Origin of the sequence: Paenibacillus sp. RRE4 (genome assembly GCF_031844205.1) — a bacterium.
In the GTDB taxonomy this organism is placed as follows: domain Bacteria; phylum Bacillota; class Bacilli; order Paenibacillales; family Paenibacillaceae; genus Paenibacillus; species Paenibacillus xylanexedens_B.
The window spans coordinates 3,401,727-3,835,886 of sequence record NZ_JAUZUT010000001.1 but is presented as its reverse complement, the minus strand read 5'-3'; the positions used below and the strand labels follow the sequence as shown (position 1 = coordinate 3,835,886).

Genomic DNA, 434,160 nt, shown 5'->3' with positions numbered 1-434,160 from the left:
CAGTGGAGCTTATTTTGGGAAATCAGTGTGAAAATGGACTTTTTTCTTTGTTTTTCAGTGAAATAAGCTCTCTGGTGATCGTTACAATTTCAGAAAGGCCTTATTTTGCCAAAATAAGCTTATCTGTGACCGTTAGAATAAATACGTGTGAGGGAAACGCTTTAACTTATCAGTAGCGTCAATATTGTCGGAGATGATATGTTGTAAGCATGATTTGAACGGGGCGGGGATGCTGTGCGTATGTCTTGAACGGGAGATGAATGCAGTAAGTATGTCTTTATTTCCGAATGTTTGCTATAAGTGTGTCTTGATCGAGGGATGTATGCTGTAGGTGCATCATGAATGTGCATGGTTTGCTAGATTAGCATCTTTAATAAAGCTAAGATACAGAATGTGCATTCGTCTAAATGTAGGGATTTGACCACTCTGAGTAACTGTAATCAGAGGCAATCAGTCGACAAGTTCACAAAAATAAATGGTTTACTACTCATTGAGTCGGTTAGAACAACGTTTTTATTGGGGAAAGGCAAGCATAGCTACAAATAAACTGATGGAATGTCGTCTTTAGCAGGTCATTTTCTTGGTTCTTTTGTATGTGTCCAGATCCGTATTCATACGGGCCATGTTGTGTTTATAATTAATCATACCCAATAAAAAACAAATGAGGTGTTCGATATGATGGGATGGTTTACACGTAAAAACAAACAGGAAGATGCTGTTGCCAAAGCAGATCGCGTAATGAACAAGGGACTTACGGGCATGATGATGAAAGGATTTCTACCCAAGGAACATCGGGATGCGATCAACCAAAGTTTGGACTCGGCTAAACAGGCACAACTGGCTACAAGCGGATCACTGCCTCTGGCAGCAACTGGAACCGTGATCAGTGTATCGGATACGGGGAAATTAATTAACTTTGATCCCATTGTGGTGCTTGTACTTGAAGTGACTGAAATGGGTGGTCGCACGTATCAGCGCACGATGGAAACACTGGTGTCCAAGCTACAAATTCCGCGTGTGGGTGACCGTGTCGGTTTGGGACAGCATCCGGCGAATCCTTCTGAACTGATCTATATGGGACTTCTTTCGGTTTAGGTGGCAAGGTGTGACGGAATTCGGAGTGTAGCAAGAGTTCAACTTCGAATTGACGGTATTAACAGGCGAATAACCAATGCCTAGAAAATTAAAATAACGGTATTATGTTTCTGGAAATAATTACAAATTTCAGTTTTTTAATTACAGATAACAACGAAAAGGGAACATACTCAGCAAAGATATAACAAAAGATATCACATAGTAAAAAGATCCATACAGCATAAATTAGATAGATAGGGTGATAGAGATGAGTCGTTTTTTTAGAGTAATTGGCTTACTGATGGTATTTGGGACAGGATTTTCCCCGTTCATAGCTCAGTGGCTGTGGGATGATCCGTTTATGGTCATGCAGGCGTGGTGGTTTAAACCGATGCTTTTTGGAGGAATTGGTTTACTGGTCATTTCGTCTATATTCGGTACGAGTTTGGGGCAGCGCAAGATCAAATCCGGATTGCCAGCAGTTGGTGTGATCCAAAGCATTCAGCAGACGGGTACCTATATTAATGAACAGCCGGAAGTGAAAATGATGCTGAAGGTGTCTCGTCAAGGCCGGGAAACATATGATACAGAATTAAGAACTATTGTTCCTTTGACTTCACTGTCTCAGTTTCAGCCGGGAGCAATTATTCCGCTTGTCGTTTCCGAGAAAGATGAGCGCAAAGTCGGGCTGGATCAGCATGGAACGGTGTCGCAAGAACATATGCAACAGCTGTTGAATGAAAAGATGATGCAACAAGGTATAGCACCGGAAATGGTAGATATCGCACGTACAGGAGAGAAGGGATTGGCTAAAATTCTGGACGTTACCCCTATGGGAAGTGGACAGAATGGCAACATCAAGCTACAGCTTAAACTGAGTATTACGAAGCCAAATGGTGAAACCTTTGAGGTGATTACGCAAAAAGAAATCCTGCCTTCCGCGATGTCACAGGTTCAGCAGGGACATATCATTAATGTATTCTATTCGCCGCAGGACCCTTCCAAGGTGGCTCTTGCCCTTCAAGTACAGGAGCAGCAGCTGAATCAACTTTTTTCGTCCTAAGCTTCTCATTTTAATCTTCTCAGCCTTGACTTCGCGCTAAGAAGCTATGCAATAGAGCTCTACAGTTGTCATCCGGTCTATAAAAAGGAATAGAGTTGTATAAGTTATATATTCGAGCGCCCTCCCCAAGTCAAAGCGGATGATGAACGGGGAAGGCCCTCTTTATTTATATCCCTACAATTAAATTAAGAACGGGTGCTTGAAGGAGAGCGCATAAGCATTTCCCGGAAAGAGTGAAAAAGAGGCTGTGCATAGTGTTCAAGTTGCTCCCGGCTGGTCTGTCCCTCTTCTGTTAATATATCGTGATCGAACCATACGACAGCATAATCATGGTCATCATTTGGTTTACTCGTATCCCAGCAGACTGGCCCCGCATGATCGTCATAGGAGGCAAATGGAATATATCCCGCCTTAATCAGTAATTCCGATGATGACCAGAGGTTACGTAATTCCCGCAGAGGGTAGTCAGAAGGTAGATTCGGTAATTCGATCATGAATCCTTCATAGCGAAGATACACATTCAGAACATATCGGCTACTCAGATAGGCTATATAGAGCGGAGGCACAGAGAAAGATGGGCTATACGTATCCGAGCCAGGCTTAATATAACTAGCAACTAATTCGTTGATCTGATCTATCGTAACCTTCGAGTCCAGCATTCTCCAGCGAACCCATCCTTCTTCATCAACCTCACCATCTTGCATATCCGAAGGAACGCCATAGTCCGCTTCTTCCATTTTGGCCGGATGAGACATTAGAATATCCCGGTGAGGAGAATCGAAATAGGTGTCAAGCCAGCTTTTGATGAAAAGTCGATCTTGTTCCAGCACCTCTTTGTTAATCAAAGTGGTCACAACCCTTCAAGATTCATGATCCTTATATTTTTTCTTCTTATATTCTTCTTCTTATATCCTCGTATGCTTTTAATTTAAACGATACCGATTCGCATGCGATAGGAGAACAGCACTTCTTTTGATTTTTCGTGAAAAACAAGCTCTGCCTGGCGTCTGAAATCGTCTGCCATGTCATTCAATTCTGTGGCGCCCAGCTTCAAAGCTGTCTGAAGCCCGCCTTGGCTAAGAGCCAGGTTGGCATAACGCTCAGCTGTGAATGGCTCCTGATGATGGAACATAATTTCCCGGCTGTAACGGAATAGCCCGGATTGCTGGATCTGCTGCAAATGGCCTTCTTTGCTCCATTTATGTGCTTGTTGCTCTGCGCTCGATAGACGTGAAGCAAGTTCATCCGCAGTGCTCACCAGTTGCTGGTATGCTGCTTCAAGCTGCCAGTCCAATACAGGCGGCCAGTCACAGTCGTAGGCGGCAAAAATACCGCCTGAACGCAGTACCCGTGCGAACTCGCGTAAGGTGGATTCCGGCTCCATCCAGTGAAACGATTGGGAGCAGGTCAAAATATCTACACTATCATCAGGCAGGCCGAGGTCATGGGACATTCCCGCCGCAAAGCGAAGCTGATCCGGTTTGCCTGCAGCTTCCCACTTCGCAATGCCAACGGAGCGCATATCCTCGCTAGGTTCCACGCCGATTACTCGCTCGGCATGATCCAGCCAGATCCAGGTGGATAAACCTGTACCACAACCGACATCAGCCACGAAGCGTGGCCTTTTGCCCAGATAATGAGTCAAAATATCGACGACTTCGCGGGGAGCAGCGGGTCTGTTTTGATCATACAGTGTGCCAAATCCTTTAAAACGTTCTACGTTATTGTGTCTGATCTGCTGATTCATGTATGTCCTCCCAACATTGCTAAATTCCTCTCGATCCTAATTTAAAATGAAATGGTATAGACGCATACTATATTGTACCATCATCCTCGGTTTTGTGCCCATCATCTTCCAGTAAAAGTGCGACGGCCTCTTGATGTCTGCGAAGTAACTCTTTGCGCACCGTCAAAGGTGCGATCACCTTTATTTTTGAGCCAAAGGACAGTAAGAATGAATAAAGCTGTTCACCCTCATCAATTGGAATGGAAACCCTTAATTTCCCATCCGCTTCTTGCTGAATAATGGCGGGATCCAGCAGATCGTAAACACGATAAGCGATCGTTTGTTCAAACAGAAGTTCGATCGGAGCCTGTTTCTCAGACGGTTGCTTAGAATGTATTTTGATGTCTTGCTTTTCCCCTTCATAAGGTTCTTCCTTAACTTTATCTCCCTCCCCTGTCGATGGACGAGTATTCTCATATGCGCCGGGCACAAAGCGAAGTTTCGTGATCCGTTTGATTTTGTAAGTGACGTAGGTTCCGGACGAACTGGATGTCACAGGCTGAGTCTGTTTTAGACCCTTAAAGTACCATGTATTGTTTTTAAAAATAAGCTTCACCGGCAACGCCGTCTCCTCACTCGCTTCTCCATTGGAGTCGATATAGTGAAACGATAGTAACTGACTTGCGAAAATCGCCTGTTTCACCTGATTAAACAGTTGCATCTCTTGCTCGGGAATGCTACCCCACGGAGAATACTCAAATTCAATCCAGTCCAGTTTATGATCAAAAAGGGTCGTTAACCTGCCCAGCATCCGGGCACTGTTCAGATGAGGAATGGCGCTGACGCTGTACAAGCCCAGCAAAATTTCATTCTGTTCATCCTCGCTCAGCAGCGACTTGTCCATGACATAGTGATCCATCAGATGAATGCCGCCGTGTTTGCCCGTTGTTGTATAGACGGGAATGCCTGCGGCACTCAGACGATCAATGTCCCGGTATACGGTGCGAACCGAGATTTCGAACAGGCGGGCAAGCTCCGGGGCGGTCGTTTTCTTTTTTTCCAGCAACAGCAGCAACATTCGGAATAATCGGTTATGTTCCATGACCCAATTATATCATGACAACCCTTGTCAGGGTATGGGTGCTACACTTGGACTATAACGTTATCGTTCTCAGCGTATTTCAGTAGATGGAAAATCACAGACGTGCTCTAGTAGCCGTCTATATTAGAGGAGGAAATGCATGATGAAAATGAAAGACGGATTCTTTTGGGGCGGCGCAACGGCTGCCAATCAGTTTGAAGGCGGATGGAATAAGGATGGCAAAGGGCCGAGCACATCGGATATGATGACAGGCGGAACGCATACCACGCCTCGCCGAATTACACCTGTTCTTGAAGAGGGTACCTATTATCCGAGCCATGAAGCGGTTGATTTTTATGGACATTATAAAGAAGACATTGCGATGATGGCCGAGATGGGTTTCAAAATGTTCCGCATGTCGATCAACTGGTCACGCATTTACCCGAACGGTGACGATCTGGAGCCAAACGAAGAAGGGTTGAAGTTCTACGATAACGTCTTTGCCGAGTTGAAAAAACACAACATTGAGCCTTTGGTGACGATCTCCCACTACGAGACACCGTTTGGCCTGACACAAAAATATAACGGCTGGGCTTCCCGTGAAGTGATCGAGTTTTACATCCGTTATTGTACAACCTTGTTCAACCGTTATAAAGATCAGGTAAAATACTGGCTGACCTTTAATGAAATCAACTGTTTGACGATGCCACTCGGTGCCTATATGGCAGGTGGATTGTTGTTTGAAGGCAAAGAAACGTTGACGGACGGAGTAGACCAGCCACAGACCCGGTTCCAGGCGCTTCACCATCAATTCGTGGCCAGTGCCAAAGCGGTGAAGCTGGGACACGAGATCAACCCGGATTTCAAAATCGGCTGTATGGTTGCTTTCATGACAACGTATCCGAATACGTGTAATCCTGACGATATTTTGCTTGCGCAGAAGAAGGATCAGCTGTCCAACATGATCTGTGGCGACGTACAGGTTCGGGGGGCATATCCAGGGTTCGCAAAACGTTTCTTCGCAGAAGAAGGCATTGAAATTCAAATGCAACCGGAAGACGAGCAGACGCTACGTGAAGGCTGTGTAGATTTCTACTCCTTCAGTTATTACATGTCTCTCGTGGAAAGTGCGGATGCTTCTCTGGATCGAGCGGAAGGAAATCTGCTGGGTGGTATCAAGAATCCATATCTCGAAGCCTCCGACTGGGGCTGGCAGATCGATCCGAAAGGACTACGCTATACGCTGAATCATCTGTATGATCGTTATCAAGTTCCGTTGATGGTCGTGGAAAATGGTCTCGGTGCCGTCGATGTCTTGGAAGAAGACGGTTCCATCCAGGATGACTACCGGATTGATTATCTGAAAGGTCACATTGAGCAGATGAAAGAAGCGGTTGCGGACGGCGTCGACCTTATTGCCTATACAATGTGGGGCTGTATTGACCTTGTAAGTGCATCGACTGGAGAGATGAAGAAACGTTATGGTTTCATTCATGTCAACAAAGATAATGATGGCAACGGTGACTTGAGCCGTAGACCGAAGAAAAGCTTCTACTGGTACAAAGATGTGATTGCTTCCAATGGAGAGAAGCTGTAATTCAACAGCTGTAATAAAAAAAGATAACAAAACCCCAACGATCTTTCGGTCGTTGGGGTTTTTGCGATGATGCATATAACATGCGACTAGGCGAAGCTTCTGGCTTGTAATTCAGACAGCCGCTGCAAATAACGTCGGTAGAACCAGATACAGGTGAATAACCAGCATCCGCTTAGGAAGTAGCCGCCAACAACGTCGCTAGGGTAATGCACGCCCAGATAGATCCGGCTAATGCCGATCATCAGGATAAAGGTAGCACTTGCTGCAATCATACATACACGCCCGGTAAAGGTCGGGATATGCTTCCAGATCAGAAAAGCAAGTCCACCATAAAGGCTGAACGCTGCCATGGAATGTCCGCTGGGGAAGCTGTACCCGCTTACTTCGATAATGCGGTTAATGGTTGGGCGAGCTCGTTGAAACACCAGCTTGATCACAGCATTCAACAGCGTAGAGCCTGCAAGCACGATGGCAAGAAAGAGCAGTTCGCGTTTGTGGCGCAGGAAAACATAAAGGATCAGCATGACAATGACCGTAATGACAACGACCTGAAGCTCACTACCGATCCAGGTAAAAAATTGCATAAATCGGGTCATTCCAGGTGATTCCATGCCTTGGATCAAGTCGATGAGTACAGCATCAAAGCGATGAATCTGGTTGTCGCTGATGGAGAGTGCGATCGTGATAAAAGCGAACAGGCATAAAGCTGCAACCAGCAGCGGAATGGAGATTTTTTTCGTCAAATTGTGCTTCAAATGTAGAGTTCCTCCGTTGTCTATGATGTCTCTGTTTATAGCTGTATCTGTTGAAAGAAAGGTAATGTTCATCCGAAAGCTCGACTACAGCACAATCTTTTCATTCAACTGATTTGGTCAGAAGTATATACACTTGCTTTTTAACATAGTGTTAACATTTTACAATAAAACAAACAAAAACGAAAATGGAGACGTTCATAAGTAAGGGCATCTCAAAGGTAAATGAAGGGGGAGGCGTAAGAATGAAGCGAATTGTCACGGTCGTTTTGGTTCTAATGTTATGTGCAACATGTGTGATCGTTTGGCCGGGGGAGCGAGCATACGCGTGCAGTTGTGCGGAATCCAGTGTCAAGGAGAAGCTGGAAATGCATACCGCAGTTTTCACGGGGGAAGTGGTGAATGTTGGAAGAGGCTCATTACTTATCAGTGGGGAGTTCGAAGCGTACACACTGGATGTGGATACGGCATGGAAGGGTGTAGATGCAAAACAGATGACGATTCTAATCAGTAACTTGGGTGGGGGCTCCTGTGGAACAACATTGACTAAAGATCAGTCTTATCTAATCTTTGCCCATCAGGATGACAAAGACGGGAGGCTTTACAGCAGTCTATGTAGCGGTAATCTTAAGATCGAACAGGCTGGAGAGGCGATCAATATGCTGGGTAAGGGCACTCCCGTAAGCTCTGATGATTTCAGGGGCGGCAGCGGCTATCATAATCTGTGGATGATCATTCTTTATGGTGGGGGGATCATTCTGTTGTTAGTGCTGGTAGGTGGATCGCTGTGGGAAAGAAAAAAAAGGAAGGTGTAATATCCCATAAAAATTGATCCCCTTATGGACGTATGTACGCTCCTTAAGGGGATGTTGATTTTTTAGCAGTGTTTTTGATCTCGATTGGTAATGAGCATCCGATTCGGGGACTGTAGCTCCATACCTAACGCTGGAGCTGTACCATAAAATCATGCGCAGTCACACCGAAGACCCGTTTGAAATGTCTATTCAGATGGGTCAGATCGACAAAGCCGCAGTCAGCCACGGCGGTATAGATGTCTCTATGTTTCTCAAGCGATTGACGGGCATGCTCGACCTTGCAGTTCAGGAAAAATTGATACGGTGAGATGCCCGCATGGGCTTTGAATTCACGGATAAATTGAAACTTCGACAGGTCAAATGACGCCGACAAATCATCCAGTTTAAGCACGTCTGCGGTGCTGCAAAACATCATTTCTTTTGCTTTGCGAACAAGACTGTCCTGAGGTTTCCAGAGTCTTGCAGGCTGTTCCTCCTGAGCGAGCATATGCACGAGATCAAACAGCCGAGTACTACACTCGGCTTCGTTCTGTCTGTGCTGCACGGCCTCGTTTAGCATAAGAATGCTTCGGGCAAGCTTCGGATCATAGACGATGGGAGTGGAGAAGCGAAGTTCTTTTTTACCCATAATCTCTTCAACTAATTCGGGCTTCAGATAAAGCATCACATAATCAATACCCTCTTTATCATAGGAACTTCCATCATGTAATTGCTCGCGATTAAACAACATGACGCCGTTCGGATGTGAGGCCTGATAGTGACCGTCCAGATGATATTGCTGAATGCCGCGCAGCGTTACGCCTACCGCATATTCCTCATGGCAATGCTTTTTATAGGTGAAATCGGTGAAGCTGGCGGATAGGGCCAGCACGTCTTCTGATCTTTTGTAGCTAAACTGTTCCATACCGCACACCTCCGCAGATTAAATAGATTTTTAGATCAGACCTGACACGATAATGGCTGAGTATATCAAAAAAAGAGCCATCAGCATACTGCATGTTCGCTGGTAACGATTCAGCAAGGATCGAAAGATCGTGCCGAACACCACCCAGCTGGAGTAAGCCAGAAAACCAATACACGTAATCAGCACAACATAGAAAAATGCAGACCATGATTCTGAAGCGACGTAAGGAAGTACATAAGCCGGGATAACTGTAAAGGTAAACAGCACGACTTTAGGATTTACAAATTGCATCATGACTCCGTTCCAAAAGCCCAATATGGCCTGGGGAGCCCCTTCTGTAGAACCCATTCGATAGACCTGATAGGCGAGATAAAGCATGTAGATGCTGCCAACAATCTGCATGAATTGCAAGATACCTGGCAAAATGTCAGCGAGAAACTGATTCAGAAAAGCAGACGCAGTCAGCAACAAACCGAAAGCTAGGGTAGCTCCCCAGACATAGGGCATGGTACGGCGTGCGCCTACTTTTTGTGTGGAAGAGAGAATGACAATGTTGCTGGGGCCAGGTGTAAAGGTTACAACGATACAGTAGATTAAAAAAGATAGTATATTCATTTTAAGCTCCTTCTTCGATGCTATCTAATTTGAACTAAAGATTTTACACAGTCACTCCGATGACAGAATAACCTTCCAATCGCTGTTGTCCCCAGATTTTTTTGATTCCCTTTTTCAAAGGGAAAAATCCGGTGATAAGCGTATGCTTCCGATGTAGCTTTCTTGCAGAAAGCTTTTAGGCGAACGCTTCGCTTTTTCAGGTTTTTTCTGTCCTCTCCGTTAATGTGTAAAAAAGTAGTTCCAATAAGATAGAGGATTATTGTCGTAATCATAAGGCGGAGTAGACCATAGCTATAGTACATTATTGCAGCAGAGCTGGAAGTCATGTTTAGGTAAGGTCTCTTGGAAAAGGGTTATACCAATAAGTTGAACTAATTTCTACATTTTAACGGAGAGGTTCCCTTTTTTAATGATTGCGTTTACAATCGATAACGGAGTGAGGGTGTACAGACAGACATAGACCACTTGAGGAAGTGAATGAGATGAAAAAAATGCTGCTGATCTATATTGTGTTGATTGCGGCGTTTGCATTGTATGTATTGAGATTTGAATATACCAGTCAGGTGAACAGCTCGTGGGAGAACCGTGGACTTCGCGGTGATCTGGGTGAGACGTACATGATGATTACGTTTCAGTCCGGGCTGGAATATTGGAAGAGTCCGCTGAAAGGTTTTGAGGATGCCGCGGATGCGCTGGGCGTGACCGTCGAATATCGCGGGGCTACGCGGTATGATGCCAAAGAACAGATCACGGTAATTGAGCAGGCCATTGCGCGTAAACCTGCAGGCATTGCTATATCCGCAATCGATCCAAAATCATTAATTCCAGCGATCAATAAAGCTGTGGAAGCGGATATTCCTGTGGTCCTGTTCGATGCAGATGCACCAGGGAGTCAGGCGTATTCTTTTTTGGGAACGGACAATTACAAGGCAGGCGTAACGGCGGCGGACAAAATGGCCGAGCTGCTCGGTCGTGAAGGAGAAGTCGCTGTAATAACGTCGCCGGGACAACAGAACCATGAGGAACGTACCAACGGATTCCGCGAAACAATTCGGCAACGATACCCTTCTATGCAGGTTGTTGAAATCGCAGATGGACATGGAGATGTGTTGAAATCCCGGGATGAAACGATCCGGATGATGAAGGCACATCCGAAGCTGGCGGGTATATTCGTCACCGAGGCAACGGGAGGCGCCGGAGCCGGGGAAGCGGTACAAAATGCCAATTCAGGCAATGGTCAGAAGCTGCACATCATTTCTTTTGACACAAATAAAGCAACACTCGATCTGATCCAAAATGGTACGATATCCGCTACGATTGCACAAGGGACCTGGAATATGGGATATTGGTCGCTCCAATATCTGTTCCATCTGCACCATCACTTGACTGTACCTGCACCTTCGCCTTCAGGGGAAAATGCGCCGCTGCCTGTAACGGTAGATACGGGGATCTCGGTCGTGACAAGTTCGAATGTGGATGATTATTATGCCAAATAGACAGAAAACTTGGCGCTCTGAGCTTGTGAACGGATTCCGCCGCCTGCGTCTGCGTAACATGCCGTTACGATACCAATTGATGCTGCTATTTCTGCTTTTTGCCATCGTACCGTCCGTCGGTTTGGGTCTGCTCGTGAACTGGACGGTAGAACGAGTCGTGGAGCGGCAGGTAGAGGGTCATACGATGCAACTGATCGGCAAGGTCAATGAAGCGTTGAACACCAAGATGGAGAACTTACAAAATATGACCTATCTGATTGCGTTTGAACCAGACGTCAATGCATTTATGGACGAGAAGATCGGCGGAGATGGAGACGGAGGCAAACGTGAACGTGAACTTGAACCCGAACGAATCCAACCTCCAGCCAATCAAGTTTACACGGAATCCGAGCAGAACCGTTTGTATGGCATCAAACAGACGTTGCAAGGATTCACCACGTTGTACCCGGAAATTGCAGGTATCGTGCTTGTGAACGGTAACGGTGATTATATAAGCAATGAGATGTATCCTCGAACGGAGCAACGTCTGACTGAGGAGGACTGGTATCGGAAGGCTGCAATGCAGCCAGGGATTTTCACGGTACTGGGTCAGCCGCGAGAGCGCAACATGACCACCCATGTCCGGTATAAGGATGATGAGATTGTATCAGTCGCCCGCTCTGTCACGGATGAAACGACCGGGCTTGTAAAGGGAGCTGTACTGATTGACCTCAAGCTGAGGTCCGTTTCGCAGGCGGCTCGTAATGTAACCCTTGGAAAATCCGGGTATGTCATGGTCACCGATGCCGAAGGACAAAGTGTGTACAGACCCGAACATCCGCTCATTGAACATATTCCGGCGAGCTGGTTTGCTTCTGGAGAGAGTGGAACGTTTACGAAAACAGTGGATGGTGAAGCGTTATTATTCATGTATCAGTCCTCTACCTTTACGGGCTGGAGAACGGTGGGGGTATTCCCGACCAAAGAGTCGATCTCCGAGGTGCGACAAATTCAGTTTTACGTGGTCAGTTTTGTCTTTGTGGTATGTTTGTTTGGTTTGAGTGCATCCTTGTGGTTTTCCCGTTCCATTGCGCAGCCAATCTTCCGGTTGATGTCTTATATGCGCAGAGCCGAAACAGGCAATCTCAATGCAGGCCGGTGGAGTGATCGTGCCGATGAGATCGGCATGCTGGGGAATAGTTTCAACCGAATGCTGAGCCAGATTCGTCAGTTGATTACGCTGAATGAGCTGAGGGAACGTCAGAAACGGGATGCGGAGATGCGTAGCTTGCAGGAGCATATCAAGCCTCATTTTTTATATAATACGCTGGATACGATTCACTGGATGGCACGAAAAGAAGGCGCCGATGGTGTGTCCGATATGGTTGGAGCACTGTCCCGTTTGTTCCGAATCGGACTCAGCAAGGGACAGGATTATATTCCGTTACATTCTGAGCTGGAGCATATCAGCAGTTATCTGCAGATCCAGCAGACCAGATATCGGGATCGTCTTGGATACACCATCCATGTCCCGGAAGAATTGAAGAATTTGTATGTGCTCAAGTTGTTACTCCAGCCTTTGGTGGAAAATGCGATATACCATGGCATCAAGGGCAGACGTGGCCCAGGCCACATTGTCATAGAAGCGGATGTGGAGCAGGGGAAGCTATATCTGACCATTAAGGACGACGGAGCCGGAATGAGCGGAGAACGACTGGCGGAGATGTTGCAGCTATTGGATATGCCGATGGAGAGTTTGGAATCGACTTCACCGGAGTGGACGGGTAAAAGTTACGGGATGCTGAATGTACAGGCACGATTAAGATTATCATTTGGCAGTGACTATGGGATTTGGCTGGACAGCAGGCAGGGTGAGGGAACCCGCGTTACGATTGTTCATCCACTGATGCGGGATATGCCTGTAACCATACCTCCCCGGGTTGAGCCCCGAGATAACCAAGATCGACAAGAGAAGGAGTGAAGAAGGCTGTGGATTATACAGTGACACCCGTCAATGCCAATGCAGCGGATAACCTGTATCGAGTACTGATTGCCGACGATGAACCGATTATTCGAGAGGGAATTCGCGAAGCTATGGATTGGGCTACGCTTGGCATGGAGGTTGTCGGTGAAGCCGAGGACGGTGAAGAAGCACTCGAACGGGCTGTCGAGCTGAATGTACATGTCGTGCTGGTCGATATGAATATGCCGTTTCTGAATGGCATTGGGTTGATTCGGGCTTTACAGGAACAGTGTCCGGGAGTTCGTTATCTGATCATATCCGGGCATGATGAATTCGCTTATGCCCAGGAAGCGGTTCGTCTCGGAGTCGAGGATTACATCCTGAAGCCTGTACAAGCGGACCAACTGAGAGCTGCGCTGGAGCGGTTACGTCAGCGGCTGGATGAGGAGCATCAGCGGACAGCCTATGTCAGACAGGCGGCAGAGCAGATTGAACGAAATATTCCGCTGCTTCGTCAGCGATTTTGTCAAGAGTGGATGAAAGGACAGGTAGCCGGCGAGAGTCTGATGGAACAGCTTGCTTTTCTACATCTGCCGTCTGTATCGCCTGTGCAAGTAGGTGTGGTACGCTGGCCTGCTGCCGAGGCGCGTCAGACTATACTGAGGGAGAACGATCGCCAACTGTTCCTGTTTGCCATGGAAAATATCATATCAGAACTGCTTGGAGATCTGCCGCATGTGCTCTTTCGTGATGCCAGCAGTGTCATTGGGATCTGCCTCTGGCAGGAGACCCCTGAGGAGATTGCACTCCTGCTTGAGCAGCAGATTAGTGCTTGCCTGAACATCGCGGTTCATGCCCATGTTGAACCTCATAGGGGGACGCTGGAAGAGGTGCCGGGTACGTATCGGCATTGCCGTGAACAGGTATATGAAGAAGTGAAGCTCTCTCCGCTCGTTCGCAGGGCAAGGCAGCTGATTCAGGAGGAGTACGCAGAACGGGAGTTGACGCTGGAATCGCTGGCATCCCGTTTGCAGGTGTCGGCCGTATACCTCAGTCGTGTGTTGAAAAAAGAGTTGAACGACTCGTTCGTTACTCTTGTCACTCATGCCCGTATTCGTAAAGCCGCGCAGCTGCTGGACTCCACGTCGCTCCCGATCCATACCATCGCTGAACGCGTAGGGTATGATACACAGCACTATTTCAGCACAGCGTTCAAAAAAACGATGGGCATCTCACCTGCCCAATATCGCAAAAATGGCGGAACGGAAAGTTCCACCGCAGGCTCTGTATAGATTTCCGAAGCTTCATCGGAAGTATGGATATCAGAGGTTACAAACCAACCCACCGTTAAAGGTTAACCGCCTGCGGTGGGTTTTTCGTCGTGCGCTTCCATCAAAAGTTAAATTTTTATAAAAAAGGTTCAAAACCTGCAAAGACCTCGCTAGTTGCGAAATGCTACCATGAGATGCAGAGAGGCACAATAAGTTAGACGATACTCCATGGGATGTAAGCGTTATCTTAAGATTCCAACTGAACGCGATGACGTGAGGAAAGGGGAACTTCATATGAAAAAAGGAGCAATACTCATCTGGCTTCTGGTAATGTCCGTCATGCTCTCGGCCTGTAATCTGGCTGAAAGCGATGTGGGAAGCAAGGAGAAAGGATATGTCGGCATATCCATGCCTACCAAATCGTCGGAACGCTGGGTGGGAGACGGAGAGAATATGGTTCGTCTGTTTCAGGAGCAAGGTTACAAAACAGATCTTCAGTACGCTGAAGACGTGGTTGAGAATCAAATCTCCCAGATTGAAAACATGATTACCAAAGGTGTCGATGTCATGGTCATTGCATCTGTAGACGGAAATACGCTGACCGATGTCATCAAGAAGGCACATGACGAAGGCATTCAGGTCATCTCGTATGACCGGCTTATTCGTAACACGCCATATCTGACTTATTATGCGACGTTTGACAACTTTAAAGTCGGGGTGCTGCAAGCCTCCTACATTGAACAGAAGCTGGGGCTTAAGGATGGCAAGGGGCCGTTTAACATTGAGTTGTTTGGTGGATCGCCGGATGATAACAATGCATACTTTTTCTTCGACGGTGCAATGTCGGTGCTCAAGCCGTATATTGACTCTGGCAAGCTGGTCGTACGAAGCAAACAGATGACGATGGCACAAATCGCTACACTGCGCTGGGACGGGGCGCTTGCTCAGGCACGGATGGATAACCTGCTTAGTGCTTACTATTCAGGTGATAATCTGGATGCGGTGTTATCTCCGTATGACGGAATCAGTATCGGGATTATCTCATCTCTGAAAGGCATTGGCTACGGCAAGCCGAACAAACCACTTCCGGTTATTACGGGGCAGGATGCGGAACTGGCTTCCATCAAGTCCATTGTGGCTGGAGAACAGACACAGACGGTCTTCAAGGATACACGTAAACTCGCCGAGAAAACAGTGGAGATGGCCAACAGCATTTTGCAAGGAAAACAAGCAGAGGTTAATGATACAAAATCGTATAACAACGGATTAATGGTTGTTCCGGCTTATCTGCTCGATCCGATCTCGGTGGATCGAACCAACGTGGAGAAAGATATTGTGGGTAGCAAGTATTACACGAAAGAAGAAATAGGGCTGCCCTAAAGTGCGATGAAAGAGATAGGGTGCTCATAAATACGATGATAGAAATTAGTTTGCCATAACGCATTATTCAAGGAAAGGAGCACATGCCATGACGGACATTATTCTTGAAATGAAGAACATTACCAAAACGTTTCCGGGAGTCAAAGCGCTGGAGAACGTCAACCTGAAAATCCGGGAAGGCGAAATTCATTCGATATGCGGCGAGAATGGCGCAGGCAAGTCTACGCTGATGAAGGTGCTGAGCGGAGTTTACCCGTATGGAAGCTATGAAGGGGACATTTTATTTCGCGGTAAAACATGTGAGTTTAAAGATATCAAGCAGAGCGAGGATCTGGGCATTGTCATTATCCATCAGGAGCTGGCGCTGATCCCGTATCTCTCGATTGCAGAAAATATATTTCTGGGCAACGAACGTGCCAGCAAAGGCATCGTGAATTGGAAGGAAACCTATGTCGGAACACGTGAGCTACTGGGCAAGGTTGGTTTGAACGAAAACCCGAACACCCTTGTGTCCAGCATCGGGGTAGGTAAGCAGCAATTGGTCGAAATTGCGAAAGCGCTCTCCAAAAAAGTACGTCTGCTTATTCTGGATGAGCCTACAGCAGCATTGAATGAAGACGACAGTGAAAATCTGCTGCAACTGATGCTGGAATTCAAAAAGCAGGGCATCGCCTGCATTCTGATCTCCCATAAGCTGAACGAGGTGTCCAAGGTTTCGGATGCGGTGACGATTCTGAGGGACGGCAAGACGATTGAAACGCTGGATATGAAAAAGGACAACGTCACCGAGGATCGCATCATCAGCGGCATGGTTGGACGGGACTTGACGAGCCGCTACCCTGAACGTCATGCCGCCATTGGTGACGTGGTGCTGGAAGTGAAAGACTGGACGGTGTATCACGAGCATCAGGCCGAACGCAAGGTGCTGGATCAGATCAACATGAACATCAGACGTGGAGAGATCGTAGGGATCGCGGGACTGATGGGCGCAGGACGTACAGAGCTTGCGATGAGTATTTTCGGCAAATCGTATGGTCGCAACATCTCGGGACAACTGATCAAGGATGGCAAGCCGATTCAGAATAACAGTGTGACCGAGGCGATTCAGAATGGTTTTGCTTATGTGACGGAGGATCGCAAGGAATATGGCCTTATTTTGATGGATGATATCAAACGCAATATTTCACTCACCGGACTTGGTAAACTGACCCGTAATGCCGTTGTGAACGAGCAGGAGGAAGTGCTGGTTGCGGAAGAGATGAAGAAAAGCATGAACATCAAGGCACCTAATATCCTGCAGAAAACCGGGAATCTGAGCGGGGGCAACCAGCAGAAGGTGGTGCTGAGCAAATGGATTTTTGCCGGGCCGGATATTCTCATTCTGGATGAGCCGACACGCGGAATCGACGTGGGTGCCAAGTTCGAAATTTATACGATTATCCACCGGCTTGCTGCCGAAGGCAAGGGTGTGCTGGTGATTTCATCGGAGCTGCCGGAAGTTCTGGGCCTGTGTGACCGGATTTATGTGATGAATGCCGGACGAATCACGGGTGAAGTCAGCCGGGAGCAGGCATCGCAGGAAACACTGATGAGATATATGACCAAGTCTGGAGGCGGTAAGCATGGAAACGGTAACTAAACTGTTCAAAAATAATATACGTCAATATGGCATGATCATTGCCCTCGTTGTCATTATGCTTCTCTTTGAGGTATTAACGAGTGGGCTGTTGCTCAAGCCAATTAATATCACGAACCTGATTTTGCAAAATAGTTACATTCTGGTCCTCGCCATCGGTATGGTGCTGGTCATTATTACAGGGCATATCGACTTGTCCGTCGGTTCGATCGCGGCCTTTGTCGGTGCTGTAGCCGCCATCATGATGGTGGATTGGCAGTTGCCAGCTTGGCTCGCAGTCATTGCTTCACTGCTGGTCGGTGCACTGATTGGTGCATGGCAGGGCTTCTGGATTGCGTATGTGCGGATACCCGCCTTCATTGTTACGCTCGCCGGCATGTTGCTGTTCCGTGGTCTGACGATGATTGTTCTGGAAGGGCAGTCGATATCCCCTTTCCCTGCCGGATTTCAAAAAATCAGCTCCGGCTTCCTGCCGGATGTGCAATTCTCGGGTCTGGGTCTGGTATCCATCATTGTGGGGATTGCACTCACGATCTGGTACATTGTGAATGAACTGCGGGAACGTGCTTCCCAGCGCAAGTATGGATTTGAGGTAGTATCGCAAGGACTGTTCCTGCTTAAGCTGATTGTAGTGGCAGCGGTAACGAACCTGTTCACCTTCGTGCTCGCAAGTTATGCGGGTATCCCGAACATTCTGGTGCTCCTGTTTGTGCTAATCGTGGTGTACTCCTTTGTCATGAATCGTACCGTGATGGGACGACATGTGTATGCTCTCGGGGGCAATGAGAAGGCGGCAGGGCTGTCCGGGGTCAAAACGAAAAAAGTCACGTTCTGGGTGTTCGTGAACATGGGTACACTTGCAGCTGTATCCGGTCTGATCTTCGCCGCACGTCTGAATGCGGCTACGCCAAGAGCGGGTACGAACTTTGAGCTGGATGCCATTGCGGCCTGCTTCATCGGTGGAGCATCGGCTTCGGGCGGAATCGGGACCGTATTTGGTGCGATCATCGGTGGTCTGGTTATGGGTGTCCTGAACAACGGGATGTCCCTGATCGGCCTGGGTATTGACTGGCAGCAAGGAATCAAAGGATTGGTGCTGCTGCTTGCGGTAGCGTTTGATATCTATAACAAAAATAAACGTGCTGCTTAATATGATGGGTGTAAAATGTACTGAATGTACCGTGTACTAAACGAATTTTAATATGAAGTTAGCGAAAAGGCTTGGCAAATGCCAAGCCTTTTTTGTCTTTATTTTGGAACGGCAATCCATAATGTCCATGAATCTTTTTCAATAATCGGAGCTGTACTGTTTTTTAGTTTGCTGTTAATAAACATAATCAACTCGCCAAGCTCATGGTCTGTTAATTCATGAAGAATGGACCGTCCAGTCCGCTGCGCCAAATCTCTATTTAAGGCATCCAGGTCCTGATGAACAGATCTGGTTTCCCAAAGCTGTACTGTGTAAAGGATTACGAATCCATTAGAAACTAGCGATCTTTGGACTTCATCGGCCTCGTGCCGACGGGAGCGTTCCATGTCAATCCATTTTGGATACTTTTCGAAGAAGTAACCCCTAATATGATTTTCATCCCCTGGCATTAAACAATCTTCCGGTGTTCTGTCTTGAATGATGAATACACCATTAGGTTTCAGGATACGCTTAGCTTCTTGAAAACAGCCGTGCAAATCATGCAAATGATGTATGAGCGCTCTTTCTAAGACGATATCAAATGTATGGTATGGAAGTCCCGAGTTGTAGGCATTCCCTTGTTGCAACGTGACATTGCTCAAATTCTCACAATGGCGAGTAGCCCCTTGTAACATCTCATTTGAAAAGTCTACTCCAGTAACATGGGCTGCCCCTGAGCTTGCTAAAGCTTTAGTATAAATCCCTCCGCCGCAGCCAATGTCAACAATTACCTTACCGGCTATACCAACATGCTCTTCAATCAAAGATAACCAAGATACATCGGCAGTTCTGGTCGTGTACGTCATTCTGTTGCGTTTATCATGAAAATTGATGGGCACCATAATCACCTCTTTGTTCCATTGTATGAAACATAGTTTCGTTAAATGATACTCTTTACGATACCATAATGATCTAAATCGTCAAGAGGCGCCAGTTTCAATATGAATTTCTGAATTAGAAGCGATGTAGTTTAAATGAACTCTGCACAATATGGCTTACATCAATGCCCCGATAAAACGTGTAGCAATTCCAAAGTAAATAAACAGAGATAGAATATCGTTCAGCGTTGTAATTAACGGGCCGGATGCTACAGCCGGATCAACCTTGAAACGGCTAAGTAGAAGCGGGATGCATGTGCCTGTCAGTGTACCGATAATTAGCGTGAGAAACAGGGATACACCGATAATCATCCCGAGCAACCAGTCTCCTTGCCAGAAATAAGCAATGACCGTAATGAGCAGACCGCAGACAAGACCGATCATCGTACCGACTTTAATCTCTCGTCCAATCAGGGCGAGTACCGTTGACTTGTCCAGCTTGCGTCCAATCAGTCCGCGTACGACGACAGCAAGGGACTGTGTTCCTGTATTTCCCGTCATACCCGCAATCATAGGCATGAAGAACGCAAGAGCCACAACCTGATTTAGTGTATCTTCAAAAAAATCCACAATGCTTCCCGAGATCAAGCCGATCAATAACAGCAAAATAAGCCAAGGCAACCTGCGTCTAACCGCAACGAGTGGTCTGGTATCAAAATCAATATCTTTACCGCCGCCGCCCATTTTGGCGAGGTCTTCGCTGGCCTCATCCATGATGATGTCAATGACGTCATCCATCTGGATGATCCCGCACAGCCGATTATTTTCATCCACGACCGGAACGGCGATGAATTCGTAACGTTGGAGAAGCTGGGCAGCCTCTTCCTGATCCATATCCACCGTGGCATGAATAACACGTCTGGTCATCAGTTGTTCAACTTTGGTTTTGTCATCGGCCAGAGCAAGCGAGCGGTAACTAACGACACCAGCCAGCTTGCCTTCATCATCAATGACATAGAGGTAACTGGAAGGGGAGAGGTGTAGCGTACCCTGTGATTGCTTCAGTGCTTCCTTCGCTGTGTCGTGGGTGGATAATGTGCGATAGCGGTCGGTCATGATCCGTCCGGCAGTCTCTGGTGGATAGCTGAGTACAGAACGAATGATGGCGGAGTGATCCAGGTTCATACTGGATAACAACTCTTCCCTGCGTTTCGCGGGCAGATCGTGCATGAAGCGAATGAGATCACTTTTGTCCATCTGCTGCATGACTTCCAATGTGCGCTCTGGCCCGAGTCGTTCAAACAGTTCAGCCTGCTCGTGCAGCTTCAGGTTCTCGGCCAGGTCGGCAAGTGTATCCGGTTTAAATAGAAGAAGAAAACGACTCTTATCGTCTTCAGGGAATTTTTTATAGATGAGTGATAGATCATAGGGACGCAGTTCCTTCACCAGTTTATAGAATTCCGGCAGATTCTGGGACTGTACATGCTGTGTCAGTTGCTGGGTAATCTCCTCAACGGAGAGCTCTTTATGGGTTTGAGAACCGTTCATAATGACACTCCTTTCCTGAATGGTGCGCTTCATATTTTTAAACGGAATGCCTTCGTTGCTAAACAATATTGAAATCTTGCTCAAACATTCGAGATGGGCTTACAAAAGAAAGCGCTCAGGATATACTTGTTCTATAGCAATCAACAAGGAGGTCCTGTGCCCTTGGAAACCGACATTCGAACACAACTGCTCAGCCTGGCTGAGCCGGAATACCAGAAATTTGCGGCTTCCCTTATACCGAATATTTCAAACGTGATGGGTGTGCGTTTACCCACGATCCGCAAAATAGCCAAACAGATTGTCTCAGCAGACTGGCGTACGTACCTGGATACGGCGCAGAATGACTATTTCGAAGAAGTCATGCTGCAAGCGATGGTCATTGGTCATGTGCAAGCAGATCTGGACGAGCTGCTGACACGCATTGCGGCTTTTGTGCCCAAAATCGATAACTGGTCGGTATGTGACAGCTTCTGTGCCGGACTGAAATATACGAAAGTGCATATGGATGCGATGTGGAGCTTCATTCAGCCTTATTTGAAGTCGGATCAGGAATATGAAATCCGGTTTGGCGTGGTGATGCTGTTGAACTTTTATCTGGAGGAACCTTATATTCATCAGGTGTTACCGTTACTTGATCAGATTAAACATGAGGCCTATTATGTGAAAATGGCGGTGGCTTGGGCGATCTCGATCGCGTATGTGAAGCAACCTGAGGTGACCATGCCTTATTTGCAGCACAACACACTTGACGATTTTACGTACAACAAAGCACTCCAGAAGATTACGGAATCGTACCGCGTGACACCGGAGGACAAACAACGGATACGAGGCATGAAACGCAAGGCGAAAAAACAGGCAGAGATACTAAAACAGATAACCTCCTGACTTGGAGCTGAGAGAAGATAAGGAGGATATGGGATGAGGCAAAAGTTGATGTATACCACCATGCAACTGGACGGCCAACCGTGGAGCTTAATGGCAACCGAAAAAGGGCTGTGCCGGGTAGTGATGCCTAATGAAACGTTAGAGGACTGGCACGGCTGGATTGGCAAAATTGCCCCGGCTGTTAAACTTGAAGAGAATGAACAGGCGTTAAGACAGACGGGCATGATGGACTGGCTGGAGTCCTATTTTGCGGGAGAAAAGATAGCCTTTACAGCTGAAATCCCGCTAGACCTGATTGGTACCGAATTTCAGCAGGAAGTATGGAAAGCGCTTGGACAAGTCCCTTATGGTGAGATTCGCACATATGGAGACATCGCTACTACCATTGGCAGACCTTCGGCTGTGCGGGCTGTAGGTGCGGCGAACGGGGCCAACCCTATTCCGGTGCTGTTGCCATGTCATCGGATTATTGGTGCTAATCGCAAGCTGACGGGTTTTCGTGGTGGTCTGGAGATGAAGCGCAGATTACTGGATATTGAACATATTGAAGGCGTGACAGATGGCGGACATGCACGGTTTAATTTTTAATGAAAGAGAAATGAGGGAAGAGGATGGAGCAGCAACAGGCATACTGGCTGACCAATGTAAGATTGGAACAAGGATATATTCGTGAAGGAGCAGAGGTGACGGGTACACAAACGGGTCTTGCTCATCTGCGGATTGAGAACGGAGTTATTGCTGCCATTGTGGATGCAAAGGCGCAATTGACAGAAGAATTGCCGCGAGTGGATGGAAAAGGTTTGTTATTGTTGCCTTCGTTTGAAGAAGCACATATTCATCTGGATAAAACCTATTACGACGGGCCATGGAAAGCGGTTAGACGCAGCTCCAGCATCTTTGATCGCATTGAGGAGGAAAAGGTGCTGTTGCCCAAGTTGCTACCCGATGCGAAACGGCAGGCGGAAAGCATCCTTGCACGAATACAGGGTTACGGATCTACACACGTTCGTGCCCATTGTAATATTGAACCGGTAAGTGGGCTGAAGCGTTTGGAAGCAACCAAGCTGGCCCTGGAGAGTTATACAGGTAAAATATCTTCAGAGATTGTCGCGTTCCCTCAGCATGGGCTGTTGCGATCCAACTCGGTCGAACTCATGGGACAAGCCATGTCAGAGGGCGCAACACATGTAGGCGGACTTGATCCGTATACCGTAGATGAGAACATCGAAAAATCGCTACATGCCATGGTCGAACTGGCGGTTAAATATCAAGCAGGGATCGATATGCATCTGCATGATGGCGGCGAAGCTGGCAAGCAAACGTTGCTGGAACTTGTGAGGCTGACTGAACAAGCAGGGCTTCGGGGTCAGGTGACGGTCAGTCACGCGTTCTGGTTTGCAGGAGCGGAGAAACAGGAAGCCGAAGAGATGGCGAGCCGCATGGCATCGCTGGGAATGAGTGTGGCTTCAACGGTGCCGATAGGCAGAGCGATGATGCCGCTTCCGATGTTGCAACGTGAGGGTGTAAACGTGAAACTGGCGACAGACAGCCTGACGGATCACTGGTCTCCTTTTGGCAATGGGGATATGCTTGAAAAGGCTGGCCGCTTCGCCGAACTGTATGGATATAGCGACGAGTTATCGTTGTCCCAGTCGCTTGCTACGATTACGGGCGGAGTGACTCCGCTGAATGCGGCAGGGGAAAAGGTATGGCCGAAGGCAGGCGATGTAGCAAGCTTTGTTCTGGTACAGGCGAGTTGTGCAGCCGAAGCGGTGGCAAGGCGATCTGAAAGGCTGGCTGTGTGGTATCATGGACAATTGGTAAGTGGATCGCTAGCGTAACAGGCATCACTGTAAGATGTAATAAACAGAATAGAGGTTAAAGATTAAGCCACGGATGCCGTGGCTTTTTTGCGTGAACAGGCATGAGCCGTGTGGAACTGTTTTAGTTCAACAATATAGCTCATATGGAGGAAGAAATTATACGCATAACCCACATTCTGGGTTATGATAGATTATATTTTGCTTTTGAAGGAGCTAATCCCTATGAACATTACATATGCTTCGCAGGCAGACCGTGCATATATCGTTGAAAAAGATCGGCATATCCATCCCACACTTGTTGATACGAAAATAAAAGAGAAGGAAATATATATCTTCTGGGAAGACGAGGCAAGGATTGGCTGGATGAGATATGGATACTTTTGGGACAACATGCCTTTTATGAACATGATTTGGATCGATGAGCCGTTTCGTGGTCGTGGAACAGGGCAACGTGTCGTGCAGTATTGGGAAAATGAAATGAAAAAGAAGGGCTTTGATACGGTTATGACTTCCACGCAGTCTGATGAGAGTGCTCAACATTTCTATCGTGGAATGGGATATGTGGATGCAGGAGCTTTACTGTTAGACACACAGCCATTAGAAATTATATTGATGAAGAAAATTGAAGTAGTGATAGACGAGGGAGAATGAGACATGCGTGATAACATGGAGAAACAAGTTACTTTGCAACCGATTACGCAGGGAAATAAAAGTGAGTGCATCCGTCTGCAACCGAGGGAAGATCAGCTCACACTGGTAGCGAGCAATGCGGATTCTTTACTCCATGCGACCAAGGAAGTAACTTCGAAACCTTACGGGATCTATGCAGGGAATGAGATGGTCGGGTTTATTTTATTTGACAATGAGATTTATAGGGATGAGCATTACTGGATTCTTCGTTTTATGATTGATGGGAAACATCAGGGACAGGGGTATGGGAAGCGTGCCATCCAGGAAGTTATTCACATGTTGCAGGTGCGAAGTGATTGTCGGCAAATCAGGGTATCTCACGTTCCGCATAACGTTGCGGCTAATGCACTGTACAAGCGTTGCGGGTTTCAGGAAACAGGTGAATTGGAAGATAACGGTGACATTATTTTAGGTTATCAGGTTAGAGAATAGAGGTGGCAAACATGATAAGAGAAGCCGAAGCCAGGGATGCAGCAACGATTGAAAAATTGTACAGGGAACTACTGCCTAACCACACGGATATTAAGGTGCTGGCTGAACGAATAGAAGAGATTAGACGTCACGAACACAGCTTCCTTTTTGTTTACGAAGCTCGGGAGCAGGTAGTCGGTACGGCACATTTACATATCTGCTTGGACGCTCTTGCGGGAAATCGACCGTTTGGTTTGGTTGAAAGGGTCATTATGTCTAACGAGGTGCAAGGCAGGGGATACGGCACAGAATTAATGGAACATGTGGAAGAGGTATGTATGCAGATGAGCGCATCCAAGATCCTCCTCGCTAGTGGAGCTTCCAGGCAAGGGGCCCATCAATTTTATCAAAAGCTAGGGTACGATGGCGAGTCCAGCAAAGCCTTTAAGAAATATCTATAATTTGATAGAAGAAGGACTAATCCAACAAGATGATAGATAAACATGATCGGATTTTGAACAAAAGATTTATTGCATTAGCGTTCACATTACTGTTTATGACGTTATGCTGTCTAGGCATTGCCGCGTATCTGCGTGCAAAGTCAGGCTCGAATATGTATGCCTTTTTGGACTGGGACATGCTTCTGGCATGGGTTCCGTTTCTCATTTCAACGATGATTGCTCTTATTTTTCGACGTAAAACCGTGAGACCCGGATGGCTGGGCATGGTGTTGACAGGTTTGCTCGGTTTGATCTGGCTTTTCTTTTTGCCTAACGCGGCCTATTTGTTTACAGAAATGTTGCATGCATTCCGGTATTTTGTTGCTCAGCCTGAGCGTGCTTTTTGGTTCGGGATGGATTTCTGGTACAGTTTGACCCTTACGTTTGGTGTAGCCATTGTAGGGCTAGTGCTCTCCACGTGTTCCATAAGGCAAATTGAATATGTGTTGCAATTATTCGTACACAGGTTCGTTTGCTGGATCATTGTCGGATGTATTTTACTTTTAAGTGGCGTTGGCGTATATATCGGGAGATTTAATCGCTGGAATTCATGGGATATCGTGTCCAGACCCGGGCAGATTGTTATCGATTTGATGAATGATTTAAGTTCAGCAAGCGGTCTTCCGGTGGCGTTTGTTACGCTAATGTTTGTGATCCAGGCATTTGCATATGTCATTATTTCATTGATAAGTAGTTCGATTACTCGGGAGGTAAGAAAATGAGCAATACTTCTGAATTTATCAAGCAACTGCCCGGCATTTCTGAATGTCAGCGAATCTTCAAGGCAGTAGCAATGCTGGATGCAATTCTAATGCCAGAATGGGAGTACAGGTACTATTCGTACAATGCACAGTGGGATGAGAATGAACAGATGGCTTCGATGCGAGACGGGGAAGGAGATCACTATTTCGCGTTGTTTGATTCAAGCAACCGTTTAATCATCAAAGGTTACGACAAAGCTTATGCTTCCCTACATCAAGATCAACTTGGCGATGTATTGGAGGGTGTGCCGGCAGTATTCAAAACGACGTTTCTGGAAGAAGCTGCTTTTATGATGGATCAGACTACCTTCTGCATCTGGAATGAAGAGGAACAGAACGGGTGGACTTCGAGTCAACAGCTCGCGGACGAAGCTTATGCTCTGCTGCAAGTTCTTGTGGGCGGTGCAGCGTATTACCATGCTTGGGCTCAGGAGTATTATGAGGTTGAACTGGATCTAGAGCCGATACAGCATGTTTTTGACATGAAACCGTTAAACGAACAACTGTTGCAGGCATTAAACCCGGAGATCGAGTTAGACGAGTTGGAAGAGGACATTGCAGAAATTGGATACCCGGCTTAGGAGGAAGGACATATGCATTTAACAGAATGGTCTGCGGATATTCTTCAATATGATCTGTCGGATGAATACTCGATTCGCCTTGCGGATGTTACGGAGTGGGGATTATTTTGCACCATTTATTATGATATGGGATACGTCGGATTTTTCAGGGAAGAAGAATTCAGTTCCTCAAGGTGCAGTGCGTACTGGATCTATCGCGGGGAAAGCAAAATAGGCGGTGTACGAATGGAGCCTAACAAGATGTATCATTTGTTTCTCATCCCGCCGTTCCAGCAAGGCTTTGAGATCGTCAAGCTGCTGAAACAGAAATTAATGCAGTGGTCGGATCGGAGTAAACGAATTCTGACATTTGAGATTCTACCAGGTCAAGTAGACTGGTTTGCGAGAGCGGGATTCTGGCCGGCCGAGTTCAGATGCCGCTGGATGCAGCGTCCTACGGATCATTTCGAGGTGGATTGGGACAGTAGGGTGATTGTTAAGAGCCCAGGGATTATTGGAAAAGAATCAGGTGGCTTCAAATATATAAACGAAGAGGAAATTGCCCAGTGTGATCTGGAAAGTTTCGGTGGAAGTCTAGAAGCAACGCGCAGAAAGCAGAGCTCTCTTGAAGATTTTACACCTGACGAAGATCCTAATTATACCAATGAAATCCTGACTCAGGCATCTACATTGGTATACGATCAAGCATCAGGTCAACTGGTCGCCAACTGCCGCTTATGTCTACAGGACAATCAGGCTGCGGTATACAGTATAGGCGTAATCCCCTCGTACAGAGGCAGAGGAATTGCTACCCAAATGTTACAAAGAGCATTAACGATGCTCAAGGAGCACTATCCATTTTTGCGACTGTATGTGATGGAAGGCAATGATGCCGAGTCGGTATATCTGAATCTGGGTTTTGTACAGGGTGTGCACGAGATCCAGACGATGTATATTCCTGAGGAGGAAGCGGAATGAAGGTGGCCATTTTAACCGATATTCACGGAAAATGCTCTCAGGAGTTCCTTGTGACAACACTAAATATCTTCAAGCGTATCGAAAAAGAAAATAATTAGCGAACAGGGGCGATCTGGTGAGATCGCCTTATCTTGTTGAAGAGTTAAAGGAAATTAAGTCTTTATTGCAAGAAAGACAGTCACAATAACTTAATGAAGAGGTGAGGGCATGATTCATGATTTAAAAGGGGAGGAAAATATGTCTTCTGTGACGGGGATGCTTTTCGCCGCGGTTAAAGAGAACAGTGATCGCCTGAAATTCATCACGGATTCCATGTCACAAGAGGAGGTCGATTACAGAGGGCCTGGTAACCTATACAACAGCACAGCTCAGTTACTGAGACATATCACGTTCGTTGACCTGAACTGGGTGTATCGTATCAAAGGACAAACGCTACCTCTCGATATGTTGGAGCAATATGGTCCCATCATTGATGAAAACAACAAACTTCCTTTCATAGCGGGGATATCCAGAGACACACTTATTTCTCAACATCAGTTGATCATGAACATGCTACAGGAAACATGCACAATTCTTACGGATGCGGATATGGATCTCGTAGTTACTTTCGGGCATAGGAATGAAAAGCAAGCTTCTGTTCGCTGGGGACTTTGGCACATGGCTGACCACAATCGTTATCATCAGGCGCATATAAATCAGTTGCGGAAATGGTTCCACACTCATACATCTGATCGATGAAGGGAAGCCGCCATTGAATAAATGGTAAAATAGATTGTAACTAAAGTTCAATTCAGGTTGTTTTTATTAGTAGAACAGGAGGAATGCATAATGGCAGATCATACAGCATTGGTTATTATTGATGTGCAAAGAGCCATGTTCGATGAGTCAGATCCGGTATATCAGGGCGAGCAGTTACTAAGAAACATTCAGAAGCTTATTGGGGCGGCCCGTGATGTGGGACATCGTGTCATTTATATACAGCACAGTGAGGGGACAGGGAGTCCGCTGGAGCGCGGAACAGCAGGATGGGAGATTCATCCCTCTATTGCACCGCTTGAAGGTGATCTGATAGTTGAAAAAGAAACCCCGGATTCGTTTCATGAAACAAATCTACAAGCGATATTGCTGAAATTCGGTGTATCCAAGCTGATTCTTACAGGTATGCAGACAGAGCTATGTGTGGATACCACTTGCCGTAGAGCGTTTAGTTTGGGATATACAGTGCAACTGATACGAGATGCCCACAGTACATGGAACTCTAGTGTGCTCCGGGCAGAGCAAATTATTGAACATCATAATTCGGTGCTGAGCATATTTGCTCATGTGGTGGATATGGCACACATTACGAGGTGATGAAGAATGAAGATACACATAAAAATATTCAATCTTTCGGCCTGGCTTGCTGTATTGGCTGTATTTTTTCTTCCAGGAACGCTGAATGACGATAACAAAATTTTACGAACCGAGTATGGATTCCCGCTTCGTTTTTTGACGGATTACCATGCCTCGAATTCGAGTGGATCGACATGGTTCATATCGGATATGCATATTAATTTACTGGTATATTTCGTGAATGTCCTGTTTATTTATGCTGGAATACATGTGATTGTCTATATCAAAAAAAGATTAACTAAGAAATCAGTGGAGTGAATAATAATGAAACATCTTCCTTCAAGTTGGAATTCAGAAAGGCTTATTTTTTCAGATGTGAAGCCTTTCGAAATTGTTGAACTTCAGAAACTATATGATACAAGCCGTTATATACAGGAATGGGATGGACAAGAAAATGATGCGAACTACGTTAAGAATTGTGTAGAACAAGGGAACCTCCCACCAGGTGGAATATTGGAGAATTATAGAATTCAAAGTATATGCACGCTTGAGGAGAATCAGACGATTGGGATGTTAAGTGTGTATCATGGCTATCCAGCTGAATCTATATTGTATTTGGAATTTTTATATATTCAGAATGGTGTTCAGAAACAAGGATACGGCCAGGAGATGATGGATGCCTTAACTGAGCAGCTTGCCACTCTGGGTTATGATGAGATTAGAATCAATGTTGCACTCAAAAATTGGCCGGCTTTACGCTTCTGGTTTAGATCGGGTTTTAGCCAAATTGGCGGAATCCATGGTGATGAAAAACATTCATCAACCCATTTTGCGAATATTGAATTAATCAAGAAGCTATAATGACCTGAGTACAGCAACATAGGAGGCTACGGTATGGAAACCTTTTTTCGATATAACTGGATCGTGCGTGAACAGTGGTATGCGTGGTGTGCAGACCTGCCGCCAGAAGAATTGCTTCGACCACGTACAGGTGGCGTGGGAAGTATCCTGAAGACTTTTTTTCATATCATTGATGTCGAGTGGAGCTGGCTTCAACTGCTACAAGGAAAACCCGATGGTGCTGAAGATTTTGCCAATTATCAGACGCTTGAAGCCATTCGTGAACTGGATCGTAAGCTACACCAAAATGTAGAAGCATTTGTTTTATTGTGGGAGCCGAGCATGGAAAAGAGAACTTACATCGACCGCCGAACCGACGGACACGTGCATATCGATGCTTGGGGCGAAGTTATGCGTCATGTAATTGCACATGAAATTCATCATATAGGGCAGTTATCCGTATGGGCAAGAGAACTTGGCCGAGAGCCCGTATCTGCTAATGTTATAGGCAAAGGATTGATCGAACCTGACCATGTTGAAGAGCCGTGAGGTGAGTATAAGTGATACAACTTAGCAGTATCCGCTGGGTTCAACTGGATGAAACGATTCGGCAGGGAATAGGACAGGAGCATCGGATGACCCCGCTTAAGCCTGGAATGGAAGCGGATGTTATGCGTGTTGAACTTCATGATCAGCCGTATGTACTGAAGATCTGGAATAAGGAGTCTCGTCCGGATATTAGAAAACAATATCAGTTGTTGCATAGTCTCACACAAAGCGGGATTCAGGTATCCAGGCCATATGGCTGGGGGATAGATCAGCACCAGAATCAAGTGCTACTCACAAGTTACGATGGTGTGCCGGTGACCCGGCTAGATCAAGAAATATTAAGAAGGATCGCTCAGAATTTAAATCGTATCCACCAGTATCCAGTCCGTGTTAAAGAGCCGCAAACGGAAGAAGCAAAACAAGATTACATTCCTCATTACAATTTCGTCGACTATTTTTTCCCTCAGATTGCTAAGCACCAAGATATCCATCACATTGTTCATGACCTGATGAAGCGTGTAAAGATCAGACAGGATCACTTCATTCATGGTGACTATAACCTAGGGAATATTGTAGAGATCAATGGAAAATACACCGTTATAGACTGGACCAACGGACAGTACGGAGACCCGAGATATGATGCGGCATGGTCTGTTTTTCTAATCACGATCTATAACGGGGAAAAGTATGGAATGATTTATCAAGCCGAATTACGAGCGGTTGCCGGCAATTTGCTGGATGAGGAAGAAGGATTTGAAGCATTGGCCTGGTTACGCTGGGTGTTGCTCTCGCGTGAAGGAGATGTTCCGAGAAATGCAGAAGTCATGCGGCGAGTATTAGATATAGCTACTCATAACCCTTACTTACAAGCCGACTTGTTGTAATTGAAATAATCCCTCTATAGAATCTTTCCTTAAAGTCCTAAAATTACGATTTGGTATTCGGAATATCTTTTCAAGCTAGTCTACAAGCCTGTCCTAAATTCTCATCTTCTGCATACCTATGGTAGTAGAGGAGCGTGATGAATAATGGAACAGAAGGTACACACTTACTTCGAACTGAAACAGCAGCAGAAAGAGATCGAACAACAGTTATCTGTATTGAGGGATGAGATTGTGGCGTACTGTGAAGAGCAAGGCGTATATGAGACCGAAGTAGGCGGATATAAGGTGAAAACGGTGCTCCAGCACCGCAAGGAATATGACGATCAGAAGCTGTATGCATCGTTGCCTGATCCGGAGATCTGGAGGTTGCTGTCCAAGGTGGACAGCCATAAGCTGAAAAGCCTGATCAAGCTTAATGTTCTCTCCGAAGAACAAGTCAGCCCGGCATGTACGGTGAAGCAAGTGACTTTGCTACAGATAGACAAGTTATAACGTATATTGCCTGCACTTCTTTCTTTTGTGCTGAAATTGGTAGAATTTCAGGGGGGAGAAGGTTTATTTTGTTCAGGGAAAGCGCATTCATTTTCCGTTATGATGAAGAAATAAATCTGCGAGGAGGAACCAGGATGTCTACCGAAATTCCGTCCCTACATACTGCTTATGCCGATGCATTCAAAATAGGTGCAGCAGTACATACGAGAATGTTACAATCCGAAGGAGAATTTATTGCGAAGCACTATAACAGTGTCACTGCGGAGAATCAGATGAAGTTTGAAGAGGTTCATCCGCGGGAGCATGAATATACGTTTGAGGCAGCAGATGAGATCGTTGATTTTGCCGTTGGCCGTGCAATAGGTGTTCGTGGTCATACCCTGGTATGGCACAACCAGACACCAACGTGGGTGTTTGAGGATGCTTCCGGCGGCCCGGCTTCGAGAGAACTGATGTTGTCCCGGTTGAAGCAGCATATCGATACCGTCGTTGGTCGTTATAAAGGACAGATCTACGCATGGGACGTGGTGAACGAGGCGATTGAAGATAAGACCGATCTGATTATGAGAGATACCAAATGGCTGCAATTGCTTGGAGAAGATTACCTGGCGCAAGCATTCAATATGGCACATGAAGCTGATCCTGACGCACTACTGTTCTACAATGATTACAATGAGACTAATCCGGTCAAACGGGAAAAAATTTACAATCTGGTTCGATCGCTGCTGGAGCAAGGGGTTCCGGTTCATGGTATTGGCATGCAGGGTCACTGGAGTATTCATGGTCCGTCCATTGAAGAGATCCGTGAGGCCATTGAACGTTATGCTTCACTGGATGTGCAGCTTCACGTCACTGAACTAGATGTATCTGTGTTTCAACATGATGACAAGCGCACTGATCTGACAGAGCCAACGCCTGAGATGATGGAGCTTCAGGAGAAACGGTATGAGGAGATTTTCAAGCTGTTCCGGGAGTATCAATCCAATATTACTTCTGTAACATTCTGGGGTGCAGCTGATCATTATACGTGGTTGGACAATTTCCCGGTACGCGGGCGCAAAAACTGGCCATTTGTGTTCGATACCAAGCAACAACCGAAGGGTTCATTTTGGCGCATTCTCGGGGAAAAGTAAGAAGAAGACTTAAAGCACAAGTTCAGGCACGATTTAGCTATACGTTTAAGCTAAGCATGCAGCGCTCTGCTACGTGTTTTGGAATCAAAGCCTTACATGCAGACCCCATAAAAAGGGTTAAGCCTGTAAGGCTTTTTGAAGTATCTTATATATAGAGCAGATTTATTCGAATAATAGCATTGTCACATGCACGGTACGATGCCATACTGGAGAAAAAAAGGGGAAATGGCAGGTGAATCCAATGTACAAGGTCATTGTAGCAGATGATGAGCCGTTTATGCTGGAAGGCTGGAAAACGATGATCGATTGGCAAGGCTGCGGATATGAGTTGTGTGGAACCGCGACCGATGGAGAGGAAGCACTGGAACTGATCAATCATGTAAATCCGGATTTGGTGGTAACCGATATCCAGATGCCTGTGCTTGATGGACTGGGATTGATCCGAACCATGCGTGAAGACTTAAAATATGATTCCCAGATCGTGATCGTAACAGGGTATTCCGAGTTTGGTTATGCACAGCAGGCGATACGATATCGGGTGAATGAATATGTGCTCAAACCTTTGGTGCCAGAAGAAATTCACGAGTTATTAAGGAACCTGATCGTACCGCTGGATACACAGCGGCAGGAAACAGAGACCAAGCTTGCGGAAGAGCAATATCATGCCATGGAGATGTTGGACACACATACGGATGAGGACGGCATGCTGGATGAGGCGGATCTGGAGAAAATGGCATCGCGCGCGCGGCAATTTATCGCTTTAATCGAGGCAGGAGATGTAACAGGCGTTACTCGCACTGTTGATGATATGTTACAGGAGATGCAAGAATCACGGGCCGCGATGATCTGGGCTCAAAGCGCAGTCAGATACATCCATGGAGAACTGCTACGCAGATATAGCATGATCGGAGCAGATCAGACTCTTCTCCAAGTCCGGACTTGGCATCATACAGAGAGTTGGTTCATGGGGGACTTGAAGAAATTGTTTATTCGGATTACGGAAACGTTTGCCTCAATGGCTCAGGCTGATCCGGGTTCCAGTGGGCTGGTGGCGGAAGCCGTACAGTATCTGAAGGAGCATTATCGTACCAAAATCAAGCTGCAGCAGCTCGCCAATCACATTCATGTCAATGCGGCTTATCTAGGCCAGCAGTTCAAGCGTGAGATGGGGGTCAGCTTCAGTGAGTATGTTCATCGTCTTCGTATTGAAGAGGCGCGCAGGATGCTCCGCCGAACCAATATGAAAATCTCAGATATTGCATTTGAATTGGGTTATCATGATGCGGAGTATTTTACGGAAAAATTTAAAGCGCTTACAGGAGAGCTTCCATCTCTATATAAAAACAACAACCAAGGGTGATTATGTGCATAAGAAAAAGAGGACTTTTCATACGGTAAACGATATCCCCCTTCGATATAAGTTTCTGCTGATCTATGTGGTCAGTATTCTTCTTCCAATTATTGCGATTAATCTGTTTTTTTATCAACGAACATCTGCAGATATCAAAGTAAGGGAACAGGAAAATCTGCGCAAATCGATTGACAGGGCCGCAGGAGAGTTGGTCGGTATGATTGACGAGAGCGTGGCGCTAAGCCGTATGATTGCCGCGGATGATTCCTTGTATGAAGCACTGGATCGTACCTACGCGTCACCTGTGGATTATTACAACGAGTATCATGTGTTCTTGCGTGATAAATTGACACGGTATATGTCGGCCAATATTTTGGAAGTCCGAATTTTTACGGATAACGATACGATTCAGACGGGCAGTCATTACATCGTCATGAAGGACAAAGAGACATCGTTGCCGGGCATGGAGCAGCTAAATCACGCGAACGGTGATATTTTAGTTATTGATTACGAAGAACAGTCTGGATTTAGCCGAGGGAAACGAATTAGTGTTATCGGGAAAATGAAGACATTTACTTCATATGCTAACTATGCGAAGTATTCCAGAATTGATCTCGAAGTGAATCGCATCTACAGCATCCTTAATCGTGAGACAAACAGCCTGCAGCTCAGGCTTGTGGACGGAAATAGCCGTCCGGTCGTTTCCAGTGCACGTTTCCCGGCAGAGGGATGGTCTTCCGATACGAATTCCGAATATATCATGGAGAAGTCACTTGGTAATCTGGCTTATCTGGATGGCTGGAAGCTGATCGGGGTTGCGGATACGCGGCATGTGGATCAGTTGTTGGACGAAGCACGTAATTCTATTTTATGGCTCGCGGTCATCAGTGTCATTGTACCTTCGGTGCTCATTTACTTTATTCTGCGCTCGTACCACTACCGTATCCGTAAATTGTCACGGCATATGGAGAAAGTGCGGAATGAACGTTTTGACCTGATCGAGATCCAGGAAGGTCGGGACGAGATTGGCGGGTTAATCCGCACGTTTAATATGATGATCAGCAAAATCCATTCCCTGATTAACGACGTATACAAACTGGAGATCAGGCACAAGGATCTCGAACTGGATCAAGTCCGAACGGAGTTATCTATGCTCCAGAGCCAGATGAATCCACATTTTCTGTTTAATACACTGAATGCACTACTCGTCGTGAGTACCAAAAACGGCTATACCGAAGTATCTGAAATTATTAAAAGCTTATCTTTACTCATGAGACAGTTGCTCAGCAGATCAGACAACCTGATCCCGCTCGAAGAGGAGCTGCAATTCACAACACTTTATCTTCAAATTGAGAAGTTCAGGTTCGGAGAGTTGTTTGATTATACTCTGGATATTGATCCAAAGGCTGCTGGCAAACGTATTCCACGCATGAGTATTCAGCCGCTGGTTGAAAATGCGTGCAAACATGGTTTGCAAGCACGCAAGACTGGACGATTAATTCATATTACCGCAAAGTTAGGTGAATCCGGTCTGGTTATTCGTGTTATCGATAACGGGATCGGGATGGAGCAGGATAAACTGAGGCAATTAATACAGGATGTACGCTCGGATCAGGCGAAGGACGGTTCACATGTGGGCATTCGTAATGTCTATCGCCGCCTGGAATTATTTTATGAAGGGGATGCAACGTTCACAATACGCAGTGAGAAGGGCAGCGGTACAGAAGCGGGATTTCATATTCCGACAGCCAGACTGTGACTGATGAACAAAGGGGGACAGGGAGATGTATAAAGTATTACTGGTCGATGATGAACCGTTTGCGATTGAAGGTCTGCAGTTGTTAATTGATTGGCGAAAATTCGGATTCGAAATTAACGGTGTGTGCACCAATGGAGAAGAGGCAGTCGAAGCGATCCGTACGAGTAAACCTGATCTGGTTGTCACGGATATTCATATGCCAGCGATGAACGGGCTGGAATTGATTGAAGAGGCACGTCGTCTGGGGCATGATTCTACCATGTTTGTCATTACAAGTGGTTACAGCGATTTTAATTACGCGAGGCAGGCCATTCGTCTTGGCGTCAGCAATTATTTAACCAAACCTGTGGATACGATGGAAGCGGACGATATGCTGGAGAGACTGGCGCAGGAGTTGAAGGAGAAGCAACAGCGTGAGAGTGTTCGTGAACAGGCGAAAGTGCAGGAAACCCGTCATGTTTTGGCTGCACTGGCCACTGGACAGGAAGTTGAGGATGCAGAACAGATGGCTCATGATATCGCCGATTTGTATGAACAAGCTCAGAAATGGACGTATGTGAAAATAAGATTTCAGCGTGCTGATTCTGGACAGATTCGCTCGATGATTCATGAGACCGTGAGCCGTGAACCGTGCTGTTATGTGGTGGAAAATGAACTGGATACCTGCGGCATTGTATGGGGGGAAGGTTCTTCAGAAGCAGAAACATGGGAAGGAAGAAGCCATCGGGATTTTGCGGAAAGGTTGTTGTCTGTCTTGAATGAAGTTGTTCCGGACGGAGTACAGTGTGCCGTAGGTCTACCTGTGCCTCAACCGGAAGCCTTATCTCTTTCCAGAAGTATGGCTGTCGAAACGGAGCGTTTTTTGTTTCTGCACCAAGGGAATTTGCTATTCGCCGAAGATCTTCAGGAACAACGTCTAAGATTCAATCCCGAATCTCTCCGTGAAGTGGATCTCATTATGGAGCGTCTGGAGAACGGTTCGCCAGAACAATTAAGTCTGTCGATTAGAGAAGCATTCCATCAATTTGTAATGAACAAGACTGCACCTGAATTTGTGCACATATTCATGACCCAAATTTTATTCCGCGGTTTTTCTCTATGCAAGGAGCTTGGAGGAGAAACGAAGGATCTGTTGCTGGATACAGCCTTTCATTCCGATGACCGGTATCACTGGAACATCGAAAATTCAGCGAGTATGCTGGAAAGCTTTTGCCTGAAGTGTCAAGCTGTGGCATCATCTCTTCGTCAAAAACAGCTCGGCGGAACACAGGCGATGGTAGCTGCGTATTTGCAAGAACATTTTAGAGAGACCTTTACTATTAAGGAACTGGCCGAACGATTCTTTATGCACCCTGTACATCTGGGTCAATCTTTTATGCGCAAATATGGCAAGGGTGTTCTCGATATGGTGCATGATCTGAGGATAGAGGAGGCGATAAGATTGCTCAGAGATTCGGACGATGCTTCATGTGCGATTGCAGAGCAGGTTGGTTATAAGAGCTACCAGCATTTTCTAAAACAATTTGAGCGGAGAACAGGGCTGAAACCGGCTGAGTATCGCCTTAAGCATGCTAAATAGAGCATATATAAGGAGGTATGATCCGGTTCAAGACCTCCTGCAATTAAGGGGGGGAGATGCTTAAATCTGTTTATTTTGAAACCGCATACATTTCCTCATAATGAAATCAGTAAGGCAAACCACTTCCAAGGAGGCGCAATACATGGGGGGATTGAAGAAAAAGAAACTTTGGGGTTCCGTTTCTCTTGTTCTGGCATTAACTCTGGCACTGGCAGGATGCAGTGGAGACGAAGCCAAAACGACCACACCCGATGGTAAGGAAATATTAAACATCTCGGCATTTATTAGTGAGCCGAATCAGGCACCGGCAGCGGATAACCGAATATACAAAAGGATTGAAGAAGAGCTGGGTGTCAAATTAAACATGGAATTTCTGGTCGGTGACCTTCAACAGAAGCTGGGGGTTATGATTGCGGGTGGAGATTACCCGGATCTGATTACGGCAGATACCAAGCTGGTTGCGGCTGGTGCGGTGATCCCGCTGGAAGATCTGATCGAGCAACATGCTCCAAACCTTAAAAAGCATTACGCAAAAGACTGGGAACGGATGAAGGATTCCAGTGATGGCCATATTTACTGGTTGCCTAACTACGGTGTATATACTGGTGAATTCGTTAGTAACTATTATTCCGGGCCTGCTTTCTGGATTCAAAAGCAGGTGCTGAAAGAAGCCGGATATCCAACACCGAAAACACTTGATGAGTATATGAAGCTGATTCGTGATTATGCGGCTAAGCACCCGACGACATCGGATGGTCAGCCGACCATTGGTTTTACAACACTGGCTTCTGACTGGAGAACATTCCCTCTCCTTAATCCGCCGGAGCACTTGACCGGTCATCCAAATGATGGTGGTGTTGTTGTAGATGACAAAGGTGTTGCAACCGTATTCGCGGATAAAGACATTTCAAAACGATACTATAAAGAGCTGAACAGTCTCTATAACGATGGATTGCTCGATAAAGAAGCCTTCGTCCAGAACTACGACCAGTATTTGGCGAAAATTTCTTCGGGCCGTGTTATCGGCATGTTTGATCAGCACTGGAACTTCCAGCAAGGGGAGGACCCGCTTGTAGCTCAAAACAAAATTGCTCAAACATATGTTGGCTTCCCGCTGGTTTACGACACAAGCATCAAGGATCATTACCTGGATCGTCCGGTAATTAACTTGAACAACGGTTTTGGTATCAGTAAGGATGCTAAAGATCCTGTTGCAATTCTGAAATTCCTGGATAAGTTGATGGATGAAAAGTATCAAAAGTTGCTGTCCTGGGGTGAAGAGGGCGTAGACTACATGGTTAACGATAAAGGCAGATTCTATCGTACACCTGAACAACGTCTTCAACAGGACGACCCGGCATGGAAACTGGCTAACAAAGCGGAAGGTTTCTACAAAGCATCACCGAAGCTGGAGGGGACTTTTGAGGATGGTAATGCTGTAGGAGCGCTTAACCAGCCTGAGGAATTCTACGATAGCTTGAAGGCGGAGGATAAAGAATTGCTGGATGCATACGGTTTCAAAACATGGAGTGATTTCTTCTCTCCTGCACCTGAGAACCCAGTGTATTATCCAGCGTGGCAGGTGGACTTGAAAGAAGGTTCAGATGCTTCGGTAGCCAACAAACAAATGACCGATACGTCGCTGAAGTACTTGCCTAAAGCAATCATGTCCAATGCAGATCAATTTGATTCGATCTGGGGCGAGTATGTGGACGCTTACAAGAAAATCAACGTGAAAGCGTATGAAGACCGAATCAATGAGCAATTACAATGGCGGATTCAGAACTGGACCGTGAAATAAATAAAAGCGGTTGTTAGATTGGCTCGGAAGGTGTCAGGTATATGGATATAAATTATGCCCTGTGCCTTCCGAACAATCTTTCCTCGAAATCCGCGTACGTTGATAGGAGGAGTGAAAGATGGCGAATACGCCAGGAGCCATACAGGAAAAATCTGCTCCAACCGTTGTGACCAAGACGCCTCTGATGAAGCGCCTGCGCAGTCAAAAACAACTGATGTTTATGTCTCTGCCCATCGTCGCTTATATTTTGGTTTTCTCGTATTACCCGATCTGGGGCTGGGTTATGGCGTTCCAGAATTACAGTCCAGCGAAGAAATTCTCGCAACAGGAGTGGGTCGGACTTAAGCACTTCAAGTTTCTGCTTACGGACGACGCGTTTCTGAACGTGCTTCGCAATACGATCGCGATGAGTTTAATTAACATGATTCTTGGCTTTGTGACAGCCATTGTTTTTGCGATTTTGCTGAATGAAATCAAACACAATCTGTACAAGCGCACGATTCAAACGATCTCCTATCTGCCTCACTTCCTGTCATGGATCATCGTTACGGGCATTGTAGCCAGCTCGTTATCCGTTGATGGCGGGATTGTGAACGTAGTGCTGATGAAGCTCGGATTCATTAAAGAACCCATTATGTGGCTCAGTGTTCCAGAGTATTTCTGGGGTATTGTCGGTGCATCACACGTATGGAAAGAAGTCGGCTGGAATGCAATCATCTATCTGGCGGCGATCACTTCCATTGACCCCTCACTCTATGAAGCGGCTGAGATTGATGGAGCTAACCGGTATAAAAAAATGTTGTATGTTACGTTGCCCGGCATCAAGTCCATCGTCATTATCTTGTTGATTATGAATATGGGATGGATTCTGGAAGCCGGATTCGAAGTACAGTACTTGCTTGGAAATGGTGTCGTTGTTGACTGGTCTCAGACCATTGACATCTTTGTCTTGAAATACGGGCTACAGATCGGTAACTATTCACTTGCTACCGCAGCCGGTATATTCAAAACCGTCGTCAGTATCACCCTGATATTTGCAGCTAACTCAATATCCAAACGATTCGGCGAAGACCGATTAATATGAGGAGGACACATCGATGGGAATAAACAAATCTCGAGTTGAGCCGATTGTCTTCCACACATTTAACGGCTTGCTGATGATTTTTATTGCAGTAGTGACCTTATATCCATTTTTGAACACCCTGGCTATTTCTTTTAATGCGGGTAACGATACGATTCGAGGCGGAATCTACTTGTGGCCGAGGGAATGGACCAGCCAGAACTACAAAGCCGTATTTGCGGGTGGAACCATATTCGCGGCTTTTGGAATCTCGGTTGCCAGAACTGTACTTGGTACAATTCTCAGCTTGTTCCTCACCTCCATGTTGGCGTATACGCTGAGCCGCAAAGACTACATTCTGCGTAAACCGATTACGATTATCGTTGTAATGACCATGTATTTCAGTGCAGGTCTCATTCCAACGTACTTCCTGATCAAAGATTTGCACTTGCTTAACAACTTCCTGGTATACATCATTCCGGGTCTAATCAGTGCGTTTAACATGATCGTTATTCGGACGTATATCCAGACGTTGCCTGAAGGACTGATAGAGTCAGCCAAGATTGATGGTGCGGGCGATTTCAGAACGTTTATGTCGATCATTTTACCGCTGTGTCAGCCTGTACTTGCAACGGTCGCGTTGTTCATTGCGGTAGGACAATGGAATTCTTGGTTTGATACGTTCCTGTATGCTTCATCCAAGCAAAACTTGAGTACGTTGCAGTACGAGTTGATGAAACTGCTGTCCTCTTCTATGAACACCAACAGCAGTGCTTCGGTATCCAACGGGGCAAATTTGGGGCAAGCGCGTAATATGGTTACGCCGATATCGATCCGGGCAGCGATCACCATTGTTGCAGCATTGCCAATCCTTGTCGTGTATCCGTTCTTGCAAAAGTACTTTGTACACGGATTGCAACTAGGTAGTGTGAAGGAATAGTAAGAAGCAGAAACGATGAGTTATCATCGTTAGGAAGCAAATTAGGATAGAATCTAAAGAAGTCGGCCGAGTGAGGCCGGCTTTTTTTGGTATACGCAGTTATAAGCAAAATAAGAAAGAAAAGACATCCGTTCAATTGCTGATATGTTATAATTTTCAATAATACGGCGTGGTCTTGTGAGTCAGCGTCAAGTAATCGATAGGTGCTAAGTTTCTAGATCTTGAGTAATTTCTTGTCTCTGTTCATATCCAATGGAAAGAGATCGAGTCAAAACGATATATTTTGAAGGGTCATAAATCTAATTCAAGATGGAGTTGAATAAGATGGAAAGCATCCGTAATAATGCGTTAACGTTTATCGGAAATTTCGTGATGGCCTATTTTATTTTTGGAGAGGGAACAATTGGTAAGCCGCTGATATTTGCGTTTTGGATGCTTATGTTGATGATGGGGATGGACTGGTACAAAAGCAGGAGGAGTCATACGTTGCATTAGCATATGGGTACCATGGAGTCGATTTTGGTGAAGGATCGGCTATTTGGTGTATCATTTTGAAGAGGAGGTGCTGGATTGCAACCACAACCACAACCACTTATACTTGATTCATTTCGATGCTGGATGCAAAGTAAACAGGAACAGTTGCAGGTGCTCCAGATCTCAACGGAAGAGAGAAAAGAAAATCCTGAAGATGAGAAGAAGTATAATTCTGATCCTTTCATTGGATATGTTCATGAATCAGGGATTGCTATGGGGCAGGTCACCTTATGGGCCTCTCGTCAGATGGAGTTTGAGGTAATAAACATCGACACAGAAGAACGTTTAGTATGGACGTATGTTGAGCAGATTGAAGAGCAAGAAGACTATTTTAATAAGATATTGAAGCCATACTTCGGCGCGTTGCAGTTCGGAGTTAAGGTCTAGCGGAGCTTGTCGGAATTGTGTATTGAAGAGTGAATGAGTACACCCATTTACATCCGAGCTGTTGTTCATTACACTTGATAAGTAACGCTTATAAATAGGGTATACGTAATATCAATTCAGATTATCAGGAGGACGTTATTATGCATCAATCAGCACACATCCAGGAAGCACGCGATTACATATTAAACCGGATCAACACCAAGCCAGTGGTAGGTATGATTCTGGGTTCAGGACTGGGAGCGCTCGCAGACGAGATTGAGAATGCAACAGTGATCCCTTATACAGAGATTCCATACTTTGCCCAATCCGAAGCCATCGGACACGCCAATGAATTGGTGATTGGAGAATTAATGGGGAAGACCGTTGTAGCCATGAAAGGCCGCCTTCACTATTATGAAGGTTTTACCTTAGATGAAGTAACATTCCCGGTTCGCATTATGAAGGCACTGGGCGTTGAGCAACTGATCGTCACCAACGCTTGCGGTGCGGTCAACACCGGTTTTGAACCAGGCCAGCTCATGCTGATTACGGATCATATTAATCTGGTTGGCAACAATCCGTTGATTGGACCAAATAATGCTGATCTGGGCGTGCGCTTCCCGGATGTGTCTCAAGTATACAACCGTGAATTGCGCAGTGTCGCTCTACAGGTTGCTGAAGAGCAAAATGTAAGCCTGCAACAAGGGGTGTACGCGTGGTGGAGTGGTCCAGCTTATGAAACACCTGCGGAGATTCGCATGATTCGCACGATGGGTGCGGATGCTGTAGGGATGTCTACTGTACCAGAAGCGATTGTTGCCATTCATGGCGGCATGAAGGTACTCGGCATTTCCTGTCTGACAAACATGGCATGTGGTATTCTGGATCAACCGCTCAGCCATGATGAAGTTATTGAGGTAGCCGCGAAAGTGAAAACAACGTTTATCGGCTTGGTTAAAGGGATTTTGCAAAAAATGTAACATCGCATCGCGCTATGCTAGTAGAACTCATTCGCAGGCATTGCCTCATCAGAAACTTCTGGTGGGGCAATGTTTTTTTGCAGAGAAAAGGTGTGACTTATAAGTGGAAATATATCTATATGAAGATATGTATAACTTAGCCCATCCATAGCGGTCATACGACCTGCTTTATTTAATTCATGAGAATGACTCTTCTTTCTTGAGTTTTGTTAAATCTCCATCCAAAAATTTCAGATTCGGCAGAAAGGCTGCGGCTATGGAACAGAATATAGGAAGCAATCCAATCGTTAGGAATAGTATGGGCATACCGAATCTCTCAGCTATTGCTGCACCTGCAAAAGCTCCCACAGGCTGTAACCCCCCACCAATCAAGAATCGAATGGAATTGACTCTACCTTGGAGGGAGACAGGTACAAGTGTGCCATGGAGCGAGGAACTAAGCACACCAAAAAAAGGTCCTGCTGCCCCAGAGATACATAAAATAAGGAGTGCAAATGGATAACTGGGAAATGCCCCGAGTAAAACGTAGCTGAGTCCAATCGTAGCTAAACTGCAAAGCATAACAACTCTTCTCTTCTTAAACTCACCTATCTTGGATATGATTAACAGCCCGCCGAGGGTACCGAATGCAGAAGCTGAGGTCAAGGTACCCATGGTCACAGCATTTTTATGTAAGACTTCACGCACAAAAGGAATCATCATCGTCCAGACAGCTATAGAAGACATATTACTTATGGAAACCATGAGCATAATGGTTAACATTGCGGGGAACTTTCGATAGAAGGAGAAAGCTTCGCCAATATCTTGAATATATTCTTTGAATGAAAATGTAACGTTAGAAATGGATTGTTGATGGATCGTAGGCATATACAGCAATGCAGATAATGCTAAAAGGTAACATGCAGCATTGACGCCCAATGTGGGCAAGGAACCGGCAAGTGCGATTAGAGCTCCAGCCAAAGCGGGGCCGATTAAGGCAGAAGCATTACGAGCACCATCGATTACAGCGAATGAGCGTATCAATTGATGCTTGTCTACTACACCAGGGATCACAGCCATGGCTGTTGGCATAAAAAGTGCAGAACAAGCACCACTGAGTGCTGCTGCGATGAATAGATGCCAGATGTGCAGGTGGCCAGCAACACTCATAATCAAAGGAATCAGAAGAGCCGCTAGTCTAATGATTACAAGTCCGGTCATGAATTTCCGTCGGTTCAGCCGATCGGATAGCGGAGACCCAAGTAGCCGGAATAAAACCTCAGAAATACTGAAACATAGTGCCATAGCACCCATAGCCAGTTTGGAAGCTGTTAATTCGTAGACAATCCATTCCATGGCCAAGAGACCAAAAATGTCGCCGAAGGAGCTTAGAGTAACCGTGGCTAATAAATAGTAGTAACTTCGTTTCAGCATGAAAATTCCTCCGTAGATGTCAAATAGAACTTAGTGAGTACGAAACAAATGATATGCAGAATACTTAGTTATGAAAATAGTCGTTAATCTGCTGAGGGAGTCTATTCAAGGCCTCCAACCGCAAGCTATATTCCGTATTTTTGTGATCGTAGTGAACGAGAACTAGACCTGCTGCTCGAAGAAAAATCAGATGATAGTGTATAGTGCTTTTCGAAAGCTTGACTTCACGGACGATCTCGGAAAAAGATAATTGCTTACCTGTAAGCAGACGTAAAATAACTAATCGCGTCTCATCGGACAAGGCTCGTGTAAGGCGTAGCAATTGAGGATCAGGCCGTCCCGGTTCTGTAGGCATGATGTCACAAGCGTAATTCGTGAAAATGACCTCATCAAAGATGGTTGACGTGACAAAAGGACGAGCATGGTATTGGGGAATCAGAATGACCTTTTTCAACTTAGAGGTGGGATAAATGCGCATGCCTTGTGTTGCATCTTCATACACCTCTTTGTCATTAGTACCATCAATGAGGGCGCGTCTTTCCTCTGCCTCACGAATGAGCTCATCTATGATGACTGATTTAACTTGACTGAAGTAGCGACTATTCCATTCTCTTAGTACCTCTAAAGTCTGGCTACGCAGTGATGATAAATTAGAGGGCACAGACATGTGAAACTGGGATGCAATGTCGAATAACTCTCCTGTTGACAATTTCTCAAGCCAATCCATAAACCCATTCACCGATCGTTCTCCAGGACATGTCCAAATGTAAGGAGCAAGAGTAAAGTTGTCTGTCGCTTTCATCATATCGCGCATAAGTTGAAGCTTGGCTGGGGTGAAACGATTCTGGACTTCATGTATCCAAGATTTCCCCGCATCTAGGGCGTTATGATTTTGTTTGTTCGTAAAAGCAATCAAGCTGTTTACGCACTCGTACATCGGAGAGAAATCAACCTCAACCTTATAATCCATAAATGTAGAACCCCCTATTTGTTCTATGTTTATAGAACTATTTGTTTTTCATAATATATGCTCCAGCGTTTTTTTTCAACTGCTAACCGATTCGAATGTTATAACCCATGTTCTTGTACAACCGAAATTGTTATGGATGGATACATAACAAACACGAATAGACCCATTCATTGAATCTATGAATGGTTTTATTCGTGTTTATATTTTCATTTTTTGTTGAGTCAATGCGCTATATAGTCATAGTTCATGTTGTATTACCATGATTAAAATGCCTGAAATGCGGTCCAGATGGCAAGGATCATACACAGGACGCCTCCTATTTTGCACATAACATAATAAAAGTCACTAGGTTCGGGATTATTCACCCATACCCATTGGAAGGAAGTCCAGAAAAGAAACCGCTGAAATGGTTCGTAATAAAACGTGCACCACCCATAAATGAATATGGCAATGGCGAGGAATAGAAAAGCAGGCATACCTGGTTTCTCGTGGTACTCTGGGAAGGCAGCCGTTACGAGCATAACCGGTGTATATTGTTCCTCACCCTCTGCAATTACGCGTTCCCCGTTTAGAACGTCACTTTCCGGAGGAGCCATATTTCCTTTTTCATCATAACTCAATAAAATACCGTGCTGTTGCTCGACTTCATATTTGTGCCCCTGAGGGTAAAATACATTATATGTTGCAATAGGTGTGGAAGCGGTTCGAGTAACCGTATAATTCTGCTCGTCAATCGTTACGATACGTTTGTGTTGTTCGACTTGTACCTGAATGGGGTCTGCATCTTGGCTTCGATAGATGATCCTTGTACCATCCTCATGGTCTGATGCATATTTATGTTGATCGATATAGAATACAGGCTGTGTAGAGGGTAGGTCCATGTTTTTTTAATAGAGAATTCACAGATGAATAACCAATCCTTTCCTGTAAATGAGTATTTTTTTACATACGCAAGGTTTGGTGAAGGGTTGCGTTTGTTCTGTTGACGGGTAGGCATTTCGTTTACAATGGAATGAGCACGTATAGAAACAGTCAGGAGGCGAAGGGATGATTAAGGGATTGACCAAGGCAGGACTTGGCAAGCTGGACTCCGATCAACAATATATTATGTATGCGGCGAGGTATGGTTTTGGGGCAGTTGATTTGAATCCGCTCTCATTCGTACAGACGTATGGCATAGGACAAGCCCAGCATCTGCTGGAAAGCAATCAAGTTATTATTGGCTCAGCGGATTTTCCAGTGGAATGGCGTTCAGACGATGAACAATTCCGAGAGGGGTTACCGAACCTGGTAGCAATGGCCGAAGCATCTGCCGCACTGAACGTGAACAAGTGCTGCACCTACATTCTGCCCTCTACCGATCAGCCTGCTGCGACATTTATGGTTGCAGCGACCAAACGACTAAGACTCTGTGCTGATATTTTGGATGCTTACGGAATCCGGCTCGGACTGGAGTTTGTGGGATGTCATCACCTGCGCACACAATGGAAGAATCCGTTTCTTTGGCGTGTAGAGGATACATTGGACTGGATCGATACCATTCACGCACCCAATGTGGGTCTGCTCGTCGATTCGTATCACTGGCACACGAATGGGACGGAGATGAACGAACTCCTGAAGCTAAAGCGGGAGCAGGTGGTTCATGTACACATCAATGATGCTTATGACCTGCCTATTGAGGAATTGAAGGACGGAGAAAGGCTTTATCCGGGAGAAGGTATCATTAATCTAACAGGTTTTCTGAAAAATCTGAAGGCTATCGGGTACGACGATGTCGTGGCTCAGGAAGTGCTAGCACCTGCTTCCGAACTGGATGTGGAGACACGGTTTGCCAAGTCAAAGGCAGGCTTTGATCGGGTGTTTGCTTCCCTTTAAAAAATACGATAACCTTTGACCCATGCAATTCGTATGGGTTATTTGTTGTTGCAATCACGGGGCCAGCCGAATTGTAATGAAAATTTTACAATATGAATGTGTTTATATGAAAACATTGACATTGCGTTAACAATTCCAAGATTTCCCGTTTACAAATCCCTCCTATAATTACAAACGTGATAGGTCATTTTTACTATGAACGTGGATAGTTTGGGGGGATGAGGCGAACAAGCTCTCATATAGACGATACATGCAAGCATACCAAGCAGGGCACAGCAATATCAGGCAAGAATATATGGAGAAAAGAAGGGTGACAAGAGCCAATGTCAATGAAGAAGACGTTAGTAGTGTCCATGGTAGCCACAGTTTTAACAACCTCTGTGGCTCACGCAGTATCGGCTGCTCCTGCAACAAAAACTGTAGCTAGTACGAATGTAGCTCAGGTGAAAAACTCCACGTTTACCATAAACGGTAACAGTGTCATTGTACGTTCGATTGTGAAAAATGGAGAAACGCTTGTAGCCGTTCGTGATGTAATTCAAGCGATCGGTGCACAAGCTGAAATTGCAAACGGAGCGACGGTGATTCAATTGAATGGTCACACGGTCAGCTTGCAGAACAAGTCCAAACAGCTTGTCGTGGACGGGGCTAAGGTGAATCTGAACCAGCCGGTTACGATCATTGGAGGAGTAAGCTACGTTGCACTTCGTCCGCTAGTGGCAGGCGTAGGGGGTACCGTTGGATTGAAGAACGGTCAGCTTGAAGTCAGCACGATTGCTCTGATCGAAGGAACAGAGAACCCGCGTTTTGCCGGAGCAAATGAACTTATTGTCTCCAAGAACGATGATCAGGGTAGAAGTGACTACCTCGTGAATACAGCCACTGGAAAATATGAACTGTTGTTAACGACTGAAGGTGGTTCAGACCTCGTTGTGTCTCCAAGCGGCAATCAAGCAGCCTATACGAATGCAGAAGGAGCCGTATACGTTATCGATTTGAAAACGAAGGCTTCCAAGCTCATTACGAATGATACAAGCATCAAGCCGGAGCTGGTCTGGTCTGCAGATGAGAGTTCGATCTATTTCCTTCAAGGAGATAAAGGATCGGTGATCGCCAACTTGAATCTGGCGGACGGTACTATCAAGAAACTGGTGGAAGATAAAGTCGATTACAAAGAAAACTTGAATGTGTCACTGAGCGGCAAACGATTCGTCTATACCGTAACTACTCTGGGTAAAGTAACCGCAGATTCGACAAATGTAGATGCAGACAATGTGGACATTGATTTCTCGGCGAATCAACAGCAATTATTTTCATATAACAACGGTTCTGAAAAACCATCGGCGGTGAAGCTAACCACTTCCACGGATGATAAAGTATTTATTTATTCTCCAGATGGTCAGAAAGCTTACTACGTAAGTGTACCGTCTGAAGATGGTAATGCTTCACTGATGTCCGTAGATGCATCCCAGAAACCAGTCACCGTGTATAAAGAGCATGATGTAGAACAAGCAGTTCTTTCAGGCGGTACCTTATACGTACTTGCTGCGCAGGATGATAAGAACAGTGTGATCCTGTCCATCGATACGGTAACTGGACAACAATCCAAGTTGTACACCGTGTCCTCTGATGTATCTTCTATCGTTGTGAAGGGTTCACAGATTGCTGTCGTTGAGAACGGGCGAGTGCTGGTGCAGGCAGATGGCAGTTGGAAAGCTGTAACGAAGTAAAAACATACGCTTCGATGCGTATTTGAAATGAAAAAGCGTAATTAAAAAAATGAAATGAATAATAAAACGCAAAATTCGAGAGGAGCTTTTTACAATGAAAAAATGGATTAAACCTTTCACAGCCATGCTGATGGCTGTATCTCTGGTTGGTGGACTTGGTGGTGCAATGACAGCATCGGCTGCCAAAAGCACGGAGAAAGGCAAAATTGTCATCAATGGATCTTCTGCACTCCTTCCATTGACGCTTCAAGCTGCGAGTGAATTCAAGAAAGACAATCCAAAAGTTAAAATCTCGGCATCCGCTGCGGGTTCCGTGACTGGCCCACAATCCGTTCGTAAAGGCATTGCAGATATCGGTGCGGTAGACTGGGATGCATCCAAGGATGTTCCTGGCTTCAAAAAATTCGATGGACAGGTTGCTCATCCGGTAGCAGTAACTGTGTTTACCGCGGTAGTAAATACAAACGTGGGTGTAACGAATCTGACTACGAAACAATTGCAAGATATCTTCTCCGGCAAAGTAACGAATTGGAAAGAAGTTGGCGGTTCAGACGGTAAAATCGTTGTGGTTAACCGTAAGTTCGGATCAGGTACACGTGTTAACTTCCAACAAAAAGCACTAGATGGTAAAGACTTCATGAGCAAAGGGGACAACTACAAAGAAGTAGGTTCGAGCGGTGACATGAAAACGACCATCGAAACAACACCTAACGCGATTGGTTATATCGACCTGCCTTACGTAACAAGCAAAATGAAAGCCGTATCCATTAATGGCGTGGCTCCAACAGAGAAAAACGTGCTGAACAAAACGTACAAAGTATGGGGTATCGGATACTACATGACGAAAGGTCAACCAACGGGTGCAACGAAAGCATTCATCGAATACATCCAAAGCAACAAATTCCAGAACGGTTCCCTGAAAAAGCTGAAATTCATTCCGCTCGCAGCCGTTAAGTAAAACGTTCGGTCTGATCTGAATCAGACTTCAACCTGCACCTGCATTTCATACGAAAGGGATAGCCAGCTTCCGCGCGTGGTCGCCAAGCTGGCTTCTCTATGTGAAAGGAAGAGTCCTCTATGATGGAAATGAATCCACCGGCGAACAGCCCGGCTCCGAATGAGCTTGGCCCAAGCCTTGGGAAAGCGCCCGAGAAGGGAAGACGCTTTGACCGTAAAGCACGCCTTCGGTGGTCTAACCGTATGTTTCGCATCCTTTGCATTAGCAGTGCGACCTTTGTCTGCCTCGTTCTGTTCTGTATTCTGGTGCTTATGCTTCGCACAGGTGTACTCACTTTTGCAGACGTCTCACTGAAGGAATTCTTTTTCTCTACGAACTGGGACCCGGAAAATGAGCACTATGGTGCGCTGACCTTTATTCTGGGTACGTTTGCTCTCACTGGACTTACGATGCTCATGGCGATTCCAATATCGGTAATCATTGCTGTATTTCTGGCGGAAATGACACCAAAATGGCTTCGTCGCCTGTTGCGTCCGGTGCTCGATCTGCTGGTGGGTATCCCGTCCGTCGTATACGGTTATCTTGGTTTGACGGTATTGATCCCATGGCTTAGAGACTTGAGCGGACGTGATCTGGCAGATGGTCTGCTGGCAGCCTCTATTGTGCTCACGATTATGGTACTGCCCACGATTAGCCGAATTAGTGATGATGCGATCTCCGCCGTGCCGAACAAATACCGGGATGCGGCGTATGCACTCGGTACGAATCGGTTTCAAACGATTACCCGGGTTGTGCTTCCTGCGGCAAGAGGAGGCATTATGTATGCAGTCATTCTGGGCATGACACGTGCCATTGGTGAGACGATGGCGGTGGTGATGGTTATTGGTAATACGGCGCAGCTGCCGACCAGTCTGTTTACGCCAACCGCCGTGCTGACCAGTAACATTGTGATGCAAATCTCCAGCGTGGAGTTCGATTCGATCTGGAATCATGGTTTATACATGATGGGCTTTATTTTGCTGGCGATCTCCATCCTGATGATCGTTGCCGTGAGAATGCTACAGAAGAGAGGGGGACGTCACCTGTGAGTGTGAAAAGAGAGGTTAATCCGGCTACTGCGTATTCCTTTGGCAAACGGCGAGCGTCCTCGGCATGGATGGATCGGCTGTTTACGGGGACAGTGTGGGGCGTAGGTATCATCGTTATTTTGTTTATTGTGGGATTGTTGTTCCTGTTGTTGCAAAAAGGGTTGCCGATGCTCAGCTGGGATTTCCTGTACGGTGTACCGAGTGAGATTGAAGAGGGCGGAGGGATTGGCCCGGCACTATTTAACTCTTTTTACGTACTGATTCTGTCTCTTCTCATCTCGATTCCGATCGGTCTTGCGGCAGGCATTTACTTGGCTGAATTTGCACCAAACAACAAACTGATTGAGGTTGTGCGTATATGCGTGGAAGGGCTGTCGTCCGTGCCATCGATTATTTTTGGTTTGTTTGGGATTGCACTGTTTGTAGAGTATTTCGAGATCGGTCTGACGATTCTTGGCGCTGCGGTCAGTCTTGCCTTCCTGAACTTGCCCGTGTTGACCCGGGTGACAGAGGAATCGGTTCGTGCGGTACCAACCGAGCTTCGTAACGGTTCGTTTGCACTGGGTGCGACGCATCTGCAGACGATTCGGCAGGTGGTTCTTCCGGTTGCGCTGAACGGAATCATGACAGGCATCTGTCTGACCGCAGGCCGTGCTTTTGGCGAAAGTGCCGTTATTATTCTCACTGCGGGTGTATCCACGTCCGGCGAGATGTGGGATTTCAATCTGTTATCGCCAGGCGGAACGCTGGCCGTGCATCTGTGGTATATCCAGTCCGAGGCCATTGTGCCGGATGCAGAGCAGATTGCCCAGAAATCTACGGCGGTGCTGATCTTTGTCGTGCTGCTTATCAATATTTTATTCCGTGTGCCGCTGTGGTTTAATTCGCGTAAAAATCAAGTGTAACGTAAAGCCAAAGTCTATGCGGGCAAACCTGTTATGTCTGCTATAAAAATAGTATATTCCAATTCATCGCCAGGAGGGCACATGGTGCAATCGATTATTGAAACGAAGAAGCTGAACTTATTTTACGGTACCTTTCAGGCACTGAAAGAAGTATCTATTGAAATTCCGGAACGCGCCATTACGGCATTTATCGGTCCATCCGGCTGTGGCAAATCTACCTTGTTGCGCACGCTGAACCGTATGAATGACCGGATACCCGGCACACGAATTGAGGGAACCGTAGCTGTTGGTGGAACCGATATTTACAGTGGTGATGTACATGTAGAGACACTCCGCAAGAAGATCGGTATGGTCTTCCAGTCACCGAACCCTTTTCCGAAATCCATCTATGACAACATTGCTTTCGGACCGAGACAGCACGGGATTCATGGCAAAAAAAAGCTCGATGAGATCGTTGAACGCAGTCTGCGTTCCGCCGCTCTCTGGGACGAAGTCAAGGACAACCTGAAGCGCTCAGCGCTTAGTTTGTCAGGTGGACAGCAACAGCGTCTATGCATCGCTCGTGCTCTAGCGGTCGAACCGGATATTTTGCTGATGGATGAAGCGACGGCCTCTCTTGATCCGGTCTCCACATTCAAGATTGAGGAACTGACACATGAGCTGAAGGAAAGTTACACCATCGTGATGGTTACCCACAACATGCAGCAAGCAGCGCGTGTCTCCCAGCAGACCGCGTTTTTTCTGAACGGTGAAGTTGTGGAATACTCGGCTACCAAGAGCATGTTCGCCGAACCTGCCGATCCGCGCACACAGGATTATATCAGCGGTAGATTCGGTTAGATTGAATGTCAGTGAAAAGTAGAGTATAAGTTCTTCATAAAACTATCTCAATGGTAGAGGGCTACTCCTGATGGAGTGGCTCTCTTCGTTTTTTTGGCAGGGAGAGACTAAAGCAGCATTTTTCCTTCAAGACCCTATTCTTCATGTTCTGTAATTTCCACATCCGTTTTATTGGAGGACAGAAATGAAGGCAGGAGGCTACCATCGGGCAGAGCAATATAGAAATGCAGTGAAGCCTGATTTACCAGCCTGTAGTTCTCAGGTATACGATAAATCAACACATTAAATTGAACGTCAACAGTTCCTTTTGGTGGAATGGTTTCCAGTGACAGCCCTTTGGTAATATCCGCATCCGGCTTGAGCTGACCGTTTACCACCACACTTCCCGCAATAAAAACAGACTCTGCTTGAATGATATCCCTTAACGTTACCTCCGTTGCAGATAAAGAACTTTCGTTCTGAATGAGAATTTTGTAACGCAGATGAGTGTTGACCTCGACTTCCGATTTGTTGGCACTTTTGACAATCGTAAGCTGAGGCAATCGGCTGGATATAACCACTGTATTGGATTGCTGTGACCCTGTTGTGGTCTGGCCTTGGGCCTGAAATACAGCTGTAAATTGATTAATGATATTACCGCTCACAGGCTGATTGATCACGATGGCCTGGAACGTCACATAAGCTACCCTCCCAGGTTGAAGGGATGCGATGAAGATGCCTGCTGCCGGATTGGCACCAGCAAGCAGCTGTCCATTCAATCGTACACTTCCTTCAACAAAACGAGTTCCGATTGGAATCGGATCGGTGATCGTAACCTGAACGATTGTGTTTCCTGTATTGGTAACAGCGGCCTGATATGTGATGGCATCGCCCACAACAACCGAAGTTTTGTCCGCCGTTTTTTGAAGCGTAATCTGTGTTGTTGAATGGGAAGTCACCAGTACGTTGACAGGATTGGATTGGATCGTAAAAACCGTCTGTCCCAACATATAGCGAAGGTTTGCCTGATTGGTAATCGGTGAAAGCGTCGTGTTGGTGTTCACGCTGACTTGGAAGGACACGGTAGCAGTGCCCCCGGGTGGAATAATGCCGAGATTGATTCCATTCGCAGGGCTTCCTGACGGTGCTGCTACTCCGTTAACGACAACACTGCCCGTTACCAGGGCTGTCCCCGGGGGAATTGGATCAGTTAATACAACGGAACTTATAAGAGATTGATTGTTATTGCGTATAAGTATGGTATAGGTAATGACATCACCAGGTAAGGCATCCGGCCTGTTCGTTGTTTTGTTAATGGATACATTAGGGCTGTTTACATAAAGGATGACGGGATTCGATTGTGAGTTGTCAGTGAGTGTTCTTCCATCTGCAGTAAGGAAAGTAAAGCTTACGGTCGCTTGATTTATAATCTCCAGACTTGGAGGTATGGAGGTAAGGCTCACCGAAAAGGCGGCTTCAATCTGCTGCCCCGGAGCAATCGTTCCCAAAGGAATGCCAGTAACCGGGTTTGCTGAAGGCAAACGGCTGCCATTGGATTCGGCACTGCCCTCTACAAAGGCCGTATTGGAAGACAGTGTATCGAACAAGGTCACCTGAGCAGGAATCTGCCCTGAATTACTGACGGTAAACAGATACTGAACCGTATCTCCAAACTGTACATTCTGAGAGCTTGCCGCTTTGACAATCGTGATGACCGGGATATCTACAGGTGTTGTCACTGCATTGGACACCACGGTATCTGTGAAATTTCCTGTGGTAATTTGAACTTGGGCCTGGTTGGTTACAAGGACAGGCACAGGCTCATTAAGAACAAGTTCATTAACGATAACTTGAAAAGTGACGGCTGCTGAGTCATTTTGAATGATTGAGCTGATCGCTATGCCTGCAGCGGGATCGGCATCGGGAATAACCGTGCCATCTACGGTAACACTTCCTGGAACAAATGTGGTACCGGCTGGAATCGGGTCCGTAAGCACAACATCGGTAATTGGCGTTGCTACATTATTTTGGATCAACATCGTATAGGTAACGGTTTCCCCAATCTGAACACGCTCAGTAGGCGTTGATTTCACAACAGATATAATATCATCAGCCGTAACCGGGATGGAGACGATATTGGATAATATACTGTCACTGAGAATGCGACCGTCCGGCAGGAGGGCAACATAGTCAGCTCTGGTTTGATTGTTGAGTACAGGAGGATCAGGAAGTGAAGTGACTGCAGCCTGGAATGTTACATTTACAGGAAATTCACGAGAAATCGTGCCTAGAATAATGCCTGTCAAGGGACTGGTTCCGCTCCAACGATTACCGTTAATGAACACACTGTTTTGCACAAATGTCTCTCCCGGCGGAAGCGGGTCGAACAATATGACATCTGCATTCAGATTCCCCGTATTGGTGATAAGTAAAGAGTAAGTAATCGTGTCTCCCACAATCGCAATGGATTCGGAAGCGGATTTATCGATAGTAATTATTGGACTATACACGGGGATGGTTACGATATTGGACAAGTTCTCTACAGCGGTTGTTCCGACAATAAAATGGATGCTCGCTTGGTCTGTCAAGTTAAAAGGATTGGGCAGAGGCACGGGCAGATCGGTAACACTGACCTGGAAGGTCACAACAACCTGACTATTGCCGGGAATGCTCCCGATATTAATGCCAGTGGAAGGGTCTGCTCCCGGAATGACTGTCCCGTTCAAGGTTACACTATCTGGCACAAGCACGGAGCCGGCTGAGATCGAGTCGGCAAATATAACGTCATTGACCGTGAAGCTTTCAATATTATCGATAATGATGGTGTAAGTGATCACATCTCCGTCCACAGCATCAATGACATCTGCGCTTTTGGTTACAATCGGGTCCGGGGCAGATATCGGAAGGATGATCTCATTGGAGGGGGAGCTTCCCGGAATGACCCGGCCATCCGGTGGACTAAATGTATAATCCGTTACTGCCTGATTGGTTAACTGCTGATTGGCAGGCAGTGTATTTACGATGATCTGAAACGTAACGAACAGGGATTCCTCCGGAGCCAGCGTTCCTAACGGAATGCCAACATTAGGGTCAGCCGCAGGCAATGGAATGCCATTGGATATCACGGTCCCCGGCACAAACGCGGCATCAGGCGGTATTACATCCGTCAGTGTTGAGTCTGTTGCAATGTTGCCGGAATTTGTGACATTGAATTGGTACGTCACCGTCTGACCCACAGTTGAAAAGGTCGGATCAGAGGTTTTGGTTGTTGTAATGATCGGCTGATATACAGGGATCACCAAAGGATCAGAGAAGGATGCCTGCTGGAATGGTCCACTCGTAAAAGTAACCTGTGCCTGATCAGCCAGCTCGGGGGGCTCGGGTAAGGTAATAACGTCAGTGCTGAATGTGACGGTGACAGATACACCAGGATCAATGGTCCCAAGACTAACTCCTGCGGCCGGATCTGTTGTCGGCTGAACGATTCCATCAATGGTTACACTGCCGGGAATAAATACCGATCCGGCTGGAATGGCATCCGCAAATACAACGTTGTCAATCGGAACAGTGTCTGAATTAGTGATAACAACGGTGTATGTCAGGGTATCTCCGACCACAGCATCAATGACATTGGCTGTTTTGGTAACACTGACCAGTGGAGTGGATACCGTCACCGTTACGATATTGGATACGGATGTGTCTGTGATCACCCGCCCATCAGGCAGTTGGGAAGTATAGTTGACCGTACCCTGATTCGTTAGGTCGAATCCCCGAAACAGCCCAGCCACCAGTACCTGAAATGTGATGGTGACTGTACCACCAATAGCTACATTTCCAATGTCAATCCCAGAAACGGGATCAGCCGCAGGCTGCACGGTCCCGTTAACTGTAACACTGCCCGGTACAAAGCTGGAGCCTTCCGGAATCGGGTCTATTACTGTGCTGAATGCATCAATATTTCCAACATTTGTTACGACTAGTGTATATGTCACTGTACTGCCAACGAGTGCATTGGCTGTATCTGCGCTTTTCACAATCGTGATGTCCGGTTGAAAGACAGGAATCGTTACTGCGTTAGATGGAGCCTCATTGGAGATGATTGGGCCATCCAGAACGGTAGGTGCTGTATAACCTACTTTCGCCTGGTCAAACAGACGAGGCGGCGTAGGCAATGAGGTTACCTGTACCTGAAATGTAACAACAACCGAGGTGCCTGCCGGAAGTGGGCCGACAAAAATTCCGGTTATAGGCTCCGTTCCTGGCTGCGAGACACCGTTAATTGTCACACTGTCAGGGATAAACGTGCTTCCCCCTGGAACATTGTCGAACACAACTACGTCCGTAGCATTCGAAGCGGAGGTGTTCTCTACAAGAACTGAATACGTAATAATGTCTCCAACAATGGCGTCCTCTTCACTTGCTGTTTTCGTAGCGGTGATCACAGGTGTATTAATATCGATTTGCAGCGCAAAGGAATCAACCAAATAACCGTCACCCGATGTGGTCAGACGCAATAAAGCTGAAGTCTGAGTATTTCTTAATGTGCTGCTCACATCTACGTTTGTAATATCCCAGCCTTGACGTCCACCAACGATATCTGTACCCGGTGTACCGTTAATCTGATTCCGATTGCCAAAGGTGCCCGTGGTGTCGAGTGCCCCGGTGTCTCCGTTGATCTGGGAAGCGAAGAAATTGGTTGCAAAATTGTTAGGACCGGATAACGCCGTGAAATTTGACACCGTAGGACCAAACAGGGCTTGATCTCCTGTTATTCTTGCATCTCCCTCTTGTGCTCCGAGTAAGGCTCTGCCTGCCAAGGGACCAGAAAAGGGGGTCGCAAAGCCCTCGATCGGTGTAGTAACAGGACCTGATGTGGCGAGAATAACCTCGGCTCCTACTCGAATCGATAGATTACGCAGGGGAAGAGAGATATTACGATAAATAACGCCAAGAGTCCAACCCGCATGATTGGAATTAGGGTCCGGTATAGACAGTGTCCCTACAACACCACTTGTGACATATGTACCCGCACCTCCGGCCCGAATCAAATCGGTAACGTCGGATGATCTTACGTAAGCGAAGGTTCGTGGAAATCCAGATGCCGTTGATAGTAAAACTTCTCTAGCTGTGGCTGGATCGGGAGAGACGGTGGTTACACCGACAGGCGTTGTTAGAATGACATCTTTGTTAATAAACGCCGAATTGTCCTCCTGATTATCAATATACGTTCCGCCCCAGATTAACTCGGCATAGAGAACAGTGCTGCCTGCAGGCAGATTCAGAATGGCAGCGGAGCTATTGTTTTGAAAAAGATTAGTTGTTCCAGGGGGATAAGAGCCAAATTGTATGCTGGTATCCGTGATAATATAAGCACCAATACTGTCTACTGTACCCGGAACACCAACGGTATTGGATCGACTTAGCCCCAGCGTATTTCCTGTAAAAGTTATCGCCCCGGTATCATTAATGACGTACCTTTCAATAAAAGCCATTTTTTTCACACCCTTCATCATAAATTCCACTCTAATCAATATATTGGGGCGGAAAAAATTTATGAGGAAGTACGGGCTGATTTAAGCAGAAACCCAATCGTTTTAAGTACAGTGTGACTTATAATGCATACACCAAACTAAAGAACGGGTCTTATGATAAAATGGGTTAACGATGGATGTTGAAACAGTGGGGGCCTGAAACATGAACAAAACGGAGCGGCAGCTCGCAATCACGCTTGAATTACAACGAACGAAGCTGATCAGGGCAGAGGATCTGGCTTCTCAATTCGAGACGAGTGTACGCACGATATATCGGGATATCCAGGCATTAAGCGAGGCTGGTGTTCCCATTGCAGGAGCCCCAGGTCACGGATATTCACTGATGGAAGGATATTTTCTTCCTCCAGTCAGTTTTACAGCAGAGGAAGCGGTGTCCCTGCTCATGGGCGCCCAATTTATCGAGCAGAGATGGGATGCTGCCTATGGTATTCAAGCCAAGTCTGCACATCGCAAAATTGAAGCCATTTTACCTGAAAATGTGCGTAAAGCGTCAGCGCGTTTTCAAGAAACGATGCGGGTGCTTTATCCTGCCGATCCGGACACTACAACCTACGTCAAAACGTATCTTCACGACATACGTCATGCAATTCTGGAACAGCGTAAAATCAGCTTTACCTATATGAAAAATTTGCCCGAAACGGATGGTAAACGCTCAACGCAGCGTGTCGTCTCTCCATATGGACTCAGCCTTGTGCGGGAGCATTGGATGCTGGTCGCAAAATGTGATCTACGGCAGGACCTTCGTCATTTCCGTTTGTCCCGCATGTCCGAGCTCTCTTTGCTGGAGGATACATTTCTGCTGGCCCCGGATTTCGATCTGAACCGTTATCAGCCACGGGATGATCGGGACGAACATGTACTCATTCTTGCAAAAGTCCAAGTGGCTGACAAGATCAGAGAGTTACTTCATTTTTATATAGAGGACGTCCGGGAGCAGGAAGAGGGTGTTCATTTTAATTTTCGTGTCCGCCATCCCGAAGAAATACTGCATCATTTATTAGGACTGGGTGGAGATATCGAGGTAATCAAGCCGGAGTTTCTACGGAATCGTATGCGAGAAATCGCAAGCAACATCCTGAAACACTACTGACATATTCTTGTCAGGAGCCCCTCTATATACTGGAGCTATTCAGAATGAAGAGGAGTTGTTTGAACGATGAGAACGATAAGACATACGAGTGAAGTGCTGAAATCTTTTGAGACGTCCGTAGAGAAATATGTGGCAGCACTGAATACATTGGATATGGAGGATTTGCTTCAAAAGGAAAATGAAGAAGAGTGGTCTATTGGACAGATGTATATGCATCTGATACAATCCGCGCTGTTCATGCATTTGCGTAACAGTGAGCATTGCCTCGCTAATAACGAGAACACGGTACATGCTGATGCGGAAAAAACAGAGCTTGGCAGAACGTTGTTCGAGGCGGGGCAATTTCCTCCAATCCGTGTTAAAGTACCAGCTTCTCTGCAATATACACCGCAGCCACCTGAAAGCAAGCAGCAATTGGTGGAGGGACTGCAACAGGTGGTGCAGCAGATGAGGCGTGTAGCGTCAGTTCTTGACGAAGTGTCCGTGTCTACAAGCAGGAAAGTATCTCACCCAAGGTTTGGCGCGCTTAACGCTGAGGAGTGGTTTGGGTTGACCGACATGCACTACAAACATCATTTTTTACAGCTGGATCGGTTGAAGGGCAATCTGGGAAATTGATTAACTTACCTTGTACCTACTCATGTATAGAATGAGACATATAGCGCATTACACGTAGAAGTCTTATAAAAAGACATGGAGAGTTAAATTAAATGTGTGGAATCGATCATAGGCAGGGATATGCGAATACAGTACAAATACAAAGGCAAATGCTGATGCTAATGACTAGGGGAACGACAGGTATAGTATTAAAACAAAATTCAATAACAAACTACCGCAATATAGAGCCTATAGACTATTTATAGGTTCTTTTTTTGTATAAAATAATAGACGGCTGCGCTTGTTATACTCTATTTCTCTGGATGGACTCACTGGGTTATCCATTTAGGTTTAAATTGAAGGCAAGAAGCCAATACATGTTGGATAAGTGCTTCTGAAGTAGTGCTATGTAATCTCTTGAAAAACCGCACAAACAAACCGATAAATAAAGGTAAAATAGGATAAAAGATAGTCCGTACAAAATGAGTTGAATTAGATTGGATTGAATAAAACATAACTTAATTGGTTGAGAGGAAGATTCCTGTGACTACGCAAAATACCAATCCCAAAGTAGATGCATATCTAAGCAAAATCAAAACGTGGAAGGAAGAAACGGTAAAGCTGAGAGAGATCATCCTGAACTGTGATCTGACCGAAGATTACAAATGGATGCACCCGTGCTACACGGTAAATGGGAAAAACGTCGTACTGATTCATGGCTTCAAGGAGTATTGTGCGATCATGTTTCTCAAAGGCTCTCTGCTCAAAGACCCCCATGGTATTCTGATTCAGCAAACGAATAATGTGCAGGGAGGTCGCCAGATTCGTTTCACTAACCTGGAGCAGATTATCGAACAGGAAGAAATCCTGAAAGCTTACATTCGTGAAGCGATCGAAGTGGAACAAGCCGGATTGAAAGTGGAAAAAAAGGAAGTAGAACAATTCGCGGTTCCCGAGGAACTGCAACAACAATTCGATGCCAATCCTGCATTTCAGGAAGCATTTGAAGCACTAACCCCTGGCCGCCAGCGGGCGTATCTGTATCACTTTTCACAGCCAAAACAATCCAAGACCAAGACATCCCGCATTGAAAAATGTATGCAGCCTATTATGGAGGGAAAAGGGTTGAATGATTGATTAATTAATACTCCCAACGCTAACTCTAATCTGTTTAGACCGCTTCATCCACCTTGGCGACACTCACGCTGGCTGATTTCACTCGCTTGATGGTGTAGTAGATTAATCCTGCTGTCAGCCATCCTGCACCCAGCATCAATGAGGAAAGGTCGAGTAACATGATGAGATAAAGTACAAATCCTGCGCCGACTAACGGACAAAGCAAACGTATGAACAAATCCCGCAAAGCGCGCTGCTTTTCATGAATAATATAGTGGAAAATGACCGACAGATTAACGAACAGAAAAGCAGTTAATGCGCCAAAATTAACGAATTTGATCGCCGTCTCCAGACTAATGAATATGGCGGATAATGAAATGACGCTCATGAGTGTAATGTTGAACGCCGGCGTGCGGTATTTCGGGTGAATAGATGCAAATACACGTGGTAACAAAGACGTTCTTCCCATTACAAACATCAAGCGGGTCACGGTTGTCATAGAGGACATGCCTTGGGCAAGTACGGAGAAAATGATCACAAACGTGAAGATGGAGGAAAGTACGGGACCACCAATCACTTGCATCAGTTCAAAGCCGGCAGCATCCACATTGCTTGATTTAATGGACGGGTACATCTGCTGAATCAGATAAGCCGTGATGAAGTACATCACACCTGCCATCAGCACAATAATCAGAATGGCGCGGGGAATGGTTTTCTTGGGAAGTTTGGTTTCCTCAGTCATTGTGGTAATGGAATCAAAACCGAGGAAAGAAAAGCAGACCAGTGAAGCCCCGGCGAGAATAGTCGAAAACGGTACGCCTTCCTTCACGGCTAACGGGTTCCAGCCGGCAGTTAATCCATTTTGAAGCGCTTTATATACAAGCAGGGCGCAGAAGCCGGCAATGAAAACAATCTGCATTAGTACAAATACTTTGCTGACGTTAGCCGAAGTTTTGATCCCCACAATATTAATGATCATTACGACAAGGGTACACAACACAATCCAGACAAAAGAGGGAATTGAGGTGAACTGGGCATGAAGATTAATGCCAAACATGAGTACCGCGATGATACAGGAGAAGAGATAATCGAGCAGTACCGCCCATCCAACGAGGAAGCCGATGAAGGGGTTCATGGACTTTGTTACATAGGTGTAAGCCGAGCCTGACACAGGGAATGCCTTGGACATCTGGGCATAACTAAGCGCGGTGAATAGAATGGCGATAAATGCAAGTATATATGCAGCAAGCAACATACCCTTTGCCCCTTCATGAAGAACGCCAAAGCTGGTGAAGAAAATCATGGGGGACATCCAGGATAAACCCATGGTCACGACATGAGACAACGATAATTCTCTTTTTAAAGTAAGTTTATCTGACATATAATCTTCTCCTGAGTTTAAAATGAGGAAATTTTTTCTAAATTATTATCGTGACATCTCATATTTAACCAAGGTTTCTCAGAAAGTACAAGTTTTTTCGTAAATAGCGTCAATAATCCAATGAAAAATGATGCGAGATGGCATTAAGAACATCATCTACCTGTTGGATGCGATTAACGGATGAGTTCTGAATCAGATTACCTTTAACCATGACCATCGACATGCTGGATAAGGCTTCAATCTGCTCTAGCGGATTGTGATCCAGAACAATCAAGTCGGCCTGTTTGCCGATATCCAACGTACCTGTCACGTCGTCGATCCCGAGAATTTTAGCATTGTTGCGAGTGACCATGTCGATGACATCTTTATTAGTCAGATTCGTTTGTCGCATATAATGATCCAACTCTCTCCACATATCGTAGTGGGTCACGTAGGACATGGCCGCATCGTTTCCGATTCCAATAGTGATGCCGTTGTCGATGGCCTGTTTCACCCCTTTGAGCATGGAATCGTAGACCAGTCTGGCGTTTTCTTTGACCGTCGCACTTAACTTGGTCACACTTGGATCAAGCGAAGCAGATGGATAAGCGGCTTGCAGCGTAGGGATTAATGCGGTGTAACCATGAAGGGCTTTCGGGTTATTTTTATACAAACGAATAATCTCGTCATCCATCTCAGCCCCATGCTCAATCGTATCCACGCCCCCTTGAAGTGCAACGCGCACACCTTCCGTGCTCTCCACATGAGCGGCAACCTTCATTCCAATCTTATGCGCTTCATCGCAGACCGCCGCGACCTCGTCCACCGTCATCTGCAGTCGTCCAGCTTCCCCAACCATCTTGGCATCCGTTACGCCGCCCGTCACACAGATTTTGATCCAGTCCACACCGTTCTTCACATTAATCCGTGTATTTTTGCGCATCTCCCAAGGCGAGTCACCCACCAGCGCCAAGTAAGGAGCACCATGTCCACCCGTCACACTCAGGAAAAATCCTGACACCAGCAGATTCGGACCGACCCACTCCCCACGGTTAATCTCATCCCGCAGCTGCACATCGGTATAAAAGAATTCCCCGACACTGCGCATGGTTGTTACACCCGCGTGGAGTGCGGTTAGGGCATTACGTTTCATGCGTTTTTTCAAAATATTTCGACCGAATCGGGTATTCAAAATCCGATGATAAGCAAAATCCAGCAATCCTTCACTGACGGAGAGGGTGAGCGGTTTGCCATCGGCAAACAGATGCACATGTGCATTAATCAGCCCAGGCATCACATATTTTCCGGTAAGGTCGATTGTTGTGTAGTGACTAGGGATATTCAGCTCCTGATCTGGGGCGATATTCTCGATAAGTCCTTGTTCGTTGATGAGAATCGTCATGTTGGGCTGCGGATTACGGCTGGCGTCGCCATGGATCAGATGCACGTTTTTCAAAGCGTAAGCGGTGTTCATAATATGTTCCTCCTTGGGTGTAGGTGGTGTTGCATGATGTTACATGCTGAATCAGTTGAGTGATGCGGTTCTGTACTATTTGGTTTCTCTATGAAAGTATTCTTGTGGTCTAAAAGTGAATTTATAATTCATTTTTGGGTTAAAAAAATAGATCGACTTGCCTATGCTTATTTTTTGCGTGCAAACCATGTGAGTGGAGCTGATCTGCACGCTGTGCGACGCGTAGTGATCTATGGTAAAAGTGGAATTTTGCTTTGTAGTGATCCAGCAGTATTCCTTATTCGTTCAAGCTTTTCATGCCGTAAAGTCGGTATATATACAACGCTTCAAAGATCTGCTTGCGGCTGTCCTCGCTCATGTCTCGTTTCAATAAATCCAGATTCATGTCAATGACGTTATGTGCCAGAATGTTCAGCAGAATCAAGTTCTCCTCGGTGCCGATCTCATAGTGTTTGTATTGATTTTTGAGATAGGCCTTCTTCGTTTCAATCATAAGCTCAACCAGCTCGTTCTTGGCGTTGGTGTAGATGGTGTCTTTGTTCTTTTCAAAAATAATGATGATCTGATTCCGATACTTCCGCAGCACATCTACCTGCTCTTGCATTAGGACAGATCGCCGCTCGCTATTCGTTTTCTCAAACGCGCTCTGGTTATCAAAGTGAATCGTCTCCACTAGTACCTTTTTCAAATAATCCACCAAATCCGGCGGAACAACGGCGTAGAAAAGCTCCTTCTTGTTCTTGAAATAGGTATAGATATTGCCGACCGATATATTGATTTCATTCGCAATATCGTTCATCTTGGCATCCGCATACCCCTTCTCAAAAAATACCTTGAGCGCCGCGTATTCAATCTCTTTCCTGACTTCGTCTTTCTTGGCCTGCACCATCGGGAACGACTCCTTAATAGTGAATGGATGATTCGTTATTAGGATAGACCTTTTTGGAGGGGGTGTCAAATAAGAGGGGATGGAAGATCATAGAAGAATGAGCCCCATGAGAGGCACTTTATACTAAAAAAATCAAGAGTGTAAGAGGGGAATGATGTTTAGATACTATCAAGATTACATGCGCCAAGGGACATGTGGAATTTTATAACGAAAAAATGTATTTGAATCCTTTTTTACATAAATCCATGGTGGGTTTGGTGGTGTACCTTTGGCTTTATAAAGAGCTTCGCCTTCATCACTTGAAGTATATTCGTCTAGATCAGAAAGGCTAGAATGAATTGTACCTTGATAAGATAGTCTTTTGCCTTCTATTTCAATATTTGGAGCACCAGAGATGATCCTATTTGCCATATTTATTAATCCAACTTTTCCCGAAGTCCAAAGGATAATCTCACTGAGTAGTAATAAGCCAACTAATGTACAAATACCTATTAATATTTGTTTTTTTTTCAGCATTCTTGATCTCCTTTGAGTTATTGATTAGGGATTTACAACCCAGGTAACTATATTAGTGTTCCAGGTACCGTACTTGACGTAAAAATCAGAAGCAATATCGCTTGCCCAATTATTTTTTACAACAAGATATTTAGAATTGGATTGAAAGGTTCCTCTTACAAATTCTTTGTACCCCACAACGGTAACGGTATGATTACCAAAATAATTTTGACTCCAATAACTTTGAAGTGTAGAATGCCCGCCCTTATACTTGATTCTCATTTTCCATACGTCATAATCAGGAAGAAGACCGTTTTGTACTTCAGCATTGGGTCTTCCGTTTTTTCTGAAATAGGATTGCAGGCCATCATCGATATTATAAAAATCAGTTAAACCCTCACCCGAACTCGTTTGTGTAGTCCCCATTTTTTTTCTTAGAGACATGACAATATCTCTCTGGTTGTTTGTGGGATTCAGAGAAGGATAACTTTTTGCGTACCACATTACGATGTTTGAAGCCGCAGTTGGGGAGCACCCAGTGTACTGTCCTGATGCATATGTCCATTGTTTTTGATTGGTAACTCCGGAAACATAAAATTTATCTATACTGTTGTACCCAGTTTCCCAAGTGCTAGGATCAATATTGGTCACACCATCACTGGGATTACTTTGTCCTGGACTCATAATAGTAATATTTTTGATTTTCTCCCATTTTTCTCTGTTAGATTGATTTGTTTCAACAGGTAATCACTTAATTATATCCCTCCCATTCATTCCAAGATTTTATTGGTTGATGATCGTTATCTCTTCCTTGGATCACATAACTGGCTTTCTAAGCTTGGCAAGCATAAACGGGATGAAAATTAGTTGTCTGGTGACAGAAGATCGAATGATTAAGTATTTGAAGGAAAGGTATATACAGGTGAAGTTGAATTTAAATTAGTTTTTATATCCTCTAAAAATGTAACAAAGGAGTCGTACAAAATGTTTAATCTAACAGGGAAAAATTTATCGGATTTACTCAGTATAATACCTGCTCTTACCATCATCCTCTATATTATAAAATGGTTCATCAAATCTGAAAGTCGAAGTCTGATAGATGAATTATTAGATTTAAGGATAGCAAACCTATGGGATCGTTTTCAAAGTGCAATATTTCTTTCTACTATTATGATGGCTGCTATTTTATCAACTATTTTTATGTTTGATAAACCGTTCATTTCGAATATTATTTTTCAATGGATTTGGGTATCTTTTTTTGTTTTTTGTTTACTTTTAATATTAGTATTTTGGATTCGCACATTCTGGAAAGCTATGAATAAAAAATTTTTAACCGGGATCATAGTAACTTTTTATCTTAGTCTGTTATTAGTTCCTTATGTTGTGATTGATTCAATCAAAGTTATGATACTTTCTTATATTAATCAGTACTTTGTAATAACCGTAGGAATGATATTTTCTCTAATATTTTATAATTTTATAGTTTTGAAAATATGTCTATCTATTCTTCATTATTTTATGAAACCTGATAGAAAACAATATAAACTTGAAAAGATTAGTAGTGACAGTATTACCCAAGAGTTAGAGAAGCTTTATTTTCTATTCATGTACGATAATGAACGACACATACTAGCTAAAGTAAACAATGTGAAGAAAATCGAGAATGAATTTTTCGTTTATCATCCAAAAGAAAATGTTATGATAAGATATTTTATATATCCTGAATCTCAATAATCTCCCTAATATCATCAATATCCAATGCTTCTGCAATCCGCTCAATATGAGCAAAGTTGATATTCTCCCGTTTCCCGGACTGCAACTCACTCAAAGCTGCGTGGCGAATATCAGCCAACCGTGCTAGTTCTCGTAACGAAATATTATGTTTCTCTGTGAGTTTGTGAATATTGATAACAACCTTTTTCGCCATCATAAATCACTCCTGAAATTTCCATATGGTCTTGACGTTACGCATGAGCGTACCATATACTTTTTGCATATCTGGTACTCTTATGCGTACCAATTTTAGGAGTGGTGACATGACAAGTACCCACAGCGAAGAATTCGCCTCGCAGTACGCACAACTCGTAAAACAAGAAGACGATTACGTCGATCAACTGGTCACGTGTAACAAACTCATCCTGGATGCCATGGACATTATCGCGAAGCGGGCAGGGGTGTTGCATATGGACACGGTGAAACAGGCGGCGTATCACCTTCACGCGATGGAACAGGATCTGAACCGCAAGTTATTTGAAGTCAGGCTGGAGAAAAGCATCTTGGCCCATCACATGAGCCAGTCTACATAACCGTATGAACGAACGAAAAGGACAGTACAGGATCATTCTAGGGATGATCTTGTACTGTCCTTTTAATTTTTATAAGCGATCCCAAGTCATTCCCCCATATAAGTATTTCAATGGACGTTGGCATGGAGGCTTCCATCGCAAACCTGAGTATTAACTAATCATTTTTCTTTATAGTATTCATTTTATTTTCCAAGTTAGAAACTCTTTTTGAGAGCCCCGACACCTTACGAAACACATAGTAGATTCCGAATAAAACCAAGATAAGACATATAGTTAAAATGATAAATTCCGGCCAATAGAACCAACTCATATAAATCCACCTCCTTGACACTTAAGCGTAATTTTATCATTTCGTAACAATTATGTGAAATATAATGAAACGTACATGCTATTTCTTCTTTCTTTGTTAGCTCAATCTTGTTCCAAATAAGCATTGACTTTCCACACCAATCCCCCTAAACTTCAATTATTAAAATACTTTTAAAAACTCCTCTCCAATACTTTCTTGAATACGCGATCACCCTTTAACATACAAACGAAAGGAGGCACACAACCAACGATGTTACCCACATCCCACAATACCCAACAGGTCAAACGGATTAACGTTGAAATTGTGAAAAACACACTCCGGTCGATGGGCGTAGGTACGAAGGCTTCCATCGCAAACCTGACCAAACTCAGCGTGGCGACATGCGGAACGATACTAAATGAACTGCTACAGACAGGAGAGATCATTGATCTCGGTCCGGATGAGTCGAGCGGGGGGAGACCAGCGAGTCGATATCAGTTTAATGCGGACTACGCGAGTGTTCTGTGTCTGATTATCCGTACGGAAGGTGGCATTCATTCGATCACACATACATATGCCAACCTGAACGGAGAGATGGCGGACGAACAGACCCTGATTTTAGAAGAGATTAATGTCACAGTGGTGGAGGAACTTATTGCTGAGCTGATCGAGCAGCATCACAATGTGCAGGCTATCGGAATCGGGATACCAGGGGTTGCGCACAATGGTGTGATCGGTATCTGTGATGTACCGGAGCTGATGCATCAGCCGCTGGGGTTAAGACTCAAAGAGCAATATGAAGACATCGAAGTGGTCATTGGCAACGATATGAATCTGACGGTGTACGGACTGTACAATGAACAGCAGTTTGAGGAAGAGAAGAACTTTGCGGTGGTGACGTTCCCTGAAAACCATTTTCCGGGGGCTGGTTTTATTATCGATGGTCGGCCACTCACCGGGAATACGCAATTTGGGGGTGAGGTATCCTTTCTACCCTTTGGCGTGTCACGGGAAGAGCAGCTACGCATGTTGAAAACAACAGATGGATTGCAGGAACTCGTCGTACAGACGCTGGTCTCCATCATTGCCATCATTAACCCGGCAGCCATTGTGGTGACGGGCGACACGATGGACCCGGCGATGCGAGATGACCTGATCCAAAGCTGCCGAGATCACCACATTCCACAGGAGCATATGCCAGAGCTGATGATTCGCCGCGACACCCGGCGTGAGTATGTTACCGGCCTGGTAGCCGTAACGTTGGAAAGCCTGACCTACCGTATTCAGGTAGTTGAGAAGCAGTGGTAGGAACCACTTATTATGAAGTGAAGTTAAGCAAAATTTTTTACACGAGAGCGGAGAGGGCAGAGCCAATCTGGAGAACGCCTTTATCACTGTATTTTCACCGTTAGAGAGAAATTCATAAAAATACAGGGATAACAGCGGGCGGAAGATGGCACTGCAATCGGAGGTACAGCGTGTAACCATTTTTCTGGACACAATGGAGGAACTTATTTTGAATCAGCAAGCAGGTACACAAGATAGCAAACGAAAGTTTAACAAGCTGTACGCCATGCAGCTGGCAACGATCTTTCTTGGATTTATTGTATTTGGTATATCGGAAAATATTAAAGGCCCAGCCATTCCACGTATTCAGTTTGACTTCAATCTGGATGAGAAACAGCTCGGGACGTTGTTGTCCCTCAACGCTCTGGGATATCTGATCGCCTGCTCCTTCACGGCTATACTGGTTCGCAAATGGGGCATCAAGGCGGTCAGCATCATTTCGTTTGCCTCGATGATTCTGTCGGGTGTGTTCATCTATGTATCGCATACGTATCCGCTCTTTGCGTCATCGTACTTCTTCATGTATATCGGCAACGGGATGCTGGAGATTGCGCTGGCGATACTCGGGGCGCGGATTTTTGTGAAAAATACAGGCACGATGATGAACCTGTCCCATTTCTTCTATGGACTGAGTTCGACGGTGGCGCCATTGCTGGCGACAGGCGTGATGTCGCTGACGGTATTTGGGCACCTGCTGGACTGGCGCGGCATGTATCTGGTCATGTTGTCACTCTGCCTGCTGCCGATCATTGCGGCACTGCGCAGTACATTCCCTGGAGATGATCTTGCCCATGAGGATCGAACCTCACTCAAGACATTAACACGTGATCCGGCCCTGTGGCTGATGGTGCTTATTCTTTCTTTTGGCGTGGTATCGGAACTGGCGGTTGGGGGCTGGCTCGTTAACTTTTTGGAGAAAGCCTATACGTGGGATACGGTTAAAGCCTCGGGTCTATTGTCTGCATTTTTCCTTACGTTCTCACTGGGCCGTTTGCTGCTTGGGCCGTTGACGGATCGCATCGGATTTGTACTCTCTTTGATTTTGTTCTCTGGTTTTTCGGCGGTATGTACGTTTGTGGCGCTTGCAGGTGGGGAGAGCCTGGCAATCTTCTTTGCAATATCGGGCGCAGGCATTGCGATGATCTATCCAACGGTGATGGCCTTTATCGCTCGCAGATATCCGAACGGCAGTGATACGGCGATTACCTTCACGGTGACCCTCATGGGAGTCGGCAGTGTCATCGGCAACTATGTGATTGGCTGGGTCATTGAAGGCGTGAAAAACATGTACGGTGCCACCACGCAGCTCGGCTTGCTGCGCGGACTTCAGGCGGGATATGGATTTATTGGCTTATGTGCGGTCATCTGTGCGGCATCTGGTGTGGTGTTGTATGTGTATTTGAAAAGAAGAAGGGAACTGATCTAGAAAAATCGGTTTAAGTTAGGAAATGAACTAGTTCTAAGCTGAGTTAATAACAAGCAAACATGGTTTGAACGCTCTCTTTTACCTTTGTGTAGAAGAGAGTTTTTAGTTGATAAACTCAAAAAATAGGACTGTGATTTTTATTATAGAAAAGTTGACAAACATTATTTATGCATACATGATTAGGAATAATAGTATAAAGGAGAGTGAGCACAACATGGAGAAAAAATTAGAGATTCAAACTCCCTCTATTCAAACCTTTTTAAATCATGCATACCCGCTAGCAATATTAGAGAAGGACGAAGCTTTTTTAGGTTGGTATTATACAAACTACACTCAGCTTTATACTTTTAACAATAGGCAAAACCCCGTAGGAGACTTTAAAATCGATTTCTATTCTCACAACGGAAAATACCCTAATATCCCTTTTCTTGCGTCTGCCAATATGGATGGACGTATTATCAGAACCTTCGAAAAAAGTATTCTGGATATAGTAATAGAGAATATTGACTTGAATTATTATTTAGAAGTCGGCATCGATGAATATTACTGGTCTAATAAAAAAAGTTATATGCAAGAACATTTCCATCATGATAATTTAATATATGGTTACAATGATAAGGATAGAGTGCTGTATTATCTTGGATACAACCAAGACATGATATTTGGTCAGTATTCCGTTTCATATGAAGAGTTTGTTTTGTCATTCACAGAAGATCCAGACTCAACGATTAAATTTATAAAAAATATAACTCCAGAATTAACAAGTAAAACTACCAAGTACGTCTATCATTTTAATTTGAATTTTGACATGGATATTTTTAGAATATATCTGGAGGACTTCCTTCAATCCACAAATTCTTTCCTCACACATAGAGGTAGTGAAAACTCTGTTTTCGGATTAGCCATATATGATGAATTGATAAATCGATTTTCCGACGACATCCTTCTCAGTAAGGATATGAGATTATATAGAATAATATGGGAGCACAAGAACGTTTTCAATAAAAGAATAGATTATTTGAATTCTAAAGGGTATTTGAAAACCGGGAGTTATGAAAGCTTATCAAGCAAGTCTAAATCCCTCTGTAATGAGAGCTTGTTGTTAAAAAATTTATCAATGAAATATTCCATTACTAATGATATGAAAGTTTTTCTGAAAATCTCAAACAAATTAAAGGAAATACAATTGTTTGAAGAACAATTGGTAAACGATTTATTAGTATCTATTACATAGTCGTTTTTTGGTTTATCTGAAAAGCTCATATGCAAAATATTTTTGGTTCAGTATCCAATGTTACATAAGAAGAGATCTACTTATAGCGGAGATGCTTCTTTTTTTTAAAACAAAGGCCCCGTCGATTTCCACAATCGCCGGGGCTCTACTATTAATTTAACAAGTTGAAGGTTAAGCTAACCGTAACGTCCCAACGCCCTTCCTTACTTCAACAAGCCTCTCACTTGTCTAAGCCGGTCTTTTTTTCCAACGTTTCAACAGCATGTACAGTCCAAAACCAATCAGAAAGATCATGCCTGCCGGGATGACATACGGTTTAACAACTTCGCCGACTTCTTCCCATTGTGAGCCCAGTTTGTATCCGAGGTAGACGTAAATTGATGTGATCGGAAGCATGGCCAGGAAGGTAAAAATACTGAATTTGAATACGTTCATCTTCGCCATACCGCAAGGGATGGAGATCACGGTTCGAATGCCGGGTACGAAGCGTCCATAGAAAGCGACTCCGCTACCGTATTTTTCGAAAAACGTATCGGATGCCTCTACATGATGAGGGCGAATGAGGAAATACTTGCCGTACTTCTCAACCATCGGTCTGCCGCCATAACGTCCGAGTGCATATAACGTCAATGGGCCAAATGTGCCGCCAACGGTTCCTGCCAGAATAGCTAACCACAGCTTCATATCCCCGAGATATACCCAGTATCCCGCCATGGGCAGAACAAGTTCAGCAGGGACAAATTCAAAGGACAAGGCAATTACCAGTCCTGCGTATGACAAATCCTTAAAAAACAGTATGAATTGCGTAATCCACTCCGTCATGCTTTCCCTCCACGAATCTATCTATTTTTGATATAAGTAGACATTGCTCTCCTCAGAGTACCAAGGGCGAACAGCGCTTGTCAAAACTCATAGTCAAGGCAATTTATCCTTATCACTACCGTATATGTTAGCCTATACATAAGCCAAAGACAGCCCCTAGGTACATACGAACGATAACGGTCTAAGGTTTCTTATTTACTTATAATCGTTCTAGAGCCAATATGAATCTAGGAGACGAAGATGCTCTGAAAATGTTTCCAAATATAGTATGATAAGACTATCGCTAGATTTGCTAGATACAGCCTCGATTAGTTCAATAGCGATCAGACGAAGGCCAGTTAGTGTTCACGAAGACCATCCTATACATATAGAGAAGGAGAATGGAACATGAACGTACAATCACAAACGATCATCGACCAGATTCGTATTGTTGAATACAACATTTCTTATGCCGCCAGCTTGGCAGACATGTGGAATCGAAGTAATGAGAGCTGGGGAGGCGGCACAAGGCAGAGGACAGAGGATAGCATTCGCCAGGAGATGGAGAACTCATCTCATTTACATGTGTTTCTGGCGGTTCATGAGGAAGAGGTCGTTGGCTTTTGCAGCTTTGCCCATTACCGTTTTGACGAGAATGCACTGTATGTACCCCTGCTTAACGTACGCCCGGACTACCATGGTTACAAGATTGGTCGCAATCTGATCCTAAAGGCAGTGGAGAAAACGGTCGAGGCCGGATGGCCGCGCCTGGATCTGTTCACATGGCCGGGCAATACGAAGGCGGTGCCGATGTACAAGAAATGCGGTTTCTTCTGGGAGAAAAAAGACGATAGCGTACATCTGATGAATTTTATCCCGACCGTATTGCAGACCGAGGCGCTGGCACCCTACTTTGAAACATTGGATTGGTATGCTGACAGCACCCGTGAGCTGGTGATCGAGCCGGATGGACGGCAGGAGCGGGGCTTCGATTTCCTTGATTATACGTGGCATAAAGGGGAACTCTCCCTGCGGGCAACTTTTGAAAAAACAGGCCGCGGCTTGGCCGCTCTCGACACGCCGGACTACAGCATCCATACCGAAGTAGATCATCATGATCTGGTGTTTGGTTCGAGTTATCCCGTGCGTTATCATATCCAAAATAAATCCAATTTCGATCTTGAGTTCGAGATCAAAGGGCAGGACGACAAAAACATCCGTTTTGCCATGGATGTCGTGCAAACGTTGCAGCCAGGCGAAGCCATCACGGTAGAGGGAGAGTTTTACCTCGATCCGGTTAGCGAAGAACAGAACAAGAATAAAACACATCCTGTCATCTGTAGTGCTTGGCTTATTGGCGGGAGGAAAACTCAGTTCCGTCTTGGCCTTCAACCTAAATTCCCTGCGAAGATTACACCAGTTCTCCCCGTGAAGGAACTATATCCGGGTATTCCGGCAGAGTTAATCCTGAACGTGGAAAACAATGTGGATGCGGAAACAGAATTTGTTATGGAACTACCGACAGATGCTTTTCTAGATTGGACAGAGCGTACCTTGCGCTTCAGAGTATCTGCAAAAGGCAAAAGATCCGTGTCCGTTCCGTTTACCCTGCGTTCATATGGCATATATGCACAGGATGTGGAGATTACCGCTGTTCCGGCGGGGGGATCGGAGATTATTTTTACAAGAAAACTGTCTGTACTGATGAAGGGCATTGAAGGCAAGTATGGCGGTGAGGCGAACGGCCAGTGGATTGCGGTGAACGGCGCGTACTCCCTCCATATGAACAAACATGATAACGTCATGTGGATCGAATACCCCGGGTCGCGTCACTCCTTCTGGTGGAATTATCCGAAGCTGGGAAAACCGTATTCGGAGGAATTGTCCCTGAAAGAAGCCAAAGAAGTACAGATTGTGGCTGATGGTAATCATCAGGTTATGGAAGCGGTCTATGAATTGGAAAATTTCCCGGGATTGCTGCTGAAGACAGTTGCCAAACTGTCCGCTAACGGAATAGCTACGTTCTCTCACGAGGTTGTGAATACACGTGATACGGCATGGGAAGAAGAGCTGTTCCTGATGGATCACTTCGGTTTCTTCGGCAATCGGCTCATTCTGCCTTATCAGGGTCGTTTTATAGATATGGGGGATGATTATGCCGGTGATCCAAACCACTGGGATAGTGGGCAGATTACGGAGAACTGGCTGTTTTGCAAGGAAGAGTATGGTGCGTGCGGCATCTATTGGGACCCTTCACTGAAGCTGATTAAGCCCGAATATACGCTGGCATTACAGCATGAGCTGGGACGTTTGGAAGCGGGAGCTTCCGTAGCTACGAAGGAAACGGTATTTGCGCTCAACACGTTTGCCAAGTGGACGGATTTCCGCGCATTCGCCCGTAAACAACCTAATGGGGTTATTCCGATGCTGGACAGTCATCTGGAAGTGACGTTGAATGATGGCAATCCATTTGCTGCGGAGGTGCTTCAGGCTGAGTTAGTCGAACGTAAGCTTGTTCCTCTTGCTGGTACGCTGGAGCTTTACGTACAACAGGGTGGTGAATCGGAGGTTAAGGCTGGTACGCTAGCGTTTGATGCGGCAGAACATCTGGACTCAGCAAAGCTGGAGTTTTCGCTCAAGGACATCGGAACAGTAAAGAATCTCCGTGACCTACAGCGTTCTGAGTTCCCAGACCGTCCAGACCAACGAGAGCACAGCGGTGGTTGGAAAGTCCGGGGTGTATATCGTGGAGAAGATCGCATTCAGGAGCGAACAGCCCTCTGGTTTCCACAGTCAAGGTCCGAAGTCCAGCAGAAAATTGAAGAGGGATCAGAAGGATCAGGGACGTTATATACCGTAAACAATGGCGTGTTATCGATTACGGCTGATCCTGCATTCGGGGGGATTGTGCACTCTCTGCAAGTTCAGGGCGAGGAATGGCTGGATAGTTCATATCCTGAACCTGCCGCCCGTTCGTGGTGGAATCCGTGGTATGGCGGGATGGCTGTCGATATTCCGGGCATGAACGGATTTAGCCGTCAACTGGAGCAAACGAGTATATCCTGGTCAGAGCAGAAGGATCAATTCGGGAATGTATGGAAAGGTTTGAAGGTGACTACTCGCATCGAGAACCATGAGGCGAACCGGGGAATGACCATTCATCAGCATTATCTGATGTTACCTGGCGTTCCTGTGCTCTGTACCTTGCTGTCTGTGACTAATAAGTCTGGTCTGACACGAGCGAATTATGCTCTTACAGAAGGTCGTTTCTTTAAACCTTCGGATATGTATACGGAAGGTTGGATTGAACAACCGGATCAAGATCGTTTTCCGCTCGGCAAAGTAGACATTGGCTTGCCTTTAAAAGATATTTTTCGGACAGGCTCGCTCTCACGCCAAAACATGCTACATGCGGTGAATCGTTACCCGAATCAGAATGCCTGGGCGTTTGCCAATAACCTGGTAACAGGACATAACGTAACACACGAGCTTACGATACAAGATGGCGAAACCGTCTGGACGGAGCCGACTTATCTTGTTCTGGGGCCGATCCCGCTTCATACGATGGATATACATGATTTGTTAAAACTGAACTTTGTAACATCAACAAGCGAAGAGGAGGCCTCCGATGCCCATCATTGATATTCACATCCATCTATCGGATATCGACAGCTTTCACCGTACCGCAATTGACCTGTCCAAAGTAGACTACAGTGCGGCGGGTCTCAAGGCGGAGTTTGACCGGAATGACGTCATTCTTGGCATCGGTATGGGGGTGAGTGAGCAGACGAAGGGAGCTTTTCCGGATTCCAGTTCCCCTAACCCGATGGGGCTGGATCTGGAAGATCAGATTCCATCGTTTCTAATGGAGTGTATTGGGATTAATCCAAACAGACTGGTGGGTCGACAAGCTCAAGACGAGCTGGACCGGATTGAAGCCAGATTACAATCGCCCGAGGTTGCTGGAATCAAGCTGTATGCTGGATATTATCACCACTATGTGTATGACAAAATCTATACCCCGGTCTATGAGCTGGCTGCAAAATACAATCTGCCTGTGGTTATCCATACGGGAGACACCTACTCCATGAACGGGCTACTCAAATATTCCCATCCACTGACGGTGGACGAGCTTGCCTTGCAACAACGAGGTGTAAACTTCATGATCTGTCATCTCGGTGATCCCTGGGTGATGGACGCTGCTGAGGTCGTAGCCAAGAACCCTAATGTATACGCCGATTTATCTGGGCTTGTGGTGGGCGATCGTCCTCACTTCGAACGCTTTATGAACGAACCGCTGTTTATGGATCACTTCCGCCGGGCTTTGGTTTATTCGGATCACTATGAGAAAATGCTGTTTGGCACCGACTGGCCGCTGGCTCCCATCGATTTGTATGCTGAATTTGTCCGCAGGCTTGTGCCGGAGCAGCATCATGAGAAGGTGTTTTACGAAAACGCATTTAGCCTGTTTCCACGTATTGGTCAGCGTATTGCGAAGTCATAGCAACCCTCAAATAAGCTCTTGCCAATCGCTGGCAGGAGCTTATTTTCTTTTTAAATAAAAGAGAGCGTTGTTCATTGAGTTCGCTACCCTTCATTCCAATTTGTAATAAATTTAGATCATTAAAATTTTTTTTGTGCAAATGCTCCATACACTGTCAGATTATTGGCTCCCTACCGATATTAAATTATCAAATATTATATGGGTTCATACAAAATTGGGATGGATGGTGGAGGTATTCATGTTTTTTGCAAAAGCAGGACAGCGACTAAGAAATATGTCTTTTCGGGTCAAATTACCATTAATGATCAGTCTTCTCGTGTGTATCGTACTGACCGTAACGGCTGTGCTGTGTTATAAGATAGCTGAAGGTATTACACAGGATAAAAGTAAAGATGAAATTCATGCCAATTCGGATCGGATTGGGGCAGGATTGTTTACCTCTCTGCAGTTGTCTAAGCAAGCGGCATTTCTCATGACCAAACATAAGGCCTTTGAACAATTGCTTTCCATACGGAGTGCAAATGAAGGACAGGAAGCAAATTCCTTTTTTGAGGAAAACCAAACTCTAATCAATGAATCTAATGATATCTTAGCCCAAAGCTTGGAAGGCATTGAGGGCGCCGTTGTGCTTATGCTGATTGATAAGAATGGCACGGTAGTTGCAGCGAACGACCCGAAGACCGTAGGCGGAGATCGCGCGGATCGGGGCTATTTTAAGGAAGCGATACAAGGGCGTCAGGTCATCAGTGAAGGTATTATTTCCAAAACGTTGGGTACACTGGGCACCGTTTTTGCCTCTCCGATGTATGATGAGAATCAGCAAGTAAACGGAGTGCTTATTGCCACGATATCTACGTCATTTTTTGTGAACCAATTGCAGAACGTCAAGATTAATGATGAAGGTAAAGTGATTGTTCTGGATCGGGTGGGTAAAGTGATGTATCACTCGGCAGATGCAAATCTGGCAGGGAAACCGCTGGAAACCGGGGAATACAAGTCTCTTGTAGATTTGCCTCCAAGTAATGAATTACAACAGGGCGAGGTGAGCACAGACGAGAAAGTGGTGTTTTATTCCAAAATTCCGCAATCAGACTGGACGATTATTGTTGAGGATTCCTACGTAGACGTCAATCAACCTCTAACAAGCATGGCGAATAAAATGTATATTGTTCTATTCAGTTCCATTGCCTTCTCAATCATTGTAGGCATTCTGCTCTCACGGGTGATGACAAGACCGGTTACATCCATTACCGCACTGTTTAAACAGCTTGCGGGGGGAGACTTGACGGTACAGGCGAAGGAAAAATACAGCGGGGAGTTCAGCGAACTGGCGGATAGCTTCAACACGATGGCTGAAGGGAACAGACAGCTAATCGCCAGCATGAACGCTTCCATTGGTGTTTTAAATAAAAGTACTGCGGAACTGGATAAGTCTGCACAGCAGACAGCTGCATCGATTACCGATACCACGGCCACTGCACTTGAAATATCCCGTGCAATGGAGTCGCAGGCTAACGATACAGAGGCGATCGTTGATCAATTTATGAACGTGGGTAGCAAAATTGTAAATGTCAACGGGATGTCCCAGTCTGTCATGGCTCAGGCGGATGAAATTACCGATGCATTCCGAGATAATCATGAAGTGATCGATGCCCTCATCGCCGTTAATGATCGGAATGAAGCAGAGGTAAATAACATCTCGAAGATTACGGTTCAACTTGCAGCGAGCTCATCCGGCATTCAGCAGATCACAAGCACCATTGCCGAGATTGCAAATCAGACCAAACTGCTTGCGCTGAATGCGTCTATTGAAGCGGCACGGGCAGGAGAGCAGGGCCGTGGATTTGCCGTGGTGGCTTCCGAAATACGCAAGCTGGCAGAACAGACAACGGCACAATCCGAAGATATTCATCGCATCGTTATGCAGACGATTGAACATGTCGAGCAGAATAACCAGAGCGTACAGGCCATTGAGGCCATTGCCGAGCAACACAAGAGCAGTGTGATGCAAACCAAGGAAACCTTTAATTTTGCGACGCGAAATATGCAAAATATGATGAATCAGGTGCAGGCGATCGCCTCCGAGATCGAGTCCATTGAACGGGATAAGGACGAAGTCCTTGGCGCGTCACAGAACTTGTCTGCTTCGGGCGAGGAAGTATCCGCATCCATTGAAGAAGTCACCGCCACCATGGAGGAGCAGTCTGGAATGACCGAGCATTTGGCCGAGCTGGTGCAGACCATCGATGCTTTGACCAAACAGTTGGCCGTAGAGTCGGCACGTTTTAAAACGAGTTCGTAAGGATTGAATGAAGCGAACCTAACTTAATTCTTCAATAACTTTGTCATCAAACGATTAAACCTCCTATCTATACTAAAGTAGATTGGGAGGTTTTTTTATTCTCGTACCATAGGAATTGTAACAATACCAAGGGATCAATCTCATTTTTTTACAAACTCCGATACCAGGGTGAAGTTATTGATGAACCCTTCTTTTTGCAGGAAAACAGTCTCAACCTTGTCCGTTTTCATATCATAATAATAAACACCTCGCTCAGTACTTCCATTGCCTTTTTCCCCGAGAAAATAGAACCCGCTACCGCTTTTGTCCAAAAATAATTCACTACCGGCCTTGATCGGCAGATGAAGTTCCTTTCGTTGTCCTGTCTTCAGATCCACTAGACTGTATCCGATGGGCATTTTATTGATGTATTTGGCAGTTGCGATGAGAAGCTGGTTTCTTCTGGCGGATAAAGTGAGAATCTGTTCATCTTTGAGTTTGATGATTGCACGAGTTTGATTCGTTACGGGATCAATCTCAATAATGGCATGACTCGGTGGAACCATCGGTTTTTGGGTCTGATTTGACTTTTCCATCTGCTCGTATTGTTCTTCCTCAGAGTATTGGATAGCGTATGCTTTTTCTGTTTCTGGATCATAGGCGATGTCCCATGTGGTTGTATCTGAATCTTGCTCATTCAATATCGAAATTTCATGTGTGTCTTTATCCAGAAACATGACTTTGACAGGGCGTTCTCCTTTTTGCACAGCAGCCATCATTAAGGTATTTCCAGTAACATTCGGGATGATCGCATTTATTGCAAATAAATTAGAGCTTAATTGCTGCACTTGCCGTGTTTTCATATCATAAGCGAATAATTCGTCCCCTTTATTTTGGCCTTCTCCTGAATAATAGGTGGTGTCCTCGGCCAAAGAAACCACGGTCAAAGGATATTGAGAGTTATATGGCAAGTCAGACATTTTGTTGAGAGCTTTGGACTGTAAGTCGTATGTATACACATTCATTTTCATTCCATCCGTGGAATCCGCCCCATTAACGTATTCGGTGTTAGTAATCGAAAGGTACTCGCGAGTCTGCGTTTTCCCAGGCTTAATTGCTGGTGGAGGGACTTTAGTGCTACTTTCACCGCTACTGCATCCTGAACTAAACATGACTGAGATTATGAGTACGAAAATAGCTTGGTACAGGGTATGACGTTTTCTCATTAGTAGTCCTCTTTTCTTTGGTCGTACAGATGTTTAGGAAGCTTGTAAATTAAACGTTACAAGTCGTAGAAGGGTTTGGTTATCAATCAACATAATAAAATAAAGAACTTGCTTGCTCTGGAATTTGGTTAATAAAGTAGATTTACCAACAAAACCTCTCTTTCCGCAACATTGTGGGAGAGGGAGGTTCTGTTTCTAATCTTCATCCATGCAAAGTGATTATTTAATAGACCAATCCATAGATTCAGACGTTACATTAGCTACATCCCGCAGATCATGTACCTTTACGTTACTTCCGTAAATCATCGAATCACTGCTTAGCCGGAAGGAAGGGAAGTTATTTTCGGATTGCAGACGTAAACAGGATTCAAAGTGAATCTGTTGCTCTTTATTAATCACAAACGGAAGCGAACCTGCCTCAATAGGCACGTCATCACTGTCTCGTTCATTTAAGATCAGAAGTACCGTAATTCCATCACATCCGCAACCATCGGTATCATAAAACAATTTGAAAAAGCCGGGCCGGTCGCCCAGTTGCTCCATAAGTCGTGCTTCTGCTTGCGGACTCACTTGAATGATCATGGCGTCGTCACACTCCTTTGTTTCCCAATGAATTCGCTTACAATTTAATATATGGACCATAATTGCCGATTAGAATGTAAAATAATATATAGGGAAAGGGGAGATGCCCTTTGGAAATACGGCAACTGAATGAAGATCCTATTGAACATTATGCATATTGGAATGCGATTCCTGGCGGCGAGGTCATTCAAGCTCAGCTTCCGATCTATCATGGGACATTAGATGGTTTGCCAGAAGGCATAGACGCACTCATTGTCACGTCAGATTTGCAGGGAATTGTACCTGTAACGGAGAAGAAGTCTGGTGCTGCATCTGACATGGAGTCTGTGGACAAGCTTTTGGGTGAGATGTTGCCTGCTTATATTCGTCTACTAATGGAGTTGGAGTGGCCTGAGCTCGATCCCCAGAAGACGGGTGTGCTGTTATGTGGAGATATGTATGCCCTGCGCGGGAAAAGGGGAGCGAGCGGCAATCCGGTTCCCGTTTGGCTTGCCTTCAGGGCAGCCTTCGGCTGGGTTGCCGGCGTTCACGGCAACCATGATGTAACCGATGACGCAGACGCTCATCGGTTACACGGCAGCGAGGGCATCCATTGCATGGATGGCCCAGCTGCGATCATCAGCGCTGGCCGCCCACCGGGTGGCCTTGCGCCCCATGCCGCCAAGGCGCGCCAGCTGCGCATCGCGGGCCTTGGCGGCATCATCGGCCGGCCGGACAAGCCGAACCGGCAGCCGGCAGAGCCGTACTTGCAATCCGTGCGCAAGCTGCTGAAGCAGCAACCGGATTGCTTGCTTTTGCACCAAAGCCCGGGCATCGCCGAGCTTGGGCTTAGGGGTGAACCGCTCATCCGGCAGGCCCTGGAGGCCGGGCCGGAGACGCTTGTGTTCAGCGGGCATACCCATTGGGATATGCCCTTGGTTCAACTGAGCAACGGCACACAAGTGGTGAATGCCGATAGCAGGCTGTTTATTTTCACACGCCATATAAGTTGAACTATTCTTTTACACATTAACGAAGAGGACAGAAAAAACCTGAAAAAGCGGAGCTAAAAGCTTTCTGAAAGAAAGCTACTTCGAAAGCATAAGCTTCGCCTTTATCACTGGATTTTCCCCTTTAGAAAGGGGAATCAAAAAAATCTGGGGATAACAGCGATTGGAAGGTTATTCTGTCATCGGAGTGGCTTGTGTAAATTCTTTAGTTCAACTTATATAGCATCTTGTGGAATGAAATGCATTTCATTCGTGATATCTTATCTGTTATGATAAGCAGGTAAATAGAGAAAAAAGGAAGGTTTCCCCCCTATGACATCGATCACCATATATGATATTGCAAAAGAAGCTAACGTATCGGTATCAACTGTCTCCCGGGTGTTGAATGATACGGCTCCGGTTCGTGCCAGCACGCGAGAGAAGATCATGTCGATTATCGAGAAACATCAGTTTCAACCGAACGCACAGGCACGCAGCCTGATCAAGAAAGAGACGGGCACCATTGCCATCATCTTGCCGGATATCACCAACCCTTTTTTCCCTGAAGTGTTCTGGGGGGCAGAGAATGAAGCACGTGGACTCGGGTATACGTTCTTCTTATGTAACACAGCAGGGGACTCTAACCGGGAGTCTGAATATCTCTCCATTTTGCGGGAGAAACGGGTGGATGGCATTATCTTTCTCGGCGGACGTATCAACTTGCAGGTCTGTCCGGATAACATGGCTCAGGAATTGATGGATATGAGCAGACATATGCCCATTGTGCTGGTCAACGGTAACATTGCCAAGAGTGGACTTCACCGGGTATACACAGACGAGGGAGCTGGGGCAGCTATGGCTGCAGAGCATCTACTTGAGCTGGGGCATCGGGAGATTGCTTTTGTCGGGGGAATGAAGGAGTTATCTACCACGATGGTCAAGGTGAAAGCCGTACAGAAGAAACTACGTGAACATGGGCTTGAAATACCGAAAGAACGCCAGCTGTTAGGCGGTTTCTCCATTGACGACGGCAAGCGGGAAATGTCCAAACTTCTGGAGCAGGACAATCCGCCAACGGCAGTGATCTGTGTGAACGACAATAATGCCATTGGTGCAATTAAATCAACGATTGAGCATGGTTTGTCGATCCCGAAAGACATTTCGATCATCGGTTTTGATGATACACCGCTAGCGAGCGCCGTGATTCCTGAACTGACAACGATATCCCAGAATACGTATCAATTGGGCAAACAGGCCGTAGATGTGTTACATGACCTGATAAACCAAGGCAAACCGAAGAAACAGAATGTATTGGAACCTAGGCTGATCATCCGCCAAAGTACAGGAACTGCCGCCCGGTAGTGGGCCGGCTTTTCAAAAAAAGAAAGCGTTGACATTTCTTTGAAGCGTGAAATATAATGAGGGCGTAAATGAGACCCTTTTCATCCTGTGGAACGGGTTTTAGTTTTCGACTTAATGAAACCGATTTCATGAAATGGGTTTCAAAAAAAGACCCGGATAACTCGAACAATTTCACACAATGGCCAACATCAACTTAGAAGATCAATGGATCATGAAAGAAGGAAATCATGATGGCACATAATGCACAGCGTTTCAGGGGCAGACGAGGGTTGGTATTCGCAGGTACAGCCTTGCTTGCCTTGGTGGCGGTAGGAGGAATGGCTATCAATCATTATATGAATTCATCACCTGAAACACTAGTATTTCAGGAAGACCCGGTGCATCTCAAGCTGGAGCAGTCGTATGATCATTTTGAAGGCTGGGGTACGTCGCTGGCTTGGTGGGCGAATGACCTCGGCGGCTGGAAGGATCAGACGAAGGTGGATGAGGTTATGGATCTGATATTTGACCCTGCCAAAGGTCTGGGGCTTAACATCGTTCGTTACAATATTGGCGGGGAAGAGAACCCGGAGATGAATGCGCTTCGTCCAGGCGGTGACGTTCCAGGTTTTCAGCCTGAGCCGGGCAAGTGGGATTGGGAAGCGGATGCGGGTCAGCGTTCCGTAATGCAGGGTGCGATCAAACGCGGAGTCAACATCACAGAGGCCTTCTCCAACTCACCTCCGTATTGGATGACGATTAGTGGCTCAGTCACTGGTGCCGAGGATGGCGGTAATAACCTGCGTGAAGATCAGTATGATGCGTTCGCCGACTATTTGACTGAAGTGGTGAAGCATTATCGGGATACGTGGGGCATTACATTTCGCACCCTTGATCCGCTGAATGAACCTTCTGCTAACTGGTGGAAAAAGGGGAATCAGCAGGAGGGCAGTCATTTCAGTACGGAGAAACAGGCCGAGATTATTAAGAAAACGGCTGCCTCGCTCCAAAGCAAAGGACTGGATGGCACGGCAATCAGTGCCGCAGACGACAACAGCATCGATGAGACCGTATTTAATTTCAGCCTGTATGACCAGGATACGATTGATGCGGTGAAGCAGATCAATACCCATTCATATAACGGTAGCAAAATGGGAGAACTGCGTGCTCTGGCTGATAAACTCGGCAAAAAGCTGTGGATGTCCGAATATGGCACCGGCGGCAGCGAGCCGCATAATCATGAGGACATGACCTCGGTACAGGAGCTGGCAGACCGAATCATGTTTGATCTCAAAATCATGCAACCGTCCGCTTGGGTATACTGGCAGGCTGTTGAAGACGAAGGAGCGAATAACAACTGGGGATTTATTCACGCGAATTTTAACGGAGATGAACAATACGAGATGACCAAGCAATATTACGGCATGGCTCAGTTCACGAAGTACATTCGTCCAGGTGCCGTCATTATTCCGACGGATGAAGGCAGAACACTTGCGGCTTATGATGCCAAGGCACAGCGGCTTGTGCTGGTGGTTCGGAACGAGCTGTCTGCGGAAAACAAAGCATTTGACCTGATCGGCTGGGATATTGCCAAAACAGGCTCGGCCCAGGTGTACCAGACATCACCTGAACTCAATATGCAGAAGCTGGAGGATATCCCCGTATACGCCAACGGCATTGAAGTGCCAACCGCAGATAACTCCATTACTACTGTCGTGCTTGAAGGTGTTCTGCCCTCTGCAGAGTAATGGCACAGGATAACAGCGATCTGTAAGTTATTCTGGCATCGGAGTGTTCTGTGTAAATATGTACTTCAATTGAGAGCGTTCTTTATCTATAAAAAGAGAAGGAGGGGATCGCGTTGACAGAACCAACATCCCTTTTGTTTCAGGAACAACAGAATAACAAGCTTGGCAACAATAATGATATTCAAACGGAGCTGACGTATGATGCGCGCAGCTTTTATCTTAACGGTGAACGGTTCTTCCTGAACAGCGCCACCATTCATTATTTCCGTATGCCGAAGGAAGAATGGCGTGATGTCTTGATGAAGGCCAAGCTTGCAGGCATGAACTGCATTGATACCTATTTTGCATGGAATGTGCACGAACCGGAAGAGGGGCAATGGTCTTTCGAGGGAGATAACGACTGCGGTGCATTTCTTGATCTGTGTGCAGAGCTAGGTATGTGGGTTATTGCACGGCCGGGTCCGTTCATTTGCGCGGAGTGGGATTTTGGCGGATTTCCATACTGGTTGGGTACGAAGGAGGGTGTGAAATTCCGTGAAAATAACGAAACGTACCTTCATTATGTGCAGCTCTACTTAGATCAGATCATCCCTGTTATTCGTAAGCGTCAATTGTCTGCCGGAGGTACGGTTATCCTCGTCCAGGTTGAAAATGAGTACGGTTATCTGATGGATGATGAGGCGGCAAGCGCACATATGACCACACTTAGGGACGGGATACTGGAACGAGGGATAGACGTCCCGCTGATTACTTGTGTCGGTGGAGCAGAAGGTACCATCGAGGGCGCGAACTTCTGGTCTGGCGCAGATGGACATTATGCGAGCTTGCGTTCGAAACAGCCTGATACACCGAAGATCGTTACTGAATTCTGGACCGGCTGGTTTGAACATTGGGGAGGGCCTTCGGCAATCCAGAAGACGGCGTCTCTACTAGACCGAAGAATCATGGAAATTTTGCGAGCCGGATATACGGGGATCAGTTATTACATGTTCTATGGGGGAACCAATTTCGGCGGATATGGTGGAAGAACGCTGGGTGACAGTGATATTTTCATGATCACATCGTATGATTACGATGCTCCGCTAAGTGAGTATGGACGCGTGACACCGAAATATGCAGTGACGAAAAACCTATCTTATTTTGTACGTGCATTTGCATCACTGCTGATGGAATCTGAGGAAATTGCTACTCAACAGATTCAGGTTCGCCATCCCGGTGGCATATCCGTACGCGGGAGACAGACGGGGCAAGAAAAAATCTGGTTCGTGGAGAGTCACAAGGAAGAGCGTGAGACGGTGAGCGTTACGCTTAAAGAAGGCCGTACGTTGCCGATATCGATTCATCCGGGACAGATTGTTCCATTGCTGGATCGCGTGCAAATTGCTGAACAAGTGTACCTTACCGCAGGAGCGCTAATAACCGGTAATGAGATGATTAATGGAGAACTGACGTTGTTCATTACAGCAGACCGTGGACAACGCTCGGTGGTTGAGTTGGAACTGGATGAAAAACAGGACGCGATGGCAGGAGGATTGATCCTGAAAGAAAGCACGGTGCAAGTGCTGATTGAACAGGATGCGGAGAGAAATGCATATCGTTTTGACCTGTTTCATTTTCAAGAGCCAGGTATGGTGCGTTTCGAAGCTAATGGCACCGCCATGCGATTCATCATTCTGGATCGTGACACGATGAATCGCACATGGCGAGTGGAAGCTCCCGATCACCAAAGCTTGCGTTATGCTATCGGTTTTGACGATGTGGATGTCACGGCGTCCGGGCAAGTGAAAGGCATGATCTCTGATCCCGAGCGTACAATGATGTTGCTGGGTGACTGGCAAGATGGCGAACAGACACGGACAGGACGTGAGTTTTTTACTCAAAAAGTGGAGGTACAGCCTGAATCGGCATCCATTGCAGTTGAAGATCAGCCTGCTTGGATGATTCCTGCAGAGCCATTGGCTCCGGTGTTGTCTAAATCTCCTGACTACTCCCGTGTTACATTAACCGCAAAGCAGCGCTCTTCGAGCGGGCATCCTATCGATTTTTCCGAGTATGGTCAGGACTTTGGCTATCTGCTGTACGAATGTGATTTTGATAGTGCGGTGGGTGGAATGATGAATCTCGTGCTACCCAAAATACAGGATACCGCGAGAATTATCGTAAACGGTGTAGAGCAAGCGCTAGTGCGCCAGGTTGGAGCGGCGGCTGTCCCCATTCAGGTAACTCAGGGGCAGAATACGTTGCAAATGTTTGTACAGCATATGGGCCGACTGAACTTTTCTCCTTATCTTGGAGAACACAAGGGTGTAGCAGGAACGGTATACCTTGGTGGGCAAGTGCAGGATATTCGCCGCGATTGGCAGATGGAGTCAGAGACAGTTACAGAAATAGGAACTATACATTTGGATGAAGTGAACTCCATTCCGGGAGGAACCGTGCTTCGTCGAAGTTTTACCCTGGATGGTATGGATCGGGCTATACTTGTGGGTGCTCCGAGCAAAGGTTTGCGTATTAACGGCATTGAAATTCCGATGCCTGCTTATCAGGACTGGTTTGCGTTCCAGACGCTGGATCTATCCGGCTACGTGAAGCCTGGAGTTGTAAATACGCTTGAGATGCCATATAGTCGGTCACAACTCAATCGACTTGAGCTGATTACTTATCGGCATGAGGGGGAACTTCAGGATTGGCGAATGGCTGGTACGGATGCGCTGCTTCCAACGTCTTGGGAGTCATATGGTCTCTCCGGGGATACGCCAGCAGTGACTTCACCGGGCGCTTCATACGGTCAGCCGGTATGGTATCGTTGGCGTTTTGCCAAACCTGTCACAGCCGAACATCACAAGGTCAACCTGATGCTTCGCATGACGGGCATGAGCAAGGGAACGATCCATGTGAATGGTCATCATCTTGGTCGATACTGGCAGATTGGACCACAGGAGGATTATAAAATTCCGGTTGCCCGGCTGAAGGAAGAGAATGAACTACTCATTTTTGATGAAGAAGGCAGAACACCCGAACGGGTACGATTGTTGCTGGATGAGATGTCACGATATCCGTGGGTCATGGCGGGGAAATAGTAAATAGCAACTAAAAATAACATGTAGAAAATAAAAGGAAAATATAGAAGTGGAAATAGAAGTAAGAATAGAATTTAAAATTAGAAATCTATTAAGAGCCAGCCATGCATCTAAGATGTATGCAATAGAGCAAGTATAAATAATATTAGATAACGATAGCCATAGGTGTTAGCAACAGCCTTAGACTGTAGGAAATTGCCCCTCATTCTTATATATACCTGAATCATAGGAGAGTTTGGTATAGATAGCGACTCTTGATTCAAACTGGTTCTATATGAGAATGAGGGGATTTATGCATATTTTTAAAGAAAGAAAAGTAGCAAGGCTTAATCTCTATGATCAAAGAGGGAGAGAAATATACATTTTTGTAAGCGTATACATAAGGCGAATATATCTGTAAAGGGGGTGATGTTTCATGTAAATGGGACGGGAGCAGATACCGTAAGGGCTTCTTGGCAAAAGGAAGTACGTTTAAGCACACGCTTCGTTCAGTCAGAAGGCAGTCCGATATGATCTTATGCAGGATAAGGAGTTGGGTTCATGTTAAGCAAAAGGAAAGGCAGGACACAGCGATGGCACAGACATAGAGTTGTACTCCTACTCACCTTAGGATTGTTAATGATATTCACGATCACATTCCCGAATACGGTGAAAGCAACAACCAGTGTGTATACGATGACGGCCTTTACGAACACAAGCGAGTCCAACATGTATATCTATGAGTCATATAACGCGAAACACTACGGTTTGCTGAAAGGTCCAGCGTATACCCCACCCGCGGCGGACTTGATTCGCGATCCCAGCATCATGAAACACACAGATGGTTTGTATTATGTGGTCTACACCACCAACTGGTCAGGCAATACGATTGGCATCGCATCCAGCCAGGACAAGATGAATTGGACGTTTGTCCGCAATATTACGTTGTCTGCTTCAACCCCGATTGCTCATACCTGGGCACCGGAATGGTTCAAAGACACGAATGGCAGTGTGAACATCATCGTCTCTCTCTCACCTGGCAACTATGGGAACTTCAAGCCGCATGTCATCACCGCATACGGAAGCAATCTGGCATCCACAACGTGGTCTGCACCTGCGGTGCTATCAGGACTTGCTCCTAATTATATTGACACTTTTGTAGTAAAGACAGGCTCGACCTATCACGCGTTCACGAAGAACGAAACGACTAAATACATTGAATATGCCACATCCAACTCGCTGAAAGGGCCATATACATTTAAAGGCACAGGGAATTGGGCCGGCTGGGGTTCCTGGGTAGAAGGGCCGGCATTGATCCAACTGGATAACGGTTCCTGGCGAATTTATTTTGATGGGTATGCAGATCACAAATATTATTACAGCGATTCGGCGGACAACTTTCAGAGCTGGAGTGCCAAACAAGAGATCACGGGCCTGTCCGGAATGGTTCGCCATATGACCGTGCTGAAAGAGTCCGGTCAGCCGGGTAATATTCGCAAACTGGAATCGTTTAACGTACCGGGCAGTTTGATTCGCCATTATAACTATCAAGCTCGGATTGATGCCAGCGTGAGTCCAGCAGAGGATGCTCAGTTTCGCATCGTTCCTGGTCTGGCGAATGCGACGGGCATCTCGTTTGAAGCGATGAATTACCCTGGTTATTTCCTGCGCAATAATAATGGCAATGTTGCGCTGGTGAAAAATGACGGCAGTGCTGCGTTCCGCAATGATGCGACGTTCAAACGGGTTAACGGGCTGGCGAATGCAAACTGGTCTTCGTATACCCTATTTAACAATCCGAATCTGTATCTGAGACATTACGATCAAGTGTTACGTTTGCAACCTGTTGTCACGGCTCTGGATAAATCCGATGCAACTTTCCGCGAGATCACTCCATAGCTATTGGCAAGTTTCAAGACTCAGCAGACGATTTCGATTTTAATAGTCAGGATGGTACCCGAATGTTTTTACCCGATGACTTATCTAAAAAATGTATAAGGAGTGAAGTAGATGAAGTGGTTGAAACGAATGAGTGCGGTGCTATTAAGTGGAACACTGCTGGTTGGAAGCTTGGGTTCAGGGTCCGAAGTATCGGCTGCTGGAGCTTATACGGCTGTGGCTGATCCATCCAAACAATATCAGACGGTGGAAGGTTGGGGAACATCGCTGGCTTGGTGGGGCAAAGTCGTTGGTGAATATTCAAATCGGGATGAATATGTGGAGAAAATGTTTAATCCTGCGACAGGAATTGGCATGAATATTCTGAGATATAACATCGGAGGCGGGGATGCCCCTTCATCCAATGTCCTTGAATACCGCAAAGCGGTTCCTGGTTTTCAACCTTCTCCAGGCGTGTACGATTGGACTGCCGACGCAAATCAGCGTTACATGCTGCAAGCTGCCAAGGCACAGGGAGTCAACATCATTGAAGCTTTTGCTAACTCGGCACCTTACTGGATGACGATCAGTGGCGGTGTCTCGGGTGCGCCGAATGGCGGTAATAACCTCAAGCCGGATTATTATGATGATTTTGCTGATTATTTGACGGAGGTTGTGAAGCATTTCCGGGATCATTGGGGCATTACATTCGATACGGTTACCCCACTGAATGAACCGATCTCGAACTGGTGGAAGCAAGGGAATGATCAGGAGGGCATGCACTTCGGCCTTGCTGAGCAGAATACGATTCTAAGTCAGGTTCAGGCTTCTTTGATTGCCAAAGGACTTACCACCAAGCTGAGTGCACCGGAAGAAAACAATCTGGATGATACCAACACTTCCTATAAAAGCTACAGCACTGCCGTTAAATCAGCGATCAGCCAGATTAACACACATACGTATAATGGCAACAACCGAACGGCTATGCGTAATACGGCAGCATCTGCAGGAAAACATCTATGGACATCCGAATACGGAGATGGGGATGCAAGCGGTCTTACCATGTCACGTATCATTCTGAAGGATATGCGTAACATGGGTGCTACGGCTTGGGTGTACTGGCAGGCCGTAGATAGTGCGGAAGGCTGGGGATTTTTCAAAAACGTGCTGAACAATACAAAAACGACCACTTATACGGTTAATCAGAAATACTATGTTATGGGGAATTACAGCAAATTTATCCGTCCGGGTTATAAAATCATCGGCATGAGCGATGCGAATACGCTTGCTGCATATGATGCGGCATCCGGCAAAGTGGTACTGGTTACGACAAACTCGGAATCCACCGATACTTCGGTAACCTATGATTTGAGTCGCTTCTCAAGCGTAGGCTCGTCCGTACAAGTGTACCGCACTTCGGCAACGGAGAAATTACAACAGCTTACGAACATACCGGTTCAAAACAAAAAGTTTACAACGACGGCTAAAGCGAATTCGGTAACCACTTATGTGATCTCTGGCGCAGCCTACAGCGGTAGCACAGGATATGAAGCAGGGGCTATTTACAAGCTTGTTAACCGTAACAGCGGCCTTGTACTGGATGTGAATGGTGCTTCATCCGCTGGCGGAGCGACGATTATTCAGTGGAGTGATAACGGGGCAGCCAATCAGCAATGGAAGCTGGAGCCGGCAGGCAACGGATATTACAACATTCGGAACGTTGGCAGTGGATTGTTGCTTGATGTCAATTCCGGCTCCACACAGGGCGGAGCATCGCTGATTCAGTGGCAGGCAAACGGAGGTTATAACCAGCAGTGGCTGCCGATTGATGTAGGCGGATATGTCGTTTTGGCGAATCGTAACAGCGGCCTGACCGTTGATATCAACCAAGGATCGATGAGTGCAGGGGCTTCTACGATTCAATGGGAGGATAACGGTGGAGCCAATCAACAATGGAGTCTGGTAAAGGTGAACTAGAGTATGATCTCTTCGGTAGCAACATGATGAACGAGGAACAGCTTGCTTATAGCAGGCTGTTTTTCATTCTCCATATTGTGTAGCCATCTCTTTTAACTTGGAGCGAATTTGATCACGGACCTGTGGGGGATGCGTCACATGGGCATCTATCCCCAAGCCAAGAAAGAAACTGACCACCCAAGGGGTGTAGCTTGTGCCCATATGAGCATGAATTGTTCCTGAGCCGTCCTCGTTGATTTTCAAAAATTGTGATAACCACACATCCGATTGACATCTTCGCACGCCTTCTGGCGACAGGGAGACTTTAAGCTCCAGTGGTGCTTCCAGATCCTCACGTATGATCCATTCTTGAATATTCGCTTCGTTCAGGTCGACTTTTTGGCTTTGATCCACTTCACATTGCAGTCCGCTAATTCGATCAACACGAAATACACGATAATCTGCTGCGCGAAAACAGTAGGCCTGACAATACCATAAACCATTCATTGTATACAAACCAAGAGGTTGAATTAGTCGATTCCGTGTTTCGTTCGCTTGATACTGGATTTGTACGATTCTCTGTTCCAATGCGGCCTCCAATAGTTCCTTTAAGTAGGGAACATCGAGTTCATGCGGTGGTACCCAGAATATGAGTCTTTGCTGCATCCGTTCAATTTTATGTTTGAGGTCACTGGATAAATAATGGAAAAACTTGCGTAACGCACTTTGTACTTCATTGTTAAAAGGTAGAGATTTATAGTTCTGCAACGATTGAGCGGCAAAAAACAAAGCCATAGCTTCATGCTCGGAAAAACTGATTGGCGGGAGCACCTTTTCACGTAAAACACGATAACCACCGTGAGGACCAACTTCGGAATAAAGGGGGATGCCCAGTTCGCTTAATTCCGCCAAATCTCGAATCATGGTTCGACGTGATACTCCGCATTCATCAGCCAGTTCTTGTACGGTAAACGTTCTGCGTTCATTCACTAACATGATTAACTGAACAAGCCTTTGTGCTTTGTGCATGTATTTGCTCCCTAAAATTAATTTATAATCATGCCATTACTTGTCACTATTATCTATTATGCTTAATTTCGAAGTCAAGACGAGTTGCCTTCGATTCGTGATATAGAACTTTTGGGAGGAATAATAATGAATGAAGTAACGGTTATTGGTTTAGGAGCGATGGGGGGAGCTATTGCTCAAACATTACTGGAAAAGGGATATCAGGTGACCGTATGGAATCGCACAGCGACAAAGGCAGATTCCATCGTTGAAAAAGGAGCAGTACTCACATCTACGGCAGCTGAAGCGATTCGCGCTAGTCAAATATCCATTATCTGTGTGTCTGATTACAAGACTTCATATGAAGTACTGGATGTAGAAGGCGTGCATGCGGCCTTGTCGGGGCGAGTGCTCATTCAACTTACTACAGGAAGCCCTGAACAGGCTCAAAAGCAGGAAATCTGGGCAAACACCCATGGTGCTTCATATATAGATGGAGCAATAGCGGCTGCCCCTCCCCAGATCGGGGGAGCTCATGCAACCATTTTCACTTCCGGATCGATGGAAGCTTTTGATCAAGTAAAGCCGGTTCTCGGTGCACTAGCAGGTCATGTTCCTTATTACGGAGAACAGGTTAGTGCGGCTGCTTCAATCGACCTGGCATTCCTGTCTTACCTGTTTGGGTCATATCTTGGATTCTTCCACGCATCACGGATTCTGGAGTCCGATGGTTTGCGTATTGATGATTTTGGTTCTATGATTGCCGGAGTCTCGCCTATGGTTGGCTCGATTCTTCAATACGAAGGTGAGGTCATTCAACATTCCAAATACGAAAATCCACAAAGTTCTCTTCAAATGTCCATGGTAACCGTGGGTCTGCTCATGGAACAGGCGCGTGAGAAGAATATGAATAACGAGTTTCCGTTATTCTTGCAAAACTTGTTTCGTAAAGCGATAGATGCTGGTTATGGCGAACAAGACATAGCATCACTTGTGAAAACGATGCGTTAACAACTCAAGTTATAAATCACTCGCGGCCATTCCCGATTAGTTAGGGGGTGGTCTTCTTCACTCCTCTTAACGCATGGTGATCATTCTATTATATGACTTGGTTACATCTAGTTGACGTAGTAAAATAACACAGGGACTATAACATACATAAATGGAAGAGATTTTGCATGTAAAGGAGATTACGTATGAATACATTATTTACATTTGACACGTTTCCGCAAATAGAAACTGAGCGATTTGTGCTCCGTGCAGCAACAGACAGTGACAGTGGGGATCTGCTGGCACTGTACTCAGATGAGACTGTCGTCGAATATATGCCCTTCACACCCTTCGAATCCGAACAGGATGCATTAGATGAGATGAGCTGGTATAAGAAGATTTTCAATCAACAGACGGGTTTACGCTGGATGATCGAAGATAAGCAGTCTCATCGAGTTATTGGAACGTGCGGATATCTGGGGTATGAAGAGCAACATCATCGCGCAGAGATCGGTTATGATCTGCTCTCATCGTGCTGGGGCAAAGGTGTAATGACTGAGGTTACTCGTGCTGTCCTGGAATTTGGATTCAACCAGATGCAACTGAACAAAATTGAAGCGAAGGTGGACCCGGGGAATGAGGCATCCATTCGTCTACTGCATAAACTGGGATTCCAGCAGGAAGGTCTGTTGCGGCAGCATGAGTTTGAGAAGGGCAGATACGTTGATCTCGCTGTTTTCTCGAAGCTGCAGAGTGACAACTAGCCCGTGTCTTGCATCTCCATCTCCAATGCTCATTTCCATCTCAGTCCTCGTGCCCAACATGTGATGTCTTGTTCCGTGAATTAGGCTCATGTTATATTGGAGAGATGTGAGGAGATGAGAATATGAAGCTGGTGTCCTGGAATGTGAATGGACTTCGAGCCTGTGTGAATAAAGGATTCATGGATTATTATCAACAAAGCGAGGCCGATATTTTCTGTCTTCAGGAAACCAAATTACAGGCTGGACAGATCGAGATGGATTTGGGCGAAGACGTCTATCAGTACTGGAACTATGCGATCAAAAAAGGATACTCCGGTACGGCTGTATTCAGCCGCATCAAGCCATTGTCTGTGTTCTATGGTATGGAAGAGGACAGTGAGCCGGAAGGCCGAATGATTACGCTGGAGTATGATGCCTTTTATCTGATTAATGTATATACACCTAATGCCAAACGTGATCTGACCCGGCTGCCTTACCGTCTGGAGTGGGAAGACCGCTTCCGGTCCTATGTCCTGCAACTGGAGCAGACGAAACCCGTAATCATCTGTGGGGATCTGAACGTGGCTCACCAAGAGATTGACTTGAAGAATCCGAAACCGAATATGGGTAACTCCGGATTTACAGATGAGGAGCGCGCCAAGATGACCGACCTGCTTGCATCAGGATATGTGGACAGTTTCCGTCATTTGCATCCAGATCAAACCGATGTGTACAGCTGGTGGTCGTATATGCCAAAGGTCAGAGAGCGGAACGTGGGATGGCGCATTGATTATTTTATTGTATCCAATCAGCTTGCACCAAGTATAGCCGAAGCTTATATTGACTGTCATGTTATGGGCAGTGATCATTGCCCGGTAGGCATTAAGCTGAAGCTGTGAGAACACACACTTAGCAAGCAAGCAGAACCTGACAACCGTTTGTATCCCGAAAAAGGGGATGCAGGCGGTTTTTTTTACATCATGTTGCGTCTAAGAGGTAGGGGAAAGGAACTGGACTTTGGTTGGGGAAAGGACTGGACTCCGGATTGTTTCAATCCCGCCATTTCTTGGGTACGATTGAAGCATACATATATTATAAGTTGATGATTTATGGATACAGAAGGAGGAAGGATGTATGAAAAAGTTCAAAGTCATCACCCGATTCCTATCCATACTTGCAATAAGCTGTCTGTTATCCCTGACGGTGTTATCGTTGTCAGTCATCTGGATTGACATACCGTAGCCGCTGTGCCTGTTATTCAGCAGACACGGGAGTTCGACTAAACGAAGGAGGGATGTGTAAGTTGCATACAGAAGCGTACTTCTGATGTACGAATATGTTTTCGAAGAATCACAACATAAAACAACCAGAAGGAGTGATTTTGATGGCGAAGAAGAAAAAAGTTTTACTGGCCTGCGCAGCGCTGGCTATGATGGTGGCATTAAGTGCGTGCAGCAGTACTGCTGACGAACCCAAAGGTGAATCTGAAAAGGTAAATAGTGGGGCAACATCTGGAACCGCTGAGCCAGCTGTCACGGAAAACACAAGCGAAGCAGCGACAGGTACAGATACAGAAGCCGCATCCACGCCGGAAACTTCGGAATCATCCGCAAGTAAAAGTGAAAGTAGTGCGGTGGAAGGCATGCCGGAATACTTGCCTAAAGATTTCCCGTTACCGGACGATGCAAAAATTACGACAGCGACATCCGGAGAAAATGAAGGGAAGAAGTCGGCAATGATGATTTTTACTACGGAACAGGATATGAAGACGGTATCGAAGCTGTACAAGGATTATTTTGCAGAGAAGAAACTGACAGACTCCGGACAGCTGATTGATGAAAAAAATATTGTTATTCAAGGGACTGACCCGGATACGAAGCAGGAATGGTCTATGATCGGAGGAGCACTGGCAAGTCAGGAAGGTGTCGTTGAACTCACGTTAACCTGGTCTGAGTCGTAAAATCAAAATAGAATCTTTATTCATGAAATTGTTTATTTAGCCATACCTTGTGGTGGTACAGCGTTAAAGCTGTCCCTCTGCAAGGTATTTTTGATTTACATCTGGAAACCTGACAAGTTACATGTTATGTTATATTCTTAGATAGACTTATAGACAAAAGATTCAGACAGGGAGAGGATTAACATGATTAAAGTTGGTATCGTAGGTTACGGTAACTTGGGTAAAGGTGTCGAAAAAGCAATAACCCAGAATGATGATCTAGAGCTGGTTGCTGTATTTACACGTCGTAATCCGGAGCAAATGGTGGCTGAAGGTACAGAAGTTCGCTTTGAGCATATCTCTGCGGCTGAGCAGTACATAGGCAAAATCGATGTTATGATCTTGTGCGGGGGTTCTGCGACGGATTTGCCGGAACAGACACCTGTGATCGCCAAGCTGTTTAACACGGTAGATAGCTTTGACACCCACGCAAAGATTCCTGAGTTCTTTGAAGCTGTGAATGCGGCGGCTGAGCAAGGCGGACATGTAAGCGTGGTCTCAACAGGCTGGGACCCAGGCTTGTTCTCGATGAATCGTCTGCTGGCACAATCTATTCTCCCGGAAGGGAAAGAGTATACATTTTGGGGCAAAGGGGTTAGTCAGGGTCACTCCGATGCCATTCGTCGTGTGGCTGGCGTGAAAGCGGGTGTGCAATATACGGTTCCTGTAGAAGAAGTGATTAACAGCATTCGTTCAGGTGAAACACCAGAATTGTCCACACGTGAGAAGCATCTGCGTCAGTGTTATGTGGTGGCAGAAGAAGGTGCGAACCAGGATGAGATTCGTGAAACGATTGTGAATATGCCGAACTATTTCTCGGACTACGATACGACAGTTACCTTCATTAGTGAAGAAGAACTGAAATCCGAGCATGCAGGTATGCCACATGGTGGCTTCGTTATTCGCAGTGGAATTACAGGTAACGGACAAAAACAAATTATCGAATTTGGTCTGAAGCTCGACAGCAATCCCGAGTTCACCGCAAGTGTACTTGTGGCATATGCACGTGCGGCACAGCGTTTGAGCAAGGAAGGACACAAAGGCGCGAAGACGGTATTTGATATCCCGCTGGGTCACCTTTCTCCAAAATCCGCTGCGGATCTCCGTCGTGATCTGCTGTAATCTTAGTTAGTTCGGTAAATAGTCTTAGAAAAACAGCTAGTCCTTCGGTGGAAGGACTAGCTGTTTTTCATTGTGCCCTTTTTTTAGCGCCAATGGGAGGGTTTACTCAAATGGTCAGGCAACAAGGTATCCGCACTTCCCATAGCAGCGTTCAGCTGAGACTGTGTCAGGAAAATTCCGCCGCGTAGATCGGCTCCCCCAAGGTCTGTATCCCGCAAATCTGCACCAATCCAATCGGCGTTTCGTACATCGGCGTTGCGCAGGTTCGCTGCAATCATAAGTGCGCCCCGGAAGCTTGCACCTCGCAGGTCTGCTCCTTGCAGATTAGCCCCCAGAAAATCCATGCTATTGCGTTTATTGCCTTTGGGCTTTCCTTTTGCTTTCGTTGTTGCTGGAGCACTGCTACGTACGATCTCACTAGCCTGAATGAGCAGGGTATTCACGTTTGCCCGATGGCTTGTGATATCCAGTTGCAGCATTGCAGCTGGTTCCAGATCACTAAGACGCGCTACGTCAGGATAGGCTTTCTCCAGTGAGGCATGTAGCGAAGACGTATCGTGCCGCATCATAACCTCTCTCATATAACTGATCAGCTCATGAATTTGACGCAGTACAGGCAGGCAATCATACATTTCACGGGCCGTTTCGGGATGGGTACGCCAGCTTCTGTCCGCATACGTCACTTGTGACAGCTTCTGACCTGCACCAAAACAGTCATACACGGTGCAACCTTTGAAGCCCTTCTGTCGAAGCTGGGTGTGGATACCACATCGGTAGTCCTCCCGCAGATTGGGGCAAGGTGTACCGCTGGACTTGTCAAAAGCAAAGTCAGAGGATTTGCCATAAGGCAAGGCCACACAACATAATCCGTAACATTGCTCGCAGTCTGCTTGCAGATGAGGATGTTCAATGTGGATTATAGAATGGTTAGACAACATACACACTTCCTTATCATATAAAAACCTGCTGATCTCAAATGTATCGATAAAATCATGTCCTGTTCACTTTACCATTGGAAGGAAGGCACTTCAAATGAATATTAAGATTTATGCAAGGTAAGAAATTTAATAGATTTTTCGATTAGAAAGTTGTATGCAATTTGAGTAATTACACTAAAAAATTTCGTAGTGCTTGATCCCATCCATTCCTTCGGAGTGAATTGTCTAAACGTACCACCACAGAATAGGGGCTCTGGTGGTACAAATGATATGACCTGCATATGTAATCAATATTAAATAGGTTCCATGCTACTTATTCATCTTCATTTTTTGTAGATGTAGGTATTTGTGCCTTACTGTGTTTATTTATTAATTCATCTAAAACTTCAGATTGTTTGATCACCAGTGGATGACCTATCCCGTAGGAACTCACTAATTCATATAAAACGGATCGTTCATGCTCCAACTGCTCTTTGATAGAGTTACTTGACAAATCAATCACCTCTATACTAATTCTACCGATTTCTATTTAAATTTCCTGATCTTGTAGATATACAAAAAATCATAATAAAAAACCTCCAGTCAGGAGGTTCTGAGGATTGTTATCCTTTTTTACCAGCCGCCAGCCCCATGTCCATTCGCTTTAACAGGGTTTGCATCTGTTGGTGGTGTAGGATCATTGTTATCGGCCGATACCTGATTAAGTGGTGCAAATACTAAAATGGCTAGAGCTACAACAAAAGAAATGACAGTCAACTTCTTCATATCCCTCACTCTACCTCCCTTAAAATTGCTTTGAATCTATCTAGATCATCATCTGTGGCTAATTGTCTCATGCCTTCAAACAAACAAAAGCATCTGACCAAGTAACGATCATTATTTATCTTAGCAGAGATTGCCAAACTATCTAACACATAGAGTATACCAAAACTAGGTCTATTGGAATTTTTATAATATTCGGCTAAATCAGCCAGGAAGATAACGAATCCATCGTTAATAACTTGGGAAGTGTATGATCCCACCTTTTTTTGAGAATTGATCTGATTATGAATCATGTCTTGATAACGATCTATGATGTGGTCTATGTTATAAGAATATTTTAGTGCTGCCTTAACAACCTTGAATAGTCCTATAAGTAGTTCGTTATCATTATTTGCTAAGGAATTGACATAACTATCGATAAGGCCAGTTTCCCCTGTCATCACTCGATAAAGAAGTCGGTTAGCACTTGCCCAAATTAGAAATTGTTTTTTCGTTTGTTCAGCCTCTTCATCAGTTTCAACGATCCAACTGTGGTCCTCAAATTTATCTAAATGAAAGAATGCTTCCTCATAGTTCTGATCCTCTTCAGCAACTGTCCCTAATATTACATGGGCATATAGAATATATCCAAACAAAGCTTTTCTGGGTTCTGTTCGATTAAGTTCATTCCCTTTCCTTTTATGTTTTAGGTCATATAGTATTCTAGCTATCCTGCCCATTTCAGAGCTTAGATGCTTTGCCTTCTCCCACTTCTGTAAGGATACATACAAGTTGGCTAGATCTTTCAGGGCATCAAGTTGTTCTATTTCACTCAACCTTGTAACAAACGGTTCAAATATAAGAGCAAGCTCGTAGTTGTATTGCTGGTCATCACCTAAAGAAGCCTTGAAAATCCTATACTGGCATATGGCCAATCGTTCAGCATGTTGGTACCGTTCTCCTTCAGATACTCTCCTATAAATGATGAGTGAAGCAGAGATATTACCTTCTTCATAAAGAGATTCGGCAAAATCAAATAAAGAGGAGATATAGTAAGACTTCTCTAGCATAAAATCAACAACTTTTTCAATGCAAGATAACTTGTTTAACCGCGAGCACCTAATCAGGAACGGCCGTAGTCTTCTCCAATCTGTTGATGGATCGAGTAGCAGCTCATCAGCATACAAATCATAGAAAGTGCCTTCGGTTAAACCCATCGTTAATGTCATTTTATCTAGTGCATTAATCGGAACTGGCTGCGAACCGTTGATGAAACGACTAAGAGTTCCAGAATTTATACCAGAATTCTCAGCAAAATGATATATAAGTAACTGATTATTATCTATGTAATTTAACAACTGAGAACGGATAGTTTGTTGATTTTTGATTTTCAAGGATGATCCCACCTCCATCGATAAAAATCCATTTTTTATACTTTTTACTCTTTATAGGTAATAATATGGATTATTCTACCATTGGTCAATGATTTCCTGCAAAATTCTTTGTTTCCTCCAATATTGAAGAATCTGTTTTATTCTCTAAGAAGATCCCAACTAGCTGAAGATCAAATAAAAGGGAGCCGTTTAGATAACCGCGCCCCTGATTATCCTTTTTGAATTGGAATTCGATCTCACCTTTGAAAAGAGTATAATGAGTATGAGAAAATATGGGGAGACCACGAATGGAGGTAGCAGAAGATGGAGGAATTCAAGATACGTCAGGCTACCCAGGAAGATCGGGAGCAACTAGCCAATTTACGAGCCTTGGTGCTGTATGATGATTTGACGCGTCTGGGGCGCTATGATGAGATTCGGGTGAGGGAGCGTTTCCGAAATACGTTCCAGCCGGAACATACACAAGTGTTGGAACTGGAAGGTAGATTAATTGGATGTGTGTCATTAAAACCGGGAAATGGAGAGTTTTTGCTGGAGCACTTCTACATTGATCCGGATTATCAGGGCAGGAAACTGGGCACAAAGGTGCTTAACATGTTGTTTGAACAGGAATCAGTCAAGGGCAGACGTGTGACGTTAAACGTGTTGCAAGGAAGTCCGGCTAGGCGTTTATACGAACGGTTTGGCTTTACGGTGGATGATGAAGATGAAGTAGATGTGTTCATGTCTAGAGATTATCAAGGGATCGGGACCTTCAATAGTTGAGTATATTGCACGATAAAAAAAAGAAGCCTCTTCTCTCCAAGGCCGCTAGACGGTCATGGCATGAGAAGATAAGGCTTCTTTTGGTATGAATCATTGAAAAATGCGGCAAAAAAGGAATTATACGACGCCTTGAGCGATCATGGAATCCGCTACTTTGAGGAAACCGGCAATGTTTGCTCCAGCAAGCAAGTTGCCTTCGCAGCCGTATTCTTCAGCCGCTTCTACACAGCTCTTATAAATGTTTTTCATAATGTCATGCAGTTTGGCATCAACTTCTTCAAATGTCCAGGACAACCGCATGCTGTTCTGTGACATTTCAAGAGCGGACACGGCTACACCGCCGGCGTTCGCAGCTTTTGCAGGGCCAAACAGCACGTTAGCACCAAGGAATACATCAATAGCAGCCAGCGTGGACGGCATATTTGCGCCTTCACCAATTGCCTTAACGCCACCTTGAACCAGAAGGGTCGCAGCTTGCTCGTCGATCTCATTCTGTGTTGCACATGGAAGAGCGATATCACACGGGATAGACCAGATACCCTCAAAACCTTCGGTATACGTCGCATGTGGGTGTTCTTTGACGTATTCGCTGATCCGTAGACGCTCAACTTCTTTCAGGCGTTTTACCGTATCCAGGTTAATGCCTTGTGGATCATGTATGTAACCGCCGGAGTCGCTACATGCCACAACGCGAGCACCAAGCTCCTGCGCTTTCTCGATGGCATAGATGGATACATTGCCGGAACCGGAAACAACAACGGTGCTGTCCTTGAAGCTAAGCCCTTTGGAAGCAAGCATTTCATTAACGAAGTATACGCAGCCATAACCCGTTGCTTCTTTGCGTGCAAGACTTCCGCCGTATAACAAGCCTTTGCCTGTTAGTACACCTGCTTCATGCCCGCCGCGAATCCGTTTGTACTGACCAAACATGTAACCGATCTCCCGCGCGCCTACACCAATATCGCCCGCAGGTACATCTGCGTCCGGACCGATGTATTTGTACAGTTCTGTCATGAAACTTTGCGTGAAACGCATCACTTCCTGATCCGATTTTCCTTTTGGATCAAAGTCAGAACCGCCTTTACCGCCACCGATTGGCAGGCCAGTCAGTGCATTCTTGAAAATTTGTTCAAAGCCCAGAAACTTGATAATGCCCGAGTAGACGGATGGGTGGAAACGCAGTCCACCTTTGTATGGGCCAATCGCACTGTTGAATTGTACACGGAAACCGCGATTGACTTGAACCTTGCCTTGATCATCGACCCAAGGCACACGGAAAGTAATGACCCGTTCCGGCTCAACAAGTTGCTCTAGCAGACTGTGGTTTCTGTATTTGGGATGTGCTTCGATAACAGGGATCAGTGAATCCAGGATTTCTTTGACAGCCTGATGGAATTCATTCTCGTTCGGGTTTCTCGCGATAACGGATTCATAGACGGAATGAACATATGCTGCGGCAGTAGTAACTTGGGATGACGTTGAACTTTCTTTAGTAATCGTGGACACTTTTTCAATGCACTCCTTTATCGTGTTAAAGTCTGTAGATACCTATTTGTACAATTTGCATAAAAGTTTGTAGTTAAATATACAGGAAAGGAAATAAAAATACGAGACAAAAATCCATAAAATGTTTTTTATGAGGTTATTAAAATGTTCTATAGATCTATCATCATATGTAAAGAATATCGTGAAATGTTGGATAATATACCCAAAGTATAGAATTAAAACCCACGTTAGCGGAATAGATTGGATTAATAATTTCATTTTGGTAAGATGGTAAGAGGGGCTCGTAATTCGGGCCCTTTTATTATAAGAAGGAGGACAACAAGATGATGATGGGTAACAACAAGCGAATCAACGTGGAGAACAAGGCGTGCATAGGAGGTGAGATCTACTATGAACCGTAGGACTCCACTTGACAATTGCAGAGAAATGCTGGTGAGTCAGCTGTTGATTTTGGGCGAAGAGAAAAGAACTTTTCTTGACGCTTATTTTGACGTGCGCAATCCTGAGCGTGTACAGCTCGACAAACAATTGACAGCCTATACAGACCGAGTAGAGCAATTACTTGCTGGACCGGATGAGCTGTTAAGTTCCGTTGTGCTGATTGGTAGTCAGATTGAACTTGAATATGCTGATTTTCATACGTCGGATAAGTTAACGATTGTTATGCCAGAGGAAGCAGACCCGGACGAAGGGCTGATTTCATTCCTTTCTCCTGTGGGACGTCAACTGCTGCTTGGGGAAAAAGGAGAACTGCGAGCCATCTCTACGCCCTCGGGTTCCATGAGGATTCGTATAGCGGACATTCAATGGGCTTTTGAACAAAGCTCAGAGCTGGTGCAGACTGATGAGGCGAAACAAAATCCGCTACAAGGCTTGACTCAGGGAGGTACGAATCATGCACTTTAAAGAAACGGATCTCCCAGGCATTGGACGTAAATACTGGTTGCATACTCGCAGCGGGGAGCATCTTGTCATCGTGGTTCATAATGATGAGCGGCGTGATTTGTTCCATATGGAATCTGGAGATCAAGCGGAAGATCTCGGAGATATGGTCTCTCTCGTGACCCTCGACGATGATGAGGCAAGAGCCGTAGCAGCTATAGTCGGTGGAATGACGTATAAACCTCAGTTCCAGAACGAACGGGAAGTTATGCTGGAAGGGTTGCTGATTGAGTGGTTGCGCATCGAACCCCATGCGGCTTGCATCGGTAAGACGATTGGAGAGATGAACATCCGTCAGGTTACCGGTGTGGCGATCCTGGCGACGGTTGACAAAGAGAAACAGAAACAATTCAACCCTGGGCCAGAGTATGTGTTCACGAGTGGGGCGACAATTGTTGTTGCCGGTGAACGTGACCAGCTTAAGCAGCTCAAACAATGGTTGACCGATGGGCGGATGTAGCGTATGGATATGCTCATATTTGAAGTGGGGGTTGCCATTGCGCTGATTACACTTACGGGATTAATATCTGCACGACTACGATTTTCGGTTATTCCATTTTACATTCTGGTCGGTATGGCCGTTGGACCGCATGCACCACAGTTTGGCATTGTGGATTTACGATTTATCGAAAGCTCGTCTTTTATTGAATTTATGGGCAGGCTGGGTATTTTATTTTTATTGTTTTATCTGGGATTGGAATTCTCGGTCTCACGGTTATTAAAATCGGGGAAAGCCATCCTCACCGGTGGCATATTCTATGTGGCTCTCAATTTTGTTTCAGGCTTGCTACTGGGCTGGTTCATGAATCTGCCACTTCAGGAAACGATGGTCGTATGCGGGATCATGACCAGTTCATCCACGGCTATTGTAGCCAAAGTACTCGTGGATTTGAAACGTACCGCGAATCCGGAGACAGAAATTATTATGGGCATGATTATGTTTGATGACTTGTTTATTGCCATTCATATTTCCATTCTGACCGGGCTTGTGCTCAGCGGAGCAACTTCATTGGGAAGTGTGTTGCTGGTATCTCTATCGGCGTTGCTGTTTATTGTACTGTTCCTGATTATAGGCAGGAAGAGTATTAAATATATCGACAAAGCGTTGAACATTAAGTCCTCGGAGTTATTCCTGCTTACGATTATGACATTGCTCTTCCTCGTAGCAGGATTTTCAGAAACTTTACATGTAGCTGAGGCGATTGGCGCGTTAATGATTGGTCTTGTGCTTGGTGAATCCAGACATGTCAGCCGAATTGAGCAGCAGATTATGCCGTTCAAAGACTTTTTTGGTGCCCTGTTTTTCTTCAGCTTTGGCCTGACCATTGAGCCATCCTCCCTCGGTGGAGCTGTAGGGATGACACTCATTGCCGTTGTTCTGACCATTCTTAGTAATTTCGGTGCAGGTATGATTGCAGGCAAAATGGCTGGAGTATCCAATAAGGCTTCGTTAAATGTCGGCTTTACACTGGTATCTCGGGGCGAGTTCTCGATCATCATGGCTAACATCGGCAAGGCCGGAGGTCTGATGGCTTCCATTCAGTCCTTCGCTGTATTATACGTGTTGATTCTAGCGGTACTTGGACCAATTCTGACCAAAGAATCCCCTCGCCTGTATGCGAGGTTTGAACGATTCCGGAATCGGGAGAAACGAAAGGAAACGGGATAAGGGTAAGAAAAGTGCGTCGCACGTTGCGGGAGAATGAATGTTCTCTCAAGTGCGGCGCTTTTTTATGCTTGATAAAGCAGGACTTTAGATGTGATTTTTTGAAAGGGGATTTAAATATTTTAAAATTTATGTAAAATAATGTTATTCCTTGTCTATGACAATGAAGATCTATATTTAAGAATCAAAGCCAAAATGATAGGGAGGAATAACACAATGAGCAAGAAAAGTAGATTTCAGCGTTTCAGGTGGTCTGCCACAGGCATACTGCTCGGCCTTGTCTTGTTTGCTTTACCTGCATCTGCTGCTTGGAATGATACATATCAAGGGTATGCTACGTACACGGGCTCGGGTTATTCAGGCGGTGCTGTATTGCTAGATCCGATTCCAGCAGATATGAAGATTACCGCACTCAATCCCTATCAACTGAATTATAATGGTGTCAAAGCTGCTTTAGCAGGGGCCTATCTTGAAGTACAAGGGCCCAAAGGAAAAACCGTGGTTTATGTAACGGATTTATATCCGGAAGGAGCCAGTGGAGCACTCGATCTCTCACCGAATGCGTTCAACCAGATTGGAGACCCTCAAACAGGGAAGATTAATATAAGCTGGAAGGTAGTTAAAGCGCCGATTGAAGGGAATGTATCTTATCGGATCAAGGAAGGCAGCAGTCAGTGGTGGGCAGCGATTCAAGTCCGTCATCATAAATATCCGGTACTGAAGTTTGAAGTGAAGCAGAAGAACGGCTCATGGCTTAATCTGGAAAAGCAAGATTATAACCATTTCCTTGGCACGGGATTGGGCAAGGAAGAATTAAGTATTCGGATCACCGATATTCGTGGTAAAGTGGTGTATGACACCATTCCGGCTCTGCCGAATGATGGATCAGGCGGTGCATACATCGTACCGGGTAACGTGCAGTTCCCGGATTAAATGAAATGTGGCATCAAAATAAGTATGATCATAGATGAGTCTAAAAGTCGTACATCGTACGGCTTTTTTATATAGAAAAAGGAGCGTACATATGCGAGAAACCTTGCCATCCTATGGAACAACCCATTTATATTGGAAGCAGTATCAGTCATTTTTTCCCGAGGAAGTCAGGTTGGATGAAAACACCTTCCCTGAGGAGGAGTGGTGGGAAAGCCATGGAATCCATCTTCATATTGACCGTTTACCCGTGCCAGAATCACCTATCAAAATACTGTTTATTCATGGCGCCGGGGGGAATGGCAGGTTACTCGCTCCCTATGCACGAATGTTGCAGCAACATGGATACGAAGTGATATCACCTGATCTGCCGCCGTACGGTCTAAGCTACGCACTGCATGGCACGCGAATGAACTATGAGTTATGGATCACGCTGTTAGATGCCCTGATGGAGAGAGAGTATGAGAAAGACGGCAAACCTTTCGTTGTATTAGGTAGTAGCATTGGAGGAATGTTGGCCTATCATGCCAGTGTGAGGAACAAACATGTGAAGGGATTAATCGCAACAACATTTGTAGATACGAGTGATCGAGATATGCGCGATCAGATTGCTCCGAATCGGTTCGTCAGTCGTGTGGGTAAACGCATGATGGATCTTTTCCCTGGCGTATTAGATGCTGTACGAATCTCGGTTAAACGGGTTTCTCGAATGGATCTGATTACGAACAACAAGAACCTGACCCGTCTCATTATGAATGATCCACAGGCGGCGGCTACGTCTGTGCCGCTGGAATTGTTAAGAACTTTCCTTAATAAAACGCCAGAAGTGAGCCCGGATCAATTCAGTCAATGCCCGGTTTTGCTGGTTCATCCTGAAATAGATCCGATGACTCCTTTACAGTTCAGTCAACCCTTTTTTGATCGTCTGGCTGTGAAGAAGGAGTGTGTCATTTTGGAGGGAGCAGGCCATTTTCCGATAGAGCAGCCGGGCTTGAGTCAATTGGAGGCAGCGGTGTTGCGATTTTTACAAAAAATTCAATAAATGAAGGATATGATATTGCATGAAATACATAGTTCACTATCCTTATACGGATAACACCTCCCTTTAAGGGAGGTGAATAATAATGTTTTTGATATGAATTGCGCTACCGCCAACCTGAATCCGAGTAATTTTATTGAAGCTGTTCAAAGTTAATCTGGCTCGGATCTCGGAGGGGCAGTTCATAGTGTACCCCTGTCTAATTGTGTACGTGTGATGAAGAGGAGCTGTAAGCTGGTTGTAAATATATAAATAACAGAGCATGGCGCCATTGGATGTGCCCGTTGCGCTCTCTTCCGGTATATCATACAGCGGTGCAAAATTACGGCATTCTGCCAGAACGTCCACAACATTTGATTCGAGTGTAAACACGTGATAACCGATGGCATGATGAGCCCTGCTTATTTCCGTGATACGCTGGAAGTCAGGATCGATTTTGGTTAGAACATCAATATTTTTAACGGCTATCATGATATCGGGTAGTCCGGTAGACACAATCTGTACAGGCAGTTCAGAATGCAATTCTTCGGTAGAAATACGTAACGAATTGGCAATCTGCTGTCGATCGACAAGCTCCCCAAACTCCGGCAACGTCTGAGACAGATAGACTTCTCCATTGATTTCAATAACGACTCTAAGAATTCCGGCTAGTGTCTCCAGTGTATATGTACCAACATCAACCAGATGCTGTGTCTTCATTAGATAAAATAAAGCAACCGTGGCATGCCCGCAGAGATCAACTTCGTCACTTGGAGTGAAGAAACGCACTTTGAAATCAGCCTGATCCGATGACATAACAAACGCAGTCTCTGAAAATCCCACTTGTCTGGCAACCTCCTGCATCTGGGATTCAGACAAATGCGCTGCTTGTAAAACAACCCCTGCGGGGTTTCCACCAAGAGCCTTGTCCGAAAATGCATGTAATGTATTCACTTCAACCTCCATATGGTTACCTCGCTTTTTTCAATTTTTGGATTAAATAATGGATTAAGGTTTAGCATAATCGATAATCGACATTATATCACGATTGTTGAACTGGATTATGAATCCCGGATAGTTATGAATTTTGAATGAATAGGTCAAGTGACCAATGGGAAGGGGTAATGAAGGGAGAGCGCATAATGATAATCTAATGGAAAGGCTGGGATTTTTAATGAAAGCAATTGTCATTGAAGCATTTGGCGGACCTGAACAATTAAAGGAAAAGGAAGTAGATAAGCCGGCATGTGGTGTGAATCAGGTATTGATCCGTACACATGCAACGTCTGTTAATCCGGTTGACTTCAAAATAAGACAAGGTCACTTGAAAGAAGCAGCGGATCAGCTGCCGATGATTCTGGGCGGTGACGTGGCAGGTACCGTGGTTGAAACGGGTTCGAACGTAACTCGTTTCAGAGAAGGGGATCGTGTATTCGCCCGTCCACGTCAATTCGGAACCTATGCGGAATATGTGGCTGTCGATGCGGATATCGTGGCCCGCATTCCTGAGCAACTCAGCTTTGAGGAAGCAGCGGCGATTCCACTTGCCGCGATGACAGCTTGGCAGGCACTTGTTGATCATGGCCGTTTGGGCAAAGGACAAAAGGTGCTCATTCATGCCGGTGCGGGTGGAGTGGGCACATATGCCATTCAAATTGCCAAATCGTTGGGCGCTGAAGTGGCTTCCACGGCGAGTGGGGCAAACGAAGAACTGCTTCGCTCGTTGGGTGTGGATCATTTCATTAACTATAAAGAACAGAATTTCTCGCAGATACTCTCAGGCTACGATGTCGTACTGGATACGATGGGCGGTGACATCCAGCGAGACAGCTTCAAGGTGTTAAAGGCTGGAGGACGTCTGGTATCCCTTGTGGAACAGCCGGACGAGCAACTCGCGAAGGACGCTGGCGTGACGGGGAACGTGTTCATGATGGAACCGAAGGGAGATCAACTGGAACAGTTGGCCGAACTTGCGGCTACCGGAAAACTGAAATCGATCATTGATGAAACGTATCCGCTTACTGAGCAGGGGTTACGTGATGCACATGAAAAAAGTGAATCTCATCATACGCGGGGCAAGCTGGTCATTACTGCGGATTAGTCTGGAATGGGTGAGATGTTCGAGTGAGCCGAAGATGGACGTTGGTTTAAATATCAGAGTAATTAACGTTCTTCAGCCTATAGTTCAATCGCCGTTCTCCAAACAGGAGAGCGGCTTTTTGTCTTTTTTGTTTGGTTATATGTATTTTTCAAACCATATTATTTGTACAAAGAATCAATGCAACATGGGGAGCACATATTTTTCAGTGAAGAGGAACCAGCTAATAGTTTGAAATTCAACAGGACATTGGATTTTGTAACAATTGATTATGGAAGAGGACGAAATGATGAAGGGGAAATAGGTTTACTTATGCCGAGATAAAGAAACTAAATTTGAGAAACAGTGTGAATGGCGAAGTTTCATTGCTACTGCATCATGAACGATCCGTACTGTTTGAGCATTTTAATGATTGCGGTCATAAAACATAAAATTAACTTTAAACGTAAATAATGTTAATATTATGTCATTTTTAGGTTCATTTGCTCTGATATAATTTCTGCTAGGTAGACGAAAGGAGATTTTAGGATTGAAAAAAGTACTGGGTGTATTGATGGTGTTGAGTTTCATCTTGCTTTCAGGATGTGGTGGACCAGTTAAGCCTGCAACCGATACGCAAGGTTCGGGCGAGTCTCCCAGTAAACAAGTAATAACGCAGCAAAATAGTGATTACTGTTCTGTAGAGCGTACAAGTTTGGATAGTGAAACTGAAATTTATTTCTATGGAACTTGGAAAGTTGAGAAGCTTTTAGGATTTGCAAATTCATTTAATGATGCCTCTGAATATCCAACAGGTCAAAAATTTATTGGGGATGAAATCCTTGTCAAAAAAGACTTATTTTCATCAAAAGGAATTAAAAACTACAGTCAGTATCAAACTGAACTAAGAAACCCAGTATATGAGATTACAGCGACATGCAATAATAAAGATTCCTTTTATAGATCATATAAAATAGATATTCCAGACTTAAATGAAAATGATGTAGTAAAAGCTATAGATGTAAGTAACCCCTCTACAAAAATGAGTATACCTGTAAGTTTAAGTTTTTTTGTTGTTAATAATGAGAGGCTTATCTTGTTATCAGAGGCAACTATTTTTGAGCTTAAAAAAATTTCGGAGAAATAAAGAATGTCAGCTTTAAAGGCTGACATTCTTGTTTATATCGTAAAACGGTTAAACTATAGTGTATATACAGGATATTTGTGAGTATACCACTGACCTTTACAAAATAAAGTTGCTTCCTCATTTCTTCGTCTTTGTAAATTTCGATCATATGAAAATGCTTTGCTGACCAATTTTGAACATTGATCAATCTCATCTTTTGAAAGCGGGCCATAAAATGATGGATATACTTGGTTATATTCAAGGAGTTTTTTTACATCATTGGTGTTTAACACCCCAGCGCCTCCATTAAAAACAAGCGAAACGAGTGCATCAAATTGGGATTGTGAAAAATACATGCCTTTAGGAAGTGTCAAATTATTTACTGCTGCTACAGCACTTGCTGTATCATTGGTGAAAAATGTATTTGCCTGAGACTGAGAAATTGGAGAAGTGTAATTCAGCCCCAAAGAAGTTGATAGAGCATTTGCTTGTGCTTGGGTTAGAAGAGAATCATTTGGATTACCCGTTGTATTTTTAGTATATGTTTTAGTCTTTGTTATCAAATGTCCCCATCCAACTGTTGGATACCCATATGGATCTCCATAGAATTTCAAGGAAAAACCCTCATGTGATTTGATAAGGTCAGCTCCGCCACTACCTAAAGATTGATTAGCCATAATAATCACTCCTTGAATTAGTTTGGTAGAAGAACAATAGGGAGGAATCATAGCCAGAACACCATTCCCAAGTTTTCTGCAATGCCGTATTGGCCTTCACATCTATATAAAGAGAAATGAGTTTCTTTTTTTACAACCACTCTCCAAATTTTATCTAATATTAAAAATTTGTATGACCTCAATCATTTTGACATAGAGTTCCTGTTTTAGATCCTCTCGATGATCCCTAGGTACTTGTCGTAAGGAGGCTTTAATCTTTGGTGTGAAAGATTCTAGAATATGTAATGTCGCCTCCTGATCACGGTGTTGCTGTGCTTGTACTAAAAGTTCGGCCAACATAAAATCACCTCTTTACATTTTTTTGTATTTCATTCTTTAAGCCATTAATAGCATCGCTTAGATCAGATATTTTTTTCAAATCGAATAAGTAGAAACAAAAGTAATTGTAATCGGGAAACCTAAATTAGCAATAATAGCAGCAATGTCACCCTCCATCATAACTCATCCCTTCCGTTATTAAGTTGCTCAATTTATTTAGAGTTTTTAAGCAGTGTTTCGAGACATTTTGCTGGGATACTCCCAATATTCTGGCTATTTCCTTGTCATTTAGTCCTAGTACGTAAGCAAAAGATAAAATCTGTTGTTGTTGTGCTGAGAGGGATTCATAAGCTTGATAAAGCGAGTGATCCGCAATGTGATCTTTTAAATTTGGTGGCACAGATTCTGAGTCAAAAACTGCAAGTAAGGCAGAATCTATCTTCTCATCGGTATCTAAAGTTAGCTGGAATCGGCTGTCGTTCATTCGTCTCTTTTTGTCAAAATTAATAGAGTTGTAGTATATAAGATTGGCCATATACGTGATAAAACGACGATTCAAGTCATTATCCGTTTTCAATATAATCCCCCATTCTTTTTTAAAGAGATCATTCCTACTCTATAAAGAGAAATGAGAAACAAATTTCCAAAATAAATAAAATTTACGAAATAAAAAAGGGGTTTGATATGTGTTAACAAGTTCTTGGCTCCGTATGCTCAAAAAATGCAAGAACTCCTTCTAACAGTGAAGTGGATGTTGTTTGCGATAATAGTGGGTAAACACATCTTTAAAATGTGAAGTAAATACGAAGTTATAGCAAGTTATTTTAAATCGTTATAATAACGTAAATAAGAAGGTCACTCATGTGAGCGGCCTTTTTGTATTGGAGGGAAGAGTATGGAAGGTCACTTTTATAGCAGAAATGAACCGGCTATTCCTGTAAAGAATTCGCTTCCTAGGATAGGCAAGGCATGTACCTACTAACAAATTAACTCAGCTTCTTCACCAATGTGCAACGTTGATATATAATAGGGGAAATTTATCCTATTCTGCATATGAGGTGAAACGGATGACGAACGAACTTATTCAAGCCATTCAGTTGTTGAAAGAAAAGAAGTGGGTAGATCTGACCCATACCTTCGGCCCGGCTTCGCCGCATTTTTCTGCTTTTGCTGCTGCGGAGTTTGACACCCTGTTTAACCACGATCAAGGTTTCTTCGCTCAAAGCTTCAAGTTCCCCGGCCAGTACGGCACCCATCTGGATGCACCGATTCATTTTGTGCGTGGTACGCGTTACTTGGACGAATTGGGACTTAAAGAACTTGTGTTACCGCTCGTCGTAATCGATCAGTCTGTTGCAGTGAAGAACAATCCCGATTTTACTTTGGAAGTGGAGCATATCCTCGATTTCGAGAGGGAGCATGGCAAGATCGAAGCAGGCAGCTTCGTAGCTCTGCGAACCGATTGGAGCAAACGCTGGCCGAACCATGAAGACTTTGACAACAAGGATGCCGATGGGAATAGCCACGCACCCGGATGGTCTGTTGCCGCATTGAAGTTCTTGTTCGAAGAACGTAATATTCAAGCGATTGGTCACGAAACGTTTGATACAGATGCCGCGGTCGATTATCAGAAGAACGGTGCCCTTCTGGCGGAGTATTATGTGCTTGCACAGGATACATATCAGGTCGAATTGTTAACGAATCTGGATCAGGTTCCTGCTAAAGGAGCCGTCATCTTCAACATCGTACCCAAAGCGGAGAAGGCTTCCGGGTTCCCTGTTCGTTCATTTGCGATCCTGCCTTAGAGGTGCATCTGACCATACTTCAATTAAGAACTACTTTAACATTCTAAAATATATGTAGTGAATCAAGGAGGCTTATATAGCCTCCTCTTTTATTTTGCACTTAATCTATTTATGACTTGAAGGGGTATCAGAACTAAATCGCTCAGAGATGTTTTTCTTCGTCTTTCGCCGCCGCATCCATCGCTTCAATAAACCTTCTTCTTTACGTTCCTGTAATGTTTCCTTCATGCCCTGAATCATGAACTCGGAGCGGCGTCTGTCGTCGCGGCTGATCTTACGTAATTCCTTAATAAATTTGTCGTCCATCGTATTATGCCTCGCTCATTCAGTGTATAAAAACATTATACCGAACATACGTTCTTTTATCAAGTTTTTCCATAAGGATTGGTATGGATCTGCTAGTGAAAAGGAGCACAGGTTTATCTCTTTGTTTGTGAGAAAATGAGTATAGCGAGTGCTATTTATATGTTTTAAGCGATAGAATGTGTGAATGAATGTACAAATAAGATACGAGGGAGTGATTTAGGATGACAAAGCCAGCAAACAAATCATACCTGCTTGCAACAATGCATGGCTTGCTGGGGGTTGGAGCAATTGTCGGAGGATTGATGCTGATGATTGATCCATCGGGAAGCCTGCTGAATATGCCTGTTTCATTGCTGGAAAACTCGCCTTTTTCCCATTTTTTCATTCCTGGAATGATATTGTTGCTGGTTCTTGGAGTTGTTCCTATAGTGGTTTGCATAGCTTTGTTGAAACGGTCTCATTGGTCGTTAGCGGAAAAGCTGAACCTTTACTCCGATCGTCACTGGGCTTGGACTTTTTCCTTATATACAGGATATGCTCTGCTCGTATGGATCTTTGCACAAGTGTACTTTATCCAAAGCGTAACCCCCATTCATCTGTTCTATTTTGCTTGGGGGCTGGGTATCCAGATCGTAACATTGCTGCCAGAAACACAAAGGGGATACGCAAAATAAATGTTGCTGTATACTTCCGTCTATGTTGGACCAGTTAGGAAATGTCCATAAATTACCTAAGGCAACGATAAGCTTGCGGTTCCGTGTTGACAATAATTTATCAAGTCTGCATACTTATAGAATACACTTTATAAAGTTTATTTATTAAGTGTCTAAAATTACTCATATACAAGTAAAACAAAAATAAGGAGTTGAGAGAGATGGCTTATGTAATCATGGCTATTATCATCTGGGCAGGTGTTTACGCAAACATGGTTTTGTGCAAACAGTCGATGGACGTGCAGCCTGTGCGATCCATAGATGACCTGTTTGAATGAGCATTATGTGCAAAGCGATGTATAATGTTATGATATGGAATGTAATAACATCAATACGATTGCTTTGGTCTGTTGAACCGGAGTAGAAACGAGAGGGTTATGAAAAAGGCAAACGCTACAATGATGAAACACATCAATATGAATAATGTGCGTGAAGTCATGCAACAACAGGAAACCGCGACGAAACCTCAGCTTGCCTCATTAACGAATCTTAGTGTAGTTACCATTAACGCTCTAATTCAGGAGTTATGTGATGGCGGAGAGCTGATTCCAGATCAAATCGTTCCCTCGAACGGTGGTCGCCCTGCCCAAGCATACCGATATAATTACAATTATAGATTTGCGCTGGTGTTGTCCATGAAAGAAATGAAAGGTCAGGGGTTAGTTTCGGCTACGGTAATCAATCTCGAGAATGAGATTGTGCTGAAGGAAGAGAACATGCTACCTGTATTCGATAAACAGCATGTATTGCAACTTATAACACGTTTCATTGCGGCACATCCTTCCATCCATATGATCGGAATAGGTATCCCGGGTCAGGCTGTCGACGGGGATATCACGGTAAGTAGCCATGATGAGCTTATTCATTCCCATCTGATTCGGGAAATTGAACGTGAATTCCAGTTACCTGTAATAGTCGAGAATGATGTCAATGCAGCGGTTAGCGGCTACTACACACAACATATGCATACAAAGGGGCAGGATGTAGCGGGCATTTATTTTCCAAATCGTTACCCACCTGGTATGGGCATGGTGCTGAATGGACAAATCATCCGTGGCAAAAACGGGATGTTCGGTGAGATCAAGTATCTTCCATACTCACCTGACTGGAAACAGGAAATGAGCAACGAGGACTATACGGGTCATGTGTGCCGGGTTATACAAACGGTTAATGCTGTTATTGCCCCTCATCAGATTGTGATCTATCAGGAGCGAGTGGAGACAGAGGTGCTCGATGCGGCGTGGAAACAATATGTAAAGGAGCATATGTCGCCGACACTGCCTGAGATTGTATACCAGAACTCGTTTCAGGATGACTTTGATGCAGGGTTGAGAGGTGTGGTTCTTCAAGCTTTGAAATCCTCCATACTATCTGAAGTCTTATGATCCGCAGAACAAGTTCTGTGGATTTTTTTGCTGACATGAGTCCACAAATTTCTTTGGAAAATTTCTTGTTGACATGGAACCAGTTACACGGGATAGGATTCTATTACGGCAATGAGAACTCTCCGCACACTTTATAAATATTGTTTATAAACATATCTTATAAAGTTGATTTTGGGAATTTTCACGAGCTTCAGAGGTTCTTTAAGACGCATTAAGACGTTTGCCAACATCACTTATCAATCAACTGGAGGAACACATCATGATTAAACTGGTTGTAACCGATCTGGACGGAACTTTTCTAAACAGTCAAGGATCATTTGATATGGAGTTATTCAACGAGGTTCATGAGGGAATGAAACGTAAAGGCATTACTTTTGTAGCGTGTACCGGAAAACAGTGCGAAAGGGTAGAGAAATTATTCGGCGAACATGGCAGAGGTGTTTGGATTCTTGGGGACAGTGCAGCCAGAATCAAGAAGGACGGGCAGGTGGTTCGGGAGTTTAGCATGGAGCCTGCACTAGCATTGCAAGCCATTCAGGAAATTAAGTCATTTGATCCCCAAATGACCATTATCGTTTGTGCAAGCGATGCCGCTTATGTGCATGCTTCCATTTCGGATGAGATGTATGACGTTGTGAAAAGCTCGTATGAACAGGTCATCAAAACGTACTCGTTTGCAGGCATCAGCACTTCTTTTATTAAAATTACGGTGTTCGATACCCAGGGACGTTGTACAGCATTGCGAAAACATGTGGAAAAGACGATGGAAGGGCAAATCTATATTGTTGATTCTGAACCCAGGTGGCTGGATATTACGGCGCTGCATACGCACAAAGGTGAAACGGTCAAAACATTGCAGGAGATGCTGGGCGTAACTTCGCGCGAAACGATATCCTTCGGTGATGGAGAAAATGATGTAGAACTTATGGCTGTTGCCAAGTACAGCTTTGCTGTGAGCAATGCATGCGAGAATACCAAACGTGCCGCACGGTTCATTACGAAATCCAATGATGAAAATGGTGTATTGCGAACGATTCAGGCGATCATGGATTTGCAGGAATAGTCTATAAATGAGGGGGAATCGCGATGCGTGAAGAAGAGAGAATCATGAAGGGCATGTTATTCAGTCCGGCTGATCCGGAACTGAAGGAAATCAAAAGGAAGGCTCATCATCTCAGTCAGCGTTATAGCCAAACCTTTGAAGAACAGACGGAGGAAAGAGGGCAGATATTACAACAGTTACTGGGGGAATTGGGGGAAGGCGGATTTATGCAGGGTCCGATTTTCTTTCACTATGGGGTGCATACCCGGATCGGCCATCACTTTTTTGCAAATTACAATCTGACCATACAGGATGATGCACGAGTGACGATTGGAGACTACACCAGCTTTGGTCCCAATGTTACTATCGTTACGCCTGTTCACCCTTTGATTGCGAGTGAACGGAGACAGATGCTGAATCAACATGGTGAGCTGAAATCACTCTGTTATGCCAAATCGGTTACCATCGGTAATGATGTTTGGTTGTCCGCGAATGTGACCGTATGCGGAGGCGTCACGATTGGAGACGGATGTGTCATTGGAGCGGGAAGCGTGGTTACGCGTGACATTCCACCGCATTCGCTTGCAGCGGGGGTACCGTGTAGAGTGATTCGCAAAATTACAGAAGCGGATAGTATGCGGCATTATCCAGACATTTTGGCAGATTGCCAAGTGCCGGAATGAAATAACAGAAAAAAGGCTGTCACCGATGGATCTGCATGATCCTGGTGACAGCCTTTTCGTTCAGAGGTTTATTTTGACGCGTTATACTTGCTCAGGAATTCTTTCACTTTGGCTGGATCAGCCTTGAGTTCATTCCCGGTTTGCACAAGCGGGCTGACGGTAGAGTAAGCCTTCAGTTTGTTGTTTTTGTAGAATTGCAGAATCTCATCCTGATTGATGGAATACAGCACTGCTTTTCTCAGATCACTGCTCTTGGCCACTTCGCGATTGGCTGTGTTGAACAGCAGATACGATACGGCATTGCTTGGAATGCTTTGCAACTGCAATTTGCTGTCATTCTGGATAATGTCGTATTTCGTCTCAGGCACACCGTAATACAGGTGGATTTCACTGCTGCGAAGCGCAGAGAGAGCACTGTCAGCATCGGCAATGAAGCGTACATTTACCTGATCAATCTTGCCTGCGAAGTCGGAACCTTTGCGGTATCCAGGGTTTTTCAGGAACACGCCTTCGTAGTCATTTTTATAAGAAAGGATATAAGGTCCGCTTGTATAAAGTGTGTTGTTATAGTTGGCACCCTCGGTCACCGTGTTCTGATCGCCATAAGGAATATCTTTGTTCACATCGAAGGACGCGACATCATACGTATTGATGCTTTCGACTTGTTTCTTGGATACGATACCAGCCGATTGGTGCGCCAAATAATTCAGCACTTGCGGGAACGGTTCAGTCGTGGTCACTTTAACCACTTGGTATTTGCCTGCACCGTTATTCGCTTGTTTTTTGTCGCTAACCAGTTCCTTGATATCGCTGTCGAGTCCTTGATTCAGAGCTTCCAGCACGGTTCCGCTACCCCCGGATTGTTTCACTGACTCCAATGCGCTCAGGTCGGTAACGAGTTCGGCTTGTTTGATATGTTCATGCAGACTGTACGTGCGGTGATCCGGAACGGAATCTTTATTTTTGGCACGGTCGAGGGAGAAGATGACGTCATCTGCGCCTACACGCTCTCCGGTATCGACAGCCTTTTTGTTCTCGATTTTAGCAAAGTTGATATCGTCACGAAGGACAAAATAGTACTCGGAATTACCATCTGCAATCGTGAAATTACGTGAAAGCGAGCCATCCGCTGTCAGTTGATCGTCATCCGTCAGGTTTACGAGACGAACATACATATTGGTATTGATTTGGTTGATGGAGCCGTCGTTTCCTTTAATTGGATCAAGGGAAGTCAGCACGGATGCAGTTTGTGTCAAAATCAACGGATCTTTACTGTTTTTGGAGCTGTCCTTGAACTCGATCGGTTCCCATGCCATGGCACGGGATTTGGACAGACGAACGGTATCGACATTCAGAATGTCTTTGTTCACAGCCTGACTTTTCAGGGAGATGTAAAGTGGAGCGATGTATGCTTGGTCGGTAACTAAACGGTCTTCCAACTTTTTATAGGTTTCTTTGTACTCATCAGGTGTCTGCGTAGCGGCCTGATCGATTAGTTTATCGATCTCTTGATCTGCCAGAATGCTGTAATCCCCGCCTGTTTTGAAAAGAGAGCGAACGGCATAGTCCGGATTGCCCGTTACCGTTGTCCAGCTGGACAATGCGATATCATAGTTGCCTGCGTCCTGCTGGGACTTAAAGCTGCCGTAGTCCGGCTGCAGATTCAGTTTTACATTAAAGCCATTCTTGGTCAGCTGGTCACGGATGATGTTGACATCATTTTCGGAAGAGCTCATGGCGAGCAATTCGATGTCCACCGCTTTTGGTGCGGTCTCCGTTGTATCGGAAGGTTGGTTCTGCTCCTGCGATTCGGTTTTGGTTTTCACACTGCAGCCGGAGATCACCAGCACGAGAATCAGCAGCAAGGCGAGAAGTGTACGTTTTTTCATGGGAATACCTCCATTGTGTTTTAATAGATGTGATGTATGATTTTTTCTATGGAAATTGAACTAAGGGTTTACACGGAGCACTCCGATGACAGAATAACCTTTCAATCGCTGTTATCCCCAGATTTTTTTGATTCCCTTTTCGAAAGGGGAAAATCCGGTGATAAAGGCGAGCGCTTCGCTTTTCCAGGTTTTTTCTGTCCTCTCCGTTTCTGTGTAAAAGAATAGTTCAACTTTTAAAAATCATGTAAATTAAAATCCATCGTCACGCCTTCTCAAGCTTGGGATCAAGGGCATCTCGCAGTCCGTCACCGAGAAAGTTAAACGAAAGAACAAGCAGAATAATCGCCAGTCCCGGATAAATCGCTAGATACGAATGAGTCTCCAGATAGGTGCTACCCAGCTTCAGAATGTTGCCCCATTCCGGAATATGTGGTTCTACACCCAGCCCGAGATAACTCAAACTGCTGGTTGCAATGACAGCTCCACCAATCGTCAGTGTGGATTTGATAATCATCGGTGCGAGCGAGTTGGGAATAATGTGTTTGAAAATAATCGTACGATTGGTATATCCCAAGGCACGCGCCGCTTCAACAAACTCAAAGGTCGATACATAGAGTACACTGGCCCGCATCGTTCGGGCATAAGTGGGAATCGAACCGAGACTCAGAGCCAAGATCAGATTTACCGTGTTAGCACCGAAAGCCGCGATAATCGCGATGGCGAGCAAGATGCCCGGAATGGCGTACAGGATATCCAGCAACCGCATGATCAGATTATCCGTATGTCTTCCGTAGAAACCCGAAAAGGCACCCAGCACACCGCCAATCACAACCGGAATCAGGGTTGACATCAAACCGACGATCAAGGAAATCCGTGCACCAAACACGATTCGGGAAAATAGACACCGACCGAAATCATCCGTTCCTAGCGGGTAGGCCAGAGAAGGTGACTGAAGCAGGACCGAATAGTTATTTTCCACCGCCATGCTGTAGTCGAAGGTAAAGAAACTGCAGATGGAGATCGAGAACAGGAAGATGATGAAAAAGAGCCCGGACATGGCTGTCATATTGGGAGCAAGACGTTCCCACAAATCATTCCAGAAATTCGTTCCATGCATCCCTTGTCTACGGAGCCGGCGAAAGATCGAGATCCCCAGCAGCAACGCGAAAACGTTGCCCGTAATCACGCTAACGATCATCACTGCACCTACAGCCATCATCCAGCGAGGTAGAGGAGAGGTTGCATCATACCTTGATACAATGATCAATACGATCAAATTCATGACGAGAATACATAACAGCGCCGCCATCGAAGGCAGAAAGGTATCCGCAACATAAGGCTTGAACACATTCAGAGCCGATACACCGATCACGAATAACTGGGTTAACAGTGCGTATACAGCAAATGTATATTCAATACTTTTTCGTTTTCGAATCAGGTGGAAGGCAGCCGTTACAATGAAAATATTACCTGCCAAAGCAGCCAGCAACTGGACCCATGCGAGTCTACGTGTAAGAACACGTATAACTCCGTTATGTATTAAGTCCTGTCTGATTTGAATCAGGAGCAGACTCTGAATGAGCGTAAAGAACAGATAAATGCCGGTAACTCCAGCTATAAAAGGCTTGAACGCCTGCCCGCTCCAGTCATAACTGTTCAGTAGCAATAACAGGGTCAGCAGAACCGAAGTGATCCATGCGAAGCTGGCTTGACTGTATTCATGCGAAGACTTGAGCCGGAAACGCATTTCCTGCGTAAGGGAGCTTGATTTTGTCATAATACACCTGCTTTAATATTGTTTCATTTTGGAACGAACCCTTGGATCGATAAACGCGTAGAACAGGTCAACCACAACATTCACAATGGAAATCGTGATCGCTGTGTAGATTACTCCGCCCATAATACTCGGAATATCGGGTATGAATTGCTTATCCACGATGTAACTTCCCAGTCCGCTGATATTAAATACCTTCTCTGTTACAGCGGCCCCGCCAAGCATAGCTCCGAATTGAAGACCCACGACAGTAATGATAGGAATCAGCGCGTTACGCACCGCGTGCTTCAGCATCACTTGCCGCTCACTTAGACCCTTGGCCCGGGCGGTCATGACATAATCCTCATGAATGACCTCCAGTGTGGATGAACGGGTCATTCGTGCAACCGCAGCCGTGAGTCCCGTGCCTAGCACAATGACCGGCATAATCATGGATAGCCAGTTCTGTGGATTAAAGGTAGCGGGAAGCCACTGCATTTTAATCGAGAAATTCAGAATGAAGATCAGCCCTTGCCAGAAGTTCGGAATAGACAGTCCAATGAGAGCGATGAACATAAATGTGTAATCAAACCATGAGTTAGGCTTGAGCGCCGAGATAATGCCAATAGGCAAAGCGATGACAACGGCGAACAAAAGTGAAATGAGGGCGAGTGTCAGCGTAATCGGAAACTTTCGAGCAATCGTTGCCGTCACGTTCTCGTTTCCCGCAAATGACTTTCCAAGATCAAACAAGGCAACACCCTTGATATTGTTCCATAGTTGTGTCAGATAAGGCTGATCCAGGCCGTACACATGATTAAAGGCTGCAATCTGTTCTTGTGTTGCCGTTACGCCGAGAATGTTGGCCGCCGGGTTGAACGGAGACAAGTACAGAATCGTAAATACTAGCGTTGCTACACCCAGAATGACAAAGATGGTCATGAGCACTCTTTCAAATATGTACTTTAGATAAGCATTGCCATACACCAATAGAGTCAGATACATTAGACAGCCAGGGATGATGGATAAGGCTAGAAACCAAGGCTTCGCTATCAATAGACCGAATGCATCTTGAATTGCGAGACGATGCCTTCCCTTTTCTTCTAGCTTTCGGGACGTTCGTTCGAGCAGTTCTTTCTGAAACGTTTCCTCAAGCCAGCTCTCAGCCTGTTGTCTGAATGCTGCCTCGCTGACCTCTTGCTTGAAAAAACGATGCTTGCGCCTCAGTTGTTCTTCCAGTTCCAATCGTAGGGTATCCCGGTAAGAAGACGTGTGCATTTCCTGTTCGGCCTGCTGCTTTACAGCTGACCAGTCATCTTCTTTGCGTTTGGAACGCCAGACCATATATACGATCAGGTTAATCGGTAATCCGAGAACGATCAATACATATCGATAGATGGGATGAAGCAGCATTTTTCCATAAATAAAACTTAAATGATTCACCGGACGGGAGGTGTGATGACTTTCCACTTCAGCTGTCAAACGGTAATCCTCCTTTCACTGAAGTTTAAATTGCATTATTCCGATCAATATAGTATATATTATGTAGGGTGTGTTTAAATGTCAAGGTATGGAATTGATTACATATGAAAAGATAGAACAGGTATGAAAGGAATGGTGCACGTCGTGGAACCTTTGCTGAGAGTAAATGATTTGTCCGTCTCTTTTTACACGGGTGATAGTGAGTTTCAGGCGGTCAAGCAGGTCAGCTTTGAACTGCAGAAAGGGGAAACGCTGGGCATCGTCGGGGAATCAGGCAGTGGTAAAAGCGTAACCGCACGCTCTATTATGAGGCTGCTTGCCTCTCCCCCTTCACAGATGAAATCGGGTGAAATCCGATTTAAAGGTGTCGATCTTGCCGGGAAATCACAAAAAGAGATGGAGCATATTCGTGGCCGTGACATCGGCATGATCTTCCAAGATCCCATGAGCTCGCTTAATCCAACGATCAAGATTGGTCAACAAATCTCGGAAAGTTTGATCAAACATCAGAAGTTATCGAAAAGGGAAGCGAAAAAACAAGCCATCGCCATGATGGAACGAGTAGGTATCAAACAAAGCGCTATCCGTTATAATCAGTATCCACATGAATTTTCCGGTGGCATGCGTCAGCGGGTGATGATTGGTATCGCCCTTGCTTGCCGTCCTGAACTATTAATCGCCGATGAGCCGACTACGGCTTTGGATGTAACGATTCAGGCACAGATATTGAACTTGATGAAGGATATGCAGGAGCAGATGGGTACGTCGATTATTCTTATTACACATGATCTGGGTGTGGTTGCCGGCATGTGTGACCGGGTGGTTGTAATGAAAGAAGGAGAGATCGTGGAGACGGGTACTACTGAGGAAATTTTCGAGAGTCCAAAACATCCGTATACCGTACGTCTGTTAAACGCGTTACCTCGACTGGATGAGAAGAAGAAACCGAAATTGCTCTCTCAGGTAACCAAAGACCTGGAGGACGATCAGCCATTACTGGAAGTCAAATCTCTCAAACAGTATTTTAACCTCGGCAAGGGCAATACGTTAAAAGCGGTGAATGATATCAGTTTTCATATCCGTCAGGGGGAGACACTCGGCGTTGTGGGTGAGTCAGGTAGCGGAAAATCTACCACGGGACGAGCGATTCTGCGTCTGCACGAGCCAACGGGAGGAGATGTGCTGTTCAAGGGCATTCCATTGCAACGACTCTCGCCTGGTGAGATGAAAACGATGCGACGACATATGCAGATCATTTTCCAAGATCCATATGCCTCACTGAATCCCAAAATGAGAATTATGGACATTATTGGCGAGGCGCTTGATATCCATCAGCTGGCAGGTAATGCGGCTGAGCGACAGAAGCGAGTGGAAGAACTGCTGGAGATGGTGGGACTTGATTCATCACATGCACAGCGATATCCACATGAGTTCTCGGGTGGGCAACGTCAGCGAATAGGTATTGCAAGAGCGCTGGCGGTAGAGCCGGAGTTTATCGTTTGTGATGAGCCGTTGTCGGCACTCGATGTCTCTATTCAGGCGCAAATTGTGCAGTTGCTTGAAGAGTTGCAACAACGCCTGGGTCTGACGTATTTGTTCATCGCGCATGATCTGTCGATGGTCAAACACATCAGTGATCGGGTCGCTGTCATGTATAACGGCAAAATTGTGGAGCTGGCCGAGAGTGAAGAACTGTATGCGAATCCGCAGCACCCGTATACGAAAGCATTACTATCGGCAATTCCCGTTCCTGATCCGGCGGTGGAGAAGAATAAGCCCCGTATCGCTTTGGTAGATCAAGAAAAGGAAACCGGTGGTACAGGAGACCGATATGATCTGGAGCATTCGCGCTGGGTCGAAGTGAAGGATGGACATTGGGTTGCCCTGTCTGGTTAAACGGTTTTGTTTAGTTATGTAAAAAAAGAACAAAGAACCCCGACGTGATCTGTTTCAGATCGTTGCCGGGGTTCTAGTTTTATTTGAATTGAACCGACTTTTTAATGTTGTCGATCTCGGATTTTGTTTTTTCATCGAGATAAGTGAAGATGAAGTTGAATGCATACCCCTCAATAATGGTGCTGTAATATTCCTGAGTGATTTTGCTTCCGTCCCCTGCATCCATCGTGATCTGCATCAGATCCATCTCTTTGCCACCGATGGTTTCTTTGGTAAAGTCCTTGTATTCATAAGGGAAGTTGCTGTCTTCCATGAACTTCTTGGTTGCTTTCAGGTAATCTTCCCCTGTGCGAATGCCTTGCAGCAAGCTGACTTTCTCGGCAATGGCCATTGCAGAAGGGCCTACCTGACCGCCATCAAGCGGGAGTTGGGATGCCATGAGCAGGTTCAGTGTTTTGGTTTGGGACAATTCCATTTGTTTTTTCTTCTTTTCGTCATCACCGGCAATCGCTTCAGAGGAAGCGCTTGTCAGTTGGTTCATGCCCTCGGCATCCTGGTACTCCCATGCCTCGGGGAACTTCAGCGATACGCCGAAATAGTCATTGGTGTAGGAGCCTTTTTGTGTTGTTCCCAGCTCTACTTTGGATGAGTTGTCGGTTTCTTTGCTGTCATCGCTGGATGCTTCTGATTTGTCAGCATCATCCGTTTTCGCTGTGCCAGCATCTGCGCCTGTTGTTGTTTTAGTAGTAGCGGATTCGTTTGATTTTGCATTGTTATCTGCTTTGTCTCCGCAGGCAGCGACTACGATCATCATCATGATGAGCATAGCGAATAAAGAAGTTTTTTTCATAATAGACATAATACCCTCCTGAGATGTGTGTGTGATTCTCTCTTTCTGTTGTGCGTACTAAAATTGTAGCACAGGTGTTCTCTATTGCCACCTATAGGAAACTATAGGGGTCTCCTTCTTTTATAAATAAGACAATTGGCTAGCCATTGAAACAGCTTCTGTGCTGGATTGTACGCCTAATTTGTTGAAAATGACTTTTTTATGATAATTGACCGTACATTCCTTGATTTTGAGTTGCAGTGCAATCGCCTTCACCGTCCATCCGCGGGATATCATTTCTAGAATGGTTAACTGCCGGTCTGTGAATTCGACTTGGGGCTGTTTGTGCGGATTTGCCGTGACTTGGCTCCGGTAACTATTCTGCATATAAGCCGGGATCAGCTTGGCTATGGCCATGAGTTCACGCTGCATATCAGCGTTTATGGTAGAGACATCCAGATAGCCGAAATGCTGTGACCCTATATACAGAGGAATAGCATAACAGTGCCAGCTTTGAAAAAAAGGACTTTCATGCTGCTCAGGTAGCAAAAATACAGGCGTATTGTCCTCCATTGTTCGGGAGATGGCATTAACACCACAGCTCTGGGCTGAAAAACTCAGTCCTGGTTGAATGGGGGATTGCGTTACATGTGGTTCCAGATTAGAGCTGTAGTCCATAGACAGCAGCACGCCGTTAACGTCTGTTAGCAGGAACAGATATGTAGCTGTCAAATTCTCTTTGATATCCGAAATACTGCGGCGGAACGATTGAATTAGAAAATGGTTGATTTTGCATAGTCGGTCTATTCCGCTTTGAGCTAAATATTGAAAGGAAGCAGGGGTTCCAGAATGAACTCCCGTACCGTATTTCAATGGCCGTGAGGCCGATGTATGGACAGACATGTCATTTCTCCTTACTGTATTGCGTTGATTAGCCGATCGTTTTGATCACATTCCCTTCCTGATCTTTAATCTGTGTGGGTACAATCTCAATGAGGAGCTTGTCCAGTGAAAGGACCTGAAAGGAACTGGCTTGTGGGCGAAGTTGCCCTACAATTTCGTTCAGTGCTTGCTGATTCACAGTCAGCCTGACCTCTCGCTCCGTTTCCACCAGAGAGGGATGATCACCAGCTTCAAAGACAATATTGAACTCTGGCCCGATCAGGGACAACGTTGCTTTTTTGGCGATTCGGCTACGAAGGATGCTACCCAGAAGGGTTGCCTGTTGGGCACCCAGCTGAAGCTTGGCAGGGATGTTTTTCTGTAGCAGTTTTTTGCGCGGAGACTCCCAGCTCAATTGTTGGATGAACAAAAAGGCGGTGCTTGATCCGTCTTCCTCAATGCCCCGCTCCGTCGCTTGAATAACCGAAGGGATATCTGCATATGAATTCCTCATCAGATCGGTTACATATTTAGGCATATAGCTCTCACAGGCAGCCAGGAAACCGCGGGTGTTCCAGCTCTGAATCATCTCCAGTTCACGGCAGGTCATACCGACCATTTGAATAAATCGAACAGAACCATTCGGTGTACTCAGTTCAGGTAAATCCGGATCTTCTATGAATGCAAGTGCAGTCAAGAGTGTATCGGAGTTCAGGCAGATCGGGCCGTTGGCATCCAGATAATCTCCGGGCTGAAACAGATTACCGCTGTTAAAGACGTATCGCCCCATATTTTGTAATAGATTTAGTGCCCAGGCCGGCGGCTCGGATTCCTTCTCACAGCGTGTAAGGCGAAATGTAAGTTCAAAACCATACCCACTTCTGGATGCATCATCGCTTTCTTTGCCGTAAAGCTCCGAGAAACCGTAGGTTACAAAATGCCAATGAGGCATCGGCGTATCTACCGCATAGGCACTTATCCCGTCCAGCGGGTCAGGTCCGCCAAGCATATATGGAATGGCTGTGCCATAATGTTTAGGTTCCTGTTCTCCGTACAATTGCTGCATAGCCTGGTCGATGGCGTCCCAGCCAGATGTATTTTCTTCTTCGGTCATGATGTGTTCCTCCTTGATTGTTCTCTCCCTGAAAATCATTTAAAATTAAGTCTACTAGTTATAACAGCGACTACAAGCGGCTTAAGGATGAATTCTCTGAGATAGGACCAGGGGGTTACATATCTTTATGAGAAGGAGAAATGTTACATGAGTATGCAAGATATGTATTTGTCTGCATTTAAACAGGAGCACTGGGATACCTTCGTTGAACTTTTTGATGACTGGTATGCTCAATTGCCCGATGAATGGAAAGAAGAGGCGCGATTAAAAGGTATTCCAGAAGATATAAGCCGGGTGCTTTTGTGTGAAATGAGAGATTCCGCGTTGAAGTGGATAGATAAAAAGGTTCCAGCTCTGGGGGACCAAAGTCCTGCAAGTTATCTGGGAACGGAGGAAGGGTCCAATGCCCTACGGGCAGCTATTTTGCGAATGCCACGTTAGAAATAGTTTTGGAAATGATGTTAGAAATAAGATATTATCCATTATTGATACGTTGTTAGGTGATTTTAAAGAGGAACTAGACCGTACGTTTCTAGCGAATTTGATTTTACAAAATAAATGTGTTACGCTTACATCACAAGAGCAAAACAACAGAATATGTTATAACATCTTTTGATGGATTGTAACTGTGAAGACAGGCAAAACCTAAACTGATGGTGAAATGAAAGCCCCTTTTTTTGGTGCTATTTTACCCTGAGTTTAGGTTTTTCTTGTTTTCTGCTCTGTTTTGGAGTTGTTCTTGCCTAAGGAAAACCAAAAATTATTTCGAAAAGAGGTTGTTATGATGACCACGGCAAAAAAAGGATTCCCTGAAAACTTCCTGTGGGGCGGCGCTACGGCTGCGAACCAACTGGAAGGCGCATTCGATAAGGACGGAAAAGGTCTCTCCACAGCGGATATGATCGCTCATGTGCCAAAAGAAAAGCGCACGGGTGGACATGCCATGGAAATTTCCTCTTCCCGAATCGAAGAGATTCTCGCTGGCAAAATTGAAGAACGTTTCCCGAAACGTTTTGGTATTGATTTCTACCACCGTTTTAGAGAAGATATCGCACTGTTCGCTGAAATGGGCTTCAAAGTATTCCGCTTGTCCATTCACTGGGCACGTATTTTCCCGAACGGTTATGACCAAGAGCCAAATGAAGCAGGTTTGAAATTCTATGATGAAGTGTTTGACGAATTGCATAAATACGGCATTGAACCGCTCGTAACACTGTCCCACTACGAGACTCCGCTTGGCTTGACGCAAAAATACAATGGCTGGGCAAGCCGTGAAGTGATCGGACATTATGTTCGTTACGCTGAAACGGTATTCAACCGTTATAAAAATAAGGTGAAATACTGGCTGACATTTAACGAGATTAACGTGATGGTTTTCAGTCCGTACACTGGTGGCGGCATTCTAATTGATAAAGTGGACAATAAGCTGCAAACCACATATCAGGCCTTGCATCATCAATTTGTAGCAAGTGCGATGGTGACGAAGCTTGCACATGAGATTATCCCTGGCTCCCAAGTGGGCTGTATGCTTGCACGTATGGAAACCTATCCAGCGACTTGTAATCCAGTAGACGTACAACTGGCTCAGCATGAGAATCAGCTCAACCTCTTCTTCACAGACATGCACGCTCGTGGTAAATACCCGAACTACATGGCGCGTTATTTCGATGAGAATAACATTGTTATTCAAAAAGAAGCGGGCGATGATGAGATTCTGCTGAACAACACGGTTGATTTCATTTCCTTCAGTTATTACATGTCCGTGACCAAATCGGCTTCTGCGGATGCGACTGAGACAGCGGGTAACCTGACAGGCGGCGTGAAAAACCCTTATCTGGAAGCATCCGACTGGGGCTGGGAGATCGACCCGATCGGTCTGCGCGTAACGTTGAACAACTTCTGGGATCGTTATCAAAAACCACTCTTTATCGTAGAGAACGGTCTGGGCGCGTATGACAAAGTGGAAGAGGATGGATCTATCCATGACTCATACCGTGTCGACTACCTCAAAAAGCACATCGAACAGATGAAAGAGGCTATCAAAGATGGCGTTGAGCTGATTGGTTTTACTGCATGGGGCCCGATTGACCTCGTGAGTATGTCGACTTCCGAGATGTCCAAACGTTATGGCTTTATCTACGTGGATCTGGATGATGAAGGCAACGGAACACTTGCACGCTCCAAAAAAGATTCATTTGATTGGTACAAAAACGTCATTGCGAGCAACGGTGAGCAACTGTAATTCTTTCGTTCTGAAAGATATATACATCCGCAATAGACACCTGAAATATAGAGATATTCAGTGATGACATTCTAGGATTGTTACCGCACAGGAGCGGGCAAAACCTGACTTAAAAGTGTGATATGAGCTTTCGCTTCATACAACCTTTTTGGTTGGCGTTTGTCCGCTCTTTACTTTGGAATCATAACATCATATGAGCTGGAGGGGTTCTTTTGAACAAATGGAATAAAGGCATTAAACACGTTTCTTATATGTTAGCTCTGACCTTGAGTTTAAGTGTAATCTGGCCTGGGACAACAGGTGCAGCAAGCGCACAAGTGACGCAAATTCAGGCAAATACGTATGTCGGCGATCCGGGAGAGATGGTCGAATCCTTCGATATTACGGTTACAGATGTGGAAAAATACAAAAATCTGAAGGCATCAGACTTCGAGATTACAGGAAATTATGACGGTTATCCGTTAAATGCCGCAGGAGAAATTGTGCAAGACAACTATGAAGATGATGGCATCACGTTGTCTATGAAGGATCATACGATCCATATGACCGTGAAACCTTTCAAATATCCCGGAGGTCTGAAATCCGAGTTTTCCGTAACCAGCAAAACGTATCCAGAGCTTTCTTTTGATAAAAAAAGTGTTACTCAGGTGAAAACCCGTACGGTGGATGAGTTTGAAAAAGCACAATTCACAGCCAGCAACGGTGTGACGCTAGCTTATAACCTGAAACGCAGTCCTTCCAAGGAAGCGAAACCGCTCATGGTATGGCTTCACGGCGGTGGTGAAGTTGGAACGGATGGACGTAATCATCTAACTGCGAATCGCGGTGCAGTAGTCTGGACAGAATCAGGGTATGATACTTCTGTACTGGCGGTGCAATATCCTGAGAATTACAGCTTCAAAATTTACAACAATGCAGAGCAGCTACCCATAATGAAGGCATATTTTGAAGCTCAGGTTGAGTTGATCCAAAAGCTTGTTGCCGAAGGTGAAGTAGACCCTGACCGGATCTATCTTTCTGGTGTATCCAGTGGTGGTGGAGGTGCATTCCGCTTCCTGATGCAGTATCCTGACCTGTTCGCTGGAGCAATTATCGTTGCAGCCAAAGATACCGTTGCGGATTATACGGGTTCTGTTGACGCATTCAAGCAAGAACTGAAGGGTATTGTGGATGTGCCAATGTGGATTATGCACGCTCAAAATGATCCAACAACAGATAGTCGGACTAGCTCGCTTGCTTATCAGGCATTGACGGAAATGGGAGCTAAACAGGCGCATTTAACGTTATACGATGATGCATACATGGATAGTCACAGATTCTATGGAGGTTTGAAACATTGGTCATGGGTACCTGCTTTCAACAATAAAGAGGTTATCGCGAGTCTGTTCAAACTTCATAAAGGTACAGCTGGAGAGCAGACCGGAGGTTCATCAGAGCATGGTGTACAATCCTCTGAACCTGTAACACGCGCGCAGATCGCAGTCGTTTTAGCTGATGCTCTGCAACTTCCAGCAGTAACTGAAACAACATATCCTTATGTGGACAGCGCTCCCGACTGGGCTACTCAAGCTATTGTGAAGGTGACCAAGGCGGGACTGATGAAAGGCATTGGCAATCAAATGTTTGCTCCTGAGAGCGAAGTAACACGTGCACAGATGGCAGTTATTGTAGATCAGATCCTGACGAATAAGGATTGGAAGCCTGCTACAGATTCAGTGGAGCTGGTGTTTGGCGATGTCGACAGTAAGCATTGGGCACATGCGGCGATTCAGAATAGTGCCCGTGCTGGTGTAATGACGGGTGTGAGCAAAGGAAAGTTTGATACGAAGCAAACCGTAACAGGTGCACAGCTTGAGCAGATCATGCAGCGTCTAGAGCAAGTGGCCACAAAATAAAGCTTGGAATGGATAGAAAATAAAATTTATATAAGTTGAAAGATTTTTTTACACGTTAACGGAGAGGACAGAAAAAACCTGGAAAAGCGGGGCTAAAAGCTTTCTGAAAGAAAGCTACGTCGGAAGCATACGCCTCGCCTTTATCACCGGATTTTCCCCTTAGGAAAAGGGGATCGAAAAAATCTGGGGATAACAGCGATTAGAAGGTTATTCTGTCATCGGAGTGGATTGTGTAAAATCTTTAGTTCAATTTATATAAATATTCAATGTTGAGAGGATGAAGCAAAATGACTACACCATTTCCGAAGGATTTTCTGTGGGGCGGCGCGGTAGCGGCCAACCAGCTTGAGGGAGCGTATAATGCGGATGGCAAAGGTTTGTCTGTACAGGACGTTATGCCACATGGCATTACAACACCAAGAACCGAAGGCCCTACCGAAGATAACTTGAAATTGATCGGTATTGATTTTTACAACCGCTATAAAGAGGATGTTAAATTGTTTGCCGAGATGGGCTTTAAGGTGTTCCGTACATCGATTGCGTGGTCTCGCATTTTTCCCAAAGGGGACGAACTGGAGCCGAACGAGAAAGGCCTTCAATTCTATGATGACCTGTTTGATGAATGTCACAAGTATGGCATTGAACCGCTCGTAACGATCTCTCACTATGAGACGCCGCTACATTTGTCCAAAACCTATGATGGATGGGTTAATCGTAAAATGATTGAGTTTTACGAACGCTATGTTACTGTGCTGTTTAACCGTTTCAAAGGCAAAGTGAAATACTGGTTGACGTTCAATGAGATCAACTCCATTCTGGAAGAGCCATTCATGAGTGGTGGTATCTATACACCGAAATCCGAATTGTCCAAGCAAGATCTGTACCAGGCGATTCATCATGAATTGATAGCGAGTGCGCTTGCTGTCAAACTGGGTCATGAGATTATGCCGGAAGCAAAAATCGGGTGCATGGTGCTGAGCATGCCGACATATCCGCTCACACCGAATCCGGACGACGTTGTTGCAGCGATGCACGCAGAGCAACGTAATGATATTTTCGCTGATATCCATGCACGGGGTTATTATCCAAAATACATTAATCGTTATTTCAAAGCGAATAACATCAACATTAAGTTTGAAGAAGGGGACGCGGAAATTCTCAAGCACACCGTAGATTTCATCTCATTCAGCTATTATGTGAGTATCTGTGAGACCGGAGATCCTGAGAAACGTAAAGAGGGCAAAGGAAACCTGTTTGCAGGCGTGCAAAACCCATACTTGAAAGCAAGTGAGTGGGGCTGGCAGATTGACCCTCAGGGCTTGCGCGTAACCCTCAATAAATACTGGGACCGTTATCAAAAACCGTTGTTTATTGTCGAAAATGGTTTGGGCGCCGTAGATGAACTGATTACAGATGAGAACGGCAATAAAACGGTTCATGATGACTATCGCATTCAATACTTGAACGATCATCTGGTGCAAGTTGGAGAAGCAATTGAAGATGGTGTCGATGTCATGGGATACACGTCATGGGGCTGCATTGACTTGGTAAGTGCATCTACAGCAGAGATGAAAAAACGTTATGGTTTCATTTATGTAGACCGTAATAATGATGGTTCTGGTACACTGGAGCGTTATAAGAAGAAATCGTTCCACTGGTACAAAGAAGTTATTAGTTCAAATGGCGCAAGTCTTGTCGATAATAATGCAAAATCATAATTCCAAAGTCATTGTTGTATGAGTGCCTTTTATGTCGCATTAACGCACATTAACCGCTTTCAGAAAAACGTTGTCACATGCGCTGTAATATGGTAAGATAGGCCCAAGGCTAAAGAATACTGGATTGTTACTGTTCAATCAGGCAAAACCAGAGGCAGGCATACTTCATGACCTGTTTTGGTTTTGCCTTTTACTACTTTGACGGTGCAAGGTGATGTGAAGAAATGAAAATTGAGAAGGTACTTAACAACAATGTAGTCACTGTAATTGACCCGGGAGGTAACGAACTGGTCGTTATGGGGCGTGGAATTGCCTTCAAAAAGCATACTGGTGAACTCATCGATGAGAGTCTCGTCGAAAAAATATTTTCGCTCGAAAGTAAAGAAGTTTCTCAGAAATTGAAGACGCTTCTGTCTGATATTCCGGTTGAATATGTGGAGTGCTCGGATGAGATTATTCGTTACGCTGAGACGGTACTGGGAGAGAAGCTTCATGAAAGCATCTACATTTCACTGACGGATCATATTCATTTTGCTATTGACCGACATCGTCAAGGATTGCAGATCCGCAATGCATTATTTTGGGAGATCAAGCGTATGTACCGGAAGGAATATGCGATCGGTCTCAAGGCATTGCAGATTATTGAAGAAACGTTAGGTGTTCTTCTTCCCGAGGACGAATGTGCATTTATCGCGATGCATCTGGTTAACGCCCAGATGAATGGTGAGATGAGAGAAACGATCAGCATTACGAATATTGTGAAGGATATTCTGAATATCGTTCGGCGCAGTTTCGTGATCGAGCTCGACGAAGATTCACTTAGTTATTATCGATTCCTGACCCATTTAAAGTTCTTTGCTCAACGCGTATTGCAAGGTACAGCGATTGAAGACAAGGAAGAGGATAATCCGCTTCATGATCTGGTGAGCAAACAATATCCGGAAGCACATGCTTGTGCAGTCAAGATTAACGATTATACACGTAAAATCTATAACCGGGTCTTGTCGAAGGAAGAAGTGTTGTATCTAACGATTCATATCGAACGTATTGTCCGAAATGAACAAACAATCGAATAATTTGGGATTGTTACTACAAAAAAGGCAAAACCTAAACGTTGAATCATGATAAGCTATTCTGCTTTGTCATGGTCCAGTGTTTAGGTTTTTTTTAAACCTTCAATACACATAAAAGGAGAAAAACACAATGGATAAACAACAATTGTCCAAAGATATTCTGAAGCTTGTTGGTGGCGAAGAGAACATTGATCAAGTGACCCACTGTATGACAAGACTCAGATTTAACTTGAATGACAACAAAAAAGCGGACAAAGCAACGCTGAAAAATACACCGGGCGTTATGGGCGTAATGGAAAACGGCGGCCAATTCCAGGTGATCATCGGTAACGATGTACCTGTGGTGTACAACGCATTAGTAGGCAACATGTCCAAATCCCCGAACGCAGATGCATCGTCAGGTGCGGCTAGCGGAGAAAAGCAAAAGAAAAATGTGATAAGTGCCCTGTTTGACTTCATCTCAGGCGTATTCACACCAATCCTGCCGGCAATCACGGGTGCGGGTATGATTAAAGGGATTGTAGCTATCCTCGTAGCTGTGGGATGGTTGTCTGATAAAAGCTCGACATACACAATTCTATCTGCAATTGGTGATGGTGCTTTCTACTTCCTGCCAATCATCTTGGCGATTAGTGCAGCACGTAAACTGGGCAGTAACATGTTTATCGCTGCAGCGCTTGCAGCCGGTATTATGCACCCGACGATTACAGCACTTCTGGCTGCCGGGGACACCACATTCATCGGAATTAAGGTTATTGCGGCAAGTTATTCATCAACTGTAATTCCAATTATTCTTGCAGTCTGGATTGCTTCATATGTGGAGAAAGCGATCGATCGGATTACACACGCTTCGCTGAAGCTCCTTGTTGTTCCGACAGTTACACTTTTAATCATGGTTCCTGTAACATTGATGACGGTTGGACCGTTGGGTACAGTACTTGGTAATGGCTTGTCCGGTGGTATCTCATGGTTGTTCGAGAACATGTCCATCTTTGCAAGTATTCTGATTGGCGGTACAATGTCACTGTTAATCATTACGGGTATGCACTATGCTTTGCTACCAATCGTAGTTGGTTCTATGACAACATTGGGTTACGACTTTATCATTCCGCTGATGTTTGCAGCCAACCTTGCACAAGGTGGCGCAGCATTTGGTGTAGGTTTAAGATCGAAAAACAGTAAAACAAAATCTTTGGCCTATTCCACAGGCCTTACAGCAGTCATGGGTATTACAGAACCGGCCATGTACGGGATTAACATGAAGTTCAAAAAACCATTTATTGCAGCCCTTATTGGGGGAGCAGTTGCTGGTGCGTTTATGGGTATCTTTAATGTAAGATCGTATGTAATTACAGGACTTGCAGGTCTACCAAGCATTGCGGCATTCATTAGCCCGGCAATTAGCACATTGCTGTTTGCACTGGCTGGCGGCGTGATTGCCATCGTAGCTGCAGCGATCCTGACTTATATCCTTGGATTCCAAGAAGAGGATGCGCCACAAGCAGCTTCAACTTCAGCAGCTACAGTACCTGCGAAAGAATCAGCTCCTGTGGTAACAGAAGAAACAAAAGCACAAGATGAGCAAGTATTCAGCCCGATCACGGGTGAAGTCAGACCGCTTAGTGAAGTACCTGACCCTGCGTTCGCGGAAGAAATTATGGGTAAAGGTTTTGCAATCCAGCCGGCGGAAGGCCGTGTTGTTTCTCCAATCAACGGAACCGTATTCTCCTTATCGAAGAGTGGACATGCCATTGGTCTCGTAAGTGATACGGGTGCTGAAATGCTGATCCACATCGGGATTGATACGGTGAAGCTGAAAGGCCAGTTCTTCTCTCCTAAAGTTCAGGCAGGGGCTAAGGTATCTGTGGGTGATGTTTTGATGGAATTCGACCGTGAAGAGATCGAAAAAGCGGGTTATACCACGATTACACCTGTAATCATCACGAATATGCATCAATATACTTCGATTGAGTCTGCTGGTCGCACAACCGTTAAGGAACAAGAACTGTTGTTCACGGCAAAAGCATAATTCAATATAACAAAAGCAGTTGCTTCCTGGAATATATCCAGAGGAGCAACTGCTTTTTTCGTTTTAATTATGAAGATTTCTCTATGTATATTGTAGAGAGGCCTGTGCAATCTGAATCAGCTTTATTTTAAAGGAAACATAGTTAGATGGTTATTTGACGATTATTTTACCTTGTCCTGCGAGCATGCGCATTTCACGGGATAGACGATCCTGGTGCTCTTTTTCAACTTCAAGTTGCACACCGTAACGCCATACCATGTTATGTTCCATCCCCCAGCGAAGTGTGCCCTCAATATATAATAAGTCTTCAAACAGCTTCAAGTTGATGCCAATGCGAATATCGTTATCTTCTACAGGGAGGGACAGAGGAAAAGCAAGCTGACAGCCCGAACGACTGATATCACGTAATTCGGCCTCAATAGGCTTGGAAGGACCGTCCATGCCATTAATGCTCAGGATATAGATTTCGAAGTGCATAGGTTCTTTCAGAGTATAACGAAAAGGTTCTTTCCTATTATTAATTGGCATAGATTCCTCCATCAAGTTCAAAAAAATTCCGTTATGGATATATCGTCAGTTGTTAGCCAGAAATGAAGAGCAACGTTACAGAGATGGTTCGGGAGTTCGATTTTATGTATGGGGCGGGCTTGTTATAATAAAAAAATGAAGGAGTGGATGAACATGCAAGGAACATTTCAGATGGATACGGATACAGCCACATTATGTTGTTATGATCTGGCGTCATTAGAGCATCGTGTTCAGGATACACCTGACTGGTGGTCGATCCCGGATGATGAACTGGAGGAGGTCAACGCAGGTCATTGTCTCTTTCTGAATCTGGGTGAGGACGGAACGTATGAAGTGCACTGGAATGTGCAAGAAATTGTTTTGGAAACCGGGAGTGAAGCAGAGCCGAGACAGGTATATTATTTTCAGGTTCCTTCAGGCACAGTTTACTTAGGGGCAGCAGATGATGTCAGTGGCGGTGAACTGGAGCCGGATGAATTATCCCAAGGGGTTTTCTTACAACTAAAGTCTGGAAATTATGCTTGCACGGTGTTTAAAAAGGAAAATCGGATATCGGTTACGATCCAACCTAGCGGCCAAGGGAAGAACAGGTTACAGGATTTGATCCGACTGTAGCATGGTCTTGCATGTATTAATTTAATTACATACCTAGATCATTTTTAGGAGAGATGGATATGCATCATTGGAGCGGGACACCGATCATGAATACTTCTATTTTGCACCAGCGGATAAGAGCGCTTGCGGCACTCGACATCATTCTGTCAGAGGAGGAATGGCTTCGCGTACACCGTTATCACAGAAACACACTCTGGCCAGATATTGCATGGGGAAGTGTAGATAACGGGGCAGGGGACCATCTGCATGCACTGTTTACGAATACGGGCACGCTACTCAAAGGGTTTGATCATGAATCCCCGCTTAGTCCGCATAACCGTGAGGATGGTGAAATCTATCCGGGAATGTACGATGAGGTACCTGAGGAGTTTATACATCTGTTAGATCAACACGAGGAAACGCTGGCTCGAGAGGATGTGACCTTCTGTATCTGGCAGGAAGGGCACAGTCCCGAGTGGAAAGCAGGCCGTTGGATTGGACTTGCTATGGCTCAGGAGGACGAATCGGATGCTGAGGGTGGGGTAGCATTTCTGCTCGGTTATATCGAGGAAACACCGGAATCATACATCGATTGGGCAAAAGATTACTACGATATACAGGGGATGTCTCTGACTGCGGTGACTGAAATATATAACGATGCACCGATTAGTGCTGATCTGATCCGAGATTTAAATCCAAAGCGTGATGTGTTCGTTGCAATGGATGAACTACAGCAATCCGGATACGCAGTGCAGCGAAGTGAAGCCCGGTAAACGATGTTAGAGGGAGGAATCACGTTATGGGTTGGGAGTATGGGATCAGAACGAAGGAGCAGGAGCACGGCAGGTTGACCGAGATCATGTTGCGACTGGCGGCTTCACTGACACATAACAGGATGTACAGCGTAGAACAACACACCGATGGTTTTGTTCTTTTGCGTGATGATGAATCTTGGCCCAAAGCTTTGGAAGTATGGCTGGAGGAAGCGAACAATTTGCATGAAGTAGCGGAGGGTGAAAAATACATCTACTGCCTGTTCCATATCTGGGGGGAGGAAGGACGAGCCTGGATGGAGCAGATGGAAGGTGTGACGAATCAGTATCCAGGAGTATTTGAATGGTATGAATTGTAATTATAAAGATGTTGAACGGGCAAAGGAGTGAACGTTGTGGCAAGAAGATCAAAAAGTAAAATTCCGGTGCTCCTTTATCAGTATGAAGGCCCTGAGAGGAACATCGGGTTTACCTTATCTCCCCTATATCTGAACGAAGAGATGCATGAGATAAGACATGAGGATATGCTGTTTATCTATGATGAGGATTTCAAGCATATTCGTCCAGCAATCAATCGTGCGTTCCCTTTAACGGACCCGCGAAGCGGAGAAGAGTTGCAGTCGTTTGATCCCTGTTGGGATAATCCGATAGTGAAAGAGGTATGGGTGGGGATGTTGACTGAGCTGGAACAGGTTGAAGTTGCTGAACCGGAACTGCGGGTGTTCCTAGATTCGTTGACAACCTGGATTCGGAACGTGCTGGTTTCAGCTGACGGGATTGAAGTTACGGGTAATCTGTAAGTAGATGTAATTCGATGTAATTCGATTACGAGTGCAGGAATAGCAGCTCCTATCTATGGATGGGGAGCTTTTTTTTCGTATAAAAAATAATGAAAACGGTTTGGTCGGTTCATCCGTCTTATACCACAGAGAGAGAAAAGGGGGGAACGGGGTGGATAGCGAGACAGGGATGAAGCAGATGGACTGGATACATGTGCACGATGAATCAGCGTTTATTAATTCCGTTACGGAGCATCAAGATACGTTATTATCCATTGCCTATAGCTATTTACGGAATCGGCAGGATTCACTGGAAGCGATACAAGAGATGACCTGCAGGGCCTGGATTAAACGTCGTACGCTAAAAAACGAGAAGGCATTTAAATCATGGATCATTCGAATTTTAATTTATGTCTGTATTGACGAACAGCGCCGCCGCAAGCGAACTATACCTCAGCCTGATGAAAGCATGGAGAATAATATTCCGGCTTCGTGGATGATTAGTGCCCGAGATAATCGTATAGCCATGCAATCCCTTTTGCTGAAAATAAAACCAAAATATCGGCATGTATTGTTGCTCAAGTACTACAACGATATGACACTTACAGATATTGCTTCGATTCTTGGCAAACCGGAAGGCACGATCAAGACATGGCAGCATAAGGGTCTTGAACAATTACGAAAGCTGATGAAGAGCAGGAGGGATTGGCATGACCACTAGCCCGGAGGAAAAAGCATTGCTGGCAGATGCATATGAGATTAACAAGAAACGCAAAGAATGGGATTCGGCAGATACGACTGCTGCCATACAACATGGCTTGGCGGAAGCCAGAGCAAGTAGATCAATTAAAAGCAGACGTGGAAAATGGATCACGGTGTTATCCGCTGTATCCCTTGCCGTGGCGGTTATTCTGTTCGCATCACTTGGAGACTTCGGTCAACAGCGGTTGACCTCTTCCGAGTCTGAAGTTCATTGGGGGAAATTGGAGCCTTTTCGAGAATTGCTGCGGAGAGATCAGGAGAGTGCCACCCTTACCTCGGCCCTCAACCATAATTATGTTCAGCCTTTAGATCAGACGGTGACGATGGGGAAATACACGTTTACGCTGGATGCGTTGATGGCGGATGAGAATCGAGTGATTCTCTTATACTCTGCTCAGACGGATACACCGAGTGGTGTATATTCCATAGAGAACACGAAATTAATGGATGCATCGACAGGACATGTGATTGATAACGGTAGCATTAACGGTATCCGTTTCTCAGACCAGAATCATGTTCTTCGGGGCAGAACCACTTTTGACCGAAATCGGAGCAGGCCTCTTCCGGAAAAATTAAATTTTGAATTCCAACTTTCCTCCGCCGTTTCTGATCGCCTTGAAGATGGGAAAGTTAAGGAAAAAGAAAAAGAACAAGAGGACAATTCGCAGGAACGAAAGTACGAATTTTCCCAAAAAATGAATGTTATCGTTGCATTGGATCCGAAATTTTCAATCCCTAAAACGGAAATTATTCCTGTGAATCAAATGTTCAAGTTTGGGGAGTACGAAGTGTTGATAGCGGACGTGGAGATATCGCCATTGGTTACACAGGTAAGACTTGATTATGATCCCAAACAACAGCTAGATTATGAGAAGGAGTCGTTTATTAGTGATATCATTCAGCCGTTGGAGATTGTAACGACCTCCAAAAATGGGGATCAGACAACTTTATCCAGAAATGGAGGCAGAGGAACAGGGGATGGCATGATTTATTCGTTCAGTAGCAATTTTCTTGACGAACCCGAATCGATCATACTGAAAATGCGTGGAAAACCCGGTAAGGTATACGAAAAGGAAGAGGACGCTGCAAAGGATCAATTTGAAATCAAAATTAAATAGATGCATTAGAAGAGACGGGATGAGTTCATGTTGTATATGTGACATGTGCTCATCTTTCTGTTTTTCACCATATCTGACCTGCTGTTGCGAAAAAGATAAAATAATTGTCTTTTTGCAATGATGCTATTGTCACAATGCAGGTTACAAGCTATAATCGAGTTGTTTGAAGGTACAAATTACAAAGGATGGTGATATTTTGAAGAAGTTTTCATTGCTTTTACTCGCAGTCACTTTATTGTTGTTAACGGTTTCAACAGCCCCTGCTACATATGGTGCGGCTAACTTCCCCAACACGGGCACCAATGGTTTGACTGGTTTTGCAGGTAATGCGAAGAATGAGAACGGTGTATCCAAGGCGGCGACAACTGGAGGCAGGAACGGTCAGGTCGTGTATGTCAGCAATCTGAATGATCTGAGAACACACATGGCAGGCTCTACAGCCAAGATTGTCGTTGTGGAACAGAATATTTCTTCATCCAGTTTGCAAAAAGTTGAATTTGGTTCCAACAAAACATTGGTAGGTTCTTTTGACAGACATACATTAACGAACATTCACTTCAGATCCACTTCGGGGTCAAGCAATGTGATCTTTCAGAATCTGACCTTTAATCACTCTGCGAACATCAATGCCAACGATGATATTCAGATGTACATCACTTCCGGCTCCAACTATTGGATCGACCATGTTACTTTCTCGGGTCATAACTATAGTTCGAGTGGCAGTGATCTGGATAAGCTCTTGTATATCGGTGACCGCGCAGATTATATCACGATCAGTAACTCCAAATTTGCGAATCACAAATATGGCATTATTCTAGGACACCCGAATGACGGTAACAGCAGCTATAACGGTGTGCCTCATGTGACCATGTCCAATAACTATTTCGAAAACTTGTATGTACGTGGCCCGGGACTTATGCGTTATGGTTTTTTCCACATCAAAAACAATTACGCCAATAACTTCAATCAAGCGATCACGATCGGAGAAAAAGCCCGTATTTATTCCGAAAACAACTACTTTGGTGCAGGAGCTGAAAAAGGCGGCATTCTGGACGACAAAGGTAAAGGCGAATTTACGGATACAGGTAGCACACCTGCTCTGAACAGCCCGGTTTCACCAAAAACCAACTGGAGACCAAGCAATAATTACAGCTATCAGGTTGAAAGCGCAGCCTATGCACGTGAGTTTGTTACGAAATATGCCGGATCATCGAATACAACACTGGTATTTGGCAAGTAACAGCCGGAAGGCATATTAAAGGTTTCTAATAGAGGTATGACAGAGTCTGCTTTATGCGTAACTACGCATGGGCAGGCTTTTTATTTTGTTTATGATAATATGCAACGATATTATTTTGTAGTTCCTATTTCAATTACATGATTTACAGCCGATATATACTAACGTAGCGCTGTGTACATGTTTATGAAGCCTTTATACACTATATTATGGCAGGGTGATTTCTTTGCAATGAATCATGACCCGTCACTTCATCACACACTCATTACAGCTTACATCTGGTTAAACTACATCAAAGGCGGGGTACTTATGAATCGGTTGGACGAAATTATCTGGAAAAGAAATAAAATGATTACAGTGATGTTGTGGATTGTCGTGACTTTCGGAATAGTTATCGCTTTTACAGATCCTAAATTATTCTTTTCTAACGCTCTAGTAATTGTGTATGGTATTTGGCTTATGTATGCCAACGCCAAAAAGAAGCATATTCATCTTATTCCGTGGATTAATGTTACACTGATTAGTGCCTGTGGCATTTTTGCTACTTGGGGGACTGTAGACCCGTTTATAGCGATAGTTATTACGAGTCTATTATTAATTTATCCTGATAAGCGAGTATTCCTTACCGGTTTCTCGGTTTTGCTTGCAAACAACATTTTACAGCTTTTCATCGTTCCGGTTTCAACCCGAGAGCAGTTTATAGAAAATATAATGAATGTGGTGCTTTTTACAGTAGCAGGTGTGATTTTAGTCCTTGTATCTACGTTGAATCAGAAGTTATTTCAAGAGAGTGAGCATAGATGGAATGAGGTAGAACATTCACGGAAGCGTGTAGAAGAAATGCTGGAACGAGTGAAAAAGTCCGTCGTTGGACTTTCCCACTATACTGAACAACTCAAACAAAAGGTGGATGCTACAGGGTCCATAACCAATGAAGTGACACTTGGTTTTGGAGAAGTTGCCAAAGGAGTGGAGTTCCAGGCAACAAGTATCGCCGAGATTTCAGAGTCTCTTGCTCTGTCTGACCGCCAGATTCAAGATGTGGCGTCTTATTCCCAACAGGTGAAAGAGCTATCTGCAGACATGGCCACAAGCACCCAGTCGGGTAGTGCTCAGATGGATCAATTGAATATGCAGATGAGCGAATTGGATAACGCCATTCATATAACCGCTGATGATATGCAGAAGTTTAACGAACAAAGTGAATCGATGACGTTGATGCTGAACAGCATCTCCGATATCGCCACACAAACCAATCTGCTGGCTTTAAATGCGGCTATTGAAGCTGCTCGTGCAGGAGAGCATGGACGTGGATTCGCTGTAGTATCGGAAGAGGTCCGCAAACTTGCTGAAAGTTCTGGCCAATCGGCCAATGAAATTACAACAATCCTCACGGGACTGAGAACGCAGACCCAAGCATTAACCATGAGATTTGAAGGGATTCGCCAATCTCTACAGCGTGGAAGGAACAGCGTGCAGACAGCAGGGGAAGTGTTCCAGTCCATTCATCATAGCTCACAGGACGTCCTTACTCATGCAACCGATATGGAGACAAGTTCAACCACAATGAAGACTTCCTCAACACGGGTAGTGAATGAGGTTTCGGAAATTTCCAGTGTAACACAGCAGTCCAGCGCAGCAACAGAAGAAATCCTAGCGAGCATGGAAGAACAGCGCAATCTGACACAGAATATGGTGGAAAGCTTTGGGGAGTTGGAGATGCTAATCGTGGATTTGAGCTTATTGGTGTCCGATCATCAAGCAGCTAAAGATGTACGGGAAATTCAGAACAACTAAAAGTTTACTTAGGAGCCCGGTAACGCGTAAATAAGACGTGTTGCCGGACTTTTTTACGTCTCAAGGACGCATTGAACCGCTTCATTAAGGTGGACATGTCGTGAAAATATATATTTATTAAGACATATTAATTTTAGACATAAATTACCGATATACATAAAGTGGCGCTGACTGCACGTTTATGAAGTTAATATGTACTATGCTATAGGCGCAGGGGTTACAGAACTACGTATAAGCAGGACTATGGACTGAGAATAAACTTACAGTGGCCTACATATGTTAAATTTTTTAACTTACATAAAGGACGGGGTAAGCATGAATCGTATCGATGAGATTACTTGGCAGAGAAACAAACTAGTAAGTTACATGATGTGGGCCATAACGGCCATAAGTGCAGGGATCACCATTATCGTTCCCGATCTATGGCTATCCACGCTACTCTCCATTGTGGTCACCTTAGCAGTTACCGTATGCAATGTTTTGAAAAAGGGTATTCATGTCATCCCGTGGTTCGTTACCGTAGCGATTATCGCGAGTGGAATTTATGTCAGCCGTGACGCGATGAATGCCGTGCAAGGCATACTAATTGTCTCACCGCTCCTGCTGTATCCGAATAGCAAGCACTATAACACTGCCTTTTCGGTGATGCTTGCCTTTTTCACGGTTCAATTGGTCCTTGTGTCATCTGCGAGTATCGAGCAACTCTTTGCTGACTTGATTAATTTCAGTATGTATATCGTAACCGGAATTATTATGATCACCGTGTCAAGGGTAAACAAACGATTGTTCATGGACAGTGAAGCACGGGGGGCGCAAGTGGAAGAGTCACGTACCCGTGTGGAAATCATGTTGGAACGGGTGAAAGAAGCTGTTGCAGGGTTGTCCCGCTATACAGAGCAATTGAAACAAAAAGTGGATGAGACCGGCGCCATCACCAACGAAGTTACGGTCGGATTCAGCGAAGTTGCAAGAGGTGTCGAGTTTCAGGCGACCAGTATTGCCGAGATCTCCGAATCGTTATCTCAGTCCGACCGCCATATTAAGAACGTAGCGTCATATTCTGAGCAGATGAAAGAGCTGTCCGCAAGTATGGCTTCAAGCACACAGACGGGTAGTGCGCAGATGGGTCACCTGAACGAACAGATGCATGAATTGTACGAGACAATAAACACGACAGCTGATGATATGAAGAAATTCAATGATCAGAGTGAATCGATGACATTGATGCTGAACAGTATCTCGGATATCGCCACTCAAACCAATCTGCTCGCGCTGAATGCAGCTATTGAAGCAGCACGGGCAGGTGAGCATGGACGCGGATTTGCTGTCGTTTCGGAGGAAGTCCGCAAGCTGGCTGAGAGCTCAGGCCAATCAGCGAGTGAGATTACCTCGATCCTCACGAGTCTGAGAACACAGACACAAGCATTGACAAGCCGATTTGAAGGGGTTCGTCAGTTGTTGCAGGTTGGAGCAGAAAGTGTTCTGACAACGGAGCGGGTATTCCAATCCATTAATACCAATTCACAGAATGTGCTGACTCAGGCCACAGAAATTGAAACAAGTTCAGCAACGATGAAGGAATCCTCGACTCGGGTCGTTAATGAAGTATCCGAAATTTCCAGTGTAACGCAACAATCCAGCGCTGCAACGGAAGAAATTCTGGCGAGTATGGAAGAGCAACGGAATCTGACACAAAATATGGTGGCAAGCTTTACCGAACTGGAGAAGCTTATTGTGAATCTCGGTGATCTCGTGTCCGATCATCATGCTTCGAGACCAGATAACAAATCCGAGATAGATTCATCCCATGCGGCAAAGGTTGTTCCAATTAATACGATATCAGCTTAAGTCTGACTTCCGTCTTGCAAGAGATTCTTAACCGACATATTAGGTTTATTCCAATAGGCCCGTCCATGCGTAATTACGCGCTTTACGGGCTTTTTTGGCGTTCAAAGGTCTCTTGTAGCGACCTATATTTTTAGATAGAGTAGGTGTAGACATAGAAAATAGTAAAGGAGAGATCATCTTGAATTGGACAGATATTAGTAAAATCAAAGACGTAGAGCACTTATGTGATGTTATAGCTTCATCCTCATTGGATGTCAATGAACGGGATGAACGCGGACGAACACCCCTTATGCTCTTCTTGACTAATCGTGCGCCTCTTGAGGGCATTCGCTGTCTGCTGCAAGCCAAACCCGAACTGGAAGTGGAAGACAAACTCGGAGACACTGCTTTGAAAAAAGCCGTAAGGTTCAACCAGCCTGAAGCAATCAGTCTATTGCTTGAACATGGGGCTAGACTCGATTCTCCTAACGGCATTCTGGCTACAGCTTGGATCTTGGCAAGAGGTCGCAATCCAAACCTGGCGGAGATGTTGCTAGATACACCTGGAGCCATACGTTTGATTTTGACGGCCGAAGAGCAACAGATTGTGGATGACATTATTTACGAGGAGTCTTCCGATGCAGCCTGTGAGAAAATTCGGTTGCTGGATTCAGAAGTACTGATACATGCAGTGGTGAATGGTTTTAATTGGGATGATCGTCCCGAGCCGATGATTGTAGCAGCTGAGCATGCAAAATGTGCCGAGATTACAAAGCTGGATATGGCTGAATTGATGGAGGCGGATTATTGGCTGGAGATGGATCTGGAAGAAGTAAACACAAGAGTAGATGGGCCTACATATCGGCATCTTGCAGCATTTTTGACCAGAAAGGGTTGATTCGAAATGGTGCATGACTCTTCCCATGAGCAGAACAAAAAGCTGGAGCAGTTGCAACAGGAACTGAAGGAAGGCAACATCGAGCATTTTTACATTACGGAGCCTATACAGCATCGGGGACAGCAGTTGGTGTTGGCGGGCAGTTTTGACTTTTCGTATTATCACAATGTGGAGATTACCTTTAGTGAGGTAGAGTTCATTCTGTGCCCCGGGACGATATTTAACGTGGAAAGGTTTCGACTGGCTACTGAAGAAGAGATCGTTCAGTTAAATTCGGTGATGTATGGTTTTGAAAGGAATGGTACAGTCTTCTGCCTGGAAAATGAATTCGAAGAGCAACGATTTTATATCGTGGCGAAGCAGATGACCTATCAGTTCGGCATGGTTTATTACTATGATCGGCCGAATCTGCAACCGGGAGAACGGATTGCCACATTTGTGACCAAATCGGAGAACGTTCATGAGTAAAGCTAATGAGGAGACTCGCGTTCGATTATACGATCGACATTCGCTTCATACCATGGATTGGCCCGATACGGAGGATGCGAGGTACGCACGGGCATATTTAGAACCGATGATGATGCAGGGAACTACAGAATACATGACTAACGTAAACACCACGTTGCTCCTTGCCCGGATAGATGATCTTGTGCTGCCTTTGACCGTGAATGAAGAGGAATATGATAATGCTTATGTCTGTTCCCCGTACACTCACTACGTGCGGTACGCCAAGCAGGAACTAACCATGTTACAGAAGCCGATGCTGGAAAAAGGACTCTCCATGCTACTCCGTTTAATAGGCTGGGGCATGAAAAAATCCTGGATCAACAAGGTTGTACATATCAACAACTGGCTGTTATCTACGAATCTGTATCCTGCCATGACTGCTGAGCAGGCCACACATTTGCTTGAGACAGTAAAAGAACATTATTCGGGGCATACGGTGATCTTTCGCTCTTTAAGTTCCGCACTGCACTCGAACCTGATAACAGGGCTTCGGGAAGCGGGATGCCGCTCTATACCGAGCAGGCAGATATATCTGTATCAGGCCGATGATCCGAATTTCGGCAACGCCAAGTCTCGTTGGTTGCTGAAAAGGGATCAGGCAATGATGGACAAGCATGGCTATGAACTGGTTTCTGATGCTGATCTTACCGAAGCGGATATCCCGCGAATTGTGGAGCTATACCGGATGCTTTATTTGGAAAAGTACTCCTATGACAACCCGCAGTTCAACGAGCGTTTTATTGCTGGAGCCATGGAAACCGGCGCGTTAACCTTGCACGGTTTGCGAAAGGAAGGGCGTCTGGATGCGGTAATGGGTTACTTCTGCCGTAATGGGGTGATGACCACTCCGCTGTTCGGTTATGACACAGATATTCCCCAGTCTGTCGGTCTGTACCGTATGCTGTCGGCATGCCTCATTGGACAAGCTCGTGCGAACGGGAAGTTGTTGCATGAGAGTGCTGGTGCAGCGCAGTTTAAACGTAATCGCGGCGCGATAGCGGATTTTGAATATTCCGCCGTATACGACCGGCATCTCTCATTCCGCAGACGATGGTGCTGGGCATTACTAGACTGCTTGTTGAACAGCATAGGCGTGCCACTGATGCGCCGCATGAAGCTATAAGCAAGCTGTGCTTGCTCCAGTCATGTGAGTGAGCTCACATGTATGGCTTATTTCAGATGCTCGGCCAGCTGTACCTCGAACCCATCCGGGTCAGCAATGTACATAAAACGCAGACGTGGGTTCGGCTGCACAGGTTCACGCAGGATGGGGATTTTCATTTCCGTTAGACGCTCCATAACTGCTTCCAGTGATGAGACTTCGTAACCGATGGAGATGCCAGCCTCGGGCTTCAGTACCTGCTCACTACCTTCAATTAACTCTAGTGAGGTCTCACTCGTCTCACCCAGACCAAGCATGGCAATCTGCCGCCCGCGGCTTTCGAATCTGCGCTGAACGGTAAGTCCTAGCAAATTGTGATAGAAGTGAATGGATGCTTCCAGATTACGCACGCGCAGGGTAATCCAGTTAAGTTTGATTAACATGTGGGTTCTCTCCTTCGGAGTTGTGTAGTGTCGGTTCTTGTTTATTATACAAGAAGATAGCCGCTTTTTCCGAAGTAATTGAAAAAATTTACAAATATATATATGTAAGCGTTATTTTCATGTGTATAATACAAGTTAAATGAGAGGAGGAATGAAATGAAGACGAAGACCAAGACCAAGACGTTCAAAAAAGTGAGTTCAACCCTGCTGGCAACGATGCTGGTGATGACAACGGTTCCTTTTCAGCAGGCTGCTTTTGCACAAGAACAACAGATTGAACAGGGAGCAAGTTCTGGGGCTGCGGCAGTTTCCGAGCAGAATCTCAAGGTGCTTCATACCGATTTTGAGGATGGAACGCTTCAAGGCTGGCTTCAGCGTGTTGGCAGCGAAAGTTTGACGGTTTCAGAGCAGGCCGCGCATCAAGGTACTCGGAGTATGCTTGTCTCGAATCGTCAGCGCTCCTTTCATGGGCCAATGCTGAAAATGAAAGGCTTGTTGAAGCCTAATTCTACGTATAACATCTCGTTTTATGTCAGGCTTACGGAGAAACCGGCTTCAGATCAGACGATTCAGCTAACAGCCTATAAGAAGAATGGGGCAGAGAGCTGGAACATGCTGGACAAGGTCACGATTCCCAAAGACGACTGGAAACAATGGCATAAGGTTACGGCTACGTACCAATACAGCGATAACCCTGAGGAGATGAATTTCTTTATTGAAACACCATATATCTCCGATGATACGGTAGATACCTTATCCTTTTATGTGGATGATGTAACGATTGAGGAAGCCGCACCACTGGCTATTGAGTCCGATATTCCTTCCTTGCAAGATCTGTACCAGACTGAATTTCCGATTGGGGCCGCGGTATATCGCTGGCAGCTTGAAGGAGCTTACGGTCAATTGTTAACCAAACACTTTAACAGTTTGACCGCGACGTATGAGATGAAACCGAAGTTTGTGTCCCCTTCCCAAGGCGTGTATGACTTCCAAGCCTCGGATGAATATGTGGACTTTGCACAGAAAAATCAAATGGGTTTGCGTGGACATGCCTTGCTCTGGCATATTGATGCCGCAGAGTGGATGTTCAAGGATGACCAGGGCAACCCTGCGAGCAGGGAGCTACTGCTCAGTCGGGTCCAGAACTACGTGGATACCGTCATGAAACGATATAAAGGTAAAATCTACGCCTGGGACGTTGTGAATGAAGCGATTGCGGACAGCAACGGGGATGCAAACGGATTGCGCAAAAGCCCGTTCTACGAGCTGATCGGCCCGGATTATGTCGAGAAAACGTTTGAGTTTGCACGTGCCGCCGACCCGGATGCGAAATTATACTACAACGAGTATTTCACCGAAATTCCTGAAAAAAGAGAGCATATGTATCAACTGGTGAAAAAGTTGAAAGAAAAAGGGCTGATTGACGGTGTGGGTCTGCAATCCCACTATAATCTTGAATCTCCGCCAATTGATGAGATTGAGAAAACAATCAATCTGTTTGCTGGTCTAGGTTTGGATATTCAGATTACCGAGCTGGATGTCGATAGCGGTATTCCTTATGGTGAGACTTTGCCTCAGGACGTTGCTGTGAAGCAGGCATATCGTTATAAAGAGCTGTTTGACCTGTATGAAAAACATAGCGATGTCATCTCATCGGTGACCTTATGGGGATTACAGGATGAGAAATCGTATAACAATCAAGCCTTTTTGTTCGATAGTGCTCTGCAATCCAAACCGGCCTATTGGGGGTTGGCAGATGAATCAAGCCTGCCTATTCTGACGAACCGGGCGGTTACGTTGTCCGGTACACCAAATACGAAGGCGGCAAAACAAGATCCACTCTGGAACAAGGCTGTTTCCACAGCTTTAAAAGGCAATTCAGGTTCGGCGGCGTTCCGTACGTTATGGGATAAAAATAATTTGTATGTTCTGGTTGACGTAAAGGATACGACCAAACATGCCAAAGACAAAGTGGAGCTGTTCGTTGATTTGAACAATGGCAAAACTCCGGTGTATGAGGCAGATGATCGACATATCACCATAAGCCGTGAAGGCAAAGTGACAGGAGCTAAGCCAAATACGTATCGCGTTCGTGAAGCAGCGGACGGTTATCAGGTTGAATTATCCATACCATTGACTAATGCACAAGGGGCACTTGCACGTGAAGTTGGGCTTGATGTACGGGTGACGGATGGTGGAAACAATAGTTCAGGAGGGCAGCAGGTTCTGTACTGGAATGACCGCACATTATCCCAGGATCAAGACACCAGCAAATATGGCGTTGTTCAGTTTGCAGGTATGCCTAAATCTGCGAAAGCCCTGCAAGGAACAGTAACGATAGATGGTGAGAAGGATGCGAAATGGAATAAGGTTGCTCCATTCAACATTACACCACTGAACCAGAGCGGAGGAGCATCTGCTGAGGCCCGTGCGATGTGGTCTGGTCAGGATCTATATCTGTTCATTGATGTCACCGATCCGCAAATTATAACCAATGCCACCGATCCGTGGGATCAGGATTCGGTTGAGATTTTCCTGGATGAAAATCATCAGCGTACGCCGTTTTATCAATATGATGATGCCCAGTTCCGGATTAGTGCAGATAACGTAGCAACGTTTGCGGGCAGTGCTTCGCCAGGACGGCTCCAAAGTGCTGTGAAGAAAACGTCCAAAGGATATCAGGTGGAGGCTAAGATCCGTTTGCAGTCTCTCCTGCCGAAAGAAGGCCAAGTCATGGGATTTGAACTTCAAATTAATGATAACCAAGGAAACAATAACAAAAGTACGGCAAAATGGAATGATCTCACCAATGACAGCTGGAAGAACACTTCCCAATATGGCATTCTGACGTTTTCAAAATAAATCGATTGACTGACTATGAATCAGTAAGCAAGAAGACTCGCACATTCAATCATTCTATCTATCATCCAATCATCAGAAAAACCCCCAAACATAGCGAGTTCGTCTCGCAGTGTTTGGGGGTTTGTTTATGAGGTAGGCCTCTTTTATTGAATCAGATCCACAGCACCTTGCGGTACAAAAGCATCTACTCCGTTATACACGATTACACCTTCAAGGGCTGTCTTTTTGCCGTTTACAAGCGCAACATTTTTGTAGATTTGCAGTTCAAGCTTGGTGTTGTCTTTTGTTACGATAATCTTCGGATTTTTAACATCCGTCAGATCCAGTTTGGTTGTGGCACCTTTGGCTGTAAACGCCTGTTTGGCAGGGACGAACAGTTGCTTGCTTACACTGTCCAGATCCAGATTGAGGACACGTGCCATGTATTTGGCTACATCTGTATTATCAATGACACCGAATGGACGATCATTATTTGGAGCATACGTATATAGTACAACGTCTCCGCCCGTGTGCCCGCCAGTTGTCCAGCCGATACCCGCACGTTTGCTGATCATTGGGCCTACGACATAGTTCAGGCTACCTGGCTCGGCAGCTTTAATTGCAGAAACCTCTTCGGAAGTCAGATCGGAAATGCCGTAGTATTGTTTCATGACTGCTTTGATGTTGGTACGTTTCGCATCCAGTTTCGCTTCTACACCTTCACCTGTCAATTTAGCCTTTTTCAAAGGTCCGATAAAAGTAGACAACGGCTCTTTGTCATACGTGCCTGTTGTAGATGCATTACCAATCGTAAGTCCACCATTTTGATGGTCAGATACGGCTACAACAGCAGTTTGCCCATCGGCTTTGGCGAAGTCCATTGCTACTTTTACCGCATCATCAAAAGCGAGCACATCACTGATAATACCAATCGGATCATTGGCATGAGCAGCCCAGTCTACCTTGCTGCCTTCGACCATCAGGAAGAAACCATCCTCGTCTTTGGAGAGAACTTCAATCGCTTTGGAGGTCATCTGAGCAAGACTTGGTTGCTTGGCTGGATCACGATCCATGTTGTATGACATGCCTGCCGGAGAGAACATGCCCCACAATTTGTTGGAAGTTGATGCTTTCATCGCCGCAGGTGTAGTTACATAATCGTAGCCGAGTGCTTTAATGGAGGCAACGAGATTGTTACCGTCTTTGCGTCCAGCCGGTTCCAGATACTTACTGCCGCCGCCCAGTACCACATCGATGCCATTGAAGACTTGTTGTTTGCTGAGTGCATCGTAGTTTTTACGGTCAGGATAATGGGCAGAGAAGTCTGCCGGTGTTGCATGCATAATTTCGGAGGTAGCTACAATACCCGTTGCTTTACCCGCAAGTTTGGAAGCTTCCAATACCGAAGCGACAGGTTTTCTTTCATCACCTTTTGCAATCGGTTTTTGTCCAGGCATGGTGGCCTTGTCCGGCAATACGCCGACAAAACCGGTATGAGATTTATGTCCTGTTGCAAAGGCTGTTCCTGCAGGAGCCGAATCCGCAATCGGCGCATCCGCAGAGTGTGTACGAACCATGCCGCTTGCCATGGAATCAATGGTCAGAGAAGAGCCCTTGTACCAGCGAGCCAGTGCGGTAGCATCATTAGCCATACCGTCAGGAATGAGAATGATTACATTTTTGATAGGGGAACCAGAAGTTGTTGAAGTACCGTCTTCCACAGCCCAAGCTGCACTACTGCCTCCCAGCGTAGCCGTAACAATGGTGGTCACCGCGAGCATCATTTTGGCTGCACGGGTACTGAAGCGATTTAACATGAACATCCTCCTAATAAATATGTATAGTTGTATCCAGAACCCAGTGTATAGGGCAATTGATAAACGAGCGTTAGCTTTAAGTTAATTAATTGTAAAAATTACGATTATAAGTCAAAGGTTACATAATAGACGAACTGGACAAAACACGAAACACTCCTGTATGGTAAGGATGAAATCGGACAATCATGAACAAAAGTCCAATGATAGTTTTGAGGTGGTTCAACATGAAAGAATGGTCAGAAGCCATTCGGTGGTGGAATAACAATCAAATAAAACTGATCGATATCCGCCATAGCGCATTGCATTCAGAACAAGAGTTATCGACATATATTTTGCCGGCTCATGCTTTTTTGATTATAAATAAAGGCGAGGCGGACATTCAATTCGGGCTAAACAGATTCACATCGGACCAGACACTCATTCTACACGGTGAAAAAGGTACGTCATTGCGGATTCGTTGTATGAAGCAACCGTTAGATTTTTATTTACTGCTATACAAGCCGCAACCGGCTGCGTGTCGTCTTGATTTATCGGAAGATGAAATTATGCGAGGCGTGAATTCGTTTCAGGGCGGAGAACCCTATTATTTTGCAGCATCATATCCGTTAACGATTCTTACGATTGTGGAAAAAATGGCGGAGTCTTGGAACTCTAGTGATGAACTGGATCGGTTGCAGGTGACGGGATTGTTCTATCAATTGGTGTACGAGCAATTTCGCCAGTGGAAGATGGCGGCTCAGCATCAGGTCGAATCGCTGGAGCTTGCGGAGCAGATTGAAGCCTACATTCAGGAGCACTATGCTCATTCCATCTCCATGGAAAACATGGCTGCGCATTTTCATTACAGCACGCATTATCTGGCCAGGGTATTCAAACGCAAGTACGGATGCAGTCCGATGGATCATGTCGTTCAGACTCGGATCAAACAAGCGAAACATTTGCTTACCGAGACAGAAGCACAGATCCGGGAGGTGGCTGAAAGCGTTGGGTACAAGGATTTGTACTACTTTAGCCGTATTTTCAAGCGCACAACAGGTGAGACACCGGCACAGTATAAAATGCACAGTCATCGAATCAAAGGTTCAAATCGTACGAACAAGAGGTCTGAATCGTTCATTGCTGACAAGGACATCCATCGTTATATTGGTAATAACGATAATCATTATCAATACAACACATGGAGCGTGGATGAGTTGAACCTTCGTTTTAAGCCTACATTGGCGGTTAGTTTATTATTTAGTTTATCGCTACTGCTCGCAGCATGCGGGGCGGGAACTGAACAGCCACAGCCTGCAACGAGTGCGGAACCGGTACAGGAGTCTAGTCGAACGTATACGGATGCTACAGGAAGACAGGTTGAGATTCCAGCGAAGCCTTCCAAACCTGTGGTCATTACATATGGTGGATATCTATTGCCTTTGGGTGTGAAACCGGCTGGAGTCAATACGGAGACACTTGAACTGTATCCAGAAGAAATGGCTGGTGTACCGGATATCGGATCAGGCAACGGCAACGTTGAAATGATCTCAGGTCTGGAACCGGATGTGATCATTGTACCGGACTACACAAGCAAGGAAATTGTAGATACGTATGCGAAAATCGCACCAACCATTACGGTGGCCTGGGGCGGCGATCCGGATGTCATTAATACACTGAGAACGATGGGCGATATTATGGATCGTAAGGATGAAGCCGAGCAATGGATTGCAAAGTTTGAAGCGAAACTGAAGAGCATTCGCAGTGAATTGAACATCAATATTAAACCGGGTACAACAGCGATGTCGTTTGTGATCTACAATAAAGAGGTATTGCTTGGCGGTGAAGGTGGTACGCTGGGCAAGCTGATCTATGAGGATTTTGGATTCTCCATGCCTGAGCAGTATAAAATCTATTCGGATGGCGGCACTGTGCTGTCCTTGGAAAAACTGGCAGACAAGCCTGCCGACTACTTCTTCACTCAGATGGAAGATGAAGAGATGGATCAGATGATGGAACTGTTTGAGGAGCCGGTGTATCAGAGCATTCCCGCGATCAAACATAATCGAATTATCAACGTGTCCAGAAACTACTGGAACTATGGGCCGTATCTGGCGGATAAAGGTCTGGACAGCTTGATTGAGCAAGTGAAAAACCTTCAGTAGCCGTTAAAGCTGCCATAGCAAAAACTGAGAGATCAGCTATAACACAGCCTGATCTCAACGCAATACCATGAACGTAAAACCATAAATGCATCCTTGCTGATGCATTTATGATTTTTTTATAGTGTAAGATGCGTACCGTAAGTAGTGATGAGGTGTTTTCTAAAAAGATATTGCTAGCGCTTTCATTATATGCTAATATCACGGTAATAACAGGATTGTAACCGATCTCAGGGCAAGACCTGTTCCAGTTCATTCGCATCGTTCGGAAAGATCAGGCGATTGATTGCGTTTTTACTATAGTGAGCTAATTCCATACCACACCTCATTATTCTCAGGGTTGTTACGTATTGCAGGCAAAACCTGAATTGAGGGCAACAGACGATGTGATCCAAAGTCTGTGTGCCTTTGATTCAGGTTTTTTTATATAAAAATCCGCCTGAATGTCATAACCGAAGGGTTGCAGCAGTTCATGCCAGCAGAAAGGAGGGCCGCTCTTCCATTCATCCCCGATCAAAAAATAGAATGATGCAAACCTTGGGATACTGTACCGAGAGGTGCAATATTTCGAACCTATTTTTCCATCATACACGACTAGACAACGAGGAGAATAACCAATGAAAAAATTGAAACGTTCTATTGCAGTAGCAGCGATTCTAAGCATGTGTGTATCGGGTCTACCCGCTTATGCAGCAGGGAATACAGCCCCATCCCTGTCCCCGGCTATGGATAAACTGGTAAAAGCAGAGCTTATTCGCGGGAATGGGCAAGGCGTGAACGCGGCTTACCTGAGTAAACATGCTACACGTATTCAGGCCGCAGTGCTTTACTTGCGTTTATCTGGTTTGGAAAAAGAAGCGCTGGCCTATCAAGGAACCGAAACGTATACGGATGCCGCTCAGGCAGGCAAGGTATTGCAGCCCGTCGTTGGATACTTGAAGCAACATCCTTATTTGGCTGGTATGGTCACGGATACGGAACGCTTTGCTCCTAATGCTCCACTGACAGCAGAGGAATATGCAGCGTTGTTACTCAAGGCTCTTGGTTATGAAGCAGGCACGGATTATACATCAGGAGAGGCTTCCGCGTTTGCGGCAAGCCACGGTATCAAATCCCTTCAAGGAAAGGGGACGGCACAACTGACCAACCGTTTGATGGCTGAAGCGACGGCACAGGCTTTGCAGGCTCAGCTCAAAAATGGTTCAGGCACGTTGGAACAGCTCTGGTCCAAACATAAACAGGCGGGAGCGTTTAAACCTCAAACGTTGCAGCAAACAAAATACGGTGCCATTGATGGTAAAGCCTATGATCAATACGGCACGCTTGGCTGGCTTGGTGTTCCATACGCAGCACCTCCGGTAGGCGAACTACGCTGGAAAGCACCACAAGAGCCGAAGGCTTGGACAGGCACAAGAGAAGCCAAAGAGTTCGCGGCAAACAGCCTGCAAATTTCCGGTAAAACGACAGCGGGGAGTGAGGACTCCTTATATCTGAACATCTGGCGTCCGAATACAACCAGCACCAAACTGCCGGTCATGGTATTCCTGCATGGCGGTGGTAATATGACCGGATCAGGCAAGGATTTTCAGGGAGAAGAACTTGCACGGAATACAAACAGCATCATTATCTCGGTGAACTACCGTTTGGGAGCACTTGGTTTCTTCCAGAATGCCGCGCTGAAAACAGGCAATGCTCTGGATGATTCCGGTAACTTTGGCTTGCTTGATGCTTTCCGTGCATTAGAGTGGGTTCAGGATAACATTACAGGTTTTGGCGGCGATACAGGAAACGTGACACTTGCGGGTCAATCTGCCGGGGCGCGTGACGTTCTCGCAACGCTCATTTCCCCGCTTGGCAAAGGATTGTATCAAAAAGCGATTGCGTTCAGCGGCGGTTTGACGACGGCTTCACCTGAAGATGGACAGCAGAAATCCGAGGATGCTATTGTGAAATTGCTTGTGCAGGAAGGTAAAGCTGCTAATGCCGACGAAGCCAAAGCTTGGATCAACAAGCAAACACCTGCACAGTTGGAAACTTATATGCGTGCATTGCCTGCGGATAAACTGGTGACTGTATTTGGCGGAACGGCCATCCGTATGCAGCCGTTCCCGCACCTATTCCGTGATGGTACGGTCATTCCAAAAGAAGGTTTTGATGCCATCAACAGTGGCAAATATACGAAAGTGCCTGTATTGCTAGGTAGCCTGGAAACGGAATTCTCCGCTTTTGCATTCGGTGATCCTAATTTTGCACCATCCATTAATGATGGAACATTATTTACTGATCAGACGAAAGCAGCACAATATGCCGCTGCTATCAAATATGGCAGCGAGGCTTATGCAGGCTTTAATGCGGAGCGAGTTGCCGAAAAATTAACGAGTGCGGCAGGTCAGCCGCCAGTATATGCGTATCGTTTTGCATGGGGAACCCAGCCTGGCGTTATCTCTGAACGTTTGCGTACCCTGTTAGGGGCTCCGCATGGTGCCGATATGGACTTCTATACAGGAAAAGCAGCGGGGATTGCGGCTTACTTCCCTGAAGGTTATTTCAGTGATGCCAACAAGCCGGGACGTGAGCAACTGTCTGCTGCGATGGCAGCTTACCTGAAACAGTTCCTGTATACGGGCAAGCCAAATACGGGCGGAACGTCTGCACTTGCTGCATGGACGCCATGGACGAAAAATGCCAAAGCACCGATCATGCGTCTGGATGCGAATAACACAACTGCCGAGATCGGCATGTCCTCCCAATATAATCAGGGCAAAGAAGCGGTGAATGCGAAGATGAAGCAAGAATTGCCTGAAGAGACGTACAAACTGTTGAACGAAAAAGTGCTTGCAGGCCGTTTCTTCTGGGAGTAAATGAAGAACTACACAAATTAAGTTGAGAAAAATGACGGCAATTAACTTAAAATGAGAAGCAAGGACGGGGGAACATTGCTCCTGTCCTTTTTCTGTTGTCTTTAGAATCGATTACATAACTCAACTTATCTACCATGCTACCCTTGACTTTCCCCTGCACGGGAGACTGTATACTCACGTTAAGCTAATGGATTGGAGATGATATATTGTTCAAAATCAGTACGTTTGCCAAACTCAGCAAGCTTTCTTTAAAAACGCTGCGCTATTACGACCAGATCGGTATCCTCAAGCCGCGTAAAGTAGACGAGGACACGGGCTACCGATATTATTCCGCAGATCAGTTGCTCGAACTTAACCGGATTCTGATCTATAAGGAATTGGGCTTCACACTGCCGCAGATCGGGCAGCTGCTAGAGGAAGACATATCACATGATCAGATTCAGGGCATGTTGAGACTGAAACGAAGTGAGATTCAGCAAATGATTGACACGGAACAAGCCAGACTTGTTCGTATTGAGGAACGTATCCAGCTTATGGGGAACGAAGGAGAATGGGAGACAGGCCAGGAGATCCGAATTAAAGCCGAGGCTGCTCAGACCTTCATGTTCTTTAAGGCAAACGGGGGAGAAGAGCGCATTCCGGAGCTGCTACGTCATCTGGATTCTTTGCTGACCAGAGATATCCGTCAATGGATTCAGGGCCCGCAAGTCGTGTTGTGGCGAGATGTGGATGGAAAAGAGGATGAATTCGAGTTCGAAGTCGGTTATTACTTAACGGGTGAGCCTCCGACAGTTGCTGAGCCGTTTCAGCTGAGAAACCTGCCACCTGAACCGATGGTTGCCTCTATGGCGTTTCATTCACATTCTACATTTGATGGTGCAGCCTGTGTGCATCTAGCACGGTGGATCGAGAAAAACAACTACCAGATCAAAGAGAATGAGCCGGGCAGAGAATACTATTTGCCCTTGTCCCCTGAACAGGATGCTCAGTACATCGAGATTCAGATTCCTATCACATGTAGGTAACGATATAAGTTGAAGTGACCTATATAGAACACTTAAATGCAAAACGAACATAATACAAGATGGAGTGAGAACGGTTGAAAAATAAAGGCACGATTTATATTATGGCACTGGCTGTATTTCTGATCGGCACCATTGAATACATTATCACCGGAATTATTGAGATGATGGCGGCCGATCTTGGTGTATCTACGGCGGAAGCGGGCATGTTAGTCACGGTTTTTGCCCTTGCAGCAGCTATTATTGCCCCCATTCTGATCGCTTCAACCATCAATGTTGATCGCAGGAAACTGCTGCTATTCACCTTTGGGGTATTTATTGCCAGCAATGGCATCATGATGTTGGACCTCTCATATGAGGCGATGATCTGGATACGCATCATTCAGGGAGCAAGCGGCGGCATGACAACGGTCGTTTCGATGGCGGCAGCGACAAGGCTTGTGGAGAATGAAAAGCGAGGTAATGCGATCGGAATTATTCTGATGGGGCTAAGCAGCTCGCTCGTGCTTGGCGTGCCGATCGGTACATTTTTCAGTGAAATGTTTGGCTGGAGAATGTTATTTATGGTCATTGGTCTCCTCAGTGTTGTTCCATTTCTGATTATTTATCGCAAGGTTCCTTCCATCCGCGAGCAAGAGAAGGTAACCTTGAACATGCAACTCTCGTTGCTGAAAAATAAATTAATTATAATCGCATTGATGATGTCACTGTTATATGTGGGCGGCTATGCAACCTTGTTCACGTATATTACGCCGTTTTTGCAAACGACCTCGTCTCTATCGATGACCGAAATTAGCCTGATTCTATTCCTGGCAGGCATATGCAGCTTTATCGGTTCCAAATTGGGCGGACAATTGGCGGATGCCAGGGGATCGAAGTTCACCGTTTTTCTCGGGTTAGTGCTGCAAGGGGTGACGCTTCTGTTATTTGCTGTGACGGGCACACACCTGATCTTGCTGATCCTGGTGCTGATGATATTTATGTTGGCCACATGGAGTATCTCCCCTGCCCAGCAATTATATCTGGTGACCCTCGCGCCCCGTAGTCCGGACATTGCGCTAAGTTTGAATACGTCATTTATCCAATTTGGCTTTGCATTGGGTTCCGGGTTGGGCGGGCTTGTAATTAGCCGTTCATCGGTTCTGTCATTGAATTGGGCGGGTGTTGTCGCTGTAGGTATAGCTTTTTGTTTAGCCATATTACAGTTTAAGGGAGCAAGCAAAAGGCAAGGAGTAGCAACGTCTGCACAGAAGATCAATACGCAGCAAGATGCGGCGGAGCATCAATGATTGGTCAGATAAAGTCAGAAGGTCAAAGTTAGTCAAAATAAATGATAAAACGATCTATTTTATTCTATTTAGCCAAAATCGCAGATCATTGCCTTATATCGCTTTTTATCGGCTTTGAACCTTTGTAACGTCATGAATACAATAATAGATGTAAGCAACAACCACACCCAACCACATTTAAGGAGATGATGTTCATGTTTGATCTGATTCCATTTCGCAGAAGAAATGATGACCCGTTCGGACAGATGCTGAAATCCTTCCATGACATGGTTGACACCTCATTCCTCTCGTCGTTTGGAACGGGGATGCAGCCATTCCGCACCGACATTCGGGAGGAAGATGGCCGATATCTGGTCGAAGCCGAATTGCCTGGCTTTGCCAAAGAAGACATCGATATTCAGGTGCAAGGCAATGAACTCGTTATCCGCGCCAAACGTAATGAACTGGTTGAGCAAAAGGATGACGATCATCGAATCATTCGGCAAGAGCGTCGTGCCGGGGAATTCGTCCGCCGTTTCTACGTGGACCATATTGATGAGAACCATATTAAGGCACGGCTCGAAAATGGGGTACTGAAGCTGGACATTCCAAAACGTCCGGGCGATGAACAGGCACACAAACGCATTCAGATTGACTGATTTCGACTGGATGAAAAATGACAGGAGCCTTTGGTTATACACTTTACTTTATATGTAGATAGCAGAAGCTAATCCGTTGATGTAGTTTTGAACTGTTTTAAACAGGGCCTTTCGTCAGTCACGTCAAAACATGGCTACGAAAGGCCTTTTCTTATGAATTCATGCAATGATGTTGATGGGATTTACTCTTTTTAGCTCTGGACACCTGCCCAGAATACATTCCACGTAATTGCCAAAGCCTGCTCGTATGACTGTCTTGTCTCGTATACCAGTTGCACATCCAGACCATCCATCAAGGTCACAAAAGCCAGTGTTGCTTCTTCCGGGCTCGGACGGATTCCTTTATGATTAGCGAACAAAGCGGTGAGTTCTTCTTTCAAGGTGCCAAGGTACATTCGATATTGGGCCAGTACAAAATCATGGACCTCCAGCGGCGTAATAAAAGAGAGAACAAACATAAAGGCGACATTGGGATGTGTCAGAAAGCGGTTTTTGTGTTCAATCAAAAAGGCATGCAATTGCTGGATCTGTCGCCAGATCTCATTCTCACCGCAGGAGAAGGCATGGAGCAAGGCATATATAATGAGTTATCCAAAGTAGCTCCTACAGTGGCACTGGATGCCAATAGTGAAATGGATCGCGCCATGCCCAAACTGGCCGCTATATTTGAGAAAACAAAAGAGAGCGAGCAGATTTTAGCCAAGTTTGATGAACAAGCGAAGCAGGCAAAGGAGAAAATTGCAACGGCTATAGGAGATAAAACGGTGCTTGTGCTCCGGGTCGAACAAAATCGTTACCGTTACATGGGTCCGAAGGGCGGAAACAGCAGCCTATTTTTCTATGACCTGTTGGGTTTAAAAAGCCCTGAGGCGATTAAGGATGCCGACGTTTGGTTTAATCCCTTCTCGCTGGAGTTTTTGCCTGAGATGAATCCGGATTATATTTTCTTGGAAGATAGAACGCTCAAAGGGTATGACACCAAGGAATCGATGGAGAATTTGAAACAAAGCAAAATCTGGGCGAATCTGAAAGCTGTTAAAAATAATCATGTTTTTCCGTTAGAAACAAGTGCTTTTACCTCCGGTGTAGGTCCCATCGGTTCGGTCAAGTTAATGGACTATGTTGTCGAAAAGTTGGGTCAATAGGATGACAGCAAAACCGGATATATACGATATAACCATTGTTGGTGGTGGACCGGCCGGCATGTATGCTGCATTTTACAGCGGTATGAGGGATATGCGAACCAAAATCATTGAAGCCAAGCAAGAACTGGGTGGATTCATGCGTACTTACCCCGAGAAGCTGGTCTGGGATGTTGGGGGCTTTGAGCCTATTCGTTGTGAGAAGCTGATCCATTCATTGGAGGTTCAGGCACGAACGTTTGAACCAACGATTGTATTTGGTCAACAGGTGGATCAAATGTATAAAAGGGAGGATGGACTGTTTGTCCTTTCCACTCGAACTGGAGAACTGCACTACACACGTACGATCCTTCTATGTGCCGGCAGAGGCATGACCCAGGTACAGAGGCTTGATATCGAAGGAGCTAGCCGATATGAGCTTACCAATCTGCACTATACAGTGACGGAGTTGTCCCGATTTTCCGATAAACGTGTGTTGATCTCGGGCGGAGGAAATTCAGCCGTGGATTGGGCACATGAGATTGCCAAAGTTGCAGTAGAAGTGACTATAACGCACAGGCAAAATGAGTTTACAGCACATGAACAGTTTGTAGCCCAACTGAAGGACAGGGTCCATGTTATGAAGCCATATAAGATATCCCGTTTATGTGGGCTAGGTGACCGTATAGAGCATGTTGAACTAATTCACTTAGTCACCGGAGAGGCGGCACAAATTGAAGTGGATGAAGTGCTTGTAAGTCATGGCTATGATCGTGATTCTGGCAGACTCGTTGAATGGGGGCTGGAAAAATCCGAGTACGGTGCTCAGGTTGACGTACAAATGCGTACAAACATCCCCGGCGTATTTGGCGCAGGTGACTTCATTACTTTTGAAAGCAAGGTGCGGCTTATTGCAGGGGCTTTTAGTGATGCGATACTTGCAGTGAACAGTGCCAAACGATATCTGGACCCATCTGCTCCGCATATGGCAAATGTCTCCTCTCACAATGTCCGGTTTCTGGAGAAAAACAAAGCGTTATCTAATTTGGAACAAGGATAACTGAATATTCACAAAAAATAAAATCTCATGATCATGAGATTTTATTTTTTATTTTATTTATGGAGGATTTTAACGCTGGTTCCCGGGGCTGCTACAAGCAGTGTTTTTTTTGCACGGGAGCAGAATTCAGGCTCAAGTTTCAGCTTTCTTTTTCTGCAGCTTGCATCAGGGCATAAATTTTACGTGTGGTATTCACGTTCCTGACAGTCATGTAGGAATAAATTTTAGAGCCTGCCAATTTATTCAAGCCGCTCCTCGTTGCTTCATCTCGACCCACCGAATACAGGAGGGCTCCGGGCACATAAACAAGCTCGCCTATACCCGGTTTGAGAGGCAGTTTCCCCAGAATATCGATATCGTTAATTTCCTCCCACAAAAAGAGAACATCACTTTTGGCCTGATCATCATTGGTCCAATGGGAAGGCAGTGCCTGCATGACCGATGTCATCTCATCCATGTCCCGGACTAGTACTTTAATCTGCAAGCCGAAATCCGCAGCAATGGCCTGTTCCAAAAGTGCGGATAATTCGGCATGGGCGTCGCTTCGGTCCTCATAATCAGCAAAGATGATATTGCCAGAATTGATGTACGTTACCACCTTGTGCATCCCTGCTTGTTCAAAGGTTTCCTTGAGCTGCTTCATGCCGATTTTGTTATTGCCGCCTACATTAATGCCCCGCAGCAAAGCAACGTAGATCATGCACCCATCCTCCTAAGGATTAAAAAAATTTGAGAAAATGAAAAAATGCTACTGACATACTGTTGGCAAGAGAGGGCCTTTATACTCAAGACATACACATTAACCCCATTCAGAGGAGGATTTATCGTTATGTCAGTCATTGGACCCGATTTTATTTCACTTCAGGTGAACGATCTTGAAAGCTCAGCCACATTTTATCAAAATTTTCTTGGCCTGGTCCGTTCACAAGCTGGACCGCCTCATGCAGTCGTTTTTGAAACAAAGCCCATCGCATTTGCACTTCGTGACCTTATGCCAGGAGTAGACCTTGCTTCAGGGACGCAGCCCGGGCTTGGTGTCGCTCTGTGGTTGTATGCCCCTGATGCACAGGAAATCCACGATAAGCTTGTCAAAGCAGGCGTGAAGATAACATCTGCTCCAATCGATGGGCCATTCGGACGAACCTTTACATTTGTTGACCCGGATGGTTATTTAATAACACTTCACAGCAAAGCATGATCGTCTAGTAGACGGGTGCTGCTAAACATCAGGGAACATTCCTCTGTGATAGACATGGTGCCCATATCAAGACTATGCGTGAAGACGTTGTCCGTACATTGCATAAACTCCCTATACCGTATGCAGGTGAAAAATAAAACCTGTTGCTGTTAGGGAGTTTGTTCATTCCTCATGACTAATCAAAGAGACGCCCCCGATCTACTTCTATGTATCACATAGATAGATACTCCAATAGATGCACCGTCTGTTTTTCTCCAAGCAGTTCCTCTAATTTGGGCTGTACCTCTGAAAGGTACTCTGGTTTGGTCTCATAGGTTTCTTCGTCTTTCACTTCTCCCCCCAGCGAACGTGCGCTTTCAATCAAGATGGCAAGAGCATCGAAAAAGTCTGCCAGGGAATCCGCAACTCGTTGTGGTTCTCCACCCTCAAAGGCAGCATAGACAGGAGAAGCGGGAGCTGCTGCGTCAACGATGATCGGATCATCGTTGACATTGGCAATGACAATATGATGTGGCGGCCAGGAATCGGATTCTTCGAAAGGTTCCTGCATACCGATCCAGCGAAACCCCAGCTGTTGGCGATGAAGATGTTCTGGAGCCGCGAAAAAGAACAGGGCTGCATCTCCGATTTCCACAGCTGCGCTCTTCATTTTCATTGTTCCTTCGGCTTGAGCATCTACCATCTCATAGTGACTATAAAAGTATTGGAGTTCAGGCGAAAGGGAAATACGCTTGTCCACTTCCGGCTGAACCGGAAGCACCCGAGGTCGCATGTCGTGATTTTGGAAAAGTCCGTAAGCTTCGTTATATTGATCTTGTTGTTCTATGAAACGAGTTAAAGCTTGCTTTAGTTGCTGCATGGTTTCGTTCCTCCTGACAAAGATATAGTATTATTTTATATCGGATGGGCTGATGATTAAACTCCATGATTCATTCTGACTGTAAAATATTTATCATCAAGGATTGTTATATAAAGGAAATAGGTTAATAGTGCTTATTCAATTCCCAGCATTTTACGATATAATATCCTAATAGAAAATTTGTGAAAAGCTTTAAGAGAGGTGAGTGAGATGACGGTTGATGTCCTTGTACGTAACAATGTAAATGTTATGGGAACAGGCAGTCAGACGATTATGTTTGCACATGGCTTTGGGTGTGATCAGGAGATGTGGCGACATATCGTGCCAGCTTTTTTTGAACAGTACCGGGTTGTTCTCTTTGATTATGTTGGTTCCGGGGAGTCCCAAATTAAATATTATGATGCTCTTAAATATAATGATCTCCATGGCTATGCCCAGGATGTACTTGAAATTATGGAAGTGCTGGAGCTTCGGGATGTGATCTTTGTCGGCCATTCCGTCAGTAGCATGATTGGCATGCTTGCCTCCATTCAGGCACCGCATCTTTTCAAAAATATCGTCATGTTGGGGCCTTCTCCGCGCTATTTGAACGATATGCCTCATTATTTCGGTGGATTTGAACGGCGGGATATTGATGAACTGTTGGAGATGATGCAATTGAACTTTATCGGCTGGGCAAGTTATCTGGCTCCTATTGTAATGCAGAACCCGGAACGGAAGGATCTGACGGAAGAGCTGGAGAAGAGCTTTTGTTCCCGTGATCCGCATATCGCCCGGCAATTTGCCGAAGTGACATTCCTGTCCGATTGTCGGATCGAACTGGATTCGGTGTCTGTGCCTACCTTGATTCTGCAATGCTCAGATGATAGTATCGCTCCCGTAGAGGTCGGAGACTATCTACACTCCCACCTGAAGAACAGCAGTTTACAGCAGATGAATGCCAAGGGGCATTATCCTCATCTGAGTGAACCGGCCGAGACGATTCGATTAATTAAAGAATATCTGGCGAGTGCTTAACATACAGAAGAAAGGCTGTTTAAGATGGACATTCAATTAGATACGGCACCTTGCGGGTATTTTTCGATATCGGATTCGGGCGTGATTTTGTCGGTAAATCAAACGTTACTGCACATGATTGGGCGTGAACGGGATGAATTGATAGGCAAACATATCGAATCCATGATGTCGGTCACCAATAAAGTGTTTTTTCATACGTATTTCTATCCGTATATTCAGCTGTATGGTCATGTGGCCGAGATGTATTTTTCATTTCGCAAGCGTGACCAGGAGGACGTCCCGGTGCTGCTCAACGGGGTGCGTCAGATGCGGGACGGGCAACATGTTGTGGACTGCGTAGTCGTCATTATGCGTAAACGGATTGAGCATGAAAAGGACATTTTAAATACCAAGACCAAGCTGCAGGACTTATATCAGGCAACACAAGAAGCAAACCAAGAGCTGGAGCGTCTGCATGAAGAATACAAAATTAAAGAGCAGGCGCTGATTAAAGTCAATGAACAATTGGAATTGATGGCGTCTACGGACTTGCTGACAGGTCTCAAGAATCGTCGGTTTTTCCAAGAAAAAATGGCTTATCATCTATCTCTCTATTATGAGGAACAGCGTGAATTTTCCCTGCTTGTGATGGATATTGACCACTTCAAAAGCATTAACGACACCTACGGACATCCTATCGGTGATCTGGTACTGGGTAATTTGGCTACGTTGTTGCTATCCATCTCGCGTGAGGTCGATGTGGTGGCACGTTACGGCGGTGAGGAGTTTGTGATCATTCTAGCGAATTGCGGAGAGGAACAAGCCATCAGCATCGCAGAACGATACCGGTCACACGTTGCTTCTGCGGATTGGGGGGAATATCACGTTACGGTGAGCATTGGCGCGGCAACGATCTCGGGAGCAGATACGGAGCTGTCTGTGTTTCAAAAGGCAGATGATGCGCTCTATGCATCCAAGACGGGCGGGCGAAATCGGGTAACCCATGCGGCTCATTTGATTCAGCGTTAATAGAATCACGCATCATAAAAACGGATCAGCAGGCAGAGAACCTTTGCTTGCTTGATCCGTTTATTAATTAGTACAGACGATGGTTAAAAAAGGAAGACAATGTCTATCTTGGGGCCAGATAGCCGTAAGCTTTGGCTGGAGAGCCTGTTTGCAGGCGATAATCTCCCTTTGAGCTGTTCACAAACGCCGGGTTTACATAGCGTGAGTGTGCATCATTGCCTGATCCTTGTTGGTACGCAGTCCAACCGGAATACGTTTTATTTTTCCAAACCCAAAGGGCATCGTCCGCTTCATCGTTAACGAAATATATGTTGTGATCAAACACATTGCTTGTGTTGCTTGTGTACTCGTTATACATCAGCACACCGGATTTGCCAGCGGTAACGATGTTTTGCTTGAAGGTATTGTTTCTTGTATGAGACTGGATCAGAAGCTGTCCATTACCCGCGTTTAACGTATCATTGTTTGCGATGGTATTATATAAAATTTGGCTGTTTTCCGTTGCACCTCGCTCTTCGTCGTACCCCCCCATGGCGATGCCTGTTAGTCGATTGAGATAGATCAGGTTATCACGAACGGTGATGTTGCTGGTAGAACGGCCGGCGTGCTCCGAGGCTATCTCGATTCCGATATCATTCAGGTACAATTTATTGCGGTCTATAATGTGACGAGTGCCGCCGTCTACATAGATGCCTCCGGCTGAATTACTTTTATTCGGAAGTGGAAGCCCGTAAGACGGATTTTTAGTGGATGTGATGTTGTAGATGGTGTTGCCGCGAACGATACCGTTTCTCGCAAGGTCATACGTGTCATCCTCTGAAATGCCCTCATATCCGATCAGATCAATGCCGATGTTGTCTGTATCATGGATGGTATTATTCATAATGGCAAAGGTGTCGACATTGCCGTTAACCGCAAGTGATTCGCTGGAACCTAGCACGAGGTCATACAGTTCATTATCTTTAATGATAATATTGCGTAGGGCCTGTGGATGCTCTGTGCCATAGATGGCGATTCCGTGTGCATCTCTGCCTTGCAGTTCATCGCCTTTTGGCGTTGCCCGGCTAGCTATGGCATGAATTTGATTGCCGAGAAGTTGCACGTTCTCTCCTGCTCCATGTACGTAAATGCCGACAGGGACTTGCCCCGTCTCAGTGGTGGAGAAGCCACGAATCTCCAGATTTGAGATCGTAACATGGCTGACATTGTCCAGTTCGACCATGCCTTCGACACCGCGTACAGATAACGGCTTGCCATCGAGAATCGCTTTCTCTCCAGGATAACTGGAGATTAGCGTAGGTTTGCCTGAAGAAAGCCCGCTACGGGTTATTTTGACTTTTTGGGTGTAGACACCCTGGCGCAGATAGATCGTACTACCGGGAGAAGCATGATCCGTTGCATACTGAATCGTCTTCCATGGAGAATGGATGGTTCCAGGATTCTTATCGTTTCCCTGTGGTGAAATATAATAGATGGTCAGATCATTCGTTTCGGTCTGGACATCTGGTTGTTGAGGAATAGAGAAGGCTCGATCCTGGCAGCCCGAAGATGTGAACAACGTGAGGATTAGAGCAGGGAGCAGGATTAAACGAAACAAGGATATCCCTCCTTTAATTACAATCTGAAAGCTAATTATATCAGATTTGAATGGTAGATTAAGCCATGATATGCTTGGAAAAGTCATGAAATGGAGAGGAGACGTCGAATGATGAAACATCTGTCTGCTGATGAATTAATGGATCAGGAAAATCATGCCTGGCCGGAGCTCAAAGCGCTTTTGGATCAGGGGGGAAATACATATACCTATGCTCCGGTACAGCCGGAAATAGGCAAGAATACGCTGCACCAGCTCCAAGTGAGCACTCGTTCTTATATCGGAGCTGTCGCCTATGAGACGGAGGGCATGGCGGTGGATCATGGATGGATTACGTTGCTGGGCGCAGGCGGTGAGAGTGTATATGGCAGTCTGGCCAGCTGGAATGGCTTGAGTGACGAACCTGCTGTAGAGGCATTGCCGGGCATGATGGTCGTGGCCTATGATGTGGCTGGAGGCTTTTTTGCACTGGATACCGGGAAGTTTAATGGCTCGGGACAGATTTATTATTTTGCACCGGATGCCTTGGAGTGGGAGGACACGGAGCTTTCGTACTCCGAGTTCATGACCTGGCTGGCTGAGGGGGATCTGCAATTATTTTACGAAACGTTTCGCTGGAAAGGCTGGCAGGAAGATATGGCGCAACTGGACAATGGCCAAGTGTTTGCTTATTTTCCTCCGCTCTGGACGAAGGAAGGTAGCGGAAAGAAAAGCAGTAAATCGCCAGTTCATATTGCTGAGGCTTGGAAAGCGGTACTCGAAGCGAAGTGAAAGGTACTGGCAGCGCGGGTGAGTTGAAGTTAGCTGGGTGAGTTCATTTGAAATTGATCAAGCTTAGAGAGGACGAACAGGAATGAGTGACCAGAATGATCGTGCAAGTGTGACGCGTATTCAGTCTCATTATGGTATTGTTTTTCCGCAGGAGTACCTTGACTTTATTCAGCTGCACGGCGACGCTTCTTTTGATCTGATCCAGGGCACAGAGACGGAAGATTGGGAGATACGTTTTCATGCACTGGATGATCAGTTTATCTCGAATAATACGACATTAGTGGATGAGGTCAATCCTGATCCGCGGCAAATTATTCCGATTGCGTGGAGTGTCAGCAGTGGTAACAACTATTTGCTTGATTATCGTGAGAGCCGAGACACGCCTTCTGTACTGGTGATGGAGCATGAACTGGCGATGGTGCGTGAAGATGCGGAGAGTGAGGCCGAGACGAGGGAAGAGGCGCAGCAGTTAATGGAGGAAAATGTGAAGCCGCTTGTTGCCAATTTTCGTTCATTTGCATCGCTTCTTCAGGTGCGGCCACCACAAGCGCAAGAATAAGGTTAGCCTTTAAAGATAGTCGATAAAAATAGATATGTAAAAGCAGCAAAAAGGCTCGCAAACAGGTGCGGGCCTTTTTCGACTTCTATATAAGTTCGACGTAAGATTTTTCTACAGGACGTTCCAAAGACAGATGCATGCTTCATTAGCGACCGGAGGGTACAGAGGTTAAATTGCGCTTTGCAAGTGAAGCCGCTTTGCTGTGCCATAGTGTCAATCCAAGCGAAATGAGACATACGGCCAGCAGGCAGCCATACACCACGTGATAAGCTTCTTGTACCGTTACGCCGGGTATGGCGTGCAGAAGCAAACCGCACACGGCTACAGACACCGAACCGCCAAAGAACTGGATCAGCTGCAACAATCCCATCCCTGAACCAATCTGGTTTCTTGGCAGTACACGTGAGGCTTCGTTATTCAGGGAGGCCATGGAGGCTGACAGTGCTGGCGAGAAGAACACATAACCGCCTGTAATGATCAGGGCGGACTGGTCAAGTCCAAGCATAAACAACACGAGTACCGCGGCGAGCATACATTGTCCTATCAACATAAAGCGCATATTGCCATAACGATCGATCCAGCGACCGACATAACGGGTACAAAATGCCGAGATGATCGCTCCCGGGGCAATGAGCAAGCCGATGGCAAGGGCAGAACGATGATACAGATCGGCTAGCACTAACGGCATCAGGAACAGATTTCCGAGATTGACCACGAGTATGCAGAAACCAATGAGAATAAGCCGAGTGAAACCCGGCGTTCGAAACACCTGTGGGTTCACAAAAGGTAATCTTGCTCTGCGAATATACAGAATATGTACAACAAGAGAGGCTACGCCAACGACCAGCCAGATCCATGACCGCTGTGTAATGGCCACGAGCAGGGTAGTTGCATTCATGATGGTGAGCAGTGCACCCGTAAGGTCAAATGGCTGTTCTTTGTTCACGGTCTCCCGCGGTAAAAAATAGAGCAACACCGGCAGGGCAAGCAGCACCAGCACCGTAATCGCAAACAAACCGTTCCAGCCCATGTACTCGCTGATCAGTCCGCCGACAATCGGACCAAGGCCAAAGGCCATCGCGCTACCGGATGAGATGAGCGCCAGGGCAGCCCCGCGCCGTTCCACTGGAATATAACGACTCGCAATGACTAGACCGAGGCCAGCCATAACCCCCGCTCCGGCGGATTGCAGAATTCGCGTCGTGAGCAGCAAGGCAAAGTTGTGTGCGAACAGCCCGAGCACGGACGAGCAGCCAAGAATTAACAGCCCGACCGTGACCAGCTTACGTACCGGAATTCGGTCGGACAAGCGGCTATATATCACGGTAGACAGAGCATATCCGATGGAATAACTGGAGATAACCCAAGAACCGAGGTCAGAAGTGATCTGAAGATCACGGATAATGACAGGCAACGAAACGTTAAACATGGTCGTGTTCATCACCACGATGAAGAGGCAGCACGTCCAGAGCGGCATTAAAATTTTTTCTTTCACATAACCATTCCTGTCTTGTAAAGAGTTATCATATAATATGAATAGATTTTGGTATTAGCATTATATACGAGGGAGACAAAACAATATTCTATTTTACTCCTCTAATGTTAATATGGCAATAGTGTCATATTTTTTTTTCGAGCGACTACATAACAGGCGTAAGCGGCTTAAGATTGATTAGAATGAAGAAGGAGATTAGATTATTATGAAGCCAGCATTATTAGAGTCCCACAGTGTGTTCCCAACCCTTGATATGAGGAGAACGGCTACATTTTATGAAGAAAAACTAAAATTTCGTGTCGTGGAATACTTGGACGTCGCAGAGCCGCATGTGTGCCTGTACCGTGATTCTACCGAGATTATTTTAACCCAAAGCAATGGACAGAAGGTAATCCCGAATCGAGAGCTGTATGGCTACGGATACGACGCCTATTTCATTACGAAACAGCAGGAAGAGCTTGAACAAGAGTTGATCGATGCGGGTGTAACGATTGTTCGTTCCTTCCATCATTCTGATTATAACAACAAAGAATTTGTAATCGAGGATATCGACGGACGATGGATTGCCTTTGGCATCAAGCAGGGTTAGTAGAAGGTACTGGAATAGAAGAAAGACCCAAGAAGCACCAAACAATCGATCTATATGGTATGAAAAAATAACCCGGATAAACAAACAGGCGCCCTTCCAAAAGGGGCGCTGTTTGTTTATCCAATCTATAATGCACACCGCGATGTCCATCGGTACATCTTGTATCAACTAAGCCGCGGCGGTTTGTTTGCCGCGATTGCGAATCCATTTGATGACATCCATCAGGATCACCGCGCCAAGCGCAAGCCCGCCTGCGATCAGGAGCTCATCCCAGCCGAAGGTATCAGGAATGGCAAAGATGCCGCGAACACCCGGAATCAGCGTAATACCGTAGAGGCAGAGACAGACCACAATCGAACCAAGCACCAGCTTGTTGGTCAGGAAACCGACCTGGAAGATAGTCTGGGTGTTGGAACGTGCCGCAAAGGTTTGCAGACTGCGCGCCAGGATCAGTGTAGTAAACGCCATCGCGACACTCATCTCTTCCGAGATACCGAGTCCGATATACTGTGACACGATAACGGCGACGCCAATGAGAACCCCGCGGATAATGACAGCCTGCAACGTTCCGCCTGCAAAAATACCTTCGTTAATGTCACGCGGCTTGCGCCGCATCACATCCGGTTCGGCTTTCTCCGTGCCGAGTGCAATAGCTGGCAAGGAGTCGTTGACCAGGTTGATAAACAGCAGTTGTAGCGCTGTGAATGGATTAACCCAGCCGACAACCAGTGCGAAGAGGATGGCGATAATGGCGCCGAGATTACCGGCGAACAGATAGGCGATAGCCTTTTTAATATTATCAAATACCATCCGTCCAACGCTGACCGCATTCACAATGGATACAAAATTATCGTCAGTCAGGATCATCGCCGCCGCATCTTTGGCGACATCCGTTCCACTTCCCATGGCTACGCCGATATCGGCCTGCTTCAGTGCAGGAGCGTCGTTGACACCATCTCCGGTCATGGCTGCAATTTTGCCTTTACGTTGCCATGCACGCACGATCCGAATTTTATTTTCAGGGGAAACCCTTGCATAGACGGAGATGTGTTCGAGCTGCCGATCCAGCTCTTCATCCGACATTTTGTCCAGCTCAGCACCTGTGATGGCAAGATCATCTTTGTCAGCCAGCCCAATGTCGATGCCAATGGCCTGAGCTGTTGTTTTGTGGTCACCCGTAATCATGATGGTGCGAATGCCTGCTTTTTTGGACTCTTCAATGGAGCCATATACCGCTTCACGCGGCGGATCAATCATCGCGGTCAGACCAACTAAGGTAAGATCGGATTCGTCCTCAGGCGTGACCTCTTTTTTGTCATCAAAACGTTTGTATGCGTAGGCTAGCACCCGGAATGCGCGTTTGGAGAATGCCTCGTTTTTTTCTTCAAATTGAGCACGAATCTCAGGGGTCAGCGGTTGTGCCTCACCGTGGATAAATACATGACTGCAGCAACTGAACAACACATCCGGGCCGCCTTTGGTCAACAAAGCAGTCTGCCCCTCAAAGGTATGCACGGTGCTCATCAGCTTGCGATCCGAGTCAAACGGAAGCTCGGCTTCCCGTGGAAACCGATCCCGGATTTCGTTGTAATCCTTGTTCACACTGTTGCTAAACGCAATGAGTGCAACTTCGGTGGGATCGCCAAGCTCCTTGCCCTCCTGATTGATGTTCGAATCATTGCAGAGTACGGCAATATGTAACAACCGACGTTCTTCTTCCGACCATTCGGCAGGGTTATCGGGAAACTCGTCTTTTGTACCGTGAGGAATGTAATAATCCACAACGGTCATTTTATTCTGAGTGAGTGTACCGGTTTTATCCGTGCAAATAATGCTGGCCGATCCCAACGCTTCCACCGCGGGCAATCTGCGAATGATCGCATGTTGCTTGGCCATCTTGCTGGTACCCAGTGATAGTACGATGGTGACGATGGAGGAGAGTGCTTCAGGTATGGCAGCCACTGCCACGGCTACAGCAAACATCAACGCATTGATAAGCGACGGGCCGATATTCTCGGTGCCTTCTGTCAGCCACACCCGTCCCGCCTCAATGGCAAAAATGAGAATCGACAGGCCCAGGATGAAAAAGCCCAGCTTTTTGCTGAACGATTCCAGCTTGCGCTGTAGCGGTGTTTCCTTGGCTTCCGCATTTTCAATCAGTTCGGCGATTTTTCCGATTTCGGTTTTCAATGCCGTACCTGTAATGACAATCGTGCCACGACCGTATACAACCAGGGAGCCACTGAACGCCATGTTGCGCCGATCCCCAATTCCAGCCTCTTCTGATATCACATCCGCATGTTTTTCGGCAGCTTCGGATTCGCCAGTTAACATACCTTCATTGATCTTGAGACTGCCGGATTCCAGAATGCGTCCGTCTGCGGGCACGTAATCCCCGGCATCAAGCAATACGATGTCGCCAGGTACGAGCTCCCGCGCAGGAAGCGTCTGTTTCTGACCATCTCGAATAACCTTGGCTTCAGGGGCAGACATCTGCCGAAGGGCATCAAGCGAGCTTTCCGCCTTCTTGGTTTGCACAACACTAATGACAGCGTTTAGCAAAATGACGAGAAAAATAATTAGAGATTCGATCAGATGTCCAAGCACAACCTGCACAGCAGCTGCGATGAGAAGCACGATGACCATCGGATCTTTAAAATTTTCAAGAAACAGTTTCCAGATCGGTGTTGCGTCTTTTCCTTTTAACTCGTTATATCCTACGGATTCTAATCTCTTCGCTGCTTCGGAGGTGGAAAGCCCTCTTTCGGAACTTTGTACCTCCTGCAATACTTCCTCTGCACTGCGCCTGTAATGTTGCAATCGACCAGCTCCTTGGCATGTGATTTATATGTGTATTACCCGAACGGACAAAAACTAGAATCGCCTATTGATATTGTTTTATCAACATTGGATATGTAGTTGGAGGATAGGCTTGAACAGCGTTAGCTGTCAATGTCATTATTCATAATTCCAGTGATACTTATGCGTGGTACTGGTAATTGGTTGGATGATAGTCTGATATAAGTTTTAAAAGGGAAAATATAGGTATTGGTTTACAAAACTGTGTGTCAGATCACAATTGTGTGCCTCCAGCTCTGTTAGGCTAGTTCGTAACGAAGAGTTCATTTGGTCTGGAGGAGATGTATATGTTTTGTTATCAATGTGAACAGACGCCGAGTGGTGGATGTAAAGTGATTGGGGTATGCGGTAAAAATGAAACCATTGCGAGCTTGCAGGATACGATGATCTTTGCCCTGAAAGGGATTGCGGCTTATGCTACACACGCACGCCAGCTTGGTTATACCGATCCTGAGGTGGATCGGATCACACACGAAGCTTTATATATGACGCTTACGAACTCAAACTTTAATCAGCAGGAACATCTGGAGATGGCGATGAAAGTCGGAAATGCCGCCATTCGAATCATGGATGTATTGGACCGTGCGCATACCGATCGATTCGGTATTCCTCAGCCGATCACGGTGAGCCAAAATCAGATTGAAGGTCATTGTATCGTCGTGACGGGTCACAATCTGTACGCCCTCGAAGAATTGCTGCGTCAGACAGAAGGCAAACGCATCAACATCTACACGCATTCCGAAATGCTACCTGCGCATGGTTACCCGGCATTAAAGAAATATGCTCACCTTAAAGGGAATATCGGTAAAGCCTGGTACGATCAGCGTAGGCTGTTTGAAGAATTCCCGGGTGCCATTCTGGCCACAACGAACTGTGTCATGCCGATCAAAGGCACCTATGCAGATCGTTTCTTCTCCTATGAAGTCGCTGGTCTTGAGGGAGTAACAAAGATTGAAGGCGAGAATTTCTCACCTCTTATTGAGCGAGCGTTGTCACTGCCAGTGGCGAACATCCAATCCGAGCAAGTATTAACGACAGGTTATCACCATGAGACCGTGATTGGGCTTGCACCAGAGATTATCCAGGCCGTCAAAGACGGACATATCCGTCGGTTCTTTGTCATTGCAGGCTGTGACGCACCGGGTAAGGGCGGTAACTATTACCGTGAACTCGCTACGTCGCTACCGAATGATACCGTCATTCTCACCACCTCTTGCGGCAAGTTCCGTTTCAATGATGTGGATTACGGTACGGTGGGAGACACGGGCATTCCGCGGTATATTGACCTCGGACAATGCAACAACTCCGGTTCAACGGTGAAAATCGCAATGGCTTTGGCTGATGCTTTTGGCTGCACGGTGAACGAGCTTCCTGTAAGCATCGTGCTGTCATGGTTTGAGCAAAAAGCGGTAGCAATTCTGCTCGGCCTGTTCAGCCTCGGTATCCAGGATATCCGAATCGGACCAAAACCACCTGAATTTATTTCGGAAGGTGTATTGAATGTGCTTGTGGATCTGTTTGGCTTGAAACTGATTACGACGGCAGAAGAAGATATGAATGCAATGTTGGCGTTGTCTTAGATAAGTTTAGCTACATGAGTAGAGTGGATAAAAGAGTCGTGCTTCCTGCACGGCTTTTTTCGCGTTGTAATCCAATTCCCACACAGCATTGCACAGAGCCTGCTATTCAGGTAGGATGAGTTCAAATCGATATGATGGTGGCTGTGAATATGGCGAATTAGACCAATAGAAACGTAGAGTCAGGACTGGGCTTGCAAGTGTGCGGGCTTTTTTTTCAAGAGTATGAACGTAGAAAGGATAAGGATATGCCTCAGAACATGGAATGGATCGCTCAGTGGAGATCAACAAAGGCATTAACCAATACATGGATATCAACCGGGGAGCGGCACTACTTTGCAAGTCACAGCTTGATATTTATTATAGATGGGAAAGCGACATGGAATATAAATGGTCAAAGGGTTCACGCCTCTTTCGGAGAATTAATTGCGATTGAAGAGAAATCTGTGTTGGAGGTCATGGACGGAGGCGATATGGATCTGGCAGGCTGGCATGTTCAGTTCGATACCTACGCTGTATTTGATAATCGGCGGGAAGTAGAGAAATTTGATTGGCAGGTACCGTCAGGCGAAGCCTATCAGAAGATGCAGCTGTCAGGAGGAAGCCTCGCTAGTATTATTCAGCAATTGAGTGAAGAAAACACGGATATTCGGAGTGAACGGGTTGGAAATCAGCACTTGTTATATGAACTTTTAAATAATCTATATCAGCAAAAGGGAGATAGTGAGCTCAATTCGGAAAACGGTGTACTCCGTTCCAACGATTATATGAGAGAGCATTATGGTCAGGTGATTACGCGCGGACAGCTGGCACAGATCGCCGGCATCACCCCATGGCACTATTCCCGCAAATTCAGTGAACAATTTGGCAAGTCACCGCTGGATTATCTGGCTCATTATCGCATCTATCGCGCTCAGGAAGAACTGTTATTAACTTCAGCGACTTCACAACATATTGCTAAAAAGTCCGGGTTTGAGGATGCCCATTATTTCAGCCGCCGCTTTAAACAACTAACAGGGGTATCACCAAAACAATATAGACAAACTTTGAAGCATCGTAGATTCGTAGTGCTCTCTCCAATCTGTGCAGAGATAATGATTCATCTGGGGGTAATTCCTTATGCCGTGATGGTCACTCCGATCCTGCTGTCTCCACATCAACGTGAGCAATTTATAGAATATGGGGTGAGGCTGCTTGAGGTTACGCAATATGATGTGGACTTAGAACTTGTTCGACAAACCCTAGCCGGAGATTATTGTGGGCAACAGTATGACGGAAAAGGTTAAAAAAGAGCTGCGCACGATCGCACCGCTCATCACGGGACTCCATCAGAACATAGAGGCTTTGCTAGATCAATTGGCAGTCTGGTTTCATATGGAAAAGGAAGCTCAGGGACTTCAGTTGCAACTGCAACAACAGATCAGCGAAACACAACAGCAGCTACAACCTATCGTTCAATCCGCCTCGACAGTTATGCTGCTAAGGGTGGAAGCGTTTGGTTATCGTTACTTGGGTGGGCATTCATACGGGATATCACAGTTGTTATATGGTCAGCTTGGATTAGCACTTCCACAAGCACTCGAACAAGGTACAGCCTGGTTCAATCCTTGCTCGCTTGAGTTGCTGGTACAAGCCGATCCGGATTATCTGTTTGTGGAGAAACGAATCATGCAGCATTTCAGCGCGGACGACAATATGAGAAAATTGTTGGCGAGTCCACAATGGAGCCAACTAAAGGCGGTAAAAATTAACCGTGTGACGTTCATAGACACCCATCTGTGGATCGACGGTCATGGCATTGCCGGCCAGCAGCTGATTCTGAATCAGATCGTCAGCCATCTGACAGAAACTGCTCCAGATCGAGCACAATAATCCATGGGGTTAGGCACGATATGCTATGGATGAAACACTTCTTATTTGATAATATTTGATAATAATTATCATTATCAATACATATAAGGGGCGAAGCATATCATGTTACGACGTTTCAGAGGGTTCGGTATCATGCTGGTGGTGATCTGCATTTTGCTGGCGGCATGTTCCAGCGGAACCGAAGAGGAGACAACAGCGGGTATATCAGGAACTCGGAGTGAGGAAGCAACAAGTACAACAAAAGTTGAACCGAATAGCAGTGGAACCAAAGTGGTGAAAGATCAGTTTGGAGAGGTGACCATCCCTACCCATCCTCAAAATCTGGTTGTGTTTGATTCCATCTATGCTGAGTATTTAATTGAGATGGGAGTTACACCACAGATCGTATTGTATACGCCCGAAGTCGAAGCGGAATATCGACCGGCATATTTTAAAGAACACGGTGTTCAGACGATCGAAGTAGAACAGTATCAATATAATTACGAGCAGTTGCTTGCGTTATCTCCGGATATGATTCTTACAGCCGGCGAAGGTATGGAACAGGGCGTATATGATGAATTATCTAAAATTGCTCCGACTGTGGCACTGGATGCCAATAGTGAAATGGAACGGGCAATGCCGAAATTAGCGGACATCTTCGATAAAACGGAGGAATCTGCTAAGGTACTGGCCGAATTTGACCAGAAGGCTGCACAGGCCAAAGATAAGATTGCAGCTGCTCTGGGGGACAAGACAGTATTAGTCCTGCGTGTGGAGCACAATCGTTACCGTTTCATGGGTCCCAAAGGGGGAAGCAGCAGTGTCTTTTTCTATGAAACCCTCGGTCTGAACAGTCCGGAGGCCATTAAAGATTCTACCGATTGGTTCAGTCAGTTCTCTCTGGAATTTTTGCCGGAGTTGAATCCGGATTATATCTTCTTGGAAGACAGAACCCTCGTAGGTTATGACACGAAGAAATCCATGGAAGATCTGAAGGCAAGCCAGGTATGGGCGAATCTGAAGGCTGTGAAGAATGATCATGTTTTCCCTCTGAAAACAAGTGAATTCGTATCTGGTGTGGGTCCCATTGGTTCGGTTAAATTAATGGACTATGTTGTTGGAAAGTTGGTGCCTTAATGACGTCAGAGAAGCAACAGGACATTTATGATATTACGATCGTAGGCGGTGGGCCTGCTGGAATGTACTCTGCATTCTACAGCGGAATGAGAGCCATGCGTACTAAAATCATTGAAGCCAAACAGGAACTCGGCGGATTTATGCGTACCTATCCAGAGAAGTTGATCTGGGATGTGGGGGGAATCGAGCCTGTACGTTGTGAGAAGCTGATTAAATCATTGGAGGTACAAGCGAGAACATTCGACCCTACTATCGTATTCGGCCAACAGATTGATCAGATGCATCGTCGTGAAGATGGGATATTCGTGCTGACAACCAAGACGGGAGAGCAGCATTACACACGCACCATCCTTTTATGTGCAGGTCGGGGAATGACACAGGTCCAAAAGCTCGACATTGAGGGTGTGAGCCGATATGAACTGACCAATCTGCATTACACGGTTACAGATCTTTCCCGTTTTAGGGGTAAGCGGGTTCTGATCTCGGGAGGTGGCGATTCAGCCATTGACTGGGCCAATGAAATAGCTAAAATTGCGAATGAAGTCATTGTGGTACATCGGCGACATGAGTTCGCCGCACATGAAACGCCAGTCGCTCAGATGAAAGCTCATGCTCAGGTCTTAACGCCCTACAGGATCTCTCATTTGTATGGTGAGGGTGATCAGATAAACCGTGTTGAACTAGAACACATGGAAACCAAGGAAATAAAGCAACTTGATGTAGATGAAGTGATTGTGAGTCATGGTTACGATCGTGACTTCGGTAATCTCGTACAGTGGGGACTGGAACGGGAGGATTATGGAGTGACCGTTGATCAGCGCATGCGTACCAGCATTCCAGGTGTGTTTGGAGCCGGTGACTTTATCACTTACGGAAGCAAAGTGCGACTGATTGCAGGAGCCTTTAACGATGCAGTGCTTGCAGTTAACAGTGCCAAGATGTATCTTGAACCCGCAGCATCCGATATGGCGGGTGTGTCTTCTCACAATGCCCGGTTCTTTGAGAAAAACAAAGCTATTTCCAACAGATAGACAGGCGTATGTGTTTGTCAGGAATAGGAGAGATTGTGAGATTCATTGGATGAAAGTCAATAAGCCTTGCCAGCCACCCGAGAAGTTCTTGGTGTGGCTGGCAAGGTTTTTTTATGTTTCAAGTTATGTTGGCAAGTTAGAGGGGGATTGCGAAATCACAGATCAAATAGTATGAGCACTTGTTCGTTTAAATGCTGTATATTTAGTAACTAATTCTCGAACTCGATCAAAGAACCAAAAATGTGAATATATGGTGAAATGATCCGTTGAATTCGTCCGGGATCCCTCCTTTTCTTATATAATTAAAACAATAAGAAGGGAGTTGCCAAATGAAAAAATCGTTATGGATTATTGCTAGTGTGGCACTTGTAATCATACTTGGAACATACTTGATCGCGAATACGGCGGGCCAAAAGAAGACCGAACTAGCGGATGCACCGGATATCCGAAAGCTGGTTGAAGAGATCAGTACAGGCCGGGAAACACTGAAGTCTGCTTCAATCAGTGCGACAACGTTAACCGTGACAGATGCGGGAAACCAGGAAACGTCCTACGATTTGCCGGAAGACGAATTTTTTCTTTCCATTGCTCCTTATGTAGAACAGACACATCCCTGTGAGATTCACAGTTTAACGGGTTGCCGAGGAGAGATGGCGAATGAACAATTCAGTGTGACGATTCATGATTCCGAAGGCAACACCTTGATGAAAGATGAACTGTTGAAGTCCGGTGCCAATGGATTTATGGATTTGTGGGTACCGCGTGACAGAACGTATTCAATCCGTATTGTTCACGGCGGGAAGGTGGCTGAAACACAATTATCTACATACAAAACGGATCAGACCTGTATCACGACAATGCAGTTAATCTAAGCTGAGGTTCAACCCGCACAAGCATCAAGCTAAGAATAAGCAGATCAACATAAAAACTGATGATATAAAGATGCAATAAAGACAAGGAAAGGCAGCCTCAAGGGGCATGTCTTTCCTTTTTCTATTGGTAATTAAGAATGTGAAAATTATGAGACGACGTTGACAAAAAAGAAGTTCATAGGTGATAATGATAATTGTTATCATATAAATACATACAAACATAGAGGAGATTAGAGATATGAGAAAAGGGTTACATGCACTATTCATCATGATGGCATTTGTTTTAGTTCTGGCGGGATGTGGTAAAAATGCCACAACAACAGAACCAACTAAAAATACGGTTTCAGGCGGTGCTCCTGCTGAAGAGTCTGCTGGACCGGTTACTGTCCAAGATAATCGTGGGGAATTTACATTGGACAAGCCCGCTAAACGTGTCGTGACACTGGAATGGACATATACAGAGGATGTTGTTGCTTTAGGGGTTCAACCTGTGGGTAACGCAGATAATGCCAATTATAAAGTTTATGTAACCGATCAAGCTGCTCTGGATGACAGTGTTACGGATATCGGAACACGCAGTGAGCCGAATATGGAGGCTATTGCAGCACTGAAGCCGGATCTAATCATTGCTAATGCCGATAACAATTCAAACGTATATGAGCAGTTGAAGGCTATTGCTCCAACACTGGAGTTTGATCCATATAACGGTGATGGTTACAACTATGACAAGATGACGACCATTTTTAATACGATTGCAACCGCTTTGGGCAAAGAAGATAAAGCAAAAGAAGTACTCAGCAACTTGGATCAGCATTATGTGGAAGCGAAAGAAAAGCTGGCAGCTGCCGGAAAAGAAAACTTCCACTTTGCACTAACACAGGCATTCACGTATCAAAATGCAGCTTCCCTGCGCATGTTCAGTGACAACTCGGTTGTAGTGGGTACGTTGAACAAAATTGGCATGGTGAATGACTGGCAGCCGGACAAACTTGAAAACTACGGTTTCTCTACAGTTGGGATTGAATCCTTATCAACCGTGCAAGATAGCAATTTTATCTATATTACACAGCCAGACGATGATGTATTCGGCACAGCGATGAAGGATAATTCCGTTTGGAAAGGTCTGAACTTTGTGAAGGAAAAGCGCATCTATCAACTGGGAAGTACGACATGGACATTTGGCGGCCCGATATCTTCCAAGGTGTTGGTAGACGGCGTGGTTGAGGCGATTACCAAATGAGTCTGACTCAACAAGGAACGAAGCCTGCCACGAGCTGGCGTATGATAAGCATCTATGGGGGCGGTCTAACCGCCCTTATCGTGCTTTTTTTTGTAAGTCTGTGTTATGGGGAAGCGGCCATTTCGTTGCATGACGTTTGGGGCGCGCTTACAAACAGACAAGACACACTCGAACATAACATGGTATGGGATTTGCGGATGCCGCGCACCGTAATCGGTATTCTGGCCGGGGGTGCACTGGCTGTTGCCGGCGCGTTGTTACAAACGATCACTCGTAACCCGCTTGCGGCTTCGGATACACTCGGGATTAATGCCGGAGCGTATTTTGTTGTGGTGCTTGGTGCCATTCTTTTTCCATCTATACTCAGCCAGTCCCCGTTTCTTTTCGCTGCTATGGGCGGATTGGTTGCAGCGTTCGCAGCTTATTTTATGGGCGGTGGGCGTACGTCAACGCCGGTACGACTAGCGTTATCGGGTATGATCGTGTCCATGGTGCTAGGTTCATTTACAAGTGCCTTGCATATTTTTTTCTCCATGGAAACGCAAGGCTTATTTCTCTGGGGTTCAGGGACTCTTGTCCAAAATGACTGGACAGGTGTGAACTATGTCTGGCCTTGGGTCACAGGCGTAACGCTTCTGGCTCTAGTTCTGTCCAAACAGTGGGATATGTTGGAGCTGGATGAATCAACCGCCTCTTCTTTGGGTCAGAGAGTTGGACTTGCTCGAACAGCCGGGCTGATCATTGCCGTTATTCTGGCTGCCGTGATCGTAAGTGTAATCGGGCCTATCGGTTTTGTAGGTCTGGTTGCTCCACATCTGGTTCGTCTGAGTGGTGTTCGCTCCAATCGGCTTTTGATTCCGGGTGTTTTCATCTGGGGGGCAGCGTTGCTGGTAGGTGCAGATGTTCTTGCCAAAATGATACACAACTCCAGTATGGAATTGCCAACCGGTGCTGTGATGGCGATTATTGGTGCACCATGGCTTATCTGGCTGGTGCTGACTCGCATGAAAACAGGAAATGGTGCTGGCATGACGACATCGATGAGTACAGGCGGACGTGTACGACGTTTTGCCTTCACGCCGATCGCAATTCTGTTTTCTGCCATTACGGTCCTATTGCTGTTGCTCAGTACGATGTTCGGTGGAATGCGTATTCCACTAGGCGATCTGTTATCGAGTTTGTTCCAGTCAGATGGGTTGTTTTCTGGCATCGTTCAGCTTCGTATCCCGCGTACTTTGGTGGCTGCAGGGGCAGGGGCGGCTCTCGCCATTAGCGGGGTGCTGATCCAGATGGCCGTTCGTAATCCACTGGCAGACGCATCGATTGTAGGTGTATCTTCCGGCGCAGGGCTTGGTGCCATGATGGTGTTCATTCTATGGCCCGGGTTGCCGATGTATGTGTTGCCTGTTGCCGCTATCGCAGGTGCCGCCATTGCGGCTGCAGTTGTATTCTCTCTTTCTTGGAAAAAAGGCTTGAATCCTTCCGCCGTTGTATTGCTGGGGATTGCCATGTCAGCCATTGCTGGCGCAGGTATACAGATTCTGATCGTACGCGGTGCCGTGTACGGCAGCAGCGGTTATATCTGGCTGACAGGCAGCACGTATGCCCGTACATGGGATCAGGTCAAAGTAATCGCTGTATTCCTGTTGATTTTGGTACCAGTGGCCTGGTGGCTTGCTCGCAAGTTTGAACTGCTTGTCTTTGACGACAATAGCGCTTCCGGGCTTGGGGTGAATGTACGTCGTACTCGCTTATTGGCAATGACTGTGGGCGTACTGCTCGCGGCTGGAGCGGTCGCTTGTGTTGGAACGGTTGGATTTATCGGTCTGATTGCACCACATATGGTTCGGTTGCTGACAGGGCACAAACTGAGACAGTCGATGTTTCTGTCCGCGCTAGCCGGAGCCGTAATGCTGGTGCTCGCAGATACGATTGGCAGAACCGTGATGGCTCCAACGGAAATACCGTCAGGCATTCTCATCGCGATTATCGGTACACCATACTTCCTGTATCTGATGTACCGATCGAACTGGCGCAAAGCAGTAAAATGAAGGTTGAAGTAAAAAAGCACCAAACCCGAATCAGAAGGGTTTGGTGCTTTTACTTTTGTTTCAAAACAAATCTGTATCACATGCCACACTACATCCTAAAAACTACAATCTACCTGCTTAACTTGTCAGGAATCAGCATACCGCTCGCTTCTACGTAGTGAAGAGCTTGTTGCAGTTGATCCATATCCTGAACGAGAGCAAGTCTGACATATCCTTCGCCTGAAGGCCCAAAGGCGCTACCTGGTGTAACAATGACACCTGCCCGTGTGACGAGATCAGTAGCAAATTGCTCAGACGTATCGTAATGTGCGGGAATGCGTGTCCAAATGAACATCGTAGCTTCGGGTTTGCTGATCGGCCATCCCAGCTTGGCAAAACCTTCACACAGCATATCCCGTCGTTCTTCATAGATGGATCTTACCCGCTCTACATCACTTTGGTCACCTGAAATGGCCGCTATTGCCGCCTTCTGAATCGGGATAAACATGCCGTAATCCATATTGGATTTCAGCTTTTTAAGCATGGAAACAACTTTCGAATTTCCCATACAAAAACCGATTCGTGCTCCAGCTAGTCCATAGGTTTTGGATAGGGAGTTAAATTCAATGCCTACATCCATGGCACCGGGAAAGGCCATGAAACTACCGCAGGTTTGTTGGTCAAACACAAGCTCGCTATACGCGTTATCATGCAATACGATAATATCGTACTTTTTGGCAAAAGCGATCAAATCCTCATAAAAGGAGTCGGGAGCCATCGCTGTTGTTGGATTGTTCGGATACGATACAAGCATGAACTTAGCCCGTTCGGCTATGGCCTCAGGGATGTCTTGTAATTGAATAACATAATGATGTTCCTCTTTTTGCGGCATATAATATAGCTCAGCCCCGGCCAGAAGAGGGCCATCTGCAAACACCGGATAACAGGGATCAGGTACCAGAACAAGATCCCCTTCGTCGACAATAGAAAGGGAAATGTGTGCAAGTCCTTCCTGCGAGCCGAGCAGCGAGCAGATTTCTGTCGCCGGGTTCAGCTCGACTTGATATCGCCGTCTGTACCAGTCACTTGCCGCCTGAAGCAGTTCCTTCTGGTCGTTTACAGCATAGATGTAATTGGCCGGATCAGCGGCGGCTTCACCGAGTGCTTTCATGATGTGTGGAGCGGGCGGGATATTGGGTGTTCCGACGCTAAGATCGATGACGGGTTGCCCGTTCTCCAGCCGGCGGCGCTTTATTTCCAGCAATTTGGTGAAGATGCCTTCACTAAAGTGATCCATTCGTTTTGCAAATCTCATGATCAATCCATCATCCTCCAGTGCTCTTCGTACGCATGTATTTAATAATAAATGGATCGCGTACAAAAGAGAAGAGCAGGAGGGCGGTACAGCTTATTGCACTTTAAAATGACTCAGTTCTTCCTGCAGTTTAGCAGACAGTCGATTCAACTGATTGGACAGATCGGCCACTTGTTGAATACTTTCCAGCTGCTCCTGTGTGCTTGCGCTGACTTCTTCCGTTGAGGCAGAGTTCTCTTCCGTAGTGGAGGAGATAATCTCCAGCGCCTGGAAAATCTCATCTTTGTGCTGATGCACACTAGAGGTGCTGTTTGTGATCTGTGCCATACGCAGCTTTAGTTCTTCCAAATCTTTGTTGATGTTGTAGAAAACCTGCTTCGTGTCTTCTACAGATTTGGTGTTCTCATCGGCAATTTTCATTCCTCGCATCGTGTGTTCTACAGACAAGGATGTTTTTTCTTCGATGACACTTACTTTTTTGTTAATCTCCTCTGTAGCCAGAGCGGTTTGTTCTGCCAGCTTGCGAACTTCTTCTGCAACGACAGCGAATCCTCGGCCATGTTCCCCGGCGCGTGCAGCTTCAATAGAAGCATTAAGCGCAAGCAGATTGGTCTGAGATGCGATTTGTTTTACCGTATCCACAAAACTGGAAATCTCATTCCGACTCTGATCGATCTCCTGAATAATGGAGGAGATGGATTGAGTGGAACTGTGGTTCTCCGCTGACCATTTGGACAGTTGCTCCACAACCGCAAGTCCTTGACTGCTTTGTTCAACAGAGGTTTGCACCATGGACCCCATCGCTTGTGCATCATCGGCAATTTCATCAATTTGGCTTGATAATGAGCCTGTTTTACGTAAAATGTTCTCCGTTTCAATCGATTGATAATTGGTTGCATTCGCAATTTCATTGATCGCCGTAGACGTATCGTTCATGGTTACAGCGGTTCTGGAGGATATCGACTGCAAGTCATTGGATGAATGATTCAGCACTTGAGCTGAATTGCCAACAATTTGCAACATGCCTTGAATCTTCTTCACCATGGAATTCAGGCCATTCGCAATTTGTCCAATCTCATTATTGGATTTGATATCCAATTCAACGGTTAAATCACCTTGCTCAATCTGTTTGATCTTACTCAGCAGCTGCGGGATGGTGCGCAATAGACGACGAAGAGTAATATAACTGATAATGACCAGAAGAATTGCAGCTGCAGTGAACCCGCCAAGGGTAAGCCATGTGAATGTCCTAAGTTCTGATAAAACTTCTTTCTCCGAAATGGTGAGACCTACGGACCAGCCTGTATCCTTGCTTGTAGCATATCCGATGTAACGACGTTCCCCATTGTCGTTCATCAGCTGAATACCGGATTCACCAGCAATCATTTTTTTGCCGACTTCTCCCATATCACCTGTAGCGTTCTTGATATTTTCCTTTAACACTTTGTTCTTATCCGGATGGTACAGGATTTCACCGCTCTTGGATAACAAAATGGAATACCCGGTGCTACCTAGAGAGTAACTCTCCATTATGCTCGGAATATCTTCAAAGGCAATATCCGCTGCAGCAAAACCGATCATGTTGTTGTTATCATCCTTGATTGGATAAAAAATACCCATGAGTACTTTGCCTGCAGATACATCAATGTACGGATCAGAATAGTAAAGTCCGTCTGCATCTTTCACTGGCTGGTAGTAAGGACGTGCCTGAATATCAAAATCCGGTGCGGAAACGACACCGTCGTTTTGTAGCCAGAAGCCTTTTCCGTCCATGCCCGCAATCCATGCATCAGCGAATGAAGGTTCTGCTTCCACAATTTTAGCAAGTGTATCTCTTGTTTCAGCAGCATAAGTAGAAGTGGCTGCTTCTGAAGATGACTTCGTTGTTTCTATGTATTGCCTGAATAATTTGTTAGTGGACATTTGTTTGACCAGTGAGCCTTTTTCTTTAAACAGTGCATCGAACTCACTGACAATCGCTTGTGTTTTGGTCTGGAGCATGGACTCCTGCTGTTGAACCAGAATGTTACGTGTACTTGTGAACATGAATGTTCCGAGTACAGCAAATACGACAACAATGATGATGAGTAGCACAAGAGCCAGTGTGTTCGCCATACTGGATGTACGAGCCCCTTTTTTCCCCCACTTTTTAAGAATGTTTGACATGTTCCATCTCCCCGGATTCTTAATACGAAGTTCAAAACTTCTGAGTTATATGTCGGCATATAATATAGATTTGTGTATATTTTTGTCGAATTAAAAAAAATTAAGAATACGGTAAGGAAACGCTAGTTCGCATATAGTGGTTCATTTAGGGAAGGTTGTTTATAATGAAATGAGCGGGATTGATAATGCGTGATGTGAACAGGACTGAACCAGAACAGGGGGAAGGGTAATGACTCGATTTTGGCATGCTTCGATACAGGGAATGCCCTGGAACGAAGAAAAAATGAACCAGGCTGTGCAGCATTTGCGCCGCAGAGGGACGGTGCATTTTCGTGTTGGCGTGGATACGTATGAGGATTTGACCGAATTGGATATGAACGTTTTTGCAGCCAGGCCTGATCTGATTCTCCACATATCAAATGCGGATATTAAAGCGAAATATCCATCAAACTTCCTTGGACGTTTAGCGCAGTTGAAACATGTGTCCGCCTTACAGCTGGACTGTGCACAGGTGCAGGATCTGACAATACTCGGAGCGTTGAAGCAACTGGTATTTCTGAGAGTGAATTCACCCGCCAAAGCGATCGATCTGAGTTTTATCGAGCACTATCCACAGTTAACGTATCTTGAACTGCACGGTAAATGTAACGGCCTGACCGCGATAAGCAAATGTCAAAGCCTGGAGACCGTCATCCTGAACTGTGAGGTGGACTGTCTCGAGATTTTAACAGAATTGCGGAAACTACAGTATCTGTCCCTTGATCATTGTGAATTAAAGAGCGAGCTTGGGGTACTGGCACAGTCCACCATTTCTATGCTTAAGCTTAGCTCGGTGCGGAAGCTGACGAGTATTCAGGGACTGGAGCAGATGCACGGACTTGAGTATTTGCATGTATCCTTGCCGAAGCTGGAACAATGTTGTGATTTCTCGCAGATGCCCCGGCTCAAACAGATTGAACTGGTTTACATGAAGTCGCTTCAGGATATCGAGTGCTTATGGACAGCCCGTGCGCTGGAAGTCTTGGAGTTGAAAGAGATTAACACAGCCATCAAAGCAACGTCTTTTGCTAGAATGGCAGATCTTGAGCAGCTTCGGCAGGTGGATTTCCGCTTTATTGACTTTAATAAAGGTCGCATTGCAGCTATACGGGAACAGCTCATCCAGCAGGAGAAGTCACATATCATCTATGAACATATACCTGAGCAACAACGAATACAATCGATGGCGATCGAGCATCTATCCCGATATTTAATGTGAAGCAACGCGAATTCATTACAATAAAATAAAATCTATCCTTTTTTACTACGTGTTCATATCGGTAAGAGCAGGTACGTTAATCTCTTTTACACAGGCAGCATTGGACAGGCTGACGATACACCGGACAATTGAAACCATGTCTTGAAGCGGAATGCGTGTCCCGCCATACTCGGATAGTGCGCGTTCCATTCCTTCTGCATAGGGAATTTCAGCTGCCAGCTCTCCCGGATTAATGCAAGTAACGGCTATGCGATCCTCCCGGGTATGTTCTCTAAGCGCTTCTGTAATACCACGGATTGCAAACTTGGAGGCAACAAAAGAAACCTGAGTGCTACCCGCATTGCTTAAACCTGCTGTGGAGCCGATGAGAATGATCTTACCTGCTTCAGACTTGCGAAGCTGAGGTAGTAGAGCTTGAATACATACAATGGTGGACGTTATATTCAAATGGATCAGCTCTTGAATATCGGAAGGCTTATCCTGATCGAAGGTGTAGTGTTCCTCAAATCCTTCCTTTTCCCAAATACCTACGTTATAAATAAGCACATCCAACGTTTCGTTACGAAGCTGCTCTGCAATCTGTTTGGCAGCCTGAAGCTCCGAGAGATCGGCCTGAATCCATACTCTCTGTACACCGTCCTCCAGTTGCAGACTTTCTGGATTGCTACGGGATACAACCCATACTTTATCTCCTGCCTGGGGCACCCCGCGGACAAATGCGTCCCCCAATCCTTTACTGGCACCAAATACAATATAGTTTTTCATACGTAAAAACCTCCTGATGATATAGATAGGATAAACTCAATCTTCTTGAATACTTCGGTTGATAAGTCATATCAATTGAGCTATATTAAAGGATTAATCCAACCTGCATCAAAATTAATAATTATAATGTTATTCTACTATATAGGTGGGATATGGAAGATGAAGGTTGGATGAGAGATGCTTCATTCTTCGAGCTCGGTTTGTTCATCAGATAACAACACAATGTCTTCTCCGCGTTGCTGCCTGAGCGCAATATTATCTCTTCCCCAGGTACACATCACATCCACAATCGTATTCGCTGTGACACCATATTCCGTAAGCCGATACTCGACCTTGGGCGGCATTTGCTCATAAACCTGTCTTGTGACAAGACCATCGCGTTCCAATTCGCGTAATTGTTGAATCAGTACTTTTTGGGAAATGCCGGGCATGCTGCGCTCCAGTTCTCCAGTTCTTTTGACACCAGACATTAATAAACAGATGATAATGGCTTTCCACTTGCCGCCAATGATTTCGAGTGTAGCTTCAATGCCCAAACGATATTCTTTCATTCATATCACCTCGTTTTATATTTACGTGTTCACAGGGATAACTATTTATTTTCTCATAACTGTAAAGCCGAAGTCCATACACACCTTGAGGTAAGTATCTTACTTCATTGTGTGTATTTTCTTTTGGTCTGACGTGGCGGATAATGATCCGTAATCAAGGAAAGAAATCAACCTGTTTTGGAGAGAGGAAGGCCTGCAATGAAAACACTGGTTATTCTGGCACATCCGAATATGACAACTTCAAGAGTAAATCGCCGCTGGAAAAAGGAGCTGGAACAACACGCAGATGAGGTGAATATTCACGAATTATACGAAGCTTATCCTGACTGGAACATCGACATTGCTCGCGAACAGGAGCTACTGGAGTCACATGATCACATTATTTTTCAATTTCCGTTCTATTGGTATAGTTACCCGCCGCTGCTCAAAAAATGGCTGGATGATGTGTTCACGCATGGATGGGCTTATGGATCGAAGGGCAATCGATTGCATGGAAAGCGGATGGGACTGGCAATAACCATTGGGGATCAGCAGGATAATTACGGAAAAGGAGAGCCGGTAGGTTTTAGTGTCGAAGAGCTGACTGCACCATTCAAGGCAAGTATGAATCATGTGGGCGTTACGGCACTGCCGCATTATGCTGTCTTTGGTGCCTCATTTCAGGCAAGTGATGAAGAGATTGACCAAAGTGCTGAAGCGTATATTCAATATATTAAAGCGTTCAAGTGAGATATTTTTATAAAAACAATGAAAATGACCTGGTTCCGCACATAGCGGAGTTCCAGGCCATAGTTTTATTACAAGTGTACTTTAAGTCGAAACACTGATCCTAAAGATCAACAGTACTTCATCACGCTTACTCCACACGGAAGAAGTCAAAATCAGCATAGCCTCCGGTAGATTTGGTCGCGTAGTTAAACAATGCAAAGCGATAACCCATAAAGTGTGGCAACGTATATGACATCTGCAGCGTATTGCCAATGGTTGTCCAGTTCGTTCCATTCAGACTATAGGCGAAATAGGCTTTATCGGTCTGATTGGTGAAGTCGCAGATGACCCGCAAATAAATTTTGTTCTGGTTCAGGGGCACACTTGCCACTTCGGTCATCGTGCCGGAACTGGCGTTTGCCATAACAATTGACTTGGTATTGCCTGTCATCTTGACGCCTACAAAGCCGTATCGGGCCTGAAAAGCGGCTAGGCCGGCATAATCGCCATCCTTCATACCTGCCGTTTCCAAGGCGGTAATGCCTGTACTTTTTGGCCCAAACGTGCGTTGTGTCAGCGTATTGCGAGCCTCCAGTATATTTTTGCTAAGCTTGCCTGTGGTCAGCCGCATGAAGCCGGGACGCTGGCTCAAGGACCATTTTGACGGGTCGGGATTATGATTCCACTGCCAGAACTTCGAGAGAGTGGATGTACCGGAAGCCGCATTAAACTCATCTGAACCGAAGATTTTAGCGGCTGGCTGTCCTTCCACAGGCATGTTCATCGTCAATGGAACTTTGCCATTCACCCCGAATACAGGCCAGTTATCCGACCAGGTTACCGGTACTAGATATGGAATGCGTCCAACGGCTCCTCGGTCGCGAAACAGGAAGCCATACCAAGCACCAGATGCGGTATCCACGATACCTCCTTGCGCAATACCTGAATCTCTGAGTACCACTTTGCCGGTATATGGCCCTGTCAATGAGTTCGCACGATAGGCGAGCTGGATTCGTCCATCACCTGAAGGCCAGGCAATCAGGAAGACGTAATACATGCCATTAATCTTTTGAATGTGTGCGCCTTCTGCTTTTACAATCATGTTGGAGCCGGCAATATTGCTAGCATTCGGAATTAATACTTGATTCAGACCGCCGGATTTCACAGCCTTGGCATCCGCTGTCAACTCGACGATGCTGATGTTATCACTGCCATGGACAAGAAATGTGCGATTCCCGTCAAAGAGAAGGGAGGGATCATGGTAATAACTGTTCAACGTGTATGGCGTCCATGATCCGGTTTCGATGTTGCTGGTCTGATAGATGTAAGTCCTTCCTGTGGAAAGCGAACCGAATGCGACGTAATAGGTGCCATTATTGTAGCGAAGGCTACTGGCCCAAGATCCGCGCCCGTATTCGTTCTGACCGTTATTCAGGTTCTGTGCATCACCGTTGCCAAGGGTGTCATATACATAGTTCACAATGCTCCAGTTGACCAGATCCGTTGACTTCATAACAGGAACGCCCGGGTTCATATGCATGGTTGTACTGGTCATGTAAAAGGTATTACCCACGCGTATGACATCGCTGTCCGGCACATCTGCATAAATGACCGGATTGTTAAACGTTGCCGCAGAGGCAGACTGCGGGGGCAATGGCAATGATGTTAACAGCAGAGGAAGTGTGAGCAGGAGCACCCCGATTTTTTTCCACATAACTATTCCTCCTGGAATGTCAAAATCGATAGAAAAATGATGAACTAATTACGAAATTTCAAGATAATCGATGTAAGCATCCCAGGTACCGTTATCTGTAGTCACAACCAGTTTGATTTCCTGATTCCCTGTGCCGTGTGTGATATTTGGCAAAGTTTGCACGGTAGGTTCAGTGCCGGTAAAAAAGAAGGAACCAGCGGTTACCCCGCCAATAACGAGATCAACACGGGCTGTACTATTGTTGTTGGAAGCCCCGCGAAGAGAGAACTGATGTGTGGGGTTAGCAAAGTATTGATTGTAAGACGCAGAATCATTGTTCGCATAGAGCGCTACACCGTTAAAAGGAGAACTGATCAGCCCGGCATATTGACCGGCAAGGGTCATGCTCTCTGTTTCAACGCGAGTAACGTTTGGATTGGGATTCGGGTTCGGATTTGGGTTGGGGTTACCTCCAGAACCGGAGGTAAACTGCCAGTAATCCAGATTGAACAGATTCCCGTTACCTGAGCCTGTAAACACCAGATACAGGTGATGACGTCCTGTTGTATTGGTGATATTGGTTTCGAGCTCACGCCAGTTCTGTACGCCACCCGTTGAAGTGACGTTAAGCGTGCCGATGAGTGTACCTGTCGGACTGCCAAGGCGGAGTTCGATGTTACCATTTCCGGTAGAAGCCACGTTGGCCTTGAATTTCGAAGCCCCTGCTGAACCGAAATCTACATTACTTACAGCAACCCAGTCCCCGTTATTGATATTCGTCACATTTTGGTTGGCTGTCGGTCCGCCGCTGGCTTGAGTCGGTTGTGTATTGATGCCAGCTTGCCAAGCAATCGTCTCGGCTTCCACTCTGTTATACGGATTAAGATTAGCTGTCTGAGGAACACCGGTCATGTTACCCTGTACTTCCTGAATCGATCCGTCTGCGTTATGCGTCAGTCTGTTGATGTGGGTAGAACGGTATCCTTTGCCATCCCCGAGGAAGGCTTTGCTTACCGTCTGTGCATGGTACGCTACATACCACTGATTATTGAACTGGAACACGGCATGGTGGTTGTTGCCACCTACACCGAAGAAGGTACCCGGATTTTTGAGGAAGTGTCCTTTGTATGTGAAAGGCCCCATCGGGCTGTCACTTACCATATAACCGATTTCACCTTTTGGATAGGCTGCCGGATGGTTTCCGGCAAAGTTGATGCAATACGAATAGTAATATTTGCCGTTGTACTTATGAATACCCGAATCTTCGAACATATAAGGCGCATCAATCGTTGTGGCACTACCGACTACACTGGTCATATCGGCACCGAGACGGATGACACGCGCGGTTTTTGGATTCGCAATGGAGGCTGCGTTATTTTCGTTCGGAATGCCGCCGCCTGCATACAGATAAGCGGAGCCATCATCATCAACAAGCACAGCCGGGTCAAAGAGCCAAGTTACGCCCGACATGCCAGGCGTTCCATGTGTGACAAGCGCACGTCCGAGTGGATCAGACCAAGGGCCGATGGGAGAATCAGCAGTCAGAACACCGATTCCTGCACCTGAATTAGCGAAATACAGGAAAAATTTATCTTTGCCTGCGATCGTTTTCTTGGCCATCGCTGGCGCCCAGGACTGGCTTGCCCATCTGGCAATGCCTTGTCCATTGTTGGCATTATTCGCACCGGCTACCGGAATGTAGCCATGGTCGGTCCAGTTCACCATGTCAGCCGAGGAGATCACGCTGATTCTGCCGATGGAGCCGTAGTTATTTTCGCGGACGGAGCCGTCGTTGTTGTAGAGAAAGGTATCACCTGTCATATATACGTAGACCCGATTATTGTGAACGAGCACGTAAGGGTCAGCTCCTAACTTGTGATCCACGAGCGGATTGGCATTCACAGGCGTTTTGGCAACGGCATTATTCGCTGCGTAGCTGGACTCAGCGGGTAGAATGGAAAAAACCAGAATTAGTGACATCAGCAGAGCTAATGGTTTACGGATTTTCATACGTTCGCCTCCATTGAATTAGTATGGAATAGTGTTATTGAGTTTTACGCTGAATGGTTGAACAGAGCTGTTGGATGAGAGAGGTACAGTGAGAAGAAAAAGAAGAATGATGAGTAAATGTTCTTTATCACACCTCCTTTCAAAGATGAGATCGATAGTATCGTTCATGATTGTGATCTATGGCTTAAGCCATACAACTTGTACAGAGGATAGCCATCTACTGTAGCAAGTTGACAGCAGTAACCCGGTAATAGGGGGGAGTACGAACTTGTGTGTGTTAAAAGTATATAATTTGTCCTGTTGTGTAATGTAATCGCTTTCAATAAAATGGTTTTAAAAGACGAAAAGCAGAGTTGTGACTTATTTTTATGTAATTATTTTTCATTTTTGTTTTAAAATGTTTTTTTGTAGTTGACGATATCATATCACAATTCTGCCACAATACAATCATTTTCTATCAAAATTTGTAAGAAAAAGTTGGGTGAAAGGTTGATTGCTTTAATTGCAACATATTAAGGGGGCATTTGGCCGAATTGAAGCAGTAAGTTTATTCAATTTTTAGAGTGATACCAATATGATCTATACAACGGTGGCCGTAGCTCCTTCATTTCGTGAGGAACGGTCATTTTTGCGTTGAAATACATCCGGATTATACATATTTACAAGCTTAGTACGGATGAAATTCTAAGTGTTAAAGGTACTTATTACTTGATAATGGTGAACTGTCCCCTGGCTATGGTCCACACCGCTAATGAAGTGAATGAATATGACTAATATGTGATCCATGATGCCAAGTAATGCTAGAGTAAGAGGTTCACAAAAGGTGGGATGGGAAAATGGCTATATTATCAACTGGACCGATCGAAAACAATGCTGTTTCCGGGGTTAGGCCGACGCAACAGGTAACGGTCAGATTGGTGAGCCGGGCTACTACAGATGCGGTAAATGTATCTATTCAGGGGTATGTGCTGAGTACAACAAGAACGCTGTATGTAAGTGAATTGATCAGTATTGCACCTAATGAAGCAGTGACCCGAAATTATTTTGCAGATCTAGATGCTTTTGAATTTGTGTTTGGAGTAAGTGATGAACGTTTGGGAGAAGTCGGAATCTCAGTATGGGGCAAAGATTCTTCAGGTCAATTGGTGGTGGCACACCGGGTAGTGGAACACGAAAAAACAGTTCAAGATTTGTAGAAAATAAGACTTTTTTCGAAAGAAGGGAATGTAGCGATGAGCTTTTTATCGACAGGGCCGATCGAAAATAACGCTGTTAGTGGTGTAAGACCGACTCAATCCGTAACGGTTAGAATCGATAACCGAAGTGAAGTTAGTGCCTCATCTGTTCTAATACAAGGGTATTACATGAGTGGCGGGTTGAGAGTATTGTATGTCAGCGAATCTTTGGAAGTCGCACCAAATCAAGTGATAACGAACAATTACTTTGCTAATCTGGATGCCTTCGAATTCACGTTTACTACCACAGCGACGTTTAATGATCCTATTCAAGTCTCCGTATGGGGGAAAAGCAGCACAGGCTCTTTGGTAACAGCACATCGTTTGGTTTCTTCTGAGTTGTTGGGTGAAGTGCCTGGTATCACTGGAGTCACAGGCGCTACAGGTGCAACCGGAGCTACGGGGGCAACAGGTCCAGCAAGCGGAGTTACTGGGGCAACGGGTGCGACCGGAGCAACGGGTCTGGCGGGAGTAACCGGTGCGACCGGAGCGACAGGTCTGGCGGGAGTAACGGGTGCGACCGGAGCAACGGGTCTGGCAGGAGTAACCGGTGCGACCGGAGCAACAGGTCTGGCGGGAGTAACGGGTGCGACCGGAGCAACAGGTCTGGCGGGAGTAACGGGTGCGACCGGAGCAACGGGTCTGGCGGGAGTAACCGGTGCGACTGGAGCAACAGGTCTGGCGGGAGTAACCGGTGCAACCGGAGTGACGGGTGCGACCGGAGCAACGGGTCTGGCGGGAGTAACCGGTGCGACCGGAGCAACAGGTCTGGCGGGAGTAACGGGTGCGACCGGAGCAACAGGTCTGGCGGGAGTAACCGGTGCAACTGGAGCAACAGGTCTGGCGGGAGTAACCGGTGCAACGGGAGCGACAGGTCTTGCAGGAGTAACGGGTGCGACCGGAGCAACAGGTCTGGCAGGAGTAACGGGTGCAACGGGAGCAACAGGTCTGGCAGGAGTGACCGGTGCAACGGGAGCGACAGGTCTTGCAGGAGTAACAGGCGCGACCGGAGCAACGGGTTCTGGCGCTATTATCCCTTACGCATCTGGGTTACCGACTTCGTTGACTACTGTGCTGGGCGGGCTGTTGAACACCTCTAGCTTGGTTGGCTTTGGTAATAATGCGTCTGGAGTGACGATTAATGGAGGAATCATTGATCTCACAGGCGCTGCAGGAACCTTATTGAACTTTGCGTTCTCGGCATCCCGCGCGGGGACAATTACCTCATTGGCTGCTTATTTTAGTACAACAGCTGCACTTAGTTTGGTAGGATCTACAGTAACGATCACTGCACAATTATTCCGTTCCACTACACCGAATAATACCTTTACTGCTGTACCAGGAGCAGTTGTAACCTTGGCACCAGCGCTGACTGGCATTTTATCATTAGGCACAATTGCCAGCGGATTGACCTCAGGTCTGAGTATTCCGGTAGCCGCCGGTGACCGTCTGCTTATGGTCTTCTCTGCTTCAGTAACCGCCGGAATTGATGTGGCTTCAACGATTGCGGGATATGCAAGTGGTGGCCTGACCATCACTTAATGAAATCTTTTACAACTTTTCGATTCCAGGACACAAAACAGAACCTCTTGCTAAGTTGGCGAGAGGTTCTTTACAAGTGGGGATTGTGATTAGGTTGTAACGGAGAGCATGCCAAATGTAGAGTAAATGATTGTTCTATTTTTGAATTCCATTTACAATAACCCATGAGGGAAAATACATATTTTAGGGAGAAGAACATGAGAAGAAAATGGTTGATAGCGTTATTAAGTGTGATTATGTTGTTTGGCGTTGTACCTGCATACAGTGCTGAAGATTCGGGAAAATCTTTAGTATGGTATGGTTATGAAGATGATGGAGATTTGATGGGCATCAATGTTACAACATTCACAGGTAATAAAAGCAAAACAGAATCTATTTTGTCAAAGCGAGTTTCAGATGTAAAATGGGTTGGAGAGTGGATATATTTTCTTATTGAAGAAGACACAGACGACTGGAATAATCATATAGCTAAAATTAAGAAAGATGGTTCAGAATTTACGTATTTAAATAAAGAGGGGAATTTCGGTAGATTTACTGTAGTGGGCAATACGATTTATTTTGTTAAAGATGAAAGGACCGCGGAAACACCTGATGCGTTGTCTTTCGGCTCAATGAGAACAGATGGCTCAAACGAACAAACGATATTATCTAAATCTCCTTTCTATAATTTTAAAATAAACAACGGCTACATCTACTATGCAAACATGGAAAATGACAAGTTTTATCGTATGAGTCTAGATGGTGCAGGAATGAAGGCATTATCTTCAAAAGCTGTTTGGCCATTTGAATTTTATGGAAATGTTTTGTTTTTTTCAGAGAACATAGGCGGACGTTATAATTCTAGTTCTATCGGTGTCTTTTCGGATAAAAACGGAAATAGGAAGAAAACATTTACCACAAAAGGATCAATTGATCCCATAGCATATATAAATAATAAGTTTTATTATCGAAGTTTTTCGGCAGACAAGAATGGCAATAATAAGAGTGATTTGTATCTTTATAATCGTTATACAGGCAAGAAGAGCAAGCTGCGTTCTTTAGACGCAAATGATCGATTTATAGGTACAGTAGGCGATGGTCTTGCATTCCTTTCTTTTGAGAAAGGCACGATTTATAAGCTTGGATATGATGGTAAAATCAAAAAGTAATTCATTGCAGAAAAAGGGATCTCTCGCTAAAAAGGCTTGAGGTCCCTATTTATGTGTCCGTAAAATTGAGCCATTATTTTATGATTCGATCAGAAGGTTAAAATCGGCAATAGAGCTTCATGGGTTTCATTTCGAATTTGTTAAGCTGTCTACGACAAATTGAAGCTGGGCTTCCAGTGAAATGGGATCACTGAATACGAAGCCTCGGCTATTTTCACGATAAACACGATTGTTCTTGACAGCAGGAAGGTTCTCCCACACCTTACCTTCAAATATCGGAGCAACATTTTCCTCACCAGTCCAGCCACTAATAAAAATGTAATCCCCTGCATATTGAGGTAATAATTCCAGAGAGAGCTTGACCCAGCCTTTTCCACTGTCAATGGCCTCTTTTTGAATTATAGGGGGTGCTTTCAGATCAAACTCTCCATAGATAATATCTCCACCTCGGCCAAAGCTGCCATAAGCATAAAACTCTTTGGCACTTCATGAATCAAAGATTGATACAGAACGATCACCAACAGCTTGTCTCACCAGCGGTTTGTATTTAGCAATTTTGGTATCCCAGTCTGCAATCCACGCGTTGGCCTGTTCTTCTCTGCCCGTCATTTTGCCAAATTCAATCAATTGCTTGCGAAAAGGAACTCCGTATTCCACGGCAATGGTCGGAGCAATTTTGGACAATTTTTCAATCGTTTCTGCATCATTCCAGACCACGATTAAATCCGGCTGTAGCTCCATTATTTTCTCGTATGGAACGTCATTTCCAATATTTACGACATCATCAAGCTTTCCTTCAGTATAACTGTTGAAAGATTCGTCCCCAGCTCCAACGGGTTTAAGCCCAAGGGCTAACAAGTGCCCTGTAAATGCCCCAGCCACCATAACTACACGTTGAGGATTTTTGGGGATCTGCACGTCGCCGTTAATTGCAGTGTAAGTTACTAACTCCGAATTGTTGCTTGTTGCCGTGCTAGATGTCGTATTTGTGCCAACCGCCGGACTTGATGTGCTGCCACTCGTTGAAGCTGTGCTTGCTGGTTTGGCGCATGCGGTAACTAAAAGAGTCAGGCACAACAGCAATGTAATGCCGACGGGTAATTTTCGTTTATACATCCGTAAATCTCCTTTTCCGTCTTTTTGATAATGATTATCATTACTGTTATCAATATAACGACGAAGTTTACGGGGGGCAATGGATGATCCAAGCTTTATAATAGGATGATCGGCGTTTTTTGCTGAGGAAAATCCCTCGCTTTTAAATTGTTTTGGCGTAATACCGGTTTGTTTTTTGAACATTCGAATAAAGTAGGATACATCTGGATATCCGACGGTTGAAGCAATTTCATGTAGAGACAAGTTTGTTCTGAGCAGAAGTTCTTCTGCTTTCATAATCCGAACACGTATCAAATAGTCAATAATACTTGTGCCAGTTTCACGCTTGAAGCATTTCGAAAGGTAGGGCCCGCTATAGTGAAAGGTTTGTGCGAGTGTTTCCCTGGTCAAGGGTTCAGCATAGTATTCCTGGATGTAATGTATGAGCTGAGACGTCAAGTTGGGGGATGTTGTTGTAACTTGCTGCTGATCCAGTTGTTTAAGCAAATCATATACGAATTGATAAAACAGTGCTTTGACATGAAGATGCTCTAAACGCTTTGAAGTATGCCATTCGCTCAGCATTTGTTCGGCCAGTTTGTAAAGGATGGCGGGATGAAGAGGAACAAAGCCATATTGAAGACGGAATGGCGCCTGTTGCTCCATCTGTCGGAGGACATGCCGTTCAGCAGATTTTGGCAAGTAAGCTTTATAAAGAATCAGATAATAATGAAAGGTATCCTCTGTGAGGGTAATATCCAGACGTGCGCCTTTGCCTCCATGTAATATATAAAAAGGTTTTGAGACATGCTCAGTTCCGTCTAAAGTTACAGTTGCACTGCCATGAGTTACGTACAGAAAGGCACTCGCTGGAAAGAAATAAGGAGCAACACGATCACCGGCTTCAATAGTAATATACCGCACATCCATGAGGTTTAACGTCGCCCAATTCCAGACTAGCAGCTGTTCTTGTATATCTATGCTTGCTTCCAATGGAGAGAGTCTCCCTTCCTTAAACTAAAACTATAAAGCCCGTCATAATGGAATTATTGTAATGTATCTAAACTATTTTCAACGGTTACGCATGATTTGAACAGGATATTTTCTCCACCTGATAAAAAGAACGGGGAGCTTACACTCACGAAAGGGGTCTTCTGCTAGATTTAGAAGCGGGTTAATATAAAAAAACCACCCCTGGCCCGCAAAATGAAGGGAGAGAGATGGTCACATGGAAAGATATTTATATCTCTAAATTACTTTCATTAGTCAAGCGAATCAGTGGTACAGCTTTAATTCGGCAATAGACCACCACCACTCAGCATTGTCCGTAGTCAAAGCAATTTTGACATATCGTGCCTTCTGGTTCGCGAACATCACGGAGATCAAAGGATCTGTTCCCGCAGCTTCTGAAACCGAATCCCATTGCTCGCCATCTGTTGAAGTGACGATTGTGAAATTGCGGGCATAGTCATTGTTGCTGCTGCCTGAGTCCATGGTTAGACGGCTGAAATTTTGGATGCTTCCCAGATCGATCTGAATCCACTGGTCTGCTTGTTGTCCGGATCCAGAGGTCCAGCGTGAGTTCAGATCATCATCCAGCAGTGCACCAACGTCTTCAGACGTGGAAGCTGTACCAGTCCAAGACGTCCGATCCAGTTCGGTAGGTAGCAGTTCATCCTCTTCCTCGGGTATCCATGGTGTCTGATCGGCAGTGTAAACTGTGATTTCAGCTATAGACCACCAGTGGGAATCCGTTCCGGTCTGGACTATTTTGATATAGCGAGCCTCACGGGAAGCGAAAGCAATAGAGAGCACGGCATTTTTCCCTTCACCCGCTACCACAGCTTTACCCCAGTCCGTGCCATCCAGAGAGGTGTATACTTCGTAACCACGAGCATAATCGTCACTGCTGTGAGCACTATCCAATACAATCCGGTTCACAATCTGTGAATGGCCCAGATCCAGCTGAAGCCACTCACCGCCTGATTGTGTCTGACCGGTAGTCCAGCGTGTTTGGTTCGAGCCATCCAGCACCGTGGCAGCCTCCTCACCGGAAGACGCTGTGACGGACCAGCCATCTGGAAGCAGACGTTTTTGTTTTCCTGTTCCATAGTGATTAACAAACAGCTCAGAGACCGACCACCATTGATCGGATTCCCCCGTCTGTACGATCTTTACATAACGTGCCTGCTGCTCAGGGAAGGAGATAGAAAGACGTCCTGACGCTCCTTCGCCTCCAGCAATGGATGTTCCCCAGTTTTGCCCGTCATCGGAAACGAAAATGCGATATTGCCGCGGATAGTCATCCTTCGCGTTCCCCGGGTCCAGCTCTACCGCGTCAAAAGCACTCGTTTGTCCAAGATCAATCGTAACCCACTGTCCCTCCGTTTGCTTTCGTCCGTTCGTCCATAATGTGTCTCGTTTTCCATCCAGCATGTAAGCTGTGACATCGGTTCCTTGTGTGGAAGAAGCGGTCACGATCCAGGTTGACCGATCGGGCAACGGGGCTGGAGCCGGATTTGGATGCTCAGGTGTTTGGGCCAATTTCCCGAATCGGGCGAGCTTGAGTTCCGAGACGGACCACCAACTGTCTGCTGGAGCAGTCAAAACAATTTTGATATAACGCACAGTCTGCATCCCCAAATCAACGGACAAGCTCGGCGATGTTCCTGTTCCCTGTGCAATCGGCTTGCTCCAGTTCTCATTGTCTTTCGAAACGTAAACTTCATACCCGTGGGCATAATCACCCCAGTTATTGCCGGAGTTCATAAAGAGAGTATCCATCATCTGCTCGCTGCCCAGATCGATATGGAGCCAGTCTCCAGGCTGTTGCGTTTGTCCAGATGACCAGCGGGTAGCCAAATCTCCGTCAATCATGTGTTCCACTGCTTCAGAACTGGAGGAGGCGGTAATCGTCCATGTGCTACGATCCAGATAAGTGACGCCTTGTGAAGCATCCGGCTGCTTGACTACCGTATGCTCCAATGGATTGACCTTTACTTGAGCTTTAGCATAGACGGTAGCTGAACCCAAAGCCCCGCTGGCATTATAGAATCGAACCGTTTTGGCGGTATCGGACGGATTCCAGATTTGCGCTGTGTAGACGCCATCCTTTTCGTAGACCGTTGCGGCCGGAGAATCAGCCCAAATATCCATTGTACGTGTTCCCGTGGATGCCATACTATGCATGAACCAATAGGCGTTAAAGACCTCGTTTTGCTGCATGTCTTTCGTATTCCACTTTGCAAGAGCAGCCTCCGGGTCCCCAATGGATTGGAAAGGCCAGATGATGTGCTGCCATGTGCGCTCCTGCTGACCACCCAGATCCTTGATCAGACCGTTGTATAGTGCGGCAGTATTCTTTGGATCACGTCCATAATAGGTCATCCACTCCGCTGGTGGCAGCCAGTGAATGCCGTAAATATGCTCTGCGTCGTTGGAGAAGTACGTGCCATACAGGTAAGCACTGCCGTATACATGCCCTACGGTAGCGTGTTTGTATCCTTCCAGCCAGTTATCCCCATCGTAATTGAACCAATATTGCTCGGCGGCTTTTTCCTCGGTGACGAAGCCCCAGATGCCTGTATCGCGATAGGCTTTATTCCCTGTTACTTCGCCCCACATATATTGCCCGACCCAGCTGAACAGGGCTTCGCCTGCCGCTTCCTGATTGTTTCCGCTGCGATTGTCGGCATAACCGCCCGCCCAGGAATGGCCTGAATAGGGATCAAAATTACGCATCCATGGGAATTGATTGTCTGTGCGCGAAGGATTGGCGTAATCCCGGATTAGCAGCTCAACCATATCGCCATAATCTTCTACAAACGATGGATCATACATAGCCAGCACCGCAGATGCGAAGACGTAATAGCCATAGGTGAAATGATGATCCGTTAGCCCGGTGTTGACCCCGAACCCGCTTCCATAAGGGAAGATCGTTCCCCATTGCTCCGAGTAATAAAAATAATAGGAGTGCAGACGTTCATCCGGTGAGTAAGTGTACCAGTCTGTCAAAATGTTTCTTAACAGGGACAGGTAGTGGTCCCGACGTTCGATATCCCCAAGCTGGTCGCTAATGAGCACACCCAGTGCAAGCGGATGAAGCTTTTTTCCCTGCCAGTAGGGATCTTCGCTCATTACATTGCCTGACGTATCTGCATCGAGCTGATCCAGGTAGCTGATTAATTGCGCGCGTGAGTATGTCGGATCATCCGGCTCCACAAATTGCGGAATAATGCCATAAAAACGATCCTGTGTCGTAAAGCTGTTGCCTTCGCTTACTTTCATCATCCCACGAATGGAAGGATAAGTGAGCTCCGTGAGTGGAGTTGTGGCAATTTTCCACTGGTGCGGGAACAAAGCCATTAATGTACTGGTGGAAAAGTTAACACGCTTTGTTTGTGTAACGGAGCTGAAGGTCGTTGTAACTTGGGAATTGCTCTCGTTGTAGTTGTAATCAACCTTCGTATCCGTCACAAAAGCATAGGCATGCCGGTAATAGTATGCTAACTCTGATGCAGACGGCAGGGTAGCCAGCGATAAATAATTTTCGTTTGATCCCAGCTTGATCTTAAGTGTATTGCCAAGCTTTATAAGTGTGGTACCCTCTGGTGCATAAAGGCCGTAGTTTCTTGTAAAGGTTTGGGGCGAAGGAGCCCTGTCTTGATTGGTGACTTCTATACCGATATGATCTCCGGTCCATGATTCCCCGTCCTTGAGCACAATCTCACGGTTTTGATCATCAAAGAGACGTGTGATGTTCGGTGAACGGAGCAGGATCGTGTCCGGGTTCTCGAACGTGTTGTACAGGAAAGGGGAGCCTTTGACAAAGGTTGTATTGACCTTCGCCGTGTCGTCGTCACTCATGATGATGTTTGCGGAGTAATCTCCGTATCCGGCTACCTTGGTATTCACCTTGGACGGATTCATATTGCTTGTTGTCAGGATAAGGTCTGCTTCACCATCTGCATCCATCGAATTGCCGTCAGCAGAGAGGTATCCTGCACCAGGATTCAAAATATGAAGTCCCTGCTTGGTGTAACGATTTTTGAACGGGAGTGTAACCAGACTGTTTCCATCTCCTAAATCCGAAACAAGAATTGACTGCCACCAGTCATTAGATGGAATCGGGGCAGTGATGTCGGCTGTGCGATTTTTCGGGTTTTTCGGTTGCAACATGGTGATATCGTTAATGGCATAACTTCCGGCCCCAACCTGCACTGAGCTCATCTCCGGGATAGCCGGAATGGTGTAGACCGGTTTTTCATCACCTTGAATATACTCATATACATCAAACGCATAGAGAGAATAGCCATTGGTTGTACCTCGGCCAAGCCCTGCGAACTTTACATATCTGGCTTCTGCATATACAGGAATGTCATCTCGTCCGCCGTTACTGTGTAACTCCCGAACCAACGTAGTCCAGTGCTCTGCATCGCTCGATACCTGAATGTCGTATGCGCGTCCAAACGCATTTTCCCATTGCAGCGAAATTCCTCCGATTTCATGAGGTTGACCAAGGTCCACAACAATCCATTCCTGATCCTTGTATATGGAAGACCAGCGTGTACCTGGGTCACCATCCGTCACATTGCGCGCTTCGTAATTGCGCTTTTCCATTTTGGCCTTGTCTTCGGCAGATCGACTAGGTTCGTCAATCTCTTCCGATGACGCCATGACCGATTTACCAAGGGCAAGGTTGGCAGCAACCGGTTTTGGAGGTGGGTTTGCTCCGCCCGTTCCATACACATTGAACGCGTACAGAGATACACCGTAGGCTTGCTGCGCCCGTTCATGACTGAACAAACGTACATATCGTGCATTGGCGGAAACCTCAACTTCCGTCATACCGCCTTGACCCTTCGTTGTAGAGTATACTTGCGTCCAGTTCACCTCATCGTTGGACACCTCAAGGTCGAAGGCGGAGGCATAAGCATTTTCCCACTCAATCGAGATGTCCGAGATGGAAGCAACTGCACCCAAGTCAACATAAATCCACTGAGGGTCTTGCTGCCAGACACTTTCCCATCGGGTATTTTTGTTGCCATCCACCGCATGATCGGCTGTATTTCCGCCAAGGGATGAGGAACTATACACCGGTCTGTTCAGTGATAAAAGATATGACCCTTCTGCTGCAGCGTTTGCTGCCTTGCTTGGCCATAGCGGAACACTGCTGATCAACAATAGCATAGATAACAGCAAGTTCACGCAGATACTGCGTTTGTTTCGTGTGTGGCTCGTTCGTCCCTTCATATCTTCTTCTCCTTTGTTAGCTTTTGTCTGTTCATCAGACAGAACTTTCTCTTTTTCCTAACAACCTGTTATATGTATAATTCTGTTCTCCCGTGCCGCATGCCTGAGATCCGATTTCAGGTTAAAAACATGGGATAAGCGGATGTTCATTTGATGTATATCGATCATTTGCAGTGGATTATAAAGTTTTTTTAATCGTTTTCGGAGAAAAAGAGACATATGTCCTACAGGAGGCAATCGTGGTGTGTAACTATGAAATACCGAATTGGGAGCACGGTCCGATAGCAATATAATGTTTTCTTTGTGCTGTTGTGCAAGCGAAATACTATTCTTCCTCGGGTACTTCTGATAGGGCTGATTTATTTACTTTTTACAGAAACGTCAAAAAGCCCGCTAACCGCGAGCTACATGATTTTCTACAGGGACCATTTAGATGAGATCATTAAACATCAATTTAACGGCTATCTTTTCACGATAAATTGGTTTTTCGATAGTGCCCCAGTACATAAATGCTTTTATTCTAGTATAGAGATAATTTCTTGCTGAACTAGCAGAGGTTGTTCCAAATATACATAGTGTCCGGAGCCTTGTGCAGTGACATGAGTAGCCAGATTAGACAATGATGCTAAATCTTGTTGCATTTCAGCCCATTTAATTTCCATTTCTGGACCCATGCCGTGTTCTGTTGCGGAGATTACGGTCAATGGTAAGTTTCGCAAAGCATCCTTCGAACGCAGTTTTTCGATATATTTAAAGCTCTTGGTTACTTCTGCATAATTCCCCTCCGCAGTAAACTGTGATTGATACATTTCAATAAATTCGGGCGGCAAGGTTGCCAGAACAGCTTCCTCTTGCTTTTCGTGAGAAGCGTCGATCAGCACAGCTCCTGCAACTTCATTGGTATAACGATCAGCAAATCCTCGAACATTCAATCCGCCAATACTGTGTCCTACCAGTACATATGGACCTGGAATATTAGCTTTTCGAAGCAACTTATGTAACTCTTTCACCTGTTGTTTTGTTGTTTTATCTTTGGTAGTATCGTCACTAAGGCCGAGTCCAGCACGATCATAAGATACGGTTAAGGTCTTTTTGGATATTACGGATTGAAGATCAGACCAGATGGAAGAATCATCACCATATCCGCTAATGAATACAACGGTAGGAAGTGATGTTTTCACTCCTTGAATATTTGCATACAAGGCAACCCCCGTGCTTACTTCATACAGTCCGCTAGAGCCAATTTGATTCGTTTTACCTTCCACAAGTGGAGCTGACATCAGAAAAACCAGACAAAAACTTAGAGATAAAGATAGCCAACGCTTCATCTTACATACCTCCTAATATAGGAATGATTAAGATATTCATTCATATTAGAGTATATCCTTCGAAGGTGAAAATGTAAATAATTATATTAATTATATAAAATTTAATAAAATATTGATTAATTGAAAATTGAGCCTTGGAGGACTATTATGAAGCACACTTACCTTGTTTTATTGTTCGTAACGATGTGGCTCACTAGTGCATGTGAACAGTCTGATCGCAGTGTGAACAAAGGGGAACATGGAAGTCCTGCTACTCAGACAGGGAGGGGCACGATCAACAATCTAAGTTTATCTGCTTTGGATTCTGAGAAGGCTTATGAACTCTCTGCAGAGGCTCTATCCGAATATTACAAAGCTATATGGAACGGTCTGGAATTTGACGGTAGCAGATATATGGATAACCCGAACCTCAAACTTTATACGGAAAAGAAGATCAAATCACAATATAATCTGTTTCGGAAGAATAACCTAACCTATAATCAAGTAAAAGAGGTCAAGATGGATGCTGAAAAAGTAGACATTGTTGAAGGAGAGCAAAAAGTTTACTATCTAAAAATGAATGCACGTATTATAAAGGATGTAGGTGAATATGCGGAGTCTACTGAATTCCTGGTACAAGATCTGAAAGGCAAGTTAATTATTGTAGACTGGTATACATCTGGAAAGGATAGCTACGATTCCATTATGCGTGGGGAGAGTCAGGTCATTAATAATCCTGCCATCTGGGAGAATAGTGAATGAAGATGAATAAATGTTTAACGGGGCATTTAGAGAGCTAGCTGGCTTAAGGAAGACGGCAACGTGGCTGATTCGCATCCTGCTTAACGAATGTCTCGAAATAAAGTGAACTACGATTGTTAGTGATCAGTGGCACCTGAAGCCTCCTCCAGCGGAGGCTTTAGGTTTTATCTTCTCGGTCCCGCAGTATGTTGAATAATCAGTGATTCGGCGTCAATGGTCACCGTAAGATCGAAAAAACGGTCACTGTGCCCCTCTCTCCAGTCCTCCGGAACATCTTCGGAATAAAATCAGAAGCGAAGCAGTCGCCGCTCAGGGTTTTGAAGAAGTTCAACAGCGCAGTCAATCGAGCATATCGACAGATCAAGGATAAGCGGCGGTGACCATCGCTGTACTGCTTCAGTCCATTCTGCTACTAGTTGCTTGGCAGCTTCTACAGCAATGAGGAGATGAAGTGCATACTCTGAACCAGTCATTTTTGCTGCATTGGTCTCCTGTTGCTTGACGCTCGTAGCTTCCAGAAGTGTTGGAACATCCTTGCGGTCGATATTAAAGATGCTACTTGGAAATTGCAAATTCGAATGTATTCCATGATATGACTCCGTCATCGTTGTTCACCTCTTCTTAATGGATTGAGGAGGTACCCCTCAATAAGTTTAGCAGGTCTAAATCCTTTTTTACCACGTTTAATAGATAACAAAATAAAATACGGGCACCCACCGCATTCCCCTCATAACTGATCTAACTTACTTCATTTTGTTTGTTCAGATATCTGAAGAATGTTCATCAAGTTTAGGAAACCTATTTAAGTTTTACATGATTTTTTATGTTATGTATATTAACGTTTGTTTATATTTTTATAAGTATATCCTCGGATTCTAGCTCTTTTTTGTTATTTTTGTTAACAAGAAAATATTGTTTTAAATAGATTTATATGTTACCTTTTATTTATGTTATATAATCTTACATATTGTTGCATAACGTAGGAGGGGACGTAATGTTTATTAACCGAACGATTAGGAAAATTGGGGTTTCAGTAGGGATTTTAGGTATGTTTACAATTGCTCTACCTTCAGTGGGCTTTAGTATGCCGTTGCAACCGACAACCATCGATAAGGTAGAAGGTGATTATTATGTAACGTCTGCGATTGAGAACGTTCGCTGGGGATCACTGCCTAATCGAGATAGCTCTCCGATTCTTACTGTACCATCAGGAAGTGCTGTAACATTTGATACGGTATCGCATGAGGGACTGATCGAGGATCAAGGAAGAAATCCAGTGGAGTACTTCGGCAAATATGGCATCTCCCCCGATGGAGTGTTAGATGATGCGAAGGCAATTGCGGCGTCTGCGATTCAGCATGATTATGTAAAAGACGGACCTCATATCATCACTGGGCCAGTAGCCGTTGAGGGAGCGATGCCAGGAGATGTTCTTAAAGTAGAAGTCCTCTCGTTGCAAACTCGAGTTCCCTATGGTGTCATTTCTAACCGCCATGGTAAAGGCGCCCTTCCTGGCGAATTTCCAGAAAATACAGGCCCACAAGAGGGAGCCAGCGCAACAAAACCGGAATTGTATAATAATGTATCTATATTTACGCCTATTGAAGAAATCAACGGCAATTGGTATGGTGTATTACCAACAAAAGCCGGCAAGAATGTGCGTTTCCCGATTAACCCGTTTCTAGGTGTTATGGGGGTTGCGCCAAATACCAGTGAAGTTGTGAGTTCGATCCCGCCTATTGAAACAGGAGGCAATATGGATATTAATGAGTTAGGTGTTGGTGCAACTATTTATTATCCGATTCAAGTTAAAGGCGGGTTATTCTATACTGGAGATCCACACTTTGCTCAAGGAGATGGGGAAGTAGCGTTAACTGCATTGGAAGCTTCCTTAAGAGGGACAGTTCGGTTAACGGTGTTAAAGAAAGGTGACCTATCAATCCCGCATCGTGGAGAGTTCACGCAACCCTTTGCCGAAACAGAGGATTATTGGATTCCGATTGGACTGGACCCTGATTTGGATGAAGCAATGAAAGAATCGGTGCGCGAATCAATTCAATTTTTATCCGATAAGCTGGATATGGATAGAAGTGTAGCTTATGCATACCTATCGGCGGCAACGGATTATGAAGTATCCCAGGTCGTAGACCGAACGAAAGGGGTTCATGGACTCATCCGAAAGACCGATTTTCTTGAATATGTTGACGTTGCAATGAATGTAAGGGGTACGACAATCAAACCGGTTGTTCATAACGATGAGTTTTACGTACCGATTCGAAGGATTTCGGAGCTATTGGGCGGTACAATAGCGTGGGATAATAAGTCGCGTACAACGCAAATCAAATTAGGCACGAAAAATATAAGTGCTCAAATTGGTTCAGATGTGTATTCAATTAACGATAAACTGGTGTTCAATAGTAAAGTGCCAAAGCTTTTAAATGGCGAAACCGTAGTTCCGGTTTCTGTTATCAATGAAATACTAGGTGCTTATGTAAACTGGACGACGATCGACAAGACGTTAACGGCAAACGTATCGTTAAGTAAAAAGCAATAATCGATTTCATTATTCAATCGTGGTGGACGGATGTCCATCGCGTTTTTTTCTGTTATCATGAATCAAAAAAGGACTAACTGGGAGCGTATTAACTCTCTCTCAGTTTAGTCCAGAAAGACTTTTCTCAAAATATCATCAAAATTTTTATTCTTCCCATAACCCGCTTGCGATTGTGATCGAAGATATGTCTACATCCATTCAGACGTTTCGACCCAGACCACCGGATCTTATACACTAAGTCCACCGTCCACAGGTAAAACGACCCCAGTAACAAAAGATGAATAATCACTAAGCAACCAAGCGGCTGCGTTAGCAATCTCAATAGGTTCAGCCGGACGTCTGAGAGGTGTCTTTGCACGAATCTGTTCAATGATATCGGGATTAATAGAAACCCACTGCTGAATCATATCGGTCATGGTGGTTCCTGGGGCAATCGCATTGACACGGATACCCGCTGGCCCGTATTCGACCGCAGCTGTTTGAGTCAGGCTGTTTACCGCTCGTTTAGATGCCCCGTAAGCTCCCAAGCCCGGATTCCCCTTCAGACTACCCACGCTGCTGGTGTTAACAATAGAACCTGACCCTGAAGTCTCCATCATCACTTTAATCTGGGCTTTCATGCACATCCAGACTGCTTTATAATTTACGGACTGGATTAGGTCGAAGTCTTCTTCTCTTTCATCCACCAGCGATGATACCGTGACTCCGATACCTGCGTTATTAAAAGCGGCATCAAGACGGCCATATCGTTCCACTGTAGCTTTAATAGCTTCTTCAACATTGCTTGCATCTGACAGATCAGCTGTAAAATATGTAGCATCTCCACCCGATGTCACAATCTCATTCCTGACTTTACGCAACTCAGACTCTGTCCTCGCGACGAGCATCACAGAAGCCCCTTGCTGTACAAACAGCCTTGCTGCCTCAGCTCCAATACCTCGCCCCGCACCTGTAATCATTACTACCTTGTTAGCCAACATTTGTCCTGCAATGGTTGTCATATTCATTCTCCTTGCCTGGAATTGTTGATCTCATCAACTACCTTCAGTATAATTTGACTACTAAATGGTCACGAGAACCTGCTTAATGGTAGGATTGTGAGTGATAGGATAAGGGGGAGGTTTACTTGAACGACAGTGAGCGCCGTTTAGCGCTAGGTAATTTCTTAAGAGATTTACGCTCCTCCGTTTCTCCCCTTGATGTTGGCCTTTTGCCTGGCAATCGTCGTCGCACACGAGGCTTGCGGCGAGAGGAGGTCGCCGGGATCGCTAATATAGGACTCTCATGGTACACTCGCCTTGAACAAGGTCGTGATATTCGTCCGTCGGTAGGTGTACTGGAAAGCTTGGCTTCAGCACTCAAGCTGACACCCAATGAGCGAAGACATCTCTTTCTGCTTGCTGGAGAATCACTGCCTCCTCAATCAACGATCATTGAAGAGAGAATCAGCCCATCCATTCAGGAAATGCTGAATGAATTGAATCCTAATCCGGCCTATGTCATCGGGAAAAAGTGGGACTTTTTAGCTTGGAATAAAGCGGCAGATGCTGTATTTATGATTCATAGGGTGTCACCCCCGCATGATTATAATTTGATGTGGCGCCAATTTACGGATTCTATTTGGAAAGAAGGATCGGAGGACTGGGAAAGTGTCTCACGAAGAATGATTGCTGAGTTCAGAACGTCAAGAGCGCGTTATCTGAACGATGATTCCTTCGACAAGTTAATTGAAGATCTGAAGAGGACAAGTACTGATTTTACAAGGATGTGGCAGTATCATGAAGTGCCAGTCTCCCTTGACGGCTACAAGAAGCTTTTGCACCCCGCGTTTGGAGTGATTGAATTTGAGCATGTCACCCTTCAATTCCCCAATGAACCAGATCAGCGAATGATGATCTATATGCCTCATCCGGCAACAAAATCCCGTTTAGAGCATTACTTCACGCATGAGTAGACAACCGTGAAAGTTGAAATGCCCTTCATTCAGAGTGTGTTTGTCTTGAGGTACTGTAGATTTGCGTTCTGTACCTACTTTTTCCCCGTCGCCACCGGATTCCGCAGGACTCGGGATTCTTTCAGCCTAAATAAAAAAAGCCCGATTCCTTATTTGGAAACGGGCTTGGAGCTCCGAATATCACCTCGTGTTTATCGTGAAATATAATAAGCACCCTTCAAATCAGAGTTACCTTCGAATACCAGCACGTTACCATCCACCTCGTACCAGCGTACCATTTGTCCTCTAGTCATGGTTGCATTCGGCGTTCCATAGACGGCAATGACATGCTTCAATTTATTGATATCGAACAGAATATTTCGCAACGTACGGCCACCCGCATTGTATATAGAAGCTACATTTACGAGTAAGCCATCTTTGAAGATGAGATTAGTTCCATCATAATAATATCTGTTGGCTTCCGACAAAGGCCTTGCGGCAGGTTTACCATTTTCCATTGAATAATAATTCCCTGAATCATTTTCGATGGCCTCGTACAGATCAGGGCGAGCGATAACATCTGCTTCTTTCAGATCCTTGGAAAAAACATGGAGCACTTTGTATTCGTAGCCTTTACCTAAAAGGGAATTCAAGAAACCTCCAGCCATGCCCAATTTTTCGTTCAGCGTCTCCAACGGTACGAAGGTCTGCCCAGCCCAGGTTAATACCGTTTTATCGGTTTTGGAGACGGTCATTTTATAATTGCCACGATTGATCGTCAATCCACTGGAAGTTTTGGACACTGTAGCATCCGCTGCCTTTGCAAAATCATTCACTTCCACGTACCAGCGGTTGTCCTTCGTCAGGAAGGGGCCTTGGCCAGCATAGTGCATCGGTTTGCCATTTACGAGCATTTGTGGTGGGGCTTGCATGGAGATCAGTTTCGATTGGTCACCCGTGTACCCACCTGTATCGGCTTGTACCAATTGAGAATTTTCCATGTTACGGGTAACAATTCCTGTTGGCACATGAAGGTAGTAATCTTTCTTTTCGGCTTGGAATAAAAGAATTGAATTGCTTATCTCCTTATATATTCCAACGCCGATATCCGAAATTTCGGATACAACTTTTGCCGTTTTTGTATCGACGATTCTTATTGTTTTTTCTTTGTCTGTTTGCTGACGAATCAGAACATAACGTTTGTGCTTACTGAATCTTATAGAACTTGAAGCATCTGCGCGAGATAATGGCTTGATTGCTGCACTTGCAGAAGTTCGATAACCTACCATATGATTTTCGCTTTTTGGATTTTTATAGGATACATAAGTTATTGAACCGATTTTTTCCTCATAAAAAACATTTTTTGGTAGTGGTGCGGGAATCTTGCTTTTGGTTCGGGTTCCGTCTGAATTCAAAATGAATGTTTCTACCGAGAAATTATTATTTCCATATGTATTGTAATTAGATGTTTTTGTGTACTCGGTGTATCTTAAGGTTTGGTCGATTTCCTGTGGATATCCAGCAATACGCGCCAGCAGCTTGTTACTGAGTAGCGAATAGATTCGGAGATTTCGTTTTTCATAGTTTATTTCTCCGTTACCTTCCTGCAACGTATAGCCTCCAAAGTCATAATAGATTCGGAACGGAGGCCGGCTTTCCCCGAACGTTTGTACTTGATTCAACACGCTTAGAAGGTTGCGCTCGAGATCATATTTATAGATAACATGATTGCTTACTGACTTCTTTTCGCCTTTTGCATCTGGTTGTTTGTCTGTCGTTGAATCACAATAAATCGTAAAAGCTAGCGGACCTTTCTCTGTATTCATCACATGTGTGCCAAAACTCGAAAAGCAGCCTGGATAAAATGTTTGTTTCAGTGCTGGATCATCTTTTTTGCGAGCGTTCTCCAAATATTGAGCATTTTTCGATACAGCACGTGCCTGCTTTGGAAATTCATGAAGTTCAGTCTCCACACGACCGTCATCAAAATAAAACTTCGTTACACGAACCTGAGGTATAACTCTGGATGTTTCTTCCTCATATTTGAATTCAAATTTGAATTCCGATTTGTACCGCTCTTGTGCTGCTTCTGCTTTTCCACCTGTAATCGGTAGCAACCCACTAAATAAAATCATAGCTACTACGATCAGAAACTTTGTGGTAAAGCGTACCTTACTCTCTTTCATACTCCATCTCCTTAAAATTGTATATTGGTTGCTAAATTATTCATTATAAGAGAATAAGGGGATAATACCAAGAAGGAAAAGTTTGGACGGTCTCTTTCTCAGATTGGTGCTCGACGTGGGACCTAGTCGTAACAAGCAATATCGCCTCAATATCTTAAGCGAAAAATTCTCCTACTAAACGCGATAAAATGCCGCCATGAGTCCTTAGACCAAGGCGACATTTTTGCTTAGTTATTTCAAACCATCTACAATGTATCGGAATCCTAAATTTCTTCCCCCGTCGCCACTGCATTCCCCTCATAACTGATCCAGTCGCTCCAGCTCCCGGAATACAGCTTCACATTTGTGAATCCCGCTTCTTCGAGCGCAATCACGTTCGGGCAGGCGGAGACACCGGAGCCGCAGTACACGATAATCCCATCGTCTTTCCCCAGCTTCACGAACCGCTCCTCTAATGCTTCAACACCAGACCAGCGACCATCCGCATTAAGCACATCTTTCCAAAAATAGTTCACGGCCCCCGGAATATGTCCGGCCTTGGCATCGATCGGTTCCTCCAGCCCCGCATAACGGCGGGCATCGCGGGAGTCGATGAGTACGGCGCTACCGCTTGCCGAAGCTTGTTGCACATCCTCTACACTAGCGAGCATCTGCGGCTGTAACTTTACGTCAAACGAAGACGGAATCTGTACCGGCACGTCCGTTGTCACCGGGAACTTGGCATTCTGCCAAGCGGAGAAACTCTCATCCATAACATAGACTTGCTCATGTCCCAAGTAGCGAAGCAGCCACCATAAACGTGATGCATTCATGCAGCCTTGGTCATCATAGGCAATGATGCGACTATTGGAGCCGATGCCTGCTTTAGCGAGGCGGCTTGCGAGTGCAGCCGGATCAGGGAGTGGATGGCGTCCGCCGTGCGCAGACACAGGAGAAGACAGATCTTTTTCCAAATCGAGATAGATAGATCCTGGAATATGTCCAACTTCATAGGTTTTTCTACCAGTCTCCGGCTGACCGAGCAAGAATCGGTAATCGGCAAAGACCACATCCGGTTCATGCATTCTGGTAAGCAGTCAGCGCATGGATACAATATTTCTCATTACAATAAACACTGCCTTTATATGTAATAAGTTCAAGTATATAACCGGGTCTGAGACTAACAAAATATCGATAATATGAGTTTATATTACTTTAATATTATATTTCGACAGAAGATTCATAATAACGAAAATAATCATAGTAAATAACTACTATTCCAATAATTTTTATTAAATGGTATAAATATCTAAGGGAAAAATTCCCTTAATTATTTACATATAAAGAGGTGAGACGAGCATGAAAATCAACGTGAAGAAAGTAGAAGTATTGGTACCGCTGATCAACCACCACAACTAACTTAAGTAACAGTAAAAAAGTAGGAGGTGAGACGAGCATGAAAATCAACGTGAAGAAAGTAGAAGTATTGGTACCGCTGATCAACCACCACAACTAACTTAAGTAGCAGTAAAAAGTAGGAGGTGAGACGAGCATGAAAATCAACGTGAAGAAAGTAGAAGTATTGGTACCCCTGATTAACCACCACAACTAATAAGCAATGTATTATATGTAACAGGGCCGCTGCATTGCAGCGGCCCTGTTGATAAAGGAGAACTTATTTTATGCGTCCAAAATTCAAAAATGTAATGAATCCAATAGTAAGATCAGGAGATAATATTAGATTAGGATTTGAGAGAGAAGTATTTGAAATTGAAGATAAGGATGGAGTAATTCTCCGATTTATAATGATGTTAAATGGACAAAATACTCTAGAAGATCTGATATCAAAATGTGGTCTTTCAAAGAGAGAAGTAATGGATGGACTTGAGGCACTTGATAGTATCGGCGTTATTGAGGATTTTGATGCCAGTGTAGAGGGACTAACATTATCTGAATTAGACAGATACAGAGCTAATTTAACCTTTTTTTCTAACTTCAGTGATTTAAAACAAGGGAAATATAGTCACCAATCTAAGTTAAAAAATTCAAAAGTAGTAGTTTTAGGGTTAGGGGGGGCAAGTCTCACCGCTGCTTCATTAGTCGGTTTAGGTGTTGGCCAAGTAATAGGAGTAGATTATGATACAGTAGAACTAAGTAATCTAAACCGGCAGTTTCTTTACACGGAGGATAGTATAGGAAATTTCAAATCCCTTGAAACGGAGAAGAGGCTTAAACAAATAAATAAAGATATTATAGTAAATGTTCACAACTTAAAAGTAACCTCTCCAGATGATATATTAGATATTATTAGTGGAAGTGACTTGGTTATAAACGGAATAGATTCACCGGGGATTGTTGCGAGTCGTTGGGTAAATGCAGCGTGTGTTCATCATAAAGTACCGATTGTTCAAGGAGGAATAAGTAATACAAAAATTATTTGGGAAACTATTTTACCCGATTGTGGGTGCTACGATTGTTTCTTAATAAGAAGTTTAAGGGTAGACAAGCACTTTGAACATCAATTGAAGGCTCTGTACGAAACTAGATATGAAGAAACTAACTCTGCAGTAGCACCTCATGTTGCATTACTATCGGGTTTTTTGTCGGCTGAGGTATTAAAATTGCTAACTAATTATACACAAAGTATGATTCCGTCGACAACGCATGTGTACGATACAGCTAAAATGGATATCCTCAAATCCGAAAGTTGGTCAAAACTTGATGAATGTCCAACATGCGGAAGTAGTAGGAATTTAAAAGGAGTGGTTAGTCTTGAGAGATTGATTGATATTGCGAACAGTGAGGTACATATATGATTTCTGTTAATTTATCATCGAAGGTCTATGCTAATCACTTGACAGTACAAAAAGACGGAGATGAGTATACAATTGGTGATTCTGAACAAAGTATTTATATTCGAATCCCCATTGAAGGTGTTCTAGCTATAGAACTAATGGATGGCATAAATACACTGGATGAAATATCGAATTTATTAAAAAAGAATCACGATGTTGAGGTAGATATTATTGATTTTGTGGAAACGTTATTAGAGTTAAACCTAATTCATAAATTTAATGATGAAGTCTTGGTAGCTCTTAAGGCTAGTAAGAATGAAGGCAGAATAAGAAAAAAAGTTGGTAGATTTTTCTTTAACAAGTTTGCTGTTCTCATTTATTTAACTTCTTTTATTGCATCTGTAATTATTTTTGCGTACAATCCTAATTTTCTTCCGTCTTATCAGGATTATTTTATTTTTAATGAGTCAGTTGGTTTAAGTTTGCTTATTTTATTTTTAATATCATGGAGTTTAACGATTCTGCATGAATCTGCTCATTATTTTGCAGCAGTATCACTCGGGGTACCAGTTAATTTTAAAATTAGTATAAGATGGTTTTGGATGGTTATTGAAGCCAACATGAACTCTTTGTGGTCAATCGAAAGGAAAAAAAGATATTTGCCATTTCTAGCGGGTATGGCTTGGGACTCAGTGATCCTTTTACTTGCACTCGTGTTCCAGTACATCTATCAACAGGATTTATTAATTGTGGGATACATGAGACTGATAGTCCTCATACAAATATATAAGTTTTTATGGCATCTTCTCATTTTCTTCAGAACCGATCTCTATTATGTTTTAATCACTATTACAAATTCTTCGAATCTATTGGGACAAGCAGTTCTTTATTTGAAAAAAATCTACAGTACAAGTGCTCGTATAGAATGGAGTAAATTGAAACAGAATGAACAAGCTATTTCAAGAGTATTTTCATTTATTTATTTAATAGGAATATTTTCGGCAATATTGCTCTTTTCATTCTTTTCTATTCCAGGCTTTTTGATAGCGGTATCTAAAGCTATTGATAATCTAGCAAATCATTCTTGGCAGTCTTTATACTTTTGGGATGGGACAATTGTGATAGTTTTGGCCTTCTTTAATCTGGCTCTATGGATTGTTGGTGCTTATAACCGTTCTAAAGAGTTAAAAAGAGAAACTTCAATTCAAAATACATGAAAGCAGGTGTAAGCATTAATACTCATGTCTTAATTTACGACGGCTTTGTCAATTTTGAAATAATGTTGGCAACTTATTTAATGAAAACTCAAGGAGAAATTATAACAGTGGGTTTAAATTCCGAGATGGTGAATTCTTATGAGGGATTCGTTGTTAAACCCCATGTGGATATAAAAGAAATTGATTGTGACGAAGTAGAAATATTGCTTATTCCAGGAGGAGCTATTGGCGCCGTAGAAGGCAATCACCAGCTAACATCACTTATCAAGAGGTTAGACATTAACCGGAAATATATTGGTGCCATTTGCTCAGGAGTTGAACTTGTTAAACAAGCAGGGGTTTTAGAAGGTAGGGAATTTACTGGAAATGGAATAATCAATGCCGAAACATATACAGTTAGTCAGAACATCATAACTGCAAAAGCTAATGGATATGTAGATTTTGCGATTGAGTTAGGCAAAATGTTAAATATTTATTCTGACGAAGATGATTATAATGAAACAATTAGATTTTTTAAATATTTTGAGAATAATTAGTAATATGAAATGAGTTCAATTGTTGCTATCTATCAATGACTACCCTGAACTCTCGATTAGTGGAGTTTCACCATATACATTAATTTGCTATGGGTCTGCACCAAAATCAAGAAGTAGTAAATCTACTTCATAACTCTTATCAAGTAGTTGCGAACAAAGGTGTAACAGTTTGATTCCTTTCAAGTCTCACAAATTTGGATTCAGAAGTTGTGTAAAAATTAATAGCAGTGTTTGTTCAATTTCCAAGAACAAAACATTCATCTATGAATGTTTTGCTCTTGGAAGTTTTCGTTTCTATAGTACTAAATAGAATAGCATATTTTAAAAGATAGTTGTTTTGACAAGCTTAAAGAAAACTTGTTGTATTTATACATTGATTCCCTCCTTTTATCTCCATTCAAAATCTGACGACGTATATATGTAAATTATTTGGATGAAGCAATGAAAGAATCGGTGCGCGAATCGATTCAATTTTTATCCGATAAGCTGGATATGGATAGAAGTGTAGCTTATGCATACCTATCGGCGGCAACGGATTATGAAGTATCCCAGGTCGTAGACCGAACGAAAGGAGTTCATGGACTCATCCGAAAGACCGATTTCCTTGAATATGTTGACGTTGTAATGAATGTAGGGGGTACGACAATCAAACCGGTTGTTCATAACGATGAGTTTTACGTACCGATTCGAAGGATTTCGGAGCTATTGGGCGGTACAGTAGTGTGGGATAATAAGTCGCGTACAACGCAAATCAAATTAGGCACGAAAAATATAAGTGCTCAAATTGGTTCAGATGTGTATTCAATTAACGATAAACTGGTGTTCAATAGTAAAGTACCAAAGCTTTTAAATGGCGAAACCGTAGTTCCGGTCTCTGTTATCAATGAAATACTAGGTGCTTATGTAAACTGGACGACGATCGACAAGACGTTAACAGCAAACGTATCGTTAAGTAAAAAGCAATAATCGATTTCATTATTCAATCGTGGTGGACGGATGTCCATCGCGTTTTTCTTGGGAAACGTTCAGGTACTGAAAATACACCGCTTCAGGCATCGGCCTGCAAGGCGGTGTATTTGTCTTCGAGATGCGATAGACTTGTCCTCCGAACTACTCTTCCCCCGTCGCCACCGCATTCCCCTCATAACTAATCCAGTCGCTCCAGCTCCCGGAATACAGCTTCACATTTGTGAATCCCGCTTCTTCGAGCGCAATCACGTTCGGGCAGGCGGAGACACCGGAGCCGCAGTACACGATAATCCCATCGTCTTTCCCCAGCTTCACGAACCGCTCCTCTAATGCTTCAACACCAGACCAGCGACCATCCGCATTAAGCACATCTTTCCAAAAATAGTTCACGGCCCCCGGAATATGTCCGGCCTTGGCATCGATCGGTTCCTCCAGCCCCGCATAACGGCGGGCATCGCGGGAGTCGATGAGTACGGCGCTACCGCTTGCCGAAGCTTGTTGCACATCCTCTACACTAGCGAGCATCTGCGGCTGTAACTTTACGTCAAACGAAGACGGAATCTGTACCGGCACGTCCGTTGTCACCGGGAACTTGGCATTCTGCCAAGCGGAGAAACTCTCATCCATAACATAGACTTGCTCATGTCCCAAGTAGCGAAGCAGCCACCATAAACGTGATGCATTCATGCAGCCTTGGTCATCATAGGCAATGATGCGACTATTGGAGCCGATGCCTGCTTTAGCGAGGCGGCTTGCGAGTGCAGCCGGATCAGGGAGCGGATGGCGTCCGCCGTGCTCGGTGACCGGAGCAGAAAGGTCCTTTTCCAGATCAAGGTAGACAGCCCCCGGAATATGTCCGGCTTCATAGGTTTCACGTCCGGCATCGGGTTGACCGAGCAGGAAACGGCAATCTACGATGGCAACATCGGATTCGTACATTCTGGCGAGCAGCCAGCGCATGGATACTATATTTTTCATAACAACACACCGCCTTCATATGTAATGAGTTTTTTTACACCGTCTTCGGTTCAACAGGAGCAGGAGCGGCGATGGGCGCATCAGCTGGAATGGGCTGGGGTTTGGTTTTGCCATACCGAATGAAGATCCACACCCCGAACAGGATCACGACACCTGCCGACATTTGAAGTGTACTCAGTGCTTCCCCCAGCAGTACCCAGGCCAGCATGGATGAGAATACAGGCTCTCCGAGCACACCCATAGATACCGTGGTCGCGTTCATATATTGCAACAACCAGTTGAAGAGGTAATGTCCAAAGATGGTAGGAACGATGGCAAGCAGCAGGAAGATTCCCCACTCCGAAGCCGCGTAACCGCCGAACGGATGCCCCATGAACAGATTGTACACCGCGAACGTACAGGCAGCGACAAGAAACACCCAGAAATTATACGAGAATGCACTGAGCCCTGTTCGCAAAAATTGACCCAGCAACATATGCACAGCTACTGCCATCGTGCCAAGTAATGATAAAATATCCCCCTGCAAAGCAGTACCCGCCACCTGAAAATCTCCTGCACCAATAATGATCGACCCGAACAGCGCGATCCCCATACCGATGAGCATCATGCGGTTGATTTTGGCTTTGAACAGCCACACCGATCCGGCTAGAATCAGAATCGGTTCCAGAGCAAGGATGACGGTAGAACTGGCGACACTGGTTAATCGCAGTGATCCCATCCAGAGCAGGAAGTGCAATGCAAGCATCACACCGGAAGCGAGTAACAAGATCCACTGCCGGACATTCAGACGAAGCATTTCATGCCTGTGCGGCCAAACGAAAGGCAGCATGAGCACATTGGTTAAAAACAGGCGATACATGGCAATGACCGCAACATCTGCGTCAGACCAGCGTACAAAAATAGAAGAGAAAGAAATGGCAATAATGCCGACAACAAATAACAAATAGATGGATCTGCCGGCACGGTTCATGCTTGTCATAGGTGTAGCTCCTTCTTGTAAATAGATAACCTAAATCACCTCATTATACAGGAGAAGGTCAGTGCAGGGAAGATCAATAGCAAGTAAAGATACTTCACTACTCAGCAGATATCTTGATATATATAAGTGTTGTATGAACGCTGAAAAAATTGGAAGCAGCATCTCGGCCATGAGACACGTTTTGCTTTTAACAACGAATAAATTCAGTTGCACATCCGTGGTTAGACAAACATGGAAAAGAGATAAGCAGATTGTAACCGAGCTTGTAACTATTCTGTCATTCACAGGCACGGTTTTTCTATTAATCTTCTATATAGAGACGTGAATCGATATAATATTCCATTCATCGGGAAAAAAAGACAGTTGGGAAGTGGCTAGGTCGTGAGAGTACAACAAGAAACAACGCGAGACTATGGAAATGCGATTCGCAGTGTCAGTCGAAAACAAACTCATAAAAGAAGGAAAATCCGCTACGGCAGATTGAGCGTGGCAATCATGCTCTTGCTTGTGTTTGTTGCGGGCTTGACATATGTGTTTATCGGTATGACTCATTGGATGAAAACGGTAATGGCACCACCGCCAATTGCTGTCATTGAACAACCTGCCAAGCTGGGGATGATTCAGGTCACACCGGAGGCGAAGGAGGAGCCGGCACGATTTATGGGGCAGGTTCGAAAAGTGGTGTACATAACATTTGACGATGGGCCAAGTCAATATACAGATCAATTGCTGGATATTTTAAAGCAACATGAAGCGAAAGCGACGTTTTTCATGATTGGACGGCAGTTGAATGAGCATCCGGATGCGGTGAAACGTTTGGTGAAGGAAGGTAGTTATCCTGGGTTGCACAGCATGACACATAACTACAATAAGCTCTATAAGAGCGGAAGCTCGGCGAACTTTGTGAACGAGTTCAAAAAGGAACAGAAAATGGTCGAAAAACTGATCGGATACAGACCGCATCTCATCCGTGCTCCCTACGGGAGCAGTCCGCAGATTGGCGAAGCATTCAGGGGGGACATTGCTGCGGCAGGCTTCAAAATGTGGGACTGGACCACAGATTCCCTGGACTGGAATCTTCCCGGTCAGCCGGATAAAATCGTAGCCCGAGTGAGCAACAGTGTGCACAGGGATAAGGAAGTTATTTTAATGCACGAACGGGAACAGACTGTACAGGCGCTGCCGCGCATTATGAAGCTGCTGGAAGAACGGGGTTATGAATTCGAAGTATATGATCCGAACGCACACTGGGTCGCCAATTTTAGTGGAGATACCCGTCTGTAAACGATAGATGGCAAGAGAAGGAGAACACATGTTAATCACGAGCAAAAAAATGACCCTTGCAGTATGCAGTTTATTGCTGATGCTTCTGCTCAGCGGGTGTGGAGAGCCGCAGGAGCCTGCGGCCAATCAGGTGAATCGTTTGGTGGAGAGCGGTCAGGAGATCGACAAAAGTCTGAAGACTTTGACACGTTATGAAGCAGAAGATATGGAATTATACAAGACTATTTTAAGCAAAGGGAAGAAAAAGAACAGCAATATCGAAGCACTGCTGGATCAAGCAGAGGCTGACATTCGGGAACGACGAGCATTGCTTGAACAGACGAGTAAAGTTATGGAAGATACAGGAGAGAAAATCGATGCACTGCGCCGTTCTCTGAAGGAGCTGACCATTGAGAAGGAAGAGACGCTTGCTCATGCAGATAAAGTGCTGGATCAATATGAGGCCAGAGCCAAAACCTATGAGCTATTTGTAGTTTCATATGAGCATAGTTTGAATGCTGAAGAACAACTGTATGGGCTTATGCGAGCAAGTGTTAAGCCGAATCTTGTTAAAATTAAACGTGCCATCCGCACACGTAATGAAGAATACGCCAAGCTTGCGGAAGTACGTAAACAATTCAACTTGCAGACGCAAGCATTCAACGCCGCGCATGAGCAATTGGTCAAGCTGGATCAGGCGGGCTAGGCTGGAGAGTTGGGCTTTGAATACCGTTTATGCGTGATTGAGTTGCCTGATTCCCGTGTAAGTAAATAGTATACGAAGCTATATAAATAGAACGAACAGTCTTTGCACAAAACAGCGATTGCAAGGTTCCGCCGCTACCCGGAGTGATCGTGTGAAGTATCGTTGGTTCCATGGATGTAGCAACATGGACAAGCAGCATTGCGTTTAAGCTAACGGAGGTGTTCATATGCGAAAAAGGAATAGGGCAAAGGTCAGCACTACATTAGTGGTTCTGCTTATGGGATTCTCGCTTGTGGCTTGTGGAAGCAGTGCACCTGCACTTCAACCATCTGTGAACAATACAAAGGAAACGTCACCAGCGCCGGAACAAAAGCCGGAGGAAAGTAACGTTATTGAAGCAGAGGGAATACTGACGGGCTGGGCTGACCCGCACACGGTTGAGATTCGTGTGAATGATAAAGCGATGTCTTTTCAGGTGAGCGAGGATATGCAAAAGTTACTGGACGATATCGATGATGAGGATTCGGTTCGTTTCAAATATATAGAAAAAACGGTGGATGCATCAACCAAACAGCTGGTACTTACCGAGATTACTAAAATCGCATCTGCGGATGACGGTAAGACGGGTACTGGGCCAGGGGACATCGTTACATCAGACCGTCCACAAACGTCAGAGCTGGAAGTGACGGTGGAGGGAATTACGGAGAAGCGGCCAGTAACTCTGGCGCAGGCTAAAGGATATTCACTATATATCTTTGAGCCGATGGCTTTTGATGCAGAAGACCATGAGTTAACAATGAAGATTGATCCGGGGTATAAGGTAGAGATCGAGAAGTTGCCTTCGGACTTTAATCTGGATTATTTGAAGATGGACGCGAAGGAAGAGTTGTCCGAGGTGGGGGAAGTCAAAGAATTAACCCCTGAACAGCTCAGCAATGGGCCGATGAAAGATGCAAGACTGTTTATGATGTCTCAGAATGGGAAAAAAACGCAATATTTCATCGTCAAGGAACTGGACGGCAATGGGTTCATTTTCCACATTGATGCGCCGGTTGGTGAACCTTCCGAAGGTTTCCTGCCTATGGTGTATGCATCAGTGAACTCGATTATGAATGAATAAAGCGAAATTGTGGACAGCGTGTCTCCTGAAAAGAGGGGATGCGCTGTTTTGGTGTTGATGGAGAGCAGGATGAGCAGATGTTACAGCTTGTGGTGTTCGAAAAAAGAAACACTGGCAGAGCCGGAAAGAACAGGATCAGCACACGTTCCTCCCGGCTGTTTGCCGTGTTATTAATGTTGCTGTTGGTCAACGGCCTTGGTTGATTCTCAGCCTTGACTCAAGTTCAAGTGAGTAACGTCGGTACCTTGTGCCCTTGAAGCTCTTCATAACGGGTTATGATCTGCTGATGAAGGACATGGTCTTCGGGAATGCCCATGCGCTCGCGGATAAAAGGAGAGAGGCCGTCTTCATGAATGAAACGTTGCATCTTCATGGCTTCCTCATCGCGTTTGTCATCAAACAGCATTGCGGCCGCCATCGCAGAGGTTAAGTGAGGAACAGCCATTCCGAATTCACTGGCCTGCATCGCTGGACGAACAAGCCGGTCATGAGGTGAAAGCTTGCGAAGTGGAGAACGTGCAACCCGGGTTACTTGGTCGGTGAGATTGGGGTTGGCGAACCGTCCCAATATCGTATCGATATATTTTTGGTGTGTTTCCGCGTTGAAACCGTGTTTACGAATCAGTATGGCTCCCGTCTCTTCCATGACATGACGCACCTTGGCGCGAAGATGCGTGTTGCTCATGACCTGCCGAATAGTCTTCAAGCCTGCGAGATAACCGAAGTATGCGGCGACACAATGACCCGTGTTGACCGTAAACATTTTGCGCTCGATATAAGGCTCCAGTGAATCAACATAGTGAACGCCTTCGATTTCTTTAAAACCATCCAGCAGTGCCGGGCGGTGAACGACCCATTCATAAAAAGGTTCAACCGTGACCTGCAGCGGGTCTTCGTGGTTCTGAGCCGGAACAATCCGGTCCACAGCTGCATTGGGGAAGGAAACATAACGTTCGGCTTTGGCCCGGGTGGACTCATCCAGAAAAGGATAGATACGCTTTTTCAGCCGGGTGCTCCCGCCGATCGCATTTTCACAAGCGATAATATGCAGAGGATTGTGATTATTGGCTTTCATGCGCAGATAGATGCCTTTTGCAATCGGCTCGGCGATATCCCCTAGGGCAGATACACCTACTGCTGTCGTAATGAGATCAGCGGATGCGATCTCTTCCGCGACACGATGTTGCTCGTTTACGTTAATTGCGGTTACGTTGTTTACAATGGTTGTGTCTTGTTCCTTATTGGCAAGGGTGATCGGATACTCCCGCCTCTTCTGAAGCAATGATATTTTCTTTGGGTTACGTGCGACAAAGCAGACGTCATAGTCGGAAGCGGACAACATATGACCGATAAACCCACGGCCTATATTGCCCGCACCAAAATGTACAGCTTTCATGTGTGAACTCCCCCTTTAAGATTGGATGACGAAATTCGTTCAGCCTTAGGCAGTGGTGACGAGTGGCTTCGAGATCAAATCGTTAAATGGCAGGTCGGTCAGGCAGGATAGCCGCTGGTGAGGCATATCGAATGCCAACGTTCCAGTGATGGTGTTCGATATAACAACGCAATGCATTCCAGCAGCAGCAGCTGCACGCGCGCCGTTAGGTGAATCCTCAATGGCTACGGCCTCGTCTGCAGTTACTCCAAGGGCTTCCAGTGCTTGATTGTATAGTTCCGGATCGGGCTTTACGTTGGCAACATCATCTGCCGTGCGGATCACTTCGAAATAGTCTTTTAATTTCAGTTGCTCCAGGTGTTGCTCTACCCATTCACGTTTGGAACTGGAAGCTACAGCGAGCTTTATGCCGGCTTTGCTTGCTTGTTCCAAATATTCATGTATACCTGGGCGAACCTTCTCTTTGTTCATCAATGCAGCATGCTGCAATTGAACCGATTCCCTGAACTCATCCCGATCAATCGGAAGGTTCAAATCTGTGATCAGGTATTCGTACGGATTAAAGGTTTTGAGACTGGTACCAATGCACCCGGAGTACATATCAAGTGTCAGATCAACACCGTGTTCTTTGTACGCATCCCGAAATGCAATATACCACGCTGTCTCTGTGTCAATAATCGTTCCGTCGAAGTCAAAAATCAGTGCCTTAATCATACATTTGTTCCTCCTGTTTTCAGAATTTGTGTTGGGATTGGAAATAAAACATTTTATTTCGTAAATTTTCTGCAAATCAATTCCCGTATATTCATTAACCTGCGGAACATTAGTTGACGCGAAAAGCTGAAAATGAATATTAATCTGGGAAAAAATATGCGTTAGATCTAATAAAACCGTACCACAGGACGAAGAAGAGGGTCAAGTGTGTCATGAATGTTTACATTGTAAATTTTCATATGTGTGACTTGTTTTCTGAAAATATAAAACCTTGCAAATCGTTAAGCCCTTTGCATGTAAGCGGTGTAATGGATGAACGGTTTTTTCAGCACGAAAAAAATAAAAAAAAATTGTTGAAAATGGATCGGATTTGACCATCCAACAGCTTTCGACACGTTTATAATAGAAGAAATGAATCGGCATGTTTTGTTTAATTTGCTTTACGGCAGATCAGCGCATGTGGGAAAATAAGAGAATGAGCTTGTAACGCGATAAGTGATGTGAAGGAGGAAGAGAACATGCTGCAAAAAGATCGTTTTGAGGGTAGTTTGATCGGGCTTGCAGTGGGAGATGCGCTCGGAACAACCGTTGAATTCAGCAGTCCAGGAACCTTCGAACCTCTTACAGATATGGTGGGCGGCGGAGTGTTTGGATTAAAAGCGGGAGAATGGACGGACGATACCTCTATGGCTCTATGTTTGGCGGAAAGTCTTGTGCGTCAGCCCAATTTCGATCCCGCTGATCAAATGCGCCGCTATACGAATTGGTATAAGATCGGTTATATGAGCAGTACCGGAGATTGTTTTGATATTGGTGGAGCTACGCGAAGCGCGCTTGAACGATTTGCTCGAACCGGTGAAGCCTACAGTGGATCAACGGACCCCATGACTGCTGGCAATGGCTCCATCATGAGACTTGCTCCAGTTGCCATGGCTTATGCGCTTCAACCGTCGGAGGCGGTTCGTTACGCAGGGCTGAGTTCGCGAACAACACATGCAGCGACGGAAAGTGTAGAGGCTTGCGAAGTGCTGGCAGCCATTCTTGTGGCGGGATTCCATGGAGCAGACAAGGCGACAATGTTATCTCCAGAGACGATGAAGCGCTGGCGGACGGAGAAAGGGAGTTCTTTTTCACCTGCCATCGAAGCAGTGGTTATGGGGTCATACGAGCGTAAAGAACCGCCCGAAATTCAAGGCAGCGGGTATGTGGTTCGTTCTCTGGAAGCCGCGCTGTGGGCGTTCAACAAGTCATCCGGTTTTTCAGATGGCGTGTTGCTTGCCGTTAATCTGGGAGATGATGCAGATACAACCGGTGCTGTCTATGGACAGATTGCGGGTGCGTATTACGGGCGAAGTGGGATTCCATCCCAGTGGCGGGACAAGCTGGCAATGAGAGATACGTTTGCTCAATTAAATGAGACATTATGGTTAAAAGCTTTGGGCAACACCGCGCAGAGAAAATCATAGAACATGTAGAGAAAGAGCATGGCGTAAAACAATAGATATATGAGGGACAGGAGAAGGGGAAACATCATGAGTAAGACAGAACATTCATTAGACCATTCAACAGATGAACGGGGTGAATCGGCAGCATCCACGAGTAAGTCACAGACTTCAAAGTCTGGCAAACGTAAACCGTTTCCTTTGTCGCTGTTGTGCTTGACGATTGGGGCATTCGCCATTGGCATGACCGAATTCATCATTATGGGTTTATTGCCTAATGTGGCAACGGATCTGAACGTAAGCATTCCACAGGCGGGACAATTAATTACGGGATATGCACTCGGCGTAGCCGTAGGCGCTCCTATATTAACCGTGTTCACACACAAGATTCCGCAGAAAAAACTATTGGTGCTGCTGATGTGCATTTTCATAGTAGGTAACGCTTTGTCTGTTATAGCGCCTACGTATGGGCTACTCATCTCGGCACGTATCCTGACGGCATTTGCTCACGGCACGTTCCTTGGTGTAGGTTCAATCATGGCTACCAAGCTTGTAACACCGGACCGGAGGGCAGGAGCGGTATCGGTAGTGCTTGCGGGACTGACCATCGCTAATATTATCGGTGTTCCGTTTGGGACATTTATCGGTCAACAGCTTGGCTGGCGTTCTTCTTTTGGCGCGATTACCATTCTCGGCATTGTTTCATTGCTTGGTATTATTCGTTTTATTCCGGTTATTCCGCAAGGAACACCAGCTAACCTGGGACAACAGTTCCGCAATCTGATCCGTCCACAGGTATTGCTTGTGCTCCTTATCGGAGCAATGGGTTGCGGAAGTTTGTTTGCAGTTTTCACCTACATTACGCCGATGCTGGTTGATATTAGCGGCTTTGCGGAGAAGAGTGTAACCTGGATTCTGGTGCTCTTTGGCTTCGGTGTCACACTAGGGAATATGGTTGGTGGCCGTCTGGCGGACTGGAAGCTTATGCCTTCACTGATTGTGAACTTCGGTATTCTTGCTGCGCTACTCGCTGCATTAACGCTGACACTGCACAATCCGGTGTTGGCGGTAATCACGATCTTCTTCTGGGGTGTCGCAGCTTTTGGTATTATGCCAGGACTTCAGCTTCGTATTATGAATATGACACGTGAGGCTCCGCTGCTAGCAACGACATCCAGTCACTCTGCATTTAATCTGGGGAATGCGGCGGGGGCTTATCTCGGCGGATTCGCCATTACACATACAGGACTGATATCAGTGCCAATCTATGCTGCAGTCATTGCAGCACTTGGCTTGCTTGGATTGTTACTCAGCTTGTTTAAGCAGGATAAGAAATCTTTACCGGAAGGTGCAGAGGGTATTTATCCTGCTAATGCTCACTAACCGACTGCCGGTTCCTTAAATTACTGTGTGTACGAAATAACAAAAGATAAACCTCAGCCTCTTGTTGAAAACAAGAAAGCTGAGGTTTATTTCATTTTACTGCATTTTAATAGATTTCAAGCTCGTTAATTCGGACATAGGTTGGCTGATGTGAAGGTCCTCTGCTAGCGACGACACGGACCTTGGAGGTGTTAACTGCTGTAAAGGTATGTGATCGTGTCGTCTCCTGGTTGCCTGTGACTTGAACCAGGTTTACCCAGCTTGAACCATTCCAGTATTGCAGGTCGTAGTTGGCAAGGACATAACCTTTGGTTGTATATAGATCGATCCGCTGAATGGAACTGGATGCAGGCAGATCAAGAACGACATATTGCGGTAATGATGAATTACGATTATTGGCCCAGCTATAACTTTCCCCAAGCGCCGTGTTACGGTCGCCGTCATTGATTCGGGCTGTTGAGTACCCCGGATAGGTGGAGGAGGCGGTTATGGTTGCATTTCTCGCCAGGTTCTGCCCGGTTCCCGGATTGGTAGGGTTTTTCACCAGTCTCACGAGATTCCAGCGTAGCTCAAAGAGTTTGAAGGATTTATTAAATACAGCTCCTTCCCCCTTCACGAGCGCATCAATGGTAAGGGACATGGTGCTTGGCACACTGTTGCTACTTGTCCACTTTCCTGTGGCCTCAATGCCTGCGAACACACTGACCTCTAATATTTTCTTGCCTGCAATTTTCAAACTCACTTCAGCTTTGGCTCCTGCCCAAGCCGTAACTTGTCCTTCAATTTTATGTGTGACGGTAAGATAACGGCTCACATTGCTGTAAGGCTTGATTTGTACAGGAATATAGGCCCGTGTTTTACCTTTTACACCTAGAGTGACGGTATACCCCTGATCCACTTGGAATTCAAATGTGACATTGCCATCAATACCGATGACAAGGAATACCCCAACGGATACGGAGCCCAGACTGCCTGCACCGATATTGAAGCCCATAATCGGCACTTTAACTTCTTTTTTGAATTTGGCATCGCCTTTAATGTAGACGTTTGCTTTCTCGCCTGCTGTAAATTTCAGATCGTATTTTCCCCAGAAACCATATTTTCCTGTTACCTTGGGTGCGATCAATGTAAGTTTGCCGCCTGCTTCAACGTAAACTTTGTTACCGTTTGCATTCTGTTGATTCACAAGCACTTTTTTGAAGTCGCAGACAAACTCGTTGCCTGACTTTTTGCAAGTTGCAAAATCCCCTGCCCCGGCGGTGCGAATAAGCTCATTCATATCGATGGCGTTTGCATCAGTGAGGTCTGCGGAATTGGTTTGATCCAGACCTACTGGACCTTCTTCACCCTGATGGAGCAAGGTTTCGTCAATTTCATGAATCGGAGTTTCAACGCTCTGATCTAAGGTGTGTTCAACCAGCTTCGTAGGATCAACGGCTGTCAGGGCTTCATTGGTCTGAAGATCTGGATTCGAGATATTAGCGTCTTGCTGAATTGTGTTGTCAATGTTGAAATGTTTGATCTCTTGATCCACATTTATCTGATCATCTGATAGAGAGGAGGCGTCAGGCCGTTCATTGCTTTCCAGCACCATATCCAGATCAGGCATGACAATATTTCGTTCTTCCAAAGAAACTTCCTGCTCAGGAATATCATAGTAATCAAACAGTTCATCTACACCAGGCGTGGTGTAATCTACCATTAATCCATCTTTACTTTTGCTGGTGCTCGCAACTTTGATTGCCCTGGCGGAGGATTCATCCAGAAATATCTGGCCAGGAGAAAGCAGGTTTCCAATCGAAGCGGCTTCTCGGGAATTCAGTTCGATTGAACCTTTATCTTCCACCGTTTCGAAGACGGAATTAACGACGGGTAGTTTCTGCACGATGGAAGATGGCATAGGTTGTGTCGGTTTTAATTGATAATCCACCTGCTCAAACTGGCCGGAGGATGTAATCGGATTACTGACCCCCAGGCCGTCTTCCGAAATGGTAAACGTGATGCGGAAATAAGCTTCCGTAACAGGGGCATCCACATTTGTTTTGCCTGCCCAGATCCAACGTGCACTTGTCTCTTCCGGCATGCCTTGGATTTGTTGCCATGGATCAATGCCATAACGTCCAAAATCTGAAGCGCGCGCCCAGGATGTATCATCGAATCTTGGTTGTTCCCAACCCTCAACGTATCGTTCAGATACTTTCCAGTTGAAGTCAGTAACCAGATTTTCATCTTCATAACTGAGATCTGCCAGCAGTCCGGCATACGAACCCCAGTCCTTGGCTTGAACCGCAATAACATTTGTGCCAGGTTGAATGGAAACAGGGAATGCATAGGCTTTGGTCCAGTCATCCCCTTTACCTGCTTGTTTACCGTTAACAAAAAGTGAGAATTCGTTGTCGGCCGTTATGTATAGTTTTCCCTCGTTGTTAGAAGCAGAGTAGGCACTGGTAGGCCAAAGACCGACAAGTAAAGGCAGCAATAACGTGAAAACCAAAAATGAGGCCCATGTCTTTTGAATAGATGAGCGAAGTTTGTTCACAATCATTTCCCTCCCAAGAAATAGTTGGTTTGCAGAACAATCAATCATGCCGCCTGACTTGGTGAACTAAATGCCTGTAGACAAGAGAAAACGAGAAAATATTGTAATTTGGTATAGACACCTCCTTGTTTGAGATTATAATAAGGTAAAATATTCAATTTAACAACAGTAATTTACATTTTTTATAGTGTGGTTTTGTTAGAAAAGAGAAGCGTGGATTCTTTGCTTAATATAAAGAAAGATTATGTGTAGATACAATGTGTCGAATATAGTTGCAAAAAATGGATAAATAAGTTTAAATATACTATATAAGTAATTTTGAAAGAGAGAAATCAAGTTAAATCTACAAATTTCAACGTATTCTATCCCCAGTGCGTGTGACGGAAGGGAGGTGGTGGATTTATTTGTAAGGGCTTTCATGACAGAGGTATTGCCTATGATTAACCCAATTGAGAGGAGAAAAGTGAATGAAGAAACGTATTTCTATCCTTTTAAGTCTTTCTATGGTTGTTGCTATGCTTGCTCCAACGATGGCGTCTGCCACGGAATCTAGCGAACTTTCTGCTCAGAACACTGCATATGAATCTACCAATGCTTCCAACAATGGGGTGAACAATACTCTAAACTCTACGCCGGTTGTACCGGCACCACCGGGGTATGATGGCTATCGGAATAACATTCCACATGGGAATACGAACCTCATTACCTATTATTCTACGACGGTTGGCAACGCACGGAAAGCGATGGTATACACGCCGCCTGGATATTCACCGAATAAGAAATACAACGTGCTGTACCTCCTGCATGGTATTGGCGGGGATGAGTACGAGTGGGTTAACGCGATGAAACCGAAGAATATTCTGGACAACCTGTATTCGGAAGGAAAACTGTCCCAGATGATCGTGGTTATGCCGAATGGCCGTGCGATGAAGGATGACCGCCCGGTGGGGGATATTTATGCACCGGATAAGGTTGCTGCGTTTGAACGATTCGAGCAAGATTTGCTGAAGGATCTCATTCCGCATATCGAGGCAAACTATCCAGTGTATAAAGACAAGAACAGCCGTGCACTTGCTGGTCTGTCCATGGGTGGCGGACAATCTCTCAACTTCGGATTGAAGAATCTGGATACGTTCGCTTATGTTGGCGCCTTCTCGGCAGCACCGAATACGAAGCCTGTGAACCAATTGATTACAAACCCTGGACAGGCAGCCAGCAAACTGAAATTGCTCTGGATTTCCTGTGGAGGAAGTGACGGTCTGCTGTGGGTGAGCCAGAACTTTAAAAATGGTCTCAGCAGTATGAACGTTCCGCACGTTTGGTATCAGGATGTAGGCGGACATGAGCCAAAGGTTTGGAACAGCGGTCTCTATCAGTTCGCGCAACGCATTTTTAAATAGTACAGAAGCTTCCATCCAAAAGTAATCATCTCAAAGTTCCATCCACACTATTCTTTAATAAGAGTATAGCGTTAAGGGGGAGCGATGGGATGAGCATCAGCCTCAGGCCTGTATTTCATAGTGCCTGAGGCTTTGTGTATTTTGGGTGTAACCGATTCAGATCAGAAGGGTAAATAGTATAGTATAGGATGAGACATACATAGTAGTTTCGTGAAAGAGGAGGGACCGATTACAATGTTTTATTACAAAGGGGCATTTCGGGAAACGGATAACGTGATCTATTTTAAAAGCGAAGTTCCGCTGGTACAACATGATGTGATTTTGTTTGGTGAAAGGAAATATTTTATTGAAAGTGTAGAGAAAGAGTTTTTGCTGCTGGAGAGAGTGGGTTCAATTGTTACGGTGAGTGTGTAAAGTGTTTATTTAGATGCAGATTTAATGGTACGTGCACTTCTAGGCCTCTGCCCACATACAATAGATCGACCCTGTTCCCTTATGTGCTCAGGCCAGATCGTTGTAAAACTGCAGGAGGTGTCATCTGTGCCCGGATTGTTTACCGCAATAGCCCTGTTCATCAAAGAATTAACGTTACTCGTTTCGTATGTCAAAAACAATGCGTTTCCCCAGCCGCTCGCTGAGGATGACGAAGCCAAACACCTGCGCCTCATGGCTGAAGGTAATGCCCATTCGCGCAATCTGCTCATTGAACACAATCTGCGCCTTGTGGCGCATATCGTCAACATGATGTACACGCAAAACAAGGTAAGATTGAAGATGGAGCAACTCTTATTCTTAAAGGGAAATTGACTCTCGAAAAGTTGGTTAGGGGATCAAATAAAACACGAAAAGCAATTAAGAAAACATCCACTGTACATATAGTGTAGGACTAAACTCTATATGTAATAAGAGCGATTATTAAATCGTAAGTTTAAATACTTGTGATTTGCAAACATACTATAGTTACATGGTATAATATTCCTATATAATAAGGGAAGTTTTTACATGGGATCATTATCTTTAAAGGACAAGCTTATTCTTTTCGGCGGTTCTGCATTTCTTATCTTATTTTACATTGCTTACAAGACAGACTATAGCTATCAAGGTGTGGGCGATCTTATTGGATACTCATTTGAACATTTATCAGGCTTTATAGCATCAGTTCTTGCACCGCTTAAACCACAGATACCAACAATAAACTTCTAGGCAGCCCTCACACGGCTGTTTTTTATTTGCCTTATAATTGTTCATCTAGCTCCTAAAAATCAAACACAGCCACTCCTAGCTCTATATAATCGTGTCTCTGGGTGTCACTTGATGACACCCTAACTTTAAGAACGAGTTCCGAATTTCGGAAGTGTAATGTTCATTGAAACAGTGTCATCAATTGAATCGCAAAATTTTACTTAACCATGTTATTTTAGTTTAATTGTGATACCATATTATATGTATGGAAGGAGTTCATGCATATGAAAATAGACAGATCAGAAATTGAGAAATTAATCATTACACAACTTGAAGAAATAAGCGATTCGAAGAAACTAAAGTATCAATTTAAATATCAGCTTATTGAACTGAATATTTCTGTAGAAGTAATCGACTCACTATTGAAAAAAGCAGAGTATGTTTCACAATACATTACACAAATTGATGCTTCAATATTGTACGGTGTATGCCAAGCTTTATTTAATGTGACAGGTAAGGAGCAATTAGATCCAAACCAACTTTTCGGTAAACGTGAGATAAGAGATGCTCAGGATAACCTTAAATCTATACTTCAGAAAAGAATGGAATTACCTATTTCATTTTCAGACACTACCATGCTTAAATATGACAGCTACATAACTAAAATTGCTATTACAGATTTAGTGAGGATGTCTGAGAGTCAATTAATTGTGTACGATTACGAAACTCAACGTGGTGCTAAATATGCAGTTAACCAGTCTGAAGGAGTCGTCAAAACACCAATTGTCAATAAGGCGAGTGTTAAGAGGATTGCATCTAAAATGGCTGCTAATCACTACTTTGAAGATATGATTACACTTAATGTATTCTCGACAGAAGTTGATCCTGTGGCGTACTATGAGGACTCTAGAACACTAACTATTAACGATGGGGCAGTTATATCTATACTCGATGGTTTCCACCGCTTACAGGGTGCTATAGCAGCTTTACAGATGAATCCTAATTTAGATTTAGACATGATACTTTCTATTAGGTCATATGACCATGAGACAGCTCAAAAGTATTTTGGTCAGATCAATACAATTAACGTATTGAAGAAGGAAAGAAGAGATGAGCTTGCACAGGAAAGAATGTCGGACAAGGTGGTTGCCATTCTCCAGAGGAAATCAGAAATTGGAAAGCAGATTGCTTCAGCAACGACAGTAAATGATTTGGCTGGTGAGTTGACTACTTTTGATATCATGAGTTTCTCAATTGACCGCATGTATCATTTCGACAGACAATTAGACGTAATTAAAACTTCAAATTATCTCAATGATTTCTTTACTTATTTGGTTGGAAGTTATCCAGAAGAGTTTTCAATTGACGCTGATAAGCGTAAAACTCCAATTATGAGCCATCCATTGATGTTTATAGGATACATTGTTTTATCTAAGTTCATGAAAGATCTTGATATAGGATTAGATCAGATAGAACAATATGTGAACTGTATTATTTCTGACTATAAAGAACTTGAGATACTTCTAAATGCCAAGAAATCACTCACAGGAAACAAACGTATCCGTAATCAAATAATTAATCACTTTGAATCTAAGCTCAGAGGGGAATAACAGTGAATAAGATATATGATGATCATCTATACAACGAGTCGCAGAAAGAGCGATTCCTGCAAAGACAGAATGAGAATACAAAAGAAGCATATTCTAGAGTACTTCGTAGAGCATCGGCTATCGAAGAACGGTTAGAAATGGACTTATATGATTTTAATTTAAATGAAATCAAACAAGTATTGCTCCTATTGCAGTCCACTAAACTTGCTACTGTCAGAAGCACAGTGAGCATCATTCAGAATTATATTCGTTGGGCTATTGAGCAGGATTTACGTAAGGACAATATAAATCCGCTTGATGCTGTAAAAGGAAATAGACTTTATATTCAGTTTTTAGATGACAGCAATCCTACACTCTTCAGCGAAGAAGATATAGGAAATGTTGTTGATGGATGTTTAAACTTTCAGGATAAAGCTATAGTACAGGCTATATTTGAAGGTATCATGGGCAAAGAAAATAGTGAGCTGCTTAATATGAAGATGGAGCATATTACTCAAATACGAGAAAATGACGAAATAAGATATAAAATAATGCTCTTCAATGATGGTCGTAAGGGTAGAGAAATCAGGGATATAGCGGTATCAGACTACCTATACAATATTCTTAGGATTGCAAATCAAGAAGAGAGATACATTAAAAATAATGGTGTTCTTAAATCGAACATCAAAATTGATTCAAACGAATTGATTGATAATGATTATATAGTCAGATCTGCTGTAAGCTCGAAAATTAAGCAAAGTCTTGATGAGCCAACGACAAAGTATCTTGTCCAGTCTAGGTTGACTAAAATTGCTGAGTGGTACAACTTGCCACAACTAACTGTCACAAACATTAGGAATAGTGGAATGCTTAAAATGGCAAGAGATTTGTATATCAAGCATGGAAAACTAGAGAGAGAAGAATACTATAAGATCTGTGAGCATTATAACGTAGGTAGGCAACCCGATGGTTCGTACGCCTATTCAAGATATAAAGTTGGCTTTCTGAATATGGACAATTTAGGTTTGATATACGGTATAGGGTAGCCTATTGGGGTTGACATTGCGTCAACCTTTTTGTGTTTTCTATTTTGGACGTAACATTGACCAATTGACTTAAAAGTTGAACTTTATCTAAAACAAGCATATATTGTAATCTAAATGCTACAATTAAAATAAACATTAAGGTGGTTGTTTTATGAGTTTAAAAATCAATTTTTCTAGCCTTGAGCATTTAAAGTATGCATTAATGAAATTAGATTCATATGCTAAAACAACAGAAGGCTTTATTTCGAATGCTGATATTGTTGAAATTCAAACGGGAACACTTCTTATTAATGGAAAAGAAGAAAGAGAGTATATTAAACCCATTATCAAAAACGTTGAAATTTTAAATATATTTCCACATATTTCTCGTTCTTCTTTATTTATTACTATCTGTTCGACATTTGAAAAATGCTTGTATGAAATTGTTGGTTATATTTCTGAACAAAAGAATGTAACTTATAATCGAAATAAGAATACACACTTGTCTCTCCTTGAAAGATTTGAGTTATTCATGAAAGAGGAAGCTGGAGCAGTTTTACCTACAGGGGCAAATAGAGATCGGATTTTAGATTTAAATAAAATTAGGAATTGTATTGTGCATAATGACGGTAATATATGGGAGGAAGAGAGTAAGAGAGCCGAATTAATCTCTATAATATCTCCAGATCCTACAATAGAGTACTCACTTATGGAAGTTATAAATGAAGTGTTAGGAGAAAAGAATGTACATCTTTCACCAATAATTAAATTAACTGATGCAGATGCACAAAAGTTTTTCTTATTAAAGAATTTTTGTTTTGATGTGATTGATACATATATTAAATATATTGATGAATTTTTCACATTAAATAAATAATGCTTAGAAGAATTATTGATAAGTACGTAACTGTACTTGCTCAAAATTAGTTCCATGAAATGTAAATAGAGACACACTTGACTCCCTGCGTAAAATAGAAGTACCACCAACCACCCCACGCAGAGGAGAACAAGATATGTCTCATACGTCTACTTTATCACAACAAAACTATTGGAACAATCGTTGGAATGAGTGGAAACTTCCGTTTTATTTCTCCAAACCTGCACTTCACCACATCAAACATTTCGTGGATGGGATGCTTTCAACTGGATATACAGGAACGTTGACGGATATTCACCGGGAAAGCTTGCAAGAGCGGGATCGCCGGACGCTGAGTCATTTCTTAACTCACGGAAACTGGGAGGCTTCTTATCTGGAACACATCGTTCAACGTGCCGCTTTTCAGCAAATTCAGGCGTTCGCTCGGCGAGAACGTAGCCCCATGTTTGTTATTCTCGATGATACCGTGTGTGAAAAAACCAAGCCTTCGTCACAGGCCACACACCCGATTCAAGGGGCTTCTTTTCAATATTCTCACCTCCAGCGGCGACATGTTTACGGGCACGCTGTGGTTCAAACGCTGCTTCGCTCAGGGGATCATGTATTTCCTTTTGCCACAGCGCGTTACGATCCGCAAGGAAAAAGTAAAATTGAACTGGCTGGTGACATGATTCGGGCTGTCCCTCTTTCTTCCTGCCAAACCTATGTCCTGATGGATTCGTGGTATCCATCTGCTTCGATACTTCAAACCTGTGCGGAGCGCGGCTTTCATGTCATTAGTGGCTTGAAAACAAACCGCATTTTTTATCCGCAAGGCATCCGGCAATCGCTCCAAAGCTTTGCTTCATACATCTCAAAAACGGATACCGATCTGGTGACCATCGGCTCCTCCACTTACCGAGTATATCGTTATGAAGGTAAGCTTAACTTGGTCGAAAACGCCGTTTTGCTCCTGTGTTGGACTGAGGGAGAAGGCTTTGATCCCAAGCAGATGAAAGCTTTTCTACGTACAGATGTTTCCCTGAATAATGAAGAAATATTGAGCTATTACAGCAAACGTTGGGCGATTGAAACCTATTTTCGCACAGCCAAAGTTCAGCTAGCCATGGATCGTTACCAGGTTCGTTCGGCTCAGGCCATAGATCGGTATTTGACACTGCTTATGTTTGCCGCGTTGTGTTGTGCGTATCGTAGCCAGGGAAACCTGATCGATGGGTTACATCGCTACCGTATTCAGAAAAAGCATGACATGATTGAATTTATCTACAACCAAGCTCAGCGCGGAGCGACATTAGAGCAAATTAAAACACGGCTCAGAGTCGCATAGGGATACTGTCAGTTTTTTTAACTTACAAATATTTGAAGCGATTATGGGCAAGTACAGTACGTAAGTTAACTCTTAATGAAATTCTGATTTATATTGTCAATTTCTAGAGTAATTAAGTAGTAAAACAAAGAGGTTCCTTGCAAAACTCATTTTAAGAATGTAGAATTTAAATATAATTAAATATGTGGGGTGATTTCTATGAATATTCAAGCAGACGACTCCGATGAAGTCAGCAGGAGACTTTCTGAAAAAAATGGGGATAAACCATGTTTTCACTCACGCCTTATTAAAGAATACTTTAAAGGTGCTTCTACAGGGGACTTTATCTGTGCGGATTGTGGCAAAATAGGTTATGGTTCGGATTGGCCCGATAAAAATCAATAGAAAGTTCAACTGAGATGCAGATGCATCTCTTTATTTTTTAAGAAAGATTAATTTTACCCAATAGACAAAAAGAAACAGCGGGAGTGTGTTCTCGCTGTTTTTCATTTTGCTGATTATGCTATTTAATACTGAGAAAGATTGAGTAATTAATCTTTGCCACTGTGAACTCTTATAATGTTGGGGGTGTATTTAATCAAATCAGACACACCATAAACTTTACTATCTTTACCATAAACATCTTTAGAAATGGTGTTTAGAGTATCAAGAAGTCTCTGAAGTGTTTCAAGCTTAATTGCCTTTGTTTTACCTTCTGACATTTCAGTAATTAGGTTGGGTCTTAACTTAGCTTCAACAGCAAGTTTGTTCTTACTTATATTCAATTCTTCAAGGATGGAATTTAGATTAATGTCGATCTTGGACACTTTAACACCTCATTGTGTAGTTGTAGTACTATAGTCAGTATTGTAACACGCATTTCTTATTATATATAGTATATCTAAAAACGATAAATTAATTTAGTTAAACTATTTACATTTAATGAAATTCGATATAGAATGAGAGTATCGAGTGAAGCACAACGCAATCCAAACCAAAAGGAGTTAATACATAATGACACTGATTATCAAATCATCCACAACTACACAAGTAAAGGGGATCAACACTATGACAACTATTGAATCTGCAATCGCTACTCTTGAAATCAGTTCAACAGCAATCGTCCTTATTGCTAATATGAAGGCAATCCTTACAACGCCTGAGTTGATCACTGACTTTATCCAACGTGTAATTGATCACCCTGCAAATAATGAACGCTATGGTAACAGTAGTGCAACTAATCTTGTGTTATATGACATAAGAAAAGAGCAACTTGCACTCAATTCAATATCTGATGATTCTTTCTTGGATATGTACTTACTCAATCCATTGCAAGCATTGCGTGTCTACTTCAAGGAAAGTATTGTGCCTCACGAAGTAGAACGTATGAAACAATGGGGAGTTAACGTAAATGATCTGATTACTGCAAAAAAGTTTGATAAGAATATCCGTTTTGAACGTGCAGTAATGCAACTTGTTTAATGATATTAAATAGAGAATGTGATGGAACAAGCAACATAATATTTTTGTGAATTCATTTAACAATGGTTTAAATATCATATATATTGCTCTCTCTGTAAATACCATCTCCCCAGATGAAGAAAGAGCAATATATATGAATGATACTACACGATTATACCACATTTGATGAAATGACTCTTTCATTCCCACCTGACCACGTAAAAAATTGAAATTAGAGGGATAAACCATGAATCCTATACTATACATTAAGGGTTTGATTAAGGATAAACGTAATAAGCGTTACGAAGAAGAGTATTACAGGTTATCTGAACAGGAACAATCTTACTGGACGCTTAATAAATATCAGATGCAACGAGAAGTCATAGATGTATTCTTTAAATCTCCTTCACCATGTGCTTTGCTCACATTAGCTTTACTGGATCGTGCAAGGCAGTCACACCCACATTGGACAATACTAATGAAGGTTATCGATGCTAACATGAATCATAAACCACAATCCTTTGCCCTGGAGACATTATACACAGAGATTCTTGATGCTCCGGTGGTATAGGAGGGGGAACGATTTAATGTATTACGAAGAAACCTTGTTTGAGACAATAATGAATTTGGAATACCGTGATGTTCCTCATTATAAGGTTAAGAAAGAGATTGTTTTAGGAAATAAGCAGCCTAGGCCAAGAGAATATAACATTAAGATGCAGCCTGAAGTAAAGCAAAAGACATGTGCATTTGACTTGGATGTGTTCTATAGCGACTTAGTTAAGGAAGGCTCTAGGTCAGATACAACAATAGAACGGCGTTTGCAGATACGTAGCGAGTTAACATTGATCAGGAAACAGAAACGGTTATTTATGAAGAATGAATAGATTGATGAGGATGGTGCAAAATTGCACTGTCTTTTTTGTTTTGAAGCAACGTCAACTTCCATTGGGACTTTGGGACATGATGTCCTAGAGTTGATAATGGACTTCAATCGTATTCGAGTGAAACTTGTCTCACCATTTTGGGGAGCAAAATTTGATTCATTCTAAGTGTATCCTTGCTGGAATAGTCAATTTTAGTGATTTCTTTATAAGTTTAATCATCCTCTCATGTTATATGGTTGTAGCTGCTGTCTATTAGCATTTAGTGTATTTATGTTTAATTCAAAATGAAATCAATCGAGTTTAGGCGGGTAGGAGCTCTTAAGGTAGGAAAGTCTCCAGTCAATGCTAGTTAGTGGGGGATAATATTCACTGAGGTTTGAAGAAATTCTATTGATTGTTTCAGCAACTTCATTATCGATGTTACGAAGTGTCTTTTTGGAGATAAAAGGGATTTTTTCTAAGCGAGTATACAATCTGTCTCTGAATTCTCTTTGTTCAGCTTTGATTTTCAGCATGTCACTTATATATTCTTTAGTGATATTAGTATGTGCATCTATTTGATATTGTGTTAATTTATCACGGCTTTCAGAAAATATTTCTTCCAGTTCCTTAATTCTTTGTTCACTGACAACGTAACCCACTACACTACGCATATATTGCAGCTTGAAGTGAGCGCATAATTTATCATAGTCTGTTACACCAATTAGAAAATCTACACTTTCTCCCAATATGTCTGGAAGTTTAGAAAGCATATCTACATCTGGTTTACGTTGTCCATTTTCAAGATCTTCGTAGCTTAAAGTTGAGAGCCTTAGTTTATCAGCAATTTGGTACGTGTATAATGCATTTCTTTCTCTGAGGAATTTGAGTCTTGCTGAAAAAATCTCCATAGTTAACTCCTTGTATATTCAGGATAATGAATTTTTCTAGAAGTATGATACAGGCGAAGTTACTATCCCCATACTTCGAAACACTTATACATGAGACAGTGTATTACAGTGAATGCGATTCTAACGCGTTAATATCAATTAAAGATATACTTAAGACATTTCATCGAATTGCTGAGTAAAAGTAAATAACAAGTGGATAAGAATATATCATTATCACTATAGAACGTTGTTAGTGGTATAATATTCCTATCATACATAGGGAGTGAAAGAATGGTAGAGTGGATACAGTCTGTATGGGATTGTGGAGTACCAATGACACTGTTTACTGGTGTTGTAGTGCCTGTAGGAGCCGTGCTATTTAGTGTCAAGGTGACGATGAAGAAAGCGAAAGAGAAAGAGTTGGAAGAAGAACAGAATCAACGTATTAAGCTATTACATATGCTGAGACATGAGTTGAAAACTGTAACCACACATTATAATTCAGAGAATAAGTATTATACCAAAGAATCGTTTACAGGAAAGTTGATTGTTGCCAGTCCACTATTTAACGTTAAAGAACACAAGGTCATGCTGAACGGACTATGGGAGTATTTAAGAGGATACGAATCTTTGAATACAGCTATAGACGCCATTCCTATGCAATTTGCTCCAATTCAAACAGCACTTCTCGACTTGAGTAAAAATTCAGTTGGATTACACAGTATTTCTACTTATAAAAAACTATCAGACAAATTTGTAAACGATGAAATAGTACCTATAATTGATGAATCAGTCCAATACATTATTACCGCAGCTAAACCGCTATTAGAAGAGGTAGAGAAACAAATTGAAATCATGGAAAGCAAGTAGTGAAGTCCATTCATTTTCTATTGGAAGGAGGTGATGAATATGGTTAACATTACTTTCTTAGATGGTTCCAGTATTATGATCGAGAAAGACACTGTGATAAATGGGTATAAGAATGACTCTGATAATCCAGAAAGAGAATACTATCTGCGTCAAGTTTACTCTAATTCAATTGATGGAATTGAAGGTTATGAAGCTTCACGATTGGCAACAGTTGACGAGAAAGTAGGTATAATGGGCTTCATCCTTTCAGTTGATTGTTTTTCCATTGGAAGAGATACGGGGAGCAATACGCTTTATCTTTCGTCAGCAGTGAAGTCAGTAGAAAATTCAAACTTTAGTTTTGGTTAATGGTGAAGCATCCTTGTGGGTGCTTTTTTTTATTGTTGACTGAGTGGTAGTTAAATTGATAACTAAAGCTACATTTATTTCGGAAAACATAGGTAGACTGACTACTTGTTGTTGTATAATTGTGGTAGCAAAGTAAGTGTATTGATAGGGACCAGCGGATTATGTACTGTTATTTCAATTTAAAATTCGAGGTTATCATAGTGAAATAATACTTTTATAAGGAGATTAGTCAAATGAGTCGGTTACAAAAAATGGATGTATCCCTTGATCAAATTAGAGGGCTTGTGTTAGAAGTTTTTAAGAGTGTACCACAAAGCCAGTATGTCAGAGTATGTAGTGATGTAGCACAACTTGCAGTAAGTAAAGGCCTAATCTTAAATATAGGGAACAACAACAGTGGACATTTTGGGAGGGAATATGTATTAGATGGTAACGATGAAGATCGCGTCAGAGAGATTATATGGAACTTAATAGTTGAAGGCGTATTAATGATTGGAATTAATGCAAGTAATTCTGAATGGCCATGGCTTAAACTTACAGATTACGGGCATTCGGTTGTAGACTCAGAAATGCCTATGCCACATGACCCCTCAGGATACTTAAGTAGCATAAAACAAGATATTCCTGAAATTGACGAACTAATTATTACATATATGACTGAATGTCTAAAGGCGTATCGAATTAATCTTTTGTTATCCTCTACGATTATGCTTGGCTGCGCTTCTGAAAAGGCTCTACTTTTACTCATTGATTCATTTATTAACTCATTTCATGATGAAGCAAAGCGTAAGCAGATTTATGATAAATTCGCAAATAGGATGATTAAGAGACAATTCGATGAATTGACAAGAAGTCTTACGACGATCCAATCGAGTATCCCGAAAGATATCAGTGATGGGTTAAATAATGTATTACTTGGAGTTTTTGAAATGATCAGAAACTATCGCAATGATGCTGGTCATCCAACAGGAGTAACCATCTCGAAGGAGCAAGTGTATGCCAATATTCAGGTCTTTATTCCGTATCTTAAAAAGATATATCAATTAATAAATTACTTTAAAACGCTATAAAACAATTCTTTTAGCATCAATAGAAAGGGATAAAAATGAAAAAAAAGATTGTTGGTGGCATTATTGCTATTTTGTTTGTCTCTGTCTTACTTCAGTTACCAAATAACTTGAGGTATAAAGTAGAAAATGTCTTCGGCAACTCGCACACATTTTTCTACGGTATGAATCTAGGAATAATGATTAATGATGTGGGAGGCGGATACGATGAGGAAGTGAACTTAGATGATCAAGCTAACCCAAGGGTTGATTTAACGAAGTACAGAGGAGATAAAGTTGATATGTTCATCTATGGCAGATACGTGAATAGTGCTGATCCACTATTAGTTGTGTTAAATGACAAAGTGCTTTACAACGATCATCCACAAAGAGAAATGGCCCAGTTTTATTCGGAATACTACATAAAAAAGCACTTTGTAGTTAACTTGACAGAGGCACTGAAAAATGGCCGAAACAATCTTTTAATATCGACTGGAAAAGTGACTGAAAAGTATGTACTTGATATAACAAAATAAAATGTCCTTCATAAGGAGAGAATTAATTCTAAATGTCAAAATTTAAGATGATGATGCACTTTTGTTTCGTAAGAATGTTAGCGGTGACACAGTACACAGTCAAGAAGAGTTGGGTGGGGTAGCTGGTTTGTTGGCTGCTCAATGAAGAGGGGGTATTGAAGATGATATTGAGATATACCATTATACGATTACTGTGAATAGGTATTCTGGATAGTTGAAGCAAGTTATGTTATAAAACTCTTTGGGAGTGATCTTAATGTTGATCATGGGATTGGCCGAAAATGGAGTAGATTCATTTAAGTCTGCTTTTCTCACAATGCAAAAGATTAAGATGCTAGAAGATGGAAAAGTACACAACTTAAAAGATGCTGTAATGTCGTTAAATCATGGAATAGAAATACTTTTTAAGCTGTTTTTAAAGGATTACGATGAATATCTTATATTTGCAGATCTCGATAAATATATGACGGCAAGAAAGATAATGCTATCAAAAGGGTTATCTAATGTTTTTGAGGCAAATCCACTTCTCAAAACTATTACATTGAATGAGGGAATCAGGAGAGCCAAATACTTATGTGACTATGATATATCAGAAGATTTCGAGACAGTTGTTCAGTATTTAAACAAAATAAGAAATCAATTTATGCATTACGAAATCAGTCTCTCCAGTGAGGAAGTACAGGAACTTCTGTTGAAATTACAGATTGGTTATGAACTATCTTATGAATTTTTTGTTGAATACAACGAAGATCTTAGAGATATGTTTGAGGATGCTAGATATGAAATTACCATAGATGATTATTCCGACGAAATTGCTGAGATGCATCGTAGTTTGATTGAGGAAGATCTTGCTGAGCAGGCATATGATAGATATTTAGAAGAAAAGTATGGGGTATAGACTTGTTAAAAGGCAAGTTTTACGAGGACTGGGCTCAATAAAGAGCCCTTTTTTTAATCAGATCATTGAAGAAACTTTCCCACTTGTTTTATCGACATAATACCAGCCGTATGTTGCGGTATGACCCTCACCAGTTTTCTCATCATCGATAACTATTTCGTAGACGTGAACTACATATTGATTGTCCATTTCGTTATCAACCTCGACGATTAATTTTGAATTGTTATAGCCGTACTTGTTTTTAACAAGTTTAACTGCTTCTTTTTCCGTAATATTTAATTTAGGAGTTTTTCCGATATATAAGTTGTCCTCTCGAAGCGTTACATTTTTTCCTAACGCAGTGCTCATACTTCTTACTGGCACATATGTAGTGTTGTTGTATGTAATGGCACTGACATTAGACTTCTTTGTCCCGTCTACATACAGATTCAGTTTTTGGATAGCTGCTTTGATTGGTGTACCTGCAAATGCTGTTGCTCCAGTTATAGTTGAACCAATAAGAATGCCGATTACTAAACCTTTTAATTTGTCTTTCATTATAATGCTCCTCTGTTATATGTAGTGAAATACTGACTATTATTATATATTACATGATTGCTTTCACCTACAAAAATTTCCTGTTGCATAAAAAATGACTGTTCAATTTTTCAGAACTAAGAGTGAATGTGTATTCTATAGTTAAACCGACAGGTTATTTTACATATAAAAAAAGAGATCTAAAAATAAACAAATTATTTAACATGTCTCTTGAAATTATCTATAAATAAGTCATCATTTTAGATAATGCTGTTACCCTGCGATTGAATTTTTGAAAAGTGCTGAAATCCCTTGTCCCACCTATGTTTTTTGAGACCCTAATCATAAAATAACAAAATTTACTAATTGTTTAGAATAGTTGCTATGACTAGCTTTTTAGGGTGTTGTTGGTATTCTACGATTGCGTTTACGATATAGAATAAATTGACCTGTCAAAGTAGCTAAAACGTTGAAATGACTAAGTAAATTAGTAGTTTATGTGTCGTGGGCGATTGAAATCACGATCCGTGCGTTTTATTGATACAGCCTATGAATAGTTCAGCAACCTCACCTAGACTAAGTTGGTAGCAATTAATTTTCAAATATATTCATTGTCTCAATCCCAAACAGGTAGCGATTTTTTTTGCAGCATAATATTAATTATGTTGCATTTCGTGATGTATAAGGGTAGAATAATAGCATGTAATGCAACATAATTTAGTTGATATACGCCTTTAGGTAATGCAACATAATTGATAGGGAGTGAGCTAATGATTCAATTGTTTGAGCAGCAGCTAATAACCGAGGAACTAAGCACCAACACAATTAAAAGCTACATGCTAAATGTTAGAGGATATATTAAATGGTTTGAGGAAAGTAAGGGAGTCGAGTTTAAGAAAGTACATAGAGAGAATGTTAAAGATTACATAAGCTACTTGAAAACGATTAAGAAGAACAGTCCCACATCGATCAACGCTAAGATAAGTGCATTGATTAAGTTCAATGATTATCTCATTGAAACGAATGTCCAAACTGAACAGGTGATAAACAAGAAGGATATGCTAAAGCTACAGAAACAATATGCTTCATTGGCTACAGTTGGGCTTGCTGATGTAGAGAAATTCAGACAACTGGTATTAGAGAGTGAATCTAAGCGTAACTATGCTATCGTTTCAGTACTGGCCTATTGTGGTCTACGTATTAGTGAATGCTTAAACATTGGGATGAATGAATTCAATCTAACATCCAGGGAATTGATTGTGTCAGAGGGTAAAGGGAAGAAACAGCGGAATGTGAATATAGGGAGCAAAGCAAGAACAGCGTTGCAAAGCTGGATCAAGGAAAGAGAAGAGAAGGGTATCAAAGGAGAATACTTGTTTGTCAGTAACCGTGGAAGCAAACTAGATAGAACAGTAATCAATAAACTGTTTAAGCATTATTCAGGTATCATAGGCAAAGATATCACGCCACACGATTTGCGTCACTTCTTCTGTTCCCATGCATTAGAGAATGATATGTCAGTGCATGAGGTAGCCAATCAAGCTGGGCACAGTAACATACATACTACGTTGCTGTACACTAACCCAACAAGAGAGAAGATGCTTGCTAAGATGGATAGACTATAAAAGTAATGATTAGCCTAGATATTCTTGCGAGGCTTTTTGTTGTTTTGGAATTGATTCTTTTCCTGCATGAGCTTAGTTGGAGTTTAGAGCATATGATAACATTATACATAGGGGGGGGAGATTTACACCTAGAAAGTAATAATTTCTGGAAAATAATCCGCTAGCACTTATCAATGGGTCATCAAGTTATTGTTTTGACGATACATAGATACATGGGGGGATATTTCAAATCCAAAAAGGTGACTATTTTACAGAATATGCCCCTAGCACATCTACTTCGACACTAGAGTTGAATTTGAACGAGCGAAATTCTATTGGATAAAAACGACAACATAATGCCATTCCATTTACACAAAATAACCCTCCGTAGGGGAGGGGGAATACACTATTCATTCCAGAGGACTAAATCGTGTTTTTTCATTTTTTTAATGTGCTCATATTTTCTCTGAGTACCTGTTTACAGTAGGTTGGACTCAAGCCATATTCTTTATATATTTTGGTAAAAGCCAGTCCATCAACATAGTGAAGATTATATATCTTCTCAAAGTCACGAGATCGTCTTCTGATCCCTCTTTCTTTAGTGGATAGTAATTCTGCACCTTTGGCCTTGAACATATTTTTAACAGTCCACCAATCGGTTTTAGTGGCTTCTGCAATTTGTTCAAAACTGAGTAAATCTTCATTATACATTTTCAACATGCTTGGGTAGAGGTGTTCAATGTTCTCCCATTTAGGAGGGGGGGGGTTCAACTACCCACTTAAGCTTATCAAAGTTGTCTGAATCAGAGAAGTAGGTATCACTGCTAATTAAATGGCTCTCAGCGGTGAATTTGTAGAATATCTCAATATGTTTGTCATCATGTAAGACTATTTTATTGACAAGGATGCCAACTATTTTTCTCATGTCTATCATTTGCAATTCATTCTTGATGATTTTTTGATATTTCTCCAGCAACAGTAATCTCAATTGTACATCATTTTGTCCACTGTTCAGACCTAAGTTTTCGTTCAATGATGATAGTTCTTGTTGCAATGCAGCAAGTTCTTTCTCAACTGATAGCAGTTTACTTGATAATTCTTCTTTGGTTATGATAAAGCCAGTTGCATAAAGGTCAATATATCTTTCTTTAGACTTTTCTTTGTTGGTAATTTCTTTAATAATAGAGTCTCTTCTAGTTTCCATCTCATCAATTTTACTTTTGTCTGATAAGCGTTCTAATAATTTTTTAATCAATTTTTCAGGATTGATGATTAACTTAGACAGTTCATTCCATACAATAGAGTCAATTATATCGACACGAAAATTAGCTCCTCTGCAAGTGGAATTGGATTCACCAGTTTCAAAACTGAATGATTTTGTTGCTTTTCGCGTACATGAATAGTACTTAAGAGCCCTACTTTGGGTTACACTTGTAACACCAGCCGAAACGGCTGCTCCACACCTTCCACATCTTACAATACTCCTCAATAAGTTATATTCTGATGGCATACCGCCGTTCTTAGTATTGCTATCAAGGACTTTCTGTAAATTATCAAATGTTATTTCATTTATATATGGAGGAATATCAATTTTATGCCATTCATCTCTGGGCTTTGATGATTGTTTTTTCTTCCCATATGAGCGCACAATTTCTGTCTTCCCATAGTAAAAGGTTCCCATGTATGATTCATTCCTTAATATACGACTAATTGTTGTCTGATACCATTTATCTCCTTTGGGAGGGGGATATTTTCTAGTAGCCAAATATTCAGCAACTTCTGAACAAGTTGAACCTCCTAACACCAGTTTTACCATAATTAAATACCCTTCTTTTTCAAGTTTATTTTCCACTAATGTATGTAAGTCTTTATCATAGGTATATCCATAGATGCGGTTCATTCCCGGTATTTTGTTGTCAGCGACCATAGCTCTTCTTCCGCGTTTTGTATTTGCGAGAATCTTAGCTTTATTGTATTGAGCAATGGAGCCTTGGATGTTATAATTCAACATCGATTCGGCATTGTCTTTTTGCAAGTCAAACTCTACAAAATGAAGTTCGCATCCGAGCTCCCAAATCTTATGTGTAATTTGTTGTTGTAAATGCAAGTGTCTACTCAGTCTATCAGGATGCAAGAAGATGACTTTGTTCCCTATTCCTTTTTCAAGGAGAAATAAGATGTAATCCAGCATTGGACGGTTAGGATTATCTCCAGACTCTGCCTCTTCTCGTAAAACAATAATCTCATCTTCGTTGATATCAAACTTCTCTTTTGCTTCCTTTATGCATATTTGTGTCTGTGATTCAAGTGAGTAGTTATCCACTTGTATATCAGATGATACTCGTGTATAAACAATAGCTTTAATCTTATCGATCAAGGTTACAATATCTTCCCTGGTTAGCTTTTCATGATCTTTGAGTACTCTCATCAAAAAAATCAATCCTCCGAATTTTGACTGTTTTCTATTTGGTTCTCACTGGAATAACTCAGTAGAACATGCTCCATCCAATTGAGGATTTGCGTCTCTATAATTTCTTCTGGAACTGCTAGGTTTTCGTCTGGATAACGTGAAATGATCTTATATTCATACCTTTTCTTATATCTCATAATGACCACCTTAAAAATGAATATTTATTACTTGGTTATATTATCGCCCAATTATTCTATTCTATTCTTTTGAATGAATTGAAAGAGTGAGGGAAGTAGAAGACTGAGCATGTAGAATATGATGGAAATCAGAGTCGAACGAATATTATTTCGCATTATTAGGGCGATGTAGATGATCGTGTGCTAGAAAATTTGTAGATTCTTAGAGGGGCGGTTATTTCATACGAATGACCTGTCATCCCCCATATTCTTCATACTATAATGTGGATATACCAAAGAGGAGGGGATACGATGAATGTAACAGTAGATGAGGAGAAACAACTTAAAGCACTTATTAGACAGTACATAGAGGACGAGAGCAAAGTGGAAAAGCTGGTGGATTACTTATCCAGGCATGAGGTAGCTGGATTAGAAGTGTTTTCATATTTGGGATTCAATAAAATGAACAAGTATTTGTTTCAGCCAGTGAATAAAGAAGTATTCATACGAAGAATTCCATTCTATTTTCACAAGTCACAGAAAAGAAACTTAGATGATCTTGGCACAGTTTATGATTTTGTTAGTCGCGTGCTTGAATATTCTCGTAACAATTACGAAGAAGAACTTGAGCGGTTTTACAATACACTAGAGAAGCTATACTATGACTACAAGCTTGATACAGTTACTATCTTTAACTACACCATTAGGCAAACTGGATATGTGGGAGAATTCGAATCAATTTACACTTGGTTGCATTACCTTGAGCTAGCTCAAAAAATTGGATTAGACGAGAAAACGCCTAAACACCTCATTGTAGACTATAACATTGTCAGAGAAAAGACTGGATTGAAACCGGTTATTTATCAGATTGATGATATGTATATTGGGAATTACATTGAAAGACACGGTAACATATTAAAAATGTCGGGTATATTCCCATGTGATCGCAATAATCAACCGATACTTAAATGGATTGGTGTGAGGATTAAGAACGCCAAGAGGATATGGGTAGATGTTAATGATCGACAAAAAGGATTCCTATATGTAGAGATTGCACCTACAACAAAAGTGTGGGGACTTAATGTATATGGCGAAGCTGAAGATGAATCTGATATTTGGTATGACCTCTACACTGGCCCACTACTAATGGATTTCGATTATGAAGTAATCAAAGATAGACGTGTGGTAATAGGAATGACTCAAAAACAAGTTGCTGAAGCAATAGGAGCGTCATCTCGAACATATCAAAAGTGGGAACGTGGAGAAACAACGCCTGATGGTCACTTTCTGCTCAGGCTGATGAATGTATTGGACATTAAGGAATTGAGTGAAATTACGAAGATACATGATGTGGATGATGAATAACTCATATAGGGGTGTATTGCCATGATATCATTAGAGATGATGTTTGATTTAAAAGAAGATTATAAACGTGTTATACCAGATTTGCTCGAAGAGTTTGATATTCTTAGGTTAGATAAGGATGAGTTTACACTAAAACATAAAGAGACCAATATACAAATTGTTTTAGATTGGTCTGAACTCATCTCAGACTCTGATGAAAATGTAAATTATAGAAGAGTGATTAAAGGAATAGATCAAAAGTGTTTAGAGTATAGAAATTCTGATTTGGAATTTTATAATGATTGTGGATTTTACTCACGGTCAACTAATTATTCTGAATTCCTGCTGACTTATGATTCTCTATTACATGAGACGCCCTCATTTGAAACAGTGTTTGATATTGGCGAGGTTAAAATAGAAATATCCGAGCCAAGCTCAATGTACAAAATAATGTTTGCTAGGTTTTCATATAGTGATTGGTTTGAAGATGATTGGGACACCTTAATTACAATTAAAATTTATGGATGTAGAAAAACTGAACTAGAGAAAACATTACAACAATCACTATTCATAGTAGCTTCTTTTCATGCCCCTGAGATTGACTATAGAGGGGAATACCCTCATATAATACCCTTTAGATATGAAGGCTATAATGAAATTTATAACGATCCTGATGAACCTAAGGAAGAGTTTGATGTTTATTTATATAATCCAGCAAAATATTCTGAGCCGATAGCTTTTTATAATAAAGCAAGAGAATTTGATGATCCTATTTATTATTATAGAATTATCGAGTATTTTTTCATAATTAATCAAAAATCTGAAATACAACAGGCTGTAGCTTTTTACAATAATAGTGAAGATATTGATACTCTAATTAGAGAGATGACCAATTTATATAACAAAGGTGAACCTAAGTTATTACTGAACTTACTTAATAAAATTGATGATGTTGATGAAGTTATAGCGTATGCAAATAATTACAATGTTATAGATAGTGATGATATTAAAATTTTTTCCGCAGAACTTTATGAATACAGAAACAGTATTGTCCATGGTAAGGGTGACACTAGATACAAGCTTAATATACCGAATATTGAAATTTTTCATCCAGAATCAAAAGATAGTTATTGGACAGAAATTTTAAGGAAATTAGCTGAAAAGATAATCAAACAATTTTGCTTCTGAAATTTATAAAGTCGGTTTTTAAATCGTCAGAAGGTTCCCCAACCGTTTATGATTGGGGAATTTTTTTAAGTCTATTTTATTGTAAAATAAACAACTGGATAACTTGGATTGCCAATTTCATTATAGTGTAGGGGGATATCTCGTTGTTCCATCAGTTTATTATTCAGTTTCTGCTTACCTAGGCTATATTTGATCATCAGGCCACCAATAATTTTCTTGAGCTGTCTTCGTTTTAACTCATACAACCATTTAAACTTGTCTTCTTCAATAACAATGGAATCCTTAATTCGTTTATCACGCTTTCTCATTTCTGCTTCAACATCTTCAATTTCTAAGTATGTATTTTCTATGATTCTATGTTCAGTTACCCATCCATACTCTGTTATGTATTTTAGACAAGCTTTTTCTAATTGTTCGCATACGTACTCATTTAGCCTAGATAGTTGTTCGTTCTTTCTCATGGGAAATATTCGGTTTGCTTCTTCTTCTCCTAACGTTTTCAATACCATCTGTCGATCAAAGTTGCCTACTGTCATACCCAAGTCCTTAAATTGCTTGGCTAACATTTCAACGTCATTCATGTGTGTAGCTGCCATAGATGGAATTGTCCAAAACGTAATCATGTTCTGATAATGCTTTTTCTGTGCTTCTAATTTGGCTCTATTCACATATTCAAATGGCAATCGTTCTATATCGATCCGATTTAGTAATTGTAAGTAAACCAGCAACGACAAAATGGTTCTGATTCGGCGTTCCTTACTATTCTTGTAACGATCAAAATCACACCATCTATCTAGACGCTTCATTATGTAGTTTATCGAAGCATAGAATACAGCTTCTTCAGAATCCTTAATGTGGATCAGTGTCGAAATATTCTCTAGCGCAATCAAGTGAATCTCTCTTAACACTGAATAGTATAGTGGTGTTCGAAGTAATGAATTCAAATTGGGATATGCTTCTTTTATGAATTCCTCATCGTTTAGTAACTCTAGATTTTGCTGGATTAAGTTCTCCATTTCAACGTGCCATTCTGATTTCTGAATTGTGATGTTGAAGCAATCCATTAGATATCGGAGTGATTTAGGCTTGTTTAGTTTGGTCAATCTTTCTGTTACTTCAATAATAGTACCTGTGAATGGATGACTGCTACTCCAACATTTATACCACCAGTAACCTGTTTTGGGATCTTGGTATATATTAGCTGATGGTGACGATTCGTTATGGAATATATCATGAAACTGTTTGCTTGCTATTCCTATATATTCATATAGATTAATCTTCTTTAGATAATCATATACTTCCTTATGTGATGATACAGTTATTGGTTTGTAAGTAGTTTTCATTCTAGGTATTATATTTGTGTTTAAGCTCTTTATCATATCTATATTGCTCATGTATGTATTTACTGTATCTAATGAAGTAGGGGGGGATATTGTAGCCTGAATTATATCTATATTATTACTATAGTAATTGGGGTCATAATATCCCCCCTCTACAAGTAGGTCATGATTAATCTGAAGCCTATTTTCATAATCAAACACATAGAGGTCAGTCCCACCAAAGAATAGCCGCTCAACTTGGAAGGTTGATTCATCAGCATATGAATACTTTTTAAATAATTGATCAGTATGGGCATTCAATAAGCGGATATCTGTGAATGGTTCATTGTAAGCAAAGACTACTCTAAACTTAGGCCAATCATCTGTGTGACTGAAAGTTTTGTACATGAACATTGCTAATAATTTAAACTCTTCCTGTGCTTCTTCCCATGTAATACGTACATCCTTAACTTTCTGCTTGAGTATCTTATCATAATATCCATTGTCAAAGTCCATACAGATAACTTGCTGAGAAGTCCAACATTCTTTGGTACGTGTTAGTAATCCATTTGCTTTTGTTGTTATGTAGGCAGGAACGAATGACTTACCTTGTACAATCTCATTTGCTAACTGTGATGGTTCAACATCAACCGAATTCTGTAGTAGTCGATTACTGATACCACCTATTTCTTTAAAACTTGGCTTACAACTAAACTCCTTCTGGTCTATCAGTAGTTTGATAATATACACTCCTCTTTGGTTGATAATTAATTGTGCAAAAATAACACTTAATTAATTTATATCACATGATAAAGAGGAGGGCAAGTGTAATTTTGATTGCAGGTACACAAAATTTTGCAGAGCTTGAGCCTGTCAGAATTCTTACAGATGTAGAACGAATGTTCCGGTTGGAATCGTAGACGTGGATGAATGGCAAGCCGAATATATGTTAATCGCTGAGAACACGGAACGTAGAGGGGAAGCGGAAGCTGATCCGGTTAAGAAGGGAAGACAGGGAGCATTCTTGAAGGAATATTGGAAAGCAGGACATGGAGGAAATAGGGCAACGGGACAATACGGCCTGTTGAAGAATGTTGCCGATGTTATAGGAGAGTCACAACGAACCACAATGAGAAGGCAAAGGATGTTCCTCTAAATCATAATAAATCTATAGGAAGAATCAGCCTTGCATTGTTGAGGGTTAGTTTATACCATCGTGGTGAGTTGTGTTCCAAGTTCCTATAAATTAATCAAGGAAGTGAGGAAGAGAATCGAATCTGATATGTCATTATAGTAGAAGAGAAAACAAATATTCAATTAAACTAAAATAATACTTTACAAATAATTGATATATGGATATATTAATAGTACAAGGTTAACGAATTCCAAGGCAGACTCTTGGAGTCTTAGTAACTGTGAAGAGGAGGGGATGAGATACGTGGAAGGTTAGATATGCGTGGTACAAGTTGATGAGCTGGTTATGGCTGGGCTGGAAGTGATCGAAGGAGTGCAAGGAGAAGAAAAACTGATTCAAGTTTGGATATAGATTTACAGTAGATAGTGAGAGTTGAGAATAATACATAATGAAATGGAGATTTGTGAATATGAAAAATCAACAAACTGAACGAGTGTTTATCACATTTAAATTTGAGAAAGGTAATATTAAGTACCCTGTTGATGCTGTATTTGGCAAAGGTGATATTTTCAAGGAAATTATTGACTTGAAAACTAATGGTGGAACACTTGAATACAACGGGAAAGTCTATGACATGCTTGAATTAAAAGCAGTAGAAATTAGCTTCGAGTAAATAGAATAGGGAGGATGATTTGGTGAGCAATTGTTCTATTTTAATGAATAAGCAGAAGGTTTACATTGCGGCAGATTCCAGAGAATGTACATTTTTTAATGGAAAGGCCTACTGGATGAATGATAACGCAACAAAAATACACAGAGTAAGTAACAACCTAGTAGTGTTCACTTCGGGGAACTCCGATATTTGCGATAGAGTTATTAGTGAATTTATTAGTGGAAATGATTTTAGTGTCGAGCGTCTACAGAAGATCTTACGGACGATTGGCGAAGAAGTTGAGGCGCATTATCCATCTACGTTACTTGATAAAGAGGTTGGATATATCGACATTACTGCTATTGCGAGAATCCAAGATGTTAAAGGTAAACGATTAGCCTTGTATAATCTGAATAGTACAGAGAATTTTAACATATACGAATACCCTATTAAAAACGAAGATGGATACATATATGCGACTGTAGGAGTTAAGGGCGAAGAAGCAACAAAAATAGAAAAGCAGATTCGTGGGAAAATGGATCACGTTAAAACGTTCAAGACGATATATAATAATATTTCTGATGAATCAGTTGGAGGCAAGTTTAAAATGTTTGGAATTGACAAAAATAAAGGAGTTTTTCTTGAAGAATCGTATGAGATTGTTGATAAGAATCCTTTGCTAAAATATGAAGATTATAAACACACGATGGGACATTATATTCTTGGAAACAAACTTGTAATCTCAGATGATGAAGGAACCTTTACCATTGAAGGTAATTTGTTAACTGTGAGAGATAAGAGTAATAACATCCGAGTGCAGATAGGCGAGTATAAGTCGGGTGTATATGGGTTTAAGGTAATTGGCCCACTTGGGACAGTAACAGTTGATGAAAATGGTATAGTACAAACGGATACAATCCAAATCGCAGACAACGTAGATAGTACGCATCCACTTAAATTGAAATTTTATATTTCGCCTAGTACATTAAGATTTGACCAGTTTCAATTGAATTTTACACTGGAGAGATTTAGAGCATATAGCAAAGGTGCGGCTAGTGCTAGGATTAATTTGACGACTACGGAGTCTGAGCGGATTCTGTTGACAACGACTGAGATCAAAAGTTTTATTGCAACGTCAACTAAGCCAAAAAATGTTTCTGGGTCAACTCAAACAGAGGGTACATATATATTAGAAGGTGGACATAACCATGGTTGGCCTGAAGGAACACAATTTAAAGATGTCAATGGTTTCACAAGAACATGGGTAGCTTCAGGTCGCCACTCACACGCTTTAAGCTTGCAACCTCATGATCATGAGTTTACTGTCCCAGAACATGCTCATGACATTACAATGCCTCCACACTCTCACAGGATTGATATGCCCTCTCATTCTCATGATATTGAATATGGTATCTATGAGGGAGCTTCCGCAACAGGAGTCAGAGTAATTATTAATGGGATAACAAGAGGGGGCATATATTCTTCTGCTGAGAATAATGTTGACATTACATCTTGGATTCAATCACCCGGATGGCATACGATTGAGCTATCTTCTCAGCAATTGGGACGAATTAATGCTAGTTTGTATATGAAAACATTTGTAGGAGCATAACAAAAAGAGGCTGTATCTTACTTTATCTTAAATGATACAGCCGCTTTTGTTTATTCATCGAATATGGATTGGTGTATATTAGCAGCTATTTAAATTTTAGAAAAACCTTTTCTTGTTGTGGTTCATACACAGCTTCCATTTTCAGTTCCAATTTATTGAATACATCATTAAGTGGGACAAGATAATTCTTTGAATCCTTATTGTAAAGTACACCTATACTGGACTGATTATTTAATGCAATGTCATATGTTTTGTTACTCTCAGAACTTTTAAGTTTATATGATTTTTGTTTTTCAATCACTTCAAGGTATTTGTATTCGTTAGCGTAGTGGTTTGCTGTCACAAAATCAGGATTGTCATTATTTGTTTCATAAATGAAGTAATCATTTGAAGCAATTGATATTATCAGATCAATGACATCAGAATTAAATACAATATACGGAATTTTCCCGACGAGATAAATTGAAGTGCTACTAGCTAAACCATACTCTTTATTGTTTAAGTTCAGTTTTAAAGCTGTGGAATCCAGTTTAACAAGTTTATCAGTACTTACCAGAGTTGAAGAGCTATTGCCACCATTTGAGTCTCCAGCAGCACTATTTTCTTTACTCTCAATGTTAATCACATTCTTGTTCTTATCGAAACTCACATCAGCGTCTAATGCTCTACCAATCTCACCAACAGGCAAATAGTTTAAGTTTTGATAATTGATTGGTTGCGTGGTCATCTTTTTACCATCCACTACAACTGAAACTGAACTATTAATCTTGGCTTGAATTGTCTTAACTGTAGCAGCTAAAGCAGGAACTGATACTGTCAATGACGCACCAAGTATCACACCTAAACTTACATAACCAACTTTTTTTAATTTACTCATCTCTTCACTTCCCTTATTTTATTTTATTTTATTTTATGTACATAATTACTTACGATTAATTCTACTATGGGAGTGTGCTTTCTTCCAGATACTTCATTGGAATAAATGTTTCTTACATAAGAGTTATTTTCATATGGACCAACAAAAAACATAAGGATTAGGTTAAATAAACAATGATCCTATTTTTAATTTATAATCAAGTTGAAATAAGTGAATTTAAATGTTATAAAGGTTTACTCGAAATAAAGAATTTATAAGAAAAAAAGTATAAGAGGGTTACTCTTATACTTAATCAATATTAAACAACATAGTGAATATTAAACAAGTCTTGCAACGACTTCTTCATTTCTTTTCTTTTGGTTTCGCTTTTCTCCTCAACATAGAATACGACATCGCTATTGTTGTGAGCCATAACACCTACTGTGTCTCTAAAAGAATAGAAATAGTTGCGTAAATTTGATGTCATAGCCACCTGATAAGGAACGACAAGTCCGTATGTAACGCTTGCTATAACAGCCACGCATGGAACTTCTGGATATGTTTGAAACTCTGGATACTCAACTTCTTTCCAGTCCCATTCTTTCATTTCTTCAGGTAGTTCATTGGTTCTAATTACAAATGTTTTGTTATTCATTATCTCACCTCCTACTTTATATATCGGCTAAATGGTGAGTTTTTATAAATTTGATAATTCATTCAGAAAGGAAGAGAACATATTTGGCGAAACGTCTCGTTGCAGATGAAATATTAGAAGAGTGGATCGATACATATGGTCAACACAATTACGTGGACTACAAGTTGCGCGCACTAGCATTTGCAGAAAAATGCTGCAAAGAAGGCATAATTACACATGATGAAAAATTCAGCGCATTTCTACTTCATGGGAGCATCTACAGCCGAATAACCAATTGTAGATATAACACTGGAATGTATAAGCACGTAGAGTGTGAATGGGAGAATGAAGAGGAAACTTTTTTAGCTGTCCTACATGAAAAGCAAGAATTCTGGTTATCGTGGAAAGATCACACGGAAGAGTACATGAAAAATGATTACAAACCTTCTTTAAGACCAACTATAGATAGAATTGATGAAAAAGAAGGTTATAGCTTGAATAACATACAAGTGTTAACAAATGCAAAGAATTGCGCTAAAGCAACTAGCTTTCCTCACTATCTATTTACCGTAGTAAATACTACTGATCCAACGAAACAACAAACATTCCGGCGATTTGATTCAAAGGGCGCGGCACTTAAACATATAGGCTTACCTTACTCCAAGTCTGACACAGGAAGATTCCATCAGGTAGGTAACTCTCTTTTTCTACTCCAGTCTGAAGACGTCACTTTGGGAAGAACAACAATAGAAGAATATGAGAATCCTGAAGACTTAAGCTATACGGGATCTTTCTCAATAACTACAGAGCATCCACATGGTGGAACAATAACGATCAATAGAAATTTCACTTATGAGAGAATGGCGATTATTTTAAAGCAAGACCAAGAAAAGTAATACATATAGAAGTTAAAGAGTTCGTTAAATTGAGAGAGTTAGTTAGAAGTGATCTGGGTAGTGTGGATAGGCTGAAATAAAGTTATGCAAACAAATTAGGAATAGGACGATCTCTCCTTTGAATAAAGTTTCTCAAAAGGGGGAGGGATGCAAAATAGCCATCAAAAAAGAGGTTGAGATTGTGTATGTTCCAAATGAAGAAATTATGCAAAATACATACTATAACGATGAACCACTACATCAAGCCATTGATTACATTATCGACAAAATGTTTCAGAATCAACAAATCGATGAGGGTGGCGAATAGCCACCTTTTGTCATTCTATTTTACTCTGTATGGAGGTGAGTCAGTATTGAGACATGTCGCAGTCTATCCACGTGTGTCCACCGGAATGCAAGCATCTGAAGGAACAAGTTTAGAGGGACAGCTTGAGCTATGTTACAAGAAAGCTAAGAGCTTAAACATCTCAAGGGAAGAGATTAAGGAATATGTTGAATCTGGCTTTACTGGGGAAGACATAGATAGACCAGCATTAAATGAGTTAATGCAAGATGTAAAAGATAAAAAGATAAAGAAATTGATTGTAACTCATCCCGACAGACTTACAAGGGATTTAACTGATAAGTTGATAATATGTCGTGAGCTTGAAAAGAATGATGTAGAACTTATATTTGTAGATACTGAATACCTTACAACACCTGAAGGGCAACTGTTTTTCAATATGATGTCATCCATTGCTCAATATGAGTTGCAGTTAATCAAAAAAAGAACAGTACGAGGAAGAATTAGAGCAGTAGAAAAAGAAGGAAAAATTATGCCGATGCGAGTAGCTCCATATGGATACAACCTTTTTAATGGAGAACTAACTATAAACCAAGAAGAAGCAAAGTTTGTTCATCTGATATATCAATGGTATGTACATGATGGAAAAACTTTAAGAGAGATAGGAGAAGAACTTTCTAAGCTTGGCGCTATCCCAAAGAGAGCAGAAAGTAAAGCCTGGAATGCAAGTTCGATATCTAGAATACTCACTTCTCAAATTTATATTGGTAAATATTTTTACAATAAGCGTGAAACCAGAAAGTTAAAAGGGCAAAAGACCGCCAAGGGGAGAACGAAAAAAACATACAAGATTAGAGCTGAAACGGAATGGATTCAAGTTAATGTTCCATTTATAATTAATGAAGAATTGTTTAATTTAGCTCAAATCCAAAGAGGTAAAAATTTGACCCGCAAAGGTCGAAATGTCAAACACGCATATCTTCTCAAATCCCTTATGCGTTGTGGTCACTGTGGTAGAAGATGGGAGTCGACAACATACAACTCAAAAAAACAAGGCGAAAAAGTGACTTACCCCATATATCGCTGTTCGGGAAAATATCCAAGAAAGTTTGGAGAATCAGTTCATAAATGTCCCGTTCCAACTTTGCGTACAGATATACTTGATGATTTTGTATGGAATATTATAATCAAACTCTTGAATAATCCAGATGAAATCATATCCAGACTAAAGTCTACATCTAATTCACCAGATGATAATTTAAAAGATCTTGTTGCCGAATATGCCCGACAATTAAAAAGCAAAGAAGATGAACGTACTAAGATTAAGCTTATGTTTCGAAAGGGAATTATAAACGAAGAAGAACTGGATATGGATATTAGCCAATTAGATAAGGAGAAGGCCAAAATACAGAGCGAACATGACAAAATCCAATCTAAACTAAATGCAAGAAATAAACATGAGGTAACGCAAGAGCAACTCATAAATTTGGCTAAAGAATATAAAAAATTCATGGAGTTGAATTTATCCAATGAAGATAAAAGGTTTATTGTTGACAAGTTAATTGACGAAATTATTATAACTCATGAAAAGGATAAGAATCGCTTTTCCATATCGTGCATTGGCTACTTAGGCAATAAATTTACATTGCAAGATAATTCATATATTAACCTTGTTTCACGTACACAACATCAAAAAGTTTGACAATACCGGCGAAGATCAGGAGGACCTAATTTCCATTGGAACGATTGGATTGATCAAAGCCATCGAAAGCTTTCAGCAAGGCAAAGGCACAAAGCTGGCGACTTTTGCTGCGAGATGTATTGAAAACGAAATCTTAATGCACTTAAGATCTCTGAAGAAAACACGTAAAGACGTATCCCTGCATGACCCCATTGGGACGGATAAAGAAGGAAATGAAATTACATTAATTGATATCCTCGGCACCGAGGCCGATGATGTGGTAGACCGTGTGCAGCTTAAAATTGAAAAAAGCAAAATTTATCGTAATCTCGACATACTGGATGATCGGGAGAAAGAAGTCGTCATTGGCCGCTTTGGCCTGGAGGCTGGTGGAGAAGAGCGCACGCAGCGCGAGATTGCCAAGGAGCTTGGCATTTCACGCAGTTATGTTTCGCGGATCGAGAAGCGGGCGTTGATGAAGCTGTACCATGAGTTCTATAAGCAGAAATAGATGTGGCTTGTGGTGGTGCAAAAATAAATAAGAAGGGCGGCCTTTCATTATGAGGGAGGGCGGTCCTTTTTTCGTATACGAAAGCAATGAAACAGACTCACTGCGTCAGGAGCTTTTCCCATGAATACTACTCCGGAATAAAACCCCTGAGACGCTGGAGCGGATTGATACACAGGTGGATCAGATGAAGCGGATTGGATGTATCGGTCATTGATCTGCTTTAAAAAAGAACGAAGATGTAATCGTAATACGCACGTGGGTTTACGCCATGTAACGCAAGGATCAAAGAGAGCAATCAATGAGTCACGGGTACGCTCCGGGGGGGCGTATCTCTTAAGCATGCGCACCCATCGCGGTGTACACGCCTAGTCGGGCAAGACGGGTAAGCTGCAGAGCCATATGATGCGGAGAGTAAACTTTGTTGTTTTCCAGCCATTTATGAATGATTCCGCTGGTGGAGAAGCTGAGATGATCCAGTAAAATGTCCAATGGCACCTGTACCTTTTGATTGAGTCCGATTCGGGTTATTCGTTGAAAAAAATGAGCTTTAATGACCTCATTCAACCTGGTACTGAAATTACCAACAGGATTGATCAGCAGCATGACCCGGTAGAACTCATCATGCTCAAAGATGTGCTCAAACAAGACCGCAAAGATCGGGTCAGGCTCGGCAAATGAGGGAACCTCATCTATGGCAGCACAACGTTCCTTGAGCACATCGTCCAGCAACTGAAATTTCTCATTTACGATGGTATCCAGCAAATCCTCCTTGTCTATAAAGTGGGCATAGAACGTTGAGCGGTTGATGTTGGCTTGTTCTGCAATGTCTACGACACTGATATCCGAGTAATTTTGCTTGGTCATAATGGTCAAAAAAGCTTCGGAGATCATGACACGGGTTCTGTGAATTCTTCGGTCCATGCTTCGGGATTCATTCACCTTATATCACCTCGAATACAACAAATTTGGATGAATTGTTGGTTAAACAACACCGTCTAAAGCCGGATTTAATGCGTCCATGGGAATGAGCTTACGATTCAGCTACCTCCAGATGAAGCCAAATTGTAGTTTATTTTGACGTTTCCCAACAGATCCGGTATTTGTGTTCGGTAACCGTCAAAATTCCGATGATTGATTGTTGCGCTCCAATGGATATTAGCTATGATAAACAATAAAACATAGCAAATCAATCGGAAAAATAAAATTTGATTAAGGGGTGACATTTTGAGGGGAGACACTTTCATATCCAGTCTGGAGGACGGACGGCGTGTCTGGCTCGAAGGGAAGCAGGTCAGGAATATTTCCGAGCATGCTGCTTTCAAAGGCACATTGTCTACCATAAGGCAGCTGTTTAACATGCTGGATGATCCTCTTCAACGGGAGCAAGTAGGCTTTGCTCCCGATGGACAGGAGCGATATGCACACAGCTCATTTCTCATTCCGTACTCAGCAGCCGAGCTGAACAAGCGCAGTCAGTCCTTTGCAGTCTGGTCTTCCAGTACCAGTGGCATGATGAGCCGGTTATCCGACTACGCCCGTTCCTTAGTCACCGGGTGGTACGCGGCCCGGCATGAATTATCCGAGCTGGACCGGCGCTTCGTGGACAAAATCAGTACCTATTACCACGAGGCCAGAGACCGCGACCTCTTTCTGACGACAGCCATCATTGATCCCCAGATTGATCGTTCCAGCGGGCTGGATGATGAGCGGATCGCAGAACGATTTCTCCATGTGGTGAAAGAAACGTCGGAAGGCATTGTGGTCAGGGGAGCCAAAATGATCGCGACAGGTGCTCCGTATACACATGATTTTCTCATCTTTTCGTTCCTGCAATTTCAGACCCGGCATCAGAAACATGCTCATGTCTTAATCGTACCCGCGAATTCACCAGGACTACATATTGTGTGCAGGGAATCGTTTGCGGATGCCAGAGAACGCAACCATCCGCTCAGTGCACGATACGATGAGATGGATGCCGTCCTTTTTTTCGATGATGTCCTGATTCCGTGGGAAAGGGTGCTTCTCTATGGAGATTCGGACAAGGTGCTGAAGCTTCGCGGGAACCGTACGGCCAATGGACTGGCTTTTCACCAAAATGTTGTGCGCTTTGTAGCCAAGCTAGAATTTGTGACAGGGGTGGCGTTTGCAGTAGCCGAGTCGATTGGCGTCACCGGATTTCTGCATATTCAAGAGAAACTGGGGGAGCTGCTGACACAGATTGACGTGATCAAGGCGCTGATTATTGCGGCGGAGGCCAAAGCCGTGCCCGATGCGGCAGGCGTGCTCGTTCCTGATCTAACGTATGTGGAGACGGCGCGGAATTTGGGAACCAAATATTATCCACGGGCTGTCGAGATACTTCAACAAGTTGGCGCAGGTGGCTTTGTTCAGACCCCTTCGGGAATTGAGGACTTCTACGGTCCGATTTCCGAACTTATGCATTTGTATTTTGAAGGGGCTGCGGTAAGTGCCGAGAAAAAAGTGGAGCTGTTCAAGCTGGCCTGGGATCTCATCGGCAGTCCGCTCGGTGCAAGACATCTGTTGTATGAAAAATTTTATGCAGGTGATCCGATCCGTGGGCTTGCATCCCATTACGTTCGACATGACAAATTGTCGTTAACAGCTCCTGTCTGGAAGCTGATTCAAGAGAAAAGCTAGAGCAGAGTAGCCATCATATGAGCAGGAGGAGAGAAAAAAATGGAATTGTTTTGGTTTATCCCGACACATGGGGACGGAAGATTTCTGGGCACCCGAGAAGGCGCCAGGGCAGTGACGTATCACTATTGCAAGCAGGTAGCACAAGCCGCCGATGAGCTTGGGTTTGCAGGAGTGCTGCTGCCTACAGGGAAATCATGTGAAGACGCCTGGATCGTTGCTTCCTCGCTGGTATCGGTAACGGACAAACTGAAATTTTTGGTCGCTGCGCGTCCGGGGCTGATGCTGCCTACTACGGCGGCGCGAATGGCAAGTACATTGGATCGCTTTTCCAAAGGAAGACTGCTGATCAATGTCGTAGCCGGAGGTGACCCGATCGAGCTTGAGGGAGACGGGGTATTCCTGGACCATGATGAGCGCTACGCATTGACAGACGAATTTCTAACCATATGGCGCAAGGAACTGGCTGGCGAAGAAGTCGATTTTGACGGCAAATATTTAAAGGTCCACGGCGGAGCGGTTCTGTATCCGACCATTCAGAAGCCTTATCCTCCGCTTTATTTTGGAGGCTCCTCTGATGCTGCCATGGAGGTGGCAGCCGAGCACGTGGATGTATACCTGACTTGGGGTGAGCCGCCTGACCAGGTAGAGGCCAAGATCAACCGAATGCGAGAGCTTGCTTCCAGAAAGGGAAGAAGTTTGCGCTTTGGTATCCGGCTTCATGTCATTGTTCGTCCAACCGCAGAAGAAGCCTGGCAGGCCGCGAATGATCTGATCGCTCATCTGGATGAAGAGACCATTGCTTCCGCCCAGAAGATCTATGCTCGTATGGATTCCGTCGGTCAACAACGGATGGCAAGTCTGCATAAAGGGGATCGTTCCAATCTGGAGATCAGCCCGAATCTGTGGGCAGGCATTGGGCTGGTCAGAGGCGGTGCCGGTACAGCGCTTGTAGGCGATCCCGACCAGGTTGCAGAACGAATGAGGGAGTACGAGGCATTGGGCATTGAAACCTTTATCATGTCGGGGTATCCGCATCTGGAAGAAGCCTACCGTACTGCCGAGCTGTTGTTTCCGAAGCTGAATTACGCACAATACGGGAACAACGGTGAGCGGTCATTTATCAGTCCTTTTGGCGAGATGATTGCCAATAACACTCTTCCTGATCATGTGGTAAAAGCGCCTGCGGCTTCCAAATGATGCTATCTGCTTTTTAGGATATCTCTATTGAAAACATCATATTCTGGCCGATTAGACGAACTAAAGGCACCTCACATGTATAGGTTGAAGGTGTCTTTTTTGCTGCATTCCGCTCTGGTAGAGAGGGCCTTGGCCCTTGACTATAAATCATTCCATTGAAGAGGTGATTCAACATGTCCATGCAATTTGCGTATTGGGTTCCGAATGTAAGTGGCGGTCTGGTTATCTCCAGCATCCCGCAAAAAACAGGCTGGTCATTTGAGGATAACGCAAGGTATGCCAGAATCGCAGAAGAAGCGGGCTTTGATTATGCGTTATTGCAAACCAGATTTATGGCCAGCTATGGGGCTGAAAATCAACTGGAAGCCATTGCTCTGGCCTCTGCGCTCGCGGTGGTTACAGAACGTTTGAAGCTGATAGCAGCCATATTGCCAGGATTATGGCATCCCGGTCCGGTAGCCAAAGCGATCACGACAATCGATCATATCAGCCAGGGACGGGTTGCCGTAAATATTGTCAGCGGCTGGTTCAAGGGAGAGTTTCATGGATTCGGAGAACCGTGGCTGGACCATAACGAGCGTTATCGTCGCTCCGAAGAGTTCATCCGTGTGCTGAAGGAGCTGTGGACGCAAGACAATGCCAATCACCAGGGTGACTTTTACCGTATTCATGAAGCGCCGCACAAACCCAAACCGACTGTAATTCCCCCTGTGTTTCAAGGAGGAAATTCAGCGGCTGCACGCGACATGGCTGCACGAGTCTCGGATTGGTATTTCATGAACGGGAATACCATCGATGGTTTCCGTACCCAGATCGAAGATGTGACTGAGCGGGCTGCGTCTTATAACCGCAAGCTGCGATTCGGAGTCAATGCATTTGCCATCGTGCGGGATACGGAAGAAGAAGCGGTGGAGGTACTGCGTCAGATTATTCGATATGCTGACCCCGAGGCGGTGGAGGGCTTCCGCAGTCAGGTCCAATTTGCAGGCAAAGCGTCCCCTGAACAGGAGGGAATGTGGGCGAATTCCAATTTCGACGACCTGGTGCAATATAATGACGGGTTCAAAACAGGTTTGATTGGTACCCCGGAGCAGGTGGCCGACCGTATCATCGAATTGAAAAAGATTGGAGTAGACCTCGTTCTGATCGGCTTTCTTCATTACGATGAGGATATTCAGGCTTTCGGTGAGCAGGTCATGCCGCTGGTTAAAGAGAAGGAGGCTGCGCTGAGCCGGGTTACGGCTACCTGAGCAAACCATCGGTTTTTGATAGACGGAATGGAATCAATTGAATTGGATTGGATTAGATTGGCAATCTGTATCCGTGTTTTTGAGGGATGAGTTTCTGTTTTAATTAGAGGAGAGATGACGCAATGAGTATTCAATCAAACACGATTCACACCCTGCCTGACTATGAGCAATTGAGAGCTGAAATTCGGGGCATTGTCGACGAAGTCATTAAACCACGTGCAGAGCTGATTGACCGTGAGGGACGGTTCCCGCGTGAGAATCTGGCCGTGCTTGCCGAGACCGGGTGGAATGGCGTGCTGATTCCCGAGCGCTTTGATGGACGCGGACTGGATCATGTTGCCTTTGCGATTGCGGCAGAAGAAATTGCCAAGGGATGCCCTTCAACTTCACTGGTGTATGTCATGCATGTCGGAGCCGTTCAGACGATAGCTCTCTATGGAAATGAGGATCAGAAGGAGCGCTGGCTAAAGCCGGTACGCAATGGGGCGATTGGTACGTACTCTACTAGCGAACGTGCTTCGGGAGGTCACTGGTGGTTTAATTTCAGCGAGGCTTCCCGGGACGGAGAGGATTACATTCTGAATGCGGAAAAGTCGTTCACGACAAGCTCGGGACAAGCTGATTTTTATGTAACCCAGACCCGCACGCCAGGAGCACAAACGCCGACAGATGTGAGCTTTTTCCTTGTCGATGGACAACTGGAAGGCATTACTTCGGGGGTATGGGATGCACTCGGGGTTCGGGGGAACCATAGTGGCCCGATCACGTACGAAGGCGTCCGGATTGCAGCCCAGGATAAGCTCGGTACGGAGGGACAGGGACGCGAAATTCTGGAAAGTGGTGTATCCCCCGTATATCTGATCGGTCTAGGCTCCACTTGGCTTGGAGTTGCCGAGGCAGCACTTGAGGCTGCGTCCGAATATGTGAAGGGCATGGTTCATCGCGACTTTAACAAGCGTTTGGCTGATTACCAGATCATCCGCCAACAGTTGGCTGAAGTGAAGGTGCTGATCTCCAGCCTGAAGCCGTGGCAGTTATCTCTTGCGAAGCAGCTGGATGAACTTCAGGCACAGGGAAGACCGCAAGTCGAGCTGTTCCTGCCGCTGGTTGAGTTCAAAATTCATGCTGCGGAAGTAGCTAACAAAGCGACCAAAGCAGCGCTGGATGTTACCGGAGGTTATGGTTATAAAAAAGGCGTGTTTGAACGCCTCTTCCGTGATGCCCGCGCAGGCATCGCCATGGGTCCCTCCAACAACATTGCCAGAGAGTGGATTGGCAAATCCCTGGTCGGTTTGCCGCTGGAGCTGTGGTACGAGGGAGGGGATTGATTCCCCCAAGAAACTGAAAAAGGTAAGGCAATTTCAAGCTACTGTCTGTGTCATACAGGCGGTAGCTTGTTTGCATTTCATGGACCTCGATAAAAATTGAAGTCCTATACGCTTCGAAATCGGATTCATTATAGAAATAATCAAAATAAAAATAATCAAAAAGAATGATAGGTATTCAGGGGAGATTATTATATATTAGATGGTATATTATTTTGCATCAGAGAGAGAGAAAGCACAGAAAGAGAGTGGTGGTGTACCATGCAGCAAGAAACATTAACAAGGGGTCTGAAAAACAGACATGTACAGCTGATGGCAATTGGAGGGGCGATCGGAACGGGGTTGTTTCTCGGGGCGGGCAAAACGATCCAGCTAACCGGTCCATCCATTCTGCTGGCGTACATCATTACAGGCATTGTCTTATTCCTGATCATGAGGGCGCTTGGAGAGCTGCTGCTGAGCAATTTGCAATATCATTCCTTTGTGGATTTCGTGCGTGATTACCTGGGAAATATGGCGGCGTTTATTACGGGCTGGACCTATTGGTTCTGCTGGATATCCATCGCGATGGCTGATATTACGGCTGTTGGTTTATATACACAGTTCTGGTTTCCCAATATTCCTCAATGGATGCCGGGATTAATTGCGCTGGTTATTTTACTTGTAATGAATCTGGCGACGGTCAAGCTGTTCGGGGAGATGGAATTCTGGTTTGCTCTCATTAAAGTGCTCGCTATTCTGGCGTTGATCGTGGTGGGGCTGTATATGATCTTTACAGGTTTTACAACCAACCAGGGCTCAGCAAGCTTTACTAACCTGTGGAGTCACGGGGGCTGGTTTCCGAATGGAATGCATGGCTTCATTATCTCGTTTCAGATGGTCGTTTTTGCATTTGTGGGGATGGAACTCGTCGGATTGACCGCAGGAGAGACGGAGAATCCCGAAAAGGTCATTCCAAAAGCTATTAATCAGATTCCGATTCGGGTACTGCTTTTCTACGTGGGTGCTTTGTTCATTATTATGAGCATCTATCCTTGGAGTGCGATTTTGCCAACCGAAAGCCCGTTTGTGCAGGTATTTGCCGCAGTGGGGATTGCGGCGGCTGCTGGTGTGGTGAATTTCGTAGTGTTGACCTCCGCGGCATCCGCATGTAACAGTGCGATTTTCAGTACAAGCCGGATGATCTACTCCATGGCGAAAGATCAGAACGCCCCTGATTCGTTTGCGCGTGTAAATAAAAGGAAGGTTCCAGCCAATGCGCTATTTTTCTCCACGATTGTCATCTTTATTGCGATTGTGCTGAACTACATCATGCCGGAAGGGGTATTCACACTGATTACCAGCGTATCAACGGTATGTTTTATATTTGTCTGGGGAATCATGGTGATCTGTCATTTCAAATATCGTCATACGCAGCCCGAACTGGCAACTCGCAGCCGCTTCAAACTGCCGCTTTATCCGTTTTCAAACGTTTTGATTTTAGCTTTTCTCGCGTTTGTGCTGGTGGTATTGGCACTGGCTGAGGATACACGGATGGCGTTATTTGTCACGCCAGTTTGGTTTATCCTGGTTGCCGGGATTTATCTTTTTAAGAAGAGAAACTCGGGTAGCAACAACTAGCAGAACCTAGCTTCGTTATTGAATAGACCCGTCCAATGCTGATTGGGCGGGTATTTACGCTCTTTATATTGATGCTCTTTATATTTTTGCAGTCTTTTTGCTCTCCCGAATGCCTGCATAGATCGCATCACAGATATCGGTAGTGAATTGGCCTGACATTCCTTCAAGTGCCGTATTGGTGAATGCTGCAACACTAAGTTCTTCTTTGGGATCAACAAACCAGGAATGACCGTAGGTTCCACCCATCCGCCACGTCCCCGGAGATTCGGGTGTACCAGCTGCAACAGGGTCTTTGAGTATCGTAAACCCAAGCCCAAACCCTCTTCCCGGCCAATACGGCATCTCGAGTTCACCGATTTGATTCACAGCCATCTTGGTGGCAACAGCTTCCGTAAGAATAGGCTGTCCTCCTTGTCGCAATGTCTCAAGTAAAGTAAGAAAATCTCCGGCACTCCCAACCATACCCGCTCCGCCTGATGCATAGACAGAAGTGTTATTCGCACGGTTAGGGGCAAGCTGGAAACCGGCAGTACCTTCAATAAAAGGAACCTGCTCTAACTCATTATGGAGAAGACGAGGCTCATCAGAACCATCGGCATATGCAGCGGTCAACCGATTCGAATCGACGGCAACAAAATCAGTGTCGGTCATGTGAAGAGGATGGGTAACCAACAATTGGACAGCTTCTCTTAATGACATTCCGGTTACCTTTTCAATAACGGCTCCGAGTACATCTGTCGCGATGGAATATCTCCACATGTTTCCTGGCTCATACAAAAGAGGAACAGAAGCAAGCCTTTGGAGATTCTCCTCCAGACTAATTTCAGATAAATCCATACCATCCGAGACCCCTGCACGTTCATAAGTGCCTTGGTCTTCCTGGAAGAAGCGATAGGTCAAACCTGCGGTGTGTGTCATCAACTGCTGAATTGTGATTTGAGCTTCCTGACCATGAGGAAGCTTGGGCCGGAATGCAGGCAGCCAGTGAATCACCGGATCATGCAGATTCAGCTTTCCCTGGGATACCAATGCCAGAGCCGCTGTCGACACAATGGGTTTAGTTACGGAAGCAAGTCGAAACAAGGCATTTTCCGTCATGGTACGCTTTTCCTACCTGTCTGCATAACCAGCCGCCCGGCTGTAGATAACTTCTCCTTCGAATGCAACCCGTACAACCGTTCCTACGATTCTTTTTTCGATGATGGCGCGGTCAATGGCCTGATCCACATAAGTTTGAAATCTTGTTGCGTGTATTTCTTCCATTTCTCTTTTCCTTTCCTCTACTTTAGTAATTAATTATTGCGACTGTGCTTATTATATAAATAATGAATGTTGTATTACATAACTTACTAAAGGTATTGAGGAGGATTTTCAAATAGATTTAAGGTTATTATTAGACAAATCTTAACTATTCAAAGATGTGATTTATATGGACGAAATAGACCCGCATATTCGGTTTCAGTTCAATCTTGTGGAAGTAGAGAATTTACTGGTAATGTCTGTTCAACCACTCGAGTATTAAATTGACGGCTTCCTTATATCGCTGACCCACAAGCAACCCCGTATGTGTTGTATCCCAAAGCCCGGCATAACTGGCTCCTAGCTGCTTCGCGGTGAATTGTCCTCTTTGATGCTCGTCTTCTGACAACACAGCTTTAATCACCAGACTGGGACAAGTAATCAGATTCCCGTCAATAGATATTCCTTTTGCCCCGCAGAGGACGGAAAAGGTTCGGAATGCTTTTGCCGACTCCATTTGCAGATAGTGCCGTTGAAATTCGATATCCTCTACGGTTTCATCAATCGTTTCGTTCTCCTCACGTAAAGGTGCTGACATGATTATTCCTGGTTCAATTCGATCCGTTTCAGGGTAGGGTAGGGCATCATGAACTTCTTTGCTAATACTGGTGTCGATGATAATCAGACCTGCCAACTCAGCGGTCTCTGCAATCTTTTGACTGAGTATACCGCCCATGCTGAAGCCCACCAATATAGGAGGTTCATCAAGCAGGGACAGCACCTCACGAATGTCTTCCAAATAATCCTCCACCGAAATTTGAGTCATGTCCATCACCCGGCTTCTAAAGTGGCTTCTGAGATTCATTGCATAACAAGTCCATCCATGCTCGACAAAGTGGGGGAGGTACTTACTCCACATCCAGCTGCCTGTGTATGCCCCGTGAACAAATAAAAGCGGAGGAGATGTGCCCATCGTTTTTGTGGTTAATGCTTGATTTCCCTTATAAACTTCAACGTAAAGCTCGTATTTTCCAATGTGCTGCACTTCATGTTCAGGTAAAAATTGGGTGTAATCTGTCATATAAAATCCTCCTTGATAATTAGTTTGATATCAAACTATTAATCCAAAAAAAATTAAAAGTTATCGTGAATTTTGATCAATATGCGAAGCAGTTCTTTTTTCTCAACGTCTGTAACATTTGCATAAAAGGTGTCCAGCAATCGCTGTGAGATATCCTCAAAGATAGGTTGTAATGCTTCGCCTTTGGTAGTCAAAGCGACATGAACGATGCGTGAATCGGCTGCATCTCGCTCTTTGGCGACGTATCCGGTTCGTACCAACTTGTCCACAAGTGCGGTTACCGTTGATTTATCTTTGCGAATGTTCTTTGCAATCTCCGCCATGGTCATATGCTGATGATTATAGAGGGCGTAGATGATATCTCCATGGGATGTAGCCAGATCGTGGATGCCCTGTTCGGCCATTTCGGTCAAAATAAATCGACTGGTTTTCTCTTTAATTTTGGATATAAGTGAAACAGCATCTCTTGTTTTCATAATTGTAATATAATTTGATATCAAACTAATGTCAAGCATAGGCCCAGGAACAGGGGAAGAAGCCTCTCTTGTTCCCGGGTCCGTCCATGCATGATGTAATTGACTTGTGCAGTAGAGATGCCAAATTTATTGGATCGGATTAGCCTTCATTTCTTTTTCCATTTTTTCAACACCGTCAATAATTTGATATCCGTATCCCCAGAACTGGCTGAAATCGGTCACGTAGATTTGTTTGTTCTGAATGGCCTTCATGCTTTGCAGCGCAGGGTTGGCATATAGATTTTGAATCAGCTTGTTGATATCGGGTGATCCGCTGTAAGCCGAGAGCAGCAGGTAATCCGGATTCGCTGTAATCAACTGTTCTACGCTGACGTCACCTTGTATGCCATCAAATGCATTTTTCAGCTTCAACAGGCTGAGTGCATCAAGCTGATACGTATCGTTCTGCATGCTGCTTACGGTAATGCTGTCTTCTGTAGCGGGTACGATATACGCGAAGCTGTGCTCCGGCTGATCAGCGACACTGGCTTTGATCGCCTCCGTCCGTGTTTTCAGGCTGTCGATAAATTGTGTGGCTTTTTCCTGTACATCAAAGATAAGACCAAGCTGCGTAATATCGCTGTAGAGGTTTTCGAGCGTTCCCTTGTGATTGGTCGTTTGCATGAAGGTACGGATGTTCATCTCATTCAGTCCGTCTACGCTTCCCACACCCCAGTCAGCGTCTGCAAACAGATCACCTCGTCCAAAGACCAGATCCGGGCTGGCGCCAACAACAAGCTCCTTGCCCACGTAATTCTCGGACAACACTGGAATCTTGGCGAATTCGTCCGCTACATCGGGTGTTACCGCGCCATAAAGTGCAGCAACCCCAACCATTTTATCCGTCAGGCCCAGCTTGATCAGCATTTCGGCAGCGGATTGAGTATTGGCAACAACACGCTCGGGTGCCTTATCAAACACCTGTGCTTTGGGTTTCCATTCTCCGCCTTCACCAGACATAGAGAAGTTTTCGACGGTAAGCGGATAGGTCGTTTGATTAGCCGTTCCCGCAGGTGCGGCAGCTTCGGTTGTCCCTGTTTGGGAAGCCGTATTTTCGGCTGTGGATGGTGTGGACGTATTAGATGAACATGCTGACAGCAACAGTAATAACAGAGTTAGCGCAGCGAATAAAGTGGTTCTGGACGAGCGTTTCAACATGGTAATAACCCCTTTTTGTTTGTATATTAATTGACAAAGATAATCATTCTCAATTATAATCCGGGAAAATACTTTGTAAATAGCTAATTTAAGTTTCGCACAATTTTAATAGAATTCATGGGGGAAGAAATGGCACAGACGATTCAGGCTGGCACACAGCACTTGGGGAAAAAAGAATCCCTAATTCACAGTAAAACAGGTTTTACCCTACTTATTGCAGCATTAATCGTGATGGTACTAATTTCAGCAGGGTTTGCCGTCTCTATTGGACAAGTTCGTATTCCGCTCGGAGAGTCCTACCGCATTCTTTTAGCCAAAATAACGGGAATGGAGTGGGGAGGAAAGCCGCTTGCAGCAGGCTCCTTCACGGATATTATCTGGCAGATTCGCTTCCCGCGTGTATTAATGGCAATGTTTATCGGTGCGGGGCTCGCCTTATGTGGTGCCGTTATGCAGGCGGCTGTGCAGAATCCACTGGCGGACCCTTACATCCTTGGCATTTCCTCAGGAGCCTCGCTCGGGGCTACCTTTGCGATTCTTATCGGTTTTGGTGCAATTAGCTGGCTAGGACAGACTGGCGTTGCCTTTTGGGCGTTTGCCGGAGCTATGGGTGCATCTTTGCTTGTTCTGACACTGGCCGGAATCCGGGGCAAAATGACGTCAGTCAAGCTGGTGCTGGCGGGTATGGTTATTAATGCACTATGCAGTGCGTTTTCCAACTTCATTATCTATTTTGCGAATAATGCAGAGGGCATCAAAACAGTCACATTCTGGACGATGGGCAGTCTTGCCGCTTCCGGGTGGAACAAGCTGCCACTAATAGGCATAGTCGTGCTTACCGCCATATTGTTTTTCCTGTTGCAGTCCCGTGTGTTAAACACGATGTTACTGGGGGATGAAGCTGCAGTTACTTTGGGTATTAACCTGAGTGTATATCGCAGACTGTATATGATATTAACTGCACTCGTGACGGGTGTGATGGTTGCTAGCTGCGGCATGATCGGTTTTGTCGGATTAATCATTCCTCATATCGTGAGAGGGATCGTCGGTTCGGACCATCGTAAAGTGATGCCTGTTTCGGTATTGTTTGGCGCGATATTCCTGATTTGGACAGACGTCATTGCGAGATCGCTAATCTCGAGCGTTGAACTGCCCATCGGAATTATTACGGCGATGATTGGTGCACCGATGTTTATGTACATGCTTGTCAAAAAAGGCTATGGCTTTGGAGGAAAATAACATGCAACTAACGGTCGATAACATATTTTTTTCCGTGCAGGATACGGATATCGTGCGTGATATCTCCCTTCAGGTGAGAGAGAAACAATTCGTCGGGCTAATTGGACCGAACGGCTGCGGCAAATCGACGTTGCTCAAAAGCATTTATAAAGTCATTAAACCGAAGCAGGGCAGCGTTATGCTGGGAGATACCGATATTCTGAAATCAAGTCCCAAAGTCACGGCCAGGCAGATGGGGGTTGTAGGTCAGTTTAACGAATTAAGCTTTGATTTTACCGTTCGTGAGATGGTTATGATGGGGCGTACACCGCACAAAAAGTTGCTGGAGACCGATAATGCAAAGGACGAGCAGATTGTGGAGATGGCACTGGAAAAAGTACAGCTGACCGGACATGCAGGCCGCAATTATACGTCTCTGTCCGGCGGGGAGAAGCAGCGTGTCATTCTGGCTCGTGTACTTGCGCAGCAACCGGAATTTCTGATTCTGGACGAGCCGACCAATCATCTGGATATCAAGTACCAGCTACAAATATTGAATATTGTTCGCGGACTGGACATCGGCATTTTGGCAGCGCTGCATGATCTTGAACTTGCGGCAGCCTACTGTGATTATCTCTATGTTGTCAAGCAAGGGCAAGTTGTTGCTCATGGCACTCCTGCCGATATTTTGACTCGTGAGATCATTGGCGAGGTATTTGAGGTGGAATGTGAGATTTACCAGAATCCGGTCACCGGAGGTTTGGGAATTGCCTATTTGAGCACACGATAATCCGGAATTCGGAGATGTAACTATAGAATTCTTTCGTTCGCGCCGTAGTCCTGAAGGACGTCGGCTTTTTCTTTTTTTACATCTATTCCAGCCTGGAGTCTACTCGATGTGAATGCTTCCCGCTGCTGACCTCTTCAAAAATATTAGCCGAATCTTCATCTTCACTTCCACGGTTTGCCGAACCCTTACTCTGCTTCTCTTCGGGCCGTTGTTCAAACAAGGACATCCCGCCACTGGATCGAGCCAAGCCATAGCTTTGCAACAATTGCTCCAGATCTTTTACAGTGACGGGGCGCGCTTCCGGTTTCAGAACATAGCCAAGCTGGCCATTCGGTTCAACGGTGGCCGTTTCCAGGTCATTTACACTTCGGATACCCGCCTGTCTTAGATGCATCTCGAGCTGATCTATCGTATACCGCATTCGTTTCAGATTCGGAATAATGATTTCCCCATTCTCAACAACTACTCTGGAGCTGCCGCTCATCATACGTTCGAACAGATTGGATTTCATCTGTAATTGCTCCACAACGAGCAAAGTTACAATAAATACGGCAGCGGAGCCAATCGCTTTGCCCAGTTCATGATTGGCAATCGGCTGTACGATGGTTGTCCCGATCGAGATCATAATAACGGTTGTTGCCACACTCATCTGTGAGATAGATTTACGCCCTGCGATGCGTAGCAGGATCATACCAACGAGAACAAGCAAGACGGATTTCCAGATCCAATCCATGCAAGACATCCTTTCTTTTCCTAATTGAACGCTGATTATTAGACTGTTCCGGGATGCGAGGGAATATACCATATTCAACCGTTCTGTTTATTCCTCTGTTCTGATGCTGAGACCAATAATGAACTTTCATTTTAACTACTTCTTCGTTTACAATAGGATATTGATGCAGTAAACAAAGGAGCGGTTACGCATGGCGAAACAGAAATATTACGTGGTATGGGAAGGAAAGAAACCGGGCGTATACAGCACTTGGGCGGAATGTAAGGCTCAGACGGATCAATATGCCGGAGCCAAATATAAATCATATGAATCCAGGGAAGCCGCTGAAGCAGCGTATCGTGCTGGCTGGAAAGGGAACTGGGGTTCAAGTGCAGGTGGCGCTTCCAAGTCCAAGTCGAAGTCAGGCAGTAGCGGCAGAAGTGCCGGGATGGAGACATCAGAGGAAGTGGACTATGATAGCATCTCTGTTGATGTAGGCACACGAGGCAACCCAGGGCCGGTTGAATACAAAGGTGTGGATACCCGCACAGGTGAGGTGCTTTTTTCCGTCGGCCCGATCTCGAAAGGCACCAACAATTTGGGAGAGTTTCTGGCGATTGTGCATGCTCTGGCTTATCTCAAAAAAGAAGGTAGTAACAAAACCGTTTACACCGATTCGGTCAATGCGATGAAATGGCTGAAACAAAAAAAAGTTGCGACAACACTGCCGCGTGACAACTCGACGGAAGAAATCTGGTTGATGATTGACCGGGCAGAGCAGTGGCTTCGAACGAATACCTATACCAATAAAGTGCTCAAATGGCAGACGAAGCAGTGGGGCGAGATCAAGGCGGATTATGGCCGGAAGTAATACTTTCATTTCAATTAAAAAAAGATATGCATGTCTATTAGAAACGATATTTACAATTTCCAATTTCCATTCTATAATCATCAGCATATGATAAGTCGCACATATGGAGGAGCCTGTCATTTTAACAGGCCCTCTTTATCTTTTTGGGCCGGGAATATCCGGAATTGATCACTGGAACAGGTGAGATGAGTACACATTGCAGGAGGCAGACATGAGTTCCATTTATAAAAGTGAAGAAGGCAAGAGCAGTATTCTGGAAGAATACGAAATTTATTTGAGTGAGCTGGGTGAAGGATTTACAAGAGAGTATGTGGAGACACGTTTTGGGAAAACACATGTGTTGCTGACTGGACCGGAAGATGGCAAGCCGTTATTTATTCTTCAAGGTGGCAATTGTGTGAATCCGATGACGTTGTCCTGGTTCTCTTCCTTATTTCAATCCTATCGGATTATCGCGCCGGATACGATTGGTCATCCCGGGTACAGCGAGGAAACGAGTATTTCGGCTCGTTTTGACAGCTTGGCGATGTGGGTATCCGATCTGCTGGATCATTACAACATTGAACAAAGTGCGTTCATCGGTCCTTCATTTGGCGGCGGCATCATTCTGAGATTGGCTACGTATATTCCGGAGCGTATTGCATGCTCGGTGCTGGTAGCTCCGGCGGGTCTTGCGGTCAACTCCAGAATGAAAACGGCTCATGATATTACACTTCCACTCGTTAAGTATCGTATGACTTCTTCGCCAGCTTCTTTGCAAAAGATTACGGATAACCTGTCATGCCATTGTATGAAGGAAGCAGATAAAAACTTGATCGGCAAAATATTCAAATATGTCAGCCTGGAGCAGGATTTGCCCAAACTTGCAGAGCGGGAAGAACTTGAAAATTATACCTCGCCTACATTACTTCTGGTGGGTGAGAAGGATGTCTTTTTCCCAGGAGATAAGTGTATTGACCGTGCTCAGAAAATTATTCCGAATGTTCAGGCGATCAAATATGATACAGGCCACTTCCCTTCTCAGGATGTACTAAGAGAGATGAATGAGGAGATTCAGCAATTTTTAAATAAGCACTATTAGAGGCGCTTAGCATAGGAACATGGGGCAGTTCGCATTTTTATGAACAAATTAACGAAACTGCCCCTTTTGTCGATACTATGTATAGGAGAGTGATTTCATCTCTTATATAGAAAACGGAAGCTTGAACGAAACTGCACTTTTTGCAAAAAAATGTTTCAAACGGTGATGTTCGGTTTATAAAGATGGTTAGCAATGATTCGACTGTCTGGTTGGATTTATTTCCGATGAGTTCAAGGATCAAATTCGTCGTTATGCGGCAAGTCTTCCGATCGACAAGCTTGAAAAGAGGTTTGGGATGAGAAAAAATAACTGGAATATGGCTTTGCAACGCAATGTCATTTTGAATGATACATATCAGGTAAGACAGGTATTAACTAGTAGTGAATTAGCGATTGTGTATGTTGGGCGGAATCGGCATACAGGTGCCAAAGTCGCTATAAAGGAATTTTTCCCCCATCGGATTGCTGCACGTCAGTCAGACAAGCGCAGTGTATTTTGTGCATCCCGAGGATACGGCGGACAATTCCATGAACTGTTATCTGTATTTCTTCAGGAGGGTGAGTTGTTGTCATCTCTTAATCATCCTCACATTATTACATATGTGGATCATTTTGAGGCCAATGATACGGGATATCTGATCACAGAATATTGCGCCGGCATGATCTTGACCGATTATTTACAGGAGCGTAACCATGCGCTGCAACCCGAGTTTATTACCGATACGCTACTGCCGCTCGTGGATACGCTGGATTACATTCATAAACAAGGCATTCTCCACCGGGATGTCAAACCTTCCAATGTCATGGTGATGGAGGATGGCACGCCCAAATTGCTGGACTTTGGTGCAGCTGTGCGCTGGCCGATGCAGACTGGAGCAAAACAGGCGATTTTTACCTCTAAAGGGTATTCGCCGCTTGAATTTTATTCCGAGAAAGCAGTTCAGGGACCCATGTCAGATATCTATAGTTTGTCTGCCTTGCTTCATTACTGGACTTGTGGTCAGCCGCCTATGGATGTGAAGCAACGTTTGTTCCAGGATGAATTGCCATCCGTGCGCAAGCACAATGAATATGTCAATCCGTGGCTTGCCCGGGTCATTCATTGGGGACTTATGGTGCGTTCGGAGAAGCGTTGTACCTCTCTGTTTTGGGTGAGAAGATCACTTCGCATTCAGGCCTTGGTGTGGAAGGTTCGCAAACCAGGTATGGTGGAGTGGATGCATGAGGAAAATGAGCATACTCAAGTCTATGAGCCGGAGCCGAAGAACCAACATGAGACGGCCTGACCGTGGTGAGTTTCAATAAAGTGGAGTAAGACTGCGTTGCGTATAGCTGGTGTTTAAAGGAGACCAAATCGACTCTATCTGCGGAGAAGATTTGGTTTTTTTACTATTTTGGGTTTTACTATAATAAAGGTAGAGTTAATTTAGTATAAGCACGTTGGAAGAAAGAGGGTTGTGAACGAATGGAGTTTGAATTTCATGTTACCCTAAGTGACCTGAGCCAGCAAGAAAAGCAAGCCTTTATCCGTATCTGTAACGAAGAGAATGTGAAACCGGTCCTGATCGAGCTCGATCAGGGAGAGCACATCCATCAACCCATGATTACGGGCATTGTCCATAGCGAGGATTTTCAGGATGTACAGCGTGTCATTGAAGAGATTTCAATAACATTTAGGAATAACGGGTTCACTGTGGTACGTACAAAAGTAGAGATACCGGCTAAGGAGGAACGGTTTTTCAAACAACCGATAGTGCCTGAGTCCAGACCTTATTTTGAGTGGCATGGTAAGGTTCAAGTCGAAGATGTGAATAGGCTGAAGCATATATGTGCGGGGACAGAGGGGCATATCTCCCGTAATTCGCTCCATAAGAATGGCAGTATAAGGTTTGTAACTGTGCGTGAGTATAAGCATGCAGATCATTTTTATCGTAGCGTTGAGAAAATTCATAACATTTTGCAAAGCAATCAAATTGAACTGCTCAAGCAACAATATGAGCTGTGTATATATGATAGTCGGGAAGAGTTGGATCGGGGCTGGATCTGATTGAACCAGCTTGATGTGTTTAAGATAAGATTGGAGGAAAAGTTGTGACCAGAAACGGGAATGAGATACCCATACATCGCTTCAATGAAGACGAGAGATTACTTATTGTTTTGGAAGCGCTATTGAAACGGGCTACGTTAGTCCATTCATCCTTTATTTTGAAAGGTAGCCTGTTAACGAGACAGTACTTGGAGAATCCAAGGCTGCGCTATGCTGAGGATATCGACTTTTTGTATAAAGGCACGATTGAACATGCGGATCAGGCCAAGCAGATTTTTACGGATTGGATGATTCAGGTGACTGAACTTGATCTGAATGATGGAGTCCATTTTCGCAGCTTTCGGGAGAATGCATTCTGGCGTGAAATTGATTACGCAATGGATGATGACTTTCCAACGGTGAATACCGATATCGCCTATGCGATCCAGAGTGAGTCCAGTGAAGGGAATCGGTATGAAGATGAGCTTTTTCTTGATATCTCATTTAATCTGAAGCTGGATGCAGAGTCTGTGGAGTTAAACTACCAACCGTTAAGAGGTGAGCCTTTTGTGGTTCCCTACACGGTTCCGCTGTCCACTCAAGTCGCTTGGAAGTTGCATCAGACGATTGTGAGGCCGAGGTTCAAGGATCTATATGATCTGCAGTATCTCGTATCTCACCCGTCCTATGACGAGCAGGCTGTAGAAGATACGCTGCAGACACTCGTCAATGAATGTAGCATGACGGCTAGTATTACGAGTGAAGATATGAAGAAAATATTAGTCGAAGATTTGCATCCACTGTATCGAGGTCTGGAAAATGATTATCTATTGAAGCAGCTTGCAGGGGAACGGGTACCTGAAATTTATTTTATGGAAGTTGCTACTCGCTTGCGAAAAGCGCTGAATCGTGCGGGTATCCATCAAGAGGCTTTCAAACATCTGCCGTCCCCGATATGGAATAAAGGATAGAACGGAGAATATGGATATGAATGATTTTATGAACAAGGATGATCAGAATGATGTTATTTTGGGCGCAGCAGCCCATGAACTGGAACAGATGGTAGAACAGGTCTGCGAACTGATTGGCACACCACTCGCAAAAACGACAGAACTGCAACGTCAAGTGCTTGCCGCTTTTGGTTTTGGTGCGGTGTACAGCATTACGCATCGTGACCGTCTGGCCGAACCCCATGCTCATGCGCTGAGCATTCGGATGTTGATCAAGCCGTTTAATTACAGTGAACAACAGGCGGTCGATTTTGCTGACGATCTGATTCGTGTTGCATCCAATGAAGAGGTTCATCCGGTGATGAATACGATTATTCATCGCGGTATTAATGGACATATCCAGTTTACGCAGGAGGATGACGAGGCACTGGCAAGTAATATTCAAGAGATTTTGGCGGCAGTACAGCAACAAGGATAGATGAGAGAAGGTGAGAGACATCGACTACATGAAATTAAGCAAAGAGCTTTCCTATGCATTGAGACATGCGCCATGGGAATACGAGCTTGAGCTGGATGAAGAGGGATGGGTAGAGATTTCACAACTGCTCGTCGCTTTGCACGAAAGCCCGGGGTGGCGTAATGTAACAGAAGATGATCTGCAACATATGATTGCGGTTTCCAATAAAAAGCGGCACGAGATCAATACTGGCCGAATTCGTGCACTTTATGGTCATTCTACGCCGCAAAAAATATCCAAAATAGCTACACAACCTCCCGAATTGTTGTATCACGGCACACCCGTACGTGCTGTGTCCTCCATCATGGAGCACGGTTTGCAACCACGGCAACGGCAGTATGTGCATCTATCGGCTGATATGGATACGGCACGTCAAGTTGGACAAAGGCGAGATGATCAGCCTGTTATCCTGCGCATTCAGGCTGGGCAGGCCGCACGTGAAGGTATTCTTTTTTACCATGGCAACGAGAGTATTTGGCTGGCTGATGTGATTCCTGCGCATTATATTGAGCAAGGTTAATCAATTCGTTAGGTTAAAAAATGTGTAAGTTTTGTTTGAAGAGCTCCATAATAATGTATACGAAAAGGGTTGTTCCCCGTCATCATGTGACGTATGGAACAACCCTTTTTCTATATCCTGTATGTTGCCGTGAGGGCAATCATGACGAATTTATTTACCCAAAATAGCTTTAAAACCTTCACTTAACGGTTGAGCCGGACGTCCAAGCAATGTTTCAAGTGCATCACTCTCTACAGCTAGAGCACCTTGGCGGAGCGCGCTTTGCATTTCAACCAGCATGGATACAACAAAATCAGGCAAACCTGCACCTTTCATGATGTCCGCATAAGCTGCATCGTCGACGTTTTGTACGTTAATCTCCTGCCCCAACACTTCACCAGCAATGGCAGCAAGCTCAGCTTGTGTGCGCAGTTTACCAGACAATTCATAGACCTTGTTCTCATGTCCTTCGCCTGCAAGTACAGCAGCAGCTGCTTCAGCATAATCACGTCGAGTTGCCCAGCCAACCTGGCTGTCATTCGTGGCATGAACCCAAGGAGCACCATGTGTTACCGCCTGTACACTGCCAGCTTCATTTTCAAGGTACCAATTGTTACGCAGGAATGTATAAGGGATGCCAGACTCACGAATTGCTTGTTCTGTCTTGCGGTGTACCTCAGCAAGGGAGAGCGGGTTATGCTCGGCGTTGACTACACTTGTATAAGCGATATAACCGACACCTGCTTTTTTGGCCGCTTGAACAGCAGTCTGATGCTGACGGATACGTGTCTCGTTATCACCGTCTGTGGAGATCAGTAACAGGCGGTCTACACCGGCAAAAGCTTTCTCCAAAGTTTCCGGTTGATCGAAATCCCCTTGACGAACGTCTACACCCTGCGAGAGCAATACTTCTGCTTTTTCTGGTGAACGAACACTAACAGCCAAGTCTGTTGCAGCGGTTGTCTTCAACAACGCCTCCACAACCAGTGAACCAAGTTTACCTGTAGCACCTGTAACTAACAATTTCATTTTGTTTCCTCCTAAAATGTAGTTTGCATCATTAGCAGCTTCATAGTCATTGTTTAACAATCGTGTATGTACAGCCCCCTATAGAGTATTAGGGTAATACAACTTCCAAGGAGTAGCTGTGGATGTGTAAAACGAAAATGTATATCTATGTAACTATAATAGTTACATAATAAAATGTTGTCAAATTTTATTATCTATAAAGACGACTAAAGTAGTCTGAATATATGGGTAAAAGGAATCAACCAGTGGTAATTAAATTATTTCAACTATGGGATAAATGAGAGGTGGTTCTTTTGGAGTGTTAAAAAAGAAACATATATTGGTTGAATATATGTAAAAATGGTATATAAGTCCCAAAAATTTCAAGTTATATAGAACTAAGCATGATAGAATCATTGCGTATAAGAGAAGGGAAATGGTAAAAACTTCGACAAAATAGAAAATTATGTACGAATTGACAAATGTAAAAGCGATTATATAATGTGGGTATCTACAAATTAATTCATTTAGTTACAAATGATTCCAAAATAACAAATTGGCAGGAGTGAAACAGCGATGTGGTTTTTGGTTCTATGGTTATTTGGGCTTATTTCAGGAACAATTCATCTTTGGATGCTTGGTTTCCCTGGCGAAATGAGCGAGATTAGCAGAGTGTTATTGCTTCATCAGTTTGTGGTTACATTTGGACTTGTAGGTGTTATTGGTTACGTCGTTAACATTGCTAGAGCAGAACAGACAGCCAAAATGCTAGGTTGGCCAGGAGGGCCGTTTCAGGTCAAATATGGATTCTCGCAAGTCGGACTTGGCGTTATGGGCATTATGGCGATCTGGTTTCAAGGGAACTTCTGGGTTGGTGTATTGGTTACGATGTACATATATGGTTTAAGTGGTCTGTGGTCACATACTTATGTCATGATCAAGAATCGCAAGGCAGATGGAGACAGTATCGGCAATTTGATAATGGATGTTGTCTATCAAACGTTTATCACCGTTCTATCCATATGGGCTGGTGGCATCTGGGTAATGAGCTAGACAGGGACTGGATTTATGACAACACAGCTTGAATCTCAATTAATGAATGAGGTGTGGTCGTGATGGTACGTAAAACCGTGGAACTCTCCGAAACACAAAAGGGAATCTATTTCGATTGCCAAGTGAATGATCCATCTTCTTATAACATCTCAGCTTCGATACAATTAGAAAGGCTTCAACTTGAAGCCTTTCGACGTTCCATTGAATTGCTTATGCATGAACAAGTCGTGCTTCGCACGCATATTGAGATACAACAGGACAGACCGGTTCTGGCGATCCATGATGATCTGGAGTACTCACTGATTTTGCGGGATCTGAGTCAGGCACATCAGGATGGCAGGGAACAACAACTGGAGGAATACATTGAAGAATGTATTCAGGCTCCCTTCATATTGGAGCAGGGCCCTTTATTTCGAATCATGCTTGTACATATGGACGAGAACACGCATGTTCTTACTTTATGTATTCACCATTTAATCTGTGACGGTATGTCTCTGGAACTTTTAAAAAATAAGCTTCTTCATACGTACACCTGCATTCTGCAGGATCTACCTTTGCAAGTAAAACAGGATCAAGGTTTTATCTCTTATATTGAAGCAGAAAACTTGAAGTTACAGGAGAACAAATATAACCGAGAGCGTGAGTTCTGGTTATCCAAAATGAACGGCGCGGAGCCTTTGGCACTGCAACATGACTATCCTGCTGGCGGTTCGCAGACAGGTGTGGGGCACGAGCTGCGTTTTGATATTCCCAAACCGTTGATGGATGCCATTACACAGATGTCAAAGGACCATGAGGTTACTGTATTTATGTTTTTCATGGGTGCATTCAGTATCCTTCTGAATAAGTATGCAGGCAAGGAGGATATCACGTTTGCTTCTCCGTATTCCCATCGTCCGGGTTTTGAACTGGAAGAAACGATAGGCTGTTTTGTACATATGTTGCCCATGCGGTTCCAGATTGACCTCGAAACAAAGTTTGGATCTCTGCTTGAGCAAGTTACTGCAGCCTGGATCGATACGTATAAGCACATTGGCTATCCCAATAACTTAATCGTGAGAGACAGCATGTTACAGGTACAACCAGGTTCACCTTCGGTATTTGATATCTCTTTTGTGTACGACTCATATGAGGAGGATCTACCGGGGAGCCAGCTTGTGGAACAGGATAAGGTCACCTTTCCAGGCGATCTGATGGTTGTATTGAATAGCACACCTCAAGGTACGCAACTGAAATTGCAATATAAACCGACTGTGTTTCGTGCAGACTCTATTGAACGAATGGGTCAGCGTTTCGTATATCTCATGCAACAACTGGTAACAGAGCCAGAGAAGAGCATAGGTGAATACAGTCTGCTGATGCAGGATGAGCAGGAGCAGTTGCTGCAGGATTTTAACCAAACTTCTTATTTTCCCTACACTCCGCAGCATATCATCGATGTTTTCCATACAAAAGTAACAAAGCACCCAGAACGAGTCGCCCTACTCGAAGGTAAAGAAAAACAGACCTATGCACAAGTTAATGCAAAAGCCAATCAATTGGCAAAACAGATCATCGCACGGAAAAAGACCGATAATGAGGCGGTTGGCGTACAAATGCCACGTTCTTCCGATCTGGTCATTGCCTTGCTGGCTGTTCTGAAGGCCGGATGTGCATTTGTTCCGCTAGATCCCTCCTATCCGGTATCCAGAAAAGCCTATATTTTAACCGATGCGAATATATCCACCGTTATTGCCATCCGGCCAGAAGCAGAGGATGACTCGCTTCCGGCTCACTATATCTACACAGAAGATGGGATGGTATACACGGGAGACAGCTCCAATCTCGAAGAGCCTCTAGATCCTTACAGTCTCGCCTACATTATGTACACGTCAGGATCAACGGGCAAACCTAAAGGGGTTATGATTGAAAATCATAGTGTGGTCAATACATTGCTTGATTTGGAACGTCGTTTTCCAGTACAAGCAAGTGATGTGTATATGTTAAAAACAGCGTATACCTTTGATGTATCCTGTACAGAATTGTTTGGTTGGTTTATGGGTGAGGGAGCATTAAGTATTCTGCCGCCAGGCGAGGAGAAGAACCCGGACCAGATATTGACTACAGTAGCTGAACATCAGGTGACTCATATCAACTTTGTGCCGACGCTATTCCGTCTTTTTCTCGAGACGATGGAACTTCGTTCTGATCTCTCAGGACTGGACACGCTGAAATGGGTATTTGTAGGCGGAGAGGCCGTCACACCCGATATCATTAAAAAATTCAACCAACTGAATATACGGGCAAGCCTGGATAATGTATACGGTCCTACGGAATGTACGATATGGGTCTCCCATTATCCATTGAGTACCTATGAAGGGCATGGAAACATACCCATTGGTTCCCCATTGAACGAGTCCAGATGGTATGTGGTTGGAAGCCGGGATGAATTACAGCCTTTGGGTATTCCGGGGGAACTATGTCTAAGCGGTGTAGGTCTTGCAAGAGGATATTTGAACCTGGAGGAAATGACAAGGGAGAAATTCGTTCCTAACCCTTTCTTTGACGAAGAGAAGGACCCTGAGCATTTCAGAATGATGTATCGCACGGGGGACATGGTTCGATCCCTGCCAAGCGGAACGATTGAGTACCTGGGACGCATTGATTTTCAAGTCAAAATTCAGGGTGCCCGGTTAGAGACAGGTGAGATCGAAAATACCCTTTCATCCTACCCGGGAGTCATTCAAACCGTTGTTGTCATGAAATCATCCGAGACAGGGTCCGGCTTACTGTATGCCTACTATCTATCGGAACAGGAATTGCCCGTAGCTGAGTTGAGAGAACATTTGTCCAAATCTCTGCCGGCCTATATGATTCCATCTGTTTTTGTACATAAATCAGAGTTCCCACTCAATAGTAGCGGAAAAATTGATCGCAATGCGCTAATTGCAGATACCACGCATATCCACACTTCAAGTACGGCTTACGTTGCTCCTGCCACGGAATTAGAGCGGCAGATTGCAGCGGTATGGGCAGAAGTGCTCGGTGTGGAGAGGGTCGGAAGAGATGATCATTTCTTCGAACTAGGTGGCAATTCATTTTCCGTTATACAGGCTCATAATCGATTAAAGCATCGTACTGAGGTGGACTTCCCAGTGCCCCGTTTTTTTGAGTGTCCTACACTGCGGCAGTTCGCGGCAATAGGACAGAAACAGGAAGCTGCACAGATACCGATGTTGCGAGAAGAACGTTTTGGGCGGAAAGCGGGTATTCTGCGTGAGGATATTGCCATTGTAGGAATGTCTGTCAATGTACCAGGGGCAGAGGACATTCATACATTCTGGCGTAATCTGATGGCACAAGAGGAGAGCATTCATTTTTACAGTGATGAGGAACTGAGGACACTCGGTGTGGACGAGGCATTGCTGCGTTCCCCTCGTTATGTCAAAGCCAAAGGGCGAGTCAACGGGATTGAGGAGTTTGATGCGGGCTTTTTCGACTATACACCTGGCGAAGTTAAAATGATGTCCCCTCAGTTCAGACTGATGTACCAAGGAATATGGGAAGCGTTCGAGGATGCAGGGTGCAGACCCGATGAAGCAGGCAAAGTCGGCGTGTTCCTCGGTGGATCGGATGACTTTGAATGGTACCGCCAAGTGCTGTTCGGGGATGCGGGATACAGTAGCAAATATGAAGCATTTACACTCAGCACCAATCATTTTTTGGCTACACGCATGGCCTATAAGTTGAACCTTAGAGGTCCTGCTTATACAGCTCTTACGGGATGTTCAACGTCTTTGGTCACTCCGCACCTGGCATGCCAATCTCTAATCGTTGGAGAATGTGATGTGGCTGTGGCTGGTGGAATTACGGTTGAACTGCCGAACGAAGGCGGTTATGTGTACGAGGATGGCATGATGTTTTCCTCGGATGGCCATTGCCGTCCATTTGATGCAGCTGCAAGCGGCACGGTGTTCTCGAATGGGATGGGAATTGTGGTGTTGAAGCGGTTAAGCGATGCATTGCGAGATACAGATCATATTTACGGTGTTATTAAAGGTTCAGCCATTAATAATGACGGTCAGGAGAAGCTTAGCTTCCTTGCGCCAAGTGTAAGTGGTCAGGCGGAAGTCATTCAGGATGCGTATCAGGCAGCCGGAGTTGATCCTGAAACGGTTAGTTACATTGAGGCGCATGGCACAGGCACACTTCTGGGTGATCCGATTGAAGTTGAATCGTTGACACGTGCTTTTGACTCCGAGAAAAAGCAGTTCTGTTATCTTGGCTCAGTAAAAGGCAACGTGGGCCATATGGATACAGCGGCTGGCGTCGTTGGTTTGATTAAGGTTGCACTCAGCCTTGATCAAGGATATATACCGGGTACCGCCAATTATGAACAGCCGAATCCGAAGATTGATTTTGCAAGCACGCCCTTCAAGGTCAACTCGCAGGGGGTGGACTGGAAACCAGGTGAAGCTGGTGTTCTGCGTGCAGGGATTAATTCATTTGGTGTGGGAGGCACAAATGCTCACATGGTATTGGAGGAGGCTCCAAAGATGGACAAGTGCAGTCCGGATGATGATGTCAATGTATTGCTTTTTTCAGCCAAAACAGAGTTCTCGCTGAGCCGCACAGCTGAACAAATTATGGAGCATCTCGCACAGCATCCAGAGCTATCCATCTCGGACGCAGCATGGACATTGCAGACCGGTCGAACAGGTTTTGCTTATCGTAAGGCACTGGTTCTGGATAAAAGCTGGAAAGATGACCCCGAGCAATTGATGCGCCAGCTGGAGAAGGCAAAAACAGTTCATTCGCCGCAAGGTCGGCGCCCGGTTTATTTTATGTTCCCTGGGCAGGGCAGTCAGTATCAGGGCATGGGTGTGGCATTGTACAAATCGACAGAACAGTCTGGCATTGCACCGCTGTTCAAGAAGCATGTACAGCAGATTCTGGATATGCTTCCTGAACAAGAACGGGGAGAGATTCTGTCTGTTGTATACGGTGATCAGCACCCAGAGCGAATTAACCAGACGGAGTACAGCCAATTTGCACTATTTATGACCAGTTATGCTATGGCTCAATCCTTGATCGATATGGGTATCCGGCCAGACGGCATGATCGGACATAGCATCGGAGAACTGACGGCAGCTGTGGTTGCAGGTGTATTTGATCTTGCTGATGCTGTACAGATCGTAAGACTACGGGGACGTTTAATGCAGCAGCAACCGCCAGGTGTCATGCTTGCCATCATGGAGGACTCACAGCTGGTGAAGTCCCAATTGGAAGAAGATATGTGGCTGGCTTTGGTCAACACAACAGGCTCCAGTGTCATTGGCGGGACAGCAGAGGCGATTGACAGAATGGAAGAAAAGGCTGGAAGACTCGGCTGGAAATGCGTTCGTGTGAAAACTTCCCATGCCTTCCATACACCGATGATGAAGGATGCTGCGATGGAATTTGAACACAGTCTGTCGAGTTATTCGTTGCATAGCCCGCAGATTCCATTGCTTTCGAATACAAGCGGAACATGGGCATTGCCGGATGAGATCGTAAGTCCGAACTACTGGGCAAGGCATATTTTAGAGCCAGTGTTGTTTGAAGCAAACTTGGCTGAAATGTTAAAAGAAGAACAAGCGGTATTCATAGAGGTTGGGGCAGGACGGACATTAAGCTCGTTTGTGAGACAGCACATTCAGTCGAAGGAAACACAAACTGTATTGAATATGCTGCGTCACGTTAGAGAAACAGAACCGGACGTGCTGTATACCACCCGCAGAATCGCCGAGTTATGGTGCGAGGGCATTGAGCCGAAGTGGAAGGTATTCAAGGGACAGAACGTGCGCCGCAAATGCTCCTTGCCAACCTATCGTTTTGATAAGCAACATTATCCAATTGGTCAGTCGCTCATGGGTGGTTCAATGTTGGAAGGAAAAAGCGGCAGTCAACATACACCTCAGTCGAGTGAACGATATAACAACACAACCCTTTCCATTGCGGGAGGTTATGCAGGTAGTCTGGAAGCCATGAAACGGGTTGTTCTGGAGGCGTATGAGACGATTTTTGGCATAAATGACCTGGAAGAGCATGTTAATTTCTTCGCCGTTGGTGGAGACTCGCTCAAAGCAGTCAGTTTGTCCGCATCGATCCGCTCTTCCATCGGAATTCAGGCAGAGGTTGCGGATGTGTTTAACCATGCTACACCAGCCCAACTGGCGGAACATCTCTTTGCAATGGTTGAGCCGCAAGTACAGAAGCAGAACATGATTGAGGCTGCACCGATGATGGATGCTTATCCGATCTCGTCTGCGCAGATGCGTATGTTCACTCAATCGATGCTGGATCCGAATAGCACGGCGTATAATTTGCCGTCGGCTACCCTGATCGAAGGAGACCTGGATCATGCCAGAGTAGAGGCTGCATTGGAAAAGCTGGTGCAATGTCATGAAGCACTTCGAACGACGTTTGAAATACGCGGAGATCAAGTGGTGCAGATTGTTCATCCATCCGTTCCTTTGGATTTCAGCTTTACCGAGCAGTATTTAACCGATGCACAAGAGATTTCTGCTTTGATTCAGACGCTGATTCGTCCTTTTGTGCTTCATCAGGCGCCGCTCATGCGGGTGAACCTGATTAGAACAGGAGCGCGCAAGCATCTGTTGTTCTTTGATATCCATCATATTATTGCGGACGGTACTTCGGTTGAGCTGATTACACGTGACTTCAATGCACTGTATTTTGGGGAAGAACGCACTGTCCGGTTACATTACAAAGATTATGCGGTCTGGCAACAGCAGCGTCTTGCCACACAAGAATATCAGCCGCATCAAACATACTGGCTGGAACGTTTGGGTCCAACACTGCCTGAACTGCAGCTTCCGCTTGATCATGACCGTCCATTGCAACGGTCGATGCAAGGTGAACGAGTTCACTTCACGCTGAGCCACTCGTTAACGGAGCGCTTGCACAAGCTGGCTTCATCCACAGAAGTTTCCATGTATATGGTGATGCTAAGTGTATGGAATCTTCTGTTAGCGAGTCGAACAGGTCAGCAGGATATCGTAGTCGGGACTCCTGTAGCCGGTAGGTTACAGGAAGAATGGAAAGAAACCGTCGGAATGTTTGTCAATATGATTGCGATGCGGAATTATCCGGCATCAGATCGTGCGTACACTGCCTTTTTACAAGAGCTGAAACAGCATACACTTGATGCTTTTGCGCATCAGGAGTATCCATTCAATGAGCTTGTAACGCAGCTTGGACTTAAGCGGGAACTGAACCGTAATGCGATCTTTGATGTGTGTTTTGATTATCAGAACATGGAGCTGCATGATCTTGAACTTCATGGACTTCAATTCAGTTCTATTCCTGTGGAGACCGGAGTCTCAACCTATGATCTGTTGCTGACATGTCAGGAAAACAGGGAACAGCAAGTCATCGAAGGATACATTGAATATGCGTTAGACCTGTTCCGGGTGGAAACAGTTGAGTGGTTGATTCAGGACTTCATTGAACTATGTGAGCAGGTTGTGCAACAGCCGGGTGCACCTCTAGGTAAAATGTATGAACGAGTCCAGCATGTTTCGGGAGCTGAGGTTCAGCGGTTAGCGGGACCCATTTTACATTATGATCAGTCCCTGAGCTTGCATCGTTTGTTTGAACTACAGGCAGAGCGTACACCAGACAAGATTGCACTTATTGTTTCTTCGGGCAAGGAACTGACCTACCTTGAGCTTAATGAGCGAGCGAATGCGTTGGCTTGGAAGCTGCTTGATCGAGGGGTACGCAGAGATGAGCCTGTGGGCATATTAACCGGCCGGAATGAAACTCTCATTATTATGTTGATTGCAGTACTTAAAGCGGGTGCAGCCTACCTGCCCATAGATCCGGCATTTCCACCGCAACGTATTCTGGACATGATGCAAGATAGCAAGATGAAGTTGCTACTGTGCACTTCTAATGAGGTCGATGTCGTGGCCTTTGAAGGGGAACGCATCGTTTATGAGCCTGATTTTGCTGACGAACGTTCAGCCATTAATCCGAACGTGGACGTCCTGCCTGCTGACTTGTCTTGTGTCATCTTCACCTCCGGTTCCACCGGAAGGCCTAAAGGGGTGATGATTGCGCATGAAGCGATGGTCAATTTTGTGGAAGACATCAGGCACCGAAACATTTTTGCATATGAAACAGACCGAATGATTAGCGTAACAACGGTGTCTTTTGATATTTTCGGATTTGAAGTGTGGGCACCATTATGTACAGGGTATTCTCTATATTTGGCAGACGAGCAGGAACAGCTTGATCCCGTTCTTGCCGCGCGCCGGATAAGGCAACATGGCGTAACGCATATTCTCAGTACGGTGTCTCGGATCAAAGCGTTTGTTGAAAATTCGGAATTTACCAAGGTACTTCCTCATCTTCGGTGTGTCCTTACCGGTGGAGAAAGTGTTCCGGCAGGACTTCTGACCGATATTAAAAAATATTCATCTGCCCGTGTCTTTAATATGTATGGTCCTACCGAAACGACGATTTGGTCAACGACCAAAGAGCTGCAGGAATCTGGACTCATTACGATTGGCAAACCCATTGCTAATACGGAGCTTTATATCGTGGATGAACAGGGTGAATTCCTGCCTCCCGGAAATTATGGGGAACTCTGCATCGCAGGCCGCGGGGTGGCGCGAGGTTACCTGAACAATATGATGGAAACGACCGCCAAGTTCATTGACAATGCGAAGGTTTTGGGTGGACGGATGTACCGGACAGGAGACATGGCTCGTGTGTTGCAGGACGGGGAGGTTGAACTGGCAGGACGTTTGGATCAACAAGTGAAGATCAGAGGGTACCGGATCGAATTAAACGAGATCGAGCAAATGGCTATGAACTATGAACGCTTAAGAGAAGCCGTCGTAAAGGTCGAAGGAAACCAGCCTGAGCAGTTGCAACTGGTTCTCTACTACAGCTTGAAGCCTGACGTAAGTGGATCGAATATGGAAGAGCAGGACACGTTTCTCAGGTCTTGGCTCAAACAGAGATTGCCACAGTATATGATGCCTTCACGCATCATTCGTCTTGAGAAGTTACCGGTTCTGCCGAATGGCAAACTGAATCGGAATGCCCTTCAATGGACTGACTCTGGCGTAAGTGAAGCGATTGAAGTAATTGAGAAGCCAGCTCCGTCTTTAATTGCGGGTTCCTCTTCCCCAGTGGGAAGAGAACAGACTCGCCAAGAGCTGGAACAGATGCTGGTTGAAACATGGAAAGAGATGCTGAACCGGGAGCATGTCGGAGTACAAGAGCACTTTTTTGATATTGGCGGTAACTCGCTAGGACTGATCTTGATTAATAACCGGTTAAACGCATATCTGGGAAAAAATATCCCTCTTGTGCAGTTGTTTGAACACTCTTCGATTACTTCGCTGGTTGATCATCTGATGTCTGAACAGATGTTAACTTCGGTGGATGTCCCTGTTCAGAACGAACATGAGCAAGAACATGTATCCAAGGAAGTTATCGCGAGCACGAGCATTACGGCCAAACCTGATCCTTTCATAACGCAAGAAAGAGTAATTATGGACAGAGCCGTCCATGAACTAGTGAATGATCAGCGTAGTCGCCAAGAACAGGCAATAAACATCAAAACAAATGCCGATGTGAACAGCAGAAACAGAAGCACTTCCCCATCGGATATCGCTGTTATAGGTATGGCCGGACATTTTCCCGGATCGAAGAATATAGAGGAGTTCTGGGACAATCTGATGGCAGGAAAGGATGGTATTACCCGACTGACTGAAGAAGAATTAGCGGCAGCCGGAGTGCGACCGGAAGAGTACAAACATCCTGAATATGTGCGAGCCAAAGGCGTTTTGCAAGATACCGAATTTTTTGATTCTGGATTTTTCGAATACCCGTACCAGGAGTCCAATATGATGGATCCGCAGATTCGGCTGCTTCATCAGTGCTCCTGGGAGGCACTTGAACATGCAGGCTGTGATCCATATCGGTACTCAGGCTCCATCGGTTTATTTGCCGGAAGCGGATTGAGTTTGCCTTGGATGGTGCAATTCCTGGGTCGTTCAGGTGATCTGTTGCAAGCTTTTGAAGCGATGACGCTGAATGAGAAGGATTATATTACGACACGTATATCTCACAAGCTGAATCTAAGAGGGCCAAGTATGGCTGTGCAGACGGCATGCTCGACCTCGCTCGTCGCGATTCATCAGGCAGCAGAATCACTGATCCGGGGAGAATGTGACGTGGCTCTCGCAGGGGGAGTGTCTATCTCTTATCCGCTCAAAGAAGGGTATCACTGGCATGAAGGCATGATCTATTCCAAGGACGGGCATTGCAGGGCGTTCGACGAACAGGCCTCAGGTACGGTTTCCGGAAACGGGTGCGGCATGGTTGTGCTGAAGCCGCTTTCCGATGCTTTGCGCGATGGGGATCAGGTCTTTGCCGTGATCAAAGGCTCGGCGATTAACAATGATGGATTGGATAAAATCGGATATACTGCGCCAAGTGTTACCGGACAGGTGAAGGTCATTCAAACCGCACTTGACCGCTCGGGGGTGTCTCCACAGGAAATCAATTATGTGGAGGCACATGGGACAGGCACCAAGCTTGGTGATCCCATCGAGATCGAAGCGCTTAGACAGTCATGGGGAACGGATAAACGTAATTATTGCGCCCTCGGTTCGGTCAAAGCAAACATCGGTCATCTGGACGCTGCAGCGGGCGTTGCCGGATTTATCAAAACCGTTCTAACGTTGCATCACCGAACCGTTCCGCCGCAGATTTATATGGAAAGAAGCAATCCTATGCTGGAACTGGAACGCAGTCCTTTCTACATTAATCAGGAGCCGCAACACTTCAAAGATCAGGAGCAGGTTTTGCGCGCAGCGGTAAGTTCCTTCGGGATTGGCGGCACGAATGCTCACATTATTTTGGAGCAACCGCCTGTACGAGAGAGTCAAAGTGTGTATCAGCCTGTACACTTACTTCCGTTCTCGGCCAAGAGCGAATCCGCTCTGGATCGCACGTATCATTCAGTTTTACAAGCACTCGAAAAAATGCCGGAACAGGTGCCAAGCGCTGCTTGGACTTTGCAAGAGGGAAGAAGCCGATTTAACCATCGTAAAGCTCTTGTCGTTGTGGATGGCTACGTTCCTTCGCAAGATCAGGCGGAGGAACATGAAGCACAAGCGAGTGTGAACCAGGGGAATAAGCCTAAAGTAATGTTCTACATCCTCGGGGATGTTTTATGGGAACCACACGTGATTCGTGAACTTTATGCTTCCAGGTATCGCAGTCTAGTGTCTGAACGATTCAGGCAACACTTTGAAGAAGTACTGAACGTTTTTGAATCCAAGGAACAGTATGCAATTCGTCAAAGTATAGGCAGGCCGATTCGGGATTCACGCCTGAAATTCATGTATTGCTTTGTGGTGCAGTACGCTCTGTTTGCAACGTTGGTTGAGTCAGGGGTTAAACCGGATGGAATCTGTGGAGAAGGTGTCGGTGAACTGGTCAGACAGGTCATTAGCAATACGCTTGAGTTAGCTCATGCGGTGCGTCTGTTATATAGCCATGAAGATTGGCAGACCCAAGAAGGTGCCTTGTCTGAGGAAATGAGTACGATCGGCACGTCGAGGAATCTTGTACAATCTGCGGAAAAGATACTTTGGGTTACAGCCTGTCCGCTACAGAACGGAGAGCTTGTTGACAACGATATATGGAAGGATGCACAGGTGATCTCTCTTACGGGAGACCGTTCCAGCTCGCTTGAAGCCGATATCTATTTCATGAAATCACTAGGATATTGCTGGTGCAGAGGTATTGAACTGAATTGGGCACACATTAACGGACAGAGCACTGGGCAAAAGATATCTCTCCCGACTTATTCGTTCGATCCAATCGTTCATAAGCATGATGTCCCGCTATACCTGCTTGCGGGTGTGCCTCAGACTGCGGCTTCTCAGACTTCATTACCAGCACAGGGGAACACAGGCAAGAGTAGGGTCCGTTTGAGTGTGCATGAAATATACGACACCACTGCTCAGCTCTGGCAAGAGTTGCTTGGCTGTGAATCAGCGAACTCCGAGGATGATTTCTTCCAGCTTGGTGGACATTCCCTAAAGGCTATCACTCTGGCGTCCCGGGTCAAGGAAACATTCGGAGTTGCTATGGGACTAGAGGATGTCTTCGATTATTCCGTCCTTGCCCGTATGGTTGCATGGATTGATCAGCAACAAGAAACAGGATTGGATCATTCGGGATCAGTAGACAGCATTTTACCAGCAGCATACAAAGACCGATACAAGACCACTTCTGCGCAACGAAGAATGTTCGTGGTACATGAATGGATGCAAGGCCAGAGCACAGCATACAATCTCGCAAGTTCGTACCGGTTGCGGGGAGAGCTGGATACGGCACATTTTGCAGCGGTGATGGATGCTCTCGTGCAGCGGCATGAGGCGTTTCGTACGCGATTTGAAATGCTGGAAGGCGAACTGTATCAGGTCATTGAGGATCAGGTTCCAAGTGTGGTGGAGTTGCTGGAACTTGAAAAAGAAGAGCCGGAGCAGCAATTGATGCAATGGACACAACCATTTGATCTGACCCAAGCACCACTGGTTCGTGTAAAACTTGCCCGCCTGTCCGATGACGAACATATTCTGTTCATAGATATGCATCATATTATTTCTGATCAGAGTTCCATCGCGATTCTTATGCAAGAGTTTGCCCGGTTATATAGTGGAGAATCTTTAGAATCATTCTCGATTCAGTATAAGGACTATGCTGAATGGCTTGATCAATCTACATCAAACGGGCATGTTGCCGACGATGAGGCGTTTTGGCTTGAAGAATTCAAGGATGTGCCTGCGTCTGTCGAATTGCTTACAGATTTCCCGAGACGTGGAGAATTCTCTAACCAAGGGGGCAGAATTAGCAGTGAGCTTGGAGAACAGTTAAGTGAACAGATTAATGATTTTTGTGCAAAACAGGGGCTTACTCCTTACATGTTGTTCATGGCGGCTTTAAATGTGTTGATCTCGAAATATACGGGACAGCATGATCTGGTCGTGGGTACAGCTGTAGCCGGAAGAGAGAAGCCAGAACTGAATCACGTCATGGGTATGTTTGTAAACATGCTCGCCATTCGTACAATATTAGACAAGGATCAGCCTGTTGAGCTTTACCTGAACGAAATTCGTGGCAAGCTGTTATCCTGCTATGAACATCAACAATATCCTTATGAAGCGTTGGTCGAGAAGCTTGGCCTGATGGGTGATGGGAGCCGTAATCCACTTTTCGATATTGTTCTTAATTACATTAATATGGGTACGGATGAGCTTGAAGCAGGGACACTACAAGTTGAGTCCTGGATGGATGGCAAGGTGGACGCCAAGTTTGATCAGACCTGGACGGTCGTTGAACACCACCAACAGTATACGCTTGAACTGGAATATCGTTCTGATTTGTTCCACGCACGATCCATGGAAATGATGATGGACAAGTTCCGGTACGTCTTAACTCAGATGGTCACAGGGGAGGTTGAGAAGGTTCGTCAGATCAAGCTTACTGTGCCTGAAGAGGATGAATGGCTGTTGTTCGGTGTCAACGACAATCACATGGACTATCCGCGGGAAGCAACGATTCCCGAGTTGTTTGAGGAACAGGTTCAATTATATCCACAGAAGACTGCCTTGGTGTGGGGGAACGAGGAGTGGAGTTATGCTGATGTGTATGCACAGGTTCAGAAGCTTGCATCTCGCATACTCGGACAAGACGTGGCATCAGGCTCAAGTATTGCTTTGATCCTGGACCGCGGACCGATCCAGATGATCAGTATCCTTGCTACACTAACAACAGGTTGTCAATATGTACCAATTGATCCGGCATCACCGCCAGCTCGCATTGAGTTTATTTTACAAGATTGCAATGCGTCTATACTCTTGACCGAAGAGTCGTATGCCTCGGCATGGAAATCAGCGGTTCCACGTGTCATGATTCCGTCTGTAGAACTGGGTGCGTTTATTTCAGGAGAGTCTGTAGAGCCTATAGTCCAGCAGATAAAGAATGTTGCAGTCGATCCGGCATATATCATCTATACGTCAGGCTCGACCGGAACGCCAAAAGGTACGGTAATGAGTCACCGTAATGTCATTAAAGTGATGAAGAAAAGCAATTTCGTGACGGTGGTGCCTGAGGACCGGGTATTACAAGTTTCCAATTATGCGTTTGACGGTTCGATCTTTGATATTTTTGCTTCCTTAATTAATGGGGCTACCCTGGTACTTATTCCAAAAGAGATCATTCTCGATATGGCACGTCTGGCGGCAGTGATTCGTCAGCAGCAAATATCTGTATTTTTCATTACAACCTCGTTGTTTAATATGCTGGTGGATTGGGATGCAGCATGCCTGAAGCATGTTCGCAGAGTGATGTTTGGGGGCGAAGCGGCATCCGTGAGCCACGCAAATAAAGCAATGGCATGTGTCGGACCAGGCGTACTGTTAAATGGATACGGACCGACGGAAGCGACTTTCTTTGCCTCCTATTATTTACTGGAGCAAACAGAGCCTTATACCGACTCTCTGCCTATAGGTTATCCGTTGTCCAATACAGCTCTATATGTTCTGGATGAGGATATGAATCCTGTTCCTGCCAATGTGCCAGGCGAATTATATATTAGCGGGGATGCGGTAGGCATTGGATATTTGAACCGGGAAGAGCTGACCTCAAAACATTTTATAGCTGATCCTTTCCGCAAAGGCGAACGGATGTACCGGACGGGCGATATCGTCAAGCGTCTGCATGATGGCAGATTGATCTTTATTGAAAGATCTGATTTTCAAGTGAAAATCAGGGGCTTCCGAATTGAGTTATCGGAGATCCACAATTGTTTGGAGCAGCTTCCGGGAATCAGGGATGCTTTTGTGATGACAGCTACAGATGCTTCTGGAAGTTTATATGTCACTGCATTTTATACATGTGAAGCCAGCGCTGCACGAACGGTTGATGATGTCCGAACGGAGTTGCACAAGCGACTACCGGAATATATGGTGCCTGCACAGATCTGGCGAATGGATTATCTGCCTATTAATGCTAACGGCAAGGTGGATCGGAAGGCTTTAGCCGATCTGGCAGAAGCACAGTCCGTTCCTACAGCGACAGATTCTGTTCTGACGGAGATAGAGCGAAAAATCCTTGTAGCGATGAGAAAGGTACTGAGTAATCCTAGTTTTGGCGTAACCGATCATTTCTTCCATAACGGTGGACATTCACTTAAAGGTATCGCACTTACGCAAATTTTGTCAAAAGAAGGAATTGCCATCAGTGTGAGCGAATTATTCCAATATCCTACAGTTAGAGCGTTAGCGAATTCGGTGGAGGCAGTGAACTCCCCATCCATTTTATTCGAAGAAAGCCTGCAAATTCAGTCCCCTATCGTAGTTCCCCAAGACATTTCACTTCATGAGAAACAACTGGACAGCCTGGTATTACATGTCTTGAATAATTGTAATCAGGTTTCAAGTTTCATGGCGGGAACACCTGTTATCGGTCGCTTCCCACTATCTCCAATTCAAAGAGCACATGCTTCTACAACTGCACGAGCAAGCGGTTTTACAACCATATTGGAGGGGAATTTAAATGAATTGACTGTGAAAAGATTGATTCTCGGGGTCATTGCCCGTCATCAGTTGCTACACAGCATTATATATGAGGAGGACACGTTACAGTGGCATCAGTGTGATCTATCATTGGCAGCAGATATGCTACAACAACTCATTCCATATCTTGATGTTCGTCACTACGCCCTTGATACGCTGGAAAAAATAGAGCACCGACTGATTCAGTCGCTATTACACAAGCAGCATACACTTGATGGATTGCCATGGCGTCTATGTATTCTGCGAACAGGAGCTAGTAAGCACAAACTGATTTGGAGTTTCGATCACCTTGCCTTTGATGGCATGAGCGCCGAGATCATTAAGCAACAACTTGAGTCGGCAATTGCCCGTAATCAGCAACATGGAATGATCGATACAGAAGGTCCATTGGAGATACGCAAATATGAGGATTATGTAAACATGCTGTCTCGGGGGCCTGTTAACATCACTGAGCATGAACTCGAGGAGCGGTATTCCATTCAGGCTTGGCATCATGCTAACCGTAGCGTTATGAAAGAACTGTTAATCACCGCAGGCGGCTCAGCGCCTTCAGCGATGACGGTTGAAATACCGCGTACGGATATTACAGACCAAGATCTTAATGAGTCCTGGTGGAACTATTTCAAATCCTTTGCCGGCATTATCGCATCTTATCTGAATACGAAAGAGTTGCCTGTTGCGCTTGTTCATTACGGACGAGAGTATGGACAAGAAACGTATTATGATCACGTAGGTGAATTCCTCGACCTGATTCCGATTCTTGTGCATGCCGATTTTGCTCAGGAAGATCTGATGCAACACCTGGATTTCACAAAACGACACAGCATTAACTTTATGGCACTGACAGATGACTCGGTCATGAAATCCCCATATGTAAAAATTCAAAAACAATTGGCTACAGCCTACAGACAGACGGGTCAGGAGCCAAGGAAACTTATTTTGTTCAACTTCCAGGGTTTTATCTCCAACGAGGAGACCATTCCAGAGTTGGAACAGATCTATGACTCAGGTTCTAATCCGAGCCTCGCATACATGGAATGGGTGATTCGATACGATGAAAACTCTGTGTACGTGCACCTGGGGTGTCATACAGGTCTGGATACGGAGCGCTTAAAACAGCAGATTGAGGAGCAATTCGGCAGTTACGAGAATGTAAAAGTGAAAGTTCATAATGAGGCAGCGGAGGTGCAACATGTCCAGTAAATCCATACAACGAGGGCCGGAGTTGATTGTGCCGGAGCATTATGCAACAGTTGCTGAACTTCTTATGTATATCGCTGACAAACATCCGGATAAGGGAATCACTTATATCAGTTCATCCGGCGAAGAACAGTTTGAATCGTATCCTGAGCTGCTGAAGCAAGGACGTCTGTATCTTCAAGGGCTACTTGAGAGCGGGTTAACTAAGGGACAAGTCGTTATATTGGAGATTGATCATTCACAGCAGTTTTATCGTACATTTTGGGCTTGTATCCTGGGCGGCATTATTGTCGCCCCGGTCAGTCCTCCTGCCTCATGGGAGCCGGGTTCAGCTGGTCTGGAGAAATTCACGAAAATATGGGGAATCCTCGGGAAACCTGTGGTAGTCGTAGAAGAAGCATTTTTGCCAAAATACGAACAGATTGCGGAGAGTCCGATTTTTGAGGGATTGAACTGCATTAGCGTCAGCAAGCTTCAGACAAGTTATAAACTTGCCGAAATAAGTCTGACTGCTCCTGAAGAGGTCGTTTTTCTACAGTTTTCGTCAGGAAGTACGGGTATCCCTAAGGGGGTACAGTTAACCAATCGTAATATTATTGCGAACAGTATTGCATGCAAGACCTTCCTAGGTGCTGAAGAAGGAGATAACGTGTTTACCTGGCTACCTCATACGCATGACATGGGAATGTTCGGGCAACACCTAACAACTGTACTAAGCGCTGCTAATTTAATGGTTATGTCCCCGTATACCTTTGTACGATCACCTTACTTGTTCCTGCGCAAAATTACGGAACATCAAGGAAAATGGTTTTGTTGCACAAACTTTGGCTTTGAATGGATGGTTCAAAAGATCCCTGATTCCAAACTGGCTTCGCTTGATTTGTCTTCGCTACGCATGGCCTTAAACGGTGCCGAGCCCATATCAACCAAAGTCATTGAACGATTTGCTCAAAAATTCAGTGCCTGTGGTTACCGCACGAATATGATGTTTCCTGCTTACGGCATGGCTGAGGCAACTGTGGGTGTGTGTACCTGGAGGTTGAAAGAGGAGCCGCGCATCGAACAAATATCACGTAAAGCGCTTGTGCAACAAGGAAAAGCGATTCCGGTGGATGCCGCTGTTCATGATCCGGCAGATCTGATTGAGTTTGTGCATGAAGGTTATCCGATGACGGGAATCCAGATTCGAATAGCCGATGAGTACGGCGAAGTTGTCGATGAGCGCACGGTGGGTGAAATCCAGATTCGCGGGGAATCGGTAACCTCCGGATATTACAATCTGCCAGAAGTCAATCGGGAGCTATTCGTGGACGGATGGCTGAAGACGGGGGATCTCGGTTTTATGGCGGAAGGTTCCCTGGTTGTAAGCGGACGAATCAAGGATATCGTCTTTATCCGTGGTCAAAATCATTACGCACATGATTTGGAAGAAATTTTATATCAAAATGGCAATATTCCAAGAGGCAATCTAACGGTCGTGGGACATTTCAACAACATGTCCCAAACAGAAGAGCTGCTTGTATTTGTGAAATTCAAATCGAGTACACCGCTGTTCCTGGAAATAAGGCAGGACTTAATCGATCGGATGAGAGCTGGTCTAGGAATTGAGATTACTCATGTTCTTCCGATTAAGGTTATCCCGAAAACGACCAGTGGCAAAGTACAACGTTTTATGCTGAGAAACGAGTATGAGAGCGGTGCATTCAACAAGGATATCGAAACCATTGAAGCCATGCTTCTTCAAAACCAGTCACAGTCCATTGCGGAGAGCGTTCATCCGTTAACTTTGGAGCGGACTGTGCGTGGGGCTTGGGCTGAGGTTTTACAGTTACCTGTGGGGAAAGTAGCGACGGATATTCCGTTTCTGGCACTAGGGGGGAACTCCATTCTTGCCTACCAATTACTTGATAAGCTGTCTGCACACATGGGACGTGAACTGGGACAGGAAGTACTCGTCTTTGGCAGAACGGTACAGGAAATGGTCGAGTATCTTCAGGAACTTCCTGAAGAGAACAGGTCACTCAAAAATGAAATACGCCTGGATAATCAGTTGAATGTACACCGAGCGATTGCAATAACAGGTTTGTCCCTTCGTCTTCCTGATGCAGATACACAAGAGGAGTTCTGGAGCAATCTCGTTCTAGGATTGGACAGTGTGGATCAGGTGAGTCCGGAACGAGCTGTACGCTCCAAACGGCCGGACTGGGATGATTGGATTGGCGAACTAAAGCACCCGGATACCTTTGACCATGAATTTTTCGAGATTCCATCGGAACAAGCTACATTTATGGATCCGCAGCATCGAAAATTGCTGGAGGTTGCCTATGAGGCGCTCGAGGATGCAGGCATGATCGTGGATCAGGAGGATAAACGAGATGTTGGTGTATATGTTGGAGTCAATCCCAGTTCCTACTTTGATCTCGTTGTGGACTACATGAATCGTAGCAAGGGATTCGAGGTGCACTCCCATGCGATGGTTGGCAATATGTCCAATATTGCAGCGGCATCCATCTCACACCTGTACAATTTCACGGGCCCGGCGCTGGCCATTGATACTGCTTGTTCTTCCTTTCTCGTCGCCTTGACGCAAGCAGTGGCAGCGATTCAGGACAAACGTATCTCTGGCGCAGTTGTAGGCGGAGCGAGCATTTTGGCAACACCTCATGTGCATCAGTTATCACGTAATGCAGGAATCTGTTCATCTACAAAACACACCAAAGTATTCGATCAGGAGGCGGACGGTTCGGTTATTGGAGAGGGTGCAGTAGTTGTATACCTGGAGCCGCTAACAGAGGCAGTTCGCGCGAATAAACATATCTATGGCGTGATCCGTGGCACAGCGGTAAATAACGATGGGTACTCTTTAGGTATTATGGCACCTAATCCTCAGGGGCAATATGAAGTGCTACGAGCTGCATATAACGATGCCAATCTGAATCCAAAAGAAATCTCGTATATCGAGGCGCATGGATCAGGAACCAGAATTGGAGATCCGATTGAGGTCAATGCGTTACTCCGTTTGTTTCAGGAGAAGGGATACGGCGAAGGCACCTCTATCGGTCTAGGCTCGGTCAAAACCAATATAGGACATTTATTCGCAGCATCCAGCGGAGCTAGTCTGGCTAAAGTTTTGCTTAGTATGCAGCACAAGGAGCTTGCCCCAAGTCTGCATATGAATAGCCCTAATCCAGCTCTTCGTCTGGAACAGTCTCCTTTTTATATTGTTAATGAGCATAAAGACTGGACGGTACCCGAAGGGAAAACACGTAAAGCGGGTATCAGTTCATTTGGTCTTGGCGGCACGAATGCCCATATTGTGCTGGAGGAGTGGAACGCACCAGCAGTTTGGGGACAGGACTCGGAACGGGATCAATTGTTAACCTTCTCTGCCAAGTCAGAGCAGGCGTTGCAGAAGCTGATTCATAACACCAAACACTATATTGAAGAACATCAGGATCTGCAATTGACAGATCTGTGCTTCACGCGGAACAGGTATCGAAAACATTATCGTTACCGTGCGGCTGTCACAGTAAATGGCATCCGAGAGTGGAGCCAGGAAAGTATGGAATTTGGCTTCAAAACAAGAAGCCGGGCCGCCCGTGTCAACATCATTGTTGGGGGAAATAAGTGGGATCTGGCTGGTCGGGAGTATTGGGTGAACCTGCTCAAATCCCTCATGCGTGTCGTACCTTCCATCCAGGAGATTCGTGGCATTGACGGCGGAGAACAAATGGTATCCCAGCTCCAGATGAAGGATAAGGCGGATTCCACCCAGACTCCAGATAAGCAGACAATCAAAATAACATCCGGAAGTATTCAGGATACAAGCTGCCCGATGGCGAGTGCAGATATTGTTGTGATGCTGGCTACTTGGGATGGGGTCGAACCTGCAGGAGCTACAGGCAAAGAGAGTTATATCCACTTGTCTGCAGCGACAACGCTTACTATGGAAAAACAATTAGCCTTGTTGCTGGGACAGCTCTACGTGCGTGGTGCTTCACTGGATTGGGAACAGTTGCATCCCGACGGAACGGGCCGGATCGTGCATTTACCAGCACATCCATTCGAGCCGCATGTACATTGGGTAGAGGTGAATCAGGGAACGGAGGTCTTGATATGACAAGAGAAGAGATTGAAGGGTTTATTAAAGGCGAAATCGCTGCCGCACTGAAACAGGAACCTGATGAGATTGATGAAGAAACGAATTTCTTGAAAATAGGGGTTTCTTCTGTTCAGGCACTCAAAATTATAAATCGTACACGTAAACATCTGCAGGTGGATATTAGTCCTGTAGCGTTGTTTGAATACAAGACGATTGCAGAATTCGCTTCGTATCTTCATGAATCGCTTCTTCAAGGGGAGGCAGTCGAATGATTGAACTGGATTCGAAACAGGAGCAAGAGATTCTCCATGAAGCCGAGTTGTTTGCTACACGTGAGATTCGCCCTTATGCCCGGCAAATTCAGGAGCAACAGTTTATCCCCCGTCCGTTAATTCATGCTATGGCCGAAAGAGGGTATTTAGCTGCATCGATTCCACATGAGTATGGAGGAATGGGTCTTGGCCCTAAAGCATACGGACTGTTAACGGAAGTGTTTGGTAAAGCACTTCCGGCCGTTCGAAGCTTATTGACGGTACATACTTCACTGGTGAGCGAAACTTTGGTGCGTTTCGGATCGCCAGATCAAAAGTCGTCGTGGCTACCCAAGTTGGTCCGTGGAGAATGGATCGGAGCGTTTGGACTGACAGAGCCCGAGGTTGGGTCGGATGCCAAAAACGTAAAGACAACTTGGCGGGAAGAAGCGGACTGTTATGTACTTAATGGAAAGAAAAAGTGGATTACCTTTGGAGACATAGCGGATGTGTTCATTATTGTTGCCTCGCAAGAGGGGAGGAGTACAGCATTCTGGGTTGAACGCCAGTTTGACGGTGTTCAGACGCAAGCCATCGAGGGTGTAATGGTTGGCGGCGAAACAGGAATTGCTGAAATTGATCTTGATGAAGTTCGTGTGCCCAAAAGCCATCTGATTGGGCGAATGCACGAAGGCTTTGAGTACATCGTAAGTAGTGCGCTTGATCAGGGCAGATATAGCATCGCTTGGGCGGGACTCGCTATAGCGCAGGAGGCTCTTGACTCCATGGTGACCTATTCACGCAAGCGAAAGCAATTTGAGCAGAAACTCAGTCATTTCCAGCTCATCCGCGGCATGATTGGTGATGCAGTAACGAAAGTCCATGCAGCAAGGGCACTATGTTTGCGGGCAGCCGAGCTTAGAGAAGCCAAGGACCCGCAGGCTGTCATGGAAACAACGATTGCTAAATATTTTACATCCAAAATTGCAGTAGAAGTGGCAAATGATGCGCTCCAGGTTCACGGAGCCAATGGAATCAGCAGTGAATATCCGGTGTCCAGACTGTACAAGGAGGCTAAGATCCTGGAGATTATTGAAGGCTCCTCCCAGATGCAGCAGGAGATGATCTCACACTATGGGCTTAAAACCTATTACAAGCGTGGCGGTGGGCTATGAAGATCTGCGCATTATTTCCAGGGCAAGGTAGCCAATATATCGGAATGTGCAGTGATCTCTTAGAGAGAGAAACGGAAGTCCGGTTGATTTTTGCCGAAGCGAGTGAGGTTATTGGGTTTGATCTCAGAGATTTGATTCTGGCCGGCTCCCTGGAGCAACTGACACAGTCCGAATATGCTCAGCCCGCTGTACTTACAGCAAGTTATGCGTTGTTTGATTCCTTCGTTCGCCGGACTGGAATGAATCCAGATTATGCGATTGGTCACAGCCTGGGAGAGATCACTGCTTTGGTGGCTGCTGGTGCATTAAAGTTTGCAGATGCAGTCCGCTTCGCGGCTTCACGGGGGGCATTGATGCATCGTGCAATACAGGAGCAGAAGGGCAGAGCGGGAATTGTCGTTGATATGGGCCAAGCGGAACTCGAAAACATCGTTGCCAATATTCGAGAGGTTCATTACGTGACGATCTCAGGGTATAACTCACCTAACCAATTCGTTGTTGCAGGTGAGGCGGGAGGTTTGCGTTTGCTGGATGATCTCGTGGACCAAGCTGGAGGGGAATTTATTCCCTTCCGCATGATGCCTATGAAAGCAGATGCGCCCTATCATAGTGAACTGATGCAATTTATCCTGCCTGAGATGGAAGCGATGGTATCTAAGCTTTCCTTTTCCGAACCTGCATTTGCGATATGTTCCACAGTGAACGGAGAGTTCATCCGAGCAGCAGAGGATATCCCAAGGTTACTGACAGCTCAGCTGTTACAGCCGATTCACTGGATTCAGGCTTTAGCGCAAATAGGGCGGTTGGGTGCGAACATTTGGATGGATGTCGGCCCAGGCCAGAGTGTAAAAAATATGATTGCCGAGTACGACACCTCAATTACTGCCTATTCGCTGGATGATTCGCAGGATCAGTCGAAGCTTCTGGCAATGTATGCGGCAGGGATTCAAACATACCGGGGAGGCGAAGCGCGATGATTACTACAAATATGATGGCGTATAACCAGCGAGTGAAACAACACCTTCCTGGCGGTGTGCACTATAATTTCCACCTTCCCTGGGAGGAGACACCGCTACACTTTGCCCATGCTTCCCGAAGCAGGGTAACCGATATGAACGGCCGTGAGTATCTGGATCTCTATGCTCGCTTTGGTGCACTTATAGTAGGGCACGGTAACGAGGAATATAACGAATGCCTGAAGGATACGATTGATCGTGTTCTGTCGGTAAGCCATTGTGATCTGGACGCTGAGGCATTGGAGTTAATCCACCAATATGTACCTTCGGCTGAGATGATTCGGTTTGGATTATCGGGTACAGAAATTGTGCAAAATGCACTGCGCCTTGCCCGCGCCTGGACAGGCAAAAATCGCTTTGTTCGTTTTGAAGGTCATTATCATGGCAATTCAGATAACATTATGGGCGGTAAAACGCCCCGGACAGGATTGCCCGTACCTTCGGACTACCCTGGCGACATGAAGGGAACGCAGGGAAGGGCAAGGGATGTTATGGAGTCCCAATCCTATCTGCTACCTTGGAATGATGCTGCCCGTTTGGAAGAATTGTTTGTTGAACATGGTGATGACATTGCTGCTGTAATCATGGAGCCGGTATGTGTTAACGGAGGCGGAGTCATGCCGGCTCCAGGTTATCTGCAGAAGGTCAGACAACTGTGTGATCATCATCAGGTTGTGCTTATTTTTGACGAGATCATTACAGGGTTTCGTATGGGACTTGGCGGGGCTCAGCAGATGTTTGGTGTTACGCCTGACCTGACCACGCTGGGCAAAGCGATTGCTGGCGGCGGTGTTCCCGTGTCTGCTCTAGTTGGCCGAGCCGATATCATGAAGCTGCTGGTAGACAAAAAAGTGATTCATGCGGGAACGTTTAACGGTTATCCATTAGGCACAGCCGCGGTGAAAGCAACGCTCGAAATGTTGGGCCGCAACGGAGGAGAAGCCATGAATCGTATGAATCTTCACGCCGAGATGATTCATGACATTCTCACAAGGGAAGCAACGAAGGCAGGGCTACCCCTTGTTGTTCAAGGTCCGGCGGGTTGCGCTTCCTATCATTGCTGCACCGAAGAGCTTAGCAGTACGGCCGATTATACGTTCGAATTGATGTCCTTTGATATTTTGTTGAATGGCAAGCTCACGGAACATGGCATTCTTGTATCGACACTCTCTCGCATGTATCCGAACATTATGCTGGACATGAAGGATGTGGCCTGGTTCAGTGAGCGTGTGCCTGCGGCGATTGCGGAGATGAAAGAGCTCTACGATGAACTTGTATAAGACCAGATCAACAGGAAGAGAGGTTAGGTATGCATAATCAGCTCATTGCAATTATTGGCGCAGGCGTAATGGGATGTGCTACAGCATTGGATGTTGCCAGAGCGGGGTATCGGGTCATTTTGCAGGATCATTCAGAGTCCGCCATTGCTCAGGCCCCTGATGTCATACGTCGTGAATACCGTTCAGCCTGTTTCTTGAAACAAGGATACGGTGAGGTTCCGCTCGATGTCATTATGGATCGAATTTCGTTCCAAATTCAGGACGAAGGTGTGGAAGAGGCTGGCGTCATTATTGAAAATGTGACCGAAAATATAGAGTCCAAAAAGGAAGTTTATGCGCGTTTGAGTCAAAAGGCCCGTCCGGATGCTCTTTACGCGTTGAACACAAGCTGTATTTCAGTAACCAAGCTGGCCTCCTTTTTACCTGATCCAAGACGCGCCATAGGTGTACATTTGATGAATCCGGTTCCGGTTAAATCGATGGTGGAGGTGATCAAAGGGCATCATACAACACCTGAGACAGAGCAAGAGATGGTAGCGTTTCTGGAGTCTCTCGGCAAAAGTCCGGTCGTCATCGAGGATCTGCCAGGTTTTGTATCGAACCGACTCTCCCATTTGTTAATGAATGAAGCAGCCTTTATTGTGCAGGATGGTATTGCTACAGCTGAGCAGGTCGATGCCATTATGAAAAAGGGTTTTAGTTATCAGATGGGCCCGCTGGAAACAGCAGATCTGATCGGTCTGGATACCGTCGTGCATTCGCTTAAAGTGCTTTACGACAGTTATCAGGATCCCAAATTCCGCTGTTGTCCGCTATTGCAGAAAATGGTGGATGCAGGAAACTGGGGACGCAAGACGGGGCAAGGGTTCTATGCCTATTAACGACAGGGAGGCATGTCCATGGAGCGGTTGAAAGATATTAAATGTATCGTATGGGATCTGGATCACACGATCTGGGACGGAGTCTTGCTTGAATCCGGGGATGTACAGCTGAAGCCGCGCATAAAGGAGGTGATAGAACAATTAGACCGTCGCGGAATACTGCACTCCATTGCCAGTAAAAATGACGCGGAGCTGGCTTGGGCCAAACTTACCGAATTGGGCATTGCCGAGTATTTTTTATACCCCGAGATTCACTGGGATGCGAAGTCCATTTCCATCCAGCGTATTCAGCAGAACATCAATATCGGAATGGATGCCATCTTGTTTGTGGACGACCAGCCGTTTGAACTGGAAGAAGTGAAAAGTGTACATGCGGATGTTCAGGTTCTTCATGCAGATCACTATGAGACGATGCTGAGTGATCCGAGACTGATGCCTCGCTTTATTACAGCAGACTCTTCCCGCAGAAGACAGATGTATCAGGCAGATACACTTCGTAAACAGGCCGAAGAACAGTATGAGGGTCCTTCGGAGAAGTTTCTGGCTTCACTTGGTATGAAGTTTACCATCTATGAAGCGACAGAGGATGATCTTCAGCGAGCGGAAGAGCTCACGGTTCGTACCAATCAGTTGAATGCTACTGGGATCACTTACAGTTATGAGGAACTACATCAGTTGATGACTTCACAGAATTACTTGCTATTGGTGTGTGAACTTGAAGACAAGTACGGAACGTATGGAAAGATCGGGCTCGCGCTTATTCATAAGCAGCCGGATATATGGAGACTGAACATGCTGCTGATGTCGTGCCGTGTCATGTCAAGGGGGGCAGGAAGTGTTTTGCTCACTTATATCATGCGTGAAGCGAGGCAACAGGGTAAGCAGATGCTTGCTGATTTCAGAGATACCGGTAGAAACCGGATGATGAATATCAGCTATCGTTTTGCTGGTTTTACGCAGCTGTCAGCAGATGCTGACGGGAAGATCGTTTTTTCTCATGATCTGAAGCAGGTCGTGGAGTTTCCGGACTATATTGAAGTTTGTGTGCCTGAAAGACAACATCAATAACAAGGGGGAAGAGCAGTGGATTATCGTCAGGAAATTCGAGATTTTATCGGAAACAATCTTACTATGGAACATGAGGACGCTCAAATCAGCGACAACGACAACTATTTTGAAATGAGATTTGTCAACTCACTCTTTGCCATGCGTTTAGTGGATTTTGTAGAGCGCAGATTCCAGATTGAGATCGGAAATGATGATCTGGACTTGGCCAATTTCAGTACCATTAACCGTTTGCATGATCTCATTGAGAGAAAGCTTGCTGCCAAGGAGGTGGCACGATGATTACAGCCAATCAGTCATCTGTTCGTCCAGTGTCCAGCCCGGCAGCCAGTCCTTCCAATAAGTATATGTATCTGTTTCTGGCGATGTCCTTCGGTACTTGTTATGGTATTGCCAGCTTGTTCATGTTCTTTCCTGATTTTATTGTACCCATCACCGGTGAACTTCATCTGATGCATCCGTTAGCTATCGTTGCTCTGTACTCTCCTTCGATTGCCGGATTAATTACATGTTATTTAATGGGAGGCAAAGACGCGCTGAAAGGCATGTTCTTGAAGCTGGTTCCGCGAAAAAAAGATCTGTTCTGGATTCCTGTGATTATCGGCATTTCCATCGTATTTGCTTCATCCATGCATTTTGGTTCCCTGCTATTCGGCATACCGGTTCCCGATCTGACATATAGTGTACCGGAAATGATCTGGCTTGGCATTTTGAACTTGTTCAAGGAAACGGGGCTCATCGGCGGTTTATTTGGCTGGATTGGATTCTTACTTCCCTTCCTGCAAGGCAAGTTGAAAAACAATGTAACAAGTGGTCTGATTACAGGATTCCTGTTTGGACTATGGGTGCTTCCGGGTTATCTGATTTCATCCTTTGGCACCTCAACCACATACATATACTACGTGGTGCAGCTTATGGCGTTTATCGTATTTCAGAGCTACATCTTCAATGCTACCAAAGGCACGCTATTGTTTTACCTTCTGGCTTTTTGGCTTGTCGCTACAGGAAGTCAGATCGATCTGTACTACTTCAATCCGCAAGTGCAGATCATGCAATTTTTCTTTTTCGTAATCTCGGCAATTATCATTCATATCGTCTTTAAGCGCAAAAAAGTGGACACAACGCTCCAGACATTTCCTGCATATGTTCTAGACGCGAAATAAAGCAATTAATGGTGGTGATGGAGTGATGGCACAGACTTATCTTGAACGACTGCAGAAGGGCAGGGAGAACAGGCAGGTGATCTGTTTTCCTTATCTGGGTGGACACTCCCGGAGTTTTTATCCTTTAGTATCTTACCTTCCGGATACGGAAATATGGGCATATACACCTCCCGGTCACGGGATGAATTCGGAAGAGCCTCTGGAACAAATGCAGCAACTTGTAGAGCTCTTTACGAACGAATTGTTGCCTATAATTCAACCTGGTGCAATGTTGTTTGGGCACAGCTTGGGCGGCATTACAGCTTATTATGTGGCTCAGCGGTTACATCAGGAGCTTCCGGATGTAGCCAAGACGTTGCGTCTTGTGTTATCCGCCTGCAATACGCCTGCTGAATGTGGATTGAAGCGATATGACCAGATGTCTGATGAGCATCTCATTGATCACCTTTTCTCTTATGACGGTCTACCTAAAGAGCTCATCCACGAAAAAGAACTTTTGCAGTATTTCATGCCTGTAATTCGGGCAGATTTTCGAATGCTGGAATCCGCAGCGACACTTGAATGTCAGCCTCTTTCACTGCCAGTGCTGTTTCTGTGGGGAGAACGGGACAACGCCGTTCCCCTTCAGTCAGCACTCAAATGGGAAAGATATTTTGATGTACCGATGAAGCTTCAGACCATTCGAGAGGGGACGCATATGTTTATCATGCACCACCCTTCAACAGTGGCGCATTATCTGACAAGCTTTATGACTCCAGAAGTAGAACGACTGAACATAGTAGATAGATGAGAGGAGCCATGTTAGTTTATGCTGCTGAGAATGCTGAGAAACGACTTAATGAGGAAAAAAGGAATTACGGCTGCACTGTTTATTTTTGTCCTGCTCGCCGCTTTGCTGGTATCTGCCGGTTCTCGAATGATCATGGAACTGACAAGTTCCATTCAGTATCTGTTCTCTGAATCGAAGACACCTCATTTTGTGCAAATGCACTCTGGAGAACTGGATCAGACCAAAGTAAACACATGGGCTGAAGGAAATGCAATGGTTGAGCAACATCAGATAGTTGAGATGGTTAACATCAATGGAGCTAACCTTTACCTTGGTGCAGAGTCCGAGAAAAATACCGTCATGGATATTGACTTCGTTACACAAAATCAGCAATTCGACTATTTACTGAATCTGAATAGTGAGATTATCCAGGTTCGTGATGGCGAGATTGCTGTACCTGTGTATTATTTACAGCAAAATAAATTAAATATCGGTGACCAGGTTCGGATCAATAATGGGGCTTTTGAGCGTTCATACACCATTGTTGATTTTGTGCGTGATGCACAGATGAATCCATCTGTTGTGCATTCGAAGCGTTTTATCGTAAGCCCGAATGATATGGGGCAATTGAAGCAAGGGGTCGGAGAGATGGAATATCTCATTGAGTTCCGACTGCATGATCCTGCCAAGACAAGTGAGTTCACCCAAGCCTATCAAAATGCAGGGCTCCCTAACGCTGGCCCGGTGGTGACCTACGGTTTGTTCCAGCTTCTCAATGGGATGACGGACGGAATTATCGCAGCCGTTATTATTTTGGTCAGCCTGGTGCTGATTCTGATTGCGATGCTGTGTATTCGTTTTACCATGCTTGCGACTATTGAGGAAGATTACCGCGAGATCAGCGTGATGAAAGCCATTGGTATCGCAGAGAAAGATATCAAGCGGCTCTATTTGGTCAAATATGTGTTTATGGCAGGTTTGGCTTCCGTTTTGGGTTACATCGCTTCCCTCGGAGTGAACCAGCTTTTTGTATCTAACATTATGCTGTATATGGGGAAAGCACCGGCTACATTACTGCATTTCGCCGTGCCTCTGCTCGCAGCAGGTTTGATTTTCACCATGGTTGTCCTGTTCTGCCGGGCAGTGCTTCGCCGTTTTCGTTCGATCTCTGCTGTGGAAGCCCTTCGCACCGGAAGTTTGGGGGATACGCAGATCGTTCGCAACCGTTTAAACCTGTCACGTAATCGCTGGTCTTCCGTGCCTGTTTTTCTTGGGTTAAAAGACGTGATGCAACGTGTCAAAATGTTCCGTTTGTTATTATTCGTATTCATCGTCAGTTCATTTATTATGATCGTACCGCTTAACTTTTTGAACACACTGCAGGCTCCAAGCTTCATATCTTATATGGGTGTAGGGCAAAGTGATATTCGAATCGATCTTAGGCATACCGATGATGTAGAGCAACGTTATGCTCAACTGGTGAATCAAATTGGAAATGACGCAGACGTTAAGAAATATTCACCTCTCGTAACGAGCCAGTTCAAGATTCGTAATGCGGAAGGCAGTTACGATAATCTCAGCGTGGAGAGCGGAGATTTCAGCATCTTTCCTTTGTCCTATCTTAGCGGGAACGCACCAGCAACAGATCGGGAAATTGCTCTCTCTGACGCCAACAGCAGTGAACTCAAACTCAAAACGGGGGATCAGCTGACCTTGCAAGTGGGCGGTCAAGACCAAGTGATGACGGTCAGCGGCATCTATCAGGATGTGACGAATGGCGGAAAAACAGCAAAGGCGCTTTTGCCTTACAACAAAGACAGTGTGCTCTGGTATGTAGTCAGTTTGGATCTGAAAGACCGCGGTGTGATGGCTGCCAAAATTGCAACATATGAGAAAGACTTCTCGCCAGCGCGCGTAACGGATCTTCAAGGATACTTGAATCAAACGCTTGGTGGTACGATTCAGCAATTAAAGCTGGTGACCACACTTGCACTGGCCATTGGCGTATTCATTTCTATTTTGATTACCTCTCTGTTCCTGCAGATGATGGTTGCCAAAGATAACAACGATATTGCTGTATTGCGAAGCATCGGCTTTGCGTTATCCAAGATCAAATTGAAGTATGTCGTGATGTCATTGGTCATCCTGATTGTAGGTGTAGCCGCAGGCACAATCTTATCCAATACACTGGGTCCAATGCTGGTTAGTGGCATTATGTCCTCCTTTGGCGCTTCAAAGATTGTATTTGTGATTGATCCGGTACAGGCGTATGTACTCTGTCCATTGCTACTGGCAGGAACGATCATTATTACAGCCTGGATCAGCATTCAGTCGATTCGGGAAACGAGCATTTCGAAAATGATAGTGGAATAGGGAGGCATGACGAAGATGACAACAATACTAGAAGCTAAAGATGTGAATAAATCCGTAGCGATTGGCGAGAATGAAGAACAGCGCATTCTGAAAGATATTAATCTGCAACTCAAAAAAGGAGAGTTTGTCTCCATTATGGGCCCGTCCGGTTCGGGTAAATCGACCCTGCTCTATAACATCAGCGGCATGGATCAGATCAGCACGGGCAGTGTGTTTTTCAACGGTAAACAAATATCGGCTTTCCCTGAAAAAGATCTGGCGAGTCTACGCTTGACCAAAATGGGTTTTATTTTTCAGAACATTCATCTGCTCAAAAATTTAAACCTGCTCGACAACATCATCCTTTCTGCTTATCTGGCCAAAAACAGCAACCGGGACACGATTAACAACCGTGCAATGTCATTAATGAAAAAAATGGGAATCGACGAACTGGCTGAGCATAACATTACCCAAGCCTCAGGGGGGCAACTGCAACGGATCGCGATATGCCGGGCTTTGATCAACAATCCGGATATTTTGTTCGGAGATGAACCTACCGGGGCACTGAATTCAAAATCAACACATGAGATCATGGACATTCTTGGCGATATTAATGCCACAGGAACGACGATTTTGCTCGTGACACATGACGTCAAAGTTGCAGCCCGCTCGGAACGAGTGCTGTTTATGATGGACGGCAATCTGGTAGCAGATAAAAACATCGGAAAGTATGACCGGGACAGACAGGATTTGAAGGCGAGGGAAAGTCGGTTAGCACAATGGTTGACGGAAATGGGGTTCTAAACTTAGAGCTTCATGACTAAAATAGACCGACAGTCGGTCGAGAGGTGATGGAGGACAGAATATGAGATTGATGAAAAATCCGGAGGAACGCAGAAATGAAATTTTGGATGCGGCCGAAATTCTGTTCGTGACCAAAGGGTACACCAAAGCAACGATTATGGATATCCTCCATGCTTGTGATATTGCCAAAGGCACATTCTATTACTACTTCCAGTCCAAAGAGGAGGTTATGCATGCCATCGTTATGCGTTTTATTATGAGTGGCGAAGCTGCGGCAAGACGTGTCGTGGTAGATCCCGAGCTCAGCGCGCATGATAAAATTTTCCGCATCATTATGACCCAGAATCAGCCTGATGATCGCAAGCTTGGCGTGATCGAGCAATTGCACAGCGTGCAAAATGTAGAAATGCATCAAAAAAGTCTGGTTGAAACGGTTCTTCGTCTCAGCCCCATTCTGGCAGAAGTCGTGGAACAGGGCATTCAGGAGGGGGTATTTCATACCCCTGCTCCTCAGGAAAGCATTGAGTTTTTACTCGTTTCCTCGCAGTTTTTGCTGGATCAGGGCATTTTTCATTGGCAGGAAGAAGAGTTTCAGAAGAAGGTTAGAGCATTCAGTCAGATTATGGAACGGGTTCTGGGTGCTGAACATGGAAGTTTTGCCTATGTAACGGAACTATATTTCCCGCATCAAGCTTAACAAGTAAAGGAGTTGTAACCATGGAACAAACTGCTCACAAATCATTTGGTAAATTTCTGATTGTCTGGTTTGGTCAACTGATCTCGATGATTGGTATCGGACTGACCGCGTTCTCTCTGGGGGTATATGCCTTCGAAAAAACCAACACGGCAACCAGCGTTGCGCTGATTACGCTATTTACGTTTTTGCCCAACATCTTGCTTCGCCCGATCGGTGGGGTGATGGCTGACCGATTTGACCGCCGTACGATGATGATTATCGGTGACCTTGGCTCTGCGGCTGGTCTGGTCTTTATTCTGTCGATCATGCTCACGGGTGATATACAGCTATGGCATATCTATGTGGGTGTGGCGTTCAGCTCGGTGTTCTCGGCGCTGCAAAGTCCGGCATATAAAGCGTCAGCAACCGACTTGCTGGATAAGGACCAATTCTCTAAAGGGAGTGGCCTGGTGCAGCTTGCGGAATCCTCCAAGTTTTTATTTTCACCGATTATCGCGGGTATTTTGCTAAGTGTAACAACGATTGAAGTTATTATGATCATTAACATTGCGACGTTCCTGATTGCCATTCTGGCCGTACTCGTTATTCGCAAGAGCATGAAGGTGGAGCGAGAGGAAAAGGACGATCGCAACTGGATGACGGATATTCAGGAGGGCTGGAGAGAGGTTGTCACCAACAAAGGCGTGTTGCTACTCGTTATTATCATTTCCCTGGTTACCTTCTATCTCGGGTTCCTGGAAACACTCATTGGCCCTATGCTACTCTCGTTTACTGATGCCAAAACACTGGGAACGTTTCAGTCCGTTAGTGCGATCGGTATGCTGATCAGCAGCTTGTGTATCGGTATTTTCACCATGACGAAGAAATATGCGAGTGTGCTGGTTGCAGGTTTGGTCATGTGTGGTCTGGCGTTCTCCTTACTGGGTGTATCGACGAACATTTACTTTATTATCTTTGCGGGTTTTCTGTTCCTGTCCTCCCTGCCATTTGTTAATATGAGTGCAGATGTGTTGGTGCGGAACAATATTGCCAATGAAAAGCAGGGCAGAGTGTGGGGAATTATCGGTATACTGTCCCAGCTTGGTTTCATTATCGCGTACAGTTTGGCTGGATTTCTGGCGGACCATGTGTTTAACCCATTGCTGGTGGAGGGGGGAGCGCTGGCATCCTCCGTGGGTCAGATCATTGGAACCGGGCCGGGCAGAGGTATAGCGTTGCTGTTTATCATTGCAGGCCTGTTCGTTATTCTGATTGCAATCGTCACATCACGTTTGAAAATGATCAAATCCCTGGAACAGAGCAGTGATATTACGTCACCTCCCGATGTGGGCGGACTTGCGCATGATTAACGATTCATCTAGTAGTGATACAGTAGAGTAGGGCTAGAGAGTCCTCATCCGATCTCGTGTAACGATCTGTATATATCAGACGTTATACAATGAGTTCAGATGAGGGCTATTTTATCTAAACGATGCAATCGTGAAAATCAGAAGCGGCATGACTAAAGAGGGTGACACGATCCAGCATATCGGAGCAACAAAAAAAGCTCTGTCCATGGATCCAATTCATCCGGTGGGCAGGGCCGATTATTGGGACAATGCTTCTTCAGTAATTTTGCGGATATCAAACGGGGAGCGGTTACCTTCTTCGATAATATCGGGCAGAATGTGATTGAGGAAATAACGAACACAGTGGAGGTCGATATTTTTGATCTTGATCAATGCGTAGCGGTACATGACAATGAATTCTTTTTCCGTATTGCCGCGTTGCAGCTCTGCAAATGCTTCATACACTTGATCCATTTTATCAGCTACTTCAAGGATAAGCCCTTCAACGGAGTTGTCTTTACCTTCGCGCAGTTGTCTGCGGAAAATATCTTGAAACTCAGGCGGAATATTCTCATTAATAAAGTGTGATACCATGCCTTCTTCCACCTGTTGCAACATGGAACGAAGCTCCAGCGAGTAGTGTTTGACCGGTGTTTTGATATCACCAATAAAAATTTCGCCATAATCATGGCTACTGGTGATCTCGTATAACTTTTTCCAATCAATGCTCACGCCTTGCTGTTCCTCGATGTCGGCAAGTGTTTTGGCATACTGTACGACTTTCCACGAGTGGGCGGATACACAATGTTCTTCGAATTTGAATTTGCCAGGAGTTCGAATGATACGTTCAAGATCGTTCAGTGATCGGAAGTACGTATGGATTCCCATAGATGTGATCATCCTTTGCTAGTTATGGTGGTCGATACACCGACTATACTGTGGTTATGTTAACCGAAGATTAACGATCTATACATCCTATGTAAATTTGTAAAGGGAATATCAAAAAGCCACAGGAATGCTGAATCAGATTCAGTTTCCTGTGGCTTTTATTATGCTTTTTTGCGTACCGGTGAAGTGTACCAGTAGGCCATACCGACAAACAGGGCGCCACCAATGATGTTACCAAGTGTGACCGGAATCATATTGTGGAACCAGCCAGCCAGCGAGATCGTATCCGGGTGGTTAGGCAACAGCCATGCCAGGGACAGGAGGGTCATGTTGGCTACACTGTGCTCATAACCGCTTGCGATAAAGGCATACAGACACCACCAGATGAGAACCAGTTTGGCGATATCTTCTTTGGAGCGAGCAGACATCCAGATGGCCAGACATACCAGCCAGTTACAGAGAATGCCGCGGAAGAAAAGCTCAGTTACTGGAGCACTCATTTTTTTGGCAGAAACGACGAACAGAAGATGCTCCGGGGTGGCTGCTTTGAACAGACCGCTACCTACAATCAGCAGGCTAAGCAGGACGGCGCCGATCAGGTTGCCCAGAAAAACAAGTCCCCAGTTTTTTAGCGTATCATTCACTGTGGTACGTCCGGCGAGTGTACTCATCGTAAAAAACATGTTGTTCCCTGTGAACAGCTCTGACCCGGCAAAGATCACCAGCGTCAGGGCGAGTCCGAAGGACATACCCATCAGCATCGTTTGCAGTGGTGAGTGTGCGGCAAGCAGCGGAGCTCCGATACTAAAAATCAGGATAATGCCGAGCCCCACATAGGCACCTGCCATTAAGGCAGCGACCATGTAACGTGGCAAACTTGCATTCATCTGATCTCTCTTTTTGACGGCAGCCTCAATAATTCCTTCAACACTTGGTGTATACATCACAGTTTCCCCCATTAGTCAACTTCAATCTCAATCTCCATTGTACAGCAGAGCAGAGGTTATACAGCAATCCAGACCTGGTCATTCTCGACCTTGACCGGATACATCTGCACTTGACCGGTGTCTGGTGCCTGCACCTGACCTGTCGTCAAATCAATTTTCCAGTCGTACAGCGGATCATAGAGGTAGTGCCCAGAGACTATGCCCTCCGCCAGCGGTCCACCCTTAGGGTGGGGGTTATGGTTATCAACAGCAAAGATGGTGCCATCCGAAGCACGGAATACCGCAAGCTGAAGATCTTCGATCTCGACAACTCTGCCAATGCGTGGCAGAAATTCATCTATAAATCCAGCCGGGAAATACGTACCTGTTTGTTTGGTTGTCATCGTAAACCACTCCTTTGGTATCCATTGGTTTCTCTACTTGAATCCTATATAATATAAGTTGGTTTATGGACGTGACGTAACTTCAATGCTATGGAACATTTTGCTCTGTCCTTCTTCATCACGAATCGCTTTTTGCCATGGTTCTTCCACCTGTGCGAGGGCAAACTCGATCCGTTCCATCAACGCTTTACGTTCCTCCACATTATCCACAACAACCGAGCGAATGTGCTCCAGACCCATGCGTTCTACCCATTCCGATGTACGCTCCAGATAGTTACCTGTCTCCCGGTAATACTGCATGATGGCTCCGCACAACTCAATCAGTTCATCATCGGTTTTCACTTTGCACAGCGAGTCAGCAAGTCTTGCTTTGATCCCGCCATTACCACCGATGAAGATTTCCCAGCCGCCGTCATTCCCGACGATCCCGATATCCTTCGTGCATGCTTCTGCACAGTTCCGAGGACAGCCGTTCACGGCATATTTGAATTTGGCTGGCAGATCAAGACGTTCAAATTTACGTTCGATTCGTGCACCCATGGCCATGGAATCTTGTGTACCGAAGCGGCAGAACTGGGAGCCAACACACGTTTTAACAGTACGAAGCGATTTTGCATAGGCATAACCCGAAGGCATATCCAGTTCAGCCCAAACTTTAGTCAAATCTTCTTTTTTGACACCGATGAGATCCAGTCGTTGACCGCCCGTCACTTTAACCGCTTTGATATCATATTTAACCGAAACATCGGCGATCTTTTTCAGATCGGCTGGTGTCGTTACCCCGCCGTACATCCGAGGTACAACGGTGTATGTTCCGTCTTTTTGAATGTTGGCGTTCATACGTTCGTTAACAAAACGTGATTCTTTTTCATCCTCGTGTGTGTCCGGATAGATCATGCCCAGATAGTAGTTGATGGCCGGACGGCATTTCGAGCAACCCTCAGGCAGGCTCCAGCCAAGTACATTCATGACTTCCTTGCTCGTTTGCAAGCCTTTTTCCCGGATTTCAGCTACAATCTCATCCCGCCCGAGAGTTGTACAGCTGCAGATTCCCTGTTTGGCTCCGGCAGTGAAGTTATCTCCTAGCACATATTGCAAAATCTGTTCGACTACCGGCTTACATCCTCCGCAAGAGCGGGTTGCACCTGTACAGGCTTTAATCTCGTCAACTGTAGTTAGACCCTGGTTTGTAATGACATCCATGATGGCACCTTTGGTTACGCCGTTACATCCACATACGATTTCATCTTCAGGCATCGTTTCAACAGACGCCGTTTTTTTATGACCGCCGCAGCCTGTACCCATAAGTGAACCATACAATTCATCGGTCATTTCAGTCTGGTTCCTGATCAGTTTCTGCAGTTCGGCGGAATCCGTAATGTCACCAAAGAGTACGGCACCTACCATTGTATTGTCACGAAGCAGGATTTTTTTGTAAGTACGTTTCCAGTCGTCTTTCTGTGAAATCACGGTATGTTCAGGGCTGTCAATGAATTCGCCAGTAGAGAAGACGTCTACACCCGAAATTTTCAATTTGGTGGATACAACCGAGCCTTCATACGGAGCTGTTTCGACTCCGCAAATATGTTTCGCAAGAATCATTCCTTGTTCAAACAGTGGCGCCACAAGTCCATAACACACACCGCGATGTTCATTACATTCTCCGACAGAGTAAACATCCTTCAGTGAAGTCTGCATGTAGTCATCCACGACAATGCCTCGGTTGACTTCGATACCGCTCTCGCGAGCTACAGCTATATTCGGTTTAATACCAACCGCCATGACCACAAAATCAACATTCAACACAGATTCGTCGGCAAAACGAATGCCTTCAACCCGGTCTCCACCCAGGAGTTCGGAGGTTTGTGCTCCCATTTTGAATTTAATTCCCTGACGCTCCAGTTCCGCTTTCAACATGGCAGAAGCCTGTGGATCGAGTTGACGCTCCATCAGATCATCCATCAAATGCACAACGGTAACATCCATGCCGAGTTGGACAAGTCCTTTAGCAGCCTCCAGACCCAGCAGTCCGCCCCCGATGACAGCCGCTGTTTTGTATGCTTTTGCTGCTTCCAGCATGATATTGCAATCGGCGATATCACGGAACCCAACGACACCTTGCTTGTCATGTCCGGGTACAGGGAGGATAAAAGAACTTGAACCTGTTGCGATAATAACTTTGTCGTACGGAGTACGGTGCCCATCTTCTGTTACAACTTCACGAGTCTCCGCATCAATGCGGGCAACGGTTGTGCCTGTATGCAGCGTAATGCCATAGTCCTTGTACCAGTGAAGATCGTTAAGGACAATGTCATCCAGCGTTTTACTGCCTTCCAGGACATAGGACAACATAATACGATTGTAATTGGGATAAGGTTCTGTACCAAAAACCGTAATATCAAAGCGCGAAGTTAATTTTAGAATTTGCTCTACAGTGCTGATTCCGGCCATTCCATTACCAATGACAACTAATTTTTCTTTATTTCCGCTCATGTGAATGCCTCCTTGTGTAAACCTGTGCATTTACCAACATTTTTAATGGCTTATATTTGAATTATACAATGACTACCAAGCTTGGATGTGATTTATTTCACTAATTACGATAGATCATTCATAGTAAATTAAGTGTGATGAGCATCACGAATAAAAATTTTTTTTCAGAAATAAGAAATACGAACTATTGTTCTTGTTTTTCTTTCGAGGTATGATCAGATTGGGGTCGGTGACGTTCCCTATTTTCTCGAAAGGACGTTTTTGCATCATGATGGGAAGATCCCACCTGATTATCGGTACAGGCGTGTCACTTTCAGTGTTGCAACTCCTTGGAATGCAGGTTACTGCTCCAGCTGTAACTGTTGCATTAATAGGCTCGTTGTTGCCAGATATTGATGAGCCTAATTCATTGCTGGTATCGAAAGCATTGCCGAGCAGTTTGATTCGACTGTTACAGACGATTCTTTTGCCTGCGGCTGTGTTTGTGTATTTTTACGTTCCCGCCAAACCGTGGAATCTGCTACTCGCTGTTTTAATCGGGCTTGTGTCGTTCCTGCCGTCGCGATCACTGCGTAAAGTACTGATGTTTGCCATTGGACTGGGCTTGGTCTTTTATGGTCATGCTTTTGCTCCGTGGAATCTGATTGCTGGCAGCCTGCTTATGTTGTGCACGACACTTACACACAGGGGATTAACGCATACCTTGTACGGAACAGCTGTTTGGACGGGTTTGCTCTTCAGTACAACGCAGCAACAAGGCCCAGAAATTTGGGTTGCTGGAGGTTCCGCTTATGCTCTACATCTGCTTGCCGATTCCTTGACCAATAGGGGGATTCGACCGCTGCCACCATTAAAGCTACGTATTCGAGCAAATCTGATGAGTACGGGAACCAAGCATGGAGCAGTTGTAGAAAATGTCTGCGTAATCCTGACACTGATTTTGGCATGGTTTGCATTCTCGCCTTTATTTCTGTAGTACAACCACAAACGCCAGCCCATTATTTATGGACTGGCGTTCTGAAATCAAGAGCTTAACTTGATGAATTTACTAAGAGCGCACCGTCTTAAAAATTGCAGTTTAGGTACCATGTCAAGCAACGGCAAGTTCAAGCTTTTGTAGGTGTACTGCTGAGCGTATCAATATCTGTAGTGCCAAACGCAAATAAAACGACAAGAATAAGAACAATTAACAGCTCGGCAAATCCGACTCCATCAAATTCAGACATCACAGCCACCTCTTTTCTTGCTTGGCTTTTAGGAATTTATACGTTGCTGAAAAGCCTGAATGACATCGTTCAGGGTCATATCTCGGCCCGTCTCATCCAAGAATTGCACTAGTTTATCTGAATTAGAGGGTTCAATCTTTTGGAGTGTTTTATATTGGCCCACTAATTCTACAACTAAAGTGGCTTCTCTAAACAGCGTGACCGCATCCACTCTTAATTTCCCGCTAACCAATAACGCGGCAACGATCAATTCAAGTTTCTTTCCTTTTAAATTGCCACTCAGAAGGGTATTTGCGGCATTAGTTTTTCTGGAACCTTTATTTGATTTTCCGTTCCTTCCCATTGCCATACAAAGGTCCCCCGCTGTTTGATGTGTTGGTTCTTCGTCTTTAGTTAACTAACCTTCCATTATCATATCTTATGTATCTCATGCTCAACATGTTCAAACGAACCCTATATTTATGTAAATAATAGAAAAAGAGATACCCCGAAAAAGATTCAATGAGGTATCTCTATAGTTTAAAGCTTTAAACCGTTGATTTATGCCTGAATCAGGCGTTATTAATAATGGTTTCCATCGTTGAACGATCGAGACCTTTCACGAGCTTCACAATCAATTCTTTAGCAGCATCGTAATCATCCGTATGAATAATGGAAGAAGAGGTATGAATATATCGGCCGCAAATGCCAATTACGGTAGAAGGTACACCAATACCACTCAAGTGAACCTGACCTGCGTCCGTACCGCCCGGCGAGATGAAGTATTGCGTCTTGATCTTATTGGAAGCAGCAGTGTCCTTAACATACTCCACCATTCCACGGTGCGTGAACATGCCTGGGTCAAAGATACGAAGCAATGCGCCTTGACCGATATGACCAAAGGATTGTTTATCACCCGTCATGTCATTAGCCGCACTACAGTCCAGAGCAAAGAAAATGTCCGGCTGAATGAGGTTGGCTGCTGTACGTGCTCCGCGAAGTCCGAGTTCTTCCTGAACCGTTGCACCGGAATAGAGGATATTGGGCAGTTTCTCTTTGTGCAGTTCTTCCACCAGTTCAAGAGCTAGACCAACACCATAACGGTTATCCCAGGCTTTGGCCATAATTTTCTTAGGGTTGGCCATCGGTGTGAATTCACAGATCGGTACGATCTGCATTCCCGGATGAATCCCCCACGATTCAGCTTCCGCACGGTCATCTGCGCCAATATCCAGGTACATTGAATTCAGGTCTACCGGTTTGCTGCGCTGGGATTCATCCAGCAAGTGCGTAGGCGTGGAGCCGACAACGCCTGTAATCCGGCGTTCAGGAGTAATAATCTGAAGACGCTGTGAAAGCACAGCTTGACTCCACCACCCACCGAGTGGACGGAATTTGATCATCCCCGTTTCCGTTATGCCTGTTGTCATGAAGCCAACTTCATCAAAATGTCCGGCCACCATGACTTTAGGGCCAGTTTCATCTCCGCGCAGAACACCAAAGAGACTGCCCAGGCGATCTTGTACAAATTCATCGGTATATGCGGACAATTGCTCTTTCATCCAGCCGCGCAGTTCACGCTCGAAGCCGGAGGCGGAAGGGAACTCCGTTAATGTCCGAAACATGTCCAACGTTTTTTCATTCATGTGTTAACAACTCCTCTGTTGATATGTATGTCAGGTCACAGTAAAACGGTTGCTGGCCTGGTGTCCTTTTTTCGTGCAAAGGACTCGTTATTAACCACTGGTCACATTATAGTATGAACCTTGCACAAGTGAATGTCCATGTTTATGTTACGTTTTTAAGGCATGATTTTGCGTGGTTAGTCTGGATTTTCCGTTTTTCTATTCCGCTGTTGTCTCAATCTTGAAGTCGCCTTCATGAATATGATTATAAAAGGGAGCCATATTCTTCTGTAATCAGGCTGTCCTGTTAAACGACGTTCAAGCGTAGGAAGGAGCCGGGATACAAGATGAAGCCTCCTGAAGAAGGTAATGAGAAGGTGCTGTTCATTGTACTCTTTATTTTGCTCGTCATCATTCTTCTTTATTTATAGACCAAACAGGTTGTGAACTACAATTAAGCGGCGTGATACTATACAACTTCCCCAACTCTTTCATTTTGGAAACATCTGCTGTTTCTCGCCGGATACATAACCTTGCCGATAATAACAAACAATGTATAGAAGTGCTCCACAATCGCCATTCAGCTATAACTGCAAACCATTCACATAAAGGAGGTCCTGAGCTTGCCAGAACAATCTGCAACCGGAAAAAAGAAAACCTCATCGCTCTCGATGGATGAAAAGGAATATAAAAAGGTCGCCAAAAAACATGAGCCGTCACGCCCGATTCTGAAAAACTGCATCAAGGCTTTCTTTGTGGGGGGAACCGTCTGTTTGATTGGACAAGCCATACAGGAAGCGTTCATGGCTGGGATGGACATGACATCCAAGGAGGCTTCAAGTCCTACTGTCGCGGTTATGATTCTGATCTCCGTGATCCTGACTTGTCTTGGTGTATACGACAAAATCGCGCAGTGGGCGGGCGCTGGCACAGCTGTACCGGTGACGGGATTCGCGAATTCCATGTGTTCTGCTGCCTTGGAGCATCGTGCAGAGGGGCTGGTGCTCGGTGTTGGAGCGAATATGTTCAAGCTTGCCGGTTCCGTCATTGTTTTTGGGGTCGTTGCGGCTTTCATCATTGGAATTGTGTATGCATTTTTGGGCTTCGGAGGTGGACATCTATGAAAAGGCTGGGCCGCCAGACCTGGGAGTATGATCATCAGCCGCGAATTATAGGCAGAGCTACCGTTGTAGGTCCAGATGAAGGCAAAGGGCCGTTATCTTCTGATTTTGATTACGTATATGATAACTTGGAGATCGGTGAAAAAACATGGGAAAAAGCAGAACGCAAACTGTTGGAACAGGCATCCCAGCTTGCATTGGTGAACGCCAATATTACGAAGGAAGAACTGCATTATTTTGTCGGCGGGGATCTGATGAACCAGATTATAAGCAGTTCATTTTCGGCAAGGCAACTGGGTGCACCCTATCTCGGTGTATTTGGAGCCTGCTCAACCTCAATGGAAACGTTAGCCCTGGCGTCTATGATTGTTGATTCCGGTGCCGGCGATTACGTGCTCGCTGGAACGGTAAGTCACAACTGTACGGTGGAAAAGCAGTTTCGATATCCAACGGAATACGGTTCCCAGAAGCCGCCATATGCTCAATACACCGTCACGGGTTCCGGTTGTGGTGTCATTTCCCGCACAGGACAAGGCCCATATGTAGCAAAAGCCACGATTGGCCGGATTATGGATCTCGGCATCAAAGATCCTTTTAATATGGGTGCAGCGATGGCACCGGCAGCCGCCGATACGATTATTTCTCATTTTAGAGATACCGGGCTGGAGCCAGGATATTATGATCTCATCGTTACAGGTGATCTGGCTTCCGTAGGTTTGCCTATAACGAAAGAACTTTTGCATAAAGAAGGGATTCCGATGGAGCAGACCGTGTTTAACGATTGCGGACTCATGATCTATGATCGGGAGAATCAGCCTCAAGTCGTTGCCGGAGGGAGCGGCTGCGGATGTTCTGCTACCGTTACTTATGGTCACATCCTGAACCGGATGCAAAAAGGGGATCTGAAGCGTGTGCTTGTGGTTGCGACAGGAGCGCTCCTGTCTCCACTCTCATATCAGCAGGGTGAAAGCATTCCTTGTATTGCACATGCTGTCGCCATTGAACAGGAGGGTTAAGAGATATGCAATTTCTATGGGCTTTTATCGTAGGTGGTCTGATCTGTGTAATCGGACAGCTGTTGATGGATGGCGTGAAGCTGACACCCGCGCATACGATGAGTACGCTGGTGGTGGCTGGTGCGGTAGCAGATGCCTTTGGCTTGTACGACCCTCTGGTGAAATTCGCTGGCGCAGGGGCATCGGTACCTATTACAAGCTTTGGGAATTCTTTGGTGCACGGAGCTTTAACTGAACTGGAAAAAGAGGGATGGATTGGCGTGATCACCGGTATTTTTGACCTCACCGCGGCAGGGATATCGTCGGCGATTATCTTTTCTTTTCTCGCGGCACTGGTTGTTCGCCCAAAAGGTTAAATTTTAAAATATATGCTGTGATAAGCAGAGGCTTCGGATCGATGTGATCCGCGGCCTTTTTTTTGTCGTATTCATGCGTTAATTGCGGTGAATCAGACGACTGGAAACAAATTGTGAGTTCCTTCGAGTGTACTCGTGACGTTGGATCATGTACAATAAAAGGAAATCTGTATGCTTTTTTAGGAGGTTAGACCACATGCCTGTGCGCAAAGAGTCGATCCAAATCATCTCTGCAGTTCGTTCAAATCTGGAGTCCTGCATTATGGGGAAGTCCTTTGAAATTCAACTTTTACTCACAGCTTTGCTAGCAGGTGGACACGTTCTGATTGAAGACGTACCGGGAACGGGCAAAACACAGCTGATCAAAGCACTATCGAAATCCATGCGCGGGGAATACCGGCGTATTCAATGTAATCCTGATATCCTGCCAAGTGATATTACGGGAGTTTCTGTTTTCCATCCGAAGGATGAGCGTTTTTATTTCAGACCGGGTCCGGTTATGACCAATATTTTGCTCGCAGACGAGATTAACCGTGCAACGACGAAAACGCAATCTGCATTGCTGGAGGTCATGGAGGAGCGCAGTGTAACCGTAGACGGCGACACGTACGATCTCCCGCATCCTTTTATGCTCTGTGCTACGCAGAATCCGATTGACTTCGAGGGGACGTATACGTTACCCGAAGCGCAACTCGACCGCTTTATGTTAAAAATCAGTCTCGGTTATCCCGACAAGGATATTGAAAAGACGTTGCTGAAGCAACATCAGTCGGGCCAACCGGTAGATCGGCTTGAATCCGTGACTCACATGGACCAGATCTCGGCTATCCAGCAAGAGATTAAAGAAGTGTTCATCGGAGATCCTGTGATGGATTATCTGTTGGATGTTGTTCGCCACACGCGCACGCACCCGTCTGTTTTATTAGGAGCGAGCCCAAGGGCTGCGATTTCCTTTATGATGGCCGTAAAAGCTTTTGCCTTCCTGCAAGAAAGAGACTACGTGCTACCGGATGATGTGAAAACGATGGCTCCGTATGTCATCTCTCATCGTATTGTACTTCGTCCCGAATCCAGATTGGACAGCATGAGCTCAGAGGCCGTTCTGAACGCTGTATTACAGCAGGTTCGTGTGCCTGTATCGATGGGGCAATAGTTGATGAGACCGCTTTTGACTACAGTCAATCGAGGCTTACGCCACCCTCGCGTATGGGGCATCGCCGTGGTGTGGATGTGCTGCCTTGCATACGTTTTATTTCAAGGAGGAAAGACCTCACTTATGCTATTGTCCATGGTAACGCTGCTTTGCCTGTATCTTGCCATTGCTGGATTCAGCGGTGTGAAACGGGCTCAGGGCGTACGGAGGCTCTCCTCGGGACAGGATCATGAAGAACTGCTTCATGCCGGTGATCAGGTGCGGGTGAAGCTGAACTTGACCATTCCGGGATTTCTTCCGCTTCCTTATGTGGTTGTGCGTGAGATGTTACATCGGCACAATGGGGAATCGTGGTCATTTAAGGAGAGTCTGATCCCGAGTATGAGGGGAACGGGTGAACTGTCCTTCCAAACTCCGCCGCTTGAGCGGGGGAAATATGTTTTCTCGGAAACGGAATGTGCTAGCGAGGATATTTTTGGATTGATCGAACATCGTGGAACATTCAAGGCCAGCGGTGAATTTCGTGTTTTACCTCGTACGGTATTTATTCCTTATTGGCAGCTTTATGATCGCAAGTCACGCTTGTCTGGACCACAAACAGCCTTGACACGTTCACGCAGGGAAACAACCCAGATCAACGGTGTGCGTGACTACGTTTACGGGGACCGACTTTCTCGCATTCACTGGAATGCCACAGCCAAAACAGGCAACTGGAAGTCTAAAGAATTTGAACATGAGTCTGTGCCTAAAACCATCCTGGTTTTGGATGCGCTCGGCAGGAGCTATCCGCACGGTGAAGCATTCGAACTGGCCGTTTCTACTACAGCTTCTCTGCTAGACTATGGCAGTAGGGAACGCATGGGGATGGGGTTGTTAACCCTGGCTGATAAGTCATCCTTCATGCCTCCAAGTGAAAGTCTGATTGAACGGCAGAAGATGATGCATCATCTCGTGGATATCCAGGATAACGGAAAGGATGCTACCTTGTTGCCTGGAGTTGAGAAAATAGCGCGTCAGTTCCCACAGGGAGCTTATTTTGTTGTCATTTCTCCCCAAAAAGATGAAAAAATAATTGAGTTGCTTCGTTGGGCAGATACACGTGGCATGACTCCATGTCACATTTTGATTGATTCCAACGAATCCCGCCAAAGTAAGGAATGGAATGCCATGCTACGTGGCAGGGGCACGAGATCATTCACCGTTGCTCATCTGCAGGAGCTTCCGACGGTTATGGGGGGAGGTTCGGTATGAATGCCATAAGAAATGAAAGTCTGGGATTGAAAAGATCCTGGTATCATGCGGCAAGTTTGCTCTGGATATTTCTCATTGCGCTGCAATGGATATCGTTCACCCAGGAGTCATGGTACACCGAGACGACTTCGCTGGTGCTGTGGACTCTGGCGGCTGTAAGTATTTTGGAGGTCATTCTTCCCTTTAGAATGCTGTATCGAACGATAATCAAGGCCGTTGTTCTCTTATATATTTTGCATAAAACGTTGATTGATTACATGGTTTACATCCCTTACGGAACGCTAACAGAGCGTGTTGAGCAATTGATCTTGCACATGCCTCCGTACGTCTGGTTTTCCTTGTGTGCGTGGGTGATGTTGGAGGCAGCGCTTCGCCTTGTAAACTCAACCCGCCGCATTCTTGTGTTTCTGGGAGTGAATATCATATCTCTAGGCATCCTGGATTCTTTTACTCAAATTCCGCTCTGGGTTGAGATCGCTTGGGTGATGTTTGCAGGTATGGGGTGGCTCGTATGTCAGCATTTCCGTAATTATCAGTTACAGTACCCGCAGGGCTGGAAACGAATGATTCGGTATCCTTATAAAATACTGGCGAATATTGCTATCATTTTCTCATTAATTATTGTTGCCAGTGTGAACATGCCGGAAATTCCGCCAACCTTGACCGATCCGTACACCGCTTGGAGGAATTACACGGGAACATCCGCAAACCAATCCGGGAATGGAGTACTGGATCTTCCTACCGCGACGGAGTCAGGATACAGCCGCGAGGACAGTCAGCTTGGTGGGGGATTTAACTTTGATTACACCCCCGTCATGTCCATTACGACCAGTGACCGAAGCTACTGGCGAGGGGAAACGCGTTCTGAGTATACAGGTACGGGCTGGGATGAGCCTGGACGTTCTTCTATGGAGAATGTGTCAGCCAGTCAAACGCTGGAAAATGAAGAGGCTGGCAAAGTAAAAACGAAAAAAGTCACGCAGAAAGTAACGATGCTGAATGACACGGTATATCCCATTTTGTTTGGTGCTTATTCCATATCACAAGTGAGCTCGGTGAATGGCGAAGAAAGAGCGGATCGTATGCTTTGGAATACAGAGCGGGCGGAGTTGCACGTGGTCACATCGCGTCAGCAGCCGCAATATCCCAAAAACTATACGGTTGTATCCGAAGTACCGATTATCGTGGAAGATGAGTTACGCACCAAATCAGCAGATGCTCTGTATACAAGCAATCCGGCAGAGGACAAGTATTTACAACTACCTTCCCGATTCCCCGAAAGGGTGAAGGATCTCGCTGCCGAGGTTACAGCGTCTGCAAAAACACCGTATGAAAAAGTAGCATTACTGCAAGACTATTTACAACAAAACTTCAATTACACCAACAATCCGGATCTATCCCGGAAAGTGAGCAATGATTTTGTTGAAGGTTTCTTGTTTGATATTCGTGAAGGGTATTGTGATTACTTTTCCACCGCGCTTGTGATGATGGCAAGGGCGGAAGGTATTCCAGCCAGATGGGTAAAAGGTTATGCGCCCGGACAGATGTCGCTGAACTCGGACATGCAGGCTCCTCGTCAGCCGGGTGCCCCCATTGAAACGACCTACACGGTTACGAATGCGGACGCTCATTCGTGGGCAGAAGTGTATTTTGGTGAGTACGGATGGATTCCGGTTGAAGCAACCCCGGGTTTTGATATGCCGCTACTGACCGAATCACCTGAGGTTCAGCCGGCTGATCAGCCGGAAGATCAACCAGAGGAAGAACCGGTTCAAGAAGAAAAACAAGCACCAACGCCTGAGCAGACTACAAATATGATTCCAAGCTTTGTGATCTGGATTGCCGTTGCTGTTATCGCACTGTGGGTAGCCTATATGTTCTGGCGCAACCGCCTTTCGTTGCGATTCTTGTTACTTCGCCTGCGGACCGGCAGACCGCTGACACCTGAACAGAAGGTGCTGGCTGAGACAGAACGCTGGATTCGTTATGCGAGAAGACGAGGTCTGACGCGCAGTGGGGACGAAACGCTTCGTGAGTCTGTAACTCGCTGGAGTCAGCTTAGACCATCTGCCCAGACGACTTTTGAAGAGCTATTAATGAAGTTTGAACAGACCCGCTACAGTCCGGCAACCGTAACCGCCGATGATTGGAAGGTTGTCTATGAGGCAGCTTTGAAGCTGCGGAAGGAACTGAAAGCGGAACGGGCATAGATCATGCCCGTCCCGTTTTTCCTTTTTTTAACGTGATATAGGGTGTTTTCGTTTTCAGGAAAGACAGATTTGTGATATAGTGTGTCGTATGAAACTGAGGTGACTTCTTTGTTTAAAATGTTAATGCCCAAGCTGCGTGTAGACACAGTTTTTGATATTGATTTGGACGAACTGTACGCTCAAGGGTATCGTGGAATCATAACTGACCTGGATAATACGCTTGTTGGAGCCAAAGCACCTGATGCTACACCGGAATTGATCGAATGGTTCGCGCGTGTAAAAGAGGTGGGATTCAAGCTGATGATTGTGTCCAATAACAATCTGAATCGGGTGTCCCTGTTTGCCACTCCGCTGGATATCCAGTTTGTGCATAGTGCACGCAAACCATCGAATGTACCGTTTCGTAAAGCAATGAAGATGATGGAGCTTGCTCCCGAAAAAACGATTGTTGTAGGGGACCAGATGCTGACCGATGTTTATGGTGGGAACAGACTTGGACTCTATACGGTTCTGGTACTGCCCATTTCCATCGGGGATGAGGGTTTCATGACTCGCTTTAACCGGAGAGTAGAACGGATTGCTCTGTCGAATTTGCGTAAGAAAGGCTTATGGCTTGAGGAGGAAAAAAAGAAATGACAGAACCGCATAACGGCAACATTGCCGTAAGATGCAGTGGATGCGGCGTGAATTTGCAAACGGAAAATCCGGATTTGCCCGGATATCTTCCAGAAAAAGCACTTGACCGTGAACCGGTCATCTGCCAGCGCTGTTTCCGTATCAAAAATTATAATGAGTCATCATCTGTAACGGTGGATCAGGACGAATTCCTGGCTCTGCTCAGCAAAATCGGGGATAAGGATGCACTCGTCATTCATATCGTTGATTTGTTTGATTTTGATGGCAGTATTATCTCTGGCTTGCAACGCTTTGTTGGAAACAATCCGGTACTGCTTGCCGTGAACAAAACGGACTTGCTTCCTAAAGTCACCAACTGGAACAAAGTTCGGAACTGGGTGCAAAAGCAAGCCAAAGAACAAGGCCTGCGGACAGTAGATGTAGTGCTCTGCAGTGCGAAGCAAAACCAAGGCTTTGACCGTCTGCTTGAGCTCGTAGGCACGCACCGTGGAGATCGGGATGTGTACGTTGTCGGTGGAACCAATGTCGGTAAATCGACACTGATCAACCGTCTGATCCGAGACTACAGCGATCTGGAACAGGAACTGACAACCTCGCGTTATCCGGGAACGACACTGGATATGGTGAACATTCCGCTAGACGATGGAAAATATATTATTGATACGCCGGGAATTGTGTATCCTTGGCGCTTCAGTGAAATTGTATCCCGTAAGGATCTGGCTGCAATTATGCCAGAAAAACCGCTTAAACCTGCGGTGTATCAATTGAATTCCGGCCAGACACTATTCTTCGGTGGTATGGCCCGGTTTGATTTTATTGAAGGGGATCGCCAATCGTTCACTTGTTTTATCAGCACTGCTATGAACATCCACCGGACGAAGCTGGATCGGGCAGATGATCTATACCGTGAACATTTAGGGGAATTGCTCGCTCCACCAACACGGGAGAACGCCGCTGAGATGCCGGAATGGACGAGACATGAATTCCGGATTAAACGTGGCAGTCAGTCAGACATATTCATCTCTGGTCTGGGCTGGATCAAAGTTAACGGAGATAACGGTGCTTTAGTGGCTGTCCATGCTCCAAAAGGCATTCGGGTGCTGATTCGTCCTTCCCTGATCTAGTTTGGATGCCAGAACGAATTCGAACAACGGATCAGATCGGAGGCGTATTGATGTCAGCAGAAAATAAGTTCAATTCTTCACTTCCTGTACTGCTGGGTGTAATGGGTGACCCGATTGCTCATTCCAAATCTCCGGCCATGCATAATGCTGCTTTGCAAGCGGCTGGTGTGCACGGAATGTACATGCCGCTGCATGTGCAGCCTGATCAGCTCGAAGCTGCGATTCGTGGTATTGTTGCCTTGGGTTATCGTGGTGTTAATGTCACGATTCCGCATAAGGAGCAGGTGATGCAATACCTCGATGTGATCGATGACAGTGCTCGTTTGATCGGAGCGGTAAATACGATCGTGAATGACAATGGCAAGCTGACAGGGTACAATACTGACGGAATTGGATATGTGCGCTCGTTGAAAGAAGAGGCTGTTCCCCAGCTTGAAGGGAAACGGATCGCTGTTCTAGGCGCAGGCGGCGCGGCAAGAGGTGTTATCTATGCGCTTGCACTGGAAAAGCCTGAACAGATCAGCATCCTGAACCGCACGGCTGACAGAGCACTTACTCTTGCTACGGATCTGCGAAATCATGGTCTGGGAGACATCTCTGGCAACGGGATGCAGGATGCTCAGGCGGTACTAGCAACGGCAGATATCGTTATTAATACGACAGCAGCGGGCATGCATCCACATGTGGATGATGTTCCAGTTGATCCTGCATGGATTCGCGAAGGGGCAGCTGTCAGCGATCTGATTTACAACCCGCTCGAGACCCGTCTGCTCCGTGAGTCCCGTTTGCGCGGATGCAACGTGCATGGCGGACTAGGGATGTTTGTTTATCAAGGGGCCGTCGCATTCGAACACTGGCTTGGCATCCCCGCTCCTGTCGACACGATGAGACGTGCGGTACTGGATAGTTTTGAAAAATAATAATTGAACGGCTAGGCCCTGAAAAACAGCCTCGCGCTACATGCAGGGCCTGCTCAACATAAGGAGTATGAAGTATTCATGTTAACTGGTAAACAAAAGCGCTTTTTGCGGTCACAAGCACATCATCTGACCCCTGTGTTTCAGATTGGCAAGGGGGGCACGAATGAGCATTTGTTCCGCCACATCGAAGAGGCGATTGAAAAGCGCGAACTGATGAAAGTCCAAGTGCTCAACAATAACCTCGATGATAAAAATGAAATCGCTACAGAGGTCGCTCGTGAAACAGGCAGTGAACTCGTACAAGTGATTGGTAGCACAATTATCCTCTACAAAGAATCACGCGACAATAAACAAATCGAACTTCCAAGATAAGGAGCGTGGCGCGGGTGAAGATCGGCATCATGGGCGGTACGTTTGATCCGATCCACATGGGGCATCTGCTGGCAGCGGAAGCGGCAAGGGATTCGCATGCACTGGATGAAATCTGGTTTATGCCGTCCCATGTCCCGCCTCACAAACCCAGTGCAGGTGCGACGGGGCAACAACGCCTGGCAATGACTGAGGCAGCTGTGAAGCAAGCTCCGCAGTATGAGGTACTGGGTATCGAAATGGAGCTTGGCGGCGTTTCTTATACAATTGACACCATGCGTGAGTTGTGGCGCCGTTTCCCTGAGCATGAGTTTTATTTTATCATTGGGGCGGATATGGTGAACTATCTTCCCAAATGGGAAGAGATTGAAGAGCTGGCATCCAGATTAACTTTTATCGGGGTTGGACGACCAGGTTTTCAACTTCATCTGGATGATCTTCCAGAGGCATTGCAGGGACGGGTTCTGCTGGCTGAAATGCCACTGGTTGATATTTCATCTACGGCGATACGCAGACGACTGGCGAAGGGGCATTCGGTGCGGTTTATGATCCCGGATGCAGTTCATCAATACATTGTAAGGAGCGGTTTATATGGCACTAAGCCGTGAGGAGTTAATCGAGGCTGTCTCTGCACAGATGCCAGCCAAACGCTGGAAACATACGCAGGGTGTTATGGAATCAGCCGTTGTCTTGGCTGAAAAGTACGGTGCTGATCCGGCAAAAGCGGATATAGCGGCGATTTTACATGACGTAGCCAAATATTGGCCGGTAGCCGAGATGGAAGCCGTTATTCGTGATAACGGACTAAATATAGAACTTTTACATCATGATAAGCAGCTTTGGCATTCGGAAGTGGGTGCCTTTGTAGCTGAACGGGATTATGGTGTGTCCGATTCCGAGATTATTAACGCTATTCGGTGGCATACTTCTGGTAGGGTAGGAATGAGTCTGCTGGACAAAGTGGTATGCCTTGCCGATTATATTGAGCCGGGACGTGATTTCCCGGGTGTAGATTACATTCGTGAGCAGGCACAGCGCAGTCTCGAGGAAGGCTTGATTGCCGGTTTTGATTCGACGATCAGCTTATTGCTCTCCCAGCGCCGTGTCATCTATCCGCTTACGGTGCTCTCACGTAATGACTTGATTACACAATTATAGATTATGGAGGTTGGTTCATGACAGTATCATCGAAAGAACTTATGAACATGGTGGTTACCGCCGCTGACGATAAAAAGGCATCAAACATTGTAGCGCTTGACCTGAACAATATTTCACTGGTTGCCGATTATTTTGTGATCTGCCACGGTAACTCGGATACACAAGTACAGGCGATTGCTACAGAGATTCGTAAACAGGCTCACGCAGCTGGCGCGACAATTAAAGGCATTGAAGGCATGGATTCTGCACGCTGGGTGCTGATGGATCTTGGTGATGTCGTGGTTCACGTATTCCACCGTGATGAGCGTGAGTATTACAATATCGAGCGTCTCTGGTCTGATGCCAAAGTGGTGGAAACAGTATGAGTTTGATTGCAGGAACAGTCGTCTCGCTACCGGTTTCACGTGAAGTGTCTCCATTTGGCTATTTTTTGACGACAGGATCGGAAGATGTATTACTTCATTACACCGAGCTGACTCGGGATATCAAGATTGGTGAAACGCTGGAGGTTTTTGTATTCTTTGATACAGAAGACCGTCTTGCTGTTACGATGAAAAAGCCTTACCTCACGCTGGGTGAAATGGCTAAACTGGTCGTAGCTGATGTGCATCCGCGCCTCGGCTGCTTCCTGGAAATGGGTCTCGGTCGCCAGTTGTTGCTTCCCATCCGTGAGTTGCCTGAACTTGAAGAACTGCGTCCCCAAGTTGGGGATGAAGTGTTCGTAATCATGGAGCATGACAAGCAAGGACGTCTGCGTGCCAAATTGGCCGGAGAACGTGAACTTGCTCCGCTAGCCTTCCACGCGCCAACCACATGGTTGAATGAGTGGGTGGAAGCGCTGGTGTATAAGCCACTTCAGATGGGTACATTTGTACTCGTTGATGGGGGTGTGCTTGGTTTTGGAGCGATTGGCATGATCCATTCTTCGGAGCGCAGTCATATGCTTCGTTTGGGTGAAAAGGTGAAATGCCGGGTTACGCTGGTGCGTGAAGACGGCCGTGTAAACCTCGCTATGACGCAGCGAAAAGAAGTTGGTCGCAACGAAGACGCAGATAAGCTACTTGCTTTTATGAAAGAGCGCCCTATGGGCGGCATGCCTTATTCGGATGCGACACCGCCGGACATTATCAAGCAACGTTTTGGCATCAGTAAATCCGCGTTCAAACGTGCTCTCGGTAAGCTGATGAAAGACGGCTTGGTGGTACAAAAGGAAAACTGGACGTACTTGTCCGAATCTGCGCCAAAACCTCAGCAGGAAGAGAAGTAAATACAGGCGTAGCGAGCCGAATACAGCATGGATGGTTTGAGCTAGAGCATTCATTTAGAATGAAATATTGCATGTATCATTGAGCCGATGCTTTATGTAGCGGTTTAAGTAAGGCAGGGCCAGACTGGGTAAACACCGGAAGCCCTGCTTTTTGTTTGAGTTTTAATCCAATCCGATGAGGAAAATGAAATTGAAAGTGCGGTGCCGACATGTCTTACCGGAAATTTGCCTACGTTTACGATGAATTAATGGAAGATATGCCTTATCCGGACTGGATAAGGTTTGCAAGAACAGCCTGGGAACAGCATGGCATGCCCAAAAGTGTGGCTGAGCTTGGCTGTGGAACGGGATCCATTACGATCCCGCTGGTGAACTCTGGCTTTGAAGTGACGGGTATTGATCTCTCCGCAGATATGTTGTCTGTTGCGCGTAGCAAAATGGAAGCGACACCTCAGGGACACCGTCTGTACAGGGAAGGCAGTGTACGCTGGGTACAGCAGGATATGCGGGATTGGAGAGTGCCTGAGCCTGTAGACTCGGTTATTTCGTTCTGCGATTGTGTGAACTATTTGCTAGAATCAGAAGATGTTATTCGAACTTTCGAGCGGACGTATGAAATGCTGAAGCCCGGAGGTACATTTCTGTTTGATGTACACCATCCAAATACATTGATTCGGTATGATGAGGAACAGCCTTTTGTGTTAGATGAGCGCTCGGTCTCATATATCTGGACGTGTGATTTGGATCAGGAGCGGTGTGAGATCGAGCATCATCTGAGCATTTTTTCTAGATTGGATGAGGGCAACAGGGATACGTATCAGCGATTTGAGGAGATTCATATGCAACGGGCTTATGATCCAGACTGGATGAAGCTTGAATTAAGCAAAGCGGGCTTCCGGGATGTGAAGGTGTATGCAGACTTTGAGTGGAAAGAAGCTGGAGATAACGCACAGCGTTTGTTCTACGTGGCTATAAAATGAATGTTTAATGAGAAAATTATAACGAGCGATGCTTAACTAATTGATATGTAAGGTTATGAAACTGTCCTTGAGCAACGTGTAAGTATGTTGCTTGAGGCAGTTTTTTTTGAACAGATATGATAAAAAGTATTGCCGCTTGAAGCAAAGAGAGACATAATGAATGAAAAACGGAAAGCGTTTTCCAAACGGGCGAACCACATTCCAATCACAGGGGGATTTGTAGAGATGGAAAGTACATATAAAACGAGATTGTCCAAAGAACAGCTGGATCAGATCATTAAGCATCACCTGGCTGTAACGATTCAGGATTACGAGGAAATGATTGATGGCTGGGCAAACCATGCTTATAAAATTTTGCTTGACGATGGACGGAAAGTTGTCCTTAAAATCGCACCTGCGGCTACGACCAATCTGATGCGTTGTGAACAGGATCTAATGACGGCTGAAGTGGAAGCACTCCAGCTTGTTGCTGAATTAAAGGATGTTCCTGTGCCTCTGGTACTTGCATATGATGCTTCACTACTCATGGCTCCCGCGCAGTATTTCATTATGGAGTTTATGCCCGGGGTTCCATACAACCAGGTGAAAGCACAGTTCACAGCCGAAACTCAGGAAGCGGTTGAACGGCAGTTAGGCTGGTACAACCAGCGAATTAACCAGATTAAGGGAGAGCGGTTTGGTTATTTTTCCGGAAAGGACAGACAACGTGCGACGTGGAGAGAAGCTTTCTTGATGCTCATGCATGATATGCTTGCAGATGGTGAAGAGGCAGGAGTTGATATCGGCATGGATTACAATGAGCTGAGACGTTTGATTGATGAGAGATCAGATGCACTGGACGAGGTGGCAGAGCCTGCCCTGATCAGCTGGGATCTGTGGGATGGTAATGTGCTGGTAAAGGATGAACAAATTACGGCAATTATTGATTTTGAACGCTCATTATGGGGCGATCCGCTCATGGAGCATTATTTCAGTCATTTTAACTATACTCCGGGTTTTCTCAAAGGATATGGACGTGAGGTTGAGACAGAGAATGAGCGGAAGCGCAGAAGTTTATACGATTTGTATTTTGATCTTGCGCTCCGAATTGAATGTGATTACCGTCAGTATGATAACAAGGAGCATATCGAATCTACGATGGTTAATTTGCAGGAAGGCATTGAACGGTTTAGAAAAATGTGAGTAAGGCCAGCTGACATGGCATATTAAGGACAGTAAAGTCTGATTGGTGTGAAAGAGAATGTGACATGTCATATTGACTTTGGGCTTGCATTTTTATATAATGCTTCCTATATTGTATACATATTTCGATGATAAGGATCAGTAGTAGATGCTGTACATGACAGAGAGTCGGCGGTTGGTGCAAGCCGATTGACAGTATTTTGCGAACTCGCCTTGGAGAAATGCGGTGATTACAAAGTTCTATGCCTTGTGTGCATAACTGGAAATCCGCATCGGTTAACCGCCGTTACAGGTCTAAAGGGAGTGGATGACGAAGCACGTTCGTCCGCTAACTAGGGTGGTACCACGGGAATTCAACCTCTCGTCCCTAGCGCTGCAAACGCTACGGGATGCTGAGGTTTTTTTGTTGTTATAAAGCGCGTATAACCTGAAGGAGGAATTATAGATGAGTGAGAATCATCAGCCGAAGCACGGCTATCAGCCGCAAGTGATGGAGAAAAGCTGGCAACAATATTGGGATGACAACAAAACGTTTAAAACAGGTGAGGACCCGTCCAAGCCGAAGTTTTATGCACTGGATATGTTCCCTTATCCGTCCGGTTCAGGACTGCACGTAGGTCACCCGGAAGGATATACTGCAACGGATATCGTATCCCGTTACAAACGGATGCGAGGATATAATGTGCTACATCCAATGGGCTGGGACGCTTTCGGTCTGCCAGCAGAGCAGCACGCACTGGATACGGGGGAACACCCGCGTCATATCACATTCCGCAACATTGACAATTTCCGTCGTCAGATCAAATCTCTCGGATTCTCATATGACTGGGATCGTGAGATCAGTACAACAGACCCTGAGTATTACAAATGGACACAGTGGATCTTTATTCAGCTGTACAATAAAGGTTTGGCCTATGTCGATGAAGTGCCGGTTAACTGGTGTGAAGCATTGGGCACGGTTCTGGCGAACGAAGAGGTTATTGACGGTAAGAGTGAACGTGGCGGACACCCGGTTGTACGTAAACCGATGCGTCAATGGGTACTGAAAATTACGGAATACGCGGAGCGTTTGCTGGAAGATCTGGAAGAGCTGGACTGGTCGGAAAGCATCAAGGATATGCAACGCAACTGGATCGGTAAATCGACCGGCGCCGAAGTGGTTTTTGCCATCGAAGGCCGTGAAGAAGTGATCAAAGTATTCACAACCCGCGCAGATACATTGTTCGGTGCAAGTTTTGCCGTTCTGGCTCCAGAGCATGAATTGGTTGACGCAATTACATCCGAAGAACAGCGCGAGGCAGTGAAAGCTTATCAGGAGCAGGCTGCGCGTAAGAGTGATCTGGAACGTACGGACTTGGCGAAAGACAAAACAGGTGTATTCACAGGTGCATACGCGATCAATCCGGTTAACGGAGCGAAGTTGCCGATCTGGATTGCTGACTATGTACTTGCTGGCTATGGTACAGGAGCTGTTATGGCTGTTCCAGGACACGATGCACGTGACTGGGAATTCGCGAAGCAGTTTGATCTGAATATTATTGAAGTTATCGAAGGCGGAGATGTTACAAAAGAGGCGTATACAGGTGACGGCGCGCATGTGAACTCCGATTTCCTGAACGGTTTGAATAATGAAGAAGCTGCGGCGAAAATGATCGCTTGGCTCGAAGAGAACGGCAAAGGACAAGGAAAAACAACGTACCGTCTGCGCGACTGGCTGTTCAGCCGTCAACGTTATTGGGGAGAGCCGATTCCGATTCTGCATCTGGAAGACGGGACGATGAAGACTGTACCAGAAGATCAATTGCCACTGTTGCTGCCTGACATTGACCAGATTAAACCTTCAGGTACAGGGGAATCCCCACTGGCAAACGTGACGGATTGGGTAAATACGGTTGATCCGGAAACGGGCATGAAAGCCCGCCGCGAAACCAACACGATGCCACAATGGGCGGGAAGCTGTTGGTATTACCTGCGGTTTATCGATCCGCACAACGACAAAGAACTGATCTCACAGGAGAAACAACAGCAATGGTTGCCAGTTGACCTGTACATCGGTGGAGCAGAACATGCAGTACTGCACTTGTTGTATGCTCGTTTCTGGCACAAAGTGCTGTATGATCTGGGTGTCGTACACACGAAAGAGCCGTTCCATAAGCTGGTTAACCAAGGTATGATCCTGGGTACTAACAATGAAAAAATGAGTAAATCTCGCGGTAACGTCATCAATCCGGATGAAATTGTGAACGAATTCGGTGCAGATACACTGCGTCTCTATGAAATGTTTATGGGCCCTCTGGAAGCGACTAAACCTTGGAACGCAAACGGGGTAGAGGGAATGTATCGTTTCCTGTCACGCGTATGGCGCCTGTTCATTAACGAAGATACTGGTGCGATCAATGAGAAAATTAAGGCTGACGGCGGAACCGACGAGTTCAAACGGACAGCACACAAAACGATCAAAAAAGTCACTGAAGACCTGGAGCATCTGCGCTTCAACACGGCGATCAGCCAATTGATGATCTTCATCAACGATGCGTACAAAGCAGAGACGCTGCCTCGTGAAGCGATGGAGAACTTTGTTCAATTGCTGTCACCTCTGGCGCCGCATATGGCAGAGGAACTGTGGAATCGTCTTGGACACGAGGGTGGAATCTCTTACGTAGCTTGGCCTGCATACGATGAGTCCATGACTGTGGATGCAGAAGTGGAAATCGTAGTTCAAGTGAACGGCAAAATTGTAACTCGTGCGACGATCGCGAAGGATCTGGATGCACAGGGAATGCAGGACTACACGATGGAACTTGCACCTGTGAAACAGGCGCTGGAAGGCAAGACTATTCGCAAAGTCATTGCCGTTCCAGGCAAACTGGTTAATATTGTTGCCGGTTAATCTCGCTGGCACGAAATACCTCATCCAGTTTGACTAAATCTTCATCGTATTTTTCATGTGTTGTATGGATCAGACTATCAAAAACACCATCGAGGTTGTTTCTTAGCAGCGCAAGTGCCTGAGCGGTTATTCCGCCAGGTACGGCGACACGGGCTTGAAGTTCTTGTGGAGTATAACCTCCCTCGGTGAGCAGTTTGCCTGTACCTAGAAGCATCTCACCGGCAAGGGCGCAGGCGTCGGCGCGTTTGATACCTGTCAAGCGAACAGCACTTTCAATCCATTGCTCCAAAAAGAAGGATATGAATGCAGGGCCGCAGCTGGAGAAGTCAGATGTGATTCGAGTGCAGGCTTCATCCACTTGATAAGGTTTGCCGATATGACTCATAAGGCCTTCGAGCAGTGAGCGATCTTCGGCAGTCATACGTTCACCATGGATGAATAGGCTTGCTCCGCTGCCGACCTGGTGTGTAACACTGGGGATAACCTTGGAGACTTTGCAAGGAAGTGAAGATTCCAGATGGCGCAGCTGCACGGGGCTGGTGATCGAGACAATTATGTGATTGGAATTCACAACAGGCAGGATATCATCAATGACATGTCTGAATTCCAGCGGTTTCACGCACAGGAAGATGATGTTGCTGCGAATGACTGTTTCCCGATTGTTTTGTGATTCATGTAGCCCTGGGTAACGGAGGGAAAGCTGACGTACTTTGGATGGAGTTCGATTGCTTGCAGCAATCTGACGGGGTTCGAGTGCACCGGATTGGATCAGGGCATAGATCAACAGACTGCCCATGCTGCCGGTTCCGATAAATCCAACCTTCATTGGTTCAGGCCTCCTTTCATGCTTTACGGTAATGGCGCAGTTTCTTCCCTCTATTGTATGCGTGAGACACTGGTCCATATGACATGAAAATAGGTAACTTAAATAAGTGAAAGCATAAAACGGTTCGGAAGCACCGCCCGTGTTCGAAATGATTTTTATTTTGAATATGAGGGAGTGTGCGGATGATGAGATGGAACAAAGCAATGTCCATTGCTGCAGCAGTGGTTGGATGTGTACTGATATTATGGTCGGGCAAAAGTGAACAGCCACCTAGCGGCTGGGAACCGATGCAGCTCGGCTCCAATCAGCCGACAAGTGAGCAGAATTTTTCTGCTATACAGTCGGCTGATTTGGTTCCCGAGAATGTAGCTAATGTTGCGCCTAAAGTTGATGTGAGCGAGCGGCAAGCAGACAACGTAGCTCCAGCACAGGAGTCGAAGGTTCGGGAGCCTAGTGTTGCTCCTATTGTGTCAAGCAATCAAGGTAATTTACCGGCTCAACCACAGGCCCAAGTGAATGAAAGCCGTTCATCTGTACCTGAAGCTGAGGCAACATCTAAACCGGCTGACGAAACAACCATTGAGACAGCAGATCACGGCAAGATCGATGTGAATATGGCACCTGTCACCAAACTCACGGAGCTTCCGGGGATTGGACAGAAGAAAGCTCAGGCCATTGTAGATTATCGCAATGCGCATGGGCCTTTTGCCAAAGTTAGTGATCTTACCAAGGTGAAGGGCATAGGCATGAAGATGCTGGAGAAGATGGCTCCCTATGTACAGATTCGTTAAAAGTTCAGCATAATATAATAGTAATAGGTTCAAGGCGAGAGGAGAAAACGGCATGAGTGCAACAGAGCTTCGCAAGGACTGGGATACGTATTTTATGGACATTGCTTATATGGTATCGACTCGTTCCCGTTGTCCGCGCCGGCATGTAGGAGCTGTGCTGGTTCAAGGGAAAAAGTTACTGGGTACTGCCTATAACGGGGCACCGATGGGAGTGGCGGATTGCTCCGAGGCAGGCTGTATGATATCGGAAGAATACGAACTGGTAGTCACGGACGGCCAGGAGGAAATGGTTAAAAAGCAGCGCTGTATTCGTACCATCCATGCGGAGCAGAATTTGCTTTTATTTACAGATCGAATTGACCGCGAAGGTTCCTCTGTATATGTAACCGATGAGCCTTGCTGGACATGTGCAAACATGCTGGCGAACAGTGGCGTTACGGAGATTGTATTCCATCGCTCATATCCCAAAGATACGAGTAAAGTAACAAATATGATGCAACAGAAAGGCATTTCGTTCCGCAAACTGGACAATTACCAGCCGCCACGGGAGACGATGATGATCGTAAGCAATTAACTATATAAATGGAACTATTCATTTACAGTGGACTGTGTGAAATCTTTAATCCAACTTATATAGAACAGGTTAAATGATTCAGATCAGGTCAGAACATAGTACACTTGGGATATCTTTCATTTTCAATATTATTTAGTTTCATACGTATGGGGAAGAACCTCCGGCAAGCCTGAATGGGCTTCGGGGGTTTTTTTGTGTATTTATTGCCTTGGAGATGAGTAGAGGGGAGAGGGATGGAATGAAAGGCAGACCATTGCTTCGCTTTACAACCTTTTGGTTGTGCGGTAGTGGCATGGCATGTTTATTGACGGGATGGACTTTATTTTGGGGAGTAGTCGGTGCGATGGCATCTCTTCCGCTCTTAATTCGTTTCATGAATATTCGCGGCTGGTCGATTCTTCTTTTAGTTATTGCTTTTGCTGGTGGTTTAATACAATGGGAATGGAATGATTCTCGTAATTACAGTACATTGCCAGCATACTTACATCGATCTACTGACGTCATTGATGGGTTAGATGTCCAGGTTGAAGGGGAACTTGTATCGGATGTGCAGGTCGATGGGGATCGGGCAGGTTTTGAGATGCAAATTTCTTCTCTTAGGCTGTACGAGGGGATAGATAAGGAAGTCGGGAATCAAGGGAAAATCAATGAACGAGTCATTGTACAAGTCCGATTAATGGAAGAGCAGGAACAGCATACAGCAGCATCTTGGAAGCGAGGAGATAAGCTGAAACTGTCAGGCTCGGTAGTTCTTCCTGGCGAAGCCAGAAATTTTGGGGGATTTGACTATCGTAGCTATCTAAGGACGCAGTATATCCATTGGATGGTCAAAGTGAAGGGGGCCAGTTCGGTTCATGCTTCGTCCCCTGAAGGGCTGGGGAAAATAAACATCCTACGGTGGACAGATTCGGCAAGACTACTGCTCGGTTCGGCGGTAAATCGGTTGTTTCCCGAGCCGCATGCCGGTTACATGAAAGGTCTGATCATCGGAATGGCGAAGGATATTGATCCAGGTACGTACAGTCAATTCTCACAGCTCGGATTAACCCATATCCTCGCCATCTCAGGTACACATGTTGCAGTGTATGTGACTTCATTGCTCATGCTTCTATCATGGCTGAGATTAACAAGAGAGACGGCTCTAACGATTGTGTTGGTTCTCGTTCCAGCATATGTACTGCTCTCGGGCGGTTCTCCATCGGTCATTCGGGCAGGTATGATGTCTATGATTGGTCTGTATATGGCGAAGCGCGGACTTGCCAGAGATGGAATTCAGATCATCAGTGCAGCGGCTTTGCTGATGCTTTGGTGGAATCCCTATTTTTTATTAAATGTCAGCTTTCAACTCTCATTTCTGGTGACGGCTGGACTGATGATTTACATGCCGCTTATCAACAGCTTGTTTGACAAGTGGCCCAAATCTTTGGCAGCCACGGCTTCAGTTACAGTGACAGCGCAGCTGATTTCTTTTCCAGTGACGATTCTGTACTTCAATCAGTTCTCGTTGCTTTCTTTTGTAGCCAATTTTTTGCTGGTGTCTTTGATTAGTGCTGTAGTGCTTCCCTTAGGTACGGTTGCGATGATTTTATCATTCGTGTGGCTTCCGCTTGCGAAATTACTGGCATGGATGGCGATTCAACTGAACAAGCTGACCTTTCTTAGTGTGGAATGGATGAACAGTTTGCCAGGTTTTGTGATGATCTGGCCAACACCATCTCTACTATGGATCGCAGCCTATTATGTCATTCTGTATGTGTTACTATATTTGCTCCATCAGCGCAGCGGCGGTGACATGCCAAAACATATTCATGTTGCGGAAGAGGATACAACGCCGCTTGATCTATCAGCAAGAGGTGCTGTACAAAAAGGCGCTACACTGGCACTGGGCTTCCATTCTTCACGGTCTGTAGACACGCAATCACTTAACACAGCGAAAGGGAACGATCGTTTGCAACTTCCAGCCGCTCATGCCTGGCATGCTCAAAAAGTTGCCTCAACTCCAGGATCACTCTCTACTCTCGGCGCCAGTATCGCCTGGCCTGAGTATGCAAGCGCATTTACATCCAGAGGTGCGGCCTTCTATAGCGAAATACACATGAGCCGAACAAAGCGATGGTTATGTGGTGTGCTTGCAGTCAGTTTTGCGGCAGGTTTATGGTGGGCATATCAGACGCCGCGCCCAGCGGGAACAGGTGTAGTGCAATTTTTGGACATTGGTCAGGGAGACAGTACATTGATTACAACACCAGGAGGCAGACATATCCTTGTAGATGGCGGAGGTACCGTTAATTTTGGTAGCAACGAACACTCTTGGAAAACGAGGCGTGACCCGTATGAGGTGGGAGCTAAAGTTGTTGTTCCTTTATTGAAAAAGAGAGGTATTCACCAGCTTGATGCGGTTATTGTGACTCATGCGGATCAGGATCATGCCGGTGGCCTTCAGGCTGTGCTGGAGCAAATTCCAGTGAAACGCTTCATCTTTAATGGAACGACGAGTGGAAAGGAGAAATTTGATCAGTTGCTGGAAACAGCGGTGCAACGCCATATTCCGCTATTCGCTGTTCATCAGGGCATGACCTATAAGCCCGATTCAGAAACGGCTTTATATTTTATCTCACCAGAGCGGAGTGGACCTAATCCAACAGGAGAAGTGCCTGTTCATGAGAATCAGAACGGTGGGTCGGTTGTTTTTTTGCTAGAGATGGCAGGCTCGTCAATGTTATTTACCGGAGATATGGAGGCGGCAACGGAACAGAATGTGTTGTATGACATTCAGGACGGTTCGCTGGCGACCTCTTTTCAGCAGGACGTTCAAAAATCGGGGAGAACTGTTACGGACAGCGAGACGAATATAGTTGTGCCTGAATGGATGAGGAGTGTAGCGGACAATGGCAGAGATCATCGTTCTTCAACGGTAGTTACCGTACCGCGACTACAAGCTATAGATGTACTGAAGGTCGCCCACCATGGTAGCAAGACATCATCCTCAGAAGCATGGCTTCAGTACTGGAATGCCAAATCTGCACTGATCTCTGCAGGGGTTAACAATACCTATGGTCATCCCAACCCAGACGTAATGAAACGTTTGGAAGCAGTAGGTTCCCAGATTTATCGGACGGACCAGATGGGCGAGGTACAGATGAAAGTGAAAGATGGGGAGATAAGTGTGCGGTGTAAGCTGATACAGAATGAAAATGAAGGGGACGATTAGGATGACTATTGAAAATAAAATTCCTGATCCAACGTGGGCCAGACTGGGTTTTCCTGAACCGCCTGAATTTCAAACTTCGGGTCAACATGTCGGTGTAATTATTATGGATCAAATAAGGCCACATCCAGCTATTCGTCATTTAGGTGATCGGCTCAAGTATATTACTGTGAATCATGATTTGTCTGTGCAATGTAAAGATGATATTGCTGTGCAATCCGGTAGCAGCGCTTTTTCGGGTGGGGAAGATGCGGAACTTGGAGTACATGGTTTAAAAACTCTACTGGCGTTATCCCATGAGCCATTCGAGATAAATGGGGAAACACATATAGGAATATCTCCCGCTGCTCATTTTATTGTGCTTGACCATGGTGCGTTTATAGACGGGGAAGGTGAGCGTTTAAAAGTAGGGGTGGATTGGATATTGGAGCAGCAAGGCTGGAATATCAGAATTATTTTGTGCACAGGTTGGCATGCTTCGGATAACCTGGTTCTTTTGAAAAGAAGTCATGAGTATTCCGCGGTGCAAGCATTACAATCTGCAGTCAAGCAAGAAATTCTTGTGGTGTGTTCAAACGGAAACACACGTTTAGGAAATATTATGCCTCCAATGGACTATTTCACAGTGGGGGGGTATCACGACCGTGGGACCAAGAATCGTCATATGCATGTCCCTTATCCAGATGAACCCTTTGGCAGGAATGGAGATGGACACTTTAGACCAGATATTTTAGCACCACGGCTTCATTTGACTGTGCCTTTTTGTGAATCAACAACAACTGTGGGAGAGGTTTCGTATTACGGGGGGACTTCCGGTGCAGCAACGCTCATAGCGGGTGTTGCTGCCTATTTGTTTTCGAAGTATTCCAAACTAGATGAAGTTGAGTTACGAAGTGTTTTGGTGAGAAATGCGGTTCTGGTTGTGGATCATGAGAACAGTGCGCCCAGAATACATGTAGGTAGGGCTATATATGCCCTGAATTCAAGTTTGCAAACGAAGGAAAAAAATTATCACGCATCCCGAATAAAATCAGATCATCTCAAGTCCGCTATTATAACTATGGATGAAATCGAAAGGGGGGTAGAATTCTCTCGTTCTATCCAGCAAGGAGAATTAAGTAGAATGGAACTATGGACACATTCCACAGACCCGTGCTCCATCATTAGGAAAATAGCAGTTCATGCTCTGGGAAAGCCCAAAGATAGTGAGGAAAGGGGCATGTTTTGGGAACTGCTGTGTAAAGAGCAAGAAGGAGGGGTACGTGGTTGGTATGCTTATGGATTGTTACAAGATAGTGATGAGTTGGAAGTATTCTTTTGGATTCCGTATGCTATCGATAGCAACTGGGCAGTACGATGGTCTGTGAGCGAATATCTTTCCAGGTACGAAGGGCGATTCCCGCAGCTGGAGAAGACAGATGTTCCCGAGCAGATACAGGAAAAGGCAGAACATCTACTACAATGGATGTATCTTCAACAATAACAGGGAGAGTTTATCCTCGCAGTAATACTTAGAGCGAAATTGGCCATTATTTTAGTTATAAGAATAAAAAAGCCCCTCACCCACTATCCTCTTCAAAGAAGAATAATGGTAAGGAGACCCTTTTTCATATCCGTTCTGATTTCTGAATATAAATGAAAGTATTGAATTACTCTACGCCGTCCTTGAAATGTTTATTCCAATGTTTGTCACCTTTGTGCAAAATGTCTTCAACGGTTTTTTCGAGTGTCGCCAGTAGCTGTGCTCTGACATCCAGTACCGTTTCCCTGTACAAGCGTTCTTCCGATCCGACGATTTTATCGCCGTATAACGCCTGTGCAGCTACATATTTACGATGTTCCTCAACCAGAGTATCGATGGATTCCAAAGCGTGCTCCACAAAGTGGGAAATACTTTGATATTCCTTTGGCATTTGTTCTTTTAATTGTTGAATTCTTGCTAGAGCTGGCATGCTCATCACCTCGTCTTATGAATGTAAATTTACAATACAACATTTTCATGAAAATTGCATTAAAAAAAGCTTAAGTTTTGGACAAATTTCGACTTTTTTATTTTTTGGTTCTATAAAAGTACTTAACCATAATGTATGTCATTGCATTTGTTTTGAGTCGTGTAAGTACTGGAATCCGTGATGTGAGACGTTTGATGACTACGTTTGCATTTTCTGTTATTCTAAGATAAGATTCGGCGGCCCTTATACATATGCCGTTATTTTGTGATGAAAAATTAAAATATACTTAACTTTGCAACAATTTTATCGATGATTACGTCAGTAAGGTTGCAGGGAGAGGGGGATCCTTTGTGGTAGAGCCGGAACTCATCAGAGCCGCTCAATCGGGCGATCGCGACGCTCTAATTACCCTATTGCGGGAGATTGAACAGCACGTTTATCGAACCGCATATTACATTCTAAATAATGAACAGGACGCGTTGGATGCTGCGCAGGAAGCGTTGATCCGCATTTACACCAAGATTAATTCTTATGAAGAAAAAGCCCAGTTTAAAACTTGGGTGCAACGTATCGTAACAAATATCTGCATTGACAAGTTCAGAAGAACCAAGCCATCCGTGTCCATCGATGAGCATGAAATGGTTTTTCAGGATAAGCAGGATGTAGAATTTGAAGTGATGTCCACTTATGTAGCCAAGGACATTCAGGATGCGATTAACAAGCTGCCAGAGCATCATCGGACCGTCATTGTTCTAAGATATTTGCAAGATTTATCCTATAACGAAATTGCGGATTGTCTCGATCTTCCGCTAAATACGGTAAAGTCTTACTTATTTAGAGCCAGACAACAGTTACAAAATCTACTACAGGAGTATCAGAAAGGTGGTGTGACAGGATGAAATGCGAAGAGGTGGTGGAATGGATGCACCGGTATCTGGATCATGATCTGGGCGAGGCGGAAACGACGCAGATGCTACAGCATGTGGCCAAGTGTCCGGAGTGCGCCGAAAATTTTAGTATGCTCAGAGCTCTGTCCAGGGAACTGGAAGATTTGCCGCAAGTAAGCCCGAAGTTCAGTCTGGTTGATGCGATTATGCCTCAATTGGATGCGATTGACGAAGCACGTAAAGAACAAAGCAGTGCCGTGCAAGAAATGAGTCCTGTCCCTGCGGCATTTGAAAGTCTAAAGCGCTCAAATTCAAGTGAGCAGAAATCGAAAACGAAATGGTTTAATTCGATGGTGGGACGGATGTCTGTGGGTGCTGCGGCCGCGGCTGTTGTATTGGGATTTGCCATCTGGGGTTATCAGCCAGAACAGATCGAGAATGCAGATTCGATGCTGATGAGCTCTGGCGCATCGCAAGATAGCAACAGTGCACAGCAGTCAGCACGGAGCATGGAAGTGAATAACGATCAAGCAGATACAACGAACCAAATAGAGGGCAGCACGATTGCACCTGACTCGTCAAATGATCCGGTGACGGAAGGTTCTATGCAACCGAATGCGGATCAACCTGAAGAGAGCAACGGAACAGAGTTGAAAACTCCAGGTGGTTCAGGTGATCAAGAGCCAGCCAAACCTGCTACAGAGGAGCCGTCTTCTCAGGACAAAGGCAAGCAAGAGATGAAGTCAACTCCTTCTTCTGACACTAGTAATAATCAGAAGAGCATGGGGCCAAACCAGGGAACGGAGCAGAAAAAGCCGGACACAAGTGAAGGTGGTGCCTTCTCCCCTCCTAATGACAAAGATGAAAGAAGTGCGGCCGATTCAAACGATCAGCTCGATGAGACATTTTCCGCTCAAACGATCATTCCGAACCAGGATACTCCAGCTCAGGGAAGTGAAGCTGACAATGCAGGAACTGGAACGGAATCGGGTGCTACAGGAAGTCAGCAGGGACTGATGGCTCCTGAACAGGGAACCGCTGCACCGACGGGAGCGAAAGAATGGAAATCACCTGACGGTTCTTATATTGTTATGCTGCTCGGCGACCAGTTAAGTATTTATGCGAAATCTGCGAATGATCCGGATGCTCTGAATCTGATTGAGCAACGAAATGTAGAGGGTACGTTAAAGTCGGGAAGCTGGTCCAAAGACAGCCTGCAATTTAATTATGAAATAGACAAAGACGGAGCGACAACAAAGGATACTTTCAAAGTTGGTACATCATCTAATGTATCATCTGCGAAATAGTTCTGAGTATAAGGTTCCTGCAGGGCAATTAGAGTGAACCTTTTCCAATGAACAAGCATATAGTGGATATAACTAAAGAACGTCCTATCTCTGATCCAACAACTGACGTCGTATGACCGCACGCCGGCTATTTCTAGAATGGCTGTGCCTGCGTTTATATAGATGCAGAACAGTGGGCCTTTATCCATACATGGATGAAGGTCCCTTTGTTGTCTTGTGTATTTTCTGGTAGGATAAAAGGGATAAGGAGGCACGGTGGATGGATGTAAAAAGCGCAACAAAGGCAATACGCAGCGGAGAAACTGCGCCAATCTATGTGCTGTATGGAACGGAGAAGTACCAGATACAGCAGTTCACAGAGATGTTAAAAACGCATGTTATTGAAGAAGAGCACCAGGATTTTGCGGTTATTCCCTATGATCTCTCCGAAACACCGATTGAGGCTATTGTGGAAGAAGCAGAAACAGTTCCTTTTCTAGTTCCTCGAAAATTAATTATCGTAAGGGACACTAGCTTGTTTACGGCCGGGAAAGAGTCCAAAATAGAGCATCAGGTGGATCGCTTGATTACATATATGGATAATCCCGCTGATTACAGCACGATCGTTTTTTTAGCACAAGGGGACAAGCTGGATGAGCGGAAAAAGCTGGTGAAGGCGGCTAAGAAACAAGCGATTGTTCTCGCCTTTGCGCCGCTAAATGGAGAAGAATTGATTCAATGGATTGTTAAACTCGCGAAACAGAGAGAGGTAACCTTTGAAGCTGGGGCAGCAGATACGCTAATCAGTTATGCTGGAACGGGACTGCAAGGTTTATCTGCCGAAGTGGATAAGCTTTGTTTGTTTGCAGGAAACGGAGGAACGATTCGCCGTGCAGATATTGAGTCACTGGTGGCTCGCAGCACGGAGCAGAATGTATTTGCACTTGTGGAGGAATTGGCTAACCTGAGGTTGGAAAAAGCACTTGCACTCTTTTATGAACTTTTGAAGCAACGTGAAGAACCGATCAAAATTGCAGCGCTGATTGCGCGGCAGTTCCGAATTATGATTCAGGTCAAGGAACTCGGGCAACAAAGTTACTCGCAGCAGCAGATCGCCAGTCAACTTGGCTTGCATCCGTACGCGATCAAAATTGCCGGGGAACAGGCTCGGAAATTCGATGCTGACCGGTTGAGGAAGATTCTGAGTCACTTGAGTGAGCTGGATTATCAGATGAAAACAGGAGCTGTGGATAAAGTTCTTGGCTTGGAGTTATTTTTGTTAAGACTCGGAGCATAGCACTAGGCTAAAACAAAAAAACAACCTGAGAGTCCTCCATATGTTGATTTCAACATAGATCAGAGATGTTCAGGTTGTTTTTTTATGGTATGTTCTTTTACTTGGCGGAACAGATGCTAAAAAATCCTGAAAGCCCATGCTGTTCAGGATTTTTCCATTGGTTCGTATAAGTAACGCTTCTTACGCTTGTGCGGAAAGAGCGTTCAGTTTTTTCGCCAAGCGAGACTTTTTGCGTGCAGCTGCATTTTTGTGAACCAGACCTTTAGTTACAGCCTTGTCCAGCTTTTTGGAAGCAGCTTGAATCGCAGCTTTAGCAGTTTCAACTTCGTTGCTTACCAGAGCAGCATCAGCAGCTTTAACAGCTGTGCGGAGTGCAGACTTCTGAGAAGCGTTGAGTGCGCGGCGCTTGTCGCTCGTTTTTACGCGTTTAACAGCGGATTTGATGTTTGGCATTACATTCACCTCCTGTAAGGCATTCGCATGAATACAAACGTTTCACAACTTAAAATATTCTATCACGCTAGCATGTAAATTGCAACAGATTTTGCATCGTTGTTTGGTATGTTGCATAAAGCCCGCCTTTTTCCCACACAATATGCTCAAATGCAATAAGGGAGGCAGGGACACAGATGACACTGGATTTGCAAAATTATACCGTACGCACCGATTTGGCTATCGACTCCAAAGAAATGGCACAAGGCAGCCAAAGACAGACGATTCCCGGATTACGTGAGGATGTTGATAAAAAAGATGGCATTACGATTACACGGATTGATGTGTTGAATGATGAAGCAGCGAAAGCCATAGGGCGTGTAAAAGGCCATTATGTCACACTTGAGGTGCCTTCCCTTCGCAACGGAGATACTGAACTGCAGGAACGGGTAGCCGCTGAATTTACACGAGAAATGGAAGCGTTTATGACCAAGGCGGGTATCGGCAAAGATTCCAAGGTGCTGATCGTAGGTCTCGGCAACCTGAATGTAACTCCAGATTCTCTTGGTCCGTTGGTGGTAGAGAATTTGATGGTTACCCGGCAGTATTTTGAACTGGTACCGGATCAGGTGGCGCCTGGATATCGTGAGGTCAGTGCTATCGCTCCGGGTGTGCTTGGTACAACAGGAATTGAGTCAAGTGACATTGTGCAGGGCATTGTTGAGCGTACCCGTCCTGATGCCATTATCGCCATTGATGCGCTCGCTTCACGCTCTCTTGAACGAGTGAATACAACCATTCAGGTGGCTGATATCGGGATTCATCCTGGATCTGGTATTGGTAACAAACGTCGTGGATTAACAAAAGAAATTCTGGGTGTTCCCTGCATTGCCATCGGTGTGCCAACGGTATGTTATGCTTCGACCATCGTGAACAACGTCATCGAAATGATGCGTTCTCACTTTCGTCAGGAAACTGATCAGACAAAACAAATCATGGGTATGCTTGATGACATCGGTGAAGAGGACCGTTTGAGTCTGGTAAAAGAAGTGCTTGAACCGCTCGGACATGACCTGATCGTCACCCCGAAAGAAATTGATGAGTTCATTGAAGGCATCGCCAATGTCATTGCAACCGGACTTAATGCGGCTCTTCACGAAGCGGTAAACCCTGGTAACGTTGCGGCTTATACACACTAGAGCGTAACCCCTAATACGGAACGGAGAAGGAGGTCCGAATCTATCGGACTTTCTTTTTTTTGTTGTCTTCATCTTTCTACTTCCTGTTCTATCAAATTGAATACTCTCATAGAGTTGAAGTATAAGAGTTGTTCTGCAAGGGAAGGAGACATAAGAATGAACAAGATATTGGCATGGAACATTGGCAAGTGGAAAAAAAGATGTCTGCACGTGCTGGCCATGGGCCGTACACTGTTGCTGCTTATGATCATATCTGCCCTCTTTTTTGTTGCACTCGGGCTTGGAGGCATGGCGGAGAAAAGGTTGAATAGTTCCCCTGTTTCTTCGATGAAAGGATTTGCAGGTTCCGTCTCAAGTCGCTTTTTTGTGGACATGTTGGGTATGGAGGTACCTCATCTTACGCAGAAGGAACAGAACACTGCGATTTCCGGTGAAAATCTGACTTCTTTTGTGTTTCAATTGCTCACCAATGTGAATCCTCAAGATCCAAAAAGTTTAATCGCACGCGAAATGCCAGGTATGGGAGCGAATCAGCCCGTTCTACTTAGACCAGGCTCAGGCAATACCAAGGCAGAAGCACCTGAAGATTATCAGCCGGGTCCAGGCCTGACAGAAACAGCTTCATCAGGTGAAGGTAAGCCAGGAAGTGAACTGCATGTTCCTCCGGGTCAGGATGATCCAGACGTTTCCGGTGAAGATGACCCGGGAAAGAGTACAGTCGATGAAGATCCACCAGCAAAAGGGAATGGGCAAGACAAGGGAAATCCGGCTATTGCTAAAAAATCCGTCCTGATCTATCACTCGCATCCGCGTGAAGGATATAATCCACTGCTAGGCACGGATAGCGATAATCCATCTTCCGGTAAACCGACAGGTAATGTTTTTCAAGTGGGAACCTATCTATCGGATAGCTTGGAGAAGCTGGGTGTGGGTGTAGAGCATGCGAAGGAAGATTACCAAACGAAAATCAAAGATTACAATTGGAACTTTTCCTATAAATATTCCAGACAGACTGTCAAAGCGGCGCTTGCTCAGAATGACGACCTGACATATTTAATTGATATTCACCGCGATTCCCAGCGACATAAAAAAACGACAACAACCATCGGTGATCAGAGTTACGCCAAGGTATATTTCATTATCGGGCATGAAAATCCAAATTGGCGTAAAAATGAAGCCTTTGCCGCAAAAATCCACAAAAAGCTGGAAGCGAAGTACCCGGGGGTATCCCGTGGGGTGTGGGGGAAGAATGGCGGAGGAGGCAACAATGGAGAATACAATCAGACGCTTTCCCCGAACAGCATTCTCATCGAAATCGGTGGAATTGACAATACGGCAGCCGAGCTGAAACGAACATCCAAAATTCTGGCGGATATGATCGCGGAAGTATATTGGAACGAACAGAACGTAGATAAAGCAAGTGCAAAACCGGCATCCAAGGGCGGATAAATCAGCTATCTATAGAAGAAAGGAGATTTGCGAGATGTCCAGATTTGGCAAAAAAATGCTGTCTGTCAGTGTGCTTATGTTACTTGGTGTCTTGCTGGGCATGCAGCTGGCAGGCAGTGGTTTTCAGAATAACAACCCTGATGAAAGTGTCCCCGTAGTGGCGACCACAGAAACCGCACGTGAGGAAAATAAAACGGTATCCACCGAGCCTGTGCAGACTGAGGTTAAAAAGCCGTTCGTTCCTGTCCAGACCCCGAGCCAGGTGCTTGGGGCGGACCAGCACAAGGCCCCTGTAGATGTGCTGGCGGAAAAAACGGCAGGGTTGCTACAAAACTTGTCAAACAGCGGCATCAAGTGGGTTGTCTCTCTTTTTGGCGGAGTAGATGAATAGAAGCGGGCGGATTAACGGAAAACTAACCCTTCGAAGCAAGCTTCAAGTAACTTTATTATAAAAGTTAAATCATCATGGGATTGATGCACCTTGAAGCAACTGTTATAATGAAGTGATTGACACTAGGCTGTTTCTGGGGGTAAGGAATGACTGACATTCGGGAAAGACAACGTAAAATTCGTAACTTTTCAATTATTGCACATATAGATCACGGTAAATCAACACTTGCGGACCGGATCTTGGAGTACACAGGTGCGCTGACATCACGTGAAATGCAGGAACAAGTACTGGATCAGATGGATCTGGAACGCGAACGCGGAATCACCATTAAACTGCAAGCAGTTGCCCTGAATTACAAAGCGGACGACGGTGAAGAGTACCTACTGAATCTCATTGATACGCCGGGACACGTAGACTTTACGTATGAGGTTTCACGTAGTCTTGCTGCATGTGAAGGGGCGCTTCTTGTCGTTGACGCGGCTCAAGGGATCGAAGCGCAAACACTGGCTAACGTATATCTTGCGCTGGATAATAATCTGGAGATTTTGCCGGTTATCAACAAAATCGACTTGCCAAGTGCTGACCCGGAACGGGTAAAGCAGGAAGTTGAAGATGTTATCGGACTGGATACCAGCAACGCTGTATTGGCTTCGGCCAAAGCCGGCATCGGGATCAAAGAAATTTTGGAGCAAGTGGTACAGAGTGTGCCCGCACCTGTGGGTGATCCGGATCAGCCGCTTAAAGCGCTGATTTTTGACTCGCACTATGACCCTTACAAAGGGGTTATCGTGTATGTGCGTGTTATTGACGGTAAAATCAAGGCGGGTTCCAAAATCAAAATGATGGCAACAAACAAATCGTTTGAAGTGATCGAAGTGGGAGCCTTCAAGCCGCGCATGACCATTGTGGACGAGCTGAACGTCGGGGATGTAGGGTTCATCGTTGCGGGTATCCGTCATGTCGGCGATACACAAGTCGGGGATACGGTTACTGATGCGAAAAATCCAACACCTGAACCACTTCCGGGTTACCGTAAAATCAATCCAATGGTATACTGCGGTCTGTATCCGATTGAGACATCGGACTATGTTGACCTACGTGAAGCATTGGAAAAGCTGCAGCTGAACGATGCATCGCTCAGCTTTGAGCCTGAGACATCCAGCGCGCTAGGCTTTGGATTCCGTTGCGGATTCCTGGGACTGTTGCATATGGACGTTATTCAGGAGCGGATTGAGCGTGAGTTTAACATTCCGCTGATTACAACGGCTCCAAGCGTAATTTACCACGTAACGCTAACTAACGGCGAGCAGATTCAAATTGATAACCCATCCAACTATCCAGAGGTAGGCCGGATTGATTACGTTGAAGAGCCGTATGTTAAGGCTTCAATCATCGTGCCGAATGATTACGTGGGAACAATTATGGAGCTGTGCCAAAATAAACGTGGCGAATTTATCAATATGGAATATATGGACACCACACGGGTTACGATTACATATGAGATCCCGTTGTCCGAGATCGTATATGACTTCTTCGACCAATTGAAATCAAGCACCAAAGGTTATGCTTCGTTTGACTATGAGCTGTCCGGTTACCGCCAGTCCAATCTGGTGAAAATGGACATCCTGCTTAACGGCGAACAAGTCGATGCCTTGTCCTTCATTGTTCACAGAGATCGTGCATACAATCGCGGCCGTATCATCTGTGAAAAACTGCGCGAACTGATTCCGCGGCAAATGTTTGAAGTACCAATTCAAGCATCCGTGGGAACCAAGGTTGTGGCTCGTGAAACAGTTAAAGCGATGCGTAAAAACGTACTTGCCAAGTGTTACGGCGGTGACATCTCGCGGAAACGGAAACTGCTTGAGAAGCAGAAGGAAGGTAAGAAGCGGATGAAGCAGGTCGGTAACGTAGAGGTGCCACAAGAGGCATTTATGGCGGTACTGAAAATTGATGATTAATAATTTAATTTTGGGTACAGCACAGACTGTGTGTATTAAAAATGCATTCTAATAATTTAATTTTAGGTACAGCACAGATTGTGCGTATCGAATTACTCGTAATCAAACTATATAAAGTGAACTATTTTTACACATTAACGGAGAGGACAGAAAAAACCTGAAAAAGCGGAGCGTTCGCCTTTATCACCGGATTTTTCCCTTTTGGGAAAGGGAATCAAAAAAATCTGGGGATAACAGCGATTGGAAGGTTATTCTGTCATTGGAGTGGAATGTGTAAATTGTTAGATCACTTTATATAAATCACCATTTTAGCTGAAAGGGAAGCCAACTGGCTTTCCTTTTTTCAAATCAAGGGGGACTTTACCGTGACGCTTGCAGCACACAACCAGAAAACAGGTGCGCCCCAAGCGGTGTACCTTCACATTCCATTTTGTACAAATAAATGTTTTTACTGTGACTTTAATTCTTATGTTCTGAAAGATCAGCCCGTAATGCAATACTTGGAGGCGCTGGAACGGGAGATGGAGCATACCGTCAAGGCGAATCCGCCAGGGGAAATTAAAACGATCTTTGTCGGCGGCGGAACGCCAACCGCGTTGAAACCGGACGAGATGGCTTATTTCCTGCGTTCGGTCAAAACCTATTTTCCGAATTGGGCAGACGATATTGAATTTTCGATGGAAGCCAACCCGGGAACGACGGATGCCGAGAAGCTGGCCGCGATGAAAGAAGGCGGTGTAAACCGTGTCAGCTTTGGCGTACAGGCTTTTCAGAATGATCTGCTGACGGGCATTGGCCGGATTCATAATACGGATGATGTATACCGGAGCCTGGAAAATGCACGCAAGGCGGGACTGGATAACCTGTCGATTGACCTGATGTTTGGATTGCCAAACCAGACGGTGGAGATGTTGAATGAAAGTATCGACAAAGCGCTGGAACTGGATCTGAAACACTATTCGATCTATAGCCTGAAGGTAGAAGAAAATACACTTTTCCATACCCTGTATCAAAAAAATCAACTGCCTCTCCCGCATGAAGATGATGAGTTGCAGATGTATCTTCTATTAATGAAGCGCATGAAAGAAGCGGGTTATGAACAGTATGAGATCAGTAACTTTGCCAAACCAGGCTTCGAGAGCCGTCATAATATCACCTATTGGCGTAATGAGGATTATTACGGACTTGGTGCGGGTGCACACGGGTACGTAGGCCGTGAACGCCATATGAACATAAAGGGGATTAATCCTTATGTGGAAGCCTCGCGTGCAGGACTGCCACGTTTGGATCATTTCGAGATTGGCCGCGCGGAAGCGATGGAGGATTATCTAATGGTAGGACTCCGTATGCTAGAGGGAGCTTCATCTTCGAGATTCCACAACCAGTTTGGGGAATCCATGGAGGATGTATTTGCAAAACCGCTGGGCAAAATGTTGCATGCAGGATTGCTTGAGCGGACAGCAGACGGCTTTAAACTGAGTGAACAAGGTATTCTGTTCGGCAATGACGTTTTTGCCGAGTTTATCGGCTCGATATCGCTAAATTCGTAGCTTGAAATTCTATACGCTCTGTTGTATATTTATTCATATTGTTTTACAGGGCGTGTCAATTTCACAACTACGAAGCTAGCTTTCCTCGGAAAGCGTCGTTATAGGAGGAGAGCTGGATGTCGGTTATATGCAGGAAAGCTGTACCGGAAGATGTTGAACCACTGTTTGAAATGATTAAGGGATATGCAGAGCGTGGGATCATGCTTCCGCGTTCACGGGAAGTACTGCATCGGCAGCTGGAGCATTTTATTGTGGCTGAGGTGGATGGAGTGGTCGTAGGCTGCGGCTCATTATGTCGACTGGGCAATGATCTGGTGGAAGTAAGATCGCTGGGCATTTCAGAAGGGTATAAAGGGCTGGGCATCGGTTCCCGTCTACTTGACCGGCTTGTAGAAGAGGCGGAGAGACAACAGATTCCAAAGGTGATGGCACTCACGTATGAAGTTTCCTTTTTTCTGAAAAATGGCTTTGCTGTTGTGGAAAAAGAAATCTTCCCTGAGAAAGTATGGACGGACTGCGTTCATTGCAGCAAGCAGGATTGCTGTGACGAGATTGCGGTTCTGAAAGAACTGAATGTGTCAGCGTAGTATACGCTTATAAGAATAAAAAGATAAAGATAAAGATAAAGATAAAGATCACAACCCAAGAAACCTAAGGTTTCAAAGGGCTTGTGGTCTTTTTTTTATGCTCGTTTTTTCATATACTTTTCACACACTTATTCCATTATTCTCACACATCCTCTTGTTAAGATGAACTTACATAAGCGATCTGCAAAAAAACTTCACAGTGGAACAGTTGAAGAACATGGCTAAAAACAAGGTTTTCAACGTACGAAGCAGGGAGTATGCAGATAGCTCAATCTTAAGAATGAGGTGACCGATCATGAAAAAATGGACAAAACATGTAGCAGCTTTGGTAACAGCGATGAGTGTAATTGGTGGAGCAGGTAGTGCTTTTGCCGCAACGCCTGTTGTAAATTCCGTAAAACCGTCTGAAACACAAAAAGCTGGAGCATCGGCTAACTCAACGAGCCAATCTACAACAAAATCAACAACCACTCCAGCAGCCAAATCCACTGTTGCGCCGACAAAAACGACAGGAGCTAAAACGGCCCCTACCAAAACAACATCTACAACCAAGAAGGAAACAACAACTCACAAAGCGAGCGCAGTAACACATAAAGCCAAGAAGGCTACTCATAAAGCAAAAGTGGCGAAGCATAAAGCGAAAAAGGCTGTGCACAAATCAAAAGTAACTCACAAAGCAAAAAGAGCTTCTCATAAAACAACCGCAATGCATCACAAGGGCAGAAAGGTTGCTCATAAAGCAAAAACAGTAACACATAAAGCAAAAGCAACGACACATAAAGCCAAAGCTGCGGCTCATAAAGCTAAACAGGCTTCACATAAAGCTTCTGCAACAGCAAAGGCTACTGCACATCAAGCAAAACAAACGGCACACAAAGCGAAAAAAACTGCTCACAAAATCGCAGCACACAAAAGCAACAGGAACCAAAACGCCAGTAGCTAAAACGACTGTAAACAAAACAACCACGCCAAAAACTGGAATGAAAAAAACAACTGCTACAACTCCAAAAACAGCAACACATAAAACAGCGACCGTGACTACGCACAAAACACCAGTGGCAACAGCACACAAAACAGCAACGGCTACAACGCATAAAACAACAGCGTCTGCAACCAAAGCACCAGCCAAAACAAATGCTACAAATAAAAACGAGGCCGCAAAATCAAGCTCATTCCATAAATAAGAAATTGTGCTCTGATGCCCTCACTGTATTAGATCCAGTCCAATAATTTAACGCATCAGTGACATTTGATAAACGGCGCAATACAGGCGGAGCTCTCTTATGGGGAACTCCGTCTTTTCCATGTTAAGCCGGGTGTTTTTAACGATACGTTTGTAACGATACTTTAGCCGTTCACGAGAGTTTTGAAATTCGGGTACAGACTCTGTTACATTAGTAGTGACCTATTTAATAAAAAACATATCAGAAGTGTTATATTCATGCCGAGGTGAACGTCGATGCCGCATATTTTTGTAGTGGATGATGATCCGTATATTCTGCAACTCATTGCAGGTTATTTGAAAAAGGAACAATATGAAGTGACCTCTTTTGCGCACGGCAGAGAGCTGGTCGGGGAAGTGCGCTTGAAAAAGCCAGACTGTTTGATTCTCGACATTATGATGCCAGGGGTTGACGGGCTTACACTCCTGACGGAACTGAGAACCTTCACTGAAATTCCCATTATTATGGTCTCGGCTCGAGGAGAGGAAATCGATCGTTTAAATGGGCTGGAACTGGGATGTAACGATTTTCTGAGCAAACCTTTCAATCCTCGTGAACTGGTTGCGAGAGTGAAAGGCATGCTTCGTTTGATACACAGCAGTCGCTTATCACAAGGGGTTGAACTAAAAGAAACGGAGCGGCATCAGCCGAAGGAAGGGTATTTTAGCATAGGTAACGTGCAGATTTCAGAAGAATTCCGACGTGTCAATGTTAGTGGGGAAGAATTGGGTCTAACCGGAAGGGAATATGAGCTTCTGTTATTTCTTTCCCAACACCTGGACCGCCCCTTCAGCCGGGAACAGTTGATTCAGCAGGTTTGGAATTATGATTTTTACGGCGAAGTGCGTGTAGTGGATGATCTCGTGAAACGGATTCGTAAAAAACTTGCGCAGGTTCAAGCTACATTGACCATTGATACCGTGTGGGGGTTCGGCTATAAAGCAGCTGTACATACACGATGAAGACGATACGCAGCAAAATGCTGCTCGCTTTGTTTGCAAGTATGCTGGTTACAGTGGCGTTTACGGTACTGTTTTTTATACACCTCTTTGATGATATTTTGCTCAATCAGGTTAAGCAACAATTAAATGGACAAACGAAGAAGGCTGTTAAGATCATTCGTGTAGATGATCTGGAGGATCTGGACAATGACAGTTTTCGTTTTTTTATTAAAGATATTCTCTTTTATGCGGACTATTTTGTCATCGATGGAGATGATAAAATAGTCGCCTCGAGCAGCGCAGGTCGTGTAGGGATGAAATTGGAGGGTTTTCCGGGTACACACGAAGGTTATATGATTTTAAATGGAAAAAAGGTACTCTACAGTGAGGCAGAGCTGTCACATAAACAGTTTCGAGTGATCTTGTATTCTCCGTTATCGTCACTCAGGGCGATGTACATTCCGCTGTTTCGGACCACCCTTCTGTCGATTGCCGCAAGTTTTGTTGTCATTCTGTTGATAGGATTATTCGCCATATGGCGAACGGTACAGCCACTCAATCGGTTGAAAGAGGCTGTTAACAAATATGAACCAAACATGCCAGACAAAGAGCAATTCCTACAGGCTGACCATACAGAAATCGGCGAATTGATTCAGACCTTTCAATTAATGAGTAACAGAATAGATGACCATCATCGGCATCAGCTGGAGTTCTTGCAAAATGTATCACATGAACTTAAGACACCATTGATGTCCATTCAGGGCTACGTGTATGCCATTCAGGATCAGGTCGTATCCACGGATCAGGGGCTTGAAATCATTGCTACCCAGTCGCAACGTCTCATTGATATGGTTGGAAAGCTGATTCAGCTCTCCAGACTGGAAACGGTGGATGAGGAATGGCCTGTGACAGTCATTGATCTGAAAAACATGGCCGAAGAAGCAGTGTATCTGCTCATGCCAACTGCGCTTCAGCGAGGAATACATTTGACAGCGGAAGCAAATTCGTTCATCGTGGAAACAGCAGGGGAGCAATTGTTTCAGATTCTGCTAAACTTGCTGCAAAATGCTGTGCGCCATACCGAAACGCAAGTGATATTAACATTGGAACTCTCTGCCGATGATCACGCGGACTGGATTTTTCATGTCGATGATGATGGACCAGGATTGAATGAGCATGATGGGCAACATATTTTCCGTCGTTTTTATACAGGAAATAATGGTGTGACAGGATTAGGGTTAACCATTAGCAAGCAACTGGCGACGCGTCTCCATGCAGATTTGGTGTATAGTGATTCACCGTTAGGTGGGGCACGATTCAGTCTGAGACATTATCCCTCGGATCGAGAAATCCAGCATTAAGGTGCATAGTATACGTTATAAGTGAAGGTTATTCGCCTATACTATAAATAGATGGTTCCATTCCGCAAACTGACTTGACAATGATCATGTCAGTTTGGTATTTTTGTATTACCGATTAGCACTCATCTAACTGGAGTGCTAACGACATGGGGCAGTACAGTCAGAAGGAGGGAATACTCACCATGTTAACAGAGCGTCAACGAATGATTCTGAACGCTATAGTGGATGACTATATCCGTTCAGCTGAGCCCGTAGGGTCCCGAAGCATTTCCAAAAGAGGAGATGTTGGATACAGTCCGGCGACGATTCGTAATGAAATGGCCGACCTCGAAGAGATGGGTTTTCTCGAACAGCCGCATACTTCAGCTGGACGCATTCCTTCTCATAAGGGTTATCGATATTATGTCGACCATTTGGTTCCCTGGAATCAGGTGGAGCCGCAGGAACTGGATGATTTAAAGTCGTTTTTTGCAGAGAAGCTGAATGTTATGGAACAGGTTATTCAGCATGCCTCCAACATTTTGTCTCATATGACCAATTATACTTCGATTCTGCTTGGACCTGAGGTCTTCCACACCTCGCTGCGTCACTTCCAGTTGCTTCCGCTGAATGAGAATGAAGCTGTAGCTATTATTGTGACGAACACCGGTCAGGTGGAAAACAAGACAGTTCAGATCCCGCCCGAGATTTCGGTTGCCGAGATGGAGAATGTGGTTCGTCTGTTAAACAGCAAATTGGTAGGCGTACCGATCTACAAGCTGAAGTCACGTCTTTATACCGAGCTGGGGCAAGAGATGGAGCGTCACATTACGCGTTATGAGGAAGTTATGCAGGTACTTAATAGCGCGTTTGACAATGAGCATGACAATCGTCTATTCCTCAGCGGTGCTACTAATATGTTGACACAACCTGAGTTCAGAGATGTAGAAAAGGTTAAGGACATTCTAGACTTGTTAGATGAGACACCAACATTAATGAAATTGATGATGCCAGTGCCCGGCGGGTCTGGAATTCAGGTGCGAATAGGCACAGAGAATGATCATGAGGCCTTTGCGAACTGTAGCTTGATTACAGCGTCGTATTCGTTGGACGGCGAGGCACTTGGTTCCATTGGAATTCTGGGACCAACCCGCATGGATTATGCACGTGTCATCCATATTCTAAATACATTATCCCGTGATCTTACAACGATGCTGACGACTCGCTTCAAATAAGCAACGGGAACGGGAATTACGATTCATTCTTATAAGGAGGTGAACATCTTGAAAGAGGAGCAATCATTCACAGAAGAACAAGAAGTAACAGCCGCTGAGCAGGAACCGGTCAATGAGGCCGCAGCTGCAGAAGCACAGGCTGAGGAGATAACAGATCAGGAGCAAAATGAGTTGTCACGTTTGAAAGCAGAGGCTGAGGAAACACAGCAACGTTTTGTACGTGCGCAAGCTGATTTTGATAACTTCCGTCGTCGCACGCAGAAGGAAAAAGAAGAGCTTGCCAAATACGCTTCGATGAAGCTGATCACCGAACTGGTTCCGGTTATGGACAATTTCGAGCGTGCTATGGCTACTGTACCGGAAGGTACGGAAACTGAATCTTTTGCCAAAGGATTTCAAATGATCTTGCGTCAATTGGAAGGCGTGCTGACAAATGAAGGACTGACTCCAATGGAAACCGTTGGACAACCGTTTAATCCTGAATTCCACCAAGCGATTATGCAAGTGGAGAGCGATGAGCATGAAGAAGGCATCGTTGTGGAAGAGGTTCAAAAAGGCTACATGCTGAAAGATAAAGTGCTTCGTCCGGCTATGGTTAAGGTTAGTTCTTAATCTAAGTGTACTAAATGGCGAAGATTAATATACAGGTTTTATACACATAGAACAGTTCACTGACTAACACAATAAGGCTGGCAAGTGCCTATTCATTTTAAATTGTCGAGGAGGAAATTTTCGGATGAGCAAAGTAATCGGTATTGACTTAGGAACAACCAACTCATGCGTAGCCGTTATGGAAGGCGGCGAGGCTGTAGTTATTCCAAACCCGGAGGGTGCGCGTACTACTCCTTCCGTTGTAGGTTTCAAAAAAGATGGCGAGCGTGTCGTTGGTGAAACAGCGAAACGTCAAGCGATCACGAACCCGGATCGTACGATCATTTCCATTAAGCGTCACATGGGTACATCCCACAAAGAAACGATCGACAGCAAAGATTATTCCCCACAAGAAATCTCTGCGATCATCCTGCAAAAACTGAAAGCTGATGCAGAGGCATATCTGGGGCAAACGGTAACTCAAGCGGTTATCACCGTTCCAGCTTACTTCAATGACAGTCAACGTCAAGCGACGAAAGACGCAGGCAAAATCGCAGGTCTGGAAGTACTTCGTATCGTCAACGAGCCAACAGCGGCAGCTTTGGCTTACGGTATGGAAAAATCCGAAGATCAAACGATTCTCGTGTATGACTTGGGTGGCGGTACGTTCGACGTATCCATCTTGGAACTGGGCGATGGTTTCTTCGAAGTTAAAGCGACTAGTGGCGACAACCAACTGGGCGGTGACGACTTTGACCAAGTAATTATCGACTATCTCGTAAATGAATTCAAAAAAGATCAAGGTATTGATCTGAGCAAAGATAAAGCAGCGGTACAACGTTTGAAAGATGCAGCGGAAAAAGCGAAAAAAGAGCTTTCCGGCGTATTGACTACAACGATTTCCCTGCCGTTCATCACGGTTGCTGACGGCGTTCCCCAGCACTTGGAATTAAACCTGAGCCGTGCGAAATTCGAAGAGCTTTCTGCTGGTCTGGTTGAGCGTACGCTTGAACCAACTCGCCGTGCATTGAGCGATGCGGGCATGACACCTAACGATATCGACAAAATCGTATTGGTTGGTGGTTCCACTCGTATTCCTGCCGTACAGGAAGCGATCAAAAAACTGACAGGTAAAGAGCCGCACAAAGGCGTTAACCCGGACGAAGTTGTTGCATTGGGTGCAGCTGTACAAGCGGGCGTACTGACAGGTGACGTGAAAGACGTCGTATTGCTGGACGTAACTCCGCTGTCCCTGGGTATCGAAACTGCTGGTGGCGTATTTACGAAAATGATCGAGCGTAACACGACGATCCCTACAAGCAAATCTCAAGTATTCTCCACTTATGCAGATAATCAACCTAGCGTTGAGATTCACGTCCTGCAAGGTGAGCGCGAGATGGCAGCTGGCAACAAAACGCTTGGTCGCTTCATGCTGGGAGATATCCCGCCAGCGCCACGCGGTGTGCCGCAAATCGAAGTTAGCTTCGATATCGATGCCAACGGTATCGTTAACGTGTCTGCAACAGACAAAGGTACAAACAAAACGCAAAAAATTACAATTACTTCTTCCAGCGGTCTGAGCGATGCGGAAGTTGAGCAAATGATGAAAGATGCTGAACTTCATGCCGAGGAAGATAGAAAACGTAAAGAGCTTGTGGAAGCGAAAAATAGTGCGGACCAATTGATTTACTCTGTAGACAAAACAATTAAAGATCTTGGTGAAAAAGCAGATGCAGGCGAAGTAGAAAAAGCAAATGCTGCCAAAGAAAAATTGCAAGGCGTACTGGCTTCCGACAATCTGGAAGACATCAAAGCCGCTACAGAAGAACTGACCGAGATTGTTCAACAGTTGTCTGTTAAATTGTATGAGCAAGCTCAAGCTGATGCACAAGCGACTCAAGGTGCCGAAGAGCAACAAGGTTCTGCTAAACGTGACAACGTCGTAGACGCTGATTACGAAGTTGTGGACGAAGATAAAAAATAATTAATTCGCCATAGTCTGCGAGTTAAAACATCGGTGACGTTCGGATTAAAGGGAAAGTCATAGCCGGGGCTCCCGTGCTTTGACTTTCCTTTTGTCACGATGTGCGATAAGGTGAATGTTATGGGGGTGGAAGAGTGGCTGAAAAACGTGATTATTATGAGGTGCTCGGCGTAAGCAAAAATGCAAGCGACGAGGAAATCAAAAAAGCTTACCGTAAGCTGGCCCGTCAGTATCACCCTGACGTGAACAAGGCGGCAGATGCGGAGGCCAAGTTTAAAGAAGTAAAAGAAGCTTATGATGTCGTAAGTGACAGCCAGAAGCGTGCTCAGTACGACCAATATGGTCACATCGATCCGAATCAAGGTGGATTTGGCGGTGGAGACTTTGGTGGCGGCGGCTTCGGCGACATCTTTGATATGTTCTTTGGCGGTGGTGGCGGGCGCCGTGACCCGAACGCTCCGCAGCGGGGGAACGATTTGCAGTACACCATGACGATTGAGTTCAAGGAAGCTGTATTTGGCAAGGAAACGGATATTACTATTCCGCGTACGGAAGGCTGCGATACTTGTCACGGTTCAGGTGCCAAACCAGGAACGAAGCCGGAAACATGCACGGTCTGCAAGGGTAGTGGACAACAGGAAGTCGTTCAGAATACACCATTTGGTCGTATGGTCAATCGCCGCGCTTGTTCGAACTGTAGCGGTACCGGACAGATTATCAAAGAAAAATGTACAACGTGTAGCGGTAGCGGTAAAGTTCGCAAACAGCGCAAAATCAATGTTCGCATTCCAGCTGGTGTGGATGACGGTGCACAGTTGCGTATGACAGGTGAGGGTGAAGGCGGTCTGCGCGGTGGTCCTGCAGGTGACCTGTACATTGTTATTCGTGTGAAGTCCCATGACTTCTTCGAGCGCGAAGGCGATGATATCTACTGTGAAATTCCGTTGACGTTTGCTCAAGCCGCGCTCGGAGACGAGATTGAAATCCCGACACTGACCGAAAAAGTGAAGCTGAAAATTCCGGCGGGTACACAAACCGGAACGTATTTCCGTCTCAAAGGCAAAGGCGTGCCACGCCTGCGCGGTATGGGACAAGGAGATCAGCATGTGAAGGTTGTCGTGGTTACACCAAGTAAGCTGAATGACGAACAGAAAGATCTGCTTCGTCAAATTGCTGCACTGGATGGCGAACAAACCCATGAGCATGAGCAATCGTTCTTTGATCGAGTAAAACGCGCCTTTCGCGGCGACTGATTCATATATGAAGTAGTTATGAGAACACCATCGATGATCTTTGATGATCGATGGTGTCTTTTTTTGTGAATTAGTTTGCTTCGCAGTGTTCCCAAGTGTCTCCACATGTTAGAAATTCGGTATATTCTGGGCTTCGTTGCGGAAAGATAGCATGGCGGGAACGATCTGTGAAATAGATACAGATTGACAGAATTACAGGAAGCAGGTGAAGCGAATGACGGAGAAAAATATTTTGGCCTATTTTCATAGCCCTGAGCAGGCACAGGGAGCGGTCAAAAAATTGGAGGCGCTGCGAGTGGAAGACTTGTCTGTTAATCGTTTTAGCCGTTATGCGGGTGTGGGACCAAGCGGAGCCTCCTATAAACCGGGTATCTCCGGCAGTTACTCATCATGGATACCTGATGCGATGCAAATGAGTGCCAGCTCAGGCATTATGGCTGCGGCAGACCCTGCTGCAAGCGGAATGAGTGATGGCGGACAAGGAGGCCCTACAGGTAGGGACATCCTATTAACTGTCGTTGTGGATGAAGAGGTGCATCACCGAGCGATGTCGATTATTGAACAAGCCGGTGGAATGATCTGATTTGAGCAATAAGATCATTTACACAGCAACGGAGAGGACAGAAAAAATACTAAGGGAGGAAGAACAACATGGCTAATCGACAACGACCAGGTGAAATTTTAACAAAAACGGAAAAGATGAAACGTCTGCAGTCTGCGAAAAATGAGGATGTGGAGTTCAGCGCGGAAGCGGCCGATCACGAGGATATCGAAGCTTTGCGCCGCAGCGAGGCGGCAGATCGTCGTCAGGGAAGAGAAATTCATGACTGAAGATCGCTTGGCGGTCACACTAGAGGCTGTATTTACGAGTTGGTCTGAAGCTGAATCTGCACGCAGAGCTCTGGAGTTGTTACATCCGAACCAGCTACGCATCGAGAGTCTGCGTGAGCATGCAGGGACAGCTGAGTCAAATCATATTAAGGGAGAAGAGCATTCACCAACAGCGGTTGTTGGCGGCTTCAGCGGCGAGCTGAATGTACTCGCTCTAATCAGTGATGAGACCGAGATGTTATCGGGAGGACAGGTGTATGACCATACACCAGAACCAGAAGATGTAGCGCGAAATATAAGTCAGGGCATTTTGCTGACGGTATCCGTTTCTCACGATTCTTTACCGCAAGCTGCAGAGATGATCACACAGAACGGTGGACGTTTTTATTAGTTGTTCTCATGAGAAGGAACGACAAGTACCAAAAAACGGGACAGGATATTCGAGCGATTTGACCGCGGATATCCTGTTTTGTTTTCTTTTGTGAGTATGCTTTGTGCTCCGGCTTGCATGTGTAGTACAATAGTTGGGATGTTTGAATAATGAGGAGGCAAAACCACGTATGTTATGGCATGAACTAACAATACATACCACAGAAGAAGCTGTGGAGATGATTTCGAATTTTTTGCATGAAGCGGGTGCTGGAGGGGTTTCGATTGAAGAATCTGGTACTTTAAATAAAAAACGGGATACGACGTATGGCGAGTTATATGACGTTCCGCTTAATGATATTCCCGAAGGTTTTGCAGTCATCAAAGGATATTTCTCCGAAGGCACAGATATGGTTGCTTTGCAGGCAGAAGTAAACCCGAGAATTGAAGAATTGTCCGAGTTTGGCATTGATGCCGGGGAGATTCGTTACGAAACACGTACGGTGGATGAAAATGACTGGGCAACGGCTTGGAAGCAATACTTCAAGCCTGTGCGCATATCCGATCGTCTGACGATCAAGCCAACGTGGGAGGATTATACGCCGGAGAGCCCAGATGAGAAAATGATCGAACTAGACCCAGGAATGGCTTTTGGTACGGGGACACATCCAACCACAACGCTCTGTTTACGTACATTGGAGAAGGTCATTCAGGGTGGCGAGGAAATCATTGATGTGGGCACGGGTTCCGGTATCTTGGCCATCGGCGCGGTACATCTGGGTGCAAAGCATGTACTCGCACTTGATCTTGATCCGGTTGCAGTAACAAGTGCGATGGAAAACGTGGAACTGAACAAGATGCAGCAGCAGATTACGGTCAAAGAAAGTGACCTGTTGTCTGTGCTTGGAAGCCAAGACCCTGCTCTTGGTGTCAAGTTGCCAGTCCAAATTATTGTAGCCAACATCTTGGCTGAAATTATTTTGCTATTCGTTGATGATGTGTATAATGCACTGGAGTCTGGTGGCATTTATATCGTTTCGGGCATATGGAAGAACAAGGAGCAAGTTGTACATGATGCGCTGGTGGCATCGGGATTTGAAGTTCGTGCGATCGAGCGTGAAGAGGACTGGCTAGCCTTTGAAGCCAGAAAGAGGTAGTCTATGGATTTCTTGGATCGGATTTTCCGTCTGCCGCTGGATCAACTGCCGTTCTTCCTGGTGACTATTCTGATTGCATTTACGGTTCATGAATTTTCGCATGCGTATTTTGCGAACAAATTCGGTGATCCGACAGCCAAGTTGCTTGGAAGGGTCACCTTGAATCCGGTGGCGCACTTTGACCTGCTCGGGGTGCTTTTGCTTGTCATTGCAGGTTTTGGATGGGCACGTCCCGTACCTGTAAACCGTGCGAATTTTGACAAACCGAGACTCATGGGAACGATTGTTTCTGTAGTGGGCCCACTGAGCAATCTGCTACTGGCTATTATCGGGGCAGTGATCTATGGAATATTATTTGGATCAGGCGTGCTGGGGAACATTGAAAATGAGCGGGTAGTCACAGCTGTGATGACATTTTTGCCGATGTTCAGTGTCACGAACTTTTTCCTGTTTATGTTTAATCTCATCCCGCTACCACCGCTGGACGGTTACCGTATTCTTGAAGATGTGTTGCCGCCTTCAATCAGCCGCAAGTTGCAAGGTGTGGAACAATGGTCCATCATTGTTTTCCTATTGATCTTAATTATTCCGCCATTACAGGCAGTCACAATTCAACCGCTATATTTGTTTGCCAACGACATGTACCGGGATTTGGTTGGTCTAGTTATTGAATTATATCTTTAAATATAAGTTCACAAATGGTCAGTAATCGAACCGTAATGCTGGTCATAAGCACATAAAAGTTGTATGATCATCTGTGGCGATTGGATTCTTGCCTGCTTCCAGCAGGAAGAATTCCAGTCATAACAGGAAAGAATGGGTGGACAACATATGCAGCGATATTTTGTATCTGCAGAGCAGTTCAGTGAACATGCAGTGGTGATAACAGGCGACGATGCCCGTCATATCGGCAAAGTCATGCGCAGCAAACCCGGGGACAAGCTGATTGTCAGTGACGGAAGCTCCAGAGAAGCATTGGTCGCCATCGATCGTATTGAAACTGGGGAAGTAAAAGCGACTATTCTGGAACCGCTGGTTATGGATCGCGAAGCAAGGTTGAATGTAACGGTAGCACAAAGCTTGCCCAAAGGGGACAAGATGGAGACGGTCATTCAGAGATGTACGGAGATCGGCGCCGTATCCTTTGTGCCCTTTCTATCCGAACGTACGATTGTGCAATATGATGCCAAGAAGGAAGGCAAACGTCTGGAGCGTTGGCGGAAAATCGCCAAGGAAGCTGCTGAACAGAGCCATCGTAACCGCATTCCAACCGTTGAGCAGCCGCTTTCCTGGAAAGGGCTGTTATCTTCTTTTGGGGACTACGATCTGGTATGTTATTGTTATGAAAAAGAAGACGGCAAACAGATTAGAGATGTTCTGAAGCCGTTTGTGGAACAGCTTGCTCCTGATGCAGGGGCGAATGTGTTGATTGTTGTTGGACCTGAGGGCGGATTTTCCGAGAAGGAAACAGCTCAGGCCGATGAGGCAGGTGCGATATCTGTTGGACTGGGCAAGCGCATTTTGCGAGCCGAGACGGCTGGTATGGTTGCACTAACTTGTGTTTTATATGAATCTGGAGAAATGGGGGGAATGTAATTATGCCATCCGTGGCGTTTTACACCTTGGGCTGCAAAGTTAACTTTTATGATACAGAAGCGATCTGGCAATTGTTCAAAAACGAGGGCTACGAACAGGTAGACTTCGACGAACAGACTGCCGATGTCTATTTGATTAATACGTGTACCGTAACGAATACGGGTGATAAAAAGAGTCGTCAAATTATCCGCCGTGCCATCCGTCGCAATCCGGATGCGATAGTAGCGGTAACCGGATGTTATGCACAGACATCTCCTGCCGAGATACTGGATATCCCTGGTGTGGACCTGGTCATCGGAACCCAGGATCGGGATAAAATTTTGCCATACGTCAATGAAATTCAGGAATCCCGTCAGCCGGTTAACGCGGTGCGTAACATTATGAAAACACGTGTTTTTGAAGAAATGGATGTACCGGATTTCGCGGACCGTACGCGTGCGTTCCTCAAAATTCAGGATGGTTGCAACAACTTCTGTACCTTCTGCATCATTCCGTGGTCCCGTGGTCTTTCACGTAGCCGTGAGGCAAACAGCATTGTTCAGCAGGCACATCAGCTCGTACAAGCGGGTTACAAGGAGATTGTCCTGACAGGTATTCATACAGGCGGGTACGGAGATGACATGGAAAACTATGATCTGACCGACCTACTGTGGGATTTGGACAAAGTGGAAGGTCTGGAACGTATCCGGATCAGTTCGATTGAAGCAAGTCAGATTGATGACCGGATGCTGGATGTGATCAAGCGTTCGGATAAACTGGTTCGTCATTTCCATATTCCGTTGCAGGCAGGTGATGACACCGTTCTGAAACGTATGCGCCGCAAGTATACAACGGAAGAGTTCTATAACAAAATGTTGCGTATACGTGAGGCCATGCCGGATGTTGCAATCACGACCGATGTTATCGTTGGTTTCCCGGGCGAAACAGATGAGATGTATCGTAACGGTTACGAGTTGATGCGTAAAATCGGTTTCTCGGAAATGCACGTATTCCCGTATTCCAAACGTACAGGGACTCCGGCAGCGCGCATGGAGGATCAAGTGGATGAGGAAATCAAAAATGCACGGGTGCATGAATTGATTGAACTGTCTGAGCAGATGCAACTGGAGTATGCTGAGAAATTCGTTGGACAAGTGCTCGAGGTTATTCCTGAAGGTGAAGCAAAAGGCCGCGAAGGCAGTGGCAAGTTGCACGGATACAGTGACAACTACATTCAACTGGTGTTCGATGGAACGCCGGATATGGTAGGTAAGGTGTGCCGCGTGAAGTTGACCGAAGCCGGTGCGAATGAAAGCCAAGGTACGCTGGTTCGTGTACTGGAAGAAAATGTGAAACCCGCCGCGATGTAATTCAGGCGCTATGTACAAGGATTTCATTTCCTTGGGGAAAATACCCGGGGAGATGAGGTCCTTCTTTGCCAAGAAAAGAAATTGAAGTCAGATGGGGGAAAACATCATGAACAAAAAAGAAATTTCGGCAGGCGGCGTTGTCTACAGAACAGGTGAGGATGGCCAGGTTCAAATCCAGCTCATCGTAGACCGTTATGGTAAAACGACACTTGCAAAAGGCAAAATGGAAGCTGGAGAAACGATCGAACAGACGGCGCTTCGTGAGATTTTGGAAGAAACGGGTATGGTAGGCCGTATTGTGGAGCCTATTAATATCATTGCTTATACGTACCAGCATGCCGAGTTTGGTCCAGTGGACAAAGAAGTGCACTATTATCTCGTTGAAGCACAGAGCGGTGACCTCCAGCCTCAGATCGAAGAGATTAAAGGCGTGGATTGGTACTCTCCCGAAGAAGCATGGTCCAAACAGCAGCAGAGTGGATACGATAACAACGATGACATTTTGCGCATTGGCTTGAACAAACTGGGCATTAACGTGTAAAACAGCACGACATCTCGTTTGAATGATGGTCTACTTACTTAGACATTCTGTCGCCAATAAAGCGGATATCGTAATGACTTTATTAAACAACAGGTTTCTTTGTTGACGGGGCGAGCACAGGTGTTTTTTTGTGCCAGATGGGCAAGTAACAGAACGGTAAAGCCAGCAATGAACTGATGATGTTAAAAAGGGTCTGGGCATGCGCAATCTGTGCCCCGTGATCCGCTGACAACCAGGCCGACGCTGCATGCAGCTGGCCGATCAGCGGCATAAAAAGTAGCGCTCCCGCTATGTTGAGTACAACATGGGAGGCTGCCACGAATTTGCCTGCGGAAGCTCCCCCCGCGGCAGCAATAACAGCGGTGATGCAGGTCCCTACGTTAGACCCGATCACAATGGCGATGCCGATCTCTACAGGTAGCACGCCTGTCGCTGCGAGCGTAATCGCCATGCTGATAACTGCGGCGCTGCTGTGAATCAGCGCTGTCAGGCATGCACCGGCAAGAAAACCCCACCAGAGGCTGCCCGCTGACCGCTCCAGAAACCATTGGAACACGCCCATGCTCCGAAGTGGAACGGCGATGGACTGCATGACTTGTATACCTGTCATGACAAGAGCAAATCCTGCTGCCGCAAGGAAACTGAATTGGATATTGGCCAAAGTACGTCGGATGCGTTCGTGGGCATTTTGGTTGCGTTCACCAAGGACAACAAAAACAGCCCAGCCTGTTAGAGATATAAGCAACAAAGGCAGTGCGGCACGTCCGATCTGAAGACCGACAAGCTCTGTCGTTAAGCAAGTTCCAATATTGGTTCCCAAGATAATGCCGAGTGTGCGTCCGTAGGTAATTAAACGCGCGTTAGCTAGTCCTATGGTGAGTACCGTTACGGCAGTGCTGCTCTGTAGCAGAGCGGTTGCGCCTGCACTGAAGGCCATGCCCTTCCATGGGGCAGAAGTGGCGCGGTTTAACCAGCCTGCCAGCATCGGCCCCGCCATGCGTTGCAGCGCTGTCTCCATCAGCTTCATACCGCCAAAAAAGATAATCAGCCCGTACAACAGAGGCAGAATTACTTCTCTGAACATTCCGAATCATTCCTCCCGTCCCATTCCTTATCACTTATCCTATGAGGAAGCAGAGACAAGCATGACAAGCACAAGAGGAATTGAAACCTATCAGCCCTTATGCAAAAGATATGGTGATTCGGCAAACGTAGCGGAGGGGACGAAATTGAATTCGAAGAAGCGAAGCGCTCGCCTGAGAGCTTTCTGAAAGAAAGCTACATCGGAAGCATAGGCTTGACATCGGATTTTCCCTTTGGAGAAGGGAATCCAAAAAATCCGAGGACAACAGAGATCATAGAATCCATTCGTTCCCGGAGCGTCATAAAACTGCCAGCCCCCAATTTAAAAGATACGGTGATTCGGCAAACGTAGCGGAGGGGACGAAATCGAATCCAAGGAAGCGAAGCGTTCGCCTTTGTCACCGGATTTTCCCTTTGAAGAAGGGAATCCAAAAAATCCGAGGACAACAGCGATCATAGAATCAATTCGTCCCCGGAGCGGCCTTTGCCGCCAAAACCTATCTGTTCAACTAACTTACGAAAGAAGTGGATCAATCTTGCCATCCGTTACATTGGAACGAAGCCGCAAAAAGCGGTTGGAACATGCACATCCCTGGATTTTCAATAATGAAATTGCATCCGTAGACGGCAACCCGGAACCGGGCGATATCGTCAATGTACTTAATCACCAAGGTCGCTATTTGGCGACAGGTTATTATAATCCGGCTTCCCAGATTACCGTTCGTGTAGTCTCATACCAGCCTTTGGAGTTTGAACAGATGGATACCGCCTTTTTTGCGGCTCGTTTCCATGATTGTCTGCGTCACCGTGAACGCTTTATCCAGGATGGCGAAGCCTACCGTCTTGTTTATGGCGAAGCCGATTTTCTGCCTGGATTGATCGTTGATCGTTTTGGTAGCATTTTAGTTGTGCAGATCCTTACACTGGGTATGGATCGTTGCCGTGAAGCCATCGTGCAGGCTCTCATTGAAGTGATGCAGCCGGAAGGTATATATGAGCGCAGTGATGTCTCCATTCGTGAACTGGAAGGTCTGGAGCAGATCAAAGGACCGCTCTACGGGGAATGCCCGCGTCATGTGACTGTGACCGAGAATGGGCTACTTATCAAGGTGGACATCGTGGAAGGACAGAAAACAGGGTATTTCTTCGACCAGCGTGAAAACCGGGCTGCTATTGAACCATTGATGAAAGGCTGGGGATACAAAAGCGGCATCACCGTGCAACAGGTCGAGCATGAAGGAACAGAACAGCTGTTGCCTGTGAACAAAGGTGGTAAAGTGGTTACTTTCCCTTATTGGGACGGTGCCACCGTGCTGGAATGTTTCTCTCATACCGGTAGCTTTACCCTGAATGCTTGCAAATTCGGAGCGAAGAAAGTAACCTGTCTCGATATTTCCGAGCATGCGATCGAGAGTGCACGAACCAATGTGGAGCTAAATGGTTTCACGGATCGGGTTGAGTTCGTTGTAGCAGATGCTTTTCAATATCTACGTGAGCAAGTCAAAGGACTTGATGAGCGCAATGCACGAGCAAAAGCTGCGGAGCAAAAGGTAGATACCTCCAAAGCATTGTCCAGTGCTGGAAAAACGTTTGATGTCGTTATCCTTGATCCACCTGCCTTCGCCAAAACAAAATCAGCAGTCAAAGGGGCATGCCGCGGCTACAAGGACATCAACTTGCAGGGCATGAAACTGGTCAACGAGGGTGGATATTTGGTAACCGCAAGCTGTTCCTACCACATGCGTCCTGACCTCTTCCTGGAAACCATTGCGGATGCAGCTGAAGATGCAGGTAAAGTACTGCGTTTAATTGACTGGAAAGCGGCCGGTAAGGATCACCCGCAAATTTTGGACGTAGATGAAGGGCATTACCTGAAGTTCGCTATTTTTGAAGTGAGAAGCAAAAAAAATTAAGAATACTCTGTTTTTAGAATGACATCTACCCTATGAGATAGACACTTTAAAAAGTCCATCTTATAGGGTATTTTGTTTATGAGGAAAAGCTCGATCTTGGCGAACAGCTTATCTTATTGGCCGAAAAGGAACAGTGTTCAGTCCTTGTCCTGACTCATTAAAGACTAGGTTAGCAACGGCAGGATTTAATTTCGAAAAAGGAGGAGGTCTGCTCGCTATGGTTACGGGTAGGTTATTTGAAACGCGTAATTATAGACGTAGCAGGCGTACATTGACATGCGTAATTTAAAAGATGGTGTTCGAAAACAATTTTATGCTGAATTGCGGCAAATCATTGCGGCAGAAGGGTATGAGGAATATAGAGAGGCTGATTCCAGCCCCACCGACTATACTTTCAGAAAAAATGTCAAGCCGGGCATTGTTTGGAGCTTACATAGTCATCTGACTCATTCAAAACCTCCGTATGCTGTGTTTACAATCATGGCCTGCCGTTATGAAGCTGCCACTGAACGTTTACGTACATTTCTCGACAAGCATCAAATAAGGTTGATCTCCAATGTTCCAGTCGGCTTCGGCAATAGTGTTGAAAAGTATACACAGCAAAAACATTCTGTTCTTGTTTCCTCTGAAAATATACAAGAAGCTGCTCGGCAAACAGCAGACAGATTCAAAGAAGCTGAAAGCAAGTATTTGTTGCCGCGCATAGAGCAAGGTTTTGCTGTTGATGAATATTTGACCAAACGACCACACCAATGGCCTACGGGAGATCTTTTTAACTGTTGCGTAACGATTTTAAGCTACGGATTGCTAACCAATGATCAGGCATTAGTGCAAAAGGGGATTGAACGTACATTCGAGATTTTGAACAAGCCGGGATATAGCCAGAGAAACCGGGATTTTTTCGAGGCCTTGCAGAAGGCTGTAGAGCATGAATTCATTTAACGAAATGGTAAGCTTGAAAACAACTACTAGGCGTATCTGTCACAGAATTTGGTGATAACGTCAATCCACAAGAAGCTGCTGGCTGTATCGAACAGGCGGTGGCTTTTTTTTATAGCCATATTGTGTTCTTATTTGGTGGATCATGGCAAACGTATGTTCCGAAGCGGAGAAGGTATGGTATACTGGAAATTAAAATCTTGTACGTGCAGTTTGGAGGATGACACATGTCCGTACGCTTTGTTATTGGCCGGGCAGGCAGTGGTAAAAGCACACTGATTACCCGAGAAATCACATCTCTGCTTAGGCAGGAGCCTCAAGGAAAACCACTAATTCTGCTCGTTCCCGAACAAAGCTCGTTCCGGACAGAGCAGGCACTGGTATCTTCGGGAGACATCAAAGGTACGATGCGTGCCGAAGTACTTGGATTTCGTCGTCTGGCTTATCGTGTCATGCAGGAAGCTGGCGGTTCTGCTCGCGTTCCGATCGGAGCCGAGGGCAAGAAGATGCTTTTATATAAAGTCATTCAGCGTAGGAAAGAAGAACTGAGACTGTTTGCTGCTTCGGGAAGCCAGCTTGGCTTTATAGGGGAATTGACTAATTTGTATAGTGAGTTTAAACGTTATGAAGTTCATGCTTCGGCACTCGAAGAAGGGCTTGCAACATGGAGCATCGCATCGGCTTCACCTATCTTGGAAGACAAGCTTCACGATTTGAATCTAATCTACCATGATTATGAGATGGAATTGGCTGATTTATATATAGATGATGAAGATACACTGAATGAACTGACAGGTCGTTTGCCAGAAAGTACATGGTTGCAGGGGGCCGAGGTGTGGATTGACGGATTCCATGGATTCACTCCTCAGGAGATGAGTGTAATAGGACAGCTCATGTTACAAGCTTCGTCTGTAACGATTTCCCTGACGCTTGACCGTGCATACGAACAAGGGATGATGCCTGGAGAACTGGAATTATTTTATCCAACGGCAAGTGCTTACGCGCGTCTCAAAGGAATGGCTGAACATTTGGGTGTGTCTGCCGGGACAATCGTCCTTCATGATGAAGTCTTGCCGAGATTCAAGGAGCGGCCGGGACTTGCCCATCTAGAGTCCGGTTTTGATCGGCGAGTTCGCTGGAGAAGTCAGGGCGAGGATTCGGGTATACGTTTGATCGCTGCAGAGAATCGCCGGGCAGAGCTGGAGGGCGCGCTACGCGAGATGCGTCGCCTGACGCAAGAAGAAGGGGCAAGATATCGGGATATGGCGGTATTGGTTCGTGGATTGGAGACCTATGCTGATATTGCAGAGCCGTTATTCAAGGATTATGATGTTCCGGTCTTTCTGGACAGAAGACGAAGTGAGTTACACCATCCATTATCCGAATTTATCCGTTCGGCACTGGATATCGTTCGCCGCAACTGGCGTTATGAGGATGTTTTCCGCTGTGTCAAGACGGATATGTTGCTTCCGCTGGATGGTTCAATCACGCGTGAGGATATGGATCAACTGGAGAACTATGTGCTCGCTTGCGGTATCCATGGATATCGCTGGACCGATGGTAAGCCGTGGAAGTATGTACCGAGTCTGTCTTTGGAGAATCAGGGTCATGAAGGAAGTAGCCGTGGACGCGACGCAGTGTTATCGTTGATGGAAAGCTGCCGAACCTTGATTACGTCAGCACTCGGCCCGTTTGAGAAACGAATGAAAAAAGCAAAAACGGCTACTGCTCAGTGCGAGGCATTATTTAGACTGCTAGAGGATGCTGACATTGCACATAAGCTGGATCAGATGTCTGCTGAAGCCAAGGCACAGGGTGACCCGGAACGTTCTAGAGAGCATCGTCAAATGTGGGGAGCCGTATTGGATCTTCTTGACCAGATGGTTGATATGATGGGCAATGAACGTCTGGATATCACTTTGTTTGCGGGTATGATGGAGACGGGACTGACGGAACTCAAGCTGGGGCTTGTTCCCCCGGCCCTTGACCAGGTGTTGTTTGGTTCGATGGATCGTACACGTCTGCGTGACATGAAATATGTATTTATTCTTGGTGCGGTTGATGGGGAACTGCCAGCGATCCCTCAGGACAACGGAGTACTCACGGAGCAGGAAAGATTGTTGCTGACAGAGAGAGGCATGGGGCTGGGTCCTGGTGCAACGAGACTCATGCTGGATGAACGTTTTCTCATCTATACCGCTCTGACCGCTGCCAGCAAGCAGTTATGGCTGAGCTTTCCTGTCGCAGATGATGAAGGTAAATCACTACTCCCTTCCGAGATTGTGCGCCATGTACGCAAAATGTTTGGCTTGCAGGAGCAACCCTTGCTTGCCCAGCCGCCCGTCTCGAATTTGGAATCCGTGCACCTCTCTTACGCGATTCATCCGGAACAAAGCCTTTCCATGCTGATTGGACAATTGCGAAGATGGCGTAGGGGAGAAGACATTCCTGAAATATGGTGGGCAGTCTATAATTGGCATGTAAACCGGGAAGCGAGCCGTCCTGTGCTGGAGCGATTGCTGGGTTCTGTCTTTTATCGTAACCGTGCGCGGAGACTGGAAACGGCAACCAGCCGCAGGTTGTACGGGACGGAGGTAAGAACGAGTGTTTCACGGATGGAACGGTTTGTAGCCTGTCCATTCTCTCATTTCGCATCACATGGGCTGAAGCTGAAGGAGCGGCAATTATATCGCCTTCAGGCTCCGGATATCGGGCAGTTGTTCCATGCTGCACTGAGTCAACTAGCGATGCGCCTGCGTGAGGAAAATCGTAGCTGGGGCAGTCTGACACCGGATCAATGCCGCCAGGAAGCCGAGCAGACGGTGGAGCAGATCGCTCCGCAGCTCCAAGGGGAAATTTTGCTTAGCACAAAGCGTTATGGGTATATTTTCCGCAAATTAAAAGATATCGTCAGCCGGGCATCTGTTATTTTGGGTGAGCAGTCCAGACGCGGCAGTTTTGAACCAATCGGGTTGGAGCTGGATTTTGGTCCAGGGAAACCTTTGCCGCCACTACGTTTTGAACTGGAGAATGGGTGTGTACTGGAGATTGTCGGCCGGATCGACCGAGTGGATGTCGCTGAAGGAGAGAACGGTCTGTTGTTAAGAGTAATTGACTACAAATCCAGTCAGACCGATCTCAAGCTTCATGAAGTTTACTACGGACTATCGTTGCAAATGCTCACCTATCTGGAAGTGTTGCTTAGCGCTGCTGAGGAGTGGTTAGGGGAGACGGCGATGCCAGGAGGTACCCTTTATTTCCATGTGCATAACCCACTACTGCAATCGGCAAACGGTATGACATCGGAACAGGCAGGACAGGAACTTCTGAAACGCTTTAAAATGAAAGGTCTGCTACTCGCTGACCGTGATGCCGTTGCTCAAATGGATAATACCCTTGATAAAGGACATTCCGCAATTATTCCAGTGGCATTAAAAGCAGATGGCAGTTTTTACAGCAGTGCTGCTGTAGCGACGCCAGAACAATGGGATACGTTGCTTGCTGCTGTTCGTGGTAATATTCGCGAGATTGGAACTCGCATTACAGATGGAGATACAGCCATTGAACCGTACCGGATACAGCAGGAGATCGCCTGTACGTTCTGTTCATATAAATCACTCTGTCAGTTTGATGAAAATATTGAGGGGAACGACTATAAACTGCTTTCCAAACCGGGCAAACAGCAAGTTTGGGATATGTTGTCTCACAGCAAGGAAGGGGAATCGTTATGATGCATATGCCTAAACCGGAAGGCAGCTTCTGGAGTGATGATCAATGGAGCGCCATTTCCGAGCGTGGAGAAGATATTCTGGTCGCCGCAGCTGCAGGATCAGGAAAAACAGCTGTTCTGGTGGAGCGGATTATCCGAAAAATTGCAGACCCTTCCCAAGGATTCAGCGTGGACCGCTTGCTGGTAGCCACGTTTACGAAGGCAGCTGCGGCCGAGATGAAACAGCGTATTCGGGAAGCGCTGGAACGTGCGCTTGAGGAGCAACCGGAGGAGGAGCATTTGCGCAGGCAGTTGTCGTTGCTCGGACGGGCATCCATTACAACGCTGCACTCCTTCTGTATGGAAGTCATTCGCAGGTATTATCAGCAGATTCCGCTAAATCCGGCTTTTCGTATTCTGAATGAAAATGAGGCTGAGATGCTCCGTCAGGAATTGCTGGAGGAGTTGTTCGAGGAGAAGTATGGCGAAGAAGACGAGGGCAGTACGTTCCGCGAACTGGTGGACTGGTTCAGCGGAGAGCGAAATGATGATGCGATGCACCGGCTGGTGCAGCGTTTATATGATTTCTCGCGAAGTCATTCCTGGCCAGATCACTGGTTGATGGAAATGGCTGAAGCTTTTCAGGTGGAAAGCGTAGAGGCACTGGGGCAATCGACATGGGTGCAGAGCATTTTACGGGATGCGGCTCTCGCTTTGGGCGGGGCGGCAGGTTTGCTGCGGCAAGGAATTCAGATTTCGTTGCAACCGGAGGGTCCTGCACCTTATGCGGAGACACTCAAAGAGGATTTGGCGATGGTTGAAGAGCTTTTATCCGCTGTTGAAGTCATGCCTTGGGAAAGGTTGCCTGAGGTATTCCAGCCAGTTGCATTTGGCAAATTGAAACCTTGTAAAAAAGATCAGACCGACCCTGGTTTGCAGGAACAGGTGAAGGAGTTGCGGGAAACGGCTAAAAAGGCTGTTGCCGATCTGAAAGGTTCACTTTTTGGCAGGAGTGCATTCTCTTTTTGGCAGGAGCTGGAACAGGCTGCACCGTTGATGCAGGAGCTTTCCCGCCTAGTCAGCACCTTTGGCGAACGGTATCTTCAGGCGAAGCAGGAACGCGGACAAGTTGATTTTAACGATCTGGAGCACTATTGTCTGCACATTTTGCGCCATGAGGATTCGACCCCTGAACATTCCATGCCTTCGGATGCGGCGATGGAATATCGTGCGCGTTTTGATGAAGTACTGCTGGATGAATATCAGGATACCAATACGGTTCAGGAGGATATCGTCAGGTTGATCTCCAGAGAGAATCCAGGTAACCGATTTATGGTTGGTGATGTTAAACAGAGCATTTACCGTTTCCGCTTGGCTGAACCCGGCCTGTTCATGAACAAATACCGTAACTACACTCCGAGTGTTCATGTGGATACAGGTGATGACGAAGAGAATGGTACAAGAAAGGGGATAGCAACGGGAACGGGGAAACGAATTGACCTTGCCCGCAATTTCCGCAGTCGTGCCGAAGTGGTGCATTCCGTCAACGTCATATTCAGACAGTTGATGAATGAAGGGGTCGCCGAGATCGCTTATGATGAACGGGCTCAGCTGGCTTACGGCGCTTCCTTCCCGTCAGAGACACTTGGAAGCGAAGCTTACACACCTGAGCTTATGTTAATCGATCGCCAAGGCGGCGGCACGGATGTGTCCGAAGGTGCGGAAGACGGTGTGGATGTAGCCGCTGCTGCAGAACTGGAGAATGCCGAACTCGAAACGGCTCAATTGGAAGCGCGAGCCATCGCAGCGCGTATCCGAGAGATGGTCGGAGAGACAGACAAGCCTGCATTGAGCGTGTATGACAAGGCTTTGCAAACGATGCGTCCGGCACGTTACGGAGACATTGTTATTTTGTTGCGTTCCACGCTGATGTGGGCACCGCTGATGATTGAGGAATTCAGACAGCAGGGCATCCCTGCAGGTGGAGAGCAGAGCAAGGGGTATTTTCAAGCTACGGAAGTGGAAGTGATGTTATCTCTGTTGCAGCTTGTGGACAATCCAAGACAGGATATTCCTCTGGCCTCCGTCCTTCGCTCTCCCATTGTTGGTTTAGATGAAGAAGGGCTTGCTCAGATTCGACTGGGGGATAAAAGACAGTCCTTCTATGATGCGGTTGTTTCTGCCGCAGGAGAGTGGAGAAATGCCCACGATGGGACTGGTCAACGTTCTGAGTCCGGACGGGATTCGGATGTTGACGATTTGATCCAGATGCAGTGGCCAGAAGGCTGGTCAGAAATCGAACAGGCTCAGCGCCAATCAGCCGTTACCGCGGAGATGGAAGTTGATTCGGGAGCTGATCTGCACACGGAAACGTTTGAACAAGATGCAGGCTTTATGGGCGGAAAAGAAGGAAACGAACTCGCGCACTCGCAGTTGCAACAGAAACTCATTCATTTCATGCGTCAGCTGGAACAGTGGAGACTTGAGGCAAGGCAAGGCAGTTTAAGTGAGCTGATCTGGCGGATTTACCGGGAGACCGGATATTTGGATTGGGTTGGCGGACTTCCTGGCGGTCAGCAGCGTCAAAGTAATCTGAAGGCTCTGTATGATCGCGCGCGTCAATATGAGGAAGCAACTGCAAACCGCGGGCTGTTCCGCTTCCTGACATATGTCTCAAGACTACGGGAAAATGGCGGAGACCTGGGCACCGTAGCCAGTGGTTCAGGGGAACAGGATAATGCCGTACGTATTATGACAATCCATCGAAGCAAAGGATTGGAGTTCCCGATTGTGTTTGTTGGCGGTATCTCCAAAATGTTTAATCAGCAAGATCTGCATGCACCGTTTCTGATGCACAAGGAACTTGGTTTTGGCCCAAGGTTCGTGGACCGTGACAACAGGGTGGCCTATCCTACATTAGCCAATCTGGCTATACGTCGCCGGGCTCAGTTTGAACTGCTTGCGGAAGAAATGCGTGTGCTTTATGTGGCTTTAACCCGGCCAAAAGAAAAAATGGTGCTGGTAGGCACCGTGAAGGACGCTGCCAAAAAAGCACAGACCTGGTCACAGGTTAAAGACAGTCCAGAGCTTGCGCTACCCGATTATCTGCTTGCTGCGGGACGAAATTATCTGGATTGGATCGGGCCCGCTTTGATCAGGCACCGGGACGCCGAGGTGTTGCGTGAGCTTGCAGGTGATCGTGATTCTTATGCGGCTTGCCTTGCGAGTGATGAATCTCGCTGGAGCATATCTGTGGTTGCTGCGGATCGGGTATCTCTTCAGCAACACGCCGACCTTGTAGAGCGTGAAGAGGATGTATTAACTGAATTGCGGAGAGAACGATTGGCTGCTTTGCAGGCCGTGAGACCCGTCAGATTAAACCCATCGGTAGAAGTGGTCGGGCATCCCGAAGGCGTACAATCCAATCCACTTTCAGAGATTGATTCGGTTACCGCAAATCAGAAGACGGATGAACTAGTGAATCTAAAAGCAAACAGTGAAGAGGCTTTGGATGTTGATGCTCAAAATGCGTTTGTGCGTGAGATCGATAAGCGGCTTTCCTGGACGTATCCATATGAATCAGCTACACAAGTGGCGGCGAGCACTTCGGTGACCGAAATCAAGAGTCTGGTATCGACACAGGAGGATGCTTCGTACCCCGTCATGGAAGAACTGCAGGAACAAGCTTGGACTGGAGGCAGTAATAGCAATTGGTCTGGAAGCGATGATAGTAAGACAAGCCCAGCGACACAATCTTCGTTCAAACTACATTTGCGTCGTCCCAAATTCATGGGAGAGCGGCAGCTGACAGGAACAGAACGGGGAACGGTGTACCATACGCTGATGCAGCATCTCCCTGTTGACGGATCTGTTGTGGATGAAGCAGTTGTTGATGAGACGATTTCGCGCCTGCTGGCGATTCAAATATTGCTTCCTTATCAAGCAGAGGCGATTGAACGAAGTGAACTGATTACCTTTTTTGATACACAACCAGGAATGGAAATGTTGCGTGCGGCGTGGATTCGAAGGGAAATCCCGTTCACGTATGGTCTCCCGGCACATCAATCTCCTGCGGAATGGATTCGTGGATTACGGCCAAACGAGGAGCAGGAGATACACAGTGAAAACGATAGAGTACAGGCTGTGCTACAGGATGAAACGGTGCTTGTCAGGGGGATTATTGATTGTCTTTATGAGGTTGATGGAGAACTTGTTCTGCTAGATTACAAGACGGATCGAGTGCTTGAACATCGCGGAGGAGTTGAACCTCTGGTTGAAAACTACCGGTTCCAGCTGCGGCTGTACGAACGGGCAATTGAAGATATATTGGGTCGCCAAGTCGACCACACATGGCTTTATTTTTTCGATGGCGGTCATGCGGTTAAGTTATAAAGGGGCTTGGAGTTTCTGAGTGTTGAATATCTTTTGTTCAATGAGTGACGAATGAGGGATGAAATGATAGAAGACGTAGTAGAGAGAGGTGGAACGGACGATGCGTATCTTGCATACGGGAGACTGGCATCTGGGGAAAACGCTGGAGGGACGAAGCCGGCTCCGCGAACAGGAGGATTTCATTGATGAACTCGTCAAACTAGCGGACGATCAGCAGGCTGATGCCATTTTGATGGCTGGAGATGTGTATGATTCGGTGAATCCGCCTGCGTCGGCGGAACAGCTGTTTTATGAGGCGGCGGCACGTTTGACTGAAAGTGGCAGGCCACTTGTTGTCATTGCAGGTAACCATGATCAACCCGAACGTGTAGCCTCGGTAACTCCCCTTGTGAACAGACAGGGAATTACATTAGTGGGTACACCTGTGTCAGAGGCTGTTGCTATTCATACCCGTCGAACCGGGGAGACGGCGCATATTGCGGCTTTGCCCTACCCCTCGGAAGCGAGATTAAATGAGCTATTAACCACAGATGGTGACGAAAATGTACTGCGTCAAGCATACAGCCGCAGAGTAGGGATGTTAATGCAACGTCTGGCGTCTTCCTTTCGTCCGGATACAGTCAATCTCGCTATGAGTCATATCTATGTATTGGGCGGAGTAGAGAGCGATTCTGAACGGCCTATTCAGGTGGGGGGAGCGTACACTGTAGATCCTTCTTCCCTGTCCACTGGTGCTCAATACACAGCTCTGGGACATCTCCATCGTGCGCAAGCCGTCAAAGGAGACGGTGTGATTCGGTATAGTGGGTCTCCCCTGGCGTACAGCTTCTCGGAAGCAGGGCAGAGCAAATCCATTACGATGGTGGACCTTACGCCAGGTGGAGCTGCACAAGTAGAAGAAGTGTTGCTTACCTCAGGCAACCCACTCGTTCGTTGGAAGGCGAGAGGCGGTCTGGCGGAAGTGTACCGTTGGCTGGACGAAGGGCGTGACTCACAGGCATACATCGACATGGAAGTCTGGCTGGAGGATGCAATGTCTCTAAAAGAAATTCAGCAGTTACGTAAAGCTCATGAGGGCATTATCCATATTCGCCCGGTGTATCCGGAGATGGAGGCCGCAGGGTTCACGGAACAACGTTCAGAACTGCCTGTGCATGAGCTTTTTCGCAAGTTTTATCAGCGCCAAACCGGTGGAGCGCTACCAGAAGATAGCTTGGTACAACTGTTTCTGGAGTTAGTGGATGAAGATGAGCCAGGCGTGCGTGAGGAGGTCGAAGGTCGATGAGACCGATTATATTGAAAGTCGCCGGGCTGCAAAGTTATCGTGAGATGCAGGAGATTGATTTTACGGTACTTACGGAAACAGGTTTGTTTGGTATTTTCGGACCTACCGGCAGCGGGAAGTCTTCCTTGCTTGATGCGATCACCCTCGCCATGTATGGCAAGGTGGAGCGGGCAGTCAATGGTACACAGGGTATCATGAATCATGCTGAAGATTCGCTATCGGTTGCTTTCACGTTTGAGCTTGCTTCGGCGGCTGGAACCCGTAGATTTCGGGTCGAGCGGCGCTTTAAGCGTAACAATGAAGTGTCCGTCAGTAATACGGTCAGCAAGTTTATTGAAACGATTGATGGAGAAGATCAAGTGTTAGCTGACAAGCTGGCAGAAGTTAATCGGTGCGTTGAAGATGTGATTGGCCTGAAAATGGATGATTTTACGAGAGCGGTAGTATTACCGCAAGGGAAATTTGCCGAATTTCTTTCCCTGAAAGGCAGTGAGCGGAGGCAGATGCTGCAGCGGCTCTTTCATCTGGAGAAGTATGGAGATCAGCTCGCGATTAAATTAAGTCGGCGGGTCAAGGATAATGATATGGCTCATCAATCCCTTGCTGCGGAGCAGCAGGGACTTGGCAATGCGAGTAAAGAAATGCTTGAAGAAACAAAACAGTTGCTTAAGGCAGCGGTTCAGCACGCAGAATCCTCACGGAAAGAGCTGGATTCGGCGGTGAAGGAAGCAGAACAGTTCGGCCGGATTCGTGAGCTGAATAAGGAACAACAAGTGCGATTGCAAGAACAGCAACAACTCCACGCCAAGGCGGAACAGATTGAAGCGGATGAGGAGCGTTTGAAACGGTCGGGAGCAGCAGAGAAGATGCTACCTGCCCTTCAGTCGGTTCAAGACGCATCAGAAGCCCACAAGCAGCGACGGATGGAAGCAGAAACTGCTACGAAACTGGCGTCGGAGCATGAACATGTGGCTTTGCAGGAAGCCGAAAAGGCAGAAGAGGCTCGGGTGCAGCTTGGAGCCGAAGAGCCCAAATTGCTCCTGCGTCTGGATCAATTGGAACAGGCCAAAGAGCTGCAACGCGAACGTGATGTTTTGCAGGCGGATTGCTCACGGCTAGCACAGTTGATGGAGAAAGGGCAGGCCGAACAGGCAAACTTTAGACAACAGCTGGAAAAAGAGCAGGAACTGCAAATGCGTGGACGCAAACGGCGTGAGGAATTACAGGAAAGTCTCAAACCGAATGAAGTGAAATCTGAGGAACGCAGACGACTGCAAGCCGCGCTCGAGCTGAAACATCGGATCGATACAGCGTTTGAGCAGGTGAAACAGCAGAAAGCGGACATGCAGACCTATCAACAGTCTGCAGAACAAGGGGCTGCCAAGCTGGGAGTGGCAGCTGCGGAAGAGGGACGCCTGACCGAACAACGCGAGCAATTGGTGGAACAGGCGTCAGCAGGTCTTGAGGCCTTGCTTGCCTGTGAGCAGGATATGAACAGTGAACAGCGCTTGCTGGCCCGTGCGGAGGAGCAGCTACGCCGTTCGATGCGTGAGCAGGAGATGCATCGGCTTTCCGCTGCCTTACGCGCCGAATTGCGGGACGGCGAGCCATGCCCGGTGTGCGGCTCCGCACACCACCCGCTCCCGGCTGCGCCGCCGGGAGAAGGTCCGCACGCAGACGATGCGGACCTGGAACTGCTGCGCAGCCTGCACGCGGAGCTGCAGGAGCTGCGCTTTGGGCTGCGCCAGCAGCTGCACGAACGTCGCAGCCTGCTGACGCAGCTTGGCGCCGCGGCCGGCGATGCCACGGCCGCAGCCGAGGCCGCGCCTGCGGCAGCGGAGCCCGAGCCTGCCGGATCGCCCGAGGATGGGCGATCTCCGGCGGGCTGGGCGGCGCGTGCTGCTGCGCTGCGCAAAGCCGCGCAGGCGCTGGCTGCCGCAGCAGCGCCGCTGCAGGGCGAAGCCGCCGCGTTGCAGCAGGCGGCTTCTGGCGCGCAGCAGCGCCGCATGGAAGCGGCAGCTGCGCAAGAGGCCGGCCGTGCCGGGCTCGCCCAGGCGGAGCGCAAGCTGGCCGAGAGCGAAGCCGCTGCGGCTGCGTTGCAGAGCCGCTGGACCGCGGAAATGCCTCACATCGCCCAGGAGGAGGCCGCAGGCCTCTATCAAGCGATGCAGGAGCGCGATGCACGCGCCGAAGACATCAAGGAACGTCTGGCCAAAAGCGTGACGTTCCTTGAGGAGAAAGAGCGGCTTGTCCAGTCATTGCAGCAGAAGCTGGTGGAACTCGACAAGCAACTGATCCAGTGGCAGACCGAATGGCAAGGCGGTAGCAAACAACTGGCCCAGAAAGAAGAACGTTTGCGCCAGTGGGTAGGAGAGCAAAGGGTAGAAGATCTGATCCGCGAGACACAGGATCGCCTGGATGGATTGCGCAAGACTGCCGAGCTAGCTGCAGAGCGATTCAAACAAGCGGATGCACAGAAGCAGGAATCGGTGAAACGTGACGTAATGGCCGGGCAGGCCGCCGCATCAGCTGCAGAACATCTGGAGTTGGCACAGGAGCGCTGGCGGCTACTCTTGGAGCAATCCGCGTTCGAGACAGATATCGCTGTCACACAGGCGGCGCTGGCTGCAGAGGAAGCAGAACTGCTACAGAAAGAAATACAGCATCATCGTGAGCGAGAGCGTGAACTTGCTTCTCAGCTACGCGAATTGGAGCAAAAACTGGATGGGGCGGTTGTGACTGAAGAACAGTGGATCGCTTGCACAGAACGTTTGAAACAGGCCAGATATGAGGATGAAACTGCCCTGCAGGTGAAAGCACGTGCCGAACGGGATCTGGAGGATGTGCAGCAACGTCATGTTCGCTGGACGGAGCTGGAGACGAAACGGCTGGAGATCAGTCACCAGGGCGAGTTGCTTAGCAAGTTGCAGACCGCGTTCCGGGGGAATACGTTTGTCGAGTACATTGCCGAAGAGCAACTGATGCAGGTAAGTCATGCGGCTTCCCAGCGTCTGCGCTTCCTTACCAAGCAGAGGTATTCCCTTGAAGTGGATTCGGGCGGCGGCTTTGTGATCTGTGACGATGCCAACGGTGGTGTGAAACGTCCGGTATCAACCTTGTCTGGTGGAGAAACGTTCCTGACCTCGTTGTCGCTGGCGCTGGCACTATCCGCCCAGATTCAGCTGCGCGGGCAATATCCGCTACAATTTTTCTTCCTGGATGAAGGGTTCGGCACATTGGACCCGGAACTGCTGGATACGGTTATTACTTCACTGGAAAAATTGCATGACGATCGACTGGCTGTGGGCATTATCAGTCACGTTCCTGAACTGCGTGCGCGTTTGCAACGCAAACTGGTCGTGATTCCGGCTGGTGATGCGGGTACAGGTTCCAGGGTTGTGATGGAAAGCCTATGAGTCCAGGATGTGTATAAATGATTTATTTGTAAAAATATTTCTTTTTTTGATATCACGCGATAACAAGTGAGTTTCGTCACAGATACAGGTTCAACCTGCTGTTATACTACAGTTAAGCCGACAAACTTGTTTTAAGCCCCCCGTCGGACATCTGTTCAGGAAGCTTCCTGTATAGATGTCCGCGTAGCCGGACTTCTTCGGAAGGCCGCTCACGAGGGGCTTCTTTTTTTGCATTCTTGTTCAAAACGTCTTGAACACAGTGTCAATTCGCCCAGAGTTGAATACGATGAAGGGTGAAGAAGAACTGAATTGGGAGGCGATTAGGCATGGATAAGGTAGCGGCTAAAAAACTATGTAAGGATCACATTCATCGTTATGTCTGTATCCAGATGAATGATGGTTCATACTATGATGGCATTGTAGAGAATGTGGATGATGAGATGATTTATTTGGCTGTTCCGGTTGGCAATGAAGTCATGGGAGGTCATGCAAATGCAGCGCCCAATATGATGCCTATGGTTCATTATCCGGCGACGCCAGCTCGTGGGTTTTATCCTGGATACGGGTACCCCGCTCCTTACCCTTATTACGGATATGGCCGCAGACGTTTTAACAGGCTGGTTCTGCCTTTGTTTGCCCTGACGGCACTAACCTTATTGCCGTACTATTAAAATGGTTTAAATCCCTATTAATTCGTATCAAAGAAATCATCATCCAATCACGGTCATACCTCGGCAATGGGACACCTTGCCTCTAGGTGTGGCTTTTTCCTTTACAGACAATCAGAGAGCAGAAAGGAGTCATCGGTCAAGCATTGGACGTACGATTTTACTTTTAGTATGATATAGGGGTATACATAATTTGAACTCAAAGGAAGGAGGGATTGTACGATGGATTGCTTATTTTGCAAAATTGTAGAGGGCACCATTCCCTCCAACAAAGTACTGGAAAACGATCATGTAGTCGTATTTCACGATATTCATCCTGCGGCACCGACCCATGTGTTGATTGTTCCGAAGAAACATATCGCTTCCATGAATGATGTAACCGCAGAGGATCTGCCCTTGATCGGAGAAATTCATATGGCTGCACAGGAGGCTGCCAATCGGCTCGGTGTGCAGCAATCGGGATACCGCCTGATTAACAATTGCGGCCAAGATGGCGAGCAGACGGTGCACCACTTGCACTACCATTTGCTGGGCGGAACCAGACTTGGTGCGCTTACAAGTTTGTCTGATTCACACCAATAAAAAGGTCGTATGACGTTACTCAAGTTGTAAATTTGTTTTTGCACTTGAAAAAATGCTGTAGCTCAGCTAATATTAAGGGATCACGTTAAGGTTGACACTTTTATTGCCTTTCGCCTATAATGAAAGATGATGAACCGTGTTATTGCTCTTGGACGGTCTGGTCGGAGGGAGGGAAAACTGGTGTCTGAAACTAAAGTTCGCAAAAACGAGACTATTGATGCTGCACTTCGTCGCTTTAAACGTTCCATCGCTAAAGATGGCGTATTGGCTGAGGTGAAGAAACGTAAGCATTATGAGAAGCCAAGCGTAAAGCGCAAGAAAAAGTCCGAGGCTGCTCGTAAGAGAAAGTTTTAGGAGGATTTTAACTACATGAATCTTAGCGAACGATTGAACGAAGATATGAAGCAAGCGATGAAGAGTAAGGACAAGTTCAGACTCTCCACCATTCGGTTGATTCGTTCGACGATCAAGAATCTTGAAATAGATTTGAAAAGAGATTTGGATGACAACGAAGTGCTTGATATCCTGAGTCGTGAAATCAAACAGCGCAAAGATGCCCTCCAAGAATTTGGCAAAGCAGGTCGCGAAGAACTCGCGGCAAATGCCGAAGCGGAAATTGAAATACTTATCCAGTATCTTCCTGCACAGCTTACCGAAGAAGAAATTAAAGTAATTGTACAGCAGACCATCCAGGAAACCGGTGCTTCTTCGAAAGCCGAGATGGGGAAAGTGATGGCGGCCCTTATGCCGAAAGTCAAAGGCAAAGCGGACGGCAAACTGGTTAATCAAGCAGTTCAACAATTTCTGCAATAAAGCAAATTCAATAAACACCTCCTGACTTGTCAGGGGGTGTTTTTTCATGATTTATTCGATACTCTTCTCCTGTTCATACTCTATTCATCTCCATATGAAATTGCGAGATACCTCTTTAGAGAGCACGTTTAGCACAACATGCTGGCAAATAAAAGATCACATAAGATCGAAGTAGCGGCACTTATTATGGCGTGTCTTGCTCATCGAAAATGCTTGAGATTTATAAAATATTGGATTATAAACTTGATTTTGGGTATATATTTCTTGCATTTGCCGGAGTATTCAAATATAATCTTAAGTTTTTGAAACGTAATGTTGCATTGTACGTAATAAATACCATAAGCTGGACAGTATAACATTATTGGAAAAGGGGGGACTAATGTGAAGGGAAAGCGCCGGAAGAAGCTTACGGGGTCACTAATGCTCTTGATGCTGCTGACGCTTTTACTTCCTGTCTGGATTGGAATACCTTCAGCGCATGCAGCTGAGAAAAGCGGCGCCGTATATATTATTCCGGTGGATAAACCAATCGAGCAGGGATTAGGCAAATTCATGGAGCGCGGATTCAAAGAAGCAGAGAAAATGAATGCTGGTTTGATCATTCTTGATATCAACACGCCGGGAGGCCGTGTGGATACAGCAGAAGCGCTAGGTACAATGATTAAAGATGCTCCTATTGAAACGTTGGCGTTTGTCCGGGGCGATGCTGCATCCGCAGGAAGTTTTCTTGCGCTGAATGCGGATAAGATCGTAATGTCACCAGGCAGCATGATTGGCGCTGCGGCCATGGTAGACAGCACAGGCAAACATGTTGACGATCCCAAGCTGGTTGCATTCTGGAAGAGCAAAATGCAAGGAGCTGCAGAGAAGAGCGGCCGTGATGGCGAGATCGCAGCTGGCATGACTGACGTCAATATGGTGGTAGAGATGCCGGAGATCAATAAAACCAAACAAAAAGGTGAAATTATTGCTCTCTCCGCTGAGGAAGCGCTAAAAGTGGGTTATGCAGACCATATCAGCAACACGCCTGAGGAAGCAGCGGCATGGCTTGGATATAGTCAAGGAGATGTGTTCAAATTGGAACGCTCTGCTGCAGAGAATATTTCCACCTTTTTGACCAATCCAATTGTGATGACCATACTTCTGTTCCTTGGTATTGCTGGTGTCATCATTGAATTGATTGTGCCTGGATTTGGCGTTCCGGGAATTGTAGGGATTGTATGTTTTGTGCTTTATTTCTCTGGCAATTATATTGCGGGGTTTGCCGGAGCGGAAACATGGGTATTATTTACGGTCGGGCTGATTATGATGATTCTGGAGATGTTTATTCCCAGCATGGGGATTCTCGGTATTCTGGGTTCAATCGCGCTCGTGGCCGGTGTAGTTCGGGCGGCGTACGACACAAGTGATGCGTTTATCTCTCTTGGGATTGCTTTTGTAGCCGCACTTGTCGTTGTAGCGATTATCGCTGTTGTGTTCAAAGACAGAGGCATATGGAACCGGTTTATACTAAGTGACCGTTTATCTGCCGATCAAGGATATTCCTCTGCAACGGAGCGTAAAGAACTGATCGGAATGCAGGGAATCAGTCTTACACCACTTCGCCCATCAGGAACAGCGATGATTGATGGTGAGCGAATTGATGTGGTCACAGATGGTGGATTTATTCCTGTAGATACGCCAATTATTGTGATCAAAGCAGAAGGAACCCGGATTGTTGTACAACAGGCTTTGCCGGTGTAATTCTGCGTTTGCCGGAGTGATGATATCGCTTCGGCGAAGTACATAACCTTTTGCCAAGCTGCGGGCAATATGGTGAAGTGATGTTTCAGCAGCGGATTAATCAGTGTCAGTTCTGATGCTCTCTTTTCCCAAAAAACATATTGCAAACGGAGGAATTTAATCTATGGATCCAATGATCACGATTTTGCTCATCGCGGTGCTGGCTATTATCGTACTGAGCGTATTTTTCAGCTTTTTCCCGGTTATGCTCTGGATCTCGGCTATTGCATCCGGCGTACGTGTTGGTATCATTACGCTGGTGGCGATGAGATTGAGACGTGTAACACCAAGCCGGATCGTTAACCCGTTGATCAAAGCAACGAAAGCGGGTCTTCGATTAACAATGAATCAGTTGGAGAGTCACTTCCTCGCTGGGGGTAACGTTGACCGTGTTGTTAATGCGCTGATTGCTGCGCAACGTGCCAATATTCCACTCGAATTCGAACGTGCTGCAGCCATTGACCTGGCGGGTCGTGACGTATTACAAGCTGTTCAGATGAGTGTTAACCCGCGTGTTATTGAAACTCCGGTTGTATCTGCTGTCGCAAAAGACGGTATTGAAGTCAACGTAAGAGCGAGAATTACAGTACGAGCAAATATTGATCGTCTCGTCGGTGGTGCTGGAGAAGAAACCATTATTGCACGTGTAGGTGAAGGTATCGTAAGTACAAACGGTTCTTCTAACTCTCACAAAGAGGTTCTTGAAAATCCAGATCTTATTTCACGTACTGTTTTATCCAAAGGACTGGATTCTGGAACTGCGTTCGAAATCCTGTCTATTGATATCGCGGACGTAGACGTAGGTAAGAACATTGGTGCCTTCTTGCAAACTGAGCAGGCTGAAGCAGATAAACGTATTGCGCAAGCAAAAGCGGAAGAGCGCCGTGCGATGGCCGTAGCACAAGAACAAGAGATGAAAGCGCGCGTTGTTGAGATGAGAGCGCGTGTCGTTGAATCTGAATCCCAAGTACCACTTGCGATGGCTGAAGCGCTCCGCAACGGTAAAATTGGTGTAATGGATTACATGAATCTTAAAAATATTGAAGCCGATACTCAAATGCGCAACACGTTGGGAAAACCAGCCGAAGGTTCGAATTCCAGCGATCAAGGTGATTCCAAAAACGGAAGATAGGCGGTGAATGCATATGAGCCTATTCGAATGGATCTTTAATAATCTATATGTTGTAGCGGTTATTGCTTTTGCCCTCTTTTCAGTCCTTGGAAAGCTTGGGAAGTCAGCAAACCCCAATCAGAAGCGTCCAGGTAACGGAATGCCGACATTTGGCGGTGGTGATGACGCCAATCGTCGTTCAGGAAATGCTACTCCACAGCAGTCGGCATCGGATGACCGTCGTTATGAAGAACAGTATGATCAGCGCTATGACGAGGAGCGTTATGATGATCAAAGGTATGACGAAAGATATGATCCGTCACAAACAGAGCCTGCTGCGTCATCACGTCAAGCGTCTGATGATACAGGCAATTACGCTTTGGATAATATGCGGAGCTCGGTAGATGAGCAGATGAGATTGATGGAGGAGCAGCAACGTGCGGTACAGAAAAGACTGAACCGAATTTCGTCAGCAAGTGCTCCAGTTGTATCAAGTCCAAGTCTGGAAGATACAGACAATATTAACTCAGGCACATCCCGTATTCGTCCGGAGGATATCCGAACTGGAGTGCTATGGGCAGAGGTGCTCGGTCCTCCGCGTTCGAAGCAACCTTTTGGAACGAGAGGTAAGCTGTAGACGGTGATAAGTCAGGAAGTATGTAAAAGATAGAACGAAGCCTTTTCTGGGGAGCAAAATGCCTCCGGAGAAGGCTTTTTTTCGTATGCCTGTATTTTCAGCAAAATATGTACGTAACCGCTCACCAATTCTTCATAATTTCCTGAATTTGCGCATAAGTTGAACTGTAGAGGAAGGGGGAAGACCTTCGAATGACCCGGATCAGCCGCAAGCTGCGCAGATGGACCAGCGAGGTGCTGGATTTGCCGCAGGATGTGCTTTATGATATGCCACGGTTAACCCTGATCGGCAGCAAGCAACTGTATATAGAGAATCATCGCGGTGTTATCCATTTCACGCCGGATCGCATCGTACTGGCTCTGTCACAAGGTCAATTGGAGATCAAAGGCAGTGCTTTGGTCATACGTAACATTTTGCCGGATGAAGTAGCTATCGAAGGTACGATTCTGGATATTCATATGAATGGAGTGGAGGGAAACGGATGAAGCAGCCTAGTCTGTATAAATTGCGGGGAGCCGTGCGGATCAAAGTTACAGGCGGAGATATCGAGACATTAATTAATGCAATAACAGAGCAGAGACTGAGTGTATGGGATCTACGTGCACAGGATGGACGCCAGGCGGAGATGAGCATTTTGCTTCCGCATTTTTTCAGACTGCGTCCTGTTGTAAAGGGGACAGGCTGCAGAGTGAAAATTATGCACCGCAGCGGTTTTCCTTTTTTTCTCGCTCGTCTGTTTCGCAGAAAGTTTTTTGTAGGGGGCATGCTGTTCTTTGTGGCGGCACTATTTGCCCTATCGTCTATGATCTGGAATGTAGAAGTGAAAGGGAATGTAACGATTCCGACAGACGAAGTACTGGCCGCGGCTAAAAAAGAAGGCATCTACCCCTTTCAATGGGGGTTCCGAATGAAAAGTCAGGACAAGCTCTCCAGACAGCTGGCGCTGGCACTGCCTGATGTGACCTGGATTGGCGTAACGAAAGAGGGGACAAGGGTTACGATTCAGGTCGTTGAGTCCGCACAGCCTAAGCGAGAGCCTTTACTGAATCCAAGGCATCTCATCAGTAAATCCGACGCGGTGGTAACTCAGATCTATGCTGAACAGGGACGCCCCGTAGTACAGAAGAACACACGTGTCAAGAAAGGACAAGTGCTGATTTCGGGCATCCTGGGTGACGAGGAAAATACAAAAACGATTGTTGCCAAAGGCGAGGTCCGGGGCATGGTCTGGCGGGAATATGATATACAGGTTCCGCTGATTCAGAAACATCAGACGATGACCGGAGAAAGTAAAGAGCGATTTTACGTGGTGCTGGGAGATTGGGCGATTCAATTATGGGGGTACGGAAAAACTCCTTTTAGTTCATATGACACGGATACGTATCACAAACCTCTGACCTGGCGTTCATTCACCTTGCCGATGGGATGGATGACGGAGAAGGATATGGAAACGAATTTCCATCAGGAAGAGCAAGGTGTGGATTGGGCTAAAACGAAAGGATTAGAAGGGGCGCGAAATGATATTTTAGCCAAAAACGGTAAAGGCACAAAAATTTTAAGTGAAAAAATTTTGCATGAGAAGAAAGAGAATGGTAAAGTTTATATGAAAGTATTATTTGAAGTGGAAGAAAGCATCGCGGAAGAACTTCCGTTAGTCCATAGTCAAGGAGAATGAGGATATTTGTCAGAGCAAACACGCAGTATACAAATCTCGCTCCAAAGTGCGGGAGAGGGGCAATCTCTGTTTGGACCCCAAGATATTTTTCTGAAACTGATTGAATCCGAGATTCCAGCCCAGGTCGCTTCACGCGAAGCAGAGATTAATATCTTTGGTACTGTGCAACAGGTGGAATCACTTGAACAACTATTTGATGTATTACTGCAATTGATTCGCAATGGGTATGTGTTGACTGAAAGAGATGTCCAATATGCGATAGAGCTTGCTAAAGATTTGCGTGCGGATCAGCTACTGGATCTGTTTAAAGGTGAAATTACGACGACATACCGTGGTAAACCAATTCGTGTAAAAACGATTGGACAGAAACATTACGTAACCACGATTAAAAAACGGGATATTGTATTCGGGATTGGTCCAGCCGGAACCGGTAAAACGTATCTGGCTGTTGTGCTGGCTGTTGCCGCTCTTAAAGAGGGCAGTGTCAAACGTATCGTGCTTACAAGGCCTGCAGTTGAAGCGGGCGAAAGCCTGGGTTTCCTGCCAGGTGATCTGCAGGAGAAAGTAGATCCGTACCTGAGACCGCTGTATGACGCTCTATACGACGTTATGGGACAAGAACAGACGGCTAAGGCTCTGGAACGCGGATTAATTGAAATCGCTCCCTTGGCCTATATGCGTGGTCGTACGCTGGATGATTCCTTTATCATTCTGGATGAGGCACAGAACACAACGCCTGAACAGATGAAAATGTTTTTAACCCGTCTTGGGTTTGGTTCCAAGATGGTCATCACCGGAGATGTGACACAGATTGATTTACCGCGTGGCAAAAAATCAGGACTTGTGGAAGCGAGTACGATCCTGGGTGAAGTTCAGGAAATTGGATTTGTACATTTCGCCGAACAGGATGTCGTGCGTCACTCCCTCGTCCAAAAAATCATTGTGGCTTACAACCACGCCGCAGAAAATCAAGCATAGAAAGGGATTGTCTAAAGTGACCTCGAAAGAAATGTCAAAAGGCAAATCTTTTCAAAATAGAGCGACAGGATGGAAGTATAGCGTGTGGGCGCGCTATCTTCTCTTTTTGTTTTTAGTGATCCTCTTTTACGTGAGTCTTTCTTCCAAACTGTTACCTGAGCGCTACGATATTCAGGAAGGTACTCGCAGTGAGGTAGACATTGTTGCGCCAATGCAGATTCCGAATAACAAGGCTACACTGAAGGCACAGGAAGAAGCGGCCGAACGTGTGCAGCCAATATATCAGATCGTGCAGATGCGTAACGAAAACCTGATGACTACGCTACTGGATCGCATTGACCGTTTGAATCAGGACGACCAGATCTCAAGTCAGGATAAGATTGATATCTATCGGGATGAGATCCCGCAACGTCAGAAAGACTTTGTGTCTAACTATATTAATAACAATCGGAAAACAGGTACATACTCCGACACTTTACTGGAAGAGATTCGAAACGTCGTGCAGGAACAAAGTTACCGTATTCCTGAAGAAACGTATATCAAAATCTCACGTCTGACTTCAGATGATATTCAGGAAATGAAACCTGTTGCACGAGACATTGTAGCGAGATTGATGACAGACCAGGTTAGTGAGGCTACAACTGCACGGGCAAAAGTGGCGGAGATGGTTAGTGCAAGTTCGCTTAGCAAACGTACGCAGCGTGAAGTGGTACAGGAACTTACGCGTCTGGTGGTAACGGCTAACCGTTTTTATGATGAAGAGGGAACCAAGGAAGCAAAGGTCCAAGCCCGTGAAAATACACCGACGGTGTTTATCAAGCAGGGGGACACGCTTGTATCTAAAGGGGAGATGATTACCCCGGAAATGTATGCACTGCTTAATGAGAATGATTTGCTGAAAAATGAGGTCAACTACTGGCCGCAGCTGGGATTGCTTTTGTTTTCCTGTATGCTGTCGGCAGCGATTTTGATGTTTATTCAGCAAGGCAGTGGAACACATTTCAAATATAATAATGCCCAGCTGCTTATGCTTGTTCTCATCTTTATTATTTCAATTGTTGTAATGCACGTGACAGCCTTGATTCAGACCAATGAACGTCCATTTATCGGTTTTCTAGCACCGGTGGCTGTTGGAGCGATGCTGATTGCCCTATTACTGGATACATCACTTGCATTTGTATGCTCGATTCTTATCGGTATACTGTCCAGCATTATTTTGAATACACACCAGGGTCAGCTTTTTGACTTTGAACTTGGCTTCTTTGCAGTTGTCGTTTCGTTTGTGGCGATTTTTGCAACGCACCGAGCGAGTCAGCGGTCAACGATCTTAAAAGGGGCTATCATGGTCTGTCTGTTCGGATCTCTGGCTGTCTTTACACTGGCTTTAATTGATACAGGGGACTGGAACAGAACAACAACACTGTACGGCATTGGATACGCATTTGCAGGCGGGGTACTGACAGCTATTTTGGTTATCGGGCTGATGCCGTTTTTTGAAACGTCGTTTGGCATTCTATCCGCACTTAAACTGGTTGAACTTTCGAATCCAAACCATCCGTTGCTTCGCAAGCTGCTTACAGAGACACCGGGCACGTATCACCATAGCGTTATGGTTGGCAATCTATCCGAAGCGGCCGCTGAGGCTATTGGTGCAAATGGATTGCTCTGTCGAGTAGGGTCATATTATCATGATATCGGGAAGACCAAGCGGCCGATCTATTTTATTGAGAACCAAAACAACATGGAGAATCCGCATGATTCGATTGATCCCAAACTAAGTAAGTCCATTATCGTTGCGCATGCGCGGGATGGCGTTGAGATGCAGAAGGACTACAAGCTACCCAAGCCGATACGGGATATTGCCGAACAACATCATGGTACAACATTCCTCCATTACTTCTACCACAAGGCGTTGCGTCAGGCGGAAGAAGCGGGGATTGAACCGGATTTCACGGAAGAAGATTTTCGTTATCCGGGACCGAAGGCGCAATCGAAGGAGTCTGCTATTGTAGGGATTGCCGACAGTGTTGAAGCGGCCGTTCGTTCGTTACGCAAGCCAACGGTGGAACAGGTAGAGTCCATGATTGAAAAAATTATCAAAGGTCGCCTGGATGATCATCAGTTTAACGATTGTGACCTTACGATGCGTGAGCTGGATATCGTGGCCAAAACGTTAAAGGAAACGGTCATGGGCATTTTCCACTCCAGAATCGAGTATCCGGAAGAGATCAAGAAACCTAAACCCCCGGCACCTGAAGCCGGTTAATCAATATTACGAGCAGACAGGAGTTATGAAAGAATGAGTCTTAATCTCGCATGGAATAATGAACAACAGGATAAAGAAATTACAGAACCGATGATCGCGATGCTGGAGCAATTGTTGACTCTCGCAGGTGAAGCTGAGGGCATAACGGAAGGAGAAGTCGCGCTCACGTTTGTTGATGATGAGCAGATTCACGAACTGAACCGTGATTATCGTGGCATAGACCGTCCTACAGACGTATTGTCTTTTGCGATGAACGAATCGGTGGATGAAGAGCTAGACATCATTTATGAGCTTGATGAGGACGAGGAGATGGAAGAAATGCCGGATGTCCTTGGTGACATCATTATTTCTGTTCCACGGACGATAATGCAGAGTGAAGAGTATGGACACTCATTTGAGCGTGAGCTTGGTTTCCTGTTTGTTCACGGCTTCTTGCACCTGCTTGGTTATGACCATCAAGATGAAACAAGTGAGGCAGAGATGATGGGGAAACAGGAAGCTGTTCTTGCTCAAGCCGGGTTGACACGATAATGAAGAGGCGCTCCTGGGGTCTTGTATTTCTCAACGCTCTGGAAGGAATTGCTTACGGCTTGCGTACGCAACGGAATGTTAGAGTTCACACAGGGGTAGCCATTTTGATGTGTGCAGCCGGATTTTTTTTCCACATCTCCAGAACGGACTGGATGTTTGTGTTGGCAGCTGTATTTATGGTGCTGGTTACTGAATTGATGAACACAGCCGTAGAAGCCGCTGTTGACTTGGCCCAGCCTGATATTCATCCGCTCGCAAAAGCAGCAAAAGACACCGCGGCTGGGGCAGTTTTACTGGCTGCGGTGTTCGCTGTCATCATAGGATGTATTGTTTTCCTCAAACCAGTTTTGTCCTGGTTAAAGCTGGTGTTTGGATAACGGTAATCGGAAGGTTATTCTGTCATCGGAGTGACCAGTGTAATCTTAAGGTTTAAAAGTTTTAATTGCACACCACCAATAAAGTGTGCCTCTGCCTTTAAGTTGTTTCCCCAAAGATTACACAATAACAGAGAGGACAGAAAAAACATGAAGAAGCGAAGCGCTCGCCTGAAAGCTTTCCAAGGGAAAGCTACATCGGAAGCATAAGCTATCATCGGATTTTCACTTTGGAAAAAGTGATTGGAAAAAATCCGAGGATAACAGCGATCGAAAGGTTATTCTGTCATCGGAGTGCCCACTGTAATCAAACGGTTTTAATCAACTTAACTCTAAGAGCGCATCTTTATACACACCCTAAGGGAGAGAAAAATAAATGGATAATGGCTTGTTAATGCAGGAAGCAATAAAGGCACGCACAAAGGCGTACACGCCATATTCCCATTTTGGAGTAGGCGCAGCTTTGCTGGATAGCGAAGGACATGTGCATCATGGATGCAACATTGAAAATGCGGCATATACACCGGGGAATTGTGCTGAGCGTACCGCGATGTTCAGTGCTATTGCCGGAGGACATAAGCCGCGCAGTTTCAAAGCAATGGCGATCGTAGGAGATACCGAAGGGCCGATTGCCCCTTGTGGTGTATGCCGTCAAGTGATGTATGAATTGTGTGAACCAGACATGAAAGTCATTTTGGGTAATTTAAAAGGTGACTTGTTAGAAACAACAGTTGCTGAATTGCTGCCATGGGCATTTGGTCCCTCAGACCTGAACTCTGCCAAAAAATAAAATTCCAGGCCTAGGCGCCTGAGGAGGAACATATGAAAAAACAAGCATTTAAATCCGGATTCATTGCCATTATTGGACGTCCTAACGTTGGTAAGTCTACTTTGATGAATCAGGTGATTGGTCAGAAAATTGCGATTATGTCGGACAAACCGCAAACGACGCGTAACAAAATTCACGGGGTGTACACATCCGAAGAACAACAAATTGTTTTCCTGGACACACCGGGTATTCACAAACGTCAATCCAAACTTGGGGATTATATGAATGAAACAGCTTTGAACACACTTGGTGAGGTTGAAGCTGCCTTGTTCCTGATCGATGCATCTGAAGGTATGGGTGGCGGGGACCGATATATTGCCGAACAATTGAAAAGTGTGCGTACACCTGTCATTTTGGTCATGAATAAAATTGACAAAATTGCTCCGGAGGCGTTGCTGCCATTGATTGAGGAATATCGCAAACTGCATGATTTTGCGGAAATCGTGCCTGTGTCTGCTATGCTTGGTAGCAATGTGAGCACGTTGCTGGAACAAATCGGTAAGTATTTGCCGGAAGGTCCTCAGTACTACCCGGAAGACCAAGTGACGGATCACCCTGAGCAGTTCGTTTGTGCAGAGCTGATTCGTGAGAAAATTTTGCAAATGACACGCGAAGAAGTGCCTCACTCCATCGCCGTAACGATTGAAGACATGAAAGTTCAGGATAATGGTGTCGTATATATATCCGCCGTCATCTTTGTAGAGCGTGATTCACAAAAGGGGATCATTATCGGCAAGCAAGGGGCGTTGCTCAAAGAAGTAGGTAAGCGCGCTCGTCAAGATATTCAAAATCTGCTGGGCTCCAGAATTTTCATGGATCTGTGGGTTAAGGTGAAAAAAGACTGGAGAAATCAGGATCGCGTGTTGCGTGACCTCGGCTTCGGACGAGAGTAGTCGTTACAACAAGATGTGATATCAGGGCAAAAAATTTATCCATTAATTGCAACACATAGTTTTCTTTGCAGGACTCCATCCTATCGGGTATAACCAGACGTCATTTCCGAAGAGAGGATGAATTTCCGATGCGGGATTTTTCATGGAAGGTATTTTCAATGACAGGGGATGTGGAATCCTATTTGTTATATACCGAGACGTGTAACTCGTCAGGACAGGAGTCAGATACTGCAAGGGAAGTGAGTGAAGATGAAGAAGCTAAAGAATAAAGAGCTGATTCAGGAATGGTTAGGTGACGAGGCATGTTATATAGGGTGGAAGGCATTGTCATCCGCAGCATGGACTATGGTGAGGGAAATAAAATAATAACGCTTTGCACCGAAAGTGGCGGAAAAGCAGGTGTACTCGTTCGGGGGGCCAAAAAGCCCAAGAGTCGCCATGCTGCACTGGTGCAGCCCTTTACTTATGGTCAATATGTTTATTTTCGCAACACCGGCCTCGGTACACTGAATGCTGGAGAAATTATCGAATCCAATCATGAGCTCAGGGAAGATTTGATTAAGGCTGCTTATGCTTCCTATGCATGTGAACTTCTCGATCGAGTGCTTCAGGATGAAGAGACAGGGGCGTTTTGGTTCAAGCAATTAAAAGCTTGTTTGCAGGCTTTGAAAGAAGATAAAGATTCTTTAGTCATTATAAGTCTGTATGAGATGAAAATATTACAGGCAGCGGGGTACGGACCACAGTTGGATGAGTGTATCTCGTGCAGCCATGAGCGTCCCGATGAGCAATTATTTATTAGTCCAAGGCTTGGCGGTGTCTTGTGCAGGGCATGTAAACATTTTGACCCGCCAGCGATGTCCGTTAGTCCAAAGGCTTTAAAGTTGCTTCGCTTGTTTGTGCAGCTGGATCTACAGCGCTTGGGAAATATATCGGTAAGTGAATCTACGCGTAATGAAATTAAAAAGGTTATGCGGGCTTTCATGGATCACCAGCTAGGTCTTCATCTCAAATCCCGTTCTTTCCTGGATCAAATGGAAAAGTACGGGATTTGAGCTGTGATCACGCCTGAAAATAGTTGTTGACTTCATACTTTATTTTATATATCATGAAATATAAATTCTCTTTTTGGAGACATGCATTGAACGAGAAAGTAGGAAACTCGATTTAGAATATGATTGATACACATATGAGCTGAGTGAATTAGCTTGTGTATCAATGATAAGCGAGTCAGGGACGGTGAGAGCCTGATTGAATCGGTTTGTGAACAAGGCACTCGGGAGCATGAATGGACACGGAAAAGTGGGCCGAGATTAGACAAGGATTTGTTTGACTCAGGCCAAGTAGGGTGGAACCGCGGGAATAGCTCTCGTCCCTACGTCTGTACATCAGGCGTAGTGGGGCGAGGGCTATTTATTATTGCCTGTACACCTCCTATGCTTGCTAACAAACTACCCGAAAAGGAGCATGATTATGAATTTTCAGCAGATGATCTTGACGCTGCAACAATTCTGGGCCGAGCATAACTGTATTATCGTTCAGCCATATGACACGGAAAAAGGGGCAGGCACGATGAACCCGATGACCTTTTTGCGTTCACTTGGACCAGAGCCTTGGAAAGTGGCTTATGTTGAGCCTTCCCGCCGTCCATCCGATGGACGTTATGGCGAGAACCCTAACCGGTTGTATCAACATCACCAGTTCCAGGTCATTATCAAGCCTTCTCCGGATAATATCCAAGAAATCTACCTGGAAAGTTTGAATCGTCTAGGGATTGATCCGCTCAAGCATGATATCCGGTTTGTTGAAGACAACTGGGAGAACCCTTCGCTTGGCTGCGCAGGTCTTGGCTGGGAAGTTTGGCTGGATGGGATGGAGATCACGCAATTTACGTATTTCCAGCAGGTCGGCGGAATCGAAACGAATCCAGTAGCAGTGGAAATCACGTATGGTATGGAGCGTCTTGCTTCTTACATACAGGAAAAAGAAAATGTATTTGACCTTGAGTGGGTTGAAGGTATTGCCTATGGCGACGTATTCCGTCAACCTGAATATGAGCATTCCAAATATACATTTGAAATCTCTGACGTAAAAATGCTATTTACCCTTTTTAATATGTATGAAGAAGAAGCGAACAAAGCGATGGCACAGCACCTAGTATTCCCGGCATATGACTATGTGTTGAAGTGTTCCCATACGTTCAACTTGCTGGATGCGCGAGGCGCGATCAGTGTTACAGAACGCACAGGGTACATTACCCGTGTCCGCAACCTCGCTCGTCAAGTAGCAGCAACATATGTAGAAGAGCGCGAGAAGCTGGGCTTCCCGCTGATCAAGAAAGGGGGAGCCGAGAATGTCTAAGGATCTGTTGTTTGAGATTGGTCTGGAAGAAGTGCCTGCTCGTTTTATGCGCGCAGCTATCGCACAACTTCAGGAACGCATTGTGAAATGGCTTGATTCATCCCGTATTGCCTATGGTGAAGTGCAAGCTTACGCGACACCACGCCGTCTAGCTATTTTGATTCAGAACGTAGCTGACAAACAGGAAGATGTGGAAGAAGAGGTAAAAGGGCCTTCCCGCAAAATAGCGCTTGATGACAGCGTTAACTGGAGCAAAGCAGCACTCGGATTTGCACGCAGTCAAGGTGTTGAGCCTGATCAATTTACTTTCAAAGAACTGAACGGTGTTGAATACATTTATGCAACGAAAAGTAGCAAAGGTGTAGATACAGCATCCGTAATTGGCGAAGGTTTGTTATCCGTATTACACGCCATGACTTTCCCGAAATTTATGCGATGGGCGTCCTTTGATTTCAAATTTGTTCGTCCTATCCGATGGATTGTTGCATTGTTTGGCACGGAAGTGATTGATCTTGAAATAACGGGTGTAAAAGCGGGTAACGTAACGCGTGGGCATCGTTTCCTGGGCAATGAAGCAGTGGTATCCGAGCCTTCGGCTTACGTGGACGTGCTTCGTGCTCAGCATGTCATTGCAGATATTTCCGAACGTGAGCAGATGATTGTATCCCAGATTGAGGCGCTTGCTGCCGAGAAAAACTGGAATATTGCAATCAAAGAAGATTTGCTTGAAGAGGTATTGTTCCTTGTCGAAACGCCAACCGTATTGTTTGGCACATTTGATTCCTCCTTTTTGAACATTCCGCAGGAAGTTTTGATTACCTCCATGCGTGAGCACCAACGTTACTTCCCGGTATTGGACCAGGGAGGTCAGTTGTTGCCGTATTTTGTTACGGTTCGCAATGGCGGCAGTGATTCGCTTGATGTTATCGCTAAAGGTAACGAGAAGGTGCTGCGTGCACGTCTGTCAGATGCAAAATTCTTCTACGAGGAAGACCAAAAGCTGGAGATCAAGGACGCATTGTCCAAGCTTGAAAGCATCGTCTTCCAAGAAGAACTTGGCACGGTGGGAGATAAGGTTCGCCGCATTCGTAAAATTGCTGACAGCCTGGCTACGAAATTGCAAGTATCTGGTGATGTGGCTGAATCGGTTAGCCGGTCCGCAGATATCTGCAAGTTCGATCTGGTTACGCTGATGGTTGGTGAATTCCCTGAATTGCAAGGTGTGATGGGTGAGGATTATGCTCGGAAAGCTGGGGAAAAAGAAGAAGTTGCTAAGGCTGTATTCGAGCATTATCAACCTCGTTTCGCCGGTGATCAATCTCCTGCATCTCTTGTGGGTGCGATTGTTAGTGCGGCAGATAAGATAGATACAATTGTAGGATGTTTCTCTATTAACATTATTCCTACAGGTTCTCAGGATCCGTACGCACTTCGCCGCCAGGCAGCAGGTATTGTACAAATTTTGCTGGATCATCAGCTTCCACTGGCATTGTCCGATGTCTTCGGCGCGGCACTTGAAGTTCACGCTCAGATGAATCTGTTGAAACGTGCAGATGCAGAGGTGCGTAAAGATTTACAGGACTTCTTCGCATTGCGTGTGAAAAAATTGCTGTCCGAAACGGTTCGTTATGACGTTGTTGATGCAGTGATTGCTTCCGGATTCGATGATATCAGTGCAATCGTTCCTAAAGGTGAAGCGTTGATGAAAGCCGTGCTGGCAGCGGAAGAATTCAAAACAACACTGGAATCGTTCAACCGTGTAGGAAACTTGGCTAGCAAAGCATCAAACGCTTCGGTACATCCTGAATTGTTTGTAGAGGATGGAGAGCGTCAGCTGTTTGATGCCTGGAATCAAACGAAGGAAAACTATCGCGATGCATTGTCCAAGCATAACGCTTCAGAAGCTTTGGCTATCGCTTCAGCATGGAAGGAAGCCATCACGGTGTTCTTTGACTCTGTTATGGTCATGGCCGAAGATGAAGCGGTGCGTGCGAATCGACTGGCCCTTCTTGCTGCCATAGATCAAGATTTGAAAGGCTTTGCTGATTTCTCCAAACTGGTTGGATAAGTACGGCAGTTCAATGATTATCTTTGTACAATTCAGCAAAACATAAATACAGTATTAAAGAACGAAATATGAGGGTATAAATATACGGAACGGGTTGCTCAATGATTTGGACAACCGCTCCGTATTTTTAGCCTCTGTTTTTTCTCCATTAGACACAGAAGGATTTTCAATGACTGAGGTCGTATATTACAATATGCAGATATTTTATGAAACCGGGTGGTATAGGTTTGAGTGAATTGAATATACGTCACATCGTTGTTGATGGAGATGCTTGCCCGGTCAAGACGGAGATCGCCAATACCGCACGTCTCTTTCAGGTTCCTGTATTGCTTGTTTCTTCCTTTGATCATTTGTTGCAGGGGGGAGAAGGAGTACGAACCGTGCAAGTGGATCGCAGTGATCAGAGCGCAGATCTGTACATTGCGAATCATATTAAGCCATATGATGTGGTTATTACGCAGGATTATGGATTAGCGGCGTTGGCTCTTGGCAAACGTTGTTATGTTTTATCTTTTAGAGGCCGAGAATTTAACGATCGAGATATTGATTTTATGCTTGATTCCCGCCACACTGCGGCCAAAGCCAGGCGCAGAGGGCATTATGGGAAAGGCCCAAAACCCTTTACAGAGCAGGATCGAGAAATTTTTCAACATAAACTGACAAAACTTTTGAAAGATTTGCAGGAGAATGTGTAAGTTTATCGAATTATATTTACGTGTTAGAAGAGATGAAGGTGGCCGAGATGAGTACCGGACAAGGCGGAATACCCGAAAGTATTATTGAATCGGTATTGCAACAACATGATATCGTCGATACGGTAAGCCGATTTGTGCATCTGACCAAGCAGGGGAAATACATGAAAGGCCTCTGCCCTTTTCATTCCGAGAAGACGCCTTCGTTCACCGTTACACCCGAGAAACAGATTTTCTATTGCTACGGTTGCGGCACGGGCGGAAATGCCATCAAATTTAGGATGGAAATCGAAGGGTTATCCTTTCCCGAGGCTGTCAAAACAATGGCAGAAGAAAGTCATATCTCCATGGGTGACTGGCAGGGGCGTGAATCTGCTCATGTAAATCCGGAGACGGCACGTCTTCTGGAAGCTTATGAGCTTACCGCGAAGCTGTATCATTTTTTGTTGAAAAATACAGAGCATGGCAAAGTGGCCATGGAATATTTACGCTCACGCGGAATTGGTGACAAATTGATTGATCAGTTCCAGATTGGTTATGCACCAAATCGCTGGGACACGCTCGTGCAATTTCTGGAAAAACGCAACTATCCGCTGGAAGAGATGGAACGAGGCGGACTTCTGTCAGAGCGAAGTGAAGGTCACGGATATGTGGACAAGTTCAGAGATCGAATCATGTTTCCGATCCATGGCAGAAGTGGCAAGCCGATTGCATTTGCAGGGCGGATTTTGGGAGATGGACAGCCGAAATATTTGAACTCGCCAGAAACCAGATTGTTCAACAAAGGTCGTGTTCTCTACAATCTGCACCAAGCTAAAAATGCAATACGGAAACAGAGACAGGTCATTTTGTTTGAAGGCTACGGTGATGTGATCTCTGCGTGGGATCAGGACGTTCAGAATGGTGTCGCAGCCATGGGAACGGCGCTTACGGAGAATCAGGCTTTGATGATCAAAGGCATGTGTGATGAGGTTATCCTTTGTTATGACGGCGACCGAGCCGGACAGGCTGCCGCAATGAAAAACTTCCCCATTTTGGAGGAGGCTGGATTGCAGGTTAAGGTGGCACTCATTCCTGAGGGACTTGATCCAGATGATTTTATTCGCAAGCACGGCGGTGAACGATTCCGTCACCAGATTGTTGATGGCGCCGTAACAACTACAAAATTTAAGCTTATAAACCTCAAAAAAAACCATATACTGCTAGAAGGCGGCGGACAAATCGCTTATTCCAAAGAAGCAGTGAAATTAATTGCTCCCTTGTCCTCACCAACAGAGCGTGAAGTGTATCTTCGTGAACTTGCTGCTGAAGTCGATGTATCCTTTGAAACATTGAAGCAAGAATGTAACGAGGAACGGGAAGCGATGAAAAATAACGAGGATTATGGGGATAATAACCCGAAAAGGTGGAATAATGGTAGGCAACAAAATAGGCAGGTGCCTACACCCAATCTGTTGCCGGCATACCATGCTGCTGAGCGCAAACTGATTGCCTGGATGTTACAGGATGATGAAGCGGCTCAGTATGTAAATGAACATCTTGGCGAAGCTTTTAACATGGATGATCATGCAGCAATTGCTGCTTATCTATATGCCTATTATGCACAGGGCAAACCGCCGGATACAAGCCGTTTTATGTCTTCGTTGCATGATGATCGTCTGGAAAAGACGGTCAGCTCAATCTCGATGATGGATGGCCCAGGTGAATGGAGCGTCCAAGTGCTCGATGATTGCATCAGGGAAGTGTTGAAGTATCCGCGCAAAAAACAGTACGATTTAAAAAAGGAAGAAATGATTGCTGCAGAGCGGGCAGGTGATTCTGTACGCGCGGCACAAATTGCACTTGAGATGATTGCCCTAGAGAGACAGTGAACGTCTGGATGACTTGGATGTTTCTAGGGAGGAGGGAGTCGAGTTATGGCGAATGATCAGCATACTGAACTAGAAACAGAATTGACACTGGATCAGGTTAAAGATCAATTGATTGAATCAGGTAAGAAAAGAGCTTCACTCAACTATAAGGAAATTATCGAGAAACTTTCTCCGTTTGAGCAGGATGCAGAGCAAATGGATGAGTTTTACGAACAACTCAGTGACCTCGGTATTGATGTTGTTAACGAAAATGATGAAGAGGTAACCCTTCGCCCTAGCGAGGATTCCGAAAATGGCGGCAGAGATGGCGACGATGAATTCCACTTTGATGATGATCTGAGCTTGCCACCTGGGATCAAAATTAATGACCCTGTACGGATGTACCTGAAGGAGATCGGACGTGTACCTTTGTTGTCAGCAGATGACGAGGTGCAACTCGCAAAACGGATCGAAAACGGGGATGAAGAAGCGAAGCGCCGTCTGGCTGAAGCGAACCTTCGTCTCGTTGTAAGTATTGCGAAACGTTATGTAGGACGCGGCATGCTGTTCCTTGATCTGATTCAGGAAGGTAACATGGGTCTGATTAAAGCCGTAGAGAAGTTTGACCATAAAAAGGGTTACAAGTTCAGTACGTATGCGACATGGTGGATTCGTCAGGCGATTACACGTGCAATTGCTGACCAAGCACGTACGATCCGTATCCCTGTGCACATGGTAGAAACCATTAATAAGCTGATTCGGGTATCCCGTCAACTATTGCAGGAACTTGGACGCGAACCGACTCCGGAAGAAATCGCTGCGGAGATGGATCTAAGCGTAGAAAAAGTGCGTGAGATTACAAAAATTGCTCAAGAACCGGTTTCCTTGGAAACACCAATTGGTGAAGAAGACGATTCCCATCTGGGCGATTTCATCGAGGACCAGGAAGCATTGGCTCCAGCAGATGCTGCTGCCTATGAGCTTTTGAAAGAGCAACTTGAAGATGTTCTGGACACGTTGACGGAACGTGAAGAAAATGTTCTTCGTCTGCGTTTTGGTCTGGATGATGGACGTACGAGAACGCTTGAAGAAGTTGGTAAAGTGTTTGGTGTTACTCGTGAGCGTATTCGTCAGATTGAAGCCAAAGCTCTTCGTAAATTGCGTCACCCGAGTCGAAGCAAACGACTTAAGGATTTCCTCGAATAATTAAACTGTAGGAGACTTTCTGCGAGACGCTTTGGCGGCGGCGGGGTCTCCTTTCGTTTTAATTTGAACGGTTAGATTTCTTTCTTTTGGAAATTCATCCTTGAAATGTTTGATTGGATTTTATTTTATCGCTTTTCTTTACGCAATGCAAATCAATAAATTAAATGAATGGTGTAGGTGTCCCATGAAACTTTCGAATCGATTACAACAAATACATGACCAAATTCCTGAAGGTAGCCGGCTGGCGGATATTGGATCAGACCATGCTTTACTACCCGTCGCTGCAATCCGTAGCGGAAAAGCGGTGAGTGCAATAGCTGGGGAAGTTAATCCGGGGCCTTATGATGCGGCTTCTAAACAGGTCAGTGATGCCGGACTTCAACCGCAAATCACGGTACGCCGTGGAGATGGTCTCGATGTCATTACTGCTGGAGAAGTTGATGTCATTACCATTGCTGGCATGGGCGGCGCACTGATCGCTTCCATTTTAGACCGGGGGATCTCCAAACTGGAAGGTGTACAGCTTCTGATTCTGCAACCCAATGTAGGCGAAGATATTTTGCGACGCTGGCTACTCCAGCATCATTGGGTTGTCGTGGCTGAGCAACTTCTTGAAGAGGATGGCAAGATTTATGAAATTATTACCGCAATGCCGCAAGCAAGCAGCCCAATCACGAATGAAGAGGTATATCGTGCTCGCCCGTTACGGGGTAACGTGGAGTTGACGGAAGATTTGCTACTGCGTATGGGGCCCTACTTGGTGGACCGTGCAACAGACGTATTTTTTGCCAAATGGGAAAGTGAGATACTTAAATTACAGAGTGTGGTACAGTCCATCTCCAAGTCCGATCAGGATTCTTCCAGGGACAAAGCAGCAGAGGTGGAACAGCTTATCACGAGTTTGAAGGAGGTATTGGCATGTTTGCCAAAGGTCAAACCGTAATTCAATGGATGGAGCAACTTGCTCCTAAACATCTGGCAGTACCCGACGACCGTATTGGCTTGCAACTGGGAAGTCTGCAAAAGGACATTACCCATGTGCTTGTAGCGCTGGATGTCACAAACGAGGTTGTGGATGAAGCGATCCGGATCGGAGCCAATCTGATTATTGCACATCATGCGATTATTTTTCGTCCCGTAAAAACACTCAGCACCGATACGCCTATGGGCAAATTGTATGAAAAGCTGATCAAGCATGATATCGCGGTTTACATCAGTCACACGAATCTCGACATTGCTGAAGGTGGTATCAATGACTGGATGGCCGAGGCGCTTGGCATTGAGAGCAAGGAATCGCTCGAGGATGTGCACACAGATCAGTTGTACAAGCTGGCGGTATTCGTGCCTAGGAAACATCATGAGCAGGTGCTTCATGCGATTTTGGAAGCTGGAGCAGGTAGCATCGGTCAATATAATAAATGCAGTTTTAGCACCGAAGGAACAGGTACATTTGTACCTGGTGAAGGGACTCAGCCTTTTATCGGATCACAGGGACAGATGGAACGTGTGGAAGAGATGCGGATTGAAACGGTTGTACCTCAAAGTTTGCGGGGCAAGGTCATTCAGGCGATGTTAAAAGCGCATCCCTATGAAGAAGTGGCATATGACCTTTATGCAATGGATTTGAAAGGGCGCACACTTGGCCTAGGACGTCTTGGTCCGCTTCGGGAATCTAAAACTCTCGGTGAACTGGTAGAGGTCGTGAAAGCCGAATTAAATGTGCCTCATGTGCGCGTTGTCGGTGATCTGAACAAAAAGATCAAAAAGGTGGCTGTGCTAGGCGGCTCAGGCAGCCGTTATGTGCTTACTGCGCGATTCAAGGGTGCGGATGTCATTGTAACCGGAGATATTGATTACCACACAGCGCATGATGCGCTGATGGCAGGGATGTGCATTATTGATCCGGGTCATAACACGGAGAAAATCATGAAACCTAAAACAGCGGATTGGCTTCGTGGCCGACTAGCGGATCAGCGATACGAGACACAGGTTACTGCATCCCAGGTGGATACTGAAGTATTTCGCTTTGTATAAAAGAGAACATCTAGCCTAATTCCCATTAATATTTAGCTTGTGTGGGACAGCAAATGCCTGTATACTATGTAATGTTGTTCGGAAAGCTTGACAGACAATCGCTGGTGGCCTTTGTTGCCACGAGAGGAAAGTCCGGGCTCCACAGGGCAGGATGCTGGATAACGTCCAGTCAGCGCGAGTTGAAGGATAGTGCCACAGAAATGGACCGCCGATGGCCGGGTTTCCCGGCACAGGCAAGGATGGAACCGAGGTGTAAGAGACCCCGAGGAACGCTGGTGACTTCGTTCCTGGTAAACCCCATCTGGAGCAAGACCTAATGGGACACGGTCGCCTCTTTGGAGGAGACAGCCTTAGCCCGAGGTGTGTCTAGGTTGGTCGCTTGAGCTGTGCAGCAATGTATGGCCTAGATAGATGATTGTCGCTTCTGGTGGGAGGGTAGTTCCCGTTTGAACCACGAAGAGCACAGAACCCGGCTTACGGTAAGCTTTCCTAACTGCAACAACAACAACTTTCGAAATGAAATGCTCCTGTTCACGACGGGACAGGTTATATAAAATAAGGCAGCAGATTCGGTTTAACGAATTTGCCGCCTTATTTTTTTGTTAGAAAAAACCGCCTATCCCATATATGGAATAAGCGGTCAACTGTTATGGTGATCAATTACAGATGATTACAGGTTTTCATGCTTTACCGATCAGTTACATGGTAACGACATGGTCTGATTGATTGGAAGCATGCCAGCGCTGAATCGCGCGATCCATTCGCTGGACGGCCTCAGGAAGAAGCTCAGGGTCAGTATGAGTGAAGTTAATACGCATCCGGTTAAGCTCTGGCGTGCCGGCATAGAAGGAATCTCCAGGCACGATGCACACTTTTTCCTGAATCCCATAAGTAAATAGATTGCTGGCGAGCATACCTTCAGGTAATTGTAGCCATAGGAACATTCCGCCTTGTGGGGAGTTCCATGTAATGCCATCCCAAGATTTAGAAGCCATGAGTGTGGTTAGCTTTTTCATGCGCTCTTCATAGTCCTGAGAGATGTGGCGTATGTGGCCATCCAAATCAAAGGTCTCAAGCAAAGCATGGAGTGCACGCTGATCGATGCTACTCGAATGCAAATCTGCGCCTTGTTTGGCTCTGGCAGCGATTTTGATAATGTCGGGAGCAGCCAGAATCCAGCCTGTACGAAGACCTGGGGCTACTGTTTTGGAAAAGGTGCTGGTGTAAATCACGTTAGATGGTCCTTCATAAGAAGCGGCATCGAGTGCAGCGAGAGCGGGTACGTCCAGCTGTTCCGGTTTAAAGCGGATTTCGCCGTAAGGGTCATCTTCCAGAATAAGTACACCATATTTGCGGCACAAATCTACGGCTTGTTGTCTTCTTTCCCGTGACCAGACTTTGCCGGTCGGATTGGAGAACGTAGGGTTAATGTAGACGAGTTTAGGACGATGCAACTGAAGCTGTTCCTCAAGTGATTCAGGCAACATGCCGTGATCATCACAAGCGACTCCATGAGAGACTCCTTGATAGGATTGAATGACTTGCAAGGCAGCTAGATAAGTGGGTGATTCCACCAGCACGCGATCACCGGGATCTAAAAGGATTCGGCAGATGAGGTCAATAGATTGCTGTGATCCAGTAGTCAAAAGCATATGATCAGGTGAGGCTTGAAGTCCTTTTGATTCCAGGCGCTCGGCGATTTTGACACGAAGAGGCCGGTAACCTTCCGTTTCCGCATATTGAAGAGCGGCTGATCCGCTCATAAATACTTTTTCATACGCCAGGCGTATAGCTTCCAGTGGAAATGAAGTCTGTGCTGGCAATCCACCAGCAAGTGATATCATTCCAGGTGCCTGAGCAGCCTGCAACATGTCGCGAACGACAGAGGACGGGGTATTTTGTGCCATTTTAGACCAAGGTGTACTCATATTATTCTCATCTCCTGTTATTCACTGTTATACTGATATTATAACCTATATTAGACGTAGCACACTATAACAGTAAAACAACGATCATAACAGTTAGAGGTGATAAATAGATATGCATATCGAGCTTAAACGGGGAAGCAGTACCAAATTATATATGCAGATTGCTCTGACGATTGCAGATCGTATTCGCTCAGGTTTGATTGAACCGGGAACGAGGTTGCCATCTGTTCGTAAAATGACCGCTGATTTAGGCGTTAGTTTGGTAACGGTAACGAAAGCTTATGCAGAACTGGAGGCCATACAACTCGTTCGTTGCTCTCAGGGCAAGGGCTGTTATGTAAGGGGGATAGAGCCTTCCGGTCAAACCTCCAGGGAAGCAATTACCCACAATCAGATGAGCATCAGCGATGCGGGTGGTTCGTTGAACTGGCAGATGACATTGGTTGATTATTTGCCCAGAGCACAATTGTGGAGACATTTTGACGCGTCTCCCCAAGTCCGTTATGAACTTCATATGTCAGCGATTCAACCAGAGTTATTACCTACACGTGATATTATCGATAGCGCCTACCACCTTTCATCAGATCATGCAAAGCGCATGGCGGCTTATGGATCATTTCAGGGGGATTGGGAACTTAGACAGACCTTTGCAGCACATTTTGCTTCCCGCGGACTTCAAGTCGCGCCCGAAAGAATGTTAATTACAAGCGGAGCACAGCAGGGAATTGATCTGGTAGCTCGTACATTTATCGGTCCTGGAGATGTTGTATATATGGAGGCACCAACGTACACAGGAGCTATCGATGTGTTCACGAGTCGGGGAGCCAAAATCATTACCGTTCCTATGGACAACGAAGGTATGCGTATCGATCTGCTTACCCGCTTGTGTGATAAATATCCGCCCAAGTTAATCTATACCATTCCTACATATCACAATCCGACAGGTGTGACGATGAGCACTAAGAGACGGGCCCAATTGCTTAATATCGCCCAAAGTTATCACTGCCTTATTTTAGAAGATGATCCTTTTGCAGATCTATACTTTCGTGAGCCGCCACCGGCTTCGATCAAGTCCATGGATAGTGCAGGGCATGTGGTCTACATTAAAAGCTTCAGCAAAGTACTCTCCCCAGGTTGCCGTGTAGCTTGTGCTATAGCCGATGGGAGTGTGCTAACCCGGCTTGTGGCCGCAAAGTCTACGGCTGATCTGGGAAGTCCTTTATTAACACAGAAAGCACTTCAGGCTTATATCAAGGAACAGTATGATTCTTATGTTTATCAGCTCCGAGAAGAACTGTACTCACGCTTGTGTGCTGCCTCAGAGGTGCTGGAGCAGTATGCAACGAAGGAGATGCAATGGCGTCTTCCTGAGGGAGGGCTTAATTTATGGCTCGAATTACAGGGGATTATGGACATGCATGAACTGCATCGGCAGTCTCTCGCTGCTGGCGTGTCTTTTCTGCCTGGTTCAGCCTGTTATGTAGCGGAAAGCGACACGACGAGTCTACGGATATGTTTCACTGTGACGAGTAGCGAAGCGCTGAAGAAAGGGCTTCAAATTCTGTGTGCTGTCATCGAGAGGGTCTCATCGAAGCATGCCGGGGCAACGGCGGACAGGCTGCCGCTCATTTAATTTTTAAGGATATGGACATCCATCCATACCACATCGGGTTCACTGCAATAGGTTATAGTATCACTTGAAAGGGAGTTGGTTTGAAATGAACCATTGTTGTCCAGAGGTTTCACCGATTGTATGTGACCCGATCCAGGTTGTTCAGGATTATTACATTCCACAGATCGTGCCTGTAATCCACCCGATTGAAGTTGTGAAGCAACACCACTGTGTTCCAATACCTCATCATATGTACCCTGTTGTTATCAGAGAAGAAGGTCCAATGTATGTATCGAGCCATAAGAAAAAATCCGTGAAAAAATCAAGCAAAGCCCGCTCGACTTCCCGCAAACGCTAGTCGCAGTTAACGCCCCGGGGAAAAGAAGCAAGCCAAAAAGCAGCATACGCCCCGGGGCGCAGCTGCTTTTGTTTTTGATATAATCATAATTTGAGTAGAAAAACGTACACAGTCCACTCTGATGTCCGGGTAACCTGGAGATTAACGCTTATTCCAAAAGTTAGGATTATCCGATAAGTTATTATTGGATATATTTTTTCATCGTGTTATCCATCTGCTGTCTGACATGCTGAGGCCAGAACTGCAACGGAGCACTGCTTCCCGATGCGGCTTGCAACGCTTTGTATACATCAATCTGCCCATAACCGTAGTACTTGTCATGGCCGGGTTCCCCCAGGTCAATGACACTTTGCCGCATCAGATCCATGACTTCGGTATTGGTCAGATCCGGATTTAGCGAGCGAATTAATCCGGCAAGTGCAGCAACGTGCGGACTGGCCATGGATGTTCCTGACAGAGCCGCGTACTGATTGTCCGGGTACGTACTGGCGATACTTGATCCAGGAGCCATGACATCCACATAGTCGCCATAGTTGGAGTAAGAGGCTTTATTCATATCCGGATCTGTAGCAGAGACAGCAAAAACTTCCGGATAAGCAGCAGGGTATCCTGGACGCTCGGTATTATCGTTGCCGGTTGCAGCGATAAGCACAATATCCCGGTCAAAAGCGTATTTAATCGCATCATGGAGAAATTGAGCGTCCGCGTAGTTACCGAGACTCATGTTAATGACTTTGGCGCCATGATCGGCTGCCCAAATGATGCCCTCGGCAACGGCATACGTTGTACCTGATCCCGAGTTGTCCAGTACTTTGACAGGAAGCACCTTGTTGTACCAGCTCATGCCGGCTACACCTTCGTTATTGTTGACAATCGCCCCGATGATACCGGCAACATGGGTGCCATGACCGACATCATCAAGCGGTTTGTTGCCCGGATTCACGACATTGTATCCCTCGAGCAATTTTCCTTTGAGATCCGGGTGGTTCACGTCAACGCCTGTATCTACCACGGCTACGATAACATCTTTGTTGCCCTTCGTAATATTCCACCCGCGATTTGTCTCAATGGCAGGCAGATTCCACTGATAATCCGAGAACAATACATCGTTAGGGATAGGTACATCTGGTTGTTCAGCGGCCGTTTCATTGGTTAAGTACATATAGTGGGGTTCCATATATAGCGGATTCCATTTACTTCCGAAATAGTCCCGCAATTGTTTATAATTCATCGTTTCAGATCGAAAAACATACGTGTAACCGAGCTTGCGAGCAGACTGCGTTTTCAAGTCAGAACGAATGATGCGCAGATCCCGTTCACCGGGATCTTGCCGGAAACGAATGACGATTTCATTTTCGTAAAAATGGCTTGCATTCGCGTTATCATGCCCGGTTTTTACCGTGATTTCGTTTAATGTGTCAGGATGAACCGATTCGATTTTGAATTTTCCTTCACGCGGATACGGAATCATGCGCAAATTTTTGCGCTGATGCTCCTCCACGGCATTTAATACGCTTTGACTAAATAGAGCGATGATGGCCCGTTTGCCATCCTTGGAGGGTTGTCCCATGACAAAGTATTTTTCTTTTCCAAGTGGAAACGAAGAGGACTCGAAGCTTTGACGCTTGTGTACCGCTTTTTTGGCCAAATTCATGGCATGAGACAATTTTTGTTGTTCCAATTTACTGCCTTCTTTGAACGCACGATCAAATCGTTTACTCGATGAGTCATCCATATTCATTAATTGAATAGACCGCATGTGCCCGTGTGAATCTTGAAGATCTTTCATGTAACGCGTCACCTGTGCATCTGTCATCGTGTTCGTTTTATCCAGTATGATCCCGAGGTGCTGTTTGGCATCTACACGGGTCAGCAGATCGGTGGCTTTGATATCCTGAACTTTCAGACGTTGCTTGCTGGCATGTTCCTTCTGAGGATTCTCCTGCATAGCGCTTGGTTTAGGTACGGTACGGTTGGATGTTGGGAGCAGTAAGGTCAGGGCTAAGGCGCCGGCACTTGCTGCGAGAGCCCAGTTGATCCACCTTGGTCTGGACATAAGACAGAACCTCCTCGTTCATTTTGGACAATGACCATACGGCGTGCATGAACGCATCGTCGTTGTCACGGATGTAGTTATCGTTAGGAGAAGCCCATATTTTTATACAAAAGAGTTTCGAATCATTGCTTGCTCCGAAGCAAGTATCATGACAGGAATGGAAAGCACGATTAAGGGATACCGCTCGTCAACTTTTTATGGTAGGATTATATCTGAGTATTCAAAAGGTCAGGAAACAAACAAGATTTGGCCGACCTGGATGTAAAAATGTAAGGACTTATTTAAGGGGGAGCTACCTTTATGTCAGCAGCCAATGTACAAAAAACATGTGAGTCAACCAGAGAAAAGTTAAAACCGGCGATCGATCGGATCGAAAAGTTTTTGAATGAAAATGCTTTGCCTGAACTGGATCAGAACCAGACGGAGGAATCAACCGCCTTCTACAAAGGTTTCCTTTCAGATCTCCGTCATTTGCTCGTTTTTTCTGAAGTTTCTTACGAAAAACTTGGCGTTGTGCTGCGTCGTGCCAACTTTGATGTCGAATTTGCCGAAAAGGCTCTTTATAATACGTATCACCAAAGTGTGAACAGCTTTTTCTATCCGAAAAATGAGTGCTACTCTGAGGACGGAAGATATGCTTACACAGGTCAGGATGCCATCCGTTTCCGTGATAAGCCGATTCGTGCTGTACGCGACGTCATTTTGGAAATTTCCAAGACTTATGAAGAACTGCGTGACGACTTGGCCTATTACGAGAGTGATTATCTGACCCAGCGTCGCATGCAAAGCCAACGTAACCACGCCTAATAATTCGTAACTCATAGACCGCCCTTGTGGCGGTTTTTTTGTTGGGATTCAAAGATGGAACGTTTGTTTCGACCTGAAGATCTTTAGATAAATACATATCCTTAGACATGTTATCATCTGGCATTTTGGCGAAGAATATCGGATTTGGCGCGTGGGAACATTAGATGTCGAGGTGATAAAAAATGAGCCATGACAAACCAATTGTCAAATGCAGTGTTTCCAACTGTCATTTTTGGGGAGAAAACAACTTTTGCCAGGCCGATGCCATCATGATTGACATTGACCAGCACGCTACCCGTCGTCTGCATGAGGAATTTGCCGGAGAGACTTTTGACTCCGATCATCATGATCACGCGCGTACCTCTTCAGCAACATGCTGTCACACATTCAGACCCAAGTAAGCAGTCATCCAATCCATTAACGGAGGTGCTTCCACGTGAAGAATGATGATTTCAATGACGAACATTTGGATCGTTACAACACAGAATCACAGGGTCAACAACAGCGCCAGCGTGTGGATTATCCAAGAAAAGCATATCGTGAGGAATACGGTGCGGAAATTACGCCGCGAGCAACCGTAAGAACCAGGGAGAGCGACCGCGTGCATTCAGATGCAGTACCGCAGAAACATGAGGCAGACCGTGTAATGGAGTCTTCAGGCCGTGTTGCAGGTTATATGGGCCTTGCCTTTGGTATCGCATCATTGTTCATGTGGTCGATTGTACTTGGTCCGGCAGCGGCCGTGCTCGGCTATTTCGCTTATGTGAATGGCCGTAAAACAGCAGGAGCCTGGTCGATCGGATTGGGTATCGTTGCAACGTTGAGTTACTTTTTTATGATTCCTTTTGCTCGATAAAAAGCGGACATTTGTTCATGGGATGAGAGAGTTATCCTCAGATCTCAGGACAATAATAAAGCCTTCTGCATTCACTTCCTTATGGTGAATCAGAAGGCTTTTTCACATTTGTGCATATTTTTAACGTCTAATCAGCTATTTTTTATGAAAATGATGGAACCTGTCTGTAAAACCATGTAGAATAAAGTCATCTAGCTTGAATGAAACGGGAGTGGATATAACTCATGCAAATTGATCCACGCAATTCGCGGCAATTATTGGAGTTGCAATTGTCTAATATCAACAATCAAACGAACGGATCAGCTGTGCCAACTGGTTCGACGACTGACTTTTCCAATGTGATGGATGGATTGTTAAATGCGGATACTCGTAGTCTGAGCGACGCGGAAAATCAGGCTTCAACCTCTAAGCGATCCAACGACGGTTTGTTGTGGCTACAGCTTGGCAGTACTTACAGTCCGGATTTGAATACAGTAAGTTCTTCGCGAGCGGGCAGTCTGGAGTCGTTACTTGCTTCGAATAATGCAGGACAAGCTGATTCCGGCAAATCCGTGCCTACCGATTTCGAATCACTGATCTCACAGGCCAGTGCGAAGTACGGCGTACCTGAATCTTTAATCAAAGCGGTCATCGATACGGAATCAGGATTTAATCCGAATGTTGTCTCTTCGGCAGGTGCGAAGGGTCTGATGCAATTAATGGATGGTACCGCTGCTGGACTTGGTGTGAGTGACTCCTTCGACCCGGGTCAAAATATTGATGCGGGCACCAAATATTTATCGCTTCAGCTCCAGCGCTTTGGCGGACAGGAGAAAATGGCTTTGGCTGCCTATAATGCGGGCCCAGGACGGTTGTCCAGACTGGGCGTTACCAATGATAATGAACTGATGAGCATGCTCCATTTGTTGCCTGTGGAAACGCAGAATTATATTACGAAAGTGGAACGGGCTCGTTCCAAATATTCGATCTAAAATGGACATCTTCTGAGCATGTCCGAAACAAAGAGATCCAGCTTAAAAGGCAGGCCTTTATTGCCTGCTTTCAGTTGGTCTTTTTTTGTGTTGTACGGAGATCGTGGTACAATGCTCACTATAGGTTAATGAACGAACGAATAAGGAAGGTGCACCTTGTTTTGAAATATTTTGATTATGCTGCAACGACTCCTCCATATCCCGATGTGGTTCGCACGATGGCGGAAATTATGGAAACACAGTTCGGAAATGCGTCGTCGATTCATGGATACGGTGAACGTGCAGATCAATTACTACGCCGAGCGCGGACAGGCTGTGCAGCCACAATCAGTGTAAAAGCAGATGAAATCGTATTTACATCCGGAGCAACGGAGAGTAATAACCTCGCGATTAAGGGGGCTGCACTTCGGTATAGTTCACGGGGAAAACATATTATAACTACGGCAACGGAGCACGCGTCTGTGTATGAGAGTGTGTTGCAGTTACAGCAATGGGGATGGGATGTAACCTTTGTCCCTGTAGATTCAAGAGGTGTCGTTACTGCTGAGCAGATACTGAAAGCTGTTCGTTCAGACACTGTGCTTGTTAGTCTGATGCATGTGAACAATGAGACGGGTGCGATTCATCCGGTAGAAGAGATTGGTACGCTGCTCAAAAAAAACGCGCCAAGAGTCCTTTTTCATGTAGATGGCGTACAAGGTTTCGGAAAAGTGCACGTTGCACCAGCCAAATGGAAAGCGGATCTGTACAGCTTGTCCGCTCATAAAATCCGTGGGCCGAAAGGTGCAGGGCTCCTCTATGTGAGAAGTGGCGTAGAGCTTACACCACTGCTATCTGGTGGCTCACAGGAGCATGGGCTCAGGGCAGGCACAGAGAATACGGCTCTGATTGTGGGTATGGCCAAGGCGATGCGGATCGCAGCAGAAAGGCAGATTGATTTTTCGAGTCGAATTCGCATACTTCGAGACCGGGTGATGAAGACGATTGCTGCTATCCCGGAGCTCGAGCTCAACAGTACGCATGACGGAGCGCCACATATTGTACATTTTTCCTATCCTGCTATGAAAGCAGAAGTAGCATTGCATACCCTAGAGCAACTTGGCTGTACGGTGTCTACCCAGTCGGCATGCTCCTCGCGTTCGGCTGAGCCAAGCCGGGTGCTGCTTGCCATGGGAAGAGATGTTGCCTGTGCCGCCGGGGGATTGCGAATTAGTTTCGGTGACGAACATACAGAAGAGGATGCAGTCATGCTGGAAAAGGCACTGCATCAGATGGTGGCACAATTACGGCCACTCGAAAGGCGGATGTAAATTAAATGTTGAATTATGATATGCTGCTTCTCCGTTTTGGAGAGTTTATGTTAAAAGGAAAAAATCGTGCGCGATTTGAGAAAACGATCATCACTCAAGTCAAGGCGTTGCTAAAGCCTTATCCGGGTGCAAGTTTGCGTAAAGAATATGGCCGAGTCTACGTGGATCTTGGCGGTGAATCCCACACCCAGCTTATTCCCGTGCTCAAACGTGTATTTGGTGTAGCATCCATCAGTCCTGTGAAAGTAACGGCTTCCGAGATTGATGAAATTGTTCATACTGCGGTTGCTTTTATGGATGAACGAGCTGAAGAATTCGGTGAAGTCACGACCTTCAAGGTAAACGCGCGTCGAGTGTGGAAGGCTTTCCCGCATTCATCTCATGAAACAAATCATTTGGTCGGTTCACCGATTCTACGCAAATTTCAACAGTTGAAGGTCGATGTTCGTGACCCTGATATCGAGCTACGTGTAGAAATCCGCGAACAAGGCACTTACATTTTCAGTGAAGTCATTCCTGCCACAGGCGGGTTCCCGCTCGGAACAAATGGCAAGGCGATGGTTCTCTTATCCGGGGGGATAGACAGTCCTGTAGCTGCGTGGTCTTCTATGCGCCGGGGACTCGAAGTCGAGTGTGTGCATTTTTATAGTTATCCTTTTACCAGTCAGCGTGCCAAAGAAAAGGTGATTGATCTTGCCCGTGCGCTTGCAGATCACGCGGGTTCGATCAAATTACACCTGGTTCCATTTACAGAGATTCAGACCGCATTCACCCAGTTGGGTCAGGATAATCTGATTATTACCTTAATGCGGCGTTCCATGCTGCGAATTGCCACCAAGCTGGCAGAACGCGAACGTGCACTGGCGCTTATTACTGGTGATAGTCTGGGTCAGGTGGCAAGCCAAACCCTTCCGAGCATGAATGTCATCGGCCGCGCTACAGATTTGCCTCTGCTGAGACCGCTGGTCATGATGGACAAGCAGGAGATTATTTCACTTTCCAAACAGATTGGAACGTATGATATCTCGATTTTGCCTTATGAAGATTGCTGTACTTTGTTTGTTCCAAAATCACCATCCACCAATCCGAATCTGCGGATTGTGGACAAAATCGAAGCAACGATGAGCCATCTGCCGGAATGGCTGGATCAAGCGGTAGAACAGACAGAAACGATAACTTTGTATGCCGGGGAAGCTTCAGTATTGACAGGGAAGCCGGAGAACAGTGAAATGAAGGATGACTGGTTTTAAATGTGGTGGGTATTTGTGGGCAAGCCAAATTAGAGGTAGACATAACAAATGAAATGTAAATAGAACACAAAAAGAACAGGACTAACCCATTTGAGAAGGGGGTAGTCCTGTTCTTTGCATGAGACGTTATTTCGTAAATGTATTGCTTGTATTTCTTCCATTTCCCTGTCTCATTTATGAATAGGAACGTTGCTGTTTAGCTTGGGCTTTATTACTTGTAGTTCGTTTACGGTAACCAAGAAAAACAACACCTCCAATCACTACAACGATGAACAGGATGCGTATTGCCGGATGCTCCGTGAAAAAAGGCATAATCCGTTTCTCTTCAGTAATCATATTTGCAGCAGTATAACCTAGTACCATAGCGCCAACATAGATAATCCAGGGAAAGTGGTTCATCAGTTTGATGAACAAGGTACTACCCCAAACGATAATCGGGACACTGATCAGCAATCCGAGGATAACAAGTACCAGATGTTGTTGTGCAGCCCCCGCTACGGCAATCACATTGTCTAGTCCCATGGCTGCATCCGCAATGACGATTGTTCGAACAGCGGCCCAGAGGGAAGTATCGGCTTGAATGTCATTGTGCTCCTCTCCCTGATCTGCCAGCAGTTTATAGGCAATCCAGACCAGGAGCAGGCCTCCAACGAGTAGGAGCCAGGGCACTTTGAGCAACCATAATACAACGACGGTGGCTACAATCCGAATGAGAAGTGCGCCGCCTGAGCCGAACAGGATCGCCTTTTTTTGCACGGAAGGATGGAGATTTCTGGCTGCAAGACCAATGACGATGGCATTATCACCAGCCAGGATCAGATCAATAAAGACAACATTCAACAAGGACAGCCAGAATGTTGGACTAAATAGCTCCATCTGATATGTCACTCCTTATATATTCTTTAAACACTAAGAATAGCATGTACGTCTTTCACATACAAGTTAGAGTGGGGGGATGAGGAGATGGATACGCTATGGCTGTTAACACAAATATTAATGATCAATCTGGTATTGAGTGGGGATAACGCGGTTGTCATTGCAATGGCGAGTAAAGATTTACCTCCGGCTCAACGTAAAAAAGCGGTATGGTGGGGAGCGCTTGGTGCAGTACTTCTACGTTGCGTACTTACTTTCGCAGCTGTACTGCTGCTGGGGATTCCTTTTATTCAGGCGGCAGGCGGGTTGTTATTGTTCTGGATTGCGCTGAAGCTGTTGCTTCAAAACGATGATGAAGTACATATCCGTAATGCATCTACAACATGGAAAGCGATTCAGACAATATTAGTTGCTGATTTTGTGATGAGTCTGGATAATGTATTAGCGATAGCTGCTTTGGCGGATGGAGATCTGGCTCTAATTGTTATCGGGATTGCTATTAGTATTCCTATTGTAGTATGGGGTAGTGGTATCATTGTGGGACTGCTCAAACGCTTTCCGATTCTGGTGTTTGCGGGGTCAGGAATACTTGCGTTTACCGCAGGAGAAATGTTGATGAGAGACCCAAAGCTAGGGGAGTGGCTGGGCGGAATGGCAACACAGGCTCATGCGATGTTGCCAGCAGCTTTAGCTTGTCTGGTTATAGCGGCGGGAGGGGCACATAGATTCGTTCGCCGAAATGCTTAGATGTCAACATGAGTTGAAATAAACTTTTTGTTTGAGAGGTGTCCCATAAGGGATACCTTTTCTGTTTTTAATACGCCTGAGGCGTTCCGCCAAGAAGAGTCTGCGTTTTTTCGCATGTGAACGGTAAAGGTGTAAAGGATAAGGCATGAAGCATTAAGGAGGGAAAGAATCTTCGCATCGTAAGTTTATCCGATATTATATATGGTCTCTCTAAGGGGAATACAGATTAAGGTTGGAGGCATAATGTTTATTTCGCTTAAGTTAGGAAGGCTCATTTTCGACATCAGTATAGTTTTTTGCGCAGACATCAGATACACTGTAAACATCGGGTCTAAACTTGTCCTTGGAATAAAAAAATGTGTTAAGTGCTGGGAGCCAGCACAGTAGGAAATTACATAATTAATGAAACAAGAGGTGATTATAATGAAGAATGAAAGAGCAATCGGATTATTTATTGTAGTTGCTGGTCTTGTCATTTTGCTTGGTAAATTAGGAGTGTTTGGTTTTATTGGTCGAAATTTCTGGCCTCTGTTGCTATTACTGCCAGGTATTGCTCTTTATGCATTGTTTTATGCCCGAATTACGCCGTCCTGGTCGTTGATTCCTGCAGGAGTTCTCACGGTGTATGGTGTACTGTTCAGCATAACGAACATATGGGGAGCCGGGCTAATGAGAAATTTGTGGCCAATCCTGTTGCTTGGAATAGCTGTCGGCTTGATTGGATATGGTGCAGTTGAGCGGCAAAGACCCGAATTTGTCTATCCTGCTGCCCTAATTATGGGGGCGGTGTCCATCGTATTGTTGGCGTTTACGTTACTACAGACAGGCATCATTTATGTACTCGCTGTTCTGCTCATTTTGGGTGGAGTCTGGTTGCTTGCCGGGCGAGGGCGTATAGGTCGAGGCAGGGGATGGTAAACATCTCCGGTCTTAACCAATGGAGTTTCGAGCGAAATATCTTGATTTTTACCTATGATAAACTATAATATAAGGGATAAAGACATGCGTCGGGTTATCACCGACGCTTATTTTGTGAGTAACCTGCGAATTTGCGGGAAGTTTAGTAGATAAGAATTGAAATTGGAAAGGATATGGATACAAACCATGCATTCAAGAGAACACATTCGCAATATTGCGATTATTGCCCACGTCGACCACGGGAAAACGACACTCGTCGACAAGTTGCTCCAGCAATCCGGTACATTCCGTGACCACGAGACTGTACAGGAGCGCGCAATGGACTCCAACGATTTGGAGCGTGAACGCGGTATTACGATTTTGGCTAAAAACA

At 45.3% G+C, this 434,160-nt stretch carries 372 protein-coding genes, 1 other RNA gene, 2 pseudogenes and 1 other annotated feature (1 of these 376 cut by a window edge); of the genes and pseudogenes, 281 read left to right on the top strand and 94 right to left on the bottom strand.

The features are described 5' to 3' along the window. Nucleotides 1–675: 675 nt before the first annotated feature. Together Q9R46_RS17210 and Q9R46_RS17205 are read left to right on the top strand one after the other, a co-directional pair. On the top strand, nt 676–1,095 hold the full coding sequence (locus tag Q9R46_RS17210) for a hypothetical protein (protein ID WP_311280903.1): 420 nt from the start codon (nt 676–678) through the stop codon (nt 1,093–1,095). 247 nt (nt 1,096–1,342) lie between these two features. Continuing rightward, nucleotides 1,343–2,137, top strand: coding sequence for a hypothetical protein (locus tag Q9R46_RS17205; RefSeq protein ID WP_145332614.1), 795 nt, complete (start codon nt 1,343–1,345; stop codon nt 2,135–2,137). Between the two features lie 185 nt (nt 2,138–2,322). Here Q9R46_RS17205 and Q9R46_RS17200 read toward each other — a convergent pair whose 3' ends face one another. The 3 genes from Q9R46_RS17200 to Q9R46_RS17190 form a co-directional block, all read right to left on the bottom strand. Then, on the bottom strand, nt 2,323–2,982 hold the full coding sequence (locus Q9R46_RS17200; RefSeq protein ID WP_311280902.1) for a hypothetical protein: 660 nt from the start codon (nt 2,980–2,982) through the stop codon (nt 2,323–2,325). A gap of 83 nt (nt 2,983–3,065) precedes the next feature. Next, a complete protein-coding gene (locus tag Q9R46_RS17195) occupies nt 3,066–3,884 on the bottom strand; it encodes a class I SAM-dependent methyltransferase (protein ID WP_311280901.1) in 819 nt (272 codons plus the stop codon). Between the two features lie 67 nt (nt 3,885–3,951). Then, nucleotides 3,952–4,965 (bottom strand): helix-turn-helix transcriptional regulator, encoded by a 1,014-nt coding sequence (locus Q9R46_RS17190; protein ID WP_311280900.1) that lies wholly within the window; start codon nt 4,963–4,965, stop codon nt 3,952–3,954. A 142-nt stretch (nt 4,966–5,107) separates the two neighbouring features. Between Q9R46_RS17190 and Q9R46_RS17185 the strand changes: the two genes are divergently transcribed. Next, nucleotides 5,108–6,541: a glycoside hydrolase family 1 protein gene (locus Q9R46_RS17185; RefSeq protein ID WP_311281060.1), complete on the top strand. Its 1,434-nt coding sequence runs from the start codon at nt 5,108–5,110 to the stop codon at nt 6,539–6,541. An 86-nt stretch (nt 6,542–6,627) separates the two neighbouring features. Here the strand turns inward: Q9R46_RS17185 and Q9R46_RS17180 are convergent, their stop codons facing one another. After that, nucleotides 6,628–7,296: a phosphatase PAP2 family protein gene (locus Q9R46_RS17180; RefSeq protein WP_145332611.1), complete on the bottom strand. Its 669-nt coding sequence runs from the start codon at nt 7,294–7,296 to the stop codon at nt 6,628–6,630. A 242-nt stretch (nt 7,297–7,538) separates the two neighbouring features. On the opposite strand from Q9R46_RS17180, the gene Q9R46_RS17175 reads away from it, so the two are divergent. Continuing rightward, complete coding sequence (locus Q9R46_RS17175) at nt 7,539–8,108, top strand: hypothetical protein (RefSeq protein WP_311280899.1); 570 nt, start codon at nt 7,539–7,541, stop codon at nt 8,106–8,108. A gap of 124 nt (nt 8,109–8,232) precedes the next feature. Here the strand turns inward: Q9R46_RS17175 and Q9R46_RS17170 are convergent, their stop codons facing one another. Then, nucleotides 8,233–9,012 (bottom strand): AraC family transcriptional regulator, encoded by a 780-nt coding sequence (locus Q9R46_RS17170; protein ID WP_311280898.1) that lies wholly within the window; start codon nt 9,010–9,012, stop codon nt 8,233–8,235. Between the two features lie 30 nt (nt 9,013–9,042). Continuing rightward, nucleotides 9,043–9,627, bottom strand: coding sequence for a LysE family translocator (locus Q9R46_RS17165; RefSeq protein WP_311280897.1), 585 nt, complete (start codon nt 9,625–9,627; stop codon nt 9,043–9,045). A gap of 482 nt (nt 9,628–10,109) precedes the next feature. Here Q9R46_RS17165 and Q9R46_RS17160 point away from each other — a divergent pair, with 482 nt between their 5' ends. The 6 genes from Q9R46_RS17160 to mmsB all read left to right on the top strand — a co-directional run bounded on the left by Q9R46_RS17160 (nt 10,110) and on the right by mmsB (nt 18,502). Continuing rightward, nucleotides 10,110–11,123 (top strand): substrate-binding domain-containing protein, encoded by a 1,014-nt coding sequence (locus tag Q9R46_RS17160; RefSeq protein ID WP_311280896.1) that lies wholly within the window; start codon nt 10,110–10,112, stop codon nt 11,121–11,123. Continuing rightward, nucleotides 11,104–13,083, top strand: coding sequence for a cache domain-containing sensor histidine kinase (locus Q9R46_RS17155; protein ID WP_311280895.1), 1,980 nt, complete (start codon nt 11,104–11,106; stop codon nt 13,081–13,083). Before Q9R46_RS17160 ends, Q9R46_RS17155 begins: the two co-directional genes overlap by 20 nt. A gap of 8 nt (nt 13,084–13,091) precedes the next feature. Then, entirely contained in the window at nt 13,092–14,357 is a 1,266-nt protein-coding gene (locus tag Q9R46_RS17150; RefSeq protein ID WP_311280894.1) for a response regulator, read from the top strand. A 273-nt stretch (nt 14,358–14,630) separates the two neighbouring features. Beyond that, complete coding sequence (gene chvE / locus Q9R46_RS17145; RefSeq protein WP_311280893.1) at nt 14,631–15,716, top strand: multiple monosaccharide ABC transporter substrate-binding protein; 1,086 nt, start codon at nt 14,631–14,633, stop codon at nt 15,714–15,716. 88 nt (nt 15,717–15,804) lie between these two features. After that, on the top strand, nt 15,805–17,355 hold the full coding sequence (gene mmsA / locus Q9R46_RS17140; protein WP_311280892.1) for a multiple monosaccharide ABC transporter ATP-binding protein: 1,551 nt from the start codon (nt 15,805–15,807) through the stop codon (nt 17,353–17,355). Then, on the top strand, nt 17,339–18,502 hold the full coding sequence (gene mmsB, locus Q9R46_RS17135; RefSeq protein WP_123062814.1) for a multiple monosaccharide ABC transporter permease: 1,164 nt from the start codon (nt 17,339–17,341) through the stop codon (nt 18,500–18,502). The genes mmsA and mmsB overlap by 17 nt, the downstream gene beginning before the upstream one ends. Before the next feature lie 98 nt (nt 18,503–18,600). Here mmsB and Q9R46_RS17130 read toward each other — a convergent pair whose 3' ends face one another. After that, nucleotides 18,601–19,380 (bottom strand): methyltransferase domain-containing protein, encoded by a 780-nt coding sequence (locus tag Q9R46_RS17130; RefSeq protein ID WP_311281059.1) that lies wholly within the window; start codon nt 19,378–19,380, stop codon nt 18,601–18,603. A gap of 156 nt (nt 19,381–19,536) precedes the next feature. Further along, complete coding sequence (gene mgtE / locus Q9R46_RS17125; RefSeq protein ID WP_311280891.1) at nt 19,537–20,907, bottom strand: magnesium transporter; 1,371 nt, start codon at nt 20,905–20,907, stop codon at nt 19,537–19,539. Between the two features lie 162 nt (nt 20,908–21,069). Between mgtE and Q9R46_RS17120 the strand changes: the two genes are divergently transcribed. The 26 genes from Q9R46_RS17120 (at nt 21,070) to Q9R46_RS16995 (ending at nt 43,115) form a co-directional block, all read left to right on the top strand. Then, complete coding sequence (locus tag Q9R46_RS17120) at nt 21,070–21,792, top strand: DNA alkylation repair protein (protein WP_311280890.1); 723 nt, start codon at nt 21,070–21,072, stop codon at nt 21,790–21,792. 33 nt (nt 21,793–21,825) lie between these two features. Then, complete coding sequence (locus tag Q9R46_RS17115) at nt 21,826–22,380, top strand: methylated-DNA--[protein]-cysteine S-methyltransferase (protein ID WP_311280889.1); 555 nt, start codon at nt 21,826–21,828, stop codon at nt 22,378–22,380. Nucleotides 22,381–22,403: 23 nt separating this feature from the next. After that, complete coding sequence (locus tag Q9R46_RS17110; protein ID WP_311280888.1) at nt 22,404–23,633, top strand: amidohydrolase; 1,230 nt, start codon at nt 22,404–22,406, stop codon at nt 23,631–23,633. 204 nt (nt 23,634–23,837) lie between these two features. After that, on the top strand, nt 23,838–24,266 hold the full coding sequence (locus Q9R46_RS17105; RefSeq protein ID WP_311280887.1) for a GNAT family N-acetyltransferase: 429 nt from the start codon (nt 23,838–23,840) through the stop codon (nt 24,264–24,266). Between the two features lie 3 nt (nt 24,267–24,269). Then, a complete protein-coding gene (locus Q9R46_RS17100; RefSeq protein ID WP_311280886.1) occupies nt 24,270–24,737 on the top strand; it encodes a GNAT family N-acetyltransferase in 468 nt (155 codons plus the stop codon). An 11-nt stretch (nt 24,738–24,748) separates the two neighbouring features. After that, the gene (locus Q9R46_RS17095) at nt 24,749–25,177 is read left to right on the top strand and encodes a GNAT family N-acetyltransferase (RefSeq protein WP_311280885.1); all 429 of its coding nucleotides are present in this window, start codon (nt 24,749–24,751) and stop codon (nt 25,175–25,177) included. A gap of 29 nt (nt 25,178–25,206) precedes the next feature. Then, nucleotides 25,207–25,938 carry a DUF1361 domain-containing protein gene (locus Q9R46_RS17090; protein ID WP_311280884.1) on the top strand — a complete coding sequence of 244 codons (732 nt, stop codon included), beginning with the start codon at nt 25,207–25,209 and terminating at the stop codon, nt 25,936–25,938. Beyond that, on the top strand, nt 25,935–26,558 hold the full coding sequence (locus Q9R46_RS17085; protein ID WP_311280883.1) for a hypothetical protein: 624 nt from the start codon (nt 25,935–25,937) through the stop codon (nt 26,556–26,558). Before Q9R46_RS17090 ends, Q9R46_RS17085 begins: the two co-directional genes overlap by 4 nt. Before the next feature lie 12 nt (nt 26,559–26,570). After that, on the top strand, nt 26,571–27,515 hold the full coding sequence (locus tag Q9R46_RS17080) for a GNAT family N-acetyltransferase (RefSeq protein WP_311280882.1): 945 nt from the start codon (nt 26,571–26,573) through the stop codon (nt 27,513–27,515). A gap of 207 nt (nt 27,516–27,722) precedes the next feature. Then, complete coding sequence (locus tag Q9R46_RS17075; protein WP_311280881.1) at nt 27,723–28,253, top strand: DinB family protein; 531 nt, start codon at nt 27,723–27,725, stop codon at nt 28,251–28,253. A 90-nt stretch (nt 28,254–28,343) separates the two neighbouring features. Further along, nucleotides 28,344–28,868, top strand: coding sequence for a cysteine hydrolase family protein (locus tag Q9R46_RS17070; protein WP_311280880.1), 525 nt, complete (start codon nt 28,344–28,346; stop codon nt 28,866–28,868). A 6-nt stretch (nt 28,869–28,874) separates the two neighbouring features. Then, nucleotides 28,875–29,165: a hypothetical protein gene (locus tag Q9R46_RS17065; protein WP_311280879.1), complete on the top strand. Its 291-nt coding sequence runs from the start codon at nt 28,875–28,877 to the stop codon at nt 29,163–29,165. 6 nt (nt 29,166–29,171) lie between these two features. Beyond that, nucleotides 29,172–29,708: a GNAT family N-acetyltransferase gene (locus tag Q9R46_RS17060; RefSeq protein WP_311280878.1), complete on the top strand. Its 537-nt coding sequence runs from the start codon at nt 29,172–29,174 to the stop codon at nt 29,706–29,708. 33 nt (nt 29,709–29,741) lie between these two features. Continuing rightward, a complete protein-coding gene (locus Q9R46_RS17055; protein WP_311280877.1) occupies nt 29,742–30,236 on the top strand; it encodes a DinB family protein in 495 nt (164 codons plus the stop codon). A gap of 11 nt (nt 30,237–30,247) precedes the next feature. Further along, nucleotides 30,248–31,120, top strand: a complete 873-nt coding sequence (locus Q9R46_RS17050) for an aminoglycoside phosphotransferase family protein (RefSeq protein WP_311280876.1) — start codon at nt 30,248–30,250, stop codon at nt 31,118–31,120. A 144-nt stretch (nt 31,121–31,264) separates the two neighbouring features. Then, complete coding sequence (locus Q9R46_RS17045) at nt 31,265–31,612, top strand: hypothetical protein (RefSeq protein WP_311280875.1); 348 nt, start codon at nt 31,265–31,267, stop codon at nt 31,610–31,612. 134 nt (nt 31,613–31,746) lie between these two features. Then, a complete protein-coding gene (locus tag Q9R46_RS17040) occupies nt 31,747–32,745 on the top strand; it encodes an endo-1,4-beta-xylanase (protein ID WP_311280874.1) in 999 nt (332 codons plus the stop codon). Nucleotides 32,746–32,986: 241 nt separating this feature from the next. After that, complete coding sequence (locus Q9R46_RS17035; protein ID WP_311281057.1) at nt 32,987–34,105, top strand: response regulator transcription factor; 1,119 nt, start codon at nt 32,987–32,989, stop codon at nt 34,103–34,105. Between the two features lie 4 nt (nt 34,106–34,109). Next, nucleotides 34,110–35,855 carry a sensor histidine kinase gene (locus Q9R46_RS17030; protein ID WP_311280873.1) on the top strand — a complete coding sequence of 582 codons (1,746 nt, stop codon included), beginning with the start codon at nt 34,110–34,112 and terminating at the stop codon, nt 35,853–35,855. 25 nt (nt 35,856–35,880) lie between these two features. After that, on the top strand, nt 35,881–37,434 hold the full coding sequence (locus tag Q9R46_RS17025; protein ID WP_311280872.1) for a response regulator transcription factor: 1,554 nt from the start codon (nt 35,881–35,883) through the stop codon (nt 37,432–37,434). A 142-nt stretch (nt 37,435–37,576) separates the two neighbouring features. Further along, nucleotides 37,577–39,235 (top strand): ABC transporter substrate-binding protein, encoded by a 1,659-nt coding sequence (locus Q9R46_RS17020; RefSeq protein ID WP_311280871.1) that lies wholly within the window; start codon nt 37,577–37,579, stop codon nt 39,233–39,235. Between the two features lie 118 nt (nt 39,236–39,353). Then, nucleotides 39,354–40,319, top strand: coding sequence for an ABC transporter permease (locus Q9R46_RS17015; RefSeq protein ID WP_311280870.1), 966 nt, complete (start codon nt 39,354–39,356; stop codon nt 40,317–40,319). A 13-nt stretch (nt 40,320–40,332) separates the two neighbouring features. Then, nucleotides 40,333–41,235, top strand: coding sequence for a carbohydrate ABC transporter permease (locus Q9R46_RS17010; RefSeq protein WP_311280869.1), 903 nt, complete (start codon nt 40,333–40,335; stop codon nt 41,233–41,235). A gap of 324 nt (nt 41,236–41,559) precedes the next feature. Then, a complete protein-coding gene (locus Q9R46_RS17005; RefSeq protein ID WP_311280868.1) occupies nt 41,560–41,730 on the top strand; it encodes a hypothetical protein in 171 nt (56 codons plus the stop codon). Nucleotides 41,731–41,805: 75 nt separating this feature from the next. Next, complete coding sequence (locus tag Q9R46_RS17000; protein WP_311280867.1) at nt 41,806–42,156, top strand: hypothetical protein; 351 nt, start codon at nt 41,806–41,808, stop codon at nt 42,154–42,156. Between the two features lie 140 nt (nt 42,157–42,296). After that, nucleotides 42,297–43,115 carry a purine-nucleoside phosphorylase gene (locus Q9R46_RS16995; RefSeq protein WP_311280866.1) on the top strand — a complete coding sequence of 273 codons (819 nt, stop codon included), beginning with the start codon at nt 42,297–42,299 and terminating at the stop codon, nt 43,113–43,115. Nucleotides 43,116–43,292: 177 nt separating this feature from the next. Here Q9R46_RS16995 and Q9R46_RS16990 read toward each other — a convergent pair whose 3' ends face one another. The 3 genes from Q9R46_RS16990 to Q9R46_RS16980 form a co-directional block, all read right to left on the bottom strand. Further along, nucleotides 43,293–44,528, bottom strand: coding sequence for an MFS transporter (locus Q9R46_RS16990; protein ID WP_311280865.1), 1,236 nt, complete (start codon nt 44,526–44,528; stop codon nt 43,293–43,295). 64 nt (nt 44,529–44,592) lie between these two features. Continuing rightward, complete coding sequence (locus Q9R46_RS16985; protein WP_311280864.1) at nt 44,593–45,498, bottom strand: ArsR/SmtB family transcription factor; 906 nt, start codon at nt 45,496–45,498, stop codon at nt 44,593–44,595. Nucleotides 45,499–45,761: 263 nt separating this feature from the next. Next, entirely contained in the window at nt 45,762–46,379 is a 618-nt protein-coding gene (locus Q9R46_RS16980; RefSeq protein WP_311280863.1) for a DUF6199 family natural product biosynthesis protein, read from the bottom strand. 166 nt (nt 46,380–46,545) lie between these two features. Here Q9R46_RS16980 and Q9R46_RS16975 point away from each other — a divergent pair, with 166 nt between their 5' ends. From Q9R46_RS16975 to pstB, 6 genes are all read left to right on the top strand, one after another. After that, on the top strand, nt 46,546–47,373 hold the full coding sequence (locus Q9R46_RS16975) for a sugar phosphate isomerase/epimerase family protein (protein WP_311280862.1): 828 nt from the start codon (nt 46,546–46,548) through the stop codon (nt 47,371–47,373). A 329-nt stretch (nt 47,374–47,702) separates the two neighbouring features. Continuing rightward, nucleotides 47,703–49,103 carry a stalk domain-containing protein gene (locus Q9R46_RS16970; protein ID WP_311280861.1) on the top strand — a complete coding sequence of 467 codons (1,401 nt, stop codon included), beginning with the start codon at nt 47,703–47,705 and terminating at the stop codon, nt 49,101–49,103. A 94-nt stretch (nt 49,104–49,197) separates the two neighbouring features. Then, complete coding sequence (locus tag Q9R46_RS16965; RefSeq protein WP_123062783.1) at nt 49,198–50,061, top strand: phosphate ABC transporter substrate-binding protein; 864 nt, start codon at nt 49,198–49,200, stop codon at nt 50,059–50,061. Between the two features lie 119 nt (nt 50,062–50,180). Then, entirely contained in the window at nt 50,181–51,149 is a 969-nt protein-coding gene (gene pstC, locus Q9R46_RS16960) for a phosphate ABC transporter permease subunit PstC (protein ID WP_311280860.1), read from the top strand. Then, a complete protein-coding gene (gene pstA / locus Q9R46_RS16955) occupies nt 51,146–52,054 on the top strand; it encodes a phosphate ABC transporter permease PstA (RefSeq protein WP_311280859.1) in 909 nt (302 codons plus the stop codon). The genes pstC and pstA overlap by 4 nt, the downstream gene beginning before the upstream one ends. Before the next feature lie 81 nt (nt 52,055–52,135). Then, complete coding sequence (gene pstB, locus Q9R46_RS16950) at nt 52,136–52,894, top strand: phosphate ABC transporter ATP-binding protein PstB (protein WP_397386358.1); 759 nt, start codon at nt 52,136–52,138, stop codon at nt 52,892–52,894. Between the two features lie 134 nt (nt 52,895–53,028). Here pstB and Q9R46_RS16945 read toward each other — a convergent pair whose 3' ends face one another. Beyond that, nucleotides 53,029–58,365 (bottom strand): beta strand repeat-containing protein, encoded by a 5,337-nt coding sequence (locus Q9R46_RS16945; RefSeq protein ID WP_311280858.1) that lies wholly within the window; start codon nt 58,363–58,365, stop codon nt 53,029–53,031. A 202-nt stretch (nt 58,366–58,567) separates the two neighbouring features. Here Q9R46_RS16945 and Q9R46_RS16940 point away from each other — a divergent pair, with 202 nt between their 5' ends. The 3 genes from Q9R46_RS16940 to Q9R46_RS16930 all read left to right on the top strand — a co-directional run bounded on the left by Q9R46_RS16940 (nt 58,568) and on the right by Q9R46_RS16930 (nt 61,249). After that, nucleotides 58,568–59,515, top strand: a complete 948-nt coding sequence (locus Q9R46_RS16940; protein WP_311280857.1) for a helix-turn-helix transcriptional regulator — start codon at nt 58,568–58,570, stop codon at nt 59,513–59,515. A 66-nt stretch (nt 59,516–59,581) separates the two neighbouring features. Continuing rightward, the gene (locus Q9R46_RS16935) at nt 59,582–60,133 is read left to right on the top strand and encodes a DinB family protein (protein WP_311280856.1); all 552 of its coding nucleotides are present in this window, start codon (nt 59,582–59,584) and stop codon (nt 60,131–60,133) included. A gap of 522 nt (nt 60,134–60,655) precedes the next feature. Then, nucleotides 60,656–61,249 carry a YdeI/OmpD-associated family protein gene (locus tag Q9R46_RS16930; RefSeq protein WP_311280855.1) on the top strand — a complete coding sequence of 198 codons (594 nt, stop codon included), beginning with the start codon at nt 60,656–60,658 and terminating at the stop codon, nt 61,247–61,249. 34 nt (nt 61,250–61,283) lie between these two features. On the opposite strand, the gene Q9R46_RS16925 is transcribed toward Q9R46_RS16930, so the two are convergent. From Q9R46_RS16925 to Q9R46_RS16905, 5 genes are all read right to left on the bottom strand, one after another. Next, nucleotides 61,284–62,609: an APC family permease gene (locus Q9R46_RS16925; protein ID WP_311280854.1), complete on the bottom strand. Its 1,326-nt coding sequence runs from the start codon at nt 62,607–62,609 to the stop codon at nt 61,284–61,286. 109 nt (nt 62,610–62,718) lie between these two features. Beyond that, nucleotides 62,719–64,062, bottom strand: coding sequence for an amidohydrolase family protein (locus Q9R46_RS16920; protein ID WP_311280853.1), 1,344 nt, complete (start codon nt 64,060–64,062; stop codon nt 62,719–62,721). Between the two features lie 277 nt (nt 64,063–64,339). Then, nucleotides 64,340–64,951 carry a TetR/AcrR family transcriptional regulator gene (locus tag Q9R46_RS16915; protein WP_311280852.1) on the bottom strand — a complete coding sequence of 204 codons (612 nt, stop codon included), beginning with the start codon at nt 64,949–64,951 and terminating at the stop codon, nt 64,340–64,342. Between the two features lie 174 nt (nt 64,952–65,125). Continuing rightward, nucleotides 65,126–65,467 (bottom strand): hypothetical protein, encoded by a 342-nt coding sequence (locus Q9R46_RS16910; RefSeq protein WP_123062769.1) that lies wholly within the window; start codon nt 65,465–65,467, stop codon nt 65,126–65,128. Nucleotides 65,468–65,491: 24 nt separating this feature from the next. Further along, nucleotides 65,492–66,130, bottom strand: a complete 639-nt coding sequence (locus Q9R46_RS16905) for a hypothetical protein (protein ID WP_311280851.1) — start codon at nt 66,128–66,130, stop codon at nt 65,492–65,494. Between the two features lie 75 nt (nt 66,131–66,205). Between Q9R46_RS16905 and Q9R46_RS28600 the strand changes: the two genes are divergently transcribed. Then, nucleotides 66,206–66,313 (top strand): hypothetical protein, encoded by a 108-nt coding sequence (locus Q9R46_RS28600; RefSeq protein ID WP_397386386.1) that lies wholly within the window; start codon nt 66,206–66,208, stop codon nt 66,311–66,313. A 117-nt stretch (nt 66,314–66,430) separates the two neighbouring features. Continuing rightward, entirely contained in the window at nt 66,431–67,180 is a 750-nt protein-coding gene (locus tag Q9R46_RS16900; protein WP_311280850.1) for a hypothetical protein, read from the top strand. On the opposite strand, the gene Q9R46_RS16895 is transcribed toward Q9R46_RS16900, so the two are convergent. After that, nucleotides 67,158–67,373 carry a helix-turn-helix domain-containing protein gene (locus Q9R46_RS16895; protein ID WP_311281055.1) on the bottom strand — a complete coding sequence of 72 codons (216 nt, stop codon included), beginning with the start codon at nt 67,371–67,373 and terminating at the stop codon, nt 67,158–67,160. The two genes, Q9R46_RS16900 and Q9R46_RS16895, sit on opposite strands and share 23 nt — an antisense overlap. Before the next feature lie 109 nt (nt 67,374–67,482). On the opposite strand from Q9R46_RS16895, the gene Q9R46_RS16890 reads away from it, so the two are divergent. The 4 genes from Q9R46_RS16890 (at nt 67,483) to Q9R46_RS16875 (ending at nt 72,048) form a co-directional block, all read left to right on the top strand. Next, a complete protein-coding gene (locus tag Q9R46_RS16890) occupies nt 67,483–67,752 on the top strand; it encodes a hypothetical protein (protein WP_311280849.1) in 270 nt (89 codons plus the stop codon). Between the two features lie 559 nt (nt 67,753–68,311). Then, nucleotides 68,312–69,349, top strand: a complete 1,038-nt coding sequence (locus tag Q9R46_RS16885; protein ID WP_311280848.1) for an ROK family protein — start codon at nt 68,312–68,314, stop codon at nt 69,347–69,349. A gap of 265 nt (nt 69,350–69,614) precedes the next feature. Continuing rightward, the gene (locus tag Q9R46_RS16880) at nt 69,615–70,814 is read left to right on the top strand and encodes an MFS transporter (protein ID WP_311281054.1); all 1,200 of its coding nucleotides are present in this window, start codon (nt 69,615–69,617) and stop codon (nt 70,812–70,814) included. A gap of 214 nt (nt 70,815–71,028) precedes the next feature. Further along, nucleotides 71,029–72,048, top strand: a complete 1,020-nt coding sequence (locus Q9R46_RS16875; protein ID WP_311280847.1) for a hypothetical protein — start codon at nt 71,029–71,031, stop codon at nt 72,046–72,048. Between the two features lie 228 nt (nt 72,049–72,276). Here the strand turns inward: Q9R46_RS16875 and Q9R46_RS16870 are convergent, their stop codons facing one another. Next, nucleotides 72,277–72,870, bottom strand: a complete 594-nt coding sequence (locus tag Q9R46_RS16870) for a DedA family protein (protein WP_311280846.1) — start codon at nt 72,868–72,870, stop codon at nt 72,277–72,279. Nucleotides 72,871–73,257: 387 nt separating this feature from the next. On the opposite strand from Q9R46_RS16870, the gene Q9R46_RS16865 reads away from it, so the two are divergent. The 3 genes from Q9R46_RS16865 to Q9R46_RS16855 all read left to right on the top strand — a co-directional run bounded on the left by Q9R46_RS16865 (nt 73,258) and on the right by Q9R46_RS16855 (nt 79,655). Then, complete coding sequence (locus Q9R46_RS16865) at nt 73,258–76,491, top strand: GNAT family N-acetyltransferase (RefSeq protein WP_311280845.1); 3,234 nt, start codon at nt 73,258–73,260, stop codon at nt 76,489–76,491. Beyond that, complete coding sequence (locus Q9R46_RS16860) at nt 76,478–77,353, top strand: amidohydrolase family protein (protein WP_311280844.1); 876 nt, start codon at nt 76,478–76,480, stop codon at nt 77,351–77,353. Before Q9R46_RS16865 ends, Q9R46_RS16860 begins: the two co-directional genes overlap by 14 nt. Before the next feature lie 238 nt (nt 77,354–77,591). After that, nucleotides 77,592–79,655 carry a methyl-accepting chemotaxis protein gene (locus Q9R46_RS16855; RefSeq protein ID WP_311280843.1) on the top strand — a complete coding sequence of 688 codons (2,064 nt, stop codon included), beginning with the start codon at nt 77,592–77,594 and terminating at the stop codon, nt 79,653–79,655. 140 nt (nt 79,656–79,795) lie between these two features. Here the strand turns inward: Q9R46_RS16855 and Q9R46_RS16850 are convergent, their stop codons facing one another. After that, entirely contained in the window at nt 79,796–80,860 is a 1,065-nt protein-coding gene (locus Q9R46_RS16850; RefSeq protein WP_311280842.1) for a hypothetical protein, read from the bottom strand. A gap of 219 nt (nt 80,861–81,079) precedes the next feature. Next, nucleotides 81,080–81,442 (bottom strand): iron-sulfur cluster biosynthesis family protein, encoded by a 363-nt coding sequence (locus Q9R46_RS16845; protein ID WP_311280841.1) that lies wholly within the window; start codon nt 81,440–81,442, stop codon nt 81,080–81,082. 110 nt (nt 81,443–81,552) lie between these two features. On the opposite strand from Q9R46_RS16845, the gene Q9R46_RS16840 reads away from it, so the two are divergent. The 6 genes from Q9R46_RS16840 to Q9R46_RS16815 all read left to right on the top strand — a co-directional run bounded on the left by Q9R46_RS16840 (nt 81,553) and on the right by Q9R46_RS16815 (nt 92,413). Next, nucleotides 81,553–82,434 carry a metallophosphoesterase family protein gene (locus Q9R46_RS16840; RefSeq protein ID WP_311280840.1) on the top strand — a complete coding sequence of 294 codons (882 nt, stop codon included), beginning with the start codon at nt 81,553–81,555 and terminating at the stop codon, nt 82,432–82,434. Between the two features lie 309 nt (nt 82,435–82,743). After that, nucleotides 82,744–83,772: a LacI family DNA-binding transcriptional regulator gene (locus Q9R46_RS16835; RefSeq protein ID WP_311280839.1), complete on the top strand. Its 1,029-nt coding sequence runs from the start codon at nt 82,744–82,746 to the stop codon at nt 83,770–83,772. A gap of 227 nt (nt 83,773–83,999) precedes the next feature. Then, a complete protein-coding gene (locus Q9R46_RS16830; protein ID WP_311280838.1) occupies nt 84,000–85,499 on the top strand; it encodes a glycoside hydrolase family 30 protein in 1,500 nt (499 codons plus the stop codon). A gap of 113 nt (nt 85,500–85,612) precedes the next feature. Further along, a complete protein-coding gene (locus Q9R46_RS16825; RefSeq protein ID WP_311280837.1) occupies nt 85,613–88,579 on the top strand; it encodes a beta-galactosidase in 2,967 nt (988 codons plus the stop codon). Between the two features lie 540 nt (nt 88,580–89,119). Continuing rightward, the gene (locus tag Q9R46_RS16820) at nt 89,120–90,457 is read left to right on the top strand and encodes an AbfB domain-containing protein (RefSeq protein WP_311280836.1); all 1,338 of its coding nucleotides are present in this window, start codon (nt 89,120–89,122) and stop codon (nt 90,455–90,457) included. A gap of 111 nt (nt 90,458–90,568) precedes the next feature. After that, complete coding sequence (locus tag Q9R46_RS16815; protein ID WP_311280835.1) at nt 90,569–92,413, top strand: glycoside hydrolase; 1,845 nt, start codon at nt 90,569–90,571, stop codon at nt 92,411–92,413. Between the two features lie 63 nt (nt 92,414–92,476). Here Q9R46_RS16815 and Q9R46_RS16810 read toward each other — a convergent pair whose 3' ends face one another. Continuing rightward, nucleotides 92,477–93,421, bottom strand: coding sequence for a helix-turn-helix transcriptional regulator (locus tag Q9R46_RS16810; RefSeq protein WP_311280834.1), 945 nt, complete (start codon nt 93,419–93,421; stop codon nt 92,477–92,479). 126 nt (nt 93,422–93,547) lie between these two features. Here Q9R46_RS16810 and Q9R46_RS16805 point away from each other — a divergent pair, with 126 nt between their 5' ends. The 5 genes from Q9R46_RS16805 (at nt 93,548) to Q9R46_RS16785 (ending at nt 98,254) form a co-directional block, all read left to right on the top strand. Then, nucleotides 93,548–94,411, top strand: coding sequence for an NAD(P)-dependent oxidoreductase (locus tag Q9R46_RS16805; protein ID WP_311280833.1), 864 nt, complete (start codon nt 93,548–93,550; stop codon nt 94,409–94,411). 185 nt (nt 94,412–94,596) lie between these two features. Next, complete coding sequence (locus Q9R46_RS16800) at nt 94,597–95,154, top strand: GNAT family N-acetyltransferase (protein WP_311280832.1); 558 nt, start codon at nt 94,597–94,599, stop codon at nt 95,152–95,154. A gap of 122 nt (nt 95,155–95,276) precedes the next feature. Continuing rightward, the gene (locus tag Q9R46_RS16795) at nt 95,277–96,032 is read left to right on the top strand and encodes an exodeoxyribonuclease III (protein WP_311280831.1); all 756 of its coding nucleotides are present in this window, start codon (nt 95,277–95,279) and stop codon (nt 96,030–96,032) included. Between the two features lie 485 nt (nt 96,033–96,517). Beyond that, complete coding sequence (locus tag Q9R46_RS16790; protein WP_311280830.1) at nt 96,518–97,093, top strand: hypothetical protein; 576 nt, start codon at nt 96,518–96,520, stop codon at nt 97,091–97,093. Nucleotides 97,094–97,276: 183 nt separating this feature from the next. Beyond that, complete coding sequence (locus tag Q9R46_RS16785) at nt 97,277–98,254, top strand: diaminopimelate dehydrogenase (protein WP_397386357.1); 978 nt, start codon at nt 97,277–97,279, stop codon at nt 98,252–98,254. Between the two features lie 83 nt (nt 98,255–98,337). Here the strand turns inward: Q9R46_RS16785 and Q9R46_RS16780 are convergent, their stop codons facing one another. From Q9R46_RS16780 to Q9R46_RS16770, 4 genes are all read right to left on the bottom strand, one after another. Beyond that, the gene (locus tag Q9R46_RS16780) at nt 98,338–99,192 is read right to left on the bottom strand and encodes a pentapeptide repeat-containing protein (protein WP_311280829.1); all 855 of its coding nucleotides are present in this window, start codon (nt 99,190–99,192) and stop codon (nt 98,338–98,340) included. A gap of 313 nt (nt 99,193–99,505) precedes the next feature. Further along, nucleotides 99,506–99,694 carry a Spo0E family sporulation regulatory protein-aspartic acid phosphatase gene (locus Q9R46_RS28595; RefSeq protein WP_397386356.1) on the bottom strand — a complete coding sequence of 63 codons (189 nt, stop codon included), beginning with the start codon at nt 99,692–99,694 and terminating at the stop codon, nt 99,506–99,508. Nucleotides 99,695–99,804: 110 nt separating this feature from the next. Continuing rightward, a complete protein-coding gene (locus Q9R46_RS16775) occupies nt 99,805–99,957 on the bottom strand; it encodes a hypothetical protein (RefSeq protein WP_311280828.1) in 153 nt (50 codons plus the stop codon). Between the two features lie 5 nt (nt 99,958–99,962). Further along, a complete protein-coding gene (locus Q9R46_RS16770) occupies nt 99,963–101,327 on the bottom strand; it encodes an XRE family transcriptional regulator (protein WP_311280827.1) in 1,365 nt (454 codons plus the stop codon). A 303-nt stretch (nt 101,328–101,630) separates the two neighbouring features. Between Q9R46_RS16770 and Q9R46_RS16765 the strand changes: the two genes are divergently transcribed. Beyond that, complete coding sequence (locus Q9R46_RS16765) at nt 101,631–102,092, top strand: GNAT family N-acetyltransferase (RefSeq protein WP_311280826.1); 462 nt, start codon at nt 101,631–101,633, stop codon at nt 102,090–102,092. Nucleotides 102,093–102,209: 117 nt separating this feature from the next. Here the strand turns inward: Q9R46_RS16765 and gdhA are convergent, their stop codons facing one another. Then, nucleotides 102,210–103,598, bottom strand: a complete 1,389-nt coding sequence (gene gdhA, locus Q9R46_RS16760; protein ID WP_397351745.1) for an NADP-specific glutamate dehydrogenase — start codon at nt 103,596–103,598, stop codon at nt 102,210–102,212. Between the two features lie 390 nt (nt 103,599–103,988). On the opposite strand from gdhA, the gene Q9R46_RS16755 reads away from it, so the two are divergent. From Q9R46_RS16755 to Q9R46_RS16735, 5 genes are all read left to right on the top strand, one after another. Continuing rightward, nucleotides 103,989–104,504, top strand: a complete 516-nt coding sequence (locus tag Q9R46_RS16755; protein ID WP_311280825.1) for a GreA/GreB family elongation factor — start codon at nt 103,989–103,991, stop codon at nt 104,502–104,504. After that, nucleotides 104,494–105,000, top strand: a complete 507-nt coding sequence (locus Q9R46_RS16750) for a cation:proton antiporter regulatory subunit (protein WP_186331711.1) — start codon at nt 104,494–104,496, stop codon at nt 104,998–105,000. The genes Q9R46_RS16755 and Q9R46_RS16750 overlap by 11 nt, the downstream gene beginning before the upstream one ends. A 3-nt stretch (nt 105,001–105,003) precedes the next feature. Then, a complete protein-coding gene (locus Q9R46_RS16745) occupies nt 105,004–106,209 on the top strand; it encodes a cation:proton antiporter (RefSeq protein ID WP_311280824.1) in 1,206 nt (401 codons plus the stop codon). Between the two features lie 213 nt (nt 106,210–106,422). After that, a complete protein-coding gene (gene exlX, locus Q9R46_RS16740; protein WP_311280823.1) occupies nt 106,423–107,139 on the top strand; it encodes an expansin ExlX in 717 nt (238 codons plus the stop codon). Nucleotides 107,140–107,230: 91 nt separating this feature from the next. Further along, the gene (locus Q9R46_RS16735) at nt 107,231–108,178 is read left to right on the top strand and encodes an alpha/beta hydrolase (RefSeq protein ID WP_311280822.1); all 948 of its coding nucleotides are present in this window, start codon (nt 107,231–107,233) and stop codon (nt 108,176–108,178) included. Nucleotides 108,179–108,241: 63 nt separating this feature from the next. On the opposite strand, the gene Q9R46_RS16730 is transcribed toward Q9R46_RS16735, so the two are convergent. Then, on the bottom strand, nt 108,242–109,108 hold the full coding sequence (locus tag Q9R46_RS16730) for a PhzF family phenazine biosynthesis protein (RefSeq protein ID WP_311280821.1): 867 nt from the start codon (nt 109,106–109,108) through the stop codon (nt 108,242–108,244). Nucleotides 109,109–109,328: 220 nt separating this feature from the next. Between Q9R46_RS16730 and Q9R46_RS16725 the strand changes: the two genes are divergently transcribed. Together Q9R46_RS16725 and Q9R46_RS16720 are read left to right on the top strand one after the other, a co-directional pair. Then, nucleotides 109,329–110,255, top strand: coding sequence for an NADP-dependent oxidoreductase (locus Q9R46_RS16725; RefSeq protein ID WP_186331712.1), 927 nt, complete (start codon nt 109,329–109,331; stop codon nt 110,253–110,255). A gap of 526 nt (nt 110,256–110,781) precedes the next feature. Beyond that, entirely contained in the window at nt 110,782–111,378 is a 597-nt protein-coding gene (locus Q9R46_RS16720; protein ID WP_311280820.1) for a hypothetical protein, read from the top strand. A gap of 53 nt (nt 111,379–111,431) precedes the next feature. Here Q9R46_RS16720 and Q9R46_RS16715 read toward each other — a convergent pair whose 3' ends face one another. From Q9R46_RS16715 to Q9R46_RS16705, 3 genes are all read right to left on the bottom strand, one after another. Continuing rightward, a complete protein-coding gene (locus tag Q9R46_RS16715) occupies nt 111,432–112,034 on the bottom strand; it encodes a lysozyme (protein WP_311280819.1) in 603 nt (200 codons plus the stop codon). Between the two features lie 150 nt (nt 112,035–112,184). Beyond that, nucleotides 112,185–112,373: a helix-turn-helix domain-containing protein gene (locus Q9R46_RS16710; protein WP_311280818.1), complete on the bottom strand. Its 189-nt coding sequence runs from the start codon at nt 112,371–112,373 to the stop codon at nt 112,185–112,187. 145 nt (nt 112,374–112,518) lie between these two features. Continuing rightward, nucleotides 112,519–112,929, bottom strand: a complete 411-nt coding sequence (locus tag Q9R46_RS16705) for a sigma-70 family RNA polymerase sigma factor (RefSeq protein WP_311280817.1) — start codon at nt 112,927–112,929, stop codon at nt 112,519–112,521. A gap of 490 nt (nt 112,930–113,419) precedes the next feature. Here Q9R46_RS16705 and Q9R46_RS16700 point away from each other — a divergent pair, with 490 nt between their 5' ends. Further along, nucleotides 113,420–114,157 carry a cyclase family protein gene (locus Q9R46_RS16700; RefSeq protein ID WP_311280816.1) on the top strand — a complete coding sequence of 246 codons (738 nt, stop codon included), beginning with the start codon at nt 113,420–113,422 and terminating at the stop codon, nt 114,155–114,157. Between the two features lie 105 nt (nt 114,158–114,262). On the opposite strand, the gene Q9R46_RS16695 is transcribed toward Q9R46_RS16700, so the two are convergent. Beyond that, nucleotides 114,263–114,463, bottom strand: coding sequence for a hypothetical protein (locus Q9R46_RS16695; protein WP_311280815.1), 201 nt, complete (start codon nt 114,461–114,463; stop codon nt 114,263–114,265). 221 nt (nt 114,464–114,684) lie between these two features. Between Q9R46_RS16695 and Q9R46_RS16690 the strand changes: the two genes are divergently transcribed. The 4 genes from Q9R46_RS16690 to Q9R46_RS16675 all read left to right on the top strand — a co-directional run bounded on the left by Q9R46_RS16690 (nt 114,685) and on the right by Q9R46_RS16675 (nt 118,286). Next, the gene (locus tag Q9R46_RS16690; RefSeq protein ID WP_311280814.1) at nt 114,685–115,137 is read left to right on the top strand and encodes a hypothetical protein; all 453 of its coding nucleotides are present in this window, start codon (nt 114,685–114,687) and stop codon (nt 115,135–115,137) included. Between the two features lie 416 nt (nt 115,138–115,553). Continuing rightward, nucleotides 115,554–116,561, top strand: a complete 1,008-nt coding sequence (locus tag Q9R46_RS16685; protein WP_311280813.1) for an ROK family protein — start codon at nt 115,554–115,556, stop codon at nt 116,559–116,561. A gap of 259 nt (nt 116,562–116,820) precedes the next feature. Then, nucleotides 116,821–117,624 carry an HAD-IIB family hydrolase gene (locus Q9R46_RS16680; protein WP_311280812.1) on the top strand — a complete coding sequence of 268 codons (804 nt, stop codon included), beginning with the start codon at nt 116,821–116,823 and terminating at the stop codon, nt 117,622–117,624. Between the two features lie 23 nt (nt 117,625–117,647). Then, complete coding sequence (locus Q9R46_RS16675; RefSeq protein WP_311280811.1) at nt 117,648–118,286, top strand: sugar O-acetyltransferase; 639 nt, start codon at nt 117,648–117,650, stop codon at nt 118,284–118,286. A 68-nt stretch (nt 118,287–118,354) separates the two neighbouring features. On the opposite strand, the gene Q9R46_RS16670 is transcribed toward Q9R46_RS16675, so the two are convergent. The 3 genes from Q9R46_RS16670 to Q9R46_RS16660 all read right to left on the bottom strand — a co-directional run bounded on the left by Q9R46_RS16670 (nt 118,355) and on the right by Q9R46_RS16660 (nt 123,341). Further along, a complete protein-coding gene (locus Q9R46_RS16670; protein ID WP_311280810.1) occupies nt 118,355–120,175 on the bottom strand; it encodes an ABC transporter substrate-binding protein in 1,821 nt (606 codons plus the stop codon). A 262-nt stretch (nt 120,176–120,437) separates the two neighbouring features. Beyond that, nucleotides 120,438–121,952, bottom strand: a complete 1,515-nt coding sequence (locus Q9R46_RS16665) for an ABC transporter permease (protein WP_311280809.1) — start codon at nt 121,950–121,952, stop codon at nt 120,438–120,440. Nucleotides 121,953–121,964: 12 nt separating this feature from the next. Further along, nucleotides 121,965–123,341: an ABC transporter permease subunit gene (locus tag Q9R46_RS16660; protein ID WP_311281052.1), complete on the bottom strand. Its 1,377-nt coding sequence runs from the start codon at nt 123,339–123,341 to the stop codon at nt 121,965–121,967. 213 nt (nt 123,342–123,554) lie between these two features. On the opposite strand from Q9R46_RS16660, the gene Q9R46_RS16655 reads away from it, so the two are divergent. Beyond that, a complete protein-coding gene (locus Q9R46_RS16655; RefSeq protein ID WP_311281051.1) occupies nt 123,555–125,306 on the top strand; it encodes an ABC transporter ATP-binding protein in 1,752 nt (583 codons plus the stop codon). Nucleotides 125,307–125,385: 79 nt separating this feature from the next. Here the strand turns inward: Q9R46_RS16655 and Q9R46_RS16650 are convergent, their stop codons facing one another. The 3 genes from Q9R46_RS16650 to Q9R46_RS16640 form a co-directional block, all read right to left on the bottom strand. Continuing rightward, nucleotides 125,386–126,165 carry a hypothetical protein gene (locus tag Q9R46_RS16650; RefSeq protein WP_311280808.1) on the bottom strand — a complete coding sequence of 260 codons (780 nt, stop codon included), beginning with the start codon at nt 126,163–126,165 and terminating at the stop codon, nt 125,386–125,388. Between the two features lie 111 nt (nt 126,166–126,276). Then, nucleotides 126,277–127,038, bottom strand: coding sequence for a LuxR C-terminal-related transcriptional regulator (locus Q9R46_RS16645; protein ID WP_311280807.1), 762 nt, complete (start codon nt 127,036–127,038; stop codon nt 126,277–126,279). 28 nt (nt 127,039–127,066) lie between these two features. Next, the gene (locus Q9R46_RS16640) at nt 127,067–128,131 is read right to left on the bottom strand and encodes a suppressor of fused domain protein (RefSeq protein WP_311280806.1); all 1,065 of its coding nucleotides are present in this window, start codon (nt 128,129–128,131) and stop codon (nt 127,067–127,069) included. A 147-nt stretch (nt 128,132–128,278) separates the two neighbouring features. Here Q9R46_RS16640 and Q9R46_RS16635 point away from each other — a divergent pair, with 147 nt between their 5' ends. The 6 genes from Q9R46_RS16635 (at nt 128,279) to Q9R46_RS16610 (ending at nt 137,088) form a co-directional block, all read left to right on the top strand. Next, on the top strand, nt 128,279–128,572 hold the full coding sequence (locus Q9R46_RS16635; RefSeq protein ID WP_311280805.1) for an antitoxin Xre/MbcA/ParS toxin-binding domain-containing protein: 294 nt from the start codon (nt 128,279–128,281) through the stop codon (nt 128,570–128,572). A 343-nt stretch (nt 128,573–128,915) separates the two neighbouring features. After that, nucleotides 128,916–130,373 (top strand): glycoside hydrolase family 1 protein, encoded by a 1,458-nt coding sequence (locus Q9R46_RS16630; protein WP_311281050.1) that lies wholly within the window; start codon nt 128,916–128,918, stop codon nt 130,371–130,373. 212 nt (nt 130,374–130,585) lie between these two features. After that, entirely contained in the window at nt 130,586–132,268 is a 1,683-nt protein-coding gene (locus tag Q9R46_RS16625; RefSeq protein ID WP_311280804.1) for an S-layer homology domain-containing protein, read from the top strand. A gap of 287 nt (nt 132,269–132,555) precedes the next feature. Then, nucleotides 132,556–133,986, top strand: a complete 1,431-nt coding sequence (locus Q9R46_RS16620) for a glycoside hydrolase family 1 protein (RefSeq protein ID WP_311280803.1) — start codon at nt 132,556–132,558, stop codon at nt 133,984–133,986. Nucleotides 133,987–134,210: 224 nt separating this feature from the next. Then, nucleotides 134,211–135,062, top strand: coding sequence for a BglG family transcription antiterminator LicT (gene licT, locus Q9R46_RS16615; protein WP_145332450.1), 852 nt, complete (start codon nt 134,211–134,213; stop codon nt 135,060–135,062). Nucleotides 135,063–135,189: 127 nt separating this feature from the next. Then, entirely contained in the window at nt 135,190–137,088 is a 1,899-nt protein-coding gene (locus Q9R46_RS16610; RefSeq protein ID WP_145332449.1) for a beta-glucoside-specific PTS transporter subunit IIABC, read from the top strand. A gap of 150 nt (nt 137,089–137,238) precedes the next feature. Here Q9R46_RS16610 and Q9R46_RS16605 read toward each other — a convergent pair whose 3' ends face one another. Continuing rightward, a complete protein-coding gene (locus Q9R46_RS16605) occupies nt 137,239–137,616 on the bottom strand; it encodes a PilZ domain-containing protein (protein WP_311280802.1) in 378 nt (125 codons plus the stop codon). A 153-nt stretch (nt 137,617–137,769) separates the two neighbouring features. On the opposite strand from Q9R46_RS16605, the gene Q9R46_RS16600 reads away from it, so the two are divergent. The 12 genes from Q9R46_RS16600 to Q9R46_RS16545 all read left to right on the top strand — a co-directional run bounded on the left by Q9R46_RS16600 (nt 137,770) and on the right by Q9R46_RS16545 (nt 149,031). Next, nucleotides 137,770–138,231: a DUF6386 family protein gene (locus Q9R46_RS16600; RefSeq protein ID WP_311280801.1), complete on the top strand. Its 462-nt coding sequence runs from the start codon at nt 137,770–137,772 to the stop codon at nt 138,229–138,231. A 59-nt stretch (nt 138,232–138,290) separates the two neighbouring features. Continuing rightward, on the top strand, nt 138,291–138,983 hold the full coding sequence (locus tag Q9R46_RS16595) for a hypothetical protein (protein WP_311280800.1): 693 nt from the start codon (nt 138,291–138,293) through the stop codon (nt 138,981–138,983). 26 nt (nt 138,984–139,009) lie between these two features. Continuing rightward, on the top strand, nt 139,010–139,342 hold the full coding sequence (locus Q9R46_RS16590) for a hypothetical protein (protein ID WP_311280799.1): 333 nt from the start codon (nt 139,010–139,012) through the stop codon (nt 139,340–139,342). 36 nt (nt 139,343–139,378) lie between these two features. Beyond that, nucleotides 139,379–139,783: a hypothetical protein gene (locus Q9R46_RS16585; protein WP_311280798.1), complete on the top strand. Its 405-nt coding sequence runs from the start codon at nt 139,379–139,381 to the stop codon at nt 139,781–139,783. Nucleotides 139,784–139,934: 151 nt separating this feature from the next. After that, nucleotides 139,935–140,483, top strand: a complete 549-nt coding sequence (locus Q9R46_RS16580) for a sigma-70 family RNA polymerase sigma factor (protein ID WP_311280797.1) — start codon at nt 139,935–139,937, stop codon at nt 140,481–140,483. Beyond that, nucleotides 140,473–141,642 (top strand): DUF4179 domain-containing protein, encoded by a 1,170-nt coding sequence (locus tag Q9R46_RS16575; protein ID WP_311280796.1) that lies wholly within the window; start codon nt 140,473–140,475, stop codon nt 141,640–141,642. Before Q9R46_RS16580 ends, Q9R46_RS16575 begins: the two co-directional genes overlap by 11 nt. A gap of 196 nt (nt 141,643–141,838) precedes the next feature. Beyond that, nucleotides 141,839–142,882, top strand: coding sequence for a pectate lyase family protein (locus Q9R46_RS16570; RefSeq protein WP_145332434.1), 1,044 nt, complete (start codon nt 141,839–141,841; stop codon nt 142,880–142,882). 228 nt (nt 142,883–143,110) lie between these two features. Further along, a complete protein-coding gene (locus Q9R46_RS16565) occupies nt 143,111–144,676 on the top strand; it encodes a methyl-accepting chemotaxis protein (RefSeq protein ID WP_311280795.1) in 1,566 nt (521 codons plus the stop codon). Between the two features lie 315 nt (nt 144,677–144,991). Beyond that, the gene (locus tag Q9R46_RS16560; RefSeq protein ID WP_311280794.1) at nt 144,992–146,524 is read left to right on the top strand and encodes a methyl-accepting chemotaxis protein; all 1,533 of its coding nucleotides are present in this window, start codon (nt 144,992–144,994) and stop codon (nt 146,522–146,524) included. Between the two features lie 178 nt (nt 146,525–146,702). Next, nucleotides 146,703–147,401, top strand: coding sequence for a DUF4274 domain-containing protein (locus Q9R46_RS16555; protein ID WP_311280793.1), 699 nt, complete (start codon nt 146,703–146,705; stop codon nt 147,399–147,401). Nucleotides 147,402–147,407: 6 nt separating this feature from the next. Further along, nucleotides 147,408–147,869, top strand: a complete 462-nt coding sequence (locus Q9R46_RS16550; RefSeq protein ID WP_311280792.1) for a hypothetical protein — start codon at nt 147,408–147,410, stop codon at nt 147,867–147,869. After that, nucleotides 147,862–149,031, top strand: a complete 1,170-nt coding sequence (locus Q9R46_RS16545) for a GNAT family N-acetyltransferase (protein WP_311280791.1) — start codon at nt 147,862–147,864, stop codon at nt 149,029–149,031. The genes Q9R46_RS16550 and Q9R46_RS16545 overlap by 8 nt, the downstream gene beginning before the upstream one ends. Before the next feature lie 47 nt (nt 149,032–149,078). Here the strand turns inward: Q9R46_RS16545 and Q9R46_RS16540 are convergent, their stop codons facing one another. Next, on the bottom strand, nt 149,079–149,453 hold the full coding sequence (locus tag Q9R46_RS16540) for a VOC family protein (RefSeq protein WP_311280790.1): 375 nt from the start codon (nt 149,451–149,453) through the stop codon (nt 149,079–149,081). Nucleotides 149,454–149,609: 156 nt separating this feature from the next. Between Q9R46_RS16540 and Q9R46_RS16535 the strand changes: the two genes are divergently transcribed. Beyond that, on the top strand, nt 149,610–152,315 hold the full coding sequence (locus Q9R46_RS16535; protein WP_311280789.1) for an endo-1,4-beta-xylanase: 2,706 nt from the start codon (nt 149,610–149,612) through the stop codon (nt 152,313–152,315). A gap of 143 nt (nt 152,316–152,458) precedes the next feature. Here Q9R46_RS16535 and Q9R46_RS16530 read toward each other — a convergent pair whose 3' ends face one another. Further along, on the bottom strand, nt 152,459–154,078 hold the full coding sequence (locus tag Q9R46_RS16530) for an alkaline phosphatase (protein ID WP_311281049.1): 1,620 nt from the start codon (nt 154,076–154,078) through the stop codon (nt 152,459–152,461). 257 nt (nt 154,079–154,335) lie between these two features. Between Q9R46_RS16530 and Q9R46_RS16525 the strand changes: the two genes are divergently transcribed. The 5 genes from Q9R46_RS16525 to Q9R46_RS16505 all read left to right on the top strand — a co-directional run bounded on the left by Q9R46_RS16525 (nt 154,336) and on the right by Q9R46_RS16505 (nt 162,059). Beyond that, nucleotides 154,336–156,252, top strand: coding sequence for an AraC family transcriptional regulator (locus Q9R46_RS16525; RefSeq protein WP_311280788.1), 1,917 nt, complete (start codon nt 154,336–154,338; stop codon nt 156,250–156,252). 614 nt (nt 156,253–156,866) lie between these two features. Beyond that, nucleotides 156,867–159,110: a carboxylesterase/lipase family protein gene (locus Q9R46_RS16520; RefSeq protein ID WP_311280787.1), complete on the top strand. Its 2,244-nt coding sequence runs from the start codon at nt 156,867–156,869 to the stop codon at nt 159,108–159,110. A gap of 206 nt (nt 159,111–159,316) precedes the next feature. Continuing rightward, complete coding sequence (locus Q9R46_RS16515; RefSeq protein WP_311280786.1) at nt 159,317–160,135, top strand: MerR family transcriptional regulator; 819 nt, start codon at nt 159,317–159,319, stop codon at nt 160,133–160,135. 74 nt (nt 160,136–160,209) lie between these two features. Then, nucleotides 160,210–161,421, top strand: coding sequence for an MFS transporter (locus Q9R46_RS16510; protein WP_311280785.1), 1,212 nt, complete (start codon nt 160,210–160,212; stop codon nt 161,419–161,421). A 194-nt stretch (nt 161,422–161,615) separates the two neighbouring features. Next, nucleotides 161,616–162,059, top strand: coding sequence for an Hsp20/alpha crystallin family protein (locus Q9R46_RS16505; protein ID WP_311280784.1), 444 nt, complete (start codon nt 161,616–161,618; stop codon nt 162,057–162,059). A gap of 191 nt (nt 162,060–162,250) precedes the next feature. Here Q9R46_RS16505 and Q9R46_RS16500 read toward each other — a convergent pair whose 3' ends face one another. Further along, nucleotides 162,251–162,565 carry a hypothetical protein gene (locus tag Q9R46_RS16500; RefSeq protein WP_311280783.1) on the bottom strand — a complete coding sequence of 105 codons (315 nt, stop codon included), beginning with the start codon at nt 162,563–162,565 and terminating at the stop codon, nt 162,251–162,253. On the opposite strand from Q9R46_RS16500, the gene Q9R46_RS16495 reads away from it, so the two are divergent. Then, the gene (locus Q9R46_RS16495) at nt 162,554–163,204 is read left to right on the top strand and encodes an ABC transporter substrate-binding protein (protein ID WP_311280782.1); all 651 of its coding nucleotides are present in this window, start codon (nt 162,554–162,556) and stop codon (nt 163,202–163,204) included. The genes Q9R46_RS16500 and Q9R46_RS16495 overlap by 12 nt on opposite strands. Before the next feature lies 1 nt (nt 163,205). After that, entirely contained in the window at nt 163,206–164,240 is a 1,035-nt protein-coding gene (locus Q9R46_RS16490; RefSeq protein WP_311280781.1) for an NAD(P)/FAD-dependent oxidoreductase, read from the top strand. A gap of 139 nt (nt 164,241–164,379) precedes the next feature. Here Q9R46_RS16490 and Q9R46_RS16485 read toward each other — a convergent pair whose 3' ends face one another. Continuing rightward, nucleotides 164,380–164,940 carry a DUF1697 domain-containing protein gene (locus tag Q9R46_RS16485; RefSeq protein ID WP_311280780.1) on the bottom strand — a complete coding sequence of 187 codons (561 nt, stop codon included), beginning with the start codon at nt 164,938–164,940 and terminating at the stop codon, nt 164,380–164,382. Between the two features lie 129 nt (nt 164,941–165,069). Here Q9R46_RS16485 and Q9R46_RS16480 point away from each other — a divergent pair, with 129 nt between their 5' ends. Next, nucleotides 165,070–165,438 carry a VOC family protein gene (locus Q9R46_RS16480; RefSeq protein ID WP_311280779.1) on the top strand — a complete coding sequence of 123 codons (369 nt, stop codon included), beginning with the start codon at nt 165,070–165,072 and terminating at the stop codon, nt 165,436–165,438. A gap of 211 nt (nt 165,439–165,649) precedes the next feature. Here Q9R46_RS16480 and Q9R46_RS16475 read toward each other — a convergent pair whose 3' ends face one another. After that, the gene (locus Q9R46_RS16475; RefSeq protein WP_311280778.1) at nt 165,650–166,297 is read right to left on the bottom strand and encodes a hypothetical protein; all 648 of its coding nucleotides are present in this window, start codon (nt 166,295–166,297) and stop codon (nt 165,650–165,652) included. Between the two features lie 210 nt (nt 166,298–166,507). On the opposite strand from Q9R46_RS16475, the gene Q9R46_RS16470 reads away from it, so the two are divergent. Together Q9R46_RS16470 and Q9R46_RS16465 are read left to right on the top strand one after the other, a co-directional pair. Continuing rightward, nucleotides 166,508–167,314, top strand: a complete 807-nt coding sequence (locus tag Q9R46_RS16470; protein ID WP_311280777.1) for an alpha/beta fold hydrolase — start codon at nt 166,508–166,510, stop codon at nt 167,312–167,314. 24 nt (nt 167,315–167,338) lie between these two features. Further along, nucleotides 167,339–168,322, top strand: coding sequence for a sensor domain-containing diguanylate cyclase (locus tag Q9R46_RS16465; RefSeq protein WP_311280776.1), 984 nt, complete (start codon nt 167,339–167,341; stop codon nt 168,320–168,322). A 103-nt stretch (nt 168,323–168,425) separates the two neighbouring features. On the opposite strand, the gene Q9R46_RS16460 is transcribed toward Q9R46_RS16465, so the two are convergent. Beyond that, the gene (locus Q9R46_RS16460; RefSeq protein WP_311280775.1) at nt 168,426–169,919 is read right to left on the bottom strand and encodes a right-handed parallel beta-helix repeat-containing protein; all 1,494 of its coding nucleotides are present in this window, start codon (nt 169,917–169,919) and stop codon (nt 168,426–168,428) included. A 111-nt stretch (nt 169,920–170,030) separates the two neighbouring features. Here Q9R46_RS16460 and Q9R46_RS16455 point away from each other — a divergent pair, with 111 nt between their 5' ends. After that, a complete protein-coding gene (locus tag Q9R46_RS16455; protein WP_311281048.1) occupies nt 170,031–170,687 on the top strand; it encodes a DUF2625 family protein in 657 nt (218 codons plus the stop codon). Nucleotides 170,688–170,769: 82 nt separating this feature from the next. Further along, a complete protein-coding gene (locus tag Q9R46_RS16450) occupies nt 170,770–171,246 on the top strand; it encodes an SMI1/KNR4 family protein (RefSeq protein ID WP_311280774.1) in 477 nt (158 codons plus the stop codon). Between the two features lie 145 nt (nt 171,247–171,391). Here Q9R46_RS16450 and Q9R46_RS16445 read toward each other — a convergent pair whose 3' ends face one another. After that, the gene (locus tag Q9R46_RS16445) at nt 171,392–172,741 is read right to left on the bottom strand and encodes an MFS transporter (protein WP_311280773.1); all 1,350 of its coding nucleotides are present in this window, start codon (nt 172,739–172,741) and stop codon (nt 171,392–171,394) included. 205 nt (nt 172,742–172,946) lie between these two features. On the opposite strand from Q9R46_RS16445, the gene Q9R46_RS16440 reads away from it, so the two are divergent. Further along, nucleotides 172,947–173,330, top strand: a complete 384-nt coding sequence (locus Q9R46_RS16440) for a VOC family protein (protein WP_145332382.1) — start codon at nt 172,947–172,949, stop codon at nt 173,328–173,330. Between the two features lie 168 nt (nt 173,331–173,498). Here Q9R46_RS16440 and Q9R46_RS16435 read toward each other — a convergent pair whose 3' ends face one another. Further along, a complete protein-coding gene (locus Q9R46_RS16435) occupies nt 173,499–176,150 on the bottom strand; it encodes a cation-translocating P-type ATPase (protein ID WP_311280772.1) in 2,652 nt (883 codons plus the stop codon). Between the two features lie 326 nt (nt 176,151–176,476). Here Q9R46_RS16435 and hcp point away from each other — a divergent pair, with 326 nt between their 5' ends. The 8 genes from hcp to Q9R46_RS16395 all read left to right on the top strand — a co-directional run bounded on the left by hcp (nt 176,477) and on the right by Q9R46_RS16395 (nt 185,948). Next, entirely contained in the window at nt 176,477–177,769 is a 1,293-nt protein-coding gene (gene hcp, locus Q9R46_RS16430; protein WP_311280771.1) for a hydroxylamine reductase, read from the top strand. A 257-nt stretch (nt 177,770–178,026) separates the two neighbouring features. Further along, nucleotides 178,027–179,052 (top strand): helix-turn-helix transcriptional regulator, encoded by a 1,026-nt coding sequence (locus Q9R46_RS16425; protein ID WP_311280770.1) that lies wholly within the window; start codon nt 178,027–178,029, stop codon nt 179,050–179,052. After that, nucleotides 179,024–179,638, top strand: coding sequence for an ABC transporter substrate-binding protein (locus Q9R46_RS16420; RefSeq protein ID WP_311280769.1), 615 nt, complete (start codon nt 179,024–179,026; stop codon nt 179,636–179,638). The genes Q9R46_RS16425 and Q9R46_RS16420 overlap by 29 nt, the downstream gene beginning before the upstream one ends. 102 nt (nt 179,639–179,740) lie before the next feature. Continuing rightward, entirely contained in the window at nt 179,741–180,754 is a 1,014-nt protein-coding gene (locus tag Q9R46_RS16415) for an ABC transporter substrate-binding protein (protein ID WP_311280768.1), read from the top strand. Beyond that, on the top strand, nt 180,754–181,785 hold the full coding sequence (locus Q9R46_RS16410; RefSeq protein ID WP_311280767.1) for an NAD(P)/FAD-dependent oxidoreductase: 1,032 nt from the start codon (nt 180,754–180,756) through the stop codon (nt 181,783–181,785). Before Q9R46_RS16415 ends, Q9R46_RS16410 begins: the two co-directional genes overlap by 1 nt. 329 nt (nt 181,786–182,114) lie before the next feature. Further along, on the top strand, nt 182,115–182,657 hold the full coding sequence (locus tag Q9R46_RS16405; RefSeq protein WP_311280766.1) for a CueP family metal-binding protein: 543 nt from the start codon (nt 182,115–182,117) through the stop codon (nt 182,655–182,657). A gap of 238 nt (nt 182,658–182,895) precedes the next feature. Beyond that, nucleotides 182,896–183,897: an ABC transporter substrate-binding protein gene (locus Q9R46_RS16400; protein WP_154887873.1), complete on the top strand. Its 1,002-nt coding sequence runs from the start codon at nt 182,896–182,898 to the stop codon at nt 183,895–183,897. A 2-nt stretch (nt 183,898–183,899) separates the two neighbouring features. Further along, nucleotides 183,900–185,948 (top strand): iron ABC transporter permease, encoded by a 2,049-nt coding sequence (locus tag Q9R46_RS16395; RefSeq protein WP_311281047.1) that lies wholly within the window; start codon nt 183,900–183,902, stop codon nt 185,946–185,948. A gap of 109 nt (nt 185,949–186,057) precedes the next feature. On the opposite strand, the gene Q9R46_RS16390 is transcribed toward Q9R46_RS16395, so the two are convergent. Both Q9R46_RS16390 and Q9R46_RS16385 read right to left on the bottom strand, forming a co-directional pair. After that, the gene (locus Q9R46_RS16390; RefSeq protein WP_311280765.1) at nt 186,058–187,242 is read right to left on the bottom strand and encodes an aminotransferase class I/II-fold pyridoxal phosphate-dependent enzyme; all 1,185 of its coding nucleotides are present in this window, start codon (nt 187,240–187,242) and stop codon (nt 186,058–186,060) included. A gap of 93 nt (nt 187,243–187,335) precedes the next feature. Then, a complete protein-coding gene (locus Q9R46_RS16385; protein WP_311280764.1) occupies nt 187,336–189,408 on the bottom strand; it encodes a methyl-accepting chemotaxis protein in 2,073 nt (690 codons plus the stop codon). Nucleotides 189,409–189,637: 229 nt separating this feature from the next. Here Q9R46_RS16385 and Q9R46_RS16380 point away from each other — a divergent pair, with 229 nt between their 5' ends. Further along, nucleotides 189,638–190,666 (top strand): leucine-rich repeat domain-containing protein, encoded by a 1,029-nt coding sequence (locus Q9R46_RS16380; protein ID WP_311280763.1) that lies wholly within the window; start codon nt 189,638–189,640, stop codon nt 190,664–190,666. Nucleotides 190,667–190,711: 45 nt separating this feature from the next. Here Q9R46_RS16380 and Q9R46_RS16375 read toward each other — a convergent pair whose 3' ends face one another. After that, nucleotides 190,712–191,431 carry an SDR family NAD(P)-dependent oxidoreductase gene (locus tag Q9R46_RS16375; protein ID WP_311280762.1) on the bottom strand — a complete coding sequence of 240 codons (720 nt, stop codon included), beginning with the start codon at nt 191,429–191,431 and terminating at the stop codon, nt 190,712–190,714. 182 nt (nt 191,432–191,613) lie between these two features. Further along, entirely contained in the window at nt 191,614–191,982 is a 369-nt protein-coding gene (locus Q9R46_RS16370) for a winged helix-turn-helix transcriptional regulator (RefSeq protein ID WP_311280761.1), read from the bottom strand. Between the two features lie 198 nt (nt 191,983–192,180). On the opposite strand from Q9R46_RS16370, the gene Q9R46_RS16365 reads away from it, so the two are divergent. After that, nucleotides 192,181–192,711, top strand: a complete 531-nt coding sequence (locus Q9R46_RS16365; protein ID WP_311280760.1) for an NAD(P)H-dependent oxidoreductase — start codon at nt 192,181–192,183, stop codon at nt 192,709–192,711. Between the two features lie 127 nt (nt 192,712–192,838). On the opposite strand, the gene Q9R46_RS16360 is transcribed toward Q9R46_RS16365, so the two are convergent. Both Q9R46_RS16360 and Q9R46_RS16355 read right to left on the bottom strand, forming a co-directional pair. Further along, nucleotides 192,839–194,404: a glycoside hydrolase family 43 protein gene (locus tag Q9R46_RS16360; RefSeq protein ID WP_311280759.1), complete on the bottom strand. Its 1,566-nt coding sequence runs from the start codon at nt 194,402–194,404 to the stop codon at nt 192,839–192,841. A gap of 48 nt (nt 194,405–194,452) precedes the next feature. Beyond that, nucleotides 194,453–196,393 carry a carbohydrate-binding protein gene (locus tag Q9R46_RS16355; RefSeq protein WP_311280758.1) on the bottom strand — a complete coding sequence of 647 codons (1,941 nt, stop codon included), beginning with the start codon at nt 196,391–196,393 and terminating at the stop codon, nt 194,453–194,455. An 836-nt stretch (nt 196,394–197,229) separates the two neighbouring features. Between Q9R46_RS16355 and Q9R46_RS16350 the strand changes: the two genes are divergently transcribed. The 3 genes from Q9R46_RS16350 (at nt 197,230) to Q9R46_RS16340 (ending at nt 200,318) form a co-directional block, all read left to right on the top strand. Further along, nucleotides 197,230–197,589: a hypothetical protein gene (locus tag Q9R46_RS16350; protein WP_311280757.1), complete on the top strand. Its 360-nt coding sequence runs from the start codon at nt 197,230–197,232 to the stop codon at nt 197,587–197,589. Nucleotides 197,590–197,625: 36 nt separating this feature from the next. After that, nucleotides 197,626–199,170, top strand: a complete 1,545-nt coding sequence (locus Q9R46_RS16345; RefSeq protein ID WP_311280756.1) for an exosporium glycoprotein BclB-related protein — start codon at nt 197,626–197,628, stop codon at nt 199,168–199,170. 197 nt (nt 199,171–199,367) lie between these two features. Continuing rightward, nucleotides 199,368–200,318: a DUF5050 domain-containing protein gene (locus tag Q9R46_RS16340; RefSeq protein ID WP_311280755.1), complete on the top strand. Its 951-nt coding sequence runs from the start codon at nt 199,368–199,370 to the stop codon at nt 200,316–200,318. 126 nt (nt 200,319–200,444) lie between these two features. On the opposite strand, the pseudogene Q9R46_RS16335 reads toward Q9R46_RS16340, so the two are convergent. The 3 genes and pseudogenes from Q9R46_RS16335 to Q9R46_RS16325 form a co-directional block, all read right to left on the bottom strand. Further along, a pseudogene (locus Q9R46_RS16335) lies at nt 200,445–201,998 on the bottom strand (AraC family transcriptional regulator). A gap of 690 nt (nt 201,999–202,688) precedes the next feature. Continuing rightward, on the bottom strand, nt 202,689–207,665 hold the full coding sequence (locus Q9R46_RS16330; protein ID WP_311280754.1) for a discoidin domain-containing protein: 4,977 nt from the start codon (nt 207,663–207,665) through the stop codon (nt 202,689–202,691). Between the two features lie 515 nt (nt 207,666–208,180). After that, a complete protein-coding gene (locus Q9R46_RS16325) occupies nt 208,181–208,993 on the bottom strand; it encodes an alpha/beta fold hydrolase (RefSeq protein WP_145413739.1) in 813 nt (270 codons plus the stop codon). A 147-nt stretch (nt 208,994–209,140) separates the two neighbouring features. Here Q9R46_RS16325 and Q9R46_RS16320 point away from each other — a divergent pair, with 147 nt between their 5' ends. After that, complete coding sequence (locus Q9R46_RS16320) at nt 209,141–209,734, top strand: hypothetical protein (RefSeq protein ID WP_311280753.1); 594 nt, start codon at nt 209,141–209,143, stop codon at nt 209,732–209,734. 287 nt (nt 209,735–210,021) lie between these two features. Here the strand turns inward: Q9R46_RS16320 and Q9R46_RS16315 are convergent, their stop codons facing one another. Continuing rightward, nucleotides 210,022–210,339: a hypothetical protein gene (locus Q9R46_RS16315; RefSeq protein WP_311280752.1), complete on the bottom strand. Its 318-nt coding sequence runs from the start codon at nt 210,337–210,339 to the stop codon at nt 210,022–210,024. 389 nt (nt 210,340–210,728) lie between these two features. Here Q9R46_RS16315 and Q9R46_RS16310 point away from each other — a divergent pair, with 389 nt between their 5' ends. Further along, the gene (locus Q9R46_RS16310; protein ID WP_311280751.1) at nt 210,729–212,288 is read left to right on the top strand and encodes an acetamidase/formamidase family protein; all 1,560 of its coding nucleotides are present in this window, start codon (nt 210,729–210,731) and stop codon (nt 212,286–212,288) included. Between the two features lie 227 nt (nt 212,289–212,515). Here the strand turns inward: Q9R46_RS16310 and Q9R46_RS16305 are convergent, their stop codons facing one another. Next, entirely contained in the window at nt 212,516–213,289 is a 774-nt protein-coding gene (locus Q9R46_RS16305; RefSeq protein WP_311280750.1) for an SDR family NAD(P)-dependent oxidoreductase, read from the bottom strand. Between the two features lie 125 nt (nt 213,290–213,414). Here Q9R46_RS16305 and Q9R46_RS16300 point away from each other — a divergent pair, with 125 nt between their 5' ends. After that, nucleotides 213,415–214,242: a helix-turn-helix transcriptional regulator gene (locus Q9R46_RS16300; RefSeq protein ID WP_311280749.1), complete on the top strand. Its 828-nt coding sequence runs from the start codon at nt 213,415–213,417 to the stop codon at nt 214,240–214,242. A gap of 191 nt (nt 214,243–214,433) precedes the next feature. Here the strand turns inward: Q9R46_RS16300 and Q9R46_RS16295 are convergent, their stop codons facing one another. Both Q9R46_RS16295 and Q9R46_RS16290 read right to left on the bottom strand, forming a co-directional pair. Next, nucleotides 214,434–216,407: a stalk domain-containing protein gene (locus Q9R46_RS16295; protein WP_311280748.1), complete on the bottom strand. Its 1,974-nt coding sequence runs from the start codon at nt 216,405–216,407 to the stop codon at nt 214,434–214,436. A gap of 263 nt (nt 216,408–216,670) precedes the next feature. Next, on the bottom strand, nt 216,671–217,471 hold the full coding sequence (locus tag Q9R46_RS16290; RefSeq protein WP_311280747.1) for a sulfurtransferase: 801 nt from the start codon (nt 217,469–217,471) through the stop codon (nt 216,671–216,673). Nucleotides 217,472–218,068: 597 nt separating this feature from the next. On the opposite strand from Q9R46_RS16290, the gene Q9R46_RS16285 reads away from it, so the two are divergent. The 4 genes from Q9R46_RS16285 to Q9R46_RS16270 all read left to right on the top strand — a co-directional run bounded on the left by Q9R46_RS16285 (nt 218,069) and on the right by Q9R46_RS16270 (nt 221,900). Next, nucleotides 218,069–219,202 (top strand): HesA/MoeB/ThiF family protein, encoded by a 1,134-nt coding sequence (locus tag Q9R46_RS16285; protein WP_311280746.1) that lies wholly within the window; start codon nt 218,069–218,071, stop codon nt 219,200–219,202. Continuing rightward, nucleotides 219,199–220,398, top strand: a complete 1,200-nt coding sequence (locus Q9R46_RS16280) for a hypothetical protein (RefSeq protein ID WP_311280745.1) — start codon at nt 219,199–219,201, stop codon at nt 220,396–220,398. The genes Q9R46_RS16285 and Q9R46_RS16280 overlap by 4 nt, the downstream gene beginning before the upstream one ends. Further along, on the top strand, nt 220,395–220,934 hold the full coding sequence (locus tag Q9R46_RS16275; protein WP_311280744.1) for a DJ-1/PfpI family protein: 540 nt from the start codon (nt 220,395–220,397) through the stop codon (nt 220,932–220,934). The genes Q9R46_RS16280 and Q9R46_RS16275 overlap by 4 nt, the downstream gene beginning before the upstream one ends. A 441-nt stretch (nt 220,935–221,375) precedes the next feature. Continuing rightward, complete coding sequence (locus Q9R46_RS16270; RefSeq protein ID WP_311280743.1) at nt 221,376–221,900, top strand: copper amine oxidase N-terminal domain-containing protein; 525 nt, start codon at nt 221,376–221,378, stop codon at nt 221,898–221,900. Nucleotides 221,901–222,044: 144 nt separating this feature from the next. Here Q9R46_RS16270 and Q9R46_RS16265 read toward each other — a convergent pair whose 3' ends face one another. Continuing rightward, nucleotides 222,045–222,881, bottom strand: a complete 837-nt coding sequence (locus Q9R46_RS16265; RefSeq protein WP_311280742.1) for a sulfurtransferase — start codon at nt 222,879–222,881, stop codon at nt 222,045–222,047. Between the two features lie 34 nt (nt 222,882–222,915). Continuing rightward, nucleotides 222,916–223,860, bottom strand: coding sequence for a DMT family transporter (locus Q9R46_RS16260; protein WP_311280741.1), 945 nt, complete (start codon nt 223,858–223,860; stop codon nt 222,916–222,918). 381 nt (nt 223,861–224,241) lie between these two features. Here Q9R46_RS16260 and Q9R46_RS16255 point away from each other — a divergent pair, with 381 nt between their 5' ends. From Q9R46_RS16255 to Q9R46_RS16245, 3 genes are all read left to right on the top strand, one after another. After that, nucleotides 224,242–225,144, top strand: a complete 903-nt coding sequence (locus Q9R46_RS16255; RefSeq protein WP_311280740.1) for a polysaccharide deacetylase family protein — start codon at nt 224,242–224,244, stop codon at nt 225,142–225,144. A 28-nt stretch (nt 225,145–225,172) separates the two neighbouring features. Continuing rightward, complete coding sequence (locus Q9R46_RS16250) at nt 225,173–225,829, top strand: YkyA family protein (protein ID WP_311280739.1); 657 nt, start codon at nt 225,173–225,175, stop codon at nt 225,827–225,829. A 226-nt stretch (nt 225,830–226,055) separates the two neighbouring features. Beyond that, nucleotides 226,056–226,949 carry a bromodomain-containing protein gene (locus tag Q9R46_RS16245; protein ID WP_311280738.1) on the top strand — a complete coding sequence of 298 codons (894 nt, stop codon included), beginning with the start codon at nt 226,056–226,058 and terminating at the stop codon, nt 226,947–226,949. A 223-nt stretch (nt 226,950–227,172) separates the two neighbouring features. Here the strand turns inward: Q9R46_RS16245 and Q9R46_RS16240 are convergent, their stop codons facing one another. Together Q9R46_RS16240 and Q9R46_RS16235 are read right to left on the bottom strand one after the other, a co-directional pair. Continuing rightward, nucleotides 227,173–228,345: a mannitol-1-phosphate 5-dehydrogenase gene (locus Q9R46_RS16240; RefSeq protein ID WP_311280737.1), complete on the bottom strand. Its 1,173-nt coding sequence runs from the start codon at nt 228,343–228,345 to the stop codon at nt 227,173–227,175. Between the two features lie 45 nt (nt 228,346–228,390). Next, nucleotides 228,391–229,059, bottom strand: a complete 669-nt coding sequence (locus tag Q9R46_RS16235; RefSeq protein WP_145332317.1) for an HAD family hydrolase — start codon at nt 229,057–229,059, stop codon at nt 228,391–228,393. A 518-nt stretch (nt 229,060–229,577) separates the two neighbouring features. Between Q9R46_RS16235 and Q9R46_RS16230 the strand changes: the two genes are divergently transcribed. Further along, entirely contained in the window at nt 229,578–230,525 is a 948-nt protein-coding gene (locus Q9R46_RS16230; RefSeq protein WP_311280736.1) for an ADP-ribosylglycohydrolase family protein, read from the top strand. A 66-nt stretch (nt 230,526–230,591) separates the two neighbouring features. Further along, the gene (locus Q9R46_RS16225) at nt 230,592–231,884 is read left to right on the top strand and encodes an MFS transporter (RefSeq protein ID WP_311280735.1); all 1,293 of its coding nucleotides are present in this window, start codon (nt 230,592–230,594) and stop codon (nt 231,882–231,884) included. Nucleotides 231,885–231,990: 106 nt separating this feature from the next. On the opposite strand, the gene Q9R46_RS16220 is transcribed toward Q9R46_RS16225, so the two are convergent. Beyond that, on the bottom strand, nt 231,991–234,423 hold the full coding sequence (locus Q9R46_RS16220; protein ID WP_311280734.1) for a galactose-binding domain-containing protein: 2,433 nt from the start codon (nt 234,421–234,423) through the stop codon (nt 231,991–231,993). 467 nt (nt 234,424–234,890) lie between these two features. Here Q9R46_RS16220 and Q9R46_RS16215 point away from each other — a divergent pair, with 467 nt between their 5' ends. The 9 genes and pseudogenes from Q9R46_RS16215 to Q9R46_RS16175 all read left to right on the top strand — a co-directional run bounded on the left by Q9R46_RS16215 (nt 234,891) and on the right by Q9R46_RS16175 (nt 242,207). After that, the gene (locus tag Q9R46_RS16215) at nt 234,891–235,823 is read left to right on the top strand and encodes an alpha/beta hydrolase (RefSeq protein WP_145332311.1); all 933 of its coding nucleotides are present in this window, start codon (nt 234,891–234,893) and stop codon (nt 235,821–235,823) included. A gap of 234 nt (nt 235,824–236,057) precedes the next feature. Further along, nucleotides 236,058–236,237: a hypothetical protein gene (locus tag Q9R46_RS16210; RefSeq protein ID WP_311280733.1), complete on the top strand. Its 180-nt coding sequence runs from the start codon at nt 236,058–236,060 to the stop codon at nt 236,235–236,237. A 126-nt stretch (nt 236,238–236,363) separates the two neighbouring features. Continuing rightward, nucleotides 236,364–236,561 (top strand): annotated as a pseudogene (locus Q9R46_RS16205) (RNA polymerase subunit sigma-70); the annotation flags it as partial. Between the two features lie 264 nt (nt 236,562–236,825). Continuing rightward, nucleotides 236,826–237,026, top strand: a complete 201-nt coding sequence (locus tag Q9R46_RS16200) for a hypothetical protein (RefSeq protein WP_188591407.1) — start codon at nt 236,826–236,828, stop codon at nt 237,024–237,026. 263 nt (nt 237,027–237,289) lie between these two features. Continuing rightward, nucleotides 237,290–238,615, top strand: coding sequence for a DNA sulfur modification protein DndB (locus Q9R46_RS16195; RefSeq protein ID WP_311280732.1), 1,326 nt, complete (start codon nt 237,290–237,292; stop codon nt 238,613–238,615). A 2-nt stretch (nt 238,616–238,617) separates the two neighbouring features. Continuing rightward, on the top strand, nt 238,618–239,640 hold the full coding sequence (locus Q9R46_RS16190; protein ID WP_188591405.1) for a phage lytic cycle repressor MrpR family protein: 1,023 nt from the start codon (nt 238,618–238,620) through the stop codon (nt 239,638–239,640). 151 nt (nt 239,641–239,791) lie between these two features. Beyond that, a complete protein-coding gene (locus Q9R46_RS16185; RefSeq protein WP_188591404.1) occupies nt 239,792–240,496 on the top strand; it encodes a hypothetical protein in 705 nt (234 codons plus the stop codon). Nucleotides 240,497–240,632: 136 nt separating this feature from the next. Next, complete coding sequence (locus Q9R46_RS16180; RefSeq protein ID WP_311280731.1) at nt 240,633–241,823, top strand: IS701 family transposase; 1,191 nt, start codon at nt 240,633–240,635, stop codon at nt 241,821–241,823. Between the two features lie 198 nt (nt 241,824–242,021). Next, complete coding sequence (locus Q9R46_RS16175) at nt 242,022–242,207, top strand: hypothetical protein (protein ID WP_188591402.1); 186 nt, start codon at nt 242,022–242,024, stop codon at nt 242,205–242,207. A gap of 146 nt (nt 242,208–242,353) precedes the next feature. Here the strand turns inward: Q9R46_RS16175 and Q9R46_RS16170 are convergent, their stop codons facing one another. Beyond that, on the bottom strand, nt 242,354–242,629 hold the full coding sequence (locus Q9R46_RS16170; RefSeq protein WP_188591401.1) for a helix-turn-helix domain-containing protein: 276 nt from the start codon (nt 242,627–242,629) through the stop codon (nt 242,354–242,356). A 187-nt stretch (nt 242,630–242,816) separates the two neighbouring features. Between Q9R46_RS16170 and Q9R46_RS16165 the strand changes: the two genes are divergently transcribed. The 3 genes from Q9R46_RS16165 (at nt 242,817) to Q9R46_RS16155 (ending at nt 244,150) form a co-directional block, all read left to right on the top strand. Further along, on the top strand, nt 242,817–243,284 hold the full coding sequence (locus Q9R46_RS16165) for a hypothetical protein (RefSeq protein WP_188591400.1): 468 nt from the start codon (nt 242,817–242,819) through the stop codon (nt 243,282–243,284). Nucleotides 243,285–243,510: 226 nt separating this feature from the next. Beyond that, nucleotides 243,511–243,834, top strand: a complete 324-nt coding sequence (locus Q9R46_RS16160; protein WP_311280730.1) for a hypothetical protein — start codon at nt 243,511–243,513, stop codon at nt 243,832–243,834. A 16-nt stretch (nt 243,835–243,850) separates the two neighbouring features. Further along, a complete protein-coding gene (locus tag Q9R46_RS16155; protein ID WP_311280729.1) occupies nt 243,851–244,150 on the top strand; it encodes a hypothetical protein in 300 nt (99 codons plus the stop codon). A 290-nt stretch (nt 244,151–244,440) separates the two neighbouring features. Here Q9R46_RS16155 and Q9R46_RS16150 read toward each other — a convergent pair whose 3' ends face one another. Next, complete coding sequence (locus tag Q9R46_RS16150) at nt 244,441–245,040, bottom strand: helix-turn-helix domain-containing protein (protein ID WP_311280728.1); 600 nt, start codon at nt 245,038–245,040, stop codon at nt 244,441–244,443. Nucleotides 245,041–245,310: 270 nt separating this feature from the next. On the opposite strand from Q9R46_RS16150, the gene Q9R46_RS16145 reads away from it, so the two are divergent. The 5 genes from Q9R46_RS16145 (at nt 245,311) to Q9R46_RS16125 (ending at nt 248,717) form a co-directional block, all read left to right on the top strand. Continuing rightward, nucleotides 245,311–245,889: a hypothetical protein gene (locus tag Q9R46_RS16145; protein ID WP_311280727.1), complete on the top strand. Its 579-nt coding sequence runs from the start codon at nt 245,311–245,313 to the stop codon at nt 245,887–245,889. A gap of 39 nt (nt 245,890–245,928) precedes the next feature. After that, nucleotides 245,929–246,237, top strand: a complete 309-nt coding sequence (locus tag Q9R46_RS16140) for a hypothetical protein (protein ID WP_311280726.1) — start codon at nt 245,929–245,931, stop codon at nt 246,235–246,237. A gap of 233 nt (nt 246,238–246,470) precedes the next feature. Beyond that, nucleotides 246,471–247,307: a hypothetical protein gene (locus tag Q9R46_RS16135; protein ID WP_311280725.1), complete on the top strand. Its 837-nt coding sequence runs from the start codon at nt 246,471–246,473 to the stop codon at nt 247,305–247,307. Between the two features lie 35 nt (nt 247,308–247,342). Further along, complete coding sequence (locus tag Q9R46_RS16130) at nt 247,343–247,819, top strand: hypothetical protein (RefSeq protein WP_311280724.1); 477 nt, start codon at nt 247,343–247,345, stop codon at nt 247,817–247,819. 256 nt (nt 247,820–248,075) lie between these two features. Then, on the top strand, nt 248,076–248,717 hold the full coding sequence (locus Q9R46_RS16125; protein WP_311280723.1) for a hypothetical protein: 642 nt from the start codon (nt 248,076–248,078) through the stop codon (nt 248,715–248,717). A 57-nt stretch (nt 248,718–248,774) separates the two neighbouring features. Here Q9R46_RS16125 and Q9R46_RS16120 read toward each other — a convergent pair whose 3' ends face one another. Then, nucleotides 248,775–249,254, bottom strand: a complete 480-nt coding sequence (locus Q9R46_RS16120) for a stalk domain-containing protein (RefSeq protein ID WP_311280722.1) — start codon at nt 249,252–249,254, stop codon at nt 248,775–248,777. A 749-nt stretch (nt 249,255–250,003) separates the two neighbouring features. On the opposite strand from Q9R46_RS16120, the gene Q9R46_RS16115 reads away from it, so the two are divergent. After that, complete coding sequence (locus tag Q9R46_RS16115; RefSeq protein WP_188591382.1) at nt 250,004–250,858, top strand: tyrosine-type recombinase/integrase; 855 nt, start codon at nt 250,004–250,006, stop codon at nt 250,856–250,858. 417 nt (nt 250,859–251,275) lie between these two features. Here Q9R46_RS16115 and Q9R46_RS16110 read toward each other — a convergent pair whose 3' ends face one another. Both Q9R46_RS16110 and Q9R46_RS16105 read right to left on the bottom strand, forming a co-directional pair. Further along, nucleotides 251,276–251,548, bottom strand: coding sequence for a hypothetical protein (locus Q9R46_RS16110; RefSeq protein WP_311280721.1), 273 nt, complete (start codon nt 251,546–251,548; stop codon nt 251,276–251,278). Nucleotides 251,549–251,588: 40 nt separating this feature from the next. Next, the gene (locus Q9R46_RS16105; RefSeq protein WP_311280720.1) at nt 251,589–253,265 is read right to left on the bottom strand and encodes a recombinase family protein; all 1,677 of its coding nucleotides are present in this window, start codon (nt 253,263–253,265) and stop codon (nt 251,589–251,591) included. 470 nt (nt 253,266–253,735) lie between these two features. On the opposite strand from Q9R46_RS16105, the gene Q9R46_RS16100 reads away from it, so the two are divergent. Next, nucleotides 253,736–254,788, top strand: coding sequence for a helix-turn-helix domain-containing protein (locus tag Q9R46_RS16100; protein WP_188591380.1), 1,053 nt, complete (start codon nt 253,736–253,738; stop codon nt 254,786–254,788). A gap of 21 nt (nt 254,789–254,809) precedes the next feature. Continuing rightward, nucleotides 254,810–255,955, top strand: a complete 1,146-nt coding sequence (locus Q9R46_RS16095; protein WP_311280719.1) for a hypothetical protein — start codon at nt 254,810–254,812, stop codon at nt 255,953–255,955. Between the two features lie 71 nt (nt 255,956–256,026). Here Q9R46_RS16095 and Q9R46_RS16090 read toward each other — a convergent pair whose 3' ends face one another. Then, entirely contained in the window at nt 256,027–258,024 is a 1,998-nt protein-coding gene (locus Q9R46_RS16090; protein WP_311280718.1) for a hypothetical protein, read from the bottom strand. Nucleotides 258,025–258,196: 172 nt separating this feature from the next. Between Q9R46_RS16090 and Q9R46_RS16085 the strand changes: the two genes are divergently transcribed. The 3 genes from Q9R46_RS16085 to Q9R46_RS16075 all read left to right on the top strand — a co-directional run bounded on the left by Q9R46_RS16085 (nt 258,197) and on the right by Q9R46_RS16075 (nt 260,673). Continuing rightward, entirely contained in the window at nt 258,197–258,430 is a 234-nt protein-coding gene (locus Q9R46_RS16085) for a hypothetical protein (RefSeq protein ID WP_188591377.1), read from the top strand. A gap of 448 nt (nt 258,431–258,878) precedes the next feature. Beyond that, complete coding sequence (locus Q9R46_RS16080) at nt 258,879–259,082, top strand: hypothetical protein (RefSeq protein ID WP_188591376.1); 204 nt, start codon at nt 258,879–258,881, stop codon at nt 259,080–259,082. 22 nt (nt 259,083–259,104) lie between these two features. Beyond that, nucleotides 259,105–260,673: an Ntn hydrolase family protein gene (locus tag Q9R46_RS16075; RefSeq protein WP_188591375.1), complete on the top strand. Its 1,569-nt coding sequence runs from the start codon at nt 259,105–259,107 to the stop codon at nt 260,671–260,673. An 85-nt stretch (nt 260,674–260,758) separates the two neighbouring features. Here Q9R46_RS16075 and Q9R46_RS16070 read toward each other — a convergent pair whose 3' ends face one another. Together Q9R46_RS16070 and Q9R46_RS16065 are read right to left on the bottom strand one after the other, a co-directional pair. Next, the gene (locus Q9R46_RS16070; RefSeq protein ID WP_311280717.1) at nt 260,759–261,550 is read right to left on the bottom strand and encodes a hypothetical protein; all 792 of its coding nucleotides are present in this window, start codon (nt 261,548–261,550) and stop codon (nt 260,759–260,761) included. Nucleotides 261,551–261,848: 298 nt separating this feature from the next. Continuing rightward, the gene (locus tag Q9R46_RS16065) at nt 261,849–262,184 is read right to left on the bottom strand and encodes a hypothetical protein (protein ID WP_188591373.1); all 336 of its coding nucleotides are present in this window, start codon (nt 262,182–262,184) and stop codon (nt 261,849–261,851) included. 83 nt (nt 262,185–262,267) lie between these two features. Here Q9R46_RS16065 and Q9R46_RS16060 point away from each other — a divergent pair, with 83 nt between their 5' ends. The 4 genes from Q9R46_RS16060 to sigK all read left to right on the top strand — a co-directional run bounded on the left by Q9R46_RS16060 (nt 262,268) and on the right by sigK (nt 265,534). Then, nucleotides 262,268–263,059 (top strand): hypothetical protein, encoded by a 792-nt coding sequence (locus Q9R46_RS16060; RefSeq protein ID WP_188591372.1) that lies wholly within the window; start codon nt 262,268–262,270, stop codon nt 263,057–263,059. 118 nt (nt 263,060–263,177) lie between these two features. Next, the gene (locus tag Q9R46_RS16055) at nt 263,178–263,366 is read left to right on the top strand and encodes a hypothetical protein (RefSeq protein WP_188591371.1); all 189 of its coding nucleotides are present in this window, start codon (nt 263,178–263,180) and stop codon (nt 263,364–263,366) included. 46 nt (nt 263,367–263,412) lie between these two features. Continuing rightward, a complete protein-coding gene (locus Q9R46_RS16050; RefSeq protein ID WP_311280716.1) occupies nt 263,413–265,044 on the top strand; it encodes a recombinase family protein in 1,632 nt (543 codons plus the stop codon). Then, complete coding sequence (sigK, locus tag Q9R46_RS16045; protein WP_311281046.1) at nt 264,977–265,534, top strand: RNA polymerase sporulation sigma factor SigK; 558 nt, start codon at nt 264,977–264,979, stop codon at nt 265,532–265,534. The genes Q9R46_RS16050 and sigK overlap by 68 nt, the downstream gene beginning before the upstream one ends. 333 nt (nt 265,535–265,867) lie before the next feature. Here sigK and Q9R46_RS16040 read toward each other — a convergent pair whose 3' ends face one another. After that, entirely contained in the window at nt 265,868–266,473 is a 606-nt protein-coding gene (locus Q9R46_RS16040) for a TetR/AcrR family transcriptional regulator (RefSeq protein WP_311280715.1), read from the bottom strand. A gap of 285 nt (nt 266,474–266,758) precedes the next feature. Between Q9R46_RS16040 and Q9R46_RS16035 the strand changes: the two genes are divergently transcribed. The 5 genes from Q9R46_RS16035 to Q9R46_RS16015 all read left to right on the top strand — a co-directional run bounded on the left by Q9R46_RS16035 (nt 266,759) and on the right by Q9R46_RS16015 (nt 273,584). Then, entirely contained in the window at nt 266,759–268,192 is a 1,434-nt protein-coding gene (locus Q9R46_RS16035; RefSeq protein WP_311280714.1) for a 4-hydroxyphenylacetate 3-hydroxylase family protein, read from the top strand. A gap of 39 nt (nt 268,193–268,231) precedes the next feature. Next, nucleotides 268,232–269,389, top strand: coding sequence for an FMNH2-dependent alkanesulfonate monooxygenase (gene ssuD, locus Q9R46_RS16030; RefSeq protein ID WP_311280713.1), 1,158 nt, complete (start codon nt 268,232–268,234; stop codon nt 269,387–269,389). A gap of 173 nt (nt 269,390–269,562) precedes the next feature. Next, nucleotides 269,563–270,639: a dimethylsulfone monooxygenase SfnG gene (gene sfnG / locus Q9R46_RS16025; RefSeq protein ID WP_311280712.1), complete on the top strand. Its 1,077-nt coding sequence runs from the start codon at nt 269,563–269,565 to the stop codon at nt 270,637–270,639. Nucleotides 270,640–270,761: 122 nt separating this feature from the next. Next, nucleotides 270,762–271,967 (top strand): acyl-CoA dehydrogenase family protein, encoded by a 1,206-nt coding sequence (locus tag Q9R46_RS16020; protein WP_311280711.1) that lies wholly within the window; start codon nt 270,762–270,764, stop codon nt 271,965–271,967. Between the two features lie 258 nt (nt 271,968–272,225). Beyond that, complete coding sequence (locus Q9R46_RS16015) at nt 272,226–273,584, top strand: amino acid permease (RefSeq protein WP_311280710.1); 1,359 nt, start codon at nt 272,226–272,228, stop codon at nt 273,582–273,584. 78 nt (nt 273,585–273,662) lie between these two features. On the opposite strand, the gene Q9R46_RS16010 is transcribed toward Q9R46_RS16015, so the two are convergent. From Q9R46_RS16010 to Q9R46_RS15990, 5 genes are all read right to left on the bottom strand, one after another. Next, complete coding sequence (locus Q9R46_RS16010; RefSeq protein WP_311280709.1) at nt 273,663–274,682, bottom strand: serine hydrolase domain-containing protein; 1,020 nt, start codon at nt 274,680–274,682, stop codon at nt 273,663–273,665. Nucleotides 274,683–274,694: 12 nt separating this feature from the next. After that, nucleotides 274,695–274,847, bottom strand: coding sequence for a hypothetical protein (locus Q9R46_RS16005; RefSeq protein ID WP_311280708.1), 153 nt, complete (start codon nt 274,845–274,847; stop codon nt 274,695–274,697). A 223-nt stretch (nt 274,848–275,070) separates the two neighbouring features. Continuing rightward, on the bottom strand, nt 275,071–275,904 hold the full coding sequence (locus Q9R46_RS16000; protein ID WP_311280707.1) for an alpha/beta fold hydrolase: 834 nt from the start codon (nt 275,902–275,904) through the stop codon (nt 275,071–275,073). Between the two features lie 53 nt (nt 275,905–275,957). Beyond that, nucleotides 275,958–276,380: a MarR family winged helix-turn-helix transcriptional regulator gene (locus Q9R46_RS15995; RefSeq protein WP_311280706.1), complete on the bottom strand. Its 423-nt coding sequence runs from the start codon at nt 276,378–276,380 to the stop codon at nt 275,958–275,960. A 126-nt stretch (nt 276,381–276,506) separates the two neighbouring features. Further along, a complete protein-coding gene (locus tag Q9R46_RS15990; RefSeq protein ID WP_311280705.1) occupies nt 276,507–277,577 on the bottom strand; it encodes an ABC transporter substrate-binding protein in 1,071 nt (356 codons plus the stop codon). Nucleotides 277,578–277,706: 129 nt separating this feature from the next. Here Q9R46_RS15990 and Q9R46_RS15985 point away from each other — a divergent pair, with 129 nt between their 5' ends. Together Q9R46_RS15985 and Q9R46_RS15980 are read left to right on the top strand one after the other, a co-directional pair. After that, on the top strand, nt 277,707–278,816 hold the full coding sequence (locus Q9R46_RS15985; RefSeq protein ID WP_311280704.1) for a FecCD family ABC transporter permease: 1,110 nt from the start codon (nt 277,707–277,709) through the stop codon (nt 278,814–278,816). A gap of 1 nt (nt 278,817) precedes the next feature. Continuing rightward, complete coding sequence (locus Q9R46_RS15980; protein WP_311280703.1) at nt 278,818–279,585, top strand: ABC transporter ATP-binding protein; 768 nt, start codon at nt 278,818–278,820, stop codon at nt 279,583–279,585. An 82-nt stretch (nt 279,586–279,667) separates the two neighbouring features. Here Q9R46_RS15980 and Q9R46_RS15975 read toward each other — a convergent pair whose 3' ends face one another. Next, nucleotides 279,668–280,318 (bottom strand): DUF421 domain-containing protein, encoded by a 651-nt coding sequence (locus Q9R46_RS15975; protein ID WP_145332286.1) that lies wholly within the window; start codon nt 280,316–280,318, stop codon nt 279,668–279,670. 190 nt (nt 280,319–280,508) lie between these two features. Here Q9R46_RS15975 and rnhA point away from each other — a divergent pair, with 190 nt between their 5' ends. The 7 genes from rnhA to Q9R46_RS15940 all read left to right on the top strand — a co-directional run bounded on the left by rnhA (nt 280,509) and on the right by Q9R46_RS15940 (nt 286,261). Further along, nucleotides 280,509–281,168: a ribonuclease H gene (gene rnhA, locus Q9R46_RS15970; protein WP_145332284.1), complete on the top strand. Its 660-nt coding sequence runs from the start codon at nt 280,509–280,511 to the stop codon at nt 281,166–281,168. 211 nt (nt 281,169–281,379) lie between these two features. Further along, nucleotides 281,380–282,249 carry an alpha/beta fold hydrolase gene (locus tag Q9R46_RS15965; protein ID WP_145332282.1) on the top strand — a complete coding sequence of 290 codons (870 nt, stop codon included), beginning with the start codon at nt 281,380–281,382 and terminating at the stop codon, nt 282,247–282,249. A 295-nt stretch (nt 282,250–282,544) separates the two neighbouring features. Next, nucleotides 282,545–283,534: a serine/threonine protein kinase gene (locus tag Q9R46_RS15960; RefSeq protein WP_311280702.1), complete on the top strand. Its 990-nt coding sequence runs from the start codon at nt 282,545–282,547 to the stop codon at nt 283,532–283,534. Nucleotides 283,535–283,713: 179 nt separating this feature from the next. After that, nucleotides 283,714–284,295 (top strand): hypothetical protein, encoded by a 582-nt coding sequence (locus Q9R46_RS15955; RefSeq protein ID WP_311280701.1) that lies wholly within the window; start codon nt 283,714–283,716, stop codon nt 284,293–284,295. Between the two features lie 44 nt (nt 284,296–284,339). Beyond that, complete coding sequence (locus Q9R46_RS15950) at nt 284,340–285,245, top strand: nucleotidyl transferase AbiEii/AbiGii toxin family protein (RefSeq protein ID WP_311280700.1); 906 nt, start codon at nt 284,340–284,342, stop codon at nt 285,243–285,245. A gap of 16 nt (nt 285,246–285,261) precedes the next feature. After that, a complete protein-coding gene (gene imm48, locus Q9R46_RS15945) occupies nt 285,262–285,702 on the top strand; it encodes an Imm48 family immunity protein (RefSeq protein WP_311280699.1) in 441 nt (146 codons plus the stop codon). Between the two features lie 19 nt (nt 285,703–285,721). Beyond that, on the top strand, nt 285,722–286,261 hold the full coding sequence (locus tag Q9R46_RS15940) for an RNA 2'-phosphotransferase (protein WP_145413932.1): 540 nt from the start codon (nt 285,722–285,724) through the stop codon (nt 286,259–286,261). A 150-nt stretch (nt 286,262–286,411) separates the two neighbouring features. Here the strand turns inward: Q9R46_RS15940 and Q9R46_RS15935 are convergent, their stop codons facing one another. Next, nucleotides 286,412–287,269, bottom strand: coding sequence for an SDR family oxidoreductase (locus Q9R46_RS15935; RefSeq protein ID WP_311280698.1), 858 nt, complete (start codon nt 287,267–287,269; stop codon nt 286,412–286,414). Nucleotides 287,270–287,824: 555 nt separating this feature from the next. Between Q9R46_RS15935 and Q9R46_RS15930 the strand changes: the two genes are divergently transcribed. From Q9R46_RS15930 to Q9R46_RS15855, 16 genes are all read left to right on the top strand, one after another. Continuing rightward, nucleotides 287,825–288,301: a DUF6790 family protein gene (locus tag Q9R46_RS15930; protein WP_167375605.1), complete on the top strand. Its 477-nt coding sequence runs from the start codon at nt 287,825–287,827 to the stop codon at nt 288,299–288,301. 62 nt (nt 288,302–288,363) lie between these two features. Continuing rightward, on the top strand, nt 288,364–305,157 hold the full coding sequence (locus Q9R46_RS15925; RefSeq protein WP_311281045.1) for a non-ribosomal peptide synthetase/type I polyketide synthase: 16,794 nt from the start codon (nt 288,364–288,366) through the stop codon (nt 305,155–305,157). After that, the gene (locus tag Q9R46_RS15920) at nt 305,147–309,274 is read left to right on the top strand and encodes a beta-ketoacyl synthase N-terminal-like domain-containing protein (RefSeq protein ID WP_311280697.1); all 4,128 of its coding nucleotides are present in this window, start codon (nt 305,147–305,149) and stop codon (nt 309,272–309,274) included. Before Q9R46_RS15925 ends, Q9R46_RS15920 begins: the two co-directional genes overlap by 11 nt. Then, the gene (locus Q9R46_RS15915; protein WP_090914993.1) at nt 309,271–309,528 is read left to right on the top strand and encodes an acyl carrier protein; all 258 of its coding nucleotides are present in this window, start codon (nt 309,271–309,273) and stop codon (nt 309,526–309,528) included. The genes Q9R46_RS15920 and Q9R46_RS15915 overlap by 4 nt, the downstream gene beginning before the upstream one ends. Continuing rightward, the gene (locus Q9R46_RS15910) at nt 309,525–310,682 is read left to right on the top strand and encodes an acyl-CoA dehydrogenase family protein (protein WP_311280696.1); all 1,158 of its coding nucleotides are present in this window, start codon (nt 309,525–309,527) and stop codon (nt 310,680–310,682) included. The genes Q9R46_RS15915 and Q9R46_RS15910 overlap by 4 nt, the downstream gene beginning before the upstream one ends. Further along, entirely contained in the window at nt 310,679–311,659 is a 981-nt protein-coding gene (locus Q9R46_RS15905) for an ACP S-malonyltransferase (protein WP_311280695.1), read from the top strand. The genes Q9R46_RS15910 and Q9R46_RS15905 overlap by 4 nt, the downstream gene beginning before the upstream one ends. After that, nucleotides 311,656–312,978 carry an aspartate aminotransferase family protein gene (locus tag Q9R46_RS15900; protein WP_311280694.1) on the top strand — a complete coding sequence of 441 codons (1,323 nt, stop codon included), beginning with the start codon at nt 311,656–311,658 and terminating at the stop codon, nt 312,976–312,978. Before Q9R46_RS15905 ends, Q9R46_RS15900 begins: the two co-directional genes overlap by 4 nt. 29 nt (nt 312,979–313,007) lie before the next feature. After that, on the top strand, nt 313,008–313,859 hold the full coding sequence (locus Q9R46_RS15895; RefSeq protein ID WP_311280693.1) for a 3-hydroxyacyl-CoA dehydrogenase family protein: 852 nt from the start codon (nt 313,008–313,010) through the stop codon (nt 313,857–313,859). Nucleotides 313,860–313,877: 18 nt separating this feature from the next. Next, entirely contained in the window at nt 313,878–314,927 is a 1,050-nt protein-coding gene (locus tag Q9R46_RS15890) for an HAD-IIIC family phosphatase (protein WP_311280692.1), read from the top strand. 15 nt (nt 314,928–314,942) lie between these two features. Beyond that, nucleotides 314,943–315,206: an acyl carrier protein gene (locus tag Q9R46_RS15885; RefSeq protein ID WP_145332259.1), complete on the top strand. Its 264-nt coding sequence runs from the start codon at nt 314,943–314,945 to the stop codon at nt 315,204–315,206. Next, nucleotides 315,203–316,087 (top strand): hypothetical protein, encoded by an 885-nt coding sequence (locus tag Q9R46_RS15880; RefSeq protein WP_186331726.1) that lies wholly within the window; start codon nt 315,203–315,205, stop codon nt 316,085–316,087. Before Q9R46_RS15885 ends, Q9R46_RS15880 begins: the two co-directional genes overlap by 4 nt. Before the next feature lie 25 nt (nt 316,088–316,112). Then, the gene (locus Q9R46_RS15875; RefSeq protein WP_311280691.1) at nt 316,113–316,877 is read left to right on the top strand and encodes a thioesterase II family protein; all 765 of its coding nucleotides are present in this window, start codon (nt 316,113–316,115) and stop codon (nt 316,875–316,877) included. An 18-nt stretch (nt 316,878–316,895) separates the two neighbouring features. Beyond that, nucleotides 316,896–319,229, top strand: coding sequence for an ABC transporter permease (locus Q9R46_RS15870; RefSeq protein WP_311280690.1), 2,334 nt, complete (start codon nt 316,896–316,898; stop codon nt 319,227–319,229). Between the two features lie 15 nt (nt 319,230–319,244). After that, the gene (locus tag Q9R46_RS15865; RefSeq protein WP_311280689.1) at nt 319,245–320,012 is read left to right on the top strand and encodes an ABC transporter ATP-binding protein; all 768 of its coding nucleotides are present in this window, start codon (nt 319,245–319,247) and stop codon (nt 320,010–320,012) included. A gap of 61 nt (nt 320,013–320,073) precedes the next feature. Further along, a complete protein-coding gene (locus tag Q9R46_RS15860; protein ID WP_311280688.1) occupies nt 320,074–320,709 on the top strand; it encodes a TetR/AcrR family transcriptional regulator in 636 nt (211 codons plus the stop codon). Nucleotides 320,710–320,729: 20 nt separating this feature from the next. Further along, nucleotides 320,730–322,058: an MFS transporter gene (locus Q9R46_RS15855; protein ID WP_311280687.1), complete on the top strand. Its 1,329-nt coding sequence runs from the start codon at nt 320,730–320,732 to the stop codon at nt 322,056–322,058. A gap of 237 nt (nt 322,059–322,295) precedes the next feature. Here Q9R46_RS15855 and Q9R46_RS15850 read toward each other — a convergent pair whose 3' ends face one another. From Q9R46_RS15850 to nirB, 4 genes are all read right to left on the bottom strand, one after another. After that, complete coding sequence (locus tag Q9R46_RS15850) at nt 322,296–322,925, bottom strand: YfbR-like 5'-deoxynucleotidase (protein WP_090914967.1); 630 nt, start codon at nt 322,923–322,925, stop codon at nt 322,296–322,298. Between the two features lie 161 nt (nt 322,926–323,086). Then, nucleotides 323,087–323,869 carry a formate/nitrite transporter family protein gene (locus Q9R46_RS15845; RefSeq protein WP_145332246.1) on the bottom strand — a complete coding sequence of 261 codons (783 nt, stop codon included), beginning with the start codon at nt 323,867–323,869 and terminating at the stop codon, nt 323,087–323,089. Nucleotides 323,870–323,928: 59 nt separating this feature from the next. After that, entirely contained in the window at nt 323,929–324,255 is a 327-nt protein-coding gene (nirD, locus tag Q9R46_RS15840) for a nitrite reductase small subunit NirD (RefSeq protein ID WP_311280686.1), read from the bottom strand. A 63-nt stretch (nt 324,256–324,318) separates the two neighbouring features. Next, on the bottom strand, nt 324,319–326,748 hold the full coding sequence (gene nirB, locus Q9R46_RS15835; protein ID WP_311280685.1) for a nitrite reductase large subunit NirB: 2,430 nt from the start codon (nt 326,746–326,748) through the stop codon (nt 324,319–324,321). A gap of 268 nt (nt 326,749–327,016) precedes the next feature. Between nirB and Q9R46_RS15830 the strand changes: the two genes are divergently transcribed. Further along, entirely contained in the window at nt 327,017–327,724 is a 708-nt protein-coding gene (locus Q9R46_RS15830) for a metal-dependent hydrolase (RefSeq protein ID WP_311280684.1), read from the top strand. A 278-nt stretch (nt 327,725–328,002) separates the two neighbouring features. On the opposite strand, the gene Q9R46_RS15825 is transcribed toward Q9R46_RS15830, so the two are convergent. Next, on the bottom strand, nt 328,003–328,323 hold the full coding sequence (locus Q9R46_RS15825) for a hypothetical protein (protein ID WP_154887971.1): 321 nt from the start codon (nt 328,321–328,323) through the stop codon (nt 328,003–328,005). Nucleotides 328,324–328,525: 202 nt separating this feature from the next. Continuing rightward, nucleotides 328,526–329,599, bottom strand: coding sequence for a M42 family metallopeptidase (locus Q9R46_RS15820; RefSeq protein WP_145332240.1), 1,074 nt, complete (start codon nt 329,597–329,599; stop codon nt 328,526–328,528). Nucleotides 329,600–330,249: 650 nt separating this feature from the next. Here Q9R46_RS15820 and spoVAC point away from each other — a divergent pair. The 17 genes from spoVAC (at nt 330,250) to leuS (ending at nt 347,211) form a co-directional block, all read left to right on the top strand. Further along, nucleotides 330,250–330,702, top strand: coding sequence for a stage V sporulation protein AC (gene spoVAC, locus Q9R46_RS15815; RefSeq protein ID WP_311281044.1), 453 nt, complete (start codon nt 330,250–330,252; stop codon nt 330,700–330,702). Next, complete coding sequence (spoVAD, locus tag Q9R46_RS15810) at nt 330,699–331,715, top strand: stage V sporulation protein AD (protein WP_311280683.1); 1,017 nt, start codon at nt 330,699–330,701, stop codon at nt 331,713–331,715. Before spoVAC ends, spoVAD begins: the two co-directional genes overlap by 4 nt. A gap of 5 nt (nt 331,716–331,720) precedes the next feature. Continuing rightward, nucleotides 331,721–332,071 carry a stage V sporulation protein AE gene (gene spoVAE / locus Q9R46_RS15805; RefSeq protein ID WP_145332236.1) on the top strand — a complete coding sequence of 117 codons (351 nt, stop codon included), beginning with the start codon at nt 331,721–331,723 and terminating at the stop codon, nt 332,069–332,071. Between the two features lie 196 nt (nt 332,072–332,267). Beyond that, nucleotides 332,268–333,224 carry an AAA family ATPase gene (locus Q9R46_RS15800; RefSeq protein ID WP_090914948.1) on the top strand — a complete coding sequence of 319 codons (957 nt, stop codon included), beginning with the start codon at nt 332,268–332,270 and terminating at the stop codon, nt 333,222–333,224. Between the two features lie 3 nt (nt 333,225–333,227). Beyond that, nucleotides 333,228–334,475, top strand: coding sequence for a DUF58 domain-containing protein (locus Q9R46_RS15795; protein WP_145332231.1), 1,248 nt, complete (start codon nt 333,228–333,230; stop codon nt 334,473–334,475). Next, nucleotides 334,472–336,685 carry a DUF4129 domain-containing transglutaminase family protein gene (locus tag Q9R46_RS15790; protein ID WP_311280681.1) on the top strand — a complete coding sequence of 738 codons (2,214 nt, stop codon included), beginning with the start codon at nt 334,472–334,474 and terminating at the stop codon, nt 336,683–336,685. Before Q9R46_RS15795 ends, Q9R46_RS15790 begins: the two co-directional genes overlap by 4 nt. A 108-nt stretch (nt 336,686–336,793) precedes the next feature. Further along, complete coding sequence (locus Q9R46_RS15785; RefSeq protein ID WP_090914942.1) at nt 336,794–337,321, top strand: YqeG family HAD IIIA-type phosphatase; 528 nt, start codon at nt 336,794–336,796, stop codon at nt 337,319–337,321. Then, nucleotides 337,318–338,445: a ribosome biogenesis GTPase YqeH gene (gene yqeH / locus Q9R46_RS15780; protein WP_311280680.1), complete on the top strand. Its 1,128-nt coding sequence runs from the start codon at nt 337,318–337,320 to the stop codon at nt 338,443–338,445. Before Q9R46_RS15785 ends, yqeH begins: the two co-directional genes overlap by 4 nt. 50 nt (nt 338,446–338,495) lie before the next feature. Further along, entirely contained in the window at nt 338,496–339,365 is an 870-nt protein-coding gene (aroE, locus tag Q9R46_RS15775; RefSeq protein WP_311280679.1) for a shikimate dehydrogenase, read from the top strand. A 78-nt stretch (nt 339,366–339,443) separates the two neighbouring features. Further along, nucleotides 339,444–339,737 carry a ribosome assembly RNA-binding protein YhbY gene (gene yhbY, locus Q9R46_RS15770; RefSeq protein WP_311280678.1) on the top strand — a complete coding sequence of 98 codons (294 nt, stop codon included), beginning with the start codon at nt 339,444–339,446 and terminating at the stop codon, nt 339,735–339,737. Nucleotides 339,738–339,751: 14 nt separating this feature from the next. Continuing rightward, nucleotides 339,752–340,342: a nicotinate-nucleotide adenylyltransferase gene (locus tag Q9R46_RS15765; protein WP_145332225.1), complete on the top strand. Its 591-nt coding sequence runs from the start codon at nt 339,752–339,754 to the stop codon at nt 340,340–340,342. Then, a complete protein-coding gene (gene yqeK, locus Q9R46_RS15760; RefSeq protein ID WP_311280677.1) occupies nt 340,326–340,892 on the top strand; it encodes a bis(5'-nucleosyl)-tetraphosphatase (symmetrical) YqeK in 567 nt (188 codons plus the stop codon). Before Q9R46_RS15765 ends, yqeK begins: the two co-directional genes overlap by 17 nt. A gap of 17 nt (nt 340,893–340,909) precedes the next feature. After that, on the top strand, nt 340,910–341,257 hold the full coding sequence (rsfS, locus tag Q9R46_RS15755; RefSeq protein ID WP_090914928.1) for a ribosome silencing factor: 348 nt from the start codon (nt 340,910–340,912) through the stop codon (nt 341,255–341,257). Next, nucleotides 341,254–342,159: a CvfB family protein gene (locus Q9R46_RS15750; protein ID WP_311280676.1), complete on the top strand. Its 906-nt coding sequence runs from the start codon at nt 341,254–341,256 to the stop codon at nt 342,157–342,159. Before rsfS ends, Q9R46_RS15750 begins: the two co-directional genes overlap by 4 nt. Nucleotides 342,160–342,368: 209 nt before the next feature. Next, a complete protein-coding gene (locus tag Q9R46_RS15745; RefSeq protein WP_311280675.1) occupies nt 342,369–343,139 on the top strand; it encodes a class I SAM-dependent DNA methyltransferase in 771 nt (256 codons plus the stop codon). Nucleotides 343,140–343,295: 156 nt separating this feature from the next. After that, entirely contained in the window at nt 343,296–344,321 is a 1,026-nt protein-coding gene (locus Q9R46_RS15740) for a phosphotransferase family protein (protein WP_311280674.1), read from the top strand. Nucleotides 344,322–344,440: 119 nt separating this feature from the next. After that, nucleotides 344,441–344,693 (top strand) — a binding site (T-box leader). A 73-nt stretch (nt 344,694–344,766) separates the two neighbouring features. Then, entirely contained in the window at nt 344,767–347,211 is a 2,445-nt protein-coding gene (gene leuS / locus Q9R46_RS15735; protein ID WP_311280673.1) for a leucine--tRNA ligase, read from the top strand. On the opposite strand, the gene comER is transcribed toward leuS, so the two are convergent. Beyond that, the gene (gene comER / locus Q9R46_RS15730; RefSeq protein WP_251507344.1) at nt 347,192–348,037 is read right to left on the bottom strand and encodes a late competence protein ComER; all 846 of its coding nucleotides are present in this window, start codon (nt 348,035–348,037) and stop codon (nt 347,192–347,194) included. The genes leuS and comER overlap by 20 nt on opposite strands. A gap of 182 nt (nt 348,038–348,219) precedes the next feature. Between comER and Q9R46_RS15725 the strand changes: the two genes are divergently transcribed. The 4 genes from Q9R46_RS15725 to Q9R46_RS15710 all read left to right on the top strand — a co-directional run bounded on the left by Q9R46_RS15725 (nt 348,220) and on the right by Q9R46_RS15710 (nt 354,093). After that, complete coding sequence (locus tag Q9R46_RS15725) at nt 348,220–348,828, top strand: ComEA family DNA-binding protein (protein ID WP_311280672.1); 609 nt, start codon at nt 348,220–348,222, stop codon at nt 348,826–348,828. Nucleotides 348,829–348,880: 52 nt separating this feature from the next. After that, nucleotides 348,881–349,402, top strand: a complete 522-nt coding sequence (locus Q9R46_RS15720; RefSeq protein WP_311280671.1) for a deoxycytidylate deaminase — start codon at nt 348,881–348,883, stop codon at nt 349,400–349,402. 238 nt (nt 349,403–349,640) lie between these two features. Then, nucleotides 349,641–352,613, top strand: a complete 2,973-nt coding sequence (locus Q9R46_RS15715; RefSeq protein ID WP_311280670.1) for a ComEC/Rec2 family competence protein — start codon at nt 349,641–349,643, stop codon at nt 352,611–352,613. Nucleotide 352,614: 1 nt separating this feature from the next. Continuing rightward, nucleotides 352,615–354,093 (top strand): S8/S53 family peptidase, encoded by a 1,479-nt coding sequence (locus tag Q9R46_RS15710; protein ID WP_311280669.1) that lies wholly within the window; start codon nt 352,615–352,617, stop codon nt 354,091–354,093. A 166-nt stretch (nt 354,094–354,259) separates the two neighbouring features. Here Q9R46_RS15710 and Q9R46_RS15705 read toward each other — a convergent pair whose 3' ends face one another. Then, complete coding sequence (locus Q9R46_RS15705; RefSeq protein ID WP_311280668.1) at nt 354,260–354,562, bottom strand: hypothetical protein; 303 nt, start codon at nt 354,560–354,562, stop codon at nt 354,260–354,262. Between the two features lie 350 nt (nt 354,563–354,912). Here Q9R46_RS15705 and Q9R46_RS15700 point away from each other — a divergent pair, with 350 nt between their 5' ends. The 3 genes from Q9R46_RS15700 (at nt 354,913) to holA (ending at nt 358,032) form a co-directional block, all read left to right on the top strand. Then, a complete protein-coding gene (locus tag Q9R46_RS15700; RefSeq protein WP_090914823.1) occupies nt 354,913–355,461 on the top strand; it encodes an RNA polymerase sigma factor in 549 nt (182 codons plus the stop codon). After that, the gene (locus tag Q9R46_RS15695) at nt 355,458–356,756 is read left to right on the top strand and encodes an anti-sigma factor family protein (RefSeq protein ID WP_311280667.1); all 1,299 of its coding nucleotides are present in this window, start codon (nt 355,458–355,460) and stop codon (nt 356,754–356,756) included. Before Q9R46_RS15700 ends, Q9R46_RS15695 begins: the two co-directional genes overlap by 4 nt. A 259-nt stretch (nt 356,757–357,015) precedes the next feature. Next, nucleotides 357,016–358,032 carry a DNA polymerase III subunit delta gene (gene holA, locus Q9R46_RS15690; protein WP_311280666.1) on the top strand — a complete coding sequence of 339 codons (1,017 nt, stop codon included), beginning with the start codon at nt 357,016–357,018 and terminating at the stop codon, nt 358,030–358,032. A 180-nt stretch (nt 358,033–358,212) separates the two neighbouring features. Here holA and rpsT read toward each other — a convergent pair whose 3' ends face one another. Beyond that, complete coding sequence (gene rpsT / locus Q9R46_RS15685) at nt 358,213–358,485, bottom strand: 30S ribosomal protein S20 (RefSeq protein ID WP_090914815.1); 273 nt, start codon at nt 358,483–358,485, stop codon at nt 358,213–358,215. Between the two features lie 176 nt (nt 358,486–358,661). Between rpsT and gpr the strand changes: the two genes are divergently transcribed. From gpr to Q9R46_RS15580, 21 genes are all read left to right on the top strand, one after another. Then, a complete protein-coding gene (gpr, locus tag Q9R46_RS15680; RefSeq protein WP_311280665.1) occupies nt 358,662–359,663 on the top strand; it encodes a GPR endopeptidase in 1,002 nt (333 codons plus the stop codon). Nucleotides 359,664–359,819: 156 nt separating this feature from the next. Beyond that, nucleotides 359,820–361,112 (top strand): stage II sporulation protein P, encoded by a 1,293-nt coding sequence (locus Q9R46_RS15675; protein ID WP_145332179.1) that lies wholly within the window; start codon nt 359,820–359,822, stop codon nt 361,110–361,112. A gap of 34 nt (nt 361,113–361,146) precedes the next feature. Next, nucleotides 361,147–361,503: a DUF3679 domain-containing protein gene (locus tag Q9R46_RS15670; RefSeq protein WP_311280664.1), complete on the top strand. Its 357-nt coding sequence runs from the start codon at nt 361,147–361,149 to the stop codon at nt 361,501–361,503. 146 nt (nt 361,504–361,649) lie between these two features. Beyond that, on the top strand, nt 361,650–363,464 hold the full coding sequence (lepA, locus tag Q9R46_RS15665; RefSeq protein ID WP_311280663.1) for a translation elongation factor 4: 1,815 nt from the start codon (nt 361,650–361,652) through the stop codon (nt 363,462–363,464). A gap of 365 nt (nt 363,465–363,829) precedes the next feature. Continuing rightward, the gene (hemW, locus tag Q9R46_RS15660) at nt 363,830–365,014 is read left to right on the top strand and encodes a radical SAM family heme chaperone HemW (RefSeq protein ID WP_145332173.1); all 1,185 of its coding nucleotides are present in this window, start codon (nt 363,830–363,832) and stop codon (nt 365,012–365,014) included. Between the two features lie 116 nt (nt 365,015–365,130). After that, nucleotides 365,131–365,601 (top strand): N-acetyltransferase, encoded by a 471-nt coding sequence (locus Q9R46_RS15655; protein ID WP_090914803.1) that lies wholly within the window; start codon nt 365,131–365,133, stop codon nt 365,599–365,601. A gap of 295 nt (nt 365,602–365,896) precedes the next feature. Beyond that, nucleotides 365,897–366,544, top strand: a complete 648-nt coding sequence (locus Q9R46_RS15650; RefSeq protein WP_311280662.1) for a hypothetical protein — start codon at nt 365,897–365,899, stop codon at nt 366,542–366,544. A 516-nt stretch (nt 366,545–367,060) separates the two neighbouring features. Beyond that, nucleotides 367,061–367,786, top strand: a complete 726-nt coding sequence (locus Q9R46_RS15645; RefSeq protein WP_311280661.1) for a response regulator transcription factor — start codon at nt 367,061–367,063, stop codon at nt 367,784–367,786. Further along, nucleotides 367,783–369,126, top strand: coding sequence for a sensor histidine kinase (locus Q9R46_RS15640; protein WP_145332167.1), 1,344 nt, complete (start codon nt 367,783–367,785; stop codon nt 369,124–369,126). Before Q9R46_RS15645 ends, Q9R46_RS15640 begins: the two co-directional genes overlap by 4 nt. A gap of 182 nt (nt 369,127–369,308) precedes the next feature. After that, nucleotides 369,309–370,340: a heat-inducible transcriptional repressor HrcA gene (gene hrcA, locus Q9R46_RS15635; RefSeq protein ID WP_090914795.1), complete on the top strand. Its 1,032-nt coding sequence runs from the start codon at nt 369,309–369,311 to the stop codon at nt 370,338–370,340. Between the two features lie 48 nt (nt 370,341–370,388). Beyond that, entirely contained in the window at nt 370,389–370,952 is a 564-nt protein-coding gene (gene grpE, locus Q9R46_RS15630; RefSeq protein WP_145332163.1) for a nucleotide exchange factor GrpE, read from the top strand. 124 nt (nt 370,953–371,076) lie between these two features. Further along, nucleotides 371,077–372,915, top strand: a complete 1,839-nt coding sequence (gene dnaK, locus Q9R46_RS15625; RefSeq protein ID WP_090914791.1) for a molecular chaperone DnaK — start codon at nt 371,077–371,079, stop codon at nt 372,913–372,915. A gap of 134 nt (nt 372,916–373,049) precedes the next feature. Then, nucleotides 373,050–374,168: a molecular chaperone DnaJ gene (gene dnaJ / locus Q9R46_RS15620; protein ID WP_123062590.1), complete on the top strand. Its 1,119-nt coding sequence runs from the start codon at nt 373,050–373,052 to the stop codon at nt 374,166–374,168. A 214-nt stretch (nt 374,169–374,382) separates the two neighbouring features. Further along, the gene (locus Q9R46_RS15615) at nt 374,383–374,751 is read left to right on the top strand and encodes a hypothetical protein (protein WP_145332161.1); all 369 of its coding nucleotides are present in this window, start codon (nt 374,383–374,385) and stop codon (nt 374,749–374,751) included. A 68-nt stretch (nt 374,752–374,819) separates the two neighbouring features. Then, on the top strand, nt 374,820–374,999 hold the full coding sequence (locus Q9R46_RS15610) for a YfhD family protein (RefSeq protein WP_123062588.1): 180 nt from the start codon (nt 374,820–374,822) through the stop codon (nt 374,997–374,999). Continuing rightward, the gene (locus Q9R46_RS15605; RefSeq protein ID WP_311280660.1) at nt 374,992–375,390 is read left to right on the top strand and encodes a hypothetical protein; all 399 of its coding nucleotides are present in this window, start codon (nt 374,992–374,994) and stop codon (nt 375,388–375,390) included. The genes Q9R46_RS15610 and Q9R46_RS15605 overlap by 8 nt, the downstream gene beginning before the upstream one ends. 169 nt (nt 375,391–375,559) lie before the next feature. After that, nucleotides 375,560–376,525, top strand: coding sequence for a 50S ribosomal protein L11 methyltransferase (gene prmA, locus Q9R46_RS15600; protein WP_311280659.1), 966 nt, complete (start codon nt 375,560–375,562; stop codon nt 376,523–376,525). 3 nt (nt 376,526–376,528) lie between these two features. Further along, entirely contained in the window at nt 376,529–377,209 is a 681-nt protein-coding gene (locus Q9R46_RS15595) for a site-2 protease family protein (protein WP_311280658.1), read from the top strand. Nucleotides 377,210–377,356: 147 nt separating this feature from the next. Then, a complete protein-coding gene (locus tag Q9R46_RS15590; RefSeq protein ID WP_311280657.1) occupies nt 377,357–378,121 on the top strand; it encodes an RsmE family RNA methyltransferase in 765 nt (254 codons plus the stop codon). Between the two features lie 2 nt (nt 378,122–378,123). Continuing rightward, nucleotides 378,124–379,470: a tRNA (N(6)-L-threonylcarbamoyladenosine(37)-C(2))-methylthiotransferase MtaB gene (mtaB, locus tag Q9R46_RS15585; RefSeq protein WP_123062584.1), complete on the top strand. Its 1,347-nt coding sequence runs from the start codon at nt 378,124–378,126 to the stop codon at nt 379,468–379,470. A gap of 103 nt (nt 379,471–379,573) precedes the next feature. Then, complete coding sequence (locus Q9R46_RS15580; protein WP_186331738.1) at nt 379,574–380,011, top strand: NUDIX hydrolase; 438 nt, start codon at nt 379,574–379,576, stop codon at nt 380,009–380,011. 82 nt (nt 380,012–380,093) lie between these two features. Here Q9R46_RS15580 and Q9R46_RS15575 read toward each other — a convergent pair whose 3' ends face one another. Continuing rightward, nucleotides 380,094–381,095: a Na/Pi cotransporter family protein gene (locus Q9R46_RS15575; RefSeq protein ID WP_311280656.1), complete on the bottom strand. Its 1,002-nt coding sequence runs from the start codon at nt 381,093–381,095 to the stop codon at nt 380,094–380,096. Nucleotides 381,096–381,630: 535 nt separating this feature from the next. Here Q9R46_RS15575 and Q9R46_RS15570 point away from each other — a divergent pair. The 31 genes from Q9R46_RS15570 (at nt 381,631) to rnpB (ending at nt 420,590) form a co-directional block, all read left to right on the top strand. Continuing rightward, nucleotides 381,631–383,007, top strand: a complete 1,377-nt coding sequence (locus Q9R46_RS15570; protein ID WP_311280655.1) for a class I SAM-dependent rRNA methyltransferase — start codon at nt 381,631–381,633, stop codon at nt 383,005–383,007. A 276-nt stretch (nt 383,008–383,283) separates the two neighbouring features. Then, complete coding sequence (locus Q9R46_RS15565) at nt 383,284–383,949, top strand: hypothetical protein (RefSeq protein ID WP_311280654.1); 666 nt, start codon at nt 383,284–383,286, stop codon at nt 383,947–383,949. Nucleotides 383,950–384,173: 224 nt separating this feature from the next. Further along, complete coding sequence (gene addB, locus Q9R46_RS15560; protein WP_311280653.1) at nt 384,174–387,677, top strand: helicase-exonuclease AddAB subunit AddB; 3,504 nt, start codon at nt 384,174–384,176, stop codon at nt 387,675–387,677. Then, nucleotides 387,674–392,047: a helicase-exonuclease AddAB subunit AddA gene (gene addA, locus Q9R46_RS15555; RefSeq protein ID WP_311280652.1), complete on the top strand. Its 4,374-nt coding sequence runs from the start codon at nt 387,674–387,676 to the stop codon at nt 392,045–392,047. Before addB ends, addA begins: the two co-directional genes overlap by 4 nt. Nucleotides 392,048–392,147: 100 nt before the next feature. Further along, nucleotides 392,148–393,332, top strand: a complete 1,185-nt coding sequence (locus tag Q9R46_RS15550; protein ID WP_311280651.1) for an exonuclease SbcCD subunit D — start codon at nt 392,148–392,150, stop codon at nt 393,330–393,332. Then, a complete protein-coding gene (locus tag Q9R46_RS15545) occupies nt 393,329–396,748 on the top strand; it encodes an SMC family ATPase (RefSeq protein ID WP_311280650.1) in 3,420 nt (1,139 codons plus the stop codon). The genes Q9R46_RS15550 and Q9R46_RS15545 overlap by 4 nt, the downstream gene beginning before the upstream one ends. A 326-nt stretch (nt 396,749–397,074) precedes the next feature. After that, nucleotides 397,075–397,419: a hypothetical protein gene (locus Q9R46_RS15540; RefSeq protein WP_311280649.1), complete on the top strand. Its 345-nt coding sequence runs from the start codon at nt 397,075–397,077 to the stop codon at nt 397,417–397,419. Between the two features lie 219 nt (nt 397,420–397,638). After that, nucleotides 397,639–397,998 (top strand): histidine triad nucleotide-binding protein, encoded by a 360-nt coding sequence (locus tag Q9R46_RS15535; RefSeq protein ID WP_145332134.1) that lies wholly within the window; start codon nt 397,639–397,641, stop codon nt 397,996–397,998. Nucleotides 397,999–398,178: 180 nt separating this feature from the next. After that, a complete protein-coding gene (gene rpsU, locus Q9R46_RS15530; RefSeq protein WP_005547957.1) occupies nt 398,179–398,352 on the top strand; it encodes a 30S ribosomal protein S21 in 174 nt (57 codons plus the stop codon). A gap of 15 nt (nt 398,353–398,367) precedes the next feature. Then, complete coding sequence (locus tag Q9R46_RS15525; RefSeq protein ID WP_090914751.1) at nt 398,368–398,811, top strand: GatB/YqeY domain-containing protein; 444 nt, start codon at nt 398,368–398,370, stop codon at nt 398,809–398,811. Nucleotides 398,812–399,231: 420 nt separating this feature from the next. Continuing rightward, nucleotides 399,232–400,554: an NfeD family protein gene (locus Q9R46_RS15520; RefSeq protein WP_311281043.1), complete on the top strand. Its 1,323-nt coding sequence runs from the start codon at nt 399,232–399,234 to the stop codon at nt 400,552–400,554. 163 nt (nt 400,555–400,717) lie between these two features. Beyond that, nucleotides 400,718–401,725: a flotillin-like protein FloA gene (gene floA / locus Q9R46_RS15515; RefSeq protein WP_311280644.1), complete on the top strand. Its 1,008-nt coding sequence runs from the start codon at nt 400,718–400,720 to the stop codon at nt 401,723–401,725. A gap of 13 nt (nt 401,726–401,738) precedes the next feature. Beyond that, on the top strand, nt 401,739–402,341 hold the full coding sequence (locus tag Q9R46_RS15510) for a hypothetical protein (RefSeq protein ID WP_311280643.1): 603 nt from the start codon (nt 401,739–401,741) through the stop codon (nt 402,339–402,341). 191 nt (nt 402,342–402,532) lie between these two features. Continuing rightward, complete coding sequence (yqfC, locus tag Q9R46_RS15505) at nt 402,533–402,826, top strand: sporulation protein YqfC (protein WP_123062571.1); 294 nt, start codon at nt 402,533–402,535, stop codon at nt 402,824–402,826. Continuing rightward, entirely contained in the window at nt 402,823–404,016 is a 1,194-nt protein-coding gene (gene yqfD / locus Q9R46_RS15500; protein WP_311280642.1) for a sporulation protein YqfD, read from the top strand. The genes yqfC and yqfD overlap by 4 nt, the downstream gene beginning before the upstream one ends. A 6-nt stretch (nt 404,017–404,022) precedes the next feature. Continuing rightward, nucleotides 404,023–404,994 carry a PhoH family protein gene (locus tag Q9R46_RS15495; RefSeq protein ID WP_311280641.1) on the top strand — a complete coding sequence of 324 codons (972 nt, stop codon included), beginning with the start codon at nt 404,023–404,025 and terminating at the stop codon, nt 404,992–404,994. Nucleotides 404,995–405,010: 16 nt separating this feature from the next. Next, a complete protein-coding gene (locus Q9R46_RS15490; protein ID WP_145332126.1) occupies nt 405,011–407,260 on the top strand; it encodes an HD family phosphohydrolase in 2,250 nt (749 codons plus the stop codon). A gap of 33 nt (nt 407,261–407,293) precedes the next feature. After that, entirely contained in the window at nt 407,294–407,791 is a 498-nt protein-coding gene (ybeY, locus tag Q9R46_RS15485) for an rRNA maturation RNase YbeY (RefSeq protein ID WP_311280640.1), read from the top strand. After that, nucleotides 407,791–408,168: a diacylglycerol kinase family protein gene (locus Q9R46_RS15480; RefSeq protein ID WP_145332122.1), complete on the top strand. Its 378-nt coding sequence runs from the start codon at nt 407,791–407,793 to the stop codon at nt 408,166–408,168. The genes ybeY and Q9R46_RS15480 overlap by 1 nt, the downstream gene beginning before the upstream one ends. A 373-nt stretch (nt 408,169–408,541) precedes the next feature. Continuing rightward, the gene (locus Q9R46_RS15475) at nt 408,542–408,955 is read left to right on the top strand and encodes a cytidine deaminase (RefSeq protein WP_090914732.1); all 414 of its coding nucleotides are present in this window, start codon (nt 408,542–408,544) and stop codon (nt 408,953–408,955) included. 32 nt (nt 408,956–408,987) lie between these two features. Beyond that, complete coding sequence (gene era, locus Q9R46_RS15470) at nt 408,988–409,887, top strand: GTPase Era (RefSeq protein ID WP_145413843.1); 900 nt, start codon at nt 408,988–408,990, stop codon at nt 409,885–409,887. A 128-nt stretch (nt 409,888–410,015) separates the two neighbouring features. Continuing rightward, on the top strand, nt 410,016–410,156 hold the full coding sequence (locus Q9R46_RS15465; RefSeq protein ID WP_090914728.1) for a YqzL family protein: 141 nt from the start codon (nt 410,016–410,018) through the stop codon (nt 410,154–410,156). Nucleotides 410,157–410,189: 33 nt separating this feature from the next. After that, nucleotides 410,190–410,942: a DNA repair protein RecO gene (gene recO, locus Q9R46_RS15460; RefSeq protein WP_311280638.1), complete on the top strand. Its 753-nt coding sequence runs from the start codon at nt 410,190–410,192 to the stop codon at nt 410,940–410,942. Nucleotides 410,943–411,360: 418 nt separating this feature from the next. Continuing rightward, on the top strand, nt 411,361–412,248 hold the full coding sequence (glyQ, locus tag Q9R46_RS15455) for a glycine--tRNA ligase subunit alpha (protein WP_090914724.1): 888 nt from the start codon (nt 411,361–411,363) through the stop codon (nt 412,246–412,248). Then, the gene (gene glyS, locus Q9R46_RS15450) at nt 412,241–414,316 is read left to right on the top strand and encodes a glycine--tRNA ligase subunit beta (RefSeq protein ID WP_311280636.1); all 2,076 of its coding nucleotides are present in this window, start codon (nt 412,241–412,243) and stop codon (nt 414,314–414,316) included. The genes glyQ and glyS overlap by 8 nt, the downstream gene beginning before the upstream one ends. Nucleotides 414,317–414,543: 227 nt before the next feature. Continuing rightward, nucleotides 414,544–415,011: a YaiI/YqxD family protein gene (locus Q9R46_RS15445; RefSeq protein ID WP_373323246.1), complete on the top strand. Its 468-nt coding sequence runs from the start codon at nt 414,544–414,546 to the stop codon at nt 415,009–415,011. 47 nt (nt 415,012–415,058) lie between these two features. Continuing rightward, the gene (gene dnaG, locus Q9R46_RS15440) at nt 415,059–416,879 is read left to right on the top strand and encodes a DNA primase (RefSeq protein ID WP_311280635.1); all 1,821 of its coding nucleotides are present in this window, start codon (nt 415,059–415,061) and stop codon (nt 416,877–416,879) included. A gap of 45 nt (nt 416,880–416,924) precedes the next feature. After that, the gene (rpoD, locus tag Q9R46_RS15435) at nt 416,925–418,064 is read left to right on the top strand and encodes an RNA polymerase sigma factor RpoD (RefSeq protein WP_090914720.1); all 1,140 of its coding nucleotides are present in this window, start codon (nt 416,925–416,927) and stop codon (nt 418,062–418,064) included. Nucleotides 418,065–418,248: 184 nt separating this feature from the next. Beyond that, entirely contained in the window at nt 418,249–419,007 is a 759-nt protein-coding gene (locus Q9R46_RS15430; RefSeq protein WP_311280634.1) for a tRNA (adenine(22)-N(1))-methyltransferase, read from the top strand. Further along, nucleotides 418,983–420,098: a Nif3-like dinuclear metal center hexameric protein gene (locus Q9R46_RS15425; protein WP_311280633.1), complete on the top strand. Its 1,116-nt coding sequence runs from the start codon at nt 418,983–418,985 to the stop codon at nt 420,096–420,098. Before Q9R46_RS15430 ends, Q9R46_RS15425 begins: the two co-directional genes overlap by 25 nt. Nucleotides 420,099–420,180: 82 nt before the next feature. After that, nucleotides 420,181–420,590, top strand: an RNA gene (rnpB, locus tag Q9R46_RS15420) — RNase P RNA component class A. Between the two features lie 206 nt (nt 420,591–420,796). On the opposite strand, the gene Q9R46_RS15415 is transcribed toward rnpB, so the two are convergent. Beyond that, a complete protein-coding gene (locus tag Q9R46_RS15415; RefSeq protein ID WP_311280632.1) occupies nt 420,797–422,026 on the bottom strand; it encodes an aminotransferase-like domain-containing protein in 1,230 nt (409 codons plus the stop codon). 112 nt (nt 422,027–422,138) lie between these two features. On the opposite strand from Q9R46_RS15415, the gene pdxR reads away from it, so the two are divergent. Both pdxR and Q9R46_RS15405 read left to right on the top strand, forming a co-directional pair. Continuing rightward, nucleotides 422,139–423,659: a MocR-like pyridoxine biosynthesis transcription factor PdxR gene (pdxR, locus tag Q9R46_RS15410; protein ID WP_311280631.1), complete on the top strand. Its 1,521-nt coding sequence runs from the start codon at nt 422,139–422,141 to the stop codon at nt 423,657–423,659. Between the two features lie 85 nt (nt 423,660–423,744). Continuing rightward, nucleotides 423,745–423,996 carry a hypothetical protein gene (locus Q9R46_RS15405; RefSeq protein ID WP_090915622.1) on the top strand — a complete coding sequence of 84 codons (252 nt, stop codon included), beginning with the start codon at nt 423,745–423,747 and terminating at the stop codon, nt 423,994–423,996. Between the two features lie 181 nt (nt 423,997–424,177). On the opposite strand, the gene Q9R46_RS15400 is transcribed toward Q9R46_RS15405, so the two are convergent. Continuing rightward, nucleotides 424,178–426,052 (bottom strand): S8 family peptidase, encoded by a 1,875-nt coding sequence (locus Q9R46_RS15400; RefSeq protein WP_311280630.1) that lies wholly within the window; start codon nt 426,050–426,052, stop codon nt 424,178–424,180. Between the two features lie 300 nt (nt 426,053–426,352). Between Q9R46_RS15400 and Q9R46_RS15395 the strand changes: the two genes are divergently transcribed. The 6 genes from Q9R46_RS15395 (at nt 426,353) to thiI (ending at nt 431,246) form a co-directional block, all read left to right on the top strand. After that, a complete protein-coding gene (locus tag Q9R46_RS15395; protein WP_090914707.1) occupies nt 426,353–426,859 on the top strand; it encodes a YpuI family protein in 507 nt (168 codons plus the stop codon). A 182-nt stretch (nt 426,860–427,041) separates the two neighbouring features. After that, complete coding sequence (locus Q9R46_RS15390; RefSeq protein WP_090914705.1) at nt 427,042–427,260, top strand: DUF1540 domain-containing protein; 219 nt, start codon at nt 427,042–427,044, stop codon at nt 427,258–427,260. 35 nt (nt 427,261–427,295) lie between these two features. Then, nucleotides 427,296–427,715, top strand: coding sequence for a hypothetical protein (locus tag Q9R46_RS15385; protein WP_397351741.1), 420 nt, complete (start codon nt 427,296–427,298; stop codon nt 427,713–427,715). A gap of 224 nt (nt 427,716–427,939) precedes the next feature. Continuing rightward, nucleotides 427,940–428,686, top strand: coding sequence for a lytic transglycosylase domain-containing protein (locus Q9R46_RS15380; protein WP_311280629.1), 747 nt, complete (start codon nt 427,940–427,942; stop codon nt 428,684–428,686). 161 nt (nt 428,687–428,847) lie between these two features. Further along, nucleotides 428,848–429,996, top strand: coding sequence for a cysteine desulfurase family protein (locus tag Q9R46_RS15375; protein WP_311280628.1), 1,149 nt, complete (start codon nt 428,848–428,850; stop codon nt 429,994–429,996). 8 nt (nt 429,997–430,004) lie between these two features. Then, the gene (gene thiI, locus Q9R46_RS15370) at nt 430,005–431,246 is read left to right on the top strand and encodes a tRNA uracil 4-sulfurtransferase ThiI (protein WP_311281042.1); all 1,242 of its coding nucleotides are present in this window, start codon (nt 430,005–430,007) and stop codon (nt 431,244–431,246) included. Nucleotides 431,247–431,420: 174 nt separating this feature from the next. Here thiI and Q9R46_RS15365 read toward each other — a convergent pair whose 3' ends face one another. Further along, nucleotides 431,421–432,122, bottom strand: coding sequence for a TerC family protein (locus Q9R46_RS15365; RefSeq protein ID WP_311280627.1), 702 nt, complete (start codon nt 432,120–432,122; stop codon nt 431,421–431,423). 87 nt (nt 432,123–432,209) lie between these two features. Here Q9R46_RS15365 and Q9R46_RS15360 point away from each other — a divergent pair, with 87 nt between their 5' ends. From Q9R46_RS15360 to typA, 3 genes are all read left to right on the top strand, one after another. After that, nucleotides 432,210–432,869, top strand: coding sequence for a TerC family protein (locus Q9R46_RS15360; RefSeq protein WP_145332093.1), 660 nt, complete (start codon nt 432,210–432,212; stop codon nt 432,867–432,869). A gap of 417 nt (nt 432,870–433,286) precedes the next feature. Then, complete coding sequence (locus Q9R46_RS15355) at nt 433,287–433,787, top strand: LiaF transmembrane domain-containing protein (protein ID WP_311281041.1); 501 nt, start codon at nt 433,287–433,289, stop codon at nt 433,785–433,787. 186 nt (nt 433,788–433,973) lie between these two features. After that, nucleotides 433,974–434,160, top strand: the 5' portion of a protein-coding gene (gene typA / locus Q9R46_RS15350; protein WP_145332091.1) for a translational GTPase TypA. The gene runs 1,661 nt beyond the window's last position; the window shows 187 of its 1,848 coding nt (coding positions 1–187); the start codon lies at nt 433,974–433,976; the stop codon falls past the right edge of the window.

Coding starts and splice junctions, on each gene's coding strand:
- Q9R46_RS17210 (WP_311280903.1), top strand. CDS start 676: ATGATGGGATGGTTTACACGTAAAAACAAACAGGAAGATGCTGTTGCC.
- Q9R46_RS17205 (WP_145332614.1), top strand. CDS start 1,343: ATGAGTCGTTTTTTTAGAGTAATTGGCTTACTGATGGTATTTGGGACA.
- Q9R46_RS17195 (WP_311280901.1), bottom strand. CDS start 3,884: ATGAATCAGCAGATCAGACACAATAACGTAGAACGTTTTAAAGGATTT.
- Q9R46_RS17190 (WP_311280900.1), bottom strand. CDS start 4,965: ATGGAACATAACCGATTATTCCGAATGTTGCTGCTGTTGCTGGAAAAA.
- Q9R46_RS17185 (WP_311281060.1), top strand. CDS start 5,108: ATGAAAATGAAAGACGGATTCTTTTGGGGCGGCGCAACGGCTGCCAAT.
- Q9R46_RS17175 (WP_311280899.1), top strand. CDS start 7,539: ATGAAGCGAATTGTCACGGTCGTTTTGGTTCTAATGTTATGTGCAACA.
- Q9R46_RS17170 (WP_311280898.1), bottom strand. CDS start 9,012: ATGGAACAGTTTAGCTACAAAAGATCAGAAGACGTGCTGGCCCTATCC.
- Q9R46_RS17165 (WP_311280897.1), bottom strand. CDS start 9,627: ATGAATATACTATCTTTTTTAATCTACTGTATCGTTGTAACCTTTACA.
- Q9R46_RS17160 (WP_311280896.1), top strand. CDS start 10,110: ATGAAAAAAATGCTGCTGATCTATATTGTGTTGATTGCGGCGTTTGCA.
- Q9R46_RS17155 (WP_311280895.1), top strand. CDS start 11,104: ATGATTATTATGCCAAATAGACAGAAAACTTGGCGCTCTGAGCTTGTG.
- chvE (WP_311280893.1), top strand. CDS start 14,631: ATGAAAAAAGGAGCAATACTCATCTGGCTTCTGGTAATGTCCGTCATG.
- mmsA (WP_311280892.1), top strand. CDS start 15,805: ATGACGGACATTATTCTTGAAATGAAGAACATTACCAAAACGTTTCCG.
- mmsB (WP_123062814.1), top strand. CDS start 17,339: ATGGAAACGGTAACTAAACTGTTCAAAAATAATATACGTCAATATGGC.
- mgtE (WP_311280891.1), bottom strand. CDS start 20,907: ATGAACGGTTCTCAAACCCATAAAGAGCTCTCCGTTGAGGAGATTACC.
- Q9R46_RS17115 (WP_311280889.1), top strand. CDS start 21,826: ATGAGGCAAAAGTTGATGTATACCACCATGCAACTGGACGGCCAACCG.
- Q9R46_RS17110 (WP_311280888.1), top strand. CDS start 22,404: ATGGAGCAGCAACAGGCATACTGGCTGACCAATGTAAGATTGGAACAA.
- Q9R46_RS17105 (WP_311280887.1), top strand. CDS start 23,838: ATGAACATTACATATGCTTCGCAGGCAGACCGTGCATATATCGTTGAA.
- Q9R46_RS17100 (WP_311280886.1), top strand. CDS start 24,270: ATGCGTGATAACATGGAGAAACAAGTTACTTTGCAACCGATTACGCAG.
- Q9R46_RS17095 (WP_311280885.1), top strand. CDS start 24,749: ATGATAAGAGAAGCCGAAGCCAGGGATGCAGCAACGATTGAAAAATTG.
- Q9R46_RS17090 (WP_311280884.1), top strand. CDS start 25,207: ATGATAGATAAACATGATCGGATTTTGAACAAAAGATTTATTGCATTA.
- Q9R46_RS17085 (WP_311280883.1), top strand. CDS start 25,935: ATGAGCAATACTTCTGAATTTATCAAGCAACTGCCCGGCATTTCTGAA.
- Q9R46_RS17080 (WP_311280882.1), top strand. CDS start 26,571: ATGCATTTAACAGAATGGTCTGCGGATATTCTTCAATATGATCTGTCG.
- Q9R46_RS17075 (WP_311280881.1), top strand. CDS start 27,723: ATGATTCATGATTTAAAAGGGGAGGAAAATATGTCTTCTGTGACGGGG.
- Q9R46_RS17070 (WP_311280880.1), top strand. CDS start 28,344: ATGGCAGATCATACAGCATTGGTTATTATTGATGTGCAAAGAGCCATG.
- Q9R46_RS17065 (WP_311280879.1), top strand. CDS start 28,875: ATGAAGATACACATAAAAATATTCAATCTTTCGGCCTGGCTTGCTGTA.
- Q9R46_RS17060 (WP_311280878.1), top strand. CDS start 29,172: ATGAAACATCTTCCTTCAAGTTGGAATTCAGAAAGGCTTATTTTTTCA.
- Q9R46_RS17055 (WP_311280877.1), top strand. CDS start 29,742: ATGGAAACCTTTTTTCGATATAACTGGATCGTGCGTGAACAGTGGTAT.
- Q9R46_RS17045 (WP_311280875.1), top strand. CDS start 31,265: ATGGAACAGAAGGTACACACTTACTTCGAACTGAAACAGCAGCAGAAA.
- Q9R46_RS17040 (WP_311280874.1), top strand. CDS start 31,747: ATGTCTACCGAAATTCCGTCCCTACATACTGCTTATGCCGATGCATTC.
- Q9R46_RS17035 (WP_311281057.1), top strand. CDS start 32,987: ATGTACAAGGTCATTGTAGCAGATGATGAGCCGTTTATGCTGGAAGGC.
- Q9R46_RS17025 (WP_311280872.1), top strand. CDS start 35,881: ATGTATAAAGTATTACTGGTCGATGATGAACCGTTTGCGATTGAAGGT.
- Q9R46_RS17020 (WP_311280871.1), top strand. CDS start 37,577: ATGGGGGGATTGAAGAAAAAGAAACTTTGGGGTTCCGTTTCTCTTGTT.
- Q9R46_RS17015 (WP_311280870.1), top strand. CDS start 39,354: ATGGCGAATACGCCAGGAGCCATACAGGAAAAATCTGCTCCAACCGTT.
- Q9R46_RS17010 (WP_311280869.1), top strand. CDS start 40,333: ATGGGAATAAACAAATCTCGAGTTGAGCCGATTGTCTTCCACACATTT.
- Q9R46_RS17005 (WP_311280868.1), top strand. CDS start 41,560: ATGGAAAGCATCCGTAATAATGCGTTAACGTTTATCGGAAATTTCGTG.
- Q9R46_RS16995 (WP_311280866.1), top strand. CDS start 42,297: ATGCATCAATCAGCACACATCCAGGAAGCACGCGATTACATATTAAAC.
- Q9R46_RS16990 (WP_311280865.1), bottom strand. CDS start 44,528: ATGCTGAAACGAAGTTACTACTATTTATTAGCCACGGTTACTCTAAGC.
- Q9R46_RS16985 (WP_311280864.1), bottom strand. CDS start 45,498: ATGGATTATAAGGTTGAGGTTGATTTCTCTCCGATGTACGAGTGCGTA.
- Q9R46_RS16980 (WP_311280863.1), bottom strand. CDS start 46,379: ATGGACCTACCCTCTACACAGCCTGTATTCTATATCGATCAACATAAA.
- Q9R46_RS16975 (WP_311280862.1), top strand. CDS start 46,546: ATGATTAAGGGATTGACCAAGGCAGGACTTGGCAAGCTGGACTCCGAT.
- Q9R46_RS16970 (WP_311280861.1), top strand. CDS start 47,703: ATGAAGAAGACGTTAGTAGTGTCCATGGTAGCCACAGTTTTAACAACC.
- Q9R46_RS16965 (WP_123062783.1), top strand. CDS start 49,198: ATGAAAAAATGGATTAAACCTTTCACAGCCATGCTGATGGCTGTATCT.
- pstC (WP_311280860.1), top strand. CDS start 50,181: ATGATGGAAATGAATCCACCGGCGAACAGCCCGGCTCCGAATGAGCTT.
- pstB (WP_397386358.1), top strand. CDS start 52,136: ATGGTGCAATCGATTATTGAAACGAAGAAGCTGAACTTATTTTACGGT.
- Q9R46_RS16945 (WP_311280858.1), bottom strand. CDS start 58,365: ATGGCTTTTATTGAAAGGTACGTCATTAATGATACCGGGGCGATAACT.
- Q9R46_RS16940 (WP_311280857.1), top strand. CDS start 58,568: ATGAACAAAACGGAGCGGCAGCTCGCAATCACGCTTGAATTACAACGA.
- Q9R46_RS16935 (WP_311280856.1), top strand. CDS start 59,582: ATGAGAACGATAAGACATACGAGTGAAGTGCTGAAATCTTTTGAGACG.
- Q9R46_RS16925 (WP_311280854.1), bottom strand. CDS start 62,609: ATGTCAGATAAACTTACTTTAAAAAGAGAATTATCGTTGTCTCATGTC.
- Q9R46_RS16920 (WP_311280853.1), bottom strand. CDS start 64,062: ATGAACACCGCTTACGCTTTGAAAAACGTGCATCTGATCCATGGCGAC.
- Q9R46_RS16915 (WP_311280852.1), bottom strand. CDS start 64,951: ATGGTGCAGGCCAAGAAAGACGAAGTCAGGAAAGAGATTGAATACGCG.
- Q9R46_RS16910 (WP_123062769.1), bottom strand. CDS start 65,467: ATGCTGAAAAAAAAACAAATATTAATAGGTATTTGTACATTAGTTGGC.
- Q9R46_RS16905 (WP_311280851.1), bottom strand. CDS start 66,130: ATGAGTCCAGGACAAAGTAATCCCAGTGATGGTGTGACCAATATTGAT.
- Q9R46_RS16900 (WP_311280850.1), top strand. CDS start 66,431: ATGTTTAATCTAACAGGGAAAAATTTATCGGATTTACTCAGTATAATA.
- Q9R46_RS16895 (WP_311281055.1), bottom strand. CDS start 67,373: ATGGCGAAAAAGGTTGTTATCAATATTCACAAACTCACAGAGAAACAT.
- Q9R46_RS16890 (WP_311280849.1), top strand. CDS start 67,483: ATGACAAGTACCCACAGCGAAGAATTCGCCTCGCAGTACGCACAACTC.
- Q9R46_RS16885 (WP_311280848.1), top strand. CDS start 68,312: ATGTTACCCACATCCCACAATACCCAACAGGTCAAACGGATTAACGTT.
- Q9R46_RS16880 (WP_311281054.1), top strand. CDS start 69,615: ATGCAGCTGGCAACGATCTTTCTTGGATTTATTGTATTTGGTATATCG.
- Q9R46_RS16875 (WP_311280847.1), top strand. CDS start 71,029: ATGGAGAAAAAATTAGAGATTCAAACTCCCTCTATTCAAACCTTTTTA.
- Q9R46_RS16870 (WP_311280846.1), bottom strand. CDS start 72,870: ATGACGGAGTGGATTACGCAATTCATACTGTTTTTTAAGGATTTGTCA.
- Q9R46_RS16865 (WP_311280845.1), top strand. CDS start 73,258: ATGAACGTACAATCACAAACGATCATCGACCAGATTCGTATTGTTGAA.
- Q9R46_RS16860 (WP_311280844.1), top strand. CDS start 76,478: ATGCCCATCATTGATATTCACATCCATCTATCGGATATCGACAGCTTT.
- Q9R46_RS16855 (WP_311280843.1), top strand. CDS start 77,592: ATGTTTTTTGCAAAAGCAGGACAGCGACTAAGAAATATGTCTTTTCGG.
- Q9R46_RS16850 (WP_311280842.1), bottom strand. CDS start 80,860: ATGAGAAAACGTCATACCCTGTACCAAGCTATTTTCGTACTCATAATC.
- Q9R46_RS16845 (WP_311280841.1), bottom strand. CDS start 81,442: ATGATCATTCAAGTGAGTCCGCAAGCAGAAGCACGACTTATGGAGCAA.
- Q9R46_RS16835 (WP_311280839.1), top strand. CDS start 82,744: ATGACATCGATCACCATATATGATATTGCAAAAGAAGCTAACGTATCG.
- Q9R46_RS16830 (WP_311280838.1), top strand. CDS start 84,000: ATGATGGCACATAATGCACAGCGTTTCAGGGGCAGACGAGGGTTGGTA.
- Q9R46_RS16820 (WP_311280836.1), top strand. CDS start 89,120: ATGTTAAGCAAAAGGAAAGGCAGGACACAGCGATGGCACAGACATAGA.
- Q9R46_RS16815 (WP_311280835.1), top strand. CDS start 90,569: ATGAAGTGGTTGAAACGAATGAGTGCGGTGCTATTAAGTGGAACACTG.
- Q9R46_RS16810 (WP_311280834.1), bottom strand. CDS start 93,421: ATGCACAAAGCACAAAGGCTTGTTCAGTTAATCATGTTAGTGAATGAA.
- Q9R46_RS16805 (WP_311280833.1), top strand. CDS start 93,548: ATGAATGAAGTAACGGTTATTGGTTTAGGAGCGATGGGGGGAGCTATT.
- Q9R46_RS16800 (WP_311280832.1), top strand. CDS start 94,597: ATGAATACATTATTTACATTTGACACGTTTCCGCAAATAGAAACTGAG.
- Q9R46_RS16795 (WP_311280831.1), top strand. CDS start 95,277: ATGAAGCTGGTGTCCTGGAATGTGAATGGACTTCGAGCCTGTGTGAAT.
- Q9R46_RS16790 (WP_311280830.1), top strand. CDS start 96,518: ATGGCGAAGAAGAAAAAAGTTTTACTGGCCTGCGCAGCGCTGGCTATG.
- Q9R46_RS16785 (WP_397386357.1), top strand. CDS start 97,277: ATGATTAAAGTTGGTATCGTAGGTTACGGTAACTTGGGTAAAGGTGTC.
- Q9R46_RS16780 (WP_311280829.1), bottom strand. CDS start 99,192: ATGTTGTCTAACCATTCTATAATCCACATTGAACATCCTCATCTGCAA.
- Q9R46_RS16775 (WP_311280828.1), bottom strand. CDS start 99,957: ATGAAGAAGTTGACTGTCATTTCTTTTGTTGTAGCTCTAGCCATTTTA.
- Q9R46_RS16765 (WP_311280826.1), top strand. CDS start 101,631: ATGGAGGAATTCAAGATACGTCAGGCTACCCAGGAAGATCGGGAGCAA.
- Q9R46_RS16755 (WP_311280825.1), top strand. CDS start 103,989: ATGAACCGTAGGACTCCACTTGACAATTGCAGAGAAATGCTGGTGAGT.
- Q9R46_RS16750 (WP_186331711.1), top strand. CDS start 104,494: ATGCACTTTAAAGAAACGGATCTCCCAGGCATTGGACGTAAATACTGG.
- Q9R46_RS16745 (WP_311280824.1), top strand. CDS start 105,004: ATGGATATGCTCATATTTGAAGTGGGGGTTGCCATTGCGCTGATTACA.
- exlX (WP_311280823.1), top strand. CDS start 106,423: ATGAGCAAGAAAAGTAGATTTCAGCGTTTCAGGTGGTCTGCCACAGGC.
- Q9R46_RS16735 (WP_311280822.1), top strand. CDS start 107,231: ATGCGAGAAACCTTGCCATCCTATGGAACAACCCATTTATATTGGAAG.
- Q9R46_RS16725 (WP_186331712.1), top strand. CDS start 109,329: ATGAAAGCAATTGTCATTGAAGCATTTGGCGGACCTGAACAATTAAAG.
- Q9R46_RS16715 (WP_311280819.1), bottom strand. CDS start 112,034: ATGGCTAATCAATCTTTAGGTAGTGGCGGAGCTGACCTTATCAAATCA.
- Q9R46_RS16710 (WP_311280818.1), bottom strand. CDS start 112,373: ATGTTGGCCGAACTTTTAGTACAAGCACAGCAACACCGTGATCAGGAG.
- Q9R46_RS16700 (WP_311280816.1), top strand. CDS start 113,420: ATGACGAACGAACTTATTCAAGCCATTCAGTTGTTGAAAGAAAAGAAG.
- Q9R46_RS16695 (WP_311280815.1), bottom strand. CDS start 114,463: ATGGACGACAAATTTATTAAGGAATTACGTAAGATCAGCCGCGACGAC.
- Q9R46_RS16690 (WP_311280814.1), top strand. CDS start 114,685: ATGACAAAGCCAGCAAACAAATCATACCTGCTTGCAACAATGCATGGC.
- Q9R46_RS16685 (WP_311280813.1), top strand. CDS start 115,554: ATGAAAAAGGCAAACGCTACAATGATGAAACACATCAATATGAATAAT.
- Q9R46_RS16680 (WP_311280812.1), top strand. CDS start 116,821: ATGATTAAACTGGTTGTAACCGATCTGGACGGAACTTTTCTAAACAGT.
- Q9R46_RS16675 (WP_311280811.1), top strand. CDS start 117,648: ATGCGTGAAGAAGAGAGAATCATGAAGGGCATGTTATTCAGTCCGGCT.
- Q9R46_RS16670 (WP_311280810.1), bottom strand. CDS start 120,175: ATGAAAAAACGTACACTTCTCGCCTTGCTGCTGATTCTCGTGCTGGTG.
- Q9R46_RS16665 (WP_311280809.1), bottom strand. CDS start 121,952: ATGACAAAATCAAGCTCCCTTACGCAGGAAATGCGTTTCCGGCTCAAG.
- Q9R46_RS16660 (WP_311281052.1), bottom strand. CDS start 123,341: ATGCTGCTTCATCCCATCTATCGATATGTATTGATCGTTCTCGGATTA.
- Q9R46_RS16650 (WP_311280808.1), bottom strand. CDS start 126,165: ATGTCTATTATGAAAAAAACTTCTTTATTCGCTATGCTCATCATGATG.
- Q9R46_RS16645 (WP_311280807.1), bottom strand. CDS start 127,038: ATGTCTGTCCATACATCGGCCTCACGGCCATTGAAATACGGTACGGGA.
- Q9R46_RS16640 (WP_311280806.1), bottom strand. CDS start 128,131: ATGACCGAAGAAGAAAATACATCTGGCTGGGACGCCATCGACCAGGCT.
- Q9R46_RS16635 (WP_311280805.1), top strand. CDS start 128,279: ATGAGTATGCAAGATATGTATTTGTCTGCATTTAAACAGGAGCACTGG.
- Q9R46_RS16630 (WP_311281050.1), top strand. CDS start 128,916: ATGACCACGGCAAAAAAAGGATTCCCTGAAAACTTCCTGTGGGGCGGC.
- Q9R46_RS16620 (WP_311280803.1), top strand. CDS start 132,556: ATGACTACACCATTTCCGAAGGATTTTCTGTGGGGCGGCGCGGTAGCG.
- licT (WP_145332450.1), top strand. CDS start 134,211: ATGAAAATTGAGAAGGTACTTAACAACAATGTAGTCACTGTAATTGAC.
- Q9R46_RS16610 (WP_145332449.1), top strand. CDS start 135,190: ATGGATAAACAACAATTGTCCAAAGATATTCTGAAGCTTGTTGGTGGC.
- Q9R46_RS16605 (WP_311280802.1), bottom strand. CDS start 137,616: ATGCCAATTAATAATAGGAAAGAACCTTTTCGTTATACTCTGAAAGAA.
- Q9R46_RS16600 (WP_311280801.1), top strand. CDS start 137,770: ATGCAAGGAACATTTCAGATGGATACGGATACAGCCACATTATGTTGT.
- Q9R46_RS16595 (WP_311280800.1), top strand. CDS start 138,291: ATGCATCATTGGAGCGGGACACCGATCATGAATACTTCTATTTTGCAC.
- Q9R46_RS16590 (WP_311280799.1), top strand. CDS start 139,010: ATGGGTTGGGAGTATGGGATCAGAACGAAGGAGCAGGAGCACGGCAGG.
- Q9R46_RS16575 (WP_311280796.1), top strand. CDS start 140,473: ATGACCACTAGCCCGGAGGAAAAAGCATTGCTGGCAGATGCATATGAG.
- Q9R46_RS16565 (WP_311280795.1), top strand. CDS start 143,111: ATGAATCATGACCCGTCACTTCATCACACACTCATTACAGCTTACATC.
- Q9R46_RS16560 (WP_311280794.1), top strand. CDS start 144,992: ATGAATCGTATCGATGAGATTACTTGGCAGAGAAACAAACTAGTAAGT.
- Q9R46_RS16550 (WP_311280792.1), top strand. CDS start 147,408: ATGGTGCATGACTCTTCCCATGAGCAGAACAAAAAGCTGGAGCAGTTG.
- Q9R46_RS16545 (WP_311280791.1), top strand. CDS start 147,862: ATGAGTAAAGCTAATGAGGAGACTCGCGTTCGATTATACGATCGACAT.
- Q9R46_RS16540 (WP_311280790.1), bottom strand. CDS start 149,453: ATGTTAATCAAACTTAACTGGATTACCCTGCGCGTGCGTAATCTGGAA.
- Q9R46_RS16535 (WP_311280789.1), top strand. CDS start 149,610: ATGAAGACGAAGACCAAGACCAAGACGTTCAAAAAAGTGAGTTCAACC.
- Q9R46_RS16530 (WP_311281049.1), bottom strand. CDS start 154,078: ATGATGCTCGCGGTGACCACCATTGTTACGGCTACGCTGGGAGGCAGT.
- Q9R46_RS16525 (WP_311280788.1), top strand. CDS start 154,336: ATGAAAGAATGGTCAGAAGCCATTCGGTGGTGGAATAACAATCAAATA.
- Q9R46_RS16520 (WP_311280787.1), top strand. CDS start 156,867: ATGAAAAAATTGAAACGTTCTATTGCAGTAGCAGCGATTCTAAGCATG.
- Q9R46_RS16505 (WP_311280784.1), top strand. CDS start 161,616: ATGTTTGATCTGATTCCATTTCGCAGAAGAAATGATGACCCGTTCGGA.
- Q9R46_RS16490 (WP_311280781.1), top strand. CDS start 163,206: ATGACAGCAAAACCGGATATATACGATATAACCATTGTTGGTGGTGGA.
- Q9R46_RS16485 (WP_311280780.1), bottom strand. CDS start 164,940: ATGATCTACGTTGCTTTGCTGCGGGGCATTAATGTAGGCGGCAATAAC.
- Q9R46_RS16480 (WP_311280779.1), top strand. CDS start 165,070: ATGTCAGTCATTGGACCCGATTTTATTTCACTTCAGGTGAACGATCTT.
- Q9R46_RS16475 (WP_311280778.1), bottom strand. CDS start 166,297: ATGCAGCAACTAAAGCAAGCTTTAACTCGTTTCATAGAACAACAAGAT.
- Q9R46_RS16470 (WP_311280777.1), top strand. CDS start 166,508: ATGACGGTTGATGTCCTTGTACGTAACAATGTAAATGTTATGGGAACA.
- Q9R46_RS16465 (WP_311280776.1), top strand. CDS start 167,339: ATGGACATTCAATTAGATACGGCACCTTGCGGGTATTTTTCGATATCG.
- Q9R46_RS16455 (WP_311281048.1), top strand. CDS start 170,031: ATGAAACATCTGTCTGCTGATGAATTAATGGATCAGGAAAATCATGCC.
- Q9R46_RS16450 (WP_311280774.1), top strand. CDS start 170,770: ATGAGTGACCAGAATGATCGTGCAAGTGTGACGCGTATTCAGTCTCAT.
- Q9R46_RS16440 (WP_145332382.1), top strand. CDS start 172,947: ATGAAGCCAGCATTATTAGAGTCCCACAGTGTGTTCCCAACCCTTGAT.
- hcp (WP_311280771.1), top strand. CDS start 176,477: ATGTTTTGTTATCAATGTGAACAGACGCCGAGTGGTGGATGTAAAGTG.
- Q9R46_RS16425 (WP_311280770.1), top strand. CDS start 178,027: ATGGAATGGATCGCTCAGTGGAGATCAACAAAGGCATTAACCAATACA.
- Q9R46_RS16415 (WP_311280768.1), top strand. CDS start 179,741: ATGTTACGACGTTTCAGAGGGTTCGGTATCATGCTGGTGGTGATCTGC.
- Q9R46_RS16410 (WP_311280767.1), top strand. CDS start 180,754: ATGACGTCAGAGAAGCAACAGGACATTTATGATATTACGATCGTAGGC.
- Q9R46_RS16405 (WP_311280766.1), top strand. CDS start 182,115: ATGAAAAAATCGTTATGGATTATTGCTAGTGTGGCACTTGTAATCATA.
- Q9R46_RS16400 (WP_154887873.1), top strand. CDS start 182,896: ATGAGAAAAGGGTTACATGCACTATTCATCATGATGGCATTTGTTTTA.
- Q9R46_RS16390 (WP_311280765.1), bottom strand. CDS start 187,242: ATGAGATTTGCAAAACGAATGGATCACTTTAGTGAAGGCATCTTCACC.
- Q9R46_RS16385 (WP_311280764.1), bottom strand. CDS start 189,408: ATGTCAAACATTCTTAAAAAGTGGGGGAAAAAAGGGGCTCGTACATCC.
- Q9R46_RS16380 (WP_311280763.1), top strand. CDS start 189,638: ATGACTCGATTTTGGCATGCTTCGATACAGGGAATGCCCTGGAACGAA.
- Q9R46_RS16375 (WP_311280762.1), bottom strand. CDS start 191,431: ATGAAAAACTATATTGTATTTGGTGCCAGTAAAGGATTGGGGGACGCA.
- Q9R46_RS16370 (WP_311280761.1), bottom strand. CDS start 191,982: ATGAAAGAATATCGTTTGGGCATTGAAGCTACACTCGAAATCATTGGC.
- Q9R46_RS16365 (WP_311280760.1), top strand. CDS start 192,181: ATGAAAACACTGGTTATTCTGGCACATCCGAATATGACAACTTCAAGA.
- Q9R46_RS16360 (WP_311280759.1), bottom strand. CDS start 194,404: ATGTGGAAAAAAATCGGGGTGCTCCTGCTCACACTTCCTCTGCTGTTA.
- Q9R46_RS16355 (WP_311280758.1), bottom strand. CDS start 196,393: ATGAAAATCCGTAAACCATTAGCTCTGCTGATGTCACTAATTCTGGTT.
- Q9R46_RS16350 (WP_311280757.1), top strand. CDS start 197,230: ATGGCTATATTATCAACTGGACCGATCGAAAACAATGCTGTTTCCGGG.
- Q9R46_RS16345 (WP_311280756.1), top strand. CDS start 197,626: ATGAGCTTTTTATCGACAGGGCCGATCGAAAATAACGCTGTTAGTGGT.
- Q9R46_RS16340 (WP_311280755.1), top strand. CDS start 199,368: ATGAGAAGAAAATGGTTGATAGCGTTATTAAGTGTGATTATGTTGTTT.
- Q9R46_RS16330 (WP_311280754.1), bottom strand. CDS start 207,665: ATGAAGGGACGAACGAGCCACACACGAAACAAACGCAGTATCTGCGTG.
- Q9R46_RS16325 (WP_145413739.1), bottom strand. CDS start 208,993: ATGAAGCGTTGGCTATCTTTATCTCTAAGTTTTTGTCTGGTTTTTCTG.
- Q9R46_RS16320 (WP_311280753.1), top strand. CDS start 209,141: ATGAAGCACACTTACCTTGTTTTATTGTTCGTAACGATGTGGCTCACT.
- Q9R46_RS16315 (WP_311280752.1), bottom strand. CDS start 210,339: ATGACGGAGTCATATCATGGAATACATTCGAATTTGCAATTTCCAAGT.
- Q9R46_RS16310 (WP_311280751.1), top strand. CDS start 210,729: ATGTTTATTAACCGAACGATTAGGAAAATTGGGGTTTCAGTAGGGATT.
- Q9R46_RS16305 (WP_311280750.1), bottom strand. CDS start 213,289: ATGACAACCATTGCAGGACAAATGTTGGCTAACAAGGTAGTAATGATT.
- Q9R46_RS16295 (WP_311280748.1), bottom strand. CDS start 216,407: ATGAAAGAGAGTAAGGTACGCTTTACCACAAAGTTTCTGATCGTAGTA.
- Q9R46_RS16290 (WP_311280747.1), bottom strand. CDS start 217,471: ATGCATGAACCGGATGTGGTCTTTGCCGATTACCGATTCTTGCTCGGT.
- Q9R46_RS16285 (WP_311280746.1), top strand. CDS start 218,069: ATGCGTCCAAAATTCAAAAATGTAATGAATCCAATAGTAAGATCAGGA.
- Q9R46_RS16280 (WP_311280745.1), top strand. CDS start 219,199: ATGATTTCTGTTAATTTATCATCGAAGGTCTATGCTAATCACTTGACA.
- Q9R46_RS16275 (WP_311280744.1), top strand. CDS start 220,395: ATGAAAGCAGGTGTAAGCATTAATACTCATGTCTTAATTTACGACGGC.
- Q9R46_RS16270 (WP_311280743.1), top strand. CDS start 221,376: ATGAAAGAATCGGTGCGCGAATCGATTCAATTTTTATCCGATAAGCTG.
- Q9R46_RS16265 (WP_311280742.1), bottom strand. CDS start 222,881: ATGAAAAATATAGTATCCATGCGCTGGCTGCTCGCCAGAATGTACGAA.
- Q9R46_RS16260 (WP_311280741.1), bottom strand. CDS start 223,860: ATGACAAGCATGAACCGTGCCGGCAGATCCATCTATTTGTTATTTGTT.
- Q9R46_RS16250 (WP_311280739.1), top strand. CDS start 225,173: ATGTTAATCACGAGCAAAAAAATGACCCTTGCAGTATGCAGTTTATTG.
- Q9R46_RS16245 (WP_311280738.1), top strand. CDS start 226,056: ATGCGAAAAAGGAATAGGGCAAAGGTCAGCACTACATTAGTGGTTCTG.
- Q9R46_RS16240 (WP_311280737.1), bottom strand. CDS start 228,345: ATGAAAGCTGTACATTTTGGTGCGGGCAATATAGGCCGTGGGTTTATC.
- Q9R46_RS16235 (WP_145332317.1), bottom strand. CDS start 229,059: ATGATTAAGGCACTGATTTTTGACTTCGACGGAACGATTATTGACACA.
- Q9R46_RS16230 (WP_311280736.1), top strand. CDS start 229,578: ATGCTGCAAAAAGATCGTTTTGAGGGTAGTTTGATCGGGCTTGCAGTG.
- Q9R46_RS16225 (WP_311280735.1), top strand. CDS start 230,592: ATGAGTAAGACAGAACATTCATTAGACCATTCAACAGATGAACGGGGT.
- Q9R46_RS16215 (WP_145332311.1), top strand. CDS start 234,891: ATGAAGAAACGTATTTCTATCCTTTTAAGTCTTTCTATGGTTGTTGCT.
- Q9R46_RS16210 (WP_311280733.1), top strand. CDS start 236,058: ATGTTTTATTACAAAGGGGCATTTCGGGAAACGGATAACGTGATCTAT.
- Q9R46_RS16200 (WP_188591407.1), top strand. CDS start 236,826: ATGGGATCATTATCTTTAAAGGACAAGCTTATTCTTTTCGGCGGTTCT.
- Q9R46_RS16195 (WP_311280732.1), top strand. CDS start 237,290: ATGAAAATAGACAGATCAGAAATTGAGAAATTAATCATTACACAACTT.
- Q9R46_RS16185 (WP_188591404.1), top strand. CDS start 239,792: ATGAGTTTAAAAATCAATTTTTCTAGCCTTGAGCATTTAAAGTATGCA.
- Q9R46_RS16180 (WP_311280731.1), top strand. CDS start 240,633: ATGTCTCATACGTCTACTTTATCACAACAAAACTATTGGAACAATCGT.
- Q9R46_RS16175 (WP_188591402.1), top strand. CDS start 242,022: ATGAATATTCAAGCAGACGACTCCGATGAAGTCAGCAGGAGACTTTCT.
- Q9R46_RS16165 (WP_188591400.1), top strand. CDS start 242,817: ATGACACTGATTATCAAATCATCCACAACTACACAAGTAAAGGGGATC.
- Q9R46_RS16160 (WP_311280730.1), top strand. CDS start 243,511: ATGAATCCTATACTATACATTAAGGGTTTGATTAAGGATAAACGTAAT.
- Q9R46_RS16155 (WP_311280729.1), top strand. CDS start 243,851: ATGTATTACGAAGAAACCTTGTTTGAGACAATAATGAATTTGGAATAC.
- Q9R46_RS16150 (WP_311280728.1), bottom strand. CDS start 245,040: ATGGAGATTTTTTCAGCAAGACTCAAATTCCTCAGAGAAAGAAATGCA.
- Q9R46_RS16145 (WP_311280727.1), top strand. CDS start 245,311: ATGGTAGAGTGGATACAGTCTGTATGGGATTGTGGAGTACCAATGACA.
- Q9R46_RS16140 (WP_311280726.1), top strand. CDS start 245,929: ATGGTTAACATTACTTTCTTAGATGGTTCCAGTATTATGATCGAGAAA.
- Q9R46_RS16135 (WP_311280725.1), top strand. CDS start 246,471: ATGAGTCGGTTACAAAAAATGGATGTATCCCTTGATCAAATTAGAGGG.
- Q9R46_RS16130 (WP_311280724.1), top strand. CDS start 247,343: ATGAAAAAAAAGATTGTTGGTGGCATTATTGCTATTTTGTTTGTCTCT.
- Q9R46_RS16125 (WP_311280723.1), top strand. CDS start 248,076: ATGTTGATCATGGGATTGGCCGAAAATGGAGTAGATTCATTTAAGTCT.
- Q9R46_RS16120 (WP_311280722.1), bottom strand. CDS start 249,254: ATGAAAGACAAATTAAAAGGTTTAGTAATCGGCATTCTTATTGGTTCA.
- Q9R46_RS16115 (WP_188591382.1), top strand. CDS start 250,004: ATGATTCAATTGTTTGAGCAGCAGCTAATAACCGAGGAACTAAGCACC.
- Q9R46_RS16110 (WP_311280721.1), bottom strand. CDS start 251,548: ATGTATAATGAAGATTTACTCAGTTTTGAACAAATTGCAGAAGCCACT.
- Q9R46_RS16105 (WP_311280720.1), bottom strand. CDS start 253,265: ATGAGAGTACTCAAAGATCATGAAAAGCTAACCAGGGAAGATATTGTA.
- Q9R46_RS16100 (WP_188591380.1), top strand. CDS start 253,736: ATGAATGTAACAGTAGATGAGGAGAAACAACTTAAAGCACTTATTAGA.
- Q9R46_RS16095 (WP_311280719.1), top strand. CDS start 254,810: ATGATATCATTAGAGATGATGTTTGATTTAAAAGAAGATTATAAACGT.
- Q9R46_RS16080 (WP_188591376.1), top strand. CDS start 258,879: ATGAAAAATCAACAAACTGAACGAGTGTTTATCACATTTAAATTTGAG.
- Q9R46_RS16070 (WP_311280717.1), bottom strand. CDS start 261,550: ATGAGTAAATTAAAAAAAGTTGGTTATGTAAGTTTAGGTGTGATACTT.
- Q9R46_RS16065 (WP_188591373.1), bottom strand. CDS start 262,184: ATGAATAACAAAACATTTGTAATTAGAACCAATGAACTACCTGAAGAA.
- ssuD (WP_311280713.1), top strand. CDS start 268,232: ATGGAATTGTTTTGGTTTATCCCGACACATGGGGACGGAAGATTTCTG.
- sfnG (WP_311280712.1), top strand. CDS start 269,563: ATGTCCATGCAATTTGCGTATTGGGTTCCGAATGTAAGTGGCGGTCTG.
- Q9R46_RS16020 (WP_311280711.1), top strand. CDS start 270,762: ATGAGTATTCAATCAAACACGATTCACACCCTGCCTGACTATGAGCAA.
- Q9R46_RS16015 (WP_311280710.1), top strand. CDS start 272,226: ATGCAGCAAGAAACATTAACAAGGGGTCTGAAAAACAGACATGTACAG.
- Q9R46_RS16010 (WP_311280709.1), bottom strand. CDS start 274,682: ATGACGGAAAATGCCTTGTTTCGACTTGCTTCCGTAACTAAACCCATT.
- Q9R46_RS16005 (WP_311280708.1), bottom strand. CDS start 274,847: ATGGAAGAAATACACGCAACAAGATTTCAAACTTATGTGGATCAGGCC.
- Q9R46_RS16000 (WP_311280707.1), bottom strand. CDS start 275,904: ATGACAGATTACACCCAATTTTTACCTGAACATGAAGTGCAGCACATT.
- Q9R46_RS15995 (WP_311280706.1), bottom strand. CDS start 276,380: ATGAAAACAAGAGATGCTGTTTCACTTATATCCAAAATTAAAGAGAAA.
- Q9R46_RS15990 (WP_311280705.1), bottom strand. CDS start 277,577: ATGTTGAAACGCTCGTCCAGAACCACTTTATTCGCTGCGCTAACTCTG.
- Q9R46_RS15985 (WP_311280704.1), top strand. CDS start 277,707: ATGGCACAGACGATTCAGGCTGGCACACAGCACTTGGGGAAAAAAGAA.
- Q9R46_RS15980 (WP_311280703.1), top strand. CDS start 278,818: ATGCAACTAACGGTCGATAACATATTTTTTTCCGTGCAGGATACGGAT.
- Q9R46_RS15975 (WP_145332286.1), bottom strand. CDS start 280,318: ATGGATTGGATCTGGAAATCCGTCTTGCTTGTTCTCGTTGGTATGATC.
- rnhA (WP_145332284.1), top strand. CDS start 280,509: ATGGCGAAACAGAAATATTACGTGGTATGGGAAGGAAAGAAACCGGGC.
- Q9R46_RS15965 (WP_145332282.1), top strand. CDS start 281,380: ATGAGTTCCATTTATAAAAGTGAAGAAGGCAAGAGCAGTATTCTGGAA.
- Q9R46_RS15960 (WP_311280702.1), top strand. CDS start 282,545: ATGAGAAAAAATAACTGGAATATGGCTTTGCAACGCAATGTCATTTTG.
- Q9R46_RS15955 (WP_311280701.1), top strand. CDS start 283,714: ATGGAGTTTGAATTTCATGTTACCCTAAGTGACCTGAGCCAGCAAGAA.
- imm48 (WP_311280699.1), top strand. CDS start 285,262: ATGAATGATTTTATGAACAAGGATGATCAGAATGATGTTATTTTGGGC.
- Q9R46_RS15935 (WP_311280698.1), bottom strand. CDS start 287,269: ATGAAATTGTTAGTTACAGGTGCTACAGGTAAACTTGGTTCACTGGTT.
- Q9R46_RS15930 (WP_167375605.1), top strand. CDS start 287,825: ATGTGGTTTTTGGTTCTATGGTTATTTGGGCTTATTTCAGGAACAATT.
- Q9R46_RS15925 (WP_311281045.1), top strand. CDS start 288,364: ATGGTACGTAAAACCGTGGAACTCTCCGAAACACAAAAGGGAATCTAT.
- Q9R46_RS15920 (WP_311280697.1), top strand. CDS start 305,147: ATGTCCAGTAAATCCATACAACGAGGGCCGGAGTTGATTGTGCCGGAG.
- Q9R46_RS15915 (WP_090914993.1), top strand. CDS start 309,271: ATGACAAGAGAAGAGATTGAAGGGTTTATTAAAGGCGAAATCGCTGCC.
- Q9R46_RS15910 (WP_311280696.1), top strand. CDS start 309,525: ATGATTGAACTGGATTCGAAACAGGAGCAAGAGATTCTCCATGAAGCC.
- Q9R46_RS15905 (WP_311280695.1), top strand. CDS start 310,679: ATGAAGATCTGCGCATTATTTCCAGGGCAAGGTAGCCAATATATCGGA.
- Q9R46_RS15900 (WP_311280694.1), top strand. CDS start 311,656: ATGATTACTACAAATATGATGGCGTATAACCAGCGAGTGAAACAACAC.
- Q9R46_RS15895 (WP_311280693.1), top strand. CDS start 313,008: ATGCATAATCAGCTCATTGCAATTATTGGCGCAGGCGTAATGGGATGT.
- Q9R46_RS15890 (WP_311280692.1), top strand. CDS start 313,878: ATGGAGCGGTTGAAAGATATTAAATGTATCGTATGGGATCTGGATCAC.
- Q9R46_RS15880 (WP_186331726.1), top strand. CDS start 315,203: ATGATTACAGCCAATCAGTCATCTGTTCGTCCAGTGTCCAGCCCGGCA.
- Q9R46_RS15875 (WP_311280691.1), top strand. CDS start 316,113: ATGGCACAGACTTATCTTGAACGACTGCAGAAGGGCAGGGAGAACAGG.
- Q9R46_RS15870 (WP_311280690.1), top strand. CDS start 316,896: ATGCTGCTGAGAATGCTGAGAAACGACTTAATGAGGAAAAAAGGAATT.
- Q9R46_RS15865 (WP_311280689.1), top strand. CDS start 319,245: ATGACAACAATACTAGAAGCTAAAGATGTGAATAAATCCGTAGCGATT.
- Q9R46_RS15860 (WP_311280688.1), top strand. CDS start 320,074: ATGAGATTGATGAAAAATCCGGAGGAACGCAGAAATGAAATTTTGGAT.
- Q9R46_RS15855 (WP_311280687.1), top strand. CDS start 320,730: ATGGAACAAACTGCTCACAAATCATTTGGTAAATTTCTGATTGTCTGG.
- Q9R46_RS15850 (WP_090914967.1), bottom strand. CDS start 322,925: ATGGGAATCCATACGTACTTCCGATCACTGAACGATCTTGAACGTATC.
- Q9R46_RS15845 (WP_145332246.1), bottom strand. CDS start 323,869: ATGTATACACCAAGTGTTGAAGGAATTATTGAGGCTGCCGTCAAAAAG.
- nirD (WP_311280686.1), bottom strand. CDS start 324,255: ATGACAACCAAACAAACAGGTACGTATTTCCCGGCTGGATTTATAGAT.
- nirB (WP_311280685.1), bottom strand. CDS start 326,748: ATGAGCGGAAATAAAGAAAAATTAGTTGTCATTGGTAATGGAATGGCC.
- Q9R46_RS15830 (WP_311280684.1), top strand. CDS start 327,017: ATGATGGGAAGATCCCACCTGATTATCGGTACAGGCGTGTCACTTTCA.
- Q9R46_RS15825 (WP_154887971.1), bottom strand. CDS start 328,323: ATGGCAATGGGAAGGAACGGAAAATCAAATAAAGGTTCCAGAAAAACT.
- Q9R46_RS15820 (WP_145332240.1), bottom strand. CDS start 329,599: ATGAATGAAAAAACGTTGGACATGTTTCGGACATTAACGGAGTTCCCT.
- spoVAC (WP_311281044.1), top strand. CDS start 330,250: ATGGATGAAAAGGAATATAAAAAGGTCGCCAAAAAACATGAGCCGTCA.
- spoVAD (WP_311280683.1), top strand. CDS start 330,699: ATGAAAAGGCTGGGCCGCCAGACCTGGGAGTATGATCATCAGCCGCGA.
- spoVAE (WP_145332236.1), top strand. CDS start 331,721: ATGCAATTTCTATGGGCTTTTATCGTAGGTGGTCTGATCTGTGTAATC.
- Q9R46_RS15800 (WP_090914948.1), top strand. CDS start 332,268: ATGCCTGTGCGCAAAGAGTCGATCCAAATCATCTCTGCAGTTCGTTCA.
- Q9R46_RS15795 (WP_145332231.1), top strand. CDS start 333,228: ATGAGACCGCTTTTGACTACAGTCAATCGAGGCTTACGCCACCCTCGC.
- Q9R46_RS15790 (WP_311280681.1), top strand. CDS start 334,472: ATGAATGCCATAAGAAATGAAAGTCTGGGATTGAAAAGATCCTGGTAT.
- yqeH (WP_311280680.1), top strand. CDS start 337,318: ATGACAGAACCGCATAACGGCAACATTGCCGTAAGATGCAGTGGATGC.
- aroE (WP_311280679.1), top strand. CDS start 338,496: ATGTCAGCAGAAAATAAGTTCAATTCTTCACTTCCTGTACTGCTGGGT.
- yhbY (WP_311280678.1), top strand. CDS start 339,444: ATGTTAACTGGTAAACAAAAGCGCTTTTTGCGGTCACAAGCACATCAT.
- yqeK (WP_311280677.1), top strand. CDS start 340,326: ATGGCACTAAGCCGTGAGGAGTTAATCGAGGCTGTCTCTGCACAGATG.
- rsfS (WP_090914928.1), top strand. CDS start 340,910: ATGACAGTATCATCGAAAGAACTTATGAACATGGTGGTTACCGCCGCT.
- Q9R46_RS15750 (WP_311280676.1), top strand. CDS start 341,254: ATGAGTTTGATTGCAGGAACAGTCGTCTCGCTACCGGTTTCACGTGAA.
- Q9R46_RS15745 (WP_311280675.1), top strand. CDS start 342,369: ATGTCTTACCGGAAATTTGCCTACGTTTACGATGAATTAATGGAAGAT.
- Q9R46_RS15740 (WP_311280674.1), top strand. CDS start 343,296: ATGAATGAAAAACGGAAAGCGTTTTCCAAACGGGCGAACCACATTCCA.
- leuS (WP_311280673.1), top strand. CDS start 344,767: ATGAGTGAGAATCATCAGCCGAAGCACGGCTATCAGCCGCAAGTGATG.
- comER (WP_251507344.1), bottom strand. CDS start 348,037: ATGAAGGTTGGATTTATCGGAACCGGCAGCATGGGCAGTCTGTTGATC.
- Q9R46_RS15725 (WP_311280672.1), top strand. CDS start 348,220: ATGATGAGATGGAACAAAGCAATGTCCATTGCTGCAGCAGTGGTTGGA.
- Q9R46_RS15720 (WP_311280671.1), top strand. CDS start 348,881: ATGAGTGCAACAGAGCTTCGCAAGGACTGGGATACGTATTTTATGGAC.
- Q9R46_RS15715 (WP_311280670.1), top strand. CDS start 349,641: ATGAAAGGCAGACCATTGCTTCGCTTTACAACCTTTTGGTTGTGCGGT.
- Q9R46_RS15710 (WP_311280669.1), top strand. CDS start 352,615: ATGACTATTGAAAATAAAATTCCTGATCCAACGTGGGCCAGACTGGGT.
- Q9R46_RS15705 (WP_311280668.1), bottom strand. CDS start 354,562: ATGCCAGCTCTAGCAAGAATTCAACAATTAAAAGAACAAATGCCAAAG.
- Q9R46_RS15695 (WP_311280667.1), top strand. CDS start 355,458: ATGAAATGCGAAGAGGTGGTGGAATGGATGCACCGGTATCTGGATCAT.
- holA (WP_311280666.1), top strand. CDS start 357,016: ATGGATGTAAAAAGCGCAACAAAGGCAATACGCAGCGGAGAAACTGCG.
- rpsT (WP_090914815.1), bottom strand. CDS start 358,485: ATGCCAAACATCAAATCCGCTGTTAAACGCGTAAAAACGAGCGACAAG.
- gpr (WP_311280665.1), top strand. CDS start 358,662: ATGACACTGGATTTGCAAAATTATACCGTACGCACCGATTTGGCTATC.
- Q9R46_RS15675 (WP_145332179.1), top strand. CDS start 359,820: ATGAACAAGATATTGGCATGGAACATTGGCAAGTGGAAAAAAAGATGT.
- Q9R46_RS15670 (WP_311280664.1), top strand. CDS start 361,147: ATGTCCAGATTTGGCAAAAAAATGCTGTCTGTCAGTGTGCTTATGTTA.
- lepA (WP_311280663.1), top strand. CDS start 361,650: ATGACTGACATTCGGGAAAGACAACGTAAAATTCGTAACTTTTCAATT.
- Q9R46_RS15655 (WP_090914803.1), top strand. CDS start 365,131: ATGTCGGTTATATGCAGGAAAGCTGTACCGGAAGATGTTGAACCACTG.
- Q9R46_RS15650 (WP_311280662.1), top strand. CDS start 365,897: ATGAAAAAATGGACAAAACATGTAGCAGCTTTGGTAACAGCGATGAGT.
- Q9R46_RS15645 (WP_311280661.1), top strand. CDS start 367,061: ATGCCGCATATTTTTGTAGTGGATGATGATCCGTATATTCTGCAACTC.
- Q9R46_RS15640 (WP_145332167.1), top strand. CDS start 367,783: ATGAAGACGATACGCAGCAAAATGCTGCTCGCTTTGTTTGCAAGTATG.
- hrcA (WP_090914795.1), top strand. CDS start 369,309: ATGTTAACAGAGCGTCAACGAATGATTCTGAACGCTATAGTGGATGAC.
- dnaK (WP_090914791.1), top strand. CDS start 371,077: ATGAGCAAAGTAATCGGTATTGACTTAGGAACAACCAACTCATGCGTA.
- Q9R46_RS15615 (WP_145332161.1), top strand. CDS start 374,383: ATGACGGAGAAAAATATTTTGGCCTATTTTCATAGCCCTGAGCAGGCA.
- Q9R46_RS15610 (WP_123062588.1), top strand. CDS start 374,820: ATGGCTAATCGACAACGACCAGGTGAAATTTTAACAAAAACGGAAAAG.
- Q9R46_RS15605 (WP_311280660.1), top strand. CDS start 374,992: ATGACTGAAGATCGCTTGGCGGTCACACTAGAGGCTGTATTTACGAGT.
- prmA (WP_311280659.1), top strand. CDS start 375,560: ATGTTATGGCATGAACTAACAATACATACCACAGAAGAAGCTGTGGAG.
- Q9R46_RS15595 (WP_311280658.1), top strand. CDS start 376,529: ATGGATTTCTTGGATCGGATTTTCCGTCTGCCGCTGGATCAACTGCCG.
- Q9R46_RS15590 (WP_311280657.1), top strand. CDS start 377,357: ATGCAGCGATATTTTGTATCTGCAGAGCAGTTCAGTGAACATGCAGTG.
- mtaB (WP_123062584.1), top strand. CDS start 378,124: ATGCCATCCGTGGCGTTTTACACCTTGGGCTGCAAAGTTAACTTTTAT.
- Q9R46_RS15575 (WP_311280656.1), bottom strand. CDS start 381,095: ATGTTCAGAGAAGTAATTCTGCCTCTGTTGTACGGGCTGATTATCTTT.
- Q9R46_RS15565 (WP_311280654.1), top strand. CDS start 383,284: ATGCGTAATTTAAAAGATGGTGTTCGAAAACAATTTTATGCTGAATTG.
- addB (WP_311280653.1), top strand. CDS start 384,174: ATGTCCGTACGCTTTGTTATTGGCCGGGCAGGCAGTGGTAAAAGCACA.
- addA (WP_311280652.1), top strand. CDS start 387,674: ATGATGCATATGCCTAAACCGGAAGGCAGCTTCTGGAGTGATGATCAA.
- Q9R46_RS15550 (WP_311280651.1), top strand. CDS start 392,148: ATGCGTATCTTGCATACGGGAGACTGGCATCTGGGGAAAACGCTGGAG.
- Q9R46_RS15545 (WP_311280650.1), top strand. CDS start 393,329: ATGAGACCGATTATATTGAAAGTCGCCGGGCTGCAAAGTTATCGTGAG.
- Q9R46_RS15540 (WP_311280649.1), top strand. CDS start 397,075: ATGGATAAGGTAGCGGCTAAAAAACTATGTAAGGATCACATTCATCGT.
- Q9R46_RS15535 (WP_145332134.1), top strand. CDS start 397,639: ATGGATTGCTTATTTTGCAAAATTGTAGAGGGCACCATTCCCTCCAAC.
- Q9R46_RS15525 (WP_090914751.1), top strand. CDS start 398,368: ATGAATCTTAGCGAACGATTGAACGAAGATATGAAGCAAGCGATGAAG.
- Q9R46_RS15520 (WP_311281043.1), top strand. CDS start 399,232: ATGCTCTTGATGCTGCTGACGCTTTTACTTCCTGTCTGGATTGGAATA.
- floA (WP_311280644.1), top strand. CDS start 400,718: ATGGATCCAATGATCACGATTTTGCTCATCGCGGTGCTGGCTATTATC.
- Q9R46_RS15510 (WP_311280643.1), top strand. CDS start 401,739: ATGAGCCTATTCGAATGGATCTTTAATAATCTATATGTTGTAGCGGTT.
- yqfC (WP_123062571.1), top strand. CDS start 402,533: ATGACCCGGATCAGCCGCAAGCTGCGCAGATGGACCAGCGAGGTGCTG.
- yqfD (WP_311280642.1), top strand. CDS start 402,823: ATGAAGCAGCCTAGTCTGTATAAATTGCGGGGAGCCGTGCGGATCAAA.
- ybeY (WP_311280640.1), top strand. CDS start 407,294: ATGAGTCTTAATCTCGCATGGAATAATGAACAACAGGATAAAGAAATT.
- Q9R46_RS15480 (WP_145332122.1), top strand. CDS start 407,791: ATGAAGAGGCGCTCCTGGGGTCTTGTATTTCTCAACGCTCTGGAAGGA.
- Q9R46_RS15475 (WP_090914732.1), top strand. CDS start 408,542: ATGGATAATGGCTTGTTAATGCAGGAAGCAATAAAGGCACGCACAAAG.
- era (WP_145413843.1), top strand. CDS start 408,988: ATGAAAAAACAAGCATTTAAATCCGGATTCATTGCCATTATTGGACGT.
- Q9R46_RS15465 (WP_090914728.1), top strand. CDS start 410,016: ATGCGGGATTTTTCATGGAAGGTATTTTCAATGACAGGGGATGTGGAA.
- recO (WP_311280638.1), top strand. CDS start 410,190: ATGTTATATAGGGTGGAAGGCATTGTCATCCGCAGCATGGACTATGGT.
- glyQ (WP_090914724.1), top strand. CDS start 411,361: ATGAATTTTCAGCAGATGATCTTGACGCTGCAACAATTCTGGGCCGAG.
- glyS (WP_311280636.1), top strand. CDS start 412,241: ATGTCTAAGGATCTGTTGTTTGAGATTGGTCTGGAAGAAGTGCCTGCT.
- dnaG (WP_311280635.1), top strand. CDS start 415,059: ATGAGTACCGGACAAGGCGGAATACCCGAAAGTATTATTGAATCGGTA.
- rpoD (WP_090914720.1), top strand. CDS start 416,925: ATGGCGAATGATCAGCATACTGAACTAGAAACAGAATTGACACTGGAT.
- Q9R46_RS15430 (WP_311280634.1), top strand. CDS start 418,249: ATGAAACTTTCGAATCGATTACAACAAATACATGACCAAATTCCTGAA.
- Q9R46_RS15425 (WP_311280633.1), top strand. CDS start 418,983: ATGTTTGCCAAAGGTCAAACCGTAATTCAATGGATGGAGCAACTTGCT.
- Q9R46_RS15415 (WP_311280632.1), bottom strand. CDS start 422,026: ATGAGTACACCTTGGTCTAAAATGGCACAAAATACCCCGTCCTCTGTC.
- pdxR (WP_311280631.1), top strand. CDS start 422,139: ATGCATATCGAGCTTAAACGGGGAAGCAGTACCAAATTATATATGCAG.
- Q9R46_RS15405 (WP_090915622.1), top strand. CDS start 423,745: ATGAACCATTGTTGTCCAGAGGTTTCACCGATTGTATGTGACCCGATC.
- Q9R46_RS15400 (WP_311280630.1), bottom strand. CDS start 426,052: ATGTCCAGACCAAGGTGGATCAACTGGGCTCTCGCAGCAAGTGCCGGC.
- Q9R46_RS15395 (WP_090914707.1), top strand. CDS start 426,353: ATGTCAGCAGCCAATGTACAAAAAACATGTGAGTCAACCAGAGAAAAG.
- Q9R46_RS15390 (WP_090914705.1), top strand. CDS start 427,042: ATGAGCCATGACAAACCAATTGTCAAATGCAGTGTTTCCAACTGTCAT.
- Q9R46_RS15380 (WP_311280629.1), top strand. CDS start 427,940: ATGCAAATTGATCCACGCAATTCGCGGCAATTATTGGAGTTGCAATTG.
- Q9R46_RS15365 (WP_311280627.1), bottom strand. CDS start 432,122: ATGGAGCTATTTAGTCCAACATTCTGGCTGTCCTTGTTGAATGTTGTC.
- Q9R46_RS15360 (WP_145332093.1), top strand. CDS start 432,210: ATGGATACGCTATGGCTGTTAACACAAATATTAATGATCAATCTGGTA.